Raw genomic sequence first — 461,373 nt, forward strand, 5'->3', positions numbered from 1 at the left:
TCCCGCCTCCAGCGCGCGGTGCTTCATGGACGGAGAGCGCAGCGCCCGTACGCTCGCGACGTGCAGGTTGAAGCCCTCCAGCGTCAGCAGCGGGAAGAACAGCCATGCCTGGTGGCCGCCGATGAGACGGGCCAGGCCCCGGCTGTGGCGTGCCTGGGCGGTGGACCACACCAGGATGTCGGGGGCGACGTCCGGGTCCAGTTCCTCGTGGTTGGGGTTGGCATGGTGGCGGGTGTGCTTGTTCATCCACCAGCCGTAGCTCATGCCGATCCCCAGGTTGCCGAAGAGCCGGCCCCATGTCCGGCTCGGCCGGTCGCGCCGGAACACCTGACGGTGCGCCAGGTCGTGTGCTGCCAGGGCGATCTGGCCGTACATGAGGGCGAGGAAGGCGGCTACCGCGAGCTGCCACCAACTGTCACCCAGCGCGAGGAAGGCGCCCCAGCCCGCCGCCGTCAGCGCGACGACCAGTCCGAGCCGTGCCGCGTAGTAGCCGGGGCGGCGCCGCATCAGTCCCGCCTCGGTGATACGGCGGGACAGCCGGGCGAAGTCGCTTCCGGCTCCGGGGACAGGGGAAGGCTCGGCGGGGGCCGTGATCAGGGCCGCGGCCTGCGGGGAAAACGTCATGCCACCGAGTCTCGGCGTGCCCGTCCCCACGCGACAGCCAGCCAGGTACCGTTTCGGGCCGGGGGATTTCCCCAGGGCAACAGGGGTGGTTCCACCCCTTCACCCCTCCTGACCTGCGCCTCTCGAGGACAGCGTGCCGAGCCGGTCGCCCACCGGGGGGGGCTGTCAGGAACGCTGCTCGAGGTATTCCTCGACGCCCGGCGCCCGGTGCGCGTCCTCGACGCCGACCGTTCCGCCGAGCGCCTTCGTGTCCGGCTTGAGGACGTACGTCGACAGGCTGGCCGGTCGGGACGGGTCGGAGAAGTTCTGCGGGGTGCCGAGCCCGGTGTCCAGGTGCGTCTGCGAACGGTGCGCCTTGATCACCTCGGCGCGGGTCAGGCTGCCGGCCCCGCACGCCTTCTTCAGGTCCTCGCCCATGAGCCGGGCCGCGTTGTAGCCGGAGAGCACACCGGAATCCACGGAGGAGTCCGGGTACTTCTTCTTGTAGGCGGCGACCATCGCCTTGACGCCGGGCAGGTCGGAGTTCACGCTCGGGGCGGCGCTGACGATGCTGAGCATCGCGACCAGGGCGGGCGCCGCCTGGGTCTTCAGCAGTTGCGGGGCGTAGCCCGGGGCGTTGGTGACCACCGGGATCTTCAGCCCGCTCGCGGCGGCGACGCCCACGAGGGAGGCGGTCTGGGCGGGTCCGGCGCTGATCAGCACTGCCTTGACGCCGGCCTTGGCGAGCGCGGCGACCTGCGCGGACAGGTCGGTGTCGGTCGCCTGGATCCGCCGGCCGACGACCGTGAGCCCGGCCTGCTCCGCCGCCCAGGTGGAGCCTTCCAGCGCGTTGTCGCCGTAGTCCCCCTCGAAGTAGACGTGGCCGATCTTGTCGCCCTTCCTGATGCCTTTGGTGCGGGTGAGGTAGTCGACGGCGGCGAGTGTGTCGACGTCGTACGTGGTGCCGAGGACCTGCACGGCGTCCTTGCCGAGCAGGGAGGCGGACCATGCCTGCGGGAAGGTGAGCATCTGGTCCCGCTCGATGTCCTCGAGGAGGGCGGCGACCACCGAGGAGCCGATGACCTGGGGCAGCGCGGCGACGTCGGAGGCGATGTCGGCGTAGGCGGTGACGGCCTTCTGGACGTCGTAGCCGTGGTCCTTGACCACGATCTCGATCTTCCGATGGCAGATTCCTCCCCGGGCGTTGACCTGGTCGGCCCACAGCTGCTGCGCCTGCACGTTGCTCTTGCCGAGGGTGGCGTAGGGGCCCGTCAGGTCGGTGAGGGCGCCGAGTCTGATGGTGTCGGCGGTGACGCCCGGCCCGGTGCGCACACCGTCGGCTCTCGTGTCGCCACCGTCGCCGCTCTTCGCCTTGGAGCTGCAGCCGGTGGCCGCGACGAGCACGGCCAGGGACAGGGCGAGGGCGGCCCGGGTGGTGCGGTTCCTGGTGTTCACGGGGTGGGCTCCTTGACTCGTACAGCGGTCGTGGCGGAAGTGGGGTCCTCGGCCGGGCGGCGCCGGATCCGGATCCGGGCGCGCAGCCGGTGCGGCAGTCCGCTCAGACCGTCGGGGGCGAAGATCAGGATGAGGACGATGGCAGCGCCGTAGAGGTAGCGGGAGGCCTCGGTGGGACCGAGGGCGTCACCGGCCGAGCCGGGCGTGGCGACGAACGGGAGCCGGTCGGCGTACCGGGTCATCAGCAGGGGCAGCGCGGTGACGAAGACCGCGCCGGCGGTGGCGCCGGCCACCGAGCCGAGGCCTCCGATGACGATCATCGCGAGGTAGTCGACGGACAGGGCGAGCCCGAAGTAGTCCGGGACGACCCTGCGGAAGGCAAGCGCCAGCAGGACACCGGCCAGGCCCGCGTACATGGAGGAAAGGACGAACGCCCCGGCCCGGTAGCGGGCCACCGGTACGCCCATGACGGCGGCGGCGGTCTCGCTGTCGCGCAGCGCCTTCAGGGCGCGGCCGGCCCGGGAGCGCAGCAGGCCGCGCGCGGTGAACCAGGTGAACGCGAACAGGGCCAGGCACAGGTACCACAGGCGTTCTTCGGCGCCGAACGGTACGCCCAGGACGACGAGTTCCGGACCGCTCGCGTCGAACGTGAGGGGCCCCGCCGAAAGCGGCGGCACGGAGAGGCCGTTGAAGCCCCCGGTGACCGGCTCCGCGCTGACCAGGATGTGGTGGCCGAGGAAGACCAGGGCGAGCGTGGCCACTCCCAGGTAGACGCCGCGCACCCGGCCTGCGACGGGGCTGAACAGTCCGCCGGCCAGTCCGGCCAGCACGACCGCCGCGACCAGGGCGAGGGCGGTGGGCAGCCCGGCGCCCGGCTCCTCGCCGGCGAGCCAGGTGTAGCCGTACGCGCCGATCGCGAGGAAGAAGGAGTGGCCGAGGGAGAGTTGGCCGGCGGTGCCGGTGAGCAGGCCCAGGCCGACGGCGCCGGTCGCTGCCGCCATCGCGAACAGACCGATGCGCAGCCAGAACACGTCGAGGTAGAACGGCGGCGCGCACAGCAGCAGGGCCACCAGGAGGATCGCGAGGGCCCGCGGGGTACGGCGCGGGAGGAGATCAGACACGGACGGCACCCTTCCGGCCGAAGAGGCCGTGTGGCCGGACGATCAGCACGACGACCATCACCGCGTACGGCGCCACGTCGCCGAACCCGTCGCCGAGCACGTGCAGTTCGGACTGGTATCCGGCGGCGAACGCCTCGGTGAGCCCGATCAGGAGGCTGCCGGCGAGGGCGCCGACGGGTGAGGCGAGACCGCCGAGGATGGCGGCGGGGAACGCGGCCAGCGCGAGCTGTCCGGTGGTGCGCTCCAGGCCGGGGGCGGGGAACGCGGCGAGGAACACGGCGGCCGTCGCGGCCAGGGCCCCCGCGAGGCACCAGGCTCCGGTGCGCACCCGGGAGAGCCGGATGCCCATCAGGGCGGCCGCCTCGGCGTCCTCGGCGGCGGCGCGCAGGGACAACCCCCAGGCGGTGTACCGGAAGGCGGCGAAGACCGCGCCGATGACCAGGCAGGACACCACGATCGCGGCGAGCCGGCTGTCGGCGACGGTGACCGGGCCGATCCGGGTGACCGAGTCCGCCCAGGGGTCGCCGAGCGGCAGCAGGTCGCCGCCGATCCGGCGGGAGAGGTCGGTGAGCAGCAGTACGTCCACGCCGATGGTCACGATGGTCTGCGCCGGGGCGGCGTGCGAGCCGGCGCCGCCGCGTTGGAGCAGGAACCGGTCGACGGCTCCCGCGACGGACGCGGTGACCAGCACCGCCGCGGCCAGCGCGCCGGCGAAGCCGAGGTGGGCGTGCCAGACGGCGGTGAGGTAGCCGCCGAGCAGCAGCAGGGAGCCGTGGGCGAAGTTCAGCACGCCGGAGGCTTTGAAGATGACGACGAAGCCGAGCGCGACCAGGGCGTGGACGGCGCCCAGGGACAGGCCGTTGAGGAGGCTGGTGAGGAACGCGTTCACGCGATGTCCTCCCGGTCGCCCGCGGTGCCGAGGTAGGCGCGCAGCACCTCCGGGTGGGCGCGGACCTCGGCGGGGGTGCCGTGGGCGATGAGGCGGCCGAAGTCGAGCACGGTGACCTCGTCGGCGAGGCGCATGACCAGGCCCATGTCGTGTTCGACCAGCAGTACGGACAGTCCGAGCCGGGCACGGATCTCGGTGACGACCTCGGCGGTCCGGGCCCGCTCCCCCGCGTTCATGCCGGCCACCGGTTCGTCCAGGAGCAGCACCCTGGGCTCCAGGCAGAGCGCGCGGGCGAGTTCGACGCGCTTGCGGTCGCCGTACGGCAGCGACGCCACCGGCCGGTCGAAGTGGGCTCCGAGACCGGTGAGTTCGGCGATCTCCCGTACCTTCTCCCGGTGCTCGCGCTGCTCGCGCACGGCACGCGGCAGCCGCAGAGCCCCGGCGGCGAATCCGGCTCGGGTCAGCGCGTGGCGGCCGAGCATCAGGTTGTCGGCGACGGTGCCCTCGGTGGTCACGATGTTCTGGAAGGTGCGGGCCACCCCGAGGGCCGCGATGCGGTGCGGGGCGAGCCGGGTGAGGTCGGTGCCGCCGAGGCGGACGGTGCCGGAGGAGGGCCGGCAGAGCCCGGACAGGACGTTGAAGAAGGTGGATTTTCCGGCACCGTTGGGGCCGATGAGGGCGTGCACGGTGCCGGGGGCGACGGTGAGGGAGACCTCGTCGAGGGCGGTGAGGCCGGCGAAGCGGACGGTGACGTCGCGGACATGGAGGGGCGGAACGGTCTGGGCGGCCGGGGCGCCGTGGGTGACCGGCGGGGTGCGGGGTGCGAGCGGCGGAGTGCCTTCGGCCTCCGGCGGGACCCGTGGGGTGTTCACGCGGCCCCCTGTCCGGGTGCGTCGGTTTCCTCGCCCAGGTAGAGGCGGCGGACCGCGTCGGTGCCGGCGAGTTCTGCGGCCGGACCGGACAGTCGTACCTCGCCGACGTCGAGCACATGGGCGTGGCCGGCCAACGCCAGGGCCATCCCGGCGTTCTGCTCGACCAGCAGCACGCCGGTGCCCTGGCTGTTGATCTCCCGGATCACCTCGGTGATCCGCTCGACCATCAACGGGGCCAGTCCGAGGGAGGGTTCGTCGAGCAGGAGCAGGCGCGGGGCGGCCATGAGAGCCCGGCCCATGGCGAGCATCTGCTGCTCGCCGCCGGAGAGCAGCCCGGCGGCCTGCCGACGGCGTTCGGCCAGCCGGGGGAAGAGCGCGAACACCCTTTCCAGCGCCTGGCGTTGCCGGGCCGGCGAGCGCCGGGCGAGTCCCAGGCCGCCGCTGCGCAGGTTCTCGTCCACGGTGAGGCTCGCGAACACCCGCCTTCCCTCGGGCACTTGCACGACACCGGCGCGGACCGCCGCGACCGGGTCCCGTCCGTCCAGGGCGGTGTCCCCGTAGGTGATGCGGCCGGCGGTGACGGCACCCCGGTGCAGGCGCAGGGTGCCGGACACCGCGCGCAGCAAGGTGGACTTGCCGGCTCCGTTCGCACCGAGCAGGGCCACCACCTCGCCGGGCGGCACGGTCAGGGTGACGGCGCGCAGGGCGGACACGGCACGTCCGTAGGTCACGTCGAGGTGCTCCACGGTCAGGGCCGGCCGGTCGTCCAAGGGTGGTGCGGGCATCGCGGCTCCTCCGGTCCGTACCGGTGCGGCACGGGGGCTGGGGGCAAGGGCATGGGGGGCATACGACCACTGCGGGTGTGGGGCACTGCGGGCAGAGGACACTGCGGGTGTGGGGCACTCACGACAGCACATCCCGCGGCCGGCGGTACAGGCGTCCCGGCCGGCACGGTGCGCCGGCCCAGTACGGGCGGCACGGTGCTGTGCGCGGGCCCAGCGGGGGTGTGCGCACGGGTCCGACGGCCCCAGGGACCGCCCCCGCGATGAGACGGTCCGGCCCCGCGGCGGGAGAAGGGTGCCGGACACAGCCTCGCGACGGCGGGCAGGCGGCAGGGGGCGAGGGCCTGGCCGCGGCCCTTCGGCTACGGCGTCACGGGCGCCCTGTCCGGCGGTCAGAGCAGGGGGAGCCGGCGCGCGGTAAGGGCGAGACTGATCTCCACCACGTCGGACGGCCGGGCCAGCGAGCGCCCGGTGAGCTGTTCGTAGCGGCGCAGCCGGTTGAGGACGGTGTTGCGATGGCAGTAGAGGCGTTCCCCGGCCCGCTGCGCCGAGCCGTCGCAGGCCAGCCAGGTGGCCAGGGTCTCCACCAGTACCTCCGCGTCGGCCGGTTCGATGCCGGCCAGCGGTCCGAGCACCCGCTCGGTGAGCGACGCGGCGAGTTCCGGCGCGGACACCACCATCGCGGCGGGCAGGTGCTCCGCCAGCCGCACGGTGCCGCCCTCGGCGGGGCACAGGCTCAGCGCCAGGTCGGCCTGTGCCCGGGCTTCGCCGACCGCCGCGAGGCCGCGGACCACGTTGCCGATCCCGACCCGGGTGCCCGGTGCGGACGGCCCCACCGGATCGGGGAGTTCGCCGTCCTCGGTGAGCAGGATGCCGTAGTCCACGTCGGTTTCGGTGTGCCAGTGGGCGCTCGGTGACCGCTCCAGCAGCGCGGCGCGCAGACCGGCCGGTCCGGCGGGCCCTCCGCCGGCGACCGCGACCACCACGTACCGCCCCTGCTCGGGCAGTTGGAGCGCCTCGGCCGCCTCGGGCAGGTCGGCGATGCGGCTGGTGCCGTCCAGCAGCGCGGCGGCCAGCAGCCGGACCTGGTTCTCGCGCCGCCACATCATCCGTCTCTCCACCTGCCGGTAGGCATCGGCCACGACGGTGCAGTGTTCGTCGACGAAGTTCCACACATCGGCTGCCACGTGCACGAGCAGCCGGACGTCCTCGGGTGCCGTCCGGGCGGTCTCCTCCACCAGCCCCTGCCACACCAACGAGCCGCCGAGCCGGAAGGCGTGCAGCAACGCGTCCAGCGGCAGGCCCTGTTCGGCACGCGCGACGCCGATCTTCCAGGAGCAGCGCCGGGCCGCTTCCCTGGTGCCCCGCGGGTCGATCAGCGAGGACACGCTGTGCCGCAGCGAGCGGTGCGCCTCCCGCCAGGTGTGGTGCGGGTCGGTCCGGAGCGCGGACCTGTACGCCGGTTCCCGGTCCTCGAGCACCGTGAGCAGACGGTCGGTGAGACCCGCCAGATCGGCCAGGAGCGCCCGGGCGGCCCGGTGCAGCACAACGACCGCTTCGGCGTCGATCGGTGAGCGCGTCCGTGGCGGCCCGGGCCGGGGTACGGCCCTCGGGGCGTGGCGGAGCGCCGTCGGTGTCCCTGAAGCTCGGTGCATCGCGGTCATCCCCCGGGGTCGGCTCGGCGGCGGCGCGCCCGGGACTCCTCGGCGGCTCACGGCGGGCCGCTGGGTCCGCGCGGTGACTGCCGCCCGTCTGGTCCTGCCCCGAAGAATGGCATACCGTCCGGTCGGTCAATAGGGTTGTGCAACGCCTTTTCGCCGCCCGGGGACGCGTCGCGCACCACTCCGGGCCCGGCGGGTGCCGGTGTTGCGGGGGCCGGCCAGTGTCCCGGCGACGGGGCGCGGGGCGGGACACCTACGCGGCGGGAGGACGAGAGCACCGGGCACCCTCTGTGGTGCCGTCGCCGAACGCCCGGAGCAGATGCCGCAGGGCCGGGGAGGGTGGGCCGCAGGGGAAGGCGAGCGAGGTGGTGACGGTCAGTCCGGCGAGCGGGCGGAAGACGACCCCGGGCGCCGGAGGGAGCCCCGTCACCTCGTAGAAAACGGTCCACGACGGCGGGCCGGCGCCGATGTCCGCGAGGGTCGCCTGGAGGCTGGTGAACGGCGCCGCGGGCGGCGGCTCGGCACCGGCCGCGCGGAGCGCGCCGGTGATCAGGCCGTGGAACGGCGGGTTGCGGTCATGCGGCGCGAGCCGCAGCGGCAGCGGGGCGAGCTGCTCCAGGCGCGGCTCCGGCTCGTCTGCCAGGGGGTGGCCGGCGGGGAGTGCGGCGTACAGCGGATCGGTCCACACGGGGATCGCCTCCAGGTCCGCGGCCCGGCCCGGTGGCAGGGCGCGCACGAGCGCGGCGTCCAGCACGCCCGCGCGGACAGCCGCGAGGCGTTCCGTCGGCGGGAGCTTCACGGGCCGCACCCGCACGCGCGGCGCGAGGGCCGCGAACTCGGCCAGGGCGCGGTAGAGCCGGTCTCCGGGGACCTGGACGGTGCCCAGCCGCAGGACGCCCTCGGTGCCCGCGAGGATCCCGGCGGCCACCTCTCGGGCGCGGTCGGCGGCGGCGAGGACGGCGCGGGCCTCCGGCAGCAGGCGTTCCCCGGCGGATGACAGGCTCACCCGCCGGGACGAGCGGTCGAACAGTACGACACCCAGGGACCGTTCCAGGGCGCGTATCTGCTGGCTGACCGCGGACTGCACGATGTTCAGCCGCTCGGCCGCCCGGCCGAAACCACCCTCCTCGGCCACCGCCAGGAAGTACCGCAACTGCCGCAGTTCCATCCGCTGTTCCCCCTTGTGGTCGCGTCCTTGGGCCACCCGGCACCGGGCTCCCGCCGGACCGCGAGCGCCTCCCCCGGCCCGGCGGATCCGCGCCCGGCGTCCATCACGATCGGTGATCGCTGCCTGCGTCAACTGCTCCTGGTCCGCCCGGTGTTCCCGTGCTCGAATGAGGAAACGCGGCACAAGCGGCGAAGAGCGGCAACGAGAACGGAGCACGGATGTCCATACACAGCTCGGGGAACGCCCTGGTCGTACCCGCGGACGAGGCCGAGACCGTCGGGCTGGCCGACGGCGGCGCCTTCCGTCTCCTGGCGGACGGCGGCGCCACGGACCACGCGCTCGGCGTCAACCGGCTCTCCCTGGAGACGGGTGCGGACGGGGCCAGGCCGCACTACCACGCGCGGTCCTCCGAGATGTTCTACGTACTGCACGGAGCGGCGCGCTTCCTCCTCGGTGAGCGGCTGGTGACGGTGGACGGGGGCGGTCTCGTGGTGGTCCCGCCGGGACTGCCGCACGCGTTCGGCGCCGCCCCGGGCGCGACGACGGACCTGCTGGTGGTGACGGCGCCGGGGATCGAGCGGTTCGGCTACTTCCGCAGGCTGGGACGCATCGCCCGTGGCGAGGAGGCGTTCGAGGGCCTGCTGCCCGAGCAGGAACGTTACGATGTCCACTTCGTGGACGACGCGCTGTGGCGGTCCGACCGGGCCCGCTGACGGCGGGCAGAGAACTCCTCAGTGGGCCAAGGCCGGAAGCGGGGCGGACGGGCTGACGGGCGGGCTCAGCCGGTCGGCTCCCGGTGGTACGGGTACGGCGGCGAACACGGCGTCCTGCTGGGCCTGGAGCTCCTTCTTCCGGGCCGGGGTGGTGGAGGGCAGGCGCTGCTCCTCGTACAGCAGGTGGGTGACCTCCTGAGCGTGCTTGCCGGCGGGGGTGTGGAACTGGATCTCGAAGAGCTGCCCGGAGCGCGGGGCGCGCCAACCGGTGTTGAGGCCCTTGTAGCCACTGGTCCGGCCCCAGGTGTTGGACCACTTGGTGGTGTCGTTGCCCCAGGCGGACAGGACGGCGGAGGCGGTGGTGACGCCGTCGGTGTAGGCGCCGTCGGGCCACTGGAGGGTGTAGCGGACGGCGTCGCTCAGCCTTGCCAGGACCGTGTCCACGTTGTACTCGGGGTGTTCCCCGAGGGACGTGGCGACCTTCCGCTTGAGGGAGTCGGGCGATTTGAGGCGGTGCTCGAAGCCGACCAGTTCGGCGCCCGACGCGAGGGCGGCGGCGCGTACGTCCACGGTGATCGACCGCTCGGCCTCCTTCGCCCGGTCGACGTAGGCGTTCACCTTCGCGTTGTCGGCGGCGTTCAGCGTGAGCCCGCCCTCCCCCTTCCACCCGCCGGCGTCGCCGGGGGCCGCGGCCGCCGCCGGTCCGGCGCCGAGGGCCAGCGCGGTGGCGAGCGCCGCCGTGAGCAGACCCCGGCCGATGGCGGGGGTGCTGGTCGTGCTGTTGTTCGTCATGGAGTGTGCCTTCACCTTGCTGGGTCGACCTTGTGCAAGACACAACCGGCGCGGCGTCCGGACGGTTACTGTCGTGCCCCGAACTCGCAGGACAGGGCGAGACACTCAACAAAGCTCCCGGCACAGCGAGTTGCCGAGGAGTGGGCAAGTCGCCGTGCCGCCCGCCCTCGGAGGAGCTTCATGACCGTCCGCACCGCCGGCCTCGGCGTCCTGCGCCGCTGCGCCCCGCCCCCTGACCACGGCCTCTTCACCGCTGGAGCACACCATGCCGGACATCGAGACGGAGAACCGCGACACCTGGACCGCGTACGGCAGGCACCAGCTCACCAGGGCATCGAACCGCCCGAGCTGGACCGGTGGGCCTGGGACGTCCCAGGGGCCGGCCCCGGCCTCGAGGTCTTCGGCGACGTGAAGGGCGTGCGCGTACTCGACCTGGGCAGCGGGCTCGGACGGCACGCCGCCCTCATGGCCGCTCTCGGCGCGAGGGTCACCGCCGTCGACTCCTCGCCCACCCAGCACCAGCGCGCCGCCGCCCGCTGCTCCGCGGCCCCGGGCCTGCGTCTGGTGTGCGCCGACGCCGTGAGCCACCTGCGCGATGCCGAGCCGTACGACCTGATCTACTCGGTCAGCGGCCTGCCCTTCACCGACCCGCGCCGGCTCCTTCCCGCGCTCGCCAGCGGACTCAAGACCGGTGGACGTCTCCTCTTCAGCGCGCTGCACACCAACTCCCGCGGCATCGGCCCCACGGCCGCCGTGACCGCGCGGCCCGAGATCCTGCGGCTGCCCGGCACCGAGCGGGAGCACCTGGCCCACACGTGGGTCCTCGCTCCTGCGACCTGGGAGGCCCACCTCACCGGGCACGGACTCGTGCTGGAGTCGGTCGCCACGCTCGACGCCCCGCAGCCGGGCAACGCCGCCTCGTACCGGCTGTACGCCGCCCGCCGGCCGGAGCGGGTGCCCAGCCGTCCTCGTACGAGCGCGCCACCGCCGCCCAACGCCGCGGTGGGAGTCGGCGTGATCGCGCACGGCCCGGAAGGAGTGCCGCTGGGCCTGCACCGACGCGGGACCTGGGAGCCGGCGGGCGGAAAACCGGAGCCCGGCGAGACGTTCGCCGAGGCGGCCGCGCGGGAACTCGCCGAGGAAGCCGGTCTCGTGACGGATCCCGGCGATGTGCGGCTGCTGGGCACACTCCTGGACCGGTTGGGTGACGTCGTGCGGGTGACGGTGCCCGCCGTGGTCCATCGCTGGTCCGGCACCCCGCAGCAGCGCGAAGAGACCATCCGTGCCTGGCGGTTCTGGCCCCTGGACGCGCTGCCCGGGCCCCTCTTCGTACCGAGCGCCCAGTGCCTGACGGCCTGGGACCCCGCTCTCCCGCTCGACCACCCGCCGGCCTCGTTCCACCCCTACGACAGCACCCGGCGTGGGTGACTGTCATAGGGACGCGCACCCGGCCCACTCACCTCATCGGCGTGAAGTCGGGCAGGGTGAGGGCCGAGTGGGCCGGTCGTTCCTTTGCGGGAGGCATGGTCTGGAGGCTGCGCAGCATGTCGTTGCGCTGCTCCAGGGCCCGGGCCGTGGTCGGGAAGAGCGGGGCATCGCCCTCGCCGACCTGTTCCTGGTTCGCGGTCACGAACTCACGGGTGTGGCGTTCGTAGGTGGCGAAGCCCGCCGTGTGGTCCCGGTCGGCCAGGGAGGCGGCAAGCATGTACGCGCCGACGAGAGCGAGGCTGGAGCCCTGTCCGGTGAGGAACGAGGGTGCGTACGCGGCGTCGCCCACCAGCGCGACCCTGCCGCTGAACCAGCGGGGCATGCGGATCTGGCCGACCGCGTCGAAGAACAGGTCGTCCGCGTCGCGCAGGGCGGCGAGCATGCCGGGAACCTCCCATCCCGCGTCGGCGAAGACCTCGGTGAGCAGGTCCCGTTGGGCTCGCGGGTTGCGGAAGGCACCGTACGGCGGTTGCGGGCGGGCGAAGTTCAGGAAGGCGTGCACGTCGTCGTTGTCCCCCACGGCGTAGAGTGCCGCGGCCCTGCCCGGGACGTTCCACATCACGGTCTCGTGGGAGAGCCCGAAGGTGTTGCGCATGGTGAACACGGCGAAGCAGTAGCCGAGGTAGTGGTGGAACCGCTCTTCGGGGCCGAACTGGACTTCGCGGGTGCGTGAGTGCGTGCCGTCGGCACCGATCACCATGTCGAACGTACGCCTGCCGCCCCCGCGGAAGGTGACGTCCACCCCGTGGCCGGACTGGTCGAGCGTGTCGATGGAGTCGTCGAACAAGAACTCCACGTCGTCGTGGACCGCAGCGTACAGAGCGTCGGCCAGATCCCCGCGCCGCACCTCCAGGTCCCGTCCCGTGGCGCCGCCGGTGACGGTGTGCGGGTCGACCGAGGCCACCTGGCGGCCGTCCCCGTCCAGGAAGGTCAGCCGGCGCAGGTCGATGTGCGCGTCCCGCAGCCGCGGCAGGATGCCCATCCTCCGGACGACCTCCAGTGCGGTGCCGCGTACGTCGACGGGGTAGCCGCCGCCGCGAAGCGCGCCCGCCTTCTCGACCACCGTGACCTCGAAACCGTGGCGGTTCAGCCAGAACGCGAGGGCGGGCCCCGCGATACTCGCCCCGGATATCAGGACCTTGCGCCCAGGGGTGATGCGGCTGTCCCGCGACAGGCCGGTGTGGGTCATTCCTTGTCTCCTTTGCTCAGGGTGCGGGCGACCAGCAGGGACAGCGCCGTGACGGCGCCGGCTGTGACGAAGCCGGTGACGAAGGCCGATTCGGCCGGGACGTCCGAGCCGGAGGGGGTGCCGGCGGTGAGGAGCGCGCCACCGAGCTGCGCCCCCACGGCGAAGCCGATCACGCGGGTCACCAGGACCAGGCTGGTGGCGATGCCGGTGTCACTTCGATCGACGGATGTGGCGGTGCTGGTCACCATCGCCGTGACGCACAGGCCGTTGGCGAGCGCGATCAGCATCTTGCCGATGACGAGGTGCCAGATCTCGGAGTGCGCGGCCGCCAGGGCGGTCAGGGCGGCGGCCATGATGACGATCCCGGCACTGACCACGGCACGCGAGCCGAGACGCCGTACGCCCATCCCGCTGATCGGCCCGGCCAGCGACGCGGCCACGGCCCCGGGCAGCAAGTAGAAGCCGATCTCGGTGGCGCCGGCCCCGAATCCGTACGCGTGGGAGGGCACCGCGAACAACTGCGGGACGAGGTAGACCGCCATCGAGGTGCCGACGCAGATCACGAACGTCAGCACGCAGGACTGCCATATTGCCGGCCGTGCCAGCATGCGCGGGTCGACCATCGGCGAGGCCGTGCGACGCTCGACGGCGATCCATGCGGTCACGAAGGCGGCCAAAACCACGACGAGGACGCCCAGCAGCAGCGGCTGCGAGCCGACGTCGGGCGCCAGCGCGAGGACGAGCATGAGGGTGACGAGCGTCCCGCTCAGCAGAGCCAGCCCGGGCCAGTCGACTCCGGCGGTCTCCGACCGGCCCGGCGGATCATGCGGCATCAGCCCGTTCACCAGCGTGGTCGCACCGATGACCGCGATCGTCGGCAGCGCGAACATCCAGTGCCGGGACAGCCCTTCGGCCACGGGCCCGGCCGACAGCGTTCCCGCCATCCCGCCCCCCACGAACAACCCGCTGACCACCCCGATGGCCACCTTCGACGCCCCCTCGGGGAGGTGTGCGCGGACCAGGATGAACGACAGGGGCAGCGCGCCCACCATCGCGCCCTGAAGTACCTGGCCGAGCAGCAGCACCGGCAGGTTCGGCGCCAGGGCGGACACCAGACCGCCGGCCGAGACGACCGCCATCAGCCGGATGAGGACCCGTTTGCCGCCGTAGCGGTCGCCTAACCTGCCCGCGACCGGTGTGACGAGCGCGCCGGTGATGAGGAGCACGATGCTGAGCAACGCCCCTTCGGCGGGGCTCATGTGCAGTTCGCGTTGCAGGAGCGGGAGCGTCGGTGACACCACCGACTCCAGGGCGCCGGTGGCGACGGCCAGCGTGCCGAGGGCCCCGACAGCGGCCTTCCCGACGCGGATCGGGGGAGCCTGAGTTGCGGTCATGGACGTTCCTTTCCGTCATTGCCGGACGAGGAAGGGGTCAGTGATGCGCAGGACTCTTCGGGGACATGGGGGGCTGTCTGTCGAACGCCGGTGATCAGGCGCCGAGTTGGCGCTCGCATGGTCCCGCCGGACGGATCTGCGTACGAGTGCCGCACGCTCGAGCCGAGACTACACTACACCGTGCAGTGTAGAAGGGTTACGATGTGGCCATGCCGACGACGAAGACGCCGACCACGAAGACCCTGCGCGCGGGATCAGCGCACAAGCGGGCCGCCATCCTCTCGGCGGCCCGGGAACTGTTCCTCGCGGACGGCTTCGACCGGACCAGCGTCGACGCGGTCGCCGCCCGGGCCAAGGTGTCCAAGCGGACGGTGTACGACTACTTCGGCGACAAGCGGACGCTGCTGCAGGCAGTCGTCGACGCCATCGGCCAGTCGATGATCAGCATCATCCGGCGCACCCTCGACGACACCCTCACCGACCTCACGGAGGCCGCCGGTCTCGAGGACGCCCTGGTCGCGTTCTCGACGCGGATCGCGACCGACATGCTCGGCTCGGCGGAGTACGCGACGCTGCGACGACTGGTCCGGGCGGAATCCGGCCATCTGCCGCATCAGGACTACAACTCCATGGCCGACACCCCCGACGAGGCGATCGCCGAGCGGTTCGCCGCCATCGCCGCGGCCGGGCTGCTCGACGTCCCCGACCCCCGGCTCGCGGCCGACCAGTTCATCGCGCTGACCTTCGGCGTCGCGCTGGACAGGCTCGGTTCCGCGAACGCCGCGGAGGACCCCCGCGTCCGGCCGCTCATCGTCGCGGGAGTACGGACCTTCCTCCGGGCGTACCGGACCGCGTAGGGCCTCGGTGGTCGATGGCGGGCACCTCGACGGCCTCGTCATGGGCTGCCGGGTACTGCGGTCTGTCGCCTTCCTTCGCGTCGTCCCCGACGCCGGCGAACGTCAACACCCCTCTTCCGCAGCGCCGAGGCGGCCGAGTGCCGCGTTCGCTGCCGCAGGGAGCGAGCGGTCGGCGGCGGAGCCGGGCGAGGCCGGGCTCCGCCGCCGGGAGTCCCGCACCCGCTCCCCGGAGGCTCGGGGCGGGGCGGGAGCGGCGGGCTCAGCGCCTGACGAACACCGTGGCCGACGCTGTCGCGCTCGTGTGCAGATCGTCGCCCGGCCAGCTGACGGTGTAGGTCACCTCGCGCCGGGTGCGCGGCAGGTCGTCGATGGTGAAGGTGCCGTCGGCGGCGACGGTCACCGAGGACAGGGTGCCGGTGCCGAGCCGGTCCGTGCGCCGCACGGTGAGCGTGGCCCGCTCGGGCAGGGCCTTGCCCTGTGCGGCGAACGTGCCGGTGAGGTGGACGCCCCCGCTCATGGTGGCCTCTTCCGGCCCGGCCAGCGTGATCGAGGCGGGCGCCTTGCCGACGGTCACGGTGTGGGTGACATCGGTGGCGGGGCGGTGGGTGAGGTCACCGAGGAACGACACCCGGTACGTGGCCGCGCCGACCAGGTCGGGCTCGTCCAGGACGGTGAAGGTGCCGTCCTCCTTGACGGTCGCCGTGCCGAGCTGGTGGGTGCCGTTCGCGTCCTCGCGCACGGCGGTCACCTTCAGCGGCTGGGCCGGAGCGGGCCCGTCCCACTCCAGCCGGCCGCGCACCGACAGCGGCTCGCCCGCGACGGCTCCGGCGGGGCTGTGGGCGAGGTCGCCGGTGAAACGGGTGTCGTACTGGACGGCCGGCGGCTGGATGACGTGCAGCCAGTACTCCTGGCCGGTGCCGCCCCGGGTGACCGCGAAGAGCCGCGAGCCGTCCTGGGACCAGGCCAGACCCCGCGGGGCGACGCCGTTCCCGTCGAGGCTGCCCTCGAAGGCGAACTCCAGCGGCGGCGTGCCGTCGGCCGGGTCGGCGCTCTGCACCAGCAGGTCGGGCGTGCTGCCGCCGGCCTGGGCGCCCCGGGCGATGTACGTGCCGTCGCCGCTGAAGGCGACCGCGGTGGACGTCGCGCCGGCGGGCAGCGCCGAGTACTGGCCGGACGCGTCCGACAGGTCGCCGGCGTTCAGCAGCCGGGTACCGGCGGTGGCGTCGGCGACGGCCACCTTGGTGCCGTCCGGGCTCGCCGCCATGTCCTTCAGGTCGAGGGCGCCCTTGCCGTCGCCGTCCGCGAACCGGCGGGAGGCGTCCCGCACCGGGGTGGCGCCGCTGACGTCGAACGAGGCGAGGAACGGGTTCGCGGCACCGCTCTCCTTGGGCTGGCCCATGAGGAGACGGTTCTGCCCGCGGGCACCCGGGGCCAGCTGGAGCCGGCCTGTGTCGTTCCAGCCGGTCGAGTTGACCGCGCCGTCGGCGAGCATGTTCAGGGCCGTGGAGGCCGTGGCGCACTGGTAGCTCTGATAGACGTAGGCACTCGTGCTCCACACCGTGTTCCCGGCGAGGACGATTTGCCGGCCGCAGTTGTCATAGGCGGCGTTGTACGCGCCGTTCGGCTGGAGCGTGCCGGTGTCGTAGGTGATGACGCGGCCGCGCTCGCCCACGTACAGCGTCGCGGCATCCTCGCTGAGCGCCACGCCCGAGATCCCGAACTCGCGCTGGATCGTGGCGACCCGCCGGCCCTCGAAGTCGTATACCAGTACCGTGCCGTCGGAGTTGGTGTCGCGCTGGTCGGCGATGTAGACGCGCTGGTGCACCGAGTCGACGGCCAGGCCCGAGTACGTCCCGATCGGCAGCTTGGCCACCGCGTCGGAGGCCGCCGCGTGGGCCGCGGGCGCGGCGGCGACGGTCAGTCCGGTCCCGGCGAGCACGGCGGCGAGGAGTGTGGCCGCGAGACGTCCGGATCGCTGTGCTGTATTCAACTGTGCCCCCCACAGGCTGAGTAGAGCACCTCACCGGTGTCGGTGAGACGCCTGTGAAGGCCATGAAACAGGTGTGAAGATCACATGGGCAAGGGGGCGCGCCCGACCGGTCCGGCACGCTGCCGGCGGTCGCACGGGGCGCGGCGCAACCTCCCCGAGGAGGGGATTCCGTACTCCAAAGACGGAGGACCCGTTGGTCATCAGGCACGATGTCCGGTGCCGGTCACGCCGTCGATCATGAGTCGGCGATGAGACAACAGCCGTCCGGCGCCGGTACCGGCGCCGCCGACCACAGGAGCCGGCCATGGCAGAGGTGACACGACGCGGCGCTCTCGCAGGAGCGGCCGTAGTGGGGGGCGCGGCCGCGGGGCTGGGCTTGTCGAGCGCGACCGCGGCGGCGGACGCCGCGCGCACCGGTGCGCCGGGCGCGGCGACGGTCGGTCCGGGCGACACGCGGTACGCGTCGCTGACCCGCCGGGGCAGCAACGCGCGTTTCGTCGGCACCCCCGACTACGTACGCGTGGCGTCCTCGCCCCGGGACGTCGTCGACGCCGTGCAGCAAGCGGTGGACGAGGGGCGGCGCATCGCCGTGCGCAGCGGAGGACACTGCTTCGAGGACTTCGTCGACGACCCGGCCGTCAAGGCGCTCATCGACCTCTCCCCCATGTCCTCCGTCTCCTACGACGCGCGGCGGCGGGCCTTCGCCGTGGAGCCGGGTGCCCTGCTCGGCGAGGTCTACCGGCACCTGTTCCTCGGCTGGGGGGTGACCGTCCCGGCGGGCGCCACGGCCGAGGTCGGCGTCGGAGGTCATGTCCTGGGCGGCGGCTACGGTGCCCTGTCGCGCCGGTACGGACTGTCCGTGGACCACTTGTACGCCGTCGAGGTGGTGGTCGTGGACGAGCGGGGCAGGGCGAGAAGCGTGGTGGCCACGCGGGAGCCCGGCGACCCGCACCGCGACCTGTGGTGGGCGCACACCGGGGGCGGCGGCGGCAACTTCGGCATCGTCACCCGCTACTGGTTCCGGTCCCCGGGCGCGCGGGGTTCCGACCCCTCGCGGCTGCTGCCGCGCGCGCCGGAGTCCGTGCTCTCCTTCAGCGCCTCCTGGTCCTGGAAGGACCTGGACCGGCGGTCGTTCAGCCGCCTGGTCACCAACCACGGCGGCTGGTACGAGCGCAACAGCGCGCCCGGCTCCCCCTACGCGGGCCTGTTCGGCGTACTGATGCTCAACAACCGCCGGTTCGGCACGGTCGATCTGGTGGGCCAGGTCGATTCCACGGGTGCCGGGGCGCGGCGGCTGGTCGACGACTACCTGGCCGCGGTCGGGGCCGGGGTGCGGGCCCGGCCCACGCGGACCACGGCGGTCCGGCCGTGGCTCCAGGCGGCCGCGGCCGTCCAGGAAAGCGAACCGACGTACTACAAGGCCAAGGCGGCGTATCTGCGGCGGCGCTTCACCGACCGGCAGGCGGACGCGCTGTACGCACACCTGTCGAGCGAGGCGGGCGGCGAGGCCGACGGTTCGGTGTGGCTGGTTTCCTACGGAGGGCAGGTCAACGCGGTGGCGCCCGGGGAGACGGCGGTGGCACAGCGGGATTCCGTCCTCAAGGCGATCTATCTCACCAGTTGGCGGAGCCCGGACGCCGAGGGGCCTGCCCTGGGATGGGTACGCGATCTCTACCGCGCGGTGTACGCCGACACCGGCGGCGTGCCCGTGCCCGGCGCGGTCAGTGACGGCTCGTTCATCAACTACCCGGACGCCGATCTCGCCGACCCGGCCTTCAACACCTCCGGGACGCCGTGGCACACCCTGTACTACAAGGATCACTACGCGCGTCTGCGGAGCGTCAAGGCCCGCTGGGATCCGCGCGACGAGTTCCGCCACGCGCTGTCGATCCGTCTCCCCGAGTGAGGCAGCGGGCTCGGTATCAGGTGTCGGAGCCGCCGCTGGTACGGCGTCGCACCGCACCGCCGCCGTGCCAGTCCAGCACCAAGAGGGTCGCGTCGTCGGGCAGTTCCCCTCCGCACGCGTCGTGCACCGCCGCGGTCAGGGCCCGGACCACCTCACGGGGGTGCTCGTCGCGAGTGGCGCCGATGAGGGAGAGGAGGTCGACCGCGGCGGCCGCGCGTTCGTGCATGCCGTCGGTGATCAGGACGAGCCGGTCGCCGGGCTCCAGACGACGCCGCTGCACCTCGTAGCTGACCGGGGCCGGGACCCCGAACGGCATGTCCACCCTGATGGCGACTTCCTCCACATGGCCGCCGCGTAGTCGCAGGGGCCAGGGATGGCCGGCGTTGACCAGCTCGCAGGCGCCGGTGCCCAGCTCGACCCGGAGCAGTTGCCCGGTCGTCATGCCGCGGCTGTGCCGGCTGAGCGCCTCATGAGCGGCGTACGCCTGGTCGCGGACTCCGCCCCCGGCCCGGCGGGCGCCGCGCAGGGCGTTCACGGTCAGCGTCGCCAGCAGGGCGGAGTCGGTGTCGTGGCCCATGGCGTCGGTGATCGACAGATAGAGGGCGTCCTGGTCGAAGGCGTAGTCGTAGGTGTCGCCGCCGATGTCGTCGGCCGGGACCAGGCCACCGGCCAGGGTGAACTGCGCGGCCTCGCAGCAGGACGCCGAGGGCAGCAGCTGGTGCTGGATCTCCGCGGCCAGGGTCATCGCGCTGGTGCGCCGTCCCCAGTGGTAGAGGTCGGTGAAGCGGCGGTCGGTCACCACGATGTACGCCAGCGCGTGCGCGGCCTGTGCGACCGCCTCGCGCAGCGCGTCGTCCACGCGGGGCACCACCAGGTCCAGGACGCCGATGCAGTCACCGCGGTTGGTGACCGGGGCCGCCAGGCGGTGGCCGCCCTCTTCGGCCGGCTCCTGCTGCACGGCCTGGGAGCGCAGCACCCGGTCGTAGAGACTGCCCGTCAGCTCACGTCTCTCCGCCCGGCCGAGCGATTGCCCGGCCGTGCCGGCCCTGGGCAGCCGTACGGCTTCCCGTCCGAGCATGTCCACGAGCCAGAAGGAGACCTCCCTCGCCGAGCACCGCTCTTCCAGTTTCCGGGCGATCACGTCCACCGACTCCACCGGCGCGGCGTCCTCCGCCGCCCGCAGCACCTCGTCCAGGCCCAGGTCCTCATAGCCCACCGCGGGCACCTCCCGATCCTTCCGCCCCGGCTTCCACGCGGACCCTCCCGGACGCACCCGCACCCGGCCAGGACCGACACGCGCCGGACCGAGCCCACTCCGGCCGAAGAACCGGTCCCGCCCGGGCACTTCATCCATTCGGCCGACAGCACGGCACGGCCATCGGTGTACCGCCCTGGCGCACCCGCGCCGAAGACCCGGACGTCACGACCGCTGACCGCGGTACGGACGACCGCGCCGACCGGTCGACGCGATCCTCAGCGGGTGGCCGCCTCGACGGTGGCGAGGTCCTCGCCGGTGAGTTCCGCGACGCGGTGCGCCGGTACACCGGCCGCCAGGGCGCGGGCGAGGAGGGCGTCGCGGCCGTCGGTGCAGGAGCGGTAGCCCAGCAGTTCCTCCTCCAGCCGCGCCCGGTCCGGCGGGGCGGTGTGGTGGCGCAGCCGGCTCAGCTCCTCCTCGCCGAGCGGCACGGACAGCCGCTCGGCGTCCTCGGGGATGGCCGCCGTCTCCTCGGGCGGCACCAGCCGCAGGTCCGGGGAGGTTTCGGTGACCCCCTGGGCCTGGAGCCAGGCGCGTACCGCGGGTGTCTCCAGGAAGGCCAGGTCACCGACAGCCGTCGGCGGTACGCCGGGCGCGGCCATCGCATCGGACTTCAGCACGAGACAGGCGTCGTCGGTCATCGTCTGCTCCTCCCGTCGGAAGACTTGTCGGCACGGCACCCCGTATACCCGCGATCGGCGCGCTTGGTCATCCCCGCGCGGACCTGGTCGAAGGCCCGGACATGGTCCAGTCCGCCACCGGGCGCGCTGTACTGCGGCGGGGCACTTCCGTTCGACAAATTGGTCTAGTCCCTTTTTGGTCCAGACCATTGACCCGCCTCTGTGGGGGCGCTATCCAGTAGTCGGCAACTCCCTCCCCGCGCAAGAACTTTGGCCACCCCCTCCACACACCGGGACTGACATGAGACTCGTGCGTTCCTTCCGCGCGGCCCTCGCCGCGGCCGCCACCACGGCGGCCGCGGTGGGCCTCGCCCTCACGGGAACCGGCACCGCCGAAGCCGCGACCCCCCTGCCGAACCACGTCTTCGCCCCCTACTTCGAAGCCTGGACCGGCGAGAGCCCCGCCGCCCTGTCCGCCCAGTCGGGCGCCAAGCACCTGACGATGGCGTTCCTCCAGACCGCCGCCAAGGGCTCCTGCACGCCGTACTGGAACGGCGACACGAGCATGCCGGTCGCCGCCTCGACCTTCGGCGCCGACATCAAGACGATCCAGGCGAACGGAGGTGACGTCATCCCCTCGTTCGGGGGGTACACGGCCGACACCACCGGCACCGAGATCGCCGACAGCTGCACCGACGTCCAGCAGATCGCCGCCGCGTACGAGAAGGTCATCACCACCTACGACATCTCGCGGCTCGACATGGACATCGAGGTGGACTCGCTCGACAACTCCGCCGGCATCGACCGCCGCAACAAGGCCATCAAGCTGGTCCAGGACTGGGCGGCGGCCAACGGGCGCAAGGTGGAGATCTCCTACACCCTGCCCACCACCACGCACGGCCCCGCGGAGAACGGCGAGGCACTGCTGCGCAACGCGGTGAGCAACGGCACCCGGGTCGACGTCGTGAACCTCATGACGTTCGACTACTACGACAACCAGCCCCACGACATGGCGAAGGACACCCAGACCGCCGCCCAGGGCCTGTACGACCTGCTCGCCGAGCTGTATCCGGCCAAGACCCCGGCCCAGTTGTGGAACATGGTCGGTGTCACCGAGATGCCGGGCGTCGACGACTTCGGCAAGGCGGAGACCTTCACCCTGGCCAACGCCCGGACCGTGTACGACTGGGCGGTCGCCAAGGGCATCAACACCCTGTCCTTCTGGGCGTTGCAGCGTGACAACGGCGGCTGCCCGGGCGGGGGCGCCGCGGACAACTGCTCGGGCATCGAGCAGAACACGTGGGACTTCACGCGCATCTTCGCTCCGTTCACCGGCGGTGGCGTGCCCAATCCGGCCGACGACTTCTCCGTGGCGCTCAGCCCGGCCTCCGGGTCGGTGACGGCCGGCCAGTCCGCGACGGCCACGGTGAAGACGGCCGTGACGAAGGGCGAGGCGCAGGACGTGAAGCTGAGCGTCAGCGGCGCCCCGGCGGGTGTCACCGCCTCCCTCAGCCCCTCCTCGGTCACCGCGGGCGGCTCCTCCACGCTCACCCTGGCCACCACCTCGGCCGCGGCGTCGGGCACGTACACGGTCACCGTGACCGGCGCGGGCGCCTCGGGCAGCCACTCGGCGACCTACTCGCTGACCGTCACCGGCGGCTCCGGGAACCAGTGCACGGCCGCCCCGTGGGCCAAGGACGCGGTGTACACCGGCGGACAGCAGGTCTCGTACAAGGGCCACACCTGGAAGGCCAAGTGGTGGACGACGGGCGAGGAGCCCGGCACCACCGGCCAGTGGGGCGTCTGGCAGGACCTCGGCGCCTGCTGAACCGTGCCACCGCCGCCCGGGGTGCACCCGGGCGGCATGGGAACGGCACGTCCGGTCAGCCGGGACCGCCTGCGGGCGGTCCCGGTACCCGGCGCCGGTAAACCGGCCCCCGCGGTCGTCCGGCGCCCGCAGGCCGCGGGCCGCGGGCCGCGGGCCGCGGGCCGTCCAGGATGTGTGCCGCACCGCCTGATCGCCTCCTCGGGACACCGGGACGGCCGAGGTGGTCGCCGCCGGCCCGGGCGGCCCGTTTGCGGTAGGCGCGCCGGGGGGACCCAGCGATCCATGACGACAACACCACCTCGCCGGACGAGGCGGGACATGGTTCCGCGGTTCCTGGACGGTGTCGAACGGTGGCCGCGCGGTGACGCGGTGATCGACGCGCTCAGCCGGGGCGTACGAGCGCTGCCGCTGCGCGGCGGCCGGGATCTGCTGCACGGCAGATGGCTGGGCCACCCGGTGCACCCGCTGTTGGTGCAGGTGCCGGTCGGCAGCTGGCTGTCCGCCGCGGTGCTGGACCTGCGCCCCGGCCGGGCACGGGAAGCGGGCTCGCTGATCACCGTCGGACTGGCCGCCGCCGCCCCGGCAGCGCTGGCCGGAGCCGTCGACTGGGCGGACCTGCACCGCCGCCAGCAGCGCGTCGGCCTGGTGCACGCGCTGGCCAACACGGCGGCCGTCGGACTGTACGCCGCCTCGCTCGCCTGCCGTGTCAAGGGCCGTACGAAGGCCGGCCGCGGCCTCGGCTTCCTGGGGCTGACGGCAGTGGCGACCGGCGGCCTACTGGGCGGCCACCTCGCCTACCGGCAGGCCGCCGGCGTCAACCACGCGGAAGAAGTCCCGCAGGTCGTCCCGGCGGGCTGGCACCGGATCGGGTCCGTGGCCGAATTCCCGGCCGGCCGGACGGCACGGCGCACCGTGAACGACGTCCCGGTCCTGGTGGTCCGCGAAGCCGACGGGGACTTCTACGCGCTGGCCGAGCGGTGCAGCCATCTCGCGGGACCGCTGTCCGAAGGCACCCTTGAGGACGGCTGCGTCCGGTGCCCCTGGCACGGCAGCGTCTTCCGCCTCGCGGACGGCTGGAACGTGCAAGGCCCGGCCACTTCCCCCCAGCCCGTCTTCGACACACGCGTCGTCGACGGCCACCTCGAGGTTCGCCTGCGGGAGCCGGGCCCGGCGGAGGACGACACGGCCCAGTGAGCCGGCCCCCGCACTCGGCGGCAGGCGCAGCTCAGCGGCGGCCGGCCCTCGACCCCCGGTACGCCGCCCGGCGGACGGCGGCGAGCGCGGGGCCGGGGGTGAAGCCCCGGGCGTCATGCTCGTAGATGTCGAAGCCCGCGCTCTCCTCCGGCCCGGCCGGCAGCGCGGAGCGTACGGTGAGCACGGCGAACGGCCGCCAGGAACGGCCTGCTTCCCCCGCGCACAGGTCGAAGACGAGCGGCCCGGCGGCCAGCGCCCGTACCAGGCTCGCCGGGTCGCCGTGCACCGGGGCCCGCCCGGACCGGCGGGGGAAGGCGGCCAGGGCACAGGAGCGACCGCCCACCCGGTAGGGCAGGAGGCTGGAGTACGGCCCGCCCAGCGCGTCGGCGCGGGGCCGCGGCAGGTGCCGGCCGAGGCGTCCCCGGCCGCTGCTCGTCAGCAGCAGATCCAGGGCCCGGCCGGGACCGTCGGCCCGGTCCACCCGTACCGCCAGCCCCAGCGCGTCGGGCAGGCGCCGGGGCAGCCCGGCCGCCCGGGACAGCCGCACGGTGGCGGTGAACCGGCCCGGTCCGTCCAGCCAGGGCACGCACCAGTACCCACCGCCGTCCGGCACCTCCACTTCGCCCGCGCACATCAGCCCGCGCGGATGCAGGGCGGGCGCCCCGCGCAGCCGGGCCAGCCGCCGGAAAGCCGCCTCTATCCCTCGGACCTGCCATGACACCGCCGGTTCACGGACCGGCGGGGCCTGGGCACCTCTCGGCATGGTCGATCCCGTCCTCGTGGTCGCTGTCTCCTGAGCCCGCCCCCGGCGGTCCCGCCTCCGCTCGGCGCACCGGGTACCCCGGGGCCCGGCTCCGCTCACGCGGACGCCGGGCCTCCCCGCACGTCGTACGGAGTGCCGGCGTCCGGCTCGCCGTGCCGGGCGGCGTGTCGCGGGTGCGTGACGGGGGGAGGTTTTGTGCGGTGGGGGTGAAGCGGGTTAGCCTGCGGCGTATTTCTCATCATGCAGATCCGTGAAGTGCGGAAATGCACAGCGTTGGGGCCCTTGCGGGCCGCAGGGGTGTTCGGGTCCTCACCGCCGAGGGCCCATGGGGAGCGGGACGAGGTTGCGCATGACCAGCGACAAGTCCGAGACGGTCGACGCCGCGCCGGGCAACCAGGAGCTGCGGCAGCTCCTGGCGGGCCTGACAGCCGTGCGGGACGGCGACTTCGGGACACGCCTTCCGGAAGACGCCCATGGCCTCATGGGTGACATCGCGACCGTGTTCAACGGCATGGTCGACCAGTTGTCCGTGTTCACCTCCGAGGTCACCCGGGTGGCCCGGGAAGTGGGCACCGAGGGGACGCTCGGCGGGCAGGCGGAGGTGCCCGGGGTCTCCGGGACCTGGGCCGACCTGACCGACTCGGTCAACGCCATGGCGGGCAACCTCACCACCCAGGTCCGTGACATCGCCCAGGTGGCCACGGCGGTGGCCAAGGGCGACCTGTCGCAGAAGATCGACGTGCCCGCGCGCGGCGAGATCCTCCAGCTGAAGAACACCGTCAACACGATGGTGGACCAGCTCTCCGCGTTCGCCGACGAGGTCACCCGCGTGGCCCGCGAGGTCGGCACCGAAGGGCGTCTCGGCGGGCAGGCGAAGGTGCCGGGGGTCGCCGGTGTGTGGCGGGACCTGACCGACTCGGTCAACTTCATGGCGGGCAACCTCACCAGCCAGGTCCGCAACGTCGCCCAGGTGACGACGGCGGTGGCCAAGGGCGACCTCTCCCAGAAGATCACCGTCGACGCCCGCGGCGAGATCCTCGAACTCAAGAACACCATCAACACGATGGTCGACCAGCTCTCCGCCTTCGCCGACGAGGTCACCCGCGTCGCCCGCGAGGTCGGCACCGAAGGCCGCCTCGGCGGACAGGCCGACGTCAAGGGCGTCAAGGGCACGTGGCGGGACCTGACCGACTCGGTCAACTTCATGGCGGGCAACCTCACCAGCCAGGTCCGCAACGTCGCCCAGGTGGCGACCGCGGTGGCCAAGGGCGACCTCTCCCAGAAGATCACCGTCGACGCCCGCGGCGAGATCCTCGAACTCAAGAACACCATCAACACGATGGTCGACCAGCTCTCCGCCTTCGCCGACGAGGTCACCCGCGTCGCCCGCGAGGTCGGCACCGAAGGCCGCCTCGGCGGGCAGGCCGACGTCAAGGGCGTCTCGGGCACCTGGAAGGCCCTCACCGACAACGTGAACGTGATGGCGTCGAACCTGACCGGTCAGGTGCGCTCCATCGCCCAGGTCGCCACCGCCGTCGCCCGCGGCGACCTGTCCCGCAAGATCACGGTCGAGGCCAAGGGCGAGGTCGCCGCGCTGGCCGACGTGATCAACACGATGGTCGACACGCTGTCCGCGTTCGCCGACGAGGTCACCCGCGTCGCCCGCGAGGTCGGCACCGAAGGCCGCCTCGGCGGCCAGGCCCATGTGCCGAACGTGGCGGGCACCTGGAAGGACCTCACCGACAACGTCAACTCCATGGCGAACAACCTGACGGGCCAGGTGCGCAACATCGCGCTGGTGACGACCGCGGTGGCCAAGGGCGACCTGTCGAAGAAGATCGACGTGGACGCCCGGGGCGAGATCCTGGAGCTGAAGACGACCATCAACACGATGGTCGACCAGCTCTCCGCGTTCGCCGACGAGGTCACCCGCGTCGCCCGCGAGGTCGGCACCGAAGGCCGCCTCGGCGGGCAGGCCGAGGTGGAGGGCGTCTCGGGCACCTGGAAGCGGCTCACGGAGAACGTCAACGAGCTGGCCGGCAACCTGACCCGTCAGGTACGGGCGATCGGCGCGGTCGCCAGCGCCGTGGCCGAGGGCGACCTGACCCGCTCGATCACGGTGGAGGCCTCCGGCGAGGTCGCCGAGCTCAAGGACAACATCAACTCCATGGTGGAGTCGCTGCGCGAGACCACCCGGGCCAACCAGGAGCAGGACTGGCTCAAGACCAACCTGGCGCGCATCTCCGGCCTGATGCAGGGCCACCGGGAGCTGCCGGTGGTGGCCGAGCTGATCATGGAGGAGCTGACGCCGCTGGTGGCGGCCCAGTACGGCGCCTTCTACCTTTCCGAGGACGGCGACCGCGGCCCGGAGCTGCGGCTCGTCGGCTCGTACGGCAGGCCCGACGACGACCAGCGGCCCGACCGCTTCCCCGTGGGGCGCTCGCTGGTCGGCCAGGCCGCCCGCAGCCGCCGTACCATCACCGTCGACGCGCTGCCGCCGGGCTACGTCACCATCTCCTCCGGGCTCGGCCAGACCGTCCCGACCGCTCTGATCCTGCTGCCGATCCTGTTCGAGGACCAGGTCCTCGGTGTCATCGAGCTGGCGTCGGTCACCGCCTTCACCCCGATCCACCGGGACTTCCTGGAGCAGCTGCGCGAGACGCTCGGCGTGAACCTCAACACGATCGTGGCGAACGCCCGCACCGACGAGCTGCTGGAGGAGTCGCAGCGGCTGACCGCAGAACTCCAGGCGCGCTCGGCCGAGTTGCAGTCCCAGCAGGAGGAACTGCAGCGCTCCAACGCCGAGCTGGAGGAGAAGGCCACCCTGCTCGCCTCGCAGAACCGTGACATCGAGGCGAAGAACCTGCAGATCGAGCAGGCCCGGCAGGAACTGGAGGCCCGCGCCCAGCAGTTGTCGCTGGCCTCGAAGTACAAGTCGGAGTTCCTGGCCAACATGAGCCACGAGCTGCGCACCCCGCTGAACAGCCTGCTGATCCTGGCCCAGTTGCTGGCCCAGAACCCGTCGCGCAACCTGACCCCGAAGCAGGTCGAGTACGCCGGGATCATCCACTCGGCGGGCAGCGACCTGCTCCAGCTGATCAACGACATCCTCGACCTGTCGAAGGTCGAGGCCGGCAAGATGGACGTCACCCCGGAGCGGGTGCCGCTGCGCCAGCTGATCGACTATGTGGAGGCCACCTTCCGGCCGATGACGTCCCAGAAGGGACTGGAGTTCGCCGTCAGCACCGCGCCGGGCGCGCCCGCCGACCTGCTGACCGACGACTCCCGGCTGCGGCAGATCCTGCGCAACCTGCTCTCCAACGCGGTGAAGTTCACCGAGCAGGGCGGCGTGGAGCTGGCCATCGAGCCGGCGGCGGACGGGGAGGTCCCGGACAGTGTCGTGCGGGGCGGTGCCGTCGTGGCGTTCCGGGTACGGGACACCGGCATCGGCATCCCGGAGCAGCACCTGGAGACGATCTTCGGGGCGTTCCAGCAGGCGGACGGCACCACGAGCCGCAAGTACGGCGGGACGGGCCTCGGTCTGTCCATCACCCGGGAGATCGCGCATCTGCTCGGCGGCGCCGTCGCGGTGGACAGCACTCCCGGCCGGGGCAGCACGTTCACGCTGTACCTGCCGGTCGCCCGCCCGGACTTCGAGCAGTTGCTCGGCAGCGGCCGGCGCGCGCCGAAGGAGCCGGCCGAGCTGGACGCGGCCGCCCCGGCCGCCCGGGACACCGCCGAACCGCAGTCCTCCCCCGCCCGGCAGCGGCCGCGCCGGCTGCTCGTGGTGGAGGAGCGGCCGCGCGGGCTGCTGACCCTGGTCGCCGAGAGCGTGGTCGCGGAAGTGGCCCAGCACAGCCCGGACGACGGCTCCCCGCTGCCCGCCGTGGAGGTCATCACCGCCGTGGGGGCGCAGGAGGCGGCGGGCGCGCTGGCCGCCGAGCCGTGCCACTGCGTCGTGCTGGACCTGGACATGCCCGACGGGGAGGCGGGCCGGTTCCTGCGGGCCCTGCAGGGCGACTCGGGGCTGGCGGGCGTACCGGTGCTGGTCCACAGCGGCCGCCGGCCCGAGGTGGCCCGGGACGAGGCGTTGCGCTCGCTCCGGGACAACGGGGCGCTGGAGTTCCTGTCCAGCCTGGACGAGCTGCGCGAGCGCATCGCGCTGCACCTGTCGGCCGAGGAGCCCGGGGACGTGCTGTCCCTGGTCCGGGCCGAGGACCGGCAGGACCTCGCCCCGCCGGTGGACGACACCTTCCGGGGCCGCACGGTCCTGGTCGTCGACGACGACGCGCGGAACCTGTTCGCGCTGAGCGGGATCCTGGAGATGTACGGATTCCGGGTGCTGCACGCGGAGAACGGGCGCAAGGGCATCGACACGCTGCTCGGCAACCCGGACATCGCGATGGTGCTGATGGACGTGATGATGCCGGAGATGGACGGTTACACGGCGACCGCCGAGATCCGCAAGCTGCCGCAGTACGCCGACCTGCCGATCATCGCCGTCACCGCCAAGGCGATGCCCGGCGACCGGGAGAAGTCCCTGGCCTCGGGCGCGAGCGACTACGTCACCAAGCCCGTCGACACGCACGACCTCATGGCCTGCGTCCGGCGCTGGCTGTCCGCGTGAGCGCGCGAGCGCGCTTCGGCCGAGGAGCAGCACTGTCGTGAGTACGACCGAGCAGTCATATGAGCCCGAGGGCATCGCTGCGGGCCCGGAGCCGTCCGCACTCGTCGGACGGCCGGCCGCCGGCGATCCGGTGCCGTCGGACCTGGCCGGGGTCTCCCCCACGTCCCCCGTCGGCAGGCTCGCCGCCACCGTGGAGCGGCTGCGCCGCGAGGTACGCGCCGCGCAGGCGGAGGCGGAGGGCAGGGCGCTGATCGAGCTGGCCAAGGGCATCCTGGTGGAGCGGCTGGGCTGCGGTCCGGCGCAGGCCGCCCGGCAGCTCGCCGAGCTGACCGAGCAGTCCGGGGCGACCCCGCTGGAGTTCGCGGTGGAGGTCATCAACCAGGCCGCCCGCGACCGGTTGTCGGAGATCACCACCACCTTCCTGGCCGCCGCCACGGGCGCCGAGGAGCGGGAGGCCGCGGCCGTACGGCTGCGGGCGGCCGAGAGCGGGGCGCTGGCCGCGGACGACACCCAGGCCGTCGCCGACTCCCTGCTGGAGCACGCGCTGCGCCCGCTCGGCGCGGTGGCCGTGGCCGTCTGGGCGGCGGGTGCCGACGGCTCGCTGACCCTCGCCGGCAGCGCCGGGTTCTCCCCGGCGGAGGCCACCCGATGGCGTTATGTGCCGCCGGAGGTGGCGACGGTGGCGCGCCGGGGTCTGACCGAGCGCACCGGTCAGTGGTTCGGCTCCCTCGCCGAGACCGGGCTGCCCACCATCGGCCGGCACCTGTACCCGGACGGCGGGCGGGTGGCGGTGCCCGCGGGCACCGGGGGCCGGATCCACGGGGTGCTGGAGATCGTCTGGCCGGGCCCGCTGGAGCCCCAGCCGGCGGGGGTCGTCCGGCAGGTGGAGGCCCTCGCCGAGCTGTGCGCGCACACCCTGGAGTCGTACACGCCGCGCCGGGACGCCGGTCAGGAACCCCGTGTCCTGCCCGACACCGCCGAGTTGATGGACCTGGCGGACGGGCTGCACGATCCCGCGCTGGTCCTGGTGCCGTACCTCGACGACTCCGGGCAGCTCGTCGACTTCCGCATCCAACACATCAACAACCACTTCCTGGATCCGGCGGGCCGGCCGCGGGCGGTGGTCAACGGGGCGCTGCTGCTGGAGGCGTATCCGATGGCCGCGGGCAAGAGCGAGCTGTTCCAGCGGGTGGAGCGGGTGTACGCGACGGGCGAGCCGTTCCGGGCCCGCCGCATGCAGCTGACCTCGCTGGTCGACCAGGTGTCACTGTCGGCGGTCGCGGACATCAGCATCAGCCGGCACGGCAACAGCGTGCTGCTGATCTGGCGCATCGAGGACGAGACGGCGCGGCTGGCGAGCCTGCTCCAGCACGCCCAGCGCCTGGGCCGTATCGGCGGGTTCGAGGAGAACCTGCTCACGGGTGAGATCACCTGGAACGACCAGCTGTTCCATCTCTACGGCCGGCCCCCGGCGAGCACGCCCGTCCCGTTGGAGGAGCTGCCCGCGTACGCGCACCCCGACGACTCCGTGCCCCTCGGCCGGTTCCTGCGCACGCTGCTGCACCACCGCCGGCCCGCCTCGGCGGCCTTCCGGTTGCAGCGGCCCGACGGCGTGACCCGGCACATCCGCGTGGTCGCCGAACCGGTGCTGGACACCGACGGCCGGCTGTTCGTCGTACGGGGCGCCTACCAGGACATCTCGGCACAGCACTGGACGGAGGTGGCGCTCGCCGCGACCCGGGACCAGCTCGCCCACACCGAGCAGCAGGCCGCCGAACGCAACCGGCTGACCCTGCAGTTGCAGCACGCCATCATGCCGCCGACGCGGGCGCCGCTGACGGTGCCGGGTCTGGAGGTCGCGGTGCGGTACCGCCCGGCGGAGACCGAGCACCTGGTCGGTGGCGACTGGTACGACGCCGTGGTGCTGCCGTCGGGGCTGGTCCTGATGTGCGTGGGCGATGTCGCCGGCCATGGCATCGAGGCGGCCACCAGCATGGTCGTCCTGCGCAACGCGCTGCGCGGTCTCGCCGTGACCGGTGCCGGGCCGGGCCAGTTGCTGTCGTGGCTGAACATCGTGGCGCACCATCTGACCGGCGCGGTCACCGCCACGGCGGTCTGCGCGCTGTACGACCCCGACCGGCACACCCTGCGCTGGGCGCGGGCAGGCCACCTGCCGCCGGTTCTGGTCCGCGGTTCGGAGGCGGCGCCGTTGCCGCTGGTCAAGGGCCTGCTGCTGGGTGCGGTACCGGACGCCGTCTACGAGGAGGCCGAGCTGGAGTTCGCGCCGGAGGACACGCTGCTGCTGTACACCGACGGCCTGATCGAACGCCGGGACCGCTCCGTGGAGGAATCCCTGGCCCACCTGCTGACCACGGCCCGCTCGGCCCCGAAGACCCTGGACCAGCAACTGGACGGACTGCTGACCTACAGCAGATCGGACACGGACGACGACACCTGCATCGTGGGCATCCGGGTGGTGTAGCCGCCGCCGGGGCCGGATCACGGCGGACAGGACGCCGTGATCCGGCCCCGCGCCGCGGTGGGGCCGGGGCGCGGGGCCGCGGAGGGCCGGGCGGCCGGTGGCTCAGCCGCCGATGCCCGAGTCCTGTGCGGCGGCGACGATCGCCGCCGCGTCCTCCGGCAGCAGATATCCGGCGTCGACGGACGTCCGCGCGGCCGTGCGCACCTTGTCCACGTAGTCGGCGTGGGTCGGGTAGAGCCGGCTGAGCACCGGTTCGGCGGTGGGCGGGAAGTTCGGGTCGGACGGGTCGCCGTCGTCGTGGCGGTCCCAGGCGTCGGCGTCGCCGTTCCACGGGTCGCGGGCGCCGTACAGGCCGCAGAAGACACCGCTGCCGGTGGTGTCGCGCGCACCGGTGAGGGTGCGGGTGGGCACCGTGACGTCCGGCAGACGGACCCCGCCGGTGGCCAGGCCGGTGGCCGGGTCGCGCAGGACGGTGCTCAGCGGCTGTCCGCTCGGCGGCCGCGCGCCGCCGCGCGCCCAGTCGGCCAGGTGGCGCAGCGCCGCGTTCATCGCCCAGTGGCCGGGCCCGTCGTTGAAGGGGGCCGAACCGGCGGCGCAGTCGGCCGACGGCGCGGCCTCGCCCGCCGACTTCCGCACGGTGGCCTCGCCCGCGTCGTAGGCCCACTGGTCGCCGTGCGCGGTGCCGGCCAGCTCCCAGTGCACGACGCTGTCGGTGTCCGGCTGGCGTGCGATCGCGGCGCCCGGCACGTCGGTCTCGGTGAGCACGACGAACGTGGGCACCGGCAGGTCGGTCCTGATCCGGGACGGGTTCGGCATCCGCAGGGTGTCGGCGAGCACACCGCTGATCGGCGCGGCGATCGCGCTGTTGCTGTGCACCATGAAGCCGTCGTAGACCCCGGACACCGGCTGGACGGCGTTGGCGTACGTCGTCATGAAGCCCGCCGACTGCGACTCGCCGTCGGCGAGCAGCGCCCGGACCTGGAGCCCGCCGAGCGGGTCGGGCCCGTCCGGGGTGCGCAGCGCCTGGCCCGCCTGGGAGAAGATGTCGTAGGCGAAGGCGTCACCGGGGTGGACCAGGCTGCCGTACCGTGCCGGGTCCCAGCCCTTCAGGCCCTTGATCTCGCCCAGCCCGCCGTTGACGCCGACGGCCTGCGCCGAGACGCCGACCCAGGCGTAGCCCTGGCGCAGCAGTTCGTCCCGTTCGAACCAGTAGTCCGGGGAGAGGTCAAGCTGGCCGCTGACATTGAGCCATTCCACGACCACCGTGCCGTTGAACTTCGCCGGGTCGACGGGACGGCGCACCAGCAGGCGGCTCTTGTAAGGGGCGGTGGCGGACGCGCGGACGTTCCACCGGCCGTCCGAGGTCCACAGGCCGGACTTGGCGTACGACGTGGCGGTGCCCGAGATGAAGTACTCGCTCTCGGTGTAGCCGAACGAGCCGAGGTCCTCCGCCGCGGCGAGGAACGGGAAGCCGTGGGTGCCGGCGGGCGGGACGGTGACGGTGGGGCTCGCGGCCTCGGCGGAGGCCGCGGTGGCCGGCGGCGTGCCGAGGAGGCCGCCGCACAGCAGCGTCCCCAGCAAGGCGGCGGTGACGGACCGCCGGGATGGTCGAGCGAGCATGCGCACGGTTGCCTCCGTGAATGCGGGTCCTAAGGGGCTGAGACCGCAGTTTCGAGGAACGGTGACGGGCTGCCATCGGTGAATCCACCGGTGTTCCAAGGGCGGTGACGGGTCGGCTGGTTCAGGTCAATCACCCCGATCTCCTTGACGATTGATTGACCTTCTCTTTACTTTCGAGTCTTCGGTAAAGGCAGCGCGGCCGCTCGTGGACCCGGTGTCGTACGACAAGGTGATCCGCGAGGCGGTCCGGAAGAACAGGAGACCCGATGGTCAGCACGCCCGGCCCGCCGGTCGCAGCGCACCCGGTCGACGCCGTCGTCGTAGGCGCCGGGCTTTCCGGCCTCTACCAGCTCCACCGGCTGCGGCGGCTCGGCCTGTCGACGGTGGTCCTGGAAGCCGGTGACGACATCGGCGGCACCTGGTACTGGAACCGGTACCCCGGAGCCCGCTGCGACATCGAGAGCATGTCCTACTCCTATTCCTTCTCCCCGGAACTGGACCAGGAGTGGGAGTGGAGCGAGCGTTACGCCTCCCAGCCGGAGATCCTGCGCTACATCCACCACGTCGCCGACCGCTTCGGCCTGCGCGGGGACGTCGTCCTGCGCACCCGGGTCACCCGCGCCGTGTACGACCAGGACAGTCACCTCTGGCAGCTCTCCACGGACACCGGACGGACCGTCACCACGCGGTTCGTCATCCTGGCCACGGGCTGCATGTCGGTCCCCAAGGATCCCGGGATACCCGGCGCCGACAGCTTCACGGGCGCCGTCCACCACACCGCCCGGTGGCCGCGCGAGGACGTCTCCTTCGCCGGCAAGCGGGTCGCCGTGATCGGTACCGGGTGCTCGGGCGTCCAGGCCATCCCCGTCATCGCCGACGAGGCGGCTTCCCTCACCGTCTTCCAGCGCACCCCGGCCTACGTGCTGCCGGCGCACAACCGCCCGCTGCCGTCCGCGGAGACCGCACGGTTCAAGGCCCGCTACCCCGAGTTCCGGCGCGCCCAGCGGCTGTCCCGGGGCGGAACCGTCTTCGAGCCGCCGACCCGGTCGGCCCTGGAGGCGGACGAGAGCGAGCGCACGGCCGCCTACGAGGCCGCCTGGGACGCGGGCTTCCTGAACGGACTGCTGCGCACCTACACCGACATCCTGACCGACGAGAAGGCCAACGAGACCGTGGCGGAGTTCGTCCGTGCCAAGATCCGGTCGATCGTCACCGACCCAAAGACGGCCGAACTGCTCTCCCCGCGCACGTACCCGTTCGCGACCAAGCGCCCCTGTCTGGGCACCGGTTACTACGCCACCTACAACCGGCCGCACGTGACGCTGGTCGACCTGCGCACGACCCCGATCGAGACGATCACGCCCCGGGGCATCCGGACCTCGGACGGGGAGCACGCCCTGGACATGATCGTCTTCGCCACCGGCTTCGACGCCCTGACCGGCTCCCAGCTCGCCATCGACATCGTGGGCAAGGGCGGCGTGACCCTCCGGGACAGGTGGGCGGAGGGTCCCCGGAGCCATCTGGGGCTCGTCTCGGCCGGCTTCCCCAACCTCTTCACCGTACTGGGGCCGCTCAGCCCGTCCGTGCTCACCAACATCGCGGTGTCCCTGGAACAGCAGGTCGACTGGATCACCGACTGCATCGCCCACCTGCGGCGCAACGGCGTCACGGAGATCGACGCCCTCCCGGGCGCGGAGGCGGACTGGGGCGCACACGTGGCCGAGGTCGCCGACCGTACGCTCTACCCGGCGGTGGACTCCTGGTACACGGGAGCTAACGTCCCGGGCAAACCCCGGGTGTTCCTCGCCTACGCGGGCGGGCTGGACCGGTACCGGGAGGAGTGCGACGCCGTCGCCCGCGACGGCTACACGGGCTTCGTCCTCTCCTCCCGCCCCTGAGGGCAACGGCCGTCGGGGCGGGAGCGCGCCTGACCCGTTCGGCGGACGGCGTATCCGTCAGGTGCGGCGGAGCGGGAAGGAAGACGGGTGCACGGCACCGGCCACGGCATCCAGGGAGCACCATGCAGACGTTCCTGCCCGACTCCGACTTCCGGCGCTCCGCCCTGCTCCTGGACCGCCGTCGCCTGGGCAAGCAGCGGGTCGAGGCGCTCCAGGTCCTGCGCGGGCTGACCGTGCCCGGCTACGGCTGGCGCAGGCACCCGGCCGTGCGGATGTGGAGCGGCTACGAGGAGGCCCTGGTCCGCTACGGGCTGGAGATCTGCCGGGTGTGGCGGGAACAGGGGCACCAGGACAGCTGCGCCGCGTCACTGGTCGCCGACTACGCCGGCGCCCACCCCGGCGCTCACGTGCGCGACCAGGCCGCGCTCGCCCGCGCGGGGGAACTGCCGCCATGGCTCGGCGACGCCGCCTTCCACCGCAGCCACCAGTCCGCGCTCGTCCGCAAGGACCCGGAGACCTACGCGGACCTGTTCCCCGGCGTCCCCGACGACCTGCCTTACGTATGGCCGTCCTCGGACCGCGGGGCCGACGGGACGGCCGGCACCCCGCCGGGCCCGTCGGCGCCGTAATGGCTTGCCGCAGTGGGCGGTTCCGACCAGGACGTCCGGCGGGCCCGCGAGAGCGGGGCGGCGTCGCGGGACCCCGGTCTTCTACGGGCGGGTCGGCGCGAGCCCGCGACCGGTGTGTGTCCGGCAGTAGTCGTCGCGGACCGTCCGGTAGCCGGGGAGGCGGACAGCGCTCAGCAGTCGCGCCCATTGCGCCGCGTTCGTCTCGATCCTGCGGGCGACGCGGTCACGGGCGGCCTGGTCGGGGGCGTCGACGAGTTGCCGGGCGTGCTCCCACGCCTGGGCGCGCCAGGACCGGAACAGCTCCCGGCCGGTGAGGCCGGCGATGGGGTTCCACCGGTCGTCGGCGAGGGCGACGATCAGGTCGTAGCGGTCGGCGACGTCCTGGACGGCGGGGCCGTAGGCACGGTCCAGGACCGCCTGGAAGCGGTCGTAGTCGGGCTTGCGCGTGCCCCCTCCGGGACGGGTGAGCCCGAGGGCGGCGAGGACGTACGGCATGTCGCGCTGGATGTGCGCGTTGGCTCCCAGGAGCACGTCCTGCCCGGCGTTGACGTCGGCGGTGCGCGCCGCCGCGAACGCCGCGTGCCAGGCGGCCGGGACGGGGCGTCCCGCACGGTCGGCCTCGTAGGCGTCCAGGTACAGGTTGACGAAGCCGGTGTTGAGGCTGCCGGCGAGCCAGGACGGCTCGTCGAACGGTTCGCCGTGGGCGACCACCGTCTCCAGCGAGCGTTCGAGGTGGACGTAGATGGCGGGGAAGGGGGCACGGTGGTCACAGCCCAGCCGGTCCCGGATCCCCTCCAGGGTGCGGCGCGCGTCCTGCACGCACCGGATGACCGGACCCTGGCACATCAGGGGCCCGGCCGTGACCGGGGCCGGCGTGGCGGCGGAGGCGGTGCCGCCGCTCAGGGCGATGACGGCCGCCATGGCGACGGCCGTCCACCTACGGGCTCCGCGCGGCCGACGGCCCATGGCTCGTCCCTCCCCGTACTGCTGGACGGTGGATGTGTCGCCTGCTGGAACGAGACCGAGGGACGCGAGGTTACGGCCGGCAACGATGGAGGGGAGCCGAGATCCGGCCCCGCGCGTACGGGAACCATGCGGCGGGGAAAGGCGTAGAGAGAGTACGGGACGGCCGTGCGGCACGGGGTCGGGGTGTCGCGGAGTCAGGGGAGGGGCAGGATGCGCGTCACACTTGCCGTGGGCTCGGAGACGGGCGATCACACGGGCGCCACGGACGACCTGTACGCATGACTGCTGGAAGCCCCGGAAGGCTTCTTCGCGACAACCGAGGGCGAACTGGTGACCCGGGGCGCCGGCGGCACCCTCACGTACTGGGACGTCGGCGACCCTTCCGACCCACGTGTGCAGCGCACGGTGGACCTCGTCACCACGGACTCGACCCTCCATCCCTCCCCGGACGGGCGGTACGTGGTGGTGCGGGGTGCTTCCGGTGTCCGGTCCGTCCAGAGCATCGGTCACGAGCGGACACAGGAGCTCGCCTTGCTGGCGGGGGTGGTCGACGTCAGCGTGGCCCACGGGCGGATGGCCGTCACGGTCGCCAAGGACCAGCGGCCCCGGACCGGGCAGGACGCCGAGGAGGAACAGGACACGCTGACCTTCCTGCTCGACCTCGACACGGATCGGCTCTACGACACCCTGTGCGAGGCTGATCCGCAGAGTGTCCCCGAGTCCGCCTGGAAGGACTACTTCCCGCGCCTGCCGTACCGGATGTCCTGCGACCCACCTTCGTAGAGCCGGGGGCCGGGCTCAGGCGACCGATTTCCCCCGAGGTCAGGCGCGGGCCGCTGCCGCGTCGCACGCCCCCGGGGCGACCCCGGGATCCGTCACGCCTGCCTCCCGCATCATCCGCACACAGTTGGCGATGGGGGTGGCCCCGCCCTTGGCGCCCTCGTAGCACGCCTTCTTGCGGGCGTCCCGCAGCTCGTAGTTGTGATGGAGCAGATAGTCGTAGCAGCCTTGGACGCTCTGGACGTTCCGCACCGCCGCGCCGACCGGGGCCGCGGACGCGATGGAAAAGCCGATCAGGGCCGTCCCGGTGAGAGCTGCCGCGGACAGCATGGAGGTCAAGCGCTTCATGTCGTCTCCTGGTCGGGTGTCGCGATGCGCTCCAACACGAGCCTCCCGTATGGGCGGTACGGCCGGTTGGTTCCTTCAGTGCAGCAGCCGTCGACGTCGTCGGCAAGCGCTTCGCGACATCCGACACCGGGTTGGGCGCACCGCCCTTGGGACGACGCTGCTCAGGCGCCCGGTCGGATCACTCCGAGGAGCCCTAACCGCCGAGGCGAGTCTTCTCCTTCTGCGGGAAGCCGACGGACGCGGCGGTGATCATGCGGCTGCCCTTGGCGGTGGGGCCGCCGGTGCCGCCGGGGAGGACCCAGACCGCGCCGGTGGAGAAGTTCTCCTCGGCCGCGCTGACGAAGAGTTCGGGCTTGCCGTCCTTGTTGATGTCACCGACGGCCACGGTGCTGCCGAACGCGTCCTCGGACTCATCGGCGTCAGGGATGTCCGCGGTGTTCTGGTTGAAGGCGTAGGCGCCACCGCCCAGGGCCCCGGTACGGCGGCCGGGGATGACCGTCACCTGCCCGGCGTTTCGCCTGCCCGTGTCCTCCAGCGGGGCGCCGACCACGATCTCCGCCAGTCCGTCCCGGTTCAGATCGGCCACCGTGAGGGCGCCGCCGAAGTTGTCCCCCTTCTCGCTCGCGCCGGGGACACCGGGAGTGTCCTGGGTCAGTTGCACGGGTTTCGCGTCCCGCGCGATGCCGTGCGCCGAGCCGTACCACAGCAGCACCCGGCCGCCGAGCGCGCCGTCGGCTCCCGCCTTGTCCGGCTCGTCCGGGTCACCGACGACGAGATCGGCGTATCCGTCGCCGTTGACGTCCCCGGTGGCCGCGATCAGGCCGTTGCCCTTCTGCTGCTCACCCCCGACGACGGGGTCGATGTACACCGACCCGCCGCTCAGTTCGCTCAGCCGGACGGTGACGACCACCTCGTTCGGGGAGCCCCCTCGGTCGAAATCACCCAGCGCGACGCTTCCGACGCTGGCCGTCTCCCGGTTCTCCACGGCTCGGCCGTAGGTTCCCTTGCTGCTGAACGGCCCTGTGAAGCTCATCGCCCCCTCGTACCCGGCGACGAGCACCTCTGTCTTCTCGCCCGGGCCGGTGCTCAGCGCGGCCACGTCGAGGCCGTAGTAGCTGCCCGCGGTGGTCGCCGGCAGGTCGGTGCCGGAGGTCAGCCCCTTCTTGCCGCCCCACAGGACCGTCACCATGCCGGCGTCCCTACCCCTCGGGGTGTCCTCGTAGGGGGTGGAGACCACCAGGTCCGCGTAGCCGTCCCGGTTCAGGTCGGCCGTCGCGGTGGCGGCACCGAACCCGTCGTCCGTCTCCGCCGCGCCCGGCACCCCCGCGGTGTTCTGTGTGATGGTCGCCCGCCGGGACGTCGACAGCCCCGACTTCGAGCCGTAGAGCACGACGACGGCGCCGGCTCCCGCCTTACCGGCGACGTTCGCCCCGGGCGCGGGCAGCACGGCGTCGCGGTAACCATCGCCGTTGAAATCGCCGGGCACCGCCCCGTGCGCGGCCGCAGCGGGCGTGGCCGACAGCAGCGGAGCGCCCACGACGGCGGCGATCAGGAGCGCCCCCGATCTCCAACCGCCGCGCCAGTGATATCTGTTCACCATGAACCGGATCCCCTCCCACGCGGCGCACCTGGCGTGCGCCGCAGTCAGGGCATCGTAGGGGGCACGCGCGCAGCGGCCCGCAACGGCCCCCCGGCCGGCGCGGTCCATCCAGCTCAGCCTCATCCGTTCCTGATGTGCCGGGCCTCGGCCACGAGTTCGGCAGGCAGCGCGGGACCGGCACACGCGTGATCGATCAGCAGGTTCCGGTACGAGTCGTTCGGCATTTCCCGGGCCAGTTCGATGAGTTCGCTCAGATCGGCGACCGAGCCGGTCAGCCGTGCACGGTAGGCGGCCCCGGCCGCGCGCAGGGAGAGCTCGGCCGGCTCGTGCCGCAGGCCCTGATCGACCAGCCGGACCGCGGAGGTGAAGTCGCCCTGCTCCGCATGCACATCGGCCAGGTCGAGACAGAGCGACCAGTTGGCCGGTTCCAGGGCGAGAGCCCGCTCGAACGCCGCCACGGTCTGCTGGTAATCACCCACCTTGCGCCACGTGCCCGCTCGCACGACTTCCGTCAGCATGATCCGTTCGACGGAGTCCGCCTGGTCGCACAGGGCGAACGAGGCATCGGTGAGACCGCACGCCCGCAGCAGGATCGCCATCTTGGCCAACGCCTCCGGCAACGGCTCGCGGGCAGACACCACGTCGACGGCTTGGAACCAGGGCCGAAATCGTTCCCGCATGGTTTCGGTGTCGAGATCGTGGCCGTAGTCCATCGTCCGCATCGCGGCCTCGGCCAGCGCGTCGGCACTCACCGCACCGAGGAATCGTTCGTCGCCGAACCAGGGGGCGTCGGCCCAGGCGATGTCGGGTCGCACACCCGTGACCGATCCCATCGCCAGCGCCGCGCCGTCCATGTCGCCCCGAAGGAAGTTGACGTACGACTGCGCCAGTACGGTCCTCAAGGAGTCGGCCCCCTGGACGACCTCGGCCAGTTCCGACGGCTTGACCCTCCACAACTCGGCAAGGGCCGCGTACGGTTCGGGGTTCCCAGGTGCGGAGGCCATGGCACCCGCCAGATAGTGCACGGCTGCCGACGGACTGCCCCCGCAGTGCGCCATCACCCGGGCGAGACCTACTCCGGCCGCTACGGCCTGATTCGACATCTTCCCAGGATATCCCCGGTCCGGACGCTGCCGGCCGTCCCCCATGGCTCGCCGGACCGATGCGCTCGGGCATCGGTCACGCCCGAACACTTCAGATGTCGCACTTCTGACCTATATACAGAAAGAAGCGGACTGGACACGAAAGGTAGTCAAATTCCGGTCCGGTTCCGCTTGTTCATACGGAAGGATTGTCCTTGCCCTTCATGGCACCAGGCCGCACCAGGCCCCCGTAGCGGCTTTCCGTGGGCCGCTGGAAGGAGGAACGAAATGGACAACCAGGAAGTGACGGGTGAGGAGTACGAGTCCCCGATGATGGTCGAACTCGGGGAGTTCGCCGAGCTGACGAACGGCATCGGTTCCCGGACCTGGGACAGCATCTGGCTGTGGGACTGAGGCCCTGGCCGTGCCGGACACGCACGAGCCGGGCGGTGAGGGCGAGTTCGTCATCCTTCCCGATTGCGACGGCGTCCTCTCCCCCACCGTCCCGGGCACCGGGGTCCTGGCCACTCATCCGTCGGGACGGCCGCTGATCATCGGCGCGCTCCACGGCGACCGGCTCCTGGTGAGCCGTACCCCTGCGGGAACCGTCGCGGTGCTGGGTTTCTGCCCGGTGGACCGGCGCCTGCTGGAGAGCCGCCTGGCCGGCTCACGGACGCCGGCGGACATGCAGAGGGCCGCCTCGGGGCTCCCCGGCAGCCATCATGTCGTCGTCTCGTCCGGCGGAACGGTCCGCGCCTGGGGCACGTTGGCCCACACCCGACGGCTCTTCTACGACACGGAGGCGCGGGCGGCGAATCGCGCGGACCTCCTGGCCGCCGGCGCCACCGCGCTGGACGAGACCGCACTGGCCCTGCGGCTGCTCCTCCCCGGCGTGCCGCACCCGCTGTCGGAGACGACCGTGTGGCAGGGTGTCCGGTCGCTGCCCGGGGACCACTTCCTCGAACTGACCCCGGACGGCAGGGCACGCACCGGGCGGCGATGGAGTCCGCCCGACCCCGAGTTGACGCGGTCCCAGGCCGCAGTCCTGCTGCGTGAGGCTCTGTCCACCGCCGTGCACGCCCGAGTCGAGACGGGCGGCGCGGTCGTCAGTTGCGACCTGTCCGGCGGGCTCGACTCCACCCCGGTCGCCTATCTGGCGTGGCAGCGGGCGCCCCGGCTCGTCGCCCTCACCCTCACCGGTCTCACCAGTGAGGACGACGACACGGCAGCGGCGGTGCGGGCCGCCGGTCACATGCCGGGAGCCGACCACAGGCTGATCGGCGTGGACGGACTGCCCCATGCCCTGGAAGGGCTCTTCGACACCCGCCCCCGCCACGACGAGCCGTTCCAGGGCCTGCAAAGCGCGCGCTTCCTGGAAATGGCGCGCCTCGCCCGGTCGGCGGGCTCCCGGCTGCACCTGACGGGCCACGGCGGTGACGAGGTCCTGACAGCGCCGCCGTCGTACGTGCACACGCTGATCCGGCAACACCCCTTGTCGGCCCTCAACCACCTGTACGGACAGAGGGGATTGCGGCGGTGGTCGGTGCGGCAGACCTGGCAGCTGGTCGGCGACCGCCGCTCGTACGGGGCATGGCTGGCGCACAGCGCCCGGCACCTGCGTTCGCCGATGCCCGGCCAGTGGCGCGTTCCCCCGCCGCTCTGGCACCAGGCCCTGCGGCTTCCCCCGTGGATCACCGCGCGGGCCGCACAGGCGGTCTCGGACGCCCTGACCGACGCGGCCCGCCAGGCCCGGCCGTTGGCCGAGACCCGTACCCAGCACCTGGCCCTGGAGAACATCAGGACGTCCGGCCGGATCGCCCGGCTGGTCGACCAGCTGACGGCCGAGGCAGGAGTGCACACCGCCACGCCCTACCTCGACGACCGCGTGGTGGAGATCTGCCTGGCGACCCGCCCCGAGGAACGTTCCAGTCCCTGGGAGTTCAAACCGCTCCTGCGGGAGGCCCTGGCCCGGACCGTGCCCCACGGAATGCTCCAGCGTTCCACGAAGAACGACATGGCCGAGGACGTCCACACCGGCCTGCGCGGTCAGCGACGCAGGCTCGCGGCGCTGTGCGAGGACTCGCGGCTGGCCCGGATGGGACTGATCGACGCCGGGGAACTGCGACAGGCGTGCCTGGCCCCGCAGCGGCCAGGTCCCCTGCCGGCTGCCCTCATCCTGACGCTGAACTGCGAATCCTGGCTGCGTGGCCGTGTGTCCCCCACGCCTCGCAGCATCGTCGGCGGCACCGTGACCGGCGGGCCCGGCCCGTGACACACCTACCGGAGGAACAAGGTGAGGAAAGCGAGAGGTGCGGCCCTGGCGCGGCCCGGCGATCAGCCGCCCCTGACTCCGGGGCGGCATCTGTGCGCGGTACTGGCCGTCGGCGCGGCACGCCTCCTGACGCGCCGGCCACCCCATGACGTGCGGCGCGTGCTGACCCGCCTGGCCAGGGGAGCGAGACCGGCGACCTACGACGAGGCGGAGGCGGCGCGAGCGGCGGTGCTCAGGGTGAGCGTCATGTGCGCAGGTGACGGCTGTCTCCAGCGGTCCGTGGCCATCGCCCTGCTGTGCCGTGTGCGGGGCGCGTGGCCGACGTGGCGGGTCGGGGTCCGTACGATGCCTTTCCGCGCGCACGCCTGGGTGGAGGCGGAGGGGACCGCGGTCGGGGAAAGCACCGACACCGCTCTCTGGCGGCCACTGATCACGGTCGAAAGCAACTCCTCGGCCGAGGAGAGCCCTTCATGACACGCAGAGCACGACTGCAGCCGCACGTGACGACCGTCGCGACCGACGACGGGCTGGTCCTGCTGGACGAGCGCCGCGGACGGTACTGGCAGCTGAACACCACCGCGGCGGCGATCCTGGAGCACCTCGCCCGGGGGGCGGACCCACGCACGACCGCGGAGCATCTGGTGTCCCGTTACTGCATCGGACGCGAACAGGCGGAATCCGACGTCCACACCTTCCTCGAACAACTCCGCTCCGCCGGCCTCCTGGACTCCACCCCCGACACCGACCGGCCCACCGGATAACAGCGACCCGGCCCGAACCCCCAAGGCCGGCCCACCTCATTCAAATCGTCTTGCCGCCAGGGACGCAGCTTCACATCCCCTGCGAGCCGGAACACGAGTTGTCCGCTCCGGCTCATCCGGCCCGCGGGCACCACGGCAGGTGTCGAAGAGATCATCGGGGCATCATGCCACCGGGGACCTGTCACTCGGCGGCCCACCGGGGACCGCCCGTTGGCGAGTGGGCCCGGCCCGGGGAATGGTGGACCAGAAGGCAGGGCCGGGGAAGACGGGCGGATACCACCGTGTCCCATGCGCTCAATGGGCTCGGCAAGGTCGACCCCGGACGAGGGAGCGCATCCGGCAGGTCGCGGCCGATCTCGGTTACCGGCCCGATCTCCGGGCACAGCGGCTGCGGCGCGGGCAGGCGAAGGTGATCGCACTCGCCTCCTCGATGCCGTTCGCGGTGGCGGGCGGGCCGTCCCGGCTCGGATTCTGCATGGAGGTCGTGGCGGCCGCCGCGGAGCGCGCCCTGCTGCACGACTACGCGCTCGTGCTCGTACCGCCCGTGCAATCGGGCTCGGCGCTGTACTTCCGTCGGCATCGACGGGGCCATCGTGGTCGAGCCGGACGTCGAGGACGCGGCGGCCCGGCTACGTGAGCGCGGGCTGCCGTACGTGGCGCTCGGCCGGCCGGTGTCCCCCGAGGAGGACACCCCGTACGTCGATCTGCGCGGCCGGCTGGTGGCGGAGCTGCTGCTGCGGCACCTGCGCGAGCAGGGCGCCGTCCGGCCGGCCGGCTCCGACCACCCGCCTCGGGAAGCGTCCGGCACCCAGTTTCGGAACGGTCAGGAAGGCCGGGGTCCCGCGGCGCGGCGGAGCCGGTTGGCGACCGCGAGTCCCAGTCCCTCCTCCGCCGGCAGGGACGCCACGATGAGGTCGCACCCCCGCTGGTCGAGCTCGCGCAGGAGCCCGTACAGCCCGCGCGCGTAGTCGGCCATCGAATCGGGGACGGTCTCCACGACGTGCGTCTTCACCGAGGCGCCGGCGAGCGCGGCGGGAAGCAGGACACCCACCCGATGTCCCAGCTCCTGGGCTTGCTCCGCCTCGGCGACGACCTTCTCCGGCTCGACGAGGACGACCCGCGCACGCGGCGCGTAGTGCGACGGGTGCTGGCCGGGCACCCGCACATGGCTCGTGGCGGGGACGGCGACCGGGCGCCCCAGCACCGCTTCGAGGTCCTCGCGGGTCACCCCGCCGGGCCTGAGGATGCTCGGGACCTCGCCCGTGGCGTCGACGATGGTCGACTCGACGCCGACCTCGCAGGGGCCGCCGTCGAGCACGAAGTCGACGCCCTCGCCGAGCTCCGCGCGGACGTGGTGCGCCGTGGTGGGGCTGACCGAGCCGAAGCGGTTGGCGGACGGCGCCGTGACACCGCCGCCGAAGGCCGCCAGCAGCGCGAGTGCCACGGGGTGGTCGGGCACGCGCACGGCCACCGTCTCCAGGCCGCCGGTCGCTTCCAGAGGCACCCGCCGGCCGCGCCGCAGGACCAGGGTCAGGGGCCCCGGCCAGAAGTGCTCGGCCAGCAGGCGCGCCGTCGCGGGCACCTCTTCGACCCACTCGTCCAGATGCTCCGCGCCACCGATGTGGACGATCAGCGGGTGGGTGGGCGGGCGCCCCTTGACCTGGAAGATGCGCGAGACGGCGGCGGGGTCTTCGGCGTTGGCGCCCAGACCGTAGACGGTCTCCGTCGGGAGGGCCACCAGGCCCCCGGCGCGCAGCACCTCGGCCGCCTTCTCGATGTCACTGGTTGTTGCCTTCACGCCGGCAATTCTCTCACCGCTCCGCCGGGCCCGGCCGACGGCACCGCGTGACCCCTGTCTCGACATGTCCGGGTCACGCGGTGCCGTGGCTCCGCCGGGGCGGTCCCGGTGCGGAGCGAGTGATCAGAAGGGCTTGGTCGGCAGGTACTTGCCGTCCAGGGTGATGACCGCGCGCTCGCCGCCCTCGGGGTCGGCGACCTTCTTCACGTCGAGCTTGAAGTTGATCGCGGAGATGATGCCGTCACCGAACTGCTCGTGGACGAGTGCCTTCAGGGTGGTGCCGTAGACCTGGAGCATTTCGTGGAAGCGGTAGATCGTCGGGTCGGAGGGGATGCCGCCGGGGATGGAGCCGCGGGTGGGGATGGTCTGCAGGAGCATCACCGCCTCCTCATCCAGGTCCAGCAGCTCGGCGACGGCCTCGGCCGGTTCTTCCGGCAGGGCGTGCTGGCCGAGCACGGCGGCGGTGGTGAAGGCCACCGACAGACCGGAGGCCTCGGCGATCCGTTCCCAGGACAGGTTCTTGCGCGTCTTGGCCTCGACCGCCTTCACGGCGAGGGCCTGACGGGCGGCGGGGTCGAACTGGGCGTGCACCATGAGAATCACGTTCCTTACGGGATTGTCGCGGGGAATCCGCGAGAAAGGGGAGGTCAGGACGCCAGGGCGGTCGGGTGACCGGTGGGGGTGAGGACGTCGACGCGGCCGGTGGGGATGTCGTAGACCCAGCCGTGCGGGGTGAGCGTCCGCTCCGCCAGGGCGCGGGCGACCGAGGGGTGGGTGGCCAGGTTGGCCAGTTGCGCGAGCACGTTGTGCCGTACCAGCGCGTCGACGTCGCCGGCCCGTGCGGCACGGGCCTGGGAGGCGTCGGCATGCCGCAGCCAGCCGGCGATCGCCTGGGTGCCGGACAGGTCGTGGCGCCGGGCGAGGGCGGTCATCGCGCCGCACGCCGAATGGCCGCACACCACGACGTCCCGGACGCCCAGGACCGCCACGGCGTACTCGACGCTCGCCGCTACCCCGTCCGGGCAGGGGCCGTGGGCGGGCACGAGGTTGCCGGCGGTGCGGACGACGAACAGCTCGCCCGGCTCACTGCCGGTGATCAGCTCCGGGACGACACGGGCGTCCGAGCAGCTGATGAACAGGGTGTGCGGGCTGTGCCGGCCGGCCAAGCGGGCGAAGAGGCCCTCCTTGGCCGGGAAGACGTCCCGCTGGAACCGCGCGACACCCTCGGCTAGATCATGCACGGGGTCACTTCCCTTCACATCGGATCACTCCCTTGAACGGGATCGCCGCCCCTACCGGGCCGGCGCATCCCACCCTGCACGACCGGCTGCTATAGCGTCCAAGACTTGCTGGGCCTAGCCCCTATAGCTGTCACCTATAGTCACGTTCATGGCCTTGGAACTGCGTCATCTGCGCTATCTGCTCGCCGTGGCGGAGAACGGCACCTTCACCCGCGCCGCCGAAGAGCTGCACATCTCCCAGCCCACGCTCTCCCAGCAGATCAAGCAGCTCGAACGGTTGCTGGGGGCGCAGCTGCTGGACCGCACCGGCCGTAGCGTGCGCCTGACGGACGCCGGCGAGGCGTACGCCCACCACGCCCGCCGTGCCCTGCGCGACCTCGCCGCGGCCGAGCGGGCCGTCCACGACGTGCGGGACCTGACCCGCGGCCATCTGCGCCTCGCCGTCACCCCCACCTTCACCGCGTACCTCACCGGCCCGCTCGCCGCCGAGCTCCACAGCCGCCACCCCGGCGTCACCCTGACCCTGCGGGAGATGACCCAGGACCGCATCGAGGCCGGTCTGCTCGCCGACGAGATCGACCTCGGCATCGCCTTCACCGGAACCCACCTGCCCGGCATCACCGCCACCGAACTGTTCACCGAGGCCCTCACCTTGGTCACCAGCGCCCGTCACGGCGCCGACGATCACCGCGCACTGCCCGTGGAGAACCTGGCCCGGATGCAACTGGCCCTGCTCACCGGCGACTTCGCCACCCGTACCCACATCGACGACTACTTCGTCCGGCACGGCATCAGCCCCCGCACGGCGGTGGAGGCCAATTCCATCCAGGCCCTGACCGCGATCGTCCAGCGCACCACGCTGGCCACCGTCCTGCCCGACGCCATCGCCCACGACCACCCCCACCTCACCCTCATCCCCCTCGACCCGCCCCTGCCGGTGCGCACCGTCGCGCTCCTCACCCGTACCGACGCCTACCAGAGCGCCGCCGCGCGCGCCTTCACCGACCTCACCCACGACCTCGTCCGCACGCGTGGGTGAGGTCCATGGCCGACGGGGGTGATCCCGGCGGGTGCCGGGCCGGGGTCACCGGGCCTGGTCACAGACGGCGGCCGGGGGGCTTTCCAGGACCGTGGCGTTTTATGCGCCGGCCGACGGATTCCCTTCTTTCGTGTGCACGCGCCCGGTTTTCCGCGCCGGGGCGACAGGGGCGTGCCGATAGTGGTCGGGCCGCAGGGCCGGGATCCGCCGGCGTCCGCCGGGCGGCTCCTCAACGCTCCCGACAGCCCTTCGGTCATCCGTCGAACCGCTCTTCCGTCGTAAGGGGACACACCATGCCCACCACCGAGGCGAACGACCGCGTCCAGCTCGTCTTCTCCCTGTTCGACGCCGACGGCAACGGCGTCCTCGAAGCGGACGACTTCGAGCTGATGGGCACCCGGGTCATCGCGGCGGTGCCCGAGGCCGGCGACAGCGCGAAGAGCAGGCTGCTCGACGCCTTCCGCCGCTACTGGCAGACACTCGTCCGGGAGCTGGACGCCGACGGTGACGGGCGCGTCAGCCCCGAGGAGTTCACCGCGGTCGTGCTCGACCCGGAGCGGTTCGACGCCACGGTCGACGAGTTCGCGGACGCCCTCGCCACCATCGGCGACCCGGACGGTGACGGATTCGTCGAACGCGCGCACTTCACCGCCCTGATGACGGCCATCGGATTCCAACGCCCCAACATCGAGGCCCTGTTCGGCGCCTTCCAGCCCGTCGACGGCGACCGCGTCTCCGTGACCACCTGGGCGGACGGCATCAGGGACTACTACCGTCCGGAGAAGTCCGGCATCCCCGGCGACCACCTCACCGCGGGCACCGTCCGATGAACCTCCCCCAAGTGGTCGCTCCCGCAGGGGAATCGGGCACCGAGCGGCCCGTTGTCGGGCTGGCGGTGGGCCGGGGTACCGGGCCCGAGGTCGCGGACGTCTTCGAGCGGGTGCTCGGCGCGTTGACCGCCGGGCTTCCGCACGGCGTGGCGATCGAGCGCTCCCCCCGCCTCTACCACTCGTACCGGTCGCTGCGCGCCGAAGGGGACGTGGCCAGGATCCAGGCGCTGACCGCCGAGGACGCGGACCACTACGAGCGGTTCTGCCGCACCCTGGCCGCGCGGGGCGTCCGGGCGGTCTTCCGCACCGCCGTCAACGCCCAGTCGCTCTACCTCGTCCGGCAGCGGCTGCGCTCCGTGAAGGTCGATCTCCTCACCGGCGCCGGCCGCTCGCTGCTGCTGGTGCGGGACCAGGCCCAGGGGTTCTACACCGGGGACAACCGGCACACGCCGGGCGAGGTCACCCGGACCATGACCTTCAGCCGGGAGATCACCGAGGCCGTGGTCACGTACGCCCTGCGCCGGGCCCGGCGCGAGTGGCCGGACGGACCGCCCGACCGCATCGTCATGGCCTACAAGTTCCACCTGCTGGACGGCGCCCTCGACACCTGGGTGGCCGGACTCGCGGACCGGCTCGGCATACGCGTCGACCTGTTCCAGCCGGACACGGTCAACCGTGATCTGATCACCCACGGGCTGCCCGACCGGGCGGTGATCGTCGCCGGGAACGAGTGGGCCGACATCATGCACGTCATGCTGCTCGACCGGTTCGGCAACGACCGGCAGGAGAGCCGCTGCACCGAGAACGTCTGCCTCGATCCCGGGCTGTCCGGCCTGGTCGAGTACCAGACGGTCCACGGATCCGCCGACGACCTGGCCGGCCGGGACCTCGTCAACCCGGTGGCGACGATCCGCGCCGCGGCGCTCGTCGCGGAACGCCACGCCGGGTGCCCCGGAGCGGTACGGGCCACCGAGCAGGCCCTGCGCGCCCTGGACGAGCGGGGCGTACGCACCCCGGACCTCGGCGGGCGGCACTCCACCAGCGCCGTGGTCGACGCCCTGCTCCCCCTGCTCGACGCCTCCCGAACCGGCGGGGCCCCGAAGGGCGACGCCCTGGTCGGCGGGTCATGACCGGCGCGGAACCGGACCGGACGGCCCTGCTCGTCGTGGACCTGCAGAACGACTTCTGCGCCGGCCCGGCGGCCCTGGCCCGCTTCGGCAAGGACATGGCCGTGCTGGAACGGGCCGTCGCCGGCTGTGTCCGGGCGGTGGCCCGGGCGCGCGAGACGGGCGTGGAGGTGCTCTTCGTACGCTTCGTCGGCGACCCCGAACACCAGGGCCCCGCCTGGCGGTTGCGGGACCGTACGCTCGGCAAGCGGCCCAAGTGCCTGGAGGGCTCATGGGGCGCGCGGTTCCACGCCGTCGTCCCGGCCCCGGATGAACGGGTGTTCACCAAACGCGCCTGCTTCGACGCCTTCCTGTCCGACGGCTTCGAGGAGTACCTCGGCGCGCGGGGCGTGAGCCATGTGGTCCTCGCCGGGCTGTACGCGGACGTGTGCGTGGACACCACCGCCCGCACGGCGTTCCAGAAGGGCTTCCACGTGACCGTCCTGACGGACTGCACGGCCGCGCTGCACCTGCCGTACGACGCGGTGCTGAGGTTCATGCGGCTCGTCTACGGCGCCCGGACCATCACCGCGGACGACCCCCGGGCGTGGACCGCGCCGGTGTACCGAGCCGAGGAGGAGACGTGCGCGCGGCCGCCGCGGTGAACCCCGCCGTCGCGGCGGGTGTGGGCCGCACGGCCCTGCTGGTGGCCGCGGCCCGGGCCATCGAGACCCATCGCCCCGACGCCCTGGCCCGGGACCCGTTCGCGGAGCACTTCGTGCGCGCCGCGCCGGCCTCGGCCGGCTGGCCGGTCCGCCCGGACCAGGTGCCCGCCGGCGAGGCCGACCCGCTGTGGGGCCGGCTCGGGCGGTACTTCGGCCTGCGCACCCGCGTCCTGGACGACCACCTGCTCCGCGCGGCACGCCAGGGCGTCCGGCAGGTGGTCCTGCTGGGGGCGGGCCTGGACTGCCGGGCGTTCCGGCTCGACTGGCCGCCGGGCTGTGTGGTCCTCGAGGTGGACACCGCCGGGATGCTGACGTTCAAACAAGCGGTGCTCGACCGGGTCGGCGCCGCCCCCACGGCCCGGCGCCGGGTCCTCGCGGCCGATCTCCGGCTCGACTGGTCCGAGGCTCTGCGGGCGGCGGGTTTCGACGCCGCCGCGCCCACCGCGTGGCTCGCCGAGGGGCTGCTGCTCTACCTCCCGGCGGCGGCCGAGCGCCGCCTCGTGGCCACGGTCGACCGGCTGAGCGCCCCGGGCAGTTCCCTGGCGTACGAGGTGAAACCGGGCGTCGAGGCACCGCGGGTACGGGCCAGTCCGGTCTACGCCGCCGCCCGGCAGCGGGCCGGCATCGACCTGCTCTCCCTGTTCGACGGCGGGCCACGTCCCGACACGGCGGGTGATCTCACCGCGCGCGGCTGGACGGTGACCGCCCGCACGCCGTACGACTTCACCGCCGTACACGGCCGTGGCCCCCGCCCCGAACCGGACGACGCCTTGGCGGCCAACCGCTGGTGCTTCGCCACCCGTGGTGAGGAAGTCCGCGGTCGTGGCCGGTCCCGTCCCGCCGAGCACGGCGACGACGGGGCCGCTGCGGCAGCCCGCCGACGGTGACCGGCTGCCAGGAGACGACGGCGCTCGTACGGCGGCCCGTTTCCCGACCGGGGTGAGGCGGCACGGCAGCGCCCACGGTGCGGAGCCGGCCGCGAGCACCGCGACACCGATCAGCAGCCGGGCGGGACGGGCTATCCGGTCAGGACATGCTGATCTCCAGCCAGGGGCTCATCATGATTCCGGTCGCGCCGCGCGGCTGCTCGGCGAGTGCCGCGCGGGCCGCTTCCAGGTTCTGGCCCGGCCCCTGCCAGAACGTGTACGGCTTGCCCTTCTGCTCCGGAGGGATCAGCGCCCAGTACTGGTAGTGCGTCAAGGTGAGGTAGACGCGCTTCTGGATGTAGTCCAGCACCACCTTGACGTTGTGTTCCCAGTTGCTTCCCGTACCGGTGTACTCGGCGAACCCGCGGGGTGCCGTGGCCGCGTTCTGGACCGAGGAGCCCGCGCCGGACTGCGAGTGGGCGGTGTAGTGGGCGTGCAGACTCCGGGCGTGCGCGGGGACGGCCGCGGGGTCGAACCCGTTGTCGGGGAGCCTGCCGTAGTCGTCCTGGTGCCAGCTGCGCAGGGTCCCGGGCTCGTGCGGGCTCTTGTCGCGGTCCGCCTTCTGCGCCTCGGTCCGCTCGTCGATCACGGGTTGTTGCTGTCCCTGGTCCGGCTGCTCCAGCTGGTAGCGCACGTCGAAGATGAGGTTGAGCAGCGGGCGCGGCAGCATCTCGGCGGCCTGACCCAGCGTGAGCCGGGTCAACGGCAGGTTCCCGCCGCCGTGTGCGTGCTGCCCGAGCCTGGGCTGCTCCTTCGGGGCCTTGTCGACGAGCGGGCCGAGCGAGTTGGCGGTCTTCTCGCGCATCGTGGTGTCGTCGCCCCAGTACGGCTCCTCCCGGTTGGCGATGAGGGACGTGTGGTAGTAACCGGTTTCGCCGGTGTCCGGCTCCGTCGCGTACCGGGTCGTGGCGTTCGGCACCGGGACCATGGCGCCGGGTCCGTCAGGGTGGCCCGGCGGGTTGTAGTTGGGGACGTAGGTCTGCTGTTCCTCCAGGACGGCGTTCACCGCGTTGACGAGTTCGGTGGTCAGCCGCAGGGCCTCCGGCATGTCGGACAGCCTCCGTTTGATCTCCTTGAGCCTCGCCTCGTAGGTGCCCGTGGTGTCCACCTGCTGGGCGCGGTGCACCTCGTCCTCCACCGCGATCGCCAGATACCTCCGGAACTGGCGCGGGTCGAGCGTCGTTTCGGTGGCGCCCACGCCCCGCATGTACATGCCTGGGGTGATCTTGACGATGCGCTGCACCGCGGCCGGTCCGCCGGCCCCCGTGTGCGCCTCGGAAGCGGCACCGGGAGCGGGGGCGTGCGCCTGGGCGGCGTGCCCCGCCAGGACGTGCCGTGCGGTGGCCTCCGCTTCCCGCTCGAACCGGTCGGCGGGGTCCGAGACCCGCAGACCGGACCCGTTGTCGGTTCCGGCGACGGGGCCCCGGCGCTGCTGGATCACGTGTACGAGCTCATGGGCCAGGGTGTGCCGGTCCGCCCCGCCCTCCCCGAGGACGACATGGCTGCCCGAGGTGTAGGCCCGTGCTCCCACCTCCGCCGCCGAGGACCGGGCCGCCGCGTCGCTGTGGATCCGCACGTCGGAGAAGTCGGCGCCGAGCCGGGCTTCCATGTCGGTACGGGTGGCCTCGTCCAGGGGACGGCCAGGGGCACGCAGCACGTCGTGGACGGCGGAACGCTGCACCTCGGGCTGCTCGTGTCCACAGCCGGCACCGTGCTGGTGGGGCTCCGCGGGCAGGTGTCCGGCCCGGCGCAGCATCTGCACCACGGCGTCGTTCCCGGCAGCCGCCTGGAAAGCCGCGAGGCCCGGCGCGTCCGCCTGCGGTCCGGCGGTGGCCCGCCGGGCCGGCGCTCGGCGGGTGTCCGCCCCGGTCGTCCTCGTCCTGCTGTGGTCGTGCACGTGTTCCTCATCTGACGGCCGAATGCGACTCCCTCCTGGATACAGGGCGCGAGGGGAGGCACGCCAGAGACCTCGGGGCAGCCCGGGAGGACCGAACGGGCACCTCGGTGTGCCCTTGTGGCAGCCTGCCGGCAACCGGCGGGCGCACGGCCCGAATCGGATTGCTGCCGGAAGTCGGCTGCCCTAGGGTGAGGGCACTTCGACGAGAGGCTCCCTGGGAAGTACGCCGCAGAGCGGGAGCGTCCCACCTCCCTGAGGTGCCGGAGGGGCGGCAGCTGTCCTTGTCGGCCCTTCCTTCCTTTCGGAGGCTCCTTCATGAACGTCGGTATCGGCCTGCCCATCGGCGACCCTGCCACTCTGCTCACGTGGGCCCGGCGCGCCGACGCCGGTCCTTTCAGCACCCTCGGCCTGCTCGACCGGCTCGTGTACCACAACCCGGAGCCCCTGGTGGCCCTCGCCGTTCTCGCGGGCGCGACCTCCCGCCTCCGGGTCCAGACCGAGGTACTCCTCGCGCCGCTGCGGGACACCGCCCTCCTGGCCAAGCAGGCCGCCACGCTGGACCGGATGACCGGCGGCCGCCTGGTCCTCGGCCTCGGCATCGGCGGCCGCGATGACGATCACCAGGTCACCGGCATCGACAAGCGCACCCGGGGCCGGCGCCTGGACGAACAGATGGCGGTGCTGCGCCGCCTGTGGTCCGGCCGGCCGTACGGCGACGGGGCCGGCCCGATCGGCCCCGCTCCCGCCCGGCCCGGCGGCCCCGAGGTGCTGTTCGGCGGCTTCCAGCCCCCCGCGCTGGAACGCGTCGCACGCTGGGGCGACGGCTTCCTCTCCGCAGCGGCACCGTCCTGGGCGGGCGGCATGTTCGAGACCGTCCGCGCGTTCTGGAAGGAGTACGGCCGCGACGGCGAACCCCGCATGGTCGCACAGGTCAACGTCGCGCTCGGCCCCGACGAGGTCGTCGCCGACGCCCGGGCCGCCATGCACGCCTACTACACCTTCACCGGCATGGCCGACCGCATGGTGGCCGGCCTGCTCACCACACCCTCCGAGATCCGCGCCGCGATCACCGCCTTCGGCGACCTGGGCGCCGACGAGGTCATGCTCTACTGCTACGGCCTCGACCCCGACCAGGTAGACCGCCTCGCCGACGTCGTCTGAGGGCTCGGGATGGGCACTGGGCCGACAACACGGCTCCGCCACCCCGTCTTCCGGCCCGGCGGCCGCGGTGTGTTTCGTGGCCGCCGGGCGGGGGTGGTCAGGCGAGGGTCGCGTCCAGGGTGATCTCCTTGATGCCGGAGAGGGCCATGGTGACCGGGCAGTTGGTCTTCGCGGTCTCGGCGGCCTCGCGGAAGTCCTCCTCCGAGATGCCGGGGACGGTCGCGCGGACCGTGAGGGCCAGGCGGGTCAGGCCCGCGCCGAGTTCGAAGGTGACCTCCGCCTTGGTGTCCACGGACTCCAGGGTGTGGCCCTTGCTCTCCAGCGTGTGGGTGAGGGACATGTTGTAGCAGGCGCACTGGGCCGCCGCGATCAGCTCCTCGGGGCTGGTCCGGCCGGCCGGCTCCTCGGCCCGGCTCGGCCAGCTCACCTCGTGGGTGGCGGCGTTGGAGGAGGCGAGGGTGACCGTGCCCCGGCCGTCCTGGAGGGTGCCTTCCCAGTGGGAACCGGCGGTACGGATGACTGCCATGGTGAACCTTTCGCTATGGGTTGTGCGAGTGGAGACGGGGGCGTGGAGCGCCCCCGGCGGACGCCGGACGTCAGGCGTCCTCAGGCGGCGACGCGTTCCTGTTCCGTCAGTGACAGGCGGCGTGCCGACAAGGCGATGAGTACGACGGCCGCGCCCAGCAGTACCGCGGCATTGGGTACCACGTCCGCCAGGCCGTCCCCGGCGCCGAGGACGCCGGACAGGCCGTCCACCGCCCAGTACTGGGGGGTGACGTAGGCGACGGCCTGGGTCCAGCCGGGCAGGGAGTCCACCGGCAGGAAGGCGCCGCCGATCACCCCGCCGACGATGCCGACCAGGTTGGTCAGCGCGCTGATCTGCTGGCTGGACCCGCAATGGGCGACCAGGAACAGGGCGATCGCCATGATGACGGCCACCACCGCGACGATCATGAGCACGAGCCCGGCCACGGAGCCGCGCAGGTGCAGATCCAGGACGAGCCAGCCGAAGGCGAGCATCAGCAGGATCTGGAGCGTGGAGACCGCGGCGTAGGGCGCGGTCTTGCCCAGCAGCACCTCCGCGGAACGGGCGGACGAGGCCCGCAGCCGCTGCCAGGTGCCCCAACCGCGTTCCAGGAAGAAGCCGTTGCCCATGAAACCGGTCATGAAGAAGGCGAACATGACGGTGAAGCCGGGCACGGCGAAGTCGGCGCCGCTCATGGAGGCGCCCGCGTCGAAGCTCTCGCGGACCACCGGGGCGAGCCCGTCCGCCATGATCCCCATCATCACCGCGGGGGTGACGATCAGGAGCATGACGACGGCCTGGTCCTTCCAGAGCATGCGCCACTCGTTGCCGCCGATGACGGCCAGCCGGTCGAGCCGCATCACGCCACCTCCTCGACGAGTCCCGCCGGTTCCTCCCCGGTCAGGGCCCAGAACGCGGTCTCCAGGGAGGCCGGCAGCACATTGACGGACTTCAGTTCGGGGGCGCCGGCGCCGGTGTCGAGCCGGGCCAGCAGCGCGGGCAGTTCGGCCGCCGGGTCGGAGACCTCGTGCCGCTGCCGGGTGCCGTCGCCGAAGGTGAACTCGACGGCGGACTTGGCGTGCCGGCCGATGGTCTCGGCGACGGTGCCGTCGGCGAGCACCCGGCCCCGGTGGATGATCACGACCCGGTCGCAGATGCTCTCCACCTCGGCGAGGTAGTGGCTGGAGAACAGCACCGCGGCGCCGCTCTCCCGCGCCGCCCGGACCACCAGCTCCAGCATGTGGGTGCGGGTGCGGACGTCGAGGCCGACGGTGGCCTCGTCCAGGAGCAGCAGGCGGGGGCGGGCCATGAGCGCGACCGCGACATGGGCGCGGCGCGCCTCGCCGCCGGAGAGGACGCCCGCGAGCCGTCCGGCCTGGTCGGTCAGGCCCAGCAGGCCGATCAGTTCGTCCGCCCGCGCGTCGGCGTCGTGGCGGCTCGCCCCGGTGAGCCGGCCGAAGAACCGCAGGTTCTCCCGCACGGTCAGCCTCGGGTACAGGGCGGTGTCCTGGGCGGCGAACCCGATGTGGGCGCGGGCCCGCTCCGGGTGCGCGCGCACGTCGTGGCCGTCCACCGTGACGGTGCCCGAGTCGGGTGTGACCAGGCCGACGATCGTCTCCAGCGTGGTCGATTTCCCGGCGCCGTTGACTCCCAGCAGCCCTACGATCTCACCGGCCGCCACATGGAAGGACACACCGTCGACGGCGGTCACCTCGCCGTAGCGCTTGACTAAGTCGATGACTTCGAGCACTTCACTCCTCTCGCACACGGACCCGATGTCACTTCGAGCGCCTGCCGCCGCCCGGTCGTCCGCCCCGTTCACACGGCGGCGGACCCCTGGCGGTAGAGCGTCACCAGTTCGCCGCGCTCGTACAGGTCGGCGCACCCGGAACGCCGGAGCTTGCCGCTGGACGTTCTCGGCAGCGTGCGCATGCGGACGAGGAGCACATCGGCGGGGGCGATGCCGAACTCCCGCACGATCAGCGCCGTCACCTCGCGGGCGAGGGCCCGGTGGTCCTCGGGGGACGCGGGGCGTACCTCCTGGGCGACGACCAGTTCCTCGCCCTCCGCGGTGCGCGCCCCGAAGGCCGCGCACTCGCCCTCGTGGGCGCCGGGCAGGGTGCGCACGACGCGTTCCACGTCCAGGGCGTTGAGGTTGCGGCCGCGGGCGATCACCACGTCCTTCAGCCGCCCGGTGACGTACAGTTCGCCGTCGTGCAGGAAGCCGAGGTCGCCGGTGCGCAGGGCACCGCCGGGGAACGCCGCCGCGGTGGCCTCGGGGTCGTCCAGGTACCCCAGCGCCACGCTGCGCCCCGACACCTGGATCTCACCGATCACGTCGGGGCCGAGGGTCGTTCCGTGCTCGTCCACGATGCTCACTTCCTGATTGCCGGCAGGCGTGCCACACGATACTGCGGTCACCACCGGGCCGTCAGAGGTACTCCCGGTCGGCCGGACGGGGCCGCGTGCACCGTCCGGGCGGCGCACGGTGAGGGTGCGCAGCGGCTGTCCGTCCGGTACCGCCGTGACGACGAGCGTGTTCTCGGCCAGGCCGTACCCCACGCGTACCGCGCGCTCGTGCAGGCCGTAAGGGGCGAGCAGTTTCTGGAACGCCTCGACCGTCTCGGGCACGACGGGGTCGGAGCCGACGACGACGGTGCGCAGGCCGGACAGGTCCAGGCCGTCGAGGTGCTCGGCGGGTTCGGCGGCGAAGCGCCGGTTGAACAGGGCGAGGCCGAAGTTGGGCGATCCGGTGACCGTGGCGCCGCCCCGCTGGGCCGCGCGCAGCCAGCCCAGCGGGGAGCGGATGAACGCCTGAGGGGGCATCAGCACCAGGCTGCCGCCGGACAGCAGCGAGCTGAGCAGGCCGCCGATGAGGCCGAAGTCGTGGTAGAGCGGCAGCCAGGAGCAGAAGGGCCGGCCGGGGCCGAGGCCGAACCGCTCGGCGAACATGGCGGTGTTGTCGAGCACCCCCGCGTGGGTGACCTGGACGCCCTTGGGGACGCGGGTGCTGCCGGAGGTGAACTGGAGCAGGGCGACCGGGCCCGCCGCCTCGGGGGCGTCGGGCCGGTCGGGGACCGGTTCGGGCCGGTCCGGGACGAGCGGCAGGAACGGGTGCGCGGCGGCGCCGTCGAGCGCGCCGGCGAACTCGCGGTCGGTCAGGCCGAGCCGGGAGGCGCAGCGTTCGGTGACGCCGCGCACGTGCTCCTGGTAGGCGGCGCCCTGGCGGCGGCCCATCGGCGGGGCGACCATGGCCGGGGTCATTCCGGCCAGCAGGGTGCCGAAGAACGCGGCGACGGCGGCGAGGCCGGAGTCGAATACCAGCGGCACCCGGTCGCCGGGCCGGGCCCCGGACTCGCGCAGCAGCCGGCCGGCCCCGGCCGCGTGCCCGGCCAGTTCGGCGAGGGTGACGGTGCGGTCGCCGTCGGGTTCCACCAGGGTCAGGAAGGGGTGGCCGGGCCGGTCGTGGACGGCGTCGAGAAAGGCCTCGGCGAGGGTGCGTTCGCGGCTCATCGGGCGCCTCCCCGGGCCCCGGCCGCCGTGTGGGTGAAGAAGCCGCGCCCGGCCTTGCGGCCGGTCTCGCCGCGCTCCACCATCCCCACCAGCAGGTCGCAGGGGGTGAACTTGGGATCGCCGGTGTGTTCGCGCAGGACGTGCAGGGTGTCCACGATGACGTCCCAGCCGATGAGGTCGCCGGTCTCCAGCGGGCCCATGGGGTGGCCGAAGCAGTCCCGGAAGATCCGGTCGACGGTCCGGGCGTCCGCGGTGCCCTCCTGGACGACCTGGGCGGCCTCGTTGCAGGTGAGCATGAGCACCCGGTTGGTGACGAAGCCGGGGCCGTCGGAGACGTGGATGCCCTTCTTGCCGGTCAGCTCCAGCAGTCGCTCCGCCTGGCGCAGGGCCGCCTCGCCGGTCCTGGGGCCGCGGACGACCTCCACGGTGTCCTTCAGCGGGGCGGGGTTCATGAAGTGCATGCCCAGGACCTGTCCGGGGCGGCGGGTGCGGGCGGCCAGGCGGTCGACGGGGATCGCCGAGGTGTTGGTGGCGAACACCGTGTCCTCGGGGCAGGCCTTGTCGAGCTGTTCGAAGATGCGTTCCTTGACGTCCGTGCGCTCGGGGCCGCACTCCACGACGAACCAGGCGGTGTCCAGGTCGCCGTAGTCGGTGGTCCACCGGATGAGTGCCGCCGGGTCCGTCCCGGGGGCCGGCGCCGTACCGCCCCGGGAGCCGTGCAGCAGGCGGCTCAGCCGCAGTCCGTCCGCGACGCGGCGGCGCGCGCCGTCCAGGGCCTCCCGGCTGGGGTCGACCACCACCACGGGGTGGCCCGCCTGGGCGACGCACTGGGCTATCCCGGCGCCCATGACCCCGGCGCCGACGATCCCCACGGGCCGCTGGGTTTCCTGGCTCACTGTCCTCCTCCAACCGTCCTGGATCCTGCGCTGCCTGTGCCGCCGTGCCCGGTCGTCTCCCGTTCGCGCGCGCGGTGCGCGGCGAGCCGCTCGGCCAGGGCGGCGCGGTGCTCGGTGAGCATCGTGAAGTGGTCGCCCGGCACCTCCACCACGGTCAGCCGGCCGCGCACCCGTTCGCGCAGCGCCGCCAGCCCCTGGTCCGTCAGCCGTCCGCCGGCGGCGCGTACGGCCGTCAGGTCGCCGGGGTAGTCGGGCACCTCCCAGGCGGCGAAGGCCGCGTCGTTGGCGCGCAGGACGCGCAGCAGCCGCCGTACCTCCGGGTGGCCGGTGCCGGGTGGCAGCGCTCCGAGGTCGCGGGCGGTGGCGACGGCCTTCTCCAGGGGGGTGCCCGGCAGGCGGGCGTGCAGTTCCCGGGCGGTGTCCGGCGGGGTGAACGGGGCCAGCAGGCCGGCCAGCAGTGCGGCGTCGTCGTCGGTGTGGCGGGGCACGGTGGCGGTCAGGTCGGTGTCGAGCAGCAGGACGGGCGCGACCCGCTCGCCCGCCTCGAGGAGCCGCACGCCCATCTCGTAGGCGACGGCGCCGCCGAAGGACCAGCCCGCGAGGTGGTAGGGGCCGGTGGGCTGGATCTCGCGTATCGCGGCGAGGTAGCGCTCGGCCATCGCCGCCACGGTGCGGTCGGGTTCCGTGTGCTCGGCGAGGCCGTGGGACTGCACGCCCCACAGCGGGCGGGTCCCGGCGAGCGCGTCGGCGAGCGGCTGGTAGACGAGGACGTTGCCGCCGGAGGGGTGGACGCAGAACAGCGGTTCGCCGTCGCCCCGCTCGCGGATGGGTACGAGGCAGCGGGGGGCGGCCGGGTCCGGGCCGGAGCGCAGCAGGGCGGCCAGGTCGCGGACCGTGGGGTGCTCGAAGAGGGTGGCGAGCGGCAGGGTGCGGCCGGTCAGTTCCCGGACGCGGCTCATCAGCCGGACGGCGAGCAGGGAGTGGCCGCCGGACTCGAAGAACCCGTCGTCCACGCCGATCCCGCCGTGTCCCAGCACGGTCCGGAACAGGGCGAGCAGGTCCGCTTCGAGGGCGTCGGCGGGTGTGGCTGCCGGGGGGCCGGCGGGGGCGGGCGCCGCTTCGCCGGCGAGTTCGCGGCCGAGGGCCAGCAGCCGCCGGCGGTCGGCCTTGCCGTGCGGGGTCAGCGGCAGCGCGGGCAGCAGGGTGAGGGCGGCGGGCACCATGTAGGGCGGCAGCCGGTCGGCGAGCCGGGCGCGCAGTTCCTCGCCGGTGCCGGCCGGGTCGGCGCCGGGTACGGCGAAGGCGCGCAGCACACCGCCGTCGGTGTCCGTGTCCAGCACCACGGCGGCGTCCTTGGCGCCGCAGGCCCGCAGGGCCTCCTCGATCTCCTCCAGTTCGATGCGGTAACCGCGGTGCTTGACCTGGTTGTCGGCGCGGCCGACGAAGGCCAGCGATCCGTCGGGCCGGCGGCGTACGAGGTCTCCGGTGCGGTAGGCGCGCTCGGTGGTGCCGGGCACGGTGACGAACCGGCGCTCGGTCAGCTCGGGCCGGCCGAGATAGCCCCGGGCCACCTGGGCGCCGCCGATGTACAGCTCGCCGGGGACGCCGGGCGGCACGGGGCGGCCCCGTTCGTCGAGCACCCACAGCCGGGTACCGGGCAGCGGGCGCCCGATGGCGGGGCGGGAGCCGTCGGGCACGCAGTCGCCCATGGTGACGCAGACGGTGGCCTCGGTCGGCCCGTAGGCGTTGACGACCCGGCACCGGCCCGCCCAGCGGCGTACCAGTTCGGGCGGCACCGGTTCGCCGCCGAGCACCATGAGCCGCAGCGCGGGCGGGTCGGCGTCCTCGGGCAGGGAGGCGGCGACGGACGGCGGCAGCATCACGGTGTGCACCCGGTGCCGGGTCATGGCCGCGGCCAGGTCGTCGCCCACGAGTACGGTGCGGTGGTCGGGCACGCAGAGGACGGCGCCGGCGGCGAGGGCGGTGAAGACCTCCCAGATCCACGCGTCGAAGGTGGGCGCGGCGAACTGCAGGACGCGCTCGCCGGGCCGCAGTTCCCACTCCTCGCGGGTGGCGCGCACCAGGGTGGCCGCGCCGCGGTGCTCGACCAGTACGCCCTTGGGCCGTCCGGTGGAGCCGGAGGTGAAGATGACGTAGGCCGGGTCGCCGGGCGCGGCCGGGTCCGCCGGGGGCTGCGCGGTCCGCGGCGGCCGCCCGGCGAGGTGGACGACGGGTCCGGTCCAGGACGGTGGTGCCTCGCCGTCGGTGATCAGGGCGCGCGGGCGGGCGTCGGCGAGCATGGCGGCGGTACGGGCGTCCGGCTGGCGCGGGTCGAGCGGCAGGTGGACGGCGCCGAGCCGGAGGACGCCGAGCGCCGCCGCGACCATGTGCGCCGAGCGGGGCAGGCGTACGGCGACGATGTCACCGGGTGCGATTCCGGCGGCGGCCAGCCGGGCTGCGGTGTCGGCCGACCACAGGTCGAGGTCGCCGTAGGTGAAGGTGGCCTCGTCCAGCGCCACGGCGGGCGCGTCGGGGGTACGCCGCGCCTGGTCGAGGACGAGGGAGTGCAGGGTGGCGTCGGGCGCGCCGGGCAGGGGCGGGGTGGACAGGGGGGCGGCGGACGTCTCGTCCGTCAGCGGGAGCGCCAGGGCCTCGCCCTCGGGGTCGGCGGCCACCGCGCGCAGCAGGGCCAGGAAGGCGTCACCGATGGCGGCGGCGGTCTCCCGGTCGAAGAGCTGCGTGCTGTACTCCAGGCCGACCGGCAGGTCGTCGTGCCCGTCCCGCTCCCACACGCAGAAGGTCAGGTCGAACTTGGCGGTGCCGGGCGCCAGTCCGTTGTGGACGATGGTGCGGTCCTCTGCCTCGAAGGAGCTGAGCTCCAGCCCCGGCATCCGGCCCTGGATGACGGGGATCGTCTGGTGCAGCAGGACCACGTCGAACAGCGGGTTGCGGCTTAGGTCCCGCGCCGGTGCGACCGCCTCGACGACCTTCTCGAAGGGCACCTCGGCGTGTTCCATGGCGTCGAGCACCACCCGGCGGGCCTCGCGCAGCACCTCGGTGAACCGCTGGCCGTCGGCCAGCCGGGTACGCAGGGCCACGGTGTTGTTGAAGAAGCCGATCAGGCCCCGGGTCTCGGGCCGGTCGCGGCCGGCGGTCGGGGATCCCACGACGATGTCGCGACCGCCGGTGAGCCGGGCGAGCAGCACGTCGAGCGCGGTGAGCAGCACCATGAACAGGGTGGCCCGCTCCCGCCTGCCCGTCTCGCGCAGCGCCGCGGCGACCGGCGCGGGGATGGTGAAGGTGTGCAGGCCGCCACCGAAGTCCTTGCGGCGTGGGCGGGGCCGGTCGGCGGGCAGGTCGAGCACGGGCGCGTCGTGCAGCACCGTGCGCCAGTGGTCGAGTTCCCGGCGCAGTACGTCCCCGGTCAGCCACTGCCGCTGCCAGTGCGCGTAGTCGGTGTAGCGCACCGGCAGCGGGTCGAGGCGCGGGGCGCGGCGCTCGATGCGCGCGGTGTAGAACTCGGTGAGTTCGCGGTCGAGGATGCCCGGGCTCCAGCCGTCGTCCACGGCGTGGTGGACGTTGAGGCACAGCACGTGGTCCCGGGGCCCGTAGGTGACGATCAGGGCGCGCGTCAGCGGGCCGTGTTCCAGGTCGAACGGGGCCGTGGCCTCCTCCTCGACCAGGCGGCGGGCGGCGGCGAGCGGATCGGGTTCGCCGCGGACGTCCACGAACCGGCCGAGGTCGGGCAGCGACGGCGCGATGCGCAGTTCGGGGCGGCCGTCACGGGCCGGGAGATACGACCGCATGATCTCGTGCCGCTCCACCAGGTCGTGCAGGGCCCCGCGCAGTGCCTCGACGTCGAGGGTGCCGTGCAGATGGACGCGGGTGGGGATGTTGTACAGCGGGCTGCCGGGCTCCAACTGCTGGTGGTACCAGAGGCGTTCCTGGCCGAAGGACAGCACCGTGGCGTCGGTGCGGGTGATGGGGGGCGGGGCGGTGGGTGCGCCGGCGGGGGCGGGGCGTGGTTGGGGTTGCGGCTGCTGAGGCGCTTGGGGCTGCTGTGGCTCCGTGCCGGTGGTGTGCGGTTGCGGGTGCGGGACGGTGGGCCGGTGCTCCGCGGGCGCGGTCCTCGGCAGTCCCGCGCGGTCGGCGACGTACGCGGCGAGGTCGGCCAGGGTGGGGTGGTCGTAGAGGTCGATGAGTTTCAGCGTCACGCCGAACTCGCGGTCGAGGGCACTGATCACCTCCAGGGCGGTGATGGAGTTGCCGCCGAGCTCGAAGTAGTCGTCACCGTCGGCGACTTCCCCGGCGTGCAGGGCGTCGGTCCAGGCCCGGCGGACCCGGTCGACGACGGTCCCGCCGTCGGGCGCGGGGGCGTAGGCGGAGACGGAAGGGCCCACGGGCACGGGAGCTTCGGCGGACGTGGCCGGGGACGGGGCGAACTGTTCCGGCTCGGGGGCGGGCCGGGGCGCGGGCGACGCCTCCGGCCGGGGGCCCGCGCCCGGCCACAGCTCCTCCCAGCGCAGGTACTCGCCCTCCGGCCGGACCCAGCAGCGCTCCTCCTGGAACGGGTAGCCGGGCAGCGGGGTGCGCCGGGCGCCCTCGGGCCGGGGCCAGTCGATGTCCACGCCGAGCGCGTACAGCTCGGCGACCGCGCGGGCCACGGCGTCGGGACCGCTGCCCACGGTGACGAGTGCGGCGCCGGGACGCTCGGCGAGCCGGGCGGTGACAGGCGCGGGCCAGCTCGCCGTCCTCGCCCAGGGCGACGAAGACCGGCGCTCGCTCCGCCGTGAACAGCGGGTCCAGCGCGGCCCGCAGGCGGTCGCCGTCCGGGGCCGGACCGATCCCGTCCGCCGCGGCCAGCGCGGCGTCGGCCTCCTCCCGGGTCGCTTCGCCGTCGATCACCCGGGCGGCCCAGCGCCCGACGCCGGAACTGAGCAGGCTCGTCACGGTGATGCCGTATCCGGACAGCCGGCGGTGGGCGTCGAGCTGCCGGTCCAGCACGCGGGCCGCCGTCCCGCCCGGCGCGCGCTCCCCCTCGGGTACGTCCTGAGCGGGGTCCGCGACCGTGATGTCGCGGGAGAGCAGCAGATGGACGCCGTCGCGGGCCGGTGCCGCGGCGGCGCCCGCGCCCTGGCCCTGCCGGGTGCGCAGCGCCGCGAGGGCCAGGGCGCCCGCGAGTTCCTCGGTGGTCCGGGCGACCAGGCCGACCCGGTGGTCGTGGTGGTCACGGCCCGTGGTGAGGGTGAGGACGGTGTCGGCGAGCGGAGGACGGGTGGTGTCCAGGGCGGCGGCCAGGCGCTCGCAGGTCTCGGCCAGCGTGCGCGGGTTCCGGGCGGACACTCCTACGGCCAGGGGCGCGTCCAGGTGGGTGCGCGCGCCCCTCTCCTCCGCCGGTCGCGGGGGCGGGGCCTGCTCGATGACCAGGTGGGCGTTGGACCCCACCAGGCTGAAGGAGCTGACCCCGGCGCGGCGCGGCCGGCCGTCCGGCTCGGTCCACGCCCGGGCCCGGGTGACCACCTCCACACCGTGCTCGGCGGGGTCCTGCCCCTCGGGCGGGGCCGTGTAGTGCAGGGACGGATACAGCTCGCCGTGACGGACCGACAGCAGTGCCTTGACGAGTCCCGCGATGCCCGCGGCGTGGTCGAGGTGGCCGATGTTGGTCTTCACCGAGCCGATCGGCAGCGGTGCACCGGGCGCCTGGCCGCGGGCCAGCGCGATCCCGCGCAGCTCGACGGCGTCACCCAGCCGGGTGCCCGAACCGTGGGCCTCCAGGTATCCGGCGTCGCCCGGCTCCAGGCCCGCCCGGTGCCAGGCGCGGCGGATCACCTCGGCCTGGGCGGCCGGGGACGGGGTGCCCATGGCTCCGGTGCGCGGGCCGTTGTGGGCGACGGCGCCGCCCTTGACGACGGCGTAGACGTGGTCGCCGTCGCGCAGTGCCCGTTCCAGCGTGGTGAGCAGCAGGACGGCACCGCCTTCGCCGTCACCCGTGCCGTCGGCGGAGGCGTCGAAGGCGCGGCAGCGGGCGTCCGGGGAGAGGATCTCGGGGAAGTGCGCGTGGGCGTCGCGCGGCTCGTGCAGCACCTTCAGGCTGACCCCGCCGGCCAGCGCGTACTCCGCCTCCCCGTCGGCCAGTTCGCGGCAGGCGTGGAGGACGGCGACCAGGGAGCCGTTGCAGCCGGTGTCCATCGCGTACGACGGCCCGGTCAGGCCGAGCACCTGGGAGACGCGTCCGGGCAGGCCGGCGGGCAGGTTGCCGAGCAGGCTGAGCGTGTCGGGCCGGGGCACCAGCCGGAAGTAGTCGGCGCGCGGGGCGCTGAGGACGACGGCGGTGGGGGTGGCGCGCAGCGACGCGGGGCTGTGCCCGGCGTCCTCCATGGCGTGCCAGGCGAGCTGGAGGGCGAGGCGGTGCTGCGGGTCGAGCACTTCGGCCTCGCGCCGGGAGAGCCCGAAGAACCGGTGGTCGAAGGTGTCGACGCGGTCCAGGTGGGCGAGTTCCGCGTAGTCGCGGTGCGGGTCGATGCCGCTGGTGCGGATCCGCTCCGGGGACAGCGGCCGGACGCTGTCGTGGCCCCGGCGCAGGTTGTCCCGGAAGGCGTCCAGGCTGGGCGCGTCGGGGAAGCGGACGGCGACCCCGATGATCGCGACGTCGTTCATGGCTGCGACGGTCTCCTTGCGGGTCGTCTGGGGACCCGGGGCACGGCCCCGGGTCGTGGCTCCGGTCGGGGGTACGGGGTCCGGCCACCTGGCCGAGGGCCCGGACGGGGAGCCGGGATCGGGCGGTGATAAGGGATCGGGCGGGCGTACGGGAGCGGGCCGGGGCGCGGCACCAGGCGGGCGTACGGGACTGGGCGGGGGTGCGGTGTCCGGGTTCCCGGCCGTGGGACCGGGCAGGGGTGCGGGGCCGGGGCGCCCGGCCCGCGCGGGAGGCCGGTCCGTCACAGCTCCACCCTTCGCGCCCCGGCGCCCTCCGGCCCGGCGCCCTCCGGCCCGGCCGGTGCCGTGCGTGCTCGCCGCTCCACCGCCTCGGCCTGGGCCGCCACCGTGGTCAGGTCGAACAGCTCGGCCAGCCGCAGCGCCCCCGGCCAACGGCTCTCCAACCGTTCGTACAGGGCGACGAGTTTGAGGGAGTCACCGCCGGAGGCGAAGAAGTCGGCGTCGGTCCCCGGGCCGGGACGGCCCAGTACCTCGGCCCACAGGGCGGCGACGGCGCGCTGGGCGTCGGTGCGCGGCGGGCCGTCACCCGGTGCGGAGCGCCGTACCGTCGGCTCGGGCAGGGCGGCGAAGTCGGTCTTGCCGTTCCGGGTGAGCGGGATCCGGTCCAGGGCCACCACGGCGGCGGGCACCATCGCCTGCGGGAGCCGGGCGCGCAGATGGGCGAGCAGCTCGGCCTCGTCGCAGCCGGCGGGGACCGCGTAGGCGATCAGTTCGGTGATGCCGGCGGGTCCGGTGCGTGGGGTGACGACGGCCTGCCGTACCCGTGGGTGCTCCTCCAGGGCCCGCTCCACCTGGGCGGGCTCCACCCGTACGCCGCGCACCTTCACCTGGCGGTCGAGGCGGCCGAGGAACTCAAGTACCCCGTCGGTGCGGCGCCGGGCCAGGTCCCCGGTGCGGTAGGCGCGGCCGCCGGCGGCGGGGGCGTCGGTGAACCGCTGCCGGGTCAGTTCCGGCTGTCCCAGGTAGCCGCGGGCGACGCCGGTGCCGCCGATCCACAGCTCGCCGGGCACGCCCGGCGGGCAGGGACGGCCCCGCTCGTCGAGGACCTGGACGACCGCGCCGGCGACGGGCCGGCCGATGGGCACCGCGGCCTGTTCCGGGTCGGGGTCGGCGTGGTGGGTGGCGTACACGGTGGCCTCGGTGGGCCCGTACAGGTTGTGCACCCGGGCGTCGGTGGCGCGGGCCAGCTCCCGTACCAGCGGCCCGGTGAGGGGTTCGCCGGCCAGGATCAGGGCGCGCAGGCCGCGCAGCCCGGCGGCGGTGTCGCGGTCGGCGAGCAGCAGCCGGGCGGCCGAGGGCGTGACCTGGAGGTGGGTGGGCGCGAAGCGGCGCAGTTCGGCGGCGAGTCCCGGGCGCCCGACGCCGGCGGCGGACACCGCCACCGTGGCGCCCCGGGTGAGCGGCCACAGGAGTTCCGCCAGGCACACGTCGAAGGTGACGCTGGAGGTGGCGAGCCAGGTGTCGCCGGGGCCGATGGGGTCCACCTCGTCCATCACGGCCATCAGTCCGGCGAGCGACCGGTGTTCGATCATCACGCCCTTGGGCCGTCCGGTGGAGCCGGAGGTGTACAGCACATAGGCGAGCTGACCGGGTTCGGGCACCGCTATCGGCTCCGGTGACCCGGGCGGCGGCTCCTCGGCGTCCAGCAGGAGCGTGCGCAGGCCGTCCTGGGGCAGTGCGGGCCGCGCGGCGGTGGTGGTGACGGCGAGCCGGGCGCCGCTGTCGGCGCACACCCGCGCCAGGTGGGCGGGCGGGTGGCCGGGGTCGACGGGGACGAAGGCCGATCCGGAGGCGAGTACGGCGAGCAGGGCGACGGGCAGGTCGGCGGAGCGCGGTACGGCGACGACGACGGGCCGTTCGGGGCCCGCGCCGAGTTCCCGCAGCCGGGCGGCCAGCCGGCGCACGCGGTCCATCAGTCGTGCGTAGGTCACCTGGGTGTCGCCGCAGGCGACCGCGACGGCGTCCGGGGTGCGCCGCGCCCGGTCCGCGATCTGTTCGGTGACCGGCGGCCGCGCTTCCACGCGGGTGCCGGTGGCGAGCCCTGCCGTCTCCCGTTCCTCCTCGGGGGTGAGCAGGGGCAGCTCGGCGAGCGGCCGGTCGGGGGCGGCGAGCGCGGCGGTGAGCAGGGTGCGGAAGTGGCCGAGCAGCCGCTCCACCCGGTCGGGGTCGAACAGGGCGGTGCGGTACTCCACCGACAGGGCGGCGTCGTCGGCGTCCTCGGTGAAGTAGTACGACAGGTCGTAGCGCGCGGTGGGGAACGGCGGGCGCAGTTCGCGCACGGCCGGCCCGGTGTTGTCCGCGCGGGGGCCGCCGGCGCGCTCGTGGCCGACCAGCACCCGGAACAGCGGGGTGTCCGCGCCCCGGGGCACGTCGGCGGCCCGCACGATCTCGTCGAACGGCAGGTCGCCGTGGGCGACGGCGTCGGCCACGGCCCGTCCGGTGCGCCGCAGCGCCTCCCGGAAGGTCGTCTCCCCCGGCAGGTCCACGCGTACGGGCACGGTGTTGACCAGCATGCCGACGACCTCGGCGAGCGCGGGGTCGTCGCGCCGGGAGACGGGCATGCCGACGCACACGTCCCGCTGTCCGCTGAGGCGGTGCAGCAGCGCGCAGACGGCGGCGAGCAGACCGGTGGCGCTGCCGACGCCCTCCGCGCGGCACAGTGCGCGCAGGGCGGCGAGCCGGGCGCCGCCGAGCGCGGTGTGGCGGACGGCGCCTTCGTGGTCCGGGGTGGCGGGCCGCTCCCGGTCGGTGGGCAGCGCGAGCGGGGTGACACCGGCCAGCGCGCGCTTCCAGTGCGCCAGCAGCCGTTCGCGCTCCGGGACGAGCCGCTCCTCCTGCCAGGCGGCCCAGTCCGCGAACCCGGGGCCGTCCGGGGGCGGGGCGGCCGGCTCGCCGCGCCGCACCCGGGCGTACTCGCCGAGCAGCCCGTCGACGAGGACGGCGACGGAGGCGCCGTCGCAGACGGTGTGGTGGACGGTGAGCACCAGCACGTGCCGGTCCGCGCCGGTGCGCAGCAGCAGCGCCCGCAGCAGCGGGGGCCGGGCCAGCGCGAAGGGCCGCCGGAACTCCCGCTCGGCACGCTCCAGCGCCCGGGCGGTGGGGCCGGGTCGGCCACCGGGATCCTCGCCGGCCTGAGCGGCGGGACCGGGGCCGCCACCGAGATCCCCGTCAGCCAGAACAGCGGGACCGGGGCCGCCGTCGAGGTCCTCGTAGGCCAGTTCGGCGCGCACCTGGTCCGGGCCGAGGACGACCTGGAGCAGACGGCCGTCCTGGCGCAGCAGGCCGGTGCGCAGGGCCTCGTGCCGGGCCACCAGCCGGGTGAGGGCGGTGGCGAGCGCTTCCCGGTCCAGGGGCCCGGTGAGCTCCAGCAGGCACGGCACCGCGTAGAGGGCGCGGTCGGGGTCGAGTTGTTCCTCGAACCACAGCCGTTCCTGGGCGGAGGTGGCGGGCAGCACCTCGGCGGCCGCCTCCCGGGCGGGTGCGGAGTCCACGGGGCTCACCTGTCCTCTGCCGCCAGTACGGTGCCGTCGGCGCCGATCCTGACGGTGGTACGGGCCGCCGTGCGGCGCGGTGGGACCGCCGCCGGCGCCGTCCGGCCGGTCTGTTCCAGCAGCCGGGCGACGGCGGCCACGGTCGGCTGCCGGAACACCTCCGACAGGGCGAGCGCGGCTCCGTGCCGCCGCCGCAGGGTGGCCACCATGCGGGTGAGCAGCAGGGAGTGTCCGCCGCGTTCGAAGAAGTCGTCGTCGGCGCCGATGTCGTCCGTCTCCAGCAGTTCGCGCCACACGGCGGCGACGGCCCGCTCCGCGTCGGTGCGCGGTGCGGTACGGGCGCCGCCCGCGCCGGCGGCGGCCAGGGGTACCCGGGCCAGGGCGGCGAGGTCGGGCTTGCCGTTGGGGGTGAGCGGCAGGGTGTCGACGACGGCGTAGTGGCCGGGGCAGGCGGGTTCCGGCAGGGCGCGGCGGGCGATCGCCGTGGCCTGCCGCGGGTCGGGGTCGGCGCCCGGTTCACGCACGAGGTAGGCCACCAGGCCCTCGGTGGCTCCGCGCGGGTCGGCGACCACCAGGGCCCGGCGCACGCCCGGGGTGGCGGCCAGCACCGTTTCCACCTCCTGCGGTTCCACCCGCAGCCCGCGCACCTGGAGCTGGCGGTCCACCCGGCCGAGGAGCACCAGGTCGCCGCTGTCGAGGAGCACCGCCCGGTCACCGGTGCGGTACATGCGTTCGCCGGGCGCTCCGGCGACGGTGTCGGGCAGGTAGCGCCGGGCGGTCTCGTCGGGCCGGCCCAGGTATCCGGCGGTCACGCCCGCGCCGGCCACCCACAGTTCGCCGGGCGTGCCCCGCGGCACCGGACGCAGGTCCTCGCCGAGCACGTACAGGCGGGTGTTGCGCAACGGGCGGCCGATGGGCACCTGCTGTTCGTCGGTCCGGCCGGCCGGGTCGCCGGTGAACAGGGCGCTGTCCACGGTGGCCTCGGCCAGGCCGTAGGAGTTGGCGAGGACGGCGTCCGGGGCCATGCGGCGCAGCAGACGGCGGTGGGCGCCGGCCGGCCAGGCGTCGGAGCCGACGGCGAGGGCGCGCAGGAACGACAGGTCGGCATCTTGTTCCTCCAGGTGTTCGAGCAGTCCCTGGAGGACGACGGGCACGAACTCGGCGAAGCCGATCCGGTTCTCCCGCAGCAGCCGCAGCAGTGCGGGCGGGTCGAGCAGCGCGTCCTGCGGGCAGAGCACCAGGCAGGCCCCGGAGCACAGCGCGCGCACCAGGTCGGCGTGGAAGACGTCGAAGGACGAACCGGCCATCTGCAGGTGGGCGCGGACCTGGTCGAGGTGGTAGGCGGCGCTCCAGGCGCGGAAGTTGTTCAGCAGCGCGCGGTGGGTGACGGCGACGCCCTTGGGCCGCCCGGTGGAGCCGGAGGTGAACACGACGTAGGCGGTGCGGTCCGCCTCCTCGCCGGGTGGGCCGGGCAGGTGGTCACCGGTGCCGCCGATACCGTCGGTGTCGCCGGTGCGGTCGGTACCGCCGGTGTCCCCGGGTGGCGGTGTCGCGGGGAGGAAGCGGGCCGCGTCGGCGAGTTCCGGTACGAGGCCCGGGTCGCCGACGACGAGCCGGCAGCCGGACTCGGTGAGCATGGCCCGCAGTCGTTCGGCCGGGTAGCGCGGGTCGAGGGTGAGGTGGGCGCCGCCCGCCTTCCACACCGCGAGGGCGGCCGTGACCAGGCTCGCGGACTTGGGCAGGAGCAGGCCGACCACGGTGCCGGGGCGTACGCCCTCCCGGCGCAGGGTGTGGGCGAGTGCCTGGGCGCGGGTGTCGAGTTCGCCGTAGGTCAGCTCCTCGTGCCCGTCGCGGACGGCGGGGTCGTCCGGGTGCCGGGCGGCGTGGTCCTCGACGAGCCGGTGGGCGGCGAGGTCGTCCAGGGGTTCGGCCGGTCCGGTCAGGACCGAGGGCGGCGCGGCGGACGCGGCGGCGGGCAGGGTGGCGGCGAGGGGCTGGTCCGGGTCATGGGCCCAGGCGCCGAGCAGCCGGGCGTAGTCGGCGGCGAACTCCTCGGCCCAGTGGCGGCTGAAGCGCGAGGCCTCGTACTCCAGCGCGCACAGCACCCGTTCGCCGCGGTCCTCGACGGTGAGGGTGAGGTCGAACTTGGCCTCCTCGCCGGCCGCCTCGACGGTGTTGAGGGACACCGGCCGGCCGTCGAGCGAGGACACGGTGACCCCGGGCAGGTCGAGCAGGTCGATGGGCAGGCTGTGCATGTCGAACATGACCTGGAACAGGGGGTTGCGTCCGGGCACCCGGGGCGGGTTGACGGCGCGCACGATCTCGCTGAACGGCTCCTGGTGGTCGCGCACGCCCAGCACCGCCGCCCGGACCCGGTCGACGGCCTGGCGCACGGTGGGTGTGCCCGACAGATCGGCGCGGACCACGGCGGTGTTCACGAACAGCCCGATGAGCTGCTGGTAGGCGTGGGTGACGCGGCCGGTCACGGGTGTGCCGGCCACCAGGTCGGCGCCGGCGCCGCGGGCCCGCAGCAGGGCCAGGAATCCGGCGAGGAGCGTGGTGTAGAGGGTGTTGCCCTCGCCGACGGAGAACTCCTTCAGCCGGGCGACGAGGTCGGTCGGCAGGTCGAATCCGTGGGTGCCGGCGTGCGGGGCGGCGCCGTCGGTGTCGCCGGGCAGGTCGATGCGCGGTGGTGCCCCCTCCAGGTAGCGCTGCCACCAGGCCAGACGGGACCTGCGCAGCACCGAGCCGCGGCGCTGGGCCCGGGCGAAGGCGTCGTAGCCCTCCTCCAGGCGGGGCAGCGCGGCCAGGGGGTCGGTGCCCTCGCGGTGCGCGCGGTAGGCGGTGGTCAGCTCGCGCAGCAGTACGGCCGTGGACCAGGCGTCGAAGGCGATGTGGTGCATCGCCAGCAGCAGGACGTGCTCGTCGTCGGCGGTGCGCAGCAGCCGGGCCCGCAGCGGCAGGCCCGCGCCGAGGTCGAACGGGGTGTGGCGGTCCTCCTCGGCGGCGGCCCGGACCGCCTGTTCGCGGTCCGCGCGGTCGCGCAGGTCGGTGACGGGCAGCGGGAAGGGGGCGGGCGGGGGCATGGTCTCGGCGACGGGTTCGCCGTCCGGGCCTTCCGCGTAGCGGGTGCGCAGCGGGTGGTGGCGGGTGACGACGGCGGCGAACGCGGCCTGGAGGGCGGGCGGGTCCAGCGGGCCGCGCAGGCGCAGCCCGCAGGAGAGCAGGTAGCCCGAGGAGTCCTCGGCCAGCTGGTACAGGAACCACAGTCTGCGTTCGCCGTCGGACAGTTCGCGCCGGCCGCCGGCGGTCGCGGCGCCTCCCGGCTCCGGTTCCGTCCGGCCGGTGCCGTCCGCGCGCAGTTGCTCGGCGATGCCCTCGGCCGCCTCGGCGACGGTCTCGCGGTCGAGCAGCAGCCACGGGTCGAGGCGTGCGCCCAGGCGTTTTTCCAGCCGGGCGGCGAGTTCCAGGGCCCGCAGCGAGTCCAGGCCGAGGCCCACCAGGGTGTCGTCGTCGCCGATCTCGTCGTCCGCGCGGCCGACGGCCTCGGCCACGGTGCGGCGCACCAGCACGGTCAGCTCGGCGGTGTCGATCTCGCTCACGTGGTGGTCCCCTCCCCTTCCCCGGTGCCGGCCGGGCCCGCCGGGTCCGTGTCCTCGTCGATGATCCGCACGTGCGGGGAGCCGGCCTCGCCGCGGTCCGGGCGGTGTTCGAGCAGCATCCGGTCGCCGTCGCGCTCGACCGGGACGAAACCGGCGAAGCCGAGGGTGACGAGCGTGATCCGGTTGTGCGCGGTGGAGACGAACTCGGCGCGCGGCACCCGGCCGGCGGCGCGGGCCCGCTCCACGATGTGTCCGATCAGGATCCGGCCCATGCCCCGGGAGAGCACGCGGCAGGACATGAGCAGCAGCCGCAGCCGCTGTTCGCCGTCCAGCAGGTCGCTGACGGCCAGGCCGATGGTGCCGTAGGAGCCGAACCGGTCGGTGAGCCGGGCGACCAGCACCTCGTGCCGGGGTGAGGCGGCGAGGTCCCGCAGTTCCTCCAGGGAGAAGGTCAGGCCCGTGCTGTTGAGCTGGTGGGTGCGCACCGTCAGTTCGTGGGCGCGCTCCAGGTCGCCGGGGCGGGCGCGGCGCACGGTCAGGGTCAGCCCGAGGGAGGCGAGGAACTCCGCCGGGGAGCCGCTCGTGGACTCCTCGGCGGCCCTGCGGCGCTGCTCGGCCTGGTACATGGCGCGGCGCTGGCGGGACTCGGGGGTGACGAAGGGCGGCCGGAAGTCGTCCAGGTCGGGCAGGACGCCCACCTGGTCGGCCGGGTAGCAGCGCACCGTGGGGTGTGCCGCGGCGACCTCGCCTCTTTCGAAGGCGTCGTTGTCGATGAAGGCGAGGGTGTCGATGCCGATGCCGAGGGTCTCGGCCACGGCGGCGACGGCGTCGGATTTCGCGCCCCAGCCGATCTCCAGGGCGACGAAGCGGTCGGCCAGACCGCATTCCTTCAGCCAGCGTTCGGCGACGTCGCGCTCGCCCCGGCTGGCCACCGCGTGCAGGATGCCGCGGCTGTCGAGGGTGTCCAGGGTGCGCAGGGCGGCGGCGAACGGCCTGGGCCGGTCGCCTTCGAGCACCACCCCGTCCCACAGGGTGTCGTCCAGGTCCCACACCAGGCATTTGACGGTGGGAAGGCCAACGGCCGCGGTCATCTGCGTCCTTCCGGTTCGGGTGGCGCGGGGCGGCCCCGGGCGGACGGCCCGGGGCGCGGGCCGTCGTACCGGCGGGTCCCCGTGCTCAGTCGGGCAGCCGCTCCACGAGCGCGGTGCACCAGGCGGCGACGGGGCTGCTGTTCATCACCAGCACCTTGCCGCCGGCGGGCACGGACGGAGCCAGGCTCTCCAGGTTCATCAGCACGTCCGCCGGGCCGAGATGGCCGTGACCGGCCAGGTTGTCGCGGCAGACGTCGGCGATCTTCAGTCCCAGGGCGTCCTGCCAGAAGGCGAACGCGCCCATGGACAGGTTCTGCATGACCACGGCGGCCAGTTCGTCCTGTGTGGTCGCGCACCGCCGCAGCAGTTCGGCGTTGAGGTCCCGCAGCCGGTTGCGGCTTTCGATGGCGAGCTGGAAGGAGTACGCGTTCTCGTCCGCGCACTCCTCGGCCCACCGCTCGGGCGGCAGCTCGCGGTAGCGGATGCGGAACAGATCGGCGTAGCGGCCGTCGCTGCGCAGCTCCTGGCCGAGCAGCCGGTAGCGGGCGGCCCGGCCGCCGGCGGGACGCGGGGCTCCGCCGGCGGTCTCGTCGCCGGGGGTGTACGGGCCACCGCTCCCGCTGGTGTATGGGGCGGCTCCGACGGTGTGGCCGCCCGAGGTGTACGGGGCACCGCCCACGGTGTCGCCGCCCGAGGCGGACAGCACACCGCCGCTGTCGTCGTCGCCCGTGGTGAGCAGGAACGCGGCGCCGCAGTCGCCCAGGACCGTCATCGGCGGGCGGTACCGGGCGGTGGCCGCGGCCCGCACGCCCATCGCGACGAGGATGCGCCCGGGCCCGCCCCGGCCGCGCAGCAGCGCGGCGCCGATCTCGATGGCGGCGCTGCTGGACACACACCCCAGGTCGCCGACGCCGAGGGTCAGCGCCCGCGTGGCGCCGATCCGGTGCTGGAGCCGGGTGGCCTCGGAGGCCATGAGGTATTCCGGGGCGCGGCCCTGCACGAGCAGCAGCCCGTCCAGGTCGGCGGGGTCGGTGCCGGAGTCCGCGAGCACGCCCAGCGCGGCGCGCTCGGCGAGGTCGGTCTCGGTCAGCCCGCCGGCGACGCGCACCCGGTCGATGCCGAGCGCGAGCAACTGCCGGTCGCGTGCCTCCGGCAGGGTGGCCCGCTCGGGCAGGTCGGTGACGGCCAGGGTGTGTTCGGGGTGCCAGAAGTGGACGGGCCCGATGTGTATCCCGGCCCGCGCGTCGGCGTACGCGCTCATCGTGCCGCCCCGCTTCCGGCCGGGTTCCGCCCGGGGGCGGTCCGGGCCCGGCGTCCGCCCAGGACGTGCTCGGCGACCCGCAGCAGGGCCACCTCGTCGGCGCCCTCGATGATCTGCATGACCTTGGCGTCCCGGAAGAACCGCTGGGCCAGGCTGTCGGGTGCGCATCCGGCGGCGCCCTGGAGCTGCACCGCGTCCTGGCTGACGGAGGCCGCCGCGCGGGCGGCGGCGTATTTCGCGGCGAACGTCGCCGAGGCCGCGTCCGGGGCACGGTCGTCCCGCAGCCGGGCCGCCCGCTCTGCCAGCGCCCGGGCCGATTCCGCGGCCAGGTGCATCTCGGCGATCTTCGCCCGCACCAGCTCGTGTTCAGCGAGCGCGACACCGTTCTGACGGCGGGTCAGCACATGGCCGGCGGCCTCGTCGAGGCACGCGCGGGCCATGCCCACGCACCCCCAGGCGACCGTGAACCTGCCGTGGTCCAGTGCCGTGCCGATCACGTGGGAGAGGCCGAACCCCGGTGGCGCGACCCGGTTTCCGGCCGGCACCTCCACGTCCCGGAACCGGATGTGCGCGATCCGGGCACCGCGCAGCCCGAGCTGGCCGGAGACCGGTTCCCGTTCCACTCCGGGACGGTCGGTCTCGACCAGGACCGCGGTCGGGCGGTCGCCCTCGCGGCCCAGGACCAGCAGGACGTCGGCCCACTCGCCGTAGGTCACCCAGAGCTTGTGTCCGCTGATCCGCAGTCGGCCGCCGTCGCGCTCGATGGTGGTCCGGACGGCGTTCAGGTCGCTTCCCGCGTCCGCCTCGGTGACGGCGAGGCCCGCGATCCGCTCGCCCGAGGCGAGGGCGGGCAGCCAGGTGTGCCGCTGTTCCTCGGTGCCCCAGCGCAGCACGGCGGCGGCCACCATGGCCTGCACGGTGAGCAGGCTGCGCAGCGAGGTGCACACGGCACCGAGCGCGGCGGTCAGTTCGCCGAGCTGGAGTGCGGAGCGGGCGGAGCCGCCGTAGCCGGCGGGCAGGTCGGCGCCGAGGAGACCGGCCTTGGCCATCCGCTCCGCCATGTCCCGGGGCGGTCCGCCGGCCGTGTCCCACTCCGCCGCGGCCTGCCGGATTCCTTCGGTGAAGTGGTTCGGTTCGGTGAAGTCGTTCGGCTCGGTGGAGTCGTTCGGCTCGGTGGAGTTGTTCGGTTCGGTGCGGGGCAGGCGCTCGGTCACCGCCCGCCCCCGCCCGGGGCCGCGGCGGCGGCCCCCGGTGCGCCACCCTGTTCACGGGCAGAACGTTTCGCCAGGACGAAGTCGACAATCCTGGTCACCGAACGGAAGTTGTCCAGATCGAGGTCTTCCACCTCGACCGCTATTCCATACTGGCCCTCGAGGAAGGCGACGAGTTCCAGAGCGCCCAGCGAGTTGAGATAACCCCCGGCGAAAAGATCGTCGTCCGGACCGCGGACACTCTCTCGTGCGACAGTTTCGAGAAACTGCAACAGATCCCGCTCGATCACGGCTGCGGAAGACGGCATAACCGATCACCCCCGTATCTCGACCAGAGACGGCGGCACTGTAACAACCGTGATCGGGCGCCACAACGTCCCCTGCCGGCTACCGGGTTCTTTCGGCCAGGCATGACTGGTTGCCAACTCACCGGGGAATGGCGGTGTTTGATGGTGTGGTCGATGTCCGTGGCCGGAGGCGTGCGGCCGCTCGGCCTGCAGCGCCGTGGCCGACGGCCCCGGGACCGGGGGACCTTGGAGGAGTGGCACACAACGTGGCTCAGAACGTTCGCCGCTGGATGACCGATGACGTACTTGCGGTCCGGGAACTCGCCCGTTCCTTCTTCACCGACGAGGCCGTGCCCCGGCGGGCCGAGTGGGAGCGCCGGGGCGGCGTGGAGAAGGACTTCTGGCGCAAGGCGGGCTCGCTGGGCCTGCTCGGCGCCTCCGTGTCCGAGCGGTACGGGGGCGGTGGCGGGACCCTCGCCCACGATCTGGTGATCTTCCAGGAGCAGGTGCGGGTGGGCGAGCACGGTTTCGGGAACTCCATGCACAGCGGGGTGGTGGCCCAGTACATCGAGCAGTACGGCACCCCGGAGCAGAAGCTCCGCTGGCTGCCCGGGATGTGCTCGGGCGACCTGGTCGGCGCGCTGGCCCTCACCGAGCCCGACGCCGGGTCCGATCTGCGCGGGATCCGCACGACGGCGGTGCGCGGGGACGACGGCTACCGGGTCGACGGCAGCAAGATGTTCATCACCAACGGCTCCAGCGCCGACCTGATCGTCACCGCGGTCCGCACCGACCCGGGCGCCGGGACCCGCGGCATGTCGCTGCTGGTGGTGGAGGCCGACCGCACCCCCGGGCTGCGGCGGGGCCGGCGGCTGGCCAAACTCGGCCAGCACACCTCCGACACCGCGCCGTTGTACTTCCAGGACGCGCTGGTGCCGGCCGGGAACCTGCTCGGCCGGGAGGGCGCCGGATTCCTCATGCTCATGCGGCAGTTGCCGCGCGAACGGCTGATCATCGCGGCCGAGGCGGTGGCGGCGGCACGGCGCGCGGTGGACGTGACGCTGGACCGGGCCCGGGAGGCCGGGCTCTTCGCGCAGCAGCACGTCCGCTTCGAGATCGCCCGCTGCGCGACGCAGGCGCGGGTGGCCGAATCCTTCCTCGACAACTGCGTGGAGCAGGCACTGAACGGGGAGCTGGACACGGCGACGGCGTCGATGGCGAAGATCTGGTGCACGGAGACGACGGGTCACATCATCGACCGCTGCCTGGACGCCCTCGGCGAAACCGCCGCGCACGACCCGGAGTTCCCGCTCGTGCGGATGCGTGACGATCTGCGGGTGCAGCGGATCTACGGAGGGACGAACGAGGTCATGCTGGAGATGGTGGCGAGTTCGTTGTGACCGGGAGGGCGGCGAACGGCGCGAACGCCCGGATGGTCTCCGTCATCCGTAGCCCCTTCCTGTCGCGAGAGCCACCGCTCCCGGCCGCCACGGCCGCCTCCCTGCTCCGCGTCCCGCGGATCAGGAGGAGCTACGGCCACGCGTACGCGGCGCTTCGCCGGTGTGGGCCCGCTGGAAGGTCGCGTACAGCAGCCACAGGGCCGGGATCACCAGCACCGCACCGCAGGCGAGGGCGATGAGGCGGGCGGAGAGGACGGCGGGCCGGGAGGCGGACTGGTCCACGGTGACGCCGCCTACCGGCATGGCCGGGTACCGGGCCGCGCCCCACGCCCACAGGATCGCGGCGACGGCCAGTGCGGCCGCTCCACGGGCGGCGACGTGGCGCCGCCGGGTCAGCAGGGCGAGGCCCATGACGCCGCTGATCGCGCTGAGAACGACCAGCGGCAGCGCCCGATGGGTGAGTCCGTGGAACAGCTGGGGGCGTCCGCGTGCAGGACCTCCACGGCGTGGACCACGACAACCCCTGCCCCGGCCCGCTGCCGCACCGGACCTGCGCCGAACTGGTCGGCGGGCCGCTGGACGGCCTGCTGCTGGACGCCCACGGCCGGCGGACCGAGAAAGTCGACGACGGCGTCGCCCGGGCCCACCGAACTCTCCCGGTGGCCCGGCGGCCGTGCCCTGTACGATCCGCGCCCCGGCGAACCCCGCGCATCCGGGCCCCGGCGTCAGCTGCCGCCTCCACTGCTCCGGCGACCGCCCTGACCAGTACGTCGGCACCACGGGTCACTCGCCGTACAGCGGCCCCCGCGCCACGTCGACGTGCGGGCGGACGTCGTGCGGGCGGGCCTGACGCCGCCACCGCGCCGTCGCGTCGCGGACGACACCAACGGCGACCTCCGTCACCGCATCGGGCTGCAGCAGGCGCACATCCAGTGTCTGCCGCGTTCCCCACCCGGAGCGGCACGTGTGGCCTTCCCCGGGATGGGCGCCCGGGTGCTGCGGCCGGTGTACTCCGTGGCACGGCATCGGGGGCCGGTGACGGCCCGGACGATGACCTCTGTCGCGACCCGCCTCGTCGCACCTGCCACGACCGCACCGGTCGGCGAGGCTCGTCGAGCCGCTTGAAACGCAGCCCCTCCACCCCACAGCTTCCCCGGCTGCTGCTCGCCTCCGGCCGGCGTCCGTCCCACCGGCCGGACGACCGGGAGGCGAGAACATCGACGGCTCCTCGGTCCGGCGCACCCGGAGCGGCACCGGTGATCGTGGCCGTCCGGTCCGGTCGGCGTACTCGCGGGTCCGCGGACGCGGGCGAGCACTCGTCGTACCCCGCGTCCACCTCCGCCGTCGTTGCCTCTCGCCGGCATCAGGCCCTCCGCTGTCCTCCCCCGGCCCGGTGCCCGGCAGCCCGGCACACGTGCGGCTGACGGCGCCACGCACAGAGGGAGGCCGGCTGACCTGTACATCGGGGAACTCGGGAAAGGAATGCGGGAGAGCGCAAGCGCGCGGCAGGCCGGCGGCACGACCGGCGGTCACGAAGGAGGCACACGCGGTGATGGAGCCGGAGCGCACCAGGAGCGTCGACCAGCGGCCCCCTGGAGCAGGGGGCACCGCGCTGGCGGGGGCACTGGCCGCCATCGGCGCGGGGGCGTACGTGGTGGATGACAAGGGGTGCATCATCGCGGTCAACGCACGTGCCGAACAACTGCTGGCCCGGCCGGCCGCGGAACTGGTCGGGCGGGACGCGCACGATCTGCTCCACCGCGACGCCCACGGCCAGCCGATGCCGACCAGCCGGTGCAGCATGCGGCAGGCGTTCCACGCCAGGAATCCGGCGCAGGCCGCAGGGGACTGGTTCTCGCGCGGCGACGACTCTCTGCTGCCGGTCTCATGGCTGGTCACCCCCTACGACATCCAGGGCTCGGAAACCGCCACCCTCGTCGTCTTCCACACCGACCGGCAACCAGCCGACGACCGGCAACACACCGGGCCCGTCCCGCGGCCGCAGCCGCTGACAGAGCTCGAGCGTCTGGCCCTGCTGGCGGAGACCACCACACAGCTGACCTCCACCCTGGACGTCCAGGAGGCGCTGCGCCGGCTCGTGGGGCTGGTCGCGCCTCGGCTGGCGGACTGGGTGATCATCGATCTGATCACCCAGGGCGACGAAGTGTGGCGCAACACCGTGGTCCATGCAGACGGCCATACCCTGAAGCACCACGAGGAGCTCGAAGGGCCCATGCCTCCGGTGCCGGAGCAGTCCCCCATGCCCCTGTCCAGAGCACTGCGCGGAGTCGCCTCCACCGTGGCCGGCCCCGAGACCTACCAGCAGACTCCGGATTCCGGCATCGCGGTCGAACAGCGGCGCCTCTTCGAGGCGACCGGCATCCGCTCCGCCGCCATCGTCCCCCTCCGCAGCGCCCGGGACGTTCTGGGGGCCCTCACGCTGGGCCGCGCCGACCGGACGGGCGACTTCACCACCGCGGACCTCCCCCTGATCGAGGACATCGCACGTCGCGCCGCGCTCGCCGTGGACAACGCACGCCTCTACCAGCGCCAGCGCAAGGTCGCCGAGACCATGCAGAACCACCTGCTGCCCCGGCTGCCCAGCCTGGGCGGGCCGCAGATGATCGCCCGCTATCTGCCCGCACCCGACGCCTCCCAGGTCGGCGGCGACTGGTACGACGCCTTCCGCCTGTCCGACAATGCCACCGCCCTGACCATCGGGGACGTCGTGGGCCACGACCTGGAAGCCGCCGCCGGCATGGCCCAGGTACGCAACATGCTCCGCGCCTACGCCTGGTCCCGGCAAGATCCGCCCAGCCGCATCGTCGAACGACTCGACGAGGCCGTCACACACATCACCAACGTGCCCATGGCCACCATGATCTTCGCCCGCCTCGACACCACCGGCAACGGCCACTGGGAATTGTGCTGGACCAACGCAGGCCACCCACCGCCCCTGCTCATCACCCGGAACGGCCTCACCCACTACCTCACCGACGGCCACGGCATCCTCCTGGGTACCGGAGTCCGCGAATCCCGCCCCGACGCCACCCTCGTGCTACCCCCCGGATCCACCCTCCTGCTGTACACCGACGGCCTCATCGAATCAGCCGGTCACTCCCTGGACGAGGGCCTGGGCCGACTGCGCCAGCACGCAGCCGCCCTTGCCCACCGCCCCTTGGCGGCCTTCACCGACCACCTCCTGCGCCGGGTCCGTCCCGAAGACAACGACGACGACGTCGCCCTCCTCGCTCTGCGCATCCCGCTCGAACCCACCGCGAGATGACTGGGGGGGCCGGCCGGACGGACCCTTGTGCCGTTGACGCCTCCCCGCCGGGCCCGGGACGGCCCGGAAGCCGGGTCCGGCTTCCGGGCCCCCTTGCCCTGGTGCTCAGTACCAGTACCAGCGGCGGGCGGGCTTGTTGCTGAAGATGCGTCGCATCGATGCGGCCATGGCTGTTCACCTCCCTTCCCTGTCGTGCGCGAGTCCCCCGGGGCGTGGGGTGCGGTGGAGGACGAACGGTCGCGGAACATTGCCTTCGGAGATGACCGCGCGGGTGTCGCCGCCGGTGACGGTCAGACGGGCGTCACGGGTGAGCGCGGTCAGCGACTCGGTCAGCAGGGTCTGCGCCACCGCCGCGCCGGCACAGCTGTAGGGGCCCGCGCCGAACGGTACGTAGGAGCCGTGTTCGCCGGGCTCCGCCCAGCGTTCGGGACGGAACTCGTCGGGGGCGGTCCACCGGCCCTCCTCGTGGTGCATCAGGTACGGGCAGGCGGAGAGGAGGTCGCCGGGCCGGAAGGCGACGCCACCGAGTTCGACGGCGTGCGGGACGGTGCGGCCGAGCAGCCAAGGTACCGGGCGGTGCCGGAGCGCCTCCCGCACGACCTGGTCGGCGGGCCAGGGCCATGGCTCGTCCGAGGTGTGGCGCAGGCAGCCCAGCAGCACCGACCATGCCAGCGAAGCGCTGAGGGGAACCACGATCGCCCGGTACATCAGCCAGTGCAGCTCGGCCAGCGTCCGGTCGGTCACCTCGGCGGGAGGGCAGACACCGAGCAGGGCGTCCAGCACATCACGGGGTTCGTCGGCGGGGTGTTGCCGACGGTGGCGGACCTCGTCGGTCAGGGCGGCGAGCAGCCGGGCCCGCGGGAACTCCGCCCGCGCTCGCTGCCAGGCCCGCGGTGCGTGGAACACCACTCCCCCGCGCATCGCCCGATCGGTCAACCCGCCTGTCCTGACCGGGCTTTGGGGGCGCAGCAGCAGGTCGGCCAGGCATCGGTGCACCAGCGTGTTGCCGGCGGCGGGCCAGCGGCTGACCTCCGGGAGCGCGGTCACCGCCGGGGTCAGCTCGGCACGGTATCGCGGCAGGCCCGCGCGCAGGAAGTTCCGTACCGCGTGGCCGACTTCGACCTGTGCGTCCCGCGTGGACAGCAGCTCGTTGAAGAATCCCGACTTCCCCGTGTGGTATTCCGGGCTGCGCAGCAGCGTCTGCGCCAGACCCGCGTCCCTGACGCAATAGCCGCCGTGGGGAAGCCGGAACACGTCCGCCCCGCTGCGGCGACGGAGGATGTCGATGCACTTCAGGGGATCTCGCCGGAACCGGCGCTTTTCTCCGATTCTCATCGAGTCATCTCCTCGGCGAGTCTCTCGGCGGGGACACCGGGCCTGTCCGAGCTGTCCCTCTGCCCGGCCGATCCCCGCCCTGGTGTGCGGAAAACCGACATGACACCGCTATCACCCACGCGAGGTAAAGAGCATATAGATTGACAAATAGGCCCGCGTTCAGTCGCTTGACGCGCGCCACTTTCGAAAGTTTCGCCGACCATTCGACCGGCCGCACCCCGAGTGACCGCTCAAGCTCGTCACCCAACAGGCCAGACAGACCCTGCACACACCTTGACCCGGCTCGGCGGCTGACCATACATTCCCTCCCACCATTCGTCATCATGTCGGCCATTCACATATGTGACAGTCACCGGATGAGGTCAGCGTGCTGAAGGGCATTCTCTTCTTTCCCGTCACCCCGTTCGCGGGAAATGGTTCGATAGACACGGCGAAACTTTCGGATCATCTCAGAGCGGGGATCGAGTCCGGAGCCGGTGGTGTCTTCGTCGCCTGCGGGACCGGGGAGTTCCACGCGCTGGACCTGGCGGAGTTCGCCTCCGTGGTGCGCACGGCGGTGCGCGTGACGGCCGGCCGGGTTCCCGTGTTCGCGGGCACCGGCGGGCCGTTGCCCCTGGCCCGGCAGTACGCGCGGGCCGCCGAGGAGGCCGGCGCCGACGGGCTGCTGCTGATGCCGCCGTACCTGGTCGCGGGACCACCCGCCGGGCTGGTCGCCTATGTGCGCGAGGTCGTCGCCGCCGGTTCCCTGCCGGTGATCGTCTACCAGCGCGGCACCGCCCGGTTCGACGTCCCGGCGGCCGTCGAAGTGGCGCGCCTGCCACGGGTGGTGGGCCTGAAGGACGGCACCGGCGACCTGGAGCTGCTGGCCCGGATCGTGACCGCCGTCCGGGCGGACCCCGCCACCGGCGGACGGGACTTCCAGTTCTTCAACGGGACGCCCACCGCCGAGGGCACCCAACTCGCCTACCGCGGCATCGGCGTCGACCTGTATTCGTCGGCGGCGTTCTGCTTCGCCCCCGAGACGGCCCTCGCCTTCCACCGCGCCCTCACCACCGGCGACGACGAACTGGTCCGGCGGCTGCTGGCCGGCTTCTTCCACCCGCTCGTCGCGCTGCGCGAACGCGTGCCCGGCTACGCGGTGGCCCTGGTCAAGGCGGGCGTCCGGCTGCGCGGCCTCGACGTGGGAGGGGTGCGCCCACCGCTGACCGATCCGACGCCCGGGCACCTCGCCGAACTGGAGGAGATCATCGCGAGGGGGGCGGCGATCCGATGAGCGAGGCCCTGCGGATCAGCCGCGTCGACATCACACCGGTGGCGTTCAAGGACCCCGCCCTGCTCAACGCCGTCGGCGTCCACGAACCCTACGCGCTGCGCGCCGTGATCGAGGTGACGACTGATCAGGGCATCGCCGGTCTGGGCGAGACCTATGCCGACGAGGGTCACCTGCGCCGGCTGCGCTCGGCGGCCGACGTCCTCACCGGCATGGACGTCCACGCCCTCGGCGCGATGCGCCGCCGGATCGCCGAGCTGACCGGCGACGACCGGGGCGGTGACGGTCACGGCCTGACCGGCATGATCACCACCAGCAGCACGGTCGACCGGGTCTTCTCCCCGTTCGAGGTGGCCTGCCTGGACATCCAGGGCCGTGCCGCCGGCCGCCCCGTCAGCGATCTGCTCGGCGGCGCCGTCCGTGACGAAGTCCCCTTCAGCGCCTACCTGTTCTACAAGTGGGCCGCGCATCCCGGACACGAGCCCGACGAGTGGGGGCCCGCCCTGGACCCGTACGGCATCGTGGCGCAGGCCCGGCGCATGGTGGAGCGGTTCGGCTTCGGGGCGATCAAGCTCAAGGGCGGTGTGATGCCGCCCGAGCAGGAGGTGGAGGCGGTTCTCGAGCTCCGCCGGGCGTTTCCCGGCATCCCGCTGCGTCTGGACCCCAACGCCGCCTGGACCGTGGAGACTTCGCTGAAGGTGGCCCGTCGGCTGGAAGGCGTCCTGGAGTACCTGGAGGACCCGACCCCCGGCCAGGAGGGCATGGCCCGGGTCGCCCGGGAGGCCCCGATGCCGCTGGCCACCAACATGTGCGTGGTCGCCTTCGACGAACTGCCCTCCGCGGTGCGCGACGACGCGGTCGGGGTCGTGCTGTCCGACCACCACTACTGGGGCGGCCTGCACCGCTCCAAGCTGCTCGCCGGGATCTGCGCCACCTTCGGCATGGGGCTGTCCATGCACTCCAACTCCCATCTCGGCATCAGTCTGGCCGCGATGACACACCTGGCCGCCGCCACCGAGAACCTCACGTACGCCTGCGACACGCACTGGCCGTGGAAGGACCCGGCGGAGGACGTGATCGTCCCGGGCGTGCTCGGCTTCCGCGCCGGCGCGGTCGCCGTCCCCCGCTCCCCCGGCCTCGGCGTGGAACTGGACCGGGACGCGCTGGCCCGGCTGCACGAGCAGTACCTGCGCTGCGGCCTGCGCAACCGGGACGACACCGGGTACATGCGCCGACTGGACCCGTCGTACGAGAAGAAGTCACCGCGCTGGTGACCCACGGCGGACCCCGGCCCGGTCCGCCCGGTCCGCCTCGACGTCCGTACGCCTGCCCGCCGTTCTCGACGTCCGTACGCCCCCGCCGTTCACGACAAGAAGGTCCTCCCATGCACTGGCTCGACTGGGCCGCCGTAGGCGCCTACTTCCTGGTGATGCTCCTGATCGGCCTGTGGTCGCACCGGCGTGTCGACGACGTGTCCGACTACTTCACCGGCGGCGGCCGGATGCCCTGGTGGCTGACCGGCATCTCGCACCACATGTCCGGCTACAGCGCCGCCGTCTTCGTCGCGTACGCCGCGGTCGCCTACGACTACGGCATCACCGTCTACGTCTGGGCCTTCCTGCCGCTCGCCCTGGGCACCGGCGTCGGCGCCTGGCTGTTCGCCCCCCGGTGGAACCGGCTGCGCGAGCGCTACCAGGTCGCCTCCCCGCTGGAGTACCTGGTGCGCCGCTACAACCTGCCCACCCAGCAGGCGCTGGCGTGGAGCGGTGCCCTGCTCAAGGTCTTCGACGTGGCCGCCAAGTGGGCCTCGGTGGCCGTGCTGCTGAAGGTCTTCACCGGTATGTCGATGACCAACGGCATCCTGCTGACCGGCGTCGTCACCCTGCTGTACTGCACGGTCGGCGGGCTGTGGGCGGACGCGCTCACCGAGTTCGGGCAGTTCGTCATCCAGGGCGTGGCCGCGCTGTCGATGATGTGGGTCGTCCTCGACCGGCTCGGCGGCGTCTCCGGCCTCGGCACGCTGTGGCACCGGCTGCCGGCCGGGCACACCGACCCCCTCGTCGGCCCGTACACGGCGGGCTTCCTGACCGCGTACGTCGTCGTGAAGCTCTTCGAGTACAACGGCGGCATGTGGAACCTGGCCCAGCGGTACATGGCCACCGACTCCCCGCGCTCCGCCCGCCGTTCGGCCGGCCTGTCGGCGGCCCTCTACCTGGTGTGGCCGGCCGTACTGCTGCTGCCGGCGGTCGCCGCGCCGGTGCTCATGCCGCACATCGCCGACCCGCAGCAGACGTACGCCCTGATGGCACAGTCGTATCTGCCCGTGGGCCTGGTGGGGCTGACCCTGGCGGGCATGTTCTCGCACACCATGGCCATGGCCTCCTCGGACGCGAACGCCATCTCGGCGGTGGTCACCCGGGACATCCTGCCCGCCGTCCTGCCCGGTTTCCGCGAAGTGAGCACGGCGCGCGGACTGCGGGCGGCGCGGGTGGTCACGGTCGTCTTCATCACCGTCTCCATGGTCGTGGCCATCGAGGCCGACCACTTCGGCGGAGTCCTCGGCATCATCGTCGGCATGGTCGCGGCCGTCATGGGCCCGATCTCCATTCCGATGCTGCTCGGGCTGCTGCCCGCCTTCCGCCGCTGCGGGCCCCGGGCGGCCCTCACGTCGTGGGCACTCGGTCTCGGCGGCTACTTCTTCGTCAAGTACGGCCTGGACGGCGCCTCGCAGACCACGGTGGTCGTCACCCCGCTGGTCACCTCGCTCGTCGTCTACGCGGGCCTCGGCCTGCTGCTGCCCGAACCGGACGCGGAGGCGGACGCCGTGGTGGCGGCGGTCTCCGGCCCGGAGCCCGGATCCGGCACGGCCGCACGCCCCGTGGCGAAGCGGGCCTGACACCCACCAGCCCCAGCAACCAGACCAGTCGGAGGAACCTTCTCATGAAGCGAGCAGCGTCATTCGCGGCCGCCGCCGCGGCGATCGCCGCCACGGTGGGCCTCTCCCCCCACGCGTCGTCCGGCGCGGACGGCCCGCGAAGCGGTGCAGCCGCTCCCGCGCGGCCCGCGACCGTGACGGCCGGGAGCGGGCAGTGGACGGACACCTGGGCGTCCATGCCCCAGCTGACCGAGCCGGGCAACATGCCCCCGGCGCCGTTCACCCAGAGCGACCGCGTGTTCGACAACGCCACCCTGCGGCAGACCGTGCACGTCGGGCCGGGCGGCAAACGCATACGGCTGCGCCTGTCCAACGCCTTCGGCGGGGCCGACCTGCCCGTCACCGCCGTCTCCGTGGCCCGCCCGGCCGACGGCAGGGCGGGCGTCGGCGCGATCGTGCCGGGCAGCTCCCGGCGGGTGACGTTCGGCGGGCAGCCGGGCTTCGACATCCCGCAGGGCGCACAGGCGGTCAGTGACCCGCTGGACTTCGACGTGGCGCCGGGCAGCAACCTCACCGTGACGCTGTACCTCGCGCACGGACAGGCATCCACCGCCATCACCTCGCACCCCGGATCCCGCACGACGTCCCACCTGCTCGCCGGCGACCACCTGGACGACGCGGACCTGCCCGGTGCCACGACCGTCGACCACTGGTACTTCCTGAGCGGGCTGGAGGTGTGGTCGCGGCGGGCCGCCTCCGCCACCGTCGTCCTCGGCGACTCGCTCAGCGACGGCCGCGGATCCACGACCAACGGCAACGACCGCTGGCCGGACCGGCTGCGGTCACGGCTGGCGTCCCGCCCCGGCACGGCGGACATCGCCGTCGTCAACGAGGCGGCGGGCGGCAACCGCGTCCTGCGGGACGGGCTGGGCCCGAACGCCCTCGCCCGGCTGGACCGGGACGTCCTCGCCCGGAGCGGCGTCGACCGGCTCATCGTCTTCGAGGGCGTCAACGACATCGGCACCGCCGGCACCTCCCCGGCGGACGCGCGGCGGATCGCGGACGAACTCATCGGCGCCTACCGGCAGATCGTCACCCGCGCCCACGCCCAGGGCATCGAGGTCTACGGCGCCACCCTCACCCCCTTCGGCGGCAACGGCTACGACGATCCGGCCGGCGCCCACGAGTCGGCCCGGCAGCAGGTCAACCAGTGGATCCGCACCGGCGGCGGGTTCGACGCCGTCATCGACTTCGACCGCGCGGTCCGCGACCCGGAGGCCCCCGGCCGGCTGCGGCCGGCCTACGACACCGGTGACCACCTCCACCTCAACCCGGCCGGGTACCAGGCCCTGGCCGACGCCGTCCCGTTCGCCCTGTTCCACCGGTGAGCGACGCCTGACGACGAGCAACAGCCACGGACGGCCGGTCCCCCGGGGACGGAGGGGACCGGCCGTCGCCTCGGCGGCACGCACGCCCGTCAAGGAGACGGTGGTGGCGCCCGCACGACGGCACACGGCGGCCGTGCCACCGGGGCGGTGGCACGGCCGGAGTGCGGGTGTCGCGGGGCGGGCGTCAGGCCCAGGGGGAGGTGACGACCCAGCTCGTGTCGTCGGCCCAGGCGGTGGCGCTGTCCCAGGCGTGGGAGCCGCCGTGGCTCGCGACATAGGCGCCGTACTCGTAGTGGCGCACGAAGTCGCCGGGGTAGTTGGCGGACCGGAGGGACACGCCCTGGCCGTTGTGGCTCGGCTGCGGGCAGAACGTGGCGTCCAGCCTGGCCAGCGCGCTGCTGTCGAGGGCGTCGACGCGCAGCCGGAAGTCGTAGTGGCGCAGGTACTGCCCCGGCTTGTCGGCGGATTCGAAGGAGACGCACGAGGCGTCGCCCAGGCCGGCGCGCACGATCCAGGTCGCGGCGGCCTTGTCGGCGGTCGGACTGGACGAGGAGACCGCGCCGATGGCGGCGTTGTTGTCGGCCGTGTTGTGCCGGAGGTAGTCGGTCGTGCAGCAGGAGGTGGTGGCCCGCAGCGAGACCCTGGAACCCACGGTGGGCGCGCCCGCCGGAGGGGACGTCGCGTACCCGGCCGCGTTGATGTTGGCCTGTACGGCGTTCTCGGTGGCGTCGGACGGGTAGCCGGACGTCATCACGCCTTCGTAGAAGGTGCCGGCGGAACTGTTGCTGTTGTCACCGCCGATGCCGAGGATGATGGCCCCTTCCTTCTTCATCGGGTTGTAGCCGGAGGCGTTGGGGCGCGGTCCGTCGTAGTAGGTGGACAGGCCGCCCGACCGGGCGTTGCCGACCCGGATCGCCCAGTGGTTGGGGCCGCCCTTGACCACGGCGGTGAGGAACCGGTGGCCGACGCTGGGGTCGTTGGCGTTGTAGCCGCGGTTGACCCCGGAGAACAGGCCGTTCTCGAGGTCGGCCATGACCCAGGGGCCGTTGCCGGTGCCGTAGCCCCAGGCCTTGCTGTTGCCGAAGTAGATGGTCTCCATGGTGCCGTTGCCGTTGTCCCGGCTGTTGGTCTCGGCGTTGCCGTAGTCGAAGCAGCAACCGCTGTTGTAGTGGCTGCCGTCGAGGAGCGCGTACATGCCTTCCGGCTGGTCCCCGGTCGCGATCCCGTTGGTGTTGTTGTTCCGGTAGCCGGTGCCGGGGGCGATGAAGACGCCGTACGCCTTGTGGCCGCCGACGGTGACCGGTGCGGCGGACGCCTCGGCGAGGTTGTCGTAGCCGCCGGCGGCGGGGCCCTGGAAGCCGCCGGGGGGCGCCTGGGTGAGGTGGTTGCCGCGGCCGGACTGGTCGTAGACGACGGTGATCAGGCAGCTCGTGCCCGCGCAGAAGGAGTCCTGCGCGGCGGCGTCGGCGTAACCGCCCGCGCCGAGCGCGCCGATGTCCCGGGTGGCGCCGTCGGAGGCACGTTTCACCTGGTAGAGACGGCCGCCGTACGCGGAGTACAGGGCGCGGGTGGTGCCGTGCGCGGCCACGCAGGGGGTGCCGCCGGCCGCGTACAGGTCACAGGGCAGCGAGCCGGCGGCCACGGCGTCGCCCTCGGCGGCGGCCCTGCCGCCGAGCAGGGCCGTGGCCAGGGCCAGCACGAGGGCCAGCAGGGCGAGCGGCCGGGCCCGTCCGGGGCGGGCCGGTGTCACAGACATGAGCGGTCTCCTGAGGGAGTCGGGGGGCCGGTGGCGTCCCACCACCAACCCATGGACCAGTAGGTCATGCGCATGACAACACCACGCACAACAACACGGTTCGATATTTCGGGCATTGATCGCATCAGCGGACAAGGTTTGATGATAGGAAGCGCCCGAAGGGTGTCAACAGATCGCGCACGTCCGATACTTCGACCACCGGAACCGGAGGTCAGCGGCGACCGCGATCACCCGGGGCGTCCGGGCCGGGGGCGCACAGCTCGGCGACCAGGTCGCGCGCGTACCGCTCATCCGTCCCCGGGACCGAGAACACGACCCGGAAATAGAGGGGGGCGACCACCCGGTCGAGTACGCGCTCCAGCGGGGGCGCCACCTCGCCGCGCTCGGCGGCGGCGTCCAGCGGCGCCCGGAAGCGAGCGCTGACCCGCTCCAGGCAGGCGCGCAGTCCGGCCCGGCGTTCGTCCACGTCCGGCGCCACGTCCGCGCGGAAGAACGCCACACCGCCCGGCCGGGACAGGTCCGCGAGCGTCCAGACCGCCACCCGCTCCAGGTCCTCGCGGAGATCACCGAGCAGCTCGGGCGCCTCCTCGTCCTGACGCCGGTCGGCCACGTCCGCGAGGAGGGCGGAGGCCGTGCCCCAACGGCGGTACACGGAGCTGGGGTTGACACCGGCGCGGCGCGCCACCGCGGGGATGGTCACCTTGTCGGCGCCGACTTCGTGGACGAGTTCCACCACCGCGCGGTGGACGGCGGTACGCACCCGGGCACTTCTGCCTCCGGGACGGCTGTCTTTGCTTTTGGCGGGCACCCTCCCACCCTAAAGCAAAGAGTTGTGCTTTAGCCAGCGGGCCACCTAGGCTGACTAACGCAAAGATCGCTGCTTTAGCCACTCTTCCATGGAGGAGCCATGCCCTCGTACGAGGACCCGTACCAGGCCGCGCACCAGCTCGGCACGAGGTTCCACGCCTTCCTCGCCGCCGGTGACTGGGACGGCATCCGGTCCCTGCTCACCGACGACGCCACCTGGACGCTGCCCGGCGACAACACCATCTCCGGTACGGCCGTGGGCGCCGACGCCGTCGTGGAACGCGCCCGGAAGATCGCTTCCTACGGTCTCGACTTCCGGCTGCTGCACATCCTGGTCAGCCGGGAGAACATGGCACTGTCCCTGCACAACACCGCCCGGCGGGGCGATCTCCGGCTGGACGAACACCTCTCCACCGTCTGCCGTCTGCGCGACGGCCGGATCGCGAGCATCGAGACCTACCTCTCGGACGTGCCCGGCATGAACGCCTTCTTCGTCTGACGACGCCGGCCCGGGGCAACCGGCCTGCCGCGGCGATCGTCACGACGGTCGGCAGCGGGCTCGGTGTCAGCATCGCGCCGACGCTCGGCCGAGGGGCATGGCAGAACACCGAGGGTGCCGTCGTGGCCCGGCCGCTGCACCCTCCTCTGCACCGGACGCCGGCGCTGGCCTTCTCCCCCGCCGGCTCGGAGGCGGGGGACCTCTCCCCGGCGGCGCGGGCGTTCCGGCGACCGGTACGGCACCACGCGGAACCGGAACCTGCTCGGCCGGCCCCGGTGTAAAGAAGATCATCCGGCGGACCCGGACGAAACGCCTACAGTGGACGTGGCCCTCCCCCACCACGGCCCCTCCCTACTGTTCGGCAGACGCGCATGACGTACCACCCCGCAGACCCCGGCGACGACGGCCTCGACGCCTTGTTCGGCCTCGACGCGCTGGACACCGCCCCGGGGGCACCCGGGCGCGGCGGCACGGGACCCGGCCCGGACGACCGCCCGCCGTTCCGCGAGTCCGCCGCGGCCCGTCGTCTGCTGCCCGTCCGGACGATCTACGCGGAACCGGCCGCCGCGTCCTCCGCGCGCGGCCGCCAGATCCTCGCCCGCTTCCCGGACGCCGAGCTGATCGAGGTGGACTCCCACTGGCGCATCCCGGGGCTGCACGGCAACGAGGGCAACATCGAGCGCTGGGTGCGGGTCAAGGGGGAGACGCTGGTCCTGGGCGAGCGGAAGACGCTGGCCACACGGCCCAACGGACGGTCCGCCGACTGGATCGCCCCCGGCCCCTCCAACGGGTGCGCCATGGCCTGCGCCTACTGCTACGTCCCGCGCCGCAAGGGGTACGCCAACCCCGTCACCGTCTTCACCAACATCGACGCCATCATCGCCCACCTGGCCCGGCACATCGCCCGCCAGGGACGCAAGCCGGAACCGAACCAGTGCGACGCGTCGGCCTGGGTGTACGACATCGGGGAGAACGGCGACTGCTCGGTGGACGCGCTGATCAGCGACAACACCGCGGACCTGGTGCGCGTCTTCCGGGGCTGGCCCACCGCGAAGGCGTCCTTCGCCACCAAGTTCGTCAACCCGGACCTGCTGGCGCTCGACCCCCGGGGCCGCACCCGGATCCGTTTCTCGCTGATGCCCGCCGCGGACTCGCGGCTGCTGGACGTACGGACCTCGCCGGTGGGCGACCGGATCGCCGCCGCTGCGGATTTCCTGGACGCCGGTTACGAGGTCCACTTCAACCTCTCCCCCGTGGTGCTGCGCCCCGGCTGGGAGGAAGCCTGGAGCGAGGTGCTCCGGCAGCTGGACGACGTCCTGCCCGGCCGGGTCAAACGGCAGGCCGCCGCCGAGGTGATCCTCCTCACCCACAACCGGGACCTGCACCAGGTCAACCTGGGCTGGCATCCCCGGGCCGAGGAGCTGCTGTGGCGGCCGGAGCTGCAACAGGACAAGCGCTCGCAGAACGGCGCGCTGAACGTCCGCTACGGCGACCAGGTCAAGGCACGGGCCGTACGCACCCTGCGCGGCCTGGTCGCGGCCCACGCGCCCTGGCTGCGCATCCGGTACGCCTTCTGACCCGCGAGGGTGTCAGCCCCTTCCGGTGGCACGCCGGGACCCGGCTCCCGTGCTCCCGGGCGCCGTAGCGGCTCAGGACGCGTCGGCCCCACGCCCCCGGGGTGGCGGTGCCGCGCGCTCGGCGGTGCGGACGATGTTGCGGGCCATGCCGCCGAAGACGACCGCGTGCCAGGGCGAGACGCTCCACCAGTACAGGTGGCCGAGGAGTCCGTGGGGGTGGAACAGCGCCCGCTGCCGGTACCGGACCGGTCCGCCGTCGTCGCCGTCCACGCTCATCTCCAGCCAGGCCAGGCCGGGCAGCCGCATCTCGGCGCGCAGCCGCAGCAGCCGGCCGTGCGCGATCTCCTCGACCCGCCAGAAGTCCAGGGAGTCACCCGTCCTGAGGTGCCGGGCGTCACGGCGGCCCCGGCGCAGCCCGACGCCGCCCACCAGCCGGTCGAGCCAGCCCCGCACCGCCCACGCCAGGGGAAAGGAGTACCAGCCGTGCTCTCCGCCGATGCCCTCGACGACCTCCCACAACGCCTCCCGCGAGACATCCGCGTCGCGTTCGCGTACATCGGTGTAGAGGCTGCCGCCCGCCCAGTCGGGGTCGGTGGGCAGCGGGTCGCTGGGCGCGCCGGGCACGGAGGCCGACGACCACCGGGTGGTGACCTGGGCGTCGCGGATGCGCTGGAGGGCCAGCCGGACGGCGCGGTCGAAGCCGATCGGGTGTCCGGGCGGGCTGGGCACGTACCGCTCGATGTCGTTCTCGCGGCACACCACCTCGTGGCGCAGGGACTCGGTCAGGGGGCGGGCGATCGAGGCCGGGACCGGCGTCACCAGGCCCACCCAGTAGCTGGACAGCCGGGGGGTGAGAACGGGAACGGGCAGGATCAGCCGTCGGGGCAGCTCCGCCGCCGAGGCGTAGCGGCGCATCATGTCGAGGTACGTCAGCACCTCCGGACCGCCGATGTCGAAGGCACGGTTCACCTCGCGCGGCAGGCGGGCGCAGCCGGTGAGCAGGCGGAGGACGTCCCGTACGGCGATGGGCTGGATCCGGGTGTGCACCCAGCGCGGAGTGACCATCACCGGCAGCCGTTCGGTGAGGTAGCGCAGCATCTCGAAGCTCGCGGAGCCCGAGCCGATGATCACGGCGGCGCGGAGCACGGCCGTGGGGACGCCCGAGGCGAGCAGGATCCGGCCGACCTCGGCGCGGGAGCGCAGGTGCGGGGACAGCTCGTGTCCGGGCACGGAAGCGGGGGTGAGGCCGCCCAGGTAGACGAGCCGGCCGACGCCGGCCCGGCGGGCCTGCGCGCCGAAGATCCGGGCCGCCGCGCGGTCGGTCTCCTCGAACCCGCGGCCGGTGCCGAGGGCGTGCACGAGGTAGTAGGCCACGTCCACGCCGTCCATCGCCCGGGCCACGGACTCGGCGTCGGTCACGTCACCCCGGAGGATCTCCGCCCGGCCGGCCCATGGGTGGTCGCGCAGCTTCTCCGGGGTGCGGACCAGGCAGCGCACCCGGTGTCCGGCGTCGAGCAGCTCCGGCACCAGCCGGCCGCCGATGTAGCCCGTGGCCCCGGTCACCAGGCAGGTCAGGCCGCCACCCGCCGGGTCGCCGGCCGGGGTCGTGTCGTCGCTCATGGCCGCTCCCTTCCGTCTCCGCCCGCGGGCAAGCCGCCGTCGCGGCGCCCGCCACCCGTCTCCACCGTGCGCCCATACGGCCGGGAGCGCCCGGGCGCGGGCCGATCGGGTGAGGGGGCGACCGTACGGGAGAGCAGGGAACGGGCGGAGGCCGACGGTCCGGTCGCGGCCGGCAGCCCCCGCCTCCCCGGTCGGGCTACAGCAGCGCCGCCGCCTGGGTCAGGAGTTTGTCGTAGATCTCGGGGCGGTCCTCGTCGATGACGGGATAGCCGACGCCGAAACCGCCGTTGACCCAGTGGGCCGTGATGCCCGGGTTGGCGCTGTCCGTGCCGTCGTGGAGGAACAGATGCGGGCTGCAGTCGACCCGGCCGTCGCGGGCCGACTCGTACTGGGCCATGATCGCCGGCCGGGCGGTGCCGCCGTCGAAGGCCTCGGCCAGCGCCGCCACGTCCACCGCGCCGGTCTCCGCGGCGACGTCGAGGATGACATGGCGCTGGGAGATGCACCGGTTCTCGGCCCAGAAGGCGCGGCGCAGGGCGCGGTCCAGCTGCTCGCTGGCGTGCCAGCCCTGTGCCTTGGCCGCGTGCACCGCCTCCAGCGCCGGCAGCGTGGTCACCGGGTAGGTCCAGTCCGGTCCCTGCCACAGCCGCCAGCCTGCCTCGGGCTCCAGCGCGCCGAGCACGGAGATCTCCGAGTCCACTCCGGGGCGGGCGTTGACCTCCCGGTTGAACAGCTCCAGCGGGAAGGCCCGCAGGTCGAACCAGAGCCGCCCCTCCAGGCCGAGGCGGCGCCGGGTCTCGTGCAGCCGGTGCACGGCGACGTGGGCGAAGGAGCAGTTGAGGTCGGTGTAGACGGCGATGGTGTCGGGCGCGGCGGGCAGCCGGGGATCGGACCGCCCGTCCGTACCGGTGGTCGCAGGGGTCATGGAGTCTCCTCGATGCGGATCAGTCCCCACCAGCCCTCGCTGAGGCCCCAGTGGAGATTGCCGGTGCGGTAGACGTGATCTCCCGGGTGCTGGGCGCGGAAACGCACCGTCCGGGTGCTGCCGGAGCCCAGCGCGCCGATCGTGGACACATATCGGCCGAGGCCGGTCTCGGAAGCGTCCCACACCTGTCCGTGCACGGTGAAGCACTGGTTGCGCATCCGGTGGGAGGCGATGGCCAGGTGGACGGCCACCTGGTCGCCGGGCCGGCAGGTGAGCAGCGGGGTCGGCGGGTGGGGGTCGGCGAGCACCGGGTCCAGCGGGTGCAGGGCCGCGGTGCGGTAGTTGTACGCCTTCTGGCCGGCGTCGTCGGGGCTGTCGGAGAACAGGTCGGTGACCGGCTGGGTGAGGTCTCCGTCGTGGTAGAGCCGCAGGCCGTCCTGGGCGAGCAGGACGAGTTCGCGGACCGGTTCGGCGTCCGGGCGGCGCACCACGGCCCGCTCGCCGGTCCACCGCTCCCGTCCGGTGGCCGGGTCGTACGGGGTGGCGTCGGCCTCCTCCACCACCAGCACCCCGGCCAGTCCGCGCCGCGGGTGCGAGATGACGTCCGCGTGGGAGCGCAGCAGCACCACGCCGGGCTCGGCGGCGTACCAGCGGTAGGTGCGGGCGGCCCCGGGCTTGACGGTGGAGTCGGAGTTGCGGCCGACGTGGGCGCCGTCGTCGGTGCGGACGTCGAAGTCGAGCAGGGTGGGGTGCAGGGAGACCCGGCCGGAGACGGTCCGGGCCCCGGGGTCCGCCTCGTTCATGAGGGCCGGGTCCAGCGGGCTGGCGGGCGGCGGCCCGTCCAGCTCGTTGATCAGGGTGACCTCCACCCATTCACCGGCCCGGCAGCGCAGGACCAGCGGGCCCTCCTCCGGGCCGCCGTCCCCGTCGGCGGTGAGGACGAGCCCGTACGGGTCGGTGCGCAGCGCGCTGTACGCGATGACCTGGGCGCGGGCGCGTACGGTGTGCCGGCGCACCCGGCGGCGGGCCGGCAGCTGAGGGATGCCGGTGGTCCGGCCGGGCAGCGGCGGCAGGTCGGCCTGCCGGCGGTCGTGCAGCCGCAGCAGGCCCCAGCAGCCCAGCCACAGGTCGTTGCCCGCGCTGAAGGACCACAGGTGGTCGCCGGGGAGCATGGTCGGGGCGAGGGCCAGCTCGGCGACGTTGGAGATGCCCAGTGTCTGCTGGTTGCGCCAGGCGGTGTCGGCGCGGCGGGGCCACTCGCGCCAGCGGGCGCCGGAGACGGTGAAGCTGTGCTGGAGGTCGTGGGAGCCCTGCAGGATGTGCAGGCGCAGGTCCTCCCCGGGGTAGCCGCGCAGCAGCGGGGTGCCGGGGTCGCCGTGGACGGCGCTGGAGAACCAGTGGGCCGGGTCCCCGCCGCGCTCGGACAGCGGTTCGCTGCGGTAGTTGACGCCCATCGCGCCCTGGTCGTCCGGGGCCCCGGGCACCGGGGGCGGGTTGACGGGCTCGCCGTGGTCGCCGTGTCCGTGCTTGACCATGGGCACGAAGTCGCCGATGGCCAGGACCATTTCGCGGTGTGCCGTGCCGTCGGCCTTCTTGATCACGGCCTGGGTGCCGCGCCGCAGTTCCTTCCCGTGGTCGTGGGGCGAGACCCAGACCGCGCCCTCGGGTTCGGCCATGAGCGCTCCGAACAGGCCGTGGCGCTGGCGGTAGTTGGCGAGCAGGTGGTCGTGGAAGAGGACGGTGCCGAACTCCTCGTCGACGTACCAGCGGTAGGTCCAGGAGTTGTACTGGCCGTGGGCCTCCTCGCCCTGGTCGGCGGTGGTGGTGGCGGACAGGTAGTTCCAGCCGACCGCGGAGCCGTCGGAGATCAGCGGGTCGTACTTGACCAGGTGGGTGTGGAGTCCGCACTCCGGCTGGAACGGCAGGTGCGGGTCGAAGGCCGACTCCTGCTGCGGTCCGGTCGGCAGGGCGTTGGTCAGGGTGAGTTCGAGGACCTCGCCCTTGTTGGCCCGGATGACCAGCGGTTCGAGGGTGCGCTCGCCGCGTGCGAGCTGCCGCTTGAACTCCTCGAGGCCGCCTGCCTCCTCGATCTCCTCGGCGAGGACGTAGAAGTGGGCGTTGTGGTCGTGCCAGGTCACGGCGTGCTCGTCGGTGGGGTCGCCGTGGTAGTAGAGGGTGCCGTTGGTGACCACCAGGTGGTAGCGGCGCACCGGGGCGTCCGGTGGGCCGATCTTGGTGAAGGCCTCACCGGGCTGGGGGTCGTCCACGAAGGCGGCGGCCTCCAGAGGGGTGGGCTCGCGGCCCATGCCGGGCGGCTGCAGCGGGGTCCGCGGCGGCCGGGGGTTCTTCTGCGGGAAGGTGGCGGACTGGGCGAGGAAGCCGGGGAAGCCGGGCCGTTCGGGCGTGGGTGCCGGCGGGGCCGGGCGGTGCGGCAGCGGGACGAGCGGCTGGATGGTGCGGCCGTCGGGGTAGCTGCCGGTGCCGTCCTGGAGGGTGTCGAAGATCCGGAACAGTCCCCACATGCCCATGTGGAAGTGGACGTACATGTGGCAGTGCCAGATGGAGTCGCCGACCGCGCCCTGCCGGGAGCCGAGGCCGCCGATCAGTTCCAGGGTCATGGCCTCCTGCGGGCCGATGCTGACGGAGTCCACGACGGGCGCGTTCTCGTCGCCCGGCTGCAGCCGCCACTGGTGCAGGTGGGTGTGGAACACATGGGTGTCGCGCATGCCGCCGTGCACCAGCCGGATGACGGTGGGGTCGCCGGAGTAGCCGCGCAGGACCGGGGTGGAGGGGTCGCCGAACAGCCAGGAGCTGTGGTGCGCCTCCTCGCCGATCACCGCGTCCCGCACCGGGTCGATACGGCCCTCCTCAAGGAGCTTCCGGTAGCGGTGCATCCGCCATTCCATGGGCTCGATGCGGTGGTTGACCGGAAGCATCGCGTTGTTGAGCGGGGTCAGGTCGTCCACGGTGTCCGAGGTGTCCGGGCGGGCGGCCGCCAAGCCGGTGGCCGTCCGCGCTCCGGCCCCGGTGTGTCCGCCGCCGTGTCCCCCGTCCCCGCCGTGGCCGTGGCCGGGCATCGGCGGCGGCACCGCCGGGTTGTCGTTGCTCGGGTACTCCATCATGAAGATGACGAACTCGCGGAAGCTGCGGTCCGGCAGATGGACGTCCGCGTACAGGCCGGTGGCCAGCGGCGCTCCGGTCTCCGGGTCGGTCCAGGTCGCCTCGGGTGCCTCGACCACGACCGCGCCGACCATGCCATGACTCTGTGTGCCCTCGCCGCGGGCGTCGGACATGTCCCCGAAGTGGAAGACGCCTTCGTGCTCGCAGACCCATTCGTAGACGCGGGTGCCGCCCGGGGGCACACTGCTGTCCGGGTTGGCGCCCGCCGCGAGTCCGTCCATGGTGCGCACGTCGTAGCGGACACCCTGGAGTGTGATGCCGGCGGGGCGCGGCAGCTCGTTGGTCAGCCGGACCCGCAGCCGCTCGCCGCGCCGGACCCGCAGGACGAGCGGGCGGGCGAGCGGGTGCGGGCCGGGCACCAGCTCGGGCTGGACCAGATAGCTGGGGAACGGCTGCGGCCAGGAGGCCGCCACCTCCCTCAGCTCCGGCGCGTCGGAGGCGAGGGCGTACAGGGCGCCGTTGCGGTCGTGGTCGCCGAACTCGTTGTACGCGATGGGCACGTTGAGCGCGACCACGTCGTACGTCCGCACCGGACGTCCGTCCCCGTGCCGCTCGGCCGGTGCCGCTGTGCTGGTCATGTCTTGGTGAACTCCCCCGTGCGTGATGGTCATTCGGGCAGGTCGGTGGCGGGGCCGGTGCTGTGGGCGAACCGGTCCACCACCCGGGAGCCGGACAGGATCCGGCCCTGCCAGCCGTAGGTCTGGCCGAAGGGGCTGCCGTCCCGGCCGCTCCGACGGCTGAAGGTCATGGCGATCCGGTCGCCGCGCCGCACCCGCACCGGCCGTTCGACGGGCAGATAGCAGTGCTTCCAGCTGTCGGACGTGGTGCGTCCCGCGATGTCGTCGCCGGAGATGTCGAGCGCCACCGTGTCCGACAGCCGGGCGGTGAAGTAGCCCTTGAACCCGGTGAACACGCCGTCCCGCTGCACGGTGAACGCCAGCGGCACGTCGTACGAGACCGGGGTGCCGCCCGGTCCGGTCCGCTCGCCTCCCGGCTCGTAGCGCCGCAGCAGGCCGGGTGCGCTCAGGTGGCCGGAGACCGGGAGGATCACGTCGTAGTACAGGGAATACGGGTCCCGGGCGCCGCGGGCGGCCAGCAGGGCGGCGAACGCGCTCGGTCCGCCCGCGTCCTCGGGTCCGGGGCCGGTCAGCTGCGCGTGCGCGGACTCGGCGGTCACCGGCACCAGGAAGGTGTCCACCAGGCGGGGCAGCATGGTGCCGCCGGGGCGCAGGAAGCGTTCCCGGGCGTCGTCGAGGATCGCGGAGAAGTTCTCGTTGTCGCCGAGGTTCCCCATGATCTCGGAGATGACGATGTCGGCCCGCTCGGGCAGCTCCAGGTCGAAGGAGAGGCCCGCGAGCGGGATGAAGCGGTCGGCGAACCCGGCCTCGGCGAGCCGCTCGGCGGCGGTGGCCAGAACCTTCTCGTTCAGGTCGATCCCGTAGACCCGGGCCGCCCCGGCCTGAAGGGCCCAGCGGGCCAGGATGCCGGTGCCGGTGCCCAGGTCGAGGACCGTGTCCCCGGGGCGTACCGCCTCGCTGACGGCCGCCTGGTAGGCCGCCATGCGCAGTTCGTCGCCGAGCATCAGCTCGTGGAATTCCTCGCCCCAGTCCATGAGTTGCTCGGAGGCGGGCAGCCAGACCTGCTCGGCGCGGTAGTAGCCGGGCCAGAGGCCGCCCCGGTGCACGGTCAGCGACTCCTCGGCGGGGCCGCCCACCGGGCAGCCGGTGGTCAGGTCGAAGCTGCTGTGGTGCAGCGGGCAACTGATGCGCAGGGTGCGGGCGTTGACCTGGCCGTGGACGAGTCTGCCCTTGCGGTGCGGGCAGGCGGCGTCGGTCACGAACTCCCGGCCGGCCACCCGGACGCGCAGCCGGTCGCCGGGCAGTTCCTCCAGGGCCGGCTCCTCGGCTCCGGTGCGGCCCGTCATGCCGTCACCCCGCCGGCCGACTGCCTCGCCCGTGCCACGGCCGCGTCGAAGGCGCCGCCGATCAGCCGGGAGAGCAGTCGGGCACCGGTCCACAGCCGGGTCGGGTCGAGACCGTAGGCGGCTTCGTACTCCTTGATGGCCAACTGCATCTCCCGCATGTGGAAGGTGTCGATGTGCAGGTGCTCGGTGTAGTAGCGGCCGTGCCGGATGCCGAGCCGCGCACAGGCCCGCGCCTGGTGGGTGAAGGCGTCCGGTATGGAGGCCTCCAGGTAGGCCAGGGCGCCCAGGAAGTACTCGACGTGCGGGGCGCGTTGGGTGAGCCAGTAGAAGACGTTGAGGAACTGGAAGGTCTCGTCCCCTGTGGTGTCCAGGAAGTGTTCCGGCTCCTGGGGCAGGCCGAGTTCGGCGAGGAGCAGCCGGTAGAGCTGGGAGTGCGCCTGCTGGAGGTTGCCGCAGCCGAACTCGTCGATGAGGACCCGCATCACGGCCATCTGTGCCTTGATCGGCAGCCGGGGCACGGCGGGGAAGAAGTTCTGCGCCTCGGTCAGTCCGTCGAGCGCGAACTCCCTTACCACGTAAGCGAATTCCTCGCGGCTGGCCCGTTCGGCCAGGTACTCGGCGGCCGGGTTGCCCGCGCGTTCCCGGGCCAGCAGCCCGGCCAGCCGGCGCTGCCAGTCGGCTCGGTCGGCGACCGGTGCGGTGGCCGACTCGACGGACCGCACGAGCGGGAGGATCCAGTCCCGTTCGATCTCCTCGACCCGGGCCAGCAGCCGGGAGTCGAGCGGTGTGCGGTTGAGCCGGAACAGTTCACGGTGGACCGACTCGCCGCCGGAGGCCGGGGCGGGCCAGGAGGGTACGGCCGGGCGAGCCGTCAGAGAGCCCGGTACGACTGGGGCCTCGGTGTTCATTCGCCCACCTCCGCGGTCTCCACGGTCCGGTCGGTCTCCAGTACGCCGCGGTGGTACAGCGCGGTCTTGATCCGCCGGTACCAGTCGTCCCGCTCCAGGCCGTAGCGTGCGCAGGCGTCGGCGAGGCGGGCGGCCGGATCGGTGAGCCGGCCGGCGAACAGGTCGGCGCACAGCGCCGGTTCGGCGTTGGCGAGCGCGACCACGTATCCGTCGACGGGCCCGGACTCCAGCAGCAGGTGTTCCAGTCCGGCGAGGATCCGCGCCCCGGGCCGGGCCCGGACCAGCCGCCGGGTGAAGTCCGCGCTGCCCGAGGAGTCCTTGACGGCCACCACCGAGGGCAGTGCGCAGATCCGCAGCAGGGTGTCGAAGTCGGCGGCGTTCCCCGCGACCTCGGTTCCGTGGTAGACGACGACCGGCAGGCCGCCGCGCTCGCCGAGTTCGGTGAAGTGGCGACGGATCTCGTCCTGGGTGATCCCCGGGCCGTACGGGGTGGTGGCGACCAGCGCCTGGGCGCCGAGGTCCACCGCGACCCGGGCCCGCTCCAGGACCCGTTCCGTGGTGGGTCGCAGGATGCCGGCGAGGACGGGCAGGCCGCCGGCGTGTTTCACGGTCGCCGTGAGCATGTCCTCCCACTGCCGGTCGCTGAGCCGGCGTCCTTCGCCGGTGCTGAGGTTGGGCAGCAGGGCGTCGGCATGGGGTCGGACGGTGTCCAGCAGCCGGGCGACCCCGCTCTCGGAGACCTCACCGGTCTCCGAGAGCGGCGTCACCAGGGCCGCGATCACTCCCTGGTACATCTCGGGCTCCCTCAGGTACGGTCCCGCGCCGCGGCCCGGTCCGGTGCCGGTATGCCCAGCCGGTCCGGGGGCAGGCGCAGGGCGAGCGATGCGCGGTAGAGCCGCTCCAGCGGCTCGGGGAAGACGGGCTCGGGCACGTCGGCGGGCCAGGCGGCCACGGCGCGCACGGGGAGGCCCCCGAAGGCGTCCCCGCGGGGGCCGACGGTGTGCAGCAGCCCCTTGCGGTTGACGACCATGGCGACCAACAGCCGGTCGCTGAAAGGCAGTTGGCCGGACAGGGCGGGGTCGGACAGGGCCAGGCCGACATCCGCCCGGTCGTACCCTTCCCGGCTGATGTCCATGACCGTGTGGAGCTGGTCCATGAACGGGTAGTAGAGGTCCTGGAGTTCGCGTGAGTAGCTCCAGATGACGTCGTCGCAGCGGCCCACCTGTTCCAGGTTCATGACCACACGGGTGTCGAGCCGTTCCACGAAGAACGCCTTGCAGGCGACGCGCAGGCCGTCGTCCTGGCTGTGCATGCCGAGGAACAGCGCCGCGTCGACGAAGACCTCACGGTCCGGGGCGTCGGGGGTGTCAGCGGGCATAGCGGTCCAGCACCTTCCGCAGCCGCTGCATCGCGCCGGCGAACATCTCCGTCTCACGGGCCAGGGCCATGCGGACGTAGGGCTCGCCGCGGCCGGGCTGGCTCCAGTAGAAGTACCGCCCGGGCAGCACGTACACGCCCTCCGCGCGCAGCTCCCGCTGGAGTTCGCTCGCGGTCAGCTCGGGGTGGGTGATCCGCGCCCAGGCGACGCTGGTCTTGGCGACCGGTTCCTGGTAGTCGAGGATCGTGCCGCGCAGTGCCTCCCGGACGGCGGCCCGGTTGGTGTCGAGCACGTCACGGACGGAGGCCAGACCGTCCTTGCGGGAGTTCTCCACGTACTGGGTCAGCATGTTGAGCACGAACGGCGAGACGTTCAGCAGCACGCTGGTGTGCAGGTTGTAGATGTCGTCCTTGATGTCCTCGCTGGCCGTGAGCATGGCGGCCTTGGCGTCCTGCACCGGCCAGGTCTTCCCGGTGTCCTCGATCGCCAGGTAGCTCACCCCGGACTCCTCCAGCAGCTCGTAGACATCGAACCGGGCGAGTTCGGGGTCGTAGAGCGTGAACGAGGCGAAGCAGAAGTCGATGACCAGCAGTTTGTTGTGGTCCTTGCAGAACCGGACGACCTCTTCCAGCCCCTTGCGGCCGTGCCGCATGAGCGTGAAGCCGGTGGGGTTGTTGGGGTCGACGAGGAACAGCGCGTCGGTGCGCACCCGGCGCTTGAGTTCGGTGTAGATGCGGTCGGGGTCGTGCAGCGCCGACTCCTCGACGGGGTACAGCGGCACGCCCATGTTCGACAGGACGTCGTGCAGGTTGTCGAAGCACGGCTCGACCAGGGTGACGGCGGCGCGCCGCTGCTTGAGGTACATCGCCACCACCATGGTGGAGATGGAAGCGGCGTACGACAGGAGCGTCTTGTTCCTGGCCAGGGCGGTGGGCTGGCGGTGGAGGCGGAAGAACGCCTCGGTGAAGCGCTGCTCGTAGGTGGCCTGGAGGCCCTCCTCCGCCTCGTACCACAGCTGGGGAAGGCGGCCGACGATCTCGTGCTGGGCGGCGGACTGGCGCTGGTGGGTGTGGGCGTCGGCGAGGTTGAACTCGGTGCGCAGGGCCTGGATCTCATGCTGCGTCAGGTCGAGCAGTGGCTGGTCGTGTGCGGTGCTCAGAGTGGTGCCGGCGTGCATGGTCATGGTTCCTCCAGTCGTACGGCGTACGAGTGCGGGCACGAGCGGGCCCGTCCCGGCATGGACGAGACCCGGCTCGTGTTTCAGAGGACTCCTTGTGCGGGCCGCGGCCCAGGGCACACGGAGAACCGTCGCGGTCGGACGGTGGGAAGGGTGCTCCTACGGAAGGAGGCCAGAGTGCTCGTCGCCGGCTACGACGTGAGTTCGGAAACGAGTTCCAGACATGTATACCCCCGTATACGGACTTCGTCCGGTAGGTGACTGTGCCACAGTCGGCGGCGGCGGGACAAGCGACTCACCGTCACAAAGGACCGCCTTTTGACAGGCCGCGCACCGGCTTCCCGGCGTGCGCTGTGCGGTGCGCGATGCCGGGCATGAGTCGGGCACCGCGCCGCCGGCACGGCGTGGGAAAACGGTGTCTACGGGTGCCGCGACGCCGATGCCCAGGTGAGCAACGGCGGCCGGTTCCCACGGTGTTCGGCGGCATGGCGGGGCTTGCCGTCGTCCTGCTCCGCGAGTTCGACGGGAAGCATCCCGCCGCCCGGCGGACCATCGGCGGCCGGGCGGCCGAGCGGGCGCACGGTCAGGGCGGGGAGACGCGCGGGAGCACGCGGGCGCATAGGGGGCGGGCGGGTATGCGGCGTGCAGGACGCACGTGGCGCCTGTGGCACATATGGCACGCGGCACACCGGCACGCACACTGGCACGCGCGCCGGCATGACGGGGCACAGGTGGCACGCATCGCATGTGTCGGCGCATGCCGGACGGGCCCCGGTGCGCAGGCCGGCGCACCGGGGCCCCTCAGGGCGTGAGGTCAGGCCTCCTTGATCGCCTCCAGGTCCAGCGACAGCTCGATCTCCTTGGAGACGAGGATGCCGCCGGAGTCCAGGACCATGTTCCAGGTCAGGCCCCAGTCCTCTCGGTTGATCTTGCCGTGGGCGGAGAAGACCGTGCGGTCGTTGCCCCAGGGGTCGCGCGCGTAGCCCAGGTAGTCCACCTCCAGGGTCACCGGGCGGGTGACGTCCTTGATGGTCAGGTCGCCGGCGAGGGTGCCGCGCTTGCCGTCCCAGGTGACCGCGGTGGAGACGAAGGTGGCCTTGGGGTGCTTCTCCGTGTCGAAGAAGTCCGCGGAGCGCAGGTGGTCGTCGCGCGTCCGGTCGCCGCTGTCCACGCTGGTCATGTCGATGACGGCGGTGACCTTGCTGTCCTCCGGGCGCTCGCCGATCTCGACGGTGGCGTCCACGCCGGTGAACCGGCCGCGCACCTTGGTCAGCATGAAGTGCCGTCCGACGAAACCGACTTCGGCGTGCCCGGGGTCGATCCTCCAGGTGCCGGCGGCGGGCAGTTCCACCCCGTCGACGGTACGGGTCGGTGACGTGGTCATGTGCTCGGTCCCCCGATCAGGCGCCGGACTCGGTCGGCAGTCCGGCCCCGACCCAGTCGTCCTTGCCCTCGCCGTATTCCCTGACGTTGACGTAGCCGAGTTCCGCCAGCCGCTGGGCCGCGATGCCGGAGTTGGGGCACGGCTCGTTGGCGCAGTAGACGACGACCTCCGCCTCCTTGTCGGGCAGCAGGCCGGGAGCCAGCTGGTCGACCTGGTCGTGCGGCAGGTTGAGCGCGCCGGGCAGGTGCTTGTCGTTGTAGTACTGGGCGGGCAGGGCCTCGACGACCGTCACCAGCCCTTCATCGATCTTCTTCTTCAGCTCGTCACGCGTGATCCGCTGGACCATGTACGCCTCCCGTTTTCGAAGCGGAAATCAGTGCGTCTGCACACACCTTAATCCGTGCGTGCGCACGCAAGCAAGTCTGGATACACTCTCCTCGTGAACGAAGGTGAGCACCGAGTCGAGGCGTGGCGAGCGCTGCTGCTGGCCCACAACTCCGCCGTGCGGGCGATCGAGAGCGACGTCCAGCGCAACGGCCGTATCCCGCTGACCTGGTACGACGTACTTCTGGAGCTACGTGCGGGGGGCGAGCGGGGCCTGCGCATGCAGGAAGTCGCCGAGCGTGTGGTCCTCAGCCGGACCCGGGTCAGCCGGCTGGTGGACGAGATGGCCCGGCTCGGCCTGGTGAGCAAGCGGCCCGATCCCGTGGACAAGCGGGTGACCTGGGCGGTGATCACCGAGGACGGCCTGGCCGCGCTGCGTGAGACGGCACCGGTCTACCTGCGCGGCATCTGGGAGCACTTCGCCCGGCATCTGAGCGACGACGAGGCCGACGTGATCGCGAAGGCACTGCTGCGCGTGGCCCAGGCGCACACCGACATCAGCGTGTCCTGAAGCCCGTGGCCGTCCTGGGCCGGACCGGTGCCGGACGCGGTACAGGGGCCTGCCGAGGACGTGGATGGCCGCCCCCGGCAGCCCGGGCCGTCGCCCGTGAGTCCGGGGACGGGGCGATCGCGGACGTGGGGGCGGTCAGCGCGGCAGCACCCAGGCCGGTGTCCACGTCCCGGCGGCGTCGTGGCCGCCCGCTGTGGCGGCGAGGTGGGCGCGGAGCCTCTCCAGCGCCGGGTGGGGGTTGTCGCGGTGCCAGAGGAGCGAGTGCGGGTAGACGGGCGTCGGGTCGGTCACCGGGATGCGGCGCAGTCCGTGGCCGGCGGGCCAGACGAGGCGGGTGTGCGCGCCCATGAAGGTCGCCAGGGCCGGAGTGTCGGCGACGGTGTCGAGGAGGGCGTCGGAGCCGAAGTTGGGGCCGGTCGCCTCGATGGTGAGCCCGAACGCGGCCGTGAGGTCGTCGTAGTAGGCGGCCCACTCGGTGCCGGGGACGACGCCGGGCATCCAGATGCGGTGCCCGGCGAGCCGTTCGAGGGGCACGGACCGGGCGCCCGCCAGGGCATGGGCGGGACCGGTGAGGAGCTGGAGCGGCTCGTCGAGCACCCGCACGGACTCGATGTCCTCGGGAAGGGGCCGGCCGGGCGCGGCCACGGCGCGGAAGGAGGCGTCGATCTCGCCGTTCCGCAGCGCGGTGACGGCCGCGTCGATGTCGAACAGCCACACGACGTCGAGTTCGACCCCGGGGTGCGCTCGGTGGAAGTCGCGCATCAGGCCGGACGGCGCGGAGCGTGAGGCGATCACGTCGACGCGCAGCGGACGGCGGCCGGTGCGCACGGAGGTGACCGCGCGCTCGGCGACGCGCAGCAGCTCGCGCGCGTGCGGGAGGAAGGCCTGGCCGTCGATGGTGAGTTCGGCGCCGCGCGGGGTGCGGGTGAACAGCCGCACCCCGAGGTCGCGCTCCAGCGCGGCGATGCGCTTGGAGACGGCCTGCTGGGTGAGCGACAGCTCGGCGGCGGCCCCCTGGAACTGCCCCGCCTCGGCGGCGACGACGAAGGTCCGGACGGTTTCGAGGTCCATGCCGACACCCTATGACCACAACCATTGGTTGTGGTGTGGGGCTCCGCGGTTGTTTGATCCCCGGGCCCCACCCTCGCTTTGATGCCTCTGGTCGCGGGGCGGTTGTACGGATGCGAGGGGACGCGGGTATGGAGAGCGGACGCCGGGCGGGTCGTGTGCCCGGCCCTCGGCCGGGGCGGCGGTTCGGGTGGCTCTGGGCCGCGTACGGGACCAGTGCGCTCGGTACCTGGCTCGCCTTCGGCGCGTTCCCGCTGATCGCCATCCAGGTGCTGGACGCGGGCCCGGCCGAGGTCGCCGCGCTGTCGTCCGTGGGGGCCGCGGTGGGTGCGGCCGTGGCGGTGCCGCTCGGTCCGTGGGTGGAGTTCCGCCGCAAGCGGCCGGTGCTGATCGGGATGGACCTGGCGCGGTGCGCGGCGCTGCTGACGGTCCCGGTGGCATTCGCGTTCGGTGCCCTCACCTTTCCTCAGCTCCTGCTGGTCGCGGTCGTCGTCGCGGCGGCCGACATCACCTTCCGCACCGCCTCGGGCGCGTACCTGAAGACGCTGCTGCCCGGTGAGGACCTGCTCGTCGCCAACGCACGGTTCGAGTCCACGGCCTGGACGACCACGATCGTCGGACCGCCGCTGGGCGGCGCGGCGATCGGATTCCTCGGGCCGGTGGCGACGGTGCTGGCCGACGCGGTCAGCTATCTGCTCTCGGCGCTCGGCATCCGCGCGATGGGCGGACACGAGCCGCGGCCGGAGCCCCGGCGGGCCGCGCGCATGCGGGCCGGGGACCTGCTCGACGGCTGGCGGTACATCCTCTCCGACGCGGCGCTGCGCCCCTTGTTCTTCAACACCGCCCTGTTCAACGGTCTGGTGATGGCCGCCGAGCCGCTGCTGGCCGTCCTGATGCTCGGCCGGTTCGGGTTCGCGCCGTGGCAGTACGGCCTCGCCTTCGCCGTGCCCTCCCTCGCCGGGCTGGCCGGCTCCCGGCTGGCCCGGCCGCTCGTCGCCCGGTTCGGGCAGCTCCGGGTCCTGGTGGTCTCCGGTGCCCTGCGCGCGCTGTGGCCCGTCGGCTTGGCCTTCCTGGGGCCCGGCACCGGAGGGCTCCTGCTGGTGATGGGCGTGGAACTGGGGCTCATCTTCTGCTGCGGGGTGTTCAACCCGGTCCACGCCACCTACCGCCTGGAGCGCACCGCGCCCGACCGGGTCGCCCGCACACTGTCCGCCTGGACCGTGACCGTCAAGTCCTCGACGGCGCTCCTGACCGCCGTCTGGGGCGTGCTGGGCGGCCTGCTCGGCCCGCGTACGGCCATCGGCCTGGCCGGCGTGCTCGTCCTGGCGACCCCGCTGCTCCTCCCCCGCCGTACGACGGCTCCGCTCCCCGAACCGGACCCGGCGCCGAGCCGCGCCTGAACCTCCGGTGATCCGGCATGCCGGACGCGGCCACCGTCGCCGACCGGGCCGTCGGCCACCGTCCGGCTCGCTGGAGTGCGTGGGTCATGGGTGGGAAACGGGTCGGCCTGCGGGAGCTCTCCCGCCGCGCGGTGCGGGAGGAGATCGCCGAAGCCGCCACCGCGCTGTTCCTGGAGCGCGGCTTCGAGGCGACGACCGTCGACGACATCGGGGCGGCCGTGGGGATGTCCCAGCGCAGTGTCTTCCGCTATTTCGCCACCAAGGAGGAGATCGTCCTCGGACACTTCGGTCTCGTCCTGGACGACATGCTCGCCGCCCTGCGCGCTCGCCCGGCCGACGAGCCGGTGTGGACCTCCCTGCGCCGGGTGTTCGATGTGCTGCCGGCCCGCCCGGAGGCGCCGGGGCACCAGCACTGGATGGCACCGGTCCACCGGATGGTCTTCGAGACCCCCGTGCTGCTCGCCGGCTATCTCCAGAAGCTGCACCGGACGCAGGAGGCCGTCGTCACCGAGCTGACCGAGCGGGCCGCCTCGACCGGTGCCCCCTACGCCCCCGGCGACCCGGCACCCCGTGCCCTGACGGCCGTGGCGTTCGGTTGCCTGCTCGCCGCTCAGCGCTCCTGGCTCGCCTCGGACGGGAAGGGCTCCTTCACCGACGCCCTGGACCGGGCCATGGCAACGGTGGGGCCCCGCGCCTGAGGGGCGTACCCGCGGCAGGCGGCCCCGACAGAGGCAGATCCAGCGGCTGGCAGGTGAGTTCCAGCGGCCCGGCATCGGGAGCCGTCTCCTGCCGACCGCGCCGGTCACCGGCCTGGCGGGGGCGGCGAAGCCGCACCGGGCCACCATCGCCGGTACGGCTTCGCCCTCGCCCCCGGTTCCTGTCCGTCAGGTGGGGCCGCAGCCGTCCTTGCGGAGCTACCAGGGCAGCTCGCCGCCGTCCTCCTGGAACGTGCCGGTGGGGCCGTCCTTGCCGAGGGTGGCCATGCGTACGACGACTTCGGCGCTCTCTTCCACGGGACGCCCGCCCGGGAAGTCCGCGGTGAAGTCGGTGGCGGTGAAGCCGGGTTCGACGGCGTTGATCTTGAAGTCGGGCAGTGCCTTGGCGTATTGGACGGTGAGCATGGACACGGCCGCCTTGCTCGCCCCGTACACGATGAAGGCGTAGTGCGACTGGCGGCGCTCGGGGTTGGTGACCGCCCAGAACGAGCCGAGTGCGCTGGAGACGTTCACCACGACCGGGTTGTCCGACGCCCGCAGCAGCGGGAGCGCGGCCTGGGTGACACGGACGACGCCGACGACGTTGGTCTCGAACACGGCGTGCGCGCTCTCGGCGGTGACCCCGTCGGCGCCGAGGGTGTGGTCCGCGATGCCGGCGTTGTTGACGAGGACGTCGAGGCGGCCCTCACGCTCCTCGATCAGCCGCATGGCTGCCCGGACCGACGCGTCATCGGTGACGTCGAGGCGTACGAACCGGGCGCCCAGCTCGGCCGCCGCGGCCTGCCCGCGCTCCACACTGCGTGCCCCGATGTAGACGGTGTGCCCCTCCTTGATCAGCCGACGGGCGGTCTCGCGTCCGATGCCCTTGTTCGCTCCGGTGACGAGTGTCACGGTCCTGTCGGTTGTCACGGTCATGTCGGTTGCTTCCTCTCGTCGCTGAACCAGCTCGGGATCGATCCTTCGCCCCGGCACGGCAGCGGGACAGGGCCTCCGTGATCCTGGGGGTGACAGGACCAGGCACGTGTCCGAGGATCCGCCTACGCTCTCCACATGACCCGTCACACGAACATGCTCGGCGAGTATCTGCGCGCCCGCCGCGAACTCGTCACGCCGGAGAGTGTCGGTCTGCCGCAGATCGGGGTCCGCCGCGTGCCCGGTCTGCGCCGCGAGGAGGTCGCGATGCTCGCCGGTATCAGTGCCGACTACTACCTGCGCCTGGAGCAGGGCCGCGACCGCAACCCGTCCGTCCAGGTGCTCGAAGCGCTCGCCCGGGTGCTGCGGCTCGATGACGCGGGAACCGCGTATCTGCTCGGACTGGGATCGGACAGTCCTCGCCGCGTCCGCCGCCGGCCCCGCAAGGAGGTCGTGCCCGCCGGGATCCGGAAGCTCCTGGACTCGCTGACGCAGCCGGCGTTCGTCGAAGGCCGCTACTTCGACGTACTGGCGGCGAACCCGCTGGCGACAGCGCTCTCCCCCCGGCTGGTCGCCGGCCGCAACCGGCTGCGGGACGTGTTCCTCGATCCGGCCGAGCGCTCCCTGTACCCCGCTTGGGAGGAGGCCACCGTCAGCCTGGTCGCCGGGTTCCGCGAGTCGGTCGGCACGGACACCGACGATCCGCGGTTCATCGAGCTGGTGGGCGAACTCTCGCTCACGAGCGACCGCTTCCGCCGGCTGTGGGCACGCCATGACGTGCAAGCCCGTGAGGGCGCCTCCGTCACGCTCGACCATCCGCAGGTCGGCGAACTCACGCTGAACCGGGAGAAGCTCCTGGTCTCCGGATCGCCCGGTCTGCTCCTCGTCCTCTACCACGCCGACCGCGACAGCGACAACGACGAGAAGCTCCGCCTGCTGTCCTCCTACCAGGCCACTCCCCGCACCCGGGCGCCCGCGGACTCCCCTGTCACCTAGATCTCACGGGCTTCCCCCAGAGGCGAGATACGGTTGACGGCCGGTAGGTGACTTCCGGCAGACAGCCCTCATGGACCACTGCTTCGGGAGCCTTTCCTCATGTCGCCTGGCCACACGTCGGACACCGCACTCCCACCTGCCCTGTCCGGGGCACCACGTGCGGCGCCGGCCCCCTCGTTACGCACGGCCGTCGTGTGGCTGCTGCCGATGCTGTGGACATGCGCCTTCGGCCTGTGGGGGTTGTCGCGGCAGGACAGTGTGTGGCGGGACGAGGCCGCGACCTGGCAGGCGGCTCAGCGCTCGACGGCGGAGTTATGGCACATGCTGGCGAACGTCGACGTGGTCCACGGGCTCTACTACCTGCTGATGCACGTGCTGTTCACGTGTTTCGGAGCCGGCACCACGACCCTGCGGCTGCCGTCGGTGCTGGCCACAGCGGTCGCGGCGGCTTGCGTGGCCGTCATCGGCCGCCGGCTGGCGGGCAGATGGGCGGGTCTGGCCGGTGGCATGGCGTTCGGGCTGCTGCCGGCCGTGCAGTTCCACCTCCAGGAGGGCCGGCAGTACGCGCTGGTGACGGCCGGCGCGGCAATCTCCACCCTGCTGCTCACAACCGTCCTCCAACGACCCGTCCGGGCACGCCATTGGGCTGCCTACGGCACCGCTGTCCTCCTCACCGGCCTGCTGAACTGGCTCTCACTCATGATCCTCGGGGCGCATCTGGCCACCTTGCTGTGGAACCGCGCCGAGCGCGCGGTCCTTGCCCGCTGGGCGGTGGCGGCCGCATGCGGCACAGCCGGAGTGCTGCCGCTGATCGTGTTCAGCCAGAGCCAGTCCGGGCAGGTGGCCTGGATACCGCCGCTGTCCTGGCACATGCTGATCGGCCCGGCCGTGCTGCTGGCGATCGGCGGGACCGGCGCGCTGCTGGACCGGCCGCGGGCAGGCCGGTCATCGGCGACGGCCGTAGGGTTACCGCTGCTCGCGGTGCCTCAACTCGGCTTGATCACGGTGTCCTTGGTCCAGCCGATCTTCCTGGACCGCTACATCCTCTACAGCATGATGGGGCTGGCACTCCTGATCGGTACGGCCGTCGGCACGGCGGTACAGGCCGCCGGGCCCCGTTTCCCGATGGCGTCGAGGTGGATTCTCCCCGTCACGCTCGCCGTGGCCGTGCCGGCCCTGCTGCCGCAGTCACTGGCCAAGCGGTCCCCGGCGAGCAGAGTGGACGACGTCCTGGCGATCGCCTCGGACGTACGGCACCTGAAGCGGCCCGGGAATGCCGTGCTCTTCCTGCCCTCGCTCCGCAGGGACACCAAGTCCGTCACCCCGGACGCCTTCGCGGGCCTGCGGGACATAACCCTGGCGGAGTCCCCGGAGGAGGCCGGCACTCTGAAAGGTGTCGAGACGGAACCGGATCGCATACGCGCCGCGCTCCTCACCGAACAGCGAGTCCTCCTGGTGACGGACGCGTCCCCGGTGGCCCGCCCGGCGAGAGGCGCCCGGGACAGGATGAAGACCGCTGTCCTGAACGAGTACTTCATCCCGGTGGCCGACAAACAGACCCGCGGCCGCAGAGTGATCGTGTACGAACGCCGGTCAACGCGTCGCTGACAACTCATCGGTCCGAGCCGCCCGTTCGCGGAGGGAACGGAGGAACGTCACCACGCGCGGGCGGTCACGGCGGCGCTACGGTCACCGCGCCGACGGGCTCCCCGTCAGCTGTTGTCGCCCCCGTCGGCCGGAAGCCCCAGGGTGACGGTGAGGGTGCCCGGGGAGAAGCCGCCGAAGGAGTGCTGCCAGCTCGCTCCGGGCCAGTGGTAGGTCACTCGGCCCTCCTCGGGACGGTACTCGGCCGTGTACACCGTGCCCAGCCACTCGTCGTACGCACACTGGTACAGCGGCGGTCGCAGCATCGCCGCGACATCGACACCCGCCGCCCGTACAGCGGCCAGCCGCGCCTGTGTGCGGGTGACTTGCTCCTGCTCCTCCGGCACCGGAAGGTGCTGGTGGTTGGCCGCGCAGGAGTCCCGCGTCCCGGTCATCGGGATGTCGGGGCCGACATGGACCGTCACGGTCCGGTCCGGGCCGACGAGGGTGACGTTCTGCGGAATCGCGATGGGTAGGGTGCGCAGTCTGCCCAGCGCCTCGTCGACTGTCCGGCAGGTCTCCAGCAGATAGCGCAGCACCAGGGGGAGGGCGAATCCCGGCCCGTGGACGTACCGCCCGCCGAAGGTGAGCGACACCGCGAGGCCCGCGTCGTTCATGCCGTCCAGCAGTCCCCACCCGGCCTCCTGCATACCGATCACAGGACGCAGGAAATGGGAGGAGACGATGGTGCCTTCGCAGTGTTCGGGAGCGTAGTCGTAGTTCCTGAGCAGGGTGCCGTCGCGGCCGATCTGGGTGCAGCCGGAGAAGAACGGCCGCACCGCTGCCATGGTGAGGAGGGTTCCGGCCTGGGGTGAGGGCAGTTGGCCGGCGAGCCGGTCGAGTGCCGGGACGAGTTCGGGCATGTGCTCCTCGAAGAGCCGCCGGGCACGGGCAGCGCCCTCGGGCGTCCGCCCCTCCTCGGTCAGCCAGTCCGCCGCGCCCGCCATGGCCGGCCGGACCCGCTCGGCCCATCGCCCGTCGCCACCGTCACCGATCTCCAGGGCATGGAATGTCTTGACGTACTGAGTCATGAGGCAGGAGTCAACCCTGTTCCCCGTCCTCGTTTCCAGCCCCGGTCATGTGCTTGCGGAACAGGACGGCCGCGACCGGCAGGCACAGCGCGGACACCAGGGCTGCGAAGACCTGCACGGCTGAGGGCGCCGAGGAAGGCCAGTCCCTGCCCGGCGCCGCCGACGACGGTGGCCGCCAGCAGCAGCGGGAGGGAGGAGAGACCGCCGGCCACGGCCAGCAGCACCAGGCCCGCGGCCAGGACGACCAGGCCGGTGACCTGGATGCCGAGTGCCCGGCGCCCCGCCGCCGCGATCTGGGCGAGTACGGAACAGGCGAGCATCAGGGTGACGGCGCCGCCGGCCAGGGCGAGGTTGTCGCTGCCGGAGAGTTTCGTGACGTAGGTCGGCACCAGGCTCAGGAAGAGGCCGGTCACGGAGAAGGCGAGGAAGCTCGCCGTACCGCTGGAGAGGAACAGCCCGCGCATCGACGCCGGGACGGTGGGGCGGCGCGGGCGCCGGCGGGTCGTGGGCCGGGTGGCGGGAAGGGTGACCATGGTGATGGCCGCGGGGACCAGCAGCACGATCTCCAGGGCGTAGGGCAGGACGTAGGGCCAGGGGGCGTACTCGGCGAGCAGGCCCGCGATCAGGGGTCCCGCCCCCAGCCCGCCGACGGAGGCGACCGTGGACACCAGCGCGGCCCGGCCCCGGTCGCCACGGGGCTCCAGCTCGGTCAGTGCCGCGGTGAGCGCGCCGGAGGCGGCACCCACGGCGAGGCCCTGGAGCAGGCGGGCGGCGAAGAGCCAGCCGACGTCGTCGGCGAGCGCGAAGGCGAGCGAGCCGAGGGCGGCCAGTACCACGGACGGCAGGAGTACGGTGCGGGGCCCCACGGAGTCGGACAGCGGGCCGACGATCAGTAAGGAGGGGATCAGCGCGGCTACGTACACCGCGAAGATCAGCGTGACCACGAGCGGGGAGAAGCCGAACTCGCGCTCGTAGCCGCGGTACAGGGGGGTGGGCAGGTTGGTGCCGGTGAGCAGGCAGAGGAGCGTGTAGGCGGTGGCCCAGAAGCGGGCCGGGCTCCGCGGGCCGGTCTGGGGTTCCGCGGGAACCGTCAGGCCTTGCGTGGTCATCTCGTGGTCCTCGGGTGGGTGTCGCGGTGCGTCGTCGTGGCGCGTCGGCCGGGTGGGCGTGACCGGCGGTCAGTCAAACAAATGACCGACGGTCAGTCAATGGAAGGGGACCGACCGGCGGTCAGATATATTGGGCAGCCCTACAGGGCTCCACGACACCGCGTGAACGGAGGTGGGCATGCCGGCGACGACGCGGAGGAAGCGAGTCACCAAGAGCCCCGACGACCGCAGGGACGACATCCTGCGCGCAGGGCAACGCGTGTTCGGCACAACGGGCTTCGAACGCGCCACCATCTCCGAACTCGCGGACGCGGCCGAGATCGGCAAGGGCACCTTCTACCTCTACTTCGAGTCGAAGGACCACCTGCTCGGCGCCCTGTGGGAGCGCTATGTCGACGCCATCGTCTCCACCGCGCAGGAGATCCTGGCCGAGAGCGACGACTGGTGGCCCACCATCGACCGGGTGATGAGCGCCCTCGTCCGGCACGCCATCGCGAACGCCGAGCTGCACCGGATCGTCTACGGCTCGGCCAACGCCAAGGCCCTGGAGCTGTGCCGGCAGGCCAACCAGCGGGTCATCGACCTGATGTGCGCGTTCGTCGAAGAGGGCACGGACGCCGGGGCGTTCCGGGCCGGCGACACCCGCGTGGCGTTCCGCATGGCCTACCACGCGTCCGACGGCCTGTTGGACGACCTCATCGGCCAGGAGGACGACAGGACCGGCCTCGACGAGCGCCGAGTGACCGCCATGGTGCTCGAACTGGTCCACCGCGCCCTGGGCGACCACACGTACACGCCCGCGCTGACACCCGGCTGAACTGCGGGGCTTCCTTGTCGGATGACGCCGGCCCGACGCCGTACTGGAACACCAACGTCGCCCGGCACCCGGGCATCCTCCGTGTGGTTCCCGGTGGTTGCGGGGACGCGCTGGACGTCGGCTGCGGGGACGGTCTGCTGGCGCGGAAGCTGACCGGGCGGGCCGAGCGGGTCTCGGGGATCGACAAGTCGCCCCGGATGATCGCCCACGCGCGTGAGCTCGCCGCCGGCGACCCGCGACTCACCTTCGTCGAGGGCGACTTCCTGACCGCTGATCTGCCGGACGAGGGATACGACTTCATCTGCTCGGTGACCGCCATTCATCATATGGACCTCGAGGCCGCCCTGGTCCGGATGCGCGCGTTGCTGCGGCCCGGCGGCACGCTGGTGGTGGTCGGTCTGGCCCGCGAGGAGAGCCCGGCGGAGTGGGCGGCGACGATCGCGGCCGCCCCGGTCGTACGGATCACCAAGGTGTTGCGCCGGGCGCGCGAGCCGGAGGGCATGCCGGTCGCCGTCCCCCGGATGAGCTACGGACAGGTGCGGGCCGCGGCACGGCGGCTGTTGCCCGGTGTGCGCTATCGCCGGCATGTGCTCCGTCGGTACTCGCTGACTTGGCGGAAGCCCGGGCACGGAGAGACGTAGCGTCACGTCATGTCGTCCGTGCGGCCGAAGCGGTGGGCCGTGCAGAGGAGGGCGGTGATCGCGGTCAGCAGGAGGACGCCCGCCTCCACCACCGGCGGTGGCTGCCAAGTGCCCCAGTGGACGCCGGCGGCCGCGGTGGGGCTCACGGTGCGGCGCAGGAGGTCGGTGGCGTAGGCGAGCGGGTTGAGGACGGCCGCGGTGGTCACCCAGGAGGGGAGGGTGGACAGGGGGACGAGTGCGCCCGATCCGAAGAGCAGGGGGGCGCTGGTCAGCGCCAGGAGCGTGCTGAAGGTCTCGGGCCGCCGCGTGTGTACGGCCGGTACGAGGGCGAGCGCGGTCACCGTGAAGGCGGCCAGGGCCAGTTCCGCGAGGAGGCCGGCGAGCGGCAGGGGCCGGTAGGGCAGTCCGCCGGCCGGTGCCAGGGCGAGCAGGACGGCGCCCTGGGCCGTGGCCGTGGCACAGCCGCCGAGGCAGATCCCGCACAGCAGGCTCGACCGGTGGGCGGGGGTGACGAGCAGCTCGCGGATGGTGCCGTTGTACCGGTCGGTGATCAGACGGATGCCCACGCTGACGGCCGGCGCCTGGATGGCCATGAGCAGGATGCCGGGATAGAGGAAGGCACGGTACTGGCCGCCGACGGCGCTGTCGGGGACGAGTGCGGACAGGCCGCCGCCGAAGGCGAGCAGGAACAGCAGGGGCTGCAGGAGCATCAGCACGGTGTTCGTGGGGTTGGCGGCCAGTCGTAGCCAGTCGCGCGTGATGAGTGCGTGGACGGCGCGCAGTTCCTGACGCACGCCGTCCTCCCCGCTGGGGCTCACCCTGGACGAGACGCGTGCCGTCGTCATGGGGTGCCGCTCTCGGGATCGAAGGGGCGGCCGGTGTGGTGGAAGAAGACGTCGTCCAGGGTCGGCACGGTGGCGGTGGCCCGATGGATGTGGATGCCGTGTGCGCCGAGGGTGGCGCACAGCCTGGGCAGCCACTCGGCGCTGTCGGTCACCGGCACGGTGACCTCCTCACCGCCGTCGAAGGCGGTGCGGCCGTGGTCGGTTCTGAGCAGCGCGGCGGCCCGCCGGTTGTCGCTGGTGCGCAGCCGTACGGTCTCCTGCCCGAGGGCGGATTTCAGGCCGGCGGGGGTGCCGTGGGCGACGATGCGGCCGTGGTCGATGATGGCGAGCCGGTCGCAGTACTCGGCCTCCTCCAGGTAGTGCGTGGTGACGAAGACGGTGATGCGCTCGTCCTCCCGCAGGCGGCGCAGGTGCTGCCACAGCCGGGCGCGGGCGGGCGGGTCGAGTCCGGCGGTCGGTTCGTCCAGGAAGAGCACGCGGGGTTCGTGCAGCAGGGCGCGGGCGATGTCGAGGCGGCGGCGCATGCCGCCGGAGAGGGTGCGTACCCGTGCGTGCCGGTGTTCGGCGAGCCGGGCGGCGCTCAGCACCTGGCCGGTGCGGGAGCGGGCGTCGGAGCGGGACAGACCGTGCAGGCGCGCGTGCAGTTGCAGGCTTTGGGCGCAGGTCAGGTCGGGCTCCAGGGCGCTGTGCTGGAAGAGGACGCCGACGCGGCGCCGCACCAGGTGGGACTCGGTGAGCACGTTCGCCCCGGCGACCCAGGCGTCTCCCGCGCTGGGCCTCTTCAGCGCGCACAGCATGGACACGGTGGTGGACTTTCCCGCGCCGTTGGGGCCGAGGAAGGCGAACATCTCGCCGGTCGCGACGGTCAGGTCCACGCCCCGTACGGCGTCCTGGCCGCCGGGGTAGGTCTTGGTCAGTCCCCGGGTGTGGACCGCGTACGGCAGGGCGCGCCGGGTTCCCCGGCCGCCGGCGGCGGTGTCCGTGGTGGGGCTCGGACGTCCGGTCATGAGCGGTTCCCGGTGAGCGGCAGGGGCGGGACGGTGATGACGGGCGTGTAGCCGCGTTCGTGTGCCGGTTCGCCCACGGGTTCGGAGCCGACGGCGACCCAGGCGTGGGCGCGGAAGGGTTCGGTGCGCACGCCGGTGCACCAGGTGGGCCAGGTCCCCCATGCCCGGCACAACAGGGCGGTGGCCAGGGAGCGTTGCAGGCAGCTGCGGTCGGCGGCGCAGCGCGGGCTGACGGTGATGACGGCCTGCCGGGCCGCGGCGGCCTGCTGCCGGGTGGCGGGGACGGCTCCGCGGCGCAGCAGGTGCAGGACGGCGCGGATGCGGCGCGGTCCGGCGCCGGCCAGCGGGCGGGCGGCGGCCACGGCCAGCAGGGCGAGCAGACGGCGCGGCGGCGGGACGAAGGCTGGTTGTGGTACTCCGACGAGGTCGGTCATGGTGAGCGCTCCTGGTGCGGTGGCGAAAGTGTCTGTCTCAGGCGTCCTCCGGGCTCCCGGACCTCCTCCGGGCCTCCCGGTGTTCGGGTGGCGGGCGGGATGGTGGCGGGCGGCTCAGTCACGCAGCAGTCCGGCTCCCCGCAGGGCTTCCACGAGGCGCGCGACGTCCTCGCCGGCCCGCGCGCCGGCCTGCGGATAGCGTTCCGCCAGGGCCGCCGCGGCGTCCTCGGTGGTGGCGCCCCGCAGCAGCAGGCGGAGGACGAGCGCTCCCGTGGGGTTCAGCTGCCGGTATTTCCCGGTGCGTTCGTCCAGCAGGACCATGGCACCGCCGTCGGTGTCGACCGCGGTCACGTACGCGGCCAGCGAGAGGGACATCAACGCGCTCCTTCCATCGCCGTTCCCTGTTCACCGCGCTGTCGCGGCCGGCGGGTACGGCACCGGGGCCGGGCCGTCGTCCAGCGAGCGGAGCCAGACCTCGCAGCCCAGCGTGTGGAGCAGCGGGTCGAGTTCGGCGGCGGCGGCATTGTGGTGCAGGGAGCGGCGCAGCCGTTCGGCGTCGATCAGTCCGGCTTCCGCCAACCGCGAGTCCTCGGTCAGGGCCAGCAGCTCCCCGCGGTGGCGGCGCAGCCCGTGGTAGAAGTCGGCGTCGTACGGGCCCTTGTCCGGGCGGGCCAGGATGTGCGCGGGCACGATGCCGGACAAGGCGGCGCCCAGCAGCGGTTTGTACGCACCCGGCCGTACGGCTTCCAGCGGACGGACCGACAGGGCGGCGGTGACGACCGCGTCGTCGGTGTAGGGCAGGGCCAGGTCCGGGCCGGCCAGTGTCTGGTTCAGTACGCGGATCGCGTTGCCGCCCTCACGGACCTGTTGCAGCGCGCAGTGCACGGACCGGTGGGGCGCGAGCGGTTCGGGGCTGCCGTCCGCCGCGGTGCGCAGCGCGTCCGTCGTCATCGCCACCGCCTCGGGGGTGGCCCAGCCCGGCGCGCGGGGTTCGGGCTGCCAGCCGAGCATGCCCGTGAGGCCCGACGGCGGCGGGAGGGTCACGTGGCCGGCGGCGTCCAGCAGCCACCGCCGGTATGAGGTCCGGCCGAGGACTCCGCGGGCCACCGAGAGGTGGCCGGCGCGCCATTGGTGGCGTTGCCGGCTCAGCAGCTGCCAGGCCTGCCACGGCCGGGCGGCGGCCAGGTCCTGGAGGTGGCAGGGGAACGGCGTGAACATCTCGTCGCCGCCACCACCGCTCAGATGGAGCCGGGAGCCGTGCTCCCCGACCCGCCGCAGCAGGTCGGTCTGTTTGGCGAAGTCCCGTACCCAGGCACAGGGTTCCTCGCTGGGCAGCCGTAGTCCGCCGACGCCGGCGAACCAGTCGGGTGACTCCTCGCCGGTCAGCACCAAGTGGGTGGCCGAGGGCAGTGCCTCACGGGCGCGCGCGGCCCAGAGGGCGTCGTCGTTGTCCGGGTCCCGTCCCTCCCAGTGCACGGTGACCAGCCGGTCCGTTTCCCGGGCGGCCAGGAAGCACAGGCTCGTCGAGTCCAGTCCTCCGGAGAGATCGGCGCTGACCGTGCCGCCACCGGCCGTACAGGTGCCGACCGCGTCCGTCAGCGCCGTACGCACCTGGGCTGCGGCCTCCGCCAGGGACAGGTGCGGTTCGGGGGGACGCCACCAGCGGACCCGGGGCCCGCGGCGCCCGTCGCGCTCCCACACCAACGCCTCGTGTGGCGGTAGGGCGCGCACGTTCCGCCAGTAGGTGCGGTCGGCGAGAACCGTGGAGGCCACCGGCGGATGAAGAAGCCGCACGGCGAGCGCCCCGAGGTCGGGATCCGCGCCCGACAGGGCGGCCAGCACATCGGCGCGGCCGGCCGCCACCGGTACGCCGTCGATGTGTGCGGTGAAGACACGGCACACGGCCGATGCCGTACCGCGCGCCCACACCCGTCCGCCCACCGAGGCCAGCACATGGAAGCTGCCCGCCAGGCCCGTCACGGCCCGTTCCGCCTCCGCGGGCAGACGCACCCGCTCGATCCGCCGCCGTAGTGTCCCGGCCCGCGCGGTGCTCCGGCCCAGCACCATGATCCGGGTTTCCCCCGCCCGGGCCGACACCTCCTGCCGGGCGTCCCAACGGCCCACCAGCCAGGGCCGTCCCGAGGCGTGCGGCACGCGGCGCACGCCTTCCCGGCCCAGCCGGTCCGCGACAGCGGCGGCGGCCGGTGCGTCGGGCAGCATCACCCACCAGCAGTCCATGGCACTCCTTCTCCTCACGGACGGGTCGGGCGGCCCCGCGCCCGGTGGGCGCGCGTCGCGCGCCCACCGGGTTCACAGCACCGGGCTCAGTCGGTCCAGGGGTAGAGCCAGTACGGCGGGAGACCGCCGTCGCGGCGGTGTCCGAACGGCCAGCCGAGGGTGACCTCGGCGAAGTCGCCGGCCTCGCTCAGCGTCGGCGCCTCGTAGACCTCCTCGCGGTTCTCCATGTCTGTCACCTCCTTCCGTGCACCTCGAGCCGAAGGGGTGTGGATCGGCGCCCCGTCCGCCGGCATGCGGGGGCCGGTCCCGCAACGGTGATGACCGGACCGGCGTGGGATAACCGGCTGAACCGCATAAACACACCGCACGAATGAAGGTGCAGCACAACCCCGACGAAGCCGCACCACTCACCACGGAAAGTGCCTACGTCTCGCCTTTCGCGTGCCCGCGCACATCACCGGCCGCGCCGTGCCACGCGCGCGGGAGAGTTCCCGCGCATGCCACGGGGCCCTGCGGGCCGGCCCGCAGCCGCTCCGTCTCTCAGTCCCGCAGGAGCGCGGCCACCAGGCGCGTCATGGCGGGCCGCGGGTCGGGGGTGCCCGGCCGGCTCGTCATCAGCAGGTGGTGCGCGGTGCCGACCAAGGCGAGGGCGACCGTGTGCGGGTCGACGGTCTCCGCGACCCGGCCGAGTTTCTGTTCGTCGGTCAGATAGCCGGTGACGGCATCCTGGAGCGCGGTGAAGCCGGGCGCCCCGCCTTCCAGCGCCTCGCGGATGCGCCGGGTCGCCGCGGGCCGGGTCAGGGCGAGACCCGAGAGCGCGGGGCCACCCGAGTCGAACAGCGCGAGGACGACGGCGTCGAGGTTCCGTGCCACCGTGGCCTGCCCGACGAGTCCCGACAGTGCCCGAGCCTTGGCCGCCGTCCGCGCGAACCGGTCGAGGCAGAGTTCGGCCACGAACTCGTCGAGGCTCGCGAAGTGCGCGTGCAGCAGCCCCTTGGCGCAGCCCGCCTCGGCGGTGACGGCCCGGCTGGTGAGCGCGCCGGGACCGCCGTTCTCCACGACGCGCTCGGCAGCCGCGAACAGCCGCTCGCGCACGTCCGGCGTCGCCACTCCCCGCGGTGACATGGGCCGCTCTCCCGTTCGGCTCAGACGACACAACTCACCGGATACTACTGGGGATTGCCAGTTTGGGCACCTGCCCATACTGTTTGGGCCCACGCCCATTCCCGTCGTCGCCCCTGGAGGCACCCGTGCCGGAATCCATGCCGGACATCGTCAACACCGGTCAGTCGCAGGCGTGGAACGGCCCCGAAGGCACCCACTGGGCCCGCCACCAGGACCGCTGGAACGCCGTGAACGGAGGTTTCGACCAGCCGTTGCTCGACGCCGCGGGAATCACCGGGGAACACCGGATCCTCGATGTCGGCTGCGGCTCCGGGCAGACCACGCGCCGCGCCGCGCGCCGGGCACCCCGGGGGCGCGCGCTGGGCCTCGACCTGTCCGCCCCGATGCTGGCCGAGGCACGGGCCCGCGCGGAGGAGCAGGGCATCGGCAACGTCTCCTTCGTACAGGGCGACGCGCAGGTGTACCCCTTCGAGGAGGGCGCGTTCGACGCGGCGATCAGCCGCTACGGGGTGATGTTCTTCGCCGACCCGATCACGGCCTTCGACAATGTCCGTCGGGCGCTGCGCCCCGGCGGCCGGCTGGCGTTCGTCTGCCCGGCCGACGCGGCGGACAACGGCTGGGTGACGGCGATCGCGAGCCTGCGGGATCTGCTGCCGGTCGGCGACTTCGGGACGCCCGGGCTGCCGGGCATGTTCTCCCTGGCCGCTCCCGACCGCATCCGGGACATCCTCACCGCGGCCGGATTCACCGCCGTCACCGTCGACCGGGTCCAGACCCACGGGGTGTGGGGACACGGCGCCGAGGACGCGGCGGAGTTCCTGTGGGGCACGGGCCCCGGCCGCCACCTGCTGGAACAGGCCGACGCGCGCGCACGCGAACACGCCCGCCGCACCCTGACGGACCACCTGCGCGGCCACCTGGCGGCGGACGGAGTCGTGGCTGGTCACAGCGGACCGCGCGCGCTGACCCCGCCCCCGGGCACGCGTCCTGGCCCGGCGGCGGCCGGAGCGGGCCGGCCCGGCTCAGGCCGGCTGGAGCAGCAGGGCGCAGATGTCGTTCGGGAGCTGCTCCAGTGCCGACTCCAGCGTGCCGGGCGAGACGTGGTCGCGTACGACGGTGGTGACGGCGGCGGCCGTCTTCGGCACGTCTTCGGCGTCGACCTTGGCTTCCTGGACGAAGCGGTTGACGTAGCCGTCGATGTCGTACTTGATGGGCACGGAACTCGGGGTCCAGCCGTCGTAGTAGGCGCCGCGCAGCAGTTCGGGGAGTTGTGCGGCGAGGTGGGCCGACACCTCTACGGTGAGCCGGTCCCGGAGGGTGTGCAGCCAGGTGCGCAGGACCCGGTGGGCGAGATGGCGGTCGTCCGTTCCCAGGGCTTCCGCGACCGCCTTCAGCCAGATGTTCGCGCTGTGGATGGCGTGCTCGAAGTCGGATGAGCGGGTGGTGGGCATCGTCTTACCTTCCGGCTGCTCGGGGAGCGTGCCGGACCCGCCGGGTGCGGCACGCTCCTCGGCTCAACGCTTGTCCGGGCGGGCGACGCCGATGGTGAGACCCATGGCGGCCAGTCCGAGTGCCATGGTGACGACGCCGATCAGGACGTTGTTCCAGATGACGCCGGCCCGCGCGCTGTGCGAGGCGGTGACCACCCAGGGCGAGATCAGGAGCCAGATGCCCAGGGGTACCAGCGCCCAGGCCAGACGGAACATCCGCTCGGGCACGAGGGCCAGGCCGAGACCGATCAGGCCGATGGTGATGCCGACGATCAGGTTGTTGGCGGTGATGTTCCGCAGGCCCGCGAAGTGGACGGCCCACGGTGAGATCGCGGCGTAGAGACCGGTCAGGAGGATCAGCCCTTCGAGGGCGATCGCCTTGCCGGTGGAGGCGGTGCGTTCGAGCCGCTCCCGCATCTCCGCCATCTCGGGGTGTCCGGTCATGCCGGTGGAGTATTGCGGATACGACATGGGCGTCGTCCCCTCTCCAGCATTGAGGCTTATGTGCTTTTTATCCGAATTCCCCCACTTGGGTGAGCGAAGCAATGTTCACCGGCCCCGGACTGTGATTCACATCACATCACGCTGCGCGCACTCTTCCCGGACTCCGTGGATACCGCCGTGACCTCGCGTTTCGGCGCGCGGCGCGGCGGGGACCCGGTGGTGCACCCCGCGAAGGGAGGCGAGCCGTGCCCGACACCGAACAGGCCCGCATTCGGGAAGCGGCCCTGCCGCTGACCGATCCGGGCTCCCTGGACCCCCTGCTGGACCGCATCGGCGACGCCCGCTACGTCCTGCTGGGCGAGGCGTCCCACGGCACCGCCGACTACTACCGGCTCCGTGACGTGCTGACCCGTCGGCTGATCGAGGAGAAGGGATTCTCCTTCGTCGCGGTGGAGGGCGACTGGCCCGACTGCCACGCCGTGCACTGCTCGGTGGTCGCGGCCCCGGGCGCGCCCGAGGACCCCGGCGAGGTACTCGCGGACTTCGACCGCTGGCCGACGTGGATGTGGGGCAACGCCGAGGTCGCGGCCTTCACCCGATGGCTGCGCCGGCACAACCAGGGGCTGCCTCCCGAGCGGCGCGTCGGTTTCTTCGGGCTGGACGTCTACAGCCTGTGGGAGTCGCTGCACGCCGTCCTCGCCCATCTGCGCGAGCACGACCCCGAGCGGGTGCGGCCCGCCCTGGAGGCGTACCGCTGCCTCGAGCCGTACGCCGAGGATCCCCATTCGTATGCGCCGGCCACACGGTATGTCCCCCAAGGGTGTGAGCGGAAGGTGATCTCCCTGCTCACGGAGGCACGGCACAGGGCCGCGCGGGCGGCCTCCCCGGACGGTTCGCTCACGGAGTTCGCCGCCCGCCAGAACGCCGAGGTGCTGGCCGGCGCCGAGCGCTACTACCGGGCCACGCTGGACAGCGGCCCGGACGCCTGGAACATCCGCGACCGGCACATGGCCGACACGCTGGACCGGCTGATGGAGCACTACGGCCCCGGCGCCAAGGCGGTGGTGTGGGAACACAACACCCACGTCGGGGACGCCCGCGCCACGGACATGGCCGACATCGGCGAGATCAACGTCGGTCAGCTGGTCCGCGAACGGCACATGGGCGCGGGCGTGGCGCTGGTCGGCTTCGGCTCGTACACCGGCACGGTGATCGCCGCCGACGCCTGGGGCGACGTGCCCCGGGTCATGGAGGTACCGCCCGCGCACACCGGCAGCCTGGAGGATCTGTTGCACACGGCGCTGCCCGGCGAGCGGGCCCTCTTCGTCTTCCCCCCTGTGCAGTTCCAGCGGCCGCCCGCCACCGGCCGGCGCGCGTGGTTCCACGAGGAGCGCGGCCACCGGGCCATCGGGGTGGTCTACCAGCCGCGGTACGAACGCATGGGCACCTACGTCCCCACCGTGCTGGCCGAGCGCTACGACGCCTTCTGCTATCTCGACCACACCCGGGCCGTCACCCCGTTGCGCCCGACGGCCGCGGCGAGCCCCGAGGCGGAGACCTGGCCCGCAGGGGTGTGAGGCCGACGGGACCGTGAGACGGCGCTCATGTGCCGTGCCGGTTCTCGTACCGGCCGTTTCCCAGGCATGCCGAAGGAACCAGTCCTAGGAGGGCACCGTGAAGCTGGCGGAATTTCTGGCCGAGGTCCGCGATCGAGGGGAGTACCGCAGCCAGGAGGAGGCCGAGCACATCAGTACGTCGGTGCTGCGGGTGCTCGCCACGCGGATCACGCCGGAGGAGGCGGACGACCTGGCGGCACAGCTGCCCGCGCCGCTGGACGACGTCCTGCACACGCACCCGCGGCAACCGGAGGCCCTCGGGCGTGAGGAATTCCTGCGACGCGTGGCCGATCAGACCGGCGCCCGGCCCCGGACCGCCGAGTGGGACGCCAGCGCCGTCCTGTCCACCGTCGCGGACGCGGTGCCGGGCGGAGAGGTCGACCACCTGCTGTCGCAGTTGCCGACCGGCTACGCGGAGCTGTTCGGCAGGCCGGGCCCGACCTGACCACGCGCGGGGTCTGACCGGCTCCGGCCGGTGCCGGCGGAATTACCATGTTCACGGGCCCTGTTCCCCCCTCCGTGACAGACCCCGCGTCGGTATACCTCCGCACACCACGGGAAATCCCGCCGTCCACGGGTGGACGCCATGAAGATCGAACTCATTCAACGGGCCGCCGACGTGCTGTTCGACGTCCCGGACGACATGCACCAAGAGATCATCAGGCTCATCACGGCTGTCTCCGAGGACCGGCGGGCCCAGGTCCCGGATCTTGCCGCGGCCTTCGGTGAATGGTGCTGGCTGGTGTACACCGTCCATGACGACGTGGTCGAGGTACTGGATGTCGGCTGCGCCGGGTGACCACGGCCGGCTGGAGGAGCCCGGCGTGCGTGGGCCGGTGGGTTCGCTCAGGAAGCCGACGCGCGTGCCAGGACGTCCGTGACGAGGGGGCCTCGGCCGGTCCCAATGCCGGGGGTGAGGGGGAGGCCGGTCTCGGGGGTGAGGCGGAGGTCGGTCTCGGCGCCGGTGGGCGTGAAATCGTAGGTCCAGGTACGCCACTCGTCGGTCGCGGTGACGACGGCCCTGGGGTGCCCGTCGGCCTGGACGCCGAACGTCCTCCCCGCACGCGTGAGGCCGCCGTGGTCCGGGCCGGCGCCGAGGGTGTCGGCGCGGGCGCGGAAGGTGACGCGGACCGGGCGGCCGGGGATGGTGGCGAGTCGGGTGCCGATGCCGAGGAACCCGGGAGCGGCGCACAGGCCCACGGCGTGCGAGCCGTTGTCCAGGCCCGCGAGACGCCCGTGGCAGGCGTACACGCCGTGGTTCGTCCAGCCCGGGAAGTAGGCGGGAGCGTTGCCCCGGGCCCGCGGTTCCGCCTCGGAGAGCGAGGGGGTCCGAAGGTGCGGGTTGGGGTTGAGGATGGGACCGCCTCCGGGGGCGGGCAGCCGTGCGTGGAGCGCGTCCCGCCAGACGGCCGCCATCTTGGCGTACCCCTGGTCGCACGGATGGACCAGGTCGGACAGATCGTCGCCGCCCTGCGGGGAGGCGTGCAGCGCGGGGGCCATGTCGACGAAGAAGACCCGGCCGCGGCGCCCGGACTCCTCGGCGATCTCGCGCACCCGCCGGTTGTAGCCGTCGATGTGTGCCTGCCACTCGGGCAGCCGTGACGGAATGACCGAGGCGAGCAGGATGCCGGCGGACGGGGCCAGGCGCAGCAGGGTGTCCACGAAGGTGCGCAGAAGGCCGGGGGCGGCCGTGTGGTCGGGGCCGTACATGTTGTTCGTACCGATGTGCACGAGTAGCCAGTCCGGCCGGGCGGCCGGAACCCACTGCGACAGCAAGGGGGTCAGCGCCTCGATGGTGATGCCGCAGACGGCGGCGTAGCCGGGGTCCCCCTGCGGCTGGAAGGCGTTGACGCAGGGGCCGACGAAGCAGGCGTCATGGCCCAGCCGGTGCAGGTGGCCCAGGAGTTCGTCGCGGTAACCGGCCGCCCCGGTGCTGTTCAGACCGGCGGTGATCGAGTCCCCCAGCGGCATGATCCGCACCGGCCGCGGCGGGGAGTCCGTCACTCCCCCGCCGAGCGTCCCGTCCGCCACCGCGCCGGTGTTCCGTGCGGTGACCTGCCGGTGTACGGGGCGGGATTGCATGACCTCTCCCAACGTAAGCCTGAGCCATACGGCCGCGCATGGCACCGGGCACCCGGGAGATGCCCGCCGACGGCACGGGTTCCCCGTCAGCGGACGGTGCTTCACACAAAAGAAGGACCATCCGGCACGACGCGTCGGCTCCCGTGGGAAATCCACGGAGGCCGACCACGAGCCGAAGACCGACGGACCCCGGAGCCCTACGGTCCGGAAGGCCGGCCGGAGGCGAGGCGTCCGGCCGGCCGGAGGCGAGGCGTCCGGCCGGCCGGAGGCGAGGCGTCCGGCCGGCCGGAGGCGAGGCGTCCGGCCGGCCGGAGGCGAGGCGTCCGGCCGGCCGGAGCGTCATGACCGCGCCCGGCGCGCGGTCGCGCGGGCGCGTCAGAGGGTCGTGCAGGCGGTGCCGTTGAGGGTGAACGCGGTGGGCGAGGTGTTGGTGGCCGACTTGCCGCCGGTGAAGCCGACCGTGACCGAGCCGCCCGCGGGGACCGTGGACGTGTACGACGCGGCAGCGACCGTCACCGAGGCACCGTTCTGGGTCGGGGTGCCGCCCCACATGGTGCTGATGGTCTGGCCGCTCGGGAAGCTGAAGCCCAGCGTCCAGCCGCTGATGGCGGCGGTGCCGGTGTTGCCGATGGTGATCTCGCCCTGGAAGCCCCCGGGCCATTCACCGGTGACGCGGTAGCGCACGGAGCAGCCGGCTCCGGGGGTGCCGGTGCCCTTCTCCGTCTTGACGGAGACCGCCGCGGACCGGGGCGAGCGGTTGCCGGCGGCGTCCTTGGCGTAGACCGCGAAGGTGTATGTGGTGTCGGCGGTCAGGGCGGAGACGGTGACCGTGGTGGTCGTGGTGGAGGCGGCCGCAGTCTCCGTCGTGCCGTTGAGGCGGACCACGTCATAGCCGGTGATGCCAACGTTGTCAGTGGCCGCGGGCCAGGTCAGGGTGACCGAGGTGGCCGAGACACCGGATGCGGTCGGGGTGCCCGGTGCGGTCGGGGCCTGGGTGTCGGGGGCAGTGCCGCCGAAGACCGTGGCCTCGTGCGAGGTCGCGGCGATGCCGTTGGGGCCCTGGAAGATGCGCCGGCCCCAGGAGCTGAGCCGGGCCGGGTCGAAGTCGGTCGCGAGGTCGAGAACCGGGTCGGTGTTGCCGCTCCAGGACCAGGCCAGGTAGCCGAGGCGGAGCTGCTCGGCGGTGGCCATCATGGTGTCCTCGTCCGGATCGCCGTACTGGTCGGCCGGTCCGCCGAACTCACCGATGACGATGGGGAGTTTCGCGGTGACGAAGGCGTTGAGGTAGTCGGTGATCTCCTGCGCGGTGTCGAAGACGCTGTACATGTGGATCGAGAACAGGAGGTTGCCGGTGGTGTCGGCGTCGTAGACCGTGCGGGCGTTGGCGCGCATGACGCCCTGCCAGTCCTGGCCCCAGTTGGGCGCGTCCACCATGATCGTGTGCTGGAAGCCCGCCGCGCGGAGCTTCTTGACCGCGGCGATGGTGGGCTCGGTCCAGCCGGCCGGGTTCGTGTTGCCCCACGGCTCGTTGCCGATGTTGATGATGACGTAGTCCTCTTGGCCAGCCAGGACGTCCTTGAGGCTGATCCAGTAGTCGGCGGCGTGGTCGAGGGTGCCGGCGGCGGAGTCCTCACCGTAGCCGGTGGTGTCGTGCACCTCCAGGACGCAGATCAGGCGGTTGGCCTTGCAGTTCTGGATGACGGCCGCGACGTCCTGCGGGCTGTTGCGGGACCAGCGGTAGCCGTCGGAGAGGACGACGCGCACGGTGTTGGCCCCGAGCGCCTTGACGTCGGCCAGCGACTGGGTCTCGCCCGGGTACCAGGTGTGCGCGTGGTTGACGCCTCGCATCACGAAGTCGTTGCCGTTACCTTCGAGGAGGCGGCCGTTGCCGATGTGCAGCCCGGTCGCGGCGGCGGCCGGCCGGGAAACGGCGTGGGCGGGGGCCGGGGAGAGGGCGAGCATGCCCAGCACGGTGACCACGGCGGCCAGCAATACGGCGACCGGGTTCCTCGGTGTCGTACTTGTCGTTGTTCTCACTGCGGCTCCATGAGTGGATGAACAAGTAGGCCGAAAACATGTGGGAGCGCTCCCATACAGCCAGTCCCGACAGGTGCACGTCAATACATCGGTCGAGAAAGGGCTTTCTCGTTCAGACGGCTTCAGTCATTGCGCGGCCGTTCTCCAAGGCCCCCGTCCGGTGCCGCGGTGAGCGGGACGTGGGCCCGGGCGCGGCCCCACCGGTCCAGCAGTCTGCCCATGCGTTTGGCGGTGTGCAGGGTGATGCTCCGCGCGCCGATCCGCAGCCCGGGGTGGCGGTGCAGGATGCGTTCCTCCAGGGTGAGGCAGTCGGCGGGCGAGCGCAGCCACACGGACAGCAGCAGGTTGTCCGGCCCGGTGACCGACGCGCACAGCCGGGTTTCCGGCAGCCCCGCCAGCGCGTGTGCCACGGCCTCGGTCCCGGGTCCCGGGGCGGCGATACGGAACGTGGCGATGACCGGCCAGCCGGCCAGTTGCTGGGTGAGGTCGCACCGGAAGTAGACCTCCCCGCCCGCGATCATGCGCGCCAGCCGCCGGCGTACGGTCGTCTCGCTCAGTCCGCACTCCCGAGCCAGCTCGGCGTGGCCGCGGCGGGCGTCGGCGCCGAGCGCGCGCAGGAGCCTGCGGTCGCCCTCGTGCGGTCCGCCGCCGGGCCGTGGGCGCGTACGGCTGTCGCCGCCGGTGAGATGGGTGCGCTGGCGTTCGTTGAGGGTGTGCACCAGCCATCCGCTGCCCTCGCGGTACACCCGGGTGCAGATGCTCAGCCGCACCGAGCGCACCCCGTCCAGCCGCCCCAGCCGCCCGGTGAAGAAGTCGTCAAGGGACGGCAGGTCGTACGCTGCCACGCCCAGGAACAACGAGTGGTCGCCCGTGGTGCGTTCCACGCTGAACACCGGTCCCCAGCGGCACAGTTCGGCGGTCAGCGCGTCGAGTGCGCCGGGGGCGCAGGCGAGATCGACGTAACCGACGACCGAGGCGTGCTGCGCCGGGTAGGCCGTCATCCAGGCCAGGCCGCCGCCGGTGAGCCGCCGCCAGCGGCGCGCGGCGGTGGTGGCGTCGATGCCGATGACGGAGCCGATCTGCGCCCAGGTGGCGCGCGGCCGCAGCTGGAGGGCCTCGACCAGGGCGAGGTCGGTCTCGTCGAGTCCGTCGGGGGTGTCGGGGAGGGTGGTGTCGGTGGGCGGCACGCGTCTCATCCTGTCAGCGCGGACGGCCCGGCTGAAGAGCCGTGCCGGATCACCGGGTTGCCGGATTCCGGCGCCAAGTCCCCCCGAATGCCGGAATCCTGCGATTGCGCGGTGCGAAGCGGCGGACGGTGCAGGGTGTCCGCCAAGCGTCGCTCGCACGGCGGGAGGACCCCTTGCTCAGAACCACCCGGACCACCGCGGTCCTGCTGTTCACCGCCTGGGCCGTCGACTACATCGACCGACAGGTGATCAATCTGGCGCTGCCGTCGATCGGCGACACCTTCGGTCTCAGTCACGCGGAGCGGGGCGTGATCCTCTCCTCGTTCTTCGTCACCTACGCGCTGACGCAGATTCCCGCCGGACTGGTCGCCGCGCGCTTCGGCGGTGCGCGGGTGGTGTGCGCGGCCCTCGTCCTGTGGTCGGTCTTCACCGGACTGACCGCCGTCGCCTGGTCGTTCACCGCGCTCGTGATCTTCCGTTGTCTCTTCGGTGTGGCCCAGGGCCTGTTCCCGGCCGCGGCCATCGACACCCTCAGCCGGCGCAGCGTGCCCGAGCAGCGGCTGACCGCCAACGGCTGGATCCAGAGTTCCAACGCGGTCGGCGGGCTGCTGGCCGCCGTACTGGGCGGGCTGCTGCTGGCCCACTGGGACTGGCGGGTGATGTTCGCGGCCGTGTCCGTGCTGGGCCTGCTGGTGGTGGTCGCGATCCGGCGCGGGCTGCCCGGACCGCTGCCCGCCGGACAGACCGGCCCGCCGCTGCGGCAGCCGAAGGGGACCGCGACCGCCCTGCTGAGGTCGCCGGCCGTCTGGGGCTTCGCGGTGATGTTCTTCGCCTACGACGTCGTCGTGTGGGGGCTCAACAGCTGGAGCGCTTCCTTCCTGATGGAGGAGCGCGGTCTGGCCGTGGCCGACGCGGGGCTGGTGTCCTTGGCGCCGACCCTGCTCGCGGCGGTCGCCGTCGTCGTCGGGGGCCGGCTGAGCGACAGGTTCGAGGGGCGCCCCCGGCGGATCGTCGTCCCGGCCATGTGCGGGGCGGCCGGCCTGCTCGTCCTGCTGCCGCTCACCGCCACACTGGCCCAGTTCGTGGTGGTCGGCACGCTCGTCAGCGGGGCCGTCGGCCTGTGCTACATGCCGTGCTTCTCGGTGCCCCTGCGCAGCCTTCCGCCGGGCCTGACGGGCACGGCCTCGGGAATCATCCTCTTCGGCGGCCAGTTGTCCGGCATCATCGTGCCGACCCTGTTCGGTCACATCGTCGACGCCTTCTCGTACCGCACCGCGTTCTGGTCGTTGCTCCTGGGTCCCGTGCTCGCCGTCGCCGCCGTGCTCCGGGTGCCCCAGACCTCTCCCCGTTTCCTGGCGCGTCTGCGCGCCGTCGTCACCGACACCCCGAAGGAGGACGACAGTGATACGTCCGCTGCCGCCCGCCCCGCCTGAGACCGGCCTGAGCCGTGGCCTCGCGGCTCACCTCCCGCACTGGGAGGAGGTGTACCGCGATCTGCACGCCCATCCCGAACTCGCCTTCCAGGAAAGCCGTACCGCCGCCGCCGTCGTCCGGGAACTGGCGGACATCGGCGGGTGGGAGACCACCGAGCGGGTCGGCCGGACCGGTGTGGTGTCCGTCCTGCGCAACGGCGCCGGGCCGGTGGTCTGGCTGCGGGCGGACATGGACGCCCTGCCCGTGCGGGAGGAGACCGGGCTCCCGTACGCCTCCGTCGAGCCGGGGCTGATGCACGCCTGCGGCCATGACGTGCACGTCGCCGCCCTGCTGGGGGCCTGCCGGCAGCTCGCCGCACACCCCGACGCCTGGAGCGGGACCGTGGTGGCCGTCTTCCAGCCCGCCGAGGAGGTGGGCCATGGCGCGCAGGCCATGCTGGACGACGGTGTCCTCGACCGTTTCCCCCGGCCCGAGGTGGTGCTGGGCCAGCATGTGGGACCGCTGCCCGCCGGTGTGGTGACGACCAGGCCCGGCCCCCTCATGGCGGCGGCCGACAGCCTCCGGGTCACCCTGTACGGCGCGGGCGCGCACGCCTCCGCCCCTCATCTCGCCGTGGATCCGATCGTGATGGCGGCGTCCGTGGTGCTGCGCCTGCAGACCCTGTCCGCCCGTCTGGCGCCGCTGTCCCCGTCCCCGCTCCTCACGGTCGGGGCCCTGCACTCCGGGACCGTGCCGAACGTCATCCCGCACACCGCCGAACTGCTGTGCAGCCTGCGGACGTTCGACACGCAGACCCGCGAGCAGGTCCTGGCCGACGTCCGGCGCGTCATCGAGGCGGAGGCCGACGCCCAGGGCGCCACCCGGTCGCCGGACATCGCGACGTACGACTCCTTCCCCCTGACCGTCAACGACCCGGCGGCCACCGAGCGTGTCCTGGCGGCCGTGGCCGACGCGGGTGCCCTGGGGCACACCCTGCGCGCTCCGCTCTCGGCCAGCGAGGACTTCGGCCGGTTCGCGACGGCGGCCGGATGCCCGTCGGTGTTCTTCCACTTCGGCGGCGCGGATCCCGGGGACTTCGACGAGACGGCAGTGGCCACGCTGGAACGCGGCACGCTGCCGCCGGGCACGGCCATGAACCACTCCCCGCACTACGCGCCCTCCGACCGGCACGCCGTCGCCGCCGGGGTACGCCACCTCCTGGCCGCCGCCGCGTCCTGGCTGTCCCCCCAACCCGGGAGGACAGCCTGATGAAGTGCTGGAAGCCCGTTCTCCTCGCCGCCGCGCTCGCCCTGTCGGGGGCCGCCCCCGCGGCCGCCGCGCAGACCGGCGCCCCGGTGCCGGCGGTGCCCGCCTGCGCCTGGGAGCCGCTGGGTCACCAGACGTCCAACGTCGCCTATCCGGACACCAACGCCCGGTACTGGCTGCTGCGTCACACCGTGCGCAAGGGGCTGGCCATCCGGCTCGACGGCCGCTTCCCGGACGCCCGTTACGCCTCGGTCGCCACCTACGACGCCCACCGCGGCAGCTTCACGGGACCGGACGGAACCCCGTCGGCGCTGACCGACCACCGGCTCCTCCCGGACCGGGGCAGCGGCAACCCGTACCGCGAACCCGCCCGTGCCGGCGGCAAGTTCACCGTCACGGTCACGGACACGCCCGCAGGGCGGCCCAACGCCCTGCCGCTCGCCCCCGCGGGAACCCCGGAAGGCGCCGAGGGAACCGTCGTCTACCGGATCTACCTGCCGCACGGGAAGTTCCGCCTGCCGAAGGTCACCTTCGTCCAGGACGGGCACCGCGTCCGGGTGGGGACGTGCGCGGACGCCCTGTCCCCCGGCGCTCCCGCCGTCGGCGCGCCCACCGGGACCACGTCCCCGGCCGGGGAGGGCACCCCGGCCCGGCCGGTCTTCTCCCGGTCGGGCGGTGCCGGTCTCTACCCCAACCCGGACAACGCGTATCTGAGCGCCGGCTTCGACGCGCCGCCCGCCGGACAGGTCCTCGTCGTCCGCGGCAAGGCGCCCACCGCGACCGCCGGGGACCGCGCCCGGCCCTGGCCTGCCGGAAGTGCCCAGGTCCGGTACTGGTCGATGTGCGACAACCTGTGGTGGGGGCCGGGCGAGGTGGTCGCCAACCCGTTGCCCGGCGGCGGGGTGGACCCCGGCTGCCGCTCGGACTTCGACACCCGTCTCTCCCCGGCCGGCACCTACACCTATGCCGTCGGTACGGAGGAACAGCGGGCGGCCGTCGAACGCGTGCCGGGGGTCACGTTCCTGCCGCTGTCCTCGGCCACACCGGCCGCCCGGCACCTGCTGATCCTGCGGAACATGGTGGCCGCGCCGGGCTTCGCCGAGGCGATCCAGCGGGTTCCGGCGGGGAGCGACGCGGCCCGCACCGCCGAGGTGATGGGCGCCTACTACCCCGAGGCGGCCTATTGCGGCCTGAGTGTGCTCGCCGCGTCGGGGCCGGAGGCCTGCCCGGGAACCTGACGTGGTGCGGAACACCAAGTTCTAGCAGGTCAGTTACAACCTTTCGGCCGGGTCGGCCGTCCAAGGGGAGTCCGGTGTGGATCACTGCGCCGGGCTTCACTTGTTTCCGATGTGGGAGATGCCATGAGTTCTGTCTCCGTCGGCCGTGTGCTGCGTCGCGGCGCATGTGCCGGAGCCGTGGGGGCGTTGCTGGTCGCCGGTCTCGGCAGCGGGGTCGCCTTCGCCGATGAGGCGCAGACCGACCGGCTGTGGATCCAGGCGCCGTACGAGCAGACGGTCACCGCGGGTGCGGACGGCGCCGCCGGCGAATACCGCACGCTGGCGCTCGGTCTGTACCACGACAACTCCAACTTCACCGTGACCGACGGCCGGTTGACCGTCGACGTCTCGGGGCTGGCCGGAGCCGTCGACGTGGCCTGGCCCGACAACTGCGCGCCGAACTACGCCGGTACGGTCGCCGTGTGCGACACCGGGGACGTGCCCACCGATTACACCCCGCAGGTCGAGCTGCGGGTGCGGGCCGCCGCCGGCGCGGGCGCTGTGCAGGGCGCGATCGCGTACTCGGCGGAGGCCACCGGGCCCGACGGCAAGATGGTCGCCCCGGGTGCGGAGACCTTCCTCACCGTCGGCTCCGGCCCGAACCTGGGGGTCAAGGCCCTGCAGAGCGTTCGGGACGTGGCGCCCGGAACCACCCTCACGGTGCCGTTCTCCGTCACCAACACCGGTGACCAGGCGGCCCACGGCTTCAGCGTGAAGCTGTGGGCGACCTACGGCCTCGATGTCGCCACCCGCTACCCGCAGTGCACGTACGCGGGGCCGGACACCGACGACAACGAGTACACGCCCATGACGTACGTGACGTGCTCCTTCGACACCGAGATAGCGCCCGGCGCCACGGTGGAGCTGCCGGAGCCGCTGCGGCTCGCCGTGACCGGCCACGCGCTGTACGAGCGGTTCGACTACGAGGTGCAGCCCGGCGGTGGCGCCACCGACCTCGACGTCTCGGACAACGGCCAGGCATGGAGCATCACCGCCCGCAACACCGCCGACTTCGCGGTGCACGGCACCCGGGTGAGCGGCCAGGCCGGGGACACCGTCACCGCCGCCTTCCGCTTCACCAACGGGGGCCCGGCCTGGGTCGGGAACGTCAGCTCCGGCGACCCGGTCGCCGTGATCGACTTCTACCTCCCGGAGGGCACCACCGCCACGTCCGTGCCGGAGACCTGCAACGCCGCCGGGTCGTCCCGCTACACCTGCACGCTGCCGATGTGGGCCAAGCCCGACCTGGACGTCAGCTTCCCGTTCCAGCTGCGCGTCGACCGGGTCGTCCCCGACGCGACGGGGCGTGTCGTCGCCCGGCCCGACTACGGCACGTCGTTCGCCTTCGACCCGGACAGCGGGAACAACTCCGCGACGGTGACCGTCAATCCGTCCACCTGACGGCGATGAGCGGGGCAGGCCGTCGGCCTGCCCCGCTCCCGGGTCCCTCTCCTGTGACCGGCTATGCCTCGGCGCGGGTGAGCACGCCCTCGTCGACCGGCGGCTGCCGCACCGGGGAAGGGGAGGGCCGGGCGGCGTGGACGCGGTCGAGCAGGGCCGCCGGGTCCGGATGGGCCTGGAGGGCGGTGAGCAGCAGCCGCCACAGGTTGTGCAGGTGCTGCTCGATGTGTTCGCGGCCGTCCAGGGCGTCGGAGACGGTGTGGAGCCCGAAGAACGCGCAGACCACGCTGTGCGCGGCGGGCACCGGATCGACGCCGGCGGCGAGTTCGCCGTTGGCGCGTGCCTCGGCGAGGAGTTCGGTGACGACCTCGATCCAGTCGACGAAGGGCGTGGGCAGTGGAGCGGCGATGGCCTTGCGTTCCATCCACAGGCGTGAGCCGGCCCGTACGACGACGTCGTCCCGGAAGGCGCGGGCGACGGTGAAGCTCAGCGCCACCAGTTTCTCCAGGGCCGGGCGGCCGGCGGAGCGATGGTGTTCGATCATGCGCGGCCAGGACGCGAAGTGCTCCTCGACCACGGCGAGGGCCAGTTTCTCCTTGCTGGCGTAATGGAAATAGATGGCGCCGCTGGTGCGCCCGGAAAGTGCGCTGATATCGCTGATGCTGGTCCCGGCATAACCCCGTTCATCGAACAATTGTGCCGCGGTTTCCAGCAGAGCCCGCCGTGTCAGATTCGCTCGCACGCGTCGCAACCTTTTTCCGAGGTTCTCGTACCTCTTCCTGCCGCTAGGCAATGTAGTACCCGAGCCCGCCCGGACTGTCGAGTCGGTGTGCGGAACGCGCCGAACTGCGGTCTGCTGGGGGAATGGACGCTCGAATCCGTGGCACCGTCGAAGAGCCGCGGGACCTGAGCTGGTCCCGCACGGTCCCCCGGGAACTGGTCCACCGGGCGTCCGTGGCGGAGGTTCTGCTCACCGACGTACGACGCGTCGACGCGACGCGTTTCGTGGCGGCCGCCTGCTGGTCGCGGTCGCATCCCACCTTTCCGGTCGACGGCCATGCCGTACATCATCCGCTGATGGTGGTGGAGACATTACGGCAGCTGGGTATTTTCATCCCTTTGCGCTACCTCGGCGTTCCGGTGGACACCCGCATGCTGATCACCGACGTCTTCTTCACCACGGAGCCCGGAGCGCAGCCGCAGGCCTCCCACGGCGCCACCCAGGTCACCTGCCGGGTGCGGGTCACCGGGCTGCGCACCGGTTCCGACGGGGCCACCGCCGGACTGCGGCTGCACGCGGAGCTCCTGGCCGGCGGAGTGGTGTTCGCGAGGGCCGGCGGCGGTGCCCGGTTCCTCTCCCCCGAACGGTACGCCGCCTTGCGCGGGCCGCTCGTGGGCACCTGCCAGCCCCCGGCGTCGGCCGGGCTGCTCCGGCCCGACCCGGCACGGCTCGGTGTGCCCCATGCCCGGGACGTGGTCATCGGTTGCGCCGACGACCCCGGACGCGCCGGGGGTCCCGGCGGCGACGGCCGGCGCCACCGGGACCCGAAGGACGTGCTGGTGGACGCGGCCGACCCCTGGCATCCCTTCTTCTTCGACCACGCCACCGACCACGTGCCCGGGATGGTGCTGCTGGAGGCGGCGCGCCAGGCCGCCGTACTCGCGAGCGACGGCACCCTGTCCCGGCCCACCGGTGTCCGGCTGACGGCGCTGCGCTTCACCGAGTTCTCGCCGCCCGCGCGGATCGTGTGCGTGCCGCACCACCGCACCTGTGTCTTCCGGTTCGAGCAGGACGGAGAATGCCCGGCTTTCGGCGTTCTGCACTACCAATCACCCTTGCGAGCGTAACTTGACGTCACCGCTTGACTGCCACATGTGACCAAATCTAGCGTAACGATCGTTATGTTCCCTGGTGGGACTAGTCCGTACGGGCGTCAACGGCCGACCGTACGACGTCCGGCCCCGCCCGGAACCCTGCGCCGCCCCGCGCACACGGGTGGCCCGTCGGCGCCGCTCACACCCCCGCGGTGAGAGGACGTCACACCCCGGTCTGCGCTCTCGCGGCCCATCCGAACGGAAAGCACACAGATGACGCTTCATCGCATCCTTTCCTGGACACCGGCGGCCGTCGTCTTCGACTGCGACGGCACGCTGCTGGACACCGAACGACACTGGGAGACCGCTCGCCGGCGGGTTCTCGACGACGTGGGCCTCACCCCCGCCGCGGGCTTCGCGGAACGGGCCAAGGGCCTGCACTACACCGAGTGCGGGCAGCTCATGGCCGACGAGGGAGGCCGTCCCGAACTGGGGGCGGACCTCGCCGACCGGCTGCTCCGGCACTTCCGCGCCCTGGTCTGCGAGCACCCGGTGATCATGCCGGGCGCCCGCGACCTGGTGCGGGCGGCGGCCGCCTTCGCCCCGTTGGCCGTCGCCAGCAACTGCCCCCGTGACGTGGTCGAACCCGGTCTGGAAGAGGCCGGGCTGCTCCGTCACTTCCGCGCCGTGGTGGTGCCCGAGGGCACGATCCGGCCCAAGCCCGACCCCGACGTCTATCTGACGGCCGCCCAGCTCTGCGGCGCCGACCCGGCCGACACACTGGCGGTCGAGGACACGCACTGCGGGATCCTCGCCGCGGTCCGGGCCGGACTGACGGTGCTCGGCGCCGGCCCCTGGCCCGGCGAGGAGACCACCGCCCTGACCGACCTGTGGGTCGAGACGCTCGAGGACCCGCGGATCATCCGCTGGGCCACCGAGCGGACACCGCTGCGGACCTCGCCGCCCAAGCCCGCCGCGGCCCCGTCACCGACCGGTTCCGGACTTCAGCAGGCCACGGCTCCGTGACCGCCGTCCCACGGCGGGCGAACGGTGGCCTGGAAGGCGGGTCGCCGCTCGTTCAGTCCGGCCGCCGCGGTGGCGGACCCGTCACGAACGGCGGCAGTTCGGTGACCACGCCGCCGGCCGAGGAGAGCAGCAGGCCGACGCCCACCGCGCCGGGGTCCGGCACTCCTCTGCCCCGCTCGCCGACGTAACTGGCCCGGCCACGGCGCGCACGCAGACGTGCCGTCGAGCGCACCCCCTCCCATGCGGCGCGCGACGCATGGGCGAGGGCCACCCGGCTTCCGGCCTGCTCCGGACACACGCGCAGTGCCTCGCACGCCGGATACAGGGCGTCCACGAGGGTCTTGTCCCCCGGCCGCGCCTCGCCGACCCGCTGTACGGCGGCGAGCCCGCCGGTGAGACCGGCCCGCAGCGCGGCCACGTCCAGGACCGGGCCGACCGCCGCCAGCGCCAGTTCCGTCAGCAGCAGCCCGAACAGCGGGCCGCTGGTGCCGCCGACCCCGTCCAGGAAGACGGTCGCCACCGTCCGCAGTGGTCCGCCGGCCCGCACGGTGGCCGCCGGTGACACCGTCCCCGCCTGGTCCAGGGCGCGCACGGACGCGTCGAGTCCCGAGCGGAGATTCGTACCGAAGTCGCCGTCGCCCACCCGCTGGTCGAGCGCGGTGAGCTGGGCCTCGGTGGCCCGGACGGAGGCGGCGAACCTCCGCATCCAGCCTTCGGTGAAGGCCGCGTCCGCGGCAGGGGTGTCCGTCCACGTCGTGCTCGCGACAGCACTGTCCGGGGATGCCGCGTCGTCCTGCGCCGAGTAGTGCTCCAGCATGGTGCCACCTCCTGCCCGCCCTTGGTCACCGGGGCCATGAGGGCGTGTGCGCGGGCGCGTCGAACCATTTGACCGTCTCCGGGTCCGCCCGCATCAGCGTGAGCGAGAAGCCGCGCATGTCCAGCGCGGTCACGAAGTCGCCCACGAGGACGCGTTCGAGGACCAGTCCCCACCGGTCCAGGCCGGTCGCGAGTTCCCGCGCCACGCCGTACAACTCCAGACGCGTCACCCCGCCGAGCCCGTTGACCAGGGCGATGACCGAGTCACCGGCGGCCGGGTCCAGCGCGGCGAGCAGTTCCTCCGTCATCCGGGTGACCAGCTCGTCCAGGGCCGGCCGGGACTCCGTGCGGCGGGCCCGCTCACCGTGGATGCCGACCCCCCATTCGAGGTCCCCCTCGGCGAGGTCGAAGGCGGAACGCCCCGTGGCCGGTGTGCGATGTGCGGCCGAGGCGACCGCGAGGCTACGGCAGCGGCCCACCAACTCGGTGCCCATGTCGGCGAGTTCGCGCAGCCCGAGGCCGGTGTCCGCAGCGGCCCCGAGGACCTTCTCCACCAGTACGGCGGCCCCGGTGCCCCGGCGGCCCGTGGCCGACTCGGGTGAGTCCGACGCCAGATCGTCGTCGATCAGCACGCGGGCGCAGTCGATGCCCTCATGGGCGAGCCGCTCTGCCGCGATGCCGAAGTTGATGCGGTCCCCCGTGTAGTTCTTCACCAGGTGCAGCACGCCCGCGCCGCGCGACACGGCGCGGGAGGCGTCGAACACCTGGCGGTTGTGCGGGGAGGCCATCAACTGGCCGGGGCACACGGCGTCGAGCATGCCCGCGCCGAGGAAACCGAGGTGCAGCGGTTCGTGTCCGGAGCCGCCGCCCGACACGATCGCCACGCGGCGGCCGGGGGCTGGGTGCCGGGCCCGGAAGAAACCGGCCGTCTCGTCGTGGACGACGAGGTCGGCGTGGACTCGGGCGAACCCGGTCAGTGCGTCGGGGACCATTCGGTCGAGCGAATTCGTGAAGTACACCACTGGCCGGCCTCCCAGACGTCCTCGGCCTCGCAAGCTCCCCGGAACGGTGAGCGGGAGGCCGGAAACCACGGTGGGTCGATCGGAGGCACGTCATCCACGGACGCACAACCCGAGATGCTGCCTCGTGTGTCTTCGGGTCTCACCTGCCTCACGGCGGTCCGCCTCGCGGCTGTCGCCCTCGGATCCGTCTTTCCGGCCATGCTGCGGCCCCCCGGCCGCGGCGGCAAGTCGAGCCCGGCCACACCGGCCGCCGGGCATACTGGAGGCGCTCGGTGGATGCCTCATGCCCGGGCTCCGCTCGGTCTCCCGCAGGGGCGGGCGGGCGCAGCGCCGGGGGCCGGGTCGCCCGCACCGAGCCGGAGCGGCAGCATCCGGCCCAGCCTGAATCTCTTGCCTCGATGTCGGTCACCCTGGCGGAGGGGCGCGCGGACGGCAGGTTCACCGCCCGCGCGGGCCTGGTCGCGAACATGCCGGCACTGGTGGACGACGACCGCCGTGTCCGCGCCACCGTCAGTGTGATCAGGACCGGACGTCACTTGACGGAGCCGCCGGTGATGCCCGCGGCGATGTACTTCTGCGCGAGGACGAGCAGGATCGCGGCGGGCACCGCGGACAGCACGGACGCGGCCATCACCGAGCCCCAGTCGCCGACGTGCGCGCCGATGTACTGGTAGATGCCCAGCGTGACCGGCTTGACGTCGTCGGTGGTGTTGAGGGTGAGCGCGAACATGAAGTCGCTCCACGAGAACAGGAAGGCGAACAGGCCCGAGGTGATCAGGGAGTTGCGGCTCATCGGCAGCACCACCCGCAGGAAGGTGCGCAGCCGTCCCGCCCCGTCCATCTCCGCGGCCTCGATCACCTCGCCGGGTATGGACTGCATGAACGACCGCATCAGGACGATGGAGAAGGGGATGCCCAGGGAGGCGTCCGCGAGCATCAGCCCGAAGTAGGAGTTGACCAGGCCCAGATCGACGTACGAGGTGTACAGGGCGTTGGCGATGACGATGCCGGGCACCATCTGGGTGATCAGGGTGCCGAACACGATGGTGCGGGTGCCGCGCAGTCGGAACCGGGCCAGCCCGTAGGCGGCCGGGGCCGCGATCGCCAGGCAGATGACGACCGCGCCGAGCGAGACCAGCAGCGAGGTCAGCAGATGCCCGCCCTGGTCGTCGAGCGCCTTGGAGAAACCGGACAGGTCCAGGCGGTGCGGTACCGGATCGACCTCCAGCAGCCCGGCCTCGGGCTGGAGCGCGGTGTCGAGCATCCAGTACAGCGGGAACAGCATCACGGCCAGGACGAGCACCCCGGCCACGGTGGAGCCCCAACCACGCCGGTTCGCGCGCGGTTTCACGTTCTCGGTGGCCATCGCCGGTCACTTCCCCTCGGTGCGGTTGGCCCGCAGGTAGAACACGGCGAAGACCGCGGAGATCAGGATCAGTACGTTGCCGACGACGGCGCCGGCCCCGAAGTCCAGCCGTACGAAGGAGTTCTGGTAGGTAAGCGTGCCCAGGGTCTGGGTGGCGTCGGCGGGGCCGCCGTCGGTGAGGGCGAGGATCAGGTCGAGAATCTTGACCGTCGACATGAAGCCCAGGACGAGGACGACCGTGATGACGGGACGGAGCGTCGGCAGGGTGATGGACCGGAAGGTCCGCCAGGCGGAGGCGCCGTCCAGGGCGGCGGCCTCGTACAGCTCGCGGGGCACCTCCTGGAGGCCGCCGTACAGGATGACCATGTTGAACGGGATCCCGATCCATATGTTGACCAGGATGACCGAGAGCAGGGCCATGTGCGGACTGGTCAGCCATGGAGTGTGTCCGTCCAGACCGACGGCGTCCAGGAAGGAGTTCAGTACCCCCGTGTCCTGGTCCAGGATGCGCCGCCACACGATGCCGGAGACCACCATGGGCACCAGCCAGGGCAGCAGGATCAGCGACCGCAGGACGCCGTTCAGGGGGAACCTGCGGGTGAAGAAGACGGCGAGGGCGAGGCCCGCGCAGAACTGGCCGAGCAGGGAGCCCGCGGTGAAGACGAGCGTGTGCCACAGGGCCTTGCCGAACAGGGCGTCCCGGAAGACCGCCGACCAGTTGTCGAACCCGTTGAGGGGTGCCTCGCCGGTGAAGAACGTCTTCGGTGTGTAGTGCTGGAAGCTCATCACGACGTTGCGGACGAGCGGGTAGCCGAAGAACAGCAGCATGAACAGCACGGCGGGGGCGACGAACCCCCACTGGGCGAGGCGTCGCCGGGAGCGCGGCCGGGCGGCGGCCGGTACGCCGGCCGTGGGCGCCGCGCCGCGCGCGGTGACGGTGGGCGTGGTCATCTGCGCGTACCTCAGTTCCCGCTCGTGGCCCGCTGCTGGGCACGCTGGAGGGCGGCCTGGCTGGACTGGCCGGTCAGGGCGGCCTGGAAGGCGCTCTGCAGGGCCAGCGACACGGCCGGCCAGCCGGCGCCGAGCCGGGCCGTACGGGACCGGGCCGCGGCCACCTGGTCGGCCAGCGCGTCCAGTTGGGGCACCTGCCCGCGCCAGACGGCGGCGGCCTTCTCGTTCGCCGGGACCGTCCAGCTGTTGCGCGCGTAGGTCAGCTGCTCGCGCTCGCTGGTCAGGCAGGCGACGATCTTCCCGGCCATCCGCTCCCGCCGCTCGTCGCCGGTGTCCGGGACGGTGAGCACGGTACCGCCCAGCGGGGCGACGGACTTCGCGCCGGGCTTCGGCACGGGGATCCGCGCGATGCCCCAGTGCAGCGACTTCTTGGTGTTCAGGGTCTCGACCTGCCACGGGCCGTTGATCATCATCGCCGCGTTGCCCGCCATGAACTGGTCGTTGACGTCGGCCTGGGTCCAGCCCACCGTCGACTTCGACAGCGAGCCGTCCTTCAGCAGGCTCTTCCAGTAGTCCAGCGCCTCGACGACCCCCGGCCCGTCGAGGCGGGTCTCGTCGCCGCCGTTGGACCACATGAACGGCGTGAACTGGAAGACGCCGTCCTCGGCGCCGCCCGCGCTGAGCGCGAGGCCGTAGCGCTTGCCCCGGGTCAGCTCGCGCGCGGTCTCGCGCAACTCCGCCCAGGTGGTGGGCACTTTCAGGCCCGCCTGGCCGAGGAGGTCCTTGTTGTAGAAGAGCGCGAGGGTGTTCACGGACCGGGCGGCTCCGTAGTACGTCCCCCGGTAGGAGCCGAAGTTGACGATGCCGCGCGGCACGCCGTCGGTGTCCAGTCCGAGCGTCCTGAGGTCGGTCAGCCCGCCGGCCTCGGCGAACACCGGCATCTCCGAGGCGTCGAACTGCACGATGTCCGGCAGCGACTTGGAGGAGGCCATGCGCAGTGCCTTGGTCATCACCTGGGCCGCCGGGACGCTCTGCTGCTCGACGGTGACGCCGAGCCGCTCGCCGCACCGGGCCATCGCCTGGGCGTCCCAGCGGTGGTACGTCTCGTCGGTCGAGGAGTTCAGCACGGTGTAGACGGAGCCGTCGCGCTGCCGGCCGCAGCCGGTCAGTGCCGCCCCGGCGAGCAGGGCGCAGACGACGGCGAGAGGTATCACGGCCCTGCGGGAGCGTCTATTGAAGCGCTTCGACATGTACGGCCCTTGCTGTCGTACCGTCCGGCCACGGCGCCGGACGCCTTTGTTTATGGTGATGACTAATACGCCATGCACGGGCCGTCGCGCCAGACCCGAGCACGCCTCCGTTCCCCCGCGCCTCCGGTGACGAGCGCCGGGAAATCCGTAATCGCCCCTGTTCAGAAGGGATTTATCGGCGCCGGGACCTGCCCGGCCGGGAGGTGTTCTGTGTACGATCGAATCGCCGGGCGGCGCCTTCGCGCCCTACTCGAACCACTCCAGCTCCCCCGAGGAAGAACATGAAGTTCACCAACGGCTTCTGGCGCGTCCGCGACGGCGTGCAGATCTCCTACGCGGTGCAGCCGCGTGATGTGCGTCTGTCATCGAAGCGCTTCACCGCCTATGCGGCCGTACAGAACGTGGCGCGGAGAGGGGACACGCTCAACGCGCCGCTGCTCACGGTCGACTGCTTCTCGCCCGCCGAGGGCGTCATCGGCGTGCGGGTCACCCACCACGCCGGCAAGCGCCGCCCCGGCCCGGACTTCGCGCTGGGCCAGGAGCCGGACGGCGCGGGCGAGGTGCGCCGGGACGGCACGGTCACGGAGCTGACCAGCGGACCGCTGACCCTCCGCCTGGACGAGGCGGCCCCGTGGGCCCTGGCCTTCCTCGGCGCGGACGGCCGGGAGCTGACCCGGGCGGGCGCCAAGGGCACCGCCTTCGCCACCACCGACGACGGCGCCCACCATGTCCTGGCCCAGCTCGCCCTCGGTGTGGGCGAGCAGGTCTACGGCCTCGGCGAGCGCTTCACCCCGTTCGTGAAGAACGGCCAGGTGGTGGACATCTGGCAGGCGGACGGCGGCACCAGCAGCGAACAGGCCTACAAGAACATCCCGTTCTACCTCTCCTCGCGCGGCTACGGTGTGTTCGTCAACCACCCCGGCAAGGTCTCGTTCGAGGTCGGCTCGGAGTCCGTCGGCCAGGTGCAGTTCAGCGTCGAGGACCAGAGCATCGAGTACTACGTGATCGCCGGTCCCACCCCGAAGGAGGTGCTCGCCCGCTACACCGCCCTGACCGGCCGCCCGGCGCTGCCGCCCGCCTGGTCCTTCGGCCTGTGGCTGACCACGTCGTTCACCACCGACTACGACGAGGCGACCGTGATGTCCTTCGTCGACGGCATGGCCGAGCGCGGCATCCCGCTGTCGGTGTTCCACTTCGACTGCTTCTGGATGCGCGAGTACCAGTGGTGCGACTTCCAGTGGGACCCGGCCGTCTTCCCCGACCCGGAGGGCATGCTGGCCCGGCTGAAGGAGAAGGGCCTGCGGGTCAGCGCGTGGATCAACCCGTACATCGCGCAGAAGTCCCCGCTCTTCGAGGAGGCGGCGGCCCTCGGCCATCTGGTGCGCCGGCCGGACGGGGACGTCTGGCAGTGGGACCTGTGGCAGGCCGGCATGGGTCTGGTCGACTTCACCAGCCCCGACGCCCGCGCCTGGTTCCAGGCCAAACTGAAGGCGCTGCTCGACCAGGGCGTGGACTGCTTCAAGACCGACTTCGGCGAGCGCGTTCCCACCGATGTCGTCTGGCACGACGGCTCCGACCCGGAGCGGATGCACAACTACTACACCCACCTGTACAACCGGACCGTCTTCGAACTCCTGCTGAAGGAGCGGGGCGAGGGCGAGGCCGTCCTCTTCGCCCGCTCGGCGACCGCGGGCGGGCAGCAGTACCCGGTGCACTGGGGCGGTGACTGCTGGGCGTCCTTCGAGGCCATGGCGGAGTCCCTGCGCGGCGGGCTGTCCCTGTCGCTGAGCGGCTTCGGCTTCTGGAGCCATGACATCGGCGGCTTCGAGGGCACCCCCGACCCGTCGGTGTTCAAGCGCTGGCTCGCCTTCGGCCTGCTCTCCTCGCACAGCCGCCTGCACGGCTCCACGTCGTACCGGGTGCCGTGGAACTTCGGCGAGGAGGCGGTGGCGGTCGCCCGGCGGTTCACGCTGCTCAAGCACCGTCTCATGCCGTATCTGTACGGCGCCGCGGCCGAGGCCCACCGCACCGGCGTGCCGGTGATGCGCCCGATGCTCCTGGAATTCCCGCACGACCCGGCGTGCCGCCCGCTGGACCGCCAGTACATGCTGGGCCCCGATCTGCTGGTCGCCCCGGTGTTCACGGAGGACGGCGAGGTGGAGGTCTATCTGCCCGAGGGCACCTGGACGCACCTGCTGTCCGGCGAGCGGGTGACCGGCCCGGTCTGGCGCACCGAGCGGCACGACTACGACAGCCTGCCGCTGTACGTCCGTGAGGGCGCCGTGCTGCCGCTGGCCGCCGACGACAGCCGCCCCGACGGCGACTGGCTGGACACGCCCACCCTGCTCGTCCACCCCACGGCGGAGCCGGACTTCACCGCCGAGGTCACGGTCCCCGACCTGTCGGGCACCCCCGCCGCCACCTTCGCCGTCCGCCGCGACGGCACCGGGCTGCGGGTCACCGCGCGCGGCACCGGCCGGCCGTTCACCGTCCGCGTCGCGGGCGGCGCGAGCGCGACCGGCACGGACGAGGTGGCCGTACCCCTGGACTGAGCGGCCGGCTCCCCCGGGAAAAGCGCGGGAAAGGGCACGCGGTGCCCGGCTAGTCTGTCGCGGCAGGCAGGCCGGGCAGCAGTACTTGGGGGAACACGATGACCGCCGTCTCGAGAAACACCGCGCAGCACATCACGGCACCCGTCGTCACCGACCGGCTGGTGCTGCGGCTGTTCACACCCGCCGATACCGAGGACCGGTACGCCTACCAGTGCCTGCCGGAGGTGGCGCGCTACCTGTACCGTCCGCCGCTCACCCGCGAGGGCTGTGCCGAGTCCATCGCGGCCCGGGCCCGGGGCACCGACTGGCGGACGGACGGCGACACACTGCTGCTGGCCGTGTGCCGGAAGGAGGAGCCCGGTGTCGTCGGCGAGGTGGTCCTCACCCTCACCAGCGCGCACGCGCGGCAGGCCGAGATCGGCTGGGTCTTCAACCCCCGCCACGCCGGGCGGGGTTACGCCACCGAGGCGGCGGGCGCGCTGCTCTCGGTGGCCTTCGGGCAGTTGGAAGCCCACCGGGTCTTCGCCCGGCTCGACGCCCTCAACACGGCGTCGGTGCGGGTGTGCGAGCGTCTCGGGATGCGCCGCGAGGCCCACCTGGTCGAGAACGACCTGGACGGGGACCGCTGGGGCAGCGAGTACGTCTACGCGTTGCTCGCCCGGGAGTGGCAGGACTGAATCCCGGCCGGGCCGGGCGGCTCAGCCCGTCGCCGTGTCCGCAGTCAGTGCGTCACGGAGCCAGGCGTCGGCCGCGCCGAGGGTGAGGCCGGGGATCAGTGCCCCCGCCAGCTGCCAGTAGCGGTGCATCACCGGGTGGTCCGCCGCGGCGAGGCGGGCCGCCAAAGCCTGGCGGAAGGCAGGGGTGTCGCGGGTGCCGGCGGCCCGTGCGTAGGCGGCGGCATAGCAGTCCAGGGCCTCGCCCGGGCCCGGGGCGCGACCGGCCCGTACGGCGGCCTCCACCAGTTGGTGGGCCTCGTACAGGCCGTCGTAGAGCAGGTCCGGGTGTGTCTCGGTGACGGGCCGGTGGCCGGCGAGGCAGTGGTCGGTGGCGGCCGTGGCCAGCGCGTGCACCCGGGCGAAGGCGATGACCTGGTCCGGGGTGGGGTCGGCGGGCGGCTGGGGCACGGCCGCCTCGGTGATCGCGGTGCGGAGCCGGGCGGACAGCCGGACGGGCAGCAGCCGGCGCCAGTAGTGGGCGATCGCGGAGGTGTCGGGCGGGACACTGACCGCTCCGATCAGTTCGAGGCGCTCCGCCAACTGCCCCGGTTCGCACTCCTGTAGTGCCCGCAGCGCGGCCTCCCGCCAGCGCAGGGCGGCGAGTTGGCCGCCGATGGCGTCCAACCGCCGGGCCACCACGGCTTCCAGACCTTCGCCGGGTTCCGGACCGGCACCGGATTCCAGGACCCGCTTGATCTCGGGAACGGGGACGTCGAGGGCGCGCAGCGACCGGATCGTCCGCAGCCGGGCCAGGGCGTCCGGCCCGTAGCGCCGGTGGCCGCCGCTGCTGCGGGCCGCTTCGGGCAGCAGGCCCTGGTCGGAGTAGAAGCGGATGGTCTTGACCGTGGTGCGGGCCCGCGCGGCCAGGTCGCCGATGCTCAGGGTGCCGTCCGGTGACACAGGTTGAACCTCCCTCAGGGGGAGTTCCTACGTTACCCGCGACGACCTACTTGTCTGGAGGCGCTGATGTCTGCGTTTGTGCTGGTCTCCGGCCCGTTCACCGACGGGCGGATCTGGGACTCGGTGGTGGGCCGGCTGCGGCAGAAGGGGGCCGGGGCGTACCCGGTGTCGCTGGACATGCGGCCGGAGGCGGACCTGGAGACCCATGTCGAGGACGTGGTCCGGCTGATCGACTCCCTCGACGTGCCGCGGGTGGTGCTGGTCGGTCACGACTACGCCATCCACCCGGTGCTGGGCGCGGCCGACCTGCGGCCGGAGCGGGTGGCCCGTGTCGTGTACCTGGACGCCGGGCTGCCGCAGCACGGTGACCCGGCCCTGGCCCTCGTACCGGACCCCGAGGTGCATCAGCTGCTGGGGGCCGGTGACGACCCGCGGCCCGTCCCGCCGCCCGGGCCACGGGACTGGCAGCGCTGGGGCAGCACCGAGGGCCTCACGGCGGACCAGCTGGAGTTCCTGAGCACCCTGGCCGTCGCCCAGCCGCCGCGCACGCTGACCCAGCCGCTGCGGCTGACCGGCGCGGCGGCCGGCGTGCCGGTCAGCGCCATCCTGTGCACGGCCGGGGGGACGACCATCGAGGGGATCCAGGAGCTGGTGCGCGTCGGCCCGCCGCAGCTGCGGAAGCTCGCCGACCCTCGGGTGGGCTTCTTCGAACTGGCCACCGGCCACTGGCCGATGCTGTCCGGTCCGCGGGAGCTGACCGAGGTGCTGTGCCGTGCCGCCGCGGACGAGGGACACAGGCTGACCCCGCCCGAGGGCGAGCCCGCCTTCCTGCGTCCGTTCCTGCTGGACGTCCCGGAGCGGCCACGGGTGCGGACCGGTCACGTGGATCTGCACCTGCCGGAACCGGGGGAATCCGACGCGCCCCGGCCGGCGGTGCTGTTCGTGCACGGCGGCCCGCTGTCGCCGGACGTCGTCCCGGCGCCCCGCGACTGGCCGTTCTACCTCGGCTACGCCCGCCTCGCGGCGAGCCTGGGCGCGGTGGGCGCCGTCGTGGAGCACCGCCTGCACGGCCTCACCGCCTATCCGCGGGCCGCGGACGACGTGACCGAGGCCGTCGAGCTGCTGCGGGCCGACCCGCGCGTGGACCCGGAGCGTATCGCCCTGTGGTTCTTCTCGGGCGCCGGGCTGCTCGTCACCGACTGGCTCACCGCCCCGCCCGAGTGGCTGCGCTGCGTCGCCCTGACCTACCCCGTCCTCGCCCCGCTGCCCGGCTGGGGCGCCGTCTCCCCGCGCTTCCGCCCGGCCGAGGCGCTCCGGGCCGGCGGGGCGGAGCCGCCGCCGCTGCTGCTCACCCGGGCGGGCCTGGAGACCGAGCAGATCGCGGCCACGGTCGAAGGGTTCCTGGGCGCGGCGGAGGAGTCCGGGACCCCGGTCGAGATCATCGACGTACCGCACGGCGCCCACGGCTTCGAGCTGCACGGCCCGACGGACGAGTCCCGGGGGGCGGTCATCCGCGCCATGGGTACGGTGCTCTCCCACCTGGGGATCTGACGCCGAAGGCTCCTGCTCACGGGGCCGGGCGCCGCGGCTGCCGGCTCCCGGACGCTGTACTGGCGTTCCTCCGCGTCGGGACGGTCGTCGCGGTCGTGGCGCGAAGGCGTTCGGCGGTCGTGGGCTGATCGCGGCGACCGCCGGGGTCGGTGGTCCGGCCGGCGGCGGTCGTCGCCGTCGTGGTCCCGGTGCCGACCCCGGGCTCGTGCGTCCGGTGCCGTGTCATGGCTCACACCGGTTCGGGCTGCGGCTCCGGTCGGGGCGCTGGCACGGGCTTCGGTTCCCACCGGGAGGTGGTCCGCAGGTAGCCGTAGATCACCGAGAGCATCGCGAGAATGACCAGCGGCCCGAACAGCCAGGGAAGCCGGGCCATCTCCAGGGGCAGAAAACGGTACGCCAGCAGAAGCGCCACGAAAACCGCCGTGCCGTGGGCGACCAGTCGCGTCCCCGACCGGTCCCAGCCCCGTGCCTGCGCGCGCAGCGCGGCCTCGATCGTGAGCGTGAACACCACTCCGGCCACGATGTCGGCGCCGTAGTGATAGCCGAATCCCAGGGTCGCGGCGAGGGTGGCGACCAGCCAGAACGCGCCTCCGTACCGCAGGATTCGCGGGCCCTTGCGGGAGTGGATGAAAATGGCGGTGGCCCAGGCCGTGTGCAGGCTGGGCATGCAGTTGCGGGGGGTGATCCCGTCGTACAGCATCGGGTGCGGTGTGGTGATCGGCGTCGGTGTGTGCGGCCACAGGTTGGCCGCCGCCCACTCCAGACCGCCGGTGCCGGAGGCGCCCGGGCCGTAGGCGAAGATCGGTCCGACCACGGGGAAGATCATGTAGATGCCCGGGCCGAGCAGGCCGATCACCAGGAAGGTGCGCACCAGGTGGTGGCGCGGGAAGCGGCGCTCGGCCGCCACGTTGCGCAGCTGGTACAGGGCGACGACGACCGCGGCCACGGCGAGCTGCGCGTAGACGTAGTCGAGCAGGTGCGTGCCGACCGGGCCGCTGGCGTTCACCAAGCGGCCGACCAGCCACGACGGGTTGCCCAGCGCGTGGTCGGCGGTCGCGACGTACTGGTCGAGCACGGTCGGCCGGCTCTTCGACGTGATGAGCAGCCAGGTGTCGCCGGTCTTGCGGCCGGCCATGAGCAGCAGGCCCAGTGCGACGCCCTTGAGCAGGAGGGCGCGCTCCTGTCCCGTGCGGCGTGTGACGGCGATGACCGCGTAGCCCAGGAGCACCCACAGCGCGCCGTTGCCGAAGGGGTGGCCCTCGTCCAGGTCGAAGTGGTAGCCGGACGCCCATCGCACCAGCAGGAACACGACGTCGATGCCGACCGCGACACCGGCGGCGACGAGCCGCTGCCGCCAGGTGAGCACCACCATCATCAGGCCCATGCTGGCGTACAGCAGAAATCCTGACTTGGGTGGATATACCAGCTCTCGCGCCTCGGTGGTGAGCGGCCCCCGCAGACCGTAGTGACGTGCGGTGATCTCCAGTGCGACCAGGAAACCGACAGTCGTCACAGCCGCCACGGCCCAGAGGATCACCCGTGGTCGGCGCCACAGGGGGACCTCGGTTCCGCCCTTTGTTCGGGTAATCACCCGTGTTGGTATAGGTATCAATTCTCTGGCCGATTTGTTAGTTGTTGTCTATTTAGGTCATTTTTCGCGCCGTATAGCACGCTTTTCCGTGAATGACGAGCGTTGGGTGCGCTCGTCATGAGTTCGATCATGTTAGCCGAGTGGCGCGGCGGGGGTTTGCCTCTTACAGGCCGTCTTCCGTATTTCGATAGCGTGGTGCCATGCATCATGAGGTGACCGATACCGACACCGCCGTGGTGATGGGCAGCGGCGATGTGCCGGTGCTGTCCACCCCGCGGTTGATCGCGTGGCTGGAGGCGGCGACCGTACGGGCCGCCGCGCCGTTCACCGGGGCCGGCCAGACCACCGTGGGGACCGAGATCCGCGTCAAGCATCTGCGCGCCTCCCGCGTGGGCGCGCGAGTACGGGTGAGCGCCGAGCCGCCGTCGGTGGACGGCCGGCGCCTCACCTTCCCGGTCCGTGCCGTCGACGACTCCGGTCACCTCGTCGCGACCGGCGAGATCGACCGGGCCGTCGTCGACCGCGAGCGGTTTCTCTCGGGGGTGTCCGGGCGGGAAGAGAACCACTGAAGGGGTGTATGGAGCACGACCTTGACCTCAAGAGCACTTGAGGTACCAGGGTCATGATCCATGACACGTCTGCAGAACCTCCAGCACCCTTCCGCCGGCACGACATTGATGAGCGAGTGGCTCACCGGAACCGCCGAGCGGTCCCGTACGGCTGCCGACGCCCTGCTCCACGAGTGGGCGGCCGCGCAGGCGCCCGCCGGGCGGCTGGCGCAGCACGTCTTCCTCTCCCTGGACGGCACCGGCCTCTTCTTCTACGCGCAGTGGACCAGCGATGAGGAGCACCTGGCCTGGGCCCGCGCCCGGCGCACCGAGGTCGTCAGCCGCGTCGACGCGCTGGTGCCCGGCATCGAGCGTCCCGGGCTGATCCGAACGCGCCTCGCCCGCAGCGTCGTTCACGACGCGCGGCGGCCGGCCGGCCTGTTCACCGTGCGCACGGTGTCGGCCGGTGACGTGGAGGCCGCGACCGCTCCGGCGCCGGGCCTGCTCGCGGCGCATCTCCATGTGACGTCCGACGGCGAGCGGACCGTCGTCGTCACCGAATGGGCCGACGCCGCCTCCCAGGAAGCCGCCACAAGGAGTGACGCGGGCCTCAAGCGCTACACGCACGCCCACTCGTTCGTCGACGACCACGCCGGGCGCCGGACCTGACGCACCCCGTCAGCGCTCGTGCGTCCAGGCGAGCGTGATCCGCATGTCACCGATCCGCCAGCCCCCCGGCGTCCGTACGGTGGTGCAGGCCACGCGCAGGCCGCTGGTGCGGTGGGGCGGTTCGCCGTCCCGGTAGAAGTACACGAGTTGGTTCGCGGTGGCCTCCGCCCGGTCACCGTCCACCCGCACCAGCACATCTCCGTGGACGTGCTGGGTGTTCTCCCCCTCCACCCGGCTTCGCCTCAGGTGAGCGGTCACCTCGTCGAGGCCGTGCAACTCGGCGCGCGGTGAACTCACCGTGATGTCGTGGTGGTAGACGGTGGGCGCGTCCTCGTGACGGCCTTCGTCCAGCAGACGGGCCAGGCGGGCGAACAGTTCGGCGATGTCGACGCGATCGGCGGTCGGGGCAGCGGTGGTCACGGCGCCTCCTTGATGGTCGCTCCAAAGTTGGCGGGACCAACACTAACCACAAGTGTTGGTCCCGCCAACATGGTTAGAGTGGTCGCCATGGAAGAGATCCCCGAGCGTCTGACCGTGCGGCCGAGCTGGCTGATCACCCAACTCGCCGTGCACGCCCGCAAGCTGGTGTTCGACGGTTTCACCTCCGTCGGGGCGCGCGGGTACCACTACCGCATCCTGGCGGCCCTGCACGAGTACGGGCCCGCGAGCCAGGCGGAGTTGGGCCGTCGGTGCCGCATCGACCGCAGTGATGTGGTGGCCGCCGTCAACGAACTGGTGGCGCAGGGCTTCGTCGACCGGACGCCGGACCCGGACCACGGCCGGCGCAACAAAGTGACCCTCACCGGCGCCGGTGTCCGGCAGTTGCGCCGTATGGACGAGGTGCTCGACCGGGTGCAGGACGATCTGCTCGAACCGCTGTCGGCGGAGGACCGGCAGACCCTGACCCGTCTGCTCACCCACGCCCTCGCCCGGCACGAGCCGCGGTGACGGCCCGGGCGCACCGTGTTCAGGGCCGTCGGCGCACCGCCCCGATCCGGGTCCGGGACGGAGGCACGCGCCGCTTCCTGGGGTCGCCGGTGCGCCACTCCGGTCCAGACCGGGACGAAAGCGGGCCCCCTCCGGTCCAGACCGGGACGCAAGCGCGTCCCTCCGATCCAGGCCGGGACCAAGCGCGCCGCTCCGGGCCGGGCCCGGGGCGAAGGGCACCCTCTTCGGCGGCGTGCTTCAGGCGCCCCGTCAGCCGTCGCGGAGCCGGCCGGGCCTAGGCGGCGCGGGTGAGGGCGTCGGGGATCAGGGCGAAGGTCCGCTCGATGAGGTCCGTCAGGCCGTCGCGGCCCCCCTGGCCGCCCTGAGCCGTCCAGCGCAGGCACGCCGTGCGCCAGGAGGCGACGAAGATCTCCACGGTGAGCCGCAGACACGTGTCGTCCACGTCGGCGCCGGAACGGCCGGCCAGTGTCTCGACCATGGCCCGGGTGGTGTCCTGGCAGTACCCCAGGCTGTGCGACTGCAGCACGGGAACGGACTCCGACAGCTCACGGGTGGCCAGGAACCGGCGCTCCCAGTCCGGGTCCATGTCCTCCAGGGTGGCGTTCAGGGCCACTCGGAGCGCTTCGAGGAGCGGACCGTCCGGCTTCGCGGCGGCCACGCGGTCCAGATACGCCGACCACAGGTCGCTGTCGGCGGCGAGCGCGACGTCCTCCTTGGACCGGTAGTTCCGGAAGAAGGTCCGCTTGGACACCTCCACCGCGTCGCACAGGTCGTCGAGCGTGGTGGCGTCATAGCCGCGTTCGGTGAACAGCCGGAGCGCGGTCTCGGCCAGGGCGCGGCGCGTGCGCAACTTCTTCCGTTCCCGTAGCGGCAGTTCGCGCAGATCGTCACTCACGCCGTGAGCCTACCACCCGGACGCGGTTGCCCTTTGACAGCTAATGCCACTCAGTGGCACTGTCGCCCAAGTGGCCATTCGATGCCACCTCTTGCCGTCTCCTGAAGGAGCCCTCCGTCGTGACTACCGTTTCCGCGGGCCGCTCACGTCCGGCGATCACGCTGGCCGTGGTCTTACTCGCCTTCGCCACCGTGCCGATGTCCATCTCCGGAGCGGCCGTCGCACTCCCCGGCATCGGCGAGGACCTGCACACCGCGGGCGCGCCCCTGCAATGGGTCATGAACGCCTACAACCTGACGTTCGCCTCGTTCATGCTGGTCGCCGGGTCCGCGGCCGACCTGGTCGGGCGCCGGCGGGCCTTCGCGACGGGATCGGCGGTGTTCGCCGCCGGTTCGCTCGCCGCGGCGGTCGCACCCGGCGTCGTCCTGCTGGACCTCGCCCGCGCCCTGTCGGGCATCGGCGCGGCCGGGGTGTTCGCCAGCGGTGGCGCGATCCTGGCCACGGCCTTCGACGGTGCCGCCCGCACCCGTGCCTTCGCGGCCCTCGGCAGTGCCGCCGGTGTCGGGCTGGCGGTGGGGCCGACCCTGTCGGGCTGGCTGGTCGGCACGCTCGGCTGGCGCGCCACGTTCGGACTGCACGCTGCCCTGCTCGCCGTGGCGTTGACGGGTGTCGGCTTCGTCGTCGAGTCCCGCGCCCCACACCGTCCCCGGCTGGACGCGACCGGCGCGCTGGTGTTCGTCGCGGGCCTCGGCCTGCTCGTCCTGGGCGCGGTCCAGGGTCCCCAATGGGGCTGGACGAGCCCCGGCGTGGCGGCGCTGCTCGCCGGCGGCGCGGGTCTGCTGGTGCTGTTCGTCGTCCTGCAGTCACGTTCGGCGGCCCCCGTCCTCGATCTGACGCTGGTGCGCAACCGCCGCTTCTTCGCGTTGTGCATGGTGCCCGTGGTGTCGACGTTCGGCTTCGTGACGCTGCTGACGTACCTGCCCACCTATCTCGTGGGGGCGAGCGGCTTCTCCGCCCAACGCGCGGGAACGGTCCTGCTGTTGATGACCGCGCCGGTGCTGCTGGCCCCGCCGCTGTCCGGGGGCCTGGTCAACCGGGGCGTGTCCCCCCGTACGCTGATCACGTTGTCCTTGCTGATGTTCGCCGGCGGAAACGCGTGGCTCACCGTGATCAGCCCCGGCGGTTCCCTCACCGCGATCGCCGGCCCGCTGCTGATGACCGGGCTGGGCGCCGGGGTGTCGTTCGGCGTGGGCGACGGTGCGGCGATGAGCCTCGTCGAGCCCGAACAGGCCGGTATGGCCACCGGGTTCCTCAACACCATGCGCATCGGCAGCGAGGCCATCGTCATCGCCGTGTACGGCGCGGTCCTGGTCAGTCTCATCGAAACCCGGGTCGGGTCACGGGAGTTGGCGGCGAAGGTGGCCGCGGGCGACCTGTCCGGCGGCGGCTCGGCCGTGCTGGCCGACGGCTTCACCCACGCCCTGCGCCTCGCCCTGTACGGAACGGCCGCGGTGTGCGCGATCGGCGCAGTGGCCATCTTCGCCGCGCTGGCCCCACCGCGCCGGACCACCACCACGGCACCCCTCCCTCCCGAGCCCGCCCGGCAGCCCACGAAGGCGGCCTGACCGGCCCCGGGGAGAAGCCGCCGGGAGCGGCCCGCACCGAACCGGGATCCTCGAGACCGGTGCGGGCCGCGCCGCGCCACACCAGGGCGAATCGGGGCGGGTGCGCGCTCGTGACGGTGGTGACCACCCGGGCTGCTCGCCACCTGACGGCGGCAGACGGCCGTGCCCGACGGCAGGCTCCGGGTGGCCAGGGGCTATGACGGCGTCGTCGGAGACTGCTCCCGGACTCCGACCACCGCCCGGTGATGGCGGGGCATGTCGATCTCGTCCAGCAGGGCGAGCGCGAAGTCCGCGTAGGTGATCCGGCTCGTCGGGTCGGCGTGGTCGGCGATCCGGTACCGGCCGCAGCGCGTGCCGTCGTGGTCGAAGTCGCCTGCGGGTGCCACATAGGCCCAGTCGAGGTCGCGGGCGCGCAGTTCGTCGAGACCAGCCGCGTGGCCCAGAGACAGCGGGCGGTACTCGCTCGGAAAGCCGGGCTCGTCCATCAGGGGCACGCCCGACGCCCCGGGCAGGACGGAGGCGATGCCGACCACGACAAGTCGGCGCACCCCGGCCTGGGCCAAACCTGTGGCCAGGGCGCGGGCGGAGGTGGTGAAGAAGTCGTACGGCGGGACGGACAGGTCCACGGCGGCGCTGAGAGCGGCATCGTGCCCGGCCGCCACGTGGGCGACGCCGCGCGCGTCGGTGACGTCGCCCGCCACCGTCCGTGCGTCGGTGAGGTCGCCGTGGCGCGCGGGATCGCGTACCACGGCGGTGACCTGGTGGCCGCGCCGCCGTGCTTCGGCGACGGCCTGCCGCCCGGCCCGGCCGCCCGCTCCGAAGACCACGATGTTCAAGAGGAACCGCCTCTCACCAGGACCGGGCCCCTGCGCCCGGTCGGTGCGCCGACGCTAACAACGGCCTTGGTTACCAAGGGGATACCGGTGTTCGCCGATATCGTGACGGCATGAGGGAACCACTGCCCGTCGACATGTTCGACGAACTGTGCCCGTCGTCACTCACCCCGATCAGGTTCGGAGACAAATGGGCGGGGCTCGTCATCCGCTGTCTCGAGCACGGACCGCGCCGCTTCTCGGAGTTGCGCGTGCCGCTCAGGCGTGTCACGCCCAAGGTCCTCACCCAGTCACTGCGATCCCTGGAACGGGACGGTCTGATCAAGCGCACCGTCTACGCAGAGGGCACTCCGCACGTGGAATACGAGCTGACCCCGCTGGGCCGGAGCCTGCTCGGGCCGATGGCGGTCGCCCGCGCCTGGGCCGAGCAGCACTGGGAGGAACTCGTCGAGGCCCGCGAGTCGTACGACGGCGCCACCCGCCTCGGCCACACCGGCTGACCCCGCTCATGGCCGCGCCCGTCGGATCCCTCGGCCGTCGCGGGGCATCGCCGGTGCGGGCTCCGGCGGTCGCGGAGTACGCGGGCCACGGCCTCACGCTCGTCCCGCCCGCCGAGGGCGTCGCCCGCTCGAAGCGACCGCGGAAATCTGTCTGCCCGGACCGCTGAACTCGCCCTGCCGATAGGCTGCCTGATCATGATGCGTGCCTGGTTGCTGCCCCTCCTGTTCGTCGGCTGTGGCTCGCTCGTCGCGGCTGTGCCGGCCGTGGACGGGTCCGTCGGAGCGGGCGTCGCGGTGTGGCTGGTGTTCGCGCTGCTCGCGGTGGTCTGCTCCCCGCTGGTGTTTCCGCGGCCGGTCGGTGCGGTGGAGGCGCGGGAGCGCGGTGCGGTCGACGGCCGGCCGGTCGTCTACTGGCGGGCGGGGTGCAAGTACTGCCTGCGTCTGCGGTTCCGGCTGGGCCGGGACGCCCGTCGGCTGCACTGGGTCGACATCTGGCGCGATCCGGCCGGGGCGGCGGCGGTACGGGCGGTCAACGGTGGTGCCGAGACCGTGCCGACCGTGGTGGTGGCGGGCCGGCCGTACGTCAACCCCGACCCACGATGGGTGCGCGCCCAGCTCTGATCGGCACGCGTGTGGCCGCCCCGCCAGTCGTGCGAGTACGCCCGGCGGTAGTGCGCGTACGCCGTGCGGCCGCCGGTCCCGGTCGGGTCGATGCCCCGCCGGGAGCGGGCGCCCGGCAGCCGGCCTTCACAGGCTCAGGGTGATCGCGGCGCCGACGCCTCCCAGTACCAGGGCGACGCCCGCTTCGGGCCAGCCGCCGGTGCGCCAGGGGAAGAAGCGGTCGAGGGCCAGCCGGCCCGGGCCGGTCGCGGCCACGGTCAGGGCGACGACGGCGATGGCCACGTTGTACTCGACGCCGCCGTTCGAGTCCCACAGGCCGTGCGCCCAGGTCACCGTCGCCATCGCGTTGATCATCACTCCGATCAGCGCGGCGGCCGCGAGCGGGGTGAACAGTCCGACGGCCAGGCCGAGGCCGCCGAGGAACTCGGAGAGGCCGGCGATCACCGCGAACACCTTCCCCGGGTGATAGCCGAGGCCGGCGAATTGCTTGCCGGTGGCCGTGAGCCCCGGCCCGTCGAACAGGCCGAACAGTTTCTGGGCGCCGTGGGCCGCCATGAGGAGCCCGAAGGTCAGTCTGAGGAGGAGAAGTCCCCAGTCACCGGCGGTCACCCCGGGTGCGAGGGTCCGCCGTGCTGCCGGTCGCGTGGCGGTCGAGGACCGGTCCGTGTCGCGCTTGATCATCTGAGTGCTCCGGTACGGACGCACGAACAGGAGTTGTCGCAGGCCGGCCCGGTCAAGCACCGGCTCACCGGTAGGCGGCGTACGGCCCGCGCCGCGGTCGCGGGGGGGGGATGGGCCGCCGCTACCGATCCTACGCAAGAAAGAGGGAATCGACCCTGGGCAGAATTGCCCCGGGAGAACGGGCCGTCATCATTACCGTGATCGCGTTTGTCCCGTACGGCGCATGATTCGATCACTCGCGATCAACACACCTGTCATTGCGGCATGTTGTCCGATCATCCTCATGATGCCCGCCAGGGGTACACGCCTCACCTCTGTCAGTGATCTTCGCCGTCATCGGCCTGCGTTCCGGCGTGGAACGCGTACCTTTTGCCAGGTGATCGCAGTCCTTTTCCCCGGGCGAGGCGCCCATCAGTCCGGTTCGGGCGCGGAATTCCTCGGACGATGTCCGAAACTCGCCCAGCGCGCCCGGCGGGAAGGGCACGGCTGCCACGGCCGTCCCGCCCGGGGTCTCGACCGGGTACCGCGGCTCCCCGCCGAGCGGATCAGCTGACCGGATCCACCGCAGCCGATCCGCTCCACGGGACCCGGCCCACCAGCCGCATCCCCCCGACCCGCCCCACCGCCCGGATCCGCCCGGCCCGATCCGCCGAAACCGAATCCGCCCGGCGCGCTCCACCAGCCCTGAATCCACCCGGCCCGCTCTCCACCGGACCGGAACCGCTCGGCCCGCTCCACCGACTCCTGTCCCCGCCCCTCTCCCCGTCTGGACGACGCCATGTCCCTGCCGCGTACCGGCCCGCCCTCGCCCGCCGTCCCCGCCAAGCCCAGATCCCGGCGCTGCCGCCCCGGTGCCGTGCTCGTCGTCGAGTCCGTGGCCGTCTTCATGGTCATGCTCGACAACCTCGCGATGAACAACGCGCTGCCGGACATCGGCAGGGACCTGGCCGTGGGCATCGGCGGCCTGGAGTGGGTCGTGGCCTCGTACACGCTGGTCCTGGCGGCCTTCCTGCTGCCGGGCAGCATCGTCGGGGAGCGGCTGGGGCGACGCCGGCTGTTCCTCGCGGGACTGGCCGCGTTCACCCTGGGGTCGGCGCTCGGGGCGACGGCGGACAGCTGGGCGACGCTCGTCACCGGCCGGATCGTCCAGGGCGCGGGAGGCGCGGCGCTGCTGCCGTCCAGCGCGGCGCTGCTGCGGCAGGTCTTCCCCGAGGATGCCACCCGGGCCAGGGCGCTGGGACTGCGCGGCGCCGCGTCCGGCCTGGGGCTCGCCCTCGGCCCGGTGATCGGCGGTCCGCTCGTGGAGCGGTTCGGCTGGCAGAGCGTGCTGCTCATCAACGTGCCGATCGGCGTGGGCCTGCTGCTGTTCGGCGCGTTCTTCCTGCCGTACGCGCCGCCGTGCCGCAGCCGTCCCTGGGACCTGCCCGGACAGGCGCTGGCGGCCGTCGGTGTCGGCGGACTGATCTTCGCGCTCATCCAGGGTCCGTCGGAGGGCTGGACCGACCCGGCCGTCCTGGCCGGGTTCACCGCGGCAGGGCTGGCGCTGCCCGCCCTGCTGGCCGTGGAGGCGCGCGCCGCCGAGCCGATGATCGATCTGTCCTTCTTCCGCGACCGGCTCTGCGCGGTGGCCGCGCTGGCCGGTTTCTCCACGAGCCTGGCCCTGTTCGGAGCGATCTTCTTCCTGTCGCTGTACCTCCAGTACATCCTCGGCTGGTCACCGGCCGGCGCCGGTCTCGTCTTCCTGCTGGCGTCCGCGTTCATCGTGGTCACGGGCCCCGTCGCGGGCAGGCTGTCCGCGCGCCGGAGCGCCTTCCGGCCGCTGCTGATCGGCGTCACGCTGTGCCCGCTCGCGCTGGCGGGGCTCGCCGGGTACGGGGAGCACGCGCGCTACGCCGAGTACTGCTGGGTCCTGCCGGTCATCGGGGTGTGCGTGAGCCTGACCTTCGTACCGGTCAACGTCATCGTCGTGCAGCGGGTACGCGGCCCGCGGGCCGGCATGGCCACCGCGATCGCCGAGACGCTGCGCGAACTCGGCGGTGTGACCGGCGTGGCGGCGCTCGGGGCGGTGCTCAACTCCCGGATGCGGGAGTCGTTCCTGCGCCAGGCGGAGGCCGTCCTCCCGGCGGACCAGGCGACCGCCCTGGCCGACCGTGCCCTGGCCCACGGGCCGGCGGCGGCGCTCGCCGGTCCGGGCGCCGGTGCGGTGCGCCGCTGGTTCCATGCCGCGTTCCTCGACGGCCTGCACGCGGCGCTGTACACGGGGGCCGTGGGCACGGCCGTGGTGGCAGTGTGCACCTACCTGATGGTCCGCACGCCGGCGACGGCGCCTGCCGACGAGCCGGGCGGACTGGTGCGGCCGACGGCGTAGCCCGCGCGGGCACGGAGCACGCGCGGCCCGCTGTGACCCTCGGCGGCCTGCGGCCCAGCCAGCGCGGGCACGGGGTCGAGCGCCCCCGCAGGAGGGAAAGCGGAGGGAGACGGACGAGCCGCGCGGCCCCGATGTCACCCTGTGCGGCCCCACGGCGCAGCCCGCGGGCACGACACCCAACGCTCCCGCACGATGGGAAGCGGAGGGAGGCGGACGTGGCGAGCGGCCCGGATGTGACGCTGTGCGACCTGTGGTCCCGGCTGCCCGGCAGGGCCCGCTCGGAGCTGCTGGACCGCGCCGCCGAGGCGGACTGGTGGGTTCTCGACGCGCTGCCGGGCCGCTGGGAGGCGCTGCGCCCGCTGGTCTTCGCCGCGGCGGACTACCAGCGGTTCGGCGAGCTGGCGGCGGGCGTGCTGCGGTGCGCGCTCCTCGCCTGCCGGCGCCGGGCCGGGACCGCCGGCGAGCTGTGCCGGGCGCTGGACGACCACCGTGAGCCGCGGCTCCTGGACCCGGCGCAGCGGCTGTCCGACCCCGCGCTGCTGCGCATGGCCCGCCCCGACGCGCTGGTGGCCGGGGGCAGGCCCTGGTTCGTGGAACTGAACGTCGGCCCCAACATCTACGGCGTCCCGGGCCTGGAGCGCCGGAGTGCCGCGTTCGCCCGCGACTGGCCGGACGGCACGCCGGCCGAGGAGCCGCCGTCGACCCTGCGCGCCAGAGCGCTGGCCCTCGCCGGAGCGGTGCCGGTGCCGGACGGCGGGCACCGCCGGGTGCTGGTGCCGACCTGGCGGGCGACCTCGGGTATCGCGGCGAAGCTGGGCGACGCCGGCGCGCTGCGCCGCTATCTGCGGCCGGCCGCGCAGGCAGTGGAGGCGGTGGGACTGGAGGTGACGATCGCGGACCTGTCCGAGGTGCGCGGTGGCGCCGACGGACTGTGGGTGGGCGGGGACCGCGTCAATGTGGTCTTCAATCAGTTCGCCGGTTCCGTGGTGGCGGACACGGCGGCCCTCGGAGTGCTGGGTGAGGCGGTGCGGGCCCGGAGCGTGCGGTTGTTCGTGCCGGAAGCGGCGTGTCTGCTCAGCGCCAAGCGGGTGCTGGCCTGGATGCACGAGGATCTGGACCTGTACACGCCCTCCGACCGGGCGCTGGTCCTGGGGCATGTGCCGTGGACGGCGTGGCTGGGCCCCGGGCAATCCGCCGAACGGCGCCGGCACGTCCTGGCGCGCGCCGCGCGGGAGCGGACCGGTCTCGTCGTCAAACCGTCGCGCGGACACGGCGGTACGGGTTTCGTCGCCGGCGTCGAGGTCTCCGCCGGCGACTGGGTCGACCTGCTGGCGCGGCGGTCCCGCGAGGAGACGCTGGTCCTTCAGCGCCGGATCGTGCCGGACACCACGTGGATGCACTTCCGGAGCGTCGACGGCGCGCGGGAAACGGCCCGGGTGCCGTTCGTCGTCTCCCCGTTCCTGCTCAACGGCCGTACGGCGGGCGCGTACATCCGTCACGCGAGCCCCGAGACGGCCCCCGGTGCGCCGGTGAACACCGCGGCGGGAGCGGTCTCCAACACGGTGCTGCTGCTCCCGGGCCCGTGACGCCGGTCACCCGGGGACCGGGATCTTGCCGACGGGTCCCCTCTCCCGGCATAGTGAGTTTGAAAATCCAACTCACAGGGAGGGTGCCGGATGCGCGAGTCACATGTCACGGAGGGAGCCGGGCGGCCGAAACTGCCCGCGAAGCTCGCCGGCCATCCGTCCGTGCGGGCCGTCCTCGCGCGCCGGGACTCCGAAGCGGCGGACGGGCCCCCGCCGGTGATCGACGCGGAGTGGCTGCGGGAGCTGTGCCTCGCCGCCGGTGCCGACGACGCGGCGGCGGTGAGCCTCGGCCACCCGGACCTCGCCGGGGAACGCGAGCACGCGCTGACCGCCCTGCCGGGCACCCGCACCCTCGTCTCGCTCGTGGTGCGGATGAACCGCGACAACTACCGCTCGCCCGCCCGCAGCGTGGCGAACCAGGAGTTCCACCAGGCCGACGAGCAGATCAACCACGCCGCCCGGGCAGTCACCCGGGCCCTGCAGGACGCCGGCTACCGCGCGCTGAACCCGTCGGCCGGCTTCCCGCAGGAGATGGAGCGGTTTCCGGGCCGTCTCTGGGTGGTGGCGCACAAGACGGTCGCCGTGGCGGCGGGCCTCGGTGTGATGGGGCTGCACCGCAACGTCATCCACCCGAAGTTCGGCACCTTCGTCCTGCTGGCCACCGTGCTGGTGGACGCGGAGGTGAGCGCGTACGGGCAGCCGCTGGACTACAACCCCTGCATCGACTGCAAGTTGTGCGTCGCCGCCTGCCCCATAGGCGCCCTCACGAAGGACGGCGACTTCGACTTCCTGGCCTGCGCCACGCACAACTACCGGGAGTTCATGAGCGGGTTCACCGACTGGGTGCAGACGGTGGCGGACAGCGCGGACGCAGCCGACTTCCGCTCCCGCGTCACCGATCCCGAGAACGCGTCGATGTGGCAGAGCCTGGCCTTCAAGCCGAACTACAAGTCCGGTTACTGCGTGGCCGTGTGCCCCGCCGGGGAGGACGTCCTCGGCCCCTACCTCGACGACCGCAAGGGGTTCATGGACACGGTGCTGCGCCCGCTCCAGGAGAAGACCGAGACCCTGTACGTCCTGCCGGACTCGGACGCGCGGCGGTACGCGGAGCGCCGCTTCCCGCACAAGCCCGTCAAGGAGGTCACCGGCGGCTGGCGGCCCCGGCCGCAGGAGTCCTGAAGTCGCCTCACGGACCCTCGTGACGGACCCCCGTCCCCAAGCCTCCCGTTCGAGCGCCGCCTCGGTGCCGCACGCGCAGGCCGGCGCCGGGCCGGGGAACGGCCTCCCGAGGGCAGGAAATCCTCCGGCCGGGGGTGGCGTCAGGGCCACCACCCACACGTGCCCCAGCCCCATCCCGCGCCGCCGCGCGGCCCCGTAGCGTCCCCGTGCATGACGCTCTCCACCAGAACCTTGCCCCTCGTGAAGGGGCGGCGCGGCCTCTTGGTCTACCTCGGCGTCGCCTACCTCGGCATGTGGGCGGCCATGTCACCGCTGCTGCTCGGCGGTTACCACCGCGGCGACGCACGCGAGCAGACCGGTGCGCTGCAGGAGGTGTGCATCGCCGCCGCGATGCTCGCACCCGCCCTCGCCGCGATTTTCGTCGTCCGCCGGGTCGAGCGTCGCGGCCGGGTCCGGGACACGCTCGCCCTGCGGTGGCCGAGACCGTGGGGGCGTACCGCGCGGGCCTGCCTGGTGGCCTTCGCCGTACCCTGCGGGCTCACCGCGGCCGCCCTCGCGCTGGGCACCCTTGCCGGCCGCTACCCGTTCGGCGGCGTGCACTGGAGCGGGCTCGGCGGCTGGGCCGCCGGGGCCGTGCTGGGCATGCTGGTGTGGCTCCCGCTGTTCTTCGGCGAGGAACTGGGCTGGCAGGGATACCTCTTCCCGCGGCTCGCGGGGGACGGCGGCCGCCGGAGCCTGGTCCGGGCGTACGCGGTCACCGGCGCGGCCTTCGCCCTGTGGCATCTGCCCACGCTGCTGATGGGCGGCCAGTACCCGGGCCGGCCCTGGTACGTGTCGGTGCCCGCCATGCTGGTGAGCTGCGTCCTCGTCCTGCCGGTCTTCACCTGGCTGCGGCTGCGGTCGGGGTCGGTCGTGCCCGCCGTCATCGGGCACGCGTTCGTGAGTTCGATGAGTGTCGGCATGGTCAAGGAGTTCGCCGATCCCACGGCTGCCCTCGATCCGCTGCACATGGGCATGGCCGGCTGGCCCGGCTGGATCGTCACCGGCACGTTCGTCGCGTTCCTGGCGCTGACCGGCCGCCTCCGGCCCGCGTTCCACGCGAGCGCCCGTACCGGCGAACTCCCCACGCGCCGCGTGGCTTCCCGTTCCGAGCAGCCCGCCCGCTCCCGCTGAGGCCGCGGGCTCGTACCCTGTTCCCGTGTCGTCCTCCCGTATGCGTCGTGTCACCGTCCTGGTGCTGGAGGGTGCCAAGCCGCTCGATGTCGGCATTCCCGCCCAGGTGTTCACGACCCGGGCGAGCATGCCGTACGAGGTGCGGGTGTGCGGCGCCGCGCCCGGTCTGGTGACCGGCGGTGACGGCCTGTCGTACCACGTCGCCCACGGCCTCGAGGCGCTGGAGTGGGCCGAGATCGTCTTCATCCCTGGTTACCGGTTCCCGGACCGCGAGGACCCGCCGGCCGCCGTGGTCGAGGCGCTGCTCGCCGCCCACGCCCGGGGCGCGCGGCTCGCCGCCATCTCGACGGGCGCCTTCGCGCTCGCCGCCACGGGTCTGCTCGACGGCAGGCGTGCCACGACCCACTGGCACTACACCCGGGCGCTCAGGGCGAGGCATCCGCTGGTCCGGCTCGACGAGAACGTCCTCTTCGTCGACGAGGGCAGCGTGCTGACGTCGGCCGGCGCCGCCTCGGGCATCGACCTGTGCCTGCACATCCTGCGGGGGGACCTCGGGGTGGCCGCGTCGAACCACGCGGCCCGGCGCCTGGTCGCGGCCCCCTACCGCAGCGGCGGTCAGGCGCAGTACGTGCCACGCAGCCTGCCCGAGCCGCTCGGCGAGCGGTTCGCCGCCACCCGCGAGTGGGCGCTGCACCGGCTCGGCGAACCCCTCACCCTCAAGGCGCTCGCCCGGCACGCGGCGGTCTCGCCACGAACCCTCTCCCGGCGCTTCGTCGAGGACACGGGGTACACACCGATGCAGTGGGTCATGCGGGCCCGCGTCGATCTGGCCCGCGAACTGCTGGAGCGTACGGAACGCAGCGTCGAGCAGATCGCCGCCGACGTCGGTCTCGGCACCGGCACGAACCTGCGCACCCACTTCCAGCGCATCCTCGGCACCACCCCCACCGAATACCGGCGCACCTTCGTCCGGCGGGACTAGATGTCGTCGGCGGCCGGGATCGCGGGCCGGTCCGGGTACGGTGCGGAGCGTGAACCGTCAGCAGCTGGAGTACTTCCTCGCGGTCGCCGAGCACGGCAGCCTCGGTCACGCGGCGGTGGCCGCCGGGGTGAGCCAGCCGTCGCTGTCGCAGGCCCTCGGCACCCTGGAGAAGGAGATGGGCGCGGCGCTGGTGCGCCGGGTGCGGCGGGGGGCCGTCCTCACGCCGGCGGGGCGCGCGTTCGTGCCCCACGCGCGGCTGCTGCTGCGTGAGCTGCGCCGGACGGGCGAGGTGACCGGCGGGCCGGCCGGGGAGCTGGACCTGGTCACCACGCCGGTGCTGGCCGTCGATCCCTGCGCCCCGCTCCTCGGGCGGTTCCGCGGGCTGCACCCCGAGGTGCGGGTGCGCGTGCAGGTCACCGACCGCGACGCGGAGGTGCCCGGGATGCTGGCGGACGGCCGGGCCGAGGTGGGCCTGGCCTATCTGCCCCTCGACACGGACGGCATCGTGGTGCGCCCGCTGGCCGAGCACGAGATCATGGCCGTCTTCTCGCCCGACGAACCGCCCCCGCCCGACCCGTTGCCGGTCCGGTGGCTGGCCGGCCGGGAAACGGTGGGCGTCACCGGTCACAGTCGCCAGCGCGCACTGGTGGGTGACCATCTGGCGGCCCAGGGGGTGCGGCTGCGGGTCACGGTCGAGGTGGCGCACCGGGAGATGGTGGTTCCCCTGGTGCTGGCCGGGGCGGGCATGTCCTTCCTCGCCGGGAAGGCGGCGCGGTGGGCCGCCGGGCAGGGCGCGCGGGTCCGCCGGCTCGATCCGCCCCTGCGCCAGCGGTACGGGCTGGCGTATGTGCCCGGCCGGCTGTCCCCGGCCGCCCGGGCGCTGGCCGGCCTGGCGGTGGCACCGGACGACGGAGGGCGCGTGGGTGGTGGGTCCTTTGCCGGGTGAACCGGGCCGGGGCGCGCCGTTCACCGGTCTACGGCAGGCCGAGTACTTCCTGGCCGTGGTCGACAGCGGCGGCATCACCGCGGCGGCGCGCCGGCTGCACGTGGCGCAGCCGTCCCTGTCGCAGACCGTACGGGCGATCGAACGGCAGGCGGGTGCCGAGCTGTTCGAGCGGACGCCGCGCGGTGTCGTCCCCACCCCGGCGGGCCGGGCCCTGGTGGAGCCGGCCCGGCGGCTGCTGGCGGCGCGCCGGGCGGCCGGCCGCGCGGTCTCGGACGTGGCGTCGCTGCGCGCCGGGCGCCTGGAGCTGGTGGCGCACGCCTCGGTGGCGGCCGACCCGCTGGCGCGGGCGGTGGGCAGGTTCCGCCGGGCCCACCCGGGGGTCGGTGTGCTGGTGGAGGACGCGCCCGACGACGACGAGCTGGTGTACGCGCTCGCCGACGGGCGCCATGAACTGGCCGTGGTCTCACTGCCGTTGCCGCCGGCCCCCGACCTGGTGACGGAGGAGCTGGGGCACCACGACATCTGGCTGGCCATGGCGCCGGGCACCGTCATCGCACCGGGACCGGTGTCGCCGGCCGAGGTGAGCGCCATGCCGCTGGTGGCGGTCCTGCACGGCGGCTCCGTCCGGCACGCGATCCGCCGGGCCCTCGCCGACGCGGGGCAGGACGAAGGCACCGGGCATCAGCAGAGTAGTAGGCAGGAGCAGGACGCGGGGCGCGATGGGGACAGCCGGGAGCCGGCTCGGGCGGTGCGCTCCTGGGCCGGTGTCGTCACCCCGCGTCTGGGTTCCGTCATCCCGCTGGTGCTGACCGGTGCCGGGGCGGCTCTGGTGGACCGCTGGTACGCCGAGCGCATCGCGGAGCAGGGCGGGGTCGTACGTCCCCTCGGCCCGCCCGTGCGCGCCCCGTTCGGGGTGGCACGCCGCCGGGAACCCCTGTCCCCGGCCTGCCGGGTGTTCCTGGAGATCCTGCGGGAGACGTGCGCGGCACGATCCGCCGGGGGTCCGGGTCCAGGAGCGTGAGCCGGAACGTGAGTACGACTCCCCCGTACGACGCCCCGTACGCCTCCCCCGGTACGCCTCTCCCTCACCGCCCCGCGTCGGCCGTGCCGGTCACCTCGGCCACCTGCTCGGGGGTGTAACCGATCTCGGCCAGGACGGACGCGGTGTCCTCCCCGAGTTCCGGGCAGGGCCGCCGTACCCCGGAGGGCGAGCCGGAGTAGCGGACGGGGTCGCCGATCACCCGGTAGGCACCGACGTGCGGGTGCTGCTGCACGTCGAGCATGTGCCCGTCGGCCCAGTAGGGGTGCTCGCCGGCGTGGTCGAGGTTCATGACCGGGGCGAACGGGATGGAGTGCCGGGAGCAGAACGCCTCCCACTCCGCGGTGGTGTGCCCGTCGGTGTACCGGGCGAGCAGCTCGTACAGCTCGCCGATCTTCGACTGGAAGTTCTCGGGGGTGAAGCCGTCCAGTGCCTCGGGGTGCCCGACGAAGGTGAAGAATGCCTCGGCGTCACGGTAGTTGTACGGCAGGACGCACGCGTATCCGTCCTTGGTCGGGAACGCCGCGTGCCCCGGTTCCAGGGAGCGCGGGAAGCCGACGGGGCCGGCCGGGGGCTCGTACGCCTGGCCGCCGATGTGCTCGACCAGGGTGAAGGCGAACATCGTGTCCGCCATCGGCACCTCGACGTGCTGGCCCCTGCCGGTGCGTTCCCGGCCCAGCAGGGCGGCGAGCACGGCGTAGGCGATGGTCATGCCGCAGACCTTGTCGGCCATGGCCGTGGGTACGTAGTAGGGCTGGCCGGTGACCCGCCGCATCAGGTCGACCATGCCGGAGGCGGCCTGGATCACCTCGTCGTAGGCGGCGTAGTCGGCGGCCGGCGAGTCGGAGCGGAAGCCCTGGGCGTTGCAGTAGACCAGGCGCGGGTTGCTCTCGGCGAGGTCCTCGTAGGTGAGGCCGAGCTTGCGCAGGGCCCGTGGGCGCATGTTGGTGATCAGCGCGTCGGCCGTGCCGATGAGGGCGAGCGCGGCCTGCTTGCCCTCGGGCGTCTTCAGGTCCAGGCGGACGCTGCGCTTGTTGCGGTTGATGTTGAGTGCCAGCGCCCCGATGGTGTCGGCGTCCCGCCGGTGCACATGGCGCATCACGTCACCGGTGGGCGACTCGATCTTGATGACGTCGGCGCCGAGGTCGCCGAGGATCTGGCAGGCGTAGGGCCCCATGATGACGCTGGCCAGGTCGATGACGCGCAGGCCGTCGAGGGGGCGGGTGCCGGAAGCCGGGGTGGAGTGGCTCATGTACGTCTCATCCCCTTGTGGAATGACGCATCCCGGTCGTGCGGGATGGGGGAGGGTGCGGTGAGGTCGGGGCGCGCGGCCGGGTACGGGCCGAGAGCCCAGGGCTGGGGCTCGGGGCCGGGGCTCAGACGAAGGCGCTGATGCCGGTGGCCGCCCGGCCGACGATGAGGGAGTTCATGTCGCGGGTGCCCTCGTACGAGTAGAGCGCCTCGGCGTCGGCGAAGAAGCGGGCCGCCTTGTACTCCAGCAGGATGCCGTTGCCGCCGAACACCTCGCGGGCCCAGGCGACGGTCTCGCGCATCCGGGTGGTGCAGAACATCTTGGCCATGGCCGCCTGGGCCTCGCTCAGCGCGTCCTCGGCGTGCAGCTGGGCCATCCGCACCGCCATCGCCTGGGAGGCGGTGATGTTGCCGAGCATCCGGGACAGCAGGTCCTGGACGAGCTGGAAGCTCGCGATCGGCTTGCCGAACTGCTCGCGCTCCACGGCGTAGGCGCGGGCGGCCTCGTAGGCGCCGATCGAGCAGCCGATGGCCTGCCAGGCCACACCGCCGCGGGTGACCTTGAGGACGCGTGCGGTGTCGCGGAAGGAGTCGGCCCGCTGGAGGCGGTTCTCCTCCGGGACCCGGACGTCGTCCAGGACGATGTGGGCGTTCTGCACACCACGCAGGGCGATCTTGCCCTCCAGCTTGCGGGCGGTGAAGCCGGGGGTGCCCTTCTCCACCACGAAGCCCTTGACCTGCCCGTCCGCCTCGTCGCGCGCCCAGATCACCACCAGGTCGGCGAACGTGCCGTTGCCGATCCAGCGCTTCTCGCCGTTGAGCACCCAGTCGCCGCCGTCCCGGCGGGCCGTGGTCAGCAGCCCGCGGGCCGTACCGGAACCCACCAGCGGTTCGGTCAGGCCGAACGCGCCGATCTTGCGCCACTCGACCATCTGCGGCAGCCAGCGCTGTCGCTGCTCCTCGGATCCGCACTCACGGATGGAGCCCATGCCCAGCCCGCTGTGCACGCCGTAGAAGGTGGCGAACGAAGGGTCGACGCGGGCCATCTCCATGCTGATGAGGCCGCTCAGCAGCGGGCTGCGCGCGGTGATCCCGGGGGCGTCGCCGGGAATGCCGGTGATGCCGAGGTCGCGGATCGCGTCCACCAGGTTCAGCGGGGACTCGGCATGGGCCCACAGCTCGCCGGCGGTCGGTTCCACCTTGTCGGCGAGGAAGGAGCGGATGCGTTCCAGCGTCTGCCGTTCCTCTGGTCCGAGCAGGTCCTTGATCCGGAAGAAGTCGCCCTCGACGGCGAACGGATCCATCTTCTTGTGCTGCGTGGCCATGATCGCCCTTCCGTGTCGGAGAAACATGCGGGGCACCGGTCCGTCCCGGGTCCCCCGGGTACCTGGCGGGTGAGTCGTCACTCGCGCCTCGGTCCACCGCTGGTTGGCTTCTCTTCCAGTGCACGCCCGGCCGGCCCATAGGTCAAAGACGAAAAAACGACCAGGTTCCAAGGCGATACCAATGGCGGCCCCGCGCCGCGCGCCCTGCTTGATGTCCCCGCAGAATGGGATGAAATGTCCGGCGAACCAGCGGAGGCGGCTCGGTGATGCGTGACAGCGCCGAGGACGGTGAGGGGCCGATCGAGGAGCGACCGGGGCTGTACGACGAGGACCCGGCCGGCCTGGACGACGAGGTCTACGCGGACCCGGCGGGCCCTGAGGACGAGGTCTACGCGGACCCGGCGGGCCCTGAGGACGAGGTCTGCGAGGAGACGGCCGACGCGGACGACGACGCCTACGGCGGCATGGCCGGCCCGGACGGGGAGCCCGCCGGCCGGAGGAGGGCGGCCGGCGCGGAGCCCGATGTCTTCCTCGACGTCCCGGTGCTCAAGGTGGACCAGATCGATCTGGACGTGGAGGACCTGCGGGCGCACGTCTCGCTCCAGGCCGAGGTGCTGGATCTGCTGAGGCTGAACGTGGGCGCCGATGTGGCACTGGGCCGGGTGCATCTGGGCATCTCGGGGGTGGAGGCCCAGGCCCGGCTGGAGGTGCGGCTCGACAACGTGGCGACGATCATCAACCGGGTGCTCACCACGCTCGACCGCAATCCGCAGCTCCTCGAGGAACTGGCCCGCGGGGTGGGGTCCGCCGTACGGGACGTCGGGAGCGGGGCGCGGCAGGCCGTCGGCGAGCTGGGGACGGGTGCGAGCAGGGCGGTCGGCGACCTCGGCGGCGGAGCCGCGTCAGCCGTGCGCGACGTGGGCCGAGGCGCCGGCCGAGGGGTCGAGGGCGTGGCCCGAGGAGCCGGTCAGGCGGTGGAGGGGGTGGGCCGCGGCGCCGGGCGGGCGGTCGAAGGGGTCGGGCTGGGTGCCGGTTCGGCCGTGGAAGGGGTGGGCCGTGGCGCCGGCTCGGTGGTGGAGGGGGTCGGGCGGGGTGCCGCGGGTGCCGTCCGGGATGTGGGCCGTGAGGCCGGGGGCACTGTGGCGGGTGCCGCGAGCGGGGTGACCGGGGCGGTGGAGGGCGTACCCGACGCCGTCACGGAAGCATCGGATGCCGTCGAGGACGTGGCGGACGTTGTCGAGGAGGTACCGGACGTCGCCGAGGGTTCGCCGGGCGCCGCGCGTCGTGCCGTACGCAGGGCCGCGGCACCCGGACGGACCCGGGCGCGTAGGCCCGAGGACGAGGTGCGGGATCCGGCCGTCCCCGGGCGCGGCGGCACCCGCGCGCGCCGAGTACGCGGCGAGGACGGGAAGCTGCCGCCTCGTCCCGTGCGTCGCCGTGCCCCCAGGGAGCGGGACGAGCCGCCCTGAACGGCCGGCGCCCCGGCGCCGGACGCCGCGCGCCCGCCCTGCGACATCGTGTTCCGGGCGACCGTCCGCGCCGACCGCCTCCGTTTCGTGGAGGAACCGCGGACAGCGGTCCGCTTCCCCGGCACCGGGAAGCGGACATCGACGTCCCGCAGCGAGCGCACGAACGTTCCCGGCGAAGTCGTAGCCGGGAAGCAGTACCGGGACGCCCTGATCGTCTACCGCCTCGCGACCCGGCTCACCGGGCAGCCGGAAGACGGCCGGGACGCCGAGGACGGTGCGGGCGCGTGAACGCACGGCCGGGCGTCACGTCTTGACGCGGCGCAACTCGATGTTCCGGTTGACGAAGAGGTGCACATACCCGCAGTGCCAGCAGATCAGCCCCGTCGCGGTCTCGTCCGCCCAGGCCAGTTTCATGAATTCCATGCTGGTGCTGTTGAGCTTCACGCCTCGCTCGCGGAAGAGCTCTCCCCGGCAGACCTGACAGGTGATCCGCATGTCGCCCAGCCAGGCGTGCACCGCCTTCGCCATATCCGCCCTCCCTGTACGTTCGCGCCCGGAGCAGGGCGGTGTGACGCAAACACCGTGCCGTACGCGGCTGTTCGGTGCCGGGATGAACAACACCACACTTCCGGCCGGGATTGGCGGCAATTGAGCGAGATCTGAGGAAATGCGCCGAACGTGCCGCGCAACTCGATGTCCCGGTTGGCGAAAAGGTACGCGAACCGTCCACCGTCCGCGCGCCGACAATCCGAGGGGCCGGGAAGGGCGGACACGGCCGGCCCACCGCCTGGCGCGATCCTTGCGAACCATGGCGCTCGCGCCGTCGGCATGGGCGGACTCGGCGATCCAAGATGGTGGCGAACGGAAAGGAGAGCACTCATGACCCGCATAGCCATCAACGGATTCGGCCGCATCGGACGCAACGTGCTGCGCGCGCTGCTCGAACGCGACACCGCTCTGGAGGTCGTCGCCGTCAACGACCTCACGGAGCCCGCCGTCCTGGCGCGGCTGCTCGCCTACGACACGACGGCCGGCCGGCTGGGCCGGCCGGTGAGCGCCGACGGGGACACGCTCGTCGTCGACGGCCGGCGCATCAAGGTGCTGGCCGAGCGGGAGCCGGCGCGGTTGCCGTGGGCCGAACTCGGGGTGGACATCGTCCTGGAGTCGACCGGCCGCTTCACCTCGGCCAAGGCGGCCAGCGCGCACCTGGACGCGGGCGCGAGGAAGGTGCTCGTCAGCGCCCCGTCGGACGGTGCCGACGTCACGCTCGCGTACGGGGTCAACACCGAGGCGTACGACGCTGCCCTGCACACGATCGTCTCGAACGCCTCGTGCACGACGAACGCGCTGGCGCCGCTGGCCTCGGTGCTGGACGAACTCGCGGGCATCGAGCACGGTTTCATGACGACGGTGCACGCCTACACCCAGGAGCAGAACCTCCAGGACGGCCCGCACCGCGACGCCCGCCGTGCGCGTGCCGCCGCCGTGAACATCGTGCCGACCACCACGGGTGCCGCCAAGGCGATCGGACTGGTGCTGCCGAATCTGGACGGCAAGCTGTCGGGTGACTCGATCCGGGTGCCGGTTCCGGTGGGTTCGATCGTGGAGCTGAACACCACCGTCAGCCGGGAGGTGTCGCGGGACGAGGTGCTGGAGGCCTACCGCGCGGCCGCCGAGGGGCCGCTCGCCGGCATCCTCGAATACTCGGAGGACCCGCTCGTGTCGTCCGACATCACGGGCAATCCGGCCTCGTCCATCTTCGACTCGGCCCTCACCCGTGTGGACGGCCGCCATGTCAAGGTGGTCGCCTGGTACGACAACGAGTGGGGCTTCTCGAACCGCGTGCTCGACACGCTCGATCTGCTCGCCGCGCGCTGACCCCGCCGCGAGGACCGTACGCGTGCGGCGCCCCGGACTCCCCGTGCGGGGCCGGGGCGCCGCCGTGCCCGGTCAGCCGGGCAGGTCACCGGTGTAACGGTAGATGTTCCCGGCGGAGTTGACTCCCCACACGGTGCCGTCCGCGCCCGCCCCGATGTCGGACAGCCCACCGAGGATCTGCACCCACGGACTCGCGTCGTTGTTGGTGTAGTGGTAGATGTTCCCGGCCGAGTTCACACCCCACACCGTGGTGCGGGAGCCGGAGGCGATCGCCTTCAGTCCGCCGCTGATCTGCTTCCAGTGGCCGGACTCCTGGTCGCCGGTGTAACGGTAGATGTTCCCCGCCGAGTTGACTCCCCACACCGTGCCGTCCGCACCCGCCCCGATGTCCGACAGCCCACCGGGGATCTGCACCCACGGACTCGCGTCGTTGTTCGTGTAGCGGTAGATGTTCCCCGCCGAGTTCACACCCCACACGTTCGTACGCGAACCCACCGCGATCCGCGTCAACCCACCGCTGATCTGCTTCCAGTGGCCGGACTCCTGGTCGCCGGTGTAACGATAGATGTTCCCGGCGGAGTTGACCCCCCACACCGTGCCGTCCGCACCCGCCCCGATGTCCGACAGCCCACCGGGGATCTGCACCCACGGACTCGCGTCGTTGTTCGTGTAGCGGTAGATGTTCCCCGCCGAGTTCACACCCCACACGTTCGTACGCGAACCCACCGCGATCCGCGTCAACCCACCGCTGATCTGCTTCCAGTCGGCCATGCCGCCGACTCCCTTCGCTCGGGAAGCGCTGCCCCCGCATGCTGTCCGAGTGGAACGGTTCACCATGTAAAGCGAATTAAAGAATGATCTGCCTTGTTGTCTCGAAGGGTACGTTTACCGCCGCGATCGCCGCCCCCGACTGGCCCGTGGCCGCACCCCGGCACATCGAAGTGACGCGAACCGGCGTCATCCGTACGGGTGATACGAAGGCAAGACAATTGACACTCCCGTAAGATCATCCGCTCTATAGACTCTGCGAATGACCAGCGCTCCTCTCCGGCTCACCGTCCTGGGCTCCGCGACGCCCCACGCCACCGTCGACAATCCGTGCTCCGGCTACCTGGTGTCGCATGGCGCCACCCGCGTCTGGGTGGACGCGGGCAGCGGGACGCTGGCGCAGTTGCAGCGGTATGTCCGGCTCGACGAGGTGGACGCGATCTGGATCTCGCACCTGCACGCCGATCACAGCGCGGACCTGCTCACCACGTACTACGCGGTGCTGTTCGCGAACGTCCGGTTCGACGCGCCCATCCCCCTGTACGGGCCGCCGGGCATCACCGACCGGCTGGCCCACTTCCTGACCAACACCTCGACGCGCAGCCCCGTCGAATCCGCCTTCGCCATCCGCGAGTTGCATGACGGGCATCAGGCGAGCGTCGGCGGTCTCACGCTGACCACCCGGGCGGTGGAACACGGCATCCCGGCCTTCGCCCTGCGCATCGAGGTCGAGGGCCGGTCGCTGGTGTACTCCGGGGACACCGCTCCGTGCGCGAACCTCACACGACTGGCCGAGGGATGCGACGCGCTGCTGTGCGAGGCCGAGAGCAGCCGGGCCCCGGCCGACGGCCCGCAGGTACACCACACCCCCGAGGACACCGGCGACACGGCGGGGGCGGCCGGGGCGCGCCGGTTGCTGGTCACGCACGTCGGCCCGACCCTCACCCCGGCCGAAGCGGTACGCCGCGCCTCGACCCGATTCCACGGCCCCGTCGACTACGCCGCCCCCGGCACCACCTTCTCGATCGCTTAGGCACGCCTGCCGCGTCCGATGGACCGGGGCGTGAGGGCGAGCCGGCAGACGCGGCCGGGCACTCGCGCGGTCCGTCCCGCGCCGCGCACACGTCTCACGCGCCGGTGACTCCGTCGATCCGCTCTCGAATGAGATCCGCGTGACCGTTGTGACGCGCGTACTCCTCGATCATGTGCACCAGGATCCAGCGCAGGGAGACTCCCCGGTCACCGACGTGACCGGCCTCCTTCTCCGGCAGCCGGCCGAAGTCGTCCAGCGCGGCTCCGGCGATCACCGCACGCCCCCGGGCGACCTCCCCCCGCCAGACGGCCATCACCTCGTCGAGTCCTCGTCCCGGGTCGAGGGCGAAGCCGTCCGGGTTGCCTTCCCCGAAGACCCGCGGCACGTCCCGACCGGCGAACACCCGCTGGAACCAGTTGCGTTCCACCTCGGCCATGTGCTGCACGAGACCGAGCAGCGTCATCGGCGACGGAGGCACCGCGGCAAGGCGTAATCGTTCGTCCGTCAGACCGGAACACTTCAGCGCGAGCGTCGCGCGGTGAAAGTCCAGCCACGCTCCCAGCATGGCGCGCTCGTCGGCGTGCGCGGGCGGCACGGGCCGTCCATCGGGCGTCGTCTTCATGTGCCCACCCTGGCAGTGGTCACCAAGGCCCACGACCGTCTTCGCCGACGACGAACACGCCCGGCGTCCGGCCTCCGGCTCGGTCGGCGGGGGTGTCCTTACGCCCGCGCGTCGCCCGGAGCGGCGGCCTCCAGGTCGGTGATGGTGCCCGACATGATCGTGCGCACGTGCTCGGTGATGTGCTCCGCGGGCCAGTCCCACCAGGCCACCGCCAGCAGCCGGGCGATCTCCTCGTCGGAGTAGCGGGTGCGGATGAGGCGGGCCGGGTTGCCGCCGACGATGCCGTAGTCGGGTACGTCGGCGGTGACCACGGCACCGGAGCCGATGATCGCGCCGTGTCCGATCCGTACGCCCGGCATCACCGTCGTACCGTGGCCGAACCAGACGTCGTTGCCGACGACGGTGTCTCCCCGGTTCGGCAGGCCGGTGAGCAGGTCGAAATGGTCGGCCCAGGAGCCGCCCATGGTGGGGAACGGAAAGGTGGAAGGGCCGTCCATACGGTGGTTGGCACCGTTCATGATGAACCGCACCCCCGTCCCCAGCGCACAGAATTTACCGATGATCAGCTTTTCCGGTCCGTAGTGGTAGAGCACGTTGCGGGTCTCGAACGCGGTGGGGTCGTCCGGGTCGTCGTAGTACGAGTACTCCCCGACCTCGATCAGCGGGGACTTCACCAGCGGCTTGAGCAGCACCACGCGAGGCTGTTCGGGCATGGGGTGCAGGACGGTCGGATCGGCGGGAACGGGCATGGCGGATCCCTCGGTGGTTGCGAAGCGGCGACAAACCGGTCCATGATCGCGTCGGTGCGCCGTCCCCGCCCACTTGTTTTCGGCCCCGTCGTCGTCCCAGCTCACGGCAGTGGCCGAGGGACTCGTGCGACGCCGGCGGCCCGGTGTGTCCGGCGGACGTCACCGGCGGCGCCGGTGTGACACGAGCGCGTCGGACGCGCCGTCACCGCGCGTGACATACCTCCCGCGCACTCCTGTTGATCATATGACCAATTCGCTTCCGCGCTTCGGAACACATGCGACGTGGACATCACAGGAGTGGATTGCCCTTCCCGGTGAGGAGGTCGCATGGTGCGGGTCGAGCGGTTACTGGCCGACTGCCTGGACGACGTACGTGCCGAGCCCCTGGGCACCGTCCCCCTCACGGCGGAGGACCCCGGATACGCGGCGGCCCGACGGACGTTTCTGACGGCCGGGCTCGAAGCCCTGCGCGCCCACGCCCCCGAGGCCGGCTGGATCCAGCTCAACCTGGCCGTCACGCCGCCACCGTACGGCCGACTCGCCACGGCGGCCCGTGAGTTGCTCGGCACCGGACAGGCCCGCGACTTCTTCTTCATGCACAAACCCCCGGGGCTGCGCGTACGGTTCCTCGCGGCGGATCCGTCCCGGGCACCCGAACTGCGCGCCGACCTGCTGCGCCGGCTGACGCCGGAGCGGACCGGGGAGGCCGGGACGCCGCCCGTGACCGGTGTGTACGAGCCGGAGACCTATCTCTTCGGCGGACCGCGCTCCATGCCCTGGGTGCACGAGCTGTTCACCGCGGACTCCCGGGCCTGGCTGGACGTGCACACCGCCGTGGCCGGCGATCCGGCTCCGGTCGGCTGGCGGGTGTCCCTGGCCTTGCTGCGCGCCGTGTTCGACGGGCTGGGCATCGTCGGCTGGGAGCACCGGGGGGTCTGGCAGGTGGTACGGGAGGAGACCGGCCGACGGCTGCCGGGCGGCCTCGGCGAGCCGGACCTGCGCCGGGCCGCCGCCGGGATCCGCGCCTACTGGGAGCAGGGTCCCGAGGACCGGCTCCAGGCCCTGCCGAAGGCCTGGCGGGACGTCCTCGGCGAGCATCTGGCGGCGGTGGGGCGGGCCGCGGAGCGCTGGCACGGCCACTACTTCGCCTCCGGTGAGGCCACGGTCGGTCCGCGCCGGGCCGCCGCCCACCACGTGATCTTCCACTGGAACCGGGGCGCGCTCTCCACCGCACGCCAGTGCCTGCTCACCGAGGCACTCGCCGCCGACGGCCGGGAGGAGGCGGACTGAGCATGGAACACGTACCGGAACAAGCGGCCCAGCCAGCCGACAGTCAGGACAGGCAGGACAGGCACGCGAGCCACGACACGACACGCGGAACCACGGCCGAGCCCACGCCCAGCACGGCACCCGGCACCACGGCCGACCCCACGCCCGTACCGGCACAAGCCACCGAACCGGCCGACACGCGCGACACCCTGCTCGGGGCCACGGCGCTGCTGCGGCTGGGCGGCATGCCCGGCGCCGCCTGGACGGCCGGCGCCGCCGAGCACCTCTTCGAGGGCGCCGCCCGGCACGCCGACACCGCCGAGCGGCTCGCCGCGCAGGCCCGGGCGCTGGCCGACCGGCTGGGTGCCGAGGTCGTACCGCACCCTTCGCTGGCGTCCGCCGACCGGGGCGCCGTACTCGCGCTGCGGCGGCGGCTGCACTCGGGTACGGCACCGGGGGCGCCGGACTGCCTGCTGCTGGAGCGCTCGTCCGCCGTGCCCGCCGACCTCGCCGGGCAGGCCCGCGCCCTGCTGCGCGGCGCCGAGGCGGCGGAGGCGGCACTGACCCGGCTGCGGCAGGAGGTCACGGCCGAGCAGCAGCGGGTCGCCGAGCAGGCGTGGCGTACGGCGTGCTCCAGCCCCGTGATGCGCGCGTTCCTGGACAGCGCCGCTCCCGCACTCGCCGACGACATCGAACGGCGGCTCGCCGACGGCCAGTCGTGGTCCGGCAAGCAGTTGCGCAAACGTGCCGCCTATCTGTGGCGCATCGTGGGCCGGGCCGCGGTGAAGACGACACCGCGCGGCTGGGCCGGCCAGATCGCCGCGCTCCCGGTGACCGACGGCCCGGACGACGGCTGCCCGCCGCTGCTCGCGCCCGGTACCCCCCTCGGTGCCCTCGCCGCGATCGCCGTGGAGAACGTGCACCTCCTGCGGGCCGGCTCCGCCCCCGCGGATCTGCGCACCGCCGACCCCGCGACCCTGCTCGCGCCGACGCCCCTGCACTTCGCCGAACCGTCCGCCCCCGCTCCCGGCGACCCGCCCGGGCAGGTGCGCTGTTACGTCGTGGACCCGCGTGAACCCGGGCGGCTCCGGCAGATCGTGCTGCGCCGCACCCGCGTGCTGGAAAGCGTCCTGGCCCTGCTCGCCGACGGGCCGCGCACGCTCGGCGAACTGGACCGCGTGCTGCCGTCGCTGAGCGCCCCGCCCGGCCGGCCGGCCGTGGCCCCCGCGGTACTGCGCGGGTTCCTCCAGCACCTGCACGGGCTGGGCGTCGTACAGATCTGCCGGGCGCCCCGGCAGCACTGCTCCGGCTGGGTGCCGGCCGAGACGGTCGGCGCCACCGGCGCGCTGCCGCCGACGCCCGCGGGGGGCGGGGCGGACGCCTGGTTCCTCGACTCCTACCGCAGGCTCGGCGCCGACGCCGCCGTGCCCGCGGCAGCCGCCGCACGCGTCCGGCGCGGGCTGCGGATCGCGGCCCGGCTCGCCGCACTCCGGGAGGCCGACCGGCCGGCGGAGCCGCCGGAGCGACAGCCCTGGTTCGCCGGGCTCACCGAACAGGCGCGCCCCATCAGCGAGATCCTCGCCGACCGGCTGAGCGCGGACGAACCGCCGCCCGTCCGCCGCTACACGGGCTGGCACCCCGCCCACGACCCCGCCGGCGGCTACGCCCGGCTGCTGGCCCACCTGGACGCCGCCGCCCGCTCCGGCACGGCCTGCGTGGACGTGGACGACGCGCTGCTGGACGAGCTGGGCGCACCGCCCGGCGGTGCCACGCTGCCGCCCTGGCCGGTCGACTGTCTGCTGCGCCCGCTGCCCCCCTGCGCCGACGGCGGCCCGGTGGCCGTGCTGGAGACCGCCTCGTCCGCCGGGGTGCTCGACGCCCGGTTCGCCGACGGACTGCGCACCCTGCACGGCGGCTACGGCAACAGCGACGCCTACCGCGCGTTCCTCGCCGCCGTCGAGGAACGCACCGGGGTCCGCTTCGTCGACCTGCTCGTGCCGCCGCTCGCCGAGCGGTCCGCCAACGCCGTGCGCCGTCCGGTGACGACCCGCTGGTGGACCGGCGACCCGGACCCCACGCCCTACTACGGTTCGCCCGGCGGGCACGCGCGCTACCTCCCGCTGGACCGCATCAGCCTGCGGCGCGCCCACGGCCGGATCGTCGCCGAGGCGGACGGGCGGCGCGTCGTCCCCGTGTACCAGGCCACCCGCTCCCCCGCCCCGCCCTACGACACCCTCGTACGGCTGCTGCTCGCGGCGAGCCATCCGGCGGCCTCCTATCTGGTGCGGCTGGACGCGCTGGACGCGGCGCTGCCCGACCGGGCCCGGCTGCCCCGGCTCACCGCGGGCGGCGACCTCGTCCTCGCCCCGGCGACCTGGCGCGTCGACCGCGGCAAGCTGTGGGAGCCCGGTGACGACCTGCTCACCAAGGTCCGGTCCCTCGCCCTGCTGCGCCGGTCCGCCGGGCTGCCCCGGCACGCGTTCGTGCGCACCGCCCCCGGCGCGAAGCCGGTCCCGGTGGACCTCGCCTCGCTGACGGCCCTCCAGCTGATCGAGCGGCTGTGCGCCCGGGAGGCGGGCACCGCGCTGCTGGTGGAGGAGATGCTGCCGGCCCCCGAAGACCTGCTGTTGCACGACCCGCTGCACGGCGGCGCGAGCGTCGCCGCGCAGCTCCTGCTCCGGCTCCCCCACGACCGATGCGCCGGCCGGCTCGCCGAGGCCGCCGCCGACGCCTTGGTCCACGGTGGCCGGCACGACGTCCCCGGCCCGCCCGCCAGGCGGCCCGCCGGGGCGGCCAACACCCGATGAGTGAAAGGGGAAGTCCCATGCCCGCACACGAAATCACCGAACTCGACACCCTGATCAGCGACCTCGAGGAGCGGATCACCGACGAGGACCTGCCGACGGCATCCGTGTACACCCAGGGATGCAGCGGCCTGTGCACGATCGTCATCTGTGCCACGGTCGTCATCTGTGGATGACGCTCCCAGGAGCCGCCCGCCCGTGCGGGCGGCTCCGCCCTGTCCGCGACGACGTTTGGAGGACGATGCCGCACGACACGGCCGTACCGGCCGCCCCGCCGGACGAGGACGTCCACGGGCTCGCCGTCCGCTACCTGCTGGAGTGGGCCGAGGCGCCCGAGCGGGGCGGACACCGCTGCGACCCCGGTATCCCGGTGCTGGCCCACCTGGTCGCGGACGACGAGGCGGCGCCCGCCGCCGTGGCCGTGTGGTCCCGCACGGCCGGCCGCGGGCCGTCCCACCCCGCCCTGTACGACGGGGGCCTGGCCGGCACGCTCGTCGGCCTGCGCCTGGGCGCCCGGGTGCACCCCGGGCTGGGGGCCGCGGCGGACCGGCTCGGCGCCCACCTCGCCGGGCGCCCGCCCGGGTACCGCACCCGCGAGGTCGCGTTTCCCGACTACGACCTGATCTCCGGCCCCTCGGGCCTGCTGCTCGCGCTGTGCGCGACGGAACCGGAGCTGCCCGTGCCGCGACCGCTCGCCGCGCATCTGGCGCTGCTGTGCGACGAGGAGGAGCTGGGGCGGCTGCGCGCGGGCCAGTACCCGGACCACCCGCTGCTGGGCTGGATGCAGGGCCGCGTCAACACCGGTATGGGGCACGGTGTCGCCGGGCTCGTCACCGCGCTCACCGCGGCACTGCGCCGCACCGGGCCGGACACGGATCTGGCCGGCGACCTCGCCGGGGCGCTCGGCCGGGCCACCCGCTGGCTGGTCCGCCAGGCGTACGACGACGAGCGGGGCATCCGCACCTGGCCCGGCGCCGGACTCGCCGAGCCGCCCTCCCCCGAGGCCAACCCCCGCCAGGCGTGGTGTTACGGCACGCCGGGGGTCGCCTGGGCCCTGTGGGACGCCGCCGACGCCCTCGGGGACGGGGCCGCCGCCGACTGGGCCGCGACCGCCTTCACCACGCTCGCCGAGCACTACGACGAGACGTTCCACCTCTTCGGCGACGCCCCCGGCGACCGGCTCGGGCTGTGCCACGGGGCCGCGGGCGTGCTGGCGGTCGCCGACGCCTTCGACCGCCACGCCCGGCTGCCGGCGGCGAGCGCGCTGAAGGACCGGCTCGTCGGCCATCTGACGGCCCGGCTGGCCGTCCGGCCGCTCGCCGAGTGGCCCGCGGACCTCCTCACCGGCCTGCCGGGGGCGCTGGCCGCGCTGCTGACCGCCGCCCATGGGGCACCACGCGGCTGGCTGCCCTGCCTGGGGCTGCGCTGACGTGGGCGGCACGGGGCCGCCGCCCCGCGCTCCCCGGCCGGCGCTCCGTCTCTTCGCGGCGAGGTCCCGCCACCCGGCGGGGGTGGTCCGGCCACCTGCCGGATGGTTCCACCGGTGCTGCTGCCTGGAGTGTGGTGACTGGCGAGCACCCCCTGCTCGACGGGCACCCCCTGCTCACCGGGCCGGTGAGGTGCCGCTCCGTGCGGAGAAGGAGGCGGATGGCGGATGGTGACCGTGCGACTGACGATGCTGTGCGCGACCGCCACACCGGGCGGCCCGGACCGGGTCCTCGAGAACGAGAGCATGGTCAGCGCCGTGCGGGCGGCCCTGCCGCCGTACGCGCGGGCCCTGCGGGCGCCCTCGGCCCGCTGCGCGCGGATCGCCGGGGCGCTGGCGGTCGAGGCCACGCCGGAGGAGACCCTGCGGGACCTTGACTACGGCGCGTGGGGCGGCCGTCCGCTGCGGGACGTCGCGGCCGAGGACCCGCACGGCCTGTCCGCGTGGCTGACGGACCCCGAGGCCGCACCGCACGGCGGCGAGTCGGTCGCCCGGCTCTGCGACCGTACGGCGGCCTGGCTGACGGCGCTGCCCGGCGGCCCGGGCCTGCTTGCGATCACCGAGGCCGCGGTGATCCGGGCCGCGCTGGTCCATGCCCTGACCGTGCCCGCCCGCGCGTTCTGGCAGCTGCGGGTGCCGCCGCTGTCGACGGTGACGCTGACGCTGCGCAACGGCCACTGGACGGCCCGGCTCACACCGCCCTCGGCACCGCGGCGGCTGCCGCCGACGGCCGGGGAGAGCGCCCCCGTCACCGTACTGACCCTGCCCGCCGGCCGGGATCGGCTCTGCCTCGCCGGACGGCCGTGACCTGACCCACCGCGCGGCCACCGTGCCAGGACACCGGGCGGCAGCCCCGTACCGGTACGGCACCAGGCCCGCGAAGACGACCGGGACGCCCCCCCGGCGGCGCGGTCGCGCCCGGCGTGGTACGAATCGGACACAGTACTCCCACACAGGCTGGAGCACACGTGATCCGGGTACTGGTGGTCGACGACGAAGCCCTGATCCGCACGGGCTTCCAGCGCATTCTGGACGCGGCCGACGGCATCGAGGTCGTGGGGGCGGTCTCCGGCGGTCAGGCCCTGCGGGTGGTACGGGAGACGCGTCCGGATGTGGTCCTGCTGGACATCCGCATGCCGGACGTGGACGGGCTGACCGTGCTGAGCGACATCCGGCGGCTGCCGGAGCCTCCGGTGGTGGCCATGCTGACCACGTTCGACATGGACGAGTACGTGGAGACGGCGCTGCGCTCGGGCGCCGCCGGCTTCCTGCTGAAGGACACCGATCCCGAGGCGCTGCCGCCGGCGGTGCAGAGCCTGGCCCGCGGTGGCACGGTGCTGTCGCCCAAGGTCACGCGCACGGTGGTGGACGGCTATCTGAACGCGGGAGCGCAGGAGCGCCCGCCGAAGGCTCTGGAGCGGCTGACCGAGCGTGAGCGCGAGGTGCTCGTGCTGATCGCCGAGGGCCTGTCGAACACCGACATCGCGGCCCGGATGCACCTGAGCACCGGCACCGTGAAGGACCATGTCAGCGCGATCCTGACCAAGCTGGAGGTCAGCGGCCGGGTCCAGGCCGCCCTCCTCGCCCAGCGGGCCGGGCTCCTCGCGGAGGGCACGGGATGACCCGCCGGCCGTCCCCGCTGCTCGTGGACGGCGTGGCCGTGGCCATGGCGCTCCTCGACGTGTGGGCGCACTGGGACATCGACGAGCCGGTGCGGATGGCCTGCGCGCTGGCCGCCGCGGTCGCCCTGCTGCTGCGCCGGCCGCAACCGCTGCTCACCTTCCTGCTCACGCTGCCCGCGGTCCTGCTGTCCGACTCGGTGTTCGCCTGCCTGGCCGCGCTGTACACGCTCGCCTCGCTCAGCCGTCCCCGGGCGCTGCTGGTGGTGTGCGCCCTGGCGTTCGCGGTCAGCGACACGACGTCGCTGCCGTCGCCGCAGCTGGATCTGACGCGTACCCCGACACTGATCGCACTCGGTTACAGCTCCGCCACGGCGGCGGCGGCCGTCTTCCTGGGGCAGCTGGTGCGGACCCGTCGCGATCTGTCGCTGAGGCTGGCGGAGATCTCGGAGGCGCGTGACCATCAGCAGTTGCTGACCGCCCAGGCCGTCCTCGCCAAGGAGCGCGCGCAGCTGGCACGGGAGATGCACGATGTCGTCTCCCACCAGGTCAGTCTGATCGCCGTACGTGCCGGAGCGCTGCAAGTGGGTGCGGGCGACCCGGACACCAGACAGGCCGCGGCGACGATCCGGCGGCTGAGCGTGCAGACCCTGGACGAACTGCGCCACATGGTCGGTGTCCTGCGGGCCTCCAGCGGCCACCCCACGGAGCTCACCCCGCAGCCGGCGCTCAGCGACATCCGGCGGCTGGCCGACAACTGCGGCATCAGGACCGAGTTGCGCATGGCCCTGCCCGAAGGTCTTCCGCCGACCGTCCAGCGCGCGGTCTACCGCACGGTCCAGGAGGCGCTGACCAACACCCGCAAACACGCTCCGGGGGCGACCGCGCACATCGATCTGAGCCATGCCGACGGAGCCGTCCGGGTCCGGGTCACCAACACGGCGCCGACCCAGCCGCCGCTGCCCCTGCCCGGGGCGCACCACGGTCTGCTGGGTCTGCGCCAGCGTGCCGAACTCCTCGGCGGCACCATGACATCGGGCCCCACCAGTGACGGCGGCTATGAGCTGTGTGTCGTGCTGCCGGCCCAGGACACGAGGTGAGCGCACGCGTCGGAGGGGTTCATGTCGCGGCGACGAGAGTGTCGTCACCGCTGCGGCCGGCCAGGTAGTCCTCGATGTTGGACACGGTGGTGCGGACGATCTGGCCGACGGCGTCCTCGGTGAAGTACGCCTGGTGCGAGGTCAGCAGGACATTGCCGAAGGTCATCAGCCGGGCCAGGCGTTCGTCGGTCATCACCTCCAGCGACTTGTCGAGGAAGAAGACACCGGCCTCCTCCTCGTACACGTCGAGGCCGACGCCGGTCAGCCGTCCGGCGCGCAGGGTCGCCAGCAGGGCGTCGGTGTCCACCAGGCCGCCGCGGCTGGAGTTGACCAGGATGGCGTCGTCCTTCATGAGGCCCAGGGTGCCGGCGTCGACGAGGTGATGGGTCTCCGGGAGCAGCGGCACGTGCAGGCTGACCAGGTCGGCCTCGGCGAAGAGCCGCTCGCGTGGGACGTACTCCATGCCGAGGGCGACGCAGTCGGGGTTCTCCGTGATGTCCCAGCCCAGCAGCCGCATCCCGAATCCGTGGGCGATGGCGGCGAACGCGGACCCGATCTTCCCGGTGCCCACCACACCGGCCGTCCGGCCGCGCAGGTCGCGGCCCATCAGGCCGTCGAGCCGGAAGTCGAACTCGCGGGTGCGGTGCGCGGCGCGGACGATCCGGCGGTTGACCGCCAGGGCCAGGGTCCAGGCGAACTCGGCCACCGAGTACGGCGAGTAGGACGAGACGCGGGCGACCGTGACGCCGAGTTCCCGGGCGGCGGTGAGGTCGATGTTGTTGTAGCCGGTGGACCGTTGGGCGATCATCCGGGTGCCGCCCGCGGCCAGGGTGCGCAGCACGCCGGCGTCCAGGGTGTCGTTGACGCTGCTGAGCACGATCTCGTGGCCGGCGGCCGTCGGGACGGTGTCCCGGTCCAGGAACAGCCGCAGGCAGCGCAGCTCGTGCCGCCCGGCGAACGCCTTGTCGAACGCGGCCCTGAGCAGAGGTTCCTCGTCGGAGAGAACCCCGTACGCGACGATCTCCACGTGCTCTCCTCCCGTCGGATCACCCTGCGGTGGTCCGCCCTGCCGGGCCCGGCGCCCCGGGGCGCTCATGTGGTGTGGACGAGCTGGATCAGGTTCCCGCAGGTGTCGTCCAGGACGGCGGTGGTGACCGTGCCCGTCTCCAGCGGCTCCTGGGTGAACCGCACGCCCAGCCGGCGCAGCCGGTCGAACTCGGCCCGTACGTCGTCCACGGCGAACGAGGCGGCCGGGATGCCGTCCTGGACCAGCGCGGTCTTGTACGGCCGCACCGCCGGATGGCCGGAGGGCTCCAGCAGCAGTTCGGTGCCGTGGGGGTCTTCCGGCGAGACCACGGTCAGCCAGCGGTCCTCGCCCAGCGGAACGTCGTGTTTCTTCACGAAGCCCAGCACCTCGGTGTAGAAGCGCAGGGCCTTGTCCTGGTCGTCGACGAAGACGTTGGTCAGGTGGATTTTCATGGGGTTCTCTCCGGTGGGACGGTGGGAGGACGTGGCCTTGGGCCCATCGTCCGCCATGGACGCGGGTCACGCAGGGGCATGCCGTGCGCGTCCTCGTCCCTCCGAGCGCGGACGGCGGGCCGTGCGGCCCGCCCCCGTCCGCGCTCCCCGCGCGCCGGTTCTCCGCCCTTCGCGCCCCGCTCCTCGCCGCATCACCGTGAACACGCATGGGCACTCTCCCCACTGGATCAACTACGCAACGTGACCATCCTGGGTCACGCCGGCTCGAAAGGAACCGTGGTTCCCATGCGTCTCGCTGCTGCCCTCAGCGGTCTCGTTCTCGCTCTCGGCGGCGCCGTCGCCGCCGCCCCGGCCGCCCACGCATCCCCGCAGTCCTGCTTCTACACGGTGCTGGAGCAGCACCCCCAAGCCAACCCCGAGGTGGTCGAACGGGCCTGTCTCACCGGAGCCGCGGGCACCGAGGAGGCCATCCGGTCCTGTTACGCCCAGTTGCGGCGGGAGTACGTCCCCGCGGTGATCGCCTTCGAGGCATGTCGGCGCGCCCCGCAGTAGGTGCGGCAGGGGGGACGTCACCTGGTGGGGCCGCGCGGAAAACCGGGCGCGGCTCCGGCCGCGGCTGTGCCAGTCTGGCGGACCGTACCGAACCGGTCCGACACAGGAGCCCGCCATGACGGTGCCGTCCCGCCTGCTGCCACTGCTGGAGCAGTTCGACTTCGCGTACCGGCGTCTCGCCGACCGTATGACAGGGCCCGTCGTGGACAGCGGCGACGGGGCGGACACCCCGGTCGGTCCGTTGACGGACGACGAGTACTTCTGGGAGCCGGTGCCGGGCTGCTGGTCGGTACGGCGGCGTGAGGACGGGCCGGGGCCGCGCGCCACGTCCCTGGCGGGCGCGGGTGACTGGGGGCGCGACGCCGCCGCCTACCCGCACCCCTGGCCGCCGCCCTTCACCACCATCGCGTGGCGCCTGAGCCACCTCGGCGAGATGCTGACCCTGCGCGCCGACCACACCGTCGGCGGCCGGCGGCTCACCCGGGACGACTACCGGGTCAGCGGGGACGCGGCGACCGCGACAGCCGCCTTCGGCAGCGGCGCCGATGCCTGGCGGAAAGCACTGCTCAGCGCCGACGACACCGCGCTCGACACGGTCGGGTACTGCGCCTATCCGCACGGCAGCGATCCCGAAGAGCCGTTCCTCGACGTCGTGTGGTGGGTCAACCAGGAGCTGCTGCACCACGGGGCCGAGATCGCCCTGCTGCGCGACCTCTACCAGGCCCGCGCCCGGACCGACGGCCGCTGAGGACCGCCCGCAGGAGAGCGCGCCGTGGTCCGCAGGGGTGTGCACGGGGGCCGAAGGGCCCTGGCGGGCGGGCCGGCCGGCCCGTGGTGGTGGGGGCGGAAGCGGCCCAGGCTGGGGGCAGACCACACGAAGGGAGCCGGTGTGATGACCTCCGCCACCACCATGAACGCGGCACTCCCCGCCGAGCACCGCGCACGGCTGATGCGGACCGCCAGTGAGGTGTCCTTCGACGCCGGGACCCGGCTGTTCGAGGAGGGCCGGCGTGCCGACCGGCTGTGGATCGTCCGCACCGGCACGGTCGCCCTCGACCTCCGCGTGCCCGGCCGGCGTCCCGCCGTCGTCGCCTCCCTGGGGCACGGCGAGCTGGTCGGCTGGTCCTGGTACCACCCGCCGTACCTCTGGCACCTGGGCGCCGAGGCGATCAGTCCGGTGCGCGCGTGGGAGTTCGACGGCGGGACGGTCCGGGCCATGTGCGCCGAGGACCCGGAGTTCGGCCGGGCGATCGCGGGCTGGGTGGGCCGGGTGCTCGTCGAGCGGCTGCTCGCCTGCCGCGTCCGGCTGCTCGACCTGTACGCCCCCTACGGCAGCGGAAGCCTGGTCTGACCCCGCGGCGCCGGGAGGAGAGTACTCACTCACCGTCCTCGCCCCACGCGGCCGGGGTGACTTCCCGGCTGGCACAGTTCCGTCGTCCCGGGCAGCGTGGAGAGTACCGACAACGACTGCTGGTGAGGTGGCCATGCAACCCCCTGAACCGAAGGCCCGCGTGGTCGCGGGCGTGGACGGCTCCCCGACGTCGTACGCGGCGCTGCGCTGGGCGGCGCGGTACGCGGAGATGGTCGGCGGTTTCGTGGAGGCCGTGTGCGCCTGGGACACCCCGTCGGCCATCGGCTGGACGGGGCCCGCGATCGACCCCGAGTTCGACCTGGAGCAGGCGCAGGAGCGGTTCGCGGAGGAATTGCGCGCGGTCTTCCCGGACAAGCGGCCCCCCGGTATGCGCGAGATCCTGGTGGAGGGCGACCCCTCGGACGTGCTGATCGCGGCCTCGGAGGGGGCGGAGATCCTCGTCGTGGGCCGCCGGGGGCGGGGCGGCTTCGCCCGCGCGATCCTGGGCTCGGTGAGCCTGCGCTGCGCCCAGCACGCGGCCTGCCCGGTCGTCGTCGTCCGGGAGGACCAGGAGCGGCCCCGCTGATCCGGGCTGATCCGGACCGGGGGCCGTCGGCTACCAGGTGTCGATGCGGCGGCCGGTCAGCGCGCTCATCACGATCCGCACCCACACGTCGCGTTCCCCGCCGGCCCAGGGCGCGCTGTAGGCACGCTCGGAGAGACGGCGTACGGCGTCGGGGTCGGTCACCTGTTCGGCGGTGCCGTGCGCGACGACACTCCACCCCTGGCTGAGCGCGTCGTCCACGCGGTCGACCTCGAAGGCCACCTCCCGGTCGAGCCCCTGGAGGGAGACCGTCCCGGCCTGCGTCCTGAAGACGATGGCGTCGTCGATGACGCTGTAGTTGACCGGGACGACGACCGGGGCGGCCTCGGTGGACACCGCGATCCTGCCCACACCGTGCGTCGACAGCAACCGGCGGCAGTCCTCCTCGCCCAGCTCGGTGAAGCGGGGTGCCCGGGCGGCCTGCCCGAGGCCGGCCGGCAGGTCGACGTGTCCGCCGCCGAGTTCCGTGACACTGGTGCGCAGGGCCCCGGCGAGCCGCAGCAGCGTACCGGCTTCCGGTGCGGCGGTGCTGTGCTTCTCCAGGTGTTCGATGTAGGCCGGGGCCATGGCCGCGCGGAACGCCAGTTCCTCCACGGTGAGGCCCAGTTCCCTGCGGCGCTGTTCGATGCGGCGCCCGAGGTCGCCCTGCGGCAGCCGTCCCGGTGGTCTCTCTTCGGCCATGGTTCCTCATTCCTCGGGCTGCGGACCGTCGCCCCGTACGTCCACCATGACCGATGCCGGCGGGCCGGGCCCGGCCAAACGGCCTCCGGCCCCGGCGGGCTACGGCCGTTCGGGCCCCGCGCTGCTCCGCTCGGGCGACCCCGGACGGCGGCCGCCGTCCGGCACCGGGCACCGGTCGCACACGGCCGGGGCGCTACTCCCGCAGGGGCGCGTGCCAGACCAGCCGGGTTCCCCCGCCCTCCGGGCAGCCGAGTTCCAGGTTCCCGCCGAGGCTCCGGGCGCGTTCCGCCATGTTGCGCAGGCCGCTGCGACGGCCGTCGGGCGGGATGCCGACGCCGTTGTCGGTGACCGTGAGCCGTACCTCGGTGCCGTCGGTCTCCAGGGCCACGTCGGCACGGTCGGCGTGGGCGTGCCGGGCGATGTTGGCGAGGGACTCGGACAGGACGGCCACGACGTGGTCGGCGGTCTCCCTGGGCACATGGGTGTCGAGCAGGCCCTCCATCCGGACGCTGGGCGCGAATCCCAGCACCGGTGTCGCCTCGCCGGCCACGCGTACCGCGCGGGCGCGCAGCCCGGGTGTCTCGTCGCGGTCGTCGGCGCGCAGGCCGAAGATGGCCGACCTGATGATCTTGATGGTCTCGTCGAGGTCGTCCACGGCCCGCCGCACCCGCTCGGCGGCCTGGGGGTGCTGGATGAACCGGTCCGCGCTCTGCAGCGTCATGCCCGTCGCGAACAGTCGCTGGATGGCCAGGTCGTGCAGGTCCCGGGCGATCCGGTCACGGTCCTCCAGCAGTGCGATCTGCTCGGCGTCCCGGCGGCGCTCGGCGAGTTCCATGGCGACGGCGGCCTGCGCAGCGAATCCCCGCAGCAGTTCCGTCTCCTTGTCGGAGAAGTCCCCCGCGCCCGTCTCGCGGGCCAGCAGGACCACGCCCCGGACCCGGTCCTCCCGGCCGATCGGGACGGCGACGGCCGGCCCCAGTCCGGCGAACCGTGGCGGACCCGCCGTGACCCGCTCGTCGCGTGCCACGTCCGGGCTGGTCACGGGGGCGCCCAGGGCGAAGGCCCGGCCGGTGAGGGTGCCCTCCACGGGCAGCACGAGGCCGCGGTGGGCGTCGGCCTGCCGGCCGATGGCCAGCTCCACCGCGAGCGCGTCGGCGTCCTGGACGGGGGTCGCCACGGCGGCGAGCGCCGAGCCGCTGATGTCCCGCGCCCGCTCGGCGATCAGCGCCAGCGCCTCGGGCTGGTCCGCGCCGGACATCAGGCTGCTGCTGACCTCCGCGGTGGCCGCGAGCCAGCGCTCCCGCAGCCGGGACTCCTCGTACAGCCGGGCGTTGTCGATCGCCACGCCCGCCGCCACGGCCAGCGCGGACACCAGCGACTCGTCGTCCTCGTCGAACCGCAGCCCGCCGCGCTTCTCGGTGAGGTAGAGGTTGCCGAAGACGCGGTCGCGGGCGCGGATGGGTACGCCGAGGAAGGTGTTCATCGGCGGGTGGTTGGGCGGGAAGCCGTAGGACGCCGGGTGCTCGGAGAGTTTGTCGAGCCGCAGCGGCTCCGGGTGGCGGATCAGTTCGCCGAGGATGCCGTGGCCCTCCGGGTAGGGGCCGATGCGGGCGATGTCCGCCGCGTCGACGCCGTAGGTGATGAACGCCGAGAGCCGTGTGCCGCCGGTGCCGATCACGCCGAGCGCCGCGTACTCGGCTTCGGCCAGGACCGCCGCCGCCTCCACGATGCCGCGCAGCACCTGCTCCAGGTCCAGCTCGCGGCCGACGGAGACCACGGCCTCCAGCAGGGTGTGCACCTTGTTCTGGGTGCCGCGGGCGGCGTCCAGGCGGGCCTGCAACTCCTCCAGCAGCTCGTCCAGTCTCAGCTGCGGCAGCCGTACGACGTGTGCCGCGCCAGTGCCCTCGGAGCCCTCCACCGCCGTTCCTCCCGAACTCTCGCCCCGCGCGGCCGCCTCGTCCGGGATCACCGTAGCGGCCGGGGCCGGGCGGGTGTCGCACGGGGTCGGGCGGTACGCCGGCGGCAGCGGTTTCCGGACGCGCGGGCAGGGCCTATCGGCCCTACCCCTTGCGGTCGCCCGCGTCCACGATGGCCTGGTGCTTCATGACGTCGACTTCCACGCGCTCGGCAGACAGGCCTGCCTGCGCCTGCTGGGCCGGGTGCGGGTCGGCCGGATCGTGTACACCAGGCGGGCGCTGCCGGCCGTGCTGCCGGTCAACTTCCGTCTGGACGCGGACTCCTCGGTTGTACTGCGGACGTCGGCGGACTCGGACCTGGTGCGCGCGGTCGACGGTGCCGTGGTCGCCTTCGAGGCCGACGAGTTCGACGCGGCGGCCCGCAGCGGCTGGAGTGTGGTCGTCACCGGCCGGGCCGACCTGGTGACGGACCCGGCCGAGCGGGAACGCCTCGCGCGGTGCGGCCCGGACTCCTGGATGCCCCTGCGGGACGGGGTGTTCGTACGCATCGCGCCGGACTTGGTCACCGGCCGCCGGCTGTCGGGGATGTGACCGGCCGGGCACCGCCCGGGGCCGCGAGCCGTCGGCCTATGACCGGTGGCCGTCGGCGCGCGGGCGGCTCCGGACCTGGGTGGCGATGACGGCCGCCTGGACACGGCGTTCGACCCCGAGCTTGGCGAGCAGGCGCGAGATGTGGTTCTTCACCGTCTTCTCGGCCAGGAACAGCCTCCGGCCGATCTGCCGGTTGGTGAGCCCCTCCCCGATGAGGTCCAGGATCTCCCGCTCCCGCTCGGTCAGTCCGGGCAGGGCGTCCGGCCCGGCCTCCTCCTCCCGCCCGTCCCGCAGTCTGCTCAGGAGCCGGGTGGTGGCACTGGGGTCCAGCAGCGACTGCCCGCCGGCCACCGTGCGCACGGCGGAGACCAGGGCCGAGCCCCGGATCTGCTTGAGGACGTACCCGGACGCGCCCGCCATGATCGAGTCCAGCAGCGCCTCCTCGTCGTCGAACGAGGTCAGCATCAGGCAGGCCAGCTCCGGCAGGTGCGAGCGCAGTTCCCGGCAGACGGTCACCCCGTCGCCGTCCGGCAGCCGGACATCGAGGACGGCCACGTCGGGGCGCAGGGCGGGGACGCGCGCCAGGGCCTGTGCGACGGTGGACGCCTCGCCGGCCACCGTGATGTCCGGCTCGTCGTCCAGCAGGTCGCGCACACCGCGCCGGACCACCTCGTGGTCGTCGAGGAGGAAGACCCGGATCGGGTTGCCGGGTCCGGTCTGCGCGCGCTCCGCCATGGTAACTCCCTGTCACATACGTGGTTCTCCTCGCCGATCCTGGTCCCTTCCGGGACCGGGGAACAGGGCCGTCCGGCCCTTTCGCGCGCGTCCCCGCTCATCCTCCCGGGGTCAGCTCGCGTTCCGCGACCTCCCGGAAGCTGTGCGGCGGGCGACCGGTGAGGCGCTGGACGGTGTCCGTGGTGCGGTCCTCGGCGCCCTCGGCGATGGCACGGTCCATGCCGGCCAGCATCTCGGCGAATTCCCTGGGCAGTTGTCCGGCCAGCCGGTCCCGCATCTCCTCGTACGTCAGCGGCCGGTGGGTCACGGGACGGCCGGTGACCTCGGTGACGATGGCGGCGATGTCGTCGTAGCCGAGCGCCTGCGGGCCGGTGAGGACGAGGTCGGTGTCGGGTGCGCGGTCGTCGGTCAGGGCGTGGACGGCGACGGCGGCGATGTCGTCGGCGTCGACGAACCCGACCCGGCCGCTCCCGGCGGCGGTGTGGATCACTCCGTGCTCACGGATGCTCCGGGCGTGCATGTGGGCGCCGGTGAAGTTCTGCATGAACCAGGAGGGGCGCAGTACGGCCCACTGGTCGAACAGCTCGGGCAGGGCCCGGTGCACGGCCCCCACGCCCCGTCCGCCCGCGGGGATGGCCGAGGAGCTGAGCAGCACGGCGCGGCGCACGCCGGCGGCCCCGGCCCGCCGGAGGAAGGGCAGCATGACCTCGGCCGGGTCCGGGTCGCCCAGGGGTGGGACGAGGTAGACGCGGTCGGCTCCGTCGAGGGCGCCGTCGAAGGTGCCGGGGTCGTACCAGTCGAAGCGGACCGGCTGCGCGCCCGGCACCGGGGTGGCCCGGCGGCCGGCGGCCCGCACGCGGTGTCCGGCGGCGGTCAGCCGCGCGGCGGTCCGGCCGCCGGTGGTGCCGGTGGCGCCGATGACCAGGATGGTGCCGGAGGCCGTCATCGGGCGTCACCCCGGTTGAAGTCGAGACCGGGTGCCTGGACGGCGAGGGGGTTCCAGTAGTCCCGGTAGGAGGTGAACCGGCCGTCCCGGACGGAGACGACGGCGATGTAGGTCATGTCGTAGGGGTCGCCGCTCTCCACGATCCGCCCCACGCCGCGCATCTCGACGACGATGGTGTCCGGCTCGGTGGTCTGGTGGATCCGCACCTCGGGGAAGTCGTGCAGGTCGATGTGGTCGGGGTAGTGGCGCATGTAGGCCGCGATGGCGTCGCGGCCGGTCAGCCGGGCGGGCCGGCCGGGCGGGGCGAAGGGGAACTCCATCACGCCGTCCTCGGCCCACAGCCCGATCCAGCCGGGAATGTCCTTGTCCAGGAGCAGGCGCAGGCTGTGGCGGTACAGATCGGCCGGGGAGGCGGTGGCATGGGTGGTCACGGGCATGGTTGTCTCCGTTCCAGTACGATACGGACCGTCGGTCCGCTTCACTGAAGATACGGACCGCCGGTCCGGATTGCAACAGAGGAGGGGCCCATGGCCGACCGCAGACCGCGCAAGGACGCCGCCCGCAACCGCGCGGCCGTCCTCGCCGCCGCCGACACGCTGTTCGCCCGGTGCGAGCACCCGGACGACGTCACCATGGCCGACATCGCGGCGGCGGCCGGCGTCGGCAAGGGGACGCTCTTCCGCGCCTTCGGCGACCGCACCGGGCTGCTCCGGGCACTGTACGAGGCACGGCTCGAACCGGTCCGCGCGAGCGTGGAGGAGGGCCCGCCGCCGCTCGGCCCCGGGAGCCCGCCACGCCGGCGGGTGCTCGCCCTGCTCGACGCCGTGCTGTGCTTCAAGCTCGACAACCGCCACCTCGCGCTGGCCCTGGAACAGACCGGGGACGCCAGCCCGTACCGCACGGACCACTACGCGCGATGGCACGCCCTGCTGAAGGAACTGCTGGAGCGGGTGCCGGGCGGCGCCGACGCCGATTTCACCGCCCACGCCCTGCTCGCCGCCACCCGGGCCGACCTGGTCGCCCACCTGGCCGACGGAAGCGGCCTGTCCCGCGAGGAGATGCGGTCACGGCTGGCGGAGTTCGCGGCCCGGACGCTGGGCGCCGAGGACTGACTCGACCGGAGGGGCGACGGTTCACAGGGAACTGACGGTCACGGGGAGGGTGCCGGTCACAGGGAGGCTCCCGGCAAGTGACGTGACGTCAGCCGCGCCCGTCGCCTCCCGCACTGTGTTCGGTGCCGTCCAGGGGGCTCATGACACGGCTGCTCGTCTGCTGGTAGATCACCGAGCTGCGAAAGCTCACCACCTCCCGGCGGGCGCTGAAGCGGTCCATGAGGAAGGCGTGCAGCCGCTCGATGTCCGGCACCGCCACGTGCACCACGAAGTCGTCGTCGCCGGAGACCACGAACACCGAGACCACCTCCGGCAGTTCGGCGAGATACGCCTCGAAGCCGGAGATCACGTCCCGGCTCAGCGGGCGCAGCCGGGCGAAGACCAGGGCCTGGAGCGAACGGCCCAGCAGGCGTGGCTGCACGGCCGCGTGATAGCCGGTGATCACCCCGCGGGCCCGCAGCGACCGGACCCGCTCCAGACAGGTGGACGGGGCGATGCCGACCTTGCGGGCCAACTCCCGGTTGGTGAGCCGTGCATCGCGCTGCAGATGGCCGAGGATCGCCGAATCAATGGAGTCCATGGCCGCCATTTTTCCCCGTGCCCCGAATAGGGTTCGGCGGGCGCCCGGAACAGCCGTATCACGCTCTAGGTTTCCCTTCACCCACCGGATCCGAAGGGAGCCCTGACCGCCCCATGACGACCGCCGTCGATCACTACGACCGGTTTCTCGCCGAGCACTACACCTGGATGCTGGGAGGTGATCTCGGCGCGCTGGCCGCTGCCCAGCGCACCCATCTACTGGAGTGGGGCGTGGTGCCCGGCCCGGCCGGGACCACTGCCGTGGACCTGGGCTGCGGTCCGGGGCACACCAGTCTCGCCCTGGCCGGCCTCGGCTTCGATCCGGTGTTCGCCGTCGACCTGAGCGAACCGCTCCTGGACGAGCTGGCCGCGCACGCCACCGGCACCCCGGAGGTGCGCCCGGTGCGGGCGGACGTGCGCACCGCCCTGCCGGAACTGGTCCGCCCCGGCTCGGTGGGGGCCGTCGTGTGCCTGGGCGACACCCTGACCCATCTGCCGACACGGGGTGCCGTGGCCGCGCTGTGCGCCGATGTCGCCGCCGCGCTCGCGCCCGGGGGAACGGCCGTGTTCGCCTACCGCGATCTGACGGTCCCGCTCACCGGCACGGACCGCTTCCTGCCGGTCCGCTCCACCGAGGACCGGATCATGACCTGTTTTCTGGAGTACCCGGACGACTTCGACGCCTACACGGTGGTCGTGCACGATCTGATCCACACCCGCGACCCCGCGAGCGGCGACTGGTCCTTGAACGCCCACAGTTACCGCAAGCTGCGGCTCTCCCACGCCTGGGTGCTGGAGCGGTTCCGCGGCGCCGGGCTGCGGGTGGCGCACGAGCACGGCGGGCCGGGGGGCATGCGCACGGTGGTCCTCAAGCGGGCGTCGTGACCGTGCCCCGGACCGCGTCCACGAGGTCGCTCTGGTAGTGGGCGACGCCGTCCCGGAGGACCAGCGGGGTGCGCGGGAGACTGCCGAAGTCGGTGAAGGGGTCGCCGTCGACGACGGTCAGGTCCGCGATCTTTCCCGGCTCGACGGTGCCCAGGTCGTCCTCGACGCCGAACAGCCGCGCGGGGGCGGCGGTGGCGCACAGCAGGGCTTGGGCCGGGCTGAAGCCGTGGGTGTGCAGGGCGCGCAGGGCCAGATGGAGCGAGAGGCCGGCCGGGACCAGGGGCGCGTCCGTGCCCACCGCGAGCAGGGCGCCCTCGGCGGCGAGGCGGCGGTAGGCGGCCATCTCGGTGGCGAGGGCCCGCCGTTGCTCGTCGGTGGGCGGTGTGCGGGCGCGTTCACGGACGGTGGTGACGTCCCAGGGCGGCATGAGGGTGAGCACCCGGGGGTCGTCGGCCAGGGCGGGGTCGGCGCCCAGCAGGGCCTGCGCGGTGAACGGGGTGGCGATCAGGGCGAAGCGGCCGTCGGCGTACTGCTGGACGAGGTCCTGGTGGATGTGGCCGGTGGGGGTGGTGGCGTGGCCGTAGGGCAGGCGCTGGGTGGCCTGAAGGTGGGTGGTGAGGTCCTGTCCGGCGGCCCGGCCCGGTGCACACAGGTGGCTGCCACAAGGCACCCCGAGCCGGTGGGCGGCGTCGGCCGCCTGCGCCATGACCTGCCCGGAAGCGCGGACATAGGTCTTGACGAAGTCGACCTTCAGGGCGGTGGCCCGCTCCAGGGTGCGCCGCACACCGGCGGCGGTGCGGTGGGCGCGGCCCATGGCGTACGCGGTGCGGGCACCGTCGATGAGTTCGGCGCAGGCCAGCAGGCGCGGGCCGGTGCTGTGCCCGGAGGCGAGGGACTCACGCAGCCGGACCGCCTCGTACAGGGACGCGCCCATGCAGGCCATGGTGGTGATGCCGTAGGCGAGTGCGGTGAGGCTGTGCCGGGCGCCGTAGGTGGCGCTGTAGGGGTGGGTGTGGCTGTCGAACAGGCCGGGCAGAACGCTGTGCCGCGAGGCGTCCACGGTGCGGTGCCCCGGGCGGCGCGGGCGGTGGGGTTCGACCGCGGTGATCCGGCGGCCGTCGGTGAGGATGTCGATGTCCCGGCGCGGGGCGGTGCCGGTGCCGTCCCACAACTGCCCGGCGTGGACGCGCAGTCGCCCCCGATCGCCGGCCGGACGGTGGGTGAGCGGCACGGACAGCGTACGGGGCCCGGACCGGGCCGGGTCCAGGAGACGGAGCCGGCCCGAGGAGAGGTAGAGCAAGGTGTTCGTCTCGCGTGCCCAGGTGGGGTGGTCGGCCGGTTCGCCGGTGAGCCGGCGGGCGGGACCGGTCGGGGTGCCGTCACCGGTGACGGGCAGCAGCCAGAGCACCGACTCCGCGACCAGCGCCATCCAGCGGCCGTCGGGCGACCACACGGGGCCGGCGGCGGCACGGTCGGACAGGGACTGGTGCGCGGCGGGCAGATGACGCCTCTCGGTGCCGGTGCGGGTGTCGAGGACCCGGATGAGGTGGTAGCCCTCGCGGAAGCGGTGGTTGAGCCGGTTACGGTCGCAGAACGCCACGTACCGCCCGTCCGGTGACCAGGTCGGGGCGCCGGGCGGGCCGTCGGCGGCCAGCGGCCGGGCCAGCACCCGCTCCGCGCCGGTGGCCAGATCGCGCAGCAGCAGGTTGCCCCGGGTGTCCTGGCAGGCGAGGCGGGTGCCGTCCGGGGACGCCGCCGGGTACAGCCGGCCCGGTCCGGTGACCGGCTCGTCGTGCCCGCTGTCCAGGTGGAGCCGGCGTACGGCCGTCAGCCCGTCCCGATCGGTGCAGTACAGCAGGCTCCGCCCGTCCGGCGCCCAGGCGGGCATCTGCACATGGTGGACGGCGGCGGCCTGGAGGACCTTGCGGGGCGTCCCGCCGACGGGCAGCACCCACAGGGCGTTCAGCGCCACGAAGGCCACGCTGCCGCCGTCGGGCGCGAGGGCGGGCAGATGGATGCCGCGCACCGGTCCCACCGCCTCCAGGGAGAGCGCCCTGGGACGCCGCCGGGGTCGCGGCACCGGCATCCGGGCGGTGAACGGGATGTCCCGCACCGAGCCGGGTGTGCCGAGGGTACGGAGGCGGAGCCGGCCGTCGGCTACGTACAGGAGCCGGTCGTCGCCGAGCCAGCACGGCGGTGCCGCCGCCAGGTCCTCGCCCTCGGTCACCGCCCGCCCGTCCACCAGGAGCGTGGCCCGCGCGGCCGGCAGGGACGGGGAGCCCGTGGTGCCGGACAGGTGCAGGCAGGCGATCCGGCCCGAGGGGGACACCGACGGGCACAGCAGCCGGCCCTCCCCCACCCTGCGGAGCACCTGCGCGGGACCTCCCCCGGCGGGTACGCGGACCAGTGCCAGGCCGCCGTCGCTGCCGCCGTCGGGTGTGTGGGCGGCGCGGACGCACACCACCGAGTGTCCGTCCGGCCACCAGACCGGGTCGCTGTCCTCGTAGGCGCCGCCGGTCAGCCGCTCGGCCCCGCCGCCGTCCGCGTCCGTCGTCCACAGTCCGAACGAGGCACCGGTCACCGGGTCGCCGCCGCGCTCGGAGGCGAAGACCAGCCGGCTGCCGCCGGGCGACCAGGCCACGCCCCGGTCGTCCCAGGGTCCGTCGGTGACCTGGCGCAGCCCGCTGCCGTCGGCGCGCAGCGTCCACAGATGGAAGCCGCCGCCCCGGTAGCCGCCCACCGCCAGCCGTCCGCCGTCGGGGGACAGGACCGGGCGGGTCGCCTCCAGGTCCCAGTCGGTGATCCGCACCGCCTCCCCGCCCTCCGGCGGCACCCGCCACAGGACGCCTTGCACCTCGGCGATCAGCACGGACCCATCACGGGAAGAGGTCACCGATCCCCCGGTCACCTCGCGGTAAAGCAGAGTGCGCCGCTCTGCGGCGGCGGACGCGGCCATGGCCGGGGTTGCTGCCGGGACCGCGACCGCCGTCAGCCCGGCGGCGGACGCCCGCAGCAGGTCCCGGCGGCCGACCCGGCCGTGATCCGTCGTCATCGCTCTCCTCACCGGCTCGCCGAGCGGCCGTCCCCGGCGCACCGCCACGGTGGGCGGGCGGCACGGCCGGGTCCATGGTGGCGGGCACCGAGGCCGCATCCGGGACGGCGCGCGGGAGTTCGGGTCGGGCGGCGGATCGCGGTGCGTCGTCGTACGGGTGGCACGAGTCGCGACCAGCCGGAACCCCCGCACCTTTGCGGAGCACCCTCGCCGACCACCCGCTCCCGTGCGCGGTGCGCCCACGCCCCGGGCATGCACCCCCGCCCTTGCTCGTACGCCTCCGCCCCGCCAGTGCGCCCCGCCCTGTCCGTGCCCGGCGTCTCAGGCCTCCAGAGGCTGCCACGCCGGGCCGTCGCCACCCCGCCGGACCCGGCCGAACACCACGTCGGCGAAGTGGACGCCGAAGCCGATCGTGCCGGGCTCCGCCAGCTCGGCGACGAGACGCCGGCGGTGGTCGGCGGCCCGGACGGGATCCTGGTCGTGGACAGAGGACCATTCGGGGTGGTCCACCTGGATCGGCGAGTGCAGGGAGTCGCCGAAGGCTATGAGGCGGCTTCCGCCGCCGGTGATGACGTACTCCGCGTGCCCGGCCGTGTGGCCGGCGGTGATCCGGACCCGCACACCGGGGAAGATCTCCTGTCCGTCGGTCACCGTGCGCACGCGCGGTGCCAGCGCCGTCACGATCTCCTCGGAGAGGCCGCCGGCCGCCTCCGGCAGGTCACGCGTGGCCCATTCCGGTGCCGGTACGAAGTGGTCGGCGTGGGCGAACGCGAGCCGGCCGGTGTCCGGGACGGGGTGGACGGCCCAGCCGATGTGGTCCGGGTGCAGGTGGCTGAAGGCCACGGCCTCGATCTCCTCGGGCCCACGGCCCAGCTCGGCCAGGCTGTCCAGCAGCGCGCCGCCGTACAGCGCGCCGTTCGGAGTGTCCGGGTCGGCCGGCAGGGACCGGGGGCCGAACCCGGGGTCGATCAGCAGCGCGCGGTCGCCCTGTTCCACCAGAAGGCCGCCGATGCTCGCCACGAGATACCCGGAGGCGTCCAGATACTCCGGATGCGCGGTCCAGGTCTCCTCGGTGGTGTCCGGCAGCCAGGCGCGCGGCCTGCCCTGCACGGCTCCGTCCGGGACGAAGGACACCTTCGTGTCGCCCAGCCGGACCGAGCGGATTCCCGCGGGCCGTCGCAGCCGGTCGTCCTGGACGAGTGCGGAGTTGGCCACCATGTGCGTCGTCTCCCTCTTTTTCGCTCCCCGGCCCCGGTCGGCGGCGCAGGACCTCGGTGCCGGTGACCGTCATGTCTCCCGGTCGGCACAACACCACGATAAGCATCAAGCTAGAAACATTCAAGCTCTAAATATCCGAACTTGATGGACTTGATAGGATGAGCCCCATGACGACGCCCCCGGAACCGCAGACCAGCGCCGAACGACAGCTGTGCGGTCTGGTGAACGGACTGGCGCAGCAGATCGCCGAGCACGTACGGGAGCGGGCCGCCGCCCTGGGCCTCACCGCCGCCCAGGCGACCGCGCTGCGCGAGATGACCGGCCCGATGACCATGCGCGAGCTGGCCGAGCGCATGAGCTGCGAGCCCTCCAACGCCACGTTCGTCGTCGACAAGCTGGAGAAGCAGGGCCTGGTCGAGCGGTGCCCGCACCCCACCGACCGCCGTGCCAAGCAGCTCCTGCTCACCGCCGAGGGCACGGCGTTGCGTGACCGGCTCCTCGGGCTCCTCGCCCAGGACTCACCGCTGGCCGGCCTCAGCCCACAGCAGCAACGCACCCTTCAGGGCCTGCTGGAGCAAGCCATCACCCGGCCCTGAGCCGCGACGCCGGAACAGCGCTCCCCCTCGGCCCGCACTTCACCACCTGCGGCTGTGCGGGTGCCGCGCACCGGTGGCCCTACAGGGGCCGCGCACCGACGGCCGTCCGGAGGACACGCGTGCGAAACCAACGCCCCACCAGGGGTTTCCATGCGATTCAACGACGGGTGATGGGCTGACGCCCGTTGACGCCCGTCCGTCCCGGACGGGATGCCCCAAGGAGTCGCTTCCATGCACAGACCGTCCCGCCGTCACCTCACCCTCGCCACCGCGTTGCTGGCGTCCACCACCGCCGCAGCCGTCGCCTTCACCACCGGTGCCGGCGCGACCGACACCAAGCAGCAGGCCGAGGACGCCATCAAGGGCGGCAAGGCGAAGAACGTCATCCTGCTGATCGGTGACGGCATGGGAGACTCGGAGATCACGCTCGCCCGTGACTACACCGTCGGCGCCAACGGCCGCCTGAACATGGACAAGTTCCCGCTGACGGGCGAGTACACCACGTACGCCGTGCACAAGGACGGCACCCCCGACTACGTCACCGACTCCGCCGCCAGCGGCAGCGGCTGGGCGACCGGGGCGAAGACGGTGAATGGACGCATATCCAAGACACCGGGCACCGACAAAGCCGTCCGCACGATCCTGGAACTGGCACAGAAGAATGGTTACGCCACCGGCAGCGTCACCACGGCCGAGCTGACCGACGCCACCCCGGCCGTGCTCGCCTCCCACGTCACCGACCGCTCCTGCCAGGGCCCGGCCGACATGGCCAAGTGCCCCGCCGACACGATCGCGGCGGGCGGCCCGGGCTCGATCGCCGAGCAGTCCGTCAACCACAAGGTGGACGTCCTCTTCGGCGGCGGCAAGCAGCGCTTCGACCAGAAGGTCACCGACGGCAGGTACAAGGGTCTGACCGTCACCGAGCAGGCGAAGAAGCTCGGCTATCGGATCGTCACCGACAACGCCTCGATGAAGGCCGTGAAGCCGGGCAAGCCCGTCCTCGGCCTGTTCGCCTCCGGGAACGTGCCGGTCGAGTGGACCGGCAAGCCGGCCGCCGTCGGCGGCACCGACCCGCAGCGCTGCGTCACCTCCAACCCCCACCGGCCGTCCACCACGCCGAGCCTGGCGGACTCCGCCACCAAGGCGATCCAGCTGCTGGAGGCCAAGCAGCGGCAGAAGCACTCCAAGAAGGGCTTCTTCCTGCAGATCGAGGGCGCCTCCATCGACAAGCAGGACCACGCCGCCGACCCCTGCGGCCAGATCGGCGAGACCGCCGCCTTCGACCGGGCGGTGAAGGTCGCCCGCGCCTACGCGGCCCAGCACCCGGACACCCTCGTCGTCACCACCGCCGACCACGGCCACACCAGCCAGATCGTCCCGCTGGAGGCCACCCCGCCCGGCCTGTCCGCCACCCTGGTGACCAACGAGGGCCAGCAGCTGAAGGTCAATTACTCGACCAACACCCCGGGCCAGTCCCAGGAGCACACCGGCACCGAGGTGCGCATCGCCGCACAGGGTCCGCTGGCCTACCGGGTGCTCGGCGTCACCAACCAGACCGACCTGTTCACCACCCTCCGCGAGGCCCTGCGCCTGAGCTGAGTGCCCTGAAAGGGAGAAGGGGGAGGGGAGACCGAGCCACCGGTCTCCCCTCCCCCTACTCCCTTGTGCACGTTTTCCCTTCTTCACGCCCCCTCGACCGGCCGCACGACCCGTTCTGTTGGTTGCGCAAGTTTGCGACCATGAGACGCGCCGCCCCTCGCCGCGCCGCGCTGCGACGGGTGGCTGACCTACTGTCGGCGAACCTTCCGGACCTGGGGGATGGATGACGGACAGTGCCCCGCCCGGGCTGGAACTCGGCGGTGTGTTCGAGCGCGTACTCGACCAGGCCATAAGCCTCGGGCAGGTCGTGGAGGCGATGGAGCGGTGCGGGAGCCTCGTCGACCGCGCGGAGCTGCGCACGAGGGCGCTCGGGGCGATGAACGCGATCGCCGCGTTCGCCGACATCGAGTACCGCGATTACCTGGCGGCCGTGACCGCGAGTTCGGGCCGGAGGAGGGGCCGACGGGCCCTCCATGATCCCGCGCCGCCGTCCTGCGATCCAGGGGTGCCGTCGTACGGCGCCCTGCCGCCGTCCCGCGAGCCCGGGCTGCCGATCCGTTCCGCCGGGCCGCCTTCCTCGACGTCCACGAGGCTCGTCCTGGCCTCGGGGGGACTGGTGCTGCTGCTCTCCGGGTACGTCATGTGGTCCCCCGGTGCTCTGCCCCGCGCCGGTGAGGGTGTGCTCACGGTCTGCCTGCTGCTGGTCGCGCCGGCCGTCGGGGTGGCGCTCGGTCACCTGGTCCGGCGGTCCCGGCCGGCGACAGGCGACCGCTCCCGCGGCTCCGGCGCGGTGGCGGTCCCCTCGGACACCGTGGCCCGGGCCCGGCAGGCCTGGGAACTGGCCCTGCTGGAGCGGGGGGTGGTGCCCTTCCTCCTCGGCCGTCTCGAAGAGGCACGCCTGGGGCAGCGCCGGGATCGCGCGGGACGGTGACGGACCGGGCGCGGGCGACCGTGGCAGCACACGCTGACCGGAGCCCGGCGGCACACGATGACCAGGTACCCGGCGGCGTACGACGGCCGGTGACCGGCCCTTACGATGGGCGGGCTCATGGGCGTTCGGTCGCCCACGGGCCGGAATCGGAGAGGATCAGGAGAACTGTGACGGACCGCGCCGGCGGCCTGGAGGACCCGCCCGCCGAGGTGCTGGCGGCCGCGGCCGCCGCGTTCGGGCTGCTCGCCTCGACCGCCCGACTGCACCTGATGTGGGCCCTGTCCCAGGGCGAGAGCGACGTGACCGGCCTCGCCGACCGGGTGGGCGGCGCGCTGCCCGCCGTCAGCCAGCACCTGACCAAGCTGAAGCTGGCCGGACTCGTCGGCTCGCGCCGGGAGGGCCGGCGGCAGGTCTACTACATCGACGACCCCGACGTGGTCACACTCGTGCGGGTGATGGTCACGCATCTGACCGGGCCCTCCCGGTACGGCTCCGGCCGGGCGCGCGGGCTGCGCGGAACCCGTGCGTGAGGCCACCGCGGCCTCCGGCCGGGACGCGGCGGACCCGGCTCCCGGCGCCACCGCGCGGACGGGCCGGAACCGACAGGTCGACGGAGCCCGTTGCGAGGAGCGTCCGGGGCCCGGCGTGCTGGAGGTGCTGCTGCCGCCCGTCTCCTACCTCCCGCTCACCGCGGTGCTCGTGCCGTACGCGGTGGGACTCACGGTGCTGAGGCGGCGCCGGGACACCTGACGCACGGCGCGCTCAGGGCTGTGCGACGGTCTGCCCGGCCTGCTCCACCAGACGGGCCAGCTCCATCCGGGAACGGACGCCGAGGGCGGCGAAGACGTTGCGCAGGTGGTAGTCGACGGTGCGGGTGCTGACCGACAGGCTGAGGGCCACCTCCCGGTTGGTGAGTCCCTGTGCGACGCCCCGGGCGATGCGCAACTGCTGCGGGGTCAGCCGCGCCAGTCCGTCCGGCCGGACCGGGTCCCCGGGCACGCCCGCGGCCGGTCCGTCCGCGCCGGGCACACCGGCGGCCCCCGTGACCCCGGCCACCCCGTTCGCCCGGAGTTCCGCCGCCGACTGCTGGGCCCACGGGCCGGCGCCGCAGCGCTCGAAACCGAGCAGCGCGGCCCGCAGATGGGTACGTGCCTCGCTCAGCCGGCGGCGTCGGCGCAGCCACTTGCCGTAGAGCAGTTCGGTACGGGCGCGTTCGAAGTCCCCGGCACCCTCCGCGTGCCGCCGCAGCGCCTGCCGGTACAGCGCGTCGGCGGCCTCGGGCGGTGCCAGCAGGGCGCGGCAGCGCAGCAGTTGGGCGGGGGCCTGCGGGTCGGCGTCACACGCCGCCCAGAGCGCGAAGTCCTCGACCGCGTCGCCGGCGCCCTCCGGCTGCCGGGCGAGCGCGCAGGCCTCCACGTAGCACGGTACGGCGAGCATCCAGACGGCGAAGTGGCCGTGCCCCGAGCCGGGCCGCACCAGGGGCGCGAGCCGTTCGGCGGCCTCGCGGGGCCGGCCGTGCCCCAGGTCGGCGCGGGCCAGTGCCCACTGGGCCAGCGCGGCGGCCTGGGCCAGCCCGTGCCGGCGGGCGGTGCTCATCGCCGCGGTCGCGTGCTCGGCGACGGTGTGCGCCTCACCGGCGATGGAGGCGGCCAGAGCGAGTACGGCGTGGTGGTGGGCGGCCGTGTTGCGCAGCCCGGCACGGTAGGCGCTGCGCAGCCCCTCCTCGGCGTGTGCCCGGGCCAGCGCGTGCCGTCCGGCGCGCAGTTCGCCGTAGGCGAGGTACTCCAGGGCGCGTGTCTCGTGCAGGGCGGACCCGTGGGTACGGGCCACCGCGAGCGCCCGGGCGCCGGACCGGCGGGCGGCGGCGGTGTCGCCGAGCAGTAGGGCCGCCGAGGCCGCCCGGAGCAGTTCCTCCGGGTCGTCCGCCGTCCACGCGCGGTCCACGACCCGCCGCAGGGGGGCCGCGGCCAGGTCGAACCGCCCTTGCAGGACCGCGCGCATGCCCGCGCGGTGGTCCCGCAGGGCCGCCACGGCGCCGGGCCCCCGCCCGCCCGCGAACGCACCGGCGGCCAGGGGTGTGCTCCCGGGCCCCACCTGACCCACGAGACCGGGACCGGGGGCCTCCGGCATGCCGGGGGCCTGCTCATGCCCGGGTGGACCGGCAGGCATGGGCGGTGCCTGGTCCAGGTGGCCGGGGGCCTCCGCCATACCGGGGCCCCACTCACTCCGGGACGGACCGACGGGCATGGGCGGTACCTGGTCCGGGGGGCCAGGGGGCTCCGCCATACCGCGGCCTCGCTCGTCCCCGGGTGGACCGGCGGACACGGGCGGAACCTCGCCCACGGAACCGGCGGCCTCCGCCGCGCCAAGGCCCCACTCCTCCCCGACCGGACCAGCGGACACGGGCCGAAGCCGGCCCACGGGACCGACGCCGGGCATCCGCTCGGTCACGGCCCGGTCAGCGGTCGGGGGCGGGGTTCCAGGGAGTGACCGGCCCGTGAGAGCGGTGCCGGCGGCCTTCCCCGCGCGGTGGCCCCCGGTCCACCAGCGGCCCTGCGTCAGGGCGTGCAGGCAGGCGGCTAGGTCGCCCGCCGACCAGGCGGCGTCCGCGGCGGCCAGGGCGGCTTCGGCGGACCGTTCGGGGTCGTGCGGAGCGGACAGGGCCGCCGCGAGCAGCAGGGTTTCGCGGGCGTCGTCGACCGGGCCGTCCCAGCGCAGCGCGGTGCCGCGCAGCAGTTCGGCACGCGCGCGTACCGGCGCGGGAGCCGGTCGGCAGCGGGCCGTGTCGAGCAGTCGCAGCGCGCGGGCCGACTGACCGGCGAGCAGGGCCTGTTCGGCGGCGGCCGTGTACCACCGGACGCGCTCGACGCCGTCCGGGGCGAGTTCGGCGGCGCGGGTGTACGCCGTACAGCGCTGCGCGGGCGTGGCCGCCGACGCCGGGTCCGCCAGATCGGACGCGAGGGCGGCGGCGAGCGCCGGGTCGGGGGCCGTGACGGCCCAGGAGCGGTGCAGCAACGCCGGCAGGCCGCGTGCGTCGGGCAGCGCGCCGGCCAGCGCTTCATGGGCCGCACGGCGCCGCTCGGCCGACGCGCCGGCGTACACCGCCCGGCACAGCACCGTACTGCGGAAACCCAGCCGCCCCTCGGCGGCGAACAGCGCCTCCGGCAGCGTGATGCCGCCCGGCGGGAGCCGGTCGTCGCCGATGCCGTGGGGATCGGTGCCACGGCCGGGAACGAGACCCCCGTCGGGGTGTGCGGCGGGAAGCGGAACGCGGCCATGGGCGCGCGACTCCGACAGGGAATCGGGATCACGGCCCGGCAGCGCCCCGCCGTCAGGGCGTGGCCTCGACTCGGGCCGGAGGCCACGGCCCGGCAGGGGGCCGCGCTCGGCGCCCGGACGCACCAGTGCGTACCCGCGTGGAGGCGCGAGGGGATCGGGGCACGGCCGGGCGGCGGCGAGCCGGGCCACCGCGCGTCGTACGACGTCGGCCTCGGCGGTGGGCTCGCCCGAGACCTGAACGGCCGCCGCGGTCACGAGCAGCAGGTCCCGCTGGGCCGGCGGCAGTCCGGTGAGGTGGCGGTCCGCCGGCGCCGCGAGGATCTCGGCCGCGACAAGGGGACACGGCAGCGGAGCGATGCCGCCGAGCTGGGCCGGAGTCAGGCGGTGCAGTACGCCGAGCAGCAGGGCGGGGTTGCCTTCGGCGGCGGCGGTGATCTCCTCGCGTACCCGGGGGTCGAGCGCGCCCGGCGCGGCCTCGTCCAGCAGGGCGGCGGCCTCCGGCGCGGACAGCGGCGCGAGACGGAGCAGCGGCAGACCGGCGAACTCCGGGTCCACGGGCCGGAATCCGGCCACGGTGAGCACCAGGGCGACCCCACCGCCGGGGCAGAGCCGGGCGGCCAGCCGGCCGAGGGCGGTCCGGGAGGCGGCGTCCCACCGGTCGGCGTCGTCGACACAGAGCAGGACCTGTCCCGGACGCCGCGGCCGCCCGCAGCGCGCCGGCCAGGTCGCGCACCGGACCCGCGGCACCGGCCTCGGGCACCCCGGCCGCCCGGCACAGCGCCCGCAGCCCGTCCAGCGGCCGCCGGAACGGCTCGGGGCGGGCGGGTACGACCACGGCGGGCCCGGCGTCGAACGCGTGGGCGACCCGGGCGAGGACGGTCGAGCGACCGCTGCCGGGCTCACCGGTCAGGACGTACGCGCCGCCCTCGCGCAGCCGCTCCCCCAGCGTCGCGACCGGATCCGGCCGGTGCCGCGCCGCACCGGCCCCCAGAGTCGTCTGTCCGCTCATTCCCGAAACCTTACTGACGCGTAAGGACGCGCGGAAGGCATACGTCCGGGCCCCTGCGGTCCGTTGCGGCGGCGCCGTGGCCGGGGTGCGGGAAGCCGGAGGCGGGACGGCACGGCGCCGGCGGCGACCGCCACGAGCAACGGTCGCCGCCGGGGGCCCGGAGGGTCGGTCAGGAGGTGTGCGGGCAGTTGCCCCGGTACTCCTCGATGGTCAGGCTCGGCCGGGGCAGCGGGCAGAGGAACTGCTCGTAGCGGGAGTCGTTGTCGATGAACCGCTTCAGCCAGGAGATGCTGTACTTCGCGATCGTCGTGTTCGAGGTGTTGGGCGTGAAGTGGGTCGCGGCGTTCAGCTCCAGGTACGCCCGGTCGAGGGAGCTGGGGAGGGTGGCGTAGAAGGGCTCGGCGTGGGTGGCGACGGGGGCGATCGTGTCGCCGTCGGCGCCGAAGATCAGGGTGGGGGTCTTGATCTCGGGCCAGGTCTTGTCGAGGTTCCACGGGGTCAGCGGGATCGCCGCCTGGAGCGAGGGGCGGGTCTTGGCCGCCTCCAGGCTGCCGCCGCCGCCCATCGAGTGGCCCATGACGCCGAGACGGCTGGAGTCGATGCGGTTCCGTACGGAGCTGCTGCCGGTGAGGTAGTCGAGCGCCGCGAGCAGCTGGTTGCCCCGGGAGTCGGGCTGGTCCAGCGTCGTCAGGGTGTCGATGGTGAAGACCACGAACCCCTGGGAGGCCAGCCGGGGGCCGAGCCAGGCGATGGAGGACTGGGTGCCGGTGTAGCCGGGTGAGACGGCCACCGCGCCGAAGGTGCCGTCGGTGGTGCTGGTCGGGTAGTAGATGGTGCCCCCGCCGAAGCCGGTGACGGCGAGCCGGGAGACGCTGGTCTCCGCGACGGCGTACGGGCCGCGGAGCGCCTCGATGCTGGATTCGGTGGGCGCCGGACCGCGCTCGTAGGGGTTGTCGGCGCCGTGGGCCGCCGGCCCGCCGAGCGTGGTCAGGCCGACGACGGCGGTGACCGCCGCGGCGAGGGCCGCGAGCCGTCCGGCACGACGGGTGGAGCGGGGGCGGGGGGCCGGTGCCGTGGCGCTGGTGCGCGGGTGCTGCACGACGAGTCGTCCTCTCTGTCGTGGCGAGCCGCCCGTCCGGCCCGGATGGCACGCGTGAGCGCGCCGGCCGACGGGCTCCGCCAGTGGGGTGAGCAGTGCCACTGTCGGCGTCGCGCGGCACGACCGGACCGGCAATGTCACCGGTCTTGTGCGGGAATCCGCCGCTGGAGGCGCGTCCCGGTGCGGGGTGAGAACGGTGGCGAAGGCCGTGACTCCGGCCCGCCGGAGCCACCGGCGCCCTGCGTACGAGACCTACGAGGCGTACGTCGGGTCAGCTCTCCCCGGGCCGCCGCCCGCCGGGCGTGAACGTGACCGGAAGCCGCGCCAGGCCGCGCAGGCCGCCGGGGCGCCAGGTCAACTCGGCCGGCGGCACCGCCAGGGCCAGGTCCGGAAGGCGGCGCAGCACCGTGCCGATGGCGATCTGGCCCTCCAGCCGGGCGAGCGGCGCCCCCAGGCAGTAGTGGATGCCGTGCCCGAAGGCCAGGTGGCCGCTGTCACCGCGGGTGATGTCCAGCCTGTCGGGGTCGGTGAACCGGGCCGGGTCGCGGTCGGCGATCGCTGACGCGATCACCACGGTGGCCCCGCGGGGAAGGCTCACGCCCGCGATCTCGACGTCCTCGCGGGCGAACCGGACGATCCCCGGGTTGACCGGTCCGTCGTAGCGGAGGAACTCCTCGACGGCGTCGGGCAGCAGCTCCGGGCGCTCCCGCAGCGACGACAGCTGCCCGGGGTGGGCGAGCAGCGCGGCGAGGCCCCCGCTGATCAGGTTGACCGTCGTGACGTACCCGGCCACCAGCAGCAGGAAGGTCATGGCGATCAGCTCGTCCTGGCTGAGCCGCTGGTCCTCGTCGTGAGCGCTGATCAGCGCGCTGAGGAGGTCGTCGCCGGGCCGGGGGCGCTTGGTCTCCAGGTGCTTGGTCACATAGGCGTGCATCCGTTGCCACGCCTCGTTGACGACGGCCGGGTCGGGCATGGTCTCGTCGCGTACGAGCATGGCGTCGGTCCACCGCTGGAAGTCCTGCCGGTCGTCGCCGGGCACGCCGAGCAGTTCGCCGATGACGGTGACCGGCAGCGGCAGCGCGAAGTCCGTCACGAGGTCGGCCCGGCCGGCCGGTGCCACCGCGTCGAGCAGCCGGTCGGTGATCTCCTGGATACGGGGGCGCAGCCCGGCGACGCGGCGTGCGGTGAACGCCTTCGAGACCAGCCGGCGCAGCCGGGTGTGGTCCGGCGGGTCGGCGCGCAGCATGCTGCTCATCATCGACTCGCGCTCGAAGTCGGGCAGTTGTGCGATGAGGCGAGGGTCCGAGGCATCGCGGACGTCGCTGCTCAGCCTGGGGTCGGAGAGAGCGGCGAGTGCGTCCTCGTAGCGGGTGATCAGCCAGGCCTCCAGGCCGCCGGCGATCATCGCGCGCCGGACCGGGCCCTCCTCCCGCAGCCGCCGGTAGAGCGGGAAGGGGTCCGCCAGGAAGGCCGGGTCGGAGTAGGGAAGAAGGACAGGCTGCTGACTCATCGTGCCTCCCGGGCCGAGGTCGACCGGACATGCCGCTTTGTCGGCACCAGGGAGACATACCCGATATGAGCGCCACGGCAACGGCCGTTCCCCGCCCGCCGTCCGGAACACGCCGTCGCGCGGCCGGGGTCGCCGGAGGACTGCGGGGGCACTGCCCGTAGCTGCCGCAGGACTGTCGAAGGGCTGTCACGGGGGCTTCCCTTCCGACCGCCGGAAGGGTAGGTTCCGGCTACCCCGCGCCGGCGCCGCGAGGCGCTCGGCCCGCCCGTCCCGGGCGGCGGGCCGCGCGGGGGCCAGTCGTCCGTCCGCCCGCAGCCTTACCCGAAGTGCGCCACGTCACCAGGAGCGCAGCACGTCACCGGAAGCGCGCCCGTCACCAGGTGTGCGCCACGTCCACCACGAGCTGGTCGGGCAGCTGGATCACCCGGAACGGCAGGCGGGCGCGGACGCCGAGACCGATCTGCGTCTCCCCCTCGAAACTGGCGGAGAACCGGGTGTCCCTGAAGGTGCTGTACCCGCTGACGTCCACGCCCGGAAGGGGCCGGCCGGCCCGCCCCGGGTACGCGGGTGTGCCGCTCGCGGGGTCGTAGGCGGGCGCGCCCACCCGGACGTCGAGCACGGCGCCGCCGCCGACCGGGATGTAGTCCCCGCTGGCCAGTTGGTGGAGCCGGTCGACGTAACGCACCGAGTAGCCGAGGGTGCCGCCGCCGGGCACGTCGAAGACCAGGCGGTCGAAGCAGTCGTGCCGGCCGGCCCTGACGGTCTTCAGCGGCACGGCGCCCGCCGCGGCACCGCCCTTGTCACCGCTGCCCCAGCCGGTCGGACAGGCCGTGGCGCCGGTGCCGGCCGCCGTCGCGGTGCCCGCGGCGACCATCCCCAGCCCGGTTCCCGCCAGAACGAGCGCCGCTACCGCAGCCGCTGTTCGTCGCATGATGTTGCCCCCTTGATCGAATGTCACGCCATTGCGGAGTGAGACCCATGGGTCCGACGGAGGGTTGCCCACCGTTGCCGGTACCCGTGTTGCGAGGTCATGAACAACCCTCATCTCTCCCTGGACTCCTAGACGGGCCGCTCCTGTGGTCGCGGCGGCGCGACCACCCGACGCGCACTCCGAGGAGCCCCATGTCCCGCAGGACGCCCGGCCGGGCCCTGGCCTTCGCCCTGGCCCTGGCCGCAGGCACCGCTCTCGCCGCGCCGTCCCCCGCGTCGGCCGACCCGATCCCCAGGGCGCCCGGACACCGCCTGGTCGACGCCTGCGCCGGCGCCCCGGTGACCGCGCGGCCACTGCCCGGCACCCCGCCGCCCCAGCACCCCTACCTCGCACCGAACGGCCGGTCCGGTATGCACGCGGACGGCTGGGGCAGCGCGGCCTCCCCGTGGTCCGGACCGCTCGGCGCCCACCCGCGGGCCGACAGCGAGCGGATGGCACTGCTGGGCGGGGAGTGCGCCACCGTCACCTTCGACCGGGCGGGGCGGATCGTCACCGTGTGCGGAACGTTCACCGGGTTCCTGGTCAAGCCGCTCGACCCGCGCTCCCTGGCCACGCCGGCCGAGTACGAGCTGCCCCAACGCCCGTCCACCGTGGAGGCGATCACCCGGCTCGACTTCTCCCGGATCTCCATGGACACCTCCAGCGGGGCCTCTTCATACCTGGACAACGAGGACCGGCTGGTGCTGGCGGACTCCCGGCAGCACATCGTCCGCCTCACCCACCGGCAACGGGCGGACGGCGGTTGGGAGTTCACCGTCACCGACGACTGGGACCTGGGCGATCAGGTGCCCCACGACTGCGCGACCTGGACCGACCCGTACCCCGACGGGGGCTGTGACCCGGTCACCTCCGTCATGCCGGACCGGCAGGGCCGGATCTGGTGGGTGACCCGGCAGGGACGGGTCGGCACCGTCGCCCCCCGCCACCGGGACCGTCCGTTCCGTCCGGCTGGACGGCGAGGAGATCCAGAACTTCTTCTCCGTCGCCGCCGACGGCGTCTCCATCGTCTCCGACCACGCGCTGTACGAGTTCACCGCGACGGCGGACGGCACCCCCGCCGTGGTGTGGCGGCAGACCTACGACCGGGGCACCGGCACCAAGCCCCGGCTCGGTGAACCAGGGTTCGGGCACCAAGCCGGACATCTTCGGCGACGGGCCGGTACGTGGCGATCACCGACACCGCCGACGACCGGATGCACGTCCTGGTCTACCGGCGCGGCGCGGCCGTGCCCGCCGGCCGGCGGCTGGTGTGCGAGGTCCCCGTCTTCGCCCCCGGTGCGTCCACGACCGACAACTCCCTGATCAGCTGGGGCGACAGCCTGGTGGTCGAGAACAATTACGGCTATGAGAACGTCTCGTCCCTCACCTTCGGGCGCAGCGTCGCCGGCGGGTCACCCGGATCGACGTCCGCCCGGACGGCAGCGGGTGCGAGACCGTGCGGGAGAGCGGCGAGCGGTCGCCGTCCGTCGTGCCCGAACTGTCCACCGGCAACGGGCTGATCCACCTCTACACCAAGGACCCCCACAGCCTCGACGTGGACGCCTGGTATCTGACCGCCGTCGACTTCCGCACCGGCCGGACCCGTTGGAAGCAGCTCGTGGGCACCGGTGTGGGATACGACAACAACTGGGCGCCGATCACCGTGGGTCCGGACGGCACCGCCTACATCGGGGTGTTCAACGGCCTGGCCGCCGTACGCGACGAGGGCCGAGCTTCCGGCGCCGCTTCGACACGGCCCGCCGTGCGTCACGGCGGGTGAAGCTGCGGCGCCTCCTTCGCAAGTTCTTCGGCAGATCGTCTTGTCAGGGGCGGGCGCCTGTCTCTACAGTCCCACCAGACCGGCGATGGGAGCGCTCCCATTTCCTGTGCTCGCCGCCCCTCCCTCCTCCCCGGAGAGGACCCGCATGCGACTGTCCCCGCACCACAACGGCGCCGCCAGGCGCTTTCCGTCCGCCCGCCGCCGGGTGACGGCGGCCGTGGCCCTGTGCGTGGCGGGTCTGGTCCTCTCCGGGCCCGCCACGGCCGTCCCGGAGCGGGCCGCCGCCGCGCCGGCCGCCGGACTCCCCTATCAGGACGCCTCGCTGCCCGTTCCGGACCGGGTGAACGACCTGCTGTCCCGGATGACGCTGGACGACAAGCTCGGCCAGATGACGCAGATCGAGAAGGACTCCCTCCTCCCGCAGTCCGACCTCGCCGCGTACCGGATCGGGTCCGTGCTGTCCGGTGGCGACTCCACGGTCAGCCCCAACAACGCCCAGACCTGGGCGGACACCTACGACTCCCTCCAGCGCACCGCGCTGACCACACCGCTCGGCATCCCCATGATCTACGGGATCGACGCCGTGCACGGGCACAACGCGGTGCGCGGGGCCACGCTCTACCCGCACAACATCGGACTCGGCGCCACGCGTGACCCCGCCCTCGTCCAGCGGATCGGCCGCGCGGTGGCCGAGGAGATCTCGGGCACCGGCATCGACTGGGACTTCGCCCCGTGCCTGTGCGTCGCCCGCGACGACCGGTGGGGCCGCACCTACGAGTCGTACGGCGAGAGTCCCGAACTGCCGTCCGCCATGACGACGTTCGTCACCGGACTGCAGGGCGACGCCCTGGGCGCGGCCCCGGCGTCGGTGCTGGCCACCGCCAAGCACTACCTCGGTGACGGCGGCACCACCGCGGGCGTGGACCAGGGCGACACCGAGCTGTCCGAGGCCGAGTTGCGGGCGATCCATCTGCCGCCGTTCAAGGAGGCGGTGCGCCGCGGGGTCGGCTCCGTGATGCTGTCGTACAGCAGGTGGAACGGCGTCCGTTCGCACGCCAACAAGTACCTGGTCACCGATGTGCTCAAGGGCGAGCTGGGGTTCACCGGGTTCGTCGTGTCCGACTGGGCCGCGGTCGACCAGCTCGACGGGCAGAGCGGTTTCACCGGCGCCGAGATCTCCACGGCCGTCAACGCGGGCGTCGACATGGTGATGGTCCCGCACGACTACAAGAAGTTCCTCGGCCTGCTGCGCGGCGAGGTGACCGCGGGCCGGATCCCGCAGGCCCGGATCGACGACGCCAACCGCCGCATCCTCACGAAGAAGTTCCAGCTGGGCCTGTTCGAACACCCGCTGACCGACCGGTCGTTCACCGGTACGGTCGGCTCGGCGGCGCACCGGTCGCTGGCCCGGCAGGCGGTGCGGGAGTCCCAGGTGCTGCTGAAGAACGACGGCGGGGTGCTGCCGCTGGCGAAGTCGGCCAGGCTGTTCGTCGCCGGCAAGTCCGCCGACGACATCGGCAACCAGAGCGGCGGCTGGACCGTGGGCTGGCAGGGGCGCAGCGGCCCCGTCACCGACGGCACCACCGTGCTCCAGGGCATCCGCGCCGCCGTCACCGACCCCTCACGCGTCACCTACGACCGGTACGGCAACGGCATCGACTCCCGGTACACCGCCGCCGTCGCCGTCGTCGGCGAGACCCCGTACGCCGAGGGCCGGGGCGACCGGCCGGACGGCCTGGGACTGGATCAGGAGGACCTGGGGACCCTCGCCCGGCTGAAGGCGAGCGGGGTGCCGGTCGTCGTGGTGCTGGTCTCCGGCCGGCCGCTCGACGTCACCGCTCAACTGCCGGACTGGAAAGCACTGTTGGCCGCCTGGCTGCCCGGCACCGAGGGTGCGGGCGTCGCCGACGTCCTGTTCGGCGACCACGCCCCCACCGGCAAGCTGCCGATGAGCTGGATGCGCGGCGCCTCGCAGGAGCCCGTCAACGACGGCGACGGCAAGACCCCGCTGTTCCCGTACGGGTACGGGCTGACCTACGACGACGCCCCCGAACCGACCCCGACTCCCACGCCGACCCCGACTCCGACCCCGGGAGCGTGCACGGCGACCTTCCGCACCACCTCCTCCTGGCAGGGCGGTTACCAGGCCGAGGTCACCGTGGAGAACACCGGCTCCGGGGCGCTGACGGGCTGGTCGGTCGACTGGGACCTGGCCGGGGCCACCGTGACCAGCCTGTGGAACGGCACCCTGACCACGGCCCAGGGCCGGGCGACCGTCCGCAACGCCGCCTTCAACGGCGCCCTCTCCCCCGGCGCCAGGGCCACGTTCGGGTTCACCGCGACCGGCACCACGGGCACACCGTCCCCGCACTGCGCCGGCACCTGACCACCCGACCGTCGGCCACCCGGCACCAGGCACCTGTACGGCAGCCCCGCCCGGCGCGGCACCGGCGCTGCTCCCCTCGTCCTCGCCCGCCCGGGTGGCACCGACCCCGGGCGGGCGGGGCTCCCAACCCGCCGCGGCCGGCCGGGTCAGCGCAGGATCCGCAGCAGGCGCGGCGGGCGTGCCGCGGGTTCGGGCAGGCGCAGCGGCGTCCGGCCGGGGGTGATGCTGCCGAGTACGGTGGCGCGGCGGGCTCCGGTGCCCGAGGGCAGGGCTCCGGGCAGGCCGTGGGCGGTGAGGAAGCCCAGGACGGCGAAGGCCAGGGCCTCCTTGGCGGCCGACGGCAGGCCGAGGTCGTCGCTGGGGCCGAGCGGCACGTCCGGCAGTTCCTCGGCGAGCATGCGCATCAGCACCGGGTTGCGGGTGCCGCCGCCGGAGACGACGAGCCGGGTGACGCCGTGGGCGCGGCAGGCGTCCGCCACGGTGACGGCGGTCAGCCGGGTCAGGGTGGCCAGGACGTCGGCGGCGGCCGGCACGGGCACGGTGTCGAGGGCGCGCCGCAGATAGGGCAGGTGGAAGTGTTCCTTGCCGGTGGTCTTGGGGGCGGGTCTGCGGTAGTAGGGGTCGTCCAGCAGGGCCCGCAGCAGTTCCGGGCTGACCTGTCCGGCACCGGCGCGGCGGCCGTCCTCGTCGTAGGCTGCGGCGCCGTCGGTGAAGTGGTGCACGGCCGCGTCCAGCAGGGCGTTGGCGGGGCCGGTGTCGAAGGCGAGCGGCTCGGCGCCGGGTGCGAGGACGGTGATGTTGGCGATGCCGCCGAGGTTGAGCGCGGCGGGGGTGCCGGGCAGCCCGGACAACAGCAGGGCGTCGGTCAGGGCGACCAGGGGCGCGCCCTGACCGCCGGCGGCGACGTCCCGGCTGCGCAGGTCGGACACGACGGGAAGGCCGGTCGCCTCGGCGATCCAGGCGGGCTGGCCGAGCTGGAGGGTGCCGCGGACCGTGCCGTCCTCGACCCAGTGGTGCATGGTCTGGCCGTGCGAGACCACGAGGTCGGCGCTGCCGCCGCACAGGTCGCGCAGAGCCCGGTCGGCGGCGTCGGCGAAGGCCTGGCCGATGCCGGTGTCCAGGGCGCAGACGGCCCGGGTGGTGGTGTGGGCGGGGGGCAGGGCGGCGGCGATGCGGTCCCGCAGGGCGTCCGGGTAGGGGACGGAGAGGTGTCCGAGGGGCCGTAGGAGCAGGGCGTCGCCGTCCAGTGCGAGGTCCGTCGCGGCGGCCTCGATGGCGTCGTACGAGGTGCCCGACATCAGTCCGATCACGCGCACGGCGCCTCCTTCCGGCCGGGAACACGCCGGGCGGGCGGGGACGGCTGCGGCTGCATGGCTCCTCCGGGGGCTGTCACGGTCAGCGGTCGCCGGGCCGGCCGCCCGTCCGGTCACTCGGGGGCGACGGTGGCCGCCGTACGCTCGGTGCCGCCTTCGTCCAGCGGGGCCGGGGTGCTCGGGGGTGCCCGGTGCAGCAGGCTGGTCAGCCCGCCCACGGCCAGGGTGACGGCCACGCCGAGGGGGACGAGCCACTGTGCGGCGATGGCGGTGGGTACGGTGCCGCCGCCCGCGCTGACGTCGATCCTGACGCCGCGCACGATGTACGTCATGACGCCGACCGTCACCAGGAACGCGATCACGGCGTCGGTCTCGTTCGCCCGCCGGACCAGCCGGCCGAGGAGGAACGCGCCGAGGAGCGCGCCGTAGGTGTATCCGGCGATGGTCAGGCCGGTGAGGTAGACGTTGCCGGTACTGGTGCTGAAGGCGCAGGCGAACACGGCCATCAGCACCGCCCACACCAGGGTCATCAGCCGGGCGAGCCGGAGCAGGAACTCCTCGGTGGGCACGCTCCGGAAGAAGCTGTGGATGATGTCGGCGACGGTCGAGTTCGACATGGAGTTCAGCGCGGAGGACAGCGAGCCCATGGCCGCGCCGAGGATGCCGGCCACGAGCAGGCCGGAGACGACCACGGGCAGTCCGTGCAGGACGAAGTCCGGGTAGAGGTTGTCGGAGCTGCCCAGTCCCAGCTCCTGGAAGGACTTGCCCTGGTTGTAGGACCACAGCAGCGCGCCGACGAGGGAGAACGCGGCGAACTGGAGCGTGACGAAGACACCGGAGGCGATCATGGCCTTCTGGCCGTCGCGCAGTGAGCGGGTGGCCAGGACGCGCTGGACGATCAGCTGGTCCGAGCCGTGGCTGGCCATCGCGAAGATGGCGCCGCCGATGATCGCGGTGGGCAGGGCGAACGGGCTGGTGAGGATGTGCGCCAGGGTGAAGTCGGTGTCGAAGAGCCGGAACCGGCCCGCGTGCAGGGCGCGCTGGAGGCCGTCACCGCCGACCTGGGCGGCGAGCACGCCGATGGCGAGCAGGGCACCGCCCAGGTACAGGCCCATCTGGATGGCGTCCGTCCAGATGACCGCCCGGATGCCGCCGAGGTAGGTGTAGACGACGGTGATCGCCGTGAGTACGAGGATGATGACGCGGTAGCCGGCGTGCACGCCGAACTCGTCGAGCAGCAGCTTGATCGGGATGGCGGAGGCGAACAGCCGGACGCCCTCGGCGAGCAGCCGGGTGAAGACGAACGTCACCGAGGCGAGCCCCTGCACCTTGAGCCCGAACCGGCTGCCCAGGTACTGGTAGGCGCTGACGAAGCCGCCCCGTTTGTACAGGGGGATGAGGACGGTCGCCACGACGACGCGTCCGAGGACGTAGCCGAGGGCCAGTTCGACGTTGCCGAAGCCCTGTCCGGTGTAGGCGCCGCCCGGCAGGCTGATGACGGTGAGCACGCTGGTCTCGGTGGCCACCACCGAGAAGGAGACGGTCCACCAGGGCATGTGGCCTTCACCGACGAAGTAGTCCTTCGCCGTCTTCTGCCGTCCGGCCAGGCGCAGTCCGATCACGGCGATCGCCACGAGGTAGACGACGACCACCAACAGGTCGAGCTGACGCACACTCACGGAAGGAAAGTTTCCTTCGCAAACGCATTCATGCGATGAAAAGTAGTTTCAGCGGTCCCCCTCGTCAACAACCCGCCCGGTCCGCGATTCAGCGGAGCACGAGCGTGGTGGCGAGGGCCGGGCCGAGGGCGCCGCCCAGGAGATAGGCGAGCTGGAACAGGCCGATGGCGGCGGGGCGTTGGCGGTCGGGGACGGCGGAGGCGGCGATCACGGACTGGGTGGCGTTGGCGGCGGTGGCGGCGAAGACGGCCAGGCCGATCGCCGCGAGCGGCACGACCGCGCCGGGGGCGAGGGCGGCCGCTGCGGCGGCGAGCGTCCCGGCCGCGAGGAGGATCAGCCGTACCGTGCGGCGGCGCAGCCGCGCGGAGACGGCCGCGAAGCCGAGGGTGAGCAAGGACCCGGTGATCATGGCGGCCGTCTGGCCCACGGCCACCGAGGTCGCCGGCCGGCCCGCCCGGTCGGCGAGCATCTGGGGCACCGCGAACAGCAGTGTGAAGTAGGACCCGGACAGGGTCAGGGCGATCAGGACCGAGCCGCGGAAGTGTCCGGAGCGCAGCGCGGCGGCGGGGACGTAGCCGTCCGGGCGGCGCCGGATGTGCGGGACCAGCAGCGCGGCGGATACGGCTGCCACGGCCAGGGCGGGCAGCGGGCGGTACGGCAGCAGCACCAGTCCGCCGGACAGCACGGCCAGCAGCAGCGCGCCCCGGGCGTCGAAGCGGCCCCCGGCGGGTGGCGACGCCGGTGTGGTGCGGCGGCCGACCGCGGGGACGGCCAGCAGGGTGACCGCCAGGAGGGACAGCGCCGCGCGCCAGGAGACCGTCTCGGTGAGGCGCTCGCCGAGCAGCGGTCCCACGGCGCCGAGGATCCCGGTCCCGGCGCTGATCGCGCCCATGCGGCGGGCGGTGCCGGCCAGGTTCATGGCGATGGCCGTCATGCCCGCCCCGCCCGCCGCCTGCACGGCGCGTCCGGCCAGGAGGAGCGGCAGCCACGGGGATACGGCCATCAGCGCGGTGCCGGCGGTGACGCAGGCGGCTGCGAACCACAGCGCGGGCCGGGTGCCGCGCCGCCGCAGCAGCGTCGCGAACAGCGGTGTCGCGACCGCCAGGGCCAGCGCGTACACGGTGACCAGCCAGGAGGCGGTGGCCGCGGGAATCCCGAGGGAGCGGCCGAGATCGCCGAGGATCAGCACGGCGGCGTTGCCGGCGGCGGCCACCGGGGCGGCGAGCAACGCCAGCCACAGGACGGGGACTTGACGGAGGGACGGGGGCACGGCGGAGGGGGCGCGCGTGGCGGCCGCCCCGGACGAGGTGGACATGGCTCTTCCGGAGGGTGAGGGTGCGGTTGGCCGCCGCCCCGAAAGGGCTCGCGGGGCGGACTCTTCGACCCTGCGCCATCACACTCGTCGATGGAAATGCTTTGTGTGCATTCGTAGTATGCGCCGCATGGATGAGCTGCGTCGTATCGACCTCAACCAGCTCCTGACGCTGCACGCCCTGCTGGTGGAGAAGCACGTCACGCGGGCCGCCCTGCGGCTGAACAAGAGCCAGCCGGCCGTCAGCCACGCCCTGGCCCAGCTGCGCACGCGGTTCGGTGACCCCCTGCTGGTGCGGCACGGCGGCCGTATGGTCCTGACGGCCCGTGCGCAGGCGCTGGCCCGGCCTCTGGAGGAAGCGCTGACCCGCCTGAACGGGCTGCTGAGCGCACCGGACTTCGATCCGTCGCGCGCCCGCGGCCGCTTCCGGCTCTGCCTGTCGGACTACGCCTCACGGATCGTGCTGCCGCCGCTGGTCCGGCACATCCGCGAGCGGGCGCCAGGCCTGGACCTGGCGATCAGCCAGACGAGCCGGGAGGCGATGGTGGCCCAGCTCACGGACGGCGAACTGGATCTGGCGCTGGGGGTGTTCCCGCACCCACCCGAGGACATCCAGGTCCAGGATCTGTTCGAGGAGGAGTTCGTCAGCCTGGCGGACAAGGCCGTACTGCCGGAGAAGGGGGGCCTGTCGCTGGCGGAGTGGCTGGAGCGGCCGCACATCATGGTGGCCGTGCGGCCCGACGCGCACGACGAGATCGAGACGGCACTCGCGGCGCGCGGGCTGCGCCGGCGCCTCGCCGTGACCCTGCCCCACTGGAGCGCGGCCGTGGACCTGCTCGCGGGCACCGATCTGGTGCTGACCGTGGCCGGCCGGGCCGTCGGCCCGCTGCGCCGGCACCGGACGCTGCGCAGGTTCACCCCGCCACTGGACCTCCCCCGCTTCGCCTACCAGCAGGCGTGGCACACCCGGCGGGCGGACGATCCGGCGCACCGCTGGCTGCGCGAGGCCGTGCTGATGTGCGGCCGGCCCGGCGACGGCTGAGCGGTCGAGCAGACGACGGCGGCCGACCGGATGGGGGCTGAGCAGTCGGACAGACGACGGCGACCGACCGGATGACGACTGACCGGTCGTGTTGACGTGTCGTCAACCGGGAGTCTGCCGACCGGAGATCACCTGTTTTCCCGGGTGCGGACGGGGCAGTGTCCGGAGCAGCCGACCGTCAGCCCTGAGGGAGCCCGCATGCCGTACTACGACCTCGGCAGTCACGGCCGGCCCGTGACGACCTCGTCCGCCGAGGCGCAGACCTGGTTCGATCGCGGGCTGAACTGGACGTACGCCTTCAACCACGAGGAGGCCGTGCGCTGTTTCGAGGCCGCCGGCGCGGCGGATCCCGGGTGCGCCATGGCCGACTGGGGCCTGGCCTACGCGCTCGGCCCCAACTACAACAAGCCGTGGGACGCCTTCGACGAACGGGATCTGGGCCGGACGGTGGAACGGGCGCACGCCGCCGTACGGCGCGCGCACCAGAAGGCGGCCGGCGCCACACCGGTCGAGCAGGCCCTCATCGAGGCGTTGGCGGCCCGTTACCCGCGCGCCCGGATCCCGGACGCCGAGGAGGGCCCGGTGTGGAACGCCGCCTACGCCGACAGCATGCGGGCCGTGCACCGGCTGGCGCCCGACGACCCCGACGTGGCCGCACTGTACGCCGACGCCCTGATGAGCCTGACGCCCTGGCAGCTGTGGGACATCCGCGCGGGCAAGCCGGCGCCGGGCTCGCGCACCACCGAGGCCGGGGCGGTGCTGGAGCGGGCGCTCGCCACCGAGGCGGGGGCGCGGCACCCGGGCCTGCTGCACCTGTACATCCACCTGATGGAGATGTCCCCCACCCCCGAGGCCGCGCTGCCCGCGGGCGACCGGCTGCGGGACCTGATGCCGGACGCGGGCCATCTCCGGCACATGCCGTCCCACATCGAGGTGCTCTGCGGCGACTACCGCCGGGTCGTCTCCGACAACACCGCGGCGATCGCGGCCGACGAGAAGTTCCTCGCCCGCTCCGGGGCGCTGAACTTCTACACCCTGTACCGCTGCCACAACCTGCACTTCAAGATCTACGGTGCGATGTTCCTCGGCCGTTTCCAGGACGCGATCGAGACGGCGGAGCGGCTCGAAGCGGCGGTGCCCGAGGAGCTGTTGCGGGTGGACAGCCCGCCGATGGCGGACTGGCTGGAGGGCTTCCTCGCGATGCGGGTGCACGTGCTCGTCCGCTTCGGCCGCTGGGACGACATCCTGCGCCTGCCGATGCCCGCCGACGCGCGCCTGTACTGCGTGACCACGGCCATGCTGCGGTACGCGCGCGGGGTCGCGCTCTCCGCCCTCGGTCGCACCGGCGAGGCCGGGACGGAACGCGAGCTGTTCCGCGAGGCGGCCGCCCGGGTCCCCGAAACCCGGACGCTGTTCAACAACACCTGTACGGACATCCTGGCGATCGCCGGGTACATGCTCGACGGCGAACTGGAGTACCGCGAGGGCCGGTACGACACGGCGTTCGCGGCGCTGCGCCGGTCCATCGAGCTGAGCGACGGCCTGGCGTACGACGAGCCGTGGGGGTGGATGCAGCCGGCCCGGCACGCATACGGCGCGCTGCTGCTCGAACAGGGCCGGATCGCGCAGGCCGAGGCCGTCTACCGCGCCGACCTAGGGCTGGACGACACCCTGCCGCGCCCGCTCCAGCACCCGAACAACGTCTGGGCGCTGCACGGCCTGCACGAGTGCCTCGTACGGCTCGGCAAGGAGGGGGAGGCCCGGATCGTGGCCCGGCAGCTGAAGCTCGCCGCCGCGCTGGCGGACGTACCGGTCGAGGCGTCCTGCTACTGCCGGCTCGAGACCACCGCGCCCCGCGCACCCCGGCAGGACTGCTGCGCCGGCTGAACACCGGCCCCGGCGACCGGCGCCGGGCCGGACCCCGCGTCGAGTTGACCGTGGCCGGACATCTACGCTCGGTGCGCCGACGGTCCGGCGATCGCGCCGGACGGGTCCGAGCGGAAGGTGTGCGGTGCGCACGGGGTGGATCAGGCTGTGGCGGGGCGTGGCATGGGGCGGGATCGGGCTGAGCCTGTACGCGGGCTGGCTGACGGTCGACGACGTACGGGACCGCTCCGCGAGCGAACACGCCATCGCCGAGGCGTGCGACCGGCTGGTGTCCGGGGCCGCGGTGATGGATCTGCACGGCGGTACCGTCCGGGCGAAGGCCGGCGACGGCGACCGGATCGACGCGCGCGAGCCGCAGAGTTCGTGCACCGTCTACCAGGCGACCGGGTCGGGCCGGACCAGGGGTCTGTTCTCGCTGGCGGTGCGGATCGGTGGCAAGAGGGAGCCGTTGAACCGGATCGGCGCCGGTCTGGAGCCCTTCGCCCTCCGCAACCCCGACCGCACCTACAAGACGGACCTCACCGCCGTCGCCGACCGGCGCCCCGAGCCCCGGTCGCTGGGCGACGGCACCCTGGGCTGGTACGGCAACTGGTACACCACCGTCCGGGCCGAGTGCGGGCCCGGCAGCAGTCCGACCGCTCCCCCGCTGCTGCACATCACGGCCAGCGCCGACTACGACGACGACGTCTCCGGGGCGGACCGGGCGCGGCTGGCCCGCATCGCCCGCTCGGCCGCCGAGACCCTCACCCACCGGATCGGCTGTCGCACCCGGCTGCCCGCCCTGCCCGGCGGGGAGCCCGCGCCCGTGCCGACCGTCCTGCGTCCCGCCCGGTCGGCCGGCGGTTCCTGCGCGTGGTTCGCCGGGTACCTCCGGGGCTCGGACCACGGTCCGCTGCCCGACCGGGCCCTCTCGGTGCCGGTCCGGGACACGTATCCGCTGGAGAGCTGCCTGCTGGCGGTCAGCCCCGGGCAGGCGCGCCGCACCGCCGGCGGCCTGCCCGAGGACAAGCGCGACTACGCCACGGAGGACACGCCCTGGTGGCTGCGCACCGTCACCTACACCGGCGCCGAGGCCCGCGCGACGGGGTACGAATCCCTCGGCGGAGAGGACATCGTCATCAAGCCGGGGACGGCCGGGCAGACGAACAACGTCTGGTGGGCCTCCTCCGTGTGCGGCGGCAAGCCCGCGCTGCACACGCTCAGCAGCAGCTACTCCTATGACAACGTGCTCGGTTCCCGTGCGGTGTCGGCCCTGTTCCGGGCGTACGTCGACGACGTCGCCGGGCGCAGGGGCTGCACCCACGTGACGTTCCCGGACGCGAAGGACTCCGGCGACCGGTGAAGGTCAGCGCGGCGCGTCCGTACGGGCCCGCCGCCAGGCGGCCTCGCGCAGCAGCCGCAGTCCGTTGAGGCCGACGAGGACGGTGGATCCCTCGTGCCCGGCGACACCGAGCGGCAACGGCAGGTCGCCGGCCAGGTCCCAGACCACCAGTCCGGCGATGAAGACACCGGCGACGACGAGGTTCTGGACGACCAGGGCGCGGGCCCGGCGGGACAGTGAGAGCACTGCGGGCACGGTCGCGAGCTCGTCACGGACCACGATCGCGTCCGCGGTCTCCAGTGCCAGGTCGGAGCCCGCCCGGCCCATGGCGACGCCGGTGTGCGCGGCGGCCAGCGCGGGGGCGTCGTTGACGCCGTCGCCGACCACCATCACCTTGCGGCCGGCGGCTTCCAGTTCCCTGACCGCGCGCACCTTGTCCTCGGGCAGCAGCCCGGCCCGGACCTCGTCGATGCCGACCTCGGCGGCGAGGCGGGCGGCGGCGCGCGGGTTGTCACCGGTCAGCAGCGCGGGCACGGTGCCGGTGAGGGAGGCCAGGACGCCGACGGTGCGGGCCGCGTCCGGGCGGAGCCGGTCGGCGATGCCGAGCAGGCCCGCCGGGCCGCCGTCCACGGTGACCAGTACGGCCGTCCGGCCGCCCTCCTCCAGTTCGGCGGCGATGACCGCCGCCTGGGCGGCCCGCGCTCCGGTGGCCGCGCTCGGCAGCCGTGCCGGAGCGCCGACCGCGACCTGTCCGCCCGTCCACGGTGGCGGTCACGCCGACCCCGGGGGTGGCGGCGAAGCCGTCCGCCGCCGGCAGGGCCGTCCCCCGCTCCCGCGCCGCGTCCACGATTGCCCGCGCCAGCGGATGCTCGCTCGGGCGTTCGGCGGCCGCCGCGAGGCGCAGCAGTCCGTCCGCGTCGACGCCGGAGCCGGTCAGCGGCCGTACGTCGGTGACGCGCGGGGTGCCCTCGGTGAGGGTGCCCGTCTTGTCGAACGCCACCGCGTCCACCTGTCCCAGCCGCTCCATCACCACGGCCGACTTGACGAGGACCCCGTGCCGTCCGGCGTTGGCGATGGCCGACAGCAGCGGCGGCATGGTGGCCAGCACCACCGCGCACGGCGAGGCGACGATCATGAAGGTCATGGCCCGCAGCAGGGCGCCGGCGAGGTCGTCGCCGAGGGCGAGGGGGACGAGGAACACCGCGAGGGTCGCCGCCACCATGCCCAGCGAGTAGCGCTGTTCGACCTTCTCGATGAACAGCTGTGTCGGCGCCTTGGTCTCGGACGCCTCCTCGACCATGCGCACGATGCGGGCGATGACCGTGTCGGACGCGTCCCGCTCGACCCGGACGCGCAGGGCGCCGGTGCCGTTGAGGGTTCCGGCGAAGACCTCGTCGCCCTGCTCCTTGGTCACCGGGAGCGGCTCGCCGGTGATGGTGGCCTGGTCGACGTCGCTGCGCCCGTGGAGCACCCGGCCGTCGGCGCCCACGCGTTCCCCGGGGCGTACGAGGATGATGTCGCCGACGGCCAGGTCCGCGACGGCGACCGTCTCCTCGGTCTCGCCGGCGACCAGACGGGTGGCCGTGGCGGGCGCGAGGTCGAGCAGTCCGCGCACGGAGTCGGCGGTGCGGGCGGTGGCCAGGGCCTCCAGCGCTCCGGAGGTGGTGAAGATGACGATCAGCAGCGCGCCGTCCATGACCTGCCCGATCGCCGCCGCCCCGAGCGCGGCCACGACCATCAGCAGGTCGACGTCGAGGCTCTTCTCCCGCAGGGCGCACAGGCCCGCCCAGCCGGGCTCCCAGCCGCCGGCCGCGTAGGTGAGCGCGTACAGCGGGCCCCAGGTCCAGGCCGGGGCGCCGGTCAGGTGCAGGGGCAGCGCGAGCAGGAAGCAGACGGTGGCCGTGGCCGCCCAGCGGGCCTCGGGCAGGGACAGGAAGGGGGTACGGCGGCGGGTGGGGTCCCCGCCGCGCGGGGGTGCCGCGCGGTCGGCCGGGGCCGGGGCGAGTGCGGAGGTCATCGGGGAAGTCCTTCACGACGGCATGACGGAGCAGCGGGCAGCGCGGGGCGCGGCCGCTCTCCCACGGTACAGGATCAAATGAAGACCTATTCATGTATTCGCGTCGGGCCGGGGATGTCTCCGTAGGATGGGGGCATGGGCCACGGAGTTGACGCCAAGACCACCGCCACCGCGCGCCAGCGCCTGGAGACCGTGGGCGCCGCCGATGTGGCCGCCACCCTCCAGGCCCTGGCGACGCCCTCCCGGCTGCGGATCCTGGCCCGGCTCCAGGAAGGCCCGTGCGCGGCGACCGAGCTGGCCGAGGCCGTCGGCATGGAACAGTCCGCCTGCTCCCACCAGCTGCGCCTGCTGCGCAACCTCGGCCTGGTCGCCGGGGAACGCCGGGGCCGCTCGGTCATCTACGCGCTCTACGACAACCATGTGGCCGAACTCCTCGAACAGGCCCTCTACCACGTCGAACACCTCCGCATGGGCCTGCGCGACACCGCACCGACGGCGGTCGCCGCGGCTCGCTGAACGGACGGGCCGGGCTCCCCCGCGAGTGCCCGCAGCCGCAAAACCACTCGTGGCCGACCACGGCCTGCGACATGCTGCCCGCGTGATCGGTCGTGAGTACGCGGTGCGCATCGTCCGGGAAGAGCTGGAGCGCCAGGACCGGAGGTGGTCGGCTGTCGTCCCGGACTGGCTCCCGGCGACGGTGACGCGTGTCGAGGAACACGAGCTGGTGTGGATCGTCCACTGGAACTCCGAGGAGTTCGTACGCACCGGCAACCCAAGTGCCATGCTGGTCGGCAACGGTCCCTATCTCATCGACCGCGTCGACGGTGGACTGCACCAGATCGGAGTCGTCTCGGCGCGCGGCGGGGACTGGGAGGCCGACTACCGGGCCCGTATCCGGGGGGAGCCCGTACGGACCCCGGTGGACGACCTCCACCACGAGATACGCGAAGTCGCCGCAGCCCACGGGCGGGTACGCGCGTCCCGCACGCTCCGCCGGAGGCTGCCGGAGCTGTCCCCGGCGCAGTCGCTCGAGTACGTGGGGGCGTTGCTGGACGGCGGTGCCCCGGACCATCTGGTGGCGGTCGCCGTCGAGCGACTCGTGCAGCCCGTCAACCCGGTGCTCACCACACGGACCATCCGCCCGGGACACCCCCGGCCGGCCGGCGCGACGCACGAGGAGTGACGTGTCGCCGAGCCCGCATCCGGCACCGGTGCCCAGGCGTCAGCCGCCGGCGAGGGCGACGAGCTTGATGAAGACCAGGTCCGGGTCGGCGGTGAGGTCCACGGCCTCGTCCAGGTTCTCCACCTGGCGGTCGCCGGCCAGCACGAAGAACCCGTTGGCCAGGAACGCCCGCTCGGCGATCTCGGCCTGACGCTCCCAGTCGATGCGTCGGGGCGCGCGCAGCCGGTAGCCGTTCAGCTCGGTCTCGGCGTCGTCGGGGCGGACCAGGCCGTTGAAACGGTCGCCGGGACGGGCGTTGTACCGGAGGACCTCCTCGCGCACCCGCAGCCGTATCAGCTCCCGCACGGTCATCCGTTCCGGCAGCCCGGCGACCTCCCACTCGATGACCGGCCGGCCCGTCGCGGTCTCGTCCCGGAAAGTGACGGTGGCCATCAGCCACCCCGCTTGATCTGCACGAGGATGGACTCGTCGGTGATCCGGGTGTCGGCGGCCAGCAGGAACGCCTTGCTCAGGATCAGGGACAGCCGTTCGTCCTCGAACGGCAGGAAGACCCGGCCCGGGCCCTTGCCGCGCGCCGGGACGATGCACAGATAGGCATCGTCCGGTGCCATCAGGACGTTGGCCGAACCCAGGTGGATCCGGTACGTGCGCAGGTCCCCGCGCACGGTCAGGAAGCGGCCGTCGAGCGCGCACCGGCCGGCGATCCTCAGGCGCGGCAGGATCCGGGCCAGTGCCTCGCGCCGGACCTCGGCGCTCGCCGTCAGCTCGCCGAAGGTGGCCGTCCGCCAGTACGCGGCGTAGCGGTCCTGGCCCCGGTCGGTCCAGTCGGGGTCGGCCGCGATCGAGGTCACGCCCACGAACAGGTCGACGTCCCGCATCGCCTCGCTGAAGACCAGCGGGGGCACCTCGTCCAGGGGTGTCTCCCGCCAGCGCCGGCCGTCCCGGCGCTCGAAGCGGACCTGGTCCGTCGCGGCGTACTCGGGGGCGTGACCGGGGTAGTCGTGCGGCGCGGGCTCGTGGTGGAAGCAGGCCCGCCACTCGCCGTCGCCGAACTCGGCCCGCGCCCGGCCGTCGTGGCCGCCGTCGTACGGGCCGAGGAAGTTCGCCTGCCAGCCGCGCTCCTTGAACAGGGCGTAGAGCTGCCGGTAGTGGACGATATGGGCGGCGAATCGGTTGGAGTAGCCGCCCGTCTGCCGCTCCGCCGGAGTGAGCAGGTAGATCTCCCGGAAGGCCTGTTTGAAGGGCTGTCGCAGCCGCGCGGCGACGAGCCGTTCCCGCCATGCCTTGATCTCGTCGGCCGAGGACCGGATCGGGTGCCACAGCCGGACGCGCTCGGGCCGGCCGGGCGGCCCGGCCGTGGGTGCCACCGCCCGCCACTCGCCGTCCGCGCCCCGGAACTCCCAGATGAGGCCGCGCACGAGGGCCCCGGTGACGGGGTGGTCCCGGTAGTGGCGGCACCACTCGTCGTACGGCCACTCCCGCCCCGACGACATCAGCGCCTCCACCCGGGCGCGCTCCCCCGACAGCGTCGCCCGCACCTCCTTGGCCAGGGCCTTCAGCTCGCCGAGCGCGTCGGGGAAGCCGTCCTTCAGCGCCGCCGGCACGGTACGGGAGGTCGTGCCGTCGGGGCGGGTGCAGGTGAGCCGTACGGTCGCCGCTTCCTCGATCGCCACCCGTATCCGGTGTCCGCCCACCTGCCGCTCCAGCGCACCGTCCGGGGCCAGTCCGTGGTCCGGGACGCTCCGCTCGACGAGCTGCTCGGGGGTGATGCCCTGCTTGCCGGCCGCCGTCGTCAGCGCCGTGTCGAGCTGCTTGCGCAGCGCCCGGTGCCGGATGCGGGTCCGCAGCCGCCACAGCGCCTCCAGGGAGCCGTGGTCGCCGGTCTCGGCGAGCGCGTTGATGGCCGCGCCCGCGAGTTTGAGGTTTTCCATCACCTCGTCCTGAACACCGCCGCCGCGCAGCGCCAGCGTCCCGAGGTGCGCCACCGTGGCCGGGCCGCCGGTCAGCGCGGCGGCCCAGACGATGCCGCGCGCGAGGTCCGTGTCACGGTCGTGGACGACGTAGTGGTGGTGGACGTCGGCGGAGAGCCAGCCGTTGCCCGCGCCGTGCCGCCTGCTGCACATCGGGGCGTCCTCGGCCAGCGTCCGCAGCATCTCGGACACGAGGGCCCGCGCCCGCGCCGCGTCCAGGAGTTCCAGACACGTCCGCCGCCACCGCTGGGTGGGGCGCGGTCCCGGAAGGCTCGCCAAGTGTCCGGCCAGCCGGGCGAGTCCGGGGGTCGGGTCGGTCTTCGCCCGGTGGCTGAGCGGGGCCGCCCAGGGGGCGTCGGCGGGGACGAGGCCCTCGGGCAGGCGGGCCTCGTCCGTGCGGGCGAGAAGCGTGCGGAGGCGCTGGGCCAGCGAGGTGCGCCTGCGTGCCTCCATGGTGATGTCCCTGAGCCGTGCGTGCGCCTCATCCAGCCAGGGCAGGACCGCCCGGCGGCCGTCGGCGTCGAGCCGGTCGGCCGCGTCCAGTGCCAGCTCCAGCGCACGCGCGCCCCAGAAGCCCATGTCCCGCTCGGTAGCCCGCAGGAGCAGTACCGCGACCTCGTCCGGCGTCCAGCCACGCGCCCGGGACATGAGGGGCTCCAGTTCGGCGTCGTACTCCCACCAGCCCGTACGATCGCGACGGGCGGCCAGCATCAGGCACAGGGCCGCCGCCCTGGCCTCCTCGTCCGTGCAGGCCGCGAGCCGTCCGTCCAACTCGGCCTGCGTCGCCGCGCCCGCCGCTCTGGACCGCCGGTACCGGTGTCCCATGGCCTGCCGGAACCCGGTCCGCTGACGTTCCAGCGCGTCGACGAGCCAGCGGACCCGGTCGAGCGCGGCGAACCGCACGCCGTCCAGGGAGTCGTCCCTGCGGACATCGGTGATCAAGGCGTCGTAGAGCATGGCGGGATGATGACAGGGGGCACTGACAACGCACTCGCACCGGCGCCGCGGGCGCCCGGGTCCCGCCTCTATAGCGCCGCTATGGGCGTACGTGCTGGGCTGGGGCGATCACACCAACAGGAGGGTGAATCCGGTGTCGGATCGACGTAGAAGGCGCGCGCTCGCGACAGTGCTGGGCTCGGTGTCGGTGATGGTGGCGGGGCTGGTGACGTTACCCGCGGGGCAGGCCGGGGCGGCGGCAGCGGCCTGCACATGGCAGAAGACGGTGTGGGACCTGCCCGCCGGTGCGGACGTGGGCACGCTCGACGGCTACGACGGCGACCGCTGGGCCGTCGGCATCACCGGCAACCGGGCGTGGATGGGCGAAGGCATCACCGACGCACGGGGCACGCTGTGGGACAACGGGAAGGTCGCGCTGCGGGTCTCCGGTGAGATCCCGCACCTCAACGACGTGAACGCGTCCGGATCGGTCGTCGGCGACACCGTCGTCGGCAACGAGTTCGTCGGGATCACCGTCGACCACGACGGCACGACCCACCGACTGCCGGGCGATCCCGCGTGGGACAACTACTCCGCCGACCTCGTCAGCGACAACGGCGACATCGTCGGCACGGCCACCGTCGATCTGAAGTTCCGGGTGGTGGTGTGGCCGGCCGGCGCGCCGGGCACCTACCGGGTGCTGCCCACCCCGGATGTCACCTACCTGCACCTCCAGGACGTCGACAGCCAGGGCAGGATCATCGCCCAGAGCGACTCGAGCGTCGGCGGCCTGGTCTGGGACACCGACGGCCAGTGGCGCAAACTCGCGCCGATCGGCACCCCGTGGGCCATCCGGGACGGCCGTGTCGTCGGCGGCCTGAACGCCACCAACGCCGCGGCCGAGTGGACCGCGCGCGGCGGACTCGTCCGCACCATCGCGGGCGGCGCCATCAACGCCACGGCCGTCGGCGGCAACGGTACGGTCGGCGGCCACCGGTTCGTGAACTCCCAGCGACGGCCGGTGCTTTGGCGCGACGGTGTGGTCAGCGACCCGCTGTCCACCGTCGGCTCCGGGTTCGTCCTGGATTGGCTGAGCAACGACGAACGGACGCTGGTCGGTGTGGAATCCCGCCGGCCGGTCGCGTACGACTGCGGCTGACCGGCAGCTGTTCGCGGCGGCGGGCGTCGTCGTCCGGGCCGGCGGCCGTCCGGCCCGGACTTCGCGTGTCTCACGAGAAGAAGGACCAGTCTTACGAGGAAGAAGACCAGACGCCGAACCACTGCTCCGCGCCGTACTCCTCGAACCGCTCCACCTCGGTGAAACCGAGCTTCACCGCGAGGCGCAGCGCGCGCTCGTTGCCGGTCCGGGTGCGCAGCACCACCGGCTCGCCCGGAAGCGCGTCCGCGAACCAGCCGAGGGCCGCCGCGCACGCCTCGGCACCGTACCCGCGTCCCCACTCCGCCGGCAGCACCATGTAACCGAGTTCGACCTGCCCGGCCTCCGGACGGGCCTGCCCCGGCCGCCCGGTGGCACGCCGGTCGAGCGTGATCATCCCGATCATCGCTCCGCCGAGATCGACCACGAAGAGGCCGGGACGCCGCCCGGGCACCTCGGGCACCACGCGCTCGAGCTCGGCACGCGACCGGTGGCCACCGATGTAGGTGCCCACCTCCGGCGAGGCGAACAACTCGATGAACGCCCCACGGTCCCGGGCCTCGGACTCACGGAGCACGAGCCGCTCGGTCCTGACCGGTGCGGGCGGCCAGGCGACGGGTCCTAGCTCGGTCATGACGGGCAACTTGTCGCACGCCCGGTTCCCCAGTGGACGGGCCGTCAGCAGTGCGGCTGGAAGAGGAAGGCCCCGTAGCCGAACTCCTCCTCGACCCAGTGCCGTCGGCAGCGCATTCCGTGTTCGCCGACCGCGCGCACGAGGTCGTCCACCGTGAACTTGCGGATCACGTCGTGGAGGAGCAGCTCCCCCGCGTCGAGGTCCACCGCGAGCCCCAGCCCGGGCAATGTCACCCGCTGCCGGCGCAGGCTGCGGAGGCCGCCGCGCACCTCGCGCCGTGCCACGTCGTAGGTGAGCTCCGGCTCGAACGCGTCGACGTCGAAGTCCGCGCCGTAGCGGCGGTTGAGGTGGAGGAGGGTGTTCAGGGCGAACATCCGGCGGACGGGACGCGGCCCGGTGTATCCGGCCGCGTAGGCGCGCCGCACCACCTCGACGGGTTCGTTCAGGTCCACGCAGATCAGCAGGTGGTCGTTGGGTGCGCAGCCGGCACGGACGGCGCGCAGGAACCGCGTCTGCTCGGGTTCGGACAGATTGCCGAGGGTGTTGCCGAGCAGTGCCAGGAGGCGGCCGTCCGAGCCGTCGCCGTCGCCTCTGGTCGCGGCGCTGTGCGCGACCCGCTCCGCCCGGTCCAGCCACTCCAGGGCCGCCAGGAAGTCGCCGTGCACGGCGGTGACCCGGGCTCCCGGCCACCGCCGACGGATGCGGCCGGCGGCCTGCCGCATCGGCTCGGGGCTGACGTCCACGCCCGTGTACGCCCGCGCCAGGCCGTGTCTGTCCATCGCCGCGAGCAGGATCTCGGACTTGAGGGCACTGCCCGCCCCAAGGTCCACCAGCTCGGCCGGGTGCGCCAGGCCGACCAGGTCGTCGCCGTGTTCGGTGAGCAGCCGCCGCTCGGCCCGAGGCGGGTAGTACTCGGGCAGCCGGGTGATCTCCTCGAAGAGGTGCGAACCGGTCTCGTCGTAGCCGAAGAGCGACGGGATCCTGCGGTGCCGGACCGGAGCGGGAGCCGTGAGCCCGGCCCGGAGTCCCTCCTCCGGCGTACCGGACAGGCCGTCGGCCGCCCACGGCAGCGCGACCTCCGTGACCGGCGCCGAAACGCGTGACTCGGTCATCCGGTTCTCCTCGTCGGCGAGCCCTCACCGGAGCACTTCACTAAAATGGAACACACCTAGCGAAAGGTACATCAAGGAGGAATCGCGGGCGCGTCGGCGGGTGACGGCGCCGATGGGCCGTTCAGCGCACGTCACATCCGTTCCGTCGGTAATCGCACCGACAGGGGGTAGGCGGCAGGAGTGACCACTCCCTCCCCACCGACCACCGACGGCTCACCGCAGAACGGGACCACCGCGCTCAAGAAGGCGCTGACGACCCCTCTGCTGTACTTCTTCATCCTCGGCGACGTGCTGGGCGCCGGCGTCTACGTCCTCGTCGGCCAGATCGCCGCGGAATCGGGCGGTGCCGTGTGGTTGCCCCTGCTCCTCGCCCTGCTGCTGTCGCTCCTGACCGCCGCCTCGTACGCGGAGCTCGCCACGAAATACCCCCGGGCAGGCGGTGCCTCCCATTACGCCACCCTCGCGTACGGGCCGTTCACCGGCTTCCTCGCCGGGTACTGCATGCTCGCCGCAGGCATCGTGTCCGTCGCCGCACTGGCGCGGGGCTTCGCCGGCGACTATCTGACCGCCTTCGTCAGCCTGCCCGTGGTGCTGGTGGCTGCCGTCTTCCTGTGCTGCCTGGCCCTGCTGAACGCCCGTGGCATCAGCGAGTCCACCCGCGCCAACGTGGCGGCTACGGTCATCGAGGTCGGCGGCCTTCTGCTCGTCGTCGGGCTCGGGGCCTGGCTGATGCTGCGCGGCGACGGGGACCCCGGCCGGCTCCTCCGACTCGGCACCGCCGACACCGGGGCCGCCGCCGGCGTCCTGGGCGGAACGGTGCTCTCGTACTACTCCTTCGTCGGCTTCGAGACCTCCGTCAACGTCGCCGAGGAGACCCGCGATCCGCGTCACTCCTACCCTCGCGCCCTCTTCGGCGCTCTGGTGACGGCGGGTGCCGTCTACGTCCTCGTAGGAGTCGTCGCCTCGGCCGCCGTCCCCACCGGAACACTGGCCCGCTCCAGTGGTCCGCTGCTCGAAGTGGTGAAGGAGGCGGGCGGGGTACCGCCGAAGCTGTTCAGCGCCATCGCCCTGGTCGCCGTCGCCAACGGTGCGCTGCTCACCGGCATCATGAGTTCCCGGCTGGCCTACGGCATGGCGCGGGACGGCCTCCTCCCCCGCTTCCTGACCCGGGTGCTTCCCCGGCGGCGCACTCCGTGGGCGTCGATCGCGGCCACGACCGCCCTGGCGTTCCTGCTGGCGCTCACCGGAGACGTGGCGACCCTCGCCTCCACCCTGGTGCTGCTGCTCCTCGTGGTGTTCTTCCTCGTCAACACCGCCGTCCTGGTCCAGCGGCGCGACCGCCCGGCGCACCCCCACTTCCGGGCGTACACCGCTGTCCCCGTCCTGGGAGCGGTCTCCTGCGTGGTGCTGGCCACGCGGGTCGAGGCCGAGGTCTGGGCGCGCGGGCTGATCGTCATCGCGGTCGGCGTGGCCCTGGGAATCGTGGCCGCCCTGCACCGCCGCCGGGCCTCGTCCTGAGCGGCGGACCTCCGCCGCCGACGTCCGCTGCCGGGAGTCGGCCGTGCCGCCTGCCCCGCCCCCACATGGGGACAGGGCAGGCGGGGCGGGCCGGTTCAGACGCCGGCGATCGACTGGATCCAGGAGCGGTACGCCGTGACGTTGGTGTACGCCGTGTTCGTCTGGCGGTCGCTGGTCGAGGCGACACCGACCTGGACGCCGTTCGCCATCATCGGGCCGCCGGAGTCACCGCCGGCGGTGATCCCGTTGCCCCGGTAGGCGCAGATCGCGGAGCCGCCGTAGGCGTCGGTGCAGCCACTGGACACGGTGACGTTGGCGACCTTCAGGTAGCGGGACTGGCAGTTGATCTCCGAGCCGCACTGGGAGGTGGCGCCCCAGCCGTACACCTGCACGCTCTGGCCGACCCGCACCGTGCCGGGCTGTCCGAGGGAGGCGTAGGTCGTGGAGACGGAGCGGTCGAGGCGGACGAGCGCCAGGTCCGCGCTGTGGGTGTAGGTCTGGACGCCGTTGGCGACCGTGCCGCCGCTGTACTGGTCCAGGCTGCCCACGCGGAAGGACAGCGAGCCGCCGGACACGCAGTGTTTCGCGGTGAGCACCCAGGTCGGGGCGATGATCGTCGCCGTACAGGTCTCCTGGCCGTTCGAGTACAGCCGGGCGGCCCAGGGGCCGCTCGTGGCGTACCCGCCGCCGATGATGGGCTGGGAACCCCTGGCGGTGACGGGGGCCGCCGTCGGCGCGGCGGAGGCTGTGGGGGCGAACAGCGCGAGGGCGGAGACCGCCGCCGCGGCGAAAGCGGGCGCAAGCCTTGAAATACGCAAGGTTCCTCGATCCGGAGGGCGCCTGAAGAAGCGCACATGTGTGGGGTGGACGGCCTCACGGGCCGTGTCCATGGAGATGCGCCGCCACGAGACGGCATTTACGACATGGACATGACCTAGCTTTCGGGAAGAACCGTGACCCGGGTACTAGCACTTCGCCATAACCTCGCGTTATGCCCGGCGCACCGGCGGCTCCGTGTCGCGAGCGGCCGAACTCGATGTCGGATTCCCGCAGGCACCGGCGGCCCCGATCGCGCAGCCTGAACACATGACACCCTTGACCCATCAGCCGCTTGCCATCGCTCCCCACGTCCTCGACGAGCTCCGCGAACGCGACGACGCCGGCGTGGTTCCCCGTTCCTACGTGTACGACATGGACGGAGCGCCGTTGCGCTGCTGTCTGCGCCGCAGCCGTGCCGGTGAGCGGATCTCGCTGGTGTCGTACGCCCCGTTGCGCCGATGGGCGGCACAGGCGGGCGCCGACCCGGGAGCCTACGACGAGGTGGGCCCGGTGTTCATCCACGCCGGCGCCTGCCCGGGCCCGGATCCGGAGTCCGGGTATCCGTTCGCCGAGACCGGGGCCCAGCGCGTCTTCCGCCGCTACAACGCCGATGGCTGGATCAGCGGAGGCACGCTCGTACAGCTGCCGGCCGACCCCGTCCGGGCACAGACCGTCGTGGAACAGGCCCTGCACACCGCCTTCAGCGACCCCCAAGTCGCCCTCGTACACGTACGGGCGGTGGAGTACGGCTGCTTCCAGTACGAAGTCCGCAGGCCCTGACCAGGGCACGGATCCGCGGGTGACGCGGCGGGCGGTCCGCCCCGCTGACCGCCGCGCCGGAGCCGCCCCGGCCTTCGTGCTCGCCGACCGGAACCGCGCCCTCCCCGGACACACCGCCGCCGTGCTCGCCGTCTGTGGAACACCCGGCGACCGGTACGCGGTCACCGGGGACGAGGACGGCACGGTGCGGGTGTGGGACGTGGTGACAGGTCGCTGTGTCGGCCGGCTGGGGGGCACGGGTACGATGTGGACGCGGTGCACATGACCGCCGAGCGGCAGCACCTCCTGGTGGCGGGTGCCGACGGTGCCGTGCGCGTAGGGGACGCCGACTGGGACCTGACGGAGCGCGAGGCCGAGCACTGGATCCGGATGAGCACACCGGGGCTACGCGCCTCGCCGGGGCCGGCTCCCGCCAAGCCCTGCCCAGCCCAGCCCCGTTCAGCCTCCCCGTCAGCCGGGGGATACGCACTCCTTCCGGCCCGCGCCGGACACCGGCAGGAAACAGAGGCGCAGGGTGGATCTGGCCGGGGCGCCGATCATCGCGGTGAAGCGGTAGACACCGGTGTCCGACGCGTTCTCTATGACGGTACGGCGCGAGCGGGCGCCAGGGGCCGAGAGCTCGATCGTGTCCCCGACCCGCGCATGCCAGATCCGGCCCCACGCGGCGGCGCACACCGTGCTGTACCGGATCTCCACATGGGCGCCGGTGGCGGTGCGGTGCTCCGGCCCGAGCGAGTCCGCCCGGCCGGGCAGTCCGCAGAACATGCGGTCGGGGTCCTTCCCCTCACACGTCCTGCCCTGGCATCCGGGAACGGGATCCAGCGCGGGAAGCGCCGCCCTCGCCGGATGCCCGGTGCCCGGGTTCAGCACCGACAGCACCACGATCAGCACCCCGGTCATCGCCGCGGCCACCACCGCCAGGCCCGCCCCCACGACGAGCCGGTACTCGCGCCGAGCCCTGCCGAGGGCACCCGTGCCGGCGCCAGCCGAGGCGGGGGGCGCCGCGGGTACGGGCGGTGCGGTGGGGCCGGTGGACCGGGCCCGTCCGCTCCACTCGGCGTCCGCCAGCTCCCAGAGCGCGAGCAGCCGCGCGGAGGGCTCTCCCGCCATCGCGCACAGCGCCTCGACGGCCTGCCGGGGTACCGGCTTCTTCCCGTTGAGGTAACGCTCCCAGGACGACCTGCTGTAGGGCGTACGCTCGGCCAGCCCCGTCAGGCTCAGACCCGTACGTGCTTTGACGGCACGGAGACCTTCGGCCAACGCCGCGCACTCCGGTGCGAGGGCGGTCATCAGCGCGGCACCCGCCGGGTGCGCGGGCCCACGGCGCCGTCCGCCGGCAGCCCGCCCGGCTTCCGCCGAGGCGTCACCGCCGCGTCGGTCCGCGGCCCGTGGACGCCCTCGACGGCGCCCGGGTCCGTCTTGCGGTGGCATCGTCGTAAGCGCACGACGAGTTGCCGGTCTCTCCGTTCCGGCGGATCCGGTAGTTCCCTCCAACGCGCCATGCTTCCCCCATACGCGCCACGGATCTTCCGGGGCTTTCGCCTCGGTACCGTTCCGTTGATACACCTTGCGCGGTCCGCGAACCGCCACCCGCGGACGCCGACCGCACTATCCGGCCATTGCCCCGGGCGGACAGACCCCCCACGGGTGCCGGCACCACCGGGCATCCGGGCAGATCAGCGTGCGGAACGCGGCATGGCGTCCCCAGAGGCCGACGTCACCGGCCCGGATCCGAATGGCCGACAACCCGCGCGCCGCAAGCCCGTCGGCCGTCCGTCCCTCTGCACCCGGGCACTTGGTGACGCCGGTCGCCGCCGGACCCCGTGCCGGGGGCCCGAAGGCGAGTGGCGTCAGGCGGACCGGCTGACGTCGTCGAAGTCGGTCGAGGCCGACAGCTCGGCCCATGCCCGCATCTCCCGCTCGAAGGCGTCGCGTCCGGCCCGGACGAGCCGGAGCGCGTCGGTGCCGAGCAGCAGACGCGTCGGCGGCCGGTCGGCCGCCACGATGCGCAGCACCGCGGCCGCGGCCTTGTCCGGGTCGCCCGGCTGGTGCCCGCTGCCCTGGATGCGCCGGGCCCGCACCGGCTCGAACAGCTCGTCGTAGTCGGCTATCGCACGCGGCGCGCGGATCATCGAGCGGCCGGCCCAGTCGGTGCGGAAACTGCCGGGCTCGACGGCGGTGACATGGATACCGAAACCGGTGACCTCCTTGCCGAGCGTTTCGAGTATGCCCTCCACCGCGAACTTGCTGCCGTGGTAGAAGCTGAGGCCCGGCATGGTGATCAGCCCGCCCATCGAGGTGACGGCGATGATGTGGCCCGAGCGGCGCTCCCGCATGTACGGCAGCACGGCCTTGATCACCGCCACGGTTCCGTAGACGTTCACCTCGAACTGACGGCGGAGGTCGTCCATCGACGACTCCTCGAAGAGTCCGTCATGGCCGTACCCGGCGTTGGCGACGAGTACGTCGACCGGGCCCAGGTCCCGCTCGGTCTCGTCCACGACCGTGTCCACCGCGTCATGGTCGGTCACATCGAGGATGCGGGCGTGCGCGTCGCCGGCGAGCGCCTCGAAGTCCCGTGCGTCGGCGGGCGTACGCACCGTGCCCACCACCCGGTGGCCCTCGGCCAACGCCGCACGCGCGAGTGCGCGGCCCAGGCCGGTGCTGACGCCGGTGATCAGGAATGTCTTGGTGTCCGACACAGGAGTTCCCTTCGTGCGATACGAACAGGAGCCGGCCGGGGGGCGGTTGGGCCCCGGCCGGTCCCGACACGTTCCACTTCAGCACCGGAATCGGCCTCTGACCGTCTTCCAGGGGGTCCGCTTCACCCCGGGGGCAGCCGGACCGGGGGACTGCCAGTCCCCCTTTCGCGGGCCGTCGGGGCGATCTTGGCCCCTATCGTGAACGGTATGGACCGCAACACAGCTCTTGGTGAGTTCCTCCGCTCCCGGCGGGCACGGATCACGCCGCGCCAGGCGGGCCTGCCCGACGACGGCGGCCCGCGCCGTGTGCCGGGACTGCGCCGCGAGGAGATCGCGCGACTCGCGGGCGTGAGCGTCGACTACTACGTACGGCTGGAGCGCGGCCGACGGCTCAACGTCTCCGAAACCGTGCTGGACGCCATCTCCCGCGCGCTACGCCTCGATCCCGTCGAACGCGCCCATCTGTTCCAGCTCGCCAAGCCCGCCGCGGGCAGGGCGCGCCGCTCGGTGACGCGTCCGCAGTCGGTCCGCCCGGGGCTGCGCGACCTGCTGCGGATCCTTGAGCACACCCCCGCCCTCGTGCTGGGGCGGCGGCTGGACGTACTCGCGTCCAACCGGATGGCACGTGCGCTGCTGACCGACTTCGACGCGTTGCCGCACCGCGAGCGGAACCTGGTGCGGTTCATGTTCCGCGACGAGACCGCACGCTCGCTGTACACCCACTGGGACACCCACGCCCAGGACATCGTCGCCTCGCTCCGGCGCGACGCCGGACGCCATCCCCACGACCCGCTGCTGGCCGAACTCGTCGGCGAACTCTCCCTCGCGGACGAGGACTTCCGCCGCTGGTGGGCCGACCAGAACGTGTACCGGCACACGCACGGCAGCAAACACTTCCACCACCCCGTCGTCGGCCCGCTCACCCTCAACTACGAGTCCCTCACCCTGCCCGCCGACCCCGACCAGCGGCTGAGTGTCTACACCGCCGAGGCAGGCTCCGGCTCCGAAGAGGCCCTCCGGCTCCTGGCCGCATGGACACGCCGACCCGAGACGACACATGAACGGCACGCGGATCATCAGGGCCTGTCCGCGAACGGAGATCGCGCTGGGCGGGCATGACGGCGCGTGTGGCCGCCGCCTCGCCGGAGGCACCGCTGCCGGGCCGGTGGTGACAGCCGTGTCCCGCTGTCGCCGAGCAGACGAAGAACGCCGGCGCGGAAACACCCCCGTGGTTCCCGCGCCGGCGTAGTCCCTCGCCGGTGCGCTGTCCGTGTTCGGCACCATGAGCATGTCTGTCCGGGAACCCCGTCGACAACAACGTGCAGGCATGACGCAATGTCCCTGTTCACGAAGGTATCGGCAGGCGGGGGAAGGTACCGTGCAGCGCATCGTGTTGACCATGGAGGACCTGGTCCGGACTCGGATCGTGGAACTCGGGCCGATGGCCGAGACACACTTGAGTCTGCAGATGCTGCAGAGTCGGCACGACCGTGTGCTCTTCGACGCTTGGCGCAGACGCACGGGTCCTCGGGTGCCCCATGACACACGTGAGGCGGCGCCCTTTCTCGCCAACCCCAGTGGTTTCATCGCCGACTTGTACACCCCTCTGGGGCCGGTGGCATCGATGGAGGAGGGACGGGACCGTCTGCTGGGGGTGCCGCCCGGTGTATTGCGCAGTGAGCTGACACCCCCGGAGGGTGCCGAGCGATGCAGGCCCCGATGGTTGGCCGACCCCGGGCGGCGCGGCGGCGGACTGGACCGGCTGGCGGATGCCTTGAGTGAGTACCACGATGCCGCTCTGGCCCCCTACTGGCACCGCATCCGACAACACGTGCGTGCCCATGTCAGCCTGATGGGTTCGCTCATGGCGACCGGCGGCATCGGTGCCGCTCTCAAGGCCCTGGCCCCCGTGGTACATTGGGAACCGCCCACGCTGCAGGTACCCAAGTACAGACCGGGCAGTGTGGTGGATATTCACCTCAACGGTCGCGGTCTGGTTCTCGCCCCTGCCTTGTTCTGCGGCCCGCTGCCGTTGTTGTTCACACCGACCGACGACGGGGAAAGCATCCTGGTCTATCCGGTTCCGCGCAGCCCCTCCGTCGTGCGCGACATATGGTCGCCCAGCGACGCGGCCGGCACTCACAAAGCGCTCGCCGCCCTTCTCGGTGTCACGCGCGCCGCCGTCCTGGCCGCTTGCGCGGATGGCGCGACCACCACCGAAATCGCTCGCCGCCTGGACATCTCACCACCTGGCGTCAGCCAGCACACCGGTGTCCTGCGTCAGGCGGGCCTGATCACGAGTACGCGCCACCGCAACACCATGCACCACAGCCTGACCTCGCAAGGCCACGCTCTTCTCGACGACACACCGCGGACGCCGTGAGCTTGTCGGTCACTCCCGTACGCACGGCTTCTGCGGGGCGGGGACCCGGCTCCCGGGGGCGAAGCGGCCGAGCAGCGCGGTGAGGAGGACCGCGGTCAGGGTTCCGGCGACGACGCCGCTGCCGAGGATCGTGCGGGCCCAGTCGGGGAACCCCGCGTACAGGTCCGGGCTGAGCAGCGGCAGCAGTCCCATCGTGAGCGCGAGCGCGGCCGTCAGGTTGCCCGTACCCGGGCCGGACAGGTCGGCTCGGCGGAGCATCTCGACGCCCATGACGGCGATGACGGCGTAGACGACGAGTGCCGAGCCGCCCACGACGGCCTCGGGTATGCCGGCCAGCGTCCGGGACACGGGCGTGGCCAGGCCGGCGACGACCAGGAGCACCCCTGCCCCGGCGGTCACGAAACGGCTGCGGACCCCGGTGAGCCGGCCGATGCCGATGTTCTCGGCGCTGGTGATCATCAGGGACGTGCCGAACAGTCCGCCGGCCAGGGAGACAAGGGCGTCGGCGCGGGCGACGCGCGGAACGTCCCGTTCGGGAGCCGGGGTCCGGCCCACGGTCTCGCTGTTGAGCACGGTCTGCCCGGTGATCTCGGCCAGCGTGGTGAGGCTGAACACGAGCAGCGGAAGGGCGGCCACGAGGTCGAAGCGCGGTGCGCCGAAGGGCAGGAAAGCGGGCAGCGCGAAGCCCGTACCGGCCGCGGGGGCGAAGGCGCCGAGGCCGGTCGTCACCGCCACGACGGTTCCGGCCGCCATCCCGATGAGGACGGAGGTCTGACGCCAGACCCCGCGCAGGAGCACGTACGCGGCGACGGTCGCCGCGACCGTGAGCGCGGCCAGAAGCACCGCGCGCGGCTCGCCCCTGCCGTCCGGACCGGTGACGAGCCGGGCGGCGACGCGGATCATCGCGATCCCGATGAGCAGGACGGTCACGCCCATGACCAGGGGCGGGAAGAGCCGTACGACACGGGTGTACAGGGGCAGTACGGCGAGCAGCAGCGAGGCCGCCAGGAGGACGGAGCCGGTGGCGGTCGGCGCGCCGTGTTCCTGGGCGATCTGGAGGAACAGCGCCGTCGCGGCACCGCCGGGCAGCATGACGAACGGCAGGCGGCCGCCGATCCGCCACACGCCGAGGGACTGGAGCAGGGCGCCCGCGCCGCACAGCAGCAGGACGGCGCTCAGCAGCGAGGCCGTCGCAGCGGACGGCATCCGCAGGGTGCCGGCGACGAGGAAGACGGTGGAGACGGGGGCGGCGATCATCGCCAGGACGTGCTGGACGGCCAGCGGCAGGAGCCGCCGCAACGGCACCCGCGCGTCGACGGCTTCGGCTGAGCGGGGGGCAGCAGGGGCAGGGAGGGTCGTCATGCCGTCGCGTCCAGCCACGGGATGTCCGCCGCCGGGTAACGGTAGGCGCGGAAGACGGCGTTGGGCTCGGACGGGAAGAGGCCCCGGACCTCGCTCTCGTGGTAGCCGGCGAAGTACGGGACGACGTACTCCCAGCACAGGTAGCCGTCCTTCGTCACCTCGAACAACCGCCCGGACGGGGAGTCGGTCACGAGCGTGTTGCCGTTCGGCAGGCGCTGCGCGGAGCCCATGAAGGGCGCGAAGAAGAACTCGCGGGCCGGGTCGTGGTACTCCCACACGACGTCGCCGCCCGCCCGGTCGATCTCGATGACGCGGGAGTACGGCACGTCGTGGCCGGGCCGGAAGACGCCGTTGTCGAAGACCAGCAGCCTGCCGTCGTCCAGTTCGGTGGGCGCGTGCTGCTGGCTGACCGTGCCGGGGCGGCTGCGCCAGAGGATCTCGCCGGTCTCGCGGCTGATGACGACGACGGCCGAAACACTGCGCAGGCTGGCGAGGATGTTGCCGTCCCGCAGGGGCGTGACACTGTTGACGAGGGGCCAGTGTTCACGCGCGTACGCCTCGTGCAGCGGGAAGGACGCGCGGTCGAGGTGCTCGGCGGCGCGCCAGGACCACAGGAGTTCGCCGTCCGGGCCGACCTCCTTGATGGTGTCCGCCCAGACGACGCCGCCCGCGGCCTCGGTGCCGGGCACTCCGCCCCGTACGGCCGCCGCCTGAGCACCGGTCAGGGGCTCCAGGGCCGTATAGAGTATCCGGCCGTCTTCGAGGTGGTGGGCGTCGTGGTGCTGGAGGGGGTCGCGATGCTCCCGCAGTACCGTTCCGTCGGGTGCCGCGCGGAGCATGACGCCGCCCCGGTACTTGTGCCACATCGGGAAGAGGGCCTTCTCCCCCGGCAGCACCCCGTTGTAGGCGAGGGTTCCGTCGGCCAGGAGGCGGGCGTGGCGGCCGGGCCGGTAGGGGAGGTCCCAGCGGTGGACGGTGCGGCCGTGGATGTCGATGAGGTGGACCTCGCCGGTGCCGGTGAGCGGTGCGTAGAGGGTGTAGCCGTCGCACACGGCCGTCTCGTCGAGGGCGATGAGGCCGGTGGGACGCCGGCGGCGTGAGTTCTGGTCGATCGGGGGCACGTCGGAACTCCTCGATTCTTCAAATTTTCTTTGACGACATCAATCGACTTTGACGGTAGAGAGGTTGTGTGACGGGCGTGTGTCGGCAGTACGAAACCGCCTGCGGCCTCTCGGCGTGCGCCGCGTAAGGTGCCGTCAGGCACGGTCGGCCAGGGAGAACGGTGCCGCGGGGCGGGAAGGGGCGGGACGACCATGGAGGCCGGGAACACACCTCGGGTGGGTGCTGCCGTACGCCGTCGCCGCCGGGCACTCGACCTGACGCTCGCGGAGGTGGCACGGCGCAGCGGGCTGTCCTCCCCGTTCCTGAGCCAGATCGAGAACGACCGGGCGCGTCCCAGCATGCGTTCGTTGCAGCGGATCGCGGACGCCCTCGGCACCACGGCGGTACAGCTCCTCGCGGCCTCGGACGAGACCCGCACGGTCGACGTGGTGCGCGCGGGCGACGACGGCGGCCTCGACCGGGAGGCACGCGTCCGGCCGGTGGTGCGCGGCCGCCATCAGCTGCACGCGCTGGAGTTCGTCGGCGAGCACGAGGCGGACCGCGAATTCCGGCACCGCAACGACGAGTTGATGTACGTGGCGGACGGTTCGGTGGAGGTGGAGGCCGAGGGGCGGATCCACCGGCTGGGGCGCGGGGACACGCTGCTGCTGTCCGGCGGTGTCCGGCACCGCTGGCGCTCCACCGAGTCGGGCGCGCGGGTCCTGGTGGTCGCTGTCGGCGACCACGTGGAGGTGGTCGAGCCCTGACGGGTGACACGGTACGCCGGTGCCGGTCCGGCACGGGTGGTTCAGCCGCGCGACAGGCCGCCGAGCAGCCTCCGGGTACGGCGCCACGTCGTCACGTCACCACCGGCCTCCCGATTCACTTCTCCCCCGGCCTCCCGAAGGGTGGGACGCGTCGGCGCGCAGACGGTCCCTCAAGTGACTGCTTCGTGTTGCTCGCGTGCGGCAGCGCGGTGGGCTGAATCCGGACGTGTTCGGCACCGGGCCCGCCGGTCCGGCACTCGCCCGGTCCGAGCCGGGCCGGCGTCGCCGAAGAGCATCGGTGACCACTTGGCCGCCCGGCAGATGCCGGACGGCGGCCGGTCGTTCGGCGAGCACACACGGCACAGCGCCGCTGTTCTCCGACGCCTACGGCCTGAGGACGATCCGCGAACGGGCCGAGGACACGCTTGCACCGTCCGGCACCGCCGGGAGCCGGGTGACATCGCCGTCTGGGACAACCGCGCGGTGGCACACCTCCAGCCCGCCGATCTCCACCACACCGACCACCGGTGCCGGCTGTACCGGGTACCGGTCCTGGGCGACCGCCCGGCCGGACCGGACGGTTTCCGGTCCGAGTCCGTACGCGGCACACCGCTCGGGCCCTTCACCGACCCGCGGGACCCGGCTGCGGCAACCGTGCCGGCCTGACGCCGGCCAACCGGGCGCCGGGGGCGAGGCACACCGGACGGGTGATGCCGATCAGCGGTTCCGCTGAAGATGATCGCCGAGCAGTCACGTGATCCCGACCGGTCCGGGGATCGGCCGGGAGCGGGCGGAGGGCCGGCTGCGGCTGGAGCCGGCCCCGGTGCGAAGGGTGCCAGTGGCACGAAGAAGACTCATACATCTGATCTACGACCGCGCACTTCTCGCGTTTTGCCATGTACTAGTCATTGACCGGCCAGCTGGGCGCCCTTAACGTCAGATGTCTCGCGCGTCGCGGTTTCCGTCTCCGATCCGGAGGTCCCCATGCCAGCGTCTCCCCACAGCCGTCGCGTGTTCCTCACGGTGCTCGGCGCCACCGGAGCGTCCCTCGGCCTGGCGGGCCGCGCCGACGCGCTGGGCGACGCACCGACCGGCGTCAGCATCCCCGGCCCCGCCGGCTACTCCCCCGACTGGGCGTCGGTGGACCAGCACCCGCCCGCCGCGGAGTGGTTCCAGGACGCGAAGTTCGGCATCTACTTCCACTGGGGAGCCTTCAGCGTCCCGGCGTACGACAACGAGTGGTACCCGCGCAACATGTACATCGGCGGCTCGCGCGCCAACACCCACCACACGAGCGTCTACGGCGAGCCGAACGCGTGGCCGTACCACAACTTCATCGACGGCGCCCGGGACAAGGCCGGCAACTTCGTGCGGTTCGCGCCCAGGCTGAAGTCGGCCGGCGGAAACTTCGACCCCGACGAGTGGGCCCAGCTGTTCGCCGACGCGGGCGCCAAGTTCGCCGGGCCGGTCGCCGAGCACCACGACGGCTTCTCGATGTGGAACAGCGGTGTCAGCGAGTGGAATTCGGTGGCCAGAGGCCCCCGGCTGGACCTCCTCCGGCTGCACGCCGACGCGATCCGTGCCAGGGGCATGAAGCTGATGGTGGCCATGCACCACGCCTACAACTTCACCGGTTTCTACGACCACGTCCCCCCGCAGTCCACCACCGCGCTGAAGAAGCTGTACGGACAGCTCGGCGCCGCCGCCGAGAACCAACTGTGGTACGACAAGCTCAAGGAGATCATCGACGGGTACCAGCCGGACATCCTGTGGCAGGACTTCAACCTCTCCCGGGTGGACGAGGAACAGCGGCTCAAGTTCCTGTCCTACTACTACAACCGCGCCGTCGCCTGGGACAAGGAGGTCGTCGCCACCTACAAGGACGGCTTCGACAACAGGGGCGAGGTGTACGACTTCGAACGCGGCGGCCCGGCCGACATCCAGTCCCCGTACTGGCTGACCGACGACAGCGTCTCCAGCTCCAGTTGGTGCTACACGGCCGGCATCGGCTACTACTCGCTGCCCGCCATGCTGCACTCGCTGATCGACCGGGTGAGCAAGAACGGCACCATGGTGCTCAACATCGCCCCGACCGCCGACGGCACCATCCCCGGCGGACAGCGCGGCATCCTGCTGGGCATCGGCGACTACCTGAAGCGTTTCGGCGAGTCCGTCTACGCCACCCGCGCCTGGACCGTCCACGGCGAAGGCCCGACCAAGATGGGCGGCGGCTCCTTCGTCACTCCGCGCCCCGGTACCAGCGCCGACATCCGCTTCACCCGCGACAAGGCGGACACGGTTCTCTACGCGACCGTGCTGGGCTGGCCCGGCAGCACCCTCACCATCGGCACCCTGGCCTCCGGCCGGATCAACCTGGGCACACTCACGTCGGTCCAGCTGCTCGGCCCCAACGCCGGCACCTACACCAGCCTGCCCGGCCGCACCCAGGACGGCTCGGGACTGCACATCGCCATGCCGTGGTCGAGTGCGCCGTTCAGCGCCCCGGCGTACGTGGTGAAGCTGACCTTCTCCGGGCGGATCCCCGCACTGGGCGGGGGCAGCCTCCCCACCACGTGGGCCAGGATCAGCAATGTCACCAGCGGTCTGACCCTGGACAGCGGCGGCAACGTCGCCACCGGCTCGGTACTCAAGTCGTGGAACTTCGACGGCAGCACCAACCTCCAATGGCAGCTGGTCGGCCTGGGCGGTGGCTGGTACCGCATCGTCAACCGGACCAACGGCATGGCCGCCGACAGCTGGGGCGACAGCGCCAACGGCGCGGACGCCCGCCAGGCGCCCTGGAACGGCGGCGTCAATCAGCAGTGGCGGCTGGTGGACACGGGTGCCGGCCGCTATCAGATCGTCAACCGCGGCACGGGTACGGCCCTGGACGGCCGCGGCGATGTCGCGTCCGGTGCCACGGTGGGCCTGTGGGCGCCGGACAGCAGCACGAACCTCCAGTGGACCATCACCGCCGTCTGATCCGGCCGAGTGCTGCGGCCCACCGGCACCGCCCCAGCGAGTGGGCGGCACCCGCCGCCCACCACTCCGGACGCGGGCACATATGCCTTACCCGAGGCCGTAGACCCGTGAGGCGGTGCCGCCGAACACCTGTGCCGTCTCGTCGGCCGTGCAGCCGGAGAGCAGTTCCTCCGCGGTGGCGAACACGCGCGCGTAGTCCGCGGCGAGCAGGCAGACCGGCCAGTCGGAGCCGACCATCAGCCGGCCGGGTCCGAACACCTCCAGTGCGACGTGCGCGTAGGGCCGCAGGTCGTCCACCGTCCAAGTCGCCCAGTCGCCCTCGGTGACCAGGCCGGACAGCTTCGCCACCACGTTGGGCCGCTCCGCCAACGCGCCGATCCGGTCGGCCCACGGGCGCAACGACCCGCCCGCCACGTCGGGTTTGGAGAGGTGGTCGAGAACGAAGAGCAGGTCGGGGACCGCTCGTACCGCCTTCAGTGCCGCGGGCATCTGGTGCGGCAGGGTGAGCAGGTCGTAGACCAGCCCGGCGTCGCGCACCGCGCGCAGCCCGGCGAGGACATCGGGCCGCACCAGCCAGCGCGGGTCCGGTTCGCCCTGCACCAGATGGCGCACCCCCACCAGGAAGCGCCCGCCGGGACCCGACCGCAGTCCGGCCAGGACGTCGGCGACGTCCGGTGCGGTGAGGTCCACCCAGCCGACGACACCGGCGATCAGGGGCGAGCCCGCCGCCAGCGCCAGGAACTCCGCCGTCTCCCCGAGGTCGGGCAGCACCTGGACCAGCACCGTGCGCCCCACTCCGGCCGAGGCGGCCGCCGCGCGCAGGTCGGCTTCGGTGAAGCGGCGCCGGATCGGCGCCATCTCCTCGCCGGCCAGCCATTCATGGGGACGTGTGGCCGGGTTCCACAGGTGGTGGTGGGCGTCGATCCGGAGTGGACGGTGGCCGGGAGAAGGAGGAGCGTTCATCGACGAGCAGTCCTTCCGCTTCGGGTCCGCCCGCAGCGCTGCGCTCGGCGGGCTCCGGCCAGGGTATGCGCGTGCCGGCCGGGCCGGTGTTCCTCGACTCCGCCCCGATCCAGGGGTGGTCTGCCGCATCCGGCATCGCCCTGTTCATCGTGCCCGGTGGCGCTCCCGCCACCCCCTACATCTGACGTCACCTCGGGAGGCTCTGCTGACCTCCGCATCGTAGGTGCCGGACGGCAATCGACCGCCAGGGACAGCACTCGCCCCGTTGACAGGGTCTCCGCGTTCGGGGGTTGATCGGGGAGCGCCGACCGCGCGGCCGCCCATGAACAACCACGCTCGCACCGCCCGCGACCGAAGGTATGATGTCTTGCTCCCGCCGCGCTCCGAGGGGTTTACGTGGCACTGACCGACGAGGCGATCGCGAAGATCCGGTCCCTGATCCAGTCCGGTGAACTGCCGCCCGGTGCGCGCCTGCCACCCGAACCCCAACTGGCCGCCCAGATGGGCTTGTCCCGCAGTGGCGTGCGGGAGGCGGTGAAGGTTCTGGAGTCGGCCCGCGTGCTCGACGTGCGCCGCGGTGACGGCACATACGTCACCAGTCTCGCCCCGCGCCTGCTGCTGGAAGGGCTCGGCGTGGCGGTGGAACTGCTGCGCGACGACACCCTGCTGGAGGTCATGGAGGTCCGCCGCCTGCTGGAACCGATGGCGACGGGCCTGGCCGCGGTCCGGATGCGCGAGGAGGACCTGGACGCCCTGGGCAAGATCCTGGAGGACATGCGCGCCGCCCGTGACGACGCCGAACTTCTGATCCGGTACGACACGGCCTTCCACCGCACCGTCATCGCCGCCACCGGGAACGAGACGCTGACCTCGCTGCTGGAGGGGCTGTCCAGCCGGACCATCCGTGCCAGGGTGTGGCGCGGTCTGATCGAGGGCAACGCCTCGCACCTCACCCTCGCCGAGCACGAGGCCATCTACAACGCCCTGTGCGCCCGGGACCAGTTGCTCGCACAGTCCACCGCCTTGCTGCACGTCAACACCTCGGAAGTGTGGCTGCGCACGGTACTGGCCCACTCCTCGGAACCGGACAACGGGTAGGGTCCGGCCCACCTGCGGGTCGCGCACGCGAAGGGCCTGTCGACCGTGCACCAGGAGCAACCCCGGCCGCGTGGACGACGTGCCCCGGATCCGCACCGAACACCGCAGACCGATTGACGCAGTGACATGACCATGCAACGCTGCGTGGGAGCGCTCCCACTCCTGTCCCGTCCAGCCCAGGAGCAGCCCATGGCCTCCCCCTCCCCCACCGTCCTGCGTCGTTGTCGCGTGGCGGCCGTCAGCCTGGTGACGGCGCTGGCCCTCGCCGGCACGCTGACCGACGCCACCGGAGCCGCGGGGCTCACGCGTACCGTGGCGGCGCCCGCGGTCGCCCTCGCCGACTCCCCGGTGCGGGTCAACCAAGTCGGGTACCTCCCGGACGGCCCGAAACGCGCCACCGTCGTCAGCTCGTCGGCGCAGCCGCTGGTGTGGCAGCTGGTCGACGCCTCCGGCCGGACCGTCGCCTCCGGCGCCACGGCTCCGCGCGGCACCGACGCGGCGTCCGGCGACTCCACCCATCTGGCCGACTTCACGTCGTACAAGGGCGTCGGCAAGGGCTTCCGCCTGGTGGTGGACGGGCAGAGCAGTCCGGCGTTCGACATCCGTGCCGGCCTCTACAGCCCCCTGTTCTCGGACTCGATGTCCTTCTTCTACCAGCAGCGCAGCGGCACGCCGATCGAAGCCTCCCTCGCCGGGGCGGCCTACGCGCGGCCGGCCGGGCACCTGGGCGTGGCGCCCAACATGGGTGACACTCAGGTGCCCTGCCAGGCCGGTGTCTGCGACTACTCCCTCGACGTGCGCGGCGGCTGGTACGACGCCGGCGACCAGGGCAAGTACGTGGTGAACGGCGGAATTTCCACCTGGCTGCTGGTCAACTCCTACGACCGTGCGGCGCGCGCCGGCACGGCCAAGGCCCTCGGTGACTCCACGCTGCGCGTGCCCGAGCGGGGCAACCGCGTGCCCGATGTGCTCGACGAGGCCCGCTGGGAGCTGGAGTTCCTGCTGCGCATGCAGGTGCCGGACGGGCGGCCGTACGCCGGCATGGCCTTCCACAAGATCCACGATGCCAACTGGACGGGGCTGCCCACCCGTCCCGAACTGGATGCGCAGCCGCGTGAACTGCACCGGCCCTCCACGGCGGCCACCCTCAACCTCGCGGCGACGGCCGCGCAGTGCGCGCGGGTGTACGCCCCGTTCGACCGGGCGTTCGCGGCGCGCTGCCTGAGCGCCGCACGCACGGCCTGGGCCGCCGCCAAGGCGAACCCCGGCGTGATCGCGCCGGACTCCGACAGCACGGGCGGCGGCGCGTACGGCGACGGGCAGCTGAGCGACGAGTTCTACTGGGCGGCGGCGGAACTGTACGCGACCACCGGGGAGAGGACGTACCGCGACGCCGTCACCTCCTCTCCCTGGCACACGTCCCCGGACGCGTTCACCTCCTTCGGCTTCGGGTGGGCCGAGACCGCGGCCCTCGGTCGTCTCACCCTCGCCACCGTGCCGAACCGGTTGCCGGCCCCGGATGTGGCCCGGCTGCGTGCCTCCGTCGTCTCCGCCGCCGACGGCTACCTCACCACCTTGAGCAGCCAGGGCTATCCGGCCACGATTCCCGCGTCGGCGTACGTCTGGGGCTCCAACAGCCAGGTCGCGAACAACGCCCTCGTCATGGGGGTAGCCCATGACCTGACCCGGCAACGGCGTTACCGTGACGGCGCCGTCGAGGCGATGGACTACCTGCTGGGCCGCAATGCGCTCGGGACGTCCTACGTCACCGGCTACGGCACCCGGTACTCCCACAACCAGCACCACCGGTTCTGGGCGCACCAGTACGACGCCTCGCTGCCCAACCCGCCCGCGGGCTCCCTGGCGGGCGGACCCAACAGCGCCCTTCAGGACCCCGTGGCCGAGGAGCGGTTGCCCGGGTGCAGTCCGGCGGCCTGCTACGTGGACGACATCGGCTCGTACTCGACCAACGAGGTCGCCATCAACTGGAACGCACCCTTGGCCTGGCTGGCCGCCTTCGCCGCCGAGCACCGGCACAACTCCTGAGTCGGCTACGTGAGTTCGCGTCGTGGACGGCGTGAGCGTACGGCCCGTCGCCCAGGTCGACGATCACGTACACCTGGGCGGCGGCCAGGAGGGCCCGTCCGCAGACACCCCCTACCCGTGGAAGGTCGCGACCTCTTCGAGCGCGGCACGCTCGGTCGTGACGTGGTTCACGGGCGCGGCCTCGTCGGCGTACCCGAAAGAGATGCCTACGAGCAAGTGCCCGGTGGTGACCGCGAGTTCGGCGCGGACCGTGTCGGCGTAGAAGCTCAGCAGTCCCTGCGGGCAGCTCGCCACGCCGTACGCGGTCATCGCCAGGAGCAGCGTCTGCATGTAGGCGCCGACGTCGGCGGCCAGCCGGGGCCCGCCGTCCCCGGTGACGAACAGGAACGCGGCGTGGGGCGCGCCGTAGAAGCGCAGGCTCTGCGCGTCGTAGGCCGCTCGCGCCTCGTGATCGTCGGGGCCGATGCCCAGCGCTCCGTACAGTCGGGCGCCGAACGCCGCCCGGCGTGCCTGGTGCGCCTGTGTGTACATGTCCTCGGCGTACGGGAAGTCGGCCGAGGTGCGGTGTGCGGCGTGAGCCGCCTGCAAGGCGTCCGCCAGGCGCTCGCGCGCGGCGCCGCTGACCACCTCCACCCGCCACGGCTGCGCGTTGGAGTTGGACGGCGCGGCGCCGGCCAGCGAGAAGATCGCGCGCATCGTGTCCTCGGGCACGGCGTCCGGGCGGAACGCGCGGGTCGCGTGACGGCCGCGTATCAGCTTCTCCGCGCAGCCGCTCAGCTCGGTGGGGACCAACAGGCTCATGGGGCACTCCTCGACAACACGATGTAAACGTAACCGTTTACTTTGCGGGTGCCACGGGACCCTAGCAGACACCGACCGGCGAGGTAAACGGAGTCGTATACTTGGTGCATGAGTGCGACGACTACGGCCACCGGGGGACGCGGGCGTGGCGGGCGGGAGCGCATCCTGGCCGCCGCCGCCCGGCTGTTCGCGGTCCAGGGGATCAACGCGACCGGCATGGAGCAGGTCGCCGAGGCGGCACCGGTGTCCAAGCGGACGCTCTACGCGCACTTCCGGACCAAGAGCGACCTGGTGATCGCCCACCTCCAGGACCTCGCCTCGTCGGGGGCGACCCTGGAGAGCGTGCTGACCCGCGAGGACATCCCGCCGCGGGAGCGGATCCTCGGGCTGTTCGACCAGCCCGCGCCGGCGGCGGAACCGGTGCGCGGGTGCCCGTTCATCGATGCCGCGGCGGAGTTCCCCGACCCGGACAGCACGGTCCACTCCTACGCCCGCGAGCAGAAGCTACGCATGGTGGAGCTGGTCACCGCACTGGTGACGGAACTGGGCTGCCGCGAGCCGGCCGCACTCGCCGAACAGTTGGTCACCCTCGCGGACGGAGCGGCCAGCCGGGCCATGGTGCTGGGGGATCCGGACTACGGCCGGCACGCACGGGCGGCAGCGGAGACCCTCCTCGCACACTCCCTCGCCGGGTGACCCATCGGCCTCCGGCCGCGGCCCCTTCCGCTTGTTCGCGGAAGGGTGCGCGGCCCGGCGGTGCCCGCCGGGCCGATGACCCCGGGCCCGGAAACGCCCCGGGGTGCCCCGTGCCGGGACCGCGGGTGCGGGCGGTCAGCCGGTAGTGGCGGGGGTTGCGCCGAGGGGGGAGCGGTACCGGTCCAGGATGCCCTCGACGGTCCTCATCAACCGGTCCCCCGCCTGGTCGACGCTTCCGTTCTGCGTGCTGACCTGCGCGCCTTCGAGTACGAAGGTGATCTCGGCCGCGGCCTGCTCAGGGTCGGTCAGCCCGGCCTCGGCGCACATGCCGACCAGTCTGCGGGTCTGGCGGGCCTTGTGCTCCTCGATCACTCGCCGCGCGGGATGGGAGCGGTCGGGCAGTTCGGCCAGGGAGTTGATGAACGGGCAGCCCCGGTGCGAGATGGCCGGCAGCCCTTCGGCGATGAAGCGGGCCAGACCGAGGATCTGCTCCCTGTGGCGGCCGGGGTGTTCGGCCTCGACCCGGTCGAAGGCCGCCTGGTAGTCGGCGGCGACGATCCGCAGCCACTCCGCGACCAGGGCGTCCTTGGTCTCGAAGTGCCGGTAGATCGCCATTTTGGTGGTCTCGGCCCTCTCGGCGATCGCCTGGACGCTCACCCGCCGGATCCCCTCGCTCTGGAAGAGCTCTTCCGCCGCGTCGAGGATGCGCTCACGAGGTGGCAGCTTGGCCACCCTGCCCGGCCTTCTGGCGGTCGCTTCCATGGCTGCTCCGTGACGTCCGGTCCGGCTGTCGGGCCCCTGCCCACCGCTACGGTACCAGTCCGTTCCATGCGATACCGTTCGGTCTCATCAGAGACCCGTTGGTATCGTTCCGCTCTGCTGGGAGTGACTGTGAGGATTTCCGAGTACGTGAGCTTCGACGCGGTCGGGCTCGCGGAGCTGATGGCCAAAGGCGAGGTGACCCCCGCCGAAGTGGAAACAGCCGCACGGCAGGCCGCACAGGCGGTCAATCCGCGGATCAACGCCATCGTGGAGACCTGGCCGGCCGACGACGCGCCCGGCGCCGGCAGCGCACCGCTGGCCGGGGTGCCTTTCCTGATCAAGGACATCGGAGTCGCCATGGCCGGCAGGCGCACGGAGCTGGGCAGCCGCCTCGCGGCCGGCAACGTCGCGCGCGCCGACTCCTGCCTGATGGCGCGCTTCCGTCGGGCCGGCCTCGTGACGTTCGGGCGTACCGCGACACCGGAGATGGCCTACAGCATCACGACGGAACCACTGCTGTACGGCCCGACCCGCAACCCGTGGGACCCGGAGCGGAGTGCGGGGGGATCCAGCGGGGGCGCGGGCGCGGCTGTCGCCGCCGGGGTGGTCCCGATCGCACACGGCACCGACGCCGCCGGCTCACTGCGCGTCCCGGCCGCCTACAACGGCCTGTTCGGACTGAAGCCCACCCGTGGCCGGGTCTCCATGGGCCCCGACTTCGACGAGGTCTTCAACGGCCTGGCCGTGCACGGCACCCTCAGTCGCACCGTACGCGACAGTGCCGCACTGCTCGACCGGATCAGCGGCCCGGAACCGGGCGACCCCTACTCCGCGCGGCAACCGTCCCGGCCGTACGCGGAGGAAGTCACCCGCCCTCCGGGCTCGCTGCGGATCGGGGTGCTCTCCCAGGCGTGGGGCGGCCGCCGCACCACCCCGCCCGTGGCCGACGCCCTCTCCCGCACGGTGCGCCTGCTCGAATCCCTCGGCCACCGGGTGGAGGAGGCGGAGGCCGGCCTCGGGGCGCACTGGGAGGAGTTCGTCCTGGCCAACGCCCGCCTGATGGCGGCGAATCTGACGGCCCAGATCGACGAACTGGCCACCGCCTTCGGCCGGCCGGTCGACTCCTCCACCCTCGAAGCGCCCACCCTCGCCGGCTACCGATACGGGCAGCGGGTCAGCGGCGCCCAGTTCGTCACCGCCCTCACCATCCGGAACCGGGTCGCCCGAAGCCTGGCGCGGTCCTTCGACGTCCACGACATCCTCCTCACCCCCACGCTGCCGGAACTTCCCATGCCCCTGGGCAGCTACGCCGAGGGAGCGGAGGCGCTGGACGGCCTCGGCTGGATCGACCGCCTCAACGACCGCTCACCGTTCACCATGGCGTTCAACGTGGCGGGCATGCCCGCCATGTCCGTGCCCGTGACGGCCGACACCGAGACAGGGCTCCCGATCGGTATGCAGTTCGCCGCGGGTCACGGACACGAAGGCCGCCTCTTCCGCCTCGCCGGCCAACTGGAACAGGCGAGCCCCTGGTCGGGCCGAACCCCCACGGTGTGGGCGGCAAGTCCCGCCCGGCCCTGAGAAGCGCCCCTGTAGAGCCGGTAGCCCACGGGCGAGGACCGTCCACCGCGCGACGGGGAGCACCACGTCGCGCGACTCGGCCTACACGCCAAGAGGAGAGCGATGCCTCAGGAATCCGAAACGACCGTGAACGCCGAGGCTCGCGGCCCCGCGATCCACGACCTCGTGATCAGGCGCACCCATGTCTTCGACGGCCACCAGGCGCTCGCCGGCCTGTACGACGTCGCCGTCGACGGCCAAGAGATCGCGTCCGTCTCGGCCGGGCCGCTCAGGGGCAGACGGGAGGTGGACGCGGCCGAAGGGTGGGTGATGCCCGGCCTGATCGACACGCATATTCACCTCTACGACGTGCACGCGGTCTCCGGTCCGGACTCCCTGCGGGCCTTCGAGGAGCACGGACTCCTGGGAAGCCGAGGCTGTTCCTCGACCACGGGATCACCACCGTCAAGTCGGTGGGCGATCCGACGGACGGCGTCCTGGACACGCGGTCCAGAATCGCCGCGGGCGCGCTGAGAGGCCCTCGACTGCCGGCGACCGGCTGCGGCATCACCGGACGCGACGGGCATCCCGCCGTCACGGTCTTCGGCGACAACCCGTGGGCGCGCGAGCGGTTCACGGGAGAGGTCGACAGCGTGCGGCAGATCCGCGACCTCGTGCACCACCTCGCCGACCGTGAGGTGGACGCGATCAAACTCCTGTCGGAAGGCGCGTGCGCGCACTCCGGCGGACCGGGGTACCTCTGGTGGAATCCCGCCTTCCCGGACGGTGTCGAGCTGGTACGGCTCCCCCTCGACCTCCTGCGCGCGGGGATCGAGGCCGGTCACGAGCGGCGCCTTCGGGTGACCGTGCACACCACCGAGCAGGCCGCGGCGCGCGAGGCGATCGAGGCGGGGGCGGACGGCCTGGAGCACGGTGTCACCGTCGAGCCCCTCACCGATCACTCGCTCATCGACCTGATGCTCGACCACGGCATCACCTACACGCCCACGCTCTGGATCGACGACGCCCACCCGGACGCCCGTGGCAACCTCAAGAAGGTCGCCGAGGCCGGCGTGCACATCGCGCTGGGCAGCGACACCTTCAGCGGCCGGGGCCTGTTCGGGGCCAACACGCTGGAAGAGGCCGAACTCATGGTGGCGGCCGGGATGACGCCCGCGCAGGTGCTGGCCGCGGGCACCAGCGGCGCCTCGCGGCAGTGCGTCCGCCCCGACCTCGGCGCGGTGGCCCCCGGCAGGCGCGCCGACCTGCTCGTACTGAACTCCGATCCCACCGCGGACATCGGCAGCGTCCGTGACCTCGGCATGGTGATCCTGAATGGCGAACTCACCGTCGACAGGCGCGACCTCGACCTTTGAGCCCGGGCCTCGAACGGCGTCTCGTACTTGATCACCCGGTGTCAGAACCCCTCAGGCCGCCGGGGCCGTCCTCGTTCGGCCGCCACAGCCAGCGCAGAGCGTCCGGGAGCAGGACGCCTCCGTGGTTGGGGCTGTGTCCGCCGTCCCCCAAGACGAGACGGAAGTCGTAGCCCGCTTCGGCGAGGGAGGCTGCCACACGCAGGTTTTCGGCCAGCCAGTTCCGCAGTGGCTCGTTCCAGCGCAGGTCGCGGTGGCCGCCTTGCAGGAAGACGCGCAGCGGCTTGCGGGGGGTGCGGGAGACGAGGTCCGGGTAGGGATTGCCGCCCGGCATCTGCGCGAAGCTGGACAGGTATCCGATGACGCGACGGAACTTGTCCGGGCGCAGCCACGCGGCGGTGAAGGCGCAATTGCCGCCGCTGCTCCCACCGCAGATGCCCCACCTTTCGGGCGACCGGGCGAGGGCATAGCGCTCCGCGACCCGAGGGATGATCTCGGTGAGGAGGAAGGTGACGTACCGGTCGTCGAAGGCGTCGTACTCGTTGTTGCGGTTCTTCGGGTTCTCCGCGCCGGGGAAGACACCGGGGTCGACGAACACGCCGATGGTCACGGGGATGTCGCCGCGATGAACGAGGTTGTCCAGGACGATCGCGCCGCGCACCTCCCCCGCGGGGTCCAGGTACCACCATCCGTCCTGGAACACCATCAAGGACGCCGGTTCCGCCGGGTCGTACCGTGCGGGCACGTGCACCCAGAACTTCCGAACGGTGCCCGGGTAGACCTCGCTGTCCCCCCACTCGAACGCGACCGTCTCGCCGGCGGGCACGCCCGGCTGCGGAGCGGAATCGGGTCCGTGGACGTAGCGCACGTCCGACTGGTCGATCGGAAGTGGCTGGTAGGGCATCTCGATCGTCACGAGGAGCAACCGTAGGGCGATCACCGCACCTGCCCGCAAGGGAATTTCGTCGTCACTCGTACGGGTTATGTTCGGCCTATGGGAGGCGTGCATGGGTGTCGATCCACGGCGCACAGCGCGGTGTCCGTTCCCGGCGACGGGCCGGTCCGGCTTTCCCCCGGCGACCTGTCGAAAGGAGCAATGTCGAGATCACTCGCTTCTCTCCACCCGCGTGGGAAATCCCCATGTTTGAGAAGCCTGGTGTCCGCTTTGCGGAGTTCTGGAGATCCGTACGGGCAGCACACGTTGATGGACGTCGCGAAGTGGGCGCTGCTAGCATCCCACCGCACCGATGAATCAGCGTTCCACCGATGATTCACTTCCACCGATGACTCGGTTCCGTCGATGAGCGATTCATCGATGATCGGCGAGGATTGACCACCCTCCCCATCACTCCCTCATTCGACGCCATTCCTTTCAGGGCTCAGTCAGACGAAGTACGGGGGGCTCCGTTGGCTCATGTCTCTCTCGTGTCCTCCTTTCTCCGGCACGGGTACGTCCGTGTGAGAAATGCGCTCGACCTCAGCCCCGGATCGCGACTCCAGGTATTCTTCGAGACCACGCTCCGCCGGGAGGGACTCACCGTGGACGGGCGGCTCACGGTGCCGCCCGGCGTCACCTCGCTGCCTCCGACCCGCGTCGCCGACCTCGCCGACGTGGCGCCCACACTCTGGGCGGCCGTGTGCACCCTGCTCGGCGGAGCCGGCCGGATCAAGCGGCCGGCCCGGCTCGGCAACGCCCTGATCTGCAACTTCCGTACCACCGGACTGGCCGACAGCTGGCACGTGGACGGTGACTTCTTCGTGCACCATCCGGACAGCCCCGAACAGGCGCTCCTGCTGTTCGTGCTGTGGAGCGACGTGGAGGAGGGCGAGGGCGCCACGCTCGCGGCCCCCTCGGCCACCGCCGGCATCCTCCGGCACCTGGCCCGCCATCCGGCCGGGCTGACCAGCGCGCACATTCCCGCCCGGGATTTCGTCGGGGACCCGGCGCGGCACCTCTCCCTGACCGGAAAAGCCGGTGACGCCTGGATCCTGCACCCGCTGACCGCTCATCAGTCGGCACCCAATCCCCGAGGGCGCCCCCGGTTCATCTCCAATCCGGTCGTGGCACTCGAAGCGCCGTTGCATCTCGCCGACGGACCGGAACCGAAAAGCCCGCTCGAAGAATTGACCCGCCGTCTCCTCGGGCAGCCCTGGAGCCCACACGCGGACGCGGTGCGGCACACCTTCGTCCCCGGACGCATCGGCCGCTGGGACGGCGAGGGAACCTACACCGACCGCTCCTCCGTGCCTTCGCCGTGAAGTCACGAAGTCTCGCAGTCACGAAGTCGTGAAAGCCGTGACGTCGTAGAAACCGTGACGGCGTAAAAACCCTGACGTTTCAGAAACCGTGAAGGCCGGACCATTTCCCGGAACGGGACGAGGTGAGCCCATGCACCCACGCAATCCCGCACCCCCGTCCGATACTCCCCCCACCCCCGACACCCCCGCTACAGCCGATGCTCCGGACACCGCCCCCTCCTCACCCCGCGTCCTGCTGATCAACCCGCCGCTGTGGAACCCGTACGCCCCTCATCTCGCCGTACCCCTCCTGCTGGCCGTGCTGCGCCGCCACGGGGTGGCCGCCCGCGCGCTCGACCTGTCCGCCGAGACGATGCGCCACCTGCTCAGCCGGGACGGGGCCGGTGACTACGCGGCCCACCGGTCGGAGACGCTGACCGGCCGGTCCCTCGACCAGTTCGAGGCGGCACGGTCCGCGGTGGACCGCGCGGCGGCGTTCCTGCGCTCGCCGGCCTCCGTGGAGGACATCGACGGCCACCGGGCCGCCACCGCCGTGTGCCATGCCGTCCTCGACGGCATGGCCGCCCTCACCCCGGGCTCCCGGCTGAGCTTCGACCGGTTCGACCTGCGCCACCGCCCCGTCTCCAGCGCGCAGGTGATGCGCGCGGTCACCGACCCCGTGCACAACCCGTACCTGCACGTCTTCGAGCGCGTCCTGGTGCCCCGGCTGCGCGCGCTGCCGGACCTCGAAGTGGTCGGGCTGTCGGTGTCCGCCGACTCCCAGCTCATCGCCGCGCTGACGGCCGCACGGCTGGTCCGGCGCGAGCGGCCCGGCGCGCACATCACCCTCGGCGGCAACTTCGTCACCCGGATCGCCGACCGGCTGCGGCCGGGGCACCCGTTCTTCACCCTGGTGGACTCCCTCGTGTGCTACGAGGGCGAGGAGTCGGTCGTGGCCCTCGTGGACCGGCTGCTCTCGGGCCGGAGCCCGCACGGTGTGCCCGGCATCGTCGTACCCGACGGCGACACCCTGCACCGCTGCCCGCCCGTGACCGCCTCGCTCGGCGAACTGCCGGTGCCCGACTTCACCGACCACCCGCTCACCGACGGCTACCTCGCGCCCGGACCCGTCCTGCCCGTCATCGCCTCCCGCAGCTGCGCCTGGAAGTGCGCGTTCTGCGCGATCCCCTTCGCCTCGGACGCGTTCCGGATGCGCGCCCCGGAGGCGGTCGTCGCGGAGCTGGACGAGCTGCACCGGCGCCACGGCATCCGGCACTTCCAGTTCGTGGACGAGATCCTGACCGTCCGCAGCATGCGCGGCCTGGCCCGCGGGCTGGCCGGCCGCGACTACCGCTGGTACGGCGAGACCCGCTTCTCCCCCACCATCGACCGCCGTCTGACCAACGCGCTGTACGCCGCCGGGTGCCGCCGGCTCGACCTGGGCCTGGAGTCGTACAACCAGGACGTCCTCGACCGGATGCGCAAGGACATCAAGGCGTCCTGGATCGCGCCCAATCTGGACGCGCTGCTCGCGTCCGGCATCAGCGTCCACCTCTTCGGGATCGCCGGGTTCCCCGGCGAGGCGCGCTGGCAGACGGCCCGCACCGTGGAGTTCGCGGCCGCGAGCCTCGCCCGGTCGCGGGAGCGGTACGGCGTGCCGGACAGCACCTTCGGCATCGGCCCGTTCGTCCTGGACGCGCTGTCCCCGGTGGCCGCCGCCCCGGAGGAGTACCAGGTGCGCCTGGAGCCCCCGGACCCGGGCGAGGACCTCCAGATGGCGCTGCGTTACGACTACGTCGGCCCCGTTCCGCAGCCGGGCGGCGCGGAGGACCGGGACATCGCCGCCCGGGCGGACCGCATCCTCAGCGGCTCCCCCGACTCAGCGGACCGCCCCGCCGAGGAGGTCGTCTTCCTGCGGGCGGACTCCCGCCGAGGCAGCCACCGGACCGCCCCGCCCCGAGTGCCCTGCCCGGGGCCCCGCTGGGACCACATGGCGCTGCGACCGGCGGGTGGCTGGGTGGTCCGGCTGCGCGACGGCGACCGGACCCTCCTCTACGAACCCCGGGACGGAGCCCTCCTCAGCCTGCCGAGCAGACTGCTGGACGCGCTGCCCGGGCGCGCCGTGGACGTGTGCCGGGACCAGGCCGAACGCACGCTGCTGCGGGCCGCGCTGCACCACCGGTGCCTGGAAGCCGCCGGCCCGGACGCCCGGACTCTGACCTCGGCCGCCCAGCTGACCGGCGACCTGCGCTTGCGTCTCGCGCCGGGCACCCGCCTCGTCCACGAGGGCACCGACACCTTCCTGACCTCCTGGATCACCGGGCAGCGCCTGCGCCTGTCCGCCTCCGGGGCCGCCGCCGCCCGGCTCATCGCCGACGCGAGCGAAGGCACCGGCGCGGACAAGGGCGCCGACACCGCCGAAGACGTCGGCCGCGACCGCCACGGCGGTGGCGGCGGCCTCGAGTGGGCCGAGCTGGCCGCGCGTTGCGCCCCGGAATCCTTACCGCGGCTGCGCGCCTTCGTGTGGCGGCTGCTGATCGCCCGGTTCCTGTCCGTGGAGTCCCCGGACAGGTCAGCGCACCGAGTAGCCGGAAGGAGGTGAACCCATGGCAGAGGAGCAGACGGACACCGCCGCGGCGGAGGTCGAGTTCGAGGACGACGGTTTCTTCGAGCCCACGATCGAGGAGGCCATCATGGCCTCCGGCCTGCACAAGCAGTTCGTCGTGGACTGATCCGCCCGCACGGGCCGGGTCCGGTGCACCGGGGCCAAGCCGGTGCACCGGACCCGCACCACCCCTCATCATCGCGCACCACCCGCACGACGTCACTCGCACCGCCGGACGGCACGGAGGGACCCCCGGATGACGCCAAGCCCCGCACCCCTGTCGCTGACGCCGGTCCTCCGCGCCGCGCCCGCGGCCACCGTCGCCGTGGTCTCGCTGCCCTTCTTCACCCCCTTCGCGACCTGCTACCCGGCCGTGCTCATCACCCGGCGGCTGCGGCGGCTCGGCTGCCGGGCCCGGTTCCTGCCGGCGCACATGGAGTTCTACGCCTTCGCGCGCGGCCGGGGCCTGCCGGAGAGCGCGTACAAGCTGTTCACCAACCGGCACTTCGCCTCCGACGTCGCCCTGCTGCCCCTGTGGTCGCCGCCGGCCCCCGCCCACCGGGCCGAACGCGCCGAGCTGGCCCGGACCGAGATCCTCGCCGGCGCCGAGGACGAGACGCGGCTGCGGGAGCTGTTCGACGCGTATCTGGACCGGCTGGCCGAACGCCTCGTGGGCACCGAGGTGCTGTGCCTGACCAGCACCCACTTCCAGTTGCTGCCCAGCCTGCTGCTGGCCCGCCGCGCGGCCCGCGCCGCCCGGACCAGGGGTGTGCCCCGGCCGCGGGTGGTCCTCGGGGGGTACTTCGGCTCCTCGCAGGTGGCCCGGGACGTCCTCGCCCGGCACGAGGAGGTGGACGTGGTGGTGTACGGGGAGGCCGAGGACGTCCTCGGCGACGCCGTGCACCACGCCCTTCAGGGGCGGCGCCGGCTCGTGGCCGGCCGGGCGCACACCTTCAAGGAGGGGTACGCCGAGCAGTCCGCCCTCGTCGCGGCCGGGACGCGCCGGCCCTGGCTGCGCGACCGGCTGGTGGTGAGCCTGGAGCTGTCCCGCGGCTGTTACTGGGACCGGTGCGACTTCTGCAACTTCAACGACGCCTACGACGCCCGGTTCAAGATGCACGACCCGGCCCGGGTACTGGCCGAGATGGCCCACCTGGCCCGGACGTACGGGCAGCGCCGCTTCCAGTTCCTCGACACCGCGCTGCCCCCGCGCCTGACCCAGGCGCTGGACGCCTCCGGGGAGCGGCACGACTACCGCGTCTTCTGCGAGATACGGCCCGACTTCGGCCGGGAACGGCTGCGGCAGCTGGCCCGGCTCGGCCGGGTGACCGTACAACTCGGCATCGAGACCCTGCTGGAGGACCATCTGGCGCTGATGGACAAGCGGCAGAGCGTCGAGGAGGGCGTCCGGATGCTCCGCGCGGCCCGCTCGCTGGGCATGCGCAGCGTGTGGGGTGTGATGATCGGCCATCCCAAGGAGACGCCGGACCACCGTCGGCGCCTGCTGGCGGAGATCCGCGCGCACCGCCGGGCGGGCCTCCCCGCGCCCAAGTACCTGACCGAGTGCGAGCTGCGCCCCGGCAGCGGGCTGTGGGACGAACGGGGCGCGCTCGGGCTGAGCGTGGAGTTTCCGTGGCGGATGTTCGACAGCCTCCTCAGCCCTCGGGAACACGCCTGCTCCCTGATCCCGAGCCGGGTGCGGGGCATGCCCTTCGAGGAGCCCGGCTACCGGGCCGACCGGCGGGCCATCAGCGAGGAACTCACCGCCTGGCAGCGCGAGCAGGGTAGGGAGGCCGGTCTCGATGCCTGACCGCACGCACCCGGCCGTCCGGGCCCGCTTCCTCGGCACGACCGTGGACTTCCACTGCGCGCACCCTCGCGACGCCGACCACCTGCGCTACTACCTCGACGACCACCTCGTACCGGAACAGACGCACGCCGACGCGGAGTTGAGCGTGCGGCTGGAGGCGGACGGGGACGGCTGCCTCACCGCGGCCCTCGGCACGGCGACACCCAAGCGCGTCTGGTGGCGCACGCCGGACGGGCCCTGGCTGCTGTACGAGGAGTGGGGCGTCCAGGCCCGGTTGCCCTCGCCGGTGCCGCCCTTCGGCCTGCCGCCGCTGCGCGACCGGGTGCGCCTGCGGCACGGTGCCGCCCTGGCCGCCCCGGACGACGAGGGCCGGGCGCTGGCGGTCACCGGGGCCAGCGGCACCGGGAAGTCGGTCGTCGTCGCCCATCTGCTGCGCCTCGGCTGGCGGTTCGTCTCCGACGACCTGCTGGTGCTGGACCGCCGTACCAGGGGACGGCTGTACTACTACGGCCGGCCCGTCGGCGTCCGGGCGCGCAGCCTGCCGCTGCTGCCGTGGCTCGACGCCTCGCTGCTGGCCGGCGCGCCGTGCGTGCCCACCCGTTGGGGCAGCACCTGGATGGTGCGCCCGCAGCGGCTCGGCCGCTGCGCCCCGTCCGACCGGCCGTACCGGCTGTCCTGGCGCCTGGATCTGGCCCGCGGCGACCGCTTCACCGCGCGCGCCGACGGGCCCGTCATGCGCGTCGCCTGGGATCCGCACCGGCACCTGGCGCCCCTGCTGGAGACGTGCGAACAGCTGACCGTCGGAGGGAGCCGCCGTGCCGGGTGACCCGGGCGCCGAGCGCGTCCTCGACTTCTTCGGCACCGTGGTCCGGGTGCGGTGCACGCCGGCGGACGCCGTGGACCTGGACTTCTTCTTCGGTCCGCACCGGGCCCGGGACGGGGCGCGGCCCCGGTACCGGGTGGACCTGTCCGCCGGCGAGGGCGGGTTCCTGCGCTCGCTGCTGGCCAAGGACGACGTACCGAAGTCCTTCCGGCTGTGCGCGGAGCCCGGCGGCGACCTCATCGAGGAGCGCCGCTTCACCCGCTGGTCCTCGGTGCCGTCGCCGCTGCCGCCGTTCCGGGCCCTGCGCGACACGGTCGCCGCGGCGCAGGCCACGGTGCTGGTGCGCGCGGGCCGCTGCGTGGCCTTCTTCGGCGCACCGCACAGCGGCAAGACCAGCCTCGGCCTGGTGCTCCTCGCGCGCGGCTGGGCCCTGGCCTCGGACCAGTTGCTGGTGGTCGAGCGCGCCACCGGCGCGGCCCGGCCGTATCTCACGCCGACCGGGGTGCGCGGCCGTACGCTGGCCGCGATGCGCGAGGGCGCCCTGGCCGGGCTGGAACAGCGCCGCTCCTTCTGCACGGTGAGCGGTGAGGTGGTGCTCGCCCGGCCGGAGGGCCTGGGCGCGGTCGTGCCCGTCGGGCGACGGCTGCGGCCGGTGCGCCTGGTCGCCGTACGGCGCACCGGCACGCCCGCCCCGCCGGTGCTGGAGCCGGGCGGGCCGGTGCCGCGGGTGTGGCCGGCCGGGGCCTGGTCGTGGCTGGAGGGCACGCTCGCGACCGACCGAGCACGAAGCCTGCTGACGCTGCCCGCCGAGGGCGGCGAGGAGGCGGGCGCGGACCTTGTGGAGGAGTACTTCGGTGCCTAGCCTGACCGTCGATCACGTCACCAAGCGTTACCGCACGGGGACGGAGGCCCTCATCGACGTCTCCTTCGCCGTGGAGCCCGGCACCCTGCTGGCCGTGGTGGGCCACAACGCCGCGGGGAAGTCGACGCTGCTGAACATCGTCTCGGGGCTGATCCGCCCCACCTCCGGCACGGTCACCACCGGCGTCGGGCGCGGCCGGATCATGTGGGCGCCCCAGCGGACCATGGTCGACTGGTCGTTGACGGTGCGTCAGAACATCGAGCTGGTGGCACGGCTGACGGGCACGCCGGTCGCCGCCGTGGACCGGGTGCTGGAACTGCTGGACCTGGACAAGGTCCGCTCCCGGCAGGCCGAGTACATCTCGGGCGGGCAGTTGCAGCGCGTGCAGATCGGACGGGCGCTGGTGGCCGACGCGGCCGTCTACGTGCTGGACGAGCCGACGGCCGGTCTCGATCCGGCGGCCGGTGAGCTGGTGATGGAGCATCTGCGCGGCCGCGCCGCCGCGGGCAGCACGGTGCTGGTCTCCTCGCACGACCTGGACGCCGTCGAGCGGACCGCCTCCGACCTGGTCCTGCTGGACGAGGGCAGGCTGCGCGCCCATCTGCCCGTCGCGGAGTTCGTCCGCCGGGCCGGGGCCACGATGGAGGTGAACGTCGTGTTCGCCGAGCCGATGCCGGACACCATGCCGCAACGGCTCGCCCGCGCGCTGCCGGCGGAGTGGTCCCTGACGACGGCGGCGGACCGCGCGGGGCTGTCGGTGCGGGTGCCGCTGGCCACGGGGCTGCGCCCGGTCCTCGCCTGGCTGCCCTCCGAGCTGCGGGTGCAGGACCTCAGCGCCGAGAAGCAGTCCCTGCGCGACGTCTATCTCGCCCGCTACGCCGAACGCACGCCCGACCCCGAGACCGAGACTGTGACGGTGCAGCAGTGAAGACCTCCCTGACGCTGGCCCGCTTCCACCTGCTCAGCGTGTGGAACTGGCGGACCAGCCACCTCAGCCGGGTCATCGAGGCCCCCGCCTACTTCCTGTTCATGGTCACCGGACTGGACACCCTGGTCGCCGGTACCCGGGTCGACGGCATGGCCTACGACGACTTCGCCTACGCGGGCGTCCTCGTGGTGATCGCCGTACGCGCCCTGTTCTGGTGCATGGGCGACGTCGCCAACGACCGCAAGTGGGGCGTGTACGCGGTCGCCCGGACCACGGACGTGTCCTTCCCGCAGTACGTCGGCTCGATCCTGGCGGCGAACACCGTGGTCGCGACCGTGCAGATCGCGGCCATCTGCGTCCTCAAGCAGTTGCTGGGGCGCGGCAGTCCGGTCCAGGACCTGAGAATGGCGGGGCTGGCGGTGCTGGTGTGTCTGCTGACCGTGCTGACCGGGTGCGCGCTGGGATTCGGGATCAACAGCTACAGCAAGCGCGACCTGATGACGTCCCTGTTCAGCCTTCCGCTGGTCATGACGGCCCCGCTGTTCTACTCCCTGGACGGGCTGCCGCTGTTCATGCGGGCCCTGGCCGCGGTGAACCCGTTCACGTACTGCGTACTGCTGGTCCGCTCCCCCGCCTCGGACAGCTTCCCCACCCAGGCGATCACGGGCTGCCTGGCCGCCGCGCTGCTGGTCCTGGGCGGCCTGTACCTGGCCGCCGGACGGCACGAACTCGCCTCCAACGAGCAGGGCTGACGCGGGATGTGCGCGTACGGGGAGCGTCGTCCGTCCGGTGTGCCGGAGCCGGTGGCGGTGCACGGGCTGCTGGCCGTCGGGGCGGCCGGCTACTGGTGGCAGGACGCGGAGAGCGGGGCACGGCTGCTGCGCGGGGACGCTTCCGGGGTGAGCGAGGTCGCCTTGCCCGAGGGGCCCGACGGCCTCACGGTCCTCTCCGTCCACCCGGCCGACACCGGACCCGCCGCCGTGCTGTACGGCCACCCCGGCGGCGACTACGGCCATCTCACCGAGGCCGGCGCGCCGGACCGCGTGCTCGCCCGCCGTCCCGCCCTGGTCCGGCTGCCCCGCGTGCCGTCGGCGACCGGCGGGCCGGCCGGGCCGGGCTTCGTCTACACCGGTTTCCCGCCGGACGCCCGCCTGGAGGATCCCCCGGTGGACGGGATCAGGGTCGCGGTGCACCGCACCGGTGAACCCTTCGCGCACGACCGGGCGGTGCCGCTCGGCGACGTCCCGGACGCCCTGGTCACCCTGGAGCCGACGGCCGACCCGGACGCCGTACTCGTGAAGTCGACGGCACGCGGTGTGACGGCCCACCGGTTGCTGCGCCTCGCCCCCGGATCCGGCCGCCCCACCGTCACCGAACTGCCGGCGGCGTCCTCCCCGCGCACCCGTCTGGTCCTCGGGGCGCACCGCTGGTGGCGCGGTGAGGCGCTGGGCACGCCGCGCGCCGTCCTGTACGCCCTTCCGCCCGGCGAGACGCATCCGTCCGCCGGGGAACCGGTCGCCTTCCCGGACGCGACGGCCCCGGCCTGGTTCTGGGGCACACGACAGGGGGTGGTCGTCCGTGCCGTGGTCGCGGGCGGGACCGAGGCCCTGTACCGGATCGACGGCGACAGCCCCGAACCGCGCCTTCTCGCCCAGGGCGCGCCCGGGGACTCGTTCCCGGAGGTCACCGCCGCACCCGACGCCGGCTGCGCCCTGTGGCTGAGGGTCGGCCGCCGGTCCGACGGCGGCACCGCCGGCCACGTCGAACAGCTCCTGGACGGTACGCCGGCCCCGCGCACCCTCCGCACGCTTCCCTGGCCCGCGTCCGCGCCCGGCACCACCCGGTTCTGCGCGGCGGGCGACGGCCACCGGCTCCCGGTGCGGCTGTCCGGCACCGCGGGCCCCGTCCTGCTGCTGGAGCACGGCGGGCTCACCGCCCTCGCCAACGCCCCGCTGGAACGCGCGCTGGAGGACCTCGTCCGCGCGGGACGGCTCACCCTGGCCCGGGCGGTGACCCGGTCGCTGGTCCCCGCCCATCGGGTGCCGTCCGGCGAGCGCGGGTACAACGACCTGCTGCACGCCGCCCGGTACCTGCGCGAGCACACCGGGCCCGGCCGGCCCCTGTTCGTCCTCGGGCACAGCATGGGCGCGGTCGGCGCCGCACGCGCGGTCCTGCTGGAGCCCGGCCTCTTCGACGGCTGGATCCTGCGCTTCCCGGTCACCGACCTGGTCGGCTTCCCCGCGCTCGGCATCGGCCGGTACTGGACGGCCCTGCTCGGCGACCCGTCCCGCCCCGAGCAGCGCGCCGCCCTCGCCGCGCTGTCGCCGCTCCACCTGCCGCTGCCCGCCGGTCCGCTGCCGCCGGTGCTGATCCAGACCGGCACCCACGACACCCGGGCCGACGCCCGGCACGGCCGGCGCCTCGCCGAACGGCTGCGCGGCCGGGCCGCGGTGACCCTCAGCGGCTATCCGGTCGGCCATGTGGAGCGGTTCTGCCAGGCCGCCTCGCGCCGGGCCGTGGCCGAGGTGACGGCGTTCGTCCTGGACCGCGCCGCCTTTGGCCACGACCGCGCCGTTCCCGCGCGCGACAGCGCCTGTGTCCACGACGGCACCTCCGCGCGCGAGGGCGCCTCGGGCGCGCACGATCCCGCCGCCGCCCGTGACCCCGAAGGAGCCTCGCCATGACCGTCACCGGCATCGACCACGCCTCCCTCATCGTCGTCGACGACGTCTACGCGGACTTCGAGCGTGCCCGGGCCGCCGCGCTGTCCCGCGCGTTCACCCCGCGCACGGACAGCGCCTTCGCCTACCGCACCGCGCCGGCGCCCCGCTGGATGGAGGAGGAGGCCATCGGCCGGATCTGCGAGGTGCTGGGTCCCGGCAGCCGGGCGGAACTGATCGCCAACCATCTGCACATGTCGACGGCGATGGACTGGAAGGTCAACCTGCACCGCGGCGCCCGCATCCACATCGACGAGGCCCGCTGGGCGGGCGTGCTCTACCTGAACACGGCGGAGCAGTGCCGTGGCGGCACCTCCCTCTACGCCCACCGCCGCACCGGAGTGCGTCACTTCTCCGAACTGCGCGGCCGTCCGGACGCCCAGGAGATCCTCGCCGACGGCGGTGACATCACCCGGTGGCAGGAGCTGCTCTCCCTGGCGATGGTGCCGAACCGGCTCGTGCTGTTCGACCCCGGCCAGTTCCACCAGGCCCAGGAGTACTTCGGCGACAGCAAGGCCACCGCCCGGCTGATCCACAACTTCTTCTTCCGGCACGTCCCGGCACACTTCGACCCCGGCCGGGAGAAGACCGCGACGGACCGGGCCCCGGCAGACGGCTCTCCCTGATCGCGTCCTCCCTGTGAGTGACCGACGCACGTCAGGCCGGCGCCGCACCGCGCACTCGTCCGGATGAACGCACGCGTGGTCACACCGGTTCTCCGCTCACTCCTCCGACGGGCGGGGGCCCGCTGCCACGCCCGGCCGCGCGGTGCCCATGGCCACGAGGAGCCGCCGACGGCTGCCCGGCGGGCTCGCCGGAAGCCGGCTTCCGTGTCGCTACGATCTGCGCCGCTGTTGCCGATGCGTCCATGCATGCCGAGGCATGCCCGGCCGGCCTGCCGTATGCCGTCCATGCACCGGCGTGGACGCCCGGCCGACCCACCTGACGACCACTGGGGGACACGGACATGCGTGAGCAAGAGGACCGGGCGCCGGGAGCGCGGTTGGCGCTGTTGCTGCGCCGCTGGTGGGAGGAGGCCGGGAGCGCACCCGGCGGTGCCCGGCCGACACAGCAGGCGCTGGCCTCGAGACTGGGCATCGACCAGACCACGCTGTCGCGCTACCTCAATCCGAAGCACCCCTTGAACGCTCCTCCGCGGGTGGTGGAGGCCCTGCACGCCCAGTTGCGGGCCCCGGCGGCGGAGCTGGAACCGGCCAGGGCGCTGTGCCGGGCCGCGCTGGAGGAGAGCGGCCGCCAACGGCCGGCCGGCGGCAGGACCGCGACCGGCCACGTGGAACAGCCCGGTGCCAGCCCTGGAGCCGACGATTCCATCGGCACCGTCCCCACCGGTGCCGGTGACGCGGTACGGGCGGGCGGGAACGGCGTGTGGGGCCGGTCCCGCTCCCGCCGGCTGCTCCCGGTGCTGCCGACGTCGGCGGTCGTGCTGTCCTTCGTCGCCGGGATCGCCGTACACGCACTGGTCGCCCCGGTCCGCGGCGTCCCGGCCGACGGCGTTCCCGGTGCGTTCCGCGTGAGCGAGTCGCCGTACGAGTGGCCGCTGCTGCGGATGAAGAAGGAGGACCAGTACACCCGTGCCCGCGCGTTGCAGCACCTGCTCAACGCGCACGGCTACAAGGTGAGGACGGACGGTTTCTTCGGTGCGGAGACCCGGGATGCCGTCATGGACTTCCAGAGGAAGCACCATCTGGTGTCCGACGGCAAGGCGGGCCGGGACACCTGGCCGGAGCTGGTGAAGACGGTCGGGCCCGGCTCCTCGGGGCACATGGTCCTGGCGGTGCAGGAACTCCTGGACAACGTGGGCCAGGGCGGCACGGTGGTGTCGGGGCAGTACACCGCGGTGACCGCCGACGACATGAGGTTCTTCCAGCGCACCCACCACCTGCCCGTCACCGGCAGGGCGGACCCGGACACCTGGCTGGCCCTGCTGGTGCGGCAGCGTCCTCCGGCCGGCGCCCCGGCGTATCAGAGGTCCACGGGCATGCCGCCGTCCCCGTCCGCGTGAGAGACGGTGGCACGGGGCCGTCCGCATGTCATGCCGGCTCGCCTTCCCGCAGGCATAACAGCAGGTCATCGACGCCCTGTTCGCCGACGCCCGGACGCGGCATGGATGTGCCTGGGCAAGCGGCCGGCATGGGCTTCCGCTGTCCGGGTCCTCCGGCCATGCTGCTGCCGCGACCGGCGCTCCGGCCGCCCCGCCCCCGTCGGCGGTGGCGCGCCCCGAGACGTGTTCCGGTCCGGCTTCCACGACCTCATCCACCTGGAGGAGCAGCCATGTCCGCTGTCCGCAAGACCCTCACGTCCGCCCTGTCGGCCGCCGTTCTGGCCGGCGGCCTGGCCGTGGCCGCCGCCGGCCCGGCGAGCGCGGCCACGTGCCCCTCGTCGGCCGCGCCGGTGATCGACGGGGCGCGGGCCGCCTGGTCCCTGCGCTGCTCGGGCAACAAGGTGACGGTGTCCGGCTGGGTGGAGGACACCCGCGCCGACACGAAGTGCGCCGTGGTCCGCATCAACGCCGGCAACGGCGGCTACAAGACGAAGTCCGCCTGTGGCTCCGGGGTCCGGGAACAGTTCTCGTACACCTTCGGCGGGACGAAGTCCGCGCAGGTCCGGCTGGCCGTCGCCTGACCCGGCAACCGGGGGGCGGGCCGCGGCGCCCGCCCCCCCCCCGGCACCCTCTGTCGCACCCGCGTGCGCACGGCCAAAAGAGGCCGTGCGGAAAGAAGAAGGTACACACATGAGCAGCAACGTACGGCGCGTACGCGGCATCACGGCCGCCGTGGCGGTGGCGGCCGCCCTGACCGCGGTGCCGGCCCTCGCCCCGGCCGCCACCGCCCACGCACCCGCGGGAACCGTGACCGTGGCGGCGGGGCCGGCGACCACCCTGGTGTTCGACAAGAACCCGGACTCGCCCGCCCACTCGAAGCTCTCCGTCTACGAGGGAGACAAGCTCCAGGCCACCTACCGCGCCGGCTCGGGCACCGGCGTCAAGGACGACTGCGTCCGCGCCGAGGGCTGGATGCCGAACGGGAACTGGAGGATCAAGCTCAAGGACCCCTTCTACGACGGCCGTCTCATCAAGGGGTACGCCGTCCATCTGCAGGACATGAAGTGTTCCCGGGGGACCCTGACGCGCACGGAGATGTTCATCCACTCCGAGATGAACCGTGACGGCGGCCAGGGGAACACCGAGAGCCGACGGTGGGACGGCGACACGGACTACAAGTCCAACGGCTGCGTCAAACTGCGTCCGGCGGACATCAAGAAGATGTTCCGCCTGCTCAACCGCATCGGATGGCCGACCCACCTGCGCGTGGTCTCCTGACACCGGCTCACCTCCGGCCAGGCCGGCCGCACCGGGACGGCACGGCGCGGTGTTCCTTACCTCCCTGGTAATCGCCGCGCCGTGCGGCTCGCGGCTACGTTCGGAGCGTCGTCCCGCACGGGGACGCGAACGATCCGGCAAAGGAACCCGTCGTGCCCGCTTACGGCTTCGCGCATCTCCGCAACCGTCGTCATCACCCCGACGTCCTGGAGTACTTGGAGCGCATCCAAGGCACCCTCGACCCCTTCCACGGACGCTTCGTCATCCACGGTCCGCCGGCCGAGGTGGTGGAGGGCACCTGGCCCGGCAGCATGGTGCTGATCGAGTTCCCGGACCTGCCCACGGCCCGTGCCTGGTACGTCTCCCCCGCGTACCAGGAGATCCTTCGGCTGCGGACCGACCACATCGAGGGGGACGTGCTGCTGATCGAGGGCGTGGGACCGCGTTACGACCCGCGCGAGCGGTCGGCGAAACTGCGGGCGGAGGCCGGGAGCGCGGATGAGGACGCCGAGGCCTGATCCGCCGGGCCGGTGGCAGCGGGGCGCGGTCAGTTCCCGCCGGCGTCCCGGGCCACGCGCTCCAGCCGGCGGTGGTGGTTCTCCCACCAGGCCCGGTCCGCCGCCGGCAGGCTGTCCTTGTCCGGCGTGTACCCCGCGGATCCGTCGATGAGTTCGCGCACGATGTCGGCGTGGCCGGCATGGCGCTGGGTGTCGCAGATCACGCGCACCAGGACGTGGTGGAGGGTCACCTCGCGCCGCTCCTCGGGCCACCACGGGACGTGACCGGTCGCGTCGAGTGCCAGCGTCTCGATCGTGCCGTCCGAGTGCTCCCACGCCTGGCGGTACAGCCCCACGATCTCTTCCCGTGACTCCTCCGCGGTGGCCCACATGTCCGCGTTGGGTTCCGCGTCCTGTGTGTACCACCAGGGCGGCGGCTCCTTGTCGAAGAACGGGCGTCCGAAGGTGTCGCCGAAGTACGCCAGTTCCACGCCGGCGACATGTTTGACCAGCCCCAGCAGGTTGGTTCCGGTCGGGGTCAGCGGACGGCGGACGTCGTACTCCGAGAGCCCGTCGAGCTTCCACAGCAGCGCGTCCCGCGCCTCTTGCAGGTATCGGAGAAAGTCCGCTTTCGGGTTCGCTTCGATCATGCCGGACAGTCTTCCATCCACCACTGACAACCGGACCTGCCACTGGCGACCGGGCCCGCGAGGTCCTTGAGCGGCTGCTCGCACGGCAACCGTTCCAGGGAACGGCATCCCTTCACGGAACCGGTGGGTTCGCCGGGCGAGCGGGAGGGCACCGGCCGGCGGGCGTAGTCCTCGCCCAGGTCCTCGGCGGTGAGGAGAAGGGCCTGGAGCCATGGCTGCACCCCTCCCCTTCGCCGGGGGACCACGATACGGGCCGCGCGGCCCTTGGTCACCGGCGGTTCGGGGCGAGCACTCCCGCCACGAGTCGCCGCGCGTAGGAGGCGTCGAGTCCGTCCGGGCGGAAGAGGATGCGGTACATCAGGGGGGCCACGACGTGGTCGATGACCGTCTCGGTCTCGGGGGTGTGCTCGCCGCGTTCGGCGGCCCGGGTGAGGATGACGTCGATCTGCGCGGCGGCGTAGTCGGAGCACCGGCCTGCGTTGCCGCCGTCCGGGTCGCCGAGCAGCGCGTCACGGATGTAGGCGCGGCCGGCGGGGGCGGCCATGTCGTCGAGGAACTGCTCGGCCCAGGCGGTCAGGTCGGACGACAGGGTGCCGTGGTCCTCGGGCTCGGTGTCGGGCCGCAGCCGCTCCACCGCGACGTCCGACAACAGTTCCTGCAGGTCCCCCCAGCGGCGGTAGATCGTCGAAGGCGTCACGCCCGCGCGCTGGGCGACCAGCGGAACCGTCAGGGCGTCCCGGCCCAGCTCCGCCGCGAGTTCGCGTACGGCGGCGTGCACGGACGCCTGGATCCGGGCGCTGCGCCCGCCGGGACGCACCATCTGCCTGCTCATGGAAACCAGCTTAAAGCTCATCCATTGCTTCTAGCCGGGCGGCCTGTCTCCGTTCGGCATCGGGGTGTCAGGCCGCCGGTGCGAGTGTGGGCGCGGGCCGGGTCTGCTGGTAGGCGTGGCCGGCCCGCAGGAGCACGCTCTCTCCGAGCGGTCGCCCGAGCAGTTGCATGCCGATCGGCAGGCCCGCCGCGTCGTGGGCGACCGGCACGGTCAGGGAGGGCACTCCGGTGATGTTGGCGGGGGACGACAGGCGTACGTAGGCGTCGGAGACGCTCTCGACGGTGCCGTCGGCCCAGGTGATCGTCTCCTGGCCGGCTTTGACCGCGGTCGCCGGGACGGTGGGGGCGGCGATCAGGTCGACCTCCCGCAGCATGTGCGCCCACTCCCGCCGCATGAGGGTGCGGGAGCGCTGGGCGCGCAGATAGTCCCCCGCGGGCATCAGTTCGCCGGCCTCGAGGAGTACGCGGACGTCGGCCTGGTACAGCTCGGGGACCGTGCGCAGGGTGCTCTCGTGGTAGGCGGTGGCCTCGGGCACCATCAGGCCCCACTGGGTGGCCTGGATGTAGCGGGTCATGGGGATCTCGACGTCCACGAGGCGTGCGCCGAGGGCCGCGAGCCGGTCGATCGCGTGCCGGACGGCGGCTTCCACCTCCACGTCCACGTGCTCGAAGTAGTAGTTGCGGGGCACGCCGACGCGCAGCCCCGTGAGGTCCGTGCCGGCGCCCGGCCGGTAGTCCGTTGCGGGGGCGGTCAGGGAGGCGGGGTCGCGGGGGTCATGGCCGGCGAGGGCGGCGAGGACCAGGGCGGCGTCCTCGACGGTGCGGGTGATCGGGCCGACGTGGTCGAGCGACCAGGACAGCGAGGTGACGCCGTGGCGGGGGACGAGGCCGTAGGTCGGCTTCAGACCGACCACTCCGTTCAGCGCGGCGGGTACCCGGATCGACCCTCCGGTGTCGGTGCCGAGGCCGAAGGTGGCGGTGCCCGCGGCGACGGCCACGGCGGATCCTCCGCTGGAGCCGCCCGCGACCCGGCCGGTGTCCCAGGCGTTGCCGGTCTGCGGGGTGGTCAGGCCGTAGGCGAACTCGTGGGTGTGGGTCTTGCCGACCAGGAGCGCGCCGGCCGCCGACAGCCGGGCGGCGACCGTGCTGTCGGCCCGCGCGCTGTGACCGGCCCTGACCCGGGAACTGGCCGTGGTCGGCATGCCCGCGACGTCGATCAGGTCCTTCAGGGCCATCGGAATGCCGTGCAGCGGACCGCGGTGACGGCCGGCCGCGATCTCGCTCTCGGCTTCGCGCGCGGCCCGGCGGGTGTGTTCGGCGGCGACGGCGACGTAGGCATGGAGGTGCGGCTCCACCCGCTCGACGCGCTGGAGGACGGAGTCCGCCAGCTCGACGGGGGACAGCTGCCGGGTCCGGATGGCTTCGGCCGCGTCGCTCAGCGGAAGTTCATACGGCTGCATCGTGCGTCTCCTGTTCCGCGCGGTAGGCGAGGGCGGGCGGGGTGTCCCCGAAGTCCAGCTCCCGCAGGACCGCGACGACGGAGTGGATGTGGTCGGCGGTGGCCGCGACCACGGCGTGCCGGTCGGCGGGCAGCGGGAGCCCGGCGCGGGCGGCCCAGCGGGCCGCCTCCGCTGGGGTGAGTTCGGCGGAGGACATGGGCGTTCTCCCTGGGAGCGCGGTCTGGGGTGGTCCGGGCTGGTCCGAGTGGGTTCGTACGGCAGGAGCCGCGGAGCAGCCCCGACACCAAAAGCTAAATGTTTGCGTTAGCTGGACTCTAGGGCCTACGGTTCCTTAACGCAAACGGATTGCGTTTAGGCGCGTCACGCTGAGACCCGAACCAGGCGCCCGACCCCCCACACCCGCACACCGCCCCCGAGGAGAACGACCGATCATGAGCACTCCCCCGGCCACCGGCCCGACCGCCGTCCCCTCCTGGACCGTGGGCGACCTCGTCGTCCACCGCGTCGACGAGGTACTCCTGCCGCCCGCGACCGGACCCTGGCTGCTGCCCGGTGCCACTCCGGACCTCGTCGCCGGGCAGGACTGGCTGCGCCCGCACTTCGCGGACGACGCGGGGGTCCTGCGCCTGGACAGTCACAGCTTCGCGTTCACCGTCGGCGGGCGGCGCGTCCTGGTGGACACCGGCATCGGCAACGGCAAGGAGCGGGCCAACCCCGCGTGGCACGACCTGAACACCGACTACCTCGAGCGCCTCACCGCCGCCGGATTCCCCCCGGACTCGGTGGACCTGGTGATCCTCACCCACCTGCACGCCGACCACGTCGGCTGGAACACGCGGAAGGTGAACGGCGACTGGGTCCCCACCTTCCCCAACGCCCGCCACCTCACCTCCCGCACCGAGCGGGAGTTCTGGGCCGGGTACGACATGGACGAGCCGCGCAGGCAGATGTTCCGCGACTCCGTGATCCCGGTGGAGCGGGCGGGACTGCTCGACCTCGTCGACGTGCCCGCCGAGGGCGTCCGGATCGTCCCGGGCCTGCGCCTGATCCCCACCCCCGGGCACACCCCCGGTCATCTCTCCGTCGAACTGAATAGCCGCGGGCAGACGGCCCTCATCACCGGCGACTGCGTCCACCACCCGGTCCAGCTCGCCCACCCCGCCATCGGCGCCTGCGTCGACATCGACCCCGAGCGGTCCGAGGCGACGCGCCGCTCGCTGCTCGGCGCGCTCGCCCGCACCGGGACCCTCGTCCTGGGCACCCACTTCGCACCGCCCACCGCCGGCCGTGTCGTCCCCCATGAAGGCGCCTTCCGGCTCGAACCGGTCCCGGCCGGCGCGCACCGGCTCCGCGTCGGCGGATGACCCGACCCGGGCGTCGGGGGGCGCCGAGCCGTCAGAGCGGGTTGAGGCGGGCCTTGAGCAGGCAGAACTCATTGCCCTCGGGGTCGGCGAGGACGTGCCAGGACTCCTCGCCGGTCTGGCCGATGTCGGCCGGACGCGCCCCGAGCCTCAGAAGGCGTTCGAGTTCGGCGTCCTGATCGCGGTCGGTGGCGTTGACGTCGATGTGCAGCCGGGACTTGCCCGGCTCCGGCTCGTCCCTGCGGCTGAGGAAGAGCGTCGGCTGCGCACCGCCGAACCCTTCGCGCGGCCCGATCTCGATACTGCCGTCCTCTTCACGGCCGAGCACCACGAAATCCAGGACCTCGCACCAGAACCGGGCCAGCACCTCCGGCTCGCGGCAACCCAGCACCAGCTCACCGATACGACATGCCATCGACCAAACCTACTCTCGGCGTGGGAACTGCCGGGCGGCCGCGCACAGCTCTCGGCCTCCCCGCAGCGGGAACACGGTCGCGACCGTATCGGGCGAGGCGAGCGGGTGCTAAGGGTTTTCGGGACCCTCGCCTCCCGGCACCGCGACACGAGGTGTACGCGGACCGGCTTGTGCGGGCCATGCCCCCGCGTTCGGGTGCCGCCGGCGCCACAGGGCTCCGCAGAAACGGCTCTACGCCCTACCAGGTGGGCCACCGAGTCGCTCCAACTGCTGGGCAGGCTCGCCGCGCTGCAGAGGCTGGGCGAGGAAGAGGCGGCCCGGCTGCTCAAGGGCGAGCCTTTGTCCGACGTGACCGGCCTGGCGAGCCGGCCGGGCCCGGCGGGCGGGGCGCCGCTCGCCGGGCCGAGCGGTCATCCGGCCGGGGCCTCCGGCACGGCCGGTACGGCGGGAAGTGCCGTGGACCTCGCCACGGCACTGTCCGGTCTGCCCGCCAGGTCGCCCAGCTCCGGGAGACCCTCGCCTCGCTCACGAAGGCCCTCGAGTCCCTCCAGAGCCTGTCCGCTGCCGCCGGCCAGGCCACCGGCGGCGGTGCGCGGCCCGGCGGCAGCGGTGGCGGGAACGCGAAGAAGAATCCCTGAAGGGCCCGGGGCCGGAGCCTCAGCGGTCGGCCAGTGCGCGGTCCAGCAGGGGAAGCAGGCGGTCCCAGTGGCGGCGCAGTCCGGAGGGGCTGAACGCGTCGGTGTCGGACATGGTGAAGCCGTGGACGGTGCCGGGGTAGACCTCGGAGGTGTAACCGATCCCCGCGGCATCCAGGGCCTGGTCGAGCTCGCCGAGGGCCTCGGGGGTCATGTCTCCTTCGGCGTGGCCGAAGTGGACCTGGGCGGTGAGCCCGGACAGGAGGCGGGGGCCGTCGGCGCCCACGGGGGCGTGGAACGCGGCGACGGCGGCCACCTGGCCGGGGTGGGCCGCGGCGGTGCGCACCGCCAGGAGGCCGCCTATGCAGTAACCGGTCACCGCGACCGGTCCGGGCCGGGCCTCCGGCCGGGTGGTGAGGAATTCCAGGTAGGAGCCGGCGTCACGCAGGGTGCGTTCGGCGGTGTGCGCCTCGATCAGAGGCATCAGCCGGGCGAAGACCTGCGGCCGGGCCTCTTCCCCGATGTGCTCGGGCAGTTCGATCACCGGTGCGGGGCCGTGCCGGTAGAAGATGTTGGGGACGAGCACGTAGTACCCGTGCCCGGCCAGTCGGCGGGCCAGCGCCCGCAGCGCGGGCCGGACGCCGAAGCCGTCCGGGTACATCAGCACCGCCGGGTGCCGTTCACCGTGGTCGGGGAAGGCGGCGAAGGCGTCGGCGTGGCCGTCGGCGGTGGGGATCCGCAGCGTCTTGATGGGCATGAACTCTCCTGTCGTGGTTGATCTGCCGAACCTGTGATCAACACGACGGAGGCGGAGCGCGCGCGGCGGCGCCAGACCCTCGGCCGGACGGTGGGCCCTCACCGGCCCGCCCGGCGCTCAGGAGAGCACCGGGTCACCGATCCGTGTGTGGCGCGATGCCGTCCCGGTATTCATTCCCGACACAGTAGTCCACCGAACGAGCCGGCGTCGCCGCGTGCTCAGGGTGCCGGGCGTTCGATGCGCAGCACGTGCTGGTCGTGGCGGAAGGTGTACGTACCGTCCTCGTTGTCGAAGTGCCGCCGTACGTACGCCTCGACCGCCTCCCGGGTCGGGGAGGGGGCTTCGGGGACGCTGAGGAGGAAGTCGGCGACCATGAGGGTCTCCTCCAGGCTGCGGCCGTGGTAGCGGGCGGGTACGACGTCCAGCTCGGTGCGGCCGACCAGGCCGGGTGGGAGGGCGGCCAGTTCACCGACGAGTTCCCGCACGTCGAAATGGCGGCCGGTGAAGTGACGCACCATGCGCATGCAGGCGTTGTCGGGGTTCTGCAGCAGCACGAGCAGGACGCCGCCCGGCGCCACCCACTCCATGACGCGGGCCGTCGTCACCGCCCACTGCGCACGGGGGATGTAGTACAGCACGTGGGACAGCAGGGCCAGATCGGCCCGCGCGTCCACCCGGGCCTCGCCGACCGGCTCGGCCACCACCTCCGCCCGCGGGCACGCCCGCGCCAGCGCGCGCCGCATGGGCTCGCTCGGCTCGACGCACACGACGCGCTCGAAGTACGGGGCGAGATACCGCGTCGTCGTGCCCTGGGCGGCGCCGATGTCCAGGAGGGTCCGCCGGGCGGGCAGCCGGTCCACCACCCGGCGCAGGTACGCGTGGGTGGTGGCCTTCTCGTCCGTCCCGGAGAGGAACATGTCGAACGCCTCTCGATAGGCGTCGTCGTCCGTCCCCGCGATACGCGCCCGCGCGGCCTTGCCCAGCTCCACTTCCCACGCTCCCTCCACGGCGGCGGCATGCCCCGCCCGGCACACCACCGGTGCCCTTCGGCGACGCCACAGTGGCACGACAGGGGTGTCCGCCCGGCGGGCAACACGCCTTCGGGTGCGCGGCGGACGGGGCGCACCGGAGCGGACCAGGGAGGCACGGCGTACGCCCCTTCTCGCCCCGTGGGGCGCCGATGCCGGTGGGCGGGACGGCGTCGGGAGGGTCCGGTCAGTGGGTCAGTAGCCGACGGAGAACGTGGCGTCGGCCCGGTCCGTGGTGGTCGTGACCGGGTCGACGCGCAGGACGTAGTCGTAGTGCCTGATGTACCGGGTCGGGTAGTTGTGCGAGCGGAAGGACGCCCAGGAGGGGTCGGCCAGGCCCGGGACCCGGTGGAAGGTGGCGTCCTGGGCGAAGGCGGAGCTGCCGTCGTCGACGTCCAGGCGCAGCTGGTGGTCGTAGTGCCGCAGGTACCGGGTGGGGTGGCTGACGGACTGGAAGGACACGCCGGAGGGGTCGGCCAGGCCGGGGACGAGTTTCCACTGGGAGTCGGTGTACGGGTCGAAGGGGTAGGTGTCGATCCGCGCGGTGTAGTCGGCGTGGCGTACGTAACGGGCGGGCTGGTTGTAGGACTTGAGCCGGTTCCAGGCGGGAGTGCCCCAGCGGGCCACGAGGTTGCCGTACTCGGTGGCGGTGAGGGGGGCGATGGTGCAGTGCTTGGCGTTGACCGGGTGGGTGTAGAGCCGCTGGTCGACCGGGGTCCAGGTGCCGGCGGCGAGGTCGGTCGTCTGCCAGGCGTAGAAGACGCCGTTGGGTGTGTAGGTGTCGCCCCACAGGTACCAGGTGGGGGTGGTGAGGGACTTGACCAGGGTCGGAGCCTCGGTGCCGCCGTGGGCGACCGGTGTACTGAACGGCACGAAGCTGCCCGGGTTCAGCGAGGTGGACCGGGCGCCGACCAGGCCGCCGGCGCGACTGCTCTTGAAGTACAGGTAGTTGACGCCGTTCACGCCGACCGCCATGTCGCCGTCGATGACGTCGTAGCCGGGGTCGAAGAACACCTGGGGCGCGGAGACGGTCCGGAAGTCGGTGGTGTAGTTGACCATCAGGACGTTGTGGCCGCTGGAGTTCACGGCCGAGTAGAGGAGGGCGTACTGGCCGCGGCCCGCGTCCCAGAAGGCTTCCGGAGCCCAGCTGTGGGTCGCCATGGCGTGCAGTCCGGGGCGGCGGTAGCCGGTGAAGGTGCGCAGGTCGGTGGAGTCCCACACGTGGATGTACTGGCTGTTGTAGCCCCAGTCGGTGCCTTTGAGGTCGGTGGCCAGCACGACGAACGTGCCGTCCCGCTTGCGCATGATGAACGGGTCGCGCAGCCCGCCGGCCCCTTCGGTGGGGGTCACGACCGGGTTGTTCTGGTTGAGCGGCATCCAGTTCAGCCCGTCCGTGCTGACGGCCAGGTGCAGACCGTAGTCGGTGCCGAGGCCCTGCGGTGATTCGGTGAAGTACCCCATCACGTAGGCCGGGTCGGCGGCGTGGGCGGGGCGGGCGCCCAGGGAGAGGTCGGCGGCCAGGGCGAGCGAGGTGGCCGCGGCGGCCCCCAGGAAGCGTCTGCGGGAGGGCATGGGACGGGCGGGCGTGGTGGGCTGCATCGGTGCTCCGGGCTCGTGCGGGGGTGTGGGACACGGCGGACACGTGGGGTTCGGAAGCCGACTCGGCAACTCCGCTATGTGCGATATATCGAACCTGGTTCGGGAGACCGGTCAGACCGTAAGGCGTCACTCAAGACGCGTCAATGGTCGCGGCAGCCCCGGATGCGCGGCCCGGCGATCCGCCTTCCTCCGTCCGGCCCAGGGCTCCCAACCGGCTTGACACGGCTGCCGATTGCCCATGTCGATGACATTGACGGTCCGTCGGGCGCCCAACTATGTTCTCGACGACTTGGCGAACGATGTTCGATATTCCGGACATTGGCGGTGCGCGCCGCGCGTCCCCCACCAGCACGGGCTCCCACCGAAAGGGTGTGTCCATGTCCTCCTCCGTCAGCAGACGACGTCTCCTCCAGCTCGCCGGGGTCACCGCGGCGGCGTCCGCCGTGGGCCCCGTCCTCGGCGGCTCCGCCGCCCACGCGGTCGTACCCCCCGCCCGGTCCGACATCGGAGCCCAGGCCTTCCCCTTCGAGCTCGGCCAGGTCAGGCTGACCGCGAGCAGATGGCTGGACAACCAGAACCGGACCCTGAGCTATCTGCGGTTCGTCGACGTCGACCGGCTGCTGTACAACTTCCGCGCCAACCACCGTCTGTCCACCAACGGCGCGGCCGCCACCGGCGGCTGGGAGGCCCCCGACTTCCCCTTCCGCAGCCATGTCCAGGGACATTTCCTCACCGCGTGGGCACAGGCGTACGCGGTGACCGGGGACGGCGTCTGCCGGGACAAGGCCCTGTACATGGTCGCGGAGCTGGCCAAGTGCCAGGCCAACAACGGCGCCGCCGGATTCGGCGCGGGGTATCTTTCCGGCTATCCCGAGTCCGACTTCACCGCTCTCGAGGCGCGCACGCTGTCCAACGGGAACGTGCCGTACTACACCGTCCACAAGACGCTGACCGGTCTGCTGGACGTGTGGCGGTACATCGGCAGCACGCAGGCCCGTGATGTACTGCTGGCCCTGGCGGGCTGGGTCGACCGGCGCACCGGCCGGCTGAGCACCGCGCAGCTCCAGGCCATGCTGGGCACGGAGTTCGGCGGCATGAACGCCGTCCTGACCGACCTGTACCAGCAGACCGGCGACGCGCGATGGCTGGCCGTCGCCCAGCGGTTCGACCACGCCGCGGTGTTCGACCCGCTGGCGGCCGGCGAGGACCGGCTGGCCGGGCTGCACGCCAACACCCAGGTGCCCAAGTGGATCGGGGCCGTCCGCGAGTACAAGGCCACGGGCACCACCCGCTACCGGGACATCGCCACCAACGCCTGGAACCTCTGCGTCCACGCCCACACCTACGCCATCGGCGGCAACAGCCAGGCGGAGCACTTCCGCGCCCCGGACGCCATCGCCGCCTACCTGCGGCAGGACACCTGCGAGAGCTGCAACACCGTCAACATGCTCACGCTCACCCGGGAGTTGTTCGCGCTGACCCCGGACCGGGCCGAGCTGTTCGACTTCTACGAGCAGGCGTGGCTGAACCAGATGATCGGCCAGCAGAACCCGGCCGACCCGCACGGCCACGTCACCTACTTCACCCCGCTCAACCCCGGCGGCCGGCGGGGCGTGGGGCCGGCCTGGGGCGGTGGCACCTGGAGCACCGACTACACCACCTTCTGGTGCTGCCAGGGCACGGGCCTGGAGATGCACACCCGGCTGATGGACTCCGTGTACTTCCACGCCGGCACCACCCTGACCGTGAACCTGTTCGTGCCCTCGGTGCTCACCTGGACACAGCGCGGCATCACCGTCACCCAGACCACGTCGTACCCGGCGAGCGACACCACGACCCTGCGGGTCACCGGCAACGCCGGCGGCACCTGGACGATGCGCGTCCGTATCCCCGGCTGGACCACCGGAGCCACCGTCAGCGTCAACGGCGTCGTGCAGAACATCGCCACGGCCCCCGGCGGTTACGCGGCCCTGACCCGCGCCTGGACCTCCGGCGACACCGTGACCGTCCGCCTGCCCATGCGCATCGTGCCGCGCCCGGCCAACGACAACCCCGGTGTCGTCGCGGTCACTTACGGACCGGTCGTCCTGGCCGGCAACTACGGTGACACCGCGCTCGGCGCCCTCCCCGCCCTCGACGTCTCCTCCATCAGGCGGACCGGTTCCACCGCGCTCGCCTTCACCGCCACGGCGAACGGCTCCTCCGTCGGCCTGGGTCCGTTCCACGACGCGCACGGCCACAACTACACCGTCTACTGGAGGACCGGGGGTGTGGCGTCCGTCCGGCTCGCCAACGCGGCAAGCGGCCTGGTGCTGGGCGTCCAGGACATGTCCACCGCCGACGGCGGACGTGCGCTGCAATGGAGCGACTCGGGCACCGCCGACCACGACTGGGAGATGGTCCCCGACGGTGACGCCGTCCGCTTCCGCAATGTGCACAGCGGCAAGGTGCTCGGCGTACGGGACATGTCGACGGCCGACGGCGCCACCGTGCTGCAGTGGTCGGACAACGGCACCGCCGACCACCGGTGGTTCCTGATCGACCAGGGCGACGGCACGTTCAAGATCCGCAACGCGCACAGCGGGAAACTGCTCGGCATCGAGAACAACTCCACCGCGATGGGCGCCTTCGCGGTGCAGGCCCCGGACGACGGCACGGCCGACAACCGGTGGCGCGTCGTGCGGTGACGGCCCGCCGGCCCTGCCCCCGTGCCCGTCCAGTGGGCACGGGGGCAGGGCCGGTGCAACCGGACACCGGCACGTGAGGGCGGCCCTTCGTGCACCCGGTCCTGCCCGTCCGTACCTTCCCCGGGGGCTTCCGGTTGTGTAGGGGTAGAGGACGATCAGGATCTGAGAGGGGCCGTCCCGACATGCACGCCAAAGAACAGCCGGAGAAGGACGCGGGTCGACGGCGTCTGGTGAACCCGACGCGCCAGGCGGCGGTGTCGCAGCCCGTGGCCGGGGCCATGTCCCCGCGGGCGGCGGTGGCACTGCAACGGGCCGTCGGCAACGCGGCCGTGGCGCGGATGATCGAGGAGCAGCGCGGCACCGGTCACGATCACGGAGCGGCCCTGCAGCGCTGCACCGGCCACGAGGACGTCCCGGCTGTGCAGCGGTCCACCGTGCACGATGTGCTGCGCTCGGCGGGGCGGCCGCTGGACGACTCCGTCCGTTCCGACATGGAGGCGCGGCTCGGCGCGGACTTCTCCGACGTCCGCGTCCACACCGGCAGCGCCGCCCGCGCCTCCGCCGCCGAGGTGGGCGCACGCGCCTACACCAGCGGCAACCACGTCGTCATCGGCGACGGCGGCGCGGACCGGCACACCCTCGCCCACGAACTCACCCACGTCATCCAGCAGCGCCAGGGCCCGGTCTCCGCCACCGACAACGGCGCCGGGCTGCGCGTCTCCGACCCCTCGGACCGTTTCGAGCGCGAGGCCGAGGCCAACGCCACGCGCGTCCTCGCCGGACCGGCCCCGCACCGGGGGGAGTCCGTGCAGCGCGCGGCCACCGGCACGGACCGGGGCATGGGCGGGACCGTCCAGCGAGCCCCGGCCACCGGAGGCGCCCACGCGCAGGGCGAGCACATCTTCAACGCCCTCGACGCGCTGGCCAAGGAAGCCGGTACGACGCTGGCCGACCGGGTCACGGCCCGCATCGGCCTGCTGGACGGTCAGGACCTCTCCAACGAGCAGAAGGTGCGCAAGGCGACCAAGACCTGGAATTACCAGGTGCACAAGGAGAGCCTGAACACGGCGGCGACGCTGGCGGGGGAACTGCGTGACAACGAGCGCTTCCGGTCCGCCACGCGCGGGGAGCCGATGGACGCGCAGGGCAACGACCCCAACTCCATGCGCTACGGCGCTTTCGTCACACAGGTGCGGCAGGCGCTCCGCGACTGCGGCACGCCGGACTGGAACAACGGAGCGGCTCTCGTGGCCCTCCGGGAGAACCTCGTCGCGACCATCACCGACCAGGTGGCCCGGGGCGTGAAGCGGAACACCGATCTGGGCAACTCCCGCGACCGGGCGGAGTTCGACACCTGGTACACGAATACCGAAACCCAGATGAAGGCCCTGTTCAACGAACTCATCGGGGCCGCCAGGGCCGTCCACGACGCGCTGTTCACGACGGCCCACGCCGCGTTCGGCTACGAGGAGGGCGAGACCATACCCACCGATCTGTACCGCCAGTGAGCGGCCCCGGCCGCCGCTGGATCTCCGCGCAGGGCGCGGGGCCGAGGTGGTGCGGCAAGGGGACGCAGACGGCGCCGACCGCGAGGGCGGACACGGTCACCATCGCGTTGCCGAGCAGGAGTGCACGGTGGTAGCCGTGGTGCAGCAGCGGGGGGTGAGCAGGGGGCCGAGGATCTGGCCGATGCTGCACGAGGGCAGGGCCGCGAGTCCGACCAGGATCCAGGGGGCGCCGCCGGGTCCCGCCTCCCGCGCTCTGCTGGATCGCCGCCACCAGGAACGTGCCCGCGATGACGTAGCCGATGCCCTCGAAGGTGTAGCCGGCGAGTAGCGCGAGGAACCAGCGGCGGGGGCGGCGATGGGGCGCAGGGCGTCGGGCATGGCTGTGGCACGACAGGCATTTCACGTGACCGGGGGTTGTCATCAGCCTCGACGGCGTGAACGAAACCATCAACAGCACAGGGCCGGCCCGGCAGGACCGCGCGATCACCGTCCTGGGCGGTCCGACGGCCGTCATCGACCTGGGCGGGCTGCGCGTCGTCAGCGACCCGACCTTCGACGCGGCGGGTCCCCAGGGGTACCTCACCAAGACCGCCGGTCCGGCCGCCGGCGAAGACGTGGTGGGGCCGGCCGGCCTCGTCCTGGTCAGCCACGAAGCCCATCCGGACAACCTGGACGAGCGGGGCCGCGCGTTCACGAAGTCCGCTCCGCTGGTGCTGACCGGGCCGCTGTCCGCGCGGCGGCTCGCTCACCGGCCGTCGGTCTCGCCCCGTGGACCGCCCACTCCGTGCCCCGCCCGGACGGCGCCGGCGATCTGACCGTGCTGGCAGTCCCCGCCGTCCACGGCCCCGAGGACGCCGACCGGGATGCCGACGGCAACGTCAACTGCGAGGTCATCGGGTTCGTGCTCTCCGGACAGGGGCTTCCCACCGTGTACGTCAGCGGTGACAACGCCTCGCTCGCACGGTCGTGGAGATCTCCCGCCGGGTGCCGGACATCGATGCCGCCGTCCTGCACGCGGGAGCGGCCCGGGTACCGGCGAAGTTCGACGGGCGGCCCCTGACCCTGGACGGCCACCGGGCCGCCGCCGCGGCGGCCGTCCTGGGCGCGGACGTCGTCGTACCGGTGCATCACGACGGCTGGGCCCACCTCTCCGAGGGCCTGCCGGAGATCGAGCTGGCCTTCCGCGAGGCCGGTCTCTCCGCCCTGCTCCGGGTCGCGCCCCACGGCAGCTGGCTGTCGCTCGTCCCCTGACCCCGGCCGCCGAACCGGCCTGGGACCACAGGCCGGTTCGGTGTGTCAGCCCTCCGGACGCAGCAGGCCGCGCTCGTACGCCTTGGCCAGCCGCCGCGGTACCAGGTACGACACGCCGTCGACCGTGACCGGCACCAGCCGGGGCGCGTCCGCCTTCCACCGGGCGCGGCGGTGACGCGTGTTGCTGCGGGACATCTTGCGCTTCGGGACAGCCATGAGAGCTCCTGGTCGGAAACGGGACTCGCCTACCCTACATGAAAACGATTCCCGTTTTCGACACGACGGTGCAGGGGGATCTCGAAGTGCACGGTGCCGACGCCCGGACCGTGCTCCCCCGTGGTGCGCGCGTCGAACACCTCCGTGGCGATGCCGCGCCAGAAGGCCTCCGCGCCCTCCACGTCGACGTTGGTGTGGAGGTAGATGCTGTCGTAGCCGGGGGTCTCGGCGACGAAGTCGCACGCCTGCCGCACCAGCGTCCGCGCCAGCCCGTGGCGGCGGTGCCGGGGGCAGACGTAGACGCGGACGAGCTGGGCGGTGGTGCCCGGCGGGTAGCGTTCGGCGAGCCGGCGGGGGTGCGGCGGATGGGCCGGCCCCGCCGACCGCACGCCGGTCGTGGCCACCACCTCGTCGCCGTGGCGGGCGACGAGCAGGAGGTGGCGGGGGTGGTCCAGATACGTGGCCTCGAGGTCGATGACATCCCGGTGCCATTCGGGGACGTAGCCGTAGCCGAAATCCCGGTAGAAGGTGTCCAGCATCAGTCGCCGTGCGCCTTCCACGTCGGCCGTCGTGGCGGGGCGGACGGTGTACGGCGGGTGCGGGGGGTGGCTCATCGCGGTCTCCTGGGGTGCGGGAGGTGTCAGGGGGTCGGCAGGCCGGGCCCGGCGCAGCCGACGTGCGCCGCCGGCACGGTCCCGTCGACCAGGTACGCGGCGACCGTCCCGTCCACGCACGGGTTGCCCCGGCTGGCGAAGACCCCGTGGGAGTAGTCGCCGTACAGGGTGACGAGGCGTGAGCCGGGGAACCGGTGCGCCAGTTGCCGGGCTCCCTCGACGGGGGTGACGGGGTCGTGTTCGGACGCCACCAGCAGCACGGGCGGGGCGTCCGGGCTGCCGAGGCCGGGGCGCCGTACGGGCCGGTGGTGCCAGAAGGAGCAGACGGAGGCTTCCATCCCGGTGAGCACCGGCAGCGGACCGATCCGTCGTGTGCGCCGCAGGTCGGCCAGGACCCGGGCGGGTGCGGGACCGGGCCCGTCGGCGCACTTCACGATGCGGTTGGCGGACTCGTACGTACGGGAGGCGGCGCCGTCGAACGGCGCCTCGGGGCGGAGCCCTCCGGTGCCGCCGTCCCGCAGGTACGCGCGGATGCCCTCCGCGAGGCCGGTCCAGCGCTCGGTGCGGCCGAGGGCGCGGTAGACGGCGCGGTCGAACTCCGCGGGACCGAAGCCGTCCACGGGGCGGGCCGCGAGCCCGTCGCGTGCGCGTTCATAGGCCTCGCGCACCTCGTCGGCGCGACCGCCGAGACCGAAGCGGCCGTGGTGCCGGGCGGCCCAGGCGAAGAACACCTCGCGCTGGCGCAGGAGGGCCCGGCTCTGGCGCAGGTCGAAGTCGTACCAGCTCCACGGGCCCACCACGCTGTCGAGCACCATGCGGCCGACCCTCCGGGGGAACAGGGCGGCGTAGGCGGCGCCGAGGTAACTGCCGTACGAGACGCCGAGGAAGCCGATCCGTTCCTCGCCGAGGGCCGAGCGGAGGGCGTCCATGTCGCGGGCGGTCTCGGTGGTCGACAGATGGGGCAGCGCGTCGCCCGCGCCGGCGGCGCAGTCGTCCGCCATCCGCCGCAAGGAGGCGAGATACGCCTTCCGCGCCGCTCGGCCGACGGGAACGGGGTCGGGGGCCGGGACGTCGAAGAGGCCGCCCATCGCGCCGCAGTCGGCCGGCGCGCTCCGTCCGGTGCCGCGCGGATCGAAGCCGATGACGTCGTACGCGCGGCGGACGCTCTCGGGGAGCTTCGCCCGCTTGGTGACGGCGTAGGACAGTCCCGGGCCGCCGGGCCCGCCGGGGTTCACGAGGAGGACGCCGCGCCGCTCGCCGGGGGTGCCGGAGGCGGGCACCCGGGAGACGGCGATGCGTATCCGCCGGCCGTCGGGGTTCTCCCGGTCGAGCGGAACGTCCAGCCAGCCGCATTCCACTCGGTCGGGCGGCGGCGGGGACGGCACGGACCGCGGGCAGGCACCGAACCGCAGCGGCGCAGGGTCGGCAACCGCTGGGGCGGATACGACAGTTGGGGCTGCCGGGGCCGGGGCGGCGGTGGTGGTGACGAGGGCGCACAGAGCGCTCAGGGGGCGTACGGCAGGGAGCACGAGTCTCGCATTCAGAGAACCGACGTGACATCAGATGACAATGAAAACGAATATCGATAAGGTCCACCTCGGTCAAGCCGACGCATGTGCGACACGCCGTCGGCGCGACAGCAGTCCTTCGTCCACGCCATGAAAAGGGGAAGCCGTGGCTCATCTGCTGATGGTCGAGAGCTGGGTCGGATCGATGAGCAGACTGCTGCCACGGGCGATCCGCGAGGAGGGGCACGAGTTCACCTTCCTCACCCGCGACCTCCACCACTACCTGCGCTCCGCCCCCGAGGGCACCGCACACCCCCTGCTCGCCGCCCGCCATGTGCTGACCGCCGACACCAACGACGTCGAGGCGCTGCTGCCCTTCGTCCAACAGGCCCACGACTGCCTGCGCTTCGACGGGGTGATCACCTCCTGCGACTACTACCTCCCGGCCGCCGCGCGGATCGCCGGACGGCTCGGGCTGCCCGGACCCGACCCCGAGGCGGTGGAGAACGCGTGCCGCAAGGACGCCACCCGCCGGATCCTGGCCGAGGCCGGTGTGCCCGGCCCCCGCTTCGCGGTCTGCGGCGACTGGCCCGAGACCGCCGCCGCGGCCCGGGAGCTCGGCTACCCGCTGGTGCTCAAGCCGGTCGACCTGTGCGCCGGGATGTTCGTACGGCGCGTGGACGACGAACCCGCCCTGGCACACGCCTACCGCGCGCTGGCCGGCTTCCCCGTCAACGCCCGCGGACAGCGCCGCTCCCCCGCCGTGCTCCTCGAAGAACTCCTCGAAGGGCCCGAGGTCAGCGTCGAGACCGTGGCCCACGGCGGCACCGCGCACGTCGTGGGCGTCACCGACAAGAGTGTCGGCGGCGCACCCGCCTTCATCGAGACCGGGCACATGTTCCCCGCCGCGCTCTCGTCCGCCGACACGGAGGCCGCCGAGCGGACGGCGCTGGACGCGCTGAAGGCCCTCGGACTCGACACGGTCGTGGCACACACCGAGATCAAGCTGACGCCCGGCGGGCCACGCCTGGTGGAGGTGAACCCGCGCCCCGCCGGCAACCGCATCACCGAGCTGATACGCCATGTGACCGGCATCGACCTGGCCGCCGCCGGTGTGGCGGTGGCCCTCGGCCGCGCGCCGGACCTGCGGCGCGCGGACACCGGCCTGAAGAGCGCCGCCATCGCCTTCCTCGTGCCGGACGATGACGGGGTGCTGGAGGCGGTCGACGGCGCCGACGAGGTGCGCGCCGCGGCCGGTGTGCTGGAGGTCCGGCTCCCCGAGCCCGGCACGGCGGTGCGGGCGGCGGCCAGCAACAACGAGTACCTCGGCCACATCATGGCCGGTGACGCCGACGGGCTCGGCGCACGCGACCGCGTCGAGGCCCTGCTCTCCGGACTGCGGCCCCGGGTGGTGGGCCGATGACCGCCCCCACCGGCATACGGCCCACGGCGTCCTCCTACGACGACCTCGTCCGGCGCGTTCTCGACGGCCGCCTCGGACCGGATCCGTGTACCCAGCGCATCACCGTGGCGTTCACGACCCGGCAGGCGGTACGCCACGACGGGCGCGGCGGCGGGTACCGCAACGAGGTGCTGAGCCTGCGCCTGGCCGAAGCCGTCGGCTCGTGCGCGGTCGAGCCCGGCGCGCTGCCGGACGGGGCCGTGGAGGACTGTGTCGGCGCCGACGTCGCCCGGCTCCTCGGGCACGAGCTGCTGCCGGTGCGCGTGGCCGCCCTCGACGCGTACCTGATGCACGTCCGGCCGCACCTGCCCGCAGGCGGCGCGCGGCCCTTCCCGTTGCCGGCGGGCACGTCGCTGCGGAAGTCACGGGCCCGGGCCCGCGCGGTCGTGGAACTGCTCGACGCCCCGCCCGGCAGCACGGTGCTCGTGGTCGGCGTCGTCAACTCGCTGCTGGAGGCGCTGCGGCGGCGCGGGCTGGGGTACGTCCCGTGCGATCTCAAGGGCGGCACGACCGAGTGGGGCGAGCCGGTGCGGACCGACGCGCCGGCCGAGCTGGAGCGCTGTGACGCGATCCTCGCCTCCGGCATGACGCTCGGCAACGGCAGCTTCGAGCCGCTGCGGGAGCACGCCCTGCGGCACGGCAAGCAGTTGGTGATGTTCGCCCAGACCGGCAGCGCCGTCCTGCCGTGCCTCATCGGTGCCGGGGTCAGCGCGGTGTGCGCCGAGCCCTACCCCTTCTTCTGGCTGGACGGCGGCCCCGGGACCATCCACCGTTACGGAGCCGCCCTGTGACCACGGCCGTCCTGCGCCCGGCGGGCAACCGCGAACTGCTCGGCCTGCTCGGCGGCACGCCGCTCGCCCGCATCACCGTCGACCTGCCGTGTCCGCACCCCGGCTTCTGGGCGAAGCTGGAAGCGCTCGGCGTGGGCGGCATGAAGGCCCGCGCGGCCGTCTCCATGCTGCTCGGCGCCCGGGAGCGCGGTGAACTCCGGCCGGGCGCACCGGTGGTGGAGTCCACCTCGGGAACGCTCGGCGTCGGTCTGGCCTTCGCCGGACAGGCCCTCGACCATCCCGTCGTGCTGGTCGGCGACATCGAACTGGAGCCGTCGATGCGGCAGTTGCTGCGCTCCTACGGCGTCCGGCTGGAGCTGGTGGACCGCCCGGCCGCCGAGGGCGGCTGGCAGGCCGCCCGGCTCGCCCGGCTGCGCGAACTGCTCACGCTGCTGCCCGGCGTGTACTGGCCCGACCAGTACAACAACCCCGACAACAGCGCCGGTTACGCGTCCCTGGCGGCCGAGCTGGCCACCCAGCTCGACCACCTGGACGTCCTCGTGTGCAGCGTCGGAACCGGCGGCCACAGCGCCGGCATCGTCGGCCCGCTGCGACGGCACTGGCCGGGGCTGCGGCTGATCGGCGTGGACGCCACCGGCTCCACGATCTTCGGCCAGCCGGCCAGACCCCGGCTCATGCGGGGCCTGGGCAGCAGCATCCACCCGCGCAACGTCGCCTACGACGCCTTCGACGAGGTGCACTGGGTCGGCCCGGCCGAGGCCGCGGACGCCTGCCGGCGGCTGGCCGCCGGGAACTTCGTCAGCGGGGGCTGGAGCACCGGGGCCGTGGCCCTCGTCGCCGCCTGGGCCGCCCGGGTCCACCCCGGCGCGGTGGTCGCCACCGTCTTCCCCGACGGGCCGCACCGCTACCTCGGCAGCGTGTACGACGACGACTTCGCCGCCGCCCACGGGCTCGACCCGGCCCGCGCCGCCACCCGCCCCGTCGAGATCCCGCACCCCGGGGCCGTGGAGGCGACCGGCTGGGCTCGGTGCGGGACCGTGCGCGATCCACTCGACACCCCTACGGAAGAGAACCCCTGTGAAGGCCAGTCAGCGCACCGCACACCTGCGTCTCACCGAGCCGCTGCGCATCTCACGCTCCACGATGGCGGCCCGTGAGGCCGTCTGGCTGACCGTCGAGCACGAGGGACGGCACGGCCACGGTGAGGCCGTCACCAGCGTCTACTACGGTCTGGACACCGAGACCCTGACCCGGCTGCTGCACGTGGAGACGCGGTGGCTCGCCCGGTTCGCCGCGCCCGAGAGCGCCCTGGCGGCCCTGCGCGACGGCGAGCGTCACGACGCCCCGCCCGCCGTGGTGGCGGCCGTCGAGTCCGCGCTGCTCGACCTCGTGGGCAAGCGCGCCGGGGTCCCGGTGCACGCACTCCTCGGGGCCCCGGCGGCTCCGGCCGCCCGGACCGCCCGGACCATCGGTCTCGTCCCGGCCGGCCGGGCCGGAGCGCAGGCCGCCCGTCTCGCCCGGGACGGCTTCTCCGTCCTCAAGGTCAAGGCCGGCGCCCGGGACCCCGCCGAGGACGTGGAGCGCGTACGGGCCGTACGCGCCGCCGCTCCGCACGCCCGGCTGCTGCTGGACCCCAACGGGGCCTGGGACGCGGGCACCGCGGAACGTCTGCTGCCGCTCTTCGCGGAGCTGGGCGTCGAGGCCGTGGAGCAGCCGTTGGAGCCGGGCGACCCCGAGGCGCTCGCGCGGCTCGCCGAGCGGTCGCCGCTGCCGGTGATCGCCGACGAGGACGCGGTCGGCGTCGAGGACGCCCGCCGTCTGGCGGGGCGGGTACAGGGCATCAACGTCAAGCTCGCCAAGTGCGGCGGTGTGCACGCGGCGCTCCGGATCGCCGAGCTGATCGAGGGCAGCGGCACCGAGCTGATGCTCGGCTGTCTGACCGCCAGCACCCTCGGCATCGCCCCGGCCGTGCACCTCGCCGACCGCGCCCGCTGGGCCGACCTCGACGGGCATCTGCTCCTCGCCGACGACCCCTGGACCGGCATCGGCGGCCACGACGGCACCGTACAGGCGGGCCGGGAACCCGGCCTGGGAGTGCGGCCCCGCACCCGTCACACCGAGGGGGCGGCGGCATGAGGACGTGGCACGAGATACGCCGCTTCCCGCTCGCGATCCGGGTGCTGCTGGTCAACCAGCTCGGCGTCAACACCGGCTTCTATCTGCTCGTCCCCTACCTAGCTCTCCACCTGGGCGAGGACCTGGGGATGTCGGCGGCGGTCGTCGGCATCGTCCTCGGCGTGCGCAACCTCAGCCAGCAGGGCCTGTTCCTCATCGGCGGCTCGGCCGCGGACCGGCTGGGCGCGCGGGGGGTCATCATCGCCGGGTGCGCGCTGCGCAGCGTCGGCTTCGGGCTCTTCGCGCTCGGCGACGGGCTTGTGGTGCTGCTCGCCGCCTCGGTGCTCAGCGGACTGGCCGGGGCGCTGTTCAACCCGGCGGTGCGCGCCTACCTCGCGCTGGCGGCGGGCGACCACAAGGCGGAGGCGTTCGCCCTGTTCAACGTGTTCGCGACCGCCGGGGCGCTGATCGGGCCGCTGCTGGGCAGCGCGCTGCTGCTGGCCGACTTCCGGGTCTGCGCGCTCACCGCGGCCGGGATCTTCGCCGTCCTCACCCTCGCGCAGGCACTCGTCCTGCCGGCCCGCGAGGTCGCGCCGGCCCGCGGCAGCGTCCTCGGGGACTGGCGCGAGGTGGCCGGCAACCGCCGTTTCCTGCTGTTCGCCCTGGCGATGGTCGGCATGTTCACCATGGAGAACCAGCTCTACCTGCTGCTTCCCGACGGCGCGCGGAAGGCGACCGGCTGGGACGGGGCGGCGGGCCTGGTGTTCCTCGTCGGCACCCTCACCAACCTCGGGCTCCAGCTGCGGATCACGCGCGCGCTGAAGGCGCGCGGCACCAGGGCGCGCTGGATCGCCGCCGGGCTGGTGCTGATGGCGCTGTCCTTCGTACCGCCGATGGCGGTGACGGGGTACACGACGGCTCCCGGCGGCCACGCGGAAGCGGTGCTGCGCGCCGTGCCCGTGCTGGCCGGTGCCGTGCTGCTCTACCTGGGCGTGATGACGGCCCAGCCGTTCGTGATGGAGCTGATCCCCGGCTTCGGCCGCGCGGAGCTGACCGGCACCTACTTCGGGCTGTTCTACGTGGTGTCGGGTATCGCCGCCGCCGTCGGCAACACCGTCGTCGGCTGGGCCATGGACACCGCCGGACCGGCGGGCGCGCCCTGGCTGCCCTGGGCGTGCTGCCTGGCCTTCGGGCTCGCCTCCGCCGCCGGGGTCGCCTGGCTGCACCGCCGCCGCGTCCTGCCCGCCGTCGCCGCGCCCGTACCGGCGCCCGCGTGAGGAGACACCCGTGGACGACCTGCTCTCGAGAAACCTGCTCACCGACAACCCGGCGCTGTACGAGGCGCGTTTCCCCGATCCCGGACGGCTCGCCGGGCGCTGGGCCGAGGACTGCCTGCGCCGGTACGCGGCCCCCGGCCCGCGCGTGCTGGACCTGGGCTGCGGCACCGGCCGGGACGCGGCCCGCCTGCACGCGTCCGGCCGTACGGTCACGGGCGCCGATCTTTCGGAGGCCATGCTGGAGTACGCCCGCGCACACCATCCCGGGCCCGCCTACGTCCGGGCCGACCTGCGCGGCTTCGACCTCGGGAAGGGCGCCTTCGACGCGGTGGTGTGCCTGGACAGCGCCCTGCTGTACTGCCACACCAACGAGCAGCTCGACGGCTGCCTGGCCGCGTGCCGCCACGCGCTGGTGCCCGGCGGGCTGCTCGTCGCCGAGATGCGCAACGGCGCGTTCTTCCTCGGCCGTACGGAGCTGCTCGACACCCCGGCCGTCCACGGCTTCGAGTGGCAGGGGGTCGGCTACCGCTCCACCACCCGCCTGTACGTGGACCGGGCCGCGCAGTTGCTGTGCCGCACCCGGGTGTGGACCGCCGACGACGGCTCCCCGCCCGTCGAGCAGCGCTCCGCGTGGCGGCTGCTCTTCCCGCAGGAGCTGCGCCGGTTCCTCGCCGCCCACGGTTTCGAGGTGCTCGCCCTGCACGACGGGCCGGGCCCGCGTACCGAGCCCGTGTGGCGCGAGGGCGATCCGCCCGGCGAGACGGCCGACGCCGACCGGCTGCACCTCGTCGCCCGCCTGGCCCACCGCCCCTGAACTCCCCCGACGCGGACATCCGTTCGCACGGCACACCAAGGACACGCCATGAACTCCCCTCGGACACCAGTCGACGACTTCCGCTTCCCCGGCCTGCGCCGCCGGGGCCTCCTCGCCGCGGCCGGGGCCACGGCCTGTCTCGGCGCGCTCACCGTCACCGGTTGCGCCGGTTCCGGCCCCGCCGGCACGGCCGGCGAGGGCGACGGCAAACCCAGGCGCGGCGGACGGCTGCGGGCCGCGTTCGCCGGCGGCGGCGCGTCCGAGACCCTCGACCCGCACCTCGCCAACCTGTTCGCCGACGTCGCCCGCGCCAAGGCCCTCTTCGACAAGCTCGCGGACTACGGCGCCGACCTGTCCGCCCGGCCGCGCCTCGCCTCCGCGTGGGAACCGAACGCGGGCCTGGACCGCTGGAAGGTCACCCTCCGCGAGGCCGCCTTCCACGACGGCAGGCCCGTCACCGCCGAGGACGTGCTGTACAGCTACCGCCGCATCGCCGACCCCGGCAAGGCGTTCCGCGCCAAGGCGTCCCTGGAACCCATCGACCTCGAGGCGAGCCGGGCGCCGGACCCGCGCACCGTCGAGTTCGTCCTGAAGCGGCCGACCGCCGAGTTCCCCAACGTGCTGGCCGCGTTCGGCGCGTACATCGTGCCGCGGGGCGAGCAGGATTTCGACGGCGAGCCGGTCGGCAGCGGCCCGTTCCGCTTCGTCTCCTTCGCGCCCGGCAAGTCGGCCGTCCTCCGGCGCAACGAGGACTACTGGGACGGCGCCCCGTACCTGGACGAGGTGGAGTTCGTCGTCGCCAACGAGGAGTCGGCACGGATCAACGCCCTGCTCGGCGGCCAGGTCGAGTACGCCCACGAACTGAACCCCGCGACCGCCCGCGCCCACGAGGGCAAGGGACACATCGAGATCGTGCGGCTGCGCAACAGCGTCATGCAGGCCTTCGCGATGAAGACCGACCGGCCGCCGTTCGACGACAAGCGGGTGCGCGAGGCGTTCTTCCTGATGGCCGACCGCAGGGAACTGGTCGACGGCGCCCTGTCCGGCACGGGCGAGATCGGCAACGACCTGTTCGGCAAGGGCTACGAGTACTACGCCGCGAGCCTCCCGCAGCGCGAGCGGGACCTCGACCGGGCCAAGGCGCTGCTGAGGCAGGCCGGCGCGGAGAAGCTGAGGGTCACCCTCGACACCTCGCCCGTCGCCGCCGGGTTCACCGAGGCCGCCGCGATCTTCCGGGACCAGGCCGCCGAGGCCGGCGTCACCGTGGAGATCAGGACCGGCAGCAAGGACAGCTACTGGAAGGACATCCTCGACTCCGGCACCCTCTGCTCCTACCGCTCCGGCGCCATGCCCATCGAGGCGCACATCTCCCAGCGCCTGCTGACCGGTTCCACCACGAACGCCACCAAGTGGCACCACAAGGACTTCGACGCCCTGTACCAGCAGGCCCAGTCCACGAAGGACAAGCAGGAGCGCGCCGCCGTCTACGAGCGCATGCAGCGCCGCCTGTACGCCGAGGGCGGCTTCCTGGTGTGGGGGTTCGCCGACTGGATCATCGGCACCGCCCGCACCGTCCGGGGGGTCGCGGCCGGGGCGCCCGCCAACTCCCTCGACTGGGCGCGCTTCGACAAGGTGTGGCTCGCGTGAGGGGACTCGCGTCCTGGACCGTCCGGCGGCTGCTGCTCGGCGCCGCGCAGACGGCGGCCGTCGTGCTGCTGGTCTTCGCGCTGACCGAGGCGCTGCCGGGCGACGCCGCCGTGGCCCTGGCCGGCGACCAGCCGGACCCGGAGCGGATCGCGGCCATCCGGCAGGCCATGCACCTCGACCGGCCGGCTCACGAACGGCTGCTGGAGTGGGCGGGCGGGCTGCCGCACGGCGACTTCGGCACGTCGCTGGTCTCGGGGCGGCCCGTCAGCACGTACATCACCGACGGTTTCGGCCCGACGCTGCTGCTCGCCTCCCTCACGGTGGTGCTGCTGGTGCCGGCCGGTGTCGGTCTGGGCGTGCTCGCGGCCCGTCACGAGGGGCGGTTCGTGGACCGGTTCGTCAGCTCGGTGACGCTGGGCGCGTACGCGGTGCCGGAGTTCGCCTTCGGTGTGCTGCTGACCACGGTGTTCGCGCTGCGCCTGGGCTGGCTGCCGCCGACCGCCGTCGGGTACGGCACCGACCTCCTCGCCCACCCCGCCGCGCTGGTGCTGCCCGTGCTGGTGCTGCTGTCCCGGCCGGTGTGCTCCCTGGCCCGCCTGGTACGGGCCGGGATGATCGACGCGCTCGCCTCGCCGTACGTCGCGCAGGCCCGGCGCTACGGCGTCCCGGGCGCCCGGGTCCGGTACGGGCACGCCCTGCCGAACGCGGTCGCGCCCGCCGCCCAGCAGCTCGCCCGGACCGTCGACTGGCTGCTGTGCGGGGTCATCGTGGTGGAGGCGCTGTATGTGATACCCGGGCTCGGCACCGTCCTGATGAACGCCGTCGCCGAACGCGACGTCCCGGTGGTGCAGGGCCTGGCCGTCGTCTTCGGCGTGACGACCGTCGTCCTGAACCTGGGCGCCGACCTGGTCGCACGCCGCTTCGCGCCGCGTTCGGAGGTGGCGGCATGAGGTCGCGTTTCGTCGCCGGGGGGCTCGTCGTCGCCGTACCGCTGCTCCTGGCCCTGCTCGGGCCGCTGTGCGCGGGGGATCCGGGGCCGCGTGCCGCGTCCTTCACGCTCGGGGGCGGGCACTGGCTGGGCACCGACTTCGTCGGCCGGGACGTGTGGCGGCAGGTGCTGCTCGGCGGCCGGTCCGTGGTATTGGTCTCGCTCGCGGCGACCGCGCTGGCGTACCTGGTCGCCCTGCCCCTCGGGCTGATCGGCGCGCTCACCCACCGCGCCTGGCTGGAGGAGCTGCTGATGCGGCCCCTGGACGTGCTGCTCGCCGTGCCGTCGCTGCTGATGATCCTGCTCGTCGCCTCCGTCGTCACCCCGGGGGCGGTGGGTCTTTCGCTGCTGGTGACCCTGGTCAACATCCCGGACGCCGCGCGGATCGTACGGGCCGCCGCGGAGGAGGTGGCGTCCCGGCCCGCGGTCGAGGCGCTGCGCATGCAGGGCGAGAGCTGGTGGCGTACGGCCGTCGGCTACGTCGGCAGGTCGGTCGCGCGGACGCTCGCCGCCGACGCCGGCGTACGGCTCACCGGGGTGCTCTACCTCGTGTCGACCGCCGCGTTCCTCGGCGTGGGCGTCGAGCCGGACGCGGCCGACTGGGCGGTGATGGTGGACCGCAACCGCACCGGGCTGTTCGTCCAGCCCTGGGCCGTGGTGGTGCCCGCCCTGCTGATCGTCGCCCTCACCATGGGCGGCAACCTGCTCGCCGACGCGGCGCTCGGGAAGAGGAGACGCACATGAACGCGGTCGCCGAGATCAGGGACCTGCGCGTCGAGGTCGACGGCCGGGCGATCGTCGACGGAGTGAGCCTGCGGGTCACGGCGGGAAAGGTCACCGCCCTGGTGGGTGCCTCCGGAAGCGGCAAGACGACCACGGGCCTGGCGCTGCTGGGCGAGTACCCGGCCGGTGCCCGTGTCACCGGTGAGGTACGGGCCCCCGACGGGCTGGTCGGCTATGTGCCCCAGCACCCGGGCGCCGTCCTCAACCCGGCGCGCCGCGTCGGCGCGCTGCTGCGGGACATCGCCCGTACGCGGGTCCGCGCACTGCCCCGGCCGGAGCGTCGGGCCGCCGCGCACCAGCGCGTCCTGCGGGCCCTGTCGCTGGCCCAGCTCCCGGACCCGGAGGCGGTGTTGCGGCGTTATCCCCATCAGCTGTCGGGCGGCCAGCAGCAGCGCGTCGTCCTGGCCCAGGCGCTGCTGCTCGGTGCCCGGGTGGTGGTGGCCGACGAGCCGACCACGGGCCAGGACGCGCTGACGAAGCGGCGCGTCGTGGAGCAGCTCGCGGCGGTCGCCCGCCAGGGCATCGCCGTCGTCCTGCTCAGCCACGACCTGGACGTGGTACGGGCGTTGGCCGACGAGGTCCTCGTCCTGCGCGACGGCCGCGTGGTGGAGTCCGGCCCGGTGGACCGCCTGTGGCCTGCGCCGCGGCACCCCTGGACGGCCGAGCTGCTGGCGGCGGACGGCCCGGCGGAGCGCACCGGGCTCCCGGACGCCGGAGAGGAGGTGCTCCGGGTGCGCGGCCTGACCGCCCGGCACGGCCGGACCACGGTGCTCCGCACCCCCGCGCTCGCCCTCCGCGCCGGCGAGTGCCTGGCCGTGGTCGGCCGCTCGGGCAGCGGAAAGACCACCCTGGCGCGCTGTCTGGCGGGCCTGCACCGGGGTCACGACGGGGAGCTGCTCCTCGAGGGCGCACCGCTCCCGCGCAGCCTGCGGGACCGTACGCGCGCCCAACTGGCCGCCGTCCAGTACGTCTTCCAGGACGCCCGGGCCGCCTTCGACGAGCACCGCCCGGTGCTGGCGCAGGTGGCGCGCACGGCGGTGCGGCTGCGGGGAGCGGCGGAGGCGGACGCCCTGGCCGAGGCGGTGGCCACCATGACCGGGCTCGGGCTCACCGAGCGGCAGGTACGGCGCGGGCCGGCACGGTTGTCCGGCGGGGAACTCCAGCGGGCCGCCCTCGCCCGGGCCCTGCTCGCCCGGCCCCGCGTGCTGATCTGCGACGAGATCACCTCCGGGCTCGACACGGTGACCCGCCGGGGCATCCTCGACACGCTCGCCGGCCTGCTGCGCGAGCGGCGGGACCTGTCGCTGGTCCTGATCACCCACGACCTCGGTACGGCCGCCGCGCTGGCGGCCCGTATCGCCGTACTGGACGGCGGCGAGGTCGTGGAGGAGGGGCCCGCGCAGCGGGTCCTCGGCTCGCCGGAGCATCCGTTCACGGTGTCCTTGCTGAAGACGGCACTCCACCGTTTTTGACCTCCAGATCAAAAACGGTGGTGGTGTTCCGGTCATGGGAAGGCCCAAGCAGTTCGATCCGGACACAGCCGTCGAGCAGGCCATGGACGTGTTCTGGCGGAAGGGGTACGCCGGAACCACTCCGCAGGACCTCGTCGACGCGCTCGGCATCGGCAAGGGCAGTCTCTACAACACCTTCGGCAGCAAGCACGCCTTGTTCGAGCAGGCGCTCCGCCGCTATCGCGACAGCCAGGCCGTCATCCTCCTGGAGATGCTCGAGGAACCCGGCCCGGTCAAGGCGCGGCTGCGCAAGGCGCTGGAGTTCCTCGCCGAACCGGACCTCGCCGCCCCGGACCGCCGCGGCTGCATGGCCGTGAACGTGGCGGCGGAACTGGCGCGCACGGACGAGACGGCGGCGGAACTCGTCCGGCGCATGTTCGACCGGACGGAGGACGCCTTCCGGGCGCTGATCGAGGAAGGACAGCGCTCGGGAGAGATCGCGCCCGGCCGGGATCCCGTGGCTCTGGGCAGTCTGCTGCTCAACACGGCCATGGGCCTGCGTTTCATGGCGCGCATCGCCGAAGGCTCCGACCGGCTCGCCCGGGTGATCGACGCGACCGTCGACTCCTTCTGAGCCGAGCCGTGGCGCTCGCTCCCTCCGGAGTGTCCGCTGCCCATATTTTGTACCTCCAGTTCAAGAACTGGAGTGTCATGCGTCTCGGCCTCGCTTCCAAGACGGCCGTCGTCACCGGTGCCGGCCGTGGTCGTCACCGGTGCCGGCCGTGGGGCATCGGGCCGGCCACCGTCCGGGCCCTGACGGCCGAAGGGGTCCGCGTCGTGGGCGCGGCCCGCACCCTCACGCCCACCGATGACACCAGGTGGTCCCGCGTTCTCGACCTCCACCTGCTCAGTGCGGTCCGCGTCAGCCGCGCGGCCCTGCCCAGCCTGATCGAGCGCCGCGGTTCGAACGTCAACGTCTCGTCCGTCTCCGCCCATGCCCGGCACCGGCCCGGCCGCCTGCAGCGCGGCCAAGGCGGCCCTCAACGCACTGGGCAAGTCGCTGGCCGAGGAGTTCGGACCCCAGGGCGTACGCGTGAACACCGTCTCCCCGGAGTGACCCGCACCTCCGTCTGGGACGACCCCGACGGTTTCGGCGCCAAGGTGGCGGCCGGGGCCGGCGCGGAGCACGCGGCCTTCCTCCAGCGGGTCCCGGACGCCTTCGGCATCACCACCGGCCGGATCACCGAACCCGAAGAGGTGGCGGCTCTGATCGTGTTCCTCCTCTCCCGCGCGGCCGGTAACATCACCGGCGCCGACTACGTCATCGACGGCGGCATGGTCAAGACCGTCTGACCCTTCCCTTGGACGATCACCTCTTCCCTCATCAGGCCCTCCAGATCCGCGTCGGAGAGCGGGTCGCCCGCATACCGGAGGGCGTGTCGATCGTGCACAGGAGTTCCTGGTGCTCCCGGTACCGCGCGACCTCCGCCGTGTGCCGGTGCTGCCGCGCCTGGCCCGGGCCGATGAAGCCTCCGTAGGCCACCGCGGCGACGAGGGCGGCCGTCGCGCCGAGCCGTACCCGTCGGTTCGGCACGAAGAACGCGGCGGCCACCGCGTACGGTGCTCCGGTCAACGCGATGCGGGTGTCCGTGCTGCCCAGGGAGACACCCTCGTCGTAGACGGCCAGACCCGCCAGGACGCCGAGTGTGCCGAGGACGAAGACCAGGGCCGCCCAGCCGAGCCGCTTCGGCGCGGAGGCGCACAGCGGCACCACGGTCCTCACCGGTGCGGCCGCCGCGAACAGCAGGACCAGTGACAACGGCACGCCCACGGCCAGGACCGGCACCAGCGCCCCGTTCCCGGCGGCCCAGGCCGACACCAGCAGCGCCATGCCGAGTACCGGCACCGCGACCGCCATGAGCGCCCAGACCAGCAGGAGATGCAGGGCGGTCCGCGCCCCCGTGTCACTCGTCATGTCGCGGAGCCTGCCAGGGGGCGACCTGGTGCGCATGAGTTGTCGTACTCAGTGTTTTACGCAAGTCCTTTGACAGCCAAGGGGGTTGGGCCCGGTGCGGCTGGGCGGGGGCACCGGTGTCCATGGGTCAGGCCGCGGCCGGGAGCTCATAGCGCACGCCGGTCAGTTCCTCCGACAGCTCCCACAGCCGGGCGGCGGTGGCCGGGTCGGCGGCCCGGGGCGCCAGCTCCACCCGCTTCGGCGCGCCCCGCAGTTCGGCCATGCCGTCCGGTCCGTACAGCTCGCCGCCGCGCACGTCCTCGGCGGTGGCCGCGTACAGCTGGGGCAGGGCCCCCTGGTCCGGGGTCTGGGCGAGCGGCAGCAGCAGGCGGCCGAAGAGGAACTTCACCATGCCGACAGGGGCGGCCGTCTGCAGCCGGGTGGCCGTGTAGCCGGGGTGGGCGAGCACGCTGCGGACCGGGCTGCCGGCCGCGCTCAGCCGCCGGTGCAGCTCCCGGCCGAACACGGCGTTGGCGAGCTTGGACTGGTTGTAGTACGCCATCGGCGAATACGTGCGCTCGCCCGTCGGATCGTCGAAGAAGATCCTGCCCATGCGGTGGTTGGCGGAGGTCACCGTGACCACGCGGGGGTCGTCGCCCTGGGCCAGCAGGTCGAGCAGCAGGCCGGTGAGGGCGAAGTGGCCGAGGTGGTTGGCGGCGAACTGGACCTCCTGGCCCTGGGCGGTGAGCGTCCTGGGCGGCGCCATCAGGCCGGCGTTGTTGACGAGCACGTCGGGACGCACGCCGTCGGCGCGCAGCCGGTCGGCGAACGCGCGGACCGAGTCCGGGTCGGACAGGTCCAGCCGCCGCACCTCCAGCCGGGCCCCGGATCCGCCGGCCGTCGCCTGCGCGACCGCTCGCCGCCCCTTGTCCTCGTCACGGACGGCGAGGATCACCTGGGCGCCCTTGCGCGCGAGTGCCAGGGTGGTCGCCAGACCGAGGCCGCTGTTCGCGCCCGTGACGACGAACACCCGCCCCTCCTGGTCCGGAATCCGGTCGGCGGTCCAGCTCTTCTGACTCGTCATACGGCTCACCGTGCCCCACGTGTCACCGAGTGTCAAGGGTGACACTGTGAGCCGCGCAAGGCACGGCGGATACGATGGGGGGATGACGTCCCGTCCCGTGGAAACCCTGGCCCAGCGCAAGCGGCAGCTCGTCGCCGACGAGTTGACCCAGGCGGCGCTGGGGCTGCTGGCGCGCGGCGGGTTCGACGCGGTCACGGTGGACGAGATCGCCGCCGCCGCGGGGGTGTCCAAGCGGACGTTCTTCCGGTACTTCGCCTCCAAGGAGGACGTGGTCGTCCAGTTCCTGACCGGACTGGGCGCGGCCATGCGGGAGGAACTGGCGAGCCGTCCGGCGTCCGAACCGCCGTCCACCGCCCTGCGGCACACGGTATGGCGGTCCATCGACGCCTGCGCGGGTCAGACCGAACGGACCCTGCGCGTCGTGCAGTTGATCCTCGATACCCCCGCCCTGCTCGCCCGCTTCCTCGAACGCCAGGCCCAGTGGCGCGAGGAGCTGGCGGCCGTGGTGGCCGAACGCCTCGGCCTCGATCCGGCGACGGAGCTGTACCCACGCCTGGCCGCCGGGATGGCGCTGACCGCCTTCCACACGGTGCTGCAACAGTGGAGCGAGAGCGACGGCACGGGGGACCCCGCCGCACTGACCGACGGATGCTTCGCGGTCATCGCGCCGGCGCTGGACGCCGTGGCAGGCGAGTAGGCCGTCACAGCCGTGCCGCGCGGACGGGCCGCCGCCGCGTCGGACACCGTACGCGCGTCGGGCGCGCGTCGGCGGGGCCGGGACAACAGGCGATGCGTGCGCGCGAGAGGGTACGGGCTCAGGCGACGTACGCTCTCGAGTCAGGCGGGGACACGGGCACGCGCGAGGTACGCGCGCTGAGGTCGTGTCCGCAGGAGAGGTCAGGCCCGGGTCGGTCGCCGCGTGCGGCGGCCGGTGGCCCGGGCCTGGGGTAGGTTCCCTCGGACGCTCAGGCCGGTAGGTCCGCGCCGGCGCCCGCCGTCTCGATGCCCGCCGTTTCGGGGGCGGGCTCGGGCACCGCCTTCGCAGGGGCCCGGGCCGCGCGTCGTCCGGCGAGCCGGCAGGCGACACAGCCCGCGTGGCCCTGCCGGGCGGACCGGTCCCGCACGCCCAGGGGGTGCTGGTCGGCCGGCCGTACCCCGGGCGGCTTGCCCCAGCCGGCGAGATGGAGGACCCAGGTGACGACCACCGCCGCCGCCGTGAGGGCCAGGCCCAGCCAGATTCCCGGACGCCAGCCGCAGATGCCGAGACCGATGACCGCGGTGCCCATGGTCGCCACGGCGCAGCCGGTCCATCCTGCCACCGTGTGACCTTCGTCGTGATGTCCGCTCACGTGCCCCCTCCTCGCCACCGCCGGAACCGGCACGTTCGGTTCGCGGCCGGACCCCGGCACCACTCGACCCGAACGACTTGGCGAGCAGGGAATCTATCCGGAGGGCCCGAGGAGCCGCAATGGAGGCAGGAGCATGGAAACATGACGTCACATCAGCTGGCGTACGGGGCATATGTTGGGCGGGAACTCTGCGTTCCGTGGGTCTGAGGGGCCGTTGCTTCCGCTGTGGGGCTCGAAGCCCGTGCCGACGGGTCGTACCGGAAACAGCGAAGCACCGGGGAGCCGGATCATGTCCTACGCCGACTACCAGTACGAGATCTACCTCGACGGGCTGCGCGGAGAGGTGCCCAGCCTGCCGATGACCTACGCGGACCTCGAAGCACAGGCCCAGGCGGCGATGTCGCCGTCGGTGCGTTCGTACGTGGCCGGCGGGGCCGGCGACGAGCACACCCAGCGGGCGAACGTCACCGCGTTCGAGGGGTGGGGACTCGTGCCGCGGATGATGGTGAGCCCCACCCGGCGCGATCTGTCGGTCGACCTGTTCGGCATGCGGCTGGCCACGCCGCTGTTCATGGCGCCGGTCGGGGTGATCGGGCTGTGCGCCCAGGACGGCCACGGTGATCTCGCCGCCGCGCGGGCCTCCGCCCGTACCGGCGTGCCCATGGTCGCCTCCACCCTCACGGTCGACCCGATGGAGGAGGTGGCCCCGGAGTTCGGCGACACGCCCGGCTTCTTCCAGCTCTACACGCCCACCGACCGGGAGGTGGCCGAGAGCCTGGTGCAGCGGGCGGAGGCCGCCGGGTTCCGGGGCATCGTGGTCACCCTCGACACCTGGATCCCCGGCTGGCGACCGCGTGATCTGGCGACCGCCAACTTCCCCCAGCTGCGCGGTCACTGCCTGGCCAACTACTTCTCCGACCCGGTGTTCCGCTCCCGGCTCGCCAAGTCCCCCGAGGACGATCCGGAGGCCGCCGTGCTGCACTGGGTGCGGCTCTTCGGCAACCCGCTCACCTGGGACGACCTGCCTTGGCTGCGGTCGATGACCGATCTGCCGCTGATCCTCAAGGGGATCTGCCACCCCGACGACGTCCGCCGCGCGAAGGACGGCGGTGTGGACGGCGTCTACTGTTCCAACCACGGCGGCCGACAGGCCAACGGCGGCCTGCCCGCGCTCGACGCCCTGCCCGCCGTGGTCGAGGCCGCCGACGGCCTGCCCGTGCTGTTCGACTCCGGGGTGCGTACCGGAGCCGACGTCGTCAAGGCCGTCGCCCTGGGCGCCACGGCCGTGGGCATCGGCCGCCCCTATGCCTACGGCGCGGCCCTCGGCGGCACCGACGGCATCGTCCACGTCCTGCGCGCCTTGCTCGCCGAGACCGACCTCCTCATGGCCGTCGACGGCTATCCCACCCTCGCCGACCTCACGCCGGAGGCCCTGCGCCGCGTCCGCTGACCGACCGCACCGGCCGCGTGCGCGGGGGCCGTTGCCCGCTCCGGGCCACGCCCTCGGGGTGCTGGTGAAGTGGCAGGGGTGTGCGCCGCGGATCGGATCGCGGCCGCAGTGGCCGCCTGCCATCATGAACGCGTGTCCGGCCCCCGAGCCGGCGGAACTCCAAGGAGTGCGAACGCCTATGAGCATCCCCGAAGGACCCGTTCCCCCGGACGCACCGCCATGGGACGACATCGGCCGCCTGGCCGCGTTCTTCACCAGCCTGGACACCGAGCGCGGGATGACGCCGGAGCAGCAGTGGACGCTGCAAGCGCTCAAGATCTCCGAGGAGGCCGGCGAGACCGCACAGGCGGTGATCGGCGCCTGGGGCACCAACCCCAGAAAGGGCCGGAGCCACACATGGCGGCAGGTACAGGAGGAAGTCGCGGACACCGCGATCACCAGCCTGGTGGCGCTGTACCGGATGCTCGGCGAGGAGGCGCCCGCGTTCTTCGCCGCCGTACTCGCCGAGAAGTCCGCGAAGTTCCTCGCGTTCGACGCGTCCGGTGACCAGCGGCACCGGGCCCCGTGTGCTCCGGCGGCGGACCGACGGGAAAGAAGCTGACGGGAATCGGCAGCGCGGTTCACCCTCGTCCCGCGGCGGTCCGGCGCCGGAAAATCAGGTGCCGCGCGAAACCGGGGCGTCCATAATCCACGCGTGGCCATCATGAGCGTCGACGGGGCGGAACGCCGCCCGTCCCCCCGGTCCTCCCTGTCCGCACTGGCCGGACGCGGCTTCGGCGCCATCCCGCCAACCGCCCTGGTACTGCTCGGCGTTGTCAGCGTTCAGGTGGGCTCGGCCCTGGCCAAGCACCTGTTCGACGCGGTGGGCAGCTTCGGGACGGTCGCGTTGCGCCTGTTCTTCGCAGCGGTGGTGCTGATGCTGCTGTGGCGGCCGTCGCTGCGCATCCCTCGCCGCACATGGGCGGTCGTACTCGGCTACGGCGTGACGCTCGGCCTGATGAACCTGTGCTTCTACCTGGCGCTGGCCCGCATTCCCCTGGGGATCGCGGTCACCACCGAGTTCCTCGGACCGCTGGCGGTGGCCCTGGCCGGGTCCAGGCGCTGGCTGGACGCGCTGTGGGCCCTGCTCGCGGCGGGCGGTGTCGTCCTGCTGATGGAGGGAGGCGGCGACCTCGATCCGGTCGGTCTGCTGTTCGCCCTCGCGGCGGGAACGTGCTGGGGCCTGTACATCCTGGTCGGCGCGGCGCTGGGCCGCCACACCACGGAGGGCCACGGCCTGGCTCTGGGCATGGCCGTCGCGGCCCTGGTGGCCGTGCCGTTCGGCGTCGCCGACAGCGGAACGGCGCTGGTACGGCCCTGGATCCTGGTCGCGGGCCTCGGTGTGGCACTGCTCTCCTCGGTGATCCCGTACTCGCTCGACCTGGAAGCACTCCGCAAGGTCCCGCCGCATGTGTTCGGGATCCTGATGAGCCTGGAACCGGCGATGGCGGCCCTCATCGGCCTGGTCGTCCTCCAGGAGTCGCTGCACTGGACACAGTGGATCGCGGTGCTGTGCGTGGTGGCCGCCTCGGCGGGCGCCACCCGCGGCGCCCGCACCGACGACACCTAGGGCTGCGGGAGTGGGCCGTCGACGGCACGTGGGAGAAGGGTCTTCACCGCGCTGCTCGCCCAGTCCGGCACCCAGGCTGCCGGGCGTCACAAAAGCAGTCGACGCTGCCCCGGGCGCGGAACCCCCGAGCCGACTGCGGCAGGCACCGGCCCCGCTGAGCCAGGAGGCGCAGGTTCCCACTGCTGCTTCCGCGGGACCGGTGCAGTACACACGTACCCCGTGGGGCGTTTGACACGCCGCATGCGCCCGGTCGTCGGGCAGGGCGGGCCCTCTCGCACGACGTGGGGTCCGGCCGTCACCGGCCGGACCCCGTCCTTCGCTGTGAACCGCGCTTCTCGCGCCGTGCGCCGGTACCTACCAGCGATACCAGCGCCCCTTGCGGCCCGTACTGTCCGCGGACCGCACGACGAAGCCCAGGAGCCACAGCACCAGCACGATCACCGCGATCCACCAGAGCGCCTTCAGTGCGAAACCCGCGCCGAAGAGGATCAGGGCCAGCAGAAGAACCAGAAGCAGGGGAACCATCGTCATCAACCTCCTGGCCACCGGATGCCCTTGCCTCACCACTACAAGCACACAGAACGCGAGTTAACTTCACGCGTGGACGGGGCATACGCACGCCGCGCACGATTCCCCCTTCCGGGCGGTTGCCGCACCACAGCGGCACCCTGCCGATGACGCGTCGCGGATCCGCGATCCGGGTTTGCCTGCGCCGTGCGGGGACATGCGCCAGCCGGAACGACCTGCCGAAACGGAAGAAGGGTTGACCATGACCGCCAGTGAGAAGGCGCGGGCCAAGGCCGAGCAGGCCGTCGGCAAGATCGCGCAGGCGGCCGGACGGGCCATCGGAAACACCGAGCTGGTCGCCAAGGGCGACGCCGCCGAGGCCGTGGGAAAGGCCCGCGAGAACAAGGAGTCGCTCAAGGAGACCGGTCGCCGCTGACCGGCTCCCCACACCGTGTCGGCAGGCCGGATCCCTGGTCTGCCGACACGGTGTTCTCGTCCCGCGGAGACGCTGGACGCGGCATGACGGCCCGTCCGGTGACTTCGACGGTCACCCGGAAACCCTGACACCGGCGCGGGGCCGCCGGGCACGGCACGTCGGTCCAGCGGTGTTCTCCCGGGCCGCCGAGGGCCGTTCCGTCGCCGGGACCGCGACAGCGGTCCGTCCGTGGACGGTCGCGCCACAGGCTACCCACGGCCTTCTTGCCGTGAACGGCCGGGTGTCGTCGGTATCGTCGGAGGCCGCGGAACCTCCTCCGCACCAGTTCCTCCGTGCCGCGTGTCCGGTACGGAATCGGGGCACCCGGAGGACAGGAAGGAGGGGCTGCCGGATGACCGCTTCCCGTCTGTTCGTGCCCCGTTGGGCGACGACGGTGACCGCCTCGGGACCGGCGCGTGTGCTGCTGTTCGCCCCAGCCGAACCGCACGTTCGAGGTCGTCGTCGACCTGGAGAAGGCCGCCGAGTGCCCGCCGGATGCCCTGCACGGCCCCCGCACCCTGTACGCCGACGAGCCCGCCGCGTTCCTCCCGGATCCGAAGGGGTGCGCATCTTCTCCAGGTGATGACCGCCGGCACGAGCCGCCGGACTCGCGGACAACCGCCCTGCGACGCAGGGTCCTTGACGACTGGAGGACCGAATGACCCGCATCGCCTTGTCCTCACGCGCGGCCTCTCGCGGACGCGCGCCCCGAACGAGTCCCCTCGCCAGGTTCGGCCTCCGGGGCCGGATCAGGTCGCAGGCACATTCTCCCGAGGGCACCGACAGAAACCCGGTGACGAAGGCGACCGGGAACGGCGGACTGTTCCCGAGGGTGTGGGCGCGGCGGTGGGGCGGCCGTGCCCGGGACACGAGGGCGGACAGGGCGGGCGACGCCCGTGCGGCCTCCGCGGCGGGGGCCGTCGAGGAAACGACGGTCCGCCGTTCCCGCCGTCGGCACGTGCTCCCGTGGCCGGTACGGGCATTGGCGATGCTCTGCGCCTTCGTCTTCATGGTGGCCTTCGCCGCCGTACTGGCCAAGATCACCCTGGAGCCGTCCCCGGCCTCGGCTTCCCTGGCGCACAGCAATCTGCACCCCGGCCGCTCCCTCAAAGCCTATCTGGACCAGCCTGAACTGCGGGACACCGTCAAGCAGATAGGCGGCAACCTCCTGCTGGGCGTGCCGTTCGGGGTACTGCTGCCGGTGCTCGCCCCGGGGGCCCGGGGGTTCTGGCGGGTGATGCTGTCGACCGCCACGGTGATGCTGCTGGTGGAGATGGCCCAGGGTTCCCTGGTCACCGGACGGGTCTTCGACGTGGACGACGTCATCCTCAACACGTCCGGAGCATTGGCCGGTTACCTGCTGTTGGGCCGCAGGCTCGGACGGGTGCACGATCGCCGCGAGCGCACGTGAGGCGAACGGCGGTCCTTGCGGGCGTCCACGAACAGCTTGCGGCAGCCCTCCAGGCCGTGGGCGAGCGACGCAGGAAGTGGTGAACGCCGAACGCTTCGGGACCCGCCTGGTCCGCCCGGTGGGAACGGCGTGCGAGGGCTCCGCCACGGGACGGCTGCCGGTCAGGCGCCTGGCGGGGTGGGACGCAGGGCGAGGAGGGCGATGTCGTCGGTGCTACCGGCGCCGAGGCCGAGGACCAGTTCGTCGCAGAAGACGTCGAGGGGTGCCTGGGCGAGGTCGGCGGTGTGCCGGCGCAGCCTGGCCAAGGCGACGCTGAGGGATTCTCCTGGGCGTTCGATCAGTCCGTCGGTGAACATGAGCAGGGTGGAGTGGGCCGGCAGCGGGTCGCGGGCGGTGCTCCTGGGAAGGGTGCTGTCCACGCCGATCAGGAGGCCAGAGGCGGAGTCCAGGTAGTGGGTGTCACCGTCGGGACACGTCAGGATCAGAGGGAGGTGGCCGGCGGATGAGTGGTGCACTTCCCATGGGCCGTTTTCAGGGCCTTTGACGACGGCGTAGGCGCAGGTCGCGGTGGAGTGCGGGTACAGGGTGAGGGTCGCGAGGTCGAGGCGGCGCAGTACCTCCGCGGGCCGGTCCTGACAGTCGACGGCGATGCCGCGGAGCATGTTGCGCAGTTGGCTCATCGTCACGGCGGCGTTCAGATCGTGCCCGGACACGTCTCCGATGACCAAGGCGGTGTCGCCGTCGGGCAGGGTGAAGGCGTCGAACCAGTCGCCGCCGACCTGGGCGGTGGTACTGGACGGGGCGTAGCGGGCGGTGATCTCCATGGACGGGACGTGCGGAAGGCGGGGCAGGAGGGAACGTTGAAGCTGCTCGGCCGCGTTGCGGGTGTGCTGGTGCAGGCGGGCGTTGTCGACGCTCAGCGAGATGCCTTTCACGAGGTCGGCGACGAGGAGCGCGTCCTGTTCCGTGAAGGGGTCGTCGTGGCCGGTACGTACGACGATCAGGGCGCCCAGCACCTCGCGCCGGGCCCGCAGCGGCGCCATGATCGTGCTGTCGGCGTCCAGTTGCTCGAACAGCCTCAGCTGCCGGGCGTCCAGGGCGCTTTCCGCCTGGTCCGGTGAGGGAATGTCGGTGATCAGCAGGGGTCCCGCGCCGTTCAGTACCCGGGCCAGCGGTCCTCGTGCGTTCTCGGACACCGGGGGCAGCCTGCCGAGGTCCACCCCGGCGCTCAGTGCCCGAGGCTCACGGTGGACGACGCAGACCCGCTCGACATCCCCGTGCTCGCCGAGCAGGTCGACCACGCACCAGGCGGCCAGCTGCCGGGTGAGGACGTGGCACACTCGGCGCAGTCCCTCGCGCAAGTCGAGCGTGCTCGACAGCGCGCTGGTGGTGTCGGCCAGCAGGCTCAACCGCTCCCAGGACCGTGTCGCCTTCTCACCACCGCCCCGCGGCGCCGCTGCCGCGCCGGTATGCGGTCGCACCGAGGGCCCGGCACCGGAACGCGACACCGGCCGGTCCTCCCCGGGAGCCGTCGCTCTGGGCATGAACTGGCCGATCCGTACCGTGCGGCCGTCCACCGCCTCCTGACTGCGGACGTGCAGACGCACAGGGACCAGGCTGCCGTCGCGGTGCAACGCCGGCAGGGGGATGGACCGGCCCATGATGCGGGACCGGCCGGTCAGCCGGAGCGCGGTGAACCCGGCGCGATGACGCTCGCGCAGATGCGCGGGGATCAGCACGGTCAGCGGTCTGCCGATCAGTTCGTCCGTCTGCCATCCCAGCAGGTCGGCCAGAGCGGCGTTGGCCGCGATGATCCGGCCGTCGTCGTCGGCGGCGACAGTCGGGACATTGCTGTCCTCCACATCGCCGGCGTCCCATGGCGCCAGTTCGACGGAGGTCGCGTCCGGCACGCCGGGCAGCAGTGTCCAGGCGGTGGGCGGTCCTCCGGAGAGTTGGGTGACCAGCTGGTCGAGCACCCATTCGTAGTGGCTCCGCACGTGCGGCGGAGCCGGGAGGGTGAGCAGGGACCCCAGCTGTGCCGCCGCGTCGCCTTGTTCTAAAATGTGCCGCAACGTGTCCACGGCGGGCGCGGCGTCCGACGGGAACGCGATGTCCAGGGTCACCGTGGCGCCGCTGGTGACCGTCTCCTCCAGTGCGGATGCCATGCACGCGTTGATCACGTTGGCCACATCGTTGGCGACGAGCAGCTCGGGGCACGACACTCCGGTACGGTCCTCGACGCGTGTGGTCGACATCAGTTCGCGCAGCATCTCGTCACCGTGCTGCTGTGCCGCGCGGAACACGATGTACGGCATGTCGATCAGCGTCACGGTCGCGGTCCGCCCGCACATGGGCACGGACTCCCACCCGGACGTCGGCGGCACCGGGGCCTTGGGCCACAGCTCGAACCAGACCGTCTTGCGGCCCTCGCCGACGTGTGCCCCGTGGCTGGAGGCCAGCTCCTCGACCACGGCAAGGCCCCGCCCCGTACCGGCATACGGCCTGGGCTCCCGCGGCACGGGCGGACGATCCGGCCGTCCGTCGCCGACTCGCACCCGCACTTGTCCCTCGTGCGACCAGATCCGCACCTCCACCTCGGTGCGCGCGTGCAGCACCGCGTTGGTCACCAGCTCACTGGTCAGCAACTCGGCGGTGTCCACCACCTCCGGCGCGACACCACGCAACGCCGACCGCACGAACCGCCGGGCCAGCGGCGCACTGCGCGTCTCCGGAGGAAAGCACCGGGAGAGGACTCCGGATGGGCTAGAGCTGTTCATACCACCATCAATCCCTCTGAGGTGCGAAAATCTAACCCTCCTCGACCAGGTCGCGGTCGGGGTCGCGCCGGGCGTGGCCGGCCTCACGGTCGGGTCTTCGGATGCCGGTCCGTGCGGCGCGGTGTCGCCAGGCCGCCCGGGTGGCAGAACGGGTACGCGCCCGCGTCCTGCCAGGCCAGGCGCAGTGTCAGCCCACCACCCTGCGGACACCTCGTACAAACGGCATACCTCGACGATCACACGCCGTCAGCCCCCAACGACAACACGCCAACAAGCTCAGTGACAGACCCTGCGGTAGGGGACGTCCGCCACATACACCCGCCATTCTGGGCGGGTCAGCCCGCCTCCGGCGCGGCGGCACACCGTCTCGGCCACGCGGTCCGGGTCGAGGGTGACGCGCTGGAACGGCACGTGTTCGCCCGCGACGTGCAGGCCGCCGCCGTCGCCGGTGAAGGCGAGGGCGAGGACGCGGTCGCCGGCCGTGGGCAGGTCGGTGCCGAGTCGGCGGCGGGAGTCGACGTCCCACAGCCGTACGGTGCCCTGCGCCCCGGCCGCGGCCAGCACGCCGCCGTCCGGGGAGAACACCAGCGCGGTCGTCTCCTCCTGTTCGCCCGTGGCGCCTCTGAAGTAGCCGCCGGGCAACGTGCCCAGCGAGGTGGCCCGCTCGACGTCCCACACCGTGATGCCGCCGTCGATGTCCGCGAAGGCGGCGCGCTTGCCGTCGGGGCTCAGGACACTGGCACACGCGCAGTCCATCGTCTTCCGCCGGCCGTGGCCGTCGGCCGGCAGCAGGGTTCCGTCGCTCATCAACAGGACACCGCCGTCGTGGGACACGGAGGTGACGGAGTCCCCGGCACCGGCGTCGTCCTGCCCGTTCGCCGAGTCCTGGGGGCGGATGTCCCCGGTCTTCCGGCCGTTGCCGGCGTTCCACACGGTCACCGTCGCGTCGTCGATGCCGGTGGTCAGCAGTGACCGGCCGTCCGGGCTGAGCACCCACCCGGCCAGGGGCATGTCGCCGTCGTAGAGCTTCAGCTCGGTGAGCTTCCGGTTGCGGACGGTGTCCCACACGGTGATGTGCGTCGGCCCCGTCGGGTCGGCCGGGCCGGAACCGAAGGCGAGGCGTCGGCCGTCGGCGCTGAGGAACAGCGCCGTCCCGCCGCCCCCGCTCATGGCGTCGGGCTCCACGGGCGCCCCGGGGACGCTGATCGTGTACCGCGGCCGGCCGGTCCGCCCGTCGTGGATCCGCAGCCGGGCCGGGCCCTTGCCGCCGCCGTCCAGGACGGCCAGCACCGAGCCGTCGGCGCTCAGGGCCGCCGCGGCGGCGGCACGCGTGCTCCAGCGCGGCGACAGGGCGCTGCCGATGTCGACGCCGTGGACGACGGTCACCCCGTCCGCACCGGCGGCGGTGTAGCGCAGGACGCGGGCGGTGGTGTCGATGCGGACGTCGTCCGGCTGGATGTCGGTCAGCGGATAGCGGACCACGGGCGCTTGGGGATGGTCGAGCCGCCACAGCAGGAGGTCGTTGCCGCCCACCCCGGCCAGCAGTGTGCCGTCCGCGCTGAACACGTAGCTCAGCGGCGCCACTTGAGCGAGCCGGGGCGGTTGGCTTCCGGTCCGGACGGTGACCCGCCGTATCCCCGTCGTGTCCGTCGTCGTCAGGGTGCGGCTGTCGGGCGAGAACTGAAGCCTGGCCTCCGGTCCGCAGGCGAACCGCTGGCGCCAGCCCGTGTCGGCACGCCGCCCGGCCGGGATGTCCCAGACCCTGACGTCTCCCTGCACACACATCGCGACCAGCCGGTTGTCGGGGCTGATGTCGCCGGCGCCGGCCGTCTCCAGCGCCTTGGCGGTGTGGGTGAACAGGCGGTGCCCGCTGTCGGTGTCCCACACCTCCAGGCGGTTGCCGGTGAGGAAGAGGTAGGCGTGCCCGCTGGAGCTGAAGCCGAACTCCGCCCGGGTGCCGCTCGCCGCGCCGACCAGTGTGCCGCCCTCCCCGCCGGCGTCTTCGAGGCCGTCTTCCGGCGGCGGCTCTCCCAGCGTGCCGGAGCCGTCGTCGGAGGGCCCCAGGACCGGGCCGTGGTACCGGCCGGTGCGGGTGTCCCACATGCGGACGCGCAGGCCGTCCTCGCCGGCCGGCACGGACACGTAACGCCCGTCGGGGCTCAGGTCGCCCATGGCGAGGTCCTCCATGCCGGCGGGCAGCCGTCTGCTGTCGATCACCCGGTGCGTCACCAGGTCCCGGCGGACGAACCTGCCGTCGCCCAGGCCGAAGAGGGTCCGCCCGTCCGGGCTGAGCAGCTGGGTGTCCGTGGGGTCGGGCACGGTGAACGTGGGCAGGTCACGCTGGGCGAGCGCGCCGATGAGGGCGGACCGGGTCTCCGGGGTCCGGCTGAGCCGCCAGGCCGTGACCCCGAGCCGCAGCGCCGTCCCCGGATCGGTGGTGCGCAGACCGTCGGCGGCGGTGGCCGCGCGGCGGGCGGTGGCGGCCAGGTGCCGGCGTTCGTTCGTACGGTGCTGCTGCCAGGCCACGGCACCGGCCACCAGGGCGAGCACCAGCAGCACCGACACCGACCCGGTCAGCCCGCGCAGCCGTCTGCGTTCACGGGAGTGCGCGGCCGTGCTGGCGTGCAGGAATTCCCGTTCCACGGTGCTCAGTTCGCGGTCCCGGTCGGCCGGGTCGAATGCCTCGGCGGCCTCGGCCAGCCGGGTGCCCCGGTACAGCGCGCCCGGGTCCCGGCCCAGTTCCCGCCATGATTCTGCGGCCTCGGTGAGCCGGCGCAGTACCCGCAGCCGGTGCCGGTCGTCCTCGATCCAGCCCCACAGCCGTGGCCAGGCGGTGATGAGTGCCTCGTGCCCGAGGTGGACGGTCTCCCCGTCCAGGGTGATCAGCCGGGCGCGGGCCAGGCGTTCGAGGACCGTGTCGACGCCGCCGGCCAACTTCGGGTCAGCGGCGCGCAGTTCGGCGCGCGGCACCGGCCGGCAGGTGTCGGCGGTGCCCTCGCCGGGCGTGATCAGGCGCAGCAGCACCCGTCGTACGAGGTCGGCCTGGCTGTCGGACAGCCCGGCGTACAGGTCTTCCGCCGTCTGGGCGATGGCGCCGCGCACTCCGCCGGCCGCCTCGTAGGCGCGCAGGGTCAGGGTGCGGCCGGAGCGGCGCCGCCAGGTCTCCAGCAGCGCGTGCGACAGCAGAGGCAGACCGCCGGGCTCGCCGGCCACCTCCTCCACCAACTGCGCGGTCAGCGCCCGTTCGACGGTGAGGCCGCGCGCCATGGCCGGCTTGACCACCGCCTCGCGCAGCTCCTCGCGGCCCATGGCCGGCACCGGCACCGCGGCGTCCCGCAACACGCGCGCCAGTTCTGGGTGTTCGAGGCAGCGGCCGTAGAAGTCGGCGCGTACGCCCAGGACCACCCGCAGCCGGCTGCCCGGCTCCCGGGCCGCGAGCAGCGCCTCGATGAACCGGGCGCGTTCCCGCGGGTCCGGGCAGAGCGTGAAGACCTCTTCGAACTGGTCGACCACGACCAGGGTGTCGCCGGTTTCCCCGGCGGGCCGCAGCTTGTCCGCGTGGGAGCGCGCCGGGTGCGGGCCGGGGGTGAGGACGCGGATGGCGGCGAGGGGTGCGCCGGCGTCGGCCGACCGGCGCAGCCGGGGTATCAGCCCGGCGCGCAGCAGGGAGGACTTGCCGCTGCCCGACGGCCCGAGCAGCACCGCGCACCGGTGTCCGCGCACCAGTTCCGTCAGGTCCGCCACGAGTTGGTCGCGGCCGAAGAAGACGGCCGCGTCGCCCGGCTCGAACCGGGCCAGCCCCCGGTACGGGGAGTCCCGGGCGTCCTGGTCCTCGGGGGGCAGGGCGGCCAGTTCGTCGGCGGCCGCCTGCCGGCGCTTCTCCCACGCGTCCGGGTCCCCGCCGCACGCCGTGACGTACGCCCGTGTCACCTCCGCCGACGGCAGCCGCTCGCCCGCCGCCGCCTGGGACAGCGCCGCCGCCGAGTACGGGGTGCGCTGGGCCATCGAGCGGTACGTCGGACCGCCGGCCTCCGTCCGCAGGGCCCGTAACTCCACCGCGAACCGCTGGACCGGTCCCGCCTCCGGATCGATCGGGTTCTCCGGACGTCCCATCCCCTGTCCCCCTTTGTCCCCCTCCACCGCATCGGCGCCGTCCCCTTGCGCCGCGCACCCACGGTAGGGCCCGGCCCGTGCGGCGGCCAGGCGGCGCGTCGGGCGCGCGCACATTGATTACCTGCGCGAACAGGGGCTGCTAACCAACTCCGCGGCGGCTGAACTCGGTGTCCGGCGGCACCGCTGCGGCACACCGCACAGCGCCGGCCGGCCGGCCGTGCGCCGGACCGTCCGCGCCGCCATCGATCCGTACCTCTCGCACACGAAGGAGCGCTCATGACCGAGCCCGTGGAAACGCCGCCCTATCCGGTGGGCGGTGCGGGGATCTTCGACGTCGACCCCGACCAGGCCGGCGTCAGCCAGAACCCCGATGACGCGGTGACCGGAGACGTCCAGTCCCTTCCCGAAGACGTGGAGTTCTGACATGGGCAACGTTCAGGGCATGCTCGCCGCCGCCCGCAAGCTGCTGGGCACCACCGAGCACCCGCCCGGTTCCAACCGCAACCTGATCACCAAGTGGTACGGCTTCACCGGCCCGTGGTGCGACATGGCCGTCAGCTACGCCGCCGCCCACTCCGACAACCTCCAGGCGATCGGCGGCAAGTTCGCCCTCACCACCGCCCACGCCCGCGCCTTCCAGAAGAAGGGCCGCTGGCACTACGGCATCGGCGGGATCCGCCCGGGCGACATCGTGTTCTTCGACTGGTCCGGCTCCCGCTCCATCGGTGCCATCGACCACGTCGGCATCGTCGAGGCGGTGCACTCCAACCGCACCATCACCACCTTGGAGGGCAACACCTCCAACGCCTTCCGCCGCAGGCGGCGCAGCTCCGCCTGCATAGTGGGCTACGGCCGTCCCGCCTACAAGGGGGGCAGCGCGCCGTTGCCTAGCGGGGACGGCATCCTGCGGCTGGGCTCGAAGGGGCAGGCCGTCAAGACCCTGCAGAAGAACCTCAACACCGTGCAGAAGGCCGGGCTCACCGTGGACGGTCAGTTCGGGCCGGCCACGCAGAAGGCGGTGAAGACCTTCCAGACCAACCACCACCTGAAGGCGGACGGCGAGTACGGTCCGCAGTCGGCGGCGATGATGAAGGCCGCGCTGGCCGGGAAGAAGGCGCCGATCCGCCCGAAGGCCCTCGTCGCCGCCCCGGCGGTGCTGGAGGTCGACGGGATCTTCGGCCCGGCGACCTGCGCGGCGCTCCAGCGCGCCCTCAACAGCCGTGACAAGGCGGGCCTGGAGGTCGACGGGGCGTTCGGTCCGCTCACCATCACCGCGCTCCAGCGCCATCTGAAGGTCACGGCGGACGGCATCGTGGGGCCCGAGACGGTCAGCGCCCTGCAGAACCGCCTGGCCACGCCGGCGAGCGGCGAGTGGGACGCGGCGACCACCCGCGCCCTGCAGAAGGCCCTGAACGCCGGCTCGTTCTGACCGGCCGGCACGCGGGCCGGAGGGCCGCCACGGGGGACGGCCTTCCGGTCCCGCGCGGTGGGGACGGGCATCGCCCGTCCCCTTCCGTCCGCCCCCACCTCGCCTCTCCCCTCACGGACCAGGAGAACCTCTCCCTCACGGACCAGGAGAACCGCAGATGAGCACCTCCCAGGACACCTCGGGTACGGCAGCGGCGGCCTACCGGGTGGCGATCACCGAACAGCGCACCGGCCGGATCCTGCTCTTCGACCGCGACGCCCAGTGGACCGACGCCCATGTCCGATGGAGCTTCAGCACGGGCAACGCCCCCGGCTGGGACCATCCCTTCGAGATCCGCTTCCGGGACACCCGGCGCTACGGCATGATCGCGCTGATGACGTTCGGCCGCCCCGGCGAGGGCCGGGCCGCGATCGTCAACGTGACCTCGAAGGCGCACCTGACCCGGGCCGACCTGCTGTGGTCGGCACGCATCACCAGCTACCCGCACTGCATCGAGCGCGTGCCCGACGCCGGCACGGTCGTGGTCGCGGGGTCACGGGACCGGCTGCACGTCTTCGGGCCGTCCAGCAGTGACCCGGCGACCCTGAAGGAGGTGCAGACCCTCGAGTTCACCAAGGCCCACGCCGTTCTGTGGGACGACCAGAACAAGCTGCTGTGGGTGACCGGCGGCACCGTCGTGCGCAGCTACCGCGTGACCGGTTCGATGCGTGACTCCCGGCTGGTCAAGCACGGACCGGACATCAAGATCGCCGGCAACGGCCACGACCTCCAGCCGGACTACAGCCGGCCCGGCACCCTGCTGGTCGCCGACAGCCGCCACGTCTACTCCCTCCACAAGACGACCCGCGCCCTCACCACCGTCGCCTCGCTGCCCCACCCCAAGTCCTACGTACGCCACGCGAACGGTCAGGCCATGTGGACCACGGACCCCAATGCGGAGGATTCCGTGTGGGGCGGACCCACCGTCCACTTCTCCGCGGGCGGCGACCGCACCCGCCCCGGCGCCCAGATCTACAAGGCGCGGCTGTACACGACGCAGTTCCACTGAGCCCGGCCGGGAGCCGGGAGTTCCGGCTGCCGGAGGGCGCGCGGGCGGCCCGGGCGGGCGTGTTGTGCGTGGGCGGTCGAGGCGGTCCTCCGCGCGCGTACTCCAACTGGGGCCCGCGCATCGGCATCCCTGCGCCTACCTTCAGGGCACCAGCAGGGCCGCCCCCTGTCTTCAGCCGCGGCAACGCCTGCGGCGCGGGCCCGGACGCCGGCGACGCCGTACGGTCCCCGACCGCCCCAGCCGACCGCGACTCGGTGCCCGCGCTCGGCGAGCATTGACAATACATACGGTCGACCGCACTCTTTAGGGTATGGTTACGACCCTCACCGAGGAGACCGATCCCTTCTGCCTCGCCACGCTCGACGCCGCGGCGATGCTGTTCGACGCCCCCTGGCAGCGGTACGCCGTGATCGGGGACAGCCTCTCGGCAGGGACCGGGGACAAGAGCGTCGGTTACGGCGACCAGGGCTGGCCCGATCGCGTCGCGCACATCCTGCGGCAGGTGCGGCCCGGGCTGGCCTACCTGAACACGGCGGTGAACGGCGCGACGACGGCCGCCACCCTCGCCCGTCAGGCCGACGCGATGCGGGAGTTCGCCCCGGACCTGCTGCACCTGCCCTGCGGCGCCAACGATCTCCTGCGCCGCGCACCGGATTTCGGGGAGATCGAGCGGAACCTGCGCACGCTGTACGACCTGGCGGCGGCCACGGGTGCGCTGCTGACGACCTTCACCCTGGGGCGCTCCTACGTCGTGCCGGTCTTCCCCGACTGGACGGAGCGCGTGCGCACCCTCAACGACCTCGTCCGCGCCCTCGCCGGCGAGTACGGCGCCGTGGTCGTCGACATGTGGGATCACCCCGTCAACGCCCGGGAGAACCTGCTGAGCGCGGACCGCGTCCACTTCTCCACGTCGGGCCAGGCCGTGATGGCCGCCGAGATGGTCCGGGCCCTGGCCGCCGTCCTGGCGCACCGCACGCCCTGAAGGCCCGTTCACGCCGCGCGTCCGCACCCGAGTACGATCGACCGTATGGACACTGGGGCACGTACGTTCGCCACGCGGGCGGACACGGTGTCGGTCACCGACAAACGCCTGCTCAAAGGGGCGCGGACGCGTGAGGCCGCGCTGCGTCGCGCGGTCGACATCGCCTCGGTCGACGGGCTGGACGACGTGAGCTTCGGCCGGCTCGCGACCGATACGGGCATGAGCAAGGCGGGCATCCAGACCCTCTTCAGGTCCAAGGAGGTACTCCAGCTCGCGACCGTCGAGTACGCGCGCGACATGTTCATCGACGCGGTCATCCGCCCGGCGCGGGACGCGGCTCCCGGAGTCGCCCGGCTGCGCTCCCTGATCGAGCACTGGATCGAGTACGCGAGGACACCGCTGTTCGAGGGCGGCTGCTTCGTCGTCGCGAACATGGCCCGTTTCGACAGCAGGCCCGGCCCGGTCCGCGACACCCTCCTGCGCCATCAGCGGTCATGGCTCGACACCCTCGGGGCGGAGTTGCGGACCGCCGTCGAGTCCCGTGAGATCGCCGAACTCGACATCGACCTCGCGGTCTTCCAGATCGATTCCGTGCTCTGCGCGGCCAACACGGCCCTGCGGCTGGGAGACGAGGGTGTCATCGCCAAGGTCCGCCGTACCGTGGAAGATCTCCTGAAGGCGGCCTGAGCGTTCCTCGCGCCGGGCCGTACGCGGCAACGGCCCGGCGCCTTGGGGGAATCGCTCCCCGAAGGCGCCGGGCCGCCCACCCCGTGCCGTCACGGCTTCGCCGGCGGCGCCTTCGGCAGGAGGAACACCAGCAGGGCCGCGAGCGCCGCGATGGCGCAGGCCGTCAGGGACGTCAGCGCGAACGCATGCCCCGCCGCGTGCACCCGGTCCCCCGAGGCGGCACCGGTGTGGAAGGCGCGGAAGAACACCGCTCCGACGACCGCCACCCCCAGCGCGGCACCGACCTGCTGAGCCGTGGACAGCGATCCGGAGGCCATCCCCGCGGTCTGCGGATCGATCCGCGCCAGGACCGTATTGAGCAGCGGGGTGATCAGCAAGTCGCCCCCTACGCTCTGCAGCATCAGGGTCGGGATGACGAGCAGGGGTGTCAGCCGCGGCCCGGACAGCAGGACCACGGCGGTCGTCAGATAGCCGGCCGAGAGGACGACCGCACCGGTCTCCAGCACGCGGCGGCCGTACTTGGGCACGAGCCGCCCGGCGATCAGACCGCAGACGAAGAAGGTCACCGCCGCCGGCGCGTAGACCAGCCCCGCGCCGAGGGCCGACATGCCCAGCCCCTCCTGCATCGAGACGGACAGCGCCAGATAGTACGAGGTCAGCAGCGCGTACACGGCGATGACCAGGACGATGCCGAGCGAGAACGAGCGCTGGGCGAAGAGTGACAGCTTGACCAGCGGCTCACCACCGCGCCGGTCGACCGCTCGCTCCAGCGCGACGAAGAGCGCGAACGCCAGGGCACTCGCCGCGAAGCAGGCCCACGTCCACCAGGGCCAGCCCGCGTCCCGGCCCTGGATGAGCGGGTAGGTGAGCAGCAGCAGGGCCGCGCTGAGGACCAGAACGCCGGGCACGTCGAGCTTGCGGGTCCGCTCCGCCCGCGACTCCGGTACGTACGCGAGGGCCAGCACTATGGTGGCGATGCCGATGGGGATGTTCACCCAGAACACCGAGCGCCAGCCGGAGCCGAAGAGATCCGCGCCGATCAGGAGGCCGCCGACCACCTGACCGCTGACCGAGGCCATCCCCATGACGACCCCGAGGACGCCGAAGACGCGGTGCCGGTTCCGCGCCGAGACGGTCAGCGTGATGACGGTGAAGACCTGCGGCACCATCAGGGCCGCGCCGAGGCCCTGGACGACGCGGGCGCCGATGAGCACGCCCGGACCGCCGGCCACGGCACAGGCGAGGGACGCGAGCGTGAAGACCGCCGTCCCGATGACGAAGACGCGCCTGCGCCCGTAGAGGTCCGCGAGCCGGCCTCCGGTGATCAGGACGACGGCGTAGCTCAACTGGTAGCCGGCGAGGACCCATTGCAGCTCGCTCGCGGTCGCCCTGAGTTCCGTCCGGATGGCCGGGCCGGCCACGACGACGATGAACGAGTCCAGGATCGCCATGAACATTCCGATCATGACGGTCGACAGCGTGACCCAGGGCACCGCGTCCTCTGGACCCGGCCGCGCGCCGGGCGCGGCCTTGATGGTGGGGCTGGCATTCGACACGTGGGGCATCCCTTTCGCGGCAAGGCGCAACTGGCTCAGCGACTCCGAGCCCCACAAAGAATACGTACGACCGCATGCTTACTTCAATCGGCTTCTCCTCCTTTCCCGATCCGGGTGCGCACGGGCCGGCACTCCCCGCACGCCGTGACGGCGGCCGGCAGGTCGAGGCGAACCGGTCCGCCTCGCGCCTCAGTGGTCGCCCGTCGCCCGGCAGTCGCCCCCCGTCTCGGGCATCCCCGCGTCAAGTGCCGCCGGGCCGAGGAGCGTCGCGATGACCGACCGGAGGTACTTCTCCAGCTTGGCGTCCGGTGCCGACTGGAGCGCCGGGGGGCGGATTTCCGTGAGGACGAGGCTGGTGCCGAGCATCCAGGCCGCCAGGAGTTCCGCCCTCAGCTCGGCGTCGGGACCGCCGAGGCGGGCCGCCAGGCGGGTGGAGAACACCTCGCTGAAATCCGCCCGCAGCCGCGCGACCGCCTCGCTCTTGCCGGAGGACCGCAGCACCGAGAGCACCGGGTGGGTGAACTCCCCGTCCTTCGGCGCCCCCAGGAGCATGGCGCACAGCCAGTCGGGTATCGCCTCCACCGGCTCCTTGAGCAGGGGCTCGAATATCTTGCCGGCGCCCGTCACATCGTTGAACAGCGCTTCCTTCGAGCCGAAGTAGCGGTAGACGAGAGCCGCGTCCACACCCACGTCACCCGCGATGTCGCGCACGCTGGTGCCCTCGTATCCGTACTTGCCGAACCGGAAGGCCGCGGCGGTCCTGAGCGCCGCGCGCGTCGCCGTCGCCGAACGCCTCCGGGCGGGCCGCTCGGCCACCGCTTCCGACGCCTCGCCGTTGTGTACTCCCGTCACGTCACCAAACCTCCATCGTCAGGCGGCCCGCCCGCCAACGGCCCATGTTCCAGCCTGTGGCTGCTGGCTCAAAGTCACCGATCGTTGTCATCAATCGTTGACTTGTGTTCGCTCCGCATGCCATACCTGGAACGGGTCAACGATTGATGACTTAGGTTCCTCCCTGTCCCAGGGCCGTACGACGGAGTCGGCCCGTTCCAGGTCGCCCGCACGACGCGGTGGCACGCGGCCTCCCCGCGCGCCGCCGAGACCGTCCCACGGGCCCCATCGACCGGAAATGGTGATCTTCTGTGCCTGCTCAACGCGTCGCCGTGGTCGGTACCGGTTACGTCGGACTGACCACCGGTGCCTGTCTCGCCTCCCTCGGCCATGCGGTGGTGTGCGCGGACGCCGACCCCCGCAAGGTGGAACGGCTGCGCGCGGCCCGGGTGGACATCCTGGAGCCCGGCCTGCCCGAGACCGTCCGGGACGCCCTGGAGGCGGGCCGGCTGGAGTTCACCGAGGACACCGCGGCCGCCGTCGCGGAGGCCGAGGTGGTCTTCCTGTGCCTGCCCACCCCCATGGGCGCGGGCGGTGCCGCCGATCTCGCCGCCGTGGAGGCCGTCGCGGAGCAGATACGTGACGTACTGCCGCCCGGCTGCGTGGTCGTCAACAAGTCGACCGTGCCGGTGGGTACCAGCGAACGCGTCGCCGCACTGCTCGGGCGGGCGGACGTGTCCGTCGTGAGCAACCCCGAGTTCCTGCGCGAGGGACGCGCCGTCCACGACTTCCTGCACCCCGACCGGATCGTCATCGGCGCCGCCCGGCGGGACGCCGCCCGGCGGGTGGCCGACCTGTACGCCGCGCTGGACGCGCCGTTGGTGCTCACCGACCCGGCGAGCGCCGAACTGACCAAGTACGCGGCGAACTTCTTCCTCGCGATGAAGCTGTCCTTCGCCAACAACCTCGCCACCGCCTGCGAGCGGTTCGGCGCCGACATCGGCGATGTCACCGAGGGCATCGGCCGGGACCCGCGCATCGGCTCCTCCTTCCTGCTGCCCGGACCCGGCTGGGGCGGCTCCTGCCTGCCGAAGGACACCCACGCCCTGCTCACCGTGTGCGAGCAGGCCGGGGTCGACTTCCCGCTGCTGCGCGCCACGATCGACACCAACGTCGCCCATCAGCGCCGGCTCGTCGAGCGGATCGCCGCCGCGTGCGGGCGCGGCCCGGACGGCTCGCTGCACGGCGTACGGCTCGCCCTGTACGGGCTGACGTTCAAGGCCGGCACCTCCGACCTGCGCGACTCCCCCGCGCTCGCCGTCGCCCGGCTGCTGCGCGAGCGGGGCGCCGAACTCACCGCCTACGACCCGGCGTTGTGCGACGAGCAGCCCGACCTGAGCGATCTCGCCGAGCTGGCCGACGACCCGGTGCGGGCGGCGGAGGGGGCCGCGGCCTGTGTCGTCCTCACCGAATGGCCACAGCTGCGCGACCTCGACTGGGCGGCGATCGCCGCGCGCATGACGGGCCACGAGGTCCACGACTTCCGCAACCTGCTGGACCCGGACCGGCTCGCCCGGGCCGGACTGAGCTGGCAGGGCATCGGACGCGCGAGCGCACCGGCACGGGTGGCATGAGCCGGGAGCGGACGAACCGCCCCGTCACCGTCCGCGCCTGACGCACCGTTCCACACCGTGTACGCCGAGACCGGGCGCCGCACGCCGCTCAGCCTCCGGCGTACCCGCGTCTGTTCGCTCCGTCCGGGTCTCCCGCGTGCTCCGGCCGGCACCCCTTCGCCTGCCACCGCCGAAACTCCACGAGAGAAAGGCCCACCCCCCATGCGAGTCCTGTGCACCACGCTCGGCAGTCCCTCGCACGGGCGTGCTCAACTGCCCCTGCTGCGCGCCCTCGCCAAAGCCGGGCATCAGGTCCTGGTGGTCACCACCGAGGCCCTGGCCCCCGTGTTCCACGACGACGACGTGGAAGTCCGCGCCGTCTTACCGCAGTTCGACCCGATCGCGATGCTCGGCCCGCACCTCGCCGAACTCCAGGACAGCGCCGAGCTGTCCCTGACCTCGCCGGTACTGCCGCGCCTGCTGATGCGGGCCCTGGCCGGGCCGAGCGTCAAGCCGCACCTGGACATCCTCGCCCCCGTCGCCCGGGAGTTCCGGCCCGATCTGATCCTGCGGGACGGCATGGACATGGCCGCGGTGCTCACCGCCGAGCGGCTGGGCGTGCCGCAGCTGCCGACACCCTCCGGGTTCTCCAACACCATCGAGCCCGAAGAGGTACTGCCCCGGCTCAACGAGCGGCGCCGGGAGCTGGGCCTGCCCGAGCGGGACGATCCGCTGTCCCTCGTGGCGCACGGCCGTGTCGACTACGTACCGCCCTCCCACTCCTTCTGCCGGCACCTGCCGCCGGCCCTGGCGTACCGGCAGACGGTGGACGTCGAGCGCCACCAGGTGCTGCCCGGGTGGGTCGTCGAACTGCCCACGGACCGGCCCCTGGTGTACGCCGCGATCGGCACCGCCCTGCCGGTGGTGCGCGAGCAGATGGGGGCCGGGGCCAACCCGTTGCCGGTGGAGATCCCCGACGTCACCGAGAGCCTGGAGGCGATCCTGGGAGCGGCGGCCGAGCTGGACGACTGCACGGTGATCGTGTCGACCTCCGGGGTCCCGGTGGACACCGGGGGGCTGCCCGGGCACGTCCGCGTGACCGAGCGGGTGCCGCAGCCGCTGCTGCTGGAGTCGGTGGACCTCTTCCTCACCCACGGCGGCTTCAACAGCGTCCGCGAGGCCCTGCGCACCGGCACTCCGCTGGCGGTGCTGCCGCACTTCGGGGATCAGCACGTCAACGCGGAGCGCGTGGTGGAACTGGGACTGGGCGGTCACATCACCGACCGCAGTGCGCGGGGCATCACCGACGTGTGCCGGACGCTGCTCGCCGACCCGGCGCCCAGGGCGCGGATGCGGGCGGCCCAGCTGGCGATGCTGACGCTGCCCGACATCGAGCAGGCGGTCGGCGACCTGGAGGCGATCGCCGGGTAGCTCCCCGGGTCACAGCGCACGGGGGCCGCGCCCACGGCACGGGCGCGGCCCCCGACGCCTCTCCCCCGGCACCCACCCCTCCAGGACGACATACCGACGCGATCGAGTCGGTCAACGCGCGGATCCGGCGAGCGGTCAAGGCCCGCGGACGCTTCCCGGACGAGCAGACCGCCCTGAGGTGCGTCTACATGGCCACCATGTCGCTCGATCCCACCGGCACAGGACAGGCCCGCTGGACCATGCGCTGGAAGACCGCGCTGAACGCCTTCGACATCACCTTCGACGGCCGGCTCTCAGCAGCCCGCCAGTAACCCGACCACCCTGGATACACCGTTCGTCGGAAACGGTGACGCGCCGCTGTCCCCGGGCGGCGTGGCCGTTCAGCCGGCCGTGGGTACCTCGTCGGTCACGCTTCTCGCGGTGGCGCGTGTGCGCAGCGCCCGGGAGACGAGGGGCGGCATGGCCGCGCCCAGGGCGGTGTACGTCACGGCCAGCACCACCCAACCGAGGGCCCCGTGGCCGATCACGAGCCAGGTGAAGACCGCGGGCGCGATCATCTTGCCGACATCGGCACCCATCGCGTGCGTCGCCTGGTACTGGCCCTGGGCATGGTCCGGGGCCAGGTCGAAGGCGATGCCCCAACTGCCCGCCGCCTGCCGCACCTCGCCCAGCGCGTGCCCGACCGCGCCCACGACGAGCAACAGGCAGGCCGGTACCAGCGCCGCCCCGTCGCTCAACGCGAACAGCAGGCAGGCGGCCGCCACACAGCCCGCGCCCTGGAAACTCGCCCGGGCGGCGGCGCTCGGACGGTCCGCACCCCGGGCGGCCCTGGTCTGCACCGCCACCACCAGGACGGTGTTGACCAGCAGGATCACCGCGCTCATCCAGCGGGGCGCCCCCGTGTGCCGCAGCACCCACAGCGGCAGCACCACGTCGAGCAGGATGGTGTGCGTGGTCAGCATCCCGTCCAGCGCGGCGAAACCGAGGAACGGCACGTCCCGCAGGACCGTGAGGGCCGGCCCCGCCGAGGCCGGGACCGGGGGCACGGCCGGTTCCTTGACGGTGAGCAGGGCGGTGACCAGGAAGGCGACGGCGATGAAGCCCACCGCCCCCTGGTAGGCCAGGCGGGAGCCCACGGCGAGCACGAGGCCGGCCAGGCACGCGCCGACCGAGACGGTGGCGTTGGAGGCCGCGCGCACCTGGGCGAGCACGGTGACCCGGTCCCCCGCCGGGATCAGTCCCGCGATCATGGCCTTGCGGGAGCTGCGGCCGGACCGGTAGGCGATGCCCTGGAGCGAGACTATGACCAGGTACGGCCAGAAGGCGGTGGCGAACAGCAGCGCGCAGGTCAGCACGGCAAGCAGCAGGAACGACCACATCTGGACGGTCCGCGGACCCGCCCGGTCGGCCAGGTGCCCCAGCGGAATGCTGCACAGCATGACGATCGCTGCGGCGACGCTCACGCTGATGCCGAGCTGGCCCGTCGTCAGGTGCAGCACGGTGACCGCGTAGATCGCGCTGAGCGCCGTCCACAGCCCTTGGCCCAGTGACATCACCATGGTGATGACGGTGAGAAGGCGCGCGGGTCCGGGCGGCGGCAGCAGGGATCTCATGGGGGGCACTCCTCGCTGTGCTGTCCCGGCGAGGCTAAGGCACCGCAGGAACGGCCGGGGCTTGTGCCCACAAAGGGAGTTGAGCGCGAAAAAACCGTTCTGCTCACTGCGCGCGTTGTCGCCGCACGGCCGCACAAAGCAGCTTGGCAGAACGGGGTTTGCTCGCTCAAGGAGCACTGCGCTCGCAACCGCACGGCCTGCCGGGGGCCCGGCTAGCGTCGGTCCGGCTTCCCGTCACCGTCAGTTCGGACCGACATGACCACAGCACTTGACCAACGTCTCGGCGCCGGCCTGCTCCACCACGCGAGCACTCATCCCGGCCGCGTCGCCCTGTCCATCGGACGCCGCGACTACACCTACGAGGAGGCCGCGGTCACCGCACGCCGGTGGGCCGCGGCCCTCGTCGAGGCGGTCGGCGGACGCCCCCGACGGGTCGGCGTGTTCGCCCACCGCAGCGAGGTCTCCTACCTGGGCGTGGCCGCCGTCCTGTGCGCCGGTGCCGCCTTCGTGCCGCTCAACCGGAAGTTCCCGCAGGAGCGGACCCGGACCATGCTGGAGCGCGCGGACGTCGACGCCGTGCTCGTGGACGCCGCGTCCGCGCCCCGACTCGCCGAGCTGCTGCCGCAGATACCCGGGCGGCCGGCGGTTCTGCTGCCGGACGCCCGGCGGGCCGATGTCCCGGGGCTGGCGGGACACCCGGTGCTCGACGCGGTCGATCTCGCGGGTTTCTCCCCGCTCCGGGCGCTGCCCGAGCCGGCCCCCGACGACCCCGCGTACCTGCTGTTCACGTCGGGCAGCACCGGAGTGCCCAAGGGCGTCCCGGTCACCCACGCCAACGTACGCGCGTTCCTCCGGGCCAACCAGGACCGCTACCGGCTCACCCCCGAGGACCGACTCAGCCAGACCTTCGACCAGACCTTCGACCTGTCGGTCTTCGACCTGTTCATGGCCTGGGAGAACGGCGCCGCGGTGTGCGCGATGGACCCCATCGAACTGCTCGCACCGTTCAAGTACCTCGAGCGCAACGGCATCACCGTCTGGTTCTCGGTGCCCTCGGTCGCCGCCGTGCTGCGCAAGCGCGGCGCGCTGCGGCCGGGCAGCATGCCGACGCTGCGCTGGAGCCTGTTCTGCGGGGAGGCGCTGCCCCGGGCCACCGCCGAGGCATGGCAGGCGGCGGCGCCGCACTCCACCGTGGAGAACCTGTACGGGCCGACCGAACTCACCATCGCCTGCACCGTCCACCGCTGGGACCCGGTGACCAGCCCCGCCGCATGCGTCCACGACAACGTGCCCATCGGACGTCCCTATCCGGGTCTGCACACCCTGGTCGTGGACGAGCGGTTGGCCGAGGTCCCCGAGGGCGAGCCCGGAGAGCTGTGCGTGGCCGGCCCGCAGACCACGCCCGGCTACTGGCGGGCACCGGAGCTGACGGCCGAGCGCTACTTCGAGCACGCCGGCCGTACCTACTACCGCACCGGTGACCTGGTACGGCACCTGGACGGGCAGTACGTCTGCCTCGGCCGCAACGACCAGCAGGTCAAGGTCGGCGGGCACCGGGTCGAACTGGGCGAGATCGAGGCCGCGCTGCGCCGGGCCGGGGCCCTGGAGGCGGTGTGCCTGCTGCGGCCGGACGACCAGACGATCACCGCCGTGGTGTCGGGCGCCGTCGACCCGGACGCCCTGGCCGACGCCTGCGCGGCGGACCTGCCGGCCTACATGGTGCCGAAGTCCGTGCACGTCGTCGAGGAGATGCCGGTCAACACCAACGGCAAGGTGGACCGCGCGGCACTGCGCACCCGGCTGACGAAACAGGAGCAGGAGCGGGAGCGGGAGCAGACGGCCGGGCGCCGCTGAGACCGCCCTGCCGCGGCATGACCACCCGCACACGAATCAACGCAGGAGGGGAACCATGAGCAGCGTCGACGCCCTCATCGCCCGCACCCTGGGCATCAGCGAGGACCGCGTCACCACCGCCCTCGAATACCAGTCGATCCGGGAGTGGGACTCGCTCGGCCATGTCTCGCTGATGGCGGCGCTCGAAGAGGCGTACGGGGTGACGATCGACGACGAACTGACCCTCACCCTGCGCTCGGTGCCCGCGATCCGGGCACTCGCCGAGGGCAGCGCCCCCGGCGCGGCACCGGCGCCGGAGGAGCGGCCCGCCGTGCACCGGGGCCTGGACGGCATCAGCTTCGACCGCACCACGATCACCCGCATCGACGGCACCGAAGGTGTCCTGGAGTACCGCGGCTACAGCATCCACGACCTCGCCGAGAACGCCTCCTTCGAGGAAGTGGCGTATCTCCTGATCCACGGTGAACTGCCCGACGCCGCCGCCCTGTCGGCGTTCGACAAGGAACTGCGCACCGCCCGCGAGCTGCCCCGGCCGGTACTCGACCTGGCCCGCTCACTGGCCGGCGCGCACCCCATGGAGGCGCTGCGCACCTGTGTCTCGGCGCTCGGCGCGTTCGGCCCCCGACGGGACGCGGGCACCGACGAGACCTACGACGAGGCCCGGGAGGCCGGTGTCGCGCTGCTCGCCCGGATCCCGATGATCGTCGCCGCCCATCATGCCTACCGCACCGGCCGGGAGCCCTTGATCCCCGCCGAGGAGACCTCCTACGCCGACGCCTTCCTGACCGCGCTGCTGGGCGAGCGGCCCACCCCGGCCGCCGTACGGTTCATCAACAAGGGGTTCATCGTCCACGCCGACCACAGCTCCAACGCCTCGGCGTTCGCCGCCCGCGTGGCCGTCGGCTCCCGGGCCGGCATGACGGCCGCCGTCACCGCGGCCGTCGCCACCTTCGCGGGATCGGTGCACGGCGGTGCCGCCGAACGCGTGGTCCGGCTCGTCGACCAGGTGGGCACGCCCGAACGGGCCGGGGAGTACGTGGCCGCACTGCGCGGCCGGGGCGAGCCGGTGATGGGCTTCGGCCACCGCGTCTACCGCACCGAGGACCCACGGGTGCGCCATCTGCGGGCCACCGTCGTGGAGCTGAGCCGGGAGCGCGGCGACAGCAGCGGCCTGGACATCCTCGACGCCGTCGCCGCGGCCATGCGCCCCTACGGCCGCTACGGCCTCGCCCCGAACGTGGACCTCTACGCCGGGCTCGCCTACCGCCTGCTCGGCCTCCCGGACGACCTCGCGGTGCCGCTGTTCGTGGTGGGCCGTACCGCGGGCTGGGTGGCCCAGGCCCTGGAGCAGCACGCGAACAACGTGCTGATCCGGCCGCTGCTGGAGTACGTGGGCCCGCGGGGCCGGACGTACCCGTCCGACCGGCGGGCGGAGGCCCGATGAGCGCGCTGGTCAGGACCCGGCTGGCAGGCCGCGAGGCCCGGGTGTACGGGCTGCCGGAGTTCGCCGGGGCGAGCGGCTTCGACCTGGCGGCCGTCCCGTTCACCGGGCGGGTGCTGCTGGAGTCGCTGCTGCGCGGCGGGGACACCGCCGCGGCCGCCGCCCTGGGCAAGCGGCTCGCGGCGGGGGAGGAGCCCGGCCTGGAGATGCCGTTCCGGCCCGCCCGCATCCTGGTCCAGGACTACACCGGCATCCCGCTCCTGGTGGATCTGGCCGCGCTGCGCGACCGCGTGACCGAGCCGGCCGGGGTCAATCCCGCGCTGCCGGTCGACGTGGTCGTGGACCACTCCGTGCAGACCGACTTCGCGGGCCGCCCGGACGCCCTCGCCCGCAACGAGGCACTGGAGCGGGAGCGGAACAACGAGCGGTACGCGTTCCTGAAGTGGGCCGAGGGCGCCTTCCACGGACTGCGGGTCATCCCGCCCGGCAGCGGCATCGTCCACCAGGTCAACCTGGAGCGGCTGGCCACCGTCGTGGCGCACGGAACCGGTGACGTGTTCCACCCTGACACCGTGATCGGCACCGACAGCCACACCACGATGGTCAACGGCCTCGGCGTCCTCGGCTGGGGGGTCGGCGGTCTGGAGGCGGAGGCCCTGATGCTGGGGCTCGCGCAGCCGGTGCGGATACCGGCCGTGGTGGGTGTGCGCCTCACCGGGACCCCGCGCCCGGGGGTCTCCCCGACCGATGTGGTCCTCGCGCTCACCGAGCGGCTGCGCCGGGAGAACGTGCGGGGCCTGATGCTGGAGTTCACCGGCCCGTCGGTGGCCGCGCTGTCCGCCCCGGACCGCTGCACGATCGCCAACATGGCACCTGAGTACGGTGCGATGTCCGCCTTCTTCCCGGTGGACGGCGAGACCCTGGACTATCTGCGGCGCACCGGCCGCACCGAGGCGGACACGGACCTGGTCGCGGAGTACTGCCGACGTCAGCGGCTGCTGCGCGACGGGCAGGAGCCCCGGTTCGGGCGGGTGATCGAGTTCGATCTCGCCGGGGTCGGACCGAACCTGGCCGGGCCGAGCCGCCCCGACCAGCGGATCTCGCTCGCCGAACTGCCCGGCTCGTTCGCCGCGCTGCACTCCGGGGCGCCGCGCACCGAGGCCGGTGTCCGCGACGGCGACCTCGTCATCGCGTCGATCACCTCGTGCACCAGCACCTCCAACCCCAGGGCGATGCTGGCAGCCGGTGTGCTGGCCCGGCGGGCCGTCGCACGCGGGCTGTCGGTCCCCGGACACGTGAAGACGAGCCTGGCGCCCGGCTCCCGCGCCGTCACCCGGTACCTGCGCGCCGCCGGCCTGCTCGACGACCTCGAGCGGCTCGGTTTCCACGTCACCGGGTACGGCTGCATGACCTGCAACGGCGGCAGCGGCCCGCTGAACGAGGGCGTCGGTGCGGCCGTCGAGCGCGCGGGCCTGACGGTGGCGGCGGTGCTCAGCGGCAACCGCAACTTCGAGGCCCGGGTGCACGCCCAGGTCCGGGCCGGGTATCTGGCCTCGCCGGCCCTGGTCGTCGCGCTGGCGCTCGTCGGACACGTCCGCGCCGACCTGGAACGCGAACCGCTGGGCACGGATGCCGACGGCAAGCCGGTTCTCCTGCGCGACCTGTGGCCCGACGACGAGGAACTGCGGCGCCTGGAGGCCGAGTTCGTCACACCGGACGTGTTCGCCGACGACCCGGCGGCGCGGACCGGCTGGGACGCCGTACCCGCCCCCCGGGCGGACGTCTTCGCCTGGGACCCGCACTCCACCTACATCCGGCCGCCGGCCTACGCCGACGCCGGGCCCCGCTCCGGCCCGCTGACCGGCGTCCGGGTGCTGCTCGCCCTCGGCGACGACGTCAGCACCGACCACATCTCCCCGGTCGGCGCGATCCCGCCCGCCTCGCCCGCCGGCCGGTATCTGACCGAACACGGCGTGCCGGAGCGGGAGTTCAACTCCTACGGGTCGCGGCGCGGCAACCACGAGGTGATGGCGCGCGGCACCTTCAGCAACCCACGGCTGCGCAACCGGCTGGTCGGCGACGGGGACAGCGGCGGCACCACCCTGCACCTGCCGACCGGCGAGCGGCTGCCGGTGTACGAGGCGGCACGCCGGTACGCCGCCGAGGGCACCCCGCTGATCGTGCTGGCGGGCCGCTCCTACGGCATGGGGTCCTCACGCGACTGGGCCGCCAAGGGCCCGTGGCTGCTGGGCGTCCGGGCGGTCCTCGCCGAGAGCTTCGAGCGCATCCACCGCGCCAACCTGTGCGCCATGGGCATCCTGCCGCTGCTGCTGCCCGAGGGCCGCGGCTGGGCGGACCTCGGGCTCACCGGGCACGAGGAGTTCCGGCTGGCCCTGGAAGGAGTGCGGGAGACCGGCACGGCGCACATCACCGCCGGCGGGGTCTCCTTCACCGTCCGGGCCGACGTGCAGTCCGCGGGCGAGTGGGACGTCCTGCTGGCGGGCGGCACCCTGCCGTACCTGCTGCGCCGGCTGCGGGCGAAGGAGGCGCGATGAGCATCCTCGACGCGCTCGGCCTGCGCGCCGCCGCCGGAGCGGACGCCCTCGCCGCCGACGAGAAGTCGTTCCAGCCGGTCCACCTGGGCACCCAGGACGTCACCATCGGCGCGCTGCTGGACCTGCTGCACAGCGACCCCGACCTGCTGCCGCCGCGCACCGGGCACCTCGGCAACTGGGAGGACATCGCGCTCGGGCGGTCGGGGCCGATGGACTTCAACACCGCGATCTGCGGCGCGGGCCACGGCTATCCGCTGATCTACGGCTTCACCCGTACCGAGGCCGCCACCGAGGGCGGCGACGAGGCGTACCAGCCGGGCTCGCTGATCGAGCAGGGCAAGCGGGACCCCCTCACCCTGTACACCTGGGACGGCCGTGCCTTCGTACGGCGGGACCGGAGCCGGCCGCTGTTCTGCCCGCTGACCCAGGCGGAGGTGGACGGCAGCCTGGTGCCGCTGGCCGATCTGCACTGGCGCCGGATGCGCACGATCCCCGGCTACCGCTTCCGGCGGTGGGCCGATGTCCTGGTCGCACACGCGGCACTGGTCACCGACATGCTCACCCTGCTCATCGAGCAGGCCGACGCCACGGCCAAGCAGGGCACCCGGCTGTCCGAGCTGATCAGCCAGGCGGTCCGGCTGGACGGCGACGTGTCCCGCTGCGACCTGGCGGCCGACGGCACGGGATACGTGCTGGACGGGTACCGCTACCCGTCCGCCCGCGCGCTGGCCGAGGCCGCGATGGCGCTGGTACGGGCCCTGGTGGCACCGACGGCGTTCTTCGAGCAGTTGCCCGGGCTGCCGCCGGTGCTGCCGGTGATGTCGCTGCAACTGACCAACGTGCTGTTCGGCCTGCTGGACACCCACCACCCGGACCGCCCGGCCGGTCCGCCGGAGAGTCCGTTCATCACGCACGTGCACTGGGGCGCGCGGGCCATGGCCGGATGCCCGCCGCGGCGCGGCGGCTACTTGACGCGCCGTTCCACCGTCCGCTCGCTGCGGGCCATCACCACCCCGCTGGTGCGCGGCTTCGAGCAGGCGGCCCCGGTGGCGTTCGTCCTGCTGCCCGCCCAGGTCTTCATGCTCTGCCCGCCCAGCACCTCCCCGGCCGACGCCGACCTGCTCGCGGACCTGTTCCGACGGGTGCGCGCGGCCGGGCCCGACGCCGCCCACGCCACCGCCCTCGGCTGGCTCGGGGAGCACGGCGGGAAGCTCTCCGCCTATCTGCGCGACCGGTTCCGGCCCGGTACCGGTGTGCCGGCGGACGGCACACCGCGCGATCCGGCGGTGCCCGTGGAGCCGGACGGCTTCCGTGCTCTGACGTTCCGTCAGGCAAGCGCCGTCGTCGCCGCCTTCGAGGAGGTGCTGGGGTGAGATTCGTCCACCGCACCCTGTCCATCGGCCTCAAGGAGCCGTTCATCAGCAACACCGGCGTCACCACCGAGGTGCGCCAGAGCGTGGTCGAGCTGACCTGGGAGGAGCTGCGCGGGTACGGCACCGCGCGCGGCGCCGACCCGGCCGAGGTGGCCGCGTGCGCCCCGCTGCTGGCGGGCGCCGGGTCCCCGTACGAGCTGCGGCGGGTGCTGGACCGGCTGGCAGAGGCGGGCATCGGTCCCGCGGCCCGGGCGGCCGTGGACATGGCGCTGCACGACCTGCTCGGCAAGGCCTGCGGGCAGCCCCTGCACCGGCTGTGGGGCCTGGCCGGACTGCCGCTTGCGCCCACGGCCCTGTCCATCGGCGCCTGCCCGGACGACGAACTCGTCACCCGCGGCAGAACCCTGGCCGACTGGCCGGTGCTGAAGCTCAAACTCACCCCGCGGGACGACGGCAGCCGGGCCGGACTGCTGCGCTCGGTCTACAGCGGCCGCATCCGCGTCGACGGCAACGGCTCCTGGAGCCCCGACGAGGCGGTGCGGGTCGCCCGCACCCTGCACGAACACGGCGTGGAACTCCTCGAACAGCCGGTCCCGCCCGGCGATCCGGAGGCCCTGCGGTATGTCCACGAGCGCTCGCCGGTGCCGGTCTACGCCGACGAGGACTGCGCCGGACCGCAGGACATCCCACGGCTGCGCGGCCGGGCGAGCGGCGTCAACGTCAAGCTCGTCAAGTGCGGTGGGCTGCTCGCCGCCCGCGAGACCGTGACACTCGCCCGCCGCGCCGGGCTGCGGGTGATGCTGGGCTGCAAGCTGGAGAGCGCCCTCGGTGTGACGGCGATGGCCCAACTGGCGCCGCTCGCCGACGAACTGGACCTGGACGGCCATCTCGGACTGGTGGGTGACCCGTTCACCGGCGCGGCCGTCGACCGTGGTGTGATCGGTCTGCCGACGGCCCCCGGCCTCGGCGCCACCACGACCAGCACGGACTACGGAGACAACTGACATGCGACTGCGCTGTGCCGTCCTCGACGACTTCCAGAACGCGGCTCTGGACTCGGCCGACTGGAGTCCGCTCGAGGACCGCGTCGAGGTCGTCATCTTCCGCGAGCACATCGCCGACGAGGACGAACTCGCCGCCCGCCTGGCCGACTTCGAGATCGTGGTCACCCTGCGCGAGCGGGTGCCGTTCCCGGCCACGCTGCTGGACCGGCTGCCCCGGCTCCAGCTGCTCATCGCCTCCGGCATGCGCAACTCGGTCATCGACTACGCGGCCGCCGAGCGCAACGGGGTGACCGTGTGCGGCACCGCCAGTTCCTCCACCCCGCCGGTGGAGCTGACCTGGGCCCTGCTGCTGGGCCTGGCCCGCAACCTCGTCACCGAGAACAACGCGCTGCGCGCGGGCGGCCCCTGGCAGTCCACCGTCGGCGCCGACCTGCACGGCCGCCGGCTCGGCCTGCTGGGCCTGGGCAAGATCGGCAGCCGGGTGGCCCAGGTCGGCCTGGCCTTCGGCATGCGGGTCAGCGCCTGGAGCCAGAATCTGACCAAGGAACGGGCCGACGAGGTGGGCGTGGAACTCGCCGCCTCCAAAGAGGAGTTGCTGAGCGGCAGCGACTTCGTCTCGGTCCATCTCAAGCTCAGCGACCGCACCCGCGGCCTGGTCGGCGCGGCCGAACTCGCCCTGCTGAAGCCGACCGCCTACCTGATCAACACCTCACGAGCGGCCATCATCGACCAGGACGCCCTGCTCGCCGCGCTGCACGAGGGCCGGATCGCCGGCGCCGGACTCGACGTCTTCGACACCGAGCCCCTGCCCGCCGGCCACCCGCTGCGCTCCGCACCCCGGCTGCTCGCCACCCCGCACCTCGGCTACGTCTCGCAGTCCAACTACGCGGCGTACTACAGCCACGCCGTCGAGGACATCCAGGCGTTCCTCGCCGGCGAACCGGTACGCCGGCTCGGCTGACCGGCTGCCCCGGCCGGCCGCCCGCCGGTGACCGGCCGGGCACGCGGGCGCCCCTCGAAGTCCCCACCCCTGCACCTTGGAGATCCACGTGAGCCAGCAACGCCGCATGATGAAGCTCGGCGCGTTCCTGCCCGCGCCGGGCCACCACGTCGCCGCCTGGCGCCATCCGCACGCCCGGCCCGACGGCGGGCTCGACTTCGACTACTACCGCGGCCTGGTGCGGACCGCCGAACGCGGCCTGTTCGACATGGTCTTCCTCTCCGACGGAGCGGGGGTGCGCACGAAGTACCGGGACGCCGACGAGCTGAGCCGGCAGGGCCGTATGGTGCACTTCGAGCCGCTGACACTGCTGTCCGCGCTCGCCGTGCACACCACGCACATCGGCCTCACGGCCACGGCCTCCACCACCTACAACGAACCCTTCAACGTGGCACGGATGTTCGCGTCGCTGGACCACCTGAGCGCCGGCCGCTCCGGCTGGAACGTCGTCACCTCCGCGACCGACGCCGAGGCCCGCAACTTCAACCTCGACCGGCAGCCCGACCACGCGGCCCGCTACCGCCGGGCACGCGAGTTCATGGAGGTCGTCACCGGGCTGTGGGACAGCTGGGAGGACGACGCCTTCCTCTACGACAAGGTTTCCGGCCGGTTCTTCGACCCGGACAAGCTGCACATCCTCGGCCACCGGGGAGAGCACTTCCAGGTCCGCGGCCCCCTCAACGTCGCCCGGCCGCCCCAGGGTCATCCGGTGATCGTGCAGGCCGGATCGTCCCCCGACGGCCAGGACTTCGCGGCCCGCTGGGCCGAGGTCGTCTTCACGGTCCAGCAGACCCTGGACGGCGCCCAGACGTACTACCGCGGGCTGAAGAAGCAGGTCGCCGACTACGGCCGCGACCCGGACGAGGTGAAGATCCTGCCCGGCGCGTTCATCGTCGTCGGCCGCACCCAGGCCGAGGCGGAGGACAAGTACGCCACCCTCCAGGACCTGGTCGACCCGGTCGTCGGGCTGGGCATGCTGTCGTACCAGCTCGGGATGGTGGACCTCGCCGGCTACGACCTCGACGGCCCGCTGCCCGAGCTTCCGCCCACCGAGGGGTCGACCAGCAAGCAGCAGCTGATCTACGAGAAGGCCCGCAGGGAGGGTCTGACGATCCGCCAGCTGTACCTCTCCGTGGCCGCAGGACGCGGTCACCGGTTCCTGCTGGGCACCCCCGAGAGCATCGCGGACGCGCTGGAGGAGTGGTTCGTCGCCGAGGCCGCCGACGGCTTCAACATCATGCCGGACTACCTCCCCGACGGCCTGGACGCGATCGTCGAGCTGCTCGTGCCCGAACTCCAGCGGCGCGGGCTGATGCGCACCGCGTACGAGGGCACCACGCTCAGGGAGAACCTCGGGCTGCGCCGGCCGGCGTTCCGCGGCGCGGCAGGGGTCTCCTCGTGACCGTCGCGGAGACGGCCCTGCGGTCGGTGCTGCGCGCGCACCCCTCCGGTGTCGCGGTGCTCACCGCCCGGGGCCCGGCCGGACCCGCGGGAGTGACCATCACCTCCTTCACCTCGCTCAGCGCCCGCCCGGCCCTCGTCTCCTTCGCCCTGGCCGACACCTCCAGCACCTGGGAGCTGATCCAGGACGCCGAGTGGTTCGGGGTGCAACTGCTGGGAGCCCACCAGGCGGACTTGGCCGAGCGGTTCGCCACCCGGGGCACCGACCGGTTCGCCCCGCCCACCGCCTGGCACACCGGCCCGCACGGGGTGCCGCTGCTCGACGACTGCCCGGGGTGGCTCGTGTGCGCGAGGCACGACCGGTTCCGGGTCGGCGACCACCACCTGGTGGTCGCCGCGGTCGAGCACGTACGGGAAGGCGAGGCCGCCACCGGCCTCGTCCATCTCCACGGGGGCCTGCGGCCGGTCGAGTCCACCATCGTGTCGAGGATCTGAGAGTCATGCCCAAAGTCCTGCTGTTCTCCCGTCAGCCGCTCACCGACCGCCCGCTGCACGAGTGGCTGGACGACACCGCCGACAGCGTCGTGCTGATCACCACCGCGAAGGCCGTCGAAGGCGCCGAGGACCTCCTCGCCGAGCACTTCCCCATGCACCGCCTGGTGCCCGATTACCACTCCTGGGCCACCGAGCAGATCGCCGAGGAAGCCGCGCGCGACCACGGAGTCGACCTGGTCGCGAGCACCAGTGAGAGCGACGTGCTGCGCGCCGCCCGGCTGCGGGCCAGGCTGGACCTGCCCGGCCAGCGGCCCGACTCCGCCACCGCCTACCGCGACAAGGTGGTCATGAAGCGGATCGCCCGCGAGGCCGGGATCCGGGTGCCGGCGTTCACCCCCGTCGACAGCGTGGCGGACCTGCTCGGCTTCCTGGAGACGGCCGGCTGCCCGGTGGTGGTCAAGCCCCGCTTCGGCGCCGGCTCGGAGGGCGTCACCGTCCTGCGCCGCCCGGCGGACGTGGCCGGCTTCCTGGCCCGGCAGCGTGAGGCGGAGGTGCCCTATCTGCCGGGGCAGTGGATGGCGGAGAGCTTCGTCCACGGGGACTTCTTCCACGTGGACGGCATCATGCGGGACGGCCGCGTGGTGCACGCCTGGCCGGGACAGTACCGCGGCAGCGGCATCGCGCAGCGGGTCTGGGAGGACTCACCCCTCAGCAGCGTGATGCTCGCCCCGGACGACCCTCGGTTCACCACGCTGACCGCGCTGACCCGGGACGTGATCGCCGCGCTGCCCGCCGCCCCGCTGCCGCTCGCCTTCCACCTGGAGGCATGGATCGACGCCACCGGCGAGCCGGTGCTCTGCGAGATCGCCAGCCGGGCCGGCGGCGCGCTGATCGCCCACGCCTACGAGAGGGTCTTCGGCGTCCAGCTCGCCAAGGAGGGCCTGCGCGCCCAGTGCGGCAGCGACCTCACCCTGACCGCGCAGCCGCCCGCCCCGCGGGAAGTCGCCGGCTGGACCCTTCTGCCGCCCGGCTACGGCGCGTTCGTGCCGCCGGCCGAGCCCTGCCCCGTGCCCACGGCGGAACTGACGCTGCAGATGGCACCGGGTGCGGTGGGGCGGGGCGTGGAGCACCTCACCCAGGCGGCCGCCGTCGGCCTGGTGGCGGCGCGCGACGCGGAGGAGGTCCACAAGGACCTGGACGAGTTGGTGCGCTGGTGGTACGCCGCGACATCCTGGATCCCCACCGAGCCGGTCACCTCCTGACGGCCGTCGTGCCAAGGCGGCCATGGCCGGGGGGCATCGCTCGCCCCGAGGCGCCGGCTCCGGGCGAGCGAGGTGAGAGAGCGAGAGCGGCGAGGTGACCCGCCGGTCCGCCCTCAGGGTGCCGCCCGCCAGTTCGGCGGGCGGGCGGCACCTCAGACGGTGGAGTAGTAGTGCTCGGGCCGGCCGCTGTCCCCGTACTTCAGAGTGAGGTGCAACCTCCCCTCCTCCTCCAGGTACTTCAGGTACCGCTGGGCAGTGGACCTGCTGACCCTGGCCTGTTCCGACACGTCGTGGGCGGACACCGGCCGGCCGGCCCGCGTGACGATATGCCGGATCAGCTCGGCCGTGCGCTGTGTGTACCCCTTGGGCATCGGAGCCGCCGCGGCCGGAGCGCACAGGCTGCCCAGGAGACGGTCGATCCGCTCCTGGTCCAGCTCGGTGTCGCGAAGGGCCCCGCGCAGCCGCGCGTATGCCTCCAGCTTGCCGCGCAGCGCCTCGAACGTGAACGGTTTGACGATGTACTGCAGCACCCCGGCCCGCAGCGCCTCCTGCACGGAGGCGGTCCGGTTGTCCGCGGTCACCATGAGGACGTCGACGGCCGGCCCCTCCCGGCGCAGCCGGCGGGTGAGCGACAGGCCGCTCTCGTCCGGCAAGTAGTGGTCCAGAAGGATCAGGTCGACGCCCCCGGCCTGGACGGCGGCGAACGCGGAGGCCGCGTCGTGCACCCGCCCCACGACCCGGAAGCCGGGCACCCGGGACACGTACCGGGCGTTGATGCCGGCGACGTAGAAGTCGTCGTCCACGACGAGCACGCCGATCACGAGGCGTACCGTTCGCCGGAGGACACCTTCCCGGGCAGCCGCACGGTGAACACCGCGCCGCCGCCCGCGCGTTCGGACACGGACACCGTGCCGTCCCGCTCGTGCGCCAGGCGCCCGACGAGGGCCAGGCCCAGACCGCGGTGGCCGGCGCCCGTGTGCCGTTTGGTGGACGCTCCCTCGATGAAGATCCACTGCCGTCTCTCCGGTGGCACGCCCGGGCCGTTGTCCGCCACCCGCAGCTCGGTCACGGATTCCCGCTCGTGCAGGCGCACTTCGACGCGGGGTTCGTCCCCGGCGGCCGGCGGGTGTCCGGCGAGCGCGTCCACGGCGTTGTCGATCAGGTTGCCCAGGATGGTGATCAGGTCGCCCGCGGACCCCGGCCGGCGGCCCAGCCGGGAACAGCCGCTCACCGAGAGCCGTACCCCCTGGTCCTCGGCGGTCATGACCTTGCCGACGAGCAGGGCCCGGACGAGCGGATCCTCGATCTCGGGCGGAATGTCCTCCCAGTCGTGTGTGGCGAGTTCAAGCAGTCCGACGAGGGTGTGCAGGATATTGCGCCGTTCATGTCTGCGTGACACGTCCGGCAGGTGCGCAGGAGGCCGCAAGGCAGGCAGACACGTGATCATCAAGCCCCGTTCCTAATCCCCGTGCATACGATTCGGTCGCGGTGGCCGAATCGCATACGATCCGATCGAGCCAGCGCGGAGGATGGTTGCCCCCACCACGCTGTTGGCGGATTCTCGGTTCCGCCGAAATTCATTGATCCGGATCAACGACGACAGAGGCAATCCCTGTTGGGCAAAGAGATCCTTTAAACAAGGTGTTTACCGGGGAGTGTTTCCGGGAGATTACCGGGCACAGCGGAAGGCACGGCCCCGGCGGCGTTCACCATGGTCAGCGTGTTCCGCACCGTCGGTCCTGGGACTGCCGGGCCACCGGGCCCGGCGGCTGCCCCGTGTCCTGAACCGCGTGGGTGACGAACAGACCCAAGGGGCGGCCGTCAGCCGTGGGGGTCCTCTGGGATTTCTCTGGGACTTCCGGCATCATCAACCGGCATGAGCATGAAACAACTGAAAGACCGTTCCCGCAGGTCAGCGGCCAACTTACCCCCATCGGCACAAGTCACCGCGCTGACAGGTCTCTTGGACGACGTGTGACCTCCTCCGAAACCCAACGGCAGAACGCGGCCGGGGACGCGCCCGTGCGGCTCGGCCACCGGCAGATCACCACGGTGATGTCCGGACTGGTCCTGGGCATGTTCCTGGGGGCGCTGGACCAGACGGTGGTCGCGTCCGCGCTGCGGACCATCGCCGACGACCTGCACGGGCTGACGGCCCAGGCGTGGGCGACCACCGCGTACCTCATCACCGCCACCCTCGCGACCCCGCTCTACGGCAAGCTCTCCGACATCCACGGCCGGCGGCCCGTGTACCTCGCCGCGATCGGCCTGTTCACGGCCGGCTCGCTGCTGTGCGGCTGCGCCACGTCCATCTACGAACTGGCGGCGTTCCGGGCCGTGCAGGGGCTCGGTGGCGGCGGGCTGATGTCGTTGGCCATGACGATCGTCGCCGACATCACCACCCCGCGCGAACGGGGCCGCTACCAGGGCTACTTCATGGCCGTGTTCGGCGGCGCCAGCATCGTCGGCCCACTGGCGGGCGGGGCCCTCGCGGACCGGGAGACGCTGCTCGGCATCGACGGCTGGCGCTGGATCTTCCTGCTCAACGTGCCGCTCGCGGCCGTGGCGGCCGTGGCGATCGTCCGCGTCCTGCGGTTCCCGCACCGGCGGGTGCGGCACCGGCTCGACTACCGCGGAGCCCTCGCGCTGGCCGTGGGGATCGTGCCGCTGCTGACCGTCGCCGAGCAGGGCCGCACCTGGGGCTGGGGCTCGCCCCCGGCGCTGCTGATGTACGCCGTCGGCGCGCTGGGACTCGTCGCCTTCGTCGTGGTGGAGCGCCGGATGGGCGCGGCCGCGCTGCTGCCACCGCGGCTGTTCCGCATCCGTGCCTTCCGGCTGGGGGTCGGGCTGCACTTCGTCGTCGGCATCGGCATGTTCGGCGCGATGACGACCCTGCCGCTCTACCTCCAGCTCGTCCGCGGCATGAGCCCCATGGAGGCGGGGCTCGCCACCCTTCCCACGGTCGCCGCGAACCTCGCCGTGACCTTGCTGGTGGGCCGGCTGATCGCGCGCACCGGCCGCTTCAAGGTCCATCTCGTCGCCGGCATCGGTTCGTTCACCGCCGCGATGCTCGTGTTCGCGACCCTGCGCGTGGACAGCCCGCTGTGGCAGGCGGCCCTCGGCATGGCCCTGATGGGCGCGGGGCTCGGCGCGTCGATGCAGACGCTCACCACGCTCGCGCAGGCCGAGGTGCCCCGTACGGACATGGGCGCGGCGACGGCGTCGGTCAACTTCTTCCGTTCCAACGGCGGCACGGTGGGCACCGCGGCCTTCCTGTCCATCCTGTTCTCCACGGCGGGCGGCCGCATCGCCGAGCGGCTGGCCGAGGCCCGCCGCGACCCGGCCTACCGCCGTCTGCTCGCCCAGCCCGACAACGCCCACGCCCTGACGGGTGTACTGCGCCCCGGCGGCGGTGTCGACCTGGAGGACTCGGCCTTCCTGCGGTCGCTCGACCGGGGCGCGGCGCTGCCGTTCCTGGAGGGCTACATCACCTCGATGCGGCTCGTCTTCCTCACCGGTGCGGCGGTGGCCCTGGTCGCCTTCCTGATCGCGGCCTGGCGGGTGCCGAACCTGACGCTCGCCGACGAGTGACCCGCGCTGTCCCGAGACCGCGCCCCGGCGGGCGCCCGGGCGCGGCAGGGACGCGGAACTCAGCCGGGCGGTGGGCGAGGCCGCGCGCTCAGCCGGGGGTGGTCCGGAACCGGCGCCGGTAGTCGGTGGGTGTGGTGTCGAGCCGGCGCCGGAAGGCCCTGACCAGGGTGTCGACGGTGCCGAACCCGCAGGCGGTCGCGACGCGTTCGAGGGTGGCGTCGGTGGTCTCCAGCTGGTTGCGGGCCCGTTCGACACGCACCGATTCGATGTAGGCGTGCGGTGTCATGCCCAGTTCGTTCTTGAAGATCCGGGTGAGCTGCCGCTCGCTGACGTGGGCGTGGTCGGCGAGGTGCGCGACGGTGAGCGGTTCGGTGATGTGGCGCAGGATGTAGTGCCGGAGCACCTCGATGCGCCCGGTCGCGGCGACCTGTTCCAGCGGGACGCTGAACTGGCTCTGCCCGCCCGGCCGTTTCAGGTACATCACCAGTTGCCGGGCGACGCGCAGAGCGACGGCCTCGCCGAGGTCCTCGGCGATGAGCGCGAGTGACAGGTCGAGGCACGCGCTGATGCCCGCGCCGGTCCATACGTTGCCCTCGCGGATGAAGATGGGATCGGAGTCGACCTCGATCGCGGGATGGTCGGCGGCGAGTTGCTGCGCGGTCGACCAGTGCGTGGTGGCCCGCTTTCCGTCGAGGAGTCCGGACGCGGCGAGGATATGGGCCCCGACGCAGACGGAGGTGACCCTCCGGGTCCGGGGAGCGAGCTGTCTGACCCGTTCCACCACGGCCGGATCGACCAGCGCGTGCACGCGCCGGTGCCCGTCGACCTCGACCGCGCCCGGCACGACCAGCGTGTCGATGCTCAGTCGCGCCAGCTCGTCGAAGGTGACGTCGGGCAGGATCCGGACCCCGGCGGCCGTGACGGTGGGGGCCATGGTCTCGGCGGCGAGGACCACGCGGTAGCCCGCCGCGTCCTCCGTCTCGCGCCGGGCGAGGGAGAACACCTCCGGTGGTCCCGTGACATCGAGCAGGTCGACGCCTTCGAACAGGACGATGACGATCAGTCGTTCAACGGTGTGCACAAGCTCCCCCAGCCGGCAACGTCGATGTCTGTTTCTGCATGCTAGATGACATTGCCGACGCGTGTGGCGGGCCGTAGCGTCATAGGCGCAGGTCAACGCACCCAACACGCTGACCTTCACCGAACCTTCCCCCTATTGGACTTCTTCCCACACTCGATCCCCCCGCCCTGAACTCCCCCCACGCCCCCCACCTGAACTCCCCCCACGCCTTTCCCCCCAACCCCACGGAACACCGAACTCACTATGGAAAGACGGGGCATGGCAACTCGTAGAGGATTTCTGGGTACCGTTTCGGCAGCAGGGGCAGCCACCTTCCTCACCCAGACGCAGGCGGCCACCAGCGCGTCGGCCGCACCGGCGGCGACCGACGAGAAGGCGGCTCGGGACGCGATCCGCAACGTCAACGCCGGGATGCGCGCCAACTACGCGTCTCTCAAGGCCGAGCTGATCAAGCACCTCAGCCCGGTCGTCGTCGTCCAGAACAACGCGGTCGGCGGGCGCTTCACTCTCATCAACAACGGAGTCCAGGTCGAGACCGTCGACCCGGTTCCGGAGTACTTCGAACTGGCCAAGTCCATCGCCCACGTTCCGCTGGGCATCTACTCGGTGATCGCCGCCTACCTCAGCGACCAGGTGCCGAACATCCCCAACGCGGACCGCATCGACCCGCACGACCTGGACATGGTCGCGTTCAAGACCCCGGGCGACAAGGGCTGGATCACTCCGCTCAACAGCTTCCGCACCACGCTGAACTCGGCGTACACGAAGCTGCCCACCGCCAACCTCCCGCTGGACCTGGAGAACTCCTGCACCACGATCCTGTCGGAGGCCATGAAGTTCATCGACACCATCGTCAAGGCGCAGTCCTTCGACATGGTCGCGTACAACCGGTTCGCCGCGACCGTCTACCCGTCGATCCGCGTCAACATGACCTTCGCCGCCACCGCGCAGATCACCGGCATCGAGACGCTGATGAAGCGGTGGCGCACGCTGCTCGGTGAGGCGGCGTGGAGCGACCTGTACGTCACGGTGCTGTCGATCTGGACGACGTCCGATCTCAACCAGGCGTCCATCATCATCCGCCGCACCATGAACCAGGCGAAGGTGGACACCCACCTGATCGACCTGCCCACCGTGGAGACCCCCTCGGACCCGATCGCCGTGGCCCTCGACAACCTGGCCCGCATCGTCCAGGACAACGTCGCGGCCGAGATGGTGTTCAACACCGACCTCAAGGTCGCCGACGCCCTCAAGGGCAAGGAGGACCTGCTGTCGGACGAGATCCTCAAGCAGGTCGGCGGAACGGCTCCGGCCGCGAAGACCGCCGCCTTCGGCGCGGCGGCGGCCGCCGCGACCTGCCCCATCACCGGGCACACCGCGTCCGTCTGACCCCCGGACCGCCCCGCCGGACCTGACCGGCGGGGCCCCGCAGGAACCCGCACCGTGACCGATCCGTGCCGTCTCCCGTTCGTACGACAGGGCTCCGGCCCTCGGGAGGCGGCACGGCTCGTCGGTTTCCGTACGGGCACCCGCACGCTGTCTCCGCCGGCGACCACGACACCGACGCCGGGGATGCGGCGGAACCTCCGGCACGCCGGCAGGGAGTCACACCGGCCGCGACCAGGGCGCGCCGTCATGGCATGGCCGGCCGCTCACACCCCCGCTCCGCGACACAAGGCCTGGTGAGCGTGTGCCGGTGTGGCGGCCGGTGTCGTGTACGGTTCGGGGCGGCTGCCCTGCGGTGATCAACGGATGACCACCGGTTTCGGCGGTCAGGTGCGGACGTCCCGGGGTGAAGGAGGTGTACGGCGGTGGACGAGGCGAAGCGGCGCGGAGACGACTCCGCCGGGGCTCCCGCGGAGCGGACGGCGCGGGTGCGCAACCCCCGCGGGCAGGGCGAACGGCTCCGTGAGGAGATCCTGCGCGCCGCCGGGGGCCTGCTGGAGCAGGTGGGCAGCGAGGACGCCCTCTCGCTGCGGGCGGTGGCCCGGGAGGTCGGCATCGCCACCCCGAGCATCTACCGGCACTTCGCCGACAAGACCGAGCTGGTGTGGGCGGTGCTGGCGGAGCACTACGAGCGGCTGGCCGTGCTGATGGCCGAGGCCGACGCCTCCGCGCCCGCGGACGACCCGCTGGAACGGCTGCGGCACCAGTTGCGCGCGTACTGCCGTTTCGCGGTGGCCAACCCGGCCAAGTACCGCCTGATGTGCGAGACCTGGCAGACCCCGGTGGACGAGGAGCGGCTGCACGGTCACCCGGCCGGGCTGCTCCTGCGCGGGCTGCACGAGGCGCTCACCCACTGCGAGGAGGCCGGCTGGCGGGTGCGCGGCACCCGTGCGGAAGCGCCGTACCTGCTGTGGTGCGCCCTGCACGGCCGGGTCGCGCTGTGGCAGGTCATGCCGCGCCGCAAGGACACCGCCCGGCTGAACCGCTTCGTGGACGAACTGCTCGGCCTGCTGCTGGAACGCTGACGCGTCCTCAACTCCCTCTCCACGCCTTCACCCGGCGCCCGTTCCCCCCGGCTCCCCTCCCTTCGGACTGCCGCCGGCATGCGTCCGGTCCCTTCGGGTTGCCGTCGGCGTCGCGCCCGAAGCACCCCTCCACCACATCACCCGATTTCCTTCACCTCTCCTGCGGCCCAGGCCGCCCTCCGCCCTAAGGAAACGGTCGTAAGCTAACAGGTGTTAGTCGAAGGTCTTCCCCCACAAGGAGTGGCATGACCACCACCGCACCGCTTCCGCCGCTGCCTGCCCGGCCGCCGTCCGGGTGCCCCTTCGATCCGCCCGAGGGTCTTACCCGACTGCGCCTGGAAGAACCGCTGTCCAAGGTCGCCCTGGACGACGGCGGCTGGGCCTGGCTCGCCACCCGGTACGCGGACGTCCGGGCGATCCTCGGTGACACGCGCTTCAGCTCCGACACCTCCGCCCCCGGCTACCCGGTCAGCGGCATGACCGGCGGCAGCCCGCGTCCCGGCGCCACCCGGGGCTTCATCCGCATGGACCCGCCGGAGCACACCCGGCTGCGCCGCATGGTCACCCGGGACTTCATGGTCAAGCGGGTCGAGGCGCTGCGCCCCACCCTGCAGCGGCTCACCGACGAACTGTGCGACGCGATGGAGCGCGTCGACCGTTCCGAGCACCCCGTCGACCTGGTCCAGGCCCTGGCGCTGCCGCTGCCCTCGCTGGCCATCAGCCTGCTGCTGGGCGTGCCCTACGAGGACCACGACACCTTCCAGCGGCTCACCGGCACCCTGCTCTCGCGTGACCTCACCGAAGAGCAGCGCGAGCCCGCCCGCACCGAACTCCTCGCCTACATCAACCAGTTGGTGAACGCCAAGAAGGCCGAGCCGGGCGACGACATCATCAGCCGGCTCGTCACCGAGCAGTACGCGCGAGGCGAGCTGACCCACGAGGACCTCGTGGCGTTCGCCGTGCTGCTGCTGGTCGCGGGCCACGAGACGACGGCCAACATGATCGGCCTGAGCGCGCTGTCCCTCATGCTCGACCAGGAGACCGCCGGCCGACTGCGCGAGGACCCCTCCCTGGTCCGCGGCGCCGTGGAGGAACTTCTGCGTTTCCACAGCATCATCCGCAACGGCCCCCGGCGCGCGGCCCTCGCGGACGTCGAGGTCGGCGGACAGCTCATCCGCCGCGGGGAGGGCGTCATCGTCGCCGTACCCTCCGCCAACCGCGACGAGGACACCTTCCCCGACGCCGACCGGCTCGACATCCGCCGCCCCAACGCCCAGCACCATGTGGCCTTCGGCTACGGCATCCACCAGTGCCTCGGCCAGGCGCTGGCCCGCGCCGAGCTGCAGGTCGTGATCACCACGCTGCTGCGCCGCTTCCCGGGCATGCGCCCCGCCGTACCGGTCGAGGAGATCCCCTTCCGCACGGACATGGTGATCTACGGCTGCCACGCCCTCCCGGTCACCTGGTGACCCGCCGCCCCCCTGACTGACCCCACCCCTGGAGGAATCCTGATGCAGATCACCATCGACGAGGCGAAGTGCTGCGGCGCCGGCCAGTGCGTGCTGGTCGCCCCCGAGGTCTTCGACCAGCGTGACGAGGACGGCATCGTCGTCCTGCTGGACGCCACCCCGGAGGCCGGTCAGCACGCCGCCGTGCGCGAGGCCGCCACCATCTGTCCCGCCGCGGCCATCCAGGTGCGGGAATGAGCGCCCCGCACACCCCCCGCCCGCGTATCGCCGTCGTCGGCGCGGCGGCGGCCGGGCTGGCCGCCGCCGAAGGGCTGCGCCGCCTGGGCTGGGACGGGGAGATCACCCTCATCGGCGACGAACCCCACCCGCCCTACGACCGGCCGCCGCTGTCCAAGCACGTCCTGTCCGGCGCCTGGGAGCCCGAGCGCACCGCGCTGCGGGACGCCGACCGGCTGGCGGAGCTCGACCTGGACCTGCGGCTGGGCACCCGTGCCGTCGCCTACGACCCCGCGCGGCGCGCGCTCACGCTCGGCGACGCCGGGCGGACCGTGCTGCGCTGCGCCGGTGTCATCGCCGCCACCGGTGTCGTGCCCCGCACCCTGCCCGGCGGCGACGCGGTCGAGGGGGTGCACGTGCTGCGCACCCTGGACGACGCGCTCGCCCTGCGCCGGCGCCTCGCCACGCCCGGCCGGCGGCTGGCCGTGGTCGGCGGTGGCGTGCTCGGCGCCGAGGCCGCCGCCGTGGCGCGTGCCCTCGGCCACCGGGTCACGCTCGTCGGCACCGAGGACACGGTGATGGGGCGGGTGCTGGGCCCGGAGGTCGGCCGGCTCCTCGCCGACGTCCACCGCGCCCACGGCGTCACCCTGCGCTCGGGGCAGGCGGTCACCGGCATCCGCGCCGAGGCCGGCCGGGCGACCGGTGCCGTGCTCGCCGACGGCACGGTGGTGGAGGCCGACGACGTACTGCTTGCCGTCGGCTCCGTCCCGGCCGTCGACTGGCTGCGCGGCCCCGGCGCCGAGGCGGCGGGCCTGGACCTGTCGGACGGGCTGCGCTGCGACGAGTTCTGCGCCGCGGCCCCCGGCCTCTACGGCGCCGGAGACGTCGCCCGCTGGTACCACCCCGGCCTGGGCCGGGAACTGCGGATCGAGCACCGGATGAACGCCAGCGAGCAGGGCCTCGCCGCCGCCCGCAACCTCCTGGCCGAGCTGGACCCGGAACGCTTCGGCGAGCGGCGCCCGTTCACCCCGGTGCCGTACTTCTGGTCCGACCAGTACGACCTGAAGCTCCAGGCCCACGGTGTACTGGCCGGTGCCGACCGGATCGAGGTCCGCACCCTGGGCAAGGACCCGCTGCGGCTGGCCGCGCTGTACGGCACCGCCGGCCGGGCCACCGGAATCCTGACGATCGGCCTGCCGCCGCGTCAGACCCGGTCCCTGCGCGCCCTGATCGCCACGCCCGCCCCGTGGCCGGAGGCGATCACCGGGCTGACGGAGACGGTGGAGGCCTGACCGGGCCCGCCCGGAGCAGGACGGCTGTCCCCTGCCCCGGGCGGGCCGAACCCTCAACCGCCGGAGCAGACCGTGCCGTTGAGACGGAAGACCGTCGGGTCCGGGTTCGGGCCGTCGTTGGCACCGACGAATCCGAAGGAGGCCGTCGACGCCCCGCCCGGGGCCAGTGGCCCGGCGCCCTCGGGGGCGGTCACCCGTACGTGGGAGCCGCTCTGGTGGAACGTGGCGTTCCAGCCGGAGGACACCGACTGGCCGCCGGTCGGCCAGTCCCAGTCCACGGTCCATCCGGTGATCGGCGTGTCCGACAGGTTGCGGACGGTGACCGTGGCGACGAAGCCGTTGCCCCAGCCGGAGTCACGGTGGTACGTCACCGCGCAGGTGGCGTTCGACGGGGTGCCGGTGGTGAAGGTCAGCGGGGAGGACGGGGCGGAGAGCCGTCCCGAGGCGTCGGCCGCGAGCACGTTGACCGTGTGGCCGCTGCCCGGGGGCAGGTTGCGCAGGGTCACGGAGGTGCCGGTGGTCTCGCCGACCAGACGGGTGTACGTGCCGTCGCGCTCCTGGACCAGATAGCGGGCCGCGCCCGTCGCACCCGCCCAGGACAGGCGTGCGGTGGTGTCGGTCACCGCTTCCAGCCTCGGGGTGCCCGGCGTCCCCGCGGCCGAGGCGCCGGGCCCGGTGCCGGCCCGCGGGTCGAGCGTGACCGTGAGCAGCGCGTACGGTGGCACGGTGACCTGGGACGCGGTCGCCGCCCCGGCGCCGGCCTCGGTGATGTCGCTGTCACCGCGCGCGTAGCGGTGCACCACGGGCGCGGCGGCGGACGGGGTGAAGCCCGCGTAGTCCAGGTCCACGGTGTGCGCGGCGTCCGGGTCCTTGTTGACGAGCAGGACGCTCAGGCGGCCGTCGCGACGGAGCACGGCGTGCGCCGAGACGTCCCGCGCGGAGGACTGGGCGGCGACCATGGTGTCGCCCGCGGTGCCCAGTTCGCTGGTCATCTTCATGCCGTAGTACGGGTGGAACGGCGTGTTCGGCGCCGGCTCGCAGACGTCGCCGGTGCAGGCGCCGCTGGAGAGCATCCCCATGTCGCCGTAGTCGGTCTCGCCGTCCACGGTGGTGATCTGGCCGGCGCCGTTGTGGGTGTCCCACCAGTCGACGTTGAACACGCCGTTCTCCAGCGCCGTCATGAAGGCGTCGGCGGCGAACAGGCCGTTGGGGCGGGCGGTCAGCCGGGCACCACCGGTGTTGGTGTTGATCTCGGTGAGGGCGATGCCGATGCGCGGCGAGTCCGCGCCCGCGTACCGGTCGAGCTGGGCGCGCACCTCCCGCAGTTCACCGGGCAGCCGGGCCAGCCGGGCCATGGCGTCCTGGGCGGTGGTGTCGGACCCGCCCGCGTACCAGTGGACACTCACGAAGTCGATCACGTCGGTGACTTCGGCGAGCACGGTGTTGTTCCAGTCACCGGGATCGCCCTCGCCGACCACGCCGTCCGGCCACTCGCCCGGCGAGGTGAGGACCGCGCCGATCTTGACCGTCGGGTCTACGGCCTTCATGGCCAGGGCGTACGCGCGGACCTGGCGGGCGTACTCCCGGGGGCTCTTGTCGGCGTGGTCGTCGTGCTCCCAGCCGCTGCCGTAATGGCCGTTGCCGTAGATCTCGTTGCCGATCTCCCAGTACTTCGCGCCGTAGTTCTTGGTGATGTTCGCGTACCTGACCCAGCCGGCCGCCTCCTCGGGCGTTCCCGAGCCGTAGTTGGCGATCAGGATGGGCTGCGCGCCGGTGGCGCGGACGGTGCCCATGAAGGCGTCGAAGCCGGTGCCGGGGGCGACGTATCCGCCGGGCGCCGTGTGCGTCTCCCAGTGGTAGATGTCCGCGTACGAGCCGCCGGGGTAGCGCATCATCCCGACGTCGGCCGCCTTCATCAGGCGGGTGACCTCGGGGTCGTTCATGTGCGAGTCCCAGATGGCGGTGTTGACGCCCCGGGCGGTGTCGGACAGCCGGCCCAGGGCCGCCTGGGCGTTGACCCGGACGTCCACGTCCCCGGCGGCCGCCGTGTCCCCGACGGCCGCCGTCCGCGGTGCGGCGGGCGCGACACCGGCCAGCGGGGCCAGCAGGGCGAGCGCGGCGGCCAGCACGAACGCGCCGCGCGCGAGGGCGCCAGGGCCCCCGGCGCCGGCCGGTCGGCCGGGTCTGTGCAGTGGTGGCATGGGGTCCTCCCTCATGGGTCCGGCGGCACGGCGGATGCCGGACGGGACCGCCGGACGGGCGAAGTGCCGACGCGGCAGCAGGACGTTCCGCGCCGGTGACACGGGAAACGGAGCGGGGGTGCGGGGCGATCGTGCGCGTGCGGGGCGGTACGGGGCGGCCGGATCCGATCTATGGGAGCGCTCCCATGATGGGAGGGGTGTGACGCCGTGTCAACGCCTGTACAGGAGGGAGGATCGGGGCCCGTAGTGCGCGGGTACCCGGCGCGCGCCTGCCCCGCCCCGGCTTGGCCGGGGCGGGGCGGGGCAGGCGTCCGGTGTGCGGGGGCGGTCCGGCTCAGTTGGAGTGCGGCCGGCCGTCCCGGACCCAGGTCATCACCACGAGAGCCGCGGTGATGTACATCAGGACGCTGAAGGTGCTGACGGATTCGACGTACTGCTCGTAACCCTGTGCGCGCAGTTCCAGCGCGAGGGAGCCGAGCGCGGTGCCGAGCACCGCGGTGGCGACGGACATGGCGACGAACGGACCCTTCGTCATGGGTACTTCCTCCAAACCGCGAGACTGTTGACCGAGACCGAGGCTACCCGCACCACGAAGTCACCTTGCACTTCACGCGAATTGGGTCTGCCACGGCTCGCCCACGAGCCCGTTAGGGTGACCCCGTGGCCGACGAGACCGTGGACAGACCGAACCGCTTCCGAGCCGAGGCGGCATCCCGGGGACTGCCGTCGGAGGAGGTGGAGGAGTGGATACGTATCGCCCGGCCGGCGGTGTACGTGGCCGAGGGCGGTGACGGTCCCCTCGTGGCCCGGGCCGGCGGCGACCCCCTGCTGCCGCACGGTGCGCCGAAGCCGTCCGAACCCTTCGTGGCCTCCGTCGACCTCGCGGCCCTCCCGCCGGACGCAACCGGCCTCCCCCTCCCCGCCGACGGCCACCTGCTCTTCTTCGCCGGCAGCGAGGTGAGCCTCGAGGGGCAGGTGCCCGACGCGGTGATGTACGTACCCGCCGGGACCCCGACGACCCCGAGCCCTCTCGGACACAGCTGGCGCAAGCCGTACCGGCCGCGTGAACTCCGTACGGTGTGGCATCGGTTGAGCGACCAGATGCCGGAGAGCTTCGCCGTCGACAGATGGGGCGACCTCACCGACGACGAGCAGTTCGAACTCGCCGACGAACTGAGCGACGCCTGGGCACACGTGGGCGGCTACCGCCCTCCCTGGTCCTTGCAGATCGGCGGTCATCCGGTGTCGCCGCAGAACGACCCCGTCCACTACGCGCGTGATCCCGGGGAGGCGGGCCCCTCGGCCGACGGAGAGGGCGCCGGCGACTGGACTCTCCTGGCCACCTGGAGGTTCGGCGACGACGTCACGGAACTGGACTCCGGCGTGGCCCACTGGGTGATCCGGCGCGGGGACCTGGCGGCCCGGCGCTTCGACCGGGTCCACCGCTACGTCGAAATGGCCTGAACGGCGCGGGGCTAGGACGACCGGCTCCCCGAGGGGAGTCAGCCGTCCTCGCCACCCCGGCCGATCACGCCGGCTCGGTCCGTACCGTCATCGTGACGGCCCGCCCGCCCGGTACGGGTGCCGAGCGCCCTCGCTTCCCCTCCCCCGGCCGGCTCAGCGGAGCAGCAGGTCCCGGATCGCCCCCGCGATCTCGTCGGGCGACTCCTCCGCCATGAAGTGCCCCGCGCCGGTCAGCCGGTGGTCCAGGTCCGGCGCCCACGCGCGCCAGACCGCGGCGGCGTCGTAGCCCAGTTGCGTGCCCCAGTCCTGCTGGACGACCGTCACGGGCATGGCCAGCTGGGAACCGGCGTCCCGGTCCGCCTGGTCGTGTGTGACGTCGATGCCCGCCGAGGCCCGGTAGTCCGCGACGATCGACGGCACGGCCGCGGCGCTCGCCCGCAGGTACTCGGCCCGGACCGGTTCCGGCAGGGCGGCCGGGTCGGCGGCCCAGGCGTCGAGGAAGGAGCCGAAGTAGGCGTCCGCGCTGTTGGCGATCATCGTCTCCGGCAGCCCCGGCGGCTGCGCCATGAGGAACAGGTGGTAGCCGACCGCCGCCCGGACGCCGTGCAGCACGTCCCACATGTCCAGCGTCGGCACCACATCGAGGATGCCCAGGTGGGTGAGGGTCTCGGGGTGGTCCAGCCCCGCCCGGAAGGCGACCAGGGCACCCCGGTCGTGGCCGGCCAGGGCGAAGCGTTCGTGGCCGAGCGCCGCCGCCAGGGCGACGACGTCCGCGGCCATGGCGCGCTTGGAGTACACCTCGGGGCCGGTGGCCGCCGGCTTGTCGCTGGCGCCGTAGCCACGCAGGTCGGGACAGATGACCGTGTGCTCGCCGGCGAGCCGCTCGGCGACGTGCCGCCACATCAGGTGGGTCTGGGGAAAGCCGTGCAGCAGCACGACCGGGCTGCCGCTGCCGCCGACGGCGGCGGCCAGCTCCACTCCGTCCGTGCCGGGCAGGCGGACGTGGTCGAAACCGGGAATCCTGAGCGTCATGAAAGGCCCTTTGCTGGGGTCGGGGGACTGACCGGACCAGCGTGGGCGAGGGCGATCAGCAGCCGATCAGTACGCTTCGACACCGCCGGCCCGCGGCACGGAAGATGGAGGGCATGCGAATCGACGTGCTCGGTGCCGTGCGGGCCCTCCGCGATGACGGCACCCCGGTTGACCTGGGCGGACCCCGCCATCGCGAGGTGCTCGCCCGGCTCGTCGCCGCCGGGGGACGGATGGTCTCCACCGACACCCTCGTGGACGACCTGTGGGCCGAGCCACCGGTGCGCGCCGTGGGCGCGTTGCGTACGTTCGTCGCCGCGCTGCGCCGGGCCATCGAGCCCGACCGGCCGCCCCGCACTCCGCCGCGCGTACTCGTCACGGAAGGCCCCGGCTACGCGCTGCGCCTGCCGCGCGCCCAGGTGGACGCCCACCGGTTCGAGGACGCCCTGGCCCGCGCCCGGCGGACCCCCGCTGCGCTGACCGACCTCGACGCGGCCCTCGCGGCCTGGCGCGGCCCGGCCTACGCCGACCTGACCGGCTCCCTGTGGGCGCGGCGCGAGCGGGCCCGGCTGGAGGAGCTGCGGCTGGAGGGGCTGGAGCTGCGCGCCCGCCTCCTCCTGGACTCCGGTTCGGGGGCCGAGCTCGTCGCCGAACTGGGCGCGCACGTCACCGAACACCCCTGGCGCGAGCCGGCCTGGGGGCTGCTGGCCCGCGCGCTGCACCGGGCGGGCCGTCAGGCGGACGCGCTGGCCACGCTCCGCCGGGCCCGCACGATGCTCGTGGAGCAGCTCGGGCTGGACCCCGGTGCCGACCTCCAGCGCCTGGAGGCGGACATTCTCCAGGGCGCCACGACGCTCCGGCCCGCGCGTACCGTGTGGACCGCCGGTGTACGGCTCGGCCCGCGCACCACCGTGGAACTGGCGCGCACCCTGGCCCTTGCGGGTGGCGACGCCCTCGTCCACTCGCGGCGCGACCGCCTCGCCGCCGTCCAGGCGGCGGAGCGCACCGGGGACGTCGCCCTGACCGCCCGGGTCATCGGGGCCTACGACGTGCCCGCCCTGTGGAGCCGGGCCGACGACCCCGAGCAGTCCCGTGCCGTCGTCGCGGCGGCCGAGCGTACGCTCACCGCGCTCGGCGCCGACGGCCCCGCCGAACTGCGCGCCCGCCTGCTGGCCACCGTCGCGGTCGAGAGCCGCAGCGCCGATCTGTCCGGCACCGAACGGGAGCGCGCCGGGCAGGCGGCGCGCGAGGCCGAGGCGCTGGCCCGGGAGCTGGGCGATCCCGCACTGCTGGTGTTCGCCCTCAACGGCGTGTTCCTCCAGTCCTTCACCCGCCCCGGGCTCGCGGCGGCGCGGGATGCGACCGGCGCCGAGATCCTGGGCCTGGCCACCCGGCACGAGCTGCCGAACTTCGCCGTGCTGGGCCGGCTCATCCGCCTGCAATCCGCCTCCGCCCTCGGTGACCTCGATGCCGCGGCCGCACACGCCCGGGTCGCCGAGCGGCTAGCCGTCAGCACCGAGGCCTCTCTCGTCCCCGTCCTGACAGGCTGGTTCCGGGCCCGGGCCACGGCCGCCCGCAGCGCGGAACCCGGCGGGCCGAGCGCCGCCACGGCCGCGGCGCGGTACCGCGCCGCGGAGGACGCCCTCGCCGGGACGGCGAGCATGCCGGGGCTGCACCGGGGCCTGTTCGCCCTCGCCCTCCTGGGCCTGCGTCTGCTGCACGGCCGTCCCGCGCCCACCGATCCCGCCCTCGACTGGGGCCCGTACCGCCCCTGGGCGCAGCCCTTGGTGCTGCTCGCCCAGGACCGGGTCGAGGAGGCCCGTGCCGCCCTGTCCGCGGCGCCCGAACCACCCCTTGATCACATGCAGGAGGCACTCTGGTGCCTGACCGCCCACGCGGCCGCCCGCCTCGGCGAGCCCCCGATCGCCGCCCGCGCCGCGACGGCCCTGCGCCCCGCCCGCACCGAACACGCGGGCGGCGCGACCGGAATGCTGACGCTGGGCCCGGTGGCGCGCTACCTGACAGAGGCAGAGACATGCGCCACCCAGGGCTGACCGACAACGCCCGGACACCGCACCTGCCCGTCCCGCCCTGACGTCCGGCTCGGCCAGGACCCCGTCTGCGGTGACCAGTGGGTCAGCAAGCTCATGGCCGGGCGGCCCCGGTCACTCCGTGAGTCTCTCGCATGTTTCGGTGGTCAGGCGGTCTGCGGTGTCGAGTGTGGTGATGAGGGTGCGTGGAGTCGTGCCGAGGGCGGAGAAGAGGTTGTGCGCACGCTCGGCGAAGTCGACCGGGGCGATGGCGAGTTGTCCGGCGGCGCGTACCGCTCCCTTCTCGTTGAGGACCCAGCGGCGGGCGTGGGCGTGGAGGGCGTGTACGAGGAGTCCGACCGCGCGGAAGAGACAGCCGGCGACGAAGAAGGCGTCACCGCGGGCCGCCCCCTTGCGGGCGCCGGACAGGATGAACGGTGCCTCCCAGCGGGCGTTGTCGATGAGCGCCTCGCGCAGTGGCTCGGGATAGTGGCGCGTCTGCTCCCGCAGGGTACGAAGCTCACCGCCGGGGTCGGTGAGGACGCGGCCGAGGGCCACCTCACCGGCGTAGGAGTGGGAGTACACGCCCAGGGGGTGGCCGGGCTGGGTGCCGATCTCGAACCGCCCGGCGCGGCACTGCTGCCAGACGCGGTGCACCCGGTCCAGGTCCCGGTAGATCCAGTCGACTCGGTGGCCGTCGATGGTCAGCCAGGCGCCGCCGTCCACCCATGGCCCCCAGCCGCCCGGCTCGGTCACCTCCACCGGCCCACCGGTCAGCTCGGCCGCGAGCAGGCGCAGGGCGGCGGTGTCGAGCGGCGGCCGGTAGTACAGGCCCAGGTCGAAGTCGGAGTCGGGGTCATGGGTTCCTCTCGCCCGGCTGCCGCCCAGGCACACCCCGACGACGCCGCCGACACCGGCCAGCCGATCCGCGATCTCCGTCAAGCGTTCCACGCTTCTCAGTCTGCTGGGGCGGATCATCCGCCGCGACCGAATTACCCTGCCGGAAAGGAGTGCTCCCGCAGGGCCTTGGCGATCAGGTCGTGGATGAGGTGTTCGCCGGGGGCGCGGTTCTCCTTGAGGACGGGAAGGTCGTCGGGGCCGATCCAGCGGTAGGCGGTGTGTTTCGGCCACTCCAGGGCGGGGCGGTCCAGATCGCCGTGGACCTCGACGAGGTAGTCGGCCTCGTGCCGCGGTCCGGCGCCGTCGTCGCCGGTCCAGGTGGTGATCCCGAGCAGGCGCCGGACGCGGCGCAGGCGCCAGCCGGTCTCCTCCTCGATCTCGCGGGCGAGGGTGTCCAGCAGCGACTCACCGGGCTCGACATGCCCGCCGACGATGTCCCAGCAGTCGGGGAAGAGCCGTCGGCGGGGACCGCGTTTCTGGGCGAAGGCCCGGCCGTCCCGGTCGAGGACGACCGCACCGACCGTCCACGCTTCGCCGGGGGCGGGGACGGGGAACTCGACGTCGTCGTCCACGGTCACGCGGTGCTCGTAGTCCGGCATGCCCTCACCCTACGGCCGCCTCAGGGCCGTGTCCGGCCGTCGGCCCGGCCGGCGGTGATGCCCGCGAGGATGAGGTCGATGCCGGCGAGAAACTCCGCCCGGTCGTCGTGTTCGCGCAGTTGTCCGGCGACGTCGCGGGTGAACGGGTACTGGTCGGGGTCCAGTTCCCGCCACGCGGCCGCCACGGCGTCCAGGAACGCGGCCCGGTCGGTGTTCGCCCGGGCCGCCAGCGTATTGGCGGCGTTCTGGCCCGCCACGCCGAGGATGTAGCTCAACAGCGCGGACGCCGCGGTGAACTGGGCGGTTTCGGGCACCCGCAGCGCCTGGACCTGGCGCCCGATGCGTTCGAAGACCCGCAGCATCGGTGACTTCCCCGGCGTGCGGGGAAGTCGGGCGAGCGTGGTGCCGACCCATGGGTGGGCGTCGATCGCGTCGAACACCCCGAGCGCGAGCGCGCGGATCGCGTCCTGCGGCGTCGCGCCGGTGTCGTCGCCGGCGAGGGTGGGGGCGATGACGGCGTCCATGGCGGCGAGGAGGAGTTCGGTCTTGCCCGTGACGTGCCAGTAGATCGCTCCGGGGCCGGTCGCGAGGCGCTCGGCCAGCGCGCGGAACGTGAGACCGCCCTCGCCGACGGTGTCGAGGAGTTCGACGGCGGCGGCGACGATGCGCTCCCGGGAGAGTGGTTCCTGCCGTCGCTCCGGACGACTCTTCCTGCTTGCCATGTCTTCAGTCTAGGCGCAGTGGAACACCATTCCAGCTTGACAAGACATGGAACACCGTTCCAGTGTGGGACTGCTGGAACAGCGTTCCAGTCGGCTGACGGAGCTTCGTCCCCGTGGCACTCCGGCCGATCCGTCGGGCGCCCGCCCGGCGGTCCGCGACCCGAAGGGAAACACCATGACCACTCCTGTCACGATCATCGGGGCGGGACTCGGCGGACTCACGCTCGCCCGCGTGCTCCATGTGCACGGCATCCCGGCGACGGTCTACGAGGCGGAGTCCTCACCGACGGCCCGCGCCCAGGGCGGCCTGCTCGACATCCACGACCACAACGGGCAGCTCGCCCTCAAGGCCGCCGGGCTCCACGAGGAGTTCCTCGGCGTCATCCACCAGGGCGCCGAAGCCTCCAGGGTCCTCGACAAGGAGGGGAAGGTCCTGCTGGACGAGCCGGACGACGGTACCGGCGGACGTCCGGAGGTGCCCCGCGGCGAGCTGCGGCGGATTCTGCTCGACTCGCTGCCCGCCGGCACGGTCCGGTGGGGGCGCAAGGCCACCTCGGTACGGGCCCTCGGCGACGGCCGTCACGAGGTGACGTTCGCGGACGGGGCCACCGTGACGGCCGGCCTGCTCGTCGGCGCGGACGGAGCATGGTCGCGGGTCCGTCCGCTGCTGTCCGGGGCCACGCCCGAGTACGTCGGGACATGCCTGCTCGAGACCCACCTGTACGACAGCGACACCCGCCATCCGGCCGCCGCCCGGGCCGTGGGCGACGGCTCGCTCTTCGCACTCGCCCCCGGCAGGGGCATCTCCGCCCATCGCGAGCCGGACGGCGTCCTGCACACCTACGTGACGCTCCGCAAGCCGCGGGAGTGGCTGGACTCCCTCGACTTCGGCGACGCCGTGGGCGTCACCGCCCGTATCGCCGCCGAGTTCCACGACTGGGCCCCGGAACTCACCTCCCTGATCACGGACGGAGAGACTGCGCCGGTGCCGCGCGCCCTCCACGCCCTGCCGGCCGGACACCGCTGGGACCGGGTGCCCGGCGTCACGCTGCTCGGCGACGCCGCCCACCTGATGCACCCGTCCGGCGAGGGAGCCAACCTCGCCATGTACGACGGCGCCGAACTCGGCAACGCCCTCGCCGCGCACCCGCACGACACCGAGGCGGCACTCGCCTCGTACGAGGAGGCCCTCTTCCCCCGCAGCGCCGCCGCTGCCACCATGGCTGTCCGCATCCACGACCTGCTCCTGGACGACGACGCCCCGTACAGCCTCGTCGACTTCTTCACCGGCCACGGACAGCGGGCCGAGTGAACCACCGGCGCTCCGGCCGGAGGGCTGTGGGTGGCGGATCATCCGGTGCCGCGACAGCGCGCCGTCGAACACCGGGGCGTCTACGACCCAGTCCCTGGTGCGCCGGACGCACCTCTCCTGCCCGGCGGCACGACACATGGCGTCAGGGCCGGGGCACGCCGCTCCTCGACCAGCCCCGCGCCTCGCCTTCGTCGATGAGGCGCTTCCCGGCCCGCCACAGCGAGGAGGACGCCTCCCCGATCACGGCCTTGCGGGAGCGGACGTCGTCCGCCGTGATGCCCGGGGTACGCCATGTTCCGCCCCGGGCCATCCAGTTGAGCAGGAGTGGCTGGAGCCGGTCCATCGCCTTGGCGAACCTCGCCTCGGGGGTGCGGCGTTCCTCGAACTCGTCCCACAGGGAGCGCATCCGCCGGGCCTGGTCCGGCGGCAGCAGACCGAACAGCTCGTCCGCCGCGGCGACTTCACGCTCCTGCTGACCGGCGCCCGCGGCACTGTCGTACAGCGGGGTGTCGCCGGCATAGATCTCCACCAGATCGTGCAGCAGGACGAGCTGGATGGTGTGCCCGACGTCGATGGGCCGGTCGGAGTGTTCGGCGAGGACCACCACCATCATCGCCAGGTGCCACGAATGCTCCGCGTCGTTCTCGCGCCGGTCCGCGGCGGCCAGGGGGGACTGCCGGAGGATGGTCTTGAGCTGATCCACCTCCACCAGGAAGGTGAGTTGGGCGCGCAGTCTTTCATCGAGGTCGTCGGGGAAGGGTGTCTTCTCCGCGAGCAGGCTTCGCCGTTCATCGCTCATGCGCTCATCGTGGCACGAGGACTCCGACGCGCCCTGGACCACGGTGGGGGTGCCCGGCCCCCGTCAGCCGCGGGCGACGGACTCCGCCTCGGCGGTGTACAGGTGGACCGGGTCGAAGCGCATGCCCGTGAACTGGCCCGCGAGTTCGAGGGACAGCACGCCGTGCAGCCGGGTCCAGAAGGTGAGGGCGCGCCGGAGGGCGGACGGGGGTGCCGGGTGCTGTCCGGCCCAGTCCCGGTGGGCGTGCAGATGTTCCTCCAGGGGTGACGCCGGATCGTCGGGGACCTGTCCGGCGGTGCAGGCGTCGAGGATGACGGCCATGATCTCCGAGGCGATCCGGGTGGTGTCGTCGGGCGCCCGGTAGCCGGGCACCGGAGTGCCGTAGACGAGGAAGTAGCGCTGGGGGTCGGCCAGGGCCCACTCGCGCAGGGCGTGCGCGAGGTCGCGGAGATCGGCGCCGGCCTCGGCGCGGGCGCGGAAAGTATCGGCCAGGCTGCGGTAGGCGTCCCTGATCAGTGCGGTGATCAGTTCGTCGCGGCCGGCGAAGTAGCGGTACAGGGCCGGTCCGCTCATGCCCATCCGCTTGGCGATGGCGTTGAGGGAGAGCGCGGAGGCCCCCGCGGTCGCGATCTGCTCCCAGGCGTGCTCCTTGATCTCCTCGCGCACCTGGGCGCGGTAGCGCTCCCTGGGAGTGCTCGCCTCCGGCTTGCTCACGACCGTCTCCCCGCTCTCTCGGCAACCGACGGTTAGAAGGTATCACCAACGCTATCGACCGTCGCCAGGGAAAGGGCGATGTCCCGAGCGCACCGGCGGCCCCACCGCGAAGCCGCCCGCACCTCTGGACGGGGCGGCCTGCCGACACCGCACGCGCTGCCGTCACGAGGCGACCGGCAGGGCCGGTGAGGTCCGTCCGTCACTCCTTCGGCCCCGTATCACGGCCCTCCGACGGGCGCGCGTACCCCGTCCGGCCGAGGCTTCCTTACGACACGACCGAAAAGGACGTAGGTGAGGGTGGTGGCGATGGCGATGCGCACGCGGGCGTTGGCGTCGGAGTTCCTCGGGACTCTGCTTCTGGTCTTCTTCGCCGTGGGCTGCGCGGTTCTGGGGGTCGAGTTCATCGGCACCGTGGGGATCGCGCTGGCCTTCGGCTTCGTGCTGCTCGCCCTCGCCTACGCGCTCGGGCCGATCTCCGGGTGCCACGTCAATCCGGCGGTGACCCTGGGCATGCTGTGCGCCCGCCGCATCGACGTGGCCACCGCGATCGGCTACTGGATCGCGCAGTTCGTCGGCGGTATCGCCGGGGCGGCCCTGCTCTTCCTGCTCGCCAAGCAGGTGCCCGGCATCCAGACCCACGGCGCCTTCGGCAGCAACGGCTACGGGGACCGGTCCGCGGTGCACATCAACACCGGCGGCGCGTTCCTCGCCGAGGTCGTCCTCACCTTCCTCCTCGTGTTCGTGGTGCTCGGGGTGACGCACCGGGTCGCGGTCGTCGGCTTCGACGGCCTGCCGATCGGCATCGCCCTCGCCGTCATCCACCTCATCGGCATCCCGCTGACCGGCACGTCGGTCAATCCGGCGCGCAGCCTCGGCCCGGCCCTGTTCGCCGGTGGTTCCGCGCTGTCGCAGCTGTGGCTGTTCATCGTCGCGCCATTGGTCGGCGGTCTGCTCGCGGCGCTCGTCCACCATGTGACGCACCCGGCGGGCGAGGAACGCACGATCGCCGACGAGGTGGCGGCGGCCTGAGGGCCCGTCAGTCGAGCAGCTCCGCGACGCTTGCGGCGGACTCGCCGGGGACGGCGCGGCGGACGCCGAGGGACTCGGCCTTCGCACGCCTGGAGCCGCTCGCCTGCGACGACCGGGCTGGTGTTCTTCGGGACGCTGCCCGACGACGTGCCGCCGGCGCGCTCGATCAGCTCGTTCATCCGGCTGCGGGAGAGGTCCGCGAGAGGGCCGGTCATCGCACCGGTGACCACGACCTTCATCCCGGCCGACGGGCCCGCGTCCCCGTCGCCCCCGTCTCCTCCCCTTCCGGGGCGGGCGGAGTGGGCCCGCGACGCGCGTACCGACGGGCGTGATGACGCCGCGCCCGGCCGCGCGGTCGATGAGCGCGCTGTGCACCGCCTCGGTCAGCTCCGTGGTGAGTGCCTCGCCGGTGCCGGGCAGCGGCAGCAGTCCGTAGGCGAACGTCATCTCGACCGTGTACGCGCGGTCCTTGGCGCGCAGGGTGTCCGCCGCCGCGTTGCGCGGATACGAGTCCACCCCCTTTCGGGGTTGCCCAGTACGTGGTCCTACGCGGCCGGGGCCGCCAGGCGGAAGCCCACACCGATCGCTTCTGGATCCGGCTCGTAGGCGCCGTGCCTGCGGGCGCAGCGGGCGAGGTCGCGGTCGTGGCGGAAGGCGCCGCCTCGGGTGACGTGCGGGTCGAACGCCCACCCCTCGGTGTTCGGTACGCCGGCGGGCGCCCCGGGGTAAGGGGCGTACCGGGTGGAGGTCCACTCGTCTGCGTTGCCCGCCATGTCCAGCACCCCGAACGGGCTGGCGCCCTCGGGGAACGAGCCGACGGGTGTCGTGGTGCCGATGCCGAGGTCCACAAGATTGGCCAGGCCGGTGCGGTACTCGTCCCCCCAGGGGAATTCACGGTCGTCGTCCCCCCGTGCCGCGCGCTCCCACTCGTCCTCGGTGGGCAGCCGTACGGCGAGGCCGCCGAGCCGCTCCCCGAGCCACCGGCAGTAGGCCGTCGCCGCCTCCCAGGCGACCCCGATGACCGGATGGTCCGTCGGCGCCTGGGGGGCCGGTCGCCGCGTGGCCGCCGCGAAGCGTTTCCACTGGCCCACCGTGACCGGGGTGCGGGCGATCCGGAACGCCGGGACGTGGATCTCCGCGCGCGGGGCTTCCTTCAGGTACCACTCCATCGGCACACCGGTGTCCGCGTAACGGCGGGCCACCGCCGCCACCTCGTCGACCGGCGTGCCCCGACGCACCACCCCGGCCGGGATGTCGACCCAATCCACTTGCTCCACCTGCACGGCTCCTCCTCGGCTCGAGCGGACGGATCTCATGATCACCCCCTCGCGCGGGGCGTCCATCGGCCTATGGACCTGCCGCGACAGCGACTTTGGAACGAGGACGCCGGTCCCGGGACCCAGTGCCTCGCTCGCCGCGCACCTCGACTCAGCCGGGTGTACGCCGTCACGCACGGTGACCGCGCCGACCCCCGCCCGCTCAGCGGTTCAACGTTCAGTGGTTCAGCGTTCAGTGGTCAGCGGTTCAAGAGGGGTCTGTCGTCCCGTACGCGGTACCGGATACCTGCCAGCCACTGCCGCCACACTTATCGGAGGCCCTGATGCAGCGCGTCCAGAACCTCGCACGCCGGGTCGCAGCCGGCGCCCTGGTCTCTTCCCTTTCCGCCGTCGTCCCGGCCGCGGCCGTCCCCGGCTCACCTGCCTGCGAGCACGTCACCTTGTCCTGGGCGGGTGGTACGGCCAAGCAGGGCGGCGGCAGCGACCGGCAGGAGACGGCCCGCGTCCAGGTGAAGAACACCGGGGACCGTGCCTGCTCCCTGCTCGGCGCGCCGTCGGTCGAGCTCACCACGGACGGCGTACCGGAAAGGCTGCTCCCACAGCGAGGAGGCGCCGGCGTGGATCTCGCTCCCGGCAGGACCGCGACGTTCACCATCACCTTCCTCGGCGACACCGGGAGGAACGGGAACGAGATCATCCGTCCCGACCAGGCCGTGGTCACCCTGCCCGGCGGTACCGTGAAGACCCTCGCGTGGCGGTGGGGCAGCGTCACCCGGCAGGAGGCCGCCAGCCGCCCGGGCAACTACGTCAGCCCGGTCGCCTGACCCGGCCCGTACCGCTCGGCGACCCGGGCGCCGAACAGCGCCACTCGTGCGACCCGCCTCGGGTACTCGGCGAACGGCTGCTCACCGGCCGGCCGGTACCGTCCGCAGGTAGTCGCCCAGCCGGGCGATGGCCGACGGGTTGCGGGGGCTCTCGACCAGGTCGGCGTAGTCGAGGGAGACGATCCTGCGGTGCTTGACGGCGGAGACGTTCCGCAGCGGGGCGTAGGAGAGCAGGAATTCCTTCTTCTGCTCGGCACTGACATCGCCGTAGTCGCAGATGACGATGACCTCCGGGTCACGCTGCACGACGGTCTCCCAGCCGACCGTGGCCCACGAATCCGCCAGATCGTGCATGACGTTGACACCGCCGGCCTCGGTGATGATCTGTTCCGGGGCGGCGTAACGGCCGGAGGTGAAAGGGGCGTCCCGGCCGCTGTCGTAGAGGAAGACCGAGGGACGGTCGGCCCCCTGGGGCGCCTCGGCCCGCACCTGTGCGATCTGCCTTTTGAAGTCGGCGATGAGCGCGGCCGCACGCTTCTCGACGCCGAAGAGCCTGCCCAGGTTGGTGAGGTCGGCGTACAGGGCGTCCAGCGGTGGCATGATGCCGCGGGATGATTTCGAACGGCCGTTGTGGCAGGACTCGGTGAGGATGTACGACGGGATGCCGAGCTTCTCCAGGGCGTCGGGGGTGAAGCCGCCGTCCTCGCGGAAGCCGTAGTTCCAGCCGGCGAAGACCAGGTCGGCGCGGGCATCGAGGACGTTCTCCTTGGTGAGCTGGTCCTTGGACAGCCACGTCGTCTTCTCGTAGCCGTCCTTCCACGGCACACCGCGCAGGTCTCCCTTTTCGTCGGGCATGGCGAAGCCGGCCATGCGGTCCTCCAGGCCCAGGGCGAACATCAGCTCCGTGATGCCGACGTCATTGGTGACGACCCGCTCGGGGACCTTGTCGTACGTCACCCGGCGCCCGCAGTTGGTCAGGGTGACCGATGACGAGGACTTCGCGTCCCGGGAGGACTCCACCGTGGCGCCGCATCCGGTTGCGGTCGCGGCGAGACAGAGGGTGGCGGCGAGGAGCTGCTTGCGCATGGGCGTCCTTCAGGTGGTGGGCGGAAGCAGGTCGAACAGCAACTGGCGGGCGCCCGTCGCGGGATGCCGCACGGTGTGGGCACGGACGCCGAACACCTTCGCCAGCAGCGGGGGTTCGAGGATGCCATGGGGTGGCCCGGAGGCGACGATCCGGCCACCGTCGAGGACGTACAGGACATCGCAGTGGGCTGCCGCCAGGTTGAGGTCGTGGAGGGCGGCCAGTACGGTCGGGCCGCTGCCGCGGACCAGGGACAGGACGTCCAACTGGTGGGCGATGTCGAGGTGGTTGGTGGGTTCGTCGAGAACCAGGACGCGGGGCTGCTGGGCGAGGGCGCGGGCGAGGAGGACGCGTTGCTTCTCGCCGCCCGACAGGCCGAGGAACCCGCGGTCGGCGAGGTGGGCGACGCCGGTGCGTTCCATCGCCCGAGTGCAGATCTCCCGGTCCGAGGCGGCCGTGCGGCCCTGGTGCGGCAGCCGTCCCATGGCGACCACCTCGGTGACGGTGAAGTCGAACTCGGCCGAGGATTCCTGCGGCAGTGCGGCCAGTACCCGGGCGGCGGCACGGGGGTCCATGGCGTGCAGGTCGCCGCCGTCCAGCCGTACCACTCCCCCGGACGGCCGCAGGGCCCGGTAGAGGGAGCGCAACAGGGTCGTCTTGCCGCTGCCGTTGGGGCCGACGAGTCCGACGAACGCCCCGCTGCCCACGGTGAGGTCGACATGCTCGACCAGGCGGGTTCCGGCGGTCTCGATCGTGACGTCGTCGATGTCGAGTCGCATGCTCAGCGCCCCCCGAACGCGTAGCCGCCCCGCCGCATCAGCAGCAGGAACGCGGGCACGCCGACCACCGCGGTGATCACTCCGACCGGCAGCTCGGCCGGGGCGAGAACCAGCCGGGACAGCACGTCGGCCCACACCAGCAGTACGGCCCCGGCGAGCGGGGCGACGGCCAGCACGCGCCGGTGGTCGGCGCCGACCAGCATCCGTGCGACGTGCGGCACCATCAGCCCGACGAATCCGATGGCACCGCTGACCGCCACCACCGTCCCGGTCACGGCCGCGGTGACGACGAACAACTCCCGGCGCAGCCGGACCGGTCCCACGCCCAGGGCGGCCGCGGTCTCATCTCCCATGGCGAGCGCGTTGAGCGCCTCGGCCCGTCGGCGCAACCAGGCCCATCCGGCCGCCACGGTGACGGCGGCGAGCGGCACCTGGGCCCAGGTGGCGCCGCCCAGGCTGCCGAGCAGCCACATCATCGCCGACCTGGCCGCCTCGCCCCGGGCCGCGCCGAACACCATGACGGTGGTGACAGCCTGGAAACCGTACGCCAGTGCCGTGCCGGTCAGGATCAGCCGCAGCGGTGTCAGGCCCTGCGGGGAGCGGGCCACGGCGTACACGAGCGCCATGGCCGCGAGTGCCGACACGAAGGCCGACGCAGACAGCGCCCAGACCCCGAGCCCGGCGAACGCACCGAGGAGGATCACGGCGTTGGCGCCCACCGCCGCGCCCGAGGAGATGCCGAGGACGAACGGGTCGGCCAGCGCGTTGCGCACCAGAGCCTGCACGGCGACACCTACGGCCGCGAGACCCGCTCCGACCGTGGCGCCGATCAGCACCCGTGGCAGCCGGATCTCCCAGACGATCGTGTAGGCGGCCGCGTCGCTCGCGCGTACGGTGCCGCCGGTGAGCCCGGCCCACAGGAAGCTCGGCACCTCCGCCCAGCCGACCCCGGCGGCGCCCAGCGCCACACCGCCGACGAGCGACACCAGGAGCAACAGCAGCAGGGACAGACTGAGCGGCAGCACAGGGATGCGGCTGGGGGCCGTCCTTCGGCGCACGGGTGGGCCGTCCTTCACACGGGCCGCCTGCTGAACGTCGAGCAGGAGCAGCCCGCGCGGCCGTACCCGGCCGGGCGATCCTCTCTCGCAGTCCACGGCGAGCAGTCAACGGGTCGACACGCCCCCGCAGGCGATCGGGCTCGCACGGCACCCCTGGATCGCGGTGCCGTGCACACCGTTGCGGGTCAGCGCCGGACTCTCACCGGACTTCCCCCACGGAAGGCGAGGCAAGCCTAACAAACAGCCTCCGCCGCCTCTTTCGCGGAGCACCGCCCGGGCAACCGGAGCAGGAGGGGCAGGGGGCAGGGGGCAGGACAGCTGACGCCGATCGGGGCAGCGCTTGGTGAGGTGGCCGAGGTAGTCGTCGGCGGTGGTGCAGGACCGGCCCTGGGCGCTGCGTCGGTGCGGTCCGAGGTCTCCGTCGGCGTGGACGCGCACGGTGGTCGTGGCCGGGCGGGCCGCCGGCACGGCGGGCCTCCTGCTGCCGGCCGAGGGCCGGATCGACGACGATTTCGAGGGCGCTGACAGGGCTGCGTCGCGCTTCGATGAGGTCGAGCGACAACGCCAGACGTTCGACGATCATCCCGTCGTTGGCGTGGGGGTGCCGACACGCTCCAGCCACACGGATCCGACCGAGCACGCCCGCTGCGGCGATCGTGCGAGCGGCTCGGTCGGGTGCGTCCGGCCGTCGGGGGCGCGACGGCTGATCCGCCCGCGCCGGTCCGCCCCCGCGACGACTCCGGACAGCGCGGCCGCGCCGCGCGGCAAGGCGTCGAGCCCGGCGCCCGCGGTGACCGGTGTGTCAAAGTACGGGACGACCTTGAGGCTCTCGCCGGCCTCGGGATCGAGAGTGGTGAGCCGTCCGAGGAGCTCCTGCGTCTGCTCTTCCTCGCTCAGGCAGCCAGTCCACCGACGCCCTCTGCCCCGCCCACCGCTCCCTCCACCCGGCCGGATCAGGCTTTGAGCAGGCGCACCGAGCAGCCACGCGGCACCGGCTGCCTGCCCGGGAGCTTTGTTCACCCCCGTGAAGGGGCTGCCGAACAACGGCCGGACCGCTGAAGTCGGCATCGGAAGAACCGTGAACGGTACCCCGGAGGGAAGATCCGCATGCGCATCCGCACCAGTGGCGGAACAGGGCTGTCGCGCCGTCTGTCGGCGGCCGCCGTGAGCTGCCTGGCGTTCCTGTCCGTTCTGACGGCGACGGCACCGTCGGCCCACGCCGATGACGGGCCGGCCGGTGACGTGTTCGTCTCGTTGTCCGACGGCGGCAGGTTCGTCCAGAACGGCTGGAAGTGGCACGATCACTTCGGCATCGGCAACGAGACGCCCCTCACCGGCGACTTCGACGGCGACGGCAAGGACGACGCCGTGACCTTCACCCGCGGCGACGCGGCCGACGTCTACGTCTCGCTGTCCGACGGCGGCAGGTTCGTCCAGGACGGCTGGAGATGGCACGAACACTTCGCTGTCGGCAACGAGACGCCCCTCACCGGCGACTTCAACGGCGACGGCAAGGACGACATCGTCACCTTCACCCGCGGCGACGCGGGCGACGTCTACGTCTCGCTGTCCGACGGCACCAAGTTCGTCCAGGACGCCTGGAAATGGCACGAACACTTCAGCATCGGCGACGAGGTCCCGGCCGTCGGTGACTTCAACGGCGACGGCAAGGACGACATCGCGACCTTCACCCGCGGTGACACCGCCGACGTGTGGGTGGCGCTGTCCAACGGCCAGGGCTTCGGCACGTCATCCGTCTGGCACAACCACTTCGGCGTCGGCGGCGAGGTCGTCGACACCGGTGACTTCGACGGTGACGGCAAGGACGACATCGTCACCTTCACCCGCGGCGACGCGGCCGACGTCTACGTCTCGCTGTCCGACGGCACCAAGTTCGTCCAGGACGCCTGGAAATGGCACGACGGTTTCGCCGTCGGCAACGAGATCCCCACCGTCGGCGACTTCAACGGCGACGGCAAGGACGACGTCGTCACCTTCACCCGCGGCGGCGCCGCGGACGTCTTCGTCGCGACCTCCGACGGCGCGAAGTTCCTCGGCACCGGCCAGAAGTGGCACGACAGCTTCGCGGTCGGCACCGAGGTGCCCCGGGTGGGCGACTTCAACGGCGACCACCGCGCCGACGTCGCCACCTTCCTCCTCGGCGGCACCAGCGCCCTGCGCCAGCACATCGCCGACATCGCGCGCAGCCAGATCGGCGCGACCAACGGCAAGTGCGCCTACGGCCCCTGCGGCCTCGACTGGTGTGCCATGTTCGCCACCTGGACCTGGGAACGTGCCGGCATCGTCGGCGTTCCGCGCGGCTTGTACGTGGCCACGGCACTCGGCACCTGGGGGCAGCAGCGCGGGCTGTTCAAGGCCCGGCCGGCCGGCCAGACCGGCAGCCCGGCCGTCGGCGACTGGGCCGTCTACGGAGCCCCGGGCTCCGGCACCGGTGGCCATGTCTCGGTGGTGGTCGCGGTGCACGGCGACGGCACCATCACCACGGTCAACGGCAACTACAACGACAGGGTCGTCGAGACCCGCATCAACCCGGCCACCCACCGGGCCGGCTCCCGCAACGTCCTGATCTCGGGCTACGTCAGCCCGCCGGGCGCCTGACGGAGACCGCCCCACCGCCGTGACACCGCGTCACGGAGCGCCCCGCGCCCGGCTCCCGCCGGAAACCGCGCGGGGCGTCACCGCGTGGGTACGGCCCGCCCCGACAAACCGGACCGTGCTGCGGGATGCCACGCGACGCGTCTACTGTGCACGGTGGGAATCGGGGAAGTTCGGGGACGGGGATCGGCATGGGTCGTCGTGAGGCTCCACTGGATCCGAACGCGGGGCCGGTGGAACGGTTCGCGTTCGAACTGCGCAAGCTGCGGCAGGAGGCGGGCGGACCGACGTACCGGCAGATGGCCGCAGGCGCCGGGTACTCTGTCGCGACCTTGTCGCAGGCCGCCGCGGGGCGGCAGTTGCCGTCGCTGGCGGTCACCCTGGCGTACGTGCGGGCCTGCGGCGGCGACCCGCGGGACTGGGAGGCTCGGTGGCGGGAGGCCGCCGGGCAGGAGGCCGAGCAGCGTGCGGCCACCGACGACGCCGTACCGCCGTACCGGGGGCTGGCCCGTTTCGAACCGCAGGACGCCGATGTCTTCTTCGGCCGGGACGCGCTCGTCGGCCGGCTGTCCGAGCTGTGCCTCGCCCGCCGTCTGACGGCGGTGCTCGGCCCCTCCGGCAGCGGCAAGTCCTCGCTGCTGCGCGCCGGCCTCATTCCCCGGCTGCGCGACCCCGCGGGACCGCTGCCGCGCCCCGCCGCGGTCCGCGTGCTCACGCCCGGCCGCCGGCCGCTGACCACGCACCGCGACCGGCTCGCCCCCGCGGCCGGGGTCGACGGCGACACCTGGCTGATCGTGGACCAGTTCGAGGAGCTGTACACGCTCTGCGCCGATCCGGCGGAGCGCGACGCGTTCACCGACCGGCTGCTCACCGCCCTCGCACCGGACAGCCGGCTGCGCGTGGTCATCGCGGTGCGCGCCGACTTCCTGGGCCGCTGCACCGAACACCCGCGGCTCACCGCCGCGTTGCAGGACGCCACCGTACTGGTCGGGCCGATGACGCGCGACGAGCTGCGCCAAGCGATCACCGGGCCCGCGACGGCCGCCGGTCTGATCGTCGAACGCCCCCTGACCGCCCGGGTCCTGGACGACGTGGAGGGCGAGCCGGGCGGACTGCCGCTCATGTCCCACGCCCTGCTGGAGACCTGGCGGCACCGCAGGAACCGCAGCCTGACCCAGGCCGCCTACGAGGAGGCGGGCGGCCTGCACGGCGCCATCGCGCGCACCGCCGAAGAGGTGTACGCGGACCTGACACCGGCCCAGGCCGATCTCGCCCGCCGGGTCTTGTTGCGCTTGGTCGCGCCGGGCGGCGACGGCGCACCCGACACCCGCCGTCCCGTGGACCGGACGGAGCTGGACGGCGCCGGCCCTGCCGGTGAGACCCGTTTCGTCGTGGAGCGTCTGGTGCGCGCCCGCCTGCTCACCGCCCAGGGCGACACCGGGGGGACCGAGGGGGGCGGCGGCACGGTCGAACTGGCCCACGAGGCTCTGATCACCGCCTGGCCACGATTACGGGACTGGATCGACAGCGAGCGCGACCGGCTGCGCGTCCACCGCCACCTGACCGAGGCCGCCCGGGCCTGGCGGGCCGCCGGCCACGATACGGCCCTGCTGTACCGGGGCAGCCGGCTCGCCCGCGCCGAGGAGACCTTCCCCGCCCCGGGCGGCTCCCTGACCCCCGACGAACTCGCCTTCCTCGCCGCCTCGGCCCGCCAGCGCCGTCAGGCCGTACGGCTGCGGCGCACCGTCACCGCCCTGCTGGCGGTGCTGGCGATCCTGGCGTCGACCGCCGCGGTCGCCGCCTTCCGGCAGCGTGCCGTCGCCCAGGCGGAGCGCAACACCGCCGTCTTCAACAGGATCACCGCCGAGGCCGACGGCGCCCGCCCCACCCAGACGTCGCTGGCGGCTCAACTGGACCTCACCGCCTATCGGTTGCGTCCGACCCCCGACCTGTACACACGGCTGGTCGCCGACGGCGCCACCGCCCTGTCCCGCCCGCTCACCGGCCACACCGACATCGTCGCGTCCGCGGTGTACTCCCCCGACGGCCGCACCCTCGCCACGGCGAGTTACGACCGCACGGTCCGGCTGTGGGACGTCCGCGACACCACCCGCCCGGCGCCGCTGGGACGGCCGCTGACCGGTCACACCGACGCCGTCACCGCCGCCGCCTTCAGCCCGGACGGCCGCCTCCTGGCGACCGGGGGCGCCGACCGGACGGTCCGGCTGTGGGACCTGACCGACCGCTCCCGTCCGGCGACCGCGGGACCACCGCTGACCGGTTGTGAGGAGGCGGTCAACTCGCTGGCCTTCGGTCCGGACGGGCACACGCTGGCCGGTGCGAGCGACGACCACACGGTCCGGCTGTGGGACGTCACGGACCGGCACCGGCCCAGGGCCCTCGGCCGGCCGCTCACCGGCCACACCGACGAGGTCAACTCCGTGGCCTGGACGTCCGACGGGCACACCGTGGTCAGCGCCGGCGTCGACGGCACCGCCCGGCTGTGGGACGTCACCGACCCGCGCCACCCGGCCCGGCGGGGACGGATCACCGTCAACACCGCGGGCGTGTACCAGGCCGCGCTCAGCCCGGACGGGCACACCCTGGCCACCGCGGGCAACGACGCGCTGGTACGGCTGTGGGACATCACCGATCCGCGCCGGCCCAAGGCGCTGGGTTCGCCGCTGACCGGCCACACCGCGGCCGTGTGGTCCGTGGCCTTCAGCCCCGACGGCGCCACCCTGGCCAGCGCGGGCTACGACGACACCCTGCGGCTGTGGGACGTCGCCGACCCCCGCTACCCCGTCCCGCTCGGCGAGCCGCTCACCGACCACAGCGACGGTGTGTGGTCGGTGCGGTTCGCCCCGGACGGGCGGACCTTGGCCAGCGCCGGCTACGACCACACCGCTCGGCTGTGGAACCTGCCCGCCACGGTGCTCCCGGGGCACGGCGGCGCTCTGTCCGCCACGGCCTGGAGTCCCGACGGGCGGCTCCTCGTCACCGTGGACAACAACGGCGTCCGGGCCTGGGACACGACACGTCCCGACCGCCCGCGTGCCCTGGGCGACCGGCTCACCGGCTCCGCCGGACCACTGCGGGCGCTGGCCTTCCTCCCCGCCGGCCGGGTACTGGCCGGCGCCGGGGACGACGGCACGCTGCGCCTGTGGGACCTGGCCGACCCACGGCGCCCGCGGCTGCTCGCCCGGCCCGCGACCCCCGGCCGAGAACCGGTCGGCGCGGTGGCGTCCGGCCCGGACGGCCGCACCCTCGCCACCGGGGACGAGGACGGCACGATCACCCTCTGGGACGTCACCGACCCGCACCACCCGCTCCGCCGCGGCGACCCGCTGACCGGCCACCGCGGGAAGATCACCGCGGTCGCCTTCAGCCCGGACGGGCGCACCCTGGCCAGCGCGTCCGAGGACGACACCGTACGGCTGTGGCGACTCGCCGACGGCCCGCCCCGCCCGCTGGGCAAGCCGCTGACCGGGCACACCAACTGGGTGACGGCGCTCGCCTTCAGCCCCGACGGACGCGCCCTCGCCACCGCGGGCGTGGACCGCGCCATCGTGCTGTGGAACGTCACGGCCGCGGACCACCCGGTGCGCTACGGCGGTCCGCTGACCGGTCACCGCGACTGGGTGACCGCGGTCGCCTTCAGCCCGGACGGCCGCACCCTCGCCAGCGGCGGCTACGACCGCACCGTGCGGCTGTGGGACGTGGCCGACCGGTCCCGCCCCACGGCGCTCGGCCGGCCGCTCACCGGCCACACCGACGCGGTCGTCTCGGTGGCGTTCAGCCCCGACGGGCACACGCTGGCCAGCGCCGGCTGGGACACCACCACCCGGCTGTGGGAACTGCGGCAGGGCCGGGACACCGCGCGGATCTGCGCCGCCACCGGACAGGGCCTCACCCGGTCGCTGTGGCGCCGCCACGTGGGGCAGTTGCCCTTCGACCCGCCGTGTTCCAAGCGGTGAGCGCGGCGGGAACGCGTCCCGCCGCGCCGGTCCGCACGCCGGACTCAGCCGGCGAACTCCACCTGGCTGGGGCGCGGCCATTCGCCGCCCACCGCGAAATGGCCGTGCCAGGGGCTCCCGGCGGGCCGGAGGGCACCGCCGTCGGACAGCGCCACGTACACCTGCGCCGTCGAGCCCCGGGTGAACGCCACGGCGTCCGTCCGGCCGTCCCCGTCGAAGTCACCCGTACCGGGCACCTGGTCACCGGCAGCGAAACCCTCGTGCCAGCGCCAGCCGTCCTGGACGAACCGGGTGCCGTCGGACAGGGAGACGTAGACGTCGGCGGTGTCGCCACGGGTGAAGGTGGCGATGTCGTCACGGCCGTCCCCGTCGAAGTCACCGACCGCCGGGAGTTCCGTACCCGTGGCGAAGTGACCGTGCCACTGCCATCCGTCCTGCCGGAAGAGGCTGCCACTGGACAGGGAGACGTAGACGTCGGCGGTGTCACCGCGGGTGAAGGTGGCGATGTCGTCGCGGCCGTCCCCGTCGAAGTCGCCCACCGCCGGGAGTTCCGTACCCACGGCGAAATGGTCGTGCCACTTGCGGGACGGGGCGAACGACGAACCCGTGGACAGGGAGACGTAGACGTCGGCGGTGTCGCCACGGGTGAAGGTGGCGATGTCGTCACGGCCGTCCCCGTCGAAGTCACCGACCTCCGGGACCTCCGCACCCACCGCGAAGGTGTCGTGCCACTTGACACCGTCCCCGGTGAAGCGGGAGCCGTCGGACAGGGCCACGTAGACGTCCGCGGCCGGCCCCCGGGTGAACGTCACCACGTCCGCGCGACCGTCCCCGTCGAAATCACCGGTCAGCGGGATCTCCGTACCGGCGGCGAAGTGCTCGTGCCACCGGACGCCGTCGCCCGAGAACCGTGAACCCGTCGAGGTGGCCGCGTACACATCGGCGGTGTCGCCGCGCGTGAAGGTGACGATGTCGTCGCGGCCGTCGCCGTCGATGTCGCTGCGGGTGGGCGTGGCGGCGCGGCCGGACGCGGTGCCGCCCACGTCGCCGGTACGGCCGGCGAAGTCGACCGCCACCACGCGGTAGTACCAGGTCTGCCCCGCCTCGCGGACCCGGTGTGTGAACGCCGGGACCCGCGCGGTGCCGAGCAGGGTCTCCGCGCCGACCGGGGCGGGGGACGAGGTGGCGCCGTACACCCGGTACTCCCGCACGCCGGTGTCATCGGCGGGTTCCCGCCAGGTCAGGTGCAGCGCGTGCTCCGTGCGGCCGGCCGGCGTCGGCGTGTCCGTGGCGGCGGGCGCCTTCGTGTCGGTGTACGTGCCGGGGGCCACGCTGTCGGCGGTGTACCGGGCGGCCGTCCAGGCGGGCGCCCCGGTGGTCGGCCGCAGTTCCACCCGGATCCGGGTCCGGCCCGCCGTGGCGCTCGCCGGGAGCGGGAAGGCGTCGGTCAGCCAGCGCTGCACCCCGTTGCCCAGGGGCTGCGTCCAGGTCCCCACGTCCACGCCGTCCACCAGCACCCGGGCGGACTGGTGGCCCTTGGCCTGGTCGGAGGTGCGGCGCAGGAGCACACCCTGGTTGGCGCCGTCGACCGCCAGGCCGAAGGACACCGGCGAGGACGTCGACCGCAGGGCCCGCGTGACGCGGTCCTCGTCGTCGTCGCCCTCGTACACCGAGGTCAGCTCCGTCTGGGTCGCCGGGCCGCTGTCGGTGTACTGGTGGCCGGTACGGGCGGCCGCGTCGCCCACCTCGAGGGTGTCCGTGCGGTGCGCGGTGGCCTCGGGCCGGGCGTACAGGTAGGCGGTGGAGCCGTAGACCGCGGCGGCGTCGTTCTGCGGGCCGTGCTCCATGCCGAACCGCAGCGCGGTGGCGTAGCCCACGGAGTCGGACAGCATCAGCCGGTAGGCGGCGTCGCACTCGTGAGGGCAGCCGGTGCCGCCCTCCTGGTGGGCGGTGTTCCCGGTGAACGGAGCGGTGAACGTGCCACGGTTGAAGTACCAGCCCGACTCGTAGAAGTCCTCCGTCCCGGTGCCGTGCACCTGCGGGGTGAGCGCGCCGTCGACCCGCACGCGCTCGTCGCCCTCCAGGTACTGGCGGGTGACGCCGGCGGTGATCCGCCCCCGCATGGTGTGCGACACGCCGACGAACTTGCCGCTGCCGGTGCGGTCGGCGAAGAGCCAGTCCTGGCCGGGCACCGTGTCGCCGCCGTGGGATTCGGTGGTGAAGTACGCGGCCGTCCCGCCGGGGGCGAGCGCGGTGGCCCACTGGTCGTCGGGAGCGGACGTCACCTGGGTACCGATGCCCGCGAGGGGCCGTCCGGTGGTGTTGACGAGGCTCACCGTCGCCGAGGAGCGGTACGGCATCGGCCACCAGGCGGTGTACCAGCCGCCGGCGCCCGCGTCCACGGAGAACATCAGCGAGCGCACCGCGTGCTCGCCCAGTCCGGAGCCGAAGAACTCCCCGAGGGGCGAGTCGACGGTGGTGCGCCCGTCGAAAGCGATCCGCAGCCGCAGCCCGTTCAGCGTGTCATCGGTGGCGTCGGCGTCCGGGACGCGTACCCGTACGGCGGCGATGCTGCCCGGTCCGGTGGCCCGTGCGACTTGGGCGGTGGCGCCGGCGGCGAGATCCACGGTGCCCGTCGCGGTGGTCGCGCCGGGCCGCGCGGGCTTGGGGTCGCGGGTTCCCGCGGCCCTGAGCGCCGCGAGCACGTCGTCGGCGCGGTCGGACGGGTCGAACCGTGTCACCCCCTCAGCGTCGGTGAAGTGCCGGTAGGTGACGTGGTGGAAGAGCGGATTGTGCCGCACCGTGACCCGCATCGACTGCCGGTAGGGCATCGGTACCTTGATGTACACCCCGCCGGAGCTCTGGTCCGCGTCGGCGACCAGCGGATAGGCGAACGGCGCGCCGAGGGCACCGTCGACCACGTCCTGGAGCGGCGCGTCGAGCACCGTGACACCGTCGAGTTCGACGGTGATGGTGCCGGTGGCCGTGACATCACCGCCGTCCCTGGTGAACCAGATCGACGAGATCTCGCCCGCGCCGGTGTCCTGCGCGATCACGCAGCCCGCCGCGGTCTGGGAAAGGCACGAGTACTGGCCCGAGAAGCCGTCGTCGTTGCCGCCGGCCCGGTCGAAGCCGGAGTACTGGCGGGTCTGGGTGCCGGGGCTGAGGTAGGGGAGCCGGTCGAGGCGGCGGAAGGCGTCCCAGCCGACCGGGCCCTTGTCGGTCGCGGCCGCCATGGCCGCCGGGGAGGCGGCCGCCCGCTGTCCGGGCGCGGCGAGGCCGAGCACGGCGAGCAGCAGGGCGACGACCGCCGCCACCGGAATTCGAGTACGCATGTTGTCTCCCGGGTGCCGGCTCAGAGGGTGGTCTCGCCGGGGAGGCCGAAGAAGTCGTGCCATTTGCCGGCCGTGGCGCCGTCGCCGAACCGGGAGCCGTTGGACAGGGCCACCCAGACGTCGTTGGTGCCACCCTTGGTGAAGGTGACGATGTCGTCCTTGCCGTCGCCGTCGTAGTCGCCGACGTAGGGGAACTCGCCTCCCGGGGCGAACCAGCCGTGCCAGGTCGGCGCCGTCCGGCCGTCGCCGAACGACGACCCCGTGGACAGGGCGACGTACACGTCCGCCGTCGTGCCCTGGGTGAAGGTGGCGATGTCGGCCTTGCCGTCGCCGTCGAAGTCGCCGACCCGGGGCAGTTCGGCGCCGGGTGCGAACCAGCTGTGCCAGATCCGCGCGCCGGTGAACGAGGTGCCGGTCGACCGTGCCACCCATACGTCGGCGGTGGTGCCCTGGGTGAAGCTGATCAGGTCGGCCTTGCCGTCACCGTCCACGTCGCCGACGGCCGGGTACTCCCCGGCCGGCGCGAACCAGGTGTTCCACAGCTGGCCCGGCCCGAACGACGTGCCGTTGGACAGGGCCACCCACACATCGCCCTCCGCGTTGTGCGTGAAGGCGACGATGTCGTCCTTGCCGTCACCGTTGACGTCGCCGACCGCGGCGACCTCCTGCCGGGGCGCGAACCACTCGTGCCACTTGGCCGCGGTGCCGAACGAACCGCCCTGGGAGGGCGCGACCCACACGTCGCCCTCGGCACCGTGCGTGAAGGCGACGATGTCGTCCTTGCCGTCGCCGGTGAAGTCGCCGGTCAGCGTGGTCTCACCGCCGAGACCGAAGGTGTCGTGCCACTTCTGGGTGGTGCCGGCGAAGGCGGTGCCGGTCGAGGTGGCCACGAAGGCGTCCTCGGCGGCGTTCTTGGTGAAGGTGACGATGTCGTCCTTGCCGTCGCCGGTGAAGTCCGCCGGGGAGCCTGCGAGCATGTCGGCGGTACGGGCCGCGGCACCCATCAGCCCGCGTGCCAGGGACTCGGCCTCGTCGTACCGGCCGGGGTACGCCGAGCGCTGCACGCTCTGCGCGAGCCGGCCGGCGGTGTACTCCGGGTGCGCCCGGTCGTTGGCGATGGCACGGGTGACGAACTGGGTGGCGGCGTACACCGGGTCCATGATCTGCTCCGGGCTGCCCCAGCCCTGGCTGGGGCGTTGCTGGAACACGCCGAGGGAGTCGGAGTCGCCGCAGTCGAGGTTGTTCATGTGCGACTCCACCCAGCCGGCCTCGAACGCGGCGAGCATCACCTTGTCGTTGGCGTCGTGCCTGCGGGCGACCCGGTGCACCATGACGAGGACCGACGGGTCCTCGTGGGCCGGCACCGCGCAGGCCGCGTCGAGGAACTCGGCGTTCGCCTCGTGGGGCGCGGGGTACGGGGCCGGGCCCGACGCGGCGTGGGCGGGCGCCGCGGCGCCGATGGAGACGAGCAGCGCGGTGGCGAGGGCCGGTAACCATCTGTGGCGGAGGACCGGTCGGACGGTCATGGGGCAGAACCTTTCGTCGGGGAACTCGGAGATCTCGGAGGTCTCGGAGGTGTTGGCGGAGTCGGTGACGTCGGCGAAGCCGGGGCGTCGGAGCGGACGGGATGTCACCGAGTCCAGCGGCCGGCGGGGTTGTCCGGCAGCCCCCTGAGCCCGTTGAACAAAGCGACACCGTTGTTCAGCGGGGCCGCGGGCTGGTGAACAAAGCGGCCCACCGGTGGACTTGACCTCCGTCGCACCCGCCGGAAGCGAGCCACGCCGTACGGCGGTAACCGCGGGGCGGACACCACCGGGCCGCCCTCCGAACCCACTGCGAAAGGAAACCGATGACCCGCAGAATCCCGCTCGGCCGTCGGACGGCCACCGCCACCGTGATTCTGGTGCTCGCGGCCATCGGCGGACTCGCCCCGGTCCGTGGACCGGCGGCTCACGCCGTGCCGGGCGCGCCCACGGTGCCGGCGGAGCACGTGCCGGCCGTCCGCGCGGCCACGGCGTCCGTCGCCACCGCCGCGGAACGGTACGGCTGGGGGACGCCCCTGCCACAAGCGTCGGACGAGTTCGACTACGGTTCACCGGCCGCGCCCGCGAAGCCCGACCCGGTCAAGTGGGAGCAGGCGGGGGACGAGGACGGCTGCTGGCCGGGCAACGGCCGTCTGGGCGGCCACCGTTGTGCCGAGAACAGCGGGGTGGTGGGCGGTGTACTGCGGCAGGTGGGCGAGACGAACGGCGACACCGGATGGCTCGCCTCCCGCTTCGGGCAGCGCTACGGCCGCTGGGAGGCGCGGGTACGGTCGTCCGAGACGGGACTGGAGGGGCGGGAAGTCACCGAGCGGTACCAGCCGCTGCTGATCCTGTGGCCCGACTCCGAGCGCTGGCCGCAGGACGGCGAGTACGACTACCTGGAGAACGACACGCCGGGCGGCGACTGTGCGCAGGCCTACCTCCACTACCCGCACGACGAGAACGTCCCGGTGCAGCAGGAGTGGGCCACCACATGCGGGACCGACATGACGGAGTGGCACACCATTGCCATCGAGTGGACACCGGACCACGTCCGTGGATACGTGGACGGGCAGCAGACGTACAGCTTCTCCGGCGGCGCGGACGAGGTGCGCCGCTGCATCCAGTGCGCCCCGTCGATGCACCAGACGATCCAGCTGGACAGCACTCTGCCCGACCCCGACACTCCGGTCCGCGCCGCGGTCTACGAGGTGGACTGGGTCAGAACGTACGCACTCGACTGACCCGGAGCCCGGTATCCCCTGCGTGCGGCACCGAGTTGGTCCACACAGCTCCAAGTCCCGCCCCTACGCGGGCAAGGCGATCGACATCAGCCGCATCAGGGGAAGCATGTCGGGTCCGGTGCCCCGCACAGGGCGCTGACGGCCGCCTGCCGCAAGCTGGGGGCCACGGAAGTCCTCGGCCCGGGCAACGCCGGGCACGGCAGGCACGTGCACTGCGCCTGGCCCCGCTGAACATCCGCCGCAGCGGCCAGGACGGCGAGAAGAGTGCAGTCGTCGGGGGGTGCGTGCGTGTCAGGGCTTGATGTGTCAGGCGTGCAGGACGACCTTTCCGGCGACGGTGCCGGACTCGGCCAGCCGCATCGCTTCGGCGACCTGGGTGAGGGGCAGTTCGGCGGCGATCCGGGCGGTGATCTCGCCCCGGCGCAGGGCTTCGAAGACCTCGGTGAGGTCGTGGCGCAGCCGGGCCCGGAAGCGGTCGCGGTTGAGGGCGCGGCCGGCCCAGACGTTGTAGAAGTAGGCGTGGCGGCGGTTGGGCAGGGTGTTCCACAGCCAGACCCGGGCCAGCAGCTTCAGGACGGGCCACTGCTTGGAGCCTTCGGCGTCGCGGGTGGAGGCGCTGCCGTAGGAGACGAGTGTGCCGCCGGGGGCGAGCAGGCTCCAGGAGTCGGTGATGCCACGGCCGCCGACGTGGTCGAAGACGGCGTCGACGCCGTGCGGGGCGAGTTCGCGGACACGGGCGGGGATGTTCTCGGTGCGGTAGTCGATCGGGGTCACCCCCTGTTCCCGCAGGGCGGCGTGGTGACGTGCGGAGGCGGTCCCGATCACCCGCGCGCCCGCGGCCCGGGCGAGCTGGACGAGGACGGATCCCACGCCTCCGTTGGCGCCGTGCACCAGTACGGTCTGGCCGGCGCGCACCCGGGCCTTTCGGTGCAGCATCTGCCAGGCCGTGATGCCATTGATCACCACGGTCTCCGCCGCGGCGGCGCCGATCCCGTCCGGAACGGGCACCAGATCGGCGGCGTCGAGGACCACGTGGCTGGCCCATCCGCCGACCTTCAGCAGCGCGGCCACCCGGGTGCCGACCAGACCCGCGTCGACACCCTCACCGGTCGCCGCCACGGTGCCGACCAGGTCGTAGCCGGGGACGAACGGGAAGGGCGGCTGGTCGTAGTAGCGGCCGCGGCGCATCTGCTGCTCCGCGAAGGAGACACCGGTGGCTTCCATACGGACCACGACCTGGCCCGGACCGGCACTCGGAACGGCCCCGTGCCGCACCTGGAGCCCCTCCGGCTCGACCCTGCCCGGCAGCACGACCTCGACCATCGTTTCGGCGTTCATGAGGACCTCCCTCGACCGCCAGCTCTGTTAGCGGCTGGCATTTCCGTTAGAAGTTATAACTCGCACGCCGAGTGATGGTCAAGAACGTTCGTAATAGGGTCTAACGGCGAGCCGCCGGGGCCCGCGGCCGAACCCGCCGAGCGGGCCCGCAGGCTCAGCGGCCGACGGCGGTGCCCTCCGCACCCGGGGCCGGCCGTCGGGCCGGTGCGTCGTCATCCAGGTCCTCCAGGAAGCCGCCGAGGATGTCGGTCACCTCGTCCAGGGTGCGGGCGCTGAAGAGGACCGGCTGGTAGCCACGGATGTCGTAGGGGGTGGCGAGCATGGCGTCGATGTCCAGCGGCCGGACATCGGCCGCGCGCAGCCGACCGATCTCGCCGTAGGACGACAGCAGGGCCGCGCCGTACGCCTTGGGGATCCCGCCCTCGTCGAGGACGCCGTACTCCAGGGTGAACCAGTACACGTCGCTGATCATCTGCAACACGTCCGCGCGCTCCACCCGCATCGCCGCCTTCCCGATCAGGCGGTAGATCCGGGCGAACGCGGGCGAGGCGAGGTGGATCCCGTGGCCGAAGACGTCGTGGATGACGTCGGGCTCGGGGGTGAACAGCGGTACGGCGGGGTGCCGGACGAACTGCACCGCGTGGAAGTAGCCGTCCGCCATCGATCCCAGGAACCGTTTGTTCTCGACCACTCCCCCGGCGAGGGTGAAGTCGAACCCCGTCAGCCGCCGCAGGCGGGCACCTACCTCGGCGTGCTGCGGGATGTGGTCCGCGGGGATCGGAGCCCGCTCCCTGGCCTCGAGGGCGGCACGGCACGCGTGCTCACCCTGGGCCGACCACAGCGCCCGGTGAACGGTGCGCCAGGTTCTCTCCTCGTCCTCGGTGTAGTCCACGGGCGGGGACGGGTCGCCCACCCGGTGGCCGCGGGCCCGCGAGGCGATCTCCCGACGCCGGAGCAGGTAGTCCGGATCGCTCAGGCCGGGGTGCTCGCCGGCCTCGCCCAGCCGGCCGTCGGCCGCGACGGGCGTTCGCACCTGGATGCCGCTCATCAACCGATCATTCCTTCCCGGTCCCGGTCGGTCGGGCGGTACTCGTGGCAGCGGACACGTGCCCCGGCCGGCACCGAACCGACAGAGGCGTGACGACCGGACCGGCACACGGCGTGGTGACCGGGCCACAGCGCACAGCGCCGGGACGGCGGTCACGGGTGGGGACCTGCGCGGTCACCCCGACTACCGCCCGAGGCATCTCGGTTCGCGTGCCCGCCGCCTCTCACGGCGGCCGGGGCCGCGGGCCCGGACCGGCCGGCGACGAATCCCCCGGACCGACTGTTCAGCTAGCTCACTCGTTCGAGTGCATCGAGCGTGGCGCACGCCTTCCGTGGACAGTCTCCTCTCAGCACGACCGTTCGGCCACCGGCGCGGGGTGGCGGTACGGCGTGGTGGTCCTGCCGTCACCGTGGGTGTGGGCCGACAGGGGGTGCGCCGACGCGGGAGGGCCACGCCCGCGCGGGAGCGCCATGCCGGTGCGGGAGCACGGCGCCCGCGTGGGAGCACGGCGCCCGCGCGGCGGAGCCGGCCGCTCGTCGCCTTCCGTCCGCCTACGGCGCCAAGCCCCCGGCTCGCCGCCGTACCCTCCCGGACCGCGCCGTTCCGCCGGACCGGGGCGCGGCCGCCCCCCGGCCGGAGGCCCGCCCCGTCGGCACAGCGCGGCCCGCGGCCGCGGGCCGGGCGGCCGGGTCGCCGCTCGAGCGCGGGCGGGGCGGACTCACGGCGTGCGGGTCGTCGCCCACAGCAGCAGGGCGGCGCAGCTGAAGGCCGCTCCGAGCGCGGACACCCCGGGCCATCCCGCCGCCGCGTACGCCAGTGAGGAGCCGGTGGCGCCGAGGGCGCTGCCGGCCGAGTAGAAGATCATGTAGCCGCCGATGATCCTGCTTCCCGCGTCCGGGCGCACCGCGTGGATGAGGGTCTGATTGGTGACGTGCACGGCCTGGACGGCGAAGTCCAGCAGGACCGTTCCTACGGCGAGCGCCCACAGCGACTGCCGGGTGAAGGCCAGCGGGAGCCACGACAGGGCGAGCAGGACCAGCGCGGTGCCGGTGGTGCGCTGCGCGAGCCCGCGGTCGTTCCAGCGGCCGGCGATGCCCGCGGCCAGCGCGCCGGCCGCCCCGGCGAGCCCGAACGCGCCGATCGCGGTGTGCGACAGCGACCACGGGGGGCTGCTGAGGGGCTGGACGACACTGCTCCACAGGGTGCTGAAGGCGGCGAAGACGAGGAGCGCCAGCGCGCCGCGCACCCGGAGCAGGCGGTTGCCGGCGAACAGGGTGACGGTGGACGCGAGCAGGCGCCGGTACGGAAGCCGGGCCGCCGGAGGCGGACCGGCCGGCAGGGCGCGGCGCAGCAGCACGGCGAGGGTGGCGGTGACGGCGGCCGAGAAGAGGTAGACGGATCGCCATCCGGCCAGGTCGGCCAGGACGCCCGCCACCGTGCGGGCCAGCAGGATGCCGGTGATCACCCCGCTGGTGACCGCTCCGACGACCCGTCCCCGGAAGGCCGGAGCGGCGAGGTGGGCCGCCGCGGCGACCATCGTCTGGGCGACGACGGCGAGCGCGCCGACCATCGCGAGGGCGGCGAGCAGCACGGCGGTCCCGGGTGCCAGGGCGACCGCCAGCAGAGCGGCGGCGAGCAGGCCGAGCTGGAGCGTGATCAGCCTCCGGCGGTCGGCCAGGTCGCCGAGCGGGACGAGCAGGAACAGGCCCGCCGCGTAGCCGGCCTGGGTGACGGTGACGATGGCGCCGAGCAGGCCGGAGCCGAGCGAGAACCGCTCGCCGAGGGTGACCAGCAGGGGCTGGGCGAAGTAGACGTTGGCCACCGCGCTGCCGCAGGCGATGGCGAAGAGCAGGACCAGGCGCGCGGGCGGCGGTCCGGTCGGTGCGAGCGCGGTGTTGCGGGCCGTCCGTCCGCTCGTCGTGGAGCAGTCACTCGGCATACGGCACCCTCCCCATGGTGGTTGCAAGTTGCTACCTGTCGGACTCTAGGACGCACTGGTAGCGTGTTGCAACCAGGAAGTGAAGGAGGGGAGCCCGATGGTCGCCCGCACCCGGCTCGACGCCGACCCCTGCCCCGTCGCCCGGTCGATCGACGCCATCGGCGACTGGTGGTCGCTGCTGATCGTGCGTGACGCCTTCGACGGCAGCCGCCGTTTCGGCCAGTTCCAGCGCAGTCTGGGAATCGCCAAGAACATCCTCACCACCCGGTTGCGCGCGCTGGAGCGGGCCGGGGTGATGGAGACCGTGCCGGCCTCCGACGGCAGCCCCTACCACGAGTACGTGCTCACGGAGAAGGGCCGCGCCCTCTTCCCCGTGATCGTCGCGCTGCGCCAGTGGGGCGAGTCCCACTGCTTCGCCCCCGGGGAAGCGCACTCGCGGCTTCTCGACCGGCGCGACCGGCGCCCGCTGAGCCCACTGGAGATCCGCTCCGGCGACGGACGCCCGATCGGCCCGGAGGAGACGGTCGTCGAAAAGCTCGATCCCGCCGACGGCACCCGTTAGCGGACCGGCCCCGCCCGCGAGGCGGGTTGCACCGGCCGGCCCGCGGGCGTTCCCTGAACGTACCGGCGGCGCGGCGGAACCACGGCCGCGCGAACCGGCCGTCCCCAGGCCGCACACGGCCCCGGGCGCGGACGAGCGAAAGGCGTGTGACGGCGGTGCGAGACACGGGGGACGGGGGCACGGAGTCCGACGAGCCGGCGGCCCTCGGCGGGGCCGGGCCGCCCGACGTGCTCGCGGTGGCGTCGACTCCCCGCACGGCGGTGGCGTGGCTGCCGCCGCCCCGGCTCTGGCCGCCGATCCAGGACATCCGCTGGGAGCACGATCCGCAGGTACGGCGGTGGCCGCCGCATGTGAACGTGCTGTTCGGGTTCGTGCCGGAGGAGGAGTTCGGGCGGGCCGTGCCGCTGCTCGGCGCCGCGGCGGCCCGCACCCCTGCGTTCACGGCACGGCTGTCCGGTGTGCGTTTCTTCCGGCATCGGCACCACGCCACGGTCTGGCTCGATCCGGCCGCCGCCGGTCCGGCACCGTGGGCGCGCCTGTACCGGGAGTTGGAACCCTCGTTCCCGTTGTGCCGCGGGCGCGGCGGGGGCTTCACCCCGCATCTGTCGCTCGGCCGCACCCGGGACCCCCGGCGCCTGGCCGCCGAGTGCGCCGTGCGGCTCGGTGCGCTGTCGGCGGCGGTCGAGGAGCTGGTGGTGCTGTCCCGGCGCGGTGAGGGTCCCATGCGGCCCCGGGCAGTGATCACGCTGGGCACGGGCGAGGTCCGCTGGCCGGCGGAGGATCTGGACTGCCCTGGCTACGACTGAGGGGGGACCACTGAGGGTGCGCACGGGCAGCCGGGGCCGGGCGCGGACGGCGGGCGTGGACCGGCGGGCTCGCCGGTGGCCGGGCGCCGGGCAACGCGGGCGGTGGTGGAGGGGACGACCGCCGTCGGCTCCGTTCACCTCGCGGACGTGGGCGCCGGCGGGCCGACGTAGCGTTCACTTCGCACCGGCGCGGCCGGCCGGCCGGGGCCGTACCGGCCACCGCACACCCGCAGGTGCCCCGGTCCCCGGTACGGCCCGGTGCTGATCGGCCGCGTCGGCCCCTCCCCCACCTCCCGTGGGCCTTCATGGCCGGTCTCGCGGCCGCGTGACCGAAGTGGCACGGGAGGTGCGGCGGGAGGGCCGGTGCCGGCCCGGTCAGTTCAGCGGCGCGGGGGCCGGCGTGCCGTAGAAGGTGACCGCGGGCCAGCCACGGGACGCCAGGAGCTTGTTGATCGCGTCGGCGATCTCCTGCGGGGTGACGGAGTAGGTCGCCGGCATCTCGGCGGCGTTCGCGACGCTGAACTTGATCTCCAGCTCGGAAGGCATGTCGTTGCCGGTGTCCCGCTCCGACCGGCCGCCGAAGAGCGTCCCCTCGGGGAAGGTGGCCGCCGTGCTCGCCGCCTCGGCCTGGACGGCCTGGGCGGGCTCTGCGGCCTGGGCGGGCGACGCCGAGGCCGTACCGGCGATCACCGCGCCGGCGGCGGCCGTCCCCGAGTACCCGATCAGGGACCGCCTCGAAATGCTGCTCATAACTCCCCCTCTTTTCCCGGCCGTCGGGTGTTTCCCGAGGCCACTGCTTGATCGTAAGCGCATGCGAGGACGGCGGGGGCAGAATGATGTCGTCCGTTTCGCGGCGGTCCCGGGCCCGGGTGCGACCGGTCGTCGCCGCTCACCCCGGACCGGCCGGGTGCGTACGTTCACCGTGGCCGGCGTTCAGGCGGAGGTGTCCCGTCGGGCCGTGCCCCACTCCCACATGCCGCGCAGCACCGGTTCCAGTGCGCGGCCGGGGCCGGTCAGCTCGTAGCGGACCCGGGGCGGCCAACCGGGGATCCGGTGGCGTTCGATGACACCCGCCCTGGTCAGCTGGGCCAGCCGGTCCGAGAGGACCTTGTCCGAGAGGGAGGGCAGGGCGGCGGACAGCTCCGTGTAGGTGGCCTGGCCACGGCGCAGGAACTCGCGGAGCACCAGCGGGGTCCACCGGCCGCCCAGGGCGGCGAGGGTGATGTCGACGGGGCAGCGCGGCTCGTCACCGGGCGGCACGAGGGCGTCGTCCGGGCAGTCCGCCAACGGGCCGTCCCGGTCGGGTGTCCGCTGGTGTCCAACCGTTTGGTGAGTCACGAGGGCACCTCCTAGCGTCGGTCGTGAACAGCCCACCCATACGCGCTGTACAGGGGGAATCATGCGTATTCATCATCTCAACTGCGGTTCCATGCGGGAGATTCCACCGCTGTACGAGGAGTCCTCCGGGGCGGGTGCCGTGGACCGGGCACGGCCCCTGGTCTGCCATTGCCTGCTCGTCGAGACGGACGCGGACGGGCTGGTCCTGGTGGAGACCGGTCTCGGCACCGCCGATCTCCCGGACCCGGAGCGGTCGTTGGGGGCGGACTGGGTGGCGTACGCGCGGCCCGCCCTGGACCCGGAGGAGACCGCGCTGCGCCAGGTCGTACGGCTCGGGTACGCGGCGGCGGACGTGCGGCACATCGTGCTCACCCACCTGCACCGCGACCACACGGGAGGGCTGCCGGACTTCCCGCACGCGCGCGTACACGTGCACCCCGGCGAGTACCGGGCCGTCAGCGATCCCGAAGCAGCGCACCACCGGCACAGCCTGGACCGCTTCATGCCGACGCACCGGGCACACGGTCCGCTGCTGACTCCCGCGCCGGTGACGGAGCGCGCGGAGTGGTTCGGTTTTCCGGGCGTGGCGCGACCGGAGGGGCTGTCGTGCGAGCTGCTGCTGGTGCCGCTGCCCGGTCACTCGGCGGGGCACGCGGGCGTGGCCGTGCGCGACGGCGACGGACGGTGGCTGCTGCACGCGGGGGACGCGTACATGTACCACGGGGAGCTGGACGCCGACCCGCCGTTCGCCCACCCCGTCCTCGAACCGGTCCAGCACGGCGCGCAGACCGATGCGGCGGCGCGCGTCGCTACCCGCGACCGCCTCCGTCACCTCAAGCGTGCCCACGCCGACGAGGTCACGGTCTTCAGCGCACACGACCCCTGGGAGTTCGCCCGCCTCGCCGCCCGGTGACCGGTACACGCTCGGTCTCGCCCGACGGCGCGCCGCACGGCCCGGCGGCGGAACCTTCTCGGCCGGGACCGGCGGCCGAGGCGGGGCGACAGCGCGGCCGGAAGTCACTGTGCGAGGCTGTAGAAGCCGATCGGCGAGTTGGGCCGGAAACCGATCCTGGGGTACACCGGTGCCCCCGCCGTCGTCGCGTGCAGGGTGGCGCGGGTCAGGCCGGTGGCGCGGGCGCCCTCGTACAGGGCCTTGCGCGTCACCGCCTCGCCGTAGCCCCGGCGTTCCCACTCCGGCGCCGTGGCGACGAGTACGACGAACAGCCGGCCGTCGGCCTCCACCGTCGCGGCGCAGGTCACCGGGACGCCGTCGCGCAGGCCGAGGTAGGCGTGCGCCTGCTTCTTCCACAGGGTGGATCCGAGGAGTCCGTCGCGGCCGTCCTCCAGCGGGAAGCCGTAGGCGCGTGAGTTCAGGTCGGCGTACGCCCGGAGGTGGTCGTCGGTGGTCACGCGGGCGAACGTCAGCTCCGGGTGGGCCGGTTCGGGGATCGGGAGGAAGTCTCCCGCCATACCGGTGCCGGGGAAGGCGTACTCCAGCCCCGCCTTCTCCGCCTCCGCCCGGACCCGGGCGCGGGCTTCGGCGTCGAGGAGGTCCTCGAAGAGCCACAGGAACCCGGGGTGTTGCTTCGCGCGCATGATGTCCGCCGCCTGGCGCAGGCGTTCCCCGACCAGCGCCGTGTCCGCGTCGACCTCGGTCAGCGTGACGCAGTTCCAGAAGGCGAACCGGCAGTCGGCCCAGCGGACGGCGATGCCCGGCAGATCGCGCACGTCGGCGTCCGGATCACGGTCGAGCACCATGGCGCGCCAGACCAGGGCGAGTTGCTCCATCGATTCGATCGACTCCGTACGGTCCGTCATCCGGGCTCCTCGGGTGGTGGAGGTGAGGGTCGAGCCCACCCAGTAATACGCCACTTGGCCGTGTGTGTCGCGCACCCGCGGCACCGGGGGGTCAAGCCGCGAGGGCGCGTGCCGGGACGGCGGTCCCGGTGTGCGCCCGCACCCGGCGGAGGGCCTGGCGGATGGACGTCGCCGGCACGTCGATGCCGACGCGTTCCCCGGCGTAGGCGCGGACCAGCGCGGGCATGCGGAACCGGCCGGGTCCGGGTTCGGTCAGCAGGTGGGCCGCGCACAGCGCGTCGAGGTGACCCCGTACGGCCTGTTCGCACTCCCCGGCGAGTGCCACGGCCAGGGCGGTGTCCGTGCGGTCCAGCGGGTGGAGAGCCAAAAGCCGTAGCAACCTCCGGGAACCCGGGGCCACTTGGGCGTCGGAGGCCGCGATCGCCGCGCGGACGCCCTCCTCCAAGGCGAGCGGGACGACCGTTTCGCGGTGGTAGTCGGCGAGGGTCCATCCGGTGTGCTGTCGCATGTGCCGGCCGATGAGGGTCAGGGCCAGCGGGAGGTGTCCCAGGTCGGCGGCGATCCGCCGGAGGGCGGCGGTGTCCGTGGGGAGGGGATCGGCGCCCGCCGTCCGCCGCAGGAGTGCCACCGAGGCTTCGGGGGGCAGGGGTTCGACGGTGAGGCGGGTGGCGCCGGGCAGTGCGCGCGCCTTGCGGCGGCTGGTGACCAGTGCGGGGCAGGCAGGGTCCCCGGGGAGCAGGGGTCGTACCTGTTCGGCGTCCGCCGCGTCGTCCAGGACCACCAGAGCGCCTGTTCCGGCGAGGAGTTGCCGGTAGAGGGCGGCGCGGGCGGTGACGCCGTAGGGGATGCGGTCGCCGGTGACGCCGAGCAGCCTCAGGAAGGTCTCCAGCACGGCGGCGGGGTCGGCGGCCGGGCAGGCCGGCGCGGAGCCGCGCAGGCGGGCGAAGAGCACGGGTGCGCCGGCGGGGCTGCGGGCGGCGACACGGCGGGCCACGTGCAGGGCCAGCGAGGTCTTGCCGACGCCGGCGGCGCCTTCCAGCACCACCACGCGCGGCCGTCCCGCGGCCGTGAGGGCGGCCTCGGCGGCGGAGGCGGCCCGGGTCCGGCCGAGGAGCGGGGTCGGCCCGGCGGGCAGCCGGTCGCAGGCGCGGACGCGGGCAGCCGCCTCGGCTTGTCCGAGGACCGTGCGCAGCGCCTGCCGCCACAGGGCGACGGTCGCCTCGTCGCCGCCCACGAGGGCCCGTACCACGGCCAGCAGCAGGTCGGGGTTGGGGCGGCGGCGGCCCGGCAGGAAGCAGTTGCCGATGGTCGAGCGGGCCGGCCACTCGGTGCGCGGGCGGCCCGCGCGGCGCCAGTCCTGGTGCACGCGGCGGGTGATCTCGGTGATCGAGGGGCCGCCCGCCCATGCCTTCAGCAGCCGCAGCTCGCCGATGAACTCGTCCATCGTGCGGGCCTTGCCCGGATCCAGTACCTGCGGCACGACCATCCTCCCCCGTTGGGACACCTGGGCCACGAACAATAACTTGGAACGCCCGTTTCAAGTTAGGGGCCGGGGTCAGCCAACTGTCAAGCGTGGTTCATTGATCGGCGTGGACGACTCGGCCGGACGACCGGCTCAGACGGTGGGTGACCGGCCGATCGAGGCCAGCGCGGAGGTCACGGTCGCGCGCAGGGCGCGGGCGTCGGCTCCGGCGCGGGAGCGCAGGTTCACTCCGTAGGCGAGCAGGGCCAGCACGTCGGCGGTGGGCCCGGGGTCGACGCCCGGGGCCAGTTGTCCGCGCTCCTCGGCCGCGACGAGCGCGGCACGCAGCGCGTCCCGCAGGTCCTGGTGGTGGCGTTCGAGCAGGGCGCGCACCTCGGAGTCGCCGTACTCGGCGCCGGCCTGGGCGTTGACGGCCATGCAGCCCCAGCCGGCGTGCTCGCCCGAACACCGGGCCGCTATCAGGCTTTCGAAGAAGTCGGCGACGGCGGGCAGCCCACGGCCGTCCTCCGCCAGTCTGCGGTACTTGGGCCGGGAGCGAAGTTCCACATAGCGTTTCAAGGAGGCGAGGTACAACTCCCGCTTGCCGCCGAAGGTGGCGTAGAGGCTGGAGCGGTTCAGACCGGTGGCGGTGACGATGTCCTGGATCCCGGTCGTGGCCATGCCCTGACGCCAGAACAGCCGCAGCGCGGTGTCCAGAGCCGCGTCCGGGTCGAAGTGCTTGATGTCCGGCATGCCCCACCCGCCATCCTGGAATCGTGGTTCCAGGATACTCCGGGGCCGGGTACGGCGAACGCCGCCGTACCCGGCGGGATGTGGCGGCGTCCAGGATCGTCCACGATGTGCCGGGCCGGCACGGCCCGGGGCACATGCTGCGGGGCATGTACCGCATACCCGCGCTGTGGCCGGCGGCCTACGGGCCCCGGGTCCGCCCGCTCCCCCGCCTGCTCGCCCGTACGGCCGTCCGGCTGACCGACTTCGTCCGCGCGCTCGCTCTCGCGGACCACCGGCCGTTCACCTCGCTGTGAGCATCCGGTCCCGCCGTGCCCGCTCGCCCGGTGCTCGTCCCGGGGAGGGCGTCAGACGTACTCCGCCCGGTAGCGGGCCACGATGCTCTGGGCCTTCGCCACATCGGCCGCGTACTGCGCCGCCTCGGGGGCGGACATGCCCTCCTCGGCGGGGACGCCCAGCTCGGTGAAGAAGCGCTCGAAGCCGGCGGGCGTGAAGATGATGAGCATCTTGCAGGGCTCGTCGCCGACGTTCTTGAACGCGTGGACCTTGCCCCTGGGCACGAAGACGAACGCGCCGGCCCCGACGATCTGCTTCCGCTTCTCGTTGGAGATCTCCAGCTCGCCCTCGATGAGGTAGAAGGCCTCGTCGCTGTCGTGGTGGATGTGGAGCGGCGGGCCGCCGCCCGGCGGCACCATGGCCTCGATCAGGCCGAGCGAGCCGTTCGTGTTCTCCTTGTCCGCCTTGATCGTGTAGTGGTCCCCGAACACCCAGCGCGCCGGTCCTGCCTTCGGCGGGATGTGGACGATGCCCTCGAATTCCTCGAAGCTCAAGGTTTTCCCTTCTCCGCGGGTGTACGCGTGCTCGCTCAACTCCACAGGGCGGCGGGCCCCGTGGGCATCACGTGTTCACGGGGTCTCGCGGCGGGCTTTCTCGCCTTCCCGGCGGCCGGCAGGGCGGTCGTCCGCACGCGCCGGCTCCGCCCGGCGCGAAAAAAACCAGGTGAACACGTGATGGCGCGGGCGGCGGTTACGCCCATCGTGGTGCGTGCGCGGCGCGTGCGACGTGCGCGTGCACGCAGGTAGCGACGATGGGATGAGAGACATGACTGATCGCTTCACCGGCAAGGTGGCGCTCGTCACCGGTGGCGGATCCGGGATCGGCCGCGCCACCGCCGTGGCCTTCGCCCGCGAGGGTGCCACCGTGGTGGTCGCCGGCCGCACCTCCGACCGGCTGGTCGAGACGGTCGAGCTGATCGAGAAGGACGGCGGCGAGGCGAGCTGGGCGACCGCCGACATCGCCGTGGAGGCGGAGGTGGAGGCGCTGGTCAGGACGGTCGTGGAACGCCACGGCGGCCTGGACATCGCGGTCAACAACGCCGGATACCTGCCCGAACCGGCCGGGCTCGCCGAGCTCGCCGAGGACGTCTTCGAGCAGACGCTGCAGATCAACCTGCTGGGGACGTGGCGGTCGATGAAGCACGAGATCCGCCACATGCGGGCGCACGGCGGCGGTGTCATCGTCAACGTGGGCTCCGTGGTCGGCGCACATCTGACGATCCCGGGGGCCGGCGCCTACGGGGCGAGCAAGGCGGCGATCGCGGCGCTCGGGCGGAGCGCGGCGCGTGAGTACGCCGCCGACGGGATCAGGGTGAACACGCTCAGCCCGTCCTCGATGGACACTCCCATGTCACTGCTGGAGAACGAGACGCCTGAGGAGCGCGTGGAGCGCGCCAAGGGCATGTTCCCGCTCGGCCGGATCGGTTCCCTGGAGGAGGGTGCGGCGGCGGTGCTGTACCTGGCCTCGCCGGAGTCGGGCTTCGCCCTCGGCCACGACCTGGTGATCGACGGCGGCATCACGGCCTGACCGCCGCCGGGAGATTTCGGGCATGACCGTGCCCCGGTCCGTCGGCGGGGGAGGCAACGGGCCGGGGCACGGCGCTTTTCGGGTACACCCTCTGTCGGCTCAAGTGGCTTGGGCGGCCAGGGGCACTGGGCGGGAAGGGACAGGGGTTCCGGAGCCTGAGGAACGGGAGCTTCGGAGCCCGGGGCTCAGGATGCCGCGGGTTTTGAGGACCGCGGACTCCTGAGGGCCAAGGCTTCCCGGGCGGAGCGCGAGGGCCTGGACTTCGGGCGCCGGGGCCGGGGCTTCGGGCGCGACGGACGGGGTTTCGGGCGAGTGGGCCGGGGACCGAGGGCCGAACGCCGGGGCGGTCGGCGTCCGGGGCCGTCGTACCGGGTCACACGGGGGTTTCGGTCCGCTCCTGGCCCTGGGGCGCGCCGGTGCCGCCGCCCGCGACCACGCTGCCCTTGACCGGGCGGGAGCGGTACTGGAGGTGTCCTGCCCACAGGGTCCCGGCGAGACCGGCGGCGGCGAGCGCCGCTCCGACCCAGGCCACCGAGGCGAAGCCGAACCCGGCGTTGATGGTCATGCCGCCCAGGGCCGGCGCGAGCGTGTTGCCGACGTTGAAGGCCGAGGTGTTGGTGGCGCCTACCAGGGTCGGTGCGCCGGGTGCGACGACGAAGACCCGGGACTGCAGGATCGGGTTGGTGACGTATCCCGCCATGCCGAGGACGAAGACCAGGGCCACGGTGACGACGGTGTTCTCCGCCAGGACGGCGAGCAGTGCCGAGGTCACGGCGAGGACGCCGGTGCCGAGCGCGAGCGTGCGGATCGGGTACGCCTCCGCGGTCCTGCCGCCGATGACCATGCCGAGCAGGCCGCCGACGCCGAACAGCGCCAGCAGCACGGGCACCCAGCCGTCGGCCAGTCCGGTGACGTCGGTGAGCAGGGAGGCGAGGTAGCTGAAGGTGACGATGACGGCGCCGAAGGAGAACGCGGTCACCGCGTACGAGAGCCACAGCTGCGGCCGGGCCATCGCCCGCAGTTCGGCGCGGACCGTACGCGTCTCCTCCGCGGACCCCCGCCCGCCGGGGATGGCGAACACCGAGCAGGCGAGGCTGACGAGGGTGAGCAGGGCCACGCCCCAGAAGGCGGCGCGCCAGCCGGCGAACTGGCTGAGCACCGTGCCCGCGGGGACACCGATGATGGTGGCGAGGGTGAGTCCGCTGGCGACGACCGCGACCGCCTTGCCCTTGGCGTTCGCCGGGACGAGGGCGACGGCGGTGGCCACGGCCACACCCCAGAAGCCCGCGTAGGCAAGGGCGCTGATGACACGCGTGGCGAACAGGACTCCGTAGCCCGGGGCGAGGGCGCCGACGATGTGCGCGGCGATGAAGGCGGCCTGCAGGGCGACCAGGGCGGTGCGGCGGGGCCACTTGAGCGTGGCGACCGCGAGGAGCGGCGCCCCGACGACCATGCCTATGGCGAACGCCGAGATCAGCAGCCCGGCATCGGGGATGGAGACACCCAGGTCATCGGCCAGATTGGGGAGCAGTCCGGAGAGCATGAACTCCGATGTGCCTTGGGTGAAGATTCCCAAGCCGAGGATATAGACGGCAAGGGGCATGGAATGCCTCCAAATGCGGGGATGCGGACCGGTGTTGCGTCCGGTCGAGAGCGGAAGGGCGTCCTCGGCAGTGACGCTAGCACATTACGGAGCGATTGCTTCAAAACTCCGGAACGATGAGACGCTCCCCGAAGTCGCGGATCAGTTGCGCCAGTTGTCAGGAGCGTTCAGCCGCCACAGCAGCAGCGCCGTGCAGGCCCGCTGCCGCTGCGCGGGGTCGCTCAGCGACGTGCCCAGCGCACGCTCGGCCCTCGCCACCCGGTGGGCGACGGAACTGTGGTGCAGACACAGGAGCTTGGCCGCCTCCCGCAGCGACCGGGTGCGGCAGACGGTCTCCAGGGTCGCCAGCATCTGCGCCCCGTCCGGCTCGGCTTCCAGGCGGGCGAGCGCGGCCACGTCCGGGTGCGCGAGCGCCGCGTCCCGGGGTATGTCGGCCAGAAGGGCCTCGGCCCCCAGCTCCGCCGCGTCCGCCAGCCGCGGCCAGGTCGGACCCAGGCCCGCGAACCGCGCGGCGCGCCGGGCCGCGGCCCACGACTCCGGCAGCCGCTCGGGGGCGACCGCCGGACCCAGGCCGACGGCCACGCCGCAGGGCACCGGGGCCGGGCGCCGGGCGGCGCCGGCCGCGGGCAGCAGGAGGACGCCGACCGTGAGCCACAGCACCGCCTGCGGCGCCGGACCGCCCGCCCGTGTCGGCGGCGCGAGCAGACCCGCGGCGCAGGAGCGCAACGCCTCGGGCAGGGCCGCGGGTTCGGCGACGACCACGGCGGCGGCCCGCATGGGGCCGGCCAGGGCAAGTCCGAGCAGGTACAGCGCGCGGGACCGCTGGGCCTCGGGCATCGCGGACGACAGCACCGCCTGGACGAGCGCCGGGTCCCCGAGACCGCCCGGCCGCCACAGGTCGTCGTACGGCCCGGAACCGGCCGGCCCACCGGGCACCGGTCCCGCCTCGGCGCCGGCCTCCCAGCCCCATGGGGGATCAGCCAGGTCCCCTACGGGATCGGCGACGCGTTCGGACACCGGACCGGCCGCCAGGCCCCACGCGGCCTCCACGGGGACTCCGGTGCAGAGCCCGGCGGACGGCCCGGCGGGGAGTCCGGCAGACGGCTCGGCTCGGAGTCCGGCAGACGGCCCGGCGGCAAGCCCGGCAGAAGGCCCGGCAGACGAGTCCAGCGGACAGCACTGACCCGCAGCGGGACCCGCCGGACAACCGTGACCGGCAACGGAACCCGCCGGACAGCCCTGACGGTCGGACGGCCCCGCCGGACGACCGTGACCGACGGAGGGCCTCAGTCCGCAGACCTGACCCGCAGCGGGGCCCCGAGCCGCACACAGGCCCGGCAGCGGGCCCTGCCCGGAGGCCGTGGCGGAGGCCGTGGCGCAGCCCGGCAGCGAGTTCCGGCCGGATTCCGCCGCGGGGCGCCCGGCGGACGGCTGCGAGGGGTTCGGCATCAGTTCGTACACCCGCGCAGGCTAGATCCGGGCCGCGCACCGGCACCGCCCCTCGCGGAACACTCCGTCAGGTCGGCACACCAATCGGCGGTCCGGGCGCCCCAAGTCGCGACAGATGTCGGCGGCGAAGTCCCTTGCCCACAGGACACGATGACCCCATGAGTGACGCCACCAGCAAAGACGCCACGCCCGCCCCCACCCGTATGACGCTCCGCCCCGATCTGGCCCCGCTCGTCGGGGAGATCCCCTACCTCGATGTCGCCCGGCCGGAAGTCGCCCGCCGCACCCTCAAGGACCTCGAAGCCCAGTGGGAGCCGGCCGACACGAGCGCCCTCACGGTCACCGAGCGGCTCATCCCCGGCCCCGAGGGGGCGCCTGACGTCACCGTACGCATCTACACCCCCAAGACGGCCGGTCCGCACGGCGGTCTGCTGTGGATCCACGGCGGCGGCTTCGTGATGGGCGGCCTGGAGACCGAGCACAACCAGTGCGTGTGGTTCGCCTCCCGCGCGAACGTCGTCGTGGTGAGCGTCCAGTACCGGCTGGCGCCCGAAAACCCCTTCCCCGCGGGTGCGGAGGACTGCTACGCGGCCCTGCGGTGGCTCGCGGCCCACACCGAGGAGCTGGGGGTCGACCCCGCGCGCCTGGGTGTCGCGGGCTGCAGCGCGGGCGGTGCCCTCGCCGCCTCCGTCGCCCTGATGGCACGCGACCGCAAGGGCCCCGGGCTCGTCCTCCAGCTGCTCACCTACCCGGTGACCGACGACCGCATGGACACTCCGTCCGCGCGGAGCTTCCACGACACCCCCGTCTGGTCCACGCCCCAGTCCGAGGCGATGTGGCGCCACTACCTCGGCGAAGGGCACGAGGGGCGGGAGACCTCGCCGTACGCGGCGCCGAACCGCGCCGACGACCTCGGCGGTCTCCCCGCCGCGCACATCGTGACGGCCCAGTACGACCCGCTGCGCGACGAGGGCCTGGGTTACGGCCGGCGGCTGCTGGAGGCGGGCGTCCCCGTCACGCTCCACCAGTGGGCCGGTGCCTTCCACATCTTCGACTCCTTCGGCACCGAGTCCGGTCAGCGGTCGATCGACGAGCAAGTACTCGCCGTCCGGGAGGCGTTGGGCGGCTGACCGGTCCGCCTAGACTCGCCTTCCGTCAGTTCCCCCGTTTTCCTCGCTCCAAGGAGGAGTCCCATGTCCGACGCATCCGGTGCCCCGCAGCGCGTCCGCGTCACCGCCGACCCCGACTGGTACGCCCCCGCCGGGATCGCGCTCGGCATCCGCGTCGGCGACTTCGTGTTCACCTCGGGGCAGGGACCGATCGACGAGCACGGCGCGACGGTCGGCAAGGGCGACTTCGAGGCCCAGGCCCGGCAGGCGCTGGCCAACCTGGCCCTCGTGTTGAAGAACGCCGGTTCCGGTCTCGACCAGGTCGTCAAGGCGACCGTGTTCGTCACCGACATCGCCCGGCACCAGGATGCCTTCGCGCGGCTCAGGGCCGAGTACTTCGTCCCGCACACGTTCGCCGAGTCCTTCGTCCAGGTCGCCTCCCTCGCCGATCCCGACTGGCTGATCGAGATCGAGGCCGTCGCGGTGGCCGGATGATCCGGGCCCGAGTTTCCGTGCGCTCGCTCCAAAATACGTAGAATGCGGGTATGGCCAGGCCAAGGAAGTTCGACGAGACGCACGCCCTCACCGCCGCCATGGAAACCTTCTGGCGGCGGGGGTACGAGGCCACCTCGACCCGGAACCTCTCCGACTCGACCGGCCTCGGCCAGTCGAGCCTGTACAACACCTTCGGCGACAAGCGGGAGTTGTACCTGCGGGCCCTGCGCCACTACTACGAGACGCACACCGCCGAGCAGACCTCGCTCCTCGACCGGCCCGGCCCGGTCAAGGAGCGGCTGCGGGACCTGATGGTCCACGCCGTCGACACCGACCTGGCGGACCCCGAGGCCTCCGGGTGCTTCACCATCAACGCGTCGGTGGAGAAGGCCGATTCGGACGACGAGGTGCGCGAGGAGGTCCGCCGGCACTTCACCACGGTGGAGCGGGCGTTGGCCGAGACCATCGCGCGGGGGCAGCGTTCCGGCGAGATCTCCGCGGAGCGCAGCGCCGGGACACTCGCCCGCCAGATCCTCAGCACGTACTACGGACTGCGTGTGCTCGCCCGCATCCAGAAGGACAGGGACGCCCTGCTCGGCATCGTGGAAAGCACCGTCTCCGCCCTCTGACCGGCGCCCGCGCCGGACCGTCCTCCCGGCAGAAAAGCGCGGGGCCCCCGCACCCGTAGGCACTCCGGAGGGAACTCTCAGCCGCACTAAGGCTGCGATGTCCGCCCGCGCCGGCACCGGTCGGCCGTCAGACGATCAGGACGCGGCGCCCGCGCGTGTGACCGGCCTGGCTGTCGATGTGCGCCGCCGCGGCCTCGGCGAGCGGGTACGACTTCTCGACGGGGATGTGGAGCCTGCCGCGCGAGAGGAGACGGACGGTCTCGGCGAGCGCGTCCGGGACGCTGCCCGCCACACCGGAGAACCGGACACCGAACTCCCGCGCGCCCAAGTCGGCGATGGAGACCACCCTTTGCGGATCCCCGGTCAGCTCGACGAGTTCGCGGATCACACCGGAGCCGGCCAGATCGAGAGCGGCGTCGACGCGGCCGAGCCGCCGCACCCGCTCGGCCCAGCCCGCGCCGTACGTCGTGGCGAGGGCGCCCAGGCCGCGCAGATAGTCCTGGTTGTCGGCGCCGGCCGTGCCGATCACCGTGATGCCCCGGTCGCGGGCGATCTGCAGCACCGCCGATCCGACTCCCCCGGACGCGCCGCTGACCAGCAGCGTCTGGCCGGCCCGGACACCGGTTTCGCCGATGACGCGCAGGGCGGTCTCCATCACGGAGGGGTATCCGGCCGCCTCCTCGAACGTCAGACCCTCGGGCATCCGGGCCCAGGCCGACAGCACGGCGAACTCGGCGTAGGTGCTCGCACCCTCGCCGAACACCGGGTCGCCGACCTCGACCCCTTCGACGCCCTCGCCGACCTCGTCCACCACCCCGGCGGCGTCCAGGCCGAGTCCGGAAGGCAACTCGATCGGATGAGCCCCCTGGAACTGGCCTTCCCGGACGCGCCAGTCGAAGGCATTCACGCCCGCCGCCCGTACGGCGACGCGTATGCGGCCGGGACCCGCGTGGGGCTCGTCGGCGTCGATGAGGTGCAGAACGTCGGGACCGCCGAACTCGGCGAAGCTCACCTTTTTCATGGCGGCGACCGTAACACTAACCGTTAGCTTTTTGGAACGGTTACACCTTCGTATTTGGTAGCGTTGCGCCATGACCGCGCCGACCGGACGCCGTGAACGCAAGAAGGCCGCGACCCGCCAGAAGATCGCCGACGCCGCCCTGCGGCTCTTCCTGGAACGCGGGTACGAGGCGGTGGGGATCCGTGACGTGGCCGCCGAGGCGGACGTGGCCGTGACCACGCTGTTCGCCCACTTTCCCGCGAAAGAGGCCCTGGTGTTCGGCCACGATCAGGACTTCGAGCGGCGCCTCACCGAGGCGGTCACCGACCGGGCGCCGGGCGAGCCGCTCATCCCCGCGCTGCGCCGCGAGGTCCAGGCCCTGGTGCGCCACTGCACGGGGGACGGCGCCGCCCCGATCTGGCGCCTGATCGACGCGTCGCAGACCTTGCTGGACTACGAGAAGTCGATGCGGCTGCGCCATGCGGAGTCGCTGGCGGCGGCCATCGCCGCCGATCTCGGTCTGCCGCCGGCCACGACGGCGTGCCGGACCATCGCGAGGTTCGTGATCGACGCCTACTCGCTGGCCCGGGAGGCGGCCGACCCGGAGGCTGCGCTGGACGAGATCTTCCGGATGATCGAGGCGGCCTGGGCCGTCGCCCGCCCTGCGGTGGACCCCACCGGCACGACAGAGCCGTGAACCGCGGGACGCCGGCCGGCGTCTCGTACCGGGTACGGCGGTGCCGCCTTTTGACGCGGGTCCTTCCGCGCTCGGCGGTCTCGTGCCAGGGGCGACTCGCGGGCGCGCGGGGCGAGCAGGGCCCCGGACAGGACGCGTGCCACCTCCGGTGCCGTCCGATTCCACGACATCAGCAGGGCGCCGAGCGTCTGGGGCGGCCGTGCGGCCCGGCCCGGTGGCAGACACCGCAGAACGCCCGGGACCCGGCCGCCGCCAGGCCGCTCCTCGACGTCCCGGGCCCCACGACCGCCGTACGCCCCGCCTGCCGAGGCGAGGACCGGGAAGGCGCACACCGGCCGGTCACCGCCGCCGGTACCCCGCTGCGCGCCGCGAGCGTCGTCCGTGGGGCGGGGCTCAGGCCCCCGCGAGCCGGGGGAACAGCGCCAGCGCGTTGGTGCGGCCGATGGCCGTGCGCTGCTGGTCGTTCCAGCCCGGGAAGCGGGCGAAGCCCTCGACGTTCTCGGTGGTGTGGGAGGCCGGCATGAACGGGTAGTCGCTGCCGAAGAGGATCTTGTCGGGGGCGGCCAGCTCGGTCAGCGCGGGCAGCGCGAACGAGGTGGCGGACATGGCGATGTCGTAGTAGATGCCGCGCAGTTGCCCGATCACGTCGGCGGGGGCGCGGTCGGTGAGGTACTTGCCGATGGTCGGCCCGTAGGTGAGGCGCTGGGCGAGGAAGGGCAGGGTGCCGCCCGCGTGGGAGACGATGAGCTTGAGGTGCGGAAGGCGTCCGAGCACCCCGTTGAAGAGCAGGCTGACCACGGTACGGGTGGTCTCGAAGGTGAACTCGTACAGCGACGGCGGCAGATCGAAGGTCGCCAGGTCCTTGGCGGGCGGTGTGCCCGGGTGGACGTGCACCGGCAGTCCCCGCTCGGCGATCTCCGCGAGCAGCGGCTCGAACTCGGGATCACCCAGGTAACGGTTTCCGTAGCTGGTCAGCAGCCCGACCCCGTCCAGTCCCAGTTCGTCGATGGCGTACGCCAGTTCGTCCTTGGCGGCGGCCACGTCGGGCAGCGGCAGGATGGCGAAGGCACCGAAGCGGTTTGGGTGGGCGGCCACGGTCCGGGCGAAGAACTCGTTGACCTGACGGGCCAGCCGGCGGGCCTCGTCGCCTTCGGCGAAGGTGACCCCGGGGGCGGTGATGGACAGCACGGCGGCGGCGATGGAGTGACGGTCCATCACGTCGAGGCTGGCCTCGGCGCTCCAGGTGGGGTAGTCGACACCGGGGATGGCGACACGGTCGCCCAGCGCCTTGGCGTAGGCCGGCGGGATCGCGTGGTGGTGGACGTCGATGAGACCGGTCGGCTGTTGCGTCATGGTGGGTGTCTCCGTGGATCGGTGGAACGTCAGGAGTGCTCGTGGGCGTCGGCCGAGGGCGGGACGGAGGCCAGCTCGATGCCGAACACGGTGCGGTAGGCGGCCAGCAACGCGGTGTCGTCGGCGAGGTGTTCCTTGGTCTTCTCCGCGCCCGTGGTCCGGGTGAGGGTGCGCCCGGCCAGCGTGACGCGGCCCTCCGCGGTGGGCAGGGTGCACACCTGCCGGGCGAGGAACGGGGAGTCCTCGCTGCTGCGCAGCCACCAGGTCATGGCGGCGAAGTCCGCCAGCTCGCGCGGGCGTTGCTCCACGCGGTACTGGAGTTCGCCCTCACGCAGCAGGTCCAGGTCGCCGTGGTCCGCCTCGACCAGCCGGAAGGTGCCCTGCGGGTCGGCCTGTTCACCGCGCTCGGCCAGGCGCAGCGGGTGACGGAAGGCGTTTCCGTAGCCCACGTCGGCCAGGTACGGCCCGTCGCCGTCCTCGGTCAGGACACGCAGGGCCATGTGCCCGAGCGGCGGGGTGAAGCCGTCGTCCTCCATGACCCGGGCGGCCAGGGGCGCGACGTCGAACCCGAGGCTGCGCAGCAACTCGTGGAAAGCGCCGTTGAGTTCGTAGCAGCAGCCGCCGCGGTTGCGGCCGATGATCTTTTCCAGGGCGGGGGCGCCGAGGCCGATGGGCGGGCTGGGCCTGCCGTACGCGAAGTCGATGTTCTCGAACGGGACGCTGAGCACATGCCGCTCGTGCAGATGGGCCAGGGCCTTGGCGTCGGCACGTTCGGGGCGTTTGGCGCCGATGCGCTCCAGATAGGCGTCGACGGTCGCTGAGTCGAGCATCAGACCCGCTCCTGTGCACGGTAGGAGGTGCTGTGCGGTGGCGCGGTACGCAAAGGGATGTCCTCTCGACAGGTGAGTGCATCCGCATTCCAGCAAACGCGGACGGATCCCGCATCACGTGTCTGCGGGATGTCCCGACGTGAACCCCGGCCGGTCGCGCGGGACGGCCCCGTGTTGTCCGATACGGCGCGTTTTTTAGATCAGCTGAATCAAAAAACGTGTATCGTCCACTCCATAGTCAACGTCCGTGCGTTCCGCCCGACTTGAAAGGCTTCGCCATGCTGTCAGCCACGCGCTACCGGAAGGCGGCCCGCTGATGCCCGTCGCCGTCTTCGTCCTCGGCTTCGCGGTCTTCTGTCTCAACACGACCGAGGTCATGGTGGCCGGACTGCTCCCGTCCCTCTCGGACGGACTCGACGTCTCGATCACCGCCGCGGGCAACCTGGTCACCGTCTTCGCCCTCGGCATGGTCTTCGGCGGCCCGCCGCTGACGCTGCTGCTCATGCGGGCCCCGCGCAAGACGGCGCTGGTCTGGATGATGGTGCTGTTCCTGGCGGGACAGACCCTCGGCGCCCTGGCCACCGCCTACTGGGCCATGGTGATCGCCCGCGTCGTCACGGCCCTGGCCACCGCGGCCTTCTTCGGGCTCGCGGCTTCGGTGTGCGCCGGCCTGGTCTCCCCGGACAGGACCGGCCGCGCGCTGGCCATCGTCTTCGGCGGCTTCATGGTGGCCAACGTCTTCGGCCTGCCCCTGGCGACCCTCATCGACCAGCTCATGGGGTGGCGGGCCGCCTTCTGGGCCGTGGACATCCTCGTCGCGCTGTGCCTCGCACTCGTCCTGTTCACCATCAAGCGTGCCCCCGCCCCACGAGGTCTGGACGTCCGCTCGGAGCTGTCGGCCTTCCGCAGCGGCCGGCTCTGGGGCGCCTTCGCCACCAACGCCCTGCTGATCGGCGGGGTGTTCGCCACCTTCGCCTACCTGTCCCCGGTGCTGACCAAGGTGGCGGGCTTCTCCGAGGGCATCGTCCCGTTGCTGTTCGTGCTGTACGGCGTGGGTACCGTCATCGGCAACATCGTCCTCGGGCGCCTGGCCGACGCGTACACGCTGCGCGTCCTGTGGCTGGGCGGTGCGGTCCTGGCCGTGCTGCTGGGTCTGTACGCGCTCGTGGCGAGCGGCCAGGCCCTCAGCCTCGTCGCACTGTTCCTGCTGGGCTTCACCGGGCTGCCGCTCAACCCGGCCATGGCCTCGCGCGTCATGCGCCTGTCCAACAGCGGCGCCCTGATCAACACCATGAACACGGCGGCCGTCTGCGCGGGCATCACCGTCGGCACCTGGCTGGCCGGCGTGGGCATCGACGCCTTCGGATACCGCGCCCCGATGTGGGCCGGCGCGCTGCTCGCGCTCGGCGCGCTGGCCACCCTTCTGCTCTCGCGGATCACCGACCGGCATCACGTCGAGCGCGGCCGTCCCGCCCCCGCCCCGGCGGACCTGGAGTCCGCGGCGAGCGCCTGATCACGTACCACCCACGGCGGCGGGGAGCCGGGCGATACCGCCGCGGCCCTCCGCTCCGCCGGCCGTCGTGCCGCGAGGCCCGCTCCCGCGAGTTTTTGCGCGATCGATCCAATACGGCTAGGTTGCTTTCATGGGGAGGCCCAGGAAGTTCGACGAGACGCGCGCCCTCACCGCGGTCATGCACACGTTCTGGCAGCGTGGGTACGAGGCGACCTCCACCCGCGACCTGGCCGAATCCACCGGCATGGGCCTGTCGAGCCTGTCCAACGCCTTCGGCGACAAGCGGCAGTTGTACCTGCGCGCGCTGCGCCGCTACTACGAGACGAACACCGCCGTGCAGACAGAACTGCTGCGCCGGCCCGGTCCGGTCAAGGACCGCGTGCGCGCCCTGATGACGCAGGCGATCGACATCGACCTCGCGAACCCGCCCTCCTCGGGCTGTCTCATCATGAACGCCTCGATGGAGAGGGCCAACACCGACCCCGAGGTGGCACAGGAGGTGCGGCGCCACTTCACCACCGTCGAACAAGCGGTGCGCTCCGCGCTCGCCGAAGGGCAGGACAGCGGAGAGATCACCCGGGACCAGGACGCCGGCACGCTGACCCATCACGTCCTCTCCACCTATTACGGACTGCGCGTGCTCGCGCGCGTACAGCCCGACCGTACGGCCCTGACGAACGTGGTGGAGACCTTGCTGGCCAAGCTGTGACCCGCCGCGCCGCGCGGGCGGGCCGGTCCGGGCGCCGGCCCCGGAACCTGACGGACTGACCGTCGCGGCGTTGCCGCCCCCGGGTCCGCCGGAAAGAGTCTTCCGGTGACCTACACCATCGCAGCCGACCGGTACACCCGCCCGAACTCCCCCGCCACCCCCACGGCGGGCCTTCCCCGGCGCACGGCCGCGGTCCACCCCGGCTGGGCGAGCCTGACCCCCGCCGAGCTGCGGGTGGCCCGCCTGGTGGCCGAGGGACTGACCAACCGCGCCGTGGCCCAGCGTCTGTGCATCTCCCCGCACACGGTCGACAGCCATCTGCGGCACGCCTTCGCCAAGCTGGGCATCTCCAGCCGCGTCGCCCTGGCCCGGCTCACCCTGATCCACGACCACATCAGGGCGGACGAACCGGCCGACCGCTAGCCCCCGCCGTCCAGACCCTGTCGTCCCCGGCAGTCCCGGGCCTTCCGGGCGGCGTGCGCGACGAGGCGCCCGCCGACGCACCCGGAAGGCATCCGGCCATCGGCACGGTCTCCTCAACTCACTTTATTACAGCTGGAGTTGAGAGGGACCGAGCGCGACCACACCCCCTTCCCCGTACGTGACAGACTACGCGTCGCGGCGTTGCCGAACCGCACACATGTCCCGGACAGTGGTGTTCACAGCGGGGCGCTCCCGAGACACACACCGGCGCCCCACCCCCACCATCCCGGCCTCAGCGCCGTACACGAGCCGCTGCCGGATGAAAACACCGGGCGGTGAACCGGGCCGGTGCCCGTGTGCCCTGTGTTGTTTCGCGAACGATCACGCCCACCATCAGCCGGAGACGCTCCGGCGCGCTCTGCCGAGGGAAACTGATGATCGACGTTGAGTCCCACCTCCGTTCCCTGCCCGCTCTCCAGCAGCCCGACTGGTCCGACCACCCCGACCTCGCCGGCGTCCGCACCCACCTGGCCCGCATGCCCGCCCTGGTGGACCTGGAGTCGGTACGCCGTCTGCACGCGCTGCTGGCCGAGGCCGCCGCGGGACACCTCCAGGTGGTCCAGTCCGGCGACTGCGCCGAGGACCCCGCCGAGGCCACCCCCGAGGACGTCGCCCGCAAGACCGCGCTGCTGGACATGCTCGCGGGGACGATGAAGCTCGCCTCCGGCAAGCCGGTCCTGCGGGTCGGCCGGATCGCCGGCCAGTTCGGCAAGCCGCGCTCCAACCCGACCGAGACCGTGCACGGGGTCGAACTGCCCGTCTACCGCGGCCACATGGTCAACCGCCCCGAGCCGGACGCCGAGCTGCGCCGCCCCGACCCCGGCCATCTGCTCACCGGCTACCGCGCCGCCAGCGACACCATGCACTACCTGGGCTGGCTCGGCTCGGCGGGGCGCCGCCCGGAGTTCGGCGCGCCGGTGTGGACCAGCCACGAGGCGCTGCTGCTCGACTACGAACTGCCCCTGCTGCGGCGCGAGCCCGACGGCACGCTGCTGCTGACCTCCACCCACTGGCCGTGGGTGGGCGAGCGCACCCGCCGGCCGGACGGCGCGCACATCGCGCTGCTGGCCGCCGTGTCCAATCCGGTGGCCGTCAAGGTCGGGCCGGGCATGACGCCCGAGGAGATCCTCGCCCTGTGCGAGAAGCTGGACCCCCACCGCCGCCCGGGCCGGCTCACGCTGATCTCGCGCATGGGCGCCCAGAACGCGGCCGAGAAGCTGCCGGCGCTGGTCGAGGCGGTCGCCCGCGAGGGCCATCCGGTGCTGTGGCTGTCGGACCCGATGCACGGCAACACCGTCACCGGCCCCGAGGGCCTGAAGACCCGCCTGGTCAAGACCGTGGTGCAGGAGATCCGCGCGTTCCAGGATGCGGTCCGCGCGAACGGCGGCGTCGCGGCCGGCCTGCACCTGGAGACGACGCCCGAGGCGGTCACCGAGTGCGTCTCGCACGACATCAGCCTGGAGCGCATCGGCGACAAGTACCTCAGCTTCTGCGACCCGCGCCTGAACCCGCGCCAGGCCGTCGAGGCGGCCTCGGCCTGGCGGGGCTGAACCCCGGGCTCCGCCCACCGTTTCCCACCGACACCCATCACGTACGGAGGTTCGGACCGTGCAAGAAACCCTCGCCCTGGTCACCGGGGCGGCCGGCGGCATCGGAGAGGCCGTGACCCGGCTGCTGGCCGAGCAGGGCACCACGGTGGCGGCCGTGGACCGCGACGCCGAGCGGCTGACCGAGACGGCCGCCCTGCTGCGCAAGGAGGGCCTCGCGGTGACCGAGTTCGCCGCCGACGTCACCTCCAGCAGTGCCGTGGAGCGGCTCGTGGAGGAGGTCGAGACCCGGCTAGGGCCCGTGCACCAGTTGGTCAACGCCGCGGGTGTGCTGCGCCTCGGCCCGGCGCACACCCTGACCGACGAGGACTGGACCGCCACCCTCTCCGTCAACGCCACCGGTGTGTTCCACATGTCGCGGGCCGTGGTCGCCCGCATGATCCGGCGCCGCACCGGCGCCGTGGTCACCGTGGCCTCGAACGCGGCCGGCACGGCCCGCGCCGAGATGGCGGCCTACGCGGCGTCCAAGGCCGCCGCCACCGCGTTCACCAAGTGCCTGGGCCTCGAAGTGGCGTCGTACGGCATCCGCTGCAACGTGGTGGCCCCCGGCTCCACCGACACCCCGATGCTGCGTGGCATGCACACCGCCGAGACCGCGGCCCAGGCATCCGTGGCGGGCCGCCCGGACCAGTACCGGGTGGGCATCCCGCTGGGCAAGGTCGCCCTGCCCGAGGACGTCGCCCGGGCCGTCGCGTTCCTGCTCTCCGACGACGCGGGCCACATCACGATGCACGAACTGACCGTGGACGGCGGAGCCACCCTCGGTGTCTGACGACGAAAGGAACCACCGTACGATGCCCGGCATCCCCCCTGTCGCGCCCTACCCCATGCCCACCGCCGAGGAGTTGCCGGAGAACACCGTCGACTGGCGGGTGGACCCGCGGCGCGCGGTGCTGCTGCTGCACGACATGCAGGAGTACTTCCTCAAGCCGTTCCCCCGCGACACCGCCCTCGGCCGGGACCTGGTGGACAACACCGCGCGCCTGCGCACGGCCTGCAAGGCGCTGGGCGTGCCCGTCGCCTACACCGCGCAGCCCGGCAGCATGACCCCCGAACAGCGCGGTCTGCTCAAGGACTTCTGGGGGCCGGGCATGCGGGCCACGCCCGAGCACCGCAAGGTGGTCTCCCCGCTGGAGCCGGACGACGGCGACTGGACCTTCACCAAGTGGCGCTACAGCGCCTTCTTCAAGTCCGACCTGCTGGAGCGGATGCGCGCCGGCGGGCGTGACCAGCTGATCGTCTGCGGCGTGTACGCGCACGTGGGCGTGCTGATGACCGCGGTGGAGGCGTACACGAACGACATCCAGACGTTCGTGGTGGCCGACGCGGTCGCCGACTTCTCCGCCGACTACCACCGGCTGGCCCTCACCTACGCCGCCGAGCGGGCCGCGAAGGTCGTGACGTCCCAGGCGGTAGTGACCGAACTCGACGCGGCCACCGCGGCGGCCCGCTGACGGCCTTCGCCGGCGAAAGGAACCACACCATGGCAAGAACCGGGGACGCACAGCGCCTGCTGGCGCGCATCCTCGACGGGTCGGCGGGGGCGTTCGCGCTGCTGCGCCGGCCCGAGGCGGCGGGACCGGACACCCTGGAGCTGCTGACCGGCGCGGTGACGCGGGCCGAGACGCTCGCCGACCTGGAGCTCCAGGAGTCGGCGGGCACCGGCGCCCACCAGGAGCTGCTGGCGCTCATCCCCTACCGGCAGCTGTCCGAACGCGGTTTCGCCGCCCCCGACGACGGCACCCCGCTGCTGGCGATGCGCATCGACGAGCAGGCCTCGCTGCCGCTGCGCCAGACGCTCGCGCTGCTGCCCGACCATCCGGTGAAGATGACCGAGGAGCACTTCGACGTCGACGACGACGCCTACGCCGAGACCGTGCGCCGGGTCGTCGCCGACGAGATCGGCACCGGCGAGGGCGCCAACTTCGTGATGAAGCGGTCCTTCACCGCTCTGCTGCCCGACTTCGGCAGCACCGACGCCCTGTCGTTCTTCCGCCGGCTGGTGGAGCGGGAAGCGGGCGCGTACTGGACCTTCCTGATCCACACCGGCGAGCGCACGCTGGTGGGCGCAACGCCCGAACGGCACATCAGCGTCCACGACGGCAACGCCGTGATGAACCCCATCAGCGGCACCTACCGCTACCCGTCCTCCGGCCCCGATCTGAACGGCGTGCTGGACTTCCTCGCCGACGAGAAGGAAGCCGACGAGCTGTACATGGTCGTCGACGAGGAGCTGAAGATGATGGGCCGGATCTGCCCCGGGGGCGGCCGGGTGCGGGGCCCGTACCTGAAGGAGATGGCGCGCCTCGCGCACACCGAGTACTTCATCGAGGGCCGCACCGATCGCGATGTGCGCGACATCCTGCGCGAGACCCTGTTCGCGCCGACGGTGACCGGCTCCCCGCTGGAGAGCGCGGCCCGGGTCATCAGCCGCTACGAGCCGCAGGGACGCGGCTACTACAGCGGTGTGGCCGCCCTGATCGGCCGCGACGCCGCCGGCGGGCGCACCCTGGACTCTTCGATCCTGATCCGCACCGCCGACATCGACGCGGACGGACGGATGCGCATCGGGGTGGGGGCGACCCTCGTACGCCACTCCGACCCCGCCTCCGAGGTGCAGGAGACGCGCGCCAAGGCCGCGGGTCTGCTGGCCGCGCTCGGGGACGCCGAGCCCACCCGGTACGGTGCCCACCCGGCGGTGCGCGAGGCGCTGGACTCCCGCAACGACGGCATCGCCCGGTTCTGGCTCCAGGAGCCGGCCGGACCGGATGCTCCCGGCGGGCCGCTGGCCGGGCGCAAGGTGCTGATCGTCGACGCCGAGGACACTTTCACGGAGATGATCGCCCATCAGATCCGTTCACTGGGCTGCGAGGTGGTGGTACGGCGCTTCGACGAGCCGTACGACTTCGACGCGCACGACCTGGTGGTGATGGGCCCGGGGCCGGGCGACCCGCGGGAGACGGCGCACCCGAAGATCGCCCATCTGCGGGCGGCGGTGGCCCAGCTCCTGGAGGAGAAGCGGCCGTTCCTCGCGGTCTGTCTGAGCCATCAGGTGCTGAGCATGCTGCTCGGCCTGGACCTGCTGCGCCGCCCGGCGCCCAACCAGGGCGCCCAGCATGTGATCGACTTCTTCGGCCGCACCGAGCGGGTCGGTTTCTACAACACCTTCGCCGCCCACAGCGACTCCGGCCGCTTCGCGCACCCGGAGTACGGGACGGTCCAGGTGAGCCGGGACGCGACGACGGGCGAGGTGCACGCGCTGCGCGCCCGGGGCTTCGCCTCGATGCAGTTCCACGCCGAGTCCGTGCTGACCGTGGACGGGCCGCGCATCATCGGCTCGCTCCTGGCGGAGGTGGCCGGCACATGCACGCGGTGATCGTCTGGTGGGACCTGAGCCGCTCCCGGCAGACCATCGGGTCCCTGCGCGACTTCCTCCGCGACGAGGCGGTGGACCGCTTCTCCCGGATGCCCGGACTGCGGCTGAAGTTCTGGATCGCGGACGAGGCCACCGACCGGTGGGGGGCGGTGCTGCTGTGGGAGTCGCGCGAGGCGGCCACGGCTCCCCTGCCGAACCGGGCCGCGGAGCTGATCGGTTACCCGCCCACCGAGCGGCACGCCTTCGACGTGGAGGCCACCGTGGAGGGGGACTTCGCCCTCGCCGCGCTCTCCGGCCGGGGCCTGGCGCTCACCCGGACCGCCGGCTGACCGGCCCCGGCTCCGCACCTCCACAAGACCGCACGCGGCACCCGGCCCGGGGCCTCCTGCTCCGGCGCCGACACGGCCGTCCCACGAGGACGGCCCCCGGAACCCGCCCGCGCGCCGGGTCCCCCTCCCCCGGCGGCGGGCGGGAACCTCCCGTCGCCGCGGGGCCCGTGACCGGGCTCCGCGGCGACGCGGGAGCGGGCTCGTACGGCACGGCTCCGGTGGGCGCCCCCCTGCGGCAAGGCCCCGGCGGACCGCCGCCCCGCGAGTCCCCCGACCCGCCTGCCCCGGGCCCTGCGAGCCTCCTCGTGCCCGCGTGGCCCGGACCTCGCGAGCCCTCCCCGACAGCACGGCCGGGCCCCCGTGCCCGCCCTGCCCCGTTGTGGCTCGATGTCCCTCGATCCGAAAGGCAGCACCCCATGACAGGACCCGCGGCCATCCTGATCGGCATGCCCGGCGTGGGCAAGACCTCCGTCGGGCGGGAACTGGCCGGGCTGCTGGGTGTCTCGTTCCGTGACACCGACGAGGACGTGACCCGGCTCGCGGGCCGGCCCGCACCCGAGGTGCTGCGGGAGAAGGGCGAGCCGGCCTTCCGTCTCCTGGAACACCAGGCGGTCGCCGCGGCCCTGGCCGAGCACGAGGGTGTGCTCGCGCTGGGCGGCGGCGCGGTCCTGCACGAAGGCACCCGGGCCCGGCTGCACGGGTGCCGTGTGGTGCACCTGTGGGCCGGCCTGGACACGCTGGCGTGCCGGGTCCTGGCCGACGGCGACCGGCCCCTGCTCGACGGGGACCCCCGGGCCGGGCTCGCGCTGCTGATGCGTGTCCGGCTGCCCCTGTACCGGCGGCTCGCGGTCGTGTCGGTGCGCGCCGAGGACCGCGGTCCGCGCGAGATCGCCGAAGAGATCGCCGCCCTGCTCGCCTCCGCCGCCCCGTGACCGTACGGCACCCCTCCGCTGTGTTCCTCCGTGCCGTCGCAGACCATCAGCGCCGCTCTTGATGCCGGCCGCACTCGACAAAGGACAGCCATGACCACCGTCCCCGCGCCGCCCGAGGCGCTGTACGCCCGTGTTCCCGGCTCGAAGTCACTGACCAACAGAGCGCTCCTGCTCGCCGCCGCGGCGGACGGGACCAGTGTGCTCACCGCTCCGCTGATCAGCGACGACACCACGGCCTTCCGTCAGGCGCTCGGCGACCTGGGCGTGCGGATCCGGTCGTCGGACGACGACGCCTGGCAGGTGACCGGGCTGGGCCGCGGCCCGCGCGGCACCGGCCGTATCTGGTGCGCGGACGCGGGCACCGCCGCGCGGTTCCTGCCGCCGCTGGCCGCCGCCGGCCACGGTGACTTCGTCTTCACGGGCAGCGACCAGCTCACCGCCCGCCCCGTCGCACCGCTCGCCGACGCGCTGCGCCGGCTGGGTGCCGAGGTGGACACCGGTCCGGGCGGCACCCTGCCGCTGCGGGTGCGCGCCGAGGGACTGGACGGCGGCGAGCTGGAGGTCGACTCCAGTCTCAGCAGCCAGTTCCTGAGCGGGCTGCTGATGGCCGCCCCGCTGCTGCGCGGCGGGCTGCTGCTGAAGGTGCGCGAACTGGTCAGCCGTCCCTACGTCGACATGACCATCGCGCTGATGCGGCACTTCGGCGCCGACGTGGCCGAGGACACCCCGGGCGCCTTCGCCGTGCGTCCCACCGGCTACCGGGCGGCCGACCTGCGGATCGAGCCGGACGCCTCCACCGCCTCGTACTTCCTCGCCGCAGCGGCCGTCACCGGGCGCACGGTGACCGTTCCCGGTCTGGGACACGGCAGCCTCCAGGGCGATGTGCGGTTCGCCGAGGTGCTGGAGCGGGCCGGGGCCCGGGTGCGGCGCACCGAGGACGCCGTCACCGTTACCGGAACCGGCACGCTCAAAGGCGGTTTCGCCGTCGACATGGGGGAGATCTCCGACACGTTCATGACGCTGGCGGCGATCGCCCCGCTGGCCGACGCTCCCCTGACCATCCACGGCATCGGCCACGCCCGGCTCAAGGAGTCGGACCGGATCGAGGCGGTCGCCCGGAACCTGCGCGCGCTGGGCGTGCGCACCGACACCGGCCGGGACTGGATCACCGTGCACCCCGGCAACGCCTCGCCCGCGCGGATCGCCTGTCACCGTGACCATCGCATCGCCATGGCGTTCTCGGTGCTGAATCTGCGCACGGGGAACCTCACGCTCGACGACCCCGGCTGTGTCGCCAAGACCTTCCCCGGATTCCACGAGGAGTTCCACCGGCTCTTCCCCCAGCATCCGCTGCCGGCCGGCCCGGCCCGCGCCTCCGCCTGACCCACAGAACAGCAACGCGTTTGAACGTGAAGGGATTTGAGGAACGGAATGACACACATACTGATCGCCGGGGGCGGCATCGGCGGGCTGGCCACGGCCGTGTCGCTGGCCCGCAACGGGCATCGGGTCACCGTGCTGGAACGCCGTGACACCTTCGCCGAGATCGGCGCCGGCATCCAGCTCGGGCCCAACGCCTTCCACGCCCTGGACCGCCTGGGCGTGGGTGAGGGCGTGCGCGAACAGGCCGTGTTCACCGACGAACTGTGCTTCATGGACGGCACCACCGGCGAGAAGGTCGCCGGCATGGAGCTGACCCGCGACTACCGCGACCGGTTCGGCAACCCCTACGCCGTGGTGCACCGCGGCGACCTCTACCAGCCGCTGCTGACCGCCTGCCAGGGGCTGGACGCCGTGGAACTCGTCCCCGACGCCTCCGTGGAGCGCTACGAGCAGAGCGCCACGGGCGTCACGGCGCACACCACCGACGGACGGGCCTTCCACGGCGCGGCGCTGATCGGCGCGGACGGCATCCGCTCCACGGTGCGCGCGCAGATGCTGGGCGACGGCGAACCCCGGGTGTCGGGACACACCATCTACCGCTCGGTGATACCGATCGAGAAGGTGCCCGAGGAACTGCGCTGGAACACGGTCACCCTCTGGGCCGGCCCCAAGTGGCACTTCGTGCACTACATCATCGGCGGTGGCCGGTACCTCAATCTCGCCGTCACCCGCGACAACGGCGCCACGGTGCCGGTGGCCGGACGCGAGGCCGAACGCTCCCATGTGCTCGGCCAGTTCCCCGGCATCGGCGCGACCGCCCGGCGACTGCTCGAACTCGGGGAAGGATGGCGCGAATGGGTGCTGTGCGACCGCGACCCCGTCCCGGGCTGGACCGAGGGGCGGGTCGCGCTGCTCGGTGACGCCGCGCACCCCATGCTGCAGTACGCGGCCCAGGGCGCCTGCCAGGCCCTGGAGGACGCGGTGGTGCTCGGCGAGGTGACCGAGACCGCGCGGGAGGACGAGCTGGTGCAGCGCCTGGAGAAGTACAACGCCCTGCGCCGCGAACGCGCGGGAAGGACCCAGCTCATCGCCCGCCGCATGGGCAGCGAGCTGTACCACCCGGCGGGCGAGCGGGCGAAGGAGCGCAACGCGATGCTCTCCGCCCTGTCCCAGCGGGACATGTACGAGAAGGTCTCCTGGCTGCACGGCGACCGGGCCTTCACCGACAGCGGCACCGGAGGAGAACGTTGAGCACGCTGCGCTGGCTGACCGCGGGAGAATCACACGGCCCCGCGCTCGTGGCCACTCTGGAGGGTCTTCCCGCCGGCGTGCCGATCACCACGGAGATGGTGGCGGACCACCTGGCGCGGCGGCGGCTCGGCTATGGCCGTGGTGCGCGGATGAAGTTCGAGCGGGACGAGGTCACCTTCCTGGGTGGTGTCCGGCACGGGCTGACTCTGGGTTCGCCGGTGGCGGTGATGGTGGGGAACACCGAGTGGCCGAAGTGGGAGCAGGTCATGGCGGCCGACCCGGTGGACCCGGAGGTGTTGAGGGAGCTGGCGCGTAATGCTCCGTTGACGCGTCCGCGTCCGGGGCACGCCGATCTGGCGGGGATGCAGAAGTACGGCTTCGACGAGGCGCGTCCGATTCTGGAGCGTGCCTCGGCGCGGGAGACGGCGGCCCGGGTGGCGCTGGGCGCGGTGGCGCGGTCGTACCTGAAGGAGACGGCCGGGATCGAGATCGTCTCGCACGTGGTGGAGCTGGCGTCGGCGCGGGCGCCGTACGGGGTGTACCCGACGCCGGCGGATGTGGAGCGGCTGGACGCGGATCCGGTGCGGTGCCTGGACGCGGACGCGGCGAAGGCGATGGTCGCGGAGATCGACCAGGCGCACAAGGACGGCGACACCCTGGGTGGTGTGGTGGAGGTGCTGGCGTACGGGGTGCCGGTCGGGCTGGGCTCGCATGTGCACTGGGACCGGCGGCTGGACGCGCGGCTGGCGGCGGCGCTGATGGGCATCCAGGCGATCAAGGGTGTGGAGGTCGGTGACGGTTTCGATCTGGCCAGGGTGCCGGGTTCGAAGGCGCACGACGAGATCGTGAGCACGGATGAGGGCATCAGGCGGGTCACGGGCCGTTCCGGTGGTACGGAGGGTGGTCTGAGCACGGGTGAGCTGCTGCGGGTGCGGGCGGCGATGAAGCCGATCGCGACCGTGCCGCGGGCGCTGCGGACGGTCGATGTGGCCACCGGTGAGGCGGCGCAGGCTCATCACCAGCGTTCGGACGTGTGCGCGGTGCCGGCCGCCGGGATCGTCGCCGAGGCCATGGTCGCGCTGGTCCTGGCGGACGCGGTCGCGGAGAAGTTCGGCGGCGACAGCGTCACCGAGACCCGCCGCAACGTCCGCTCCTACCTCGACGGCCTGACGGTTCGCTGAGGTGAGCGGGTGGGTGTGGGGCGCGGCCCCCACACCCACCCGGGTGGGCGGTGGTCCGGCCACACACCCTGGGTAGTCGGCGCAATACTCCGTCAACGGCGCGTCAACCGTGCCGCTGCGTCCCGGGCCCGCGGGCCCCCCACGGGTGGTGCTCCACGCAGGATCCGGCATATTCGGGTGGCAGGCACACCTCGTCCCGCCGAGGTCTCACCAGCCATGGTGCTCAGGTAACCGAAGAGAGCTGCCCGAACACGGCTGGAGCATCGTGAACACGTCTGTCCTCAGGAAAGTCGACGCACCCCACGCACCGTCCGTGCCCCACCAGCGCTCCCTGTCCCCCGACGGCGAGGTGCCCGACGACGACATCGTCGCGGAGCTGAGCGCCGCCTTGTTCTCCTTACTCGGCCGGAAGGACCAGCGGCGCCAGGCGGAGCAGTACCTGCGCGGGCTGCTGACCACCCGGGGCCGCAAGTCCATCCGCAACATCGCCGCCCATCTGGGCCGGCCCGGCCTGGAGCAGAGCCTGCACCACTTCGTCGCCAGCTCGACCTGGGACTGGCAGCCCCTGCGCGGTGCGCTGGCCGGCTATCTGGAGCACACCATCGCGCCGCAGGCGTGGGTCATACAGTCGATGCACATACCGAAGGCCGGCAAGTACTCGGTGGGCGTGGACGAGCAGTTCGCCCCCCACCTGGGGCAGGTCGTCCGGGGTCAGCAGGTGATCGGCGCCTGGCTGGCCTCGCCGACGGTGAGCGCCCCCGTCAACTGGCGCATGGTGCTGCCCGAGAGCTGGGTCAACGACCCCGAGCGGCGGGCGCGGGCGGAGGTGCCCGAGCGGACGGCGCCGGAGAGTGCCGAAGAGTGCGCCGTGTCCGTGGCCCTGCAGATGGCGCGGCTGTGGAACATCCCGCGACGGCCCGCCGTGCTGGATCTGCGCCGCTGCGACATCGGCACCGCGTCCCGCCGCCTGGCCTCCGGCGGGGTGCCGTTCCTCGCCCGGATCAGCCCCTCGAGCCCGCTGTCCGTCGCCGACCCGGCGCTGCCCGGGCACCGGGCCGGGCCGCTGCCCGCCCGCCGGATCCTGGACCTGCTCAAGGGGATGCGGGTGCCCGCCGCCTGGTACGACCCGGCCGAGCCGCACCTGCCCCGCGCCTCCTGGGCCGCGAAGATCCCCGTGGCCCTGCCCGGCCCCGTCGGCGGGGCACCCCGGCGGCTGTTCCTGCTGGGCGAGTGGACCGACCCGGGGCGGCCCCCGTCCGCCCTCTGGCTCACCTCCCTGCCCCGGGTGCCGGCCGCGTCGCTGGTGCGCACCGCGAAGCTGGCCGACCGGGTGGAGCGGGACAGCGACGACATCGGTGAGCGGGCCGGGCTGCGCGACTTCGCGGGCCGTTCGTTCCGCGGCTGGCACCGCCATATGACGCTGGCGTCCGTGGCGCACGCGGCGATCGCCCTGCACGCCGCGGAGTACGGGCCGCGGCAGGCCGGCCGGCTGATCGGGGCCTGACCGGGCCGGCCGCCACCGCGCCCCCGGCCGCGCGGCGCACAGGCCATCATCAGGAGCCGCGCCGGGCGAAAGGAGGAACTCCGCACAGCAGCCGACGGGTTGAGGTGGATCCGCGCAACGGCGCGCGGAACCTCCCCTTCCCATCGACGTCCGTCCCAGGCGGACTCCCCCGCCGGATGTCCTGCCCTGACCGGTCCGTTCAGCCGGAGACCCGGGCCCAGGCGGCGGCGAGCCGGTCCGGGCCGGGGTCGGCGAGGACACGGGTCCGGCCGATGCCGTCGAGGACGATGAAGCGCAGTGTGTTCCCGCGGGCCTTCTTGTCCACCCGCATGGCGTCCAGCAGTTCGGGCCACCGCCCGCCCGGGTGGCGCAGGGGCAGGCCGACCGCGTCGAGCACGCTCCGGTGGCGTCGTACCACGGTGTCGTCCGACAGGCCCGCCAGCCGGGCGAGTTCGGCGGCGAACACCATGCCCACGGACACCGCCTCGCCGTGCCGCCAGGTGAACCCCTCGCACTTCTCGATCGCGTGGCCCAGCGTGTGGCCGTAGTTGAGGGCTTCGCGCGGGCCCTGTTCGCGCAGGTCCTGGGTGACGACCTCGGCCTTCACCCGGATGGCGCGCTCGACGAGTTCCCGGGTGTGCGGGCCGTGCGGGGAGCGCGCGCCCTCCGGGTCCGCCTCGATCAGGTCCAGGATCGTGGGGTCCCGGATGAAGCCGGCCTTGACGACCTCGGCGAGGCCCGCCGTGTAGTCGGCGGCCGGCAGCGTGCCGAGCGCGTCGAGGTCGCACAGGACGGCACTCGGCGGGTGGAAGGCACCCACGAGGTTCTTGCCCGCGCCGGTGTTGATGCCGGTCTTGCCGCCGACCGCCGCGTCCACCATGCCCAGCAGGGTGGTCGGCACGGCGATCCAGGGCACTCCGCGCAGCCAGGTGGCGGCCACGAAGCCGGCCAGGTCGGTGGTGGCCCCGCCCCCGATGCCCACGATCACGTCGGTGCGGGTGAAGCCGTTCTGTCCGAGGGTCCCCCAGCAGCGGGCGGCGGTGTCGGCGGTCTTGGCCTGTTCGCCGTCCGGCAGCTCGATCACGGTCGGCCTGAGGCCCCGCCCGGCGAACAGGGCCGCCGCCCGGGCGGCCGTGTCGCGCAGCCGGGGCGCGTGCAGGACGGCCACGCGCGAGGCCGCCGCCACGGCGGGGACGCCGGCGAGTTCGCGCAGCGGGCCGTGGCCCACCCGCACGTCGTACGCGCCCGGGCCGGTACCCACGTGTATGTGTGTGTTCATCCACGGCACGCTAGTGACCGGTGCGGCCGTGTCCTGGGCCGTGCCGGGGAATACGTCACCTCCGGGCGGCGGTGTGACCGGACCTGACAGATCCGGTGGCCCGTCGTGGACCGGGCGGGCCCGTGGGACCACACTGCTGTCTCAGGCTTCCGGCGCGCCGACGGTGTCGGGGCGCAGCAGGGCCCTCATCCGGTGGATCCGCAGGGCGAGCTGGACGTCCAGGCTCCGGTCGGGCTGCTGCCACCGCGGGCCCAGCAGCACGGCGACCCGTTCCAGTCGCCGCGAGACGGTGTTGGCGTGGATGTGGAGCCTGTCGGCGGCCCTGCTGGGGCTCGCGCCCGTGGCGAAGTACGCCTCCAGCGTCTTCACCAGCTCGGTGTCGTTGTCCCGGTCGTAGGCGAGCACCGGACCGATGGCGTTCTCGATGAAGCCGCCCACGTCGTGGCCGTCGGACAGCAGGAGTCCCACGAAGCCGAGGTCGTCGAGCGCCGCGGCGCTGCCGACGGCGTCGAGCGTGGTCAGCGCCTTCAGGCAACGCACCGCCTCCTGGTGGAGCCGGCCCGCCTCGGTGGGCCCGCGGCCGGGCCCGGAGGCGCCCACCGTCACGGGGTGGCCCAGCACCGCGGACAGTACGCCGGCGACCGACCGGGCGGTGTCCGAGGCCGCGGTGCCCGGCAGCAGCAGCACGATGTTGCCGTCCCGGGCGGTCTTGAGACCGCCGTGCCGGTAAGCGTAGGAGGAGGCCCACATCATGGCGCGCCCGTGCGGTCCGCCCTCGATGCGGACGACGAGCAGCACATGGGGCGCCGCCGGGTCCAGGCCCGCCCTGCTCAGACGCTGCTCCAGGCGATGTGCGCGGCGTGAGTCGCCGGAGGGCAGGGCGATCAGTTCGTCCAGCAGCTCGTCGGGGACGGGGCTTTCCGCCGCGGCCGTGCCGTGCCTCAGGAGCAGATGGAGGGCGAAGACCTGGGTGACGAGGTGCAGCAGCCGTTCGTCCTCGCCGATCAGCGGGGTGGCCGGGCGCAGCACGGCGAACCCCAGGTTCTCCGCGCCCGCCACCACGGGGGCGATCCAGGTGTCCCCGCCGTACGGTATCGGGGCGCGCTGCGCGTGGGCGTCCCAGGACACCTCGGTCACCGCGTTGTCGTCCAGGTCGGGCAGGGGCGCGGTGGCGGTGATGATGCGGCCCGCCGGATTGCGCAGTTGGACGGTGCCGTCGAGCGCGTCGGCGGCGGCCTGGGCCAGGGTCTCCAGGTCCGCGCCGGACAGCAGCAGACCCATCAAGTGGGAGTGGATGTCGGCGAGTTGTTGCAGTCTGGCCAGGGTGGTGCGGGTGCGGAAGCCGTCGGTCTCGAGTTCGCTGACCTCGTCGCTGGCGTCCTGCAGGCGCTCGGCGCGTTCCAGTGACACGGCGCCCAGCGCGGCCAGTGAGCAGGCCAGGCCGATCTCGTCGGGGGTGAGGTGGCGTACGGTGCGGTTCGCGCAGTACAGGACGCCCAGGGTGCTGTCGCCGTGCACGAGCGGCACGGCGAGCAGTGAGGCGATGCCTTCCGCGCGGACCATCTCGTCGGCCTGCGGGCAGTGTTCGAACCGGTCGTCGCGCAGGTAGTCGGCCGTCCAGAACGGGGCCCCGCTCGTCATGGCCTGCTGTCCGGCCCCCGTGGACGGGCGCACCTCCGCCCACATGCCGGTGGTGGCCCCTTCGGCGGCGTGCAGGTTGAGGGTGCCGTCGTCCTCGTACAGCCCGATGCAGGCCATGTCCGCCTTGGTGATCCGTTTGACCCGGCGGCTGATGACCCGCATCAGCTCGCCCAGGTCGCGCGGCTGGGTCATGTCGCGGGCGGTGTCGACGAGTTCGGCGAGACCGTCCTCGCGCTGCCGGCGCCGGTGCTGCGAGGCGTGGATGACGTGGGCCAGCCGGACCGCCTGTTCCAGCCGTTCCCGCTCCTCGGGGGAGCAGGTGCGCTCCGCCCGTAGCAGCAGTTCCTCGAAACGGTGGGACGGCACCTCTTCGGCCAGCAGCCGGAGCACGGTGAGCAGGTCCGGACGGTCTCTGTCTGCTGCGTCGGTCATCGCCTTTTCCCCCGCCGGCCTGGCCTTTCGCGTTTGCGAACAGAACTTAGACAGACCGTGATCGAGCAGTCAACCACGCCTTGTCGGGGTGACCGGTCGCCGGGGCGGTGTCCGGCAGGAGCCGAGCGCCCGGGTCAGATTGGCTGTTTACGGCCGTCGAGGGCCCGTCGGCCGGCGGCGCGCATGGCGTGCACCGGTGCCGGGTGGCGGCCCGTCATCAACTCGACCTGGCGCACCGCCTGGTGTACCAGCAGGTCGAGGCCGCCGACGACGGTTCCGCCCCGGGACCCCCAGTGGTGCGCGAGCCGAGTGGGCCAGGGATCATACAGTACGTCGAAGAGCACTCCCGGGGTGTCGGGTACGGATTCGGCCAGGGCGTCGGTGGCCTGGGCGGGGGTGGTGGAGATGACGAGGGGCGCGTTCAGGGCCTGGGCCGCCCGGTCCCAAGGGGCCGTGCGGACGGCCAGTCCGAGCCGCTCGCCCCACCGGACCATCTCGGCCGCCCGGCCCTCGCCGCGTACATAGGCCGTGACCTCGGGTGCCCCCATGCGGGCCAGGGCCGCCAGCGCCGAGGCCGCGGTGGCGCCCGCCCCGAGGACGGCGGCGTGACCGACGCGGGTGATGCCGCGTTCGCGCAGCGCCGATGTCATGCCGGGGACATCGGTGTTGTGCCCCTCCCTCCGGCCGTCCGCCGTGAACAGCACGGTGTTGACCGCCTGTACGGATCGCGCGGTGTCGGTCACGGAGTCGAGCAGCGGGAGCACGGCACGCTTCAGCGGCATGGTCAGCGACAGTCCCGCCCAGCTGTCGTCGAGGCCGCCGAGGAAGGACTCCAGGGCGTGTTCGTCGACGTCGTGACGGTCGTACGTCCAGGTGTGCAGGCCGAGTTCGCGGTAGGCGGTGCGGTGCAGTACGGGAGAGAGCGAGTGGGCGATGGGGGAGCCCAGAACCGCGGCGCGTCGCCGGGTCGGCATCAGCTGGTTCCTTCCTGTGCTGCGGGGGCGGGGCGGGTCAGGCGCGTTCGGTCCGCCGGGCCCGCTCCAGGCTGGCGCGCACCGCGGCGGCGACCTTGTGCGGGGTGAAGCCGAACCGGCGGTACAGCGCCTCGGGGGCGGCCGAGGCACCGAACTGGTCGAGGGAGACGGCCTGTCCGGCGGAGCCGAGCAGGGCGTACCAGCCGAGCGCGGTGCCCGCCTCCACGGAGACCCGGGCCGTGACCTCGGGCGGCAGGACCGCGTCCTGGTAGTCCTGGCTCTGCTCCAGGAACCACTCCAGGCACGGCATGGACACCACGCGCGTGTCGGTCCCCTCGGCGCGCAGCAGTTCCCGGGCCGCGAGCGCGAGGTGCACCTCGCTGCCGGTGGCGATGACGATCGCGTCCGGGGTGCCGCCCTCGGCGTCGGCGAGGACGTATCCGCCGCGGACCGCCTCGTCGGCGGGGGCGAGCCCGCTGCCCTCCCCGCGGTCGAGCACCGGCAGGCCCTGCCGGCTCAGGCACAGCCCGGCCGGGCGGTCCGCGCGTTCCAGGACACCGCGCCAGACGGCGACCGTCTCGCCCGCGTCGGCGGGGCGTACGACGTCCAGGCCGGGGATGCCGCGCAGCGCCCAGAGGTGTTCGACGGGCTGGTGGGTGGGGCCGTCCTCGCCGAGGCCGATGGAGTCGTGGGTCCACACGTAGGTGACGGGCAGCCTCATCATCGCCGCGAGCCGTACCGCCGGCCGCATGTAGTCGGAGAAGACCAGGAACGTACCGCCGTAGGGCCGGGTGCCGCCGTGCAGGGCGATGCCGTTGAGGACGGCGCCCATCGCGTGCTCGCGGACGCCGAAGTGCAGCGTGCGGCCGTAGCGGTGGCCCGGGAAGGCGGCGGTGGCGAACTCCTCGGGGACGAAGGAGGGTTCGCCGCGCATCGTGGTGTTGTTGCTCTCGGCCAGGTCCGCCGAGCCGCCCCACAGCTCCGGCAGCGCCGCGGCCAGCGCGGTGAGCACCTCCCCGGAGGCCTTGCGTGTGGCGATCTGCTGTCCGGGGGCGAAGACCGGCAGGTGCGCGGTCCAGTTCTCGGGCAGCCGGCGGGCGCTGATCCGGTCGTACAGGGCAGCCCTGGCGGGCTGGGCGGCGCGCCAGTCCGCGTAGCGCTTGTCCCAGGTGGCGCGCAGGTCGCGGGCCCGGTCGGCGACCGCGCGGGCGTGGGTGAGCACCTCGTCCGGCACCTGGAAGGCCGCGTCGGGGTCGAGGCCCATCGCGCGCTTGGCGGCGGCGGCCTCCTCGGCGCCCAGGGCCGCGCCGTGGATCTTGCCGGTGTTCTGCTTGTGGGGCGCGGGCCAGCCGATGACGGTGCGCAGGGCGATCAGCGAGGGCCGGTCGGTGGTGTCGCGGGCCCGGGCCAGGGCGTCGTACAGGGCGGGGACGTCCTCGCGGTAGCCGTCGGGGGTGGTCCAGTCGATCCGCTCCGTCTGCCAGCCGTAGGCCCGGAAGCGGGCCAGGACGTCCTCGGACTGGGCGATCCGGGTGTCGTCCTCGATGGAGATGTGGTTGTCGTCGTAGAGCACGACGAGGTTGCCCAGTTTCTGGTGTCCCGCGAGGGAGCCGGCCTCGTGGCTGATGCCTTCCTCCAGGTCGCCGTCGGAGGCGAAGACCCAGACGGTGTGGTCGAAGGGCGACTGGCCGGCCTCGGCGTCCGGGTCGAACAGGCCGCGCTCGCGCCGGGCCGCCATGGCCATGCCCACCGCGTTCGCCAGCCCCTGGCCGAGCGGCCCGGTGGTGGTCTCCACGCCCGGGGTGTGGCCGTGCTCGGGGTGGGCGGGCGTCAGGCTGCCGTCCGTGCGCAGCGCCTTGATGTCGTCCAGTCCGAGGCCGTAGCCGGAGAGGTAGAGCTGGGTGTAGAGGGTGAGGCTGGAGTGACCGCAGGAGAGGACGAACCGGTCACGGCCGGCCCATCGCGGGTCGGCGGGGTCGTGCCGCAGCAACCGCTGGAAGAGGAGGTACGCGGCGGGGGCGAGGCTCATGGCGGTGCCGGGGTGGCCGTGGCCCGCGGTTTCGACGGCGTCCACGGCGAGAGCGCGGGCGACGTTCACGGCACGGCGGTCGAGTTCGTCCCACCGCAGGCCGGCGGCGGACGAGGCGCTGGTGTCCTGGTGCTTCACGAGGGCTCGCGACTCCTTGTTCAGGGACCGGTGGAGGAAGGGCCGTACACCAGGAGGAGCGGGGTCGCACACAGTCCCCGTCGTCGCTCCGGCCGGGCGGCACGGCGCCCACCGGACCGCCATCCTGGTGGACCCCGCGAGCACCGCCAACGCTCCGCCACCTGCTCCGTCAGGTCACCGGGCAGTCCGTCAAGTCCCTGGAGCGGCAAGCCCGTCGCACAGGAGCGGGCCGGCCTCGACACCCTCAGCCACCGGCCTCTGGGCCGGGTATGTGACGGGGTTGCTCACCCCCGCCCGCCTCCCGGCCTCCGTGGCCGTACGCGTCCTGCCCCGCCTCGCCGGCCGTCCGCGTCCCGGCCCTCCCCCGCCGGGCCCGCCGCGCGTCAGGCGCTCTGCAGGTCCCCGAGCGGAACGCGCGGCAGCGTGCCGGCTTCGAGGCCCGCGCAGTGCGACCGCCGGCCCGGTTCCCTCCGGTCGGGGACGAGGCCCGGCAGGGGCCGGACGGGCGCGGTGCGCGTCTCGCGCCGTCCGCGCAGATAGTCCCGGATGACGTCACGGTCCTGGCCCCGGTGGTCCAGGTCCGCCTTCAGCCGGGCGTACGGCGGCGTGTCGGGGCAGTAGCGGGTGAGCACCTGCGCCAGGTCGAAGCACAGTTCCCGCCAGCGCCCGAGCCTGAGTTCCGCGTCGATCCACCGGTCCACGGCGCGCTGCCAGGAGAGGGTGAGCCGGGCCGCGTGGGCCTGGAGCTGGGGTCCGTGGGGGACGCCGGAGAGCGGGGCGCCGGTCCACAGGGCGAGGGCCTCGCGCAGCCGCCGGCCGGCCAGGTGCAGGTCGCCCGCCTCCATGGCCCGGTATCCGGCGCCGGTCAGCCGCTCGAACGTCCTGAGGTCGCTGGAGCCGCCGCCGGTGTCCAGCCGGTAGCCGCCGGGCACCGAGGCCAGGACCTGCTCGGCCGGCCGTTCACTGCCCGCCGCCTGCGAGGCCGCGCCGATGACGGCGCGCAGCCGGCCGATGTGGTGGTCCAGCGCGTCCTGGGCGCCGTCCGGCAGGCCCTGGGGCCACAGTTCGTCGGCGAGGGCGTACGCCGGTACGGCACGGTCGGCCGCCGCCATGAGGAGGGCGAGCACCTGTCTGGTCGGCACCTCGGCCGAGTAGATGGGTAACGTCCCCTCTCGTACCGCCACTTCCCCGAGCATCCTCAGTTCCACGTCGTTCCCCTCCGACTCAGGTCACTTCCGGTGCCGTCAGCAGCGCTTGAGCGGGGCGCCCCTCACCTGTATGCAGGCACTCCCCTTCCATAATAATAGGATTATTTTTCTTTTTCTTTAGCGGACGAGACGGAAGACCGGCCTCCGGTGGCCTCGTCCCCCCTCTGCCGGCCCGTGCGGCCTGTCCCCGAACATGCCGAACCCGGGGCCCACCCCATCGCCCCCTCCGGTACGTTGCCGGTCGTTCCGGTTCCCAAACCGTAGCCGGACGAAGAAAAAGAGGCGTCACGCGTCAGCGAGGCCCGCCGCCCTGACCCGCTCCTCGCCGAACACCAGCTTCCTGGCCGCGCTGGGCACGGCGAGGGCGGGCAGCAGACATCGCCACATCTCCTCGACGCGCGCGGGCAGCTCCCGGTGCGAGGTCTCCAGCTGGGTGTGGATCTGGGCGCCGGTGCAGGAGCTGACGATCAGCCGGGCACAGGCCTCGGTGTCCACGTCGGCCCGCAGCTCGCGGCGGCGCCGGGCCTGCTCGAAGTCGTCCCGCAGGATGCCCGTCCACTGCCGGTAGGAGTTCATGTCCGGCTCGATGAAGAGCCGCTGGTCCATCACCAGGCGCGCGCCCGCCCGGAGCACCGGGTTGTCGAGCAGTTCGTAGGCCCAGGCCAGCGTCAGATCGACGGCGTGCTGCAGCCCTTGCGAGTCCAGCGGCGGGACCACCAGTTCCGGTTGGCTGGTGACGATCAGACGCGCCAGCTCTTCCTTGGACTTGAAGTGGAAGTACATCGCGCCCAGGGTCAGCCCGGCCCGCTCGGCGATGCGCGAGACGGTCGTGCCGGCGAAGCCGTACTCCGCGAACGTCTCGGCCGCCGCGCGAATGAGGGCGGCACGTGTGCGCGCCGCTCTCTCCTGTTTCACCACTCGACCTGTCATGTGCCATCGCCATCCACGGCTAGAAAAAAGTGAATACTATTCTTTAGCCTATAAGAGACACCCTGTCTCACCGCCAAGAATCGGGCACGTGGAAGTACCAGGGGCGGACACTCACATGATGTCCACGCCGGCCACACATGCCGGTCCGGCCGGGCCGTCGGCGGGGAGGCAGACCGCGAGTGCCGCGATGTCGTCCTGGAGGCGGTCGCCGCTGTAGGCCAGCAGGTCGTGGTGGAGCTGTTCCAGGAGCCCCTGGGGCGGCAGGGAACGCCAGGCGCGCAGCCGCTGCAGGAGCGGGTAGAAGGAGCCGTCCGGGTCGCGGGTCTCGGTGATGCCGTCCGTGTACAGCAGCAGCTGGTCGCCGGGGCGGAAGGAGTACTCCTCCACGTGGTAGGGCTCCCCGGCCAGCACCCCGAGGTTGAGCGGCGGGGCAGACCGTCCGCTGTCCAGTTCGCGGACCTCCCCGGAGCGGATGAGGACGGGCGGCGGATGACCGCAGTTGACCACGCGCAGCACCGGCTCCCCCGCGGGGATCTCCACGAAGACGGCGGTCACGAACCGTTCGCCCACCTCGTTCCCGCCCAGCAGGGCCGCCCTGCGGTCCATGCTGGTCTCCACGCGGTCGGCCAGGGCGGGCAGCGCGGGTTCGTCGTGCGCCGCCTCACGGAACGCGCCGAGCAGGGCCGCGGCGGTCTCCACCGCGAGCAGTCCCTTGCCGCGTACGTCGCCGATGAGCAGCCGGGTGCCGTACCGGGTGGGGACGGCCTCGTAGAGGTCCCCGCCGATGCGTGCCTCCGCCGCGGCGGACAGGTAGAGGCTGTCCAGGAGGAGGTCGCCGATCCGGTGCGGAACCGGCCGGAGCAGCACCCGCTGGGCGATGTCGGCCACGAAGCGCACGTCGGCGAGGGTGCGCTCGCGGTGGGTGCGGTGCGCGGCCAGGATGGTGCCGAGGACGCCCACCAGGGCCGTGCAGACGTAGGAGGCCACGTAGTAGCGGTCCCACAGATGGCCGACGGGCCGGCCGGCACAGCACGGGGTGCCGGCCAGGACGCCCTCCAGGACGACGGCGAACACGGTGGCACCGGCGACGGCCACCGGACCGTAGGCGAACGCGGTCACCAGGGGCAGGGCGATCAGCACGAAGCTCACCGGCCACTCGACGGGGGTCGCGGGCTCCAGCAGCAGGACGGCGGCGACGTACAGGACCGGCAGCCACCGCAGCCACGCGGGAGGCTCCGGCAACCGCGTCCGCGCACCGGCGCCGTCCTCCGGCTCCCGACCGGTATGTCCAGGCTTCGGCATACGTGGTCTTCGCACACGGACTCCTGTCACAGCAGCGCACGACAAGGTCCCCAGCCTGGTGCGCCCGTGCGCGGCACACCGGCGATTGCTCCGCTCAGCGGCATGTTTCCGCCCCGGCCGGTACGAAACCCAGCATGCCCGGGTCCGGCCCTCCCGCGGCGGACGGGCGCCGTCCGCCATCCGTCCGGAGCAGGCCCGGCCCCGCGCCCCCTCACCCGCCCGGCCGACGCCGCCGTGGCGACATCCCGCGCGGCCGGCGCACAGCGGTCGCCGGTCACCGAGCCGCAGTGCTAGAAAAGGGAGATGAGCGGACGTTTCCGCCGTCCAAGGGCGAAAGCGGTGCCGCCGCCCGGCACCCGGTGGGCCTCCGATCCGCCCCGTCGACGAGTGCCGTGGCCGTTTCGCGGGCGCCGGATCCCGTCGTCCCTGAGCGTCCGCACCCTCGCCGCGCAGGTCTTCCTGTTCCAGGCGCTGATCATGCTGCTGCTGGTCGCGGTGGGAGCCGCCGCCCTGGTGGTGCAGGGGCTGTACGACGCCGAGCGCAGCGCCAGGGACCGGTCGCTTGCGGTGGCCGAGGCCTTCGCGCACGCCCCCGGCACGGCACAGGCACTGCGCTCGCCGGATCCGACGGCCCGGCTCCAGCCGGTGGCGGAACAGGTGCGCAAGGGCTCCGGCGTCGACTTCGTCGCCGTGCTGGACAAGCGGGGGGTCCGGCTGACCGACCGGGACCCCGCCCTGATCGGCACCAAGGCCCAGGGGGTCGGCCGGGCGCTCCTGGGAGAGTCGTTCACCGAAACCTTCCACGGCCGGCCGGCCGACGCGGTGCGCGCCCTCGTCCCCGTGACGGACCCGAGCCGACGCGTGGTCGGCGTCGTCACGGCGGGGATCGAGTACGAGAACGTGGGCGACGTCCTCGTCCGTCAGCTGCCGCTGCTGCTCGGCACGGCGGCCGGGGCGCTGGTCCTGGCGACCGGAGGCGCCGCCCTGGTCAGCCGCCGGCTGCTGCGGCAGACCCATGGGCTCGGCCCGGCCGAGATGACCCGGATGTACGAGCACCACGACGCCGTACTGCACGCCGTGCGCGAAGGGGTGCTGATCCTCGGCGGCGACGGGCGGGTGCTGCTCGCCAACGACGAGGCGCGCCGGCTGCTGGACCTGCCCCGGGACGCCGACCGGCGGCAGGTGCGGGAGCTGGGGCTGGGGCCGGGGCCGACCCGGCTGCTGGAGGCGGGCGAGGCCGCGTCCGACGAGGTCGTCCAGGCCGGTGACCGGCTGCTGGCGGTGAACATCCGGCCCACCGCCCCGTACGGCGGCGCTCCGGGGCTCGTGGCCACCTTCCGTGACACCACGGAGCTGCTGGCCCTGTCGGGGCAGGCCGAGCTGGCGCGGGGCCGGCTGTCGTTCCTGTACGAGGCGGGCACGCGGATCGGCACCACGCTCGACGTGCGGCGCACCGCCGAGGAGCTGTCGGAGGTGGCGGTGCCGCGCATGGCCGACTTCGTCACCGTGGAGCTGCTGGACTCGGTGCTGCGCGGCGAGGAGCCCACGAGCGCGGTCCGCGAGATGCGCCGTACCGCGCTGCGCACCACGCACACCGGGCACCCGTTGCAGCCGGTGGGCGAGGTGATCCGGTTCGTGATGGCCGACACCCCGATGGCGGCGGCACTGCGCCGCGGCAAGGCCGTCCTGGTGCCGGACCTGCGCACCGCCCAGGACTGGCGGGCGCGGGACACCGGCGGGGCCGAGCGGGCACTGGACTACGGCATCCACTCGCTGATCACGGTGCCGCTGCGGGCCCGCGGGGTGATCCTCGGCATGGCCGACTTCTGGCGGGGCGCGGGCTCTCCCCGGTTCGAGGAGGAGGACGTCGCGGTGGCCGAGGAGCTGGTCGCCCGGGCCGCCGTGGCCATCGACAACGCCCGCCGGTACGCCCGTGAGCACGAGATGGCGGTGACGCTGCAACGCAGTCTGCTGCCGGTGGGGCTGCCTGAGCAGGACGTGCTGGAGATCGCGTCGCGGTATCTGCCGGCCCGCGCGGGCGTGGGCGGCGACTGGTTCGACGTCATCCCGCTGCCCGGGTTCCGGGTGGCGCTCGTCGTCGGGGACATCGTGGGCCACGGGATGCAGGCCGCGGTGACCATGGGGCGGCTGCGCACGGCCGTGCTGAACTTCTCGTCGCTGGACCTCACTCCGGACGAGCTGCTCGGGCACTTGGACGAGATGGTGAACCGGCTGGACTCGCAGACCGCGACCGCCGACGACGACCATGTGCCGCTCACCGGCGCCACCTGTCTGTACGCCGTCTACGACCCGGTCTGCGGGCGCTGCGCCGTCTCCCGCGCCGGGCATCTGGCGCCCGCCGTGGTGGATCCGGAGGGCCGGGTGACCTTCCCGGACCTTCCCCTGTCGCCGCCCCTGGGGGTGGGCGGCCACCCCTTCGAGACCGGCGAGCTGGAACTGCCCGAGGGCAGCCGGCTCGTCCTGTTCACCGACGGTCTGATCGAGAGCCGGGGCCGGGACGTCGACGAGGGCCTGGCGCTGCTCTCCTCGACCGTCGCGCACGCGGACCGGACACCGGAGGAGACCTGCCGCGCCCTGGTGGAGCGGATGCTGCCCGAGCGCCCCAGCGACGACGTGGCCCTGCTGGTCGCCCGGACCCGGCGGCTCGACCCGTCCTGCGTGGCGACCTGGGACGTGCCGTTCGACGTGACGGCCGTGCCCCGGGTACGGGGCGAGGTGAGCCGGCGGCTGGCCGAATGGGGGCTGGAGGAGACGGCGTTCGCCACCGAACTCATCCTCAGCGAACTGCTGACCAACGCGATCCGCTACGGCGCCCCGCCCGTGCGGGTCAGGCTGCTGCTGGGCCGCACCCTGGTCTGCGAGGTGTCGGACGGCAGCAACACCTCCCCCCGGCTGCGGCGCGCGGCCAGCACCGACGAAGGGGGCCGGGGGCTGTTCCTCGTCTCCCAGTTCGCGGACCTGTGGGGGACCCGTTACGCGGCGCGGGGGAAGGTCATCTGGGCCGAGCAGACCCTGGACCGGGCGACGGAGCCGGATCCGTCCCTCCTGTTCGACGTCATGGGCCTGTGACCGGATGACCCGCGGGTTCGCGGGGACGGCCGCGGGTCTCCCCGCCCTGCTGGTATTACTGGTGCATGCAGGAAGAGACCGCGCGGTCCGCGATCGACACGTTCATCTCCGCGTTCAACGCCTCGGACGACACCTATGTGACGGCTCTGCTCTCCCAGGCCCTGACCCCGGACGTGGTCTTCTGGGGGCCGCTCGGGCGCAGTGAGGGGATCGAGGCGGTCGAGCGGTTCGTGCGGGACATCCGGCGCCACCCGGCGGGGGCCGGCACGATGGTGCGCTGTTCGGCGGTGGACATGCCCGACGAATGGGCCCGCTACCAGTGGGTCTTCACCCTGCCCGACGGAGGCCCCCGCCTGGCGGGGACGGACGTCGTCCATCTGCGGCGTAACCTCATCGACCAGGTCATCGTGTTCGCGGGGGAGATCGGACCGCCCGCCTCCTGAGCCGTCCTCCCCCGGCGCCCGGATGCCCTGCGTCATGCTGCTCCAGCAGCTTTGACCGGGTGCACTAGTTTTCCGGGCGACGCCCGCCGGCACCGCCGGTCGTCGGGCGACGGACTCACCGGAGGACGACCCATGCCACGACAGGCGCCGTATCTCGCGATGGCCGACGTGCTGCGCGCGCGGATTCTCGCGGGAGAGTGGGGTGTCGGGGAACGGCTGCCGTCCCGGGCCCGGCTCGCGCGGGAGTACGGGGTCGGACGCAACGTCGTACAGCGGGCGATGGACCGTCTGATCATCGAGGGTCTCCTCGAGGGGCGGGCCGGTTCGGGCACCTATGTGCGGGTGCCGCGCGAACGCCTGCGGCTGGTGCGCTCCCGGCACCGGGAACGACGCGGTGCCGCCCCCGCCGGCACCGGGGAGCGGGGCCGGGCCGACGCCTGGGACGCGCACAGCGTGGTACGTGTGCCCGCTCCCGAGGACATCGCCGGGCGACTGGCCGTCGGCGTGGGCGACCTGTGCGTGACCACCCACTACGAGTTCCTGGCCGGAGGACAGCCCGTGCAGCTGTCCGAGTCGTGGGAGCCGATGGCCCTGACGGGCGGCACACCCGTCGTGCTGCCGGAGACGGGCCCGCTGGCGGGCAAGGGCGTGGTCGCGCGCATGCGGTCCATCGGGGTGGTCGTCGAGACCGTGGTGGAGGTGCCGCGTCCGGCCCGCGCCACCCGGGAGCAGGCGCACCTGCTGGGGATCGGCCTCGGGGACCTGGTGCTGCGGATCGAACGGACCATCTTCGCCACGGACGGACGCCCGGTGGAGACCGCCGACATCGTCATCCCGGACGCGCGCCGGGAAGTGGTCTACGAGTTCGGCGTCGAGCGGCCGTAGGCCGCGCGGACACGGCAACGGCCTTTCCACGGACGGTGACGGGAGACTCGTATGTCCAAGGCGTCCCGGCTCGGGCTGCTGCGCGACCCGGACTTCGGGCGGCTCTTCGCCGCCACCGCGCTCGGTCAACTGGGCGACCGCATCGTGTTCCTGGCGCTGCCGCTGGCCGCGCTGGAGGCGACGCACGCCGACGAGTTCCGACTCGGGCTGCTGGCCGCGGCGACCACGGCGGGTTCGCTGCTGGTCGGGCTGCCGGCCGGAGCGTGGGTGGACCGTACGCGGAAACGGCCGGTGCTGGCCGGCGCCGATCTGCTGCGGGCGCTGGTCCTGTCGACGGTTCCGGTGGCGTGGTGGGCGGGGACGCTCACCATCGGCTGGCTCTACGCGGTCGCCCTGGTCCATGGAGTGCTGACCGTGTTCTTCGATGTCGCCTACGCCGGTTTCCTTCCGCACGTGGTGGGGCGCGGCCGGCTCCTGGAGGGCAACGCGAAGCTGTCGGCGGTGCGTTCGGTGACGAGTATCGGCGGGCCGACGGTGGCCGGGCCGCTGGCCGGTCTGGCGGGAGCCCCCGCGGCACTGTGGGCGAGTGCGGCCGGGATGGCCGTGTCGGGACTGCTCGCGCTCACCGTCCGGACCCGCGAGCCGCGGCCGGAACCGGGCCCGGCTCCCCGGCTGGGCCGGGAGATCGGGGAAGGGGTGCGGTTCGTGTTCGGGCACCCGGTCCTGCGTGCGGTCGTGCTGGGCGACGCGGTGTTCAACCTGTTCCTGGTCCTGTACCAGAGCATGCTGCTGGTGTTCCTGACGCGTGAGGCCGGCCTGACACCGTCGGGCATCGGCCTGGTGCTGTCCGGGATGGGCTGTGGTGCCCTGCTGGGCGCGCTGCTGGCCGCCAGGATCTCGGCGCGCGTGGGGCAGGGCCGGGTCATCTGGCTGGCGTCCCTGGCCACTTGCCCGCTCACCGCCCTGATGCCGGTGGCGCGGCCGGGCTGGAGCCTGTACGCGGCCGCGGCCGGGCTCGCGGCTCTCTCGCTGGGCGGGGTCGTCCGGGTCGTGGCCCAGTCGAGCCTGCAACAGGCCCTGACGCCGGACCGGTTGCTGGGCCGGACGAGCGCGACGGCGCGCTTCGTGTCCTGGGCCGGTATTCCGCTGGGCGGGGTGCTGGGCGGGGTCTCGGGTGCCGTGTTCGGTGCCACGGCCACCCTGTGGACCGGGGCCGTGGGCATGACGCTGAGCGCCCTGCCCAACCTGCTGTCTCCGCTGCGGGGTCCGGGTGCCGGTGCGGTGCCGGTGCCGCGGACACCCGCCTGACCTCAGCCCCGGGCGAGGATCGCGTCGAGGCCGAACTCGAAGCGGGCGTCGAAGGATTCCGCGCCCAGGTGGGCCAGGGTGCGGTACAGGGCGGGGTGGGTGTCCGCGGAGACCGCCCGGGCCAGGCTTCCGTCCCGGGGCCGGGCGGCGGCCGACTGTTCCTCCTGGGCCAGGCCGAGCGTGAAGTAGACCAGGGCCCACATGGTCCAGGCCGCCTCGCGTTCGGTCATGCCGCCGTCGAGCAGGGCGCCGACGAGTGCCTCGGCGAAGCGCAGGGTGTGCGGCTCGGCGGGGTAGGTGCCGGTCACCAGGGCGGCGCCGTCACGGCGGGCGAGCAGGGCCTGGCGGTACCGGCGGACGAGTTCGCGCGCCCGGTCGTCCCAGGCGTCGGGCAGGCGGTCGAGGGGGGCCTGTCCGACGACGGCGTCCGCCATCAGCTCCAGCAGCCGGGCCTTGGTCTTCACATGCCACAGCACGGTGTTCATCCGGACCCCGAGCCGGTCGGCGACCGCTCGGGTGGACAGGGCGTCGAGCCCGTTCTCGTCCAGCAGTTCCAGGGCCGTGCGTACCACCGCGCCGGCGTCGAGCCGGGGGCCGCGCTCCGCATCCGCTTGCTTCTTGGTCACTGACCTAGTTTACTGCACCCACGACTATTGGTCACTGACCAAGAAGGAGGCAGGCGTGGAACAGCAGGTCGTCATCGCCGGAGGAGGTCCCGTCGGGCTCTGGCTCGCCGCCGAACTGCGGCTGGGCGGGGTCACGGTCACCGTCGTGGAGGAACGCCGGGAGCGCGACCAGCGGTCCAGGGCGCTCACCGTGCATCCGCGCACCCTGGAGATCCTGGCGTCCCGGGGTGCCCACGGTCCCTTCCTGGAGGCGGGGTCTCCCATCCCGAGCGGCCATTTCGGCGGGCTCGACGCCCGGCTGGACTTCCGGGCGCTGGACACCCCGTTCCCGTACACCCTGGCGCTCCCGCAGGCCAGGACGGAGGAGTTCCTCGAGGAGCGTGCGCTCGCGCTCGGCGTGCGCCTCCTGCGCGGACACCGCGTCACCGGCCTGACCCAGTTGCCGGGCGCGGTGACCGTACGCATACAGGGCCCCGAGGGGCCGTACGAACTGCGGGCCGCGTACGCCGTCGGCTGCGACGGAGTGCGCAGCACCGTCCGCGCGGCGGCCGGCATCGGCTTCCCCGGCACGCCCGCCACCGTCCTGGGCTTCCTCGGGGACGTACGGCTGGACAGCCCCCCGCCGCCCGGTTTCAGTGTCTGCGGTCCGTCCGGCGGGCTGATGGCCGTACCGCTGCCCGGCGGGACGACCCGGCTGGTCGGCATCACCCCGGACGACCTGACCGCCACCTGGCCGGGCGATCTCACCCTGGACGAACTGCGGGCCAAGGTACGGGCGATCGCCGGGCGGGACTTCGGGCTGCGCGACCCCGTCTGGCTCTCCCGCTTCGGCAACGCCACCCGGCAGGCCGAGCGCTACCGCGACGGGCGGGTACTGCTCGCCGGGGACGCCGCCCACCAGCACTTCCCCACCGGCGGGGTGGGCATGAACGTGGGCATCCAGGACGCGCACAACCTCGGCTGGAAGCTCGCGGCCGTCCTCGCCGGCCGGGCCGACGAGACGCTGCTGGACTCCTACCACGACGAGCGGCACCCGGTGGGCGCCCGCCTGCTGGAGAGCAGCCGCGCCCAGACCGCCCTGATGACGGCCTTCTCACCGGAAGGGCTCGCGCTGCGCGCGGAGTTGAGCGCACTGCTGGCCGCCCAGCCGGCCCTCAACGCGACACTGGCCGAACGGGTCTCCGGGCTCGCCGACGGCTATCCTCCCGAAGACCCGGCCGCCCATCCGCTCACCGGCACCCGCGCCCCGGACCTGGCCGTCGAGGGCTCCGAGGGGCTGTTCTCCCTGCTGCGCCCGGGCCGCCCGCTCCTGCTCGACCTCGCCGGGGACCTGCCCGCCGGACCCTCGGCGCCGGGCGCCGTCCGGCACACCGGCGCCCTTCTCGGGCCGCCGGCGGCCTGGGCCGGGGTGCGTGCCGCGCTGATCCGCCCGGACGGCCATGTCGCCTGGGCCAGGACGGAACGGGACCACGCGGCCCGAGAGCACGGCCGCTGAGGGGAGAAAAACCAAAGGCAAGGAGGTCACCCACTCCTTGCCACTCTCAACTTATAGCGCACAGGGGGCCTTGCGGCAAGGCCCCCTTCGTACCGCAGAATCGTCGGCCTGAGCCGGGAAGCCACCGAAATTGGAGTTCTGCGAAGTGCGTGTGCTGTTGTCGACCTATGGGTCACGTGGGGACGTGGAACCGCTGGCGGGGCTCGCGGTCCGGTTGCGTGAGCAGGGCGCCCAGGTGCGGGTGTGCGCGCCGCCGGACGAGGACTTCGCGCGGCGACTGGCCGACGTCGGCGTGCCGCTGGTCCCGGTCGGTCCCTCGGCCCGCGCGCTGACGCGGGCGGCGCCGTCCCCCTCCTCCCTGCCCGAGCGCGCGGCCCGGCTGATCGCCGGGCAGCTCGGGCCGGTCACCGAGGCGGCCGAGGGCTGCGATCTGCTGGTGGCGACCGGTGCGCTGCCCGCCGCCGCGGGCGCGCTGTCGGTGGCCGAGAAACTGGGCATCCCCTCGGTGTCCGTCACCTTCCAGCAGCTCACCCTGCCCGCGCCGCACCGCCGGCCGCTGGCGTACCCGGGCCGCCCGCTCCCGCCGGAGGTGACCGATCACCAGGCGCTGTGGGAACTGGACGCCCAGAACGTCAACGCGCTGTTCCGCGAGGCGCTCGACACCAACCGGGCGTCGCTCGGCCTGCCGCCGGTGGACGACGTCCGCGCCTACGTCGTGGGCGACCGGCCCTGGCTGGCGAGCGATCCGTTCCTGGACCCGTGGCACGGGACGGCGGACCTCGACGTCGTACAGACCGGCGCGTGGATCCTGCCCGACACGCGACCGCTCCCCGCCGGCCTGATGGCGTTCCTCGACGCCGGCGCCCCGCCGGTCTACGTGGGTTTCGGCAGCATGCCCCTGCACGCGGCGGCGGACATGGCCCGGGTCGCCGTCGAGGCGGTCCGCGCGCAGGGCCGCCGCGTGGTCCTGGCACGCGGCTGGGCGGAGCTGTCCCCCGGCGGCGACCTGGACGACTGCTTCGAGGTCGGGGAGGTCAACCAGCAGGCGCTGTTCGCCCGGGTGGCCGCCGTCGTGCACCACGGCGGCGCGGGCACCACGACGACGGCCGCCCGGGCCGGAGCGGCCCAGGTGGTGGTGCCCCAGGTGGCCGACCAGCCGTACTGGGCGGGACGGGTCGCCGAACTGGGCATCGGCGCGGCCCACGACGGCCCCGCCCCCACCGTCGCCTCGCTGTCGGCGGCGCTCCGCACGGCGCTCGCCCCCGGAACCCGCGCGCGGGCGACCGCCGTGGCGGGCCGGGTCCGCACGGACGGGGCGTCGGTGGCGGCGCGACTGCTGCTCGACGGCGCCACTTCCGGCCGGCAGAACCATCGGCCCGGCGGATACGACCGCTGCTCCCCGCTCACGGGAATCGCCAGTCCGGCCGGCACAACTGCCGCTCGCTGCTGACGGAACCGTGATTCCCGGCGGACCGGGCCGCCACTCCCCGCTGACAGAATCGCCGGTCACGGCCGGTTCGACCACCAGTCCCCTCCGGCTCGACGGCCGGCCCCGACTCCCCCGACGTCCCGACCCCTACCCGGCCGAACCCGCGGCCACATCGGAGACACCCACGTGACACCCCACCTGACCACCAGCGCCTTCGACCTTCCCGACCGGCTGTCCGCCAAGGCCGATCCGGCGCTGATCGCCGACGACGAACGGCACTTCGCGGCGATCGCGGAGTGTCTGGAACAGTCGATCGCCGAGCTGTCCGCCCGTCTCGACGCCGAACGCAGGGCGCCCGGCGGCACCGGCCGGCAGGCGATGGACCGGGACGCGGAGATCCACCGGCTGACCGCCCGGCTGCGCACGCTGCGCCGCTTCGGCCTGGACCTGTGCCTGGGGCGCATGGTCTCCGCGGACGACCCCGAGCCGGTGTACGTCGGACGGCTCGGCCTCACCGACAGCACGGGCCGGCGGCTGCTGGTGGACTGGCGCTCCCCCGCGGCCGAGCCGTTCTTCGGGGCCACCCACGCCAACCCGATGGGCCTGGCGAGCCGCCGCCGGTACCGCTGGACGAACGGCCGGATCGGTGACTACTGGGACGAGGTGTTCACCGCCGAGGGCCTGGTGGGGCACGCCGCGCTGGACGACCAGTCCGCGTTCATCGCCGGTCTCGGCGGCAGCCGTTCGGAGCGGATGCGGGATGTGCTCGGCACCATCCAGGCCGACCAGGACGCCATCATCCGGGCGGGCTCCCGGGGCGCGCTCGTCGTGGACGGCGGTCCGGGCACCGGCAAGACCGTCGTCGCCCTGCATCGTTCCGCCTACCTCCTGTACGCCGACCCCCGGCTCGGGCACCGCAGGGGCAGGGTGCTGTTCGTCGGCCCGCACCGGCCGTACCTGTCCTACGTCTCCGATGTGCTGCCCAGCCTCGGCGAGGAGGGCGTGCAGACCTGCACGCTGCGGGACCTCGTCGCCGAGGGAGCGGAAGCGGTGGCCGAGGCCGACCCGGAGGTGGCCCGGCTGAAGTCGTCCGCGCGGATGGTGCGGGCGATCGAGACGGCCGTGAGGTTCTACGAGGAGCCGCCCGCCGAGGGCATGACGGTCACCACCCCTTGGTCCGACATCCGGCTGAGCGCCGACGACTGGGCGGCGGCGTTCGACGCGGCGGAACCGGGCACGCCGCACAACGAGGCCCGCGAGCAGGTGCTGGAGGAGCTGCTGACGATCCTTCAGGACAAGCACGACGGTGATGCCCCGCCCGAGTTGCTGCGCAGGTCGCTGCGGGCGAACCGGGAGCTGCTGGCAGCCGTCGACCGGGCGTGGCCGCTGCTGGAGGCGGCCGACCTGGTCGGGGACCTGTGGACGGTGCCCGCCTATCTGCGGCTGTGCGCGCCCTGGCTGGACCGCGACGAGGTCCGGCGGTTGCAGCGCGCGGACGCCCAGGCGTGGACGGTGTCGGACCTGCCGCTGCTGGACGCGGCACGGCAGCGGCTCGGCGACCCGGACGTGGCGCGGCGCGAACGGCGGCGCGTGGCGGTCCTCGCGGCGCAGCGGGAGCGCATGGCGCAGGTCGTCGACAACCTGATAGAGGCCGTGGCGACCTCCGGGGCCGACGGGGACGACGGTGAGGGCCTGGTGCGGATGCTGCGCGGCGAGGACGCGAAGGTCAGCCTGGTGGACGAGTCCGAACTGCCGTCGGCCGACCCCGACCTGCTCGCCGGGCCGTTCGCGCACATCGTGGTGGACGAGGCACAGGAACTGACCGACGCCGAGTGGCAGATGCTGCTCCAGCGGTGCCCGTCGAGGAGCTTCACCATCGTCGGGGACCGGGCGCAGGCCAGGCGCGGGTTCACGGAGTCGTGGCGGGAGCGGCTCGAACGGGTGGGGTTCGACCGGATCCGGCTGGCCTCCCTGAGCGTGAACTACCGGACGCCGGAGGAGGTCATGGCGGAGGCCGAGCCGGTCATCCGGGCCGCGCTGCCCGACGCCAACGTGCCTGTGTCCGTGCGCCGCAGCGGGGTTCCCGTGGTCCACGGGTCGGTCGCGGACCTGCGCCCGGTGCTGGACACCTGGCTCGCCGCACACGCCGACGGGATCGCCTGTGTCATCGGCGACCCCTCGTTCCCGGGGACGTCCCGGGTCCGCTCGCTGCCGCCGGAGCTGACGAAGGGTCTCGAATTCGACCTGGTCGTCCTCGTCGACCCGGACCGCTTCGGCACCGGTGTCCAGGGAGCGGTGGACCGCTACGTCGCCATGACCCGGGCCACCGGCCGACTGGTCCTCCTCACCGCCCCGTGACCCCGTTCCGGCGGCCCCACCGGGACGTGCGACGATCCTGACACGACGAAGGAGGGGCTTGTGCGGTTGCGCGACGTGTCACCGGGTGATGTCGATGCCTATGTCCGGATGCGGTGCGATCCCGTGATGATGGCCGACCTCGGCGGGCCCCTGCCCCGCGAGGGGATGGCGGACAAGGTCGGGCGGGATGTCCGGCAGGCGGCGGCCGGACAGGCGTGGATCAAGATGATCGTTCCCGACCCGGCCCGTCCCGACGTGGTTGCGGGCACGGTGACGATCTGGTCCCACGACACCGGTGACGGGCCGCTCTCCGAGATCGGGTGGATGGTGCTGCCGGAGTTCCAGGGGCGCGGGCTCGGCAAGCGTGCCGTGCGGGCGCTGCTGGAGCAGGCCCGGGACCAGGACCGCTGGGGCGTGGTGCACGCGTTCCCGGCGATCGGCAACGCGGCGTCGAACGGCGTCTGCCGGTCCGTCGGCTTCCGCTTCCGGGGAGAGACCGAGGTGGATTTCGCGGGCCGGGTGATCCGGGCCAACCACTGGGCCGTCGATCCGCGGACGCTTGCGCGCCGATGACGACGACGGGTGCGGGCGGCCCCGGTGCGGGAGACCGGTCGGTGTCCGGTGTGGACTTCTGCGCTCATGTGGCCACGCGCGGCGAGGTGCTCGGGGTGGGGATCGGGTCCGGTCCCGGTGCCTGGACAGCGGTGTTGGGGGCGGACTGTCTGAAGGATCCCGGCACGGGGCTGCTGCGCCGGGACTACGGGCTGGTGGAGGTCTCCTTCTCGGCGGACGGCGGGCCCCTGTCCTGCTTCGGGATCAGCGTGCAGGCGCACCGGCTGATCCACGGCCAAGCGGTGCCGCCGGCCCTGGCGCGGGCGTACGGGGAGTTCGCGCCCCGCGTCCGGTTCGAGGAGGTGCGGGCCGGGATCCTCGCCCTGGGGTGCACGGTCGAGCCCGACGACCTCTCGGGCGACGTGCACCGCTACCGCGTGCCCGAGTCCGGCGTCCGCGTCTTCGTCGTCGACGACCCCGACCCGTACGGCGACGGTGATCACGACGTCCACGATCCGCAGCTCCACCAGGCGGGCGACATCTGGTCGTTGAACGTCTCGCCGGCCTGGTGGGCGCGGAGCCGGTAGCCCGCGCCCCGGCCGTACGGTCGTCGCCGTGGTGACGGGTGCCGGTGCCGTACTGGACCGTGTCCGCCCGGGGCCCGCGCGCCGCCGGGCGCGCGAGCGCGGGGGTCAGGCTTCGAAGCGGTAGCCCATGCCCGGTTCGGTGATCAGGTAGCGGGGGCGGGAGGGGTCGGTCTCCAGTTTGCGTCGCAGCTGGGCCATGTAGACGCGCAGGTAGTTGCTCTTGTCGCCGCGGGAGACTCCCCAGACCTCCTGGAGCAGCCGTTTCTGTGTGACGAGCCGGCCGGGGCGGGTGACCAGGATCTCCAGCAGATGCCATTCGGTGGGGGTGAGGCGGACCTCCCGGCCGTCGCGTACGGCCTTCTTCGCGCACAGATCGATGGTGAAGGCCTCCGTCTCCACCACGGTCGGCTCCGGCACCGGCGGTGCCTCCTCGGTGCGGCGCACGGCGGCCCGTAACCGGGCGAGCAGCTCGTCCATGCTGAACGGCTTGGTGACGTAGTCGTCGGCGCCGGCGTCCAGTGCGGCGACCTTCTCGTCCGAGGCCTGCCGGGCGGACAGGACCAGGACGGGCACACGGGTCCAGCCCCGCAGGGCCCTGAGCACGTCGACGCCGTCCATGTCGGGCAGGCCGAGGTCCAGCAGCACGACGTCGGGCCGCCGGGCGGCCGCGAGGCGGAGCGCGGTGGCTGCGTCGGGGGCCGTGTCGACGCCGTACCGGCGGGCCCGGAGGTTGATCACGAGGGCCCGTACGAGCTGCGGGTCGTCCTCCACGACGAGGACCCGGGTCATGGGTGTGCACCTTTCCTGTCATGGCCGCGGGAGCCGGCGGCACCGGGACGCGCCGTGGTGCCGCCGGCTTCCGTGCGGTCGTGCGGGGCCGTCACCGCCTGGCCGTGAGGTCCTTGAGCGCGATGTTCAACTCCAGGACGTTCACGCGTGGTTCGCCGATGAATCCCAGCGTGCGCCCCTCGGTGTGGTCCGTGACCAGTTCGCGTACCGCGGTGACGGGCAGGTGGTTGCGCGCGGCGACCCGGCGCACCTGGAGTGCGGCGTAGGCCGGGGAGATGTCCGGGTCCAGGCCGGAGCCGGAGGAGGTGACGGCGTCGGCGGGGACGCCCGAGGGGCTGACGGGGTGGCCGGGCACCGAGTTGTCCCGGACGACCTCGGCCCTGGCGTCCTCGACCTGCCGGAGCAGTTCCTTGTTGTCGGCGGCGAGATTGGTCGCCCCGGACACGAGCAGCCGGTATTGGGTGTTGACCGAGTTCTCGGCCAGTCCGTGTGCCGGGCGGGGCTGGAAGTACCGGAGGCTGTAGCCCTGTTGACCGATCAGGGAGGAGCCGACGACCTTGCCGTCCGCCTTGATCTCGGAGCCGTTGGCCGCGCCGGGGAAGAGCGCCTGGGCCACGCCTGTGACGGCCAGCGGATAGAGGACGCCTGTGAGCACGGTCAACACCAGCAGTGCGCGCAGGCCGGCGCCGAGCAGACGGCCGGTGTTCACAACGGAGTTCTTCATGTCCTTCACGCGATCCCGGGGATCAGAGAGACGAGCAGGTCGATGAGCTTGATGCCGGCGAACGGCGCGATCAGGCCGCCGACGCCGTAGATCCCGAGGTTGCGGCGCAGCATCCGGTCCGCGCTCATCGGCCGGTACCGCACGCCCTTCAGGGACAGCGGCACCAGCGCGACGATGATCAGCGCGTTGAACACGACCGCCGACAGGATCGCGGAGTCCGGCGAGGACAGGTGCATGATGTTCAGCTTGTCCAGGCCCGGGTAGACCGCCGCGAACAGCGCCGGGATGATCGCGAAGTACTTCGCCAAGTCGTTGGCGATGGAGAACGTCGTCAACGCGCCCCGGGTGATGAGGAGTTGCTTGCCGATCTCGACGATCTCGATCAGCTTGGTCGGGTTGGAGTCGAGGTCGACCATGTTGCCGGCCTCCTTGGCGGCCGACGTGCCGGTGTTCATGGCCACGCCGACGTCCGCCTGGGCGAGGGCCGGCGCGTCGTTGGTGCCGTCGCCGGTCATCGCGACCAGCCTGCCGCCGGCCTGTTCCCGTTTGATGAGGGCCATCTTGTCCTCGGGGGTGGCCTCGGCGAGGAAGTCGTCCACGCCCGCCTCCTCGGCGATGGCCTTGGCGGTCAGCGGGTTGTCACCCGTGATCATGACCGTTCTGATGCCCATGCGGCGCAGTTCCCCGAACCGCTCGCGCATGCCCTCCTTGACGACGTCCTTGAGGTGGATGACGCCGAGCACCCGGGCGCCGTCCGCGTCCTCCACCGCGACCAGCAGCGGGGTGCCGCCGGCCGCGGAGATCCGGTCGGCGATCCGGTCCGCGTCCTCGGCGACCGTGCCGCCCCGCTCCTCCACCCAGGCGATGACCGAGGCGGTGGCGCCCTTGCGGACCCTGCGGCCGTCGACGTCCACGCCGGACATACGGGTCTGGGCGGTGAAGGCGACCCATTCGGCGCCGACGAGTTCGCCGCGGTGCCGTTCCCGCAGCCCGTACTTCTCCTTCGCCAGGACGACGACGGAGCGGCCCTCGGGGGTCTCGTCGGCCAGCGACGACAGCTGGGCGGCGTCCGCGACCTCCGCCTCCGTGGTGCCGCGCACCGGCACGAACTCGGCGGCCTGCCGGTTGCCGAGGGTGATGGTGCCGGTCTTGTCGAGCAGCAGCGTCGAGACATCACCGGCGGCCTCGACCGCACGCCCCGACATGGCCAGCACGTTGCGCTGCACGAGGCGGTCCATGCCCGCGATGCCGATCGCGGAGAGCAGGGCGCCGATCGTGGTCGGGATCAGGCAGACCAGCAGGGCGACCAGCACCACCATCGTCAGATGGGTGCCGGCGTGGTCGGCGAACGGCGGCAGGGTGGCGCAGGCCAGCAGGAACACGATGGTCAGCGAGGCCAGCAGGATGTTCAGCGCGATCTCGTTCGGCGTCTTCTGCCGGGCCGCGCCCTCCACGAGGCCGATCATCCGGTCGATGAAGGTCTCCCCGGGCCTGGTGGTGATCCTGACGACGATCCGGTCCGACAGCACCTTCGTACCGCCCGTGACGGCGCTGCGGTCGCCGCCGGACTCGCGGATGACCGGCGCGGACTCGCCGGTGATGGCCGACTCGTCCACGGACGCGACGCCCTCCACCACGTCCCCGTCACCGGGGATGACGTCCCCGGCCTCGCAGACCACCAGGTCGCCGACGGTCAGCCCGGTGCCGGGGACCCGTTCCTCGGCGCCGTCCGGCAGCAGCCGGCGGGCGACGGTGTCGGTCTTGGCCTTGCGCAGGGTGTCGGCCTGGGCCTTGCCCCGGCCCTCGGCGACCGCCTCCGCCAGATTGGCGAACAACACGGTCAGCCACAGCCAGGCGCTGATGGTCCAGCCGAACCAGTCGCCGGGGTCCTTCAGGGAGAAGGCCGTGGTCAGCACGGAGCCGATCCACACCACGAACATCACGGGCGACTTGACCATCACCCGCGGGTCGAGCTTGCGGAAGGCGTCCGGCAGCGACTTGACGAGCTGCCGGGGGTCGAAGAGGCCCGCTCGGACGCGGCTCTCGGCCGTCTGGTGCCCCGTCGGTGTGTCGTGGTGGGGCGCGAGGGTGGGAGTGGACATCGAGTCCTCTTGCTCGTGTACGTCGGTGCTCATCACGCCAGGCCCTCCGCGAGCGGGCCCAGTGCCAGGGCCGGGAAGTAGGTGAGACCGGTGATGATCAGGATGGCGCCGACCAGCAGGCCGGTGAACAGCGGCTTCTCGGTGCGCAGGGTGCCCGCCGTCACCGGGACGGGCCGCTGCCCGGCCAGCGAGCCGGCGAGTGCCAGCACGAACACCATCGGCAGGAAGCGGCCGAGCAGCATGGCGAGTCCCGTCATGGTGTTGAACCAGTCGGTGTTCGCGTTCAGCCCGGCGAAGGCCGAGCCGTTGTTGTTCGACGCCGAGGTGAACGCGTACAGCACCTCGGAGAAGCCGTGCGCGCCCGGGTTGAGCATCGAGTGCGGCGGGGTCGGCAGGGCGAGGGAGGCCGCGGTGAAGACCAGTACCAGTGCCGGGGTGACGAGGATGTAGCAGGCGGCCAGCTTCATCTCGCGGGCGCCGATCTTCTTGCCCAGGTACTCGGGTGTCCGGCCGACCATCAGGCCGGCGATGAACACCGCGATCACCGCCATGATCAGCATGCCGTACAGGCCGGAGCCGACACCGCCGGGCGCGATCTCGCCCAGCATCATGCCGAGCATCGTGATGCCGCCGCCCAGGCCCGTGAAGGAGGAGTGGAAGGAGTCCACCGCACCGGTCGACGTGAGCGTGGTCGACACCGCGAAGATCGACGAGCCGCCGATGCCGAAGCGGACTTCCTTGCCCTCCATCGCCCCGCCCGCGGCCTGGAGCGCCGGGCCGTGGTGGGCGAACTCGGTCCACATCATCAGCGCGGTGAAGCCCAGCCAGATGCCGGCCATGGTGCCGAGGATCGCGTACCCCTGCCGCACGTTGCCGACCAGTACGCCGAAGGTGCGGGTCAGCGAGAAGGGGATCACCAGGATGAGGAAGATCTCCAGCAGGTTCGTGAACGGGGTCGGGTTCTCGAACGGGTGGGCGCTGTTGGCGTTGGCGACGCCGCCGCCGTTGGTGCCCAGTTCCTTGATGGCCTCCTGCGAGGCGTAGGCGCCGCCGCCCCACTGCTGCCGGCCGCCCATGAACTGCCCGACCTCGTGGACGCCGGAGAAGTTCTGCAGCGCACCGCACGCGACCAGCACCACGGCGGCGAGGGCCGCGACGGGCACCAGGATCCGCAGGGTGCCGCGCACCAGGTCGGCCCAGAAGTTGCCCAGTTCGCCGGAGCGCGTCCGGGCGAAGCCGCGCACCAGCGCGACCGCCACCGCCATGCCCACGGCGGCCGACACGAAGTTCTGCACGGCCAGGCCGGCGGTCTGCACGACATGGCCCATGGTCTGCTCGCCCGCGTACGACTGCCAGTTGGTGTTGGTCACGAACGACACGGCCGTGTTGAACGACTGCGCGGGAGTGACCGCGGAGAAGCCGAGCGAGCCGGGCAGGACGCCCTGGAGCCGCTGGAGCAGATAGAGGAAGAGGACACCGGCGAGCGAGAAGGCCAGCACACCGCGCAGATACGCGGGCCAGGTCATCCGGGCGTCCGGGTCGGCGCCGATGCCCCGGTAGATCCACCTCTCCGCCCGCAGGTGCTTCTCGGAGGAGTAGACCCGGGCCATGTGGTTGCCGAAGGGGATGTGGACGAGCGCCAGCGCGCCCACCAGGGCGAGCAGTTGGAGCACGCCTGCCAGTACGGGACCCATGTGCGTGCTCAGAACCTCTCCGGGAAGATCAGGGCGAGGACGAGATAGCCCAGCAGGGCGACGGCCACGACCAGGCCGGCGATGTTCTCGGCGGTCACAGCTTCGTCACCCCCTTGGCGACGAGAGCCACCAGCGTGAAACCGGCGAGCACGGTGAGGACGAAGGCCAGATCGGCCATCGCGAACTCCTGGAGTGAGGTTCGGTGGAAACGGACGAGTACGAGGAAAGCGCCTCTCTGGCCGGATCCGGCCGCTTGTTGACGCCTCTCTTACGGCCTCGCCCGCGTCTTTGACGGTTCTCTTACGGCTAGCGGTCGTCACCGGCGGCCGATCGCGTGTTCCCAGGCGTTCAGGACGGCCGGAAGCGCAGGCGGCAGATCACCGCGTCCGTCTCCCGGCGCATGGCGTGCGCGACGACCGCGCCCCGCTGGTTCTGCAGCAGCCCCTGCCACAACCGCTCCGGCTCGGTCTCCGGGATCAGCACGGTGACCCGGGTGCCGGGCTGGGCGGCGGTCACCTGCCGGACGTAGGCGGCGATCGGCCGGCCGAGGCCGCGCCGGGCGCAGCTCAGCCGCACCAGCGGCACCCCGGGGTCCCACGCGGCCCAGGACCGCTCCAGGGCGTGCAGCGCGGCGCGGTCCTCCGGGTCCGGGTGGCACACGGTCACGGCCCGGACCTCGTCGCCCAGGGAGACGGCGGCCGTCAGCGCCTCGGAGGTCAGCCGGGACAGCGAGGACACCGGGACGATCACCAGCGAGCGCTCGCGGTGCGGGGGCTCCGGGACGCGGCCGAGGCCGAGCCGCTCCCCGATGCGGTGGTAGGCCCGGTGCACGGCGACGAACGCGGCGACCAGCAGGGGCAGCGCCACGACCACCAGCCAGGCACCCTCGGTGAGCTTGCTCGCCGTGACCACGCCGGCCGAGACGCCGGTGAGCAGCGCGCCGAGGCCGTTGAGCAGGGCCTTCCCGCGCCATCCGGGTCCTCGCTCCAGGCGCCAGTGCCGGACCATGCCCACCTGGGCGACGGTGAAGCCGACGAAGACCCCGATCGCGAACAGCGGCACCAGCGTGTTGGTGTCACCGCCCGAGAAGACCAGCAGGCCCGCCGAGACCGCGGCGAGGGCCAGGACGCCGTGCCGGTGCACCTGCCGGTCGGCCTTGAGCGCGAAGACGTGCGGCAGGTAGTTGTCCCGGGCGAGCAGCTTCAGCAGCACCGGCAGGCCGCCGAAGGAGGTGTTCGCGGACAGCGCCAGCAGGATCATGGTGGCGAACTGCAGGACGTAGAAAGCCCCGTTGTGGCCGAGGGAGGCGTCCGCGAGCTGGGCGAGGACCGTCACGCCCGCGACCGGCTGGAGGTGGAAGCGGCCGATCAGCACGGCCAGGCCGATCAGCATCAGGCCGAGGACGGCGCCGAGGGCGGTCTCCGCGCGCTGTGCCCGCCGCACCCGGGGGGCGCGGAAGGAGGGGACGGCGTTGGCGATGGCCTCGACTCCGGTCAGAGCGCTGCACCCGGAGGCGAAGGCCTTGAGCAGGAGCAGCGCCCCGACCCCGCCGGCGTTGTCCGCGACCACAGAGGCATGTCCGGCCGCGGTCGCCGTACTGACCGGGGCGGACCGGAACAGCCCCACGACGATCAGCGCGAGGACGGCGCCCACGAAGACGACGGTCGGCACGACGAACGCCTTCGCCGACTCCGCGATGCCCCGCAGGTTGACGCCCGTGACCAGGGCGAGCACGGCGAGGCACAGCCACAGCCGGGCGCCGTACAGGGCGGGGAAGGCGGACGTCAGCGCGGCAACGCCCGCCGTGACGGCGACGGCCACGTTCAGGACGTAGTCCAGGACCAGTGAGGCGGCGGCCACCAGGCTGGTGCGCGTGCCCAGGTGGGCCTTGGCCACAGCGTACGAGCCGCCGCCGTCGGGGAAGGCCGCGATCACCTGCCGGTAGGAGGCGACGAGTACGGCGAGCAGCGCGGCGATGGCCAGGGTGACGGGCAGGGTGAATCCCAGGCCCCGGGCGCCCGCGGCGGCCAGCACCAGGGCGATGGCCTCCGGGCCGTACGCCACGGAGGCCATCGCGTCCAGGGACAGCGCGGCCAGGCCGGTGACGGCGGTCAGGCGGTGCCGTTCCCCGGTATCGGGCGGCTCCTCGCCGGCGGGGGCGGCGCCGGGCCCGGTGGTCAGGACGGACATGGATGCGTGCTCCTTCGTTCTTCGGTCCCGTGTGCGGACCGGGTGCGCGGTGCCCCCAGGGTGTGTCCGGTACCGGCCGCCCCCGACCGGTCCCTTACGGGACCTTGGCGCCCGGCGCCCCCGCGCTGACGGGATCTTGACGCCCGCGCGCGGAATCACGCCGGGAAAGTGGCACCGGCGGCGGGCCGGCTTCATCAATGTGCGCCTGCCGGTGCCGGTGGTGGCCGGGCACGCGCCACGGTAGGCCGACGGGCCGGGGGGAACTCGTGTCCTCATGCGCATCGATCTCACAGGACGTACCGCACTGGTCACCGGCTCGACGCAGGGCATCGGTGCCGCCATCGCCGTCGCGCTGGCCCGGGCCGGGGCCCGGGTGGGCGTCAACGGCCGTGACGAGCGGCGGGTGACCGCGAGCGTGGAGGCGCTGGCGCGGGAGGTGCCCGGCGCCGAGCCGGTACCGGTGGCCGCCGACGTCTCCACCGACGAGGGCGCGGCCCGGGTCGCCGAGCTGCTGCCACGGGTGGACATCCTCGTCAACAACCTCGGCGTCTTCGGCACCGCCGACCCGCTGGAGATCACCGACGCGGAGTGGCGGCGCTACTTCGAGGTGAACGTCCTCGCCGCCGTACGGCTGACCCGGCTGTATCTGCCGGGCATGACCGAGCGCGGCTGGGGCCGCGTCCAGTACGTGGCGAGCGACTCGGCGGTGGTCATCCCCGCGGAGATGATCCACTACGGGATGTCGAAGACCGCCCTGCTGGCGGTGGGCCGGGGCTTCGCCAAGAAGGCCGCGGGCACGGGCGTGACGGTGAACTCGGTCATCGCGGGGCCCACCCATACCGGCGGGGTCGAGGACTTCGTATACGAGCTGGTCGACCGGGAGCTGCCCTGGGAGGAGGCGCAGCGCGAGTTCATGCGGCGGCACCGTCCGCAGTCCCTGCTCCAGCGGCTGATCGAGCCGGAGGAGATCGCCCACATGGTCGTCTATCTCGCCTCCGATCAGGCGTCGGCGACGACCGGCGGCGCGCTGCGCGTCGACGGCGGGTACATCGACTCGATCCTCCCCTGACCCGCCCGGGGCCGGGGGCGGTGCCCGAACGGGCAGCGGAAAGGCTTTCACGTGACCGATCTCACGGTCGTCCGTGCCCGGCTCCTTTCATTCATCATCCGGTAAATAAACGGTCTGTAAAACGATGCCTCGGCGGACCGTCCGGCCAGTAGGCAGGAGGTATAACGAGACCATAAGTGACCGACACATGACGAGAGTTGACAACGTTGATCTGGACAGATAACGTTTCAGTCTGCTATGTGTTTCTAAACTTTTAATTCGGGGATCGACCAGCAAAGCCGCAGACACCCCGCATGGATTTCAGCCAATTATTGGCCGAAAGCCCGTGCGGGGTGTCCACAGTACGCGGCGCAAACGGGAGACCAGAGGATGCAACGCCTCTCGCGATGCAGGCAGGGAACACACCGGCGGACGCGCGCACGCCGCGCCGCCGGTCAGCAGCCGTCCGCCAGGGCCCGAACCGCTCCGGCGCGCCGCCTTTGCGACGCCGTCGCCGCCCTTGTGAACTCTCCACGCACTGTCGCGTGACACCCCGCCGCCACCCATCACGCGACAAGCGGAACATCCGATTCGGAATTCAGAATCCATGGGGAGAGGCACGATGCATATCTTCGGCCGTTCGAGAGAACTCCAGTCCCTGGCCGAGGCATTCGACGACAGTGCACGGGGAAACGGCCGACTCGTGATCATCACAGGGGGCCCCGGATCCGGCAAGACCCAGTTGTTGCACGAATTCCTCACCACGCTGCACAGTGCCGACGCCCGCATACTGACCGGTACGGCCAGTACGGCGGAACGGACCCAGCCGATGAGTCTGGTCGGGCAATTACTCGACCGCCGTCCCCGGGACTCCGGTCCCCACCCCCTCCCCGTGTCCGCCCTACCCCGGGCGGCCGAGGCGGCCGAGGCGCTGCTGCGCCTGGTCCCCGGCGAACGGCCGCTGGTCATCGCCCTCGACGACGCCCACGCCATGGACCCGGACTCCCTGACGACGGTCGTCCACCTGCTGCGCCGCAGCCGCTCCCGGCGGGTGCTCGTGGTGTGCGCCACCTCCGGGCACCTCGGCGCGCTCCACACGGCCGCCCACACCGAGCTGCTGCGCCAGCCGCACCGGCGGGTCCGGCTGGCCCCGCTGTCGGAGGCGAGCGTCGGCGAACTGCTCGCCGCCCAGGCCGGACGCACCCTGCCGGGAGCCGTGTGCGACGCCTACCACCAGGCCACCGCCGGCAGCCCGCTGCTCGTGCACGCCCTGCTGGACGACAGCGCCGGCCTCGGCCCCGAGATCGGCCCGCCCGTCCCCGGCGCCGCCTACCGCCAGGCCGTGCTGTCCCTGCTGCACCGCGGCGAGGCCGGCCAGGTCCGGGTGGCCCGGGCCCTGGCCGCGCTCGGCGCCCCAGCGCCGGGCACCGCCGTCGCGGAGCTGGCCGGCACCACGCCCGCCGGCACCCAGGAGGCCGTCGCCGTCCTCAACTCCTCCGGCCTGCTGGACGGGCACGCCTTCCGGCACCCCACCGCCGCCGCGGCCGTCCTGGAGGACATGGACACCGGCGCCCGCACCGAGCTGCACGGCCGGATCGCCCATCTGCTGTATCGTTCCGGCGCCCCCGCCGTCGAGGTGGCACGGCATCTGCACGCCGCGGACCTGGTGCCGGCGCGCTGGGGCGCGGAGGTGCTGCGCACCGCCGCCGAACAGGCGCTGGCCGCCGACGACGTGGAGCGCTGCACCGCCTATCTCGGCATGGTCCTGCGCGTCTGCGCCGACCAGCGCGAGGGCCACGCCCTGTCGGTGGCCCTGGCCCGCGCCCAGTGGCGTACCAACCCGGCGGCGGCCGGCCCCCATCTGGAGCCGCTGCGCGAGGCCGCGCTGGACGGCGAGCTGAGCATGCGGGACACCGCCACCGTGCTGCGCTATCTGCTGTGGCGGGGCGACACCGAGCTGGCGGCCAAGGCCGTGGCCACGCTCGTACGCGTCCAGTCGCCGGCCGACGCGCAGACCGTCGCCGAGGTGGAGTTCGTACGGCAGTGGTTCTACGGGGTGGCGCTGCCCGGCAGGAGTGTCCCGGCCGCCGGCCTCGACACACGCCCCCGCCCGGTGCGCGCCGACGCCGGCGGACTGGCCTCCCGGGTGGCGGCCCTGGTCGGCGGCGAGGCCACCGACGAGTCCGCGGCAGCCGTCGCGCAGGCCCTGCAGGGACACCGGCTGGACCATCTCAACCTCGAACTGGTCGCGATGTCCCTGCTGGCCATCGCCCACGCCGACCGGCCCGCGCTGGCCGCCGACGCCTGCGACGGGCTGCTGGAGTGCGCCGTGGAGCGCCGGGCGACGACCTGGCGGGCCCTGCTCGGCTCCATCCGGGCCGAGATAGCCCTGCTCCAGGGGGATGTGACCACCGCGTCGCAGGGCGCGCTCGACGCGCTCGGCCTCCTGGGCGCCCAGAGCTGGGGAGTGCTCATCGGCCTGCCGCTGTCGACGGCCATCTCCGCGTACACCGCCCTCGGCTCCTACGCCGAGGCCGAGGAACTGCTCAAGCACGATGTGCCGGAGCCCATGTTCCGTACCGTGTTCGGCATCCAGTACCTGCGTGCCCGCGGCCACCACCACCTCGCCACCGACCGGCCGTTCGCGGCGCTGGGCGACTTCGAGACCTGCGGGCGGCTGCTGCGCGAGGGCAACCCGAACCTCCAGAAGGGCATCCCCTGGCGGTCCGACCTGGCCCTGGCCAACCTGCGGATCGGCAAGGCCCGCACGGCCCGCGAGTGGGCCGAGGAACAGCTGCGGCTGCCCGGCGGGCACAGCTCCCGGGCCCGGGCCATGGCCCTGAGGCTGCTCGCCGCGACCTGCAAGCCGCACCGCCGGGCCACGCTGCTGCGCGAGGCGATCGACCTGCTCAAGACGTGCGGCGACCGCTACGCGCTGGCCCAGGCGTACGCCGACCTGTCCGCCGCGCACTACGAACTCGGCGAGTACGCCCGGGCCCGGCTGGTGGCCCGGCAGGCGGCCCGGGAGGCCGAGGCCTGCCGGATCGAGTCGCCGGTCGACGCGCACCTGCTGGAGGACCCGGCACGGCCCGAAACCGCCGAGTCCGAGGACGGCCAGGCCCTCCTGAGCGACGCCGAGTGCCGGGTCGCCGGGCTGGCCGCGCTCGGCTACACCAACCGCGAGATCAGCACCCGGCTGCACGTCACGATCAGCACGGTGGAGCAGCACCTCACCCGGGTCTACCGCAAGTTGCAGGTGGCCAGCCGTGCGGAGCTGCCGTCGAAAATGCTGGAGCATCGCATCCCCAAGCTGTCGGACCGCTGGGCCGAGACCCACTCGTCGGCGGGCTGAGCGGTACGGCGGTACCTCGTCCCGTCCGGTCGGGAACCGGCGCGGGGAAGGGCACGCGGCCCCACCGGAAGGTCATCGGTGGGGCCGCGTGCCGCCTGCCCGTCCGCGGTCAGCTGAAGCTGCCCAGTTCGTCGTCCAGGATGCCGAACAGCTCGTCGGCCGTGGCCGTCTCCAGCCCCGTCCCGGCGCCCTGCCCGGTGCCGTTGTCCCGCCACTCCCCGGTGCCGTCCCAGCGGGCGGTGAGGGTGCGCAGCCGGGCGGCCACCCGGGCGCGCTGCTCCTCGTCCAGCGCGGGCGAGTCCAGCGCGCTCCCCGACAGCTCCTCCAGGCGCACCACTTCGGCCTCGATGTCGACCGGGGCGGCGGCGCCGTCGACGCCCAGTTCCGCGAGCAGGTGCCGGGCGAGGGCGTCGGAGGTCGGGTAGTCGAAGGTGAGGGTGGTGGACAGCCGCAGGCCGGTGTCCGCGCCGAGCCGGTTGCGCAGTTCCAGCGCGGCCAGCGAGTCCACGCCCAGGTCGCCCAGGGGGCGCTGGGGGTCGACGGCGCCGGCGGAGCCGTGCCCGAGGACGTCGGCGACATGGCCGCGGACCGTCTCCACCAGCAGGTTCAGGGCGTCGGCGGCGCCGAGGCGGGCCAGCCGGTCCGGCAGCGCCTCGACGGTGGCGGCCACGGGGACGGCCGCCGGCCGGGCGGTGCGCCGTACGGCCGTGGGGGCGAGACCCCGTACCAGCGCGGGGGCGTCCTCGGTGACCTGCACACGGACCGGCAGCAGCAGGGCCCGGTCGGCGGCCAGGACTCCCGCGGCGGCCTGGACTCCCTCGGTGGTGGGCGTGTCCCCTGCCGTCGGCGTGCCCCCGGTGGTCAGCGCGCGGTCGAACAGGGCCAGGGCCCGGTCGGCGGGCAGCGGGAGGATGCCGTCGCGGGCCAGGCGGCGCAGCTCGGTCTCGCCGAGCCCGGCCGCCATGCCCTCCCCCGTGTCCCACAGCCCCCAGCCCAGCGAGAGGGCGGGCAGCCCCTCGCTCCGCCGCCGCGCGGCCAGGGCGTCCAGGAAGGCGTTCGCGGCGGCGTAGTTGGCCTGGCCCGCCGCGCCCAGGGTGCCGGCGGCGGAGGAGAACAGCACGAACGCGGCGAGGCCGAGATCGCGGGTCAGCTCGTGCAGGTGCCAGGCGGCGTCCGCCTTGGGCCGCATGACCTCCTGGAGCCGCTCGGGGGTGAGGTCGGTGACCAGGCCGTCGTCGAGGACGCCCGCGGCGTGCACCACGGCGGTCAGCGGGTGCGCGTCCGGCACGGACGCCAGCAGACCGGCGAGCGCGTCCCGGTCGGTCACGTCGCAGGCGGCCACGGTCACGGTCGCGCCCAGGGCGGCCAGGTCGTCCAGGAGGCCGGGCTCGGGCAGCCGCCCGCCGCGGCCGGCCAGCAGCAGCCGCCGTACCCCGTGCCGGGTGACCAGGTGCCGGGCCAGCAGCCGCCCGAGGCTGCCGGTACCGCCGGTGACCAGGACGGTTCCCTCCGGGTCCAGAGCGGATTCCCGGGCGGGTCCCGCCGGGGCCGAGGCGGACGCGCCAGCGGTTTCCCCCGGCTCCGGGTCCGGGTCCGTGACGCGGGTCAGCTCCGGCGCGTACACCGTGCCGGCGCGCAGGGCGAGTTCGGGCGCGCCGGTGGCCACGGCGGCCGCGAGGACGGCGGCCGAGGCGGGGTCGCCGTCGGTGTCGGCCAGCACGAACCGGCCGGGGTGCTCGACCGCCGCCGACCGCACCAGGCCCCAGATCACGGCCTGCGCCGGATCGGGCGTGTCGTCGGCGTGGACGGCGACGGCCGACCGGGTCAGCACCACCAGCGGCGCGTCCCCCGGTTCCCCGGCGAGGTGCCGGCGCAACGCGGCGAGGGCGCGTACGGCGCTCTCGCGGGCCGCGGCGGGCGGTTCGGCGCCGGGGTCCGGGTCCACGGTGAGGGTGAGCGGTGCGGAGCCGAAGTCACCGGCTGCGACCGGCAGTTCGGTCCACCGCACGCGGAACAGGTCGCCGGGCTCGGGCGCGGCCGCGTGCAGCCGGCCGGCGGTCACCTCACGGATGCGCAGGGAGGCCACCTCGGCCACCGGCGCGCCCGTGCCGTCGTACAGGCCGAGGGTCATGTGGTCGGTGCCGTGCGGGGTCAGCCGCAGCCGGACCGCCGTGGCGCCGGTCGCGTACACGGTGACGCCCTCCCAGGAGAAGGGCAGGGTGAGCACGGTCGGGTCCTGGCCGTCGAGCAGGTCGATGGCGTGCAGGGTGGAGTCGAGCAGCGCCGGGTGCAGGGCGAAGCCGTCGGCCGCGGCGGGGTCGGGCAGGGCGAGTTCGGCCCAGACCTCCTCGCCGAGCCGCCAGGCGCCGCGCAGGCAGCGGAACAGCGGGCCGTAGGCGTAGCCCTGCGCGGCCAGGTGGTCGTAGGTGCCGGTGACGTCCACGGGTACGGCGCCCGCGGGCGGCCAGTCGGTCACGGCGGCCGGCTCCGGCGCGGTGCGCGGGGCGAGGACGCCGGTGGCGTGCCGGGTCCACGCGTCGTCGGTGCCTTCCGGGCGGGCGTGCACGGTGAGCCGCCGGCGCCCGTCGGCGTCGGGGGCCGCCGCGGACACCTGGAGGTGGACGGCACCCTGCCCGGGCAGGACCAGCGGGCGTTCCAGGGTGAGTTCGGCCAGGTGCGGGCAGCCGGTGCGGTCGCCGGCCTGGACGGCCAGTTCGACGAAGGCGCTGCCCGGGACGAGGACCACGCCCGCCACGGCGTGGTCGCCGAGCCAGGGGTGGGTGGCCAGGGAGAGGCGGCCGGTCAGCGTGACCCGGTCGTCGTCGGCCAGGTCCAGGGCCGCGCCGAGCATCGGGTGCCCGGCCGGGGCCTGGCCGAGGCCGCCCGCGTCGGTGACCGCGCCGGGCTCGTCGTCCAGCCACAGCCGCCGCCGCTGGAAGGCGTAGGTGGGCAGGTCGGTGCGGCGGGCGCCGGTGCCGGCGAACACACCCGGCCAGTCGACGGGGACCCCGCGGACGTGGGCGGTGCCGAGCAGGGCCGCGTAGGTCCGCTCCTCGTCCCGGTCGCGGCGCAGCGCCGGGACGAACGCCGCCCCTTCGGTGTCGGCGAGGGCGGGCGCGCCCAGCGCCGACAGCACGGCGTCCGGGCCGAGTTCGAGGAAGGTGCGCACCCCGTCGGCCGCCAGCGCGCGGACGGCGTCGCCGAAGCGGACCGTCTCGCGGACGTGCCGCACCCAGTAGCCGGGGTCGCACACCTCGTCCTCGCCCGCGCGGGCTCCGGTCAGGTTGGAGACGAGGGGGATGGCGGGCGGCGCGTAGCGCAGTTCCCGGGCCGTCTTCTCGAACTCCGCGAGCATCGGGTCCATCAGCGGGGAGTGGAAGGCGTGGCTGACCCGCAGCCGCTTGGTACGGCGGCCGGGGAAGGCGGCGGCGACCGCGGCGACGGCGGCCTCGGTGCCGGAGACGACGACGGCGCGGGGACCGTTGACGGCGGCGACGGACACCTCGGGGCCGAGATGGGGCAGCACCTCGTCCTCGGTGGCGTCGAGGGCGAGCATCGCGCCTCCGGCGGGCAGCGCCTGCATGAGCCGGCCGCGCGCGGCGACCAGCCGGGCGGCGTCCGCCAGGTCCCAGACCCCGGCGGCGTGCGCGGCCGTCAGTTCGCCGATGGAGTGGCCGGCCAGCAGGTCCGGGCGGACGCCGTGGGACTCCAGCAGCCGGTACAGCGCGGTCTCCACGGCGAACAGGGCGCTCTGGGTGTAGAGCGTGTGGTCGAGCAGGCCGGCGTCCTCGGTGCCGGGTTCGGCCCACATCACGTCCCGCAGCGGGCGGTCGAGGTGGGTGTCGAGCGCCTGGCAGACCTCGTCGAGCGCGTCCCGGAAGGCGGGGTGGGCGGCGTACAGGCCGCGGCCCATGCCGGGGCGCTGGGCGCCCTGGCCGGTGAAGAGGACGGCCGTCCTGCCGCCGGCGGGCCGGCCGCGGACCACGGCGTCGGAGGCGGTGCCGTCGGCCAGCGCGGTGAGCGCGGCGAGGAGTTCGTCCTCGTCGCGGGCGACGACGGCGGCCCGGTGGGTGAGGGCGGCGCGCTCCGCGGCGAGGGAGCGGGCGAGGTCGGGCAGCGGCCGGCCGGCGACCGCGCGCAGCCGGGCGGCCTGGGCGGCCAGTGCCTCGGGGGTGGCGCCGGAGACGACGAGCGGCAGCAGCGGGGCCGTGGCCGGGGCCGGTGCGGGCTCCTCGGCGGGTGCCTCCTCGAGGATCGCGTGGACGTTGGTGCCGCTGATGCCGAAGGAGGACACCCCGGCCCGGCGCGGCCGGTCGGTGGCCGGCCAGTCCCGTTCCTCCGTCAGCAGCCGTACGTTCCCCGCCTCCCAGTCGACCTTCGTGGACGGCTCGTCCACGTGCAGCGTCCTGGGCAGGACGCCGTGCCGCATCGCCATCACCATCTTGATGACACCGGCGACACCCGCGGCGGCCTGCGTGTGCCCGATGTTCGACTTCACCGAACCCAGCCACAACGGCTGTTCACGGTCCTGGCCGTAGGTGGCCAGCAGCGCCTGCGCCTCGATCGGATCGCCCAGCGTCGTCCCCGTGCCGTGCGCCTCCACCACGTCCACGTCGGCGGTGGTCAGCCGGGCCGAGGCCAGCGCCTGCCGGATCACCCGCTGCTGCGACGGACCGTTCGGCGCGGTCAGCCCGTTGGAGGCACCGTCCTGGTTCACGGCCGAACCGCGCAGGACGGCCAGTACCGGATGCCCGTTGCGCCGGGCGTCCGACAGCCGTTCCAGGACCAGCATGCCGGCGCCCTCGGACAGGGCGGTGCCGTCCGCCGCGTCGGCGAAGGACTTGGCGTGACCGTCGGCGGCCAGGTTGCGCTGCCTGCTGAAGTCCACGAACGTGTCGACGGTCGACATCACGGACACCCCGCCGGCCAGCGCCAGCGCGCACTCCCCCTGCCGCAGCGCCTGCGCGGCCAGGTGCAGCGCCACCAGGGACGACGAGCACGCCGTGTCGACGGTGAGCGTCGGGCCCTCCAGGCCGAGGGCGTAGGCGACCCGGCCGGAGGCCACGCTGCCCAGGCTGCCGTTGCCGAGGTGGTCGCGCACGGCCTCGGGGACGCGGCGCAGCCGGCTGCCGTAGTCGTGGTACATGACGCCCGCGAAGACGCCGGTGCGGCTGCCGCGCACGGAGTGCGGGTCGATGCCGGCCCGTTCCAGCGCCTCCCAGGACGTCTCCAGCAGCAGCCGCTGCTGCGGGTCCATCGCCAGGGCCTCGCGCGGGCCGATGCCGAAGAAGTCGGGGTCGAAGTCGGCGGCGTCGTACAGGAATCCGCCGAACCGGGTGGAGGAGTGGCCGGCCTTGCCGGGCTCCGGGTCGTACAGGCCGTCCAGGTCCCAGCCGCGGTCGGCGGGGAAGGCGCCGATGCCGTCGCCGCCGTCGGCCAGCAGCCGCCACAGCTCCTCGGGGGTGGCGACGCCGCCGGGGTAGCGGCAGGCCATGGCGACGATGGCGACCGGCTCGTCCGCCTCCCGTACGGTGACGTCGGCGGCGGCCTCGGCCCGCTCTCCGAACAGTTCCGTCCTGAGGTGGGCGACGAGCGCGCCCGCGTCCGGGTAGTCGAAGACCAGGGTGGCGGGCAGGCGCAGGCCGACCGCGGCGCCCAGGCGGTTGCGCAGTTCCACCGCGGTCAGCGAGTCGAAGCCGGACTCGCGGAAGGAGCGGCGCGGATCCAGCGTCATGTCGCTGCCGTGGCCGAGCACGGCGGCGACATGGGTGCGGACCAGCTCCATGAGGGCCGCGTCGCGTTCGGCGGGGCCGAGGGCGGCGAGCCGGCCGGCGAGCGGGGCGGAGTCCGCGTGGGTGGCGGCGGTACGGCGGGCGCGGGCGGGCACCAGGCCGCGCAGCACGGCCGGAACCTCCGTGGCGCGGCGCAGGACGGCCAGGTCCAGGCCGACCGGGAGCAGCAGCGGCTCGGCGGCGCCCAGGGCGGCGTCGAGCAGGCGCAGTCCCTCCTCGGTGGTCAGCGGGCGGACCCCGGCGCGGGCCATGCGGGCCACGTCGGCGTCGGTGAGGTGGGCGGTCAGGCCGGTGCGCTGCGCCCAGAAACCCCAGGCCAGGGAGTGCGCGGGCAGTCCGTGGTGGCGGCGGTGGGCGGCGAGGGCGTCGAGGAAGGCGTTGGCGGCGGCGTAGCCGGACTGGCCGGCGCCGTCGAGGGTGCCGGCGGCGGAGGAGAACAGCACGAACGCGGCGAGGCCGAGGTCGCGGGTCAGCTCGTGCAGGTGCCAGGCGGCGTCGGCCTTGGGCCGCAGTACGGCGGTCAGGCGCTCGCCGGTCTGGTCGGTCACCAGGCCGTCGTCCAGGACGCCGGCGAGGTGGACGACGGCGGTCAGCGGGCGGTGCGGCGGTATCCCGTCGAGGAGCCGGGCCAGTTGCTCCCGGTCGGCGGCGTCGCAGCGGGCCACGGTGATCTCCGCGTCCAGGCCGGCGAAGTCGTCGGCGGCGGTGCCGCTGCGGCCGGCCAGCACCACGTGGCGGACGCCGTGCTCGGCGACCAGGTGCCGGGCGACCAGCGCGCCGAGCACACCGGTGCCGCCGGTGATCAGCACGGTGCCCTCCGGGTCGAGGGCCGGTGCCGGTCCGCTCGGGGTGGCGCGGGCGAGCCGGGGCACCCGCACGGTGCCGTCGCGCAGGACGAGCTGGGGTTCTCCGGTGGCCGCGGCCACGGCCACCGCGGTGTCCGTGTCCTCGCCGTCCACGAGGACGAACCGCCCCGGATGCTCCCCCTGGGCCGCCCGGACCAGCCCCCACACGGCGGCGCCCGCCAGGTCGGTGACGTCCTCCTCCCCCGCCGCCACGGCGCCCCGGGTGAGGACCAGCAGCCGGGCGGAGGCGGTGCGTTCGTCGGCCAGCCAGTCCTGTACGGCCCTCAGCACGCGCTCGGCCGCCCGGTGCGTGCCGGTGCCCGGGCCGTCGCCGCCGGCGGGCAGCACCGCCCAGGCGGGCACGGTCTCCAGCGCGGCCGGGCCCCGTTCGTCCAGGACGGCGTACTCGGGCGCGGGTGCCTCGGGGGCGGGCAGGGCCGGCCAGTCCAGCCGGTACAGGGCGTCGGGGCGGGCGGCGGAGGTGAGCGCGGCCGGGTCTACGGGCCGGGAGACCAGGGCCTCGACCTCGGCGACCGGGGCGCCCGTGGGGTCGGCCAGCCGCACGGACAGCGTTTCGTCGCCGTGCAGCCGGACCCGCAGGGCGGTGGCGCCGGCCGCGTACAGCGAGACGCCGGTCCAGGAGAACGGCAGCAGGGCGGTGTCCTGGCCGCCGGCGGTGAGGCCGCCGGCGTGCAGCGCGGCGTCGAACAGGGCCGGGTGCAGGGCGAACGCGTCGGCTTCCACGGGGAGTTCGACCTCGGCGAAGGTCTCGTCGCCGCGCCGCCACAGGGCGCGCAGCCCCT

General features: G+C 73.0%; 384 protein-coding genes, 7 pseudogenes and 1 riboswitch (2 of these 392 only partly in view). Of the genes and pseudogenes, 206 read left to right on the forward strand and 185 right to left on the reverse strand.

The features are described 5' to 3' along the window. From HB370_RS02365 to HB370_RS02400, 8 genes are all read right to left on the reverse strand, one after another. Window positions 1–624, reverse strand: the 5' portion of a protein-coding gene (locus HB370_RS02365; protein WP_030776640.1) for an acyl-CoA desaturase. The gene continues 450 nt to the left of window position 1, outside the view; only the first 624 of its 1,074 coding nucleotides appear in the window; its start codon is at window positions 622–624; the stop codon falls past the left edge of the window. Window positions 625–789: 165 nt separating this feature from the next. Further along, window positions 790–2,058 (reverse strand): ABC transporter substrate-binding protein, encoded by a 1,269-nt coding sequence (locus tag HB370_RS02370; protein ID WP_030776637.1) that lies wholly within the window; start codon window positions 2,056–2,058, stop codon window positions 790–792. Beyond that, window positions 2,055–3,179: a branched-chain amino acid ABC transporter permease gene (locus HB370_RS02375; protein WP_030776634.1), complete on the reverse strand. Its 1,125-nt coding sequence runs from the start codon at window positions 3,177–3,179 to the stop codon at window positions 2,055–2,057. Before HB370_RS02375 ends, HB370_RS02370 begins: the two co-directional genes overlap by 4 nt. After that, on the reverse strand, window positions 3,172–4,068 hold the full coding sequence (locus HB370_RS02380) for a branched-chain amino acid ABC transporter permease (protein WP_030776632.1): 897 nt from the start codon (window positions 4,066–4,068) through the stop codon (window positions 3,172–3,174). Before HB370_RS02380 ends, HB370_RS02375 begins: the two co-directional genes overlap by 8 nt. Continuing rightward, a complete protein-coding gene (locus HB370_RS02385) occupies window positions 4,065–4,940 on the reverse strand; it encodes an ABC transporter ATP-binding protein (RefSeq protein ID WP_078637331.1) in 876 nt (291 codons plus the stop codon). The genes HB370_RS02380 and HB370_RS02385 overlap by 4 nt, the downstream gene beginning before the upstream one ends. Beyond that, a complete protein-coding gene (locus HB370_RS02390; RefSeq protein WP_030776628.1) occupies window positions 4,937–5,725 on the reverse strand; it encodes an ABC transporter ATP-binding protein in 789 nt (262 codons plus the stop codon). The genes HB370_RS02385 and HB370_RS02390 overlap by 4 nt, the downstream gene beginning before the upstream one ends. A gap of 389 nt (window positions 5,726–6,114) precedes the next feature. Then, complete coding sequence (locus HB370_RS02395) at window positions 6,115–7,377, reverse strand: PucR family transcriptional regulator (RefSeq protein ID WP_030776623.1); 1,263 nt, start codon at window positions 7,375–7,377, stop codon at window positions 6,115–6,117. Window positions 7,378–7,636: 259 nt separating this feature from the next. Next, window positions 7,637–8,587, reverse strand: coding sequence for a LysR family transcriptional regulator (locus HB370_RS02400; RefSeq protein WP_244405362.1), 951 nt, complete (start codon window positions 8,585–8,587; stop codon window positions 7,637–7,639). A 182-nt stretch (window positions 8,588–8,769) separates the two neighbouring features. Here HB370_RS02400 and HB370_RS02405 point away from each other — a divergent pair, with 182 nt between their 5' ends. Next, window positions 8,770–9,264, forward strand: a complete 495-nt coding sequence (locus HB370_RS02405; protein ID WP_030776617.1) for a cupin domain-containing protein — start codon at window positions 8,770–8,772, stop codon at window positions 9,262–9,264. 18 nt (window positions 9,265–9,282) lie between these two features. Here the strand turns inward: HB370_RS02405 and HB370_RS02410 are convergent, their stop codons facing one another. Next, window positions 9,283–10,056 carry an ATP nucleotide 3'-pyrophosphokinase gene (locus HB370_RS02410; RefSeq protein ID WP_030776614.1) on the reverse strand — a complete coding sequence of 258 codons (774 nt, stop codon included), beginning with the start codon at window positions 10,054–10,056 and terminating at the stop codon, window positions 9,283–9,285. A 180-nt stretch (window positions 10,057–10,236) separates the two neighbouring features. On the opposite strand from HB370_RS02410, the gene HB370_RS02415 reads away from it, so the two are divergent. Further along, entirely contained in the window at window positions 10,237–11,484 is a 1,248-nt protein-coding gene (locus tag HB370_RS02415) for a class I SAM-dependent methyltransferase (RefSeq protein WP_244405364.1), read from the forward strand. Between the two features lie 28 nt (window positions 11,485–11,512). Here HB370_RS02415 and HB370_RS02420 read toward each other — a convergent pair whose 3' ends face one another. Continuing rightward, complete coding sequence (locus HB370_RS02420; protein ID WP_030776612.1) at window positions 11,513–12,733, reverse strand: FAD-dependent monooxygenase; 1,221 nt, start codon at window positions 12,731–12,733, stop codon at window positions 11,513–11,515. Further along, window positions 12,730–14,127: an MFS transporter gene (locus tag HB370_RS02425; RefSeq protein ID WP_030776609.1), complete on the reverse strand. Its 1,398-nt coding sequence runs from the start codon at window positions 14,125–14,127 to the stop codon at window positions 12,730–12,732. Before HB370_RS02425 ends, HB370_RS02420 begins: the two co-directional genes overlap by 4 nt. 209 nt (window positions 14,128–14,336) lie before the next feature. Here HB370_RS02425 and HB370_RS02430 point away from each other — a divergent pair, with 209 nt between their 5' ends. After that, entirely contained in the window at window positions 14,337–14,984 is a 648-nt protein-coding gene (locus tag HB370_RS02430) for a TetR/AcrR family transcriptional regulator (protein ID WP_030776607.1), read from the forward strand. 259 nt (window positions 14,985–15,243) lie between these two features. Here HB370_RS02430 and HB370_RS02435 read toward each other — a convergent pair whose 3' ends face one another. After that, window positions 15,244–16,923, reverse strand: a complete 1,680-nt coding sequence (locus HB370_RS02435; protein WP_030776604.1) for a hypothetical protein — start codon at window positions 16,921–16,923, stop codon at window positions 15,244–15,246. A 427-nt stretch (window positions 16,924–17,350) separates the two neighbouring features. Here HB370_RS02435 and HB370_RS02440 point away from each other — a divergent pair, with 427 nt between their 5' ends. Beyond that, complete coding sequence (locus HB370_RS02440) at window positions 17,351–18,880, forward strand: FAD-binding protein (protein ID WP_342450957.1); 1,530 nt, start codon at window positions 17,351–17,353, stop codon at window positions 18,878–18,880. Window positions 18,881–18,896: 16 nt separating this feature from the next. Here the strand turns inward: HB370_RS02440 and HB370_RS02445 are convergent, their stop codons facing one another. Next, entirely contained in the window at window positions 18,897–20,096 is a 1,200-nt protein-coding gene (locus HB370_RS02445; protein WP_037700421.1) for a PP2C family protein-serine/threonine phosphatase, read from the reverse strand. 257 nt (window positions 20,097–20,353) lie between these two features. Further along, a complete protein-coding gene (locus tag HB370_RS02450) occupies window positions 20,354–20,776 on the reverse strand; it encodes a DUF6003 family protein (protein WP_030776596.1) in 423 nt (140 codons plus the stop codon). Window positions 20,777–21,056: 280 nt separating this feature from the next. On the opposite strand from HB370_RS02450, the gene HB370_RS02455 reads away from it, so the two are divergent. Together HB370_RS02455 and HB370_RS02460 are read left to right on the forward strand one after the other, a co-directional pair. Further along, on the forward strand, window positions 21,057–22,583 hold the full coding sequence (locus tag HB370_RS02455; RefSeq protein ID WP_030776593.1) for a glycosyl hydrolase family 18 protein: 1,527 nt from the start codon (window positions 21,057–21,059) through the stop codon (window positions 22,581–22,583). A gap of 318 nt (window positions 22,584–22,901) precedes the next feature. Beyond that, window positions 22,902–23,777 carry a Rieske (2Fe-2S) protein gene (locus HB370_RS02460; RefSeq protein ID WP_030776592.1) on the forward strand — a complete coding sequence of 292 codons (876 nt, stop codon included), beginning with the start codon at window positions 22,902–22,904 and terminating at the stop codon, window positions 23,775–23,777. Between the two features lie 31 nt (window positions 23,778–23,808). On the opposite strand, the gene HB370_RS02465 is transcribed toward HB370_RS02460, so the two are convergent. After that, window positions 23,809–24,540, reverse strand: coding sequence for a phosphodiesterase (locus tag HB370_RS02465; RefSeq protein ID WP_157855535.1), 732 nt, complete (start codon window positions 24,538–24,540; stop codon window positions 23,809–23,811). Window positions 24,541–24,889: 349 nt separating this feature from the next. On the opposite strand from HB370_RS02465, the gene HB370_RS02470 reads away from it, so the two are divergent. Further along, window positions 24,890–29,167 carry a HAMP domain-containing protein gene (locus HB370_RS02470; RefSeq protein WP_167512934.1) on the forward strand — a complete coding sequence of 1,426 codons (4,278 nt, stop codon included), beginning with the start codon at window positions 24,890–24,892 and terminating at the stop codon, window positions 29,165–29,167. 37 nt (window positions 29,168–29,204) lie between these two features. Continuing rightward, complete coding sequence (locus tag HB370_RS02475) at window positions 29,205–31,649, forward strand: SpoIIE family protein phosphatase (protein WP_030776584.1); 2,445 nt, start codon at window positions 29,205–29,207, stop codon at window positions 31,647–31,649. A 102-nt stretch (window positions 31,650–31,751) separates the two neighbouring features. On the opposite strand, the gene HB370_RS02480 is transcribed toward HB370_RS02475, so the two are convergent. After that, on the reverse strand, window positions 31,752–33,269 hold the full coding sequence (locus tag HB370_RS02480; RefSeq protein ID WP_244405366.1) for an alpha/beta hydrolase domain-containing protein: 1,518 nt from the start codon (window positions 33,267–33,269) through the stop codon (window positions 31,752–31,754). A gap of 266 nt (window positions 33,270–33,535) precedes the next feature. Here HB370_RS02480 and HB370_RS02485 point away from each other — a divergent pair, with 266 nt between their 5' ends. Together HB370_RS02485 and HB370_RS02490 are read left to right on the forward strand one after the other, a co-directional pair. Then, on the forward strand, window positions 33,536–35,167 hold the full coding sequence (locus HB370_RS02485) for an NAD(P)/FAD-dependent oxidoreductase (protein ID WP_030776580.1): 1,632 nt from the start codon (window positions 33,536–33,538) through the stop codon (window positions 35,165–35,167). Window positions 35,168–35,289: 122 nt separating this feature from the next. Continuing rightward, window positions 35,290–35,796: an MSMEG_6728 family protein gene (locus HB370_RS02490; protein ID WP_030776577.1), complete on the forward strand. Its 507-nt coding sequence runs from the start codon at window positions 35,290–35,292 to the stop codon at window positions 35,794–35,796. An 81-nt stretch (window positions 35,797–35,877) separates the two neighbouring features. Here the strand turns inward: HB370_RS02490 and HB370_RS02495 are convergent, their stop codons facing one another. Beyond that, window positions 35,878–36,762: a DUF5995 family protein gene (locus tag HB370_RS02495; RefSeq protein ID WP_157855534.1), complete on the reverse strand. Its 885-nt coding sequence runs from the start codon at window positions 36,760–36,762 to the stop codon at window positions 35,878–35,880. 330 nt (window positions 36,763–37,092) lie between these two features. Here HB370_RS02495 and HB370_RS02500 point away from each other — a divergent pair, with 330 nt between their 5' ends. Then, complete coding sequence (locus HB370_RS02500) at window positions 37,093–37,545, forward strand: hypothetical protein (protein WP_030776573.1); 453 nt, start codon at window positions 37,093–37,095, stop codon at window positions 37,543–37,545. A gap of 39 nt (window positions 37,546–37,584) precedes the next feature. Here HB370_RS02500 and HB370_RS02505 read toward each other — a convergent pair whose 3' ends face one another. From HB370_RS02505 to HB370_RS02515, 3 genes are all read right to left on the reverse strand, one after another. After that, a complete protein-coding gene (locus HB370_RS02505) occupies window positions 37,585–37,890 on the reverse strand; it encodes a hypothetical protein (protein ID WP_030776570.1) in 306 nt (101 codons plus the stop codon). A 193-nt stretch (window positions 37,891–38,083) separates the two neighbouring features. Further along, complete coding sequence (locus HB370_RS02510) at window positions 38,084–39,490, reverse strand: FG-GAP and VCBS repeat-containing protein (RefSeq protein WP_030776566.1); 1,407 nt, start codon at window positions 39,488–39,490, stop codon at window positions 38,084–38,086. 119 nt (window positions 39,491–39,609) lie between these two features. Further along, a complete protein-coding gene (locus tag HB370_RS02515; RefSeq protein ID WP_030776564.1) occupies window positions 39,610–40,593 on the reverse strand; it encodes a tetratricopeptide repeat protein in 984 nt (327 codons plus the stop codon). 267 nt (window positions 40,594–40,860) lie between these two features. Between HB370_RS02515 and HB370_RS02520 the strand changes: the two genes are divergently transcribed. Genes HB370_RS02520 through HB370_RS02535 form a run of 4 tightly spaced genes read left to right on the forward strand, consistent with a single transcriptional unit; the run spans window position 40,861 to window position 43,605 of the window. Then, entirely contained in the window at window positions 40,861–40,986 is a 126-nt protein-coding gene (locus tag HB370_RS02520) for a lasso RiPP family leader peptide-containing protein (protein WP_106980566.1), read from the forward strand. A gap of 10 nt (window positions 40,987–40,996) precedes the next feature. Next, window positions 40,997–42,844 carry an asparagine synthase-related protein gene (locus tag HB370_RS02525; RefSeq protein ID WP_051815273.1) on the forward strand — a complete coding sequence of 616 codons (1,848 nt, stop codon included), beginning with the start codon at window positions 40,997–40,999 and terminating at the stop codon, window positions 42,842–42,844. Window positions 42,845–42,865: 21 nt separating this feature from the next. Beyond that, the gene (locus HB370_RS02530) at window positions 42,866–43,318 is read left to right on the forward strand and encodes a lasso peptide biosynthesis B2 protein (RefSeq protein ID WP_342450955.1); all 453 of its coding nucleotides are present in this window, start codon (window positions 42,866–42,868) and stop codon (window positions 43,316–43,318) included. Next, window positions 43,315–43,605: a lasso peptide biosynthesis PqqD family chaperone gene (locus HB370_RS02535; RefSeq protein ID WP_030776557.1), complete on the forward strand. Its 291-nt coding sequence runs from the start codon at window positions 43,315–43,317 to the stop codon at window positions 43,603–43,605. The genes HB370_RS02530 and HB370_RS02535 overlap by 4 nt, the downstream gene beginning before the upstream one ends. Window positions 43,606–44,234: 629 nt before the next feature. Here HB370_RS02535 and HB370_RS41325 read toward each other — a convergent pair. From HB370_RS41325 to HB370_RS02555, 4 genes are all read right to left on the reverse strand, one after another. Next, entirely contained in the window at window positions 44,235–44,390 is a 156-nt protein-coding gene (locus tag HB370_RS41325) for a hypothetical protein (RefSeq protein ID WP_208974368.1), read from the reverse strand. A gap of 38 nt (window positions 44,391–44,428) precedes the next feature. Further along, window positions 44,429–45,403: an L-threonylcarbamoyladenylate synthase gene (locus HB370_RS02545; protein ID WP_030776555.1), complete on the reverse strand. Its 975-nt coding sequence runs from the start codon at window positions 45,401–45,403 to the stop codon at window positions 44,429–44,431. A 123-nt stretch (window positions 45,404–45,526) separates the two neighbouring features. Further along, window positions 45,527–45,997 (reverse strand): cyanase, encoded by a 471-nt coding sequence (gene cynS, locus HB370_RS02550; RefSeq protein ID WP_030776551.1) that lies wholly within the window; start codon window positions 45,995–45,997, stop codon window positions 45,527–45,529. Between the two features lie 53 nt (window positions 45,998–46,050). Next, entirely contained in the window at window positions 46,051–46,644 is a 594-nt protein-coding gene (locus HB370_RS02555) for a carbonic anhydrase (RefSeq protein ID WP_030776549.1), read from the reverse strand. A gap of 148 nt (window positions 46,645–46,792) precedes the next feature. On the opposite strand from HB370_RS02555, the gene cynR reads away from it, so the two are divergent. The 5 genes from cynR (at window position 46,793) to HB370_RS02580 (ending at window position 51,231) form a co-directional block, all read left to right on the forward strand. Continuing rightward, entirely contained in the window at window positions 46,793–47,683 is an 891-nt protein-coding gene (gene cynR / locus HB370_RS02560; protein ID WP_030776546.1) for a transcriptional regulator CynR, read from the forward strand. Between the two features lie 293 nt (window positions 47,684–47,976). Next, window positions 47,977–48,513, forward strand: coding sequence for an EF-hand domain-containing protein (locus HB370_RS02565; RefSeq protein ID WP_030776543.1), 537 nt, complete (start codon window positions 47,977–47,979; stop codon window positions 48,511–48,513). Window positions 48,514–48,524: 11 nt separating this feature from the next. Continuing rightward, window positions 48,525–49,643, forward strand: coding sequence for an isocitrate/isopropylmalate family dehydrogenase (locus tag HB370_RS02570; protein WP_244405368.1), 1,119 nt, complete (start codon window positions 48,525–48,527; stop codon window positions 49,641–49,643). Further along, window positions 49,640–50,284 carry a cysteine hydrolase gene (locus tag HB370_RS02575; RefSeq protein WP_030776539.1) on the forward strand — a complete coding sequence of 215 codons (645 nt, stop codon included), beginning with the start codon at window positions 49,640–49,642 and terminating at the stop codon, window positions 50,282–50,284. Before HB370_RS02570 ends, HB370_RS02575 begins: the two co-directional genes overlap by 4 nt. Continuing rightward, a complete protein-coding gene (locus HB370_RS02580; RefSeq protein ID WP_208974369.1) occupies window positions 50,263–51,231 on the forward strand; it encodes a class I SAM-dependent methyltransferase in 969 nt (322 codons plus the stop codon). Before HB370_RS02575 ends, HB370_RS02580 begins: the two co-directional genes overlap by 22 nt. A 139-nt stretch (window positions 51,232–51,370) precedes the next feature. On the opposite strand, the gene HB370_RS02585 is transcribed toward HB370_RS02580, so the two are convergent. Further along, window positions 51,371–53,026, reverse strand: coding sequence for a DUF4157 domain-containing protein (locus HB370_RS02585; protein WP_078637344.1), 1,656 nt, complete (start codon window positions 53,024–53,026; stop codon window positions 51,371–51,373). A 456-nt stretch (window positions 53,027–53,482) separates the two neighbouring features. On the opposite strand from HB370_RS02585, the gene HB370_RS02590 reads away from it, so the two are divergent. Beyond that, window positions 53,483–54,328, forward strand: a complete 846-nt coding sequence (locus tag HB370_RS02590) for an LLM class flavin-dependent oxidoreductase (protein ID WP_030776530.1) — start codon at window positions 53,483–53,485, stop codon at window positions 54,326–54,328. 97 nt (window positions 54,329–54,425) lie between these two features. Here the strand turns inward: HB370_RS02590 and HB370_RS02595 are convergent, their stop codons facing one another. The 13 genes from HB370_RS02595 to HB370_RS02665 all read right to left on the reverse strand — a co-directional run bounded on the left by HB370_RS02595 (window position 54,426) and on the right by HB370_RS02665 (window position 76,944). After that, window positions 54,426–54,854, reverse strand: a complete 429-nt coding sequence (locus HB370_RS02595; RefSeq protein ID WP_030776527.1) for an OsmC family peroxiredoxin — start codon at window positions 54,852–54,854, stop codon at window positions 54,426–54,428. Window positions 54,855–54,934: 80 nt separating this feature from the next. Then, complete coding sequence (locus HB370_RS02600) at window positions 54,935–55,714, reverse strand: ABC transporter permease (protein WP_030776524.1); 780 nt, start codon at window positions 55,712–55,714, stop codon at window positions 54,935–54,937. Beyond that, entirely contained in the window at window positions 55,714–56,604 is an 891-nt protein-coding gene (locus HB370_RS02605) for an ABC transporter ATP-binding protein (protein WP_037700256.1), read from the reverse strand. Before HB370_RS02605 ends, HB370_RS02600 begins: the two co-directional genes overlap by 1 nt. A 68-nt stretch (window positions 56,605–56,672) precedes the next feature. After that, on the reverse strand, window positions 56,673–58,367 hold the full coding sequence (locus HB370_RS02610; RefSeq protein WP_051815271.1) for an AMP-binding protein: 1,695 nt from the start codon (window positions 58,365–58,367) through the stop codon (window positions 56,673–56,675). Continuing rightward, window positions 58,364–59,263, reverse strand: a complete 900-nt coding sequence (locus HB370_RS02615; RefSeq protein ID WP_037700253.1) for a 3-hydroxyacyl-CoA dehydrogenase family protein — start codon at window positions 59,261–59,263, stop codon at window positions 58,364–58,366. Before HB370_RS02615 ends, HB370_RS02610 begins: the two co-directional genes overlap by 4 nt. Continuing rightward, window positions 59,260–63,669 (reverse strand): amino acid adenylation domain-containing protein, encoded by a 4,410-nt coding sequence (locus HB370_RS41650; protein ID WP_348273524.1) that lies wholly within the window; start codon window positions 63,667–63,669, stop codon window positions 59,260–59,262. Before HB370_RS41650 ends, HB370_RS02615 begins: the two co-directional genes overlap by 4 nt. Next, window positions 63,551–65,920 carry a polyketide synthase gene (locus tag HB370_RS02635; protein WP_167512935.1) on the reverse strand — a complete coding sequence of 790 codons (2,370 nt, stop codon included), beginning with the start codon at window positions 65,918–65,920 and terminating at the stop codon, window positions 63,551–63,553. Before HB370_RS02635 ends, HB370_RS41650 begins: the two co-directional genes overlap by 119 nt. Window positions 65,921–66,201: 281 nt before the next feature. Next, on the reverse strand, window positions 66,202–69,471 hold the full coding sequence (locus HB370_RS02640) for a non-ribosomal peptide synthetase (RefSeq protein ID WP_051815269.1): 3,270 nt from the start codon (window positions 69,469–69,471) through the stop codon (window positions 66,202–66,204). A 5-nt stretch (window positions 69,472–69,476) separates the two neighbouring features. After that, on the reverse strand, window positions 69,477–73,073 hold the full coding sequence (locus HB370_RS02645) for a non-ribosomal peptide synthetase (protein ID WP_030776508.1): 3,597 nt from the start codon (window positions 73,071–73,073) through the stop codon (window positions 69,477–69,479). Next, window positions 73,070–74,164 carry an HAD-IIIC family phosphatase gene (locus HB370_RS02650; protein WP_051815268.1) on the reverse strand — a complete coding sequence of 365 codons (1,095 nt, stop codon included), beginning with the start codon at window positions 74,162–74,164 and terminating at the stop codon, window positions 73,070–73,072. The genes HB370_RS02645 and HB370_RS02650 overlap by 4 nt, the downstream gene beginning before the upstream one ends. 85 nt (window positions 74,165–74,249) lie before the next feature. Then, window positions 74,250–75,425: a hypothetical protein gene (locus HB370_RS02655; RefSeq protein ID WP_051815267.1), complete on the reverse strand. Its 1,176-nt coding sequence runs from the start codon at window positions 75,423–75,425 to the stop codon at window positions 74,250–74,252. After that, window positions 75,422–76,639, reverse strand: a complete 1,218-nt coding sequence (locus HB370_RS02660; RefSeq protein ID WP_244405370.1) for an acyl-CoA dehydrogenase family protein — start codon at window positions 76,637–76,639, stop codon at window positions 75,422–75,424. The genes HB370_RS02655 and HB370_RS02660 overlap by 4 nt, the downstream gene beginning before the upstream one ends. After that, a complete protein-coding gene (locus HB370_RS02665; protein WP_037700246.1) occupies window positions 76,636–76,944 on the reverse strand; it encodes an acyl carrier protein in 309 nt (102 codons plus the stop codon). Before HB370_RS02665 ends, HB370_RS02660 begins: the two co-directional genes overlap by 4 nt. A gap of 245 nt (window positions 76,945–77,189) precedes the next feature. Between HB370_RS02665 and HB370_RS02670 the strand changes: the two genes are divergently transcribed. Next, the gene (locus HB370_RS02670) at window positions 77,190–78,323 is read left to right on the forward strand and encodes an acyl-CoA dehydrogenase family protein (RefSeq protein ID WP_244405372.1); all 1,134 of its coding nucleotides are present in this window, start codon (window positions 77,190–77,192) and stop codon (window positions 78,321–78,323) included. A gap of 120 nt (window positions 78,324–78,443) precedes the next feature. Here HB370_RS02670 and HB370_RS02675 read toward each other — a convergent pair whose 3' ends face one another. Beyond that, entirely contained in the window at window positions 78,444–78,734 is a 291-nt protein-coding gene (locus tag HB370_RS02675) for a cytochrome d ubiquinol oxidase subunit II (protein WP_030776495.1), read from the reverse strand. 372 nt (window positions 78,735–79,106) lie between these two features. Beyond that, window positions 79,107–79,250, reverse strand: a complete 144-nt coding sequence (locus tag HB370_RS02685) for an ATP-dependent DNA ligase (protein ID WP_167345720.1) — start codon at window positions 79,248–79,250, stop codon at window positions 79,107–79,109. 625 nt (window positions 79,251–79,875) lie between these two features. Here HB370_RS02685 and HB370_RS02690 point away from each other — a divergent pair. After that, window positions 79,876–81,609 (forward strand): SpoIIE family protein phosphatase, encoded by a 1,734-nt coding sequence (locus HB370_RS02690; RefSeq protein ID WP_030776486.1) that lies wholly within the window; start codon window positions 79,876–79,878, stop codon window positions 81,607–81,609. Between the two features lie 174 nt (window positions 81,610–81,783). On the opposite strand, the gene HB370_RS02695 is transcribed toward HB370_RS02690, so the two are convergent. Beyond that, window positions 81,784–82,944, reverse strand: a complete 1,161-nt coding sequence (locus HB370_RS02695; RefSeq protein WP_030776483.1) for a cytochrome P450 — start codon at window positions 82,942–82,944, stop codon at window positions 81,784–81,786. A 367-nt stretch (window positions 82,945–83,311) separates the two neighbouring features. Between HB370_RS02695 and HB370_RS02700 the strand changes: the two genes are divergently transcribed. The 4 genes from HB370_RS02700 to HB370_RS02715 all read left to right on the forward strand — a co-directional run bounded on the left by HB370_RS02700 (window position 83,312) and on the right by HB370_RS02715 (window position 88,477). Next, on the forward strand, window positions 83,312–84,217 hold the full coding sequence (locus tag HB370_RS02700; protein ID WP_030776480.1) for a 5-dehydro-4-deoxyglucarate dehydratase: 906 nt from the start codon (window positions 83,312–83,314) through the stop codon (window positions 84,215–84,217). Beyond that, on the forward strand, window positions 84,214–85,488 hold the full coding sequence (locus tag HB370_RS02705) for a glucarate dehydratase family protein (RefSeq protein WP_030776477.1): 1,275 nt from the start codon (window positions 84,214–84,216) through the stop codon (window positions 85,486–85,488). The genes HB370_RS02700 and HB370_RS02705 overlap by 4 nt, the downstream gene beginning before the upstream one ends. A 110-nt stretch (window positions 85,489–85,598) precedes the next feature. After that, on the forward strand, window positions 85,599–87,110 hold the full coding sequence (locus HB370_RS02710; protein ID WP_030776475.1) for a sodium:solute symporter family protein: 1,512 nt from the start codon (window positions 85,599–85,601) through the stop codon (window positions 87,108–87,110). Between the two features lie 44 nt (window positions 87,111–87,154). Continuing rightward, window positions 87,155–88,477: an SGNH/GDSL hydrolase family protein gene (locus HB370_RS02715; protein ID WP_030776474.1), complete on the forward strand. Its 1,323-nt coding sequence runs from the start codon at window positions 87,155–87,157 to the stop codon at window positions 88,475–88,477. Window positions 88,478–88,661: 184 nt separating this feature from the next. Here HB370_RS02715 and HB370_RS02720 read toward each other — a convergent pair whose 3' ends face one another. Together HB370_RS02720 and HB370_RS02725 are read right to left on the reverse strand one after the other, a co-directional pair. Next, window positions 88,662–90,233, reverse strand: coding sequence for an alpha-L-arabinofuranosidase B (locus HB370_RS02720; protein WP_078637322.1), 1,572 nt, complete (start codon window positions 90,231–90,233; stop codon window positions 88,662–88,664). A gap of 211 nt (window positions 90,234–90,444) precedes the next feature. Further along, on the reverse strand, window positions 90,445–90,993 hold the full coding sequence (locus tag HB370_RS02725) for a TetR/AcrR family transcriptional regulator (RefSeq protein WP_244405374.1): 549 nt from the start codon (window positions 90,991–90,993) through the stop codon (window positions 90,445–90,447). 147 nt (window positions 90,994–91,140) lie between these two features. Here HB370_RS02725 and HB370_RS02730 point away from each other — a divergent pair, with 147 nt between their 5' ends. Both HB370_RS02730 and HB370_RS02735 read left to right on the forward strand, forming a co-directional pair. Beyond that, window positions 91,141–91,539, forward strand: coding sequence for a nuclear transport factor 2 family protein (locus tag HB370_RS02730; RefSeq protein ID WP_030776466.1), 399 nt, complete (start codon window positions 91,141–91,143; stop codon window positions 91,537–91,539). A gap of 371 nt (window positions 91,540–91,910) precedes the next feature. Then, window positions 91,911–93,116 (forward strand): spore photoproduct lyase family protein, encoded by a 1,206-nt coding sequence (locus tag HB370_RS02735; RefSeq protein ID WP_030776464.1) that lies wholly within the window; start codon window positions 91,911–91,913, stop codon window positions 93,114–93,116. A 72-nt stretch (window positions 93,117–93,188) separates the two neighbouring features. On the opposite strand, the gene HB370_RS02740 is transcribed toward HB370_RS02735, so the two are convergent. From HB370_RS02740 to HB370_RS02790, 10 genes are all read right to left on the reverse strand, one after another. Beyond that, the gene (locus HB370_RS02740; RefSeq protein ID WP_051815265.1) at window positions 93,189–94,736 is read right to left on the reverse strand and encodes an SDR family oxidoreductase; all 1,548 of its coding nucleotides are present in this window, start codon (window positions 94,734–94,736) and stop codon (window positions 93,189–93,191) included. A gap of 196 nt (window positions 94,737–94,932) precedes the next feature. Beyond that, window positions 94,933–95,661: a DsbA family protein gene (locus tag HB370_RS02745; protein ID WP_030776458.1), complete on the reverse strand. Its 729-nt coding sequence runs from the start codon at window positions 95,659–95,661 to the stop codon at window positions 94,933–94,935. Then, entirely contained in the window at window positions 95,658–99,419 is a 3,762-nt protein-coding gene (locus tag HB370_RS02750; protein WP_030776455.1) for a multicopper oxidase domain-containing protein, read from the reverse strand. The genes HB370_RS02745 and HB370_RS02750 overlap by 4 nt, the downstream gene beginning before the upstream one ends. A gap of 29 nt (window positions 99,420–99,448) precedes the next feature. Continuing rightward, window positions 99,449–100,765 carry a methyltransferase domain-containing protein gene (locus HB370_RS02755; RefSeq protein ID WP_244405376.1) on the reverse strand — a complete coding sequence of 439 codons (1,317 nt, stop codon included), beginning with the start codon at window positions 100,763–100,765 and terminating at the stop codon, window positions 99,449–99,451. Further along, on the reverse strand, window positions 100,762–101,673 hold the full coding sequence (locus HB370_RS02765) for an iron-containing redox enzyme family protein (RefSeq protein WP_030776453.1): 912 nt from the start codon (window positions 101,671–101,673) through the stop codon (window positions 100,762–100,764). The genes HB370_RS02755 and HB370_RS02765 overlap by 4 nt, the downstream gene beginning before the upstream one ends. After that, complete coding sequence (locus tag HB370_RS02770; RefSeq protein ID WP_030776450.1) at window positions 101,670–102,467, reverse strand: dihydrodipicolinate synthase family protein; 798 nt, start codon at window positions 102,465–102,467, stop codon at window positions 101,670–101,672. Before HB370_RS02770 ends, HB370_RS02765 begins: the two co-directional genes overlap by 4 nt. A gap of 11 nt (window positions 102,468–102,478) precedes the next feature. After that, window positions 102,479–103,051: a DUF6190 family protein gene (locus HB370_RS02775; protein WP_051815264.1), complete on the reverse strand. Its 573-nt coding sequence runs from the start codon at window positions 103,049–103,051 to the stop codon at window positions 102,479–102,481. Continuing rightward, entirely contained in the window at window positions 103,041–104,234 is a 1,194-nt protein-coding gene (locus tag HB370_RS02780; protein ID WP_244405378.1) for a pyridoxal phosphate-dependent aminotransferase, read from the reverse strand. Before HB370_RS02780 ends, HB370_RS02775 begins: the two co-directional genes overlap by 11 nt. An 808-nt stretch (window positions 104,235–105,042) precedes the next feature. Further along, a complete protein-coding gene (locus HB370_RS02785) occupies window positions 105,043–105,612 on the reverse strand; it encodes a YceI family protein (protein ID WP_030776442.1) in 570 nt (189 codons plus the stop codon). Between the two features lie 16 nt (window positions 105,613–105,628). Next, window positions 105,629–105,958 (reverse strand): rhodanese-like domain-containing protein, encoded by a 330-nt coding sequence (locus HB370_RS02790; RefSeq protein WP_030776440.1) that lies wholly within the window; start codon window positions 105,956–105,958, stop codon window positions 105,629–105,631. Window positions 105,959–106,051: 93 nt separating this feature from the next. Between HB370_RS02790 and HB370_RS02795 the strand changes: the two genes are divergently transcribed. After that, window positions 106,052–106,507: a helix-turn-helix domain-containing protein gene (locus HB370_RS02795; protein ID WP_030776437.1), complete on the forward strand. Its 456-nt coding sequence runs from the start codon at window positions 106,052–106,054 to the stop codon at window positions 106,505–106,507. A 135-nt stretch (window positions 106,508–106,642) separates the two neighbouring features. On the opposite strand, the gene HB370_RS02800 is transcribed toward HB370_RS02795, so the two are convergent. Beyond that, on the reverse strand, window positions 106,643–107,578 hold the full coding sequence (locus HB370_RS02800) for a LysR family transcriptional regulator (protein WP_030776434.1): 936 nt from the start codon (window positions 107,576–107,578) through the stop codon (window positions 106,643–106,645). Window positions 107,579–107,706: 128 nt separating this feature from the next. Here HB370_RS02800 and HB370_RS02805 point away from each other — a divergent pair, with 128 nt between their 5' ends. Both HB370_RS02805 and HB370_RS02810 read left to right on the forward strand, forming a co-directional pair. Next, the gene (locus HB370_RS02805) at window positions 107,707–108,975 is read left to right on the forward strand and encodes an MFS transporter (RefSeq protein ID WP_030776432.1); all 1,269 of its coding nucleotides are present in this window, start codon (window positions 107,707–107,709) and stop codon (window positions 108,973–108,975) included. A gap of 86 nt (window positions 108,976–109,061) precedes the next feature. Then, window positions 109,062–109,673, forward strand: coding sequence for a TetR family transcriptional regulator (locus tag HB370_RS02810; RefSeq protein ID WP_030776429.1), 612 nt, complete (start codon window positions 109,062–109,064; stop codon window positions 109,671–109,673). A gap of 216 nt (window positions 109,674–109,889) precedes the next feature. Here HB370_RS02810 and HB370_RS02815 read toward each other — a convergent pair whose 3' ends face one another. Next, window positions 109,890–110,606: an SDR family NAD(P)-dependent oxidoreductase gene (locus HB370_RS02815; RefSeq protein WP_030776426.1), complete on the reverse strand. Its 717-nt coding sequence runs from the start codon at window positions 110,604–110,606 to the stop codon at window positions 109,890–109,892. 135 nt (window positions 110,607–110,741) lie between these two features. Here HB370_RS02815 and HB370_RS02820 point away from each other — a divergent pair, with 135 nt between their 5' ends. Together HB370_RS02820 and HB370_RS02825 are read left to right on the forward strand one after the other, a co-directional pair. Further along, window positions 110,742–111,599, forward strand: a complete 858-nt coding sequence (locus tag HB370_RS02820) for a helix-turn-helix transcriptional regulator (RefSeq protein WP_030776423.1) — start codon at window positions 110,742–110,744, stop codon at window positions 111,597–111,599. Between the two features lie 207 nt (window positions 111,600–111,806). Next, window positions 111,807–113,207: a glycosyltransferase family 39 protein gene (locus HB370_RS02825; RefSeq protein ID WP_051815298.1), complete on the forward strand. Its 1,401-nt coding sequence runs from the start codon at window positions 111,807–111,809 to the stop codon at window positions 113,205–113,207. 104 nt (window positions 113,208–113,311) lie between these two features. Here the strand turns inward: HB370_RS02825 and HB370_RS02830 are convergent, their stop codons facing one another. Then, entirely contained in the window at window positions 113,312–114,274 is a 963-nt protein-coding gene (locus tag HB370_RS02830; protein ID WP_030776418.1) for a C45 family peptidase, read from the reverse strand. Beyond that, a complete protein-coding gene (locus HB370_RS02835; protein ID WP_078637319.1) occupies window positions 114,271–115,383 on the reverse strand; it encodes an MFS transporter in 1,113 nt (370 codons plus the stop codon). Before HB370_RS02835 ends, HB370_RS02830 begins: the two co-directional genes overlap by 4 nt. 178 nt (window positions 115,384–115,561) lie before the next feature. On the opposite strand from HB370_RS02835, the gene HB370_RS02840 reads away from it, so the two are divergent. Both HB370_RS02840 and HB370_RS02845 read left to right on the forward strand, forming a co-directional pair. After that, window positions 115,562–116,200: a TetR/AcrR family transcriptional regulator gene (locus HB370_RS02840; RefSeq protein WP_051815263.1), complete on the forward strand. Its 639-nt coding sequence runs from the start codon at window positions 115,562–115,564 to the stop codon at window positions 116,198–116,200. A gap of 14 nt (window positions 116,201–116,214) precedes the next feature. Next, window positions 116,215–116,841, forward strand: a complete 627-nt coding sequence (locus tag HB370_RS02845; protein WP_030776409.1) for a class I SAM-dependent methyltransferase — start codon at window positions 116,215–116,217, stop codon at window positions 116,839–116,841. Between the two features lie 2 nt (window positions 116,842–116,843). On the opposite strand, the gene HB370_RS02850 is transcribed toward HB370_RS02845, so the two are convergent. From HB370_RS02850 to HB370_RS02880, 7 genes are all read right to left on the reverse strand, one after another. Continuing rightward, window positions 116,844–117,635: an ABC transporter permease gene (locus HB370_RS02850; RefSeq protein ID WP_244405379.1), complete on the reverse strand. Its 792-nt coding sequence runs from the start codon at window positions 117,633–117,635 to the stop codon at window positions 116,844–116,846. Window positions 117,636–117,682: 47 nt separating this feature from the next. Then, window positions 117,683–118,693 carry an ABC transporter ATP-binding protein gene (locus tag HB370_RS02855; RefSeq protein WP_078637318.1) on the reverse strand — a complete coding sequence of 337 codons (1,011 nt, stop codon included), beginning with the start codon at window positions 118,691–118,693 and terminating at the stop codon, window positions 117,683–117,685. Further along, the gene (locus HB370_RS02860; RefSeq protein WP_030776401.1) at window positions 118,690–119,127 is read right to left on the reverse strand and encodes a lasso peptide biosynthesis B2 protein; all 438 of its coding nucleotides are present in this window, start codon (window positions 119,125–119,127) and stop codon (window positions 118,690–118,692) included. The genes HB370_RS02855 and HB370_RS02860 overlap by 4 nt, the downstream gene beginning before the upstream one ends. Before the next feature lie 114 nt (window positions 119,128–119,241). Then, on the reverse strand, window positions 119,242–119,502 hold the full coding sequence (locus HB370_RS02865; RefSeq protein ID WP_030776398.1) for a lasso peptide biosynthesis PqqD family chaperone: 261 nt from the start codon (window positions 119,500–119,502) through the stop codon (window positions 119,242–119,244). Between the two features lie 30 nt (window positions 119,503–119,532). Continuing rightward, window positions 119,533–121,365: an asparagine synthase-related protein gene (locus HB370_RS02870; RefSeq protein ID WP_030776396.1), complete on the reverse strand. Its 1,833-nt coding sequence runs from the start codon at window positions 121,363–121,365 to the stop codon at window positions 119,533–119,535. A gap of 86 nt (window positions 121,366–121,451) precedes the next feature. Next, the gene (locus tag HB370_RS02875) at window positions 121,452–121,592 is read right to left on the reverse strand and encodes a keywimysin-related RiPP (protein ID WP_157855533.1); all 141 of its coding nucleotides are present in this window, start codon (window positions 121,590–121,592) and stop codon (window positions 121,452–121,454) included. Window positions 121,593–121,905: 313 nt separating this feature from the next. Then, window positions 121,906–122,490 (reverse strand): TetR/AcrR family transcriptional regulator, encoded by a 585-nt coding sequence (locus tag HB370_RS02880; protein WP_030776394.1) that lies wholly within the window; start codon window positions 122,488–122,490, stop codon window positions 121,906–121,908. A 125-nt stretch (window positions 122,491–122,615) separates the two neighbouring features. Between HB370_RS02880 and HB370_RS41660 the strand changes: the two genes are divergently transcribed. After that, window positions 122,616–123,926, forward strand: a complete 1,311-nt coding sequence (locus HB370_RS41660; protein WP_244405381.1) for a class I SAM-dependent methyltransferase — start codon at window positions 122,616–122,618, stop codon at window positions 123,924–123,926. 78 nt (window positions 123,927–124,004) lie between these two features. On the opposite strand, the gene HB370_RS02895 is transcribed toward HB370_RS41660, so the two are convergent. Further along, window positions 124,005–124,451 carry an SPW repeat protein gene (locus tag HB370_RS02895; protein ID WP_030776389.1) on the reverse strand — a complete coding sequence of 149 codons (447 nt, stop codon included), beginning with the start codon at window positions 124,449–124,451 and terminating at the stop codon, window positions 124,005–124,007. A gap of 218 nt (window positions 124,452–124,669) precedes the next feature. Here HB370_RS02895 and HB370_RS02900 point away from each other — a divergent pair, with 218 nt between their 5' ends. The 3 genes from HB370_RS02900 to HB370_RS02910 all read left to right on the forward strand — a co-directional run bounded on the left by HB370_RS02900 (window position 124,670) and on the right by HB370_RS02910 (window position 126,839). Next, on the forward strand, window positions 124,670–126,001 hold the full coding sequence (locus HB370_RS02900) for an erythromycin esterase family protein (protein WP_078637317.1): 1,332 nt from the start codon (window positions 124,670–124,672) through the stop codon (window positions 125,999–126,001). Window positions 126,002–126,098: 97 nt separating this feature from the next. After that, window positions 126,099–126,485 carry a DUF2267 domain-containing protein gene (locus tag HB370_RS02905; RefSeq protein WP_030776385.1) on the forward strand — a complete coding sequence of 129 codons (387 nt, stop codon included), beginning with the start codon at window positions 126,099–126,101 and terminating at the stop codon, window positions 126,483–126,485. A gap of 141 nt (window positions 126,486–126,626) precedes the next feature. Next, window positions 126,627–126,839 carry a hypothetical protein gene (locus HB370_RS02910; protein ID WP_030776382.1) on the forward strand — a complete coding sequence of 71 codons (213 nt, stop codon included), beginning with the start codon at window positions 126,627–126,629 and terminating at the stop codon, window positions 126,837–126,839. A 47-nt stretch (window positions 126,840–126,886) separates the two neighbouring features. Here HB370_RS02910 and HB370_RS02915 read toward each other — a convergent pair whose 3' ends face one another. The 3 genes from HB370_RS02915 to HB370_RS02925 form a co-directional block, all read right to left on the reverse strand. After that, a complete protein-coding gene (locus tag HB370_RS02915) occupies window positions 126,887–128,122 on the reverse strand; it encodes an SGNH/GDSL hydrolase family protein (protein ID WP_051815262.1) in 1,236 nt (411 codons plus the stop codon). A gap of 375 nt (window positions 128,123–128,497) precedes the next feature. Beyond that, window positions 128,498–130,159 carry a cellulase family glycosylhydrolase gene (locus HB370_RS02920; RefSeq protein ID WP_030776376.1) on the reverse strand — a complete coding sequence of 554 codons (1,662 nt, stop codon included), beginning with the start codon at window positions 130,157–130,159 and terminating at the stop codon, window positions 128,498–128,500. A 122-nt stretch (window positions 130,160–130,281) separates the two neighbouring features. After that, window positions 130,282–131,346: an Lrp/AsnC family transcriptional regulator gene (locus tag HB370_RS02925; RefSeq protein ID WP_244405383.1), complete on the reverse strand. Its 1,065-nt coding sequence runs from the start codon at window positions 131,344–131,346 to the stop codon at window positions 130,282–130,284. 173 nt (window positions 131,347–131,519) lie between these two features. Here HB370_RS02925 and HB370_RS02930 point away from each other — a divergent pair, with 173 nt between their 5' ends. The 4 genes from HB370_RS02930 to HB370_RS02945 all read left to right on the forward strand — a co-directional run bounded on the left by HB370_RS02930 (window position 131,520) and on the right by HB370_RS02945 (window position 136,703). After that, on the forward strand, window positions 131,520–132,779 hold the full coding sequence (locus tag HB370_RS02930; protein WP_037700243.1) for an MFS transporter: 1,260 nt from the start codon (window positions 131,520–131,522) through the stop codon (window positions 132,777–132,779). Beyond that, on the forward strand, window positions 132,748–134,028 hold the full coding sequence (locus HB370_RS02935; protein WP_244405385.1) for an amidohydrolase: 1,281 nt from the start codon (window positions 132,748–132,750) through the stop codon (window positions 134,026–134,028). Before HB370_RS02930 ends, HB370_RS02935 begins: the two co-directional genes overlap by 32 nt. After that, window positions 134,028–135,263, forward strand: coding sequence for a hypothetical protein (locus HB370_RS02940; protein ID WP_051815260.1), 1,236 nt, complete (start codon window positions 134,028–134,030; stop codon window positions 135,261–135,263). The genes HB370_RS02935 and HB370_RS02940 overlap by 1 nt, the downstream gene beginning before the upstream one ends. Before the next feature lie 123 nt (window positions 135,264–135,386). After that, the gene (locus HB370_RS02945; RefSeq protein ID WP_030776361.1) at window positions 135,387–136,703 is read left to right on the forward strand and encodes a hypothetical protein; all 1,317 of its coding nucleotides are present in this window, start codon (window positions 135,387–135,389) and stop codon (window positions 136,701–136,703) included. Between the two features lie 61 nt (window positions 136,704–136,764). On the opposite strand, the gene HB370_RS02950 is transcribed toward HB370_RS02945, so the two are convergent. After that, the gene (locus HB370_RS02950) at window positions 136,765–137,454 is read right to left on the reverse strand and encodes a ScbR family autoregulator-binding transcription factor (RefSeq protein ID WP_051815259.1); all 690 of its coding nucleotides are present in this window, start codon (window positions 137,452–137,454) and stop codon (window positions 136,765–136,767) included. Between the two features lie 113 nt (window positions 137,455–137,567). Here HB370_RS02950 and HB370_RS02955 point away from each other — a divergent pair, with 113 nt between their 5' ends. Beyond that, window positions 137,568–138,551 carry a ScbA/BarX family gamma-butyrolactone biosynthesis protein gene (locus tag HB370_RS02955; protein ID WP_051815258.1) on the forward strand — a complete coding sequence of 328 codons (984 nt, stop codon included), beginning with the start codon at window positions 137,568–137,570 and terminating at the stop codon, window positions 138,549–138,551. Between the two features lie 240 nt (window positions 138,552–138,791). Continuing rightward, window positions 138,792–139,544: an HAD family phosphatase gene (locus HB370_RS02960; RefSeq protein ID WP_051815257.1), complete on the forward strand. Its 753-nt coding sequence runs from the start codon at window positions 138,792–138,794 to the stop codon at window positions 139,542–139,544. 52 nt (window positions 139,545–139,596) lie between these two features. Here the strand turns inward: HB370_RS02960 and HB370_RS02965 are convergent, their stop codons facing one another. From HB370_RS02965 to HB370_RS02985, 5 genes are all read right to left on the reverse strand, one after another. Beyond that, entirely contained in the window at window positions 139,597–140,250 is a 654-nt protein-coding gene (locus tag HB370_RS02965) for a DAK2 domain-containing protein (RefSeq protein ID WP_030776351.1), read from the reverse strand. A gap of 136 nt (window positions 140,251–140,386) precedes the next feature. Then, complete coding sequence (locus HB370_RS02970; RefSeq protein WP_030776348.1) at window positions 140,387–141,352, reverse strand: dihydroxyacetone kinase subunit DhaK; 966 nt, start codon at window positions 141,350–141,352, stop codon at window positions 140,387–140,389. A 562-nt stretch (window positions 141,353–141,914) separates the two neighbouring features. After that, entirely contained in the window at window positions 141,915–142,748 is an 834-nt protein-coding gene (locus tag HB370_RS02975; RefSeq protein ID WP_030776345.1) for a carbohydrate ABC transporter permease, read from the reverse strand. A gap of 6 nt (window positions 142,749–142,754) precedes the next feature. Beyond that, window positions 142,755–143,699 (reverse strand): sugar ABC transporter permease, encoded by a 945-nt coding sequence (locus tag HB370_RS02980; RefSeq protein ID WP_030776343.1) that lies wholly within the window; start codon window positions 143,697–143,699, stop codon window positions 142,755–142,757. Between the two features lie 11 nt (window positions 143,700–143,710). Beyond that, complete coding sequence (locus HB370_RS02985) at window positions 143,711–144,949, reverse strand: sugar ABC transporter substrate-binding protein (protein ID WP_030776341.1); 1,239 nt, start codon at window positions 144,947–144,949, stop codon at window positions 143,711–143,713. A 281-nt stretch (window positions 144,950–145,230) separates the two neighbouring features. Between HB370_RS02985 and yicI the strand changes: the two genes are divergently transcribed. Further along, the gene (yicI, locus tag HB370_RS02990) at window positions 145,231–147,501 is read left to right on the forward strand and encodes an alpha-xylosidase (RefSeq protein ID WP_030776339.1); all 2,271 of its coding nucleotides are present in this window, start codon (window positions 145,231–145,233) and stop codon (window positions 147,499–147,501) included. A gap of 98 nt (window positions 147,502–147,599) precedes the next feature. Next, a complete protein-coding gene (locus HB370_RS02995) occupies window positions 147,600–148,178 on the forward strand; it encodes a GNAT family N-acetyltransferase (protein WP_030776337.1) in 579 nt (192 codons plus the stop codon). Window positions 148,179–148,199: 21 nt separating this feature from the next. Here the strand turns inward: HB370_RS02995 and HB370_RS03000 are convergent, their stop codons facing one another. After that, window positions 148,200–149,117, reverse strand: a complete 918-nt coding sequence (locus HB370_RS03000) for a MerR family transcriptional regulator (protein ID WP_030776334.1) — start codon at window positions 149,115–149,117, stop codon at window positions 148,200–148,202. Between the two features lie 66 nt (window positions 149,118–149,183). On the opposite strand from HB370_RS03000, the gene HB370_RS03005 reads away from it, so the two are divergent. Next, window positions 149,184–150,668 carry an alpha/beta hydrolase gene (locus HB370_RS03005; protein ID WP_030776331.1) on the forward strand — a complete coding sequence of 495 codons (1,485 nt, stop codon included), beginning with the start codon at window positions 149,184–149,186 and terminating at the stop codon, window positions 150,666–150,668. Window positions 150,669–150,897: 229 nt separating this feature from the next. Here the strand turns inward: HB370_RS03005 and HB370_RS03010 are convergent, their stop codons facing one another. Then, a complete protein-coding gene (locus HB370_RS03010; protein WP_244405999.1) occupies window positions 150,898–152,223 on the reverse strand; it encodes a phosphatase PAP2 family protein in 1,326 nt (441 codons plus the stop codon). A gap of 236 nt (window positions 152,224–152,459) precedes the next feature. Here HB370_RS03010 and HB370_RS03015 point away from each other — a divergent pair, with 236 nt between their 5' ends. Further along, on the forward strand, window positions 152,460–152,828 hold the full coding sequence (locus tag HB370_RS03015) for a hotdog domain-containing protein (protein ID WP_030776325.1): 369 nt from the start codon (window positions 152,460–152,462) through the stop codon (window positions 152,826–152,828). Between the two features lie 60 nt (window positions 152,829–152,888). Next, entirely contained in the window at window positions 152,889–153,476 is a 588-nt protein-coding gene (locus HB370_RS03020) for an antibiotic biosynthesis monooxygenase (RefSeq protein ID WP_078637314.1), read from the forward strand. Between the two features lie 9 nt (window positions 153,477–153,485). Here HB370_RS03020 and HB370_RS03025 read toward each other — a convergent pair whose 3' ends face one another. After that, window positions 153,486–153,896: a nuclear transport factor 2 family protein gene (locus HB370_RS03025; RefSeq protein ID WP_030776319.1), complete on the reverse strand. Its 411-nt coding sequence runs from the start codon at window positions 153,894–153,896 to the stop codon at window positions 153,486–153,488. An 87-nt stretch (window positions 153,897–153,983) separates the two neighbouring features. On the opposite strand from HB370_RS03025, the gene HB370_RS03030 reads away from it, so the two are divergent. Then, complete coding sequence (locus HB370_RS03030) at window positions 153,984–154,424, forward strand: MarR family transcriptional regulator (RefSeq protein ID WP_030776317.1); 441 nt, start codon at window positions 153,984–153,986, stop codon at window positions 154,422–154,424. A gap of 274 nt (window positions 154,425–154,698) precedes the next feature. Here HB370_RS03030 and HB370_RS03035 read toward each other — a convergent pair whose 3' ends face one another. After that, the gene (locus HB370_RS03035; RefSeq protein ID WP_030776314.1) at window positions 154,699–155,319 is read right to left on the reverse strand and encodes a TetR/AcrR family transcriptional regulator; all 621 of its coding nucleotides are present in this window, start codon (window positions 155,317–155,319) and stop codon (window positions 154,699–154,701) included. Window positions 155,320–155,438: 119 nt separating this feature from the next. On the opposite strand from HB370_RS03035, the gene HB370_RS03040 reads away from it, so the two are divergent. Next, on the forward strand, window positions 155,439–156,944 hold the full coding sequence (locus HB370_RS03040; protein ID WP_244405387.1) for an MFS transporter: 1,506 nt from the start codon (window positions 155,439–155,441) through the stop codon (window positions 156,942–156,944). 194 nt (window positions 156,945–157,138) lie between these two features. On the opposite strand, the gene HB370_RS03045 is transcribed toward HB370_RS03040, so the two are convergent. Further along, the gene (locus tag HB370_RS03045; RefSeq protein WP_030776309.1) at window positions 157,139–157,780 is read right to left on the reverse strand and encodes an NAD(P)H-binding protein; all 642 of its coding nucleotides are present in this window, start codon (window positions 157,778–157,780) and stop codon (window positions 157,139–157,141) included. A 110-nt stretch (window positions 157,781–157,890) separates the two neighbouring features. On the opposite strand from HB370_RS03045, the gene HB370_RS03050 reads away from it, so the two are divergent. Together HB370_RS03050 and HB370_RS03055 are read left to right on the forward strand one after the other, a co-directional pair. Beyond that, complete coding sequence (locus tag HB370_RS03050) at window positions 157,891–158,277, forward strand: helix-turn-helix domain-containing protein (protein WP_030776307.1); 387 nt, start codon at window positions 157,891–157,893, stop codon at window positions 158,275–158,277. Between the two features lie 195 nt (window positions 158,278–158,472). Then, window positions 158,473–158,898 (forward strand): glutaredoxin domain-containing protein, encoded by a 426-nt coding sequence (locus tag HB370_RS03055; protein WP_030776304.1) that lies wholly within the window; start codon window positions 158,473–158,475, stop codon window positions 158,896–158,898. 126 nt (window positions 158,899–159,024) lie between these two features. Here the strand turns inward: HB370_RS03055 and HB370_RS03060 are convergent, their stop codons facing one another. Beyond that, a complete protein-coding gene (locus tag HB370_RS03060) occupies window positions 159,025–159,579 on the reverse strand; it encodes a DoxX family protein (RefSeq protein ID WP_078637313.1) in 555 nt (184 codons plus the stop codon). Between the two features lie 778 nt (window positions 159,580–160,357). Between HB370_RS03060 and HB370_RS03065 the strand changes: the two genes are divergently transcribed. The 7 genes from HB370_RS03065 (at window position 160,358) to HB370_RS03095 (ending at window position 168,834) form a co-directional block, all read left to right on the forward strand. Next, window positions 160,358–161,947: an MFS transporter gene (locus HB370_RS03065; protein WP_051815255.1), complete on the forward strand. Its 1,590-nt coding sequence runs from the start codon at window positions 160,358–160,360 to the stop codon at window positions 161,945–161,947. 215 nt (window positions 161,948–162,162) lie between these two features. After that, window positions 162,163–163,533, forward strand: coding sequence for a hypothetical protein (locus tag HB370_RS03070; protein WP_030776296.1), 1,371 nt, complete (start codon window positions 162,163–162,165; stop codon window positions 163,531–163,533). A gap of 90 nt (window positions 163,534–163,623) precedes the next feature. Beyond that, on the forward strand, window positions 163,624–164,712 hold the full coding sequence (locus tag HB370_RS03075) for a 4Fe-4S binding protein (RefSeq protein ID WP_051815254.1): 1,089 nt from the start codon (window positions 163,624–163,626) through the stop codon (window positions 164,710–164,712). 210 nt (window positions 164,713–164,922) lie between these two features. Further along, window positions 164,923–165,885: a CPBP family intramembrane glutamic endopeptidase gene (locus HB370_RS03080; protein ID WP_051815253.1), complete on the forward strand. Its 963-nt coding sequence runs from the start codon at window positions 164,923–164,925 to the stop codon at window positions 165,883–165,885. Between the two features lie 25 nt (window positions 165,886–165,910). After that, complete coding sequence (locus HB370_RS03085) at window positions 165,911–166,867, forward strand: helix-turn-helix domain-containing protein (RefSeq protein WP_030776288.1); 957 nt, start codon at window positions 165,911–165,913, stop codon at window positions 166,865–166,867. 49 nt (window positions 166,868–166,916) lie between these two features. Then, a complete protein-coding gene (locus HB370_RS03090; RefSeq protein WP_051815252.1) occupies window positions 166,917–167,813 on the forward strand; it encodes a LysR family transcriptional regulator in 897 nt (298 codons plus the stop codon). After that, window positions 167,803–168,834: a LysR family transcriptional regulator gene (locus HB370_RS03095; RefSeq protein ID WP_030776282.1), complete on the forward strand. Its 1,032-nt coding sequence runs from the start codon at window positions 167,803–167,805 to the stop codon at window positions 168,832–168,834. Before HB370_RS03090 ends, HB370_RS03095 begins: the two co-directional genes overlap by 11 nt. A 64-nt stretch (window positions 168,835–168,898) precedes the next feature. Here HB370_RS03095 and HB370_RS03100 read toward each other — a convergent pair whose 3' ends face one another. Both HB370_RS03100 and HB370_RS03105 read right to left on the reverse strand, forming a co-directional pair. Next, window positions 168,899–170,104, reverse strand: coding sequence for a CoA transferase (locus HB370_RS03100; RefSeq protein WP_037700235.1), 1,206 nt, complete (start codon window positions 170,102–170,104; stop codon window positions 168,899–168,901). A gap of 124 nt (window positions 170,105–170,228) precedes the next feature. Continuing rightward, window positions 170,229–171,428, reverse strand: a complete 1,200-nt coding sequence (locus tag HB370_RS03105) for an acyl-CoA dehydrogenase family protein (protein ID WP_037700233.1) — start codon at window positions 171,426–171,428, stop codon at window positions 170,229–170,231. Between the two features lie 266 nt (window positions 171,429–171,694). On the opposite strand from HB370_RS03105, the gene HB370_RS03110 reads away from it, so the two are divergent. Beyond that, on the forward strand, window positions 171,695–172,897 hold the full coding sequence (locus tag HB370_RS03110) for a hypothetical protein (RefSeq protein ID WP_244405389.1): 1,203 nt from the start codon (window positions 171,695–171,697) through the stop codon (window positions 172,895–172,897). A gap of 48 nt (window positions 172,898–172,945) precedes the next feature. Next, window positions 172,946–173,185, forward strand: a complete 240-nt coding sequence (locus HB370_RS03115; protein ID WP_063766402.1) for a hypothetical protein — start codon at window positions 172,946–172,948, stop codon at window positions 173,183–173,185. A gap of 15 nt (window positions 173,186–173,200) precedes the next feature. Here the strand turns inward: HB370_RS03115 and HB370_RS03120 are convergent, their stop codons facing one another. Continuing rightward, on the reverse strand, window positions 173,201–173,425 hold the full coding sequence (locus HB370_RS03120) for a hypothetical protein (protein ID WP_030776269.1): 225 nt from the start codon (window positions 173,423–173,425) through the stop codon (window positions 173,201–173,203). Window positions 173,426–173,776: 351 nt separating this feature from the next. Between HB370_RS03120 and gap the strand changes: the two genes are divergently transcribed. Next, on the forward strand, window positions 173,777–174,775 hold the full coding sequence (gene gap / locus HB370_RS03125) for a type I glyceraldehyde-3-phosphate dehydrogenase (protein WP_030776266.1): 999 nt from the start codon (window positions 173,777–173,779) through the stop codon (window positions 174,773–174,775). A 72-nt stretch (window positions 174,776–174,847) separates the two neighbouring features. Here gap and HB370_RS03130 read toward each other — a convergent pair whose 3' ends face one another. Then, a complete protein-coding gene (locus HB370_RS03130; RefSeq protein WP_167512936.1) occupies window positions 174,848–175,546 on the reverse strand; it encodes a tectonin domain-containing protein in 699 nt (232 codons plus the stop codon). Window positions 175,547–175,805: 259 nt separating this feature from the next. On the opposite strand from HB370_RS03130, the gene HB370_RS03135 reads away from it, so the two are divergent. After that, window positions 175,806–176,576 carry an MBL fold metallo-hydrolase gene (locus HB370_RS03135; RefSeq protein WP_030776264.1) on the forward strand — a complete coding sequence of 257 codons (771 nt, stop codon included), beginning with the start codon at window positions 175,806–175,808 and terminating at the stop codon, window positions 176,574–176,576. A 94-nt stretch (window positions 176,577–176,670) separates the two neighbouring features. Here the strand turns inward: HB370_RS03135 and HB370_RS03140 are convergent, their stop codons facing one another. Further along, a complete protein-coding gene (locus HB370_RS03140) occupies window positions 176,671–177,198 on the reverse strand; it encodes a DinB family protein (protein ID WP_030776261.1) in 528 nt (175 codons plus the stop codon). A 98-nt stretch (window positions 177,199–177,296) separates the two neighbouring features. Continuing rightward, window positions 177,297–177,947 carry a CatB-related O-acetyltransferase gene (locus HB370_RS03145; RefSeq protein ID WP_030776258.1) on the reverse strand — a complete coding sequence of 217 codons (651 nt, stop codon included), beginning with the start codon at window positions 177,945–177,947 and terminating at the stop codon, window positions 177,297–177,299. 327 nt (window positions 177,948–178,274) lie between these two features. On the opposite strand from HB370_RS03145, the gene HB370_RS03150 reads away from it, so the two are divergent. The 7 genes from HB370_RS03150 to HB370_RS03180 all read left to right on the forward strand — a co-directional run bounded on the left by HB370_RS03150 (window position 178,275) and on the right by HB370_RS03180 (window position 186,225). Continuing rightward, window positions 178,275–179,237 carry a thiopeptide-type bacteriocin biosynthesis protein gene (locus HB370_RS03150; RefSeq protein ID WP_030776255.1) on the forward strand — a complete coding sequence of 321 codons (963 nt, stop codon included), beginning with the start codon at window positions 178,275–178,277 and terminating at the stop codon, window positions 179,235–179,237. 2 nt (window positions 179,238–179,239) lie between these two features. After that, on the forward strand, window positions 179,240–182,023 hold the full coding sequence (locus HB370_RS03155; RefSeq protein ID WP_078637310.1) for a lantibiotic dehydratase: 2,784 nt from the start codon (window positions 179,240–179,242) through the stop codon (window positions 182,021–182,023). A 17-nt stretch (window positions 182,024–182,040) separates the two neighbouring features. Further along, entirely contained in the window at window positions 182,041–182,196 is a 156-nt protein-coding gene (locus tag HB370_RS03160) for a hypothetical protein (protein WP_167345722.1), read from the forward strand. Between the two features lie 65 nt (window positions 182,197–182,261). Next, window positions 182,262–183,449, forward strand: a complete 1,188-nt coding sequence (locus tag HB370_RS03165) for a lanthionine synthetase LanC family protein (RefSeq protein ID WP_030776249.1) — start codon at window positions 182,262–182,264, stop codon at window positions 183,447–183,449. Between the two features lie 225 nt (window positions 183,450–183,674). Next, window positions 183,675–184,313, forward strand: a complete 639-nt coding sequence (locus HB370_RS03170) for a histidine phosphatase family protein (RefSeq protein ID WP_208974371.1) — start codon at window positions 183,675–183,677, stop codon at window positions 184,311–184,313. A gap of 161 nt (window positions 184,314–184,474) precedes the next feature. Then, window positions 184,475–185,128 (forward strand): response regulator transcription factor, encoded by a 654-nt coding sequence (locus tag HB370_RS03175; RefSeq protein ID WP_030776243.1) that lies wholly within the window; start codon window positions 184,475–184,477, stop codon window positions 185,126–185,128. After that, window positions 185,125–186,225, forward strand: coding sequence for a histidine kinase (locus tag HB370_RS03180; RefSeq protein WP_030776240.1), 1,101 nt, complete (start codon window positions 185,125–185,127; stop codon window positions 186,223–186,225). Before HB370_RS03175 ends, HB370_RS03180 begins: the two co-directional genes overlap by 4 nt. 19 nt (window positions 186,226–186,244) lie before the next feature. Here HB370_RS03180 and HB370_RS03185 read toward each other — a convergent pair whose 3' ends face one another. Both HB370_RS03185 and HB370_RS03190 read right to left on the reverse strand, forming a co-directional pair. Continuing rightward, complete coding sequence (locus HB370_RS03185) at window positions 186,245–187,252, reverse strand: 2-hydroxyacid dehydrogenase (RefSeq protein ID WP_030776237.1); 1,008 nt, start codon at window positions 187,250–187,252, stop codon at window positions 186,245–186,247. A gap of 65 nt (window positions 187,253–187,317) precedes the next feature. Next, window positions 187,318–187,704, reverse strand: a complete 387-nt coding sequence (locus HB370_RS03190) for a VOC family protein (protein ID WP_030776234.1) — start codon at window positions 187,702–187,704, stop codon at window positions 187,318–187,320. 285 nt (window positions 187,705–187,989) lie between these two features. Here HB370_RS03190 and HB370_RS03195 point away from each other — a divergent pair, with 285 nt between their 5' ends. The 4 genes from HB370_RS03195 to HB370_RS03210 all read left to right on the forward strand — a co-directional run bounded on the left by HB370_RS03195 (window position 187,990) and on the right by HB370_RS03210 (window position 190,193). Then, entirely contained in the window at window positions 187,990–188,256 is a 267-nt protein-coding gene (locus HB370_RS03195; protein ID WP_030776232.1) for a hypothetical protein, read from the forward strand. A 115-nt stretch (window positions 188,257–188,371) separates the two neighbouring features. After that, on the forward strand, window positions 188,372–189,004 hold the full coding sequence (locus HB370_RS03200) for a DinB family protein (protein ID WP_030776226.1): 633 nt from the start codon (window positions 188,372–188,374) through the stop codon (window positions 189,002–189,004). 144 nt (window positions 189,005–189,148) lie between these two features. Next, window positions 189,149–189,607, forward strand: a complete 459-nt coding sequence (locus HB370_RS03205) for a cyclic nucleotide-binding domain-containing protein (RefSeq protein ID WP_030776224.1) — start codon at window positions 189,149–189,151, stop codon at window positions 189,605–189,607. 133 nt (window positions 189,608–189,740) lie between these two features. Beyond that, the gene (locus HB370_RS03210) at window positions 189,741–190,193 is read left to right on the forward strand and encodes a universal stress protein (RefSeq protein ID WP_030776223.1); all 453 of its coding nucleotides are present in this window, start codon (window positions 189,741–189,743) and stop codon (window positions 190,191–190,193) included. Window positions 190,194–190,223: 30 nt separating this feature from the next. On the opposite strand, the gene HB370_RS03215 is transcribed toward HB370_RS03210, so the two are convergent. Both HB370_RS03215 and HB370_RS03220 read right to left on the reverse strand, forming a co-directional pair. After that, the gene (locus HB370_RS03215; RefSeq protein ID WP_030776221.1) at window positions 190,224–190,892 is read right to left on the reverse strand and encodes a pyridoxamine 5'-phosphate oxidase family protein; all 669 of its coding nucleotides are present in this window, start codon (window positions 190,890–190,892) and stop codon (window positions 190,224–190,226) included. Between the two features lie 193 nt (window positions 190,893–191,085). Beyond that, entirely contained in the window at window positions 191,086–192,810 is a 1,725-nt protein-coding gene (locus tag HB370_RS03220; RefSeq protein WP_030776218.1) for a GAF domain-containing sensor histidine kinase, read from the reverse strand. A gap of 178 nt (window positions 192,811–192,988) precedes the next feature. On the opposite strand from HB370_RS03220, the gene HB370_RS03225 reads away from it, so the two are divergent. Next, window positions 192,989–193,399 carry a pyridoxamine 5'-phosphate oxidase family protein gene (locus tag HB370_RS03225; protein WP_030776215.1) on the forward strand — a complete coding sequence of 137 codons (411 nt, stop codon included), beginning with the start codon at window positions 192,989–192,991 and terminating at the stop codon, window positions 193,397–193,399. Between the two features lie 36 nt (window positions 193,400–193,435). On the opposite strand, the gene HB370_RS03230 is transcribed toward HB370_RS03225, so the two are convergent. The 3 genes from HB370_RS03230 to HB370_RS03240 all read right to left on the reverse strand — a co-directional run bounded on the left by HB370_RS03230 (window position 193,436) and on the right by HB370_RS03240 (window position 195,517). Then, window positions 193,436–194,134, reverse strand: a complete 699-nt coding sequence (locus HB370_RS03230) for a response regulator transcription factor (protein ID WP_030776212.1) — start codon at window positions 194,132–194,134, stop codon at window positions 193,436–193,438. Window positions 194,135–194,231: 97 nt separating this feature from the next. Next, window positions 194,232–195,080, reverse strand: coding sequence for an NAD(P)H-binding protein (locus HB370_RS03235; protein ID WP_030776208.1), 849 nt, complete (start codon window positions 195,078–195,080; stop codon window positions 194,232–194,234). After that, window positions 195,077–195,517, reverse strand: coding sequence for a nuclear transport factor 2 family protein (locus HB370_RS03240; protein ID WP_030776206.1), 441 nt, complete (start codon window positions 195,515–195,517; stop codon window positions 195,077–195,079). The genes HB370_RS03235 and HB370_RS03240 overlap by 4 nt, the downstream gene beginning before the upstream one ends. A 90-nt stretch (window positions 195,518–195,607) precedes the next feature. Here HB370_RS03240 and HB370_RS03245 point away from each other — a divergent pair, with 90 nt between their 5' ends. Next, a complete protein-coding gene (locus tag HB370_RS03245; RefSeq protein WP_030776204.1) occupies window positions 195,608–196,192 on the forward strand; it encodes a TetR/AcrR family transcriptional regulator in 585 nt (194 codons plus the stop codon). Between the two features lie 88 nt (window positions 196,193–196,280). Here the strand turns inward: HB370_RS03245 and HB370_RS03250 are convergent, their stop codons facing one another. Further along, window positions 196,281–196,772 carry an Lrp/AsnC family transcriptional regulator gene (locus HB370_RS03250; RefSeq protein ID WP_051815251.1) on the reverse strand — a complete coding sequence of 164 codons (492 nt, stop codon included), beginning with the start codon at window positions 196,770–196,772 and terminating at the stop codon, window positions 196,281–196,283. A 113-nt stretch (window positions 196,773–196,885) separates the two neighbouring features. Here HB370_RS03250 and HB370_RS03255 point away from each other — a divergent pair, with 113 nt between their 5' ends. Then, window positions 196,886–197,656, forward strand: a complete 771-nt coding sequence (locus tag HB370_RS03255) for a class I SAM-dependent methyltransferase (RefSeq protein ID WP_030776198.1) — start codon at window positions 196,886–196,888, stop codon at window positions 197,654–197,656. Here HB370_RS03255 and HB370_RS03260 read toward each other — a convergent pair. Together HB370_RS03260 and HB370_RS03265 are read right to left on the reverse strand one after the other, a co-directional pair. Beyond that, window positions 197,640–200,708, reverse strand: a complete 3,069-nt coding sequence (locus HB370_RS03260) for an amidohydrolase family protein (RefSeq protein ID WP_030776196.1) — start codon at window positions 200,706–200,708, stop codon at window positions 197,640–197,642. The two genes, HB370_RS03255 and HB370_RS03260, sit on opposite strands and share 17 nt — an antisense overlap. A 321-nt stretch (window positions 200,709–201,029) precedes the next feature. Next, the gene (locus HB370_RS03265; protein WP_030776193.1) at window positions 201,030–201,926 is read right to left on the reverse strand and encodes an MBL fold metallo-hydrolase; all 897 of its coding nucleotides are present in this window, start codon (window positions 201,924–201,926) and stop codon (window positions 201,030–201,032) included. 167 nt (window positions 201,927–202,093) lie between these two features. On the opposite strand from HB370_RS03265, the gene HB370_RS03270 reads away from it, so the two are divergent. The 5 genes from HB370_RS03270 (at window position 202,094) to HB370_RS03290 (ending at window position 205,802) form a co-directional block, all read left to right on the forward strand. Further along, window positions 202,094–202,522, forward strand: a complete 429-nt coding sequence (locus HB370_RS03270) for a MarR family transcriptional regulator (RefSeq protein WP_030776190.1) — start codon at window positions 202,094–202,096, stop codon at window positions 202,520–202,522. 231 nt (window positions 202,523–202,753) lie between these two features. Beyond that, complete coding sequence (locus HB370_RS03275) at window positions 202,754–204,121, forward strand: alkaline phosphatase (RefSeq protein ID WP_030776187.1); 1,368 nt, start codon at window positions 202,754–202,756, stop codon at window positions 204,119–204,121. 223 nt (window positions 204,122–204,344) lie between these two features. After that, a complete protein-coding gene (locus tag HB370_RS03280; protein WP_030776184.1) occupies window positions 204,345–205,052 on the forward strand; it encodes a hypothetical protein in 708 nt (235 codons plus the stop codon). Between the two features lie 167 nt (window positions 205,053–205,219). Beyond that, the gene (locus HB370_RS03285; protein WP_030776182.1) at window positions 205,220–205,582 is read left to right on the forward strand and encodes a metalloregulator ArsR/SmtB family transcription factor; all 363 of its coding nucleotides are present in this window, start codon (window positions 205,220–205,222) and stop codon (window positions 205,580–205,582) included. Next, the gene (locus HB370_RS03290) at window positions 205,575–205,802 is read left to right on the forward strand and encodes a hypothetical protein (RefSeq protein ID WP_030776178.1); all 228 of its coding nucleotides are present in this window, start codon (window positions 205,575–205,577) and stop codon (window positions 205,800–205,802) included. Before HB370_RS03285 ends, HB370_RS03290 begins: the two co-directional genes overlap by 8 nt. Window positions 205,803–205,814: 12 nt before the next feature. Here the strand turns inward: HB370_RS03290 and HB370_RS03295 are convergent, their stop codons facing one another. The 4 genes from HB370_RS03295 to HB370_RS03310 form a co-directional block, all read right to left on the reverse strand. Then, window positions 205,815–209,078, reverse strand: coding sequence for a helix-turn-helix transcriptional regulator (locus HB370_RS03295; RefSeq protein WP_244405391.1), 3,264 nt, complete (start codon window positions 209,076–209,078; stop codon window positions 205,815–205,817). A gap of 431 nt (window positions 209,079–209,509) precedes the next feature. Beyond that, window positions 209,510–210,439: a dienelactone hydrolase family protein gene (locus HB370_RS03300; RefSeq protein WP_030776172.1), complete on the reverse strand. Its 930-nt coding sequence runs from the start codon at window positions 210,437–210,439 to the stop codon at window positions 209,510–209,512. A 271-nt stretch (window positions 210,440–210,710) separates the two neighbouring features. Further along, window positions 210,711–211,949 carry a cytochrome P450 gene (locus HB370_RS03305; protein ID WP_030776170.1) on the reverse strand — a complete coding sequence of 413 codons (1,239 nt, stop codon included), beginning with the start codon at window positions 211,947–211,949 and terminating at the stop codon, window positions 210,711–210,713. A 373-nt stretch (window positions 211,950–212,322) separates the two neighbouring features. Then, the gene (locus HB370_RS03310) at window positions 212,323–212,880 is read right to left on the reverse strand and encodes a hypothetical protein (protein ID WP_030776168.1); all 558 of its coding nucleotides are present in this window, start codon (window positions 212,878–212,880) and stop codon (window positions 212,323–212,325) included. Window positions 212,881–213,071: 191 nt separating this feature from the next. On the opposite strand from HB370_RS03310, the pseudogene HB370_RS03315 reads away from it, so the two are divergent. Beyond that, window positions 213,072–214,699: pseudogene (locus HB370_RS03315) on the forward strand (hypothetical protein). Between the two features lie 145 nt (window positions 214,700–214,844). Then, complete coding sequence (locus HB370_RS03320; protein WP_051815249.1) at window positions 214,845–217,085, forward strand: glycoside hydrolase family 3 N-terminal domain-containing protein; 2,241 nt, start codon at window positions 214,845–214,847, stop codon at window positions 217,083–217,085. Window positions 217,086–217,231: 146 nt separating this feature from the next. Here HB370_RS03320 and HB370_RS03325 read toward each other — a convergent pair whose 3' ends face one another. From HB370_RS03325 to HB370_RS03335, 3 genes are all read right to left on the reverse strand, one after another. After that, window positions 217,232–218,401, reverse strand: a complete 1,170-nt coding sequence (locus tag HB370_RS03325) for an anhydro-N-acetylmuramic acid kinase (protein ID WP_030776164.1) — start codon at window positions 218,399–218,401, stop codon at window positions 217,232–217,234. A gap of 110 nt (window positions 218,402–218,511) precedes the next feature. Further along, window positions 218,512–220,071 (reverse strand): sodium:solute symporter, encoded by a 1,560-nt coding sequence (locus HB370_RS03330; RefSeq protein ID WP_051815248.1) that lies wholly within the window; start codon window positions 220,069–220,071, stop codon window positions 218,512–218,514. A 94-nt stretch (window positions 220,072–220,165) separates the two neighbouring features. Continuing rightward, window positions 220,166–221,392, reverse strand: a complete 1,227-nt coding sequence (locus tag HB370_RS03335; RefSeq protein ID WP_037700217.1) for an MFS transporter — start codon at window positions 221,390–221,392, stop codon at window positions 220,166–220,168. 127 nt (window positions 221,393–221,519) lie between these two features. Here HB370_RS03335 and HB370_RS03340 point away from each other — a divergent pair, with 127 nt between their 5' ends. The 3 genes from HB370_RS03340 to HB370_RS03350 all read left to right on the forward strand — a co-directional run bounded on the left by HB370_RS03340 (window position 221,520) and on the right by HB370_RS03350 (window position 225,660). Next, window positions 221,520–222,431: a LysR family transcriptional regulator gene (locus tag HB370_RS03340; RefSeq protein WP_030776158.1), complete on the forward strand. Its 912-nt coding sequence runs from the start codon at window positions 221,520–221,522 to the stop codon at window positions 222,429–222,431. Window positions 222,432–222,629: 198 nt separating this feature from the next. Beyond that, window positions 222,630–224,318, forward strand: a complete 1,689-nt coding sequence (locus HB370_RS03345) for a hypothetical protein (RefSeq protein ID WP_030776156.1) — start codon at window positions 222,630–222,632, stop codon at window positions 224,316–224,318. Between the two features lie 124 nt (window positions 224,319–224,442). Continuing rightward, the gene (locus HB370_RS03350; RefSeq protein WP_037700214.1) at window positions 224,443–225,660 is read left to right on the forward strand and encodes a hypothetical protein; all 1,218 of its coding nucleotides are present in this window, start codon (window positions 224,443–224,445) and stop codon (window positions 225,658–225,660) included. A 3-nt stretch (window positions 225,661–225,663) separates the two neighbouring features. Here the strand turns inward: HB370_RS03350 and HB370_RS03355 are convergent. Next, window positions 225,664–227,656: pseudogene (locus HB370_RS03355) on the reverse strand (heavy metal translocating P-type ATPase). Between the two features lie 135 nt (window positions 227,657–227,791). Here HB370_RS03355 and HB370_RS03360 point away from each other — a divergent pair. Beyond that, a complete protein-coding gene (locus tag HB370_RS03360) occupies window positions 227,792–228,172 on the forward strand; it encodes a metalloregulator ArsR/SmtB family transcription factor (RefSeq protein ID WP_030776147.1) in 381 nt (126 codons plus the stop codon). Between the two features lie 82 nt (window positions 228,173–228,254). Continuing rightward, on the forward strand, window positions 228,255–228,839 hold the full coding sequence (locus HB370_RS03365) for a YrhB domain-containing protein (protein ID WP_030776145.1): 585 nt from the start codon (window positions 228,255–228,257) through the stop codon (window positions 228,837–228,839). Window positions 228,840–228,878: 39 nt separating this feature from the next. Here the strand turns inward: HB370_RS03365 and HB370_RS03370 are convergent, their stop codons facing one another. After that, window positions 228,879–229,271: a hypothetical protein gene (locus HB370_RS03370; RefSeq protein WP_030776143.1), complete on the reverse strand. Its 393-nt coding sequence runs from the start codon at window positions 229,269–229,271 to the stop codon at window positions 228,879–228,881. Continuing rightward, complete coding sequence (locus tag HB370_RS03375) at window positions 229,271–231,766, reverse strand: DUF4132 domain-containing protein (protein WP_051815247.1); 2,496 nt, start codon at window positions 231,764–231,766, stop codon at window positions 229,271–229,273. The genes HB370_RS03370 and HB370_RS03375 overlap by 1 nt, the downstream gene beginning before the upstream one ends. Window positions 231,767–231,899: 133 nt before the next feature. Here HB370_RS03375 and HB370_RS03380 point away from each other — a divergent pair, with 133 nt between their 5' ends. Then, a complete protein-coding gene (locus HB370_RS03380) occupies window positions 231,900–232,904 on the forward strand; it encodes a hypothetical protein (protein WP_157855532.1) in 1,005 nt (334 codons plus the stop codon). Between the two features lie 91 nt (window positions 232,905–232,995). Here HB370_RS03380 and HB370_RS03385 read toward each other — a convergent pair whose 3' ends face one another. Continuing rightward, window positions 232,996–233,535 carry a GNAT family N-acetyltransferase gene (locus tag HB370_RS03385; RefSeq protein ID WP_030776133.1) on the reverse strand — a complete coding sequence of 180 codons (540 nt, stop codon included), beginning with the start codon at window positions 233,533–233,535 and terminating at the stop codon, window positions 232,996–232,998. 44 nt (window positions 233,536–233,579) lie between these two features. After that, a complete protein-coding gene (locus HB370_RS03390; protein WP_051815246.1) occupies window positions 233,580–234,647 on the reverse strand; it encodes an L-histidine N(alpha)-methyltransferase in 1,068 nt (355 codons plus the stop codon). Window positions 234,648–234,827: 180 nt separating this feature from the next. Here HB370_RS03390 and HB370_RS03395 point away from each other — a divergent pair, with 180 nt between their 5' ends. Then, the gene (locus HB370_RS03395) at window positions 234,828–236,165 is read left to right on the forward strand and encodes an APC family permease (protein ID WP_030776127.1); all 1,338 of its coding nucleotides are present in this window, start codon (window positions 234,828–234,830) and stop codon (window positions 236,163–236,165) included. A gap of 95 nt (window positions 236,166–236,260) precedes the next feature. On the opposite strand, the gene HB370_RS03400 is transcribed toward HB370_RS03395, so the two are convergent. Further along, window positions 236,261–236,983 carry a trypsin-like serine protease gene (locus HB370_RS03400; protein ID WP_030776124.1) on the reverse strand — a complete coding sequence of 241 codons (723 nt, stop codon included), beginning with the start codon at window positions 236,981–236,983 and terminating at the stop codon, window positions 236,261–236,263. A 268-nt stretch (window positions 236,984–237,251) separates the two neighbouring features. Between HB370_RS03400 and HB370_RS03405 the strand changes: the two genes are divergently transcribed. Both HB370_RS03405 and HB370_RS03410 read left to right on the forward strand, forming a co-directional pair. Next, on the forward strand, window positions 237,252–237,764 hold the full coding sequence (locus HB370_RS03405) for a DUF1203 domain-containing protein (RefSeq protein ID WP_030776121.1): 513 nt from the start codon (window positions 237,252–237,254) through the stop codon (window positions 237,762–237,764). A gap of 19 nt (window positions 237,765–237,783) precedes the next feature. Further along, entirely contained in the window at window positions 237,784–238,029 is a 246-nt protein-coding gene (locus tag HB370_RS03410; RefSeq protein ID WP_030776118.1) for a hypothetical protein, read from the forward strand. 185 nt (window positions 238,030–238,214) lie between these two features. Here HB370_RS03410 and HB370_RS03415 read toward each other — a convergent pair whose 3' ends face one another. Beyond that, window positions 238,215–239,054, reverse strand: a complete 840-nt coding sequence (locus tag HB370_RS03415; protein ID WP_030776115.1) for an XRE family transcriptional regulator — start codon at window positions 239,052–239,054, stop codon at window positions 238,215–238,217. Between the two features lie 560 nt (window positions 239,055–239,614). Next, entirely contained in the window at window positions 239,615–240,466 is an 852-nt protein-coding gene (locus tag HB370_RS03420) for an oxidoreductase (RefSeq protein WP_030776112.1), read from the reverse strand. A gap of 207 nt (window positions 240,467–240,673) precedes the next feature. On the opposite strand from HB370_RS03420, the gene HB370_RS03425 reads away from it, so the two are divergent. After that, the gene (locus HB370_RS03425; protein WP_051815245.1) at window positions 240,674–241,585 is read left to right on the forward strand and encodes a helix-turn-helix transcriptional regulator; all 912 of its coding nucleotides are present in this window, start codon (window positions 240,674–240,676) and stop codon (window positions 241,583–241,585) included. A 259-nt stretch (window positions 241,586–241,844) separates the two neighbouring features. Next, on the forward strand, window positions 241,845–242,849 hold the full coding sequence (locus HB370_RS03430) for a winged helix-turn-helix domain-containing protein (RefSeq protein WP_037700211.1): 1,005 nt from the start codon (window positions 241,845–241,847) through the stop codon (window positions 242,847–242,849). 9 nt (window positions 242,850–242,858) lie between these two features. Here HB370_RS03430 and HB370_RS03435 read toward each other — a convergent pair whose 3' ends face one another. Together HB370_RS03435 and HB370_RS03440 are read right to left on the reverse strand one after the other, a co-directional pair. Further along, window positions 242,859–244,211 (reverse strand): solute carrier family 23 protein, encoded by a 1,353-nt coding sequence (locus tag HB370_RS03435; protein ID WP_063766401.1) that lies wholly within the window; start codon window positions 244,209–244,211, stop codon window positions 242,859–242,861. Next, window positions 244,208–245,332, reverse strand: coding sequence for an aryl-sulfate sulfotransferase (locus tag HB370_RS03440; protein ID WP_030776101.1), 1,125 nt, complete (start codon window positions 245,330–245,332; stop codon window positions 244,208–244,210). Before HB370_RS03440 ends, HB370_RS03435 begins: the two co-directional genes overlap by 4 nt. 192 nt (window positions 245,333–245,524) lie before the next feature. Here HB370_RS03440 and HB370_RS03445 point away from each other — a divergent pair, with 192 nt between their 5' ends. Together HB370_RS03445 and HB370_RS03455 are read left to right on the forward strand one after the other, a co-directional pair. Then, window positions 245,525–246,079, forward strand: coding sequence for an XRE family transcriptional regulator (locus HB370_RS03445; protein ID WP_030776098.1), 555 nt, complete (start codon window positions 245,525–245,527; stop codon window positions 246,077–246,079). Between the two features lie 984 nt (window positions 246,080–247,063). Next, window positions 247,064–249,061 carry an alpha-L-fucosidase gene (locus HB370_RS03455; protein WP_030776092.1) on the forward strand — a complete coding sequence of 666 codons (1,998 nt, stop codon included), beginning with the start codon at window positions 247,064–247,066 and terminating at the stop codon, window positions 249,059–249,061. Between the two features lie 87 nt (window positions 249,062–249,148). Here the strand turns inward: HB370_RS03455 and HB370_RS03460 are convergent, their stop codons facing one another. Then, a complete protein-coding gene (locus HB370_RS03460) occupies window positions 249,149–250,024 on the reverse strand; it encodes an amidohydrolase family protein (protein WP_037700206.1) in 876 nt (291 codons plus the stop codon). A 396-nt stretch (window positions 250,025–250,420) separates the two neighbouring features. On the opposite strand from HB370_RS03460, the gene HB370_RS03465 reads away from it, so the two are divergent. Both HB370_RS03465 and HB370_RS03470 read left to right on the forward strand, forming a co-directional pair. Further along, window positions 250,421–251,122, forward strand: a complete 702-nt coding sequence (locus HB370_RS03465; protein ID WP_030776086.1) for a FadR/GntR family transcriptional regulator — start codon at window positions 250,421–250,423, stop codon at window positions 251,120–251,122. 189 nt (window positions 251,123–251,311) lie between these two features. Then, on the forward strand, window positions 251,312–253,168 hold the full coding sequence (locus tag HB370_RS03470) for a glycoside hydrolase family 9 protein (RefSeq protein ID WP_280117728.1): 1,857 nt from the start codon (window positions 251,312–251,314) through the stop codon (window positions 253,166–253,168). Window positions 253,169–253,279: 111 nt separating this feature from the next. Here the strand turns inward: HB370_RS03470 and HB370_RS03475 are convergent, their stop codons facing one another. Next, complete coding sequence (locus HB370_RS03475) at window positions 253,280–253,969, reverse strand: nitroreductase (protein WP_030776081.1); 690 nt, start codon at window positions 253,967–253,969, stop codon at window positions 253,280–253,282. Window positions 253,970–254,077: 108 nt separating this feature from the next. Here HB370_RS03475 and HB370_RS03480 point away from each other — a divergent pair, with 108 nt between their 5' ends. After that, complete coding sequence (locus tag HB370_RS03480) at window positions 254,078–254,665, forward strand: TetR/AcrR family transcriptional regulator (protein ID WP_030776079.1); 588 nt, start codon at window positions 254,078–254,080, stop codon at window positions 254,663–254,665. 135 nt (window positions 254,666–254,800) lie between these two features. Here HB370_RS03480 and HB370_RS03485 read toward each other — a convergent pair whose 3' ends face one another. Beyond that, window positions 254,801–255,427, reverse strand: a complete 627-nt coding sequence (locus HB370_RS03485) for a TetR/AcrR family transcriptional regulator (protein WP_030776076.1) — start codon at window positions 255,425–255,427, stop codon at window positions 254,801–254,803. Window positions 255,428–255,556: 129 nt separating this feature from the next. Between HB370_RS03485 and HB370_RS03490 the strand changes: the two genes are divergently transcribed. The 3 genes from HB370_RS03490 to HB370_RS03495 all read left to right on the forward strand — a co-directional run bounded on the left by HB370_RS03490 (window position 255,557) and on the right by HB370_RS03495 (window position 258,363). After that, on the forward strand, window positions 255,557–257,008 hold the full coding sequence (locus tag HB370_RS03490; RefSeq protein ID WP_030776073.1) for an amidase: 1,452 nt from the start codon (window positions 255,557–255,559) through the stop codon (window positions 257,006–257,008). 102 nt (window positions 257,009–257,110) lie between these two features. Next, entirely contained in the window at window positions 257,111–257,521 is a 411-nt protein-coding gene (locus tag HB370_RS41670; RefSeq protein ID WP_244405395.1) for a hypothetical protein, read from the forward strand. After that, a complete protein-coding gene (locus tag HB370_RS03495; RefSeq protein ID WP_244405397.1) occupies window positions 257,461–258,363 on the forward strand; it encodes an amidohydrolase family protein in 903 nt (300 codons plus the stop codon). The genes HB370_RS41670 and HB370_RS03495 overlap by 61 nt, the downstream gene beginning before the upstream one ends. Before the next feature lie 31 nt (window positions 258,364–258,394). On the opposite strand, the gene HB370_RS03500 is transcribed toward HB370_RS03495, so the two are convergent. Beyond that, on the reverse strand, window positions 258,395–259,276 hold the full coding sequence (locus HB370_RS03500; RefSeq protein ID WP_030776070.1) for an alpha/beta hydrolase-fold protein: 882 nt from the start codon (window positions 259,274–259,276) through the stop codon (window positions 258,395–258,397). Window positions 259,277–259,785: 509 nt separating this feature from the next. Here HB370_RS03500 and HB370_RS03505 point away from each other — a divergent pair. The 14 genes from HB370_RS03505 to HB370_RS03565 all read left to right on the forward strand — a co-directional run bounded on the left by HB370_RS03505 (window position 259,786) and on the right by HB370_RS03565 (window position 274,204). Beyond that, entirely contained in the window at window positions 259,786–260,619 is an 834-nt protein-coding gene (locus tag HB370_RS03505; RefSeq protein WP_342450954.1) for a phytanoyl-CoA dioxygenase family protein, read from the forward strand. A 130-nt stretch (window positions 260,620–260,749) separates the two neighbouring features. Next, window positions 260,750–263,200, forward strand: coding sequence for a radical SAM protein (locus tag HB370_RS03510; protein ID WP_030776063.1), 2,451 nt, complete (start codon window positions 260,750–260,752; stop codon window positions 263,198–263,200). A gap of 4 nt (window positions 263,201–263,204) precedes the next feature. Further along, a complete protein-coding gene (locus HB370_RS42430; protein ID WP_267925859.1) occupies window positions 263,205–263,330 on the forward strand; it encodes a hypothetical protein in 126 nt (41 codons plus the stop codon). A gap of 129 nt (window positions 263,331–263,459) precedes the next feature. Next, window positions 263,460–265,013, forward strand: a complete 1,554-nt coding sequence (locus tag HB370_RS03515; protein ID WP_030776060.1) for a radical SAM protein — start codon at window positions 263,460–263,462, stop codon at window positions 265,011–265,013. Then, on the forward strand, window positions 265,006–265,839 hold the full coding sequence (locus HB370_RS03520) for a hypothetical protein (protein WP_030776058.1): 834 nt from the start codon (window positions 265,006–265,008) through the stop codon (window positions 265,837–265,839). Before HB370_RS03515 ends, HB370_RS03520 begins: the two co-directional genes overlap by 8 nt. Further along, window positions 265,829–266,698, forward strand: a complete 870-nt coding sequence (locus tag HB370_RS03525) for a hypothetical protein (protein WP_030776056.1) — start codon at window positions 265,829–265,831, stop codon at window positions 266,696–266,698. The genes HB370_RS03520 and HB370_RS03525 overlap by 11 nt, the downstream gene beginning before the upstream one ends. Continuing rightward, window positions 266,691–267,626 carry an ABC transporter ATP-binding protein gene (locus HB370_RS03530; RefSeq protein WP_037700199.1) on the forward strand — a complete coding sequence of 312 codons (936 nt, stop codon included), beginning with the start codon at window positions 266,691–266,693 and terminating at the stop codon, window positions 267,624–267,626. The genes HB370_RS03525 and HB370_RS03530 overlap by 8 nt, the downstream gene beginning before the upstream one ends. Continuing rightward, the gene (locus tag HB370_RS03535) at window positions 267,623–268,378 is read left to right on the forward strand and encodes an ABC transporter permease (protein ID WP_030776051.1); all 756 of its coding nucleotides are present in this window, start codon (window positions 267,623–267,625) and stop codon (window positions 268,376–268,378) included. The genes HB370_RS03530 and HB370_RS03535 overlap by 4 nt, the downstream gene beginning before the upstream one ends. A 6-nt stretch (window positions 268,379–268,384) precedes the next feature. Next, window positions 268,385–270,310 carry a prolyl oligopeptidase family serine peptidase gene (locus HB370_RS03540; RefSeq protein ID WP_167512937.1) on the forward strand — a complete coding sequence of 642 codons (1,926 nt, stop codon included), beginning with the start codon at window positions 268,385–268,387 and terminating at the stop codon, window positions 270,308–270,310. Further along, window positions 270,307–270,972: a DUF6445 family protein gene (locus tag HB370_RS03545; RefSeq protein WP_030776045.1), complete on the forward strand. Its 666-nt coding sequence runs from the start codon at window positions 270,307–270,309 to the stop codon at window positions 270,970–270,972. The genes HB370_RS03540 and HB370_RS03545 overlap by 4 nt, the downstream gene beginning before the upstream one ends. A gap of 341 nt (window positions 270,973–271,313) precedes the next feature. Then, window positions 271,314–272,369, forward strand: coding sequence for a peptidoglycan-binding protein (locus HB370_RS03550; RefSeq protein ID WP_030776042.1), 1,056 nt, complete (start codon window positions 271,314–271,316; stop codon window positions 272,367–272,369). A 269-nt stretch (window positions 272,370–272,638) separates the two neighbouring features. Continuing rightward, complete coding sequence (locus HB370_RS03555) at window positions 272,639–272,989, forward strand: hypothetical protein (RefSeq protein WP_030776041.1); 351 nt, start codon at window positions 272,639–272,641, stop codon at window positions 272,987–272,989. A gap of 109 nt (window positions 272,990–273,098) precedes the next feature. Further along, window positions 273,099–273,686 carry a L,D-transpeptidase gene (locus HB370_RS03560; RefSeq protein WP_030776038.1) on the forward strand — a complete coding sequence of 196 codons (588 nt, stop codon included), beginning with the start codon at window positions 273,099–273,101 and terminating at the stop codon, window positions 273,684–273,686. A gap of 152 nt (window positions 273,687–273,838) precedes the next feature. Then, entirely contained in the window at window positions 273,839–274,204 is a 366-nt protein-coding gene (locus tag HB370_RS03565; protein WP_030776035.1) for a DUF1330 domain-containing protein, read from the forward strand. A gap of 29 nt (window positions 274,205–274,233) precedes the next feature. Here the strand turns inward: HB370_RS03565 and HB370_RS03570 are convergent, their stop codons facing one another. The 4 genes from HB370_RS03570 to HB370_RS03585 form a co-directional block, all read right to left on the reverse strand. Then, entirely contained in the window at window positions 274,234–274,833 is a 600-nt protein-coding gene (locus HB370_RS03570; RefSeq protein ID WP_030776033.1) for a DinB family protein, read from the reverse strand. A gap of 268 nt (window positions 274,834–275,101) precedes the next feature. Continuing rightward, window positions 275,102–275,665, reverse strand: a complete 564-nt coding sequence (locus HB370_RS03575) for a TetR/AcrR family transcriptional regulator (RefSeq protein ID WP_030776030.1) — start codon at window positions 275,663–275,665, stop codon at window positions 275,102–275,104. A gap of 67 nt (window positions 275,666–275,732) precedes the next feature. Continuing rightward, window positions 275,733–277,124, reverse strand: a complete 1,392-nt coding sequence (locus tag HB370_RS03580) for an Asp-tRNA(Asn)/Glu-tRNA(Gln) amidotransferase GatCAB subunit A (RefSeq protein WP_030776029.1) — start codon at window positions 277,122–277,124, stop codon at window positions 275,733–275,735. Next, window positions 277,111–277,320, reverse strand: a complete 210-nt coding sequence (locus tag HB370_RS03585; RefSeq protein WP_030776025.1) for a hypothetical protein — start codon at window positions 277,318–277,320, stop codon at window positions 277,111–277,113. Before HB370_RS03585 ends, HB370_RS03580 begins: the two co-directional genes overlap by 14 nt. A gap of 235 nt (window positions 277,321–277,555) precedes the next feature. On the opposite strand from HB370_RS03585, the gene HB370_RS03590 reads away from it, so the two are divergent. Then, window positions 277,556–278,488, forward strand: a complete 933-nt coding sequence (locus HB370_RS03590) for an MBL fold metallo-hydrolase (RefSeq protein ID WP_030776023.1) — start codon at window positions 277,556–277,558, stop codon at window positions 278,486–278,488. 31 nt (window positions 278,489–278,519) lie between these two features. Here the strand turns inward: HB370_RS03590 and HB370_RS03595 are convergent, their stop codons facing one another. The 4 genes from HB370_RS03595 to HB370_RS03610 form a co-directional block, all read right to left on the reverse strand. Further along, a complete protein-coding gene (locus HB370_RS03595; RefSeq protein WP_030776022.1) occupies window positions 278,520–278,900 on the reverse strand; it encodes a VOC family protein in 381 nt (126 codons plus the stop codon). A 657-nt stretch (window positions 278,901–279,557) separates the two neighbouring features. Next, window positions 279,558–280,292 carry a dienelactone hydrolase family protein gene (locus HB370_RS03600; RefSeq protein ID WP_030776020.1) on the reverse strand — a complete coding sequence of 245 codons (735 nt, stop codon included), beginning with the start codon at window positions 280,290–280,292 and terminating at the stop codon, window positions 279,558–279,560. Window positions 280,293–280,510: 218 nt separating this feature from the next. Then, window positions 280,511–281,281 carry a class I SAM-dependent methyltransferase gene (locus HB370_RS03605; RefSeq protein WP_030776017.1) on the reverse strand — a complete coding sequence of 257 codons (771 nt, stop codon included), beginning with the start codon at window positions 281,279–281,281 and terminating at the stop codon, window positions 280,511–280,513. Between the two features lie 234 nt (window positions 281,282–281,515). Then, entirely contained in the window at window positions 281,516–282,919 is a 1,404-nt protein-coding gene (locus HB370_RS03610) for a glycoside hydrolase family 43 protein (RefSeq protein ID WP_030776014.1), read from the reverse strand. Window positions 282,920–283,296: 377 nt separating this feature from the next. On the opposite strand from HB370_RS03610, the gene HB370_RS03615 reads away from it, so the two are divergent. Both HB370_RS03615 and HB370_RS41675 read left to right on the forward strand, forming a co-directional pair. After that, entirely contained in the window at window positions 283,297–285,606 is a 2,310-nt protein-coding gene (locus tag HB370_RS03615; RefSeq protein WP_030776011.1) for a beta-L-arabinofuranosidase domain-containing protein, read from the forward strand. A 182-nt stretch (window positions 285,607–285,788) separates the two neighbouring features. Continuing rightward, window positions 285,789–287,114, forward strand: coding sequence for a DUF4157 domain-containing protein (locus HB370_RS41675; protein ID WP_063766400.1), 1,326 nt, complete (start codon window positions 285,789–285,791; stop codon window positions 287,112–287,114). Here the strand turns inward: HB370_RS41675 and HB370_RS41680 are convergent. Further along, window positions 287,044–287,457, reverse strand: a pseudogene (locus HB370_RS41680) (hypothetical protein); the annotation flags it as partial. The gene HB370_RS41675 and the pseudogene HB370_RS41680 sit on opposite strands and share 71 nt — an antisense overlap. A gap of 91 nt (window positions 287,458–287,548) precedes the next feature. Between HB370_RS41680 and HB370_RS03630 the strand changes: the two are divergent. Next, window positions 287,549–288,365 (forward strand): annotated as a pseudogene (locus HB370_RS03630) (MBL fold metallo-hydrolase). 45 nt (window positions 288,366–288,410) lie between these two features. On the opposite strand, the gene rpmF reads toward HB370_RS03630, so the two are convergent. The 3 genes from rpmF to HB370_RS03645 are packed head-to-tail and all read right to left on the reverse strand — an operon-like array spanning window position 288,411 to window position 290,580. Further along, on the reverse strand, window positions 288,411–288,581 hold the full coding sequence (gene rpmF / locus HB370_RS03635) for a 50S ribosomal protein L32 (RefSeq protein ID WP_030776003.1): 171 nt from the start codon (window positions 288,579–288,581) through the stop codon (window positions 288,411–288,413). A gap of 29 nt (window positions 288,582–288,610) precedes the next feature. Further along, window positions 288,611–289,195: a GNAT family N-acetyltransferase gene (locus tag HB370_RS03640; protein ID WP_051815244.1), complete on the reverse strand. Its 585-nt coding sequence runs from the start codon at window positions 289,193–289,195 to the stop codon at window positions 288,611–288,613. Window positions 289,196–289,221: 26 nt separating this feature from the next. Further along, entirely contained in the window at window positions 289,222–290,580 is a 1,359-nt protein-coding gene (locus tag HB370_RS03645; RefSeq protein ID WP_244405399.1) for an alpha/beta hydrolase, read from the reverse strand. A gap of 289 nt (window positions 290,581–290,869) precedes the next feature. Here HB370_RS03645 and HB370_RS03650 point away from each other — a divergent pair, with 289 nt between their 5' ends. The 12 genes and pseudogenes from HB370_RS03650 (at window position 290,870) to HB370_RS03705 (ending at window position 303,384) form a co-directional block, all read left to right on the forward strand. Next, window positions 290,870–292,126, forward strand: coding sequence for an ATP-grasp domain-containing protein (locus tag HB370_RS03650; RefSeq protein WP_030775994.1), 1,257 nt, complete (start codon window positions 290,870–290,872; stop codon window positions 292,124–292,126). Then, the gene (locus HB370_RS03655; protein WP_030775991.1) at window positions 292,123–292,956 is read left to right on the forward strand and encodes a DUF364 domain-containing protein; all 834 of its coding nucleotides are present in this window, start codon (window positions 292,123–292,125) and stop codon (window positions 292,954–292,956) included. Before HB370_RS03650 ends, HB370_RS03655 begins: the two co-directional genes overlap by 4 nt. Further along, a complete protein-coding gene (locus tag HB370_RS03660) occupies window positions 292,953–294,113 on the forward strand; it encodes a cysteine synthase family protein (RefSeq protein ID WP_244405401.1) in 1,161 nt (386 codons plus the stop codon). Before HB370_RS03655 ends, HB370_RS03660 begins: the two co-directional genes overlap by 4 nt. Next, window positions 294,034–295,092: a dipeptide epimerase gene (locus tag HB370_RS03665; RefSeq protein WP_030775985.1), complete on the forward strand. Its 1,059-nt coding sequence runs from the start codon at window positions 294,034–294,036 to the stop codon at window positions 295,090–295,092. Before HB370_RS03660 ends, HB370_RS03665 begins: the two co-directional genes overlap by 80 nt. Next, a complete protein-coding gene (locus tag HB370_RS03670) occupies window positions 295,089–296,348 on the forward strand; it encodes an MFS transporter (RefSeq protein WP_030775983.1) in 1,260 nt (419 codons plus the stop codon). Before HB370_RS03665 ends, HB370_RS03670 begins: the two co-directional genes overlap by 4 nt. A 19-nt stretch (window positions 296,349–296,367) precedes the next feature. Further along, the gene (locus HB370_RS03675; RefSeq protein ID WP_030775982.1) at window positions 296,368–297,162 is read left to right on the forward strand and encodes a class I SAM-dependent methyltransferase; all 795 of its coding nucleotides are present in this window, start codon (window positions 296,368–296,370) and stop codon (window positions 297,160–297,162) included. Between the two features lie 48 nt (window positions 297,163–297,210). Next, entirely contained in the window at window positions 297,211–298,809 is a 1,599-nt protein-coding gene (locus HB370_RS03680; protein ID WP_167512938.1) for an ABC transporter substrate-binding protein, read from the forward strand. Then, window positions 298,806–299,759: an ABC transporter permease gene (locus HB370_RS03685; RefSeq protein ID WP_030775975.1), complete on the forward strand. Its 954-nt coding sequence runs from the start codon at window positions 298,806–298,808 to the stop codon at window positions 299,757–299,759. Before HB370_RS03680 ends, HB370_RS03685 begins: the two co-directional genes overlap by 4 nt. Further along, a complete protein-coding gene (locus HB370_RS03690) occupies window positions 299,756–300,541 on the forward strand; it encodes an ABC transporter permease (RefSeq protein ID WP_030775972.1) in 786 nt (261 codons plus the stop codon). Before HB370_RS03685 ends, HB370_RS03690 begins: the two co-directional genes overlap by 4 nt. After that, a complete protein-coding gene (locus tag HB370_RS03695) occupies window positions 300,538–302,052 on the forward strand; it encodes an ATP-binding cassette domain-containing protein (protein ID WP_037700195.1) in 1,515 nt (504 codons plus the stop codon). Before HB370_RS03690 ends, HB370_RS03695 begins: the two co-directional genes overlap by 4 nt. A gap of 34 nt (window positions 302,053–302,086) precedes the next feature. Then, window positions 302,087–302,665: a TetR/AcrR family transcriptional regulator gene (locus HB370_RS03700; RefSeq protein ID WP_030775967.1), complete on the forward strand. Its 579-nt coding sequence runs from the start codon at window positions 302,087–302,089 to the stop codon at window positions 302,663–302,665. Window positions 302,666–302,742: 77 nt separating this feature from the next. Then, window positions 302,743–303,384 (forward strand): annotated as a pseudogene (locus HB370_RS03705) (SDR family oxidoreductase). Window positions 303,385–303,415: 31 nt separating this feature from the next. On the opposite strand, the gene HB370_RS03710 reads toward HB370_RS03705, so the two are convergent. Both HB370_RS03710 and HB370_RS03715 read right to left on the reverse strand, forming a co-directional pair. Continuing rightward, a complete protein-coding gene (locus tag HB370_RS03710) occupies window positions 303,416–304,006 on the reverse strand; it encodes a hypothetical protein (protein WP_051815243.1) in 591 nt (196 codons plus the stop codon). Between the two features lie 127 nt (window positions 304,007–304,133). Continuing rightward, window positions 304,134–305,069: an oxidoreductase gene (locus HB370_RS03715; RefSeq protein WP_030775961.1), complete on the reverse strand. Its 936-nt coding sequence runs from the start codon at window positions 305,067–305,069 to the stop codon at window positions 304,134–304,136. A gap of 82 nt (window positions 305,070–305,151) precedes the next feature. Here HB370_RS03715 and HB370_RS03720 point away from each other — a divergent pair, with 82 nt between their 5' ends. Then, window positions 305,152–305,766 carry a TetR family transcriptional regulator gene (locus HB370_RS03720; protein ID WP_030775958.1) on the forward strand — a complete coding sequence of 205 codons (615 nt, stop codon included), beginning with the start codon at window positions 305,152–305,154 and terminating at the stop codon, window positions 305,764–305,766. 268 nt (window positions 305,767–306,034) lie between these two features. Here the strand turns inward: HB370_RS03720 and HB370_RS03725 are convergent, their stop codons facing one another. Beyond that, on the reverse strand, window positions 306,035–306,418 hold the full coding sequence (locus tag HB370_RS03725) for an HGxxPAAW family protein (protein ID WP_030775956.1): 384 nt from the start codon (window positions 306,416–306,418) through the stop codon (window positions 306,035–306,037). A 289-nt stretch (window positions 306,419–306,707) separates the two neighbouring features. Here HB370_RS03725 and HB370_RS03730 point away from each other — a divergent pair, with 289 nt between their 5' ends. The 3 genes from HB370_RS03730 (at window position 306,708) to HB370_RS03740 (ending at window position 309,477) form a co-directional block, all read left to right on the forward strand. Continuing rightward, window positions 306,708–307,868 carry a lactate 2-monooxygenase gene (locus HB370_RS03730; protein ID WP_030775954.1) on the forward strand — a complete coding sequence of 387 codons (1,161 nt, stop codon included), beginning with the start codon at window positions 306,708–306,710 and terminating at the stop codon, window positions 307,866–307,868. Window positions 307,869–308,046: 178 nt separating this feature from the next. Then, a complete protein-coding gene (locus HB370_RS03735; protein WP_051815242.1) occupies window positions 308,047–308,469 on the forward strand; it encodes a MazG-like family protein in 423 nt (140 codons plus the stop codon). 102 nt (window positions 308,470–308,571) lie between these two features. Next, on the forward strand, window positions 308,572–309,477 hold the full coding sequence (locus HB370_RS03740) for a DMT family transporter (protein ID WP_106980569.1): 906 nt from the start codon (window positions 308,572–308,574) through the stop codon (window positions 309,475–309,477). A gap of 354 nt (window positions 309,478–309,831) precedes the next feature. On the opposite strand, the gene HB370_RS03745 is transcribed toward HB370_RS03740, so the two are convergent. Continuing rightward, a complete protein-coding gene (locus HB370_RS03745) occupies window positions 309,832–310,002 on the reverse strand; it encodes a DUF5670 family protein (protein WP_030775946.1) in 171 nt (56 codons plus the stop codon). Window positions 310,003–310,246: 244 nt separating this feature from the next. Between HB370_RS03745 and HB370_RS03750 the strand changes: the two genes are divergently transcribed. Further along, the gene (locus tag HB370_RS03750) at window positions 310,247–310,420 is read left to right on the forward strand and encodes a CsbD family protein (RefSeq protein ID WP_078637305.1); all 174 of its coding nucleotides are present in this window, start codon (window positions 310,247–310,249) and stop codon (window positions 310,418–310,420) included. A 997-nt stretch (window positions 310,421–311,417) separates the two neighbouring features. Then, a complete protein-coding gene (locus HB370_RS41685) occupies window positions 311,418–311,870 on the forward strand; it encodes a VanZ family protein (protein WP_051815241.1) in 453 nt (150 codons plus the stop codon). Between the two features lie 161 nt (window positions 311,871–312,031). Here the strand turns inward: HB370_RS41685 and HB370_RS03760 are convergent, their stop codons facing one another. Both HB370_RS03760 and HB370_RS03765 read right to left on the reverse strand, forming a co-directional pair. Further along, window positions 312,032–314,647, reverse strand: coding sequence for a SpoIIE family protein phosphatase (locus HB370_RS03760; RefSeq protein WP_030775940.1), 2,616 nt, complete (start codon window positions 314,645–314,647; stop codon window positions 312,032–312,034). A 276-nt stretch (window positions 314,648–314,923) separates the two neighbouring features. Further along, window positions 314,924–318,760: a hypothetical protein gene (locus HB370_RS03765; RefSeq protein WP_030775937.1), complete on the reverse strand. Its 3,837-nt coding sequence runs from the start codon at window positions 318,758–318,760 to the stop codon at window positions 314,924–314,926. A gap of 276 nt (window positions 318,761–319,036) precedes the next feature. On the opposite strand from HB370_RS03765, the gene HB370_RS03770 reads away from it, so the two are divergent. From HB370_RS03770 to HB370_RS03790, 5 genes are all read left to right on the forward strand, one after another. Further along, a complete protein-coding gene (locus HB370_RS03770; RefSeq protein WP_157855530.1) occupies window positions 319,037–319,183 on the forward strand; it encodes a hypothetical protein in 147 nt (48 codons plus the stop codon). A 1-nt stretch (window position 319,184) separates the two neighbouring features. Continuing rightward, window positions 319,185–320,189, forward strand: coding sequence for a peptidoglycan-binding protein (locus HB370_RS03775; protein ID WP_051815240.1), 1,005 nt, complete (start codon window positions 319,185–319,187; stop codon window positions 320,187–320,189). Window positions 320,190–320,346: 157 nt separating this feature from the next. After that, window positions 320,347–321,237 carry a DUF6528 family protein gene (locus HB370_RS03780; protein ID WP_051815239.1) on the forward strand — a complete coding sequence of 297 codons (891 nt, stop codon included), beginning with the start codon at window positions 320,347–320,349 and terminating at the stop codon, window positions 321,235–321,237. 310 nt (window positions 321,238–321,547) lie between these two features. Next, window positions 321,548–322,219, forward strand: coding sequence for an SGNH/GDSL hydrolase family protein (locus HB370_RS03785; RefSeq protein ID WP_030775929.1), 672 nt, complete (start codon window positions 321,548–321,550; stop codon window positions 322,217–322,219). A gap of 45 nt (window positions 322,220–322,264) precedes the next feature. Next, the gene (locus tag HB370_RS03790; protein ID WP_030775926.1) at window positions 322,265–322,906 is read left to right on the forward strand and encodes a TetR/AcrR family transcriptional regulator; all 642 of its coding nucleotides are present in this window, start codon (window positions 322,265–322,267) and stop codon (window positions 322,904–322,906) included. Window positions 322,907–322,995: 89 nt separating this feature from the next. Here the strand turns inward: HB370_RS03790 and HB370_RS03795 are convergent, their stop codons facing one another. After that, complete coding sequence (locus HB370_RS03795; RefSeq protein WP_051815288.1) at window positions 322,996–324,462, reverse strand: MFS transporter; 1,467 nt, start codon at window positions 324,460–324,462, stop codon at window positions 322,996–322,998. 189 nt (window positions 324,463–324,651) lie between these two features. Further along, complete coding sequence (locus HB370_RS03800; protein WP_030775919.1) at window positions 324,652–325,314, reverse strand: TetR/AcrR family transcriptional regulator; 663 nt, start codon at window positions 325,312–325,314, stop codon at window positions 324,652–324,654. A 290-nt stretch (window positions 325,315–325,604) separates the two neighbouring features. Here HB370_RS03800 and HB370_RS03805 point away from each other — a divergent pair, with 290 nt between their 5' ends. From HB370_RS03805 to HB370_RS03815, 3 genes and pseudogenes are all read left to right on the forward strand, one after another. Further along, window positions 325,605–326,927 (forward strand): UDP-glucose/GDP-mannose dehydrogenase family protein, encoded by a 1,323-nt coding sequence (locus HB370_RS03805; RefSeq protein ID WP_030775916.1) that lies wholly within the window; start codon window positions 325,605–325,607, stop codon window positions 326,925–326,927. Between the two features lie 201 nt (window positions 326,928–327,128). Beyond that, window positions 327,129–328,337, forward strand: coding sequence for a glycosyltransferase (locus HB370_RS03810; protein ID WP_030775913.1), 1,209 nt, complete (start codon window positions 327,129–327,131; stop codon window positions 328,335–328,337). A 92-nt stretch (window positions 328,338–328,429) separates the two neighbouring features. Continuing rightward, window positions 328,430–328,648, forward strand: a pseudogene (locus HB370_RS03815) (transposase); the annotation flags it as partial. Between the two features lie 69 nt (window positions 328,649–328,717). Here HB370_RS03815 and HB370_RS03820 read toward each other — a convergent pair. Next, entirely contained in the window at window positions 328,718–329,950 is a 1,233-nt protein-coding gene (locus HB370_RS03820; RefSeq protein ID WP_030775910.1) for an MFS transporter, read from the reverse strand. Window positions 329,951–330,205: 255 nt separating this feature from the next. On the opposite strand from HB370_RS03820, the gene HB370_RS03825 reads away from it, so the two are divergent. The 9 genes from HB370_RS03825 to HB370_RS03865 all read left to right on the forward strand — a co-directional run bounded on the left by HB370_RS03825 (window position 330,206) and on the right by HB370_RS03865 (window position 342,335). Beyond that, entirely contained in the window at window positions 330,206–331,804 is a 1,599-nt protein-coding gene (locus HB370_RS03825; protein ID WP_051815238.1) for an amino acid adenylation domain-containing protein, read from the forward strand. 55 nt (window positions 331,805–331,859) lie between these two features. Beyond that, a complete protein-coding gene (locus HB370_RS03830; RefSeq protein WP_030775904.1) occupies window positions 331,860–333,248 on the forward strand; it encodes a citrate/2-methylcitrate synthase in 1,389 nt (462 codons plus the stop codon). Further along, the gene (gene acnA, locus HB370_RS03835) at window positions 333,245–335,800 is read left to right on the forward strand and encodes an aconitate hydratase AcnA (RefSeq protein WP_051815237.1); all 2,556 of its coding nucleotides are present in this window, start codon (window positions 333,245–333,247) and stop codon (window positions 335,798–335,800) included. The genes HB370_RS03830 and acnA overlap by 4 nt, the downstream gene beginning before the upstream one ends. After that, on the forward strand, window positions 335,797–337,173 hold the full coding sequence (locus HB370_RS03840; protein WP_030775900.1) for a DUF6025 family protein: 1,377 nt from the start codon (window positions 335,797–335,799) through the stop codon (window positions 337,171–337,173). The genes acnA and HB370_RS03840 overlap by 4 nt, the downstream gene beginning before the upstream one ends. After that, on the forward strand, window positions 337,170–338,177 hold the full coding sequence (locus HB370_RS03845; protein WP_051815236.1) for a dipeptide epimerase: 1,008 nt from the start codon (window positions 337,170–337,172) through the stop codon (window positions 338,175–338,177). Before HB370_RS03840 ends, HB370_RS03845 begins: the two co-directional genes overlap by 4 nt. Window position 338,178: 1 nt before the next feature. Beyond that, the gene (locus HB370_RS03850) at window positions 338,179–339,138 is read left to right on the forward strand and encodes a D-2-hydroxyacid dehydrogenase family protein (RefSeq protein WP_030775895.1); all 960 of its coding nucleotides are present in this window, start codon (window positions 338,179–338,181) and stop codon (window positions 339,136–339,138) included. Between the two features lie 88 nt (window positions 339,139–339,226). Further along, the gene (locus tag HB370_RS03855; protein WP_244405403.1) at window positions 339,227–340,579 is read left to right on the forward strand and encodes an LLM class flavin-dependent oxidoreductase; all 1,353 of its coding nucleotides are present in this window, start codon (window positions 339,227–339,229) and stop codon (window positions 340,577–340,579) included. Continuing rightward, the gene (locus tag HB370_RS03860; RefSeq protein ID WP_051815235.1) at window positions 340,576–341,073 is read left to right on the forward strand and encodes a flavin reductase family protein; all 498 of its coding nucleotides are present in this window, start codon (window positions 340,576–340,578) and stop codon (window positions 341,071–341,073) included. The genes HB370_RS03855 and HB370_RS03860 overlap by 4 nt, the downstream gene beginning before the upstream one ends. A gap of 5 nt (window positions 341,074–341,078) precedes the next feature. Next, a complete protein-coding gene (locus HB370_RS03865; RefSeq protein ID WP_051815234.1) occupies window positions 341,079–342,335 on the forward strand; it encodes a hypothetical protein in 1,257 nt (418 codons plus the stop codon). Between the two features lie 152 nt (window positions 342,336–342,487). Here the strand turns inward: HB370_RS03865 and HB370_RS03870 are convergent, their stop codons facing one another. Continuing rightward, window positions 342,488–343,156 (reverse strand): response regulator, encoded by a 669-nt coding sequence (locus HB370_RS03870; protein ID WP_030775882.1) that lies wholly within the window; start codon window positions 343,154–343,156, stop codon window positions 342,488–342,490. Beyond that, entirely contained in the window at window positions 343,153–343,734 is a 582-nt protein-coding gene (locus tag HB370_RS03875; RefSeq protein WP_030775879.1) for an ATP-binding protein, read from the reverse strand. Before HB370_RS03875 ends, HB370_RS03870 begins: the two co-directional genes overlap by 4 nt. Window positions 343,735–344,309: 575 nt before the next feature. On the opposite strand from HB370_RS03875, the gene HB370_RS03880 reads away from it, so the two are divergent. Then, a complete protein-coding gene (locus HB370_RS03880; RefSeq protein WP_030775876.1) occupies window positions 344,310–345,926 on the forward strand; it encodes an MDR family MFS transporter in 1,617 nt (538 codons plus the stop codon). A gap of 88 nt (window positions 345,927–346,014) precedes the next feature. Here HB370_RS03880 and HB370_RS03885 read toward each other — a convergent pair whose 3' ends face one another. After that, on the reverse strand, window positions 346,015–347,007 hold the full coding sequence (locus tag HB370_RS03885; RefSeq protein ID WP_030775874.1) for a helix-turn-helix domain-containing protein: 993 nt from the start codon (window positions 347,005–347,007) through the stop codon (window positions 346,015–346,017). A gap of 258 nt (window positions 347,008–347,265) precedes the next feature. On the opposite strand from HB370_RS03885, the gene HB370_RS03890 reads away from it, so the two are divergent. The 5 genes from HB370_RS03890 to HB370_RS03910 all read left to right on the forward strand — a co-directional run bounded on the left by HB370_RS03890 (window position 347,266) and on the right by HB370_RS03910 (window position 352,455). Continuing rightward, a complete protein-coding gene (locus tag HB370_RS03890) occupies window positions 347,266–348,396 on the forward strand; it encodes a hypothetical protein (protein ID WP_030775871.1) in 1,131 nt (376 codons plus the stop codon). A gap of 422 nt (window positions 348,397–348,818) precedes the next feature. Next, window positions 348,819–349,478, forward strand: a complete 660-nt coding sequence (locus tag HB370_RS03895) for a TetR/AcrR family transcriptional regulator (RefSeq protein ID WP_051815233.1) — start codon at window positions 348,819–348,821, stop codon at window positions 349,476–349,478. A 245-nt stretch (window positions 349,479–349,723) separates the two neighbouring features. After that, on the forward strand, window positions 349,724–350,947 hold the full coding sequence (locus tag HB370_RS03900; RefSeq protein ID WP_030775863.1) for a cytochrome P450: 1,224 nt from the start codon (window positions 349,724–349,726) through the stop codon (window positions 350,945–350,947). 42 nt (window positions 350,948–350,989) lie between these two features. Further along, on the forward strand, window positions 350,990–351,184 hold the full coding sequence (locus HB370_RS03905) for a ferredoxin (protein ID WP_030775858.1): 195 nt from the start codon (window positions 350,990–350,992) through the stop codon (window positions 351,182–351,184). Next, complete coding sequence (locus HB370_RS03910; protein WP_030775857.1) at window positions 351,181–352,455, forward strand: FAD-dependent oxidoreductase; 1,275 nt, start codon at window positions 351,181–351,183, stop codon at window positions 352,453–352,455. Before HB370_RS03905 ends, HB370_RS03910 begins: the two co-directional genes overlap by 4 nt. Window positions 352,456–352,508: 53 nt before the next feature. Here HB370_RS03910 and HB370_RS03915 read toward each other — a convergent pair whose 3' ends face one another. Together HB370_RS03915 and HB370_RS03920 are read right to left on the reverse strand one after the other, a co-directional pair. Beyond that, the gene (locus HB370_RS03915; RefSeq protein WP_030775854.1) at window positions 352,509–354,656 is read right to left on the reverse strand and encodes a cellulose binding domain-containing protein; all 2,148 of its coding nucleotides are present in this window, start codon (window positions 354,654–354,656) and stop codon (window positions 352,509–352,511) included. Between the two features lie 334 nt (window positions 354,657–354,990). Next, complete coding sequence (locus HB370_RS03920) at window positions 354,991–355,191, reverse strand: SCO3870 family protein (protein WP_030775851.1); 201 nt, start codon at window positions 355,189–355,191, stop codon at window positions 354,991–354,993. Window positions 355,192–355,316: 125 nt separating this feature from the next. Between HB370_RS03920 and HB370_RS03925 the strand changes: the two genes are divergently transcribed. Next, the gene (locus HB370_RS03925; RefSeq protein WP_030775848.1) at window positions 355,317–356,120 is read left to right on the forward strand and encodes a DUF1963 domain-containing protein; all 804 of its coding nucleotides are present in this window, start codon (window positions 355,317–355,319) and stop codon (window positions 356,118–356,120) included. 153 nt (window positions 356,121–356,273) lie between these two features. Here the strand turns inward: HB370_RS03925 and HB370_RS03930 are convergent, their stop codons facing one another. Then, on the reverse strand, window positions 356,274–357,152 hold the full coding sequence (locus tag HB370_RS03930) for an alpha/beta hydrolase (protein ID WP_030775845.1): 879 nt from the start codon (window positions 357,150–357,152) through the stop codon (window positions 356,274–356,276). A 113-nt stretch (window positions 357,153–357,265) separates the two neighbouring features. Here HB370_RS03930 and HB370_RS03935 point away from each other — a divergent pair, with 113 nt between their 5' ends. Beyond that, window positions 357,266–359,203 carry a BTAD domain-containing putative transcriptional regulator gene (locus tag HB370_RS03935; protein WP_030775842.1) on the forward strand — a complete coding sequence of 646 codons (1,938 nt, stop codon included), beginning with the start codon at window positions 357,266–357,268 and terminating at the stop codon, window positions 359,201–359,203. A gap of 111 nt (window positions 359,204–359,314) precedes the next feature. Here the strand turns inward: HB370_RS03935 and HB370_RS03940 are convergent, their stop codons facing one another. Genes HB370_RS03940 through HB370_RS03950 form a run of 3 tightly spaced genes read right to left on the reverse strand, consistent with a single transcriptional unit; the run spans window position 359,315 to window position 361,400 of the window. Next, window positions 359,315–360,157, reverse strand: a complete 843-nt coding sequence (locus HB370_RS03940; RefSeq protein ID WP_030775838.1) for a nucleotidyltransferase domain-containing protein — start codon at window positions 360,155–360,157, stop codon at window positions 359,315–359,317. Between the two features lie 14 nt (window positions 360,158–360,171). After that, entirely contained in the window at window positions 360,172–360,678 is a 507-nt protein-coding gene (locus HB370_RS03945) for an NUDIX domain-containing protein (RefSeq protein WP_030775835.1), read from the reverse strand. Window positions 360,679–360,698: 20 nt separating this feature from the next. After that, window positions 360,699–361,400 carry a TetR/AcrR family transcriptional regulator gene (locus HB370_RS03950; protein WP_030775832.1) on the reverse strand — a complete coding sequence of 234 codons (702 nt, stop codon included), beginning with the start codon at window positions 361,398–361,400 and terminating at the stop codon, window positions 360,699–360,701. Window positions 361,401–361,575: 175 nt separating this feature from the next. On the opposite strand from HB370_RS03950, the gene HB370_RS03955 reads away from it, so the two are divergent. After that, complete coding sequence (locus tag HB370_RS03955) at window positions 361,576–362,712, forward strand: NAD(P)/FAD-dependent oxidoreductase (RefSeq protein ID WP_030775829.1); 1,137 nt, start codon at window positions 361,576–361,578, stop codon at window positions 362,710–362,712. 142 nt (window positions 362,713–362,854) lie between these two features. On the opposite strand, the gene HB370_RS03960 is transcribed toward HB370_RS03955, so the two are convergent. Both HB370_RS03960 and HB370_RS03965 read right to left on the reverse strand, forming a co-directional pair. Beyond that, window positions 362,855–363,511, reverse strand: coding sequence for an HD domain-containing protein (locus HB370_RS03960; RefSeq protein ID WP_030775824.1), 657 nt, complete (start codon window positions 363,509–363,511; stop codon window positions 362,855–362,857). 63 nt (window positions 363,512–363,574) lie between these two features. Beyond that, complete coding sequence (locus HB370_RS03965; protein ID WP_030775821.1) at window positions 363,575–364,225, reverse strand: TetR/AcrR family transcriptional regulator; 651 nt, start codon at window positions 364,223–364,225, stop codon at window positions 363,575–363,577. Window positions 364,226–364,537: 312 nt separating this feature from the next. Between HB370_RS03965 and HB370_RS03970 the strand changes: the two genes are divergently transcribed. Beyond that, window positions 364,538–365,254, forward strand: a complete 717-nt coding sequence (locus tag HB370_RS03970; protein ID WP_030775818.1) for an MIP family channel protein — start codon at window positions 364,538–364,540, stop codon at window positions 365,252–365,254. Window positions 365,255–365,261: 7 nt separating this feature from the next. Here the strand turns inward: HB370_RS03970 and HB370_RS41690 are convergent. After that, a pseudogene (locus tag HB370_RS41690) lies at window positions 365,262–365,508 on the reverse strand (BRCT domain-containing protein); the annotation flags it as partial. A gap of 291 nt (window positions 365,509–365,799) precedes the next feature. Beyond that, window positions 365,800–366,570, reverse strand: coding sequence for an SUMF1/EgtB/PvdO family nonheme iron enzyme (locus HB370_RS03975; protein WP_051815287.1), 771 nt, complete (start codon window positions 366,568–366,570; stop codon window positions 365,800–365,802). A gap of 284 nt (window positions 366,571–366,854) precedes the next feature. On the opposite strand from HB370_RS03975, the gene HB370_RS03980 reads away from it, so the two are divergent. Next, window positions 366,855–367,355 (forward strand): DUF4232 domain-containing protein, encoded by a 501-nt coding sequence (locus tag HB370_RS03980; protein ID WP_030775812.1) that lies wholly within the window; start codon window positions 366,855–366,857, stop codon window positions 367,353–367,355. Window positions 367,356–367,436: 81 nt separating this feature from the next. Here HB370_RS03980 and HB370_RS03985 read toward each other — a convergent pair whose 3' ends face one another. Genes HB370_RS03985 through HB370_RS03995 form a run of 3 tightly spaced genes read right to left on the reverse strand, consistent with a single transcriptional unit; the run spans window position 367,437 to window position 370,243 of the window. Next, window positions 367,437–368,441: an ABC transporter substrate-binding protein gene (locus tag HB370_RS03985; protein WP_030775810.1), complete on the reverse strand. Its 1,005-nt coding sequence runs from the start codon at window positions 368,439–368,441 to the stop codon at window positions 367,437–367,439. Between the two features lie 9 nt (window positions 368,442–368,450). Beyond that, window positions 368,451–369,218 carry an ABC transporter ATP-binding protein gene (locus HB370_RS03990; protein WP_030775808.1) on the reverse strand — a complete coding sequence of 256 codons (768 nt, stop codon included), beginning with the start codon at window positions 369,216–369,218 and terminating at the stop codon, window positions 368,451–368,453. Window positions 369,219–369,220: 2 nt separating this feature from the next. Next, entirely contained in the window at window positions 369,221–370,243 is a 1,023-nt protein-coding gene (locus HB370_RS03995; RefSeq protein ID WP_208974505.1) for an iron ABC transporter permease, read from the reverse strand. Between the two features lie 140 nt (window positions 370,244–370,383). Then, a riboswitch (cobalamin riboswitch) is annotated at window positions 370,384–370,519 on the reverse strand. Between the two features lie 864 nt (window positions 370,520–371,383). Between HB370_RS03995 and HB370_RS04000 the strand changes: the two genes are divergently transcribed. Further along, complete coding sequence (locus HB370_RS04000) at window positions 371,384–372,895, forward strand: FG-GAP-like repeat-containing protein (RefSeq protein WP_051815232.1); 1,512 nt, start codon at window positions 371,384–371,386, stop codon at window positions 372,893–372,895. 188 nt (window positions 372,896–373,083) lie between these two features. Further along, complete coding sequence (locus tag HB370_RS04005; protein ID WP_030775800.1) at window positions 373,084–376,869, forward strand: hypothetical protein; 3,786 nt, start codon at window positions 373,084–373,086, stop codon at window positions 376,867–376,869. A 44-nt stretch (window positions 376,870–376,913) separates the two neighbouring features. Here the strand turns inward: HB370_RS04005 and HB370_RS41330 are convergent, their stop codons facing one another. Next, on the reverse strand, window positions 376,914–380,204 hold the full coding sequence (locus tag HB370_RS41330) for a glycoside hydrolase family 172 protein (RefSeq protein WP_078637299.1): 3,291 nt from the start codon (window positions 380,202–380,204) through the stop codon (window positions 376,914–376,916). A 20-nt stretch (window positions 380,205–380,224) separates the two neighbouring features. Continuing rightward, entirely contained in the window at window positions 380,225–381,838 is a 1,614-nt protein-coding gene (locus HB370_RS04015; protein WP_244405405.1) for a VCBS repeat-containing protein, read from the reverse strand. Between the two features lie 215 nt (window positions 381,839–382,053). Between HB370_RS04015 and HB370_RS04020 the strand changes: the two genes are divergently transcribed. Beyond that, entirely contained in the window at window positions 382,054–382,971 is a 918-nt protein-coding gene (locus HB370_RS04020; RefSeq protein WP_030775794.1) for a glycoside hydrolase family 16 protein, read from the forward strand. A gap of 306 nt (window positions 382,972–383,277) precedes the next feature. Here the strand turns inward: HB370_RS04020 and HB370_RS04025 are convergent, their stop codons facing one another. From HB370_RS04025 to HB370_RS04035, 3 genes are all read right to left on the reverse strand, one after another. Continuing rightward, window positions 383,278–384,309 carry a medium chain dehydrogenase/reductase family protein gene (locus tag HB370_RS04025; RefSeq protein WP_030775790.1) on the reverse strand — a complete coding sequence of 344 codons (1,032 nt, stop codon included), beginning with the start codon at window positions 384,307–384,309 and terminating at the stop codon, window positions 383,278–383,280. A 154-nt stretch (window positions 384,310–384,463) separates the two neighbouring features. Then, on the reverse strand, window positions 384,464–385,357 hold the full coding sequence (locus HB370_RS04030) for a phenylalanine 4-monooxygenase (RefSeq protein WP_037700174.1): 894 nt from the start codon (window positions 385,355–385,357) through the stop codon (window positions 384,464–384,466). 718 nt (window positions 385,358–386,075) lie between these two features. Next, on the reverse strand, window positions 386,076–387,296 hold the full coding sequence (locus HB370_RS04035) for an MFS transporter (protein WP_030775785.1): 1,221 nt from the start codon (window positions 387,294–387,296) through the stop codon (window positions 386,076–386,078). A 97-nt stretch (window positions 387,297–387,393) separates the two neighbouring features. Between HB370_RS04035 and HB370_RS04040 the strand changes: the two genes are divergently transcribed. Next, complete coding sequence (locus HB370_RS04040; RefSeq protein WP_030775781.1) at window positions 387,394–387,858, forward strand: helix-turn-helix domain-containing protein; 465 nt, start codon at window positions 387,394–387,396, stop codon at window positions 387,856–387,858. Window positions 387,859–388,013: 155 nt separating this feature from the next. Further along, window positions 388,014–388,664: a 2'-5' RNA ligase family protein gene (locus HB370_RS04045; protein ID WP_051815283.1), complete on the forward strand. Its 651-nt coding sequence runs from the start codon at window positions 388,014–388,016 to the stop codon at window positions 388,662–388,664. A gap of 375 nt (window positions 388,665–389,039) precedes the next feature. On the opposite strand, the gene HB370_RS04050 is transcribed toward HB370_RS04045, so the two are convergent. Next, window positions 389,040–389,414, reverse strand: coding sequence for a hypothetical protein (locus HB370_RS04050; protein WP_030775775.1), 375 nt, complete (start codon window positions 389,412–389,414; stop codon window positions 389,040–389,042). 183 nt (window positions 389,415–389,597) lie between these two features. After that, the gene (locus tag HB370_RS04055) at window positions 389,598–390,002 is read right to left on the reverse strand and encodes a helix-turn-helix domain-containing protein (RefSeq protein ID WP_030775772.1); all 405 of its coding nucleotides are present in this window, start codon (window positions 390,000–390,002) and stop codon (window positions 389,598–389,600) included. 61 nt (window positions 390,003–390,063) lie between these two features. Here HB370_RS04055 and HB370_RS04060 point away from each other — a divergent pair, with 61 nt between their 5' ends. Continuing rightward, a complete protein-coding gene (locus tag HB370_RS04060; RefSeq protein ID WP_030775769.1) occupies window positions 390,064–390,915 on the forward strand; it encodes an MBL fold metallo-hydrolase in 852 nt (283 codons plus the stop codon). A gap of 104 nt (window positions 390,916–391,019) precedes the next feature. Here the strand turns inward: HB370_RS04060 and HB370_RS04065 are convergent, their stop codons facing one another. The 3 genes from HB370_RS04065 to HB370_RS04075 all read right to left on the reverse strand — a co-directional run bounded on the left by HB370_RS04065 (window position 391,020) and on the right by HB370_RS04075 (window position 394,035). Then, the gene (locus tag HB370_RS04065) at window positions 391,020–391,820 is read right to left on the reverse strand and encodes a GNAT family N-acetyltransferase (RefSeq protein ID WP_030775766.1); all 801 of its coding nucleotides are present in this window, start codon (window positions 391,818–391,820) and stop codon (window positions 391,020–391,022) included. Between the two features lie 91 nt (window positions 391,821–391,911). Then, complete coding sequence (locus tag HB370_RS04070) at window positions 391,912–393,300, reverse strand: AAA family ATPase (RefSeq protein ID WP_157855529.1); 1,389 nt, start codon at window positions 393,298–393,300, stop codon at window positions 391,912–391,914. A 135-nt stretch (window positions 393,301–393,435) separates the two neighbouring features. Beyond that, a complete protein-coding gene (locus HB370_RS04075; RefSeq protein WP_030775760.1) occupies window positions 393,436–394,035 on the reverse strand; it encodes a TetR/AcrR family transcriptional regulator in 600 nt (199 codons plus the stop codon). Window positions 394,036–394,058: 23 nt separating this feature from the next. Between HB370_RS04075 and HB370_RS04080 the strand changes: the two genes are divergently transcribed. After that, window positions 394,059–394,328: a hypothetical protein gene (locus tag HB370_RS04080; RefSeq protein WP_157855528.1), complete on the forward strand. Its 270-nt coding sequence runs from the start codon at window positions 394,059–394,061 to the stop codon at window positions 394,326–394,328. A 51-nt stretch (window positions 394,329–394,379) separates the two neighbouring features. On the opposite strand, the gene HB370_RS04085 is transcribed toward HB370_RS04080, so the two are convergent. Beyond that, window positions 394,380–394,862, reverse strand: a complete 483-nt coding sequence (locus HB370_RS04085; protein WP_037700167.1) for a cupin domain-containing protein — start codon at window positions 394,860–394,862, stop codon at window positions 394,380–394,382. 271 nt (window positions 394,863–395,133) lie between these two features. Between HB370_RS04085 and HB370_RS04090 the strand changes: the two genes are divergently transcribed. After that, entirely contained in the window at window positions 395,134–395,895 is a 762-nt protein-coding gene (locus tag HB370_RS04090; protein ID WP_030775757.1) for a glucose 1-dehydrogenase, read from the forward strand. A 373-nt stretch (window positions 395,896–396,268) separates the two neighbouring features. On the opposite strand, the gene HB370_RS04095 is transcribed toward HB370_RS04090, so the two are convergent. Next, the gene (locus HB370_RS04095; RefSeq protein ID WP_078637297.1) at window positions 396,269–397,498 is read right to left on the reverse strand and encodes a Cmx/CmrA family chloramphenicol efflux MFS transporter; all 1,230 of its coding nucleotides are present in this window, start codon (window positions 397,496–397,498) and stop codon (window positions 396,269–396,271) included. Between the two features lie 141 nt (window positions 397,499–397,639). After that, entirely contained in the window at window positions 397,640–398,548 is a 909-nt protein-coding gene (locus HB370_RS04100) for a LysR family transcriptional regulator (RefSeq protein WP_167512939.1), read from the reverse strand. A gap of 557 nt (window positions 398,549–399,105) precedes the next feature. Here HB370_RS04100 and HB370_RS04105 point away from each other — a divergent pair. The 3 genes from HB370_RS04105 to HB370_RS04115 all read left to right on the forward strand — a co-directional run bounded on the left by HB370_RS04105 (window position 399,106) and on the right by HB370_RS04115 (window position 401,180). Further along, complete coding sequence (locus HB370_RS04105; protein WP_157855527.1) at window positions 399,106–400,077, forward strand: alpha/beta hydrolase; 972 nt, start codon at window positions 399,106–399,108, stop codon at window positions 400,075–400,077. 63 nt (window positions 400,078–400,140) lie between these two features. Beyond that, entirely contained in the window at window positions 400,141–400,551 is a 411-nt protein-coding gene (locus HB370_RS04110) for a RidA family protein (RefSeq protein WP_030775747.1), read from the forward strand. Between the two features lie 50 nt (window positions 400,552–400,601). After that, the gene (locus HB370_RS04115) at window positions 400,602–401,180 is read left to right on the forward strand and encodes a TetR/AcrR family transcriptional regulator (protein WP_030775744.1); all 579 of its coding nucleotides are present in this window, start codon (window positions 400,602–400,604) and stop codon (window positions 401,178–401,180) included. Between the two features lie 127 nt (window positions 401,181–401,307). Here the strand turns inward: HB370_RS04115 and HB370_RS04120 are convergent, their stop codons facing one another. Further along, complete coding sequence (locus HB370_RS04120) at window positions 401,308–402,201, reverse strand: NADP-dependent oxidoreductase (RefSeq protein WP_030775741.1); 894 nt, start codon at window positions 402,199–402,201, stop codon at window positions 401,308–401,310. 70 nt (window positions 402,202–402,271) lie between these two features. Here HB370_RS04120 and HB370_RS04125 point away from each other — a divergent pair, with 70 nt between their 5' ends. After that, window positions 402,272–402,877, forward strand: coding sequence for a TetR/AcrR family transcriptional regulator (locus tag HB370_RS04125; protein WP_030775739.1), 606 nt, complete (start codon window positions 402,272–402,274; stop codon window positions 402,875–402,877). Between the two features lie 393 nt (window positions 402,878–403,270). Here the strand turns inward: HB370_RS04125 and HB370_RS04130 are convergent, their stop codons facing one another. Continuing rightward, window positions 403,271–404,230, reverse strand: coding sequence for an amidohydrolase family protein (locus HB370_RS04130; RefSeq protein WP_030775736.1), 960 nt, complete (start codon window positions 404,228–404,230; stop codon window positions 403,271–403,273). A gap of 29 nt (window positions 404,231–404,259) precedes the next feature. Beyond that, window positions 404,260–405,060: an arylamine N-acetyltransferase gene (locus HB370_RS04135; protein ID WP_030775733.1), complete on the reverse strand. Its 801-nt coding sequence runs from the start codon at window positions 405,058–405,060 to the stop codon at window positions 404,260–404,262. 316 nt (window positions 405,061–405,376) lie between these two features. Between HB370_RS04135 and HB370_RS04140 the strand changes: the two genes are divergently transcribed. The 13 genes from HB370_RS04140 to HB370_RS04200 all read left to right on the forward strand — a co-directional run bounded on the left by HB370_RS04140 (window position 405,377) and on the right by HB370_RS04200 (window position 419,328). Continuing rightward, complete coding sequence (locus HB370_RS04140; protein ID WP_030775730.1) at window positions 405,377–406,573, forward strand: MFS transporter; 1,197 nt, start codon at window positions 405,377–405,379, stop codon at window positions 406,571–406,573. 130 nt (window positions 406,574–406,703) lie between these two features. Then, window positions 406,704–407,282: a TetR/AcrR family transcriptional regulator gene (locus tag HB370_RS04145; protein WP_030775727.1), complete on the forward strand. Its 579-nt coding sequence runs from the start codon at window positions 406,704–406,706 to the stop codon at window positions 407,280–407,282. Window positions 407,283–407,387: 105 nt separating this feature from the next. Continuing rightward, window positions 407,388–407,705, forward strand: a complete 318-nt coding sequence (locus HB370_RS04150) for a helix-turn-helix transcriptional regulator (protein ID WP_078637296.1) — start codon at window positions 407,388–407,390, stop codon at window positions 407,703–407,705. Between the two features lie 434 nt (window positions 407,706–408,139). Next, window positions 408,140–409,315 carry a 3-deoxy-7-phosphoheptulonate synthase gene (locus tag HB370_RS04155; protein WP_030775721.1) on the forward strand — a complete coding sequence of 392 codons (1,176 nt, stop codon included), beginning with the start codon at window positions 408,140–408,142 and terminating at the stop codon, window positions 409,313–409,315. Between the two features lie 58 nt (window positions 409,316–409,373). After that, window positions 409,374–410,144, forward strand: a complete 771-nt coding sequence (locus tag HB370_RS04160) for a 2,3-dihydro-2,3-dihydroxybenzoate dehydrogenase (RefSeq protein WP_030775718.1) — start codon at window positions 409,374–409,376, stop codon at window positions 410,142–410,144. Window positions 410,145–410,166: 22 nt separating this feature from the next. Then, window positions 410,167–410,826, forward strand: coding sequence for an isochorismatase family protein (locus HB370_RS04165; RefSeq protein ID WP_030775716.1), 660 nt, complete (start codon window positions 410,167–410,169; stop codon window positions 410,824–410,826). Window positions 410,827–410,855: 29 nt separating this feature from the next. Continuing rightward, window positions 410,856–412,748 carry a chorismate-binding protein gene (locus HB370_RS04170; protein ID WP_030775714.1) on the forward strand — a complete coding sequence of 631 codons (1,893 nt, stop codon included), beginning with the start codon at window positions 410,856–410,858 and terminating at the stop codon, window positions 412,746–412,748. Then, window positions 412,736–413,077 (forward strand): hypothetical protein, encoded by a 342-nt coding sequence (locus tag HB370_RS04175; protein WP_030775712.1) that lies wholly within the window; start codon window positions 412,736–412,738, stop codon window positions 413,075–413,077. Before HB370_RS04170 ends, HB370_RS04175 begins: the two co-directional genes overlap by 13 nt. A gap of 416 nt (window positions 413,078–413,493) precedes the next feature. Further along, window positions 413,494–414,009 (forward strand): shikimate kinase, encoded by a 516-nt coding sequence (locus tag HB370_RS04180; protein WP_030775711.1) that lies wholly within the window; start codon window positions 413,494–413,496, stop codon window positions 414,007–414,009. 90 nt (window positions 414,010–414,099) lie between these two features. Beyond that, window positions 414,100–415,392 (forward strand): 3-phosphoshikimate 1-carboxyvinyltransferase, encoded by a 1,293-nt coding sequence (aroA, locus tag HB370_RS04185; RefSeq protein ID WP_030775709.1) that lies wholly within the window; start codon window positions 414,100–414,102, stop codon window positions 415,390–415,392. A 48-nt stretch (window positions 415,393–415,440) separates the two neighbouring features. Then, on the forward strand, window positions 415,441–416,643 hold the full coding sequence (locus HB370_RS04190) for a 3-hydroxybenzoate 6-monooxygenase (RefSeq protein ID WP_030775706.1): 1,203 nt from the start codon (window positions 415,441–415,443) through the stop codon (window positions 416,641–416,643). Next, window positions 416,640–417,824, forward strand: coding sequence for a chorismate synthase (aroC, locus tag HB370_RS04195; RefSeq protein ID WP_167512940.1), 1,185 nt, complete (start codon window positions 416,640–416,642; stop codon window positions 417,822–417,824). The genes HB370_RS04190 and aroC overlap by 4 nt, the downstream gene beginning before the upstream one ends. A 313-nt stretch (window positions 417,825–418,137) precedes the next feature. Next, window positions 418,138–419,328: a transposase gene (locus HB370_RS04200; protein ID WP_106980812.1), complete on the forward strand. Its 1,191-nt coding sequence runs from the start codon at window positions 418,138–418,140 to the stop codon at window positions 419,326–419,328. A 199-nt stretch (window positions 419,329–419,527) separates the two neighbouring features. Here HB370_RS04200 and aroB read toward each other — a convergent pair whose 3' ends face one another. From aroB to HB370_RS04235, 7 genes are all read right to left on the reverse strand, one after another. Further along, on the reverse strand, window positions 419,528–420,607 hold the full coding sequence (gene aroB, locus HB370_RS04205; protein WP_051816191.1) for a 3-dehydroquinate synthase: 1,080 nt from the start codon (window positions 420,605–420,607) through the stop codon (window positions 419,528–419,530). A gap of 141 nt (window positions 420,608–420,748) precedes the next feature. After that, window positions 420,749–422,680 carry a helix-turn-helix domain-containing protein gene (locus HB370_RS04210; RefSeq protein WP_030793802.1) on the reverse strand — a complete coding sequence of 644 codons (1,932 nt, stop codon included), beginning with the start codon at window positions 422,678–422,680 and terminating at the stop codon, window positions 420,749–420,751. Between the two features lie 134 nt (window positions 422,681–422,814). Next, window positions 422,815–423,654 (reverse strand): shikimate dehydrogenase, encoded by an 840-nt coding sequence (locus tag HB370_RS04215; protein WP_030793798.1) that lies wholly within the window; start codon window positions 423,652–423,654, stop codon window positions 422,815–422,817. A 37-nt stretch (window positions 423,655–423,691) separates the two neighbouring features. Continuing rightward, on the reverse strand, window positions 423,692–425,821 hold the full coding sequence (tkt, locus tag HB370_RS04220; RefSeq protein ID WP_244405409.1) for a transketolase: 2,130 nt from the start codon (window positions 425,819–425,821) through the stop codon (window positions 423,692–423,694). Between the two features lie 383 nt (window positions 425,822–426,204). Further along, window positions 426,205–426,963: a BTAD domain-containing putative transcriptional regulator gene (locus HB370_RS04225; RefSeq protein WP_244405411.1), complete on the reverse strand. Its 759-nt coding sequence runs from the start codon at window positions 426,961–426,963 to the stop codon at window positions 426,205–426,207. A gap of 351 nt (window positions 426,964–427,314) precedes the next feature. Beyond that, a complete protein-coding gene (locus HB370_RS04230) occupies window positions 427,315–427,959 on the reverse strand; it encodes a ScbR family autoregulator-binding transcription factor (RefSeq protein ID WP_030793790.1) in 645 nt (214 codons plus the stop codon). Window positions 427,960–428,070: 111 nt separating this feature from the next. Next, window positions 428,071–429,201, reverse strand: a complete 1,131-nt coding sequence (locus HB370_RS04235; protein ID WP_244405413.1) for a PP2C family protein-serine/threonine phosphatase — start codon at window positions 429,199–429,201, stop codon at window positions 428,071–428,073. A 537-nt stretch (window positions 429,202–429,738) separates the two neighbouring features. Here HB370_RS04235 and HB370_RS04240 point away from each other — a divergent pair. From HB370_RS04240 to HB370_RS04255, 4 genes are all read left to right on the forward strand, one after another. Beyond that, window positions 429,739–432,351 carry a SpoIIE family protein phosphatase gene (locus tag HB370_RS04240; protein ID WP_244406004.1) on the forward strand — a complete coding sequence of 871 codons (2,613 nt, stop codon included), beginning with the start codon at window positions 429,739–429,741 and terminating at the stop codon, window positions 432,349–432,351. 65 nt (window positions 432,352–432,416) lie between these two features. Beyond that, a complete protein-coding gene (locus HB370_RS04245; protein ID WP_030793781.1) occupies window positions 432,417–432,794 on the forward strand; it encodes a nuclear transport factor 2 family protein in 378 nt (125 codons plus the stop codon). A gap of 132 nt (window positions 432,795–432,926) precedes the next feature. Continuing rightward, entirely contained in the window at window positions 432,927–433,679 is a 753-nt protein-coding gene (locus HB370_RS04250) for a GntR family transcriptional regulator (protein ID WP_030793778.1), read from the forward strand. A 51-nt stretch (window positions 433,680–433,730) separates the two neighbouring features. Next, window positions 433,731–434,987, forward strand: a complete 1,257-nt coding sequence (locus HB370_RS04255; RefSeq protein WP_030793775.1) for an MFS transporter — start codon at window positions 433,731–433,733, stop codon at window positions 434,985–434,987. A 2-nt stretch (window positions 434,988–434,989) separates the two neighbouring features. Here the strand turns inward: HB370_RS04255 and HB370_RS04260 are convergent, their stop codons facing one another. Beyond that, window positions 434,990–435,613 (reverse strand): TetR/AcrR family transcriptional regulator C-terminal domain-containing protein, encoded by a 624-nt coding sequence (locus HB370_RS04260; protein WP_030793772.1) that lies wholly within the window; start codon window positions 435,611–435,613, stop codon window positions 434,990–434,992. A gap of 55 nt (window positions 435,614–435,668) precedes the next feature. Between HB370_RS04260 and HB370_RS04265 the strand changes: the two genes are divergently transcribed. The 5 genes from HB370_RS04265 (at window position 435,669) to HB370_RS04285 (ending at window position 442,034) form a co-directional block, all read left to right on the forward strand. Continuing rightward, window positions 435,669–437,108 (forward strand): FAD-dependent monooxygenase, encoded by a 1,440-nt coding sequence (locus tag HB370_RS04265; RefSeq protein ID WP_030793769.1) that lies wholly within the window; start codon window positions 435,669–435,671, stop codon window positions 437,106–437,108. 145 nt (window positions 437,109–437,253) lie between these two features. After that, window positions 437,254–438,558, forward strand: coding sequence for a glycosyltransferase (locus tag HB370_RS04270; protein WP_078637815.1), 1,305 nt, complete (start codon window positions 437,254–437,256; stop codon window positions 438,556–438,558). A 165-nt stretch (window positions 438,559–438,723) separates the two neighbouring features. Further along, entirely contained in the window at window positions 438,724–440,895 is a 2,172-nt protein-coding gene (helR, locus tag HB370_RS04275) for an RNA polymerase recycling motor ATPase HelR (RefSeq protein ID WP_030793764.1), read from the forward strand. Window positions 440,896–440,955: 60 nt separating this feature from the next. Next, window positions 440,956–441,468, forward strand: a complete 513-nt coding sequence (locus HB370_RS04280; RefSeq protein WP_030793759.1) for a GNAT family N-acetyltransferase — start codon at window positions 440,956–440,958, stop codon at window positions 441,466–441,468. Then, window positions 441,465–442,034 (forward strand): hypothetical protein, encoded by a 570-nt coding sequence (locus HB370_RS04285; RefSeq protein WP_051816189.1) that lies wholly within the window; start codon window positions 441,465–441,467, stop codon window positions 442,032–442,034. The genes HB370_RS04280 and HB370_RS04285 overlap by 4 nt, the downstream gene beginning before the upstream one ends. Window positions 442,035–442,139: 105 nt before the next feature. On the opposite strand, the gene HB370_RS04290 is transcribed toward HB370_RS04285, so the two are convergent. The 6 genes from HB370_RS04290 to HB370_RS04315 all read right to left on the reverse strand — a co-directional run bounded on the left by HB370_RS04290 (window position 442,140) and on the right by HB370_RS04315 (window position 449,533). Continuing rightward, entirely contained in the window at window positions 442,140–442,823 is a 684-nt protein-coding gene (locus HB370_RS04290) for a response regulator (RefSeq protein WP_030793753.1), read from the reverse strand. 91 nt (window positions 442,824–442,914) lie between these two features. Beyond that, entirely contained in the window at window positions 442,915–443,547 is a 633-nt protein-coding gene (locus tag HB370_RS04295; protein ID WP_030793750.1) for a potassium-transporting ATPase subunit C, read from the reverse strand. Between the two features lie 5 nt (window positions 443,548–443,552). Next, window positions 443,553–445,682, reverse strand: a complete 2,130-nt coding sequence (kdpB, locus tag HB370_RS04300) for a potassium-transporting ATPase subunit KdpB (protein ID WP_030793746.1) — start codon at window positions 445,680–445,682, stop codon at window positions 443,553–443,555. Then, window positions 445,682–447,343, reverse strand: coding sequence for a potassium-transporting ATPase subunit KdpA (gene kdpA, locus HB370_RS04305; RefSeq protein WP_030793743.1), 1,662 nt, complete (start codon window positions 447,341–447,343; stop codon window positions 445,682–445,684). The genes kdpB and kdpA overlap by 1 nt, the downstream gene beginning before the upstream one ends. 8 nt (window positions 447,344–447,351) lie before the next feature. Next, entirely contained in the window at window positions 447,352–447,441 is a 90-nt protein-coding gene (gene kdpF, locus HB370_RS04310; RefSeq protein WP_037655415.1) for a K(+)-transporting ATPase subunit F, read from the reverse strand. Between the two features lie 250 nt (window positions 447,442–447,691). After that, the gene (locus HB370_RS04315) at window positions 447,692–449,533 is read right to left on the reverse strand and encodes an APC family permease (protein WP_030793740.1); all 1,842 of its coding nucleotides are present in this window, start codon (window positions 449,531–449,533) and stop codon (window positions 447,692–447,694) included. 274 nt (window positions 449,534–449,807) lie between these two features. Between HB370_RS04315 and HB370_RS04320 the strand changes: the two genes are divergently transcribed. Then, window positions 449,808–450,602 (forward strand): SDR family oxidoreductase, encoded by a 795-nt coding sequence (locus HB370_RS04320; RefSeq protein WP_030793737.1) that lies wholly within the window; start codon window positions 449,808–449,810, stop codon window positions 450,600–450,602. A gap of 601 nt (window positions 450,603–451,203) precedes the next feature. After that, complete coding sequence (locus HB370_RS04325) at window positions 451,204–453,933, forward strand: LuxR family transcriptional regulator (protein ID WP_030793734.1); 2,730 nt, start codon at window positions 451,204–451,206, stop codon at window positions 453,931–453,933. A 109-nt stretch (window positions 453,934–454,042) separates the two neighbouring features. Here HB370_RS04325 and HB370_RS04330 read toward each other — a convergent pair whose 3' ends face one another. Then, window positions 454,043–461,373: the 3' portion of a type I polyketide synthase gene (locus tag HB370_RS04330; protein WP_167512941.1), read on the reverse strand. 3,253 nt of this gene lie beyond the right edge of the window; only the last 7,331 of its 10,584 coding nucleotides appear in the window; its start codon lies off the right edge, out of view; it ends in the stop codon at window positions 454,043–454,045.

Source organism: Streptomyces sp. DSM 40868 (assembly GCF_011820545.1).
GTDB classification, from domain to species: domain Bacteria; phylum Actinomycetota; class Actinomycetes; order Streptomycetales; family Streptomycetaceae; genus Streptomyces; species Streptomyces eurythermus.

Bases quoted from the DNA above. Each gene is read 5' to 3' on its own strand.
- HB370_RS02390 (WP_030776628.1), bottom strand. From the start codon at position 5,725: ATGCCCGCACCACCCTTGGACGACCGGCCGGCCCTGACCGTGGAGCAC.
- HB370_RS02395 (WP_030776623.1), bottom strand. From the start codon at position 7,377: ATGCACCGAGCTTCAGGGACACCGACGGCGCTCCGCCACGCCCCGAGG.
- HB370_RS02405 (WP_030776617.1), top strand. From the start codon at position 8,770: ATGTCCATACACAGCTCGGGGAACGCCCTGGTCGTACCCGCGGACGAG.
- HB370_RS02410 (WP_030776614.1), bottom strand. From the start codon at position 10,056: ATGACGAACAACAGCACGACCAGCACCCCCGCCATCGGCCGGGGTCTG.
- HB370_RS02415 (WP_244405364.1), top strand. From the start codon at position 10,237: ATGACCGTCCGCACCGCCGGCCTCGGCGTCCTGCGCCGCTGCGCCCCG.
- HB370_RS02420 (WP_030776612.1), bottom strand. From the start codon at position 12,733: ATGACCCACACCGGCCTGTCGCGGGACAGCCGCATCACCCCTGGGCGC.
- HB370_RS02425 (WP_030776609.1), bottom strand. From the start codon at position 14,127: ATGACCGCAACTCAGGCTCCCCCGATCCGCGTCGGGAAGGCCGCTGTC.
- HB370_RS02430 (WP_030776607.1), top strand. From the start codon at position 14,337: ATGCCGACGACGAAGACGCCGACCACGAAGACCCTGCGCGCGGGATCA.
- HB370_RS02450 (WP_030776596.1), bottom strand. From the start codon at position 20,776: ATGACCGACGACGCCTGTCTCGTGCTGAAGTCCGATGCGATGGCCGCG.
- HB370_RS02455 (WP_030776593.1), top strand. From the start codon at position 21,057: ATGAGACTCGTGCGTTCCTTCCGCGCGGCCCTCGCCGCGGCCGCCACC.
- HB370_RS02460 (WP_030776592.1), top strand. From the start codon at position 22,902: ATGGTTCCGCGGTTCCTGGACGGTGTCGAACGGTGGCCGCGCGGTGAC.
- HB370_RS02465 (WP_157855535.1), bottom strand. From the start codon at position 24,540: ATGCCGAGAGGTGCCCAGGCCCCGCCGGTCCGTGAACCGGCGGTGTCA.
- HB370_RS02470 (WP_167512934.1), top strand. From the start codon at position 24,890: ATGACCAGCGACAAGTCCGAGACGGTCGACGCCGCGCCGGGCAACCAG.
- HB370_RS02480 (WP_244405366.1), bottom strand. From the start codon at position 33,269: ATGCTCGCTCGACCATCCCGGCGGTCCGTCACCGCCGCCTTGCTGGGG.
- HB370_RS02485 (WP_030776580.1), top strand. From the start codon at position 33,536: ATGGTCAGCACGCCCGGCCCGCCGGTCGCAGCGCACCCGGTCGACGCC.
- HB370_RS02490 (WP_030776577.1), top strand. From the start codon at position 35,290: ATGCAGACGTTCCTGCCCGACTCCGACTTCCGGCGCTCCGCCCTGCTC.
- HB370_RS02495 (WP_157855534.1), bottom strand. From the start codon at position 36,762: ATGGGCCGTCGGCCGCGCGGAGCCCGTAGGTGGACGGCCGTCGCCATG.
- HB370_RS02505 (WP_030776570.1), bottom strand. From the start codon at position 37,890: ATGAAGCGCTTGACCTCCATGCTGTCCGCGGCAGCTCTCACCGGGACG.
- HB370_RS02510 (WP_030776566.1), bottom strand. From the start codon at position 39,490: ATGGTGAACAGATATCACTGGCGCGGCGGTTGGAGATCGGGGGCGCTC.
- HB370_RS02515 (WP_030776564.1), bottom strand. From the start codon at position 40,593: ATGTCGAATCAGGCCGTAGCGGCCGGAGTAGGTCTCGCCCGGGTGATG.
- HB370_RS02520 (WP_106980566.1), top strand. From the start codon at position 40,861: ATGGACAACCAGGAAGTGACGGGTGAGGAGTACGAGTCCCCGATGATG.
- HB370_RS02535 (WP_030776557.1), top strand. From the start codon at position 43,315: ATGACACGCAGAGCACGACTGCAGCCGCACGTGACGACCGTCGCGACC.
- cynS (WP_030776551.1), bottom strand. From the start codon at position 45,997: ATGGTGCACGCCCAGTTCGACCCCGCCGCCCGTCAGGCCCTCGCCGTG.
- cynR (WP_030776546.1), top strand. From the start codon at position 46,793: ATGGCCTTGGAACTGCGTCATCTGCGCTATCTGCTCGCCGTGGCGGAG.
- HB370_RS02565 (WP_030776543.1), top strand. From the start codon at position 47,977: ATGCCCACCACCGAGGCGAACGACCGCGTCCAGCTCGTCTTCTCCCTG.
- HB370_RS02575 (WP_030776539.1), top strand. From the start codon at position 49,640: ATGACCGGCGCGGAACCGGACCGGACGGCCCTGCTCGTCGTGGACCTG.
- HB370_RS02585 (WP_078637344.1), bottom strand. From the start codon at position 53,026: ATGCTGCGCCGGGCCGGACACCTGCCCGCGGAGCCCCACCAGCACGGT.
- HB370_RS02590 (WP_030776530.1), top strand. From the start codon at position 53,483: ATGAACGTCGGTATCGGCCTGCCCATCGGCGACCCTGCCACTCTGCTC.
- HB370_RS02595 (WP_030776527.1), bottom strand. From the start codon at position 54,854: ATGGCAGTCATCCGTACCGCCGGTTCCCACTGGGAAGGCACCCTCCAG.
- HB370_RS02600 (WP_030776524.1), bottom strand. From the start codon at position 55,714: ATGCGGCTCGACCGGCTGGCCGTCATCGGCGGCAACGAGTGGCGCATG.
- HB370_RS02610 (WP_051815271.1), bottom strand. From the start codon at position 58,367: ATGAGCCGCGAACGCACCCTCGCCGAGGCCTTTCTCGACGCCGTCCAC.
- HB370_RS02635 (WP_167512935.1), bottom strand. From the start codon at position 65,920: ATGAACGACGTCGCGATCATCGGGGTCGCCGTCCGCTTCCCCGACGCG.
- HB370_RS02650 (WP_051815268.1), bottom strand. From the start codon at position 74,164: ATGACCGCGGCCGTTGGCCTTCCCACCGTCAAATGCCTGGTGTGGGAC.
- HB370_RS02655 (WP_051815267.1), bottom strand. From the start codon at position 75,425: ATGAGCGCGTACGCCGACGCGCGGGCCGGGATACACATCGGGCCCGTC.
- HB370_RS02665 (WP_037700246.1), bottom strand. From the start codon at position 76,944: ATGCCGTCTTCCGCAGCCGTGATCGAGCGGGATCTGTTGCAGTTTCTC.
- HB370_RS02675 (WP_030776495.1), bottom strand. From the start codon at position 78,734: ATGGGCCTCGCCCTGCTGACCCGGCGGCGCCACGTCGCCGCCCGTGGA.
- HB370_RS02690 (WP_030776486.1), top strand. From the start codon at position 79,876: ATGGAGCCGGAGCGCACCAGGAGCGTCGACCAGCGGCCCCCTGGAGCA.
- HB370_RS02695 (WP_030776483.1), bottom strand. From the start codon at position 82,944: ATGAGAATCGGAGAAAAGCGCCGGTTCCGGCGAGATCCCCTGAAGTGC.
- HB370_RS02705 (WP_030776477.1), top strand. From the start codon at position 84,214: ATGAGCGAGGCCCTGCGGATCAGCCGCGTCGACATCACACCGGTGGCG.
- HB370_RS02710 (WP_030776475.1), top strand. From the start codon at position 85,599: ATGCACTGGCTCGACTGGGCCGCCGTAGGCGCCTACTTCCTGGTGATG.
- HB370_RS02715 (WP_030776474.1), top strand. From the start codon at position 87,155: ATGAAGCGAGCAGCGTCATTCGCGGCCGCCGCCGCGGCGATCGCCGCC.
- HB370_RS02720 (WP_078637322.1), bottom strand. From the start codon at position 90,233: ATGTCTGTGACACCGGCCCGCCCCGGACGGGCCCGGCCGCTCGCCCTG.
- HB370_RS02730 (WP_030776466.1), top strand. From the start codon at position 91,141: ATGCCCTCGTACGAGGACCCGTACCAGGCCGCGCACCAGCTCGGCACG.
- HB370_RS02735 (WP_030776464.1), top strand. From the start codon at position 91,911: ATGACGTACCACCCCGCAGACCCCGGCGACGACGGCCTCGACGCCTTG.
- HB370_RS02740 (WP_051815265.1), bottom strand. From the start codon at position 94,736: ATGAGCGACGACACGACCCCGGCCGGCGACCCGGCGGGTGGCGGCCTG.
- HB370_RS02745 (WP_030776458.1), bottom strand. From the start codon at position 95,661: ATGACCCCTGCGACCACCGGTACGGACGGGCGGTCCGATCCCCGGCTG.
- HB370_RS02750 (WP_030776455.1), bottom strand. From the start codon at position 99,419: ATGACCAGCACAGCGGCACCGGCCGAGCGGCACGGGGACGGACGTCCG.
- HB370_RS02755 (WP_244405376.1), bottom strand. From the start codon at position 100,765: ATGACGGGCCGCACCGGAGCCGAGGAGCCGGCCCTGGAGGAACTGCCC.
- HB370_RS02765 (WP_030776453.1), bottom strand. From the start codon at position 101,673: ATGAACACCGAGGCCCCAGTCGTACCGGGCTCTCTGACGGCTCGCCCG.
- HB370_RS02770 (WP_030776450.1), bottom strand. From the start codon at position 102,467: ATGTACCAGGGAGTGATCGCGGCCCTGGTGACGCCGCTCTCGGAGACC.
- HB370_RS02775 (WP_051815264.1), bottom strand. From the start codon at position 103,051: ATGCCCGCTGACACCCCCGACGCCCCGGACCGTGAGGTCTTCGTCGAC.
- HB370_RS02780 (WP_244405378.1), bottom strand. From the start codon at position 104,234: ATGACCATGCACGCCGGCACCACTCTGAGCACCGCACACGACCAGCCA.
- HB370_RS02785 (WP_030776442.1), bottom strand. From the start codon at position 105,612: ATGACCACGTCACCGACCCGTACCGTCGACGGGGTGGAACTGCCCGCC.
- HB370_RS02790 (WP_030776440.1), bottom strand. From the start codon at position 105,958: ATGGTCCAGCGGATCACGCGTGACGAGCTGAAGAAGAAGATCGATGAA.
- HB370_RS02800 (WP_030776434.1), bottom strand. From the start codon at position 107,578: ATGGACCTCGAAACCGTCCGGACCTTCGTCGTCGCCGCCGAGGCGGGG.
- HB370_RS02805 (WP_030776432.1), top strand. From the start codon at position 107,707: ATGGAGAGCGGACGCCGGGCGGGTCGTGTGCCCGGCCCTCGGCCGGGG.
- HB370_RS02810 (WP_030776429.1), top strand. From the start codon at position 109,062: ATGGGTGGGAAACGGGTCGGCCTGCGGGAGCTCTCCCGCCGCGCGGTG.
- HB370_RS02815 (WP_030776426.1), bottom strand. From the start codon at position 110,606: ATGACCGTGACAACCGACAGGACCGTGACACTCGTCACCGGAGCGAAC.
- HB370_RS02820 (WP_030776423.1), top strand. From the start codon at position 110,742: ATGACCCGTCACACGAACATGCTCGGCGAGTATCTGCGCGCCCGCCGC.
- HB370_RS02825 (WP_051815298.1), top strand. From the start codon at position 111,807: ATGCTGTGGACATGCGCCTTCGGCCTGTGGGGGTTGTCGCGGCAGGAC.
- HB370_RS02830 (WP_030776418.1), bottom strand. From the start codon at position 114,274: ATGACTCAGTACGTCAAGACATTCCATGCCCTGGAGATCGGTGACGGT.
- HB370_RS02835 (WP_078637319.1), bottom strand. From the start codon at position 115,383: ATGACCACGCAAGGCCTGACGGTTCCCGCGGAACCCCAGACCGGCCCG.
- HB370_RS02840 (WP_051815263.1), top strand. From the start codon at position 115,562: ATGCCGGCGACGACGCGGAGGAAGCGAGTCACCAAGAGCCCCGACGAC.
- HB370_RS02855 (WP_078637318.1), bottom strand. From the start codon at position 118,693: ATGACCGGACGTCCGAGCCCCACCACGGACACCGCCGCCGGCGGCCGG.
- HB370_RS02860 (WP_030776401.1), bottom strand. From the start codon at position 119,127: ATGACCGACCTCGTCGGAGTACCACAACCAGCCTTCGTCCCGCCGCCG.
- HB370_RS02865 (WP_030776398.1), bottom strand. From the start codon at position 119,502: ATGTCCCTCTCGCTGGCCGCGTACGTGACCGCGGTCGACACCGACGGC.
- HB370_RS02870 (WP_030776396.1), bottom strand. From the start codon at position 121,365: ATGGACTGCTGGTGGGTGATGCTGCCCGACGCACCGGCCGCCGCCGCT.
- HB370_RS02875 (WP_157855533.1), bottom strand. From the start codon at position 121,592: ATGGAGAACCGCGAGGAGGTCTACGAGGCGCCGACGCTGAGCGAGGCC.
- HB370_RS02880 (WP_030776394.1), bottom strand. From the start codon at position 122,490: ATGTCACCGCGGGGAGTGGCGACGCCGGACGTGCGCGAGCGGCTGTTC.
- HB370_RS02895 (WP_030776389.1), bottom strand. From the start codon at position 124,451: ATGTCGTATCCGCAATACTCCACCGGCATGACCGGACACCCCGAGATG.
- HB370_RS02910 (WP_030776382.1), top strand. From the start codon at position 126,627: ATGAAGATCGAACTCATTCAACGGGCCGCCGACGTGCTGTTCGACGTC.
- HB370_RS02915 (WP_051815262.1), bottom strand. From the start codon at position 128,122: ATGCAATCCCGCCCCGTACACCGGCAGGTCACCGCACGGAACACCGGC.
- HB370_RS02940 (WP_051815260.1), top strand. From the start codon at position 134,028: ATGAAGTGCTGGAAGCCCGTTCTCCTCGCCGCCGCGCTCGCCCTGTCG.
- HB370_RS02945 (WP_030776361.1), top strand. From the start codon at position 135,387: ATGAGTTCTGTCTCCGTCGGCCGTGTGCTGCGTCGCGGCGCATGTGCC.
- HB370_RS02955 (WP_051815258.1), top strand. From the start codon at position 137,568: ATGGACGCTCGAATCCGTGGCACCGTCGAAGAGCCGCGGGACCTGAGC.
- HB370_RS02960 (WP_051815257.1), top strand. From the start codon at position 138,792: ATGACGCTTCATCGCATCCTTTCCTGGACACCGGCGGCCGTCGTCTTC.
- HB370_RS02965 (WP_030776351.1), bottom strand. From the start codon at position 140,250: ATGCGGAGGTTCGCCGCCTCCGTCCGGGCCACCGAGGCCCAGCTCACC.
- HB370_RS02970 (WP_030776348.1), bottom strand. From the start codon at position 141,352: ATGGTCCCCGACGCACTGACCGGGTTCGCCCGAGTCCACGCCGACCTC.
- HB370_RS02975 (WP_030776345.1), bottom strand. From the start codon at position 142,748: ATGGCCACCGAGAACGTGAAACCGCGCGCGAACCGGCGTGGTTGGGGC.
- HB370_RS02980 (WP_030776343.1), bottom strand. From the start codon at position 143,699: ATGACCACGCCCACCGTCACCGCGCGCGGCGCGGCGCCCACGGCCGGC.
- HB370_RS02985 (WP_030776341.1), bottom strand. From the start codon at position 144,949: ATGTCGAAGCGCTTCAATAGACGCTCCCGCAGGGCCGTGATACCTCTC.
- yicI (WP_030776339.1), top strand. From the start codon at position 145,231: ATGAAGTTCACCAACGGCTTCTGGCGCGTCCGCGACGGCGTGCAGATC.
- HB370_RS02995 (WP_030776337.1), top strand. From the start codon at position 147,600: ATGACCGCCGTCTCGAGAAACACCGCGCAGCACATCACGGCACCCGTC.
- HB370_RS03005 (WP_030776331.1), top strand. From the start codon at position 149,184: ATGTCTGCGTTTGTGCTGGTCTCCGGCCCGTTCACCGACGGGCGGATC.
- HB370_RS03015 (WP_030776325.1), top strand. From the start codon at position 152,460: ATGCATCATGAGGTGACCGATACCGACACCGCCGTGGTGATGGGCAGC.
- HB370_RS03020 (WP_078637314.1), top strand. From the start codon at position 152,889: ATGACACGTCTGCAGAACCTCCAGCACCCTTCCGCCGGCACGACATTG.
- HB370_RS03030 (WP_030776317.1), top strand. From the start codon at position 153,984: ATGGAAGAGATCCCCGAGCGTCTGACCGTGCGGCCGAGCTGGCTGATC.
- HB370_RS03050 (WP_030776307.1), top strand. From the start codon at position 157,891: ATGAGGGAACCACTGCCCGTCGACATGTTCGACGAACTGTGCCCGTCG.
- HB370_RS03055 (WP_030776304.1), top strand. From the start codon at position 158,473: ATGATGCGTGCCTGGTTGCTGCCCCTCCTGTTCGTCGGCTGTGGCTCG.
- HB370_RS03060 (WP_078637313.1), bottom strand. From the start codon at position 159,579: ATGATCAAGCGCGACACGGACCGGTCCTCGACCGCCACGCGACCGGCA.
- HB370_RS03065 (WP_051815255.1), top strand. From the start codon at position 160,358: ATGTCCCTGCCGCGTACCGGCCCGCCCTCGCCCGCCGTCCCCGCCAAG.
- HB370_RS03075 (WP_051815254.1), top strand. From the start codon at position 163,624: ATGCGCGAGTCACATGTCACGGAGGGAGCCGGGCGGCCGAAACTGCCC.
- HB370_RS03080 (WP_051815253.1), top strand. From the start codon at position 164,923: ATGACGCTCTCCACCAGAACCTTGCCCCTCGTGAAGGGGCGGCGCGGC.
- HB370_RS03100 (WP_037700235.1), bottom strand. From the start codon at position 170,104: ATGAGCCACTCCACCCCGGCTTCCGGCACCCGCCCCCTCGACGGCCTG.
- HB370_RS03105 (WP_037700233.1), bottom strand. From the start codon at position 171,428: ATGGCCACGCAGCACAAGAAGATGGATCCGTTCGCCGTCGAGGGCGAC.
- HB370_RS03110 (WP_244405389.1), top strand. From the start codon at position 171,695: ATGCGTGACAGCGCCGAGGACGGTGAGGGGCCGATCGAGGAGCGACCG.
- HB370_RS03120 (WP_030776269.1), bottom strand. From the start codon at position 173,425: ATGGCGAAGGCGGTGCACGCCTGGCTGGGCGACATGCGGATCACCTGT.
- gap (WP_030776266.1), top strand. From the start codon at position 173,777: ATGACCCGCATAGCCATCAACGGATTCGGCCGCATCGGACGCAACGTG.
- HB370_RS03130 (WP_167512936.1), bottom strand. From the start codon at position 175,546: ATGGCCGACTGGAAGCAGATCAGCGGTGGGTTGACGCGGATCGCGGTG.
- HB370_RS03135 (WP_030776264.1), top strand. From the start codon at position 175,806: ATGACCAGCGCTCCTCTCCGGCTCACCGTCCTGGGCTCCGCGACGCCC.
- HB370_RS03140 (WP_030776261.1), bottom strand. From the start codon at position 177,198: ATGAAGACGACGCCCGATGGACGGCCCGTGCCGCCCGCGCACGCCGAC.
- HB370_RS03145 (WP_030776258.1), bottom strand. From the start codon at position 177,947: ATGCCCGTTCCCGCCGATCCGACCGTCCTGCACCCCATGCCCGAACAG.
- HB370_RS03150 (WP_030776255.1), top strand. From the start codon at position 178,275: ATGGTGCGGGTCGAGCGGTTACTGGCCGACTGCCTGGACGACGTACGT.
- HB370_RS03155 (WP_078637310.1), top strand. From the start codon at position 179,240: ATGGAACACGTACCGGAACAAGCGGCCCAGCCAGCCGACAGTCAGGAC.
- HB370_RS03160 (WP_167345722.1), top strand. From the start codon at position 182,041: ATGCCCGCACACGAAATCACCGAACTCGACACCCTGATCAGCGACCTC.
- HB370_RS03165 (WP_030776249.1), top strand. From the start codon at position 182,262: ATGCCGCACGACACGGCCGTACCGGCCGCCCCGCCGGACGAGGACGTC.
- HB370_RS03170 (WP_208974371.1), top strand. From the start codon at position 183,675: ATGGTGACCGTGCGACTGACGATGCTGTGCGCGACCGCCACACCGGGC.
- HB370_RS03180 (WP_030776240.1), top strand. From the start codon at position 185,125: ATGACCCGCCGGCCGTCCCCGCTGCTCGTGGACGGCGTGGCCGTGGCC.
- HB370_RS03190 (WP_030776234.1), bottom strand. From the start codon at position 187,704: ATGAAAATCCACCTGACCAACGTCTTCGTCGACGACCAGGACAAGGCC.
- HB370_RS03195 (WP_030776232.1), top strand. From the start codon at position 187,990: ATGCGTCTCGCTGCTGCCCTCAGCGGTCTCGTTCTCGCTCTCGGCGGC.
- HB370_RS03200 (WP_030776226.1), top strand. From the start codon at position 188,372: ATGACGGTGCCGTCCCGCCTGCTGCCACTGCTGGAGCAGTTCGACTTC.
- HB370_RS03205 (WP_030776224.1), top strand. From the start codon at position 189,149: ATGACCTCCGCCACCACCATGAACGCGGCACTCCCCGCCGAGCACCGC.
- HB370_RS03210 (WP_030776223.1), top strand. From the start codon at position 189,741: ATGCAACCCCCTGAACCGAAGGCCCGCGTGGTCGCGGGCGTGGACGGC.
- HB370_RS03215 (WP_030776221.1), bottom strand. From the start codon at position 190,892: ATGGCCGAAGAGAGACCACCGGGACGGCTGCCGCAGGGCGACCTCGGG.
- HB370_RS03230 (WP_030776212.1), bottom strand. From the start codon at position 194,134: ATGGCGGAGCGCGCGCAGACCGGACCCGGCAACCCGATCCGGGTCTTC.
- HB370_RS03235 (WP_030776208.1), bottom strand. From the start codon at position 195,080: ATGACGGCCTCCGGCACCATCCTGGTCATCGGCGCCACCGGCACCACC.
- HB370_RS03240 (WP_030776206.1), bottom strand. From the start codon at position 195,517: ATGCCCGTGACCACCCATGCCACCGCCTCCCCGGCCGATCTGTACCGC.
- HB370_RS03245 (WP_030776204.1), top strand. From the start codon at position 195,608: ATGGCCGACCGCAGACCGCGCAAGGACGCCGCCCGCAACCGCGCGGCC.
- HB370_RS03250 (WP_051815251.1), bottom strand. From the start codon at position 196,772: ATGGACTCCATTGATTCGGCGATCCTCGGCCATCTGCAGCGCGATGCA.
- HB370_RS03255 (WP_030776198.1), top strand. From the start codon at position 196,886: ATGACGACCGCCGTCGATCACTACGACCGGTTTCTCGCCGAGCACTAC.
- HB370_RS03260 (WP_030776196.1), bottom strand. From the start codon at position 200,708: ATGACGACGGATCACGGCCGGGTCGGCCGCCGGGACCTGCTGCGGGCG.
- HB370_RS03265 (WP_030776193.1), bottom strand. From the start codon at position 201,926: ATGGTGGCCAACTCCGCACTCGTCCAGGACGACCGGCTGCGACGGCCC.
- HB370_RS03270 (WP_030776190.1), top strand. From the start codon at position 202,094: ATGACGACGCCCCCGGAACCGCAGACCAGCGCCGAACGACAGCTGTGC.
- HB370_RS03275 (WP_030776187.1), top strand. From the start codon at position 202,754: ATGCACAGACCGTCCCGCCGTCACCTCACCCTCGCCACCGCGTTGCTG.
- HB370_RS03280 (WP_030776184.1), top strand. From the start codon at position 204,345: ATGACGGACAGTGCCCCGCCCGGGCTGGAACTCGGCGGTGTGTTCGAG.
- HB370_RS03305 (WP_030776170.1), bottom strand. From the start codon at position 211,949: ATGAGTCAGCAGCCTGTCCTTCTTCCCTACTCCGACCCGGCCTTCCTG.
- HB370_RS03310 (WP_030776168.1), bottom strand. From the start codon at position 212,880: ATGCGACGAACAGCGGCTGCGGTAGCGGCGCTCGTTCTGGCGGGAACC.
- HB370_RS03320 (WP_051815249.1), top strand. From the start codon at position 214,845: ATGCGACTGTCCCCGCACCACAACGGCGCCGCCAGGCGCTTTCCGTCC.
- HB370_RS03335 (WP_037700217.1), bottom strand. From the start codon at position 221,392: ATGTCCACCTCGTCCGGGGCGGCCGCCACGCGCGCCCCCTCCGCCGTG.
- HB370_RS03340 (WP_030776158.1), top strand. From the start codon at position 221,520: ATGGATGAGCTGCGTCGTATCGACCTCAACCAGCTCCTGACGCTGCAC.
- HB370_RS03345 (WP_030776156.1), top strand. From the start codon at position 222,630: ATGCCGTACTACGACCTCGGCAGTCACGGCCGGCCCGTGACGACCTCG.
- HB370_RS03360 (WP_030776147.1), top strand. From the start codon at position 227,792: ATGGGCCACGGAGTTGACGCCAAGACCACCGCCACCGCGCGCCAGCGC.
- HB370_RS03370 (WP_030776143.1), bottom strand. From the start codon at position 229,271: ATGGCCACCGTCACTTTCCGGGACGAGACCGCGACGGGCCGGCCGGTC.
- HB370_RS03375 (WP_051815247.1), bottom strand. From the start codon at position 231,766: ATGCTCTACGACGCCTTGATCACCGATGTCCGCAGGGACGACTCCCTG.
- HB370_RS03385 (WP_030776133.1), bottom strand. From the start codon at position 233,535: ATGACCGAGCTAGGACCCGTCGCCTGGCCGCCCGCACCGGTCAGGACC.
- HB370_RS03390 (WP_051815246.1), bottom strand. From the start codon at position 234,647: ATGACCGAGTCACGCGTTTCGGCGCCGGTCACGGAGGTCGCGCTGCCG.
- HB370_RS03405 (WP_030776121.1), top strand. From the start codon at position 237,252: ATGACACCCTTGACCCATCAGCCGCTTGCCATCGCTCCCCACGTCCTC.
- HB370_RS03415 (WP_030776115.1), bottom strand. From the start codon at position 239,054: ATGACCGCCCTCGCACCGGAGTGCGCGGCGTTGGCCGAAGGTCTCCGT.
- HB370_RS03425 (WP_051815245.1), top strand. From the start codon at position 240,674: ATGGACCGCAACACAGCTCTTGGTGAGTTCCTCCGCTCCCGGCGGGCA.
- HB370_RS03435 (WP_063766401.1), bottom strand. From the start codon at position 244,211: ATGACGACCCTCCCTGCCCCTGCTGCCCCCCGCTCAGCCGAAGCCGTC.
- HB370_RS03445 (WP_030776098.1), top strand. From the start codon at position 245,525: ATGGAGGCCGGGAACACACCTCGGGTGGGTGCTGCCGTACGCCGTCGC.
- HB370_RS03455 (WP_030776092.1), top strand. From the start codon at position 247,064: ATGCCAGCGTCTCCCCACAGCCGTCGCGTGTTCCTCACGGTGCTCGGC.
- HB370_RS03460 (WP_037700206.1), bottom strand. From the start codon at position 250,024: ATGAACGCTCCTCCTTCTCCCGGCCACCGTCCACTCCGGATCGACGCC.
- HB370_RS03470 (WP_280117728.1), top strand. From the start codon at position 251,312: ATGGCCTCCCCCTCCCCCACCGTCCTGCGTCGTTGTCGCGTGGCGGCC.
- HB370_RS03475 (WP_030776081.1), bottom strand. From the start codon at position 253,969: ATGAGCCTGTTGGTCCCCACCGAGCTGAGCGGCTGCGCGGAGAAGCTG.
- HB370_RS03480 (WP_030776079.1), top strand. From the start codon at position 254,078: ATGAGTGCGACGACTACGGCCACCGGGGGACGCGGGCGTGGCGGGCGG.
- HB370_RS03485 (WP_030776076.1), bottom strand. From the start codon at position 255,427: ATGGAAGCGACCGCCAGAAGGCCGGGCAGGGTGGCCAAGCTGCCACCT.
- HB370_RS41670 (WP_244405395.1), top strand. From the start codon at position 257,111: ATGCCTCAGGAATCCGAAACGACCGTGAACGCCGAGGCTCGCGGCCCC.
- HB370_RS03510 (WP_030776063.1), top strand. From the start codon at position 260,750: ATGCACCCACGCAATCCCGCACCCCCGTCCGATACTCCCCCCACCCCC.
- HB370_RS42430 (WP_267925859.1), top strand. From the start codon at position 263,205: ATGGCAGAGGAGCAGACGGACACCGCCGCGGCGGAGGTCGAGTTCGAG.
- HB370_RS03515 (WP_030776060.1), top strand. From the start codon at position 263,460: ATGACGCCAAGCCCCGCACCCCTGTCGCTGACGCCGGTCCTCCGCGCC.
- HB370_RS03520 (WP_030776058.1), top strand. From the start codon at position 265,006: ATGCCTGACCGCACGCACCCGGCCGTCCGGGCCCGCTTCCTCGGCACG.
- HB370_RS03540 (WP_167512937.1), top strand. From the start codon at position 268,385: ATGTGCGCGTACGGGGAGCGTCGTCCGTCCGGTGTGCCGGAGCCGGTG.
- HB370_RS03545 (WP_030776045.1), top strand. From the start codon at position 270,307: ATGACCGTCACCGGCATCGACCACGCCTCCCTCATCGTCGTCGACGAC.
- HB370_RS03550 (WP_030776042.1), top strand. From the start codon at position 271,314: ATGCGTGAGCAAGAGGACCGGGCGCCGGGAGCGCGGTTGGCGCTGTTG.
- HB370_RS03555 (WP_030776041.1), top strand. From the start codon at position 272,639: ATGTCCGCTGTCCGCAAGACCCTCACGTCCGCCCTGTCGGCCGCCGTT.
- HB370_RS03560 (WP_030776038.1), top strand. From the start codon at position 273,099: ATGAGCAGCAACGTACGGCGCGTACGCGGCATCACGGCCGCCGTGGCG.
- HB370_RS03570 (WP_030776033.1), bottom strand. From the start codon at position 274,833: ATGATCGAAGCGAACCCGAAAGCGGACTTTCTCCGATACCTGCAAGAG.
- HB370_RS03575 (WP_030776030.1), bottom strand. From the start codon at position 275,665: ATGAGCAGGCAGATGGTGCGTCCCGGCGGGCGCAGCGCCCGGATCCAG.
- HB370_RS03580 (WP_030776029.1), bottom strand. From the start codon at position 277,124: ATGCAGCCGTATGAACTTCCGCTGAGCGACGCGGCCGAAGCCATCCGG.
- HB370_RS03585 (WP_030776025.1), bottom strand. From the start codon at position 277,320: ATGTCCTCCGCCGAACTCACCCCAGCGGAGGCGGCCCGCTGGGCCGCC.
- HB370_RS03590 (WP_030776023.1), top strand. From the start codon at position 277,556: ATGAGCACTCCCCCGGCCACCGGCCCGACCGCCGTCCCCTCCTGGACC.
- HB370_RS03595 (WP_030776022.1), bottom strand. From the start codon at position 278,900: ATGGCATGTCGTATCGGTGAGCTGGTGCTGGGTTGCCGCGAGCCGGAG.
- HB370_RS03600 (WP_030776020.1), bottom strand. From the start codon at position 280,292: ATGCCCATCAAGACGCTGCGGATCCCCACCGCCGACGGCCACGCCGAC.
- HB370_RS03610 (WP_030776014.1), bottom strand. From the start codon at position 282,919: ATGCAGCCCACCACGCCCGCCCGTCCCATGCCCTCCCGCAGACGCTTC.
- HB370_RS03615 (WP_030776011.1), top strand. From the start codon at position 283,297: ATGTCCTCCTCCGTCAGCAGACGACGTCTCCTCCAGCTCGCCGGGGTC.
- HB370_RS41675 (WP_063766400.1), top strand. From the start codon at position 285,789: ATGCACGCCAAAGAACAGCCGGAGAAGGACGCGGGTCGACGGCGTCTG.
- rpmF (WP_030776003.1), bottom strand. From the start codon at position 288,581: ATGGCTGTCCCGAAGCGCAAGATGTCCCGCAGCAACACGCGTCACCGC.
- HB370_RS03640 (WP_051815244.1), bottom strand. From the start codon at position 289,195: ATGAGCCACCCCCCGCACCCGCCGTACACCGTCCGCCCCGCCACGACG.
- HB370_RS03655 (WP_030775991.1), top strand. From the start codon at position 292,123: ATGACCGCCCCCACCGGCATACGGCCCACGGCGTCCTCCTACGACGAC.
- HB370_RS03670 (WP_030775983.1), top strand. From the start codon at position 295,089: ATGAGGACGTGGCACGAGATACGCCGCTTCCCGCTCGCGATCCGGGTG.
- HB370_RS03680 (WP_167512938.1), top strand. From the start codon at position 297,211: ATGAACTCCCCTCGGACACCAGTCGACGACTTCCGCTTCCCCGGCCTG.
- HB370_RS03690 (WP_030775972.1), top strand. From the start codon at position 299,756: ATGAGGTCGCGTTTCGTCGCCGGGGGGCTCGTCGTCGCCGTACCGCTG.
- HB370_RS03695 (WP_037700195.1), top strand. From the start codon at position 300,538: ATGAACGCGGTCGCCGAGATCAGGGACCTGCGCGTCGAGGTCGACGGC.
- HB370_RS03700 (WP_030775967.1), top strand. From the start codon at position 302,087: ATGGGAAGGCCCAAGCAGTTCGATCCGGACACAGCCGTCGAGCAGGCC.
- HB370_RS03710 (WP_051815243.1), bottom strand. From the start codon at position 304,006: ATGACGAGTGACACGGGGGCGCGGACCGCCCTGCATCTCCTGCTGGTC.
- HB370_RS03715 (WP_030775961.1), bottom strand. From the start codon at position 305,069: ATGACGAGTCAGAAGAGCTGGACCGCCGACCGGATTCCGGACCAGGAG.
- HB370_RS03720 (WP_030775958.1), top strand. From the start codon at position 305,152: ATGACGTCCCGTCCCGTGGAAACCCTGGCCCAGCGCAAGCGGCAGCTC.
- HB370_RS03730 (WP_030775954.1), top strand. From the start codon at position 306,708: ATGTCCTACGCCGACTACCAGTACGAGATCTACCTCGACGGGCTGCGC.
- HB370_RS03735 (WP_051815242.1), top strand. From the start codon at position 308,047: ATGAGCATCCCCGAAGGACCCGTTCCCCCGGACGCACCGCCATGGGAC.
- HB370_RS03740 (WP_106980569.1), top strand. From the start codon at position 308,572: ATGAGCGTCGACGGGGCGGAACGCCGCCCGTCCCCCCGGTCCTCCCTG.
- HB370_RS03745 (WP_030775946.1), bottom strand. From the start codon at position 310,002: ATGGTTCCCCTGCTTCTGGTTCTTCTGCTGGCCCTGATCCTCTTCGGC.
- HB370_RS03750 (WP_078637305.1), top strand. From the start codon at position 310,247: ATGACCGCCAGTGAGAAGGCGCGGGCCAAGGCCGAGCAGGCCGTCGGC.
- HB370_RS03760 (WP_030775940.1), bottom strand. From the start codon at position 314,647: ATGAACAGCTCTAGCCCATCCGGAGTCCTCTCCCGGTGCTTTCCTCCG.
- HB370_RS03765 (WP_030775937.1), bottom strand. From the start codon at position 318,760: ATGGGACGTCCGGAGAACCCGATCGATCCGGAGGCGGGACCGGTCCAG.
- HB370_RS03770 (WP_157855530.1), top strand. From the start codon at position 319,037: ATGACCGAGCCCGTGGAAACGCCGCCCTATCCGGTGGGCGGTGCGGGG.
- HB370_RS03775 (WP_051815240.1), top strand. From the start codon at position 319,185: ATGGGCAACGTTCAGGGCATGCTCGCCGCCGCCCGCAAGCTGCTGGGC.
- HB370_RS03780 (WP_051815239.1), top strand. From the start codon at position 320,347: ATGAGCACCTCCCAGGACACCTCGGGTACGGCAGCGGCGGCCTACCGG.
- HB370_RS03785 (WP_030775929.1), top strand. From the start codon at position 321,548: ATGGTTACGACCCTCACCGAGGAGACCGATCCCTTCTGCCTCGCCACG.
- HB370_RS03790 (WP_030775926.1), top strand. From the start codon at position 322,265: ATGGACACTGGGGCACGTACGTTCGCCACGCGGGCGGACACGGTGTCG.
- HB370_RS03810 (WP_030775913.1), top strand. From the start codon at position 327,129: ATGCGAGTCCTGTGCACCACGCTCGGCAGTCCCTCGCACGGGCGTGCT.
- HB370_RS03820 (WP_030775910.1), bottom strand. From the start codon at position 329,950: ATGAGATCCCTGCTGCCGCCGCCCGGACCCGCGCGCCTTCTCACCGTC.
- HB370_RS03825 (WP_051815238.1), top strand. From the start codon at position 330,206: ATGACCACAGCACTTGACCAACGTCTCGGCGCCGGCCTGCTCCACCAC.
- HB370_RS03830 (WP_030775904.1), top strand. From the start codon at position 331,860: ATGAGCAGCGTCGACGCCCTCATCGCCCGCACCCTGGGCATCAGCGAG.
- acnA (WP_051815237.1), top strand. From the start codon at position 333,245: ATGAGCGCGCTGGTCAGGACCCGGCTGGCAGGCCGCGAGGCCCGGGTG.
- HB370_RS03840 (WP_030775900.1), top strand. From the start codon at position 335,797: ATGAGCATCCTCGACGCGCTCGGCCTGCGCGCCGCCGCCGGAGCGGAC.
- HB370_RS03850 (WP_030775895.1), top strand. From the start codon at position 338,179: ATGCGACTGCGCTGTGCCGTCCTCGACGACTTCCAGAACGCGGCTCTG.
- HB370_RS03865 (WP_051815234.1), top strand. From the start codon at position 341,079: ATGCCCAAAGTCCTGCTGTTCTCCCGTCAGCCGCTCACCGACCGCCCG.
- HB370_RS03890 (WP_030775871.1), top strand. From the start codon at position 347,266: ATGGCAACTCGTAGAGGATTTCTGGGTACCGTTTCGGCAGCAGGGGCA.
- HB370_RS03900 (WP_030775863.1), top strand. From the start codon at position 349,724: ATGACCACCACCGCACCGCTTCCGCCGCTGCCTGCCCGGCCGCCGTCC.
- HB370_RS03905 (WP_030775858.1), top strand. From the start codon at position 350,990: ATGCAGATCACCATCGACGAGGCGAAGTGCTGCGGCGCCGGCCAGTGC.
- HB370_RS03910 (WP_030775857.1), top strand. From the start codon at position 351,181: ATGAGCGCCCCGCACACCCCCCGCCCGCGTATCGCCGTCGTCGGCGCG.
- HB370_RS03915 (WP_030775854.1), bottom strand. From the start codon at position 354,656: ATGCCACCACTGCACAGACCCGGCCGACCGGCCGGCGCCGGGGGCCCT.
- HB370_RS03920 (WP_030775851.1), bottom strand. From the start codon at position 355,191: ATGACGAAGGGTCCGTTCGTCGCCATGTCCGTCGCCACCGCGGTGCTC.
- HB370_RS03930 (WP_030775845.1), bottom strand. From the start codon at position 357,152: ATGACGCTCAGGATTCCCGGTTTCGACCACGTCCGCCTGCCCGGCACG.
- HB370_RS03935 (WP_030775842.1), top strand. From the start codon at position 357,266: ATGCGAATCGACGTGCTCGGTGCCGTGCGGGCCCTCCGCGATGACGGC.
- HB370_RS03940 (WP_030775838.1), bottom strand. From the start codon at position 360,157: ATGATCCGCCCCAGCAGACTGAGAAGCGTGGAACGCTTGACGGAGATC.
- HB370_RS03945 (WP_030775835.1), bottom strand. From the start codon at position 360,678: ATGCCGGACTACGAGCACCGCGTGACCGTGGACGACGACGTCGAGTTC.
- HB370_RS03950 (WP_030775832.1), bottom strand. From the start codon at position 361,400: ATGGCAAGCAGGAAGAGTCGTCCGGAGCGACGGCAGGAACCACTCTCC.
- HB370_RS03955 (WP_030775829.1), top strand. From the start codon at position 361,576: ATGACCACTCCTGTCACGATCATCGGGGCGGGACTCGGCGGACTCACG.
- HB370_RS03960 (WP_030775824.1), bottom strand. From the start codon at position 363,511: ATGAGCGATGAACGGCGAAGCCTGCTCGCGGAGAAGACACCCTTCCCC.
- HB370_RS03970 (WP_030775818.1), top strand. From the start codon at position 364,538: ATGCGCACGCGGGCGTTGGCGTCGGAGTTCCTCGGGACTCTGCTTCTG.
- HB370_RS03975 (WP_051815287.1), bottom strand. From the start codon at position 366,570: ATGAGATCCGTCCGCTCGAGCCGAGGAGGAGCCGTGCAGGTGGAGCAA.
- HB370_RS03980 (WP_030775812.1), top strand. From the start codon at position 366,855: ATGCAGCGCGTCCAGAACCTCGCACGCCGGGTCGCAGCCGGCGCCCTG.
- HB370_RS03985 (WP_030775810.1), bottom strand. From the start codon at position 368,441: ATGCGCAAGCAGCTCCTCGCCGCCACCCTCTGTCTCGCCGCGACCGCA.
- HB370_RS03990 (WP_030775808.1), bottom strand. From the start codon at position 369,218: ATGCGACTCGACATCGACGACGTCACGATCGAGACCGCCGGAACCCGC.
- HB370_RS04000 (WP_051815232.1), top strand. From the start codon at position 371,384: ATGCGCATCCGCACCAGTGGCGGAACAGGGCTGTCGCGCCGTCTGTCG.
- HB370_RS04005 (WP_030775800.1), top strand. From the start codon at position 373,084: ATGGGTCGTCGTGAGGCTCCACTGGATCCGAACGCGGGGCCGGTGGAA.
- HB370_RS41330 (WP_078637299.1), bottom strand. From the start codon at position 380,204: ATGCGTACTCGAATTCCGGTGGCGGCGGTCGTCGCCCTGCTGCTCGCC.
- HB370_RS04020 (WP_030775794.1), top strand. From the start codon at position 382,054: ATGACCCGCAGAATCCCGCTCGGCCGTCGGACGGCCACCGCCACCGTG.
- HB370_RS04025 (WP_030775790.1), bottom strand. From the start codon at position 384,309: ATGAACGCCGAAACGATGGTCGAGGTCGTGCTGCCGGGCAGGGTCGAG.
- HB370_RS04030 (WP_037700174.1), bottom strand. From the start codon at position 385,357: ATGAGCGGCATCCAGGTGCGAACGCCCGTCGCGGCCGACGGCCGGCTG.
- HB370_RS04035 (WP_030775785.1), bottom strand. From the start codon at position 387,296: ATGCCGAGTGACTGCTCCACGACGAGCGGACGGACGGCCCGCAACACC.
- HB370_RS04040 (WP_030775781.1), top strand. From the start codon at position 387,394: ATGGTCGCCCGCACCCGGCTCGACGCCGACCCCTGCCCCGTCGCCCGG.
- HB370_RS04050 (WP_030775775.1), bottom strand. From the start codon at position 389,414: ATGAGCAGCATTTCGAGGCGGTCCCTGATCGGGTACTCGGGGACGGCC.
- HB370_RS04060 (WP_030775769.1), top strand. From the start codon at position 390,064: ATGCGTATTCATCATCTCAACTGCGGTTCCATGCGGGAGATTCCACCG.
- HB370_RS04065 (WP_030775766.1), bottom strand. From the start codon at position 391,820: ATGACGGACCGTACGGAGTCGATCGAATCGATGGAGCAACTCGCCCTG.
- HB370_RS04075 (WP_030775760.1), bottom strand. From the start codon at position 394,035: ATGCCGGACATCAAGCACTTCGACCCGGACGCGGCTCTGGACACCGCG.
- HB370_RS04090 (WP_030775757.1), top strand. From the start codon at position 395,134: ATGACTGATCGCTTCACCGGCAAGGTGGCGCTCGTCACCGGTGGCGGA.
- HB370_RS04095 (WP_078637297.1), bottom strand. From the start codon at position 397,498: ATGCCCCTTGCCGTCTATATCCTCGGCTTGGGAATCTTCACCCAAGGC.
- HB370_RS04105 (WP_157855527.1), top strand. From the start codon at position 399,106: ATGAGTGACGCCACCAGCAAAGACGCCACGCCCGCCCCCACCCGTATG.
- HB370_RS04110 (WP_030775747.1), top strand. From the start codon at position 400,141: ATGTCCGACGCATCCGGTGCCCCGCAGCGCGTCCGCGTCACCGCCGAC.
- HB370_RS04115 (WP_030775744.1), top strand. From the start codon at position 400,602: ATGGCCAGGCCAAGGAAGTTCGACGAGACGCACGCCCTCACCGCCGCC.
- HB370_RS04120 (WP_030775741.1), bottom strand. From the start codon at position 402,201: ATGAAAAAGGTGAGCTTCGCCGAGTTCGGCGGTCCCGACGTTCTGCAC.
- HB370_RS04125 (WP_030775739.1), top strand. From the start codon at position 402,272: ATGACCGCGCCGACCGGACGCCGTGAACGCAAGAAGGCCGCGACCCGC.
- HB370_RS04130 (WP_030775736.1), bottom strand. From the start codon at position 404,230: ATGACGCAACAGCCGACCGGTCTCATCGACGTCCACCACCACGCGATC.
- HB370_RS04135 (WP_030775733.1), bottom strand. From the start codon at position 405,060: ATGCTCGACTCAGCGACCGTCGACGCCTATCTGGAGCGCATCGGCGCC.
- HB370_RS04140 (WP_030775730.1), top strand. From the start codon at position 405,377: ATGCCCGTCGCCGTCTTCGTCCTCGGCTTCGCGGTCTTCTGTCTCAAC.
- HB370_RS04145 (WP_030775727.1), top strand. From the start codon at position 406,704: ATGGGGAGGCCCAGGAAGTTCGACGAGACGCGCGCCCTCACCGCGGTC.
- HB370_RS04155 (WP_030775721.1), top strand. From the start codon at position 408,140: ATGATCGACGTTGAGTCCCACCTCCGTTCCCTGCCCGCTCTCCAGCAG.
- HB370_RS04165 (WP_030775716.1), top strand. From the start codon at position 410,167: ATGCCCGGCATCCCCCCTGTCGCGCCCTACCCCATGCCCACCGCCGAG.
- HB370_RS04170 (WP_030775714.1), top strand. From the start codon at position 410,856: ATGGCAAGAACCGGGGACGCACAGCGCCTGCTGGCGCGCATCCTCGAC.
- HB370_RS04175 (WP_030775712.1), top strand. From the start codon at position 412,736: ATGCACGCGGTGATCGTCTGGTGGGACCTGAGCCGCTCCCGGCAGACC.
- HB370_RS04180 (WP_030775711.1), top strand. From the start codon at position 413,494: ATGACAGGACCCGCGGCCATCCTGATCGGCATGCCCGGCGTGGGCAAG.
- aroA (WP_030775709.1), top strand. From the start codon at position 414,100: ATGACCACCGTCCCCGCGCCGCCCGAGGCGCTGTACGCCCGTGTTCCC.
- HB370_RS04190 (WP_030775706.1), top strand. From the start codon at position 415,441: ATGACACACATACTGATCGCCGGGGGCGGCATCGGCGGGCTGGCCACG.
- aroB (WP_051816191.1), bottom strand. From the start codon at position 420,607: ATGAACACACACATACACGTGGGTACCGGCCCGGGCGCGTACGACGTG.
- HB370_RS04210 (WP_030793802.1), bottom strand. From the start codon at position 422,680: ATGACCGACGCAGCAGACAGAGACCGTCCGGACCTGCTCACCGTGCTC.
- HB370_RS04215 (WP_030793798.1), bottom strand. From the start codon at position 423,654: ATGCCGACCCGGCGACGCGCCGCGGTTCTGGGCTCCCCCATCGCCCAC.
- HB370_RS04230 (WP_030793790.1), bottom strand. From the start codon at position 427,959: ATGACAGGTCGAGTGGTGAAACAGGAGAGAGCGGCGCGCACACGTGCC.
- HB370_RS04240 (WP_244406004.1), top strand. From the start codon at position 429,739: ATGCTGCTGCTGGTCGCGGTGGGAGCCGCCGCCCTGGTGGTGCAGGGG.
- HB370_RS04245 (WP_030793781.1), top strand. From the start codon at position 432,417: ATGCAGGAAGAGACCGCGCGGTCCGCGATCGACACGTTCATCTCCGCG.
- HB370_RS04250 (WP_030793778.1), top strand. From the start codon at position 432,927: ATGCCACGACAGGCGCCGTATCTCGCGATGGCCGACGTGCTGCGCGCG.
- HB370_RS04255 (WP_030793775.1), top strand. From the start codon at position 433,731: ATGTCCAAGGCGTCCCGGCTCGGGCTGCTGCGCGACCCGGACTTCGGG.
- HB370_RS04285 (WP_051816189.1), top strand. From the start codon at position 441,465: ATGACGACGACGGGTGCGGGCGGCCCCGGTGCGGGAGACCGGTCGGTG.
- HB370_RS04290 (WP_030793753.1), bottom strand. From the start codon at position 442,823: ATGACCCGGGTCCTCGTCGTGGAGGACGACCCGCAGCTCGTACGGGCC.
- HB370_RS04295 (WP_030793750.1), bottom strand. From the start codon at position 443,547: ATGAAGAACTCCGTTGTGAACACCGGCCGTCTGCTCGGCGCCGGCCTG.
- kdpB (WP_030793746.1), bottom strand. From the start codon at position 445,682: ATGAGCACCGACGTACACGAGCAAGAGGACTCGATGTCCACTCCCACC.
- kdpA (WP_030793743.1), bottom strand. From the start codon at position 447,343: ATGGGTCCCGTACTGGCAGGCGTGCTCCAACTGCTCGCCCTGGTGGGC.
- HB370_RS04315 (WP_030793740.1), bottom strand. From the start codon at position 449,533: ATGTCCGTCCTGACCACCGGGCCCGGCGCCGCCCCCGCCGGCGAGGAG.
- HB370_RS04320 (WP_030793737.1), top strand. From the start codon at position 449,808: ATGCGCATCGATCTCACAGGACGTACCGCACTGGTCACCGGCTCGACG.
- HB370_RS04325 (WP_030793734.1), top strand. From the start codon at position 451,204: ATGCATATCTTCGGCCGTTCGAGAGAACTCCAGTCCCTGGCCGAGGCA.